General features: G+C 63.7%; 360 protein-coding genes, 1 tRNA gene, 19 other RNA genes, 9 pseudogenes and 1 riboswitch (1 of these 390 only partly in view). Of the genes and pseudogenes, 195 read left to right on the forward strand and 194 right to left on the reverse strand.

The features are described from left to right. A protein-coding gene (locus ABQZ00_RS01485; RefSeq protein WP_323537782.1) for an electron transfer flavoprotein subunit alpha/FixB family protein crosses the window boundary here: on the reverse strand, nucleotides 1-137 show its 5' end (the start). It extends 808 nt beyond the left edge of the window; only the first 137 of its 945 coding nucleotides appear in the window; it begins with the start codon at nucleotides 135-137; its stop codon lies beyond the left edge, outside the window. After that, on the reverse strand, nucleotides 137-883 hold the full coding sequence (locus ABQZ00_RS01490) for an electron transfer flavoprotein subunit beta/FixA family protein (RefSeq protein WP_323537781.1): 747 nt from the start codon (nucleotides 881-883) through the stop codon (nucleotides 137-139). Before ABQZ00_RS01490 ends, ABQZ00_RS01485 begins: the two co-directional genes overlap by 1 nt. Before the next feature lie 230 nt (nucleotides 884-1,113). Between ABQZ00_RS01490 and rfbB the strand changes: the two genes are divergently transcribed. Genes rfbB through rfbD form a run of 4 tightly spaced genes read left to right on the forward strand, consistent with a single transcriptional unit; the run spans nucleotide 1,114 to nucleotide 4,568 of the window. After that, a complete protein-coding gene (gene rfbB / locus ABQZ00_RS01495) occupies nucleotides 1,114-2,169 on the forward strand; it encodes a dTDP-glucose 4,6-dehydratase (protein WP_323537780.1) in 1,056 nt (351 codons plus the stop codon). A gap of 52 nt (nucleotides 2,170-2,221) precedes the next feature. After that, nucleotides 2,222-3,109: a glucose-1-phosphate thymidylyltransferase RfbA gene (gene rfbA, locus ABQZ00_RS01500; RefSeq protein WP_115513912.1), complete on the forward strand. Its 888-nt coding sequence runs from the start codon at nucleotides 2,222-2,224 to the stop codon at nucleotides 3,107-3,109. Then, nucleotides 3,106-3,663 carry a dTDP-4-dehydrorhamnose 3,5-epimerase gene (gene rfbC, locus ABQZ00_RS01505; RefSeq protein ID WP_323537779.1) on the forward strand — a complete coding sequence of 186 codons (558 nt, stop codon included), beginning with the start codon at nucleotides 3,106-3,108 and terminating at the stop codon, nucleotides 3,661-3,663. The genes rfbA and rfbC overlap by 4 nt, the downstream gene beginning before the upstream one ends. Continuing rightward, nucleotides 3,660-4,568 (forward strand): dTDP-4-dehydrorhamnose reductase, encoded by a 909-nt coding sequence (gene rfbD, locus ABQZ00_RS01510; protein ID WP_323537778.1) that lies wholly within the window; start codon nucleotides 3,660-3,662, stop codon nucleotides 4,566-4,568. The genes rfbC and rfbD overlap by 4 nt, the downstream gene beginning before the upstream one ends. 101 nt (nucleotides 4,569-4,669) lie before the next feature. On the opposite strand, the gene ABQZ00_RS01515 is transcribed toward rfbD, so the two are convergent. Together ABQZ00_RS01515 and ABQZ00_RS01520 are read right to left on the reverse strand one after the other, a co-directional pair. Further along, nucleotides 4,670-6,073 carry a mannose-1-phosphate guanylyltransferase/mannose-6-phosphate isomerase gene (locus ABQZ00_RS01515; protein ID WP_323537777.1) on the reverse strand — a complete coding sequence of 468 codons (1,404 nt, stop codon included), beginning with the start codon at nucleotides 6,071-6,073 and terminating at the stop codon, nucleotides 4,670-4,672. A gap of 48 nt (nucleotides 6,074-6,121) precedes the next feature. Then, on the reverse strand, nucleotides 6,122-7,468 hold the full coding sequence (locus tag ABQZ00_RS01520) for a phosphohexomutase domain-containing protein (protein WP_323537776.1): 1,347 nt from the start codon (nucleotides 7,466-7,468) through the stop codon (nucleotides 6,122-6,124). A 134-nt stretch (nucleotides 7,469-7,602) separates the two neighbouring features. Here ABQZ00_RS01520 and ABQZ00_RS01525 point away from each other — a divergent pair, with 134 nt between their 5' ends. Then, nucleotides 7,603-8,334, forward strand: a complete 732-nt coding sequence (locus ABQZ00_RS01525) for a CoA transferase subunit A (RefSeq protein WP_323537775.1) — start codon at nucleotides 7,603-7,605, stop codon at nucleotides 8,332-8,334. Further along, nucleotides 8,334-8,969: a CoA transferase subunit B gene (locus tag ABQZ00_RS01530; RefSeq protein ID WP_115513906.1), complete on the forward strand. Its 636-nt coding sequence runs from the start codon at nucleotides 8,334-8,336 to the stop codon at nucleotides 8,967-8,969. The genes ABQZ00_RS01525 and ABQZ00_RS01530 overlap by 1 nt, the downstream gene beginning before the upstream one ends. Before the next feature lie 32 nt (nucleotides 8,970-9,001). On the opposite strand, the gene ABQZ00_RS01535 is transcribed toward ABQZ00_RS01530, so the two are convergent. Both ABQZ00_RS01535 and ABQZ00_RS01540 read right to left on the reverse strand, forming a co-directional pair. After that, a complete protein-coding gene (locus ABQZ00_RS01535; RefSeq protein WP_323537774.1) occupies nucleotides 9,002-11,089 on the reverse strand; it encodes a glycoside hydrolase family 99-like domain-containing protein in 2,088 nt (695 codons plus the stop codon). Continuing rightward, a complete protein-coding gene (locus tag ABQZ00_RS01540) occupies nucleotides 11,086-12,735 on the reverse strand; it encodes an electron transfer flavoprotein-ubiquinone oxidoreductase (protein WP_323537773.1) in 1,650 nt (549 codons plus the stop codon). The genes ABQZ00_RS01535 and ABQZ00_RS01540 overlap by 4 nt, the downstream gene beginning before the upstream one ends. A gap of 125 nt (nucleotides 12,736-12,860) precedes the next feature. Here ABQZ00_RS01540 and ABQZ00_RS01545 point away from each other — a divergent pair, with 125 nt between their 5' ends. Then, a complete protein-coding gene (locus ABQZ00_RS01545) occupies nucleotides 12,861-13,460 on the forward strand; it encodes an alpha-ketoglutarate-dependent dioxygenase AlkB family protein (RefSeq protein WP_323537772.1) in 600 nt (199 codons plus the stop codon). A 451-nt stretch (nucleotides 13,461-13,911) separates the two neighbouring features. Next, nucleotides 13,912-13,986: non-coding RNA, sX9 sRNA (locus tag ABQZ00_RS01550), on the forward strand. Between the two features lie 22 nt (nucleotides 13,987-14,008). Here ABQZ00_RS01550 and ABQZ00_RS01555 read toward each other — a convergent pair. From ABQZ00_RS01555 to ABQZ00_RS01570, 4 genes are all read right to left on the reverse strand, one after another. Beyond that, a complete protein-coding gene (locus ABQZ00_RS01555; RefSeq protein WP_115528921.1) occupies nucleotides 14,009-14,653 on the reverse strand; it encodes an ABC-type transport auxiliary lipoprotein family protein in 645 nt (214 codons plus the stop codon). Beyond that, nucleotides 14,650-15,576: an MlaD family protein gene (locus tag ABQZ00_RS01560; protein ID WP_055848166.1), complete on the reverse strand. Its 927-nt coding sequence runs from the start codon at nucleotides 15,574-15,576 to the stop codon at nucleotides 14,650-14,652. Before ABQZ00_RS01560 ends, ABQZ00_RS01555 begins: the two co-directional genes overlap by 4 nt. A 2-nt stretch (nucleotides 15,577-15,578) precedes the next feature. Further along, entirely contained in the window at nucleotides 15,579-16,418 is an 840-nt protein-coding gene (locus ABQZ00_RS01565) for an ABC transporter ATP-binding protein (RefSeq protein ID WP_055850252.1), read from the reverse strand. Between the two features lie 85 nt (nucleotides 16,419-16,503). Then, a complete protein-coding gene (locus ABQZ00_RS01570; protein WP_055848169.1) occupies nucleotides 16,504-17,616 on the reverse strand; it encodes an MlaE family ABC transporter permease in 1,113 nt (370 codons plus the stop codon). A 166-nt stretch (nucleotides 17,617-17,782) separates the two neighbouring features. On the opposite strand from ABQZ00_RS01570, the gene ABQZ00_RS01575 reads away from it, so the two are divergent. After that, complete coding sequence (locus ABQZ00_RS01575) at nucleotides 17,783-19,042, forward strand: threonine/serine exporter family protein (RefSeq protein WP_055848172.1); 1,260 nt, start codon at nucleotides 17,783-17,785, stop codon at nucleotides 19,040-19,042. A gap of 59 nt (nucleotides 19,043-19,101) precedes the next feature. Here ABQZ00_RS01575 and ABQZ00_RS01580 read toward each other — a convergent pair whose 3' ends face one another. The 3 genes from ABQZ00_RS01580 to ABQZ00_RS01590 all read right to left on the reverse strand — a co-directional run bounded on the left by ABQZ00_RS01580 (nucleotide 19,102) and on the right by ABQZ00_RS01590 (nucleotide 22,073). Then, entirely contained in the window at nucleotides 19,102-19,566 is a 465-nt protein-coding gene (locus ABQZ00_RS01580; protein WP_055848175.1) for an H-NS histone family protein, read from the reverse strand. 144 nt (nucleotides 19,567-19,710) lie between these two features. Then, nucleotides 19,711-21,405, reverse strand: a complete 1,695-nt coding sequence (locus tag ABQZ00_RS01585; RefSeq protein WP_323537771.1) for a proline--tRNA ligase — start codon at nucleotides 21,403-21,405, stop codon at nucleotides 19,711-19,713. Nucleotides 21,406-21,668: 263 nt separating this feature from the next. Then, nucleotides 21,669-22,073: a DUF4124 domain-containing protein gene (locus tag ABQZ00_RS01590; RefSeq protein ID WP_115562885.1), complete on the reverse strand. Its 405-nt coding sequence runs from the start codon at nucleotides 22,071-22,073 to the stop codon at nucleotides 21,669-21,671. Nucleotides 22,074-22,195: 122 nt separating this feature from the next. Here ABQZ00_RS01590 and pssA point away from each other — a divergent pair, with 122 nt between their 5' ends. The 5 genes from pssA (at nucleotide 22,196) to ABQZ00_RS01615 (ending at nucleotide 27,268) form a co-directional block, all read left to right on the forward strand. Next, nucleotides 22,196-22,969 (forward strand): CDP-diacylglycerol--serine O-phosphatidyltransferase, encoded by a 774-nt coding sequence (gene pssA / locus ABQZ00_RS01595; protein WP_055848184.1) that lies wholly within the window; start codon nucleotides 22,196-22,198, stop codon nucleotides 22,967-22,969. Between the two features lie 10 nt (nucleotides 22,970-22,979). After that, entirely contained in the window at nucleotides 22,980-23,444 is a 465-nt protein-coding gene (locus tag ABQZ00_RS01600; RefSeq protein WP_323537770.1) for an alanine acetyltransferase, read from the forward strand. Then, a complete protein-coding gene (gene rimI, locus ABQZ00_RS01605; RefSeq protein WP_055848190.1) occupies nucleotides 23,441-23,923 on the forward strand; it encodes a ribosomal protein S18-alanine N-acetyltransferase in 483 nt (160 codons plus the stop codon). The genes ABQZ00_RS01600 and rimI overlap by 4 nt, the downstream gene beginning before the upstream one ends. Nucleotides 23,924-24,749: 826 nt before the next feature. After that, nucleotides 24,750-25,883, forward strand: a complete 1,134-nt coding sequence (locus tag ABQZ00_RS01610) for a pectate lyase family protein (RefSeq protein ID WP_115562881.1) — start codon at nucleotides 24,750-24,752, stop codon at nucleotides 25,881-25,883. Nucleotides 25,884-26,125: 242 nt separating this feature from the next. After that, nucleotides 26,126-27,268: a pectate lyase family protein gene (locus ABQZ00_RS01615; protein WP_055848197.1), complete on the forward strand. Its 1,143-nt coding sequence runs from the start codon at nucleotides 26,126-26,128 to the stop codon at nucleotides 27,266-27,268. 316 nt (nucleotides 27,269-27,584) lie between these two features. Here the strand turns inward: ABQZ00_RS01615 and ABQZ00_RS01620 are convergent, their stop codons facing one another. Continuing rightward, nucleotides 27,585-29,558 carry a transglycosylase SLT domain-containing protein gene (locus ABQZ00_RS01620; RefSeq protein ID WP_323537769.1) on the reverse strand — a complete coding sequence of 658 codons (1,974 nt, stop codon included), beginning with the start codon at nucleotides 29,556-29,558 and terminating at the stop codon, nucleotides 27,585-27,587. Between the two features lie 271 nt (nucleotides 29,559-29,829). Here ABQZ00_RS01620 and ABQZ00_RS01625 point away from each other — a divergent pair, with 271 nt between their 5' ends. Continuing rightward, entirely contained in the window at nucleotides 29,830-32,709 is a 2,880-nt protein-coding gene (locus ABQZ00_RS01625) for a TonB-dependent receptor (RefSeq protein ID WP_323537768.1), read from the forward strand. Between the two features lie 194 nt (nucleotides 32,710-32,903). On the opposite strand, the gene ABQZ00_RS01630 is transcribed toward ABQZ00_RS01625, so the two are convergent. The 9 genes from ABQZ00_RS01630 to ABQZ00_RS01670 all read right to left on the reverse strand — a co-directional run bounded on the left by ABQZ00_RS01630 (nucleotide 32,904) and on the right by ABQZ00_RS01670 (nucleotide 43,488). Next, the gene (locus tag ABQZ00_RS01630) at nucleotides 32,904-34,106 is read right to left on the reverse strand and encodes an FAD-dependent monooxygenase (RefSeq protein ID WP_323537767.1); all 1,203 of its coding nucleotides are present in this window, start codon (nucleotides 34,104-34,106) and stop codon (nucleotides 32,904-32,906) included. A gap of 58 nt (nucleotides 34,107-34,164) precedes the next feature. After that, entirely contained in the window at nucleotides 34,165-34,617 is a 453-nt protein-coding gene (locus ABQZ00_RS01635; protein WP_311238559.1) for a MarR family winged helix-turn-helix transcriptional regulator, read from the reverse strand. 192 nt (nucleotides 34,618-34,809) lie between these two features. Next, complete coding sequence (betA, locus tag ABQZ00_RS01640) at nucleotides 34,810-36,480, reverse strand: choline dehydrogenase (protein ID WP_323537766.1); 1,671 nt, start codon at nucleotides 36,478-36,480, stop codon at nucleotides 34,810-34,812. Nucleotides 36,481-36,628: 148 nt separating this feature from the next. Continuing rightward, nucleotides 36,629-38,101: a betaine-aldehyde dehydrogenase gene (gene betB, locus ABQZ00_RS01645; RefSeq protein ID WP_323537765.1), complete on the reverse strand. Its 1,473-nt coding sequence runs from the start codon at nucleotides 38,099-38,101 to the stop codon at nucleotides 36,629-36,631. A 38-nt stretch (nucleotides 38,102-38,139) separates the two neighbouring features. Continuing rightward, nucleotides 38,140-40,119 carry a choline BCCT transporter BetT gene (gene betT, locus ABQZ00_RS01650; RefSeq protein WP_055848216.1) on the reverse strand — a complete coding sequence of 660 codons (1,980 nt, stop codon included), beginning with the start codon at nucleotides 40,117-40,119 and terminating at the stop codon, nucleotides 38,140-38,142. Between the two features lie 134 nt (nucleotides 40,120-40,253). Then, nucleotides 40,254-40,991, reverse strand: coding sequence for an endonuclease/exonuclease/phosphatase family protein (locus ABQZ00_RS01655; RefSeq protein ID WP_055848219.1), 738 nt, complete (start codon nucleotides 40,989-40,991; stop codon nucleotides 40,254-40,256). Between the two features lie 49 nt (nucleotides 40,992-41,040). After that, nucleotides 41,041-41,853 carry a thiol:disulfide interchange protein DsbA/DsbL gene (locus ABQZ00_RS01660; RefSeq protein ID WP_115513888.1) on the reverse strand — a complete coding sequence of 271 codons (813 nt, stop codon included), beginning with the start codon at nucleotides 41,851-41,853 and terminating at the stop codon, nucleotides 41,041-41,043. A 91-nt stretch (nucleotides 41,854-41,944) separates the two neighbouring features. Next, on the reverse strand, nucleotides 41,945-42,595 hold the full coding sequence (locus ABQZ00_RS01665) for a thiol:disulfide interchange protein DsbA/DsbL (protein ID WP_311238557.1): 651 nt from the start codon (nucleotides 42,593-42,595) through the stop codon (nucleotides 41,945-41,947). Nucleotides 42,596-42,690: 95 nt separating this feature from the next. Further along, nucleotides 42,691-43,488, reverse strand: coding sequence for a c-type cytochrome (locus ABQZ00_RS01670; RefSeq protein ID WP_055848228.1), 798 nt, complete (start codon nucleotides 43,486-43,488; stop codon nucleotides 42,691-42,693). A gap of 143 nt (nucleotides 43,489-43,631) precedes the next feature. Between ABQZ00_RS01670 and yihA the strand changes: the two genes are divergently transcribed. Next, nucleotides 43,632-44,255, forward strand: a complete 624-nt coding sequence (gene yihA / locus ABQZ00_RS01675) for a ribosome biogenesis GTP-binding protein YihA/YsxC (protein WP_055848231.1) — start codon at nucleotides 43,632-43,634, stop codon at nucleotides 44,253-44,255. A gap of 326 nt (nucleotides 44,256-44,581) precedes the next feature. Next, the gene (locus tag ABQZ00_RS01680; RefSeq protein ID WP_104615380.1) at nucleotides 44,582-45,946 is read left to right on the forward strand and encodes a glutamate--cysteine ligase; all 1,365 of its coding nucleotides are present in this window, start codon (nucleotides 44,582-44,584) and stop codon (nucleotides 45,944-45,946) included. Nucleotides 45,947-46,240: 294 nt separating this feature from the next. Here ABQZ00_RS01680 and ABQZ00_RS01685 read toward each other — a convergent pair. The 3 genes and pseudogenes from ABQZ00_RS01685 to ABQZ00_RS01690 all read right to left on the reverse strand — a co-directional run. Continuing rightward, nucleotides 46,241-47,287: pseudogene (locus ABQZ00_RS01685) on the reverse strand (ATP-binding protein); the annotation flags it as partial. Between the two features lie 83 nt (nucleotides 47,288-47,370). Beyond that, nucleotides 47,371-47,713: pseudogene (locus ABQZ00_RS23785) on the reverse strand (two-component sensor histidine kinase); the annotation flags it as partial. Continuing rightward, entirely contained in the window at nucleotides 47,710-48,429 is a 720-nt protein-coding gene (locus ABQZ00_RS01690) for a response regulator (protein ID WP_115513884.1), read from the reverse strand. The pseudogene ABQZ00_RS23785 and the gene ABQZ00_RS01690, both read right to left, overlap by 4 nt. 137 nt (nucleotides 48,430-48,566) lie before the next feature. On the opposite strand from ABQZ00_RS01690, the gene ABQZ00_RS01695 reads away from it, so the two are divergent. Further along, nucleotides 48,567-49,667, forward strand: coding sequence for a glycosyltransferase (locus ABQZ00_RS01695; RefSeq protein WP_323537764.1), 1,101 nt, complete (start codon nucleotides 48,567-48,569; stop codon nucleotides 49,665-49,667). Between the two features lie 42 nt (nucleotides 49,668-49,709). Then, nucleotides 49,710-49,898 (forward strand): hypothetical protein, encoded by a 189-nt coding sequence (locus ABQZ00_RS01700; protein ID WP_323537763.1) that lies wholly within the window; start codon nucleotides 49,710-49,712, stop codon nucleotides 49,896-49,898. Nucleotides 49,899-49,972: 74 nt separating this feature from the next. Here the strand turns inward: ABQZ00_RS01700 and ABQZ00_RS01705 are convergent, their stop codons facing one another. Beyond that, entirely contained in the window at nucleotides 49,973-51,145 is a 1,173-nt protein-coding gene (locus ABQZ00_RS01705; protein ID WP_323537762.1) for a TDT family transporter, read from the reverse strand. A 107-nt stretch (nucleotides 51,146-51,252) separates the two neighbouring features. On the opposite strand from ABQZ00_RS01705, the gene ABQZ00_RS01710 reads away from it, so the two are divergent. From ABQZ00_RS01710 to fghA, 5 genes are all read left to right on the forward strand, one after another. Then, nucleotides 51,253-52,167 (forward strand): LysR family transcriptional regulator, encoded by a 915-nt coding sequence (locus ABQZ00_RS01710; protein WP_323537761.1) that lies wholly within the window; start codon nucleotides 51,253-51,255, stop codon nucleotides 52,165-52,167. 219 nt (nucleotides 52,168-52,386) lie between these two features. After that, nucleotides 52,387-52,662, forward strand: coding sequence for a metal/formaldehyde-sensitive transcriptional repressor (locus tag ABQZ00_RS01715; RefSeq protein ID WP_046963271.1), 276 nt, complete (start codon nucleotides 52,387-52,389; stop codon nucleotides 52,660-52,662). 64 nt (nucleotides 52,663-52,726) lie between these two features. Further along, nucleotides 52,727-53,836 (forward strand): S-(hydroxymethyl)glutathione dehydrogenase/class III alcohol dehydrogenase, encoded by a 1,110-nt coding sequence (locus ABQZ00_RS01720; protein ID WP_323537760.1) that lies wholly within the window; start codon nucleotides 52,727-52,729, stop codon nucleotides 53,834-53,836. A gap of 67 nt (nucleotides 53,837-53,903) precedes the next feature. After that, entirely contained in the window at nucleotides 53,904-54,479 is a 576-nt protein-coding gene (gfa, locus tag ABQZ00_RS01725; protein WP_055850259.1) for an S-(hydroxymethyl)glutathione synthase, read from the forward strand. Between the two features lie 58 nt (nucleotides 54,480-54,537). Next, nucleotides 54,538-55,368 carry an S-formylglutathione hydrolase gene (fghA, locus tag ABQZ00_RS01730; protein WP_323537759.1) on the forward strand — a complete coding sequence of 277 codons (831 nt, stop codon included), beginning with the start codon at nucleotides 54,538-54,540 and terminating at the stop codon, nucleotides 55,366-55,368. A gap of 345 nt (nucleotides 55,369-55,713) precedes the next feature. On the opposite strand, the gene ABQZ00_RS01735 is transcribed toward fghA, so the two are convergent. Together ABQZ00_RS01735 and ABQZ00_RS01740 are read right to left on the reverse strand one after the other, a co-directional pair. Next, on the reverse strand, nucleotides 55,714-56,052 hold the full coding sequence (locus ABQZ00_RS01735; RefSeq protein ID WP_055848259.1) for a hypothetical protein: 339 nt from the start codon (nucleotides 56,050-56,052) through the stop codon (nucleotides 55,714-55,716). A gap of 86 nt (nucleotides 56,053-56,138) precedes the next feature. Next, nucleotides 56,139-57,083: a DegV family protein gene (locus ABQZ00_RS01740; protein ID WP_115513876.1), complete on the reverse strand. Its 945-nt coding sequence runs from the start codon at nucleotides 57,081-57,083 to the stop codon at nucleotides 56,139-56,141. Nucleotides 57,084-57,663: 580 nt separating this feature from the next. Here ABQZ00_RS01740 and ABQZ00_RS01745 point away from each other — a divergent pair. From ABQZ00_RS01745 to ABQZ00_RS01755, 3 genes are all read left to right on the forward strand, one after another. After that, nucleotides 57,664-58,479, forward strand: coding sequence for a GH12 family glycosyl hydrolase domain-containing protein (locus ABQZ00_RS01745; protein ID WP_115528905.1), 816 nt, complete (start codon nucleotides 57,664-57,666; stop codon nucleotides 58,477-58,479). Between the two features lie 356 nt (nucleotides 58,480-58,835). Next, a complete protein-coding gene (locus tag ABQZ00_RS01750; RefSeq protein ID WP_238151853.1) occupies nucleotides 58,836-59,627 on the forward strand; it encodes a GH12 family glycosyl hydrolase domain-containing protein in 792 nt (263 codons plus the stop codon). A gap of 255 nt (nucleotides 59,628-59,882) precedes the next feature. Then, nucleotides 59,883-59,958, forward strand: a non-coding RNA gene (locus ABQZ00_RS01755) — sX9 sRNA. Nucleotides 59,959-60,089: 131 nt separating this feature from the next. On the opposite strand, the gene ABQZ00_RS01760 is transcribed toward ABQZ00_RS01755, so the two are convergent. Next, nucleotides 60,090-61,691 (reverse strand): rhamnogalacturonan lyase B N-terminal domain-containing protein, encoded by a 1,602-nt coding sequence (locus ABQZ00_RS01760; RefSeq protein WP_323537758.1) that lies wholly within the window; start codon nucleotides 61,689-61,691, stop codon nucleotides 60,090-60,092. Between the two features lie 73 nt (nucleotides 61,692-61,764). On the opposite strand from ABQZ00_RS01760, the gene ABQZ00_RS01765 reads away from it, so the two are divergent. Beyond that, nucleotides 61,765-61,829: non-coding RNA, sX9 sRNA (locus ABQZ00_RS01765), on the forward strand. Between the two features lie 204 nt (nucleotides 61,830-62,033). Here the strand turns inward: ABQZ00_RS01765 and ABQZ00_RS01770 are convergent. The 6 genes from ABQZ00_RS01770 to ABQZ00_RS01795 all read right to left on the reverse strand — a co-directional run bounded on the left by ABQZ00_RS01770 (nucleotide 62,034) and on the right by ABQZ00_RS01795 (nucleotide 67,121). Then, on the reverse strand, nucleotides 62,034-62,375 hold the full coding sequence (locus tag ABQZ00_RS01770) for a PH domain-containing protein (protein ID WP_115514642.1): 342 nt from the start codon (nucleotides 62,373-62,375) through the stop codon (nucleotides 62,034-62,036). Between the two features lie 22 nt (nucleotides 62,376-62,397). Further along, on the reverse strand, nucleotides 62,398-63,144 hold the full coding sequence (locus ABQZ00_RS01775) for a hypothetical protein (protein WP_323537757.1): 747 nt from the start codon (nucleotides 63,142-63,144) through the stop codon (nucleotides 62,398-62,400). Between the two features lie 35 nt (nucleotides 63,145-63,179). Next, complete coding sequence (locus ABQZ00_RS01780; RefSeq protein ID WP_323537756.1) at nucleotides 63,180-63,599, reverse strand: ribosomal maturation YjgA family protein; 420 nt, start codon at nucleotides 63,597-63,599, stop codon at nucleotides 63,180-63,182. Beyond that, nucleotides 63,596-64,177, reverse strand: coding sequence for a hypothetical protein (locus ABQZ00_RS01785; protein ID WP_311238549.1), 582 nt, complete (start codon nucleotides 64,175-64,177; stop codon nucleotides 63,596-63,598). The genes ABQZ00_RS01780 and ABQZ00_RS01785 overlap by 4 nt, the downstream gene beginning before the upstream one ends. A gap of 269 nt (nucleotides 64,178-64,446) precedes the next feature. Then, nucleotides 64,447-65,727, reverse strand: coding sequence for an amidohydrolase family protein (locus ABQZ00_RS01790; protein ID WP_115554587.1), 1,281 nt, complete (start codon nucleotides 65,725-65,727; stop codon nucleotides 64,447-64,449). Further along, complete coding sequence (locus ABQZ00_RS01795) at nucleotides 65,724-67,121, reverse strand: amidohydrolase (RefSeq protein WP_055848281.1); 1,398 nt, start codon at nucleotides 67,119-67,121, stop codon at nucleotides 65,724-65,726. The genes ABQZ00_RS01790 and ABQZ00_RS01795 overlap by 4 nt, the downstream gene beginning before the upstream one ends. 140 nt (nucleotides 67,122-67,261) lie before the next feature. Between ABQZ00_RS01795 and ABQZ00_RS01800 the strand changes: the two genes are divergently transcribed. Beyond that, the gene (locus ABQZ00_RS01800) at nucleotides 67,262-67,822 is read left to right on the forward strand and encodes a DUF924 family protein (RefSeq protein WP_323537755.1); all 561 of its coding nucleotides are present in this window, start codon (nucleotides 67,262-67,264) and stop codon (nucleotides 67,820-67,822) included. A 97-nt stretch (nucleotides 67,823-67,919) separates the two neighbouring features. Here the strand turns inward: ABQZ00_RS01800 and ABQZ00_RS01805 are convergent, their stop codons facing one another. Continuing rightward, nucleotides 67,920-68,789 carry a hypothetical protein gene (locus ABQZ00_RS01805; protein ID WP_323537754.1) on the reverse strand — a complete coding sequence of 290 codons (870 nt, stop codon included), beginning with the start codon at nucleotides 68,787-68,789 and terminating at the stop codon, nucleotides 67,920-67,922. A 97-nt stretch (nucleotides 68,790-68,886) separates the two neighbouring features. Further along, nucleotides 68,887-69,813, reverse strand: coding sequence for a Grx4 family monothiol glutaredoxin (grxD, locus tag ABQZ00_RS01810; protein WP_055848291.1), 927 nt, complete (start codon nucleotides 69,811-69,813; stop codon nucleotides 68,887-68,889). Nucleotides 69,814-69,873: 60 nt separating this feature from the next. Between grxD and ABQZ00_RS01815 the strand changes: the two genes are divergently transcribed. Further along, nucleotides 69,874-70,689 carry a polysaccharide deacetylase family protein gene (locus ABQZ00_RS01815; RefSeq protein WP_323537753.1) on the forward strand — a complete coding sequence of 272 codons (816 nt, stop codon included), beginning with the start codon at nucleotides 69,874-69,876 and terminating at the stop codon, nucleotides 70,687-70,689. Nucleotides 70,690-70,842: 153 nt separating this feature from the next. Here the strand turns inward: ABQZ00_RS01815 and ABQZ00_RS01820 are convergent, their stop codons facing one another. From ABQZ00_RS01820 to ABQZ00_RS01905, 18 genes and pseudogenes are all read right to left on the reverse strand, one after another. After that, on the reverse strand, nucleotides 70,843-72,351 hold the full coding sequence (locus ABQZ00_RS01820) for a hypothetical protein (RefSeq protein WP_323537752.1): 1,509 nt from the start codon (nucleotides 72,349-72,351) through the stop codon (nucleotides 70,843-70,845). A 16-nt stretch (nucleotides 72,352-72,367) separates the two neighbouring features. Further along, the gene (locus ABQZ00_RS01825) at nucleotides 72,368-73,213 is read right to left on the reverse strand and encodes a hypothetical protein (protein WP_323537751.1); all 846 of its coding nucleotides are present in this window, start codon (nucleotides 73,211-73,213) and stop codon (nucleotides 72,368-72,370) included. Nucleotides 73,214-73,224: 11 nt separating this feature from the next. Next, on the reverse strand, nucleotides 73,225-74,454 hold the full coding sequence (locus tag ABQZ00_RS01830; RefSeq protein ID WP_323537750.1) for a hypothetical protein: 1,230 nt from the start codon (nucleotides 74,452-74,454) through the stop codon (nucleotides 73,225-73,227). Nucleotides 74,455-74,472: 18 nt separating this feature from the next. Further along, nucleotides 74,473-75,780, reverse strand: coding sequence for a hypothetical protein (locus ABQZ00_RS01835; RefSeq protein ID WP_323537749.1), 1,308 nt, complete (start codon nucleotides 75,778-75,780; stop codon nucleotides 74,473-74,475). 51 nt (nucleotides 75,781-75,831) lie between these two features. Then, complete coding sequence (locus ABQZ00_RS01840; protein WP_323537748.1) at nucleotides 75,832-76,884, reverse strand: hypothetical protein; 1,053 nt, start codon at nucleotides 76,882-76,884, stop codon at nucleotides 75,832-75,834. A gap of 11 nt (nucleotides 76,885-76,895) precedes the next feature. After that, a complete protein-coding gene (locus tag ABQZ00_RS01845; protein ID WP_055848306.1) occupies nucleotides 76,896-78,644 on the reverse strand; it encodes a hypothetical protein in 1,749 nt (582 codons plus the stop codon). Nucleotides 78,645-78,828: 184 nt separating this feature from the next. Further along, nucleotides 78,829-80,268 (reverse strand): S8 family peptidase, encoded by a 1,440-nt coding sequence (locus tag ABQZ00_RS01850; protein WP_323537747.1) that lies wholly within the window; start codon nucleotides 80,266-80,268, stop codon nucleotides 78,829-78,831. Beyond that, nucleotides 80,265-81,044 carry a hypothetical protein gene (locus tag ABQZ00_RS01855; protein WP_323537746.1) on the reverse strand — a complete coding sequence of 260 codons (780 nt, stop codon included), beginning with the start codon at nucleotides 81,042-81,044 and terminating at the stop codon, nucleotides 80,265-80,267. The genes ABQZ00_RS01850 and ABQZ00_RS01855 overlap by 4 nt, the downstream gene beginning before the upstream one ends. Continuing rightward, nucleotides 81,041-81,280, reverse strand: coding sequence for a hypothetical protein (locus ABQZ00_RS01860; RefSeq protein WP_323537745.1), 240 nt, complete (start codon nucleotides 81,278-81,280; stop codon nucleotides 81,041-81,043). Before ABQZ00_RS01860 ends, ABQZ00_RS01855 begins: the two co-directional genes overlap by 4 nt. After that, nucleotides 81,280-82,260: a hypothetical protein gene (locus tag ABQZ00_RS01865; RefSeq protein WP_323537744.1), complete on the reverse strand. Its 981-nt coding sequence runs from the start codon at nucleotides 82,258-82,260 to the stop codon at nucleotides 81,280-81,282. Before ABQZ00_RS01865 ends, ABQZ00_RS01860 begins: the two co-directional genes overlap by 1 nt. Nucleotides 82,261-82,267: 7 nt before the next feature. Continuing rightward, nucleotides 82,268-85,846, reverse strand: coding sequence for a papain-like cysteine protease family protein (locus ABQZ00_RS01870; protein ID WP_323537743.1), 3,579 nt, complete (start codon nucleotides 85,844-85,846; stop codon nucleotides 82,268-82,270). Nucleotides 85,847-85,855: 9 nt separating this feature from the next. Continuing rightward, complete coding sequence (locus ABQZ00_RS01875) at nucleotides 85,856-86,179, reverse strand: hypothetical protein (RefSeq protein WP_055848325.1); 324 nt, start codon at nucleotides 86,177-86,179, stop codon at nucleotides 85,856-85,858. 220 nt (nucleotides 86,180-86,399) lie between these two features. Then, a pseudogene (locus ABQZ00_RS01880) lies at nucleotides 86,400-86,498 on the reverse strand (4-phosphopantetheinyl transferase); the annotation flags it as partial. A gap of 195 nt (nucleotides 86,499-86,693) precedes the next feature. Beyond that, nucleotides 86,694-87,608 carry an AfsR/SARP family transcriptional regulator gene (locus ABQZ00_RS01885; RefSeq protein ID WP_323537742.1) on the reverse strand — a complete coding sequence of 305 codons (915 nt, stop codon included), beginning with the start codon at nucleotides 87,606-87,608 and terminating at the stop codon, nucleotides 86,694-86,696. 252 nt (nucleotides 87,609-87,860) lie between these two features. After that, nucleotides 87,861-88,313: a hypothetical protein gene (locus ABQZ00_RS01890; RefSeq protein WP_349777718.1), complete on the reverse strand. Its 453-nt coding sequence runs from the start codon at nucleotides 88,311-88,313 to the stop codon at nucleotides 87,861-87,863. A gap of 68 nt (nucleotides 88,314-88,381) precedes the next feature. Continuing rightward, nucleotides 88,382-89,053 (reverse strand): methyltransferase, encoded by a 672-nt coding sequence (locus tag ABQZ00_RS01895; protein ID WP_115554574.1) that lies wholly within the window; start codon nucleotides 89,051-89,053, stop codon nucleotides 88,382-88,384. 135 nt (nucleotides 89,054-89,188) lie between these two features. Further along, nucleotides 89,189-89,839: an SGNH/GDSL hydrolase family protein gene (locus tag ABQZ00_RS01900; protein ID WP_323537740.1), complete on the reverse strand. Its 651-nt coding sequence runs from the start codon at nucleotides 89,837-89,839 to the stop codon at nucleotides 89,189-89,191. Then, nucleotides 89,839-91,110, reverse strand: coding sequence for a pyridoxal phosphate-dependent aminotransferase (locus tag ABQZ00_RS01905; RefSeq protein ID WP_323537739.1), 1,272 nt, complete (start codon nucleotides 91,108-91,110; stop codon nucleotides 89,839-89,841). Before ABQZ00_RS01905 ends, ABQZ00_RS01900 begins: the two co-directional genes overlap by 1 nt. Before the next feature lie 288 nt (nucleotides 91,111-91,398). Here ABQZ00_RS01905 and ABQZ00_RS01910 point away from each other — a divergent pair, with 288 nt between their 5' ends. The 8 genes from ABQZ00_RS01910 to ABQZ00_RS01945 all read left to right on the forward strand — a co-directional run bounded on the left by ABQZ00_RS01910 (nucleotide 91,399) and on the right by ABQZ00_RS01945 (nucleotide 106,586). Continuing rightward, nucleotides 91,399-93,564, forward strand: coding sequence for a type I secretion system permease/ATPase (locus ABQZ00_RS01910; protein ID WP_323537738.1), 2,166 nt, complete (start codon nucleotides 91,399-91,401; stop codon nucleotides 93,562-93,564). Then, a complete protein-coding gene (locus ABQZ00_RS01915) occupies nucleotides 93,561-94,982 on the forward strand; it encodes an HlyD family type I secretion periplasmic adaptor subunit (RefSeq protein WP_323537737.1) in 1,422 nt (473 codons plus the stop codon). Before ABQZ00_RS01910 ends, ABQZ00_RS01915 begins: the two co-directional genes overlap by 4 nt. Continuing rightward, nucleotides 94,979-95,569, forward strand: a complete 591-nt coding sequence (locus ABQZ00_RS01920) for a hypothetical protein (protein WP_323537736.1) — start codon at nucleotides 94,979-94,981, stop codon at nucleotides 95,567-95,569. The genes ABQZ00_RS01915 and ABQZ00_RS01920 overlap by 4 nt, the downstream gene beginning before the upstream one ends. 286 nt (nucleotides 95,570-95,855) lie before the next feature. Next, a complete protein-coding gene (locus ABQZ00_RS01925) occupies nucleotides 95,856-96,455 on the forward strand; it encodes a hypothetical protein (RefSeq protein ID WP_323537735.1) in 600 nt (199 codons plus the stop codon). Between the two features lie 31 nt (nucleotides 96,456-96,486). Beyond that, nucleotides 96,487-103,266 (forward strand): calcium-binding protein, encoded by a 6,780-nt coding sequence (locus ABQZ00_RS01930; protein ID WP_323537734.1) that lies wholly within the window; start codon nucleotides 96,487-96,489, stop codon nucleotides 103,264-103,266. A gap of 125 nt (nucleotides 103,267-103,391) precedes the next feature. Beyond that, nucleotides 103,392-104,483, forward strand: a complete 1,092-nt coding sequence (rsgA, locus tag ABQZ00_RS01935) for a ribosome small subunit-dependent GTPase A (RefSeq protein ID WP_323537733.1) — start codon at nucleotides 103,392-103,394, stop codon at nucleotides 104,481-104,483. After that, nucleotides 104,483-105,745 (forward strand): flavohemoglobin expression-modulating QEGLA motif protein, encoded by a 1,263-nt coding sequence (locus ABQZ00_RS01940; protein ID WP_055848338.1) that lies wholly within the window; start codon nucleotides 104,483-104,485, stop codon nucleotides 105,743-105,745. The genes rsgA and ABQZ00_RS01940 overlap by 1 nt, the downstream gene beginning before the upstream one ends. A 160-nt stretch (nucleotides 105,746-105,905) precedes the next feature. After that, entirely contained in the window at nucleotides 105,906-106,586 is a 681-nt protein-coding gene (locus ABQZ00_RS01945; protein ID WP_323537732.1) for a type 1 glutamine amidotransferase domain-containing protein, read from the forward strand. 8 nt (nucleotides 106,587-106,594) lie between these two features. Here ABQZ00_RS01945 and ABQZ00_RS01950 read toward each other — a convergent pair. The 3 genes from ABQZ00_RS01950 to ABQZ00_RS01960 all read right to left on the reverse strand — a co-directional run bounded on the left by ABQZ00_RS01950 (nucleotide 106,595) and on the right by ABQZ00_RS01960 (nucleotide 111,834). Continuing rightward, nucleotides 106,595-106,665: non-coding RNA, sX9 sRNA (locus tag ABQZ00_RS01950), on the reverse strand. A 760-nt stretch (nucleotides 106,666-107,425) separates the two neighbouring features. Beyond that, nucleotides 107,426-109,345 carry an alpha-amylase family protein gene (locus ABQZ00_RS01955; protein ID WP_323537731.1) on the reverse strand — a complete coding sequence of 640 codons (1,920 nt, stop codon included), beginning with the start codon at nucleotides 109,343-109,345 and terminating at the stop codon, nucleotides 107,426-107,428. A 35-nt stretch (nucleotides 109,346-109,380) separates the two neighbouring features. Continuing rightward, nucleotides 109,381-111,834, reverse strand: coding sequence for a TonB-dependent receptor (locus tag ABQZ00_RS01960; protein WP_323537730.1), 2,454 nt, complete (start codon nucleotides 111,832-111,834; stop codon nucleotides 109,381-109,383). Between the two features lie 266 nt (nucleotides 111,835-112,100). Between ABQZ00_RS01960 and ABQZ00_RS01965 the strand changes: the two genes are divergently transcribed. Continuing rightward, complete coding sequence (locus tag ABQZ00_RS01965; protein WP_115562846.1) at nucleotides 112,101-113,420, forward strand: MFS transporter; 1,320 nt, start codon at nucleotides 112,101-112,103, stop codon at nucleotides 113,418-113,420. 112 nt (nucleotides 113,421-113,532) lie between these two features. Here ABQZ00_RS01965 and ABQZ00_RS01970 read toward each other — a convergent pair whose 3' ends face one another. From ABQZ00_RS01970 to ABQZ00_RS01985, 4 genes are all read right to left on the reverse strand, one after another. Further along, nucleotides 113,533-114,564, reverse strand: coding sequence for a LacI family DNA-binding transcriptional regulator (locus ABQZ00_RS01970; RefSeq protein WP_115554568.1), 1,032 nt, complete (start codon nucleotides 114,562-114,564; stop codon nucleotides 113,533-113,535). Between the two features lie 407 nt (nucleotides 114,565-114,971). Beyond that, nucleotides 114,972-115,712, reverse strand: coding sequence for an acetoacetyl-CoA reductase (phbB, locus tag ABQZ00_RS01975; protein ID WP_055848354.1), 741 nt, complete (start codon nucleotides 115,710-115,712; stop codon nucleotides 114,972-114,974). 175 nt (nucleotides 115,713-115,887) lie between these two features. Next, a complete protein-coding gene (locus ABQZ00_RS01980; RefSeq protein WP_055848358.1) occupies nucleotides 115,888-117,216 on the reverse strand; it encodes a CitMHS family transporter in 1,329 nt (442 codons plus the stop codon). Nucleotides 117,217-117,432: 216 nt separating this feature from the next. After that, complete coding sequence (locus ABQZ00_RS01985; protein ID WP_323537729.1) at nucleotides 117,433-118,626, reverse strand: OprO/OprP family phosphate-selective porin; 1,194 nt, start codon at nucleotides 118,624-118,626, stop codon at nucleotides 117,433-117,435. 253 nt (nucleotides 118,627-118,879) lie between these two features. Here ABQZ00_RS01985 and ABQZ00_RS01990 point away from each other — a divergent pair, with 253 nt between their 5' ends. The 4 genes from ABQZ00_RS01990 (at nucleotide 118,880) to ABQZ00_RS02005 (ending at nucleotide 122,840) form a co-directional block, all read left to right on the forward strand. Then, complete coding sequence (locus ABQZ00_RS01990) at nucleotides 118,880-119,581, forward strand: response regulator (protein WP_311238531.1); 702 nt, start codon at nucleotides 118,880-118,882, stop codon at nucleotides 119,579-119,581. Next, nucleotides 119,574-120,959 (forward strand): sensor histidine kinase N-terminal domain-containing protein, encoded by a 1,386-nt coding sequence (locus ABQZ00_RS01995; protein WP_323516580.1) that lies wholly within the window; start codon nucleotides 119,574-119,576, stop codon nucleotides 120,957-120,959. The genes ABQZ00_RS01990 and ABQZ00_RS01995 overlap by 8 nt, the downstream gene beginning before the upstream one ends. Next, on the forward strand, nucleotides 120,959-122,008 hold the full coding sequence (locus ABQZ00_RS02000) for an ABC transporter substrate-binding protein (protein ID WP_323537923.1): 1,050 nt from the start codon (nucleotides 120,959-120,961) through the stop codon (nucleotides 122,006-122,008). The genes ABQZ00_RS01995 and ABQZ00_RS02000 overlap by 1 nt, the downstream gene beginning before the upstream one ends. Nucleotides 122,009-122,201: 193 nt before the next feature. After that, nucleotides 122,202-122,840: a response regulator gene (locus ABQZ00_RS02005; RefSeq protein ID WP_055850273.1), complete on the forward strand. Its 639-nt coding sequence runs from the start codon at nucleotides 122,202-122,204 to the stop codon at nucleotides 122,838-122,840. 237 nt (nucleotides 122,841-123,077) lie between these two features. Here ABQZ00_RS02005 and ABQZ00_RS02010 read toward each other — a convergent pair whose 3' ends face one another. Genes ABQZ00_RS02010 through ABQZ00_RS02020 form a run of 3 tightly spaced genes read right to left on the reverse strand, consistent with a single transcriptional unit; the run spans nucleotide 123,078 to nucleotide 125,093 of the window. After that, complete coding sequence (locus ABQZ00_RS02010) at nucleotides 123,078-123,449, reverse strand: Atu4866 domain-containing protein (RefSeq protein ID WP_323537922.1); 372 nt, start codon at nucleotides 123,447-123,449, stop codon at nucleotides 123,078-123,080. 11 nt (nucleotides 123,450-123,460) lie between these two features. Further along, complete coding sequence (locus ABQZ00_RS02015; protein WP_323537728.1) at nucleotides 123,461-124,006, reverse strand: nuclear transport factor 2 family protein; 546 nt, start codon at nucleotides 124,004-124,006, stop codon at nucleotides 123,461-123,463. A gap of 16 nt (nucleotides 124,007-124,022) precedes the next feature. Further along, nucleotides 124,023-125,093 carry an aldo/keto reductase gene (locus tag ABQZ00_RS02020; protein ID WP_323537727.1) on the reverse strand — a complete coding sequence of 357 codons (1,071 nt, stop codon included), beginning with the start codon at nucleotides 125,091-125,093 and terminating at the stop codon, nucleotides 124,023-124,025. 846 nt (nucleotides 125,094-125,939) lie between these two features. Here ABQZ00_RS02020 and ABQZ00_RS02025 point away from each other — a divergent pair. Continuing rightward, nucleotides 125,940-126,156: pseudogene (locus ABQZ00_RS02025) on the forward strand (hypothetical protein); the annotation flags it as partial. Nucleotides 126,157-126,367: 211 nt separating this feature from the next. Here the strand turns inward: ABQZ00_RS02025 and ABQZ00_RS02030 are convergent. The 3 genes from ABQZ00_RS02030 to ABQZ00_RS02040 all read right to left on the reverse strand — a co-directional run bounded on the left by ABQZ00_RS02030 (nucleotide 126,368) and on the right by ABQZ00_RS02040 (nucleotide 132,915). Next, the gene (locus tag ABQZ00_RS02030; RefSeq protein ID WP_323537726.1) at nucleotides 126,368-128,488 is read right to left on the reverse strand and encodes a TonB-dependent receptor; all 2,121 of its coding nucleotides are present in this window, start codon (nucleotides 128,486-128,488) and stop codon (nucleotides 126,368-126,370) included. A gap of 410 nt (nucleotides 128,489-128,898) precedes the next feature. Next, on the reverse strand, nucleotides 128,899-131,538 hold the full coding sequence (locus ABQZ00_RS02035) for a hybrid sensor histidine kinase/response regulator (protein WP_323537725.1): 2,640 nt from the start codon (nucleotides 131,536-131,538) through the stop codon (nucleotides 128,899-128,901). A 204-nt stretch (nucleotides 131,539-131,742) separates the two neighbouring features. Beyond that, a complete protein-coding gene (locus ABQZ00_RS02040) occupies nucleotides 131,743-132,915 on the reverse strand; it encodes an OprO/OprP family phosphate-selective porin (RefSeq protein ID WP_115528866.1) in 1,173 nt (390 codons plus the stop codon). Between the two features lie 285 nt (nucleotides 132,916-133,200). Between ABQZ00_RS02040 and ABQZ00_RS02045 the strand changes: the two genes are divergently transcribed. After that, nucleotides 133,201-134,541: a dicarboxylate/amino acid:cation symporter gene (locus tag ABQZ00_RS02045; protein WP_323537724.1), complete on the forward strand. Its 1,341-nt coding sequence runs from the start codon at nucleotides 133,201-133,203 to the stop codon at nucleotides 134,539-134,541. Between the two features lie 198 nt (nucleotides 134,542-134,739). Beyond that, entirely contained in the window at nucleotides 134,740-137,049 is a 2,310-nt protein-coding gene (locus ABQZ00_RS02050; RefSeq protein WP_323537723.1) for an NADP-dependent malic enzyme, read from the forward strand. Between the two features lie 553 nt (nucleotides 137,050-137,602). Here ABQZ00_RS02050 and ABQZ00_RS02055 read toward each other — a convergent pair. Continuing rightward, nucleotides 137,603-140,944 (reverse strand): GH92 family glycosyl hydrolase, encoded by a 3,342-nt coding sequence (locus ABQZ00_RS02055; protein ID WP_323537722.1) that lies wholly within the window; start codon nucleotides 140,942-140,944, stop codon nucleotides 137,603-137,605. Nucleotides 140,945-141,667: 723 nt separating this feature from the next. Here ABQZ00_RS02055 and ABQZ00_RS02060 point away from each other — a divergent pair. From ABQZ00_RS02060 to ABQZ00_RS02070, 3 genes are read left to right on the forward strand one after another with little or no spacing between them, the layout of a single operon-like run. After that, nucleotides 141,668-141,865 (forward strand): zinc-finger domain-containing protein, encoded by a 198-nt coding sequence (locus ABQZ00_RS02060; protein ID WP_055848389.1) that lies wholly within the window; start codon nucleotides 141,668-141,670, stop codon nucleotides 141,863-141,865. A 10-nt stretch (nucleotides 141,866-141,875) separates the two neighbouring features. Then, complete coding sequence (locus ABQZ00_RS02065) at nucleotides 141,876-142,988, forward strand: glycosyltransferase (protein ID WP_323537721.1); 1,113 nt, start codon at nucleotides 141,876-141,878, stop codon at nucleotides 142,986-142,988. Next, on the forward strand, nucleotides 142,969-144,303 hold the full coding sequence (locus tag ABQZ00_RS02070) for an O-antigen ligase family protein (protein ID WP_323537720.1): 1,335 nt from the start codon (nucleotides 142,969-142,971) through the stop codon (nucleotides 144,301-144,303). The genes ABQZ00_RS02065 and ABQZ00_RS02070 overlap by 20 nt, the downstream gene beginning before the upstream one ends. Before the next feature lie 85 nt (nucleotides 144,304-144,388). Here the strand turns inward: ABQZ00_RS02070 and ABQZ00_RS02075 are convergent, their stop codons facing one another. After that, entirely contained in the window at nucleotides 144,389-145,309 is a 921-nt protein-coding gene (locus tag ABQZ00_RS02075; protein WP_115554552.1) for an LpxL/LpxP family Kdo(2)-lipid IV(A) lauroyl/palmitoleoyl acyltransferase, read from the reverse strand. 76 nt (nucleotides 145,310-145,385) lie between these two features. Here ABQZ00_RS02075 and waaA point away from each other — a divergent pair, with 76 nt between their 5' ends. After that, nucleotides 145,386-146,702, forward strand: coding sequence for a lipid IV(A) 3-deoxy-D-manno-octulosonic acid transferase (gene waaA / locus ABQZ00_RS02080; RefSeq protein WP_323537719.1), 1,317 nt, complete (start codon nucleotides 145,386-145,388; stop codon nucleotides 146,700-146,702). 561 nt (nucleotides 146,703-147,263) lie between these two features. Here the strand turns inward: waaA and ABQZ00_RS02085 are convergent. The 3 genes from ABQZ00_RS02085 to ABQZ00_RS02095 form a co-directional block, all read right to left on the reverse strand. After that, nucleotides 147,264-148,646: a TolC family outer membrane protein gene (locus tag ABQZ00_RS02085; protein WP_055848408.1), complete on the reverse strand. Its 1,383-nt coding sequence runs from the start codon at nucleotides 148,644-148,646 to the stop codon at nucleotides 147,264-147,266. A gap of 20 nt (nucleotides 148,647-148,666) precedes the next feature. Continuing rightward, complete coding sequence (locus ABQZ00_RS02090; RefSeq protein WP_323537718.1) at nucleotides 148,667-149,323, reverse strand: protein-L-isoaspartate O-methyltransferase family protein; 657 nt, start codon at nucleotides 149,321-149,323, stop codon at nucleotides 148,667-148,669. A 128-nt stretch (nucleotides 149,324-149,451) separates the two neighbouring features. Further along, nucleotides 149,452-150,105 (reverse strand): TetR/AcrR family transcriptional regulator, encoded by a 654-nt coding sequence (locus tag ABQZ00_RS02095; RefSeq protein WP_055848412.1) that lies wholly within the window; start codon nucleotides 150,103-150,105, stop codon nucleotides 149,452-149,454. Nucleotides 150,106-150,437: 332 nt separating this feature from the next. On the opposite strand from ABQZ00_RS02095, the gene ABQZ00_RS02100 reads away from it, so the two are divergent. Beyond that, nucleotides 150,438-153,440 (forward strand): two-component regulator propeller domain-containing protein, encoded by a 3,003-nt coding sequence (locus ABQZ00_RS02100; protein ID WP_323537717.1) that lies wholly within the window; start codon nucleotides 150,438-150,440, stop codon nucleotides 153,438-153,440. Between the two features lie 98 nt (nucleotides 153,441-153,538). Beyond that, complete coding sequence (locus ABQZ00_RS02105; protein ID WP_153066887.1) at nucleotides 153,539-153,817, forward strand: hypothetical protein; 279 nt, start codon at nucleotides 153,539-153,541, stop codon at nucleotides 153,815-153,817. Between the two features lie 36 nt (nucleotides 153,818-153,853). Here ABQZ00_RS02105 and ABQZ00_RS02110 read toward each other — a convergent pair whose 3' ends face one another. Continuing rightward, a complete protein-coding gene (locus tag ABQZ00_RS02110; RefSeq protein WP_115562830.1) occupies nucleotides 153,854-154,732 on the reverse strand; it encodes a LysR family transcriptional regulator in 879 nt (292 codons plus the stop codon). A 122-nt stretch (nucleotides 154,733-154,854) separates the two neighbouring features. Between ABQZ00_RS02110 and leuC the strand changes: the two genes are divergently transcribed. From leuC to leuB, 4 genes are all read left to right on the forward strand, one after another. After that, nucleotides 154,855-156,294 (forward strand): 3-isopropylmalate dehydratase large subunit, encoded by a 1,440-nt coding sequence (gene leuC / locus ABQZ00_RS02115; protein WP_055848422.1) that lies wholly within the window; start codon nucleotides 154,855-154,857, stop codon nucleotides 156,292-156,294. 66 nt (nucleotides 156,295-156,360) lie between these two features. Next, a complete protein-coding gene (gene leuD / locus ABQZ00_RS02120; RefSeq protein ID WP_115513830.1) occupies nucleotides 156,361-157,008 on the forward strand; it encodes a 3-isopropylmalate dehydratase small subunit in 648 nt (215 codons plus the stop codon). Continuing rightward, on the forward strand, nucleotides 157,005-157,790 hold the full coding sequence (locus ABQZ00_RS02125; RefSeq protein ID WP_161961685.1) for a class I SAM-dependent methyltransferase: 786 nt from the start codon (nucleotides 157,005-157,007) through the stop codon (nucleotides 157,788-157,790). The genes leuD and ABQZ00_RS02125 overlap by 4 nt, the downstream gene beginning before the upstream one ends. A gap of 37 nt (nucleotides 157,791-157,827) precedes the next feature. Beyond that, nucleotides 157,828-158,901, forward strand: a complete 1,074-nt coding sequence (gene leuB / locus ABQZ00_RS02130) for a 3-isopropylmalate dehydrogenase (protein WP_115528856.1) — start codon at nucleotides 157,828-157,830, stop codon at nucleotides 158,899-158,901. Nucleotides 158,902-159,715: 814 nt separating this feature from the next. Here leuB and ABQZ00_RS02135 read toward each other — a convergent pair. The 5 genes from ABQZ00_RS02135 to ilvC form a co-directional block, all read right to left on the reverse strand. Then, a complete protein-coding gene (locus tag ABQZ00_RS02135; protein ID WP_055848434.1) occupies nucleotides 159,716-161,278 on the reverse strand; it encodes a 2-isopropylmalate synthase in 1,563 nt (520 codons plus the stop codon). After that, nucleotides 161,275-162,345: a threonine dehydratase gene (locus ABQZ00_RS02140; RefSeq protein WP_236699254.1), complete on the reverse strand. Its 1,071-nt coding sequence runs from the start codon at nucleotides 162,343-162,345 to the stop codon at nucleotides 161,275-161,277. Before ABQZ00_RS02140 ends, ABQZ00_RS02135 begins: the two co-directional genes overlap by 4 nt. Nucleotides 162,346-162,483: 138 nt before the next feature. After that, entirely contained in the window at nucleotides 162,484-162,741 is a 258-nt protein-coding gene (locus ABQZ00_RS02145) for an ACT domain-containing protein (protein ID WP_055848439.1), read from the reverse strand. Next, nucleotides 162,725-164,446, reverse strand: coding sequence for an acetolactate synthase 2 catalytic subunit (ilvG, locus tag ABQZ00_RS02150; RefSeq protein WP_055848442.1), 1,722 nt, complete (start codon nucleotides 164,444-164,446; stop codon nucleotides 162,725-162,727). Before ilvG ends, ABQZ00_RS02145 begins: the two co-directional genes overlap by 17 nt. A gap of 44 nt (nucleotides 164,447-164,490) precedes the next feature. Continuing rightward, complete coding sequence (gene ilvC, locus ABQZ00_RS02155) at nucleotides 164,491-165,492, reverse strand: ketol-acid reductoisomerase (protein ID WP_115528851.1); 1,002 nt, start codon at nucleotides 165,490-165,492, stop codon at nucleotides 164,491-164,493. Between the two features lie 644 nt (nucleotides 165,493-166,136). Here ilvC and ggt point away from each other — a divergent pair. Beyond that, a complete protein-coding gene (ggt, locus tag ABQZ00_RS02160; RefSeq protein WP_323537716.1) occupies nucleotides 166,137-167,846 on the forward strand; it encodes a gamma-glutamyltransferase in 1,710 nt (569 codons plus the stop codon). Nucleotides 167,847-167,925: 79 nt separating this feature from the next. Further along, nucleotides 167,926-169,764 (forward strand): methyl-accepting chemotaxis protein, encoded by a 1,839-nt coding sequence (locus ABQZ00_RS02165; protein WP_323537715.1) that lies wholly within the window; start codon nucleotides 167,926-167,928, stop codon nucleotides 169,762-169,764. 12 nt (nucleotides 169,765-169,776) lie between these two features. On the opposite strand, the gene ABQZ00_RS02170 is transcribed toward ABQZ00_RS02165, so the two are convergent. Then, on the reverse strand, nucleotides 169,777-171,711 hold the full coding sequence (locus ABQZ00_RS02170) for a S9 family peptidase (RefSeq protein ID WP_323537714.1): 1,935 nt from the start codon (nucleotides 171,709-171,711) through the stop codon (nucleotides 169,777-169,779). 309 nt (nucleotides 171,712-172,020) lie between these two features. Next, nucleotides 172,021-172,118, forward strand: a riboswitch (TPP riboswitch). 115 nt (nucleotides 172,119-172,233) lie between these two features. Here ABQZ00_RS02170 and thiC point away from each other — a divergent pair. From thiC to ABQZ00_RS02190, 4 genes are all read left to right on the forward strand, one after another. Beyond that, entirely contained in the window at nucleotides 172,234-174,111 is a 1,878-nt protein-coding gene (thiC, locus tag ABQZ00_RS02175; protein ID WP_323537713.1) for a phosphomethylpyrimidine synthase ThiC, read from the forward strand. Between the two features lie 418 nt (nucleotides 174,112-174,529). Further along, entirely contained in the window at nucleotides 174,530-176,869 is a 2,340-nt protein-coding gene (locus tag ABQZ00_RS02180; RefSeq protein ID WP_323537712.1) for a winged helix-turn-helix domain-containing protein, read from the forward strand. Nucleotides 176,870-176,979: 110 nt separating this feature from the next. Further along, a complete protein-coding gene (locus ABQZ00_RS02185; protein WP_115528848.1) occupies nucleotides 176,980-177,873 on the forward strand; it encodes a helix-turn-helix domain-containing protein in 894 nt (297 codons plus the stop codon). 48 nt (nucleotides 177,874-177,921) lie between these two features. Then, entirely contained in the window at nucleotides 177,922-180,810 is a 2,889-nt protein-coding gene (locus tag ABQZ00_RS02190; protein WP_323537711.1) for a TonB-dependent receptor plug domain-containing protein, read from the forward strand. Between the two features lie 295 nt (nucleotides 180,811-181,105). Here ABQZ00_RS02190 and ABQZ00_RS02195 read toward each other — a convergent pair whose 3' ends face one another. Next, complete coding sequence (locus ABQZ00_RS02195) at nucleotides 181,106-182,221, reverse strand: HDOD domain-containing protein (protein WP_055848462.1); 1,116 nt, start codon at nucleotides 182,219-182,221, stop codon at nucleotides 181,106-181,108. A 147-nt stretch (nucleotides 182,222-182,368) separates the two neighbouring features. Next, nucleotides 182,369-182,905 carry an inorganic diphosphatase gene (gene ppa, locus ABQZ00_RS02200; protein ID WP_005990841.1) on the reverse strand — a complete coding sequence of 179 codons (537 nt, stop codon included), beginning with the start codon at nucleotides 182,903-182,905 and terminating at the stop codon, nucleotides 182,369-182,371. A 196-nt stretch (nucleotides 182,906-183,101) separates the two neighbouring features. On the opposite strand from ppa, the gene ABQZ00_RS02205 reads away from it, so the two are divergent. Then, on the forward strand, nucleotides 183,102-183,584 hold the full coding sequence (locus tag ABQZ00_RS02205; RefSeq protein WP_323537710.1) for a hypothetical protein: 483 nt from the start codon (nucleotides 183,102-183,104) through the stop codon (nucleotides 183,582-183,584). A gap of 205 nt (nucleotides 183,585-183,789) precedes the next feature. Here ABQZ00_RS02205 and ABQZ00_RS02210 read toward each other — a convergent pair whose 3' ends face one another. Continuing rightward, complete coding sequence (locus tag ABQZ00_RS02210; protein ID WP_323537709.1) at nucleotides 183,790-185,817, reverse strand: sodium-translocating pyrophosphatase; 2,028 nt, start codon at nucleotides 185,815-185,817, stop codon at nucleotides 183,790-183,792. A gap of 248 nt (nucleotides 185,818-186,065) precedes the next feature. Here ABQZ00_RS02210 and ABQZ00_RS02215 point away from each other — a divergent pair, with 248 nt between their 5' ends. Next, on the forward strand, nucleotides 186,066-186,590 hold the full coding sequence (locus tag ABQZ00_RS02215) for a hypothetical protein (RefSeq protein ID WP_323537708.1): 525 nt from the start codon (nucleotides 186,066-186,068) through the stop codon (nucleotides 186,588-186,590). 448 nt (nucleotides 186,591-187,038) lie between these two features. Next, nucleotides 187,039-187,710, forward strand: coding sequence for a PA4824 family protein (locus ABQZ00_RS02220; protein WP_323537707.1), 672 nt, complete (start codon nucleotides 187,039-187,041; stop codon nucleotides 187,708-187,710). 190 nt (nucleotides 187,711-187,900) lie between these two features. On the opposite strand, the pseudogene ABQZ00_RS02225 reads toward ABQZ00_RS02220, so the two are convergent. The 15 genes and pseudogenes from ABQZ00_RS02225 to ABQZ00_RS02295 form a co-directional block, all read right to left on the reverse strand. Continuing rightward, nucleotides 187,901-188,116, reverse strand: a pseudogene (locus tag ABQZ00_RS02225) (hypothetical protein); the annotation flags it as partial. Beyond that, on the reverse strand, nucleotides 188,113-188,772 hold the full coding sequence (locus tag ABQZ00_RS02230; protein WP_323537706.1) for a hypothetical protein: 660 nt from the start codon (nucleotides 188,770-188,772) through the stop codon (nucleotides 188,113-188,115). The pseudogene ABQZ00_RS02225 and the gene ABQZ00_RS02230, both read right to left, overlap by 4 nt. Continuing rightward, nucleotides 188,769-189,287, reverse strand: coding sequence for a hypothetical protein (locus ABQZ00_RS02235; protein WP_323537705.1), 519 nt, complete (start codon nucleotides 189,285-189,287; stop codon nucleotides 188,769-188,771). Before ABQZ00_RS02235 ends, ABQZ00_RS02230 begins: the two co-directional genes overlap by 4 nt. 542 nt (nucleotides 189,288-189,829) lie before the next feature. After that, nucleotides 189,830-190,333, reverse strand: coding sequence for a DUF4189 domain-containing protein (locus tag ABQZ00_RS02240; RefSeq protein WP_323537704.1), 504 nt, complete (start codon nucleotides 190,331-190,333; stop codon nucleotides 189,830-189,832). A 45-nt stretch (nucleotides 190,334-190,378) separates the two neighbouring features. Next, nucleotides 190,379-190,933, reverse strand: a pseudogene (locus ABQZ00_RS02245) (type IV secretion system protein); the annotation flags it as partial. Between the two features lie 99 nt (nucleotides 190,934-191,032). Next, complete coding sequence (locus ABQZ00_RS02250; RefSeq protein ID WP_349775714.1) at nucleotides 191,033-191,548, reverse strand: DUF4189 domain-containing protein; 516 nt, start codon at nucleotides 191,546-191,548, stop codon at nucleotides 191,033-191,035. A gap of 33 nt (nucleotides 191,549-191,581) precedes the next feature. Continuing rightward, nucleotides 191,582-191,899, reverse strand: a pseudogene (locus tag ABQZ00_RS02255) (type IV secretion system protein); the annotation flags it as partial. A 149-nt stretch (nucleotides 191,900-192,048) separates the two neighbouring features. Then, nucleotides 192,049-192,576 carry a DUF4189 domain-containing protein gene (locus tag ABQZ00_RS02260; RefSeq protein ID WP_323537703.1) on the reverse strand — a complete coding sequence of 176 codons (528 nt, stop codon included), beginning with the start codon at nucleotides 192,574-192,576 and terminating at the stop codon, nucleotides 192,049-192,051. Nucleotides 192,577-193,045: 469 nt separating this feature from the next. Continuing rightward, nucleotides 193,046-194,379: pseudogene (locus ABQZ00_RS02265) on the reverse strand (Tle-like phospholipase domain-containing protein). Further along, complete coding sequence (locus ABQZ00_RS02270; protein WP_323537702.1) at nucleotides 194,376-195,035, reverse strand: hypothetical protein; 660 nt, start codon at nucleotides 195,033-195,035, stop codon at nucleotides 194,376-194,378. The pseudogene ABQZ00_RS02265 and the gene ABQZ00_RS02270 overlap by 4 nt, the downstream one beginning before the upstream one ends. Beyond that, nucleotides 195,032-195,499 (reverse strand): hypothetical protein, encoded by a 468-nt coding sequence (locus tag ABQZ00_RS02275; RefSeq protein WP_323537701.1) that lies wholly within the window; start codon nucleotides 195,497-195,499, stop codon nucleotides 195,032-195,034. The genes ABQZ00_RS02270 and ABQZ00_RS02275 overlap by 4 nt, the downstream gene beginning before the upstream one ends. A gap of 304 nt (nucleotides 195,500-195,803) precedes the next feature. Beyond that, nucleotides 195,804-196,307: a DUF4189 domain-containing protein gene (locus ABQZ00_RS02280; RefSeq protein ID WP_115513814.1), complete on the reverse strand. Its 504-nt coding sequence runs from the start codon at nucleotides 196,305-196,307 to the stop codon at nucleotides 195,804-195,806. Between the two features lie 51 nt (nucleotides 196,308-196,358). Continuing rightward, nucleotides 196,359-197,486 (reverse strand): TrbL/VirB6 family protein, encoded by a 1,128-nt coding sequence (locus tag ABQZ00_RS02285; protein ID WP_323537700.1) that lies wholly within the window; start codon nucleotides 197,484-197,486, stop codon nucleotides 196,359-196,361. 47 nt (nucleotides 197,487-197,533) lie between these two features. Continuing rightward, nucleotides 197,534-198,295 carry a hypothetical protein gene (locus ABQZ00_RS02290; protein WP_193552471.1) on the reverse strand — a complete coding sequence of 254 codons (762 nt, stop codon included), beginning with the start codon at nucleotides 198,293-198,295 and terminating at the stop codon, nucleotides 197,534-197,536. A gap of 565 nt (nucleotides 198,296-198,860) precedes the next feature. Further along, complete coding sequence (locus tag ABQZ00_RS02295; RefSeq protein WP_115513811.1) at nucleotides 198,861-200,117, reverse strand: 6-phosphofructokinase; 1,257 nt, start codon at nucleotides 200,115-200,117, stop codon at nucleotides 198,861-198,863. A 159-nt stretch (nucleotides 200,118-200,276) separates the two neighbouring features. Here ABQZ00_RS02295 and ABQZ00_RS02300 point away from each other — a divergent pair, with 159 nt between their 5' ends. The 5 genes from ABQZ00_RS02300 (at nucleotide 200,277) to ABQZ00_RS02320 (ending at nucleotide 204,842) form a co-directional block, all read left to right on the forward strand. Beyond that, the gene (locus ABQZ00_RS02300; protein WP_115562819.1) at nucleotides 200,277-200,840 is read left to right on the forward strand and encodes an adenylate kinase; all 564 of its coding nucleotides are present in this window, start codon (nucleotides 200,277-200,279) and stop codon (nucleotides 200,838-200,840) included. A 342-nt stretch (nucleotides 200,841-201,182) separates the two neighbouring features. Continuing rightward, complete coding sequence (gene mpl / locus ABQZ00_RS02305; protein ID WP_323537699.1) at nucleotides 201,183-202,550, forward strand: UDP-N-acetylmuramate:L-alanyl-gamma-D-glutamyl-meso-diaminopimelate ligase; 1,368 nt, start codon at nucleotides 201,183-201,185, stop codon at nucleotides 202,548-202,550. Continuing rightward, nucleotides 202,550-203,146, forward strand: a complete 597-nt coding sequence (locus ABQZ00_RS02310; protein ID WP_323537698.1) for an LON peptidase substrate-binding domain-containing protein — start codon at nucleotides 202,550-202,552, stop codon at nucleotides 203,144-203,146. The genes mpl and ABQZ00_RS02310 overlap by 1 nt, the downstream gene beginning before the upstream one ends. Nucleotides 203,147-203,413: 267 nt before the next feature. Continuing rightward, nucleotides 203,414-204,298, forward strand: a complete 885-nt coding sequence (locus ABQZ00_RS02315) for a bestrophin family protein (RefSeq protein WP_323537697.1) — start codon at nucleotides 203,414-203,416, stop codon at nucleotides 204,296-204,298. A 471-nt stretch (nucleotides 204,299-204,769) separates the two neighbouring features. Next, a non-coding RNA gene (locus tag ABQZ00_RS02320) (sX9 sRNA) lies at nucleotides 204,770-204,842 on the forward strand. Nucleotides 204,843-204,994: 152 nt separating this feature from the next. On the opposite strand, the gene ABQZ00_RS02325 is transcribed toward ABQZ00_RS02320, so the two are convergent. Further along, nucleotides 204,995-207,082: a bifunctional DedA family/phosphatase PAP2 family protein gene (locus tag ABQZ00_RS02325; RefSeq protein WP_323537696.1), complete on the reverse strand. Its 2,088-nt coding sequence runs from the start codon at nucleotides 207,080-207,082 to the stop codon at nucleotides 204,995-204,997. 162 nt (nucleotides 207,083-207,244) lie between these two features. On the opposite strand from ABQZ00_RS02325, the gene ABQZ00_RS02330 reads away from it, so the two are divergent. From ABQZ00_RS02330 to ABQZ00_RS02345, 4 genes are all read left to right on the forward strand, one after another. Further along, on the forward strand, nucleotides 207,245-207,904 hold the full coding sequence (locus tag ABQZ00_RS02330; RefSeq protein ID WP_115562814.1) for a serine/threonine-protein kinase: 660 nt from the start codon (nucleotides 207,245-207,247) through the stop codon (nucleotides 207,902-207,904). Nucleotides 207,905-208,056: 152 nt separating this feature from the next. After that, a complete protein-coding gene (locus ABQZ00_RS02335; RefSeq protein ID WP_323537695.1) occupies nucleotides 208,057-208,872 on the forward strand; it encodes an SDR family oxidoreductase in 816 nt (271 codons plus the stop codon). A gap of 331 nt (nucleotides 208,873-209,203) precedes the next feature. Further along, a complete protein-coding gene (locus tag ABQZ00_RS02340; protein WP_323537694.1) occupies nucleotides 209,204-210,190 on the forward strand; it encodes a YiiG family protein in 987 nt (328 codons plus the stop codon). A 145-nt stretch (nucleotides 210,191-210,335) separates the two neighbouring features. Then, nucleotides 210,336-211,277 (forward strand): YiiG family protein, encoded by a 942-nt coding sequence (locus ABQZ00_RS02345; protein ID WP_323537693.1) that lies wholly within the window; start codon nucleotides 210,336-210,338, stop codon nucleotides 211,275-211,277. Nucleotides 211,278-211,553: 276 nt separating this feature from the next. On the opposite strand, the gene ABQZ00_RS02350 is transcribed toward ABQZ00_RS02345, so the two are convergent. Then, complete coding sequence (locus tag ABQZ00_RS02350) at nucleotides 211,554-212,426, reverse strand: ion transporter (RefSeq protein ID WP_055848510.1); 873 nt, start codon at nucleotides 212,424-212,426, stop codon at nucleotides 211,554-211,556. A 72-nt stretch (nucleotides 212,427-212,498) separates the two neighbouring features. On the opposite strand from ABQZ00_RS02350, the gene ABQZ00_RS02355 reads away from it, so the two are divergent. Beyond that, the gene (locus ABQZ00_RS02355; protein WP_323537692.1) at nucleotides 212,499-213,725 is read left to right on the forward strand and encodes an acetylornithine transaminase; all 1,227 of its coding nucleotides are present in this window, start codon (nucleotides 212,499-212,501) and stop codon (nucleotides 213,723-213,725) included. Nucleotides 213,726-214,282: 557 nt separating this feature from the next. Here the strand turns inward: ABQZ00_RS02355 and ABQZ00_RS02360 are convergent. Continuing rightward, nucleotides 214,283-214,900, reverse strand: coding sequence for an HAD-IA family hydrolase (locus ABQZ00_RS02360; protein ID WP_323537691.1), 618 nt, complete (start codon nucleotides 214,898-214,900; stop codon nucleotides 214,283-214,285). A gap of 392 nt (nucleotides 214,901-215,292) precedes the next feature. Here ABQZ00_RS02360 and ABQZ00_RS02365 point away from each other — a divergent pair, with 392 nt between their 5' ends. From ABQZ00_RS02365 to azu, 7 genes are all read left to right on the forward strand, one after another. Continuing rightward, nucleotides 215,293-217,575 carry a TonB-dependent receptor gene (locus tag ABQZ00_RS02365; protein ID WP_323537920.1) on the forward strand — a complete coding sequence of 761 codons (2,283 nt, stop codon included), beginning with the start codon at nucleotides 215,293-215,295 and terminating at the stop codon, nucleotides 217,573-217,575. 67 nt (nucleotides 217,576-217,642) lie between these two features. Next, nucleotides 217,643-219,250, forward strand: coding sequence for an NAD(P)/FAD-dependent oxidoreductase (locus ABQZ00_RS02370; protein ID WP_323537690.1), 1,608 nt, complete (start codon nucleotides 217,643-217,645; stop codon nucleotides 219,248-219,250). Beyond that, a complete protein-coding gene (locus ABQZ00_RS02375) occupies nucleotides 219,247-219,672 on the forward strand; it encodes a c-type cytochrome (protein ID WP_323537689.1) in 426 nt (141 codons plus the stop codon). Before ABQZ00_RS02370 ends, ABQZ00_RS02375 begins: the two co-directional genes overlap by 4 nt. Before the next feature lie 22 nt (nucleotides 219,673-219,694). Continuing rightward, nucleotides 219,695-220,198 (forward strand): RidA family protein, encoded by a 504-nt coding sequence (locus tag ABQZ00_RS02380; protein WP_323522226.1) that lies wholly within the window; start codon nucleotides 219,695-219,697, stop codon nucleotides 220,196-220,198. 30 nt (nucleotides 220,199-220,228) lie between these two features. Then, the gene (locus ABQZ00_RS02385; RefSeq protein WP_323537688.1) at nucleotides 220,229-221,431 is read left to right on the forward strand and encodes a pyridoxal phosphate-dependent aminotransferase; all 1,203 of its coding nucleotides are present in this window, start codon (nucleotides 220,229-220,231) and stop codon (nucleotides 221,429-221,431) included. 128 nt (nucleotides 221,432-221,559) lie between these two features. After that, a non-coding RNA gene (locus tag ABQZ00_RS02390) (sX9 sRNA) lies at nucleotides 221,560-221,636 on the forward strand. Nucleotides 221,637-221,796: 160 nt separating this feature from the next. Further along, the gene (gene azu / locus ABQZ00_RS02395; RefSeq protein ID WP_323537687.1) at nucleotides 221,797-222,246 is read left to right on the forward strand and encodes an azurin; all 450 of its coding nucleotides are present in this window, start codon (nucleotides 221,797-221,799) and stop codon (nucleotides 222,244-222,246) included. A 152-nt stretch (nucleotides 222,247-222,398) separates the two neighbouring features. Here the strand turns inward: azu and ABQZ00_RS02400 are convergent, their stop codons facing one another. Together ABQZ00_RS02400 and hemL are read right to left on the reverse strand one after the other, a co-directional pair. Next, complete coding sequence (locus tag ABQZ00_RS02400) at nucleotides 222,399-225,167, reverse strand: winged helix-turn-helix domain-containing protein (protein WP_323537686.1); 2,769 nt, start codon at nucleotides 225,165-225,167, stop codon at nucleotides 222,399-222,401. 640 nt (nucleotides 225,168-225,807) lie between these two features. Continuing rightward, nucleotides 225,808-227,097 carry a glutamate-1-semialdehyde 2,1-aminomutase gene (gene hemL, locus ABQZ00_RS02405; RefSeq protein ID WP_115554518.1) on the reverse strand — a complete coding sequence of 430 codons (1,290 nt, stop codon included), beginning with the start codon at nucleotides 227,095-227,097 and terminating at the stop codon, nucleotides 225,808-225,810. 305 nt (nucleotides 227,098-227,402) lie between these two features. On the opposite strand from hemL, the gene ABQZ00_RS02410 reads away from it, so the two are divergent. After that, nucleotides 227,403-230,585 carry an outer membrane beta-barrel protein gene (locus tag ABQZ00_RS02410; RefSeq protein WP_161963133.1) on the forward strand — a complete coding sequence of 1,061 codons (3,183 nt, stop codon included), beginning with the start codon at nucleotides 227,403-227,405 and terminating at the stop codon, nucleotides 230,583-230,585. Nucleotides 230,586-230,589: 4 nt separating this feature from the next. Here ABQZ00_RS02410 and ABQZ00_RS02415 read toward each other — a convergent pair. Then, a non-coding RNA gene (locus ABQZ00_RS02415) (sX9 sRNA) lies at nucleotides 230,590-230,665 on the reverse strand. Nucleotides 230,666-231,685: 1,020 nt separating this feature from the next. Next, on the reverse strand, nucleotides 231,686-232,309 hold the full coding sequence (gene thiE, locus ABQZ00_RS02420) for a thiamine phosphate synthase (RefSeq protein ID WP_115528824.1): 624 nt from the start codon (nucleotides 232,307-232,309) through the stop codon (nucleotides 231,686-231,688). Between the two features lie 51 nt (nucleotides 232,310-232,360). Here thiE and ABQZ00_RS02425 point away from each other — a divergent pair, with 51 nt between their 5' ends. Continuing rightward, nucleotides 232,361-232,573: a rubredoxin gene (locus tag ABQZ00_RS02425; RefSeq protein WP_372365861.1), complete on the forward strand. Its 213-nt coding sequence runs from the start codon at nucleotides 232,361-232,363 to the stop codon at nucleotides 232,571-232,573. 216 nt (nucleotides 232,574-232,789) lie between these two features. Beyond that, on the forward strand, nucleotides 232,790-233,245 hold the full coding sequence (locus ABQZ00_RS02430) for a hypothetical protein (RefSeq protein ID WP_115562797.1): 456 nt from the start codon (nucleotides 232,790-232,792) through the stop codon (nucleotides 233,243-233,245). Between the two features lie 28 nt (nucleotides 233,246-233,273). On the opposite strand, the gene ABQZ00_RS02435 is transcribed toward ABQZ00_RS02430, so the two are convergent. The 8 genes from ABQZ00_RS02435 to ABQZ00_RS02470 all read right to left on the reverse strand — a co-directional run bounded on the left by ABQZ00_RS02435 (nucleotide 233,274) and on the right by ABQZ00_RS02470 (nucleotide 238,210). Then, nucleotides 233,274-234,155 (reverse strand): SirB1 family protein, encoded by an 882-nt coding sequence (locus ABQZ00_RS02435; protein WP_055848554.1) that lies wholly within the window; start codon nucleotides 234,153-234,155, stop codon nucleotides 233,274-233,276. A 40-nt stretch (nucleotides 234,156-234,195) separates the two neighbouring features. Then, on the reverse strand, nucleotides 234,196-234,642 hold the full coding sequence (locus tag ABQZ00_RS02440; protein ID WP_115554515.1) for a DUF192 domain-containing protein: 447 nt from the start codon (nucleotides 234,640-234,642) through the stop codon (nucleotides 234,196-234,198). Between the two features lie 251 nt (nucleotides 234,643-234,893). Then, on the reverse strand, nucleotides 234,894-235,541 hold the full coding sequence (gene rpiA / locus ABQZ00_RS02445; RefSeq protein ID WP_055848559.1) for a ribose-5-phosphate isomerase RpiA: 648 nt from the start codon (nucleotides 235,539-235,541) through the stop codon (nucleotides 234,894-234,896). 99 nt (nucleotides 235,542-235,640) lie between these two features. Then, nucleotides 235,641-236,111 (reverse strand): EVE domain-containing protein, encoded by a 471-nt coding sequence (locus tag ABQZ00_RS02450; protein ID WP_323537685.1) that lies wholly within the window; start codon nucleotides 236,109-236,111, stop codon nucleotides 235,641-235,643. After that, on the reverse strand, nucleotides 236,108-236,698 hold the full coding sequence (locus ABQZ00_RS02455) for a 5-formyltetrahydrofolate cyclo-ligase (protein WP_323537684.1): 591 nt from the start codon (nucleotides 236,696-236,698) through the stop codon (nucleotides 236,108-236,110). The genes ABQZ00_RS02450 and ABQZ00_RS02455 overlap by 4 nt, the downstream gene beginning before the upstream one ends. A gap of 714 nt (nucleotides 236,699-237,412) precedes the next feature. Then, a non-coding RNA gene (ssrS, locus tag ABQZ00_RS02460) (6S RNA) lies at nucleotides 237,413-237,596 on the reverse strand. A gap of 96 nt (nucleotides 237,597-237,692) precedes the next feature. Next, nucleotides 237,693-237,992, reverse strand: a complete 300-nt coding sequence (locus ABQZ00_RS02465; protein WP_323537683.1) for a cell division protein ZapA — start codon at nucleotides 237,990-237,992, stop codon at nucleotides 237,693-237,695. Continuing rightward, a complete protein-coding gene (locus ABQZ00_RS02470) occupies nucleotides 237,989-238,210 on the reverse strand; it encodes a TIGR02449 family protein (protein WP_323537919.1) in 222 nt (73 codons plus the stop codon). The genes ABQZ00_RS02465 and ABQZ00_RS02470 overlap by 4 nt, the downstream gene beginning before the upstream one ends. Before the next feature lie 237 nt (nucleotides 238,211-238,447). Between ABQZ00_RS02470 and ABQZ00_RS02475 the strand changes: the two genes are divergently transcribed. From ABQZ00_RS02475 to ABQZ00_RS02485, 3 genes are all read left to right on the forward strand, one after another. Continuing rightward, nucleotides 238,448-238,990, forward strand: a complete 543-nt coding sequence (locus ABQZ00_RS02475) for a YecA/YgfB family protein (RefSeq protein ID WP_115513786.1) — start codon at nucleotides 238,448-238,450, stop codon at nucleotides 238,988-238,990. A 13-nt stretch (nucleotides 238,991-239,003) separates the two neighbouring features. After that, nucleotides 239,004-240,335, forward strand: a complete 1,332-nt coding sequence (locus ABQZ00_RS02480; RefSeq protein ID WP_323537682.1) for an aminopeptidase P N-terminal domain-containing protein — start codon at nucleotides 239,004-239,006, stop codon at nucleotides 240,333-240,335. Nucleotides 240,336-240,545: 210 nt separating this feature from the next. Then, a non-coding RNA gene (locus tag ABQZ00_RS02485) (sX9 sRNA) lies at nucleotides 240,546-240,619 on the forward strand. Between the two features lie 99 nt (nucleotides 240,620-240,718). Here the strand turns inward: ABQZ00_RS02485 and ABQZ00_RS02490 are convergent. From ABQZ00_RS02490 to rph, 9 genes are all read right to left on the reverse strand, one after another. Continuing rightward, nucleotides 240,719-241,114 carry an XVIPCD domain-containing protein gene (locus ABQZ00_RS02490; protein WP_055848575.1) on the reverse strand — a complete coding sequence of 132 codons (396 nt, stop codon included), beginning with the start codon at nucleotides 241,112-241,114 and terminating at the stop codon, nucleotides 240,719-240,721. Nucleotides 241,115-241,145: 31 nt separating this feature from the next. After that, nucleotides 241,146-241,222: non-coding RNA, sX9 sRNA (locus ABQZ00_RS02495), on the reverse strand. Nucleotides 241,223-241,287: 65 nt separating this feature from the next. After that, entirely contained in the window at nucleotides 241,288-242,613 is a 1,326-nt protein-coding gene (gene pepQ, locus ABQZ00_RS02500) for a Xaa-Pro dipeptidase (RefSeq protein ID WP_323537681.1), read from the reverse strand. A gap of 59 nt (nucleotides 242,614-242,672) precedes the next feature. Further along, complete coding sequence (locus tag ABQZ00_RS02505; RefSeq protein WP_055848580.1) at nucleotides 242,673-243,020, reverse strand: PilZ domain-containing protein; 348 nt, start codon at nucleotides 243,018-243,020, stop codon at nucleotides 242,673-242,675. Then, nucleotides 243,017-245,443, reverse strand: coding sequence for a DUF1631 domain-containing protein (locus ABQZ00_RS02510; RefSeq protein ID WP_323537680.1), 2,427 nt, complete (start codon nucleotides 245,441-245,443; stop codon nucleotides 243,017-243,019). Before ABQZ00_RS02510 ends, ABQZ00_RS02505 begins: the two co-directional genes overlap by 4 nt. A gap of 195 nt (nucleotides 245,444-245,638) precedes the next feature. Then, nucleotides 245,639-246,796, reverse strand: coding sequence for a radical SAM family heme chaperone HemW (gene hemW / locus ABQZ00_RS02515; protein WP_323537679.1), 1,158 nt, complete (start codon nucleotides 246,794-246,796; stop codon nucleotides 245,639-245,641). 16 nt (nucleotides 246,797-246,812) lie between these two features. Beyond that, a complete protein-coding gene (gene rdgB, locus ABQZ00_RS02520) occupies nucleotides 246,813-247,412 on the reverse strand; it encodes an RdgB/HAM1 family non-canonical purine NTP pyrophosphatase (RefSeq protein ID WP_323537678.1) in 600 nt (199 codons plus the stop codon). Further along, a complete protein-coding gene (locus ABQZ00_RS02525; protein WP_055848592.1) occupies nucleotides 247,409-247,801 on the reverse strand; it encodes a VOC family protein in 393 nt (130 codons plus the stop codon). The genes rdgB and ABQZ00_RS02525 overlap by 4 nt, the downstream gene beginning before the upstream one ends. Next, on the reverse strand, nucleotides 247,798-248,523 hold the full coding sequence (gene rph, locus ABQZ00_RS02530) for a ribonuclease PH (protein WP_055848595.1): 726 nt from the start codon (nucleotides 248,521-248,523) through the stop codon (nucleotides 247,798-247,800). The genes ABQZ00_RS02525 and rph overlap by 4 nt, the downstream gene beginning before the upstream one ends. 113 nt (nucleotides 248,524-248,636) lie before the next feature. Here rph and ABQZ00_RS02535 point away from each other — a divergent pair, with 113 nt between their 5' ends. The 3 genes from ABQZ00_RS02535 (at nucleotide 248,637) to rpoZ (ending at nucleotide 250,828) form a co-directional block, all read left to right on the forward strand. After that, the gene (locus tag ABQZ00_RS02535) at nucleotides 248,637-249,497 is read left to right on the forward strand and encodes a YicC/YloC family endoribonuclease (protein WP_323537677.1); all 861 of its coding nucleotides are present in this window, start codon (nucleotides 248,637-248,639) and stop codon (nucleotides 249,495-249,497) included. Between the two features lie 111 nt (nucleotides 249,498-249,608). Further along, nucleotides 249,609-250,220, forward strand: coding sequence for a guanylate kinase (gene gmk, locus ABQZ00_RS02540; RefSeq protein WP_055848600.1), 612 nt, complete (start codon nucleotides 249,609-249,611; stop codon nucleotides 250,218-250,220). Between the two features lie 308 nt (nucleotides 250,221-250,528). Beyond that, nucleotides 250,529-250,828, forward strand: coding sequence for a DNA-directed RNA polymerase subunit omega (gene rpoZ, locus ABQZ00_RS02545; RefSeq protein ID WP_002812428.1), 300 nt, complete (start codon nucleotides 250,529-250,531; stop codon nucleotides 250,826-250,828). Nucleotides 250,829-251,365: 537 nt separating this feature from the next. Here the strand turns inward: rpoZ and ABQZ00_RS02550 are convergent. From ABQZ00_RS02550 to ABQZ00_RS02590, 9 genes are all read right to left on the reverse strand, one after another. After that, on the reverse strand, nucleotides 251,366-253,027 hold the full coding sequence (locus tag ABQZ00_RS02550; protein WP_323537676.1) for an FGGY-family carbohydrate kinase: 1,662 nt from the start codon (nucleotides 253,025-253,027) through the stop codon (nucleotides 251,366-251,368). 3 nt (nucleotides 253,028-253,030) lie between these two features. Continuing rightward, on the reverse strand, nucleotides 253,031-253,810 hold the full coding sequence (locus tag ABQZ00_RS02555) for an SDR family NAD(P)-dependent oxidoreductase (RefSeq protein ID WP_202974316.1): 780 nt from the start codon (nucleotides 253,808-253,810) through the stop codon (nucleotides 253,031-253,033). Nucleotides 253,811-253,894: 84 nt separating this feature from the next. After that, nucleotides 253,895-254,914, reverse strand: coding sequence for an ABC transporter ATP-binding protein (locus ABQZ00_RS02560; RefSeq protein WP_055848606.1), 1,020 nt, complete (start codon nucleotides 254,912-254,914; stop codon nucleotides 253,895-253,897). 25 nt (nucleotides 254,915-254,939) lie between these two features. Beyond that, entirely contained in the window at nucleotides 254,940-255,770 is an 831-nt protein-coding gene (locus ABQZ00_RS02565; protein ID WP_055848609.1) for a carbohydrate ABC transporter permease, read from the reverse strand. Between the two features lies 1 nt (nucleotide 255,771). After that, the gene (locus ABQZ00_RS02570) at nucleotides 255,772-256,641 is read right to left on the reverse strand and encodes a carbohydrate ABC transporter permease (protein WP_104616667.1); all 870 of its coding nucleotides are present in this window, start codon (nucleotides 256,639-256,641) and stop codon (nucleotides 255,772-255,774) included. A 102-nt stretch (nucleotides 256,642-256,743) separates the two neighbouring features. Continuing rightward, nucleotides 256,744-258,039: a carbohydrate porin gene (locus ABQZ00_RS02575; protein ID WP_323537675.1), complete on the reverse strand. Its 1,296-nt coding sequence runs from the start codon at nucleotides 258,037-258,039 to the stop codon at nucleotides 256,744-256,746. Between the two features lie 130 nt (nucleotides 258,040-258,169). Then, nucleotides 258,170-259,513, reverse strand: a complete 1,344-nt coding sequence (locus ABQZ00_RS02580) for an ABC transporter substrate-binding protein (protein ID WP_082473468.1) — start codon at nucleotides 259,511-259,513, stop codon at nucleotides 258,170-258,172. 185 nt (nucleotides 259,514-259,698) lie between these two features. After that, complete coding sequence (locus ABQZ00_RS02585) at nucleotides 259,699-260,652, reverse strand: sugar-binding transcriptional regulator (protein WP_055848614.1); 954 nt, start codon at nucleotides 260,650-260,652, stop codon at nucleotides 259,699-259,701. A 25-nt stretch (nucleotides 260,653-260,677) separates the two neighbouring features. Then, nucleotides 260,678-261,376 carry an HAD family hydrolase gene (locus tag ABQZ00_RS02590; RefSeq protein WP_323537674.1) on the reverse strand — a complete coding sequence of 233 codons (699 nt, stop codon included), beginning with the start codon at nucleotides 261,374-261,376 and terminating at the stop codon, nucleotides 260,678-260,680. A gap of 199 nt (nucleotides 261,377-261,575) precedes the next feature. On the opposite strand from ABQZ00_RS02590, the gene ABQZ00_RS02595 reads away from it, so the two are divergent. Both ABQZ00_RS02595 and ABQZ00_RS02600 read left to right on the forward strand, forming a co-directional pair. Then, nucleotides 261,576-263,747 carry a RelA/SpoT family protein gene (locus ABQZ00_RS02595; protein ID WP_055848620.1) on the forward strand — a complete coding sequence of 724 codons (2,172 nt, stop codon included), beginning with the start codon at nucleotides 261,576-261,578 and terminating at the stop codon, nucleotides 263,745-263,747. A gap of 61 nt (nucleotides 263,748-263,808) precedes the next feature. Then, nucleotides 263,809-263,885, forward strand: a non-coding RNA gene (locus ABQZ00_RS02600) — sX9 sRNA. A gap of 76 nt (nucleotides 263,886-263,961) precedes the next feature. Here the strand turns inward: ABQZ00_RS02600 and ABQZ00_RS02605 are convergent. After that, the gene (locus tag ABQZ00_RS02605) at nucleotides 263,962-264,831 is read right to left on the reverse strand and encodes a LysR family transcriptional regulator (protein ID WP_055848622.1); all 870 of its coding nucleotides are present in this window, start codon (nucleotides 264,829-264,831) and stop codon (nucleotides 263,962-263,964) included. A 298-nt stretch (nucleotides 264,832-265,129) separates the two neighbouring features. On the opposite strand from ABQZ00_RS02605, the gene kdgD reads away from it, so the two are divergent. The 11 genes from kdgD to ABQZ00_RS02660 all read left to right on the forward strand — a co-directional run bounded on the left by kdgD (nucleotide 265,130) and on the right by ABQZ00_RS02660 (nucleotide 279,582). Further along, on the forward strand, nucleotides 265,130-266,047 hold the full coding sequence (kdgD, locus tag ABQZ00_RS02610) for a 5-dehydro-4-deoxyglucarate dehydratase (RefSeq protein ID WP_055848625.1): 918 nt from the start codon (nucleotides 265,130-265,132) through the stop codon (nucleotides 266,045-266,047). Then, on the forward strand, nucleotides 266,047-267,627 hold the full coding sequence (locus ABQZ00_RS02615) for an aldehyde dehydrogenase (NADP(+)) (protein WP_323537673.1): 1,581 nt from the start codon (nucleotides 266,047-266,049) through the stop codon (nucleotides 267,625-267,627). The genes kdgD and ABQZ00_RS02615 overlap by 1 nt, the downstream gene beginning before the upstream one ends. Nucleotides 267,628-267,743: 116 nt before the next feature. Further along, nucleotides 267,744-269,123: an MFS transporter gene (locus ABQZ00_RS02620; RefSeq protein ID WP_115513770.1), complete on the forward strand. Its 1,380-nt coding sequence runs from the start codon at nucleotides 267,744-267,746 to the stop codon at nucleotides 269,121-269,123. Between the two features lie 19 nt (nucleotides 269,124-269,142). Continuing rightward, nucleotides 269,143-270,498 carry a glucarate dehydratase gene (gudD, locus tag ABQZ00_RS02625; protein WP_323537672.1) on the forward strand — a complete coding sequence of 452 codons (1,356 nt, stop codon included), beginning with the start codon at nucleotides 269,143-269,145 and terminating at the stop codon, nucleotides 270,496-270,498. Nucleotides 270,499-270,574: 76 nt separating this feature from the next. Next, nucleotides 270,575-271,846 carry an OprD family porin gene (locus tag ABQZ00_RS02630; protein WP_323537671.1) on the forward strand — a complete coding sequence of 424 codons (1,272 nt, stop codon included), beginning with the start codon at nucleotides 270,575-270,577 and terminating at the stop codon, nucleotides 271,844-271,846. Nucleotides 271,847-271,881: 35 nt separating this feature from the next. After that, on the forward strand, nucleotides 271,882-273,423 hold the full coding sequence (gene garD, locus ABQZ00_RS02635; protein ID WP_323537670.1) for a galactarate dehydratase: 1,542 nt from the start codon (nucleotides 271,882-271,884) through the stop codon (nucleotides 273,421-273,423). Nucleotides 273,424-274,107: 684 nt separating this feature from the next. After that, nucleotides 274,108-274,488 carry a RidA family protein gene (locus ABQZ00_RS02640; protein ID WP_022972872.1) on the forward strand — a complete coding sequence of 127 codons (381 nt, stop codon included), beginning with the start codon at nucleotides 274,108-274,110 and terminating at the stop codon, nucleotides 274,486-274,488. A 39-nt stretch (nucleotides 274,489-274,527) separates the two neighbouring features. Further along, complete coding sequence (gene recG / locus ABQZ00_RS02645; protein WP_055848639.1) at nucleotides 274,528-276,672, forward strand: ATP-dependent DNA helicase RecG; 2,145 nt, start codon at nucleotides 274,528-274,530, stop codon at nucleotides 276,670-276,672. A 138-nt stretch (nucleotides 276,673-276,810) separates the two neighbouring features. Next, entirely contained in the window at nucleotides 276,811-277,749 is a 939-nt protein-coding gene (locus tag ABQZ00_RS02650; RefSeq protein ID WP_323537669.1) for a nucleoside hydrolase, read from the forward strand. Nucleotides 277,750-277,820: 71 nt separating this feature from the next. Continuing rightward, on the forward strand, nucleotides 277,821-278,063 hold the full coding sequence (locus ABQZ00_RS02655; protein WP_010364531.1) for a type B 50S ribosomal protein L31: 243 nt from the start codon (nucleotides 277,821-277,823) through the stop codon (nucleotides 278,061-278,063). Between the two features lie 229 nt (nucleotides 278,064-278,292). Next, a complete protein-coding gene (locus tag ABQZ00_RS02660; RefSeq protein ID WP_039409911.1) occupies nucleotides 278,293-279,582 on the forward strand; it encodes a citrate synthase in 1,290 nt (429 codons plus the stop codon). 171 nt (nucleotides 279,583-279,753) lie between these two features. On the opposite strand, the gene ABQZ00_RS02665 is transcribed toward ABQZ00_RS02660, so the two are convergent. Further along, a complete protein-coding gene (locus ABQZ00_RS02665) occupies nucleotides 279,754-280,401 on the reverse strand; it encodes a hypothetical protein (protein ID WP_115513764.1) in 648 nt (215 codons plus the stop codon). Nucleotides 280,402-280,907: 506 nt separating this feature from the next. Next, nucleotides 280,908-283,337 (reverse strand): penicillin-binding protein 1A, encoded by a 2,430-nt coding sequence (locus ABQZ00_RS02670; RefSeq protein ID WP_267191119.1) that lies wholly within the window; start codon nucleotides 283,335-283,337, stop codon nucleotides 280,908-280,910. A 215-nt stretch (nucleotides 283,338-283,552) separates the two neighbouring features. On the opposite strand from ABQZ00_RS02670, the gene ABQZ00_RS02675 reads away from it, so the two are divergent. The 13 genes from ABQZ00_RS02675 to tkt all read left to right on the forward strand — a co-directional run bounded on the left by ABQZ00_RS02675 (nucleotide 283,553) and on the right by tkt (nucleotide 300,541). Further along, on the forward strand, nucleotides 283,553-284,611 hold the full coding sequence (locus ABQZ00_RS02675) for a pilus assembly protein PilM (RefSeq protein ID WP_055848653.1): 1,059 nt from the start codon (nucleotides 283,553-283,555) through the stop codon (nucleotides 284,609-284,611). After that, nucleotides 284,611-285,396: a PilN domain-containing protein gene (locus tag ABQZ00_RS02680; RefSeq protein WP_055848656.1), complete on the forward strand. Its 786-nt coding sequence runs from the start codon at nucleotides 284,611-284,613 to the stop codon at nucleotides 285,394-285,396. The genes ABQZ00_RS02675 and ABQZ00_RS02680 overlap by 1 nt, the downstream gene beginning before the upstream one ends. Beyond that, nucleotides 285,393-286,058, forward strand: coding sequence for a type IV pilus inner membrane component PilO (locus ABQZ00_RS02685; protein WP_115513761.1), 666 nt, complete (start codon nucleotides 285,393-285,395; stop codon nucleotides 286,056-286,058). The genes ABQZ00_RS02680 and ABQZ00_RS02685 overlap by 4 nt, the downstream gene beginning before the upstream one ends. Further along, on the forward strand, nucleotides 286,055-286,588 hold the full coding sequence (locus ABQZ00_RS02690) for a pilus assembly protein PilP (RefSeq protein WP_055848662.1): 534 nt from the start codon (nucleotides 286,055-286,057) through the stop codon (nucleotides 286,586-286,588). Before ABQZ00_RS02685 ends, ABQZ00_RS02690 begins: the two co-directional genes overlap by 4 nt. A gap of 19 nt (nucleotides 286,589-286,607) precedes the next feature. Beyond that, nucleotides 286,608-288,557, forward strand: a complete 1,950-nt coding sequence (locus ABQZ00_RS02695; protein WP_115513760.1) for a type IV pilus secretin PilQ — start codon at nucleotides 286,608-286,610, stop codon at nucleotides 288,555-288,557. A 290-nt stretch (nucleotides 288,558-288,847) separates the two neighbouring features. Continuing rightward, entirely contained in the window at nucleotides 288,848-289,867 is a 1,020-nt protein-coding gene (locus ABQZ00_RS02700) for an AAA family ATPase (RefSeq protein WP_055848668.1), read from the forward strand. A 22-nt stretch (nucleotides 289,868-289,889) separates the two neighbouring features. Then, on the forward strand, nucleotides 289,890-290,852 hold the full coding sequence (locus tag ABQZ00_RS02705) for a DUF58 domain-containing protein (protein WP_323537668.1): 963 nt from the start codon (nucleotides 289,890-289,892) through the stop codon (nucleotides 290,850-290,852). A 2-nt stretch (nucleotides 290,853-290,854) separates the two neighbouring features. Beyond that, on the forward strand, nucleotides 290,855-291,316 hold the full coding sequence (locus tag ABQZ00_RS02710; protein WP_323537918.1) for a DUF4381 domain-containing protein: 462 nt from the start codon (nucleotides 290,855-290,857) through the stop codon (nucleotides 291,314-291,316). Beyond that, on the forward strand, nucleotides 291,313-292,320 hold the full coding sequence (locus tag ABQZ00_RS02715; protein WP_323537667.1) for a vWA domain-containing protein: 1,008 nt from the start codon (nucleotides 291,313-291,315) through the stop codon (nucleotides 292,318-292,320). Before ABQZ00_RS02710 ends, ABQZ00_RS02715 begins: the two co-directional genes overlap by 4 nt. Then, complete coding sequence (locus ABQZ00_RS02720; protein WP_323537666.1) at nucleotides 292,317-294,146, forward strand: VWA domain-containing protein; 1,830 nt, start codon at nucleotides 292,317-292,319, stop codon at nucleotides 294,144-294,146. The genes ABQZ00_RS02715 and ABQZ00_RS02720 overlap by 4 nt, the downstream gene beginning before the upstream one ends. Further along, a complete protein-coding gene (locus ABQZ00_RS02725; protein ID WP_323537665.1) occupies nucleotides 294,143-295,921 on the forward strand; it encodes a BatD family protein in 1,779 nt (592 codons plus the stop codon). The genes ABQZ00_RS02720 and ABQZ00_RS02725 overlap by 4 nt, the downstream gene beginning before the upstream one ends. Before the next feature lie 1,095 nt (nucleotides 295,922-297,016). Continuing rightward, entirely contained in the window at nucleotides 297,017-298,318 is a 1,302-nt protein-coding gene (locus ABQZ00_RS02730; protein WP_323537664.1) for a dicarboxylate/amino acid:cation symporter, read from the forward strand. A gap of 222 nt (nucleotides 298,319-298,540) precedes the next feature. After that, nucleotides 298,541-300,541: a transketolase gene (tkt, locus tag ABQZ00_RS02735; protein WP_055848685.1), complete on the forward strand. Its 2,001-nt coding sequence runs from the start codon at nucleotides 298,541-298,543 to the stop codon at nucleotides 300,539-300,541. A 278-nt stretch (nucleotides 300,542-300,819) separates the two neighbouring features. On the opposite strand, the gene ABQZ00_RS02740 is transcribed toward tkt, so the two are convergent. Further along, nucleotides 300,820-301,761, reverse strand: a complete 942-nt coding sequence (locus tag ABQZ00_RS02740; protein ID WP_503064262.1) for an alpha/beta fold hydrolase — start codon at nucleotides 301,759-301,761, stop codon at nucleotides 300,820-300,822. Between the two features lie 740 nt (nucleotides 301,762-302,501). Between ABQZ00_RS02740 and fhuE the strand changes: the two genes are divergently transcribed. Further along, nucleotides 302,502-304,685: a ferric-rhodotorulic acid/ferric-coprogen receptor FhuE gene (gene fhuE, locus ABQZ00_RS02745; RefSeq protein ID WP_323537662.1), complete on the forward strand. Its 2,184-nt coding sequence runs from the start codon at nucleotides 302,502-302,504 to the stop codon at nucleotides 304,683-304,685. A 272-nt stretch (nucleotides 304,686-304,957) separates the two neighbouring features. Here the strand turns inward: fhuE and ABQZ00_RS02750 are convergent, their stop codons facing one another. Continuing rightward, nucleotides 304,958-305,935 carry a LysR family transcriptional regulator gene (locus ABQZ00_RS02750; protein WP_323537661.1) on the reverse strand — a complete coding sequence of 326 codons (978 nt, stop codon included), beginning with the start codon at nucleotides 305,933-305,935 and terminating at the stop codon, nucleotides 304,958-304,960. 33 nt (nucleotides 305,936-305,968) lie between these two features. Here ABQZ00_RS02750 and ABQZ00_RS02755 point away from each other — a divergent pair, with 33 nt between their 5' ends. Beyond that, entirely contained in the window at nucleotides 305,969-306,733 is a 765-nt protein-coding gene (locus tag ABQZ00_RS02755; RefSeq protein WP_323537660.1) for an SDR family NAD(P)-dependent oxidoreductase, read from the forward strand. A 119-nt stretch (nucleotides 306,734-306,852) separates the two neighbouring features. On the opposite strand, the gene ABQZ00_RS02760 is transcribed toward ABQZ00_RS02755, so the two are convergent. The 6 genes from ABQZ00_RS02760 to ABQZ00_RS02785 form a co-directional block, all read right to left on the reverse strand. Beyond that, the gene (locus ABQZ00_RS02760) at nucleotides 306,853-307,566 is read right to left on the reverse strand and encodes a M23 family metallopeptidase (RefSeq protein WP_323537659.1); all 714 of its coding nucleotides are present in this window, start codon (nucleotides 307,564-307,566) and stop codon (nucleotides 306,853-306,855) included. 2 nt (nucleotides 307,567-307,568) lie between these two features. Further along, complete coding sequence (locus tag ABQZ00_RS02765) at nucleotides 307,569-308,498, reverse strand: L,D-transpeptidase family protein (RefSeq protein WP_323537917.1); 930 nt, start codon at nucleotides 308,496-308,498, stop codon at nucleotides 307,569-307,571. A gap of 374 nt (nucleotides 308,499-308,872) precedes the next feature. Then, nucleotides 308,873-311,587 (reverse strand): TonB-dependent receptor, encoded by a 2,715-nt coding sequence (locus ABQZ00_RS02770; protein ID WP_323537658.1) that lies wholly within the window; start codon nucleotides 311,585-311,587, stop codon nucleotides 308,873-308,875. Between the two features lie 129 nt (nucleotides 311,588-311,716). Beyond that, nucleotides 311,717-312,892, reverse strand: a complete 1,176-nt coding sequence (locus ABQZ00_RS02775) for a phosphatidylinositol-specific phospholipase C1-like protein (RefSeq protein WP_323537657.1) — start codon at nucleotides 312,890-312,892, stop codon at nucleotides 311,717-311,719. Between the two features lie 128 nt (nucleotides 312,893-313,020). After that, nucleotides 313,021-313,097: non-coding RNA, sX9 sRNA (locus ABQZ00_RS02780), on the reverse strand. 73 nt (nucleotides 313,098-313,170) lie between these two features. Continuing rightward, entirely contained in the window at nucleotides 313,171-315,129 is a 1,959-nt protein-coding gene (locus ABQZ00_RS02785; protein WP_323537656.1) for an acetyl-CoA hydrolase/transferase C-terminal domain-containing protein, read from the reverse strand. 142 nt (nucleotides 315,130-315,271) lie between these two features. Between ABQZ00_RS02785 and ABQZ00_RS02790 the strand changes: the two genes are divergently transcribed. The 11 genes from ABQZ00_RS02790 to ABQZ00_RS02840 all read left to right on the forward strand — a co-directional run bounded on the left by ABQZ00_RS02790 (nucleotide 315,272) and on the right by ABQZ00_RS02840 (nucleotide 324,425). Further along, nucleotides 315,272-315,955, forward strand: a complete 684-nt coding sequence (locus tag ABQZ00_RS02790; RefSeq protein WP_503064232.1) for a thermostable hemolysin — start codon at nucleotides 315,272-315,274, stop codon at nucleotides 315,953-315,955. Next, nucleotides 315,952-317,448, forward strand: a complete 1,497-nt coding sequence (locus ABQZ00_RS02795) for an AMP-binding protein (protein ID WP_323537654.1) — start codon at nucleotides 315,952-315,954, stop codon at nucleotides 317,446-317,448. Before ABQZ00_RS02790 ends, ABQZ00_RS02795 begins: the two co-directional genes overlap by 4 nt. Beyond that, the gene (locus ABQZ00_RS02800; protein WP_323537653.1) at nucleotides 317,445-318,119 is read left to right on the forward strand and encodes an iron-containing redox enzyme family protein; all 675 of its coding nucleotides are present in this window, start codon (nucleotides 317,445-317,447) and stop codon (nucleotides 318,117-318,119) included. The genes ABQZ00_RS02795 and ABQZ00_RS02800 overlap by 4 nt, the downstream gene beginning before the upstream one ends. Further along, nucleotides 318,119-318,952: an SDR family oxidoreductase gene (locus ABQZ00_RS02805; RefSeq protein ID WP_323537652.1), complete on the forward strand. Its 834-nt coding sequence runs from the start codon at nucleotides 318,119-318,121 to the stop codon at nucleotides 318,950-318,952. Before ABQZ00_RS02800 ends, ABQZ00_RS02805 begins: the two co-directional genes overlap by 1 nt. Continuing rightward, nucleotides 318,939-319,601, forward strand: coding sequence for a hypothetical protein (locus ABQZ00_RS02810; RefSeq protein ID WP_323537651.1), 663 nt, complete (start codon nucleotides 318,939-318,941; stop codon nucleotides 319,599-319,601). The genes ABQZ00_RS02805 and ABQZ00_RS02810 overlap by 14 nt, the downstream gene beginning before the upstream one ends. A 22-nt stretch (nucleotides 319,602-319,623) precedes the next feature. After that, nucleotides 319,624-320,313, forward strand: coding sequence for a response regulator transcription factor (locus tag ABQZ00_RS02815; RefSeq protein ID WP_323537650.1), 690 nt, complete (start codon nucleotides 319,624-319,626; stop codon nucleotides 320,311-320,313). Between the two features lie 17 nt (nucleotides 320,314-320,330). Next, the gene (locus ABQZ00_RS02820) at nucleotides 320,331-321,692 is read left to right on the forward strand and encodes an ATP-binding protein (protein WP_323537916.1); all 1,362 of its coding nucleotides are present in this window, start codon (nucleotides 320,331-320,333) and stop codon (nucleotides 321,690-321,692) included. 273 nt (nucleotides 321,693-321,965) lie between these two features. Next, entirely contained in the window at nucleotides 321,966-322,331 is a 366-nt protein-coding gene (locus ABQZ00_RS02825; protein WP_323537649.1) for a BlaI/MecI/CopY family transcriptional regulator, read from the forward strand. After that, nucleotides 322,321-323,610, forward strand: a complete 1,290-nt coding sequence (locus ABQZ00_RS02830) for a TonB family protein (RefSeq protein WP_323537648.1) — start codon at nucleotides 322,321-322,323, stop codon at nucleotides 323,608-323,610. The genes ABQZ00_RS02825 and ABQZ00_RS02830 overlap by 11 nt, the downstream gene beginning before the upstream one ends. Then, nucleotides 323,607-324,191, forward strand: coding sequence for a hypothetical protein (locus ABQZ00_RS02835; protein WP_323537647.1), 585 nt, complete (start codon nucleotides 323,607-323,609; stop codon nucleotides 324,189-324,191). The genes ABQZ00_RS02830 and ABQZ00_RS02835 overlap by 4 nt, the downstream gene beginning before the upstream one ends. A gap of 158 nt (nucleotides 324,192-324,349) precedes the next feature. Further along, a non-coding RNA gene (locus ABQZ00_RS02840) (sX9 sRNA) lies at nucleotides 324,350-324,425 on the forward strand. A gap of 134 nt (nucleotides 324,426-324,559) precedes the next feature. Here ABQZ00_RS02840 and ABQZ00_RS02845 read toward each other — a convergent pair. The 9 genes from ABQZ00_RS02845 to ABQZ00_RS02885 form a co-directional block, all read right to left on the reverse strand. Next, entirely contained in the window at nucleotides 324,560-325,174 is a 615-nt protein-coding gene (locus ABQZ00_RS02845) for a molybdenum ABC transporter ATP-binding protein (RefSeq protein WP_323537646.1), read from the reverse strand. After that, nucleotides 325,174-325,860 carry a molybdate ABC transporter permease subunit gene (modB, locus tag ABQZ00_RS02850; protein ID WP_193589405.1) on the reverse strand — a complete coding sequence of 229 codons (687 nt, stop codon included), beginning with the start codon at nucleotides 325,858-325,860 and terminating at the stop codon, nucleotides 325,174-325,176. The genes ABQZ00_RS02845 and modB overlap by 1 nt, the downstream gene beginning before the upstream one ends. Before the next feature lie 16 nt (nucleotides 325,861-325,876). Then, nucleotides 325,877-326,653 (reverse strand): molybdate ABC transporter substrate-binding protein, encoded by a 777-nt coding sequence (gene modA, locus ABQZ00_RS02855; RefSeq protein ID WP_115559121.1) that lies wholly within the window; start codon nucleotides 326,651-326,653, stop codon nucleotides 325,877-325,879. Nucleotides 326,654-326,726: 73 nt separating this feature from the next. Further along, entirely contained in the window at nucleotides 326,727-327,551 is an 825-nt protein-coding gene (locus ABQZ00_RS02860) for an MBL fold metallo-hydrolase (protein WP_323537645.1), read from the reverse strand. Nucleotides 327,552-327,564: 13 nt separating this feature from the next. Further along, entirely contained in the window at nucleotides 327,565-328,443 is an 879-nt protein-coding gene (locus ABQZ00_RS02865) for a S1/P1 nuclease (RefSeq protein ID WP_503064263.1), read from the reverse strand. Nucleotides 328,444-328,465: 22 nt separating this feature from the next. Then, nucleotides 328,466-329,080 (reverse strand): OmpW/AlkL family protein, encoded by a 615-nt coding sequence (locus tag ABQZ00_RS02870; RefSeq protein WP_323516441.1) that lies wholly within the window; start codon nucleotides 329,078-329,080, stop codon nucleotides 328,466-328,468. 126 nt (nucleotides 329,081-329,206) lie between these two features. Continuing rightward, nucleotides 329,207-329,283: non-coding RNA, sX9 sRNA (locus ABQZ00_RS02875), on the reverse strand. A 61-nt stretch (nucleotides 329,284-329,344) separates the two neighbouring features. Continuing rightward, entirely contained in the window at nucleotides 329,345-329,968 is a 624-nt protein-coding gene (locus tag ABQZ00_RS02880) for an OmpW/AlkL family protein (protein ID WP_055848732.1), read from the reverse strand. A 302-nt stretch (nucleotides 329,969-330,270) separates the two neighbouring features. Next, on the reverse strand, nucleotides 330,271-330,783 hold the full coding sequence (locus tag ABQZ00_RS02885; protein WP_311260603.1) for an SgcJ/EcaC family oxidoreductase: 513 nt from the start codon (nucleotides 330,781-330,783) through the stop codon (nucleotides 330,271-330,273). A 451-nt stretch (nucleotides 330,784-331,234) separates the two neighbouring features. Between ABQZ00_RS02885 and gap the strand changes: the two genes are divergently transcribed. From gap to ABQZ00_RS02920, 7 genes are all read left to right on the forward strand, one after another. Continuing rightward, nucleotides 331,235-332,236 carry a type I glyceraldehyde-3-phosphate dehydrogenase gene (gene gap / locus ABQZ00_RS02890; protein ID WP_005988872.1) on the forward strand — a complete coding sequence of 334 codons (1,002 nt, stop codon included), beginning with the start codon at nucleotides 331,235-331,237 and terminating at the stop codon, nucleotides 332,234-332,236. Nucleotides 332,237-332,563: 327 nt separating this feature from the next. Then, nucleotides 332,564-335,374, forward strand: coding sequence for a DUF2339 domain-containing protein (locus ABQZ00_RS02895; protein ID WP_323537644.1), 2,811 nt, complete (start codon nucleotides 332,564-332,566; stop codon nucleotides 335,372-335,374). Beyond that, on the forward strand, nucleotides 335,371-336,714 hold the full coding sequence (locus tag ABQZ00_RS02900; protein WP_323537643.1) for a DUF3999 domain-containing protein: 1,344 nt from the start codon (nucleotides 335,371-335,373) through the stop codon (nucleotides 336,712-336,714). The genes ABQZ00_RS02895 and ABQZ00_RS02900 overlap by 4 nt, the downstream gene beginning before the upstream one ends. 449 nt (nucleotides 336,715-337,163) lie before the next feature. Then, entirely contained in the window at nucleotides 337,164-338,339 is a 1,176-nt protein-coding gene (locus tag ABQZ00_RS02905; protein WP_115562754.1) for a phosphoglycerate kinase, read from the forward strand. Further along, complete coding sequence (locus tag ABQZ00_RS02910; protein WP_115554467.1) at nucleotides 338,336-338,983, forward strand: HAD family hydrolase; 648 nt, start codon at nucleotides 338,336-338,338, stop codon at nucleotides 338,981-338,983. The genes ABQZ00_RS02905 and ABQZ00_RS02910 overlap by 4 nt, the downstream gene beginning before the upstream one ends. Before the next feature lie 256 nt (nucleotides 338,984-339,239). Continuing rightward, the gene (gene pyk, locus ABQZ00_RS02915) at nucleotides 339,240-340,706 is read left to right on the forward strand and encodes a pyruvate kinase (protein ID WP_055848745.1); all 1,467 of its coding nucleotides are present in this window, start codon (nucleotides 339,240-339,242) and stop codon (nucleotides 340,704-340,706) included. 698 nt (nucleotides 340,707-341,404) lie between these two features. After that, nucleotides 341,405-342,409 (forward strand): class I fructose-bisphosphate aldolase, encoded by a 1,005-nt coding sequence (locus tag ABQZ00_RS02920; RefSeq protein ID WP_055848751.1) that lies wholly within the window; start codon nucleotides 341,405-341,407, stop codon nucleotides 342,407-342,409. A 421-nt stretch (nucleotides 342,410-342,830) separates the two neighbouring features. On the opposite strand, the gene ABQZ00_RS02925 is transcribed toward ABQZ00_RS02920, so the two are convergent. The 4 genes from ABQZ00_RS02925 to cobA form a co-directional block, all read right to left on the reverse strand. After that, a complete protein-coding gene (locus ABQZ00_RS02925; RefSeq protein WP_323537642.1) occupies nucleotides 342,831-343,370 on the reverse strand; it encodes an O-acetyl-ADP-ribose deacetylase in 540 nt (179 codons plus the stop codon). A 269-nt stretch (nucleotides 343,371-343,639) separates the two neighbouring features. After that, complete coding sequence (locus tag ABQZ00_RS02930) at nucleotides 343,640-344,146, reverse strand: methyltransferase family protein (protein WP_055850303.1); 507 nt, start codon at nucleotides 344,144-344,146, stop codon at nucleotides 343,640-343,642. Between the two features lie 679 nt (nucleotides 344,147-344,825). Next, nucleotides 344,826-345,785, reverse strand: a complete 960-nt coding sequence (gene cysK, locus ABQZ00_RS02935) for a cysteine synthase A (RefSeq protein ID WP_055848757.1) — start codon at nucleotides 345,783-345,785, stop codon at nucleotides 344,826-344,828. A gap of 16 nt (nucleotides 345,786-345,801) precedes the next feature. Further along, the gene (gene cobA, locus ABQZ00_RS02940; RefSeq protein WP_323537641.1) at nucleotides 345,802-347,004 is read right to left on the reverse strand and encodes a uroporphyrinogen-III C-methyltransferase; all 1,203 of its coding nucleotides are present in this window, start codon (nucleotides 347,002-347,004) and stop codon (nucleotides 345,802-345,804) included. 163 nt (nucleotides 347,005-347,167) lie between these two features. On the opposite strand from cobA, the gene ABQZ00_RS02945 reads away from it, so the two are divergent. Both ABQZ00_RS02945 and ABQZ00_RS02950 read left to right on the forward strand, forming a co-directional pair. Continuing rightward, nucleotides 347,168-348,148 (forward strand): LysR family transcriptional regulator, encoded by a 981-nt coding sequence (locus ABQZ00_RS02945; RefSeq protein WP_104616533.1) that lies wholly within the window; start codon nucleotides 347,168-347,170, stop codon nucleotides 348,146-348,148. Nucleotides 348,149-348,158: 10 nt separating this feature from the next. Then, nucleotides 348,159-348,443 carry a hypothetical protein gene (locus ABQZ00_RS02950; RefSeq protein WP_311238904.1) on the forward strand — a complete coding sequence of 95 codons (285 nt, stop codon included), beginning with the start codon at nucleotides 348,159-348,161 and terminating at the stop codon, nucleotides 348,441-348,443. A 670-nt stretch (nucleotides 348,444-349,113) separates the two neighbouring features. On the opposite strand, the gene ABQZ00_RS02955 is transcribed toward ABQZ00_RS02950, so the two are convergent. Next, the gene (locus ABQZ00_RS02955) at nucleotides 349,114-350,310 is read right to left on the reverse strand and encodes a GAF domain-containing sensor histidine kinase (RefSeq protein ID WP_161961675.1); all 1,197 of its coding nucleotides are present in this window, start codon (nucleotides 350,308-350,310) and stop codon (nucleotides 349,114-349,116) included. Between the two features lie 304 nt (nucleotides 350,311-350,614). Here ABQZ00_RS02955 and ABQZ00_RS02960 point away from each other — a divergent pair, with 304 nt between their 5' ends. From ABQZ00_RS02960 to ABQZ00_RS02970, 3 genes are all read left to right on the forward strand, one after another. Beyond that, complete coding sequence (locus tag ABQZ00_RS02960; RefSeq protein WP_323537914.1) at nucleotides 350,615-351,049, forward strand: hypothetical protein; 435 nt, start codon at nucleotides 350,615-350,617, stop codon at nucleotides 351,047-351,049. A gap of 192 nt (nucleotides 351,050-351,241) precedes the next feature. Continuing rightward, on the forward strand, nucleotides 351,242-353,245 hold the full coding sequence (locus ABQZ00_RS02965; RefSeq protein ID WP_323537913.1) for a TonB-dependent receptor: 2,004 nt from the start codon (nucleotides 351,242-351,244) through the stop codon (nucleotides 353,243-353,245). Further along, nucleotides 353,245-354,993 (forward strand): PepSY-associated TM helix domain-containing protein, encoded by a 1,749-nt coding sequence (locus tag ABQZ00_RS02970; RefSeq protein ID WP_323537640.1) that lies wholly within the window; start codon nucleotides 353,245-353,247, stop codon nucleotides 354,991-354,993. The genes ABQZ00_RS02965 and ABQZ00_RS02970 overlap by 1 nt, the downstream gene beginning before the upstream one ends. Before the next feature lie 333 nt (nucleotides 354,994-355,326). On the opposite strand, the gene ABQZ00_RS02975 is transcribed toward ABQZ00_RS02970, so the two are convergent. From ABQZ00_RS02975 to ABQZ00_RS02985, 3 genes are all read right to left on the reverse strand, one after another. Next, on the reverse strand, nucleotides 355,327-356,052 hold the full coding sequence (locus tag ABQZ00_RS02975; protein ID WP_055848769.1) for a phosphoadenylyl-sulfate reductase: 726 nt from the start codon (nucleotides 356,050-356,052) through the stop codon (nucleotides 355,327-355,329). Continuing rightward, nucleotides 356,049-357,755: an assimilatory sulfite reductase (NADPH) hemoprotein subunit gene (gene cysI / locus ABQZ00_RS02980; RefSeq protein ID WP_323537639.1), complete on the reverse strand. Its 1,707-nt coding sequence runs from the start codon at nucleotides 357,753-357,755 to the stop codon at nucleotides 356,049-356,051. Before cysI ends, ABQZ00_RS02975 begins: the two co-directional genes overlap by 4 nt. A gap of 108 nt (nucleotides 357,756-357,863) precedes the next feature. Continuing rightward, nucleotides 357,864-359,711 carry an assimilatory sulfite reductase (NADPH) flavoprotein subunit gene (locus ABQZ00_RS02985; RefSeq protein ID WP_323537638.1) on the reverse strand — a complete coding sequence of 616 codons (1,848 nt, stop codon included), beginning with the start codon at nucleotides 359,709-359,711 and terminating at the stop codon, nucleotides 357,864-357,866. 180 nt (nucleotides 359,712-359,891) lie between these two features. Between ABQZ00_RS02985 and cysD the strand changes: the two genes are divergently transcribed. The 9 genes from cysD (at nucleotide 359,892) to ABQZ00_RS03030 (ending at nucleotide 374,636) form a co-directional block, all read left to right on the forward strand. Next, complete coding sequence (gene cysD, locus ABQZ00_RS02990) at nucleotides 359,892-360,800, forward strand: sulfate adenylyltransferase subunit CysD (RefSeq protein WP_323537637.1); 909 nt, start codon at nucleotides 359,892-359,894, stop codon at nucleotides 360,798-360,800. Between the two features lie 62 nt (nucleotides 360,801-360,862). Further along, nucleotides 360,863-362,776 carry a sulfate adenylyltransferase subunit CysN gene (gene cysN, locus ABQZ00_RS02995; protein WP_323537912.1) on the forward strand — a complete coding sequence of 638 codons (1,914 nt, stop codon included), beginning with the start codon at nucleotides 360,863-360,865 and terminating at the stop codon, nucleotides 362,774-362,776. Between the two features lie 252 nt (nucleotides 362,777-363,028). Beyond that, nucleotides 363,029-364,099: an efflux RND transporter periplasmic adaptor subunit gene (locus tag ABQZ00_RS03000; protein ID WP_055848782.1), complete on the forward strand. Its 1,071-nt coding sequence runs from the start codon at nucleotides 363,029-363,031 to the stop codon at nucleotides 364,097-364,099. Then, the gene (locus ABQZ00_RS03005; protein ID WP_323537636.1) at nucleotides 364,096-367,221 is read left to right on the forward strand and encodes an efflux RND transporter permease subunit; all 3,126 of its coding nucleotides are present in this window, start codon (nucleotides 364,096-364,098) and stop codon (nucleotides 367,219-367,221) included. The genes ABQZ00_RS03000 and ABQZ00_RS03005 overlap by 4 nt, the downstream gene beginning before the upstream one ends. 465 nt (nucleotides 367,222-367,686) lie before the next feature. After that, nucleotides 367,687-370,362 (forward strand): M1 family metallopeptidase, encoded by a 2,676-nt coding sequence (locus ABQZ00_RS03010; protein WP_323537635.1) that lies wholly within the window; start codon nucleotides 367,687-367,689, stop codon nucleotides 370,360-370,362. A 68-nt stretch (nucleotides 370,363-370,430) separates the two neighbouring features. Further along, nucleotides 370,431-370,513, forward strand: a non-coding RNA gene (locus ABQZ00_RS03015) — sX9 sRNA. Between the two features lie 216 nt (nucleotides 370,514-370,729). Then, entirely contained in the window at nucleotides 370,730-372,223 is a 1,494-nt protein-coding gene (locus tag ABQZ00_RS03020) for an alanine/glycine:cation symporter family protein (protein ID WP_055848793.1), read from the forward strand. After that, entirely contained in the window at nucleotides 372,220-373,125 is a 906-nt protein-coding gene (locus ABQZ00_RS03025; RefSeq protein WP_323537634.1) for a TrmH family RNA methyltransferase, read from the forward strand. Before ABQZ00_RS03020 ends, ABQZ00_RS03025 begins: the two co-directional genes overlap by 4 nt. Next, on the forward strand, nucleotides 373,125-374,636 hold the full coding sequence (locus ABQZ00_RS03030) for a carboxylesterase/lipase family protein (RefSeq protein ID WP_503064233.1): 1,512 nt from the start codon (nucleotides 373,125-373,127) through the stop codon (nucleotides 374,634-374,636). Before ABQZ00_RS03025 ends, ABQZ00_RS03030 begins: the two co-directional genes overlap by 1 nt. 273 nt (nucleotides 374,637-374,909) lie before the next feature. Here ABQZ00_RS03030 and ABQZ00_RS03035 read toward each other — a convergent pair whose 3' ends face one another. Together ABQZ00_RS03035 and ABQZ00_RS03040 are read right to left on the reverse strand one after the other, a co-directional pair. Further along, nucleotides 374,910-376,400: a neprosin family prolyl endopeptidase gene (locus tag ABQZ00_RS03035; RefSeq protein WP_323537632.1), complete on the reverse strand. Its 1,491-nt coding sequence runs from the start codon at nucleotides 376,398-376,400 to the stop codon at nucleotides 374,910-374,912. Nucleotides 376,401-376,876: 476 nt separating this feature from the next. Beyond that, nucleotides 376,877-378,841, reverse strand: a complete 1,965-nt coding sequence (locus ABQZ00_RS03040) for a glycoside hydrolase family 97 protein (RefSeq protein ID WP_323537631.1) — start codon at nucleotides 378,839-378,841, stop codon at nucleotides 376,877-376,879. A 217-nt stretch (nucleotides 378,842-379,058) separates the two neighbouring features. Between ABQZ00_RS03040 and ABQZ00_RS03045 the strand changes: the two genes are divergently transcribed. The 5 genes from ABQZ00_RS03045 (at nucleotide 379,059) to ABQZ00_RS03065 (ending at nucleotide 389,581) form a co-directional block, all read left to right on the forward strand. Then, nucleotides 379,059-382,529 carry a glycosyl hydrolase 2 galactose-binding domain-containing protein gene (locus tag ABQZ00_RS03045; RefSeq protein ID WP_323537630.1) on the forward strand — a complete coding sequence of 1,157 codons (3,471 nt, stop codon included), beginning with the start codon at nucleotides 379,059-379,061 and terminating at the stop codon, nucleotides 382,527-382,529. 141 nt (nucleotides 382,530-382,670) lie between these two features. After that, complete coding sequence (locus ABQZ00_RS03050; RefSeq protein ID WP_323522298.1) at nucleotides 382,671-385,607, forward strand: TonB-dependent receptor; 2,937 nt, start codon at nucleotides 382,671-382,673, stop codon at nucleotides 385,605-385,607. 751 nt (nucleotides 385,608-386,358) lie between these two features. Next, nucleotides 386,359-388,002 (forward strand): glycoside hydrolase family 6 protein, encoded by a 1,644-nt coding sequence (locus ABQZ00_RS03055; RefSeq protein WP_323537911.1) that lies wholly within the window; start codon nucleotides 386,359-386,361, stop codon nucleotides 388,000-388,002. Nucleotides 388,003-388,333: 331 nt separating this feature from the next. Next, nucleotides 388,334-388,423: a tryptorubin family RiPP precursor gene (locus tag ABQZ00_RS03060; protein ID WP_064629343.1), complete on the forward strand. Its 90-nt coding sequence runs from the start codon at nucleotides 388,334-388,336 to the stop codon at nucleotides 388,421-388,423. A gap of 117 nt (nucleotides 388,424-388,540) precedes the next feature. Beyond that, nucleotides 388,541-389,581, forward strand: a complete 1,041-nt coding sequence (locus tag ABQZ00_RS03065; RefSeq protein ID WP_323537629.1) for a cytochrome P450 — start codon at nucleotides 388,541-388,543, stop codon at nucleotides 389,579-389,581. A 147-nt stretch (nucleotides 389,582-389,728) separates the two neighbouring features. Here the strand turns inward: ABQZ00_RS03065 and ABQZ00_RS03070 are convergent, their stop codons facing one another. Continuing rightward, on the reverse strand, nucleotides 389,729-390,781 hold the full coding sequence (locus tag ABQZ00_RS03070) for a LacI family DNA-binding transcriptional regulator (protein ID WP_323537628.1): 1,053 nt from the start codon (nucleotides 390,779-390,781) through the stop codon (nucleotides 389,729-389,731). Nucleotides 390,782-390,865: 84 nt separating this feature from the next. On the opposite strand from ABQZ00_RS03070, the gene ABQZ00_RS03075 reads away from it, so the two are divergent. Then, nucleotides 390,866-390,941: non-coding RNA, sX9 sRNA (locus tag ABQZ00_RS03075), on the forward strand. Nucleotides 390,942-390,978: 37 nt separating this feature from the next. On the opposite strand, the gene ABQZ00_RS03080 is transcribed toward ABQZ00_RS03075, so the two are convergent. The 4 genes from ABQZ00_RS03080 to ABQZ00_RS03095 all read right to left on the reverse strand — a co-directional run bounded on the left by ABQZ00_RS03080 (nucleotide 390,979) and on the right by ABQZ00_RS03095 (nucleotide 394,215). After that, nucleotides 390,979-392,397: a M20/M25/M40 family metallo-hydrolase gene (locus tag ABQZ00_RS03080; protein WP_115555101.1), complete on the reverse strand. Its 1,419-nt coding sequence runs from the start codon at nucleotides 392,395-392,397 to the stop codon at nucleotides 390,979-390,981. A gap of 109 nt (nucleotides 392,398-392,506) precedes the next feature. Beyond that, nucleotides 392,507-392,938, reverse strand: a complete 432-nt coding sequence (mscL, locus tag ABQZ00_RS03085) for a large-conductance mechanosensitive channel protein MscL (RefSeq protein WP_055848817.1) — start codon at nucleotides 392,936-392,938, stop codon at nucleotides 392,507-392,509. Nucleotides 392,939-392,999: 61 nt separating this feature from the next. After that, the gene (locus ABQZ00_RS03090; RefSeq protein ID WP_323537627.1) at nucleotides 393,000-393,713 is read right to left on the reverse strand and encodes a fumarylacetoacetate hydrolase family protein; all 714 of its coding nucleotides are present in this window, start codon (nucleotides 393,711-393,713) and stop codon (nucleotides 393,000-393,002) included. Nucleotides 393,714-393,939: 226 nt separating this feature from the next. Next, complete coding sequence (locus ABQZ00_RS03095; protein WP_104617508.1) at nucleotides 393,940-394,215, reverse strand: hypothetical protein; 276 nt, start codon at nucleotides 394,213-394,215, stop codon at nucleotides 393,940-393,942. A 263-nt stretch (nucleotides 394,216-394,478) separates the two neighbouring features. Between ABQZ00_RS03095 and ABQZ00_RS03100 the strand changes: the two genes are divergently transcribed. Further along, nucleotides 394,479-394,820 carry a Rieske (2Fe-2S) protein gene (locus ABQZ00_RS03100; protein ID WP_323514599.1) on the forward strand — a complete coding sequence of 114 codons (342 nt, stop codon included), beginning with the start codon at nucleotides 394,479-394,481 and terminating at the stop codon, nucleotides 394,818-394,820. A gap of 162 nt (nucleotides 394,821-394,982) precedes the next feature. Here the strand turns inward: ABQZ00_RS03100 and ABQZ00_RS03105 are convergent, their stop codons facing one another. The 4 genes from ABQZ00_RS03105 to thiS form a co-directional block, all read right to left on the reverse strand. Beyond that, nucleotides 394,983-396,845 (reverse strand): SLC13 family permease, encoded by a 1,863-nt coding sequence (locus ABQZ00_RS03105; RefSeq protein ID WP_055848825.1) that lies wholly within the window; start codon nucleotides 396,843-396,845, stop codon nucleotides 394,983-394,985. 65 nt (nucleotides 396,846-396,910) lie between these two features. After that, the gene (trmB, locus tag ABQZ00_RS03110; protein ID WP_115513712.1) at nucleotides 396,911-397,696 is read right to left on the reverse strand and encodes a tRNA (guanosine(46)-N7)-methyltransferase TrmB; all 786 of its coding nucleotides are present in this window, start codon (nucleotides 397,694-397,696) and stop codon (nucleotides 396,911-396,913) included. Between the two features lie 254 nt (nucleotides 397,697-397,950). After that, on the reverse strand, nucleotides 397,951-398,745 hold the full coding sequence (locus tag ABQZ00_RS03115) for a thiazole synthase (protein WP_323537626.1): 795 nt from the start codon (nucleotides 398,743-398,745) through the stop codon (nucleotides 397,951-397,953). Nucleotides 398,746-398,793: 48 nt separating this feature from the next. Further along, nucleotides 398,794-398,994 (reverse strand): sulfur carrier protein ThiS, encoded by a 201-nt coding sequence (thiS, locus tag ABQZ00_RS03120; RefSeq protein ID WP_055848833.1) that lies wholly within the window; start codon nucleotides 398,992-398,994, stop codon nucleotides 398,794-398,796. Between the two features lie 188 nt (nucleotides 398,995-399,182). On the opposite strand from thiS, the gene ABQZ00_RS03125 reads away from it, so the two are divergent. From ABQZ00_RS03125 to ABQZ00_RS03140, 4 genes are all read left to right on the forward strand, one after another. Continuing rightward, complete coding sequence (locus ABQZ00_RS03125; protein WP_055848836.1) at nucleotides 399,183-400,967, forward strand: autotransporter domain-containing esterase; 1,785 nt, start codon at nucleotides 399,183-399,185, stop codon at nucleotides 400,965-400,967. A 116-nt stretch (nucleotides 400,968-401,083) separates the two neighbouring features. Beyond that, nucleotides 401,084-401,157: transfer RNA gene (locus tag ABQZ00_RS03130), tRNA-Gly, on the forward strand. Between the two features lie 67 nt (nucleotides 401,158-401,224). Then, entirely contained in the window at nucleotides 401,225-402,793 is a 1,569-nt protein-coding gene (locus ABQZ00_RS03135) for a tyrosine-type recombinase/integrase (protein WP_323537625.1), read from the forward strand. 241 nt (nucleotides 402,794-403,034) lie between these two features. Further along, nucleotides 403,035-403,661, forward strand: coding sequence for a type I phosphoribosyltransferase (locus ABQZ00_RS03140; protein WP_323537624.1), 627 nt, complete (start codon nucleotides 403,035-403,037; stop codon nucleotides 403,659-403,661). Nucleotides 403,662-404,092: 431 nt separating this feature from the next. Here ABQZ00_RS03140 and ABQZ00_RS03145 read toward each other — a convergent pair whose 3' ends face one another. The 3 genes from ABQZ00_RS03145 to ABQZ00_RS03155 are packed head-to-tail and all read right to left on the reverse strand — an operon-like array spanning nucleotide 404,093 to nucleotide 405,586. Beyond that, entirely contained in the window at nucleotides 404,093-404,473 is a 381-nt protein-coding gene (locus ABQZ00_RS03145; protein ID WP_274507299.1) for a hypothetical protein, read from the reverse strand. Further along, nucleotides 404,470-404,784, reverse strand: coding sequence for a hypothetical protein (locus tag ABQZ00_RS03150; protein ID WP_323537623.1), 315 nt, complete (start codon nucleotides 404,782-404,784; stop codon nucleotides 404,470-404,472). Before ABQZ00_RS03150 ends, ABQZ00_RS03145 begins: the two co-directional genes overlap by 4 nt. Before the next feature lie 40 nt (nucleotides 404,785-404,824). After that, nucleotides 404,825-405,586: a hypothetical protein gene (locus ABQZ00_RS03155; protein WP_323537622.1), complete on the reverse strand. Its 762-nt coding sequence runs from the start codon at nucleotides 405,584-405,586 to the stop codon at nucleotides 404,825-404,827. Between the two features lie 101 nt (nucleotides 405,587-405,687). On the opposite strand from ABQZ00_RS03155, the gene ABQZ00_RS03160 reads away from it, so the two are divergent. Both ABQZ00_RS03160 and ABQZ00_RS03165 read left to right on the forward strand, forming a co-directional pair. Next, nucleotides 405,688-406,023, forward strand: coding sequence for a helix-turn-helix domain-containing protein (locus tag ABQZ00_RS03160; protein WP_323537621.1), 336 nt, complete (start codon nucleotides 405,688-405,690; stop codon nucleotides 406,021-406,023). Between the two features lie 41 nt (nucleotides 406,024-406,064). After that, entirely contained in the window at nucleotides 406,065-407,087 is a 1,023-nt protein-coding gene (locus tag ABQZ00_RS03165) for a hypothetical protein (RefSeq protein WP_323537620.1), read from the forward strand. Nucleotides 407,088-407,310: 223 nt separating this feature from the next. Here ABQZ00_RS03165 and ABQZ00_RS03170 read toward each other — a convergent pair whose 3' ends face one another. Further along, nucleotides 407,311-408,711, reverse strand: coding sequence for a site-specific integrase (locus ABQZ00_RS03170; protein ID WP_323537619.1), 1,401 nt, complete (start codon nucleotides 408,709-408,711; stop codon nucleotides 407,311-407,313). Between the two features lie 545 nt (nucleotides 408,712-409,256). On the opposite strand from ABQZ00_RS03170, the gene ABQZ00_RS03175 reads away from it, so the two are divergent. From ABQZ00_RS03175 to ABQZ00_RS03195, 5 genes and pseudogenes are all read left to right on the forward strand, one after another. Next, nucleotides 409,257-409,481, forward strand: coding sequence for a hypothetical protein (locus tag ABQZ00_RS03175; RefSeq protein WP_228423391.1), 225 nt, complete (start codon nucleotides 409,257-409,259; stop codon nucleotides 409,479-409,481). 397 nt (nucleotides 409,482-409,878) lie between these two features. After that, entirely contained in the window at nucleotides 409,879-410,358 is a 480-nt protein-coding gene (locus ABQZ00_RS03180; RefSeq protein ID WP_323537618.1) for a JAB domain-containing protein, read from the forward strand. 70 nt (nucleotides 410,359-410,428) lie between these two features. Beyond that, nucleotides 410,429-410,620, forward strand: coding sequence for a hypothetical protein (locus ABQZ00_RS03185; RefSeq protein ID WP_274393327.1), 192 nt, complete (start codon nucleotides 410,429-410,431; stop codon nucleotides 410,618-410,620). A gap of 183 nt (nucleotides 410,621-410,803) precedes the next feature. Next, the gene (locus tag ABQZ00_RS03190) at nucleotides 410,804-411,409 is read left to right on the forward strand and encodes a hypothetical protein (protein ID WP_323537617.1); all 606 of its coding nucleotides are present in this window, start codon (nucleotides 410,804-410,806) and stop codon (nucleotides 411,407-411,409) included. 988 nt (nucleotides 411,410-412,397) lie between these two features. Beyond that, nucleotides 412,398-412,814 (forward strand): annotated as a pseudogene (locus tag ABQZ00_RS03195) (XVIPCD domain-containing protein); the annotation flags it as partial. 155 nt (nucleotides 412,815-412,969) lie between these two features. Here the strand turns inward: ABQZ00_RS03195 and ABQZ00_RS03200 are convergent. The 5 genes from ABQZ00_RS03200 to ABQZ00_RS03220 all read right to left on the reverse strand — a co-directional run bounded on the left by ABQZ00_RS03200 (nucleotide 412,970) and on the right by ABQZ00_RS03220 (nucleotide 417,655). Then, nucleotides 412,970-414,322, reverse strand: coding sequence for a 5-methylcytosine restriction system specificity protein McrC (locus tag ABQZ00_RS03200; RefSeq protein WP_323537616.1), 1,353 nt, complete (start codon nucleotides 414,320-414,322; stop codon nucleotides 412,970-412,972). Next, nucleotides 414,319-415,317, reverse strand: coding sequence for an McrB family protein (locus tag ABQZ00_RS03205; RefSeq protein ID WP_323537615.1), 999 nt, complete (start codon nucleotides 415,315-415,317; stop codon nucleotides 414,319-414,321). Before ABQZ00_RS03205 ends, ABQZ00_RS03200 begins: the two co-directional genes overlap by 4 nt. Then, complete coding sequence (locus ABQZ00_RS03210) at nucleotides 415,314-415,694, reverse strand: hypothetical protein (RefSeq protein WP_323537614.1); 381 nt, start codon at nucleotides 415,692-415,694, stop codon at nucleotides 415,314-415,316. Before ABQZ00_RS03210 ends, ABQZ00_RS03205 begins: the two co-directional genes overlap by 4 nt. A gap of 121 nt (nucleotides 415,695-415,815) precedes the next feature. Next, the gene (locus tag ABQZ00_RS03215; protein ID WP_323537613.1) at nucleotides 415,816-416,955 is read right to left on the reverse strand and encodes a DNA-methyltransferase; all 1,140 of its coding nucleotides are present in this window, start codon (nucleotides 416,953-416,955) and stop codon (nucleotides 415,816-415,818) included. A 445-nt stretch (nucleotides 416,956-417,400) separates the two neighbouring features. Continuing rightward, nucleotides 417,401-417,655, reverse strand: a complete 255-nt coding sequence (locus ABQZ00_RS03220; RefSeq protein ID WP_323537612.1) for a hypothetical protein — start codon at nucleotides 417,653-417,655, stop codon at nucleotides 417,401-417,403. A gap of 269 nt (nucleotides 417,656-417,924) precedes the next feature. On the opposite strand from ABQZ00_RS03220, the gene ABQZ00_RS03225 reads away from it, so the two are divergent. Further along, entirely contained in the window at nucleotides 417,925-419,520 is a 1,596-nt protein-coding gene (locus tag ABQZ00_RS03225; RefSeq protein ID WP_323537611.1) for a MobA/MobL family protein, read from the forward strand. Between the two features lie 52 nt (nucleotides 419,521-419,572). Here the strand turns inward: ABQZ00_RS03225 and ABQZ00_RS03230 are convergent, their stop codons facing one another. Then, nucleotides 419,573-419,914, reverse strand: a complete 342-nt coding sequence (locus ABQZ00_RS03230) for a hypothetical protein (RefSeq protein ID WP_323537610.1) — start codon at nucleotides 419,912-419,914, stop codon at nucleotides 419,573-419,575. Between the two features lie 802 nt (nucleotides 419,915-420,716). Beyond that, nucleotides 420,717-421,163: a winged helix-turn-helix transcriptional regulator gene (locus tag ABQZ00_RS03235; RefSeq protein ID WP_115562730.1), complete on the reverse strand. Its 447-nt coding sequence runs from the start codon at nucleotides 421,161-421,163 to the stop codon at nucleotides 420,717-420,719. Between the two features lie 98 nt (nucleotides 421,164-421,261). Between ABQZ00_RS03235 and ABQZ00_RS03240 the strand changes: the two genes are divergently transcribed. Next, complete coding sequence (locus tag ABQZ00_RS03240) at nucleotides 421,262-422,518, forward strand: MFS transporter (protein ID WP_323537910.1); 1,257 nt, start codon at nucleotides 421,262-421,264, stop codon at nucleotides 422,516-422,518. Between the two features lie 189 nt (nucleotides 422,519-422,707). Here ABQZ00_RS03240 and ABQZ00_RS03250 read toward each other — a convergent pair whose 3' ends face one another. Continuing rightward, nucleotides 422,708-423,112: a hypothetical protein gene (locus ABQZ00_RS03250; RefSeq protein ID WP_323537608.1), complete on the reverse strand. Its 405-nt coding sequence runs from the start codon at nucleotides 423,110-423,112 to the stop codon at nucleotides 422,708-422,710. A gap of 293 nt (nucleotides 423,113-423,405) precedes the next feature. Between ABQZ00_RS03250 and ABQZ00_RS03255 the strand changes: the two genes are divergently transcribed. The 4 genes from ABQZ00_RS03255 to ABQZ00_RS03270 all read left to right on the forward strand — a co-directional run bounded on the left by ABQZ00_RS03255 (nucleotide 423,406) and on the right by ABQZ00_RS03270 (nucleotide 427,013). After that, the gene (locus tag ABQZ00_RS03255; RefSeq protein ID WP_323537607.1) at nucleotides 423,406-424,698 is read left to right on the forward strand and encodes an acetamidase/formamidase family protein; all 1,293 of its coding nucleotides are present in this window, start codon (nucleotides 423,406-423,408) and stop codon (nucleotides 424,696-424,698) included. Nucleotides 424,699-424,983: 285 nt separating this feature from the next. Continuing rightward, complete coding sequence (locus ABQZ00_RS03260; protein WP_323539621.1) at nucleotides 424,984-425,595, forward strand: STN domain-containing protein; 612 nt, start codon at nucleotides 424,984-424,986, stop codon at nucleotides 425,593-425,595. Nucleotides 425,596-426,139: 544 nt separating this feature from the next. Further along, nucleotides 426,140-426,532, forward strand: coding sequence for a hypothetical protein (locus tag ABQZ00_RS03265; RefSeq protein WP_323537606.1), 393 nt, complete (start codon nucleotides 426,140-426,142; stop codon nucleotides 426,530-426,532). 88 nt (nucleotides 426,533-426,620) lie between these two features. Further along, entirely contained in the window at nucleotides 426,621-427,013 is a 393-nt protein-coding gene (locus ABQZ00_RS03270) for an H-NS histone family protein (protein ID WP_055848856.1), read from the forward strand. Between the two features lie 558 nt (nucleotides 427,014-427,571). Here the strand turns inward: ABQZ00_RS03270 and glgX are convergent. Continuing rightward, the gene (gene glgX, locus ABQZ00_RS03275) at nucleotides 427,572-429,704 is read right to left on the reverse strand and encodes a glycogen debranching protein GlgX (protein WP_115528742.1); all 2,133 of its coding nucleotides are present in this window, start codon (nucleotides 429,702-429,704) and stop codon (nucleotides 427,572-427,574) included. Nucleotides 429,705-430,206: 502 nt separating this feature from the next. Between glgX and rimK the strand changes: the two genes are divergently transcribed. The 5 genes from rimK to ABQZ00_RS03300 all read left to right on the forward strand — a co-directional run bounded on the left by rimK (nucleotide 430,207) and on the right by ABQZ00_RS03300 (nucleotide 434,121). Beyond that, nucleotides 430,207-431,082: a 30S ribosomal protein S6--L-glutamate ligase gene (gene rimK / locus ABQZ00_RS03280; RefSeq protein WP_055848862.1), complete on the forward strand. Its 876-nt coding sequence runs from the start codon at nucleotides 430,207-430,209 to the stop codon at nucleotides 431,080-431,082. A 103-nt stretch (nucleotides 431,083-431,185) separates the two neighbouring features. Beyond that, the gene (locus ABQZ00_RS03285) at nucleotides 431,186-431,770 is read left to right on the forward strand and encodes a hypothetical protein (RefSeq protein ID WP_323537605.1); all 585 of its coding nucleotides are present in this window, start codon (nucleotides 431,186-431,188) and stop codon (nucleotides 431,768-431,770) included. Between the two features lie 18 nt (nucleotides 431,771-431,788). Beyond that, nucleotides 431,789-432,466, forward strand: a complete 678-nt coding sequence (locus ABQZ00_RS03290) for a response regulator transcription factor (protein WP_003490678.1) — start codon at nucleotides 431,789-431,791, stop codon at nucleotides 432,464-432,466. After that, the gene (locus ABQZ00_RS03295; RefSeq protein WP_161963932.1) at nucleotides 432,459-433,793 is read left to right on the forward strand and encodes a sensor histidine kinase; all 1,335 of its coding nucleotides are present in this window, start codon (nucleotides 432,459-432,461) and stop codon (nucleotides 433,791-433,793) included. Before ABQZ00_RS03290 ends, ABQZ00_RS03295 begins: the two co-directional genes overlap by 8 nt. A 252-nt stretch (nucleotides 433,794-434,045) precedes the next feature. Beyond that, nucleotides 434,046-434,121, forward strand: a non-coding RNA gene (locus tag ABQZ00_RS03300) — sX9 sRNA. Nucleotides 434,122-434,537: 416 nt separating this feature from the next. On the opposite strand, the gene coaE is transcribed toward ABQZ00_RS03300, so the two are convergent. The 3 genes from coaE to ABQZ00_RS03315 are packed head-to-tail and all read right to left on the reverse strand — an operon-like array spanning nucleotide 434,538 to nucleotide 437,295. Continuing rightward, a complete protein-coding gene (coaE, locus tag ABQZ00_RS03305; protein WP_115559111.1) occupies nucleotides 434,538-435,152 on the reverse strand; it encodes a dephospho-CoA kinase in 615 nt (204 codons plus the stop codon). A gap of 13 nt (nucleotides 435,153-435,165) precedes the next feature. After that, a complete protein-coding gene (locus ABQZ00_RS03310; RefSeq protein WP_115513691.1) occupies nucleotides 435,166-436,029 on the reverse strand; it encodes a prepilin peptidase in 864 nt (287 codons plus the stop codon). Nucleotides 436,030-436,035: 6 nt separating this feature from the next. Beyond that, nucleotides 436,036-437,295, reverse strand: a complete 1,260-nt coding sequence (locus tag ABQZ00_RS03315; RefSeq protein ID WP_323537604.1) for a type II secretion system F family protein — start codon at nucleotides 437,293-437,295, stop codon at nucleotides 436,036-436,038. A 354-nt stretch (nucleotides 437,296-437,649) separates the two neighbouring features. Here ABQZ00_RS03315 and ABQZ00_RS03320 point away from each other — a divergent pair, with 354 nt between their 5' ends. The 6 genes from ABQZ00_RS03320 (at nucleotide 437,650) to pilB (ending at nucleotide 444,966) form a co-directional block, all read left to right on the forward strand. Further along, nucleotides 437,650-438,054, forward strand: coding sequence for a pilin (locus ABQZ00_RS03320; RefSeq protein ID WP_323537603.1), 405 nt, complete (start codon nucleotides 437,650-437,652; stop codon nucleotides 438,052-438,054). Nucleotides 438,055-438,132: 78 nt separating this feature from the next. After that, the gene (locus tag ABQZ00_RS03325; protein WP_323537602.1) at nucleotides 438,133-440,034 is read left to right on the forward strand and encodes a hypothetical protein; all 1,902 of its coding nucleotides are present in this window, start codon (nucleotides 438,133-438,135) and stop codon (nucleotides 440,032-440,034) included. Beyond that, nucleotides 440,031-440,489, forward strand: coding sequence for a GtrA family protein (locus tag ABQZ00_RS03330; protein WP_323537601.1), 459 nt, complete (start codon nucleotides 440,031-440,033; stop codon nucleotides 440,487-440,489). The genes ABQZ00_RS03325 and ABQZ00_RS03330 overlap by 4 nt, the downstream gene beginning before the upstream one ends. Before the next feature lie 5 nt (nucleotides 440,490-440,494). Beyond that, the gene (locus ABQZ00_RS03335; protein WP_323537600.1) at nucleotides 440,495-442,039 is read left to right on the forward strand and encodes an NAD(P)/FAD-dependent oxidoreductase; all 1,545 of its coding nucleotides are present in this window, start codon (nucleotides 440,495-440,497) and stop codon (nucleotides 442,037-442,039) included. A gap of 96 nt (nucleotides 442,040-442,135) precedes the next feature. Beyond that, entirely contained in the window at nucleotides 442,136-443,113 is a 978-nt protein-coding gene (galE, locus tag ABQZ00_RS03340; RefSeq protein WP_323537599.1) for a UDP-glucose 4-epimerase GalE, read from the forward strand. A 119-nt stretch (nucleotides 443,114-443,232) separates the two neighbouring features. Next, on the forward strand, nucleotides 443,233-444,966 hold the full coding sequence (gene pilB / locus ABQZ00_RS03345) for a type IV-A pilus assembly ATPase PilB (protein WP_503064234.1): 1,734 nt from the start codon (nucleotides 443,233-443,235) through the stop codon (nucleotides 444,964-444,966). Nucleotides 444,967-445,519: 553 nt separating this feature from the next. Here pilB and ABQZ00_RS03350 read toward each other — a convergent pair. The 3 genes from ABQZ00_RS03350 to ABQZ00_RS03360 all read right to left on the reverse strand — a co-directional run bounded on the left by ABQZ00_RS03350 (nucleotide 445,520) and on the right by ABQZ00_RS03360 (nucleotide 449,029). Beyond that, nucleotides 445,520-446,914 (reverse strand): sigma-54-dependent transcriptional regulator, encoded by a 1,395-nt coding sequence (locus ABQZ00_RS03350; protein ID WP_055848888.1) that lies wholly within the window; start codon nucleotides 446,912-446,914, stop codon nucleotides 445,520-445,522. A 370-nt stretch (nucleotides 446,915-447,284) separates the two neighbouring features. Continuing rightward, nucleotides 447,285-447,361, reverse strand: a non-coding RNA gene (locus ABQZ00_RS03355) — sX9 sRNA. A gap of 51 nt (nucleotides 447,362-447,412) precedes the next feature. After that, complete coding sequence (locus ABQZ00_RS03360) at nucleotides 447,413-449,029, reverse strand: sensor histidine kinase (protein ID WP_323537598.1); 1,617 nt, start codon at nucleotides 449,027-449,029, stop codon at nucleotides 447,413-447,415. 232 nt (nucleotides 449,030-449,261) lie between these two features. On the opposite strand from ABQZ00_RS03360, the gene sucC reads away from it, so the two are divergent. The 5 genes from sucC (at nucleotide 449,262) to ABQZ00_RS03385 (ending at nucleotide 453,847) form a co-directional block, all read left to right on the forward strand. Then, nucleotides 449,262-450,431, forward strand: coding sequence for an ADP-forming succinate--CoA ligase subunit beta (gene sucC / locus ABQZ00_RS03365; protein WP_055848894.1), 1,170 nt, complete (start codon nucleotides 449,262-449,264; stop codon nucleotides 450,429-450,431). A gap of 24 nt (nucleotides 450,432-450,455) precedes the next feature. Next, a complete protein-coding gene (gene sucD, locus ABQZ00_RS03370) occupies nucleotides 450,456-451,331 on the forward strand; it encodes a succinate--CoA ligase subunit alpha (protein ID WP_055848897.1) in 876 nt (291 codons plus the stop codon). A 242-nt stretch (nucleotides 451,332-451,573) separates the two neighbouring features. After that, a complete protein-coding gene (locus ABQZ00_RS03375; protein ID WP_323537597.1) occupies nucleotides 451,574-451,789 on the forward strand; it encodes a hypothetical protein in 216 nt (71 codons plus the stop codon). Between the two features lie 24 nt (nucleotides 451,790-451,813). Next, nucleotides 451,814-452,185 (forward strand): endonuclease domain-containing protein, encoded by a 372-nt coding sequence (locus ABQZ00_RS03380; RefSeq protein ID WP_055848904.1) that lies wholly within the window; start codon nucleotides 451,814-451,816, stop codon nucleotides 452,183-452,185. A 21-nt stretch (nucleotides 452,186-452,206) separates the two neighbouring features. Beyond that, a complete protein-coding gene (locus tag ABQZ00_RS03385) occupies nucleotides 452,207-453,847 on the forward strand; it encodes an NAD+ synthase (protein WP_055848907.1) in 1,641 nt (546 codons plus the stop codon). Here the strand turns inward: ABQZ00_RS03385 and ABQZ00_RS03390 are convergent. From ABQZ00_RS03390 to ABQZ00_RS03400, 3 genes are all read right to left on the reverse strand, one after another. Next, nucleotides 453,841-454,818 (reverse strand): glycoside hydrolase family protein, encoded by a 978-nt coding sequence (locus ABQZ00_RS03390; protein ID WP_323537596.1) that lies wholly within the window; start codon nucleotides 454,816-454,818, stop codon nucleotides 453,841-453,843. The genes ABQZ00_RS03385 and ABQZ00_RS03390 overlap by 7 nt on opposite strands. Nucleotides 454,819-454,866: 48 nt before the next feature. Beyond that, nucleotides 454,867-454,942: non-coding RNA, sX9 sRNA (locus ABQZ00_RS03395), on the reverse strand. Nucleotides 454,943-455,228: 286 nt separating this feature from the next. Beyond that, a complete protein-coding gene (locus ABQZ00_RS03400; RefSeq protein WP_055848912.1) occupies nucleotides 455,229-456,110 on the reverse strand; it encodes an outer membrane protein assembly factor BamD in 882 nt (293 codons plus the stop codon). Between the two features lie 120 nt (nucleotides 456,111-456,230). Between ABQZ00_RS03400 and rluD the strand changes: the two genes are divergently transcribed. The 4 genes from rluD to ABQZ00_RS03420 are packed head-to-tail and all read left to right on the forward strand — an operon-like array spanning nucleotide 456,231 to nucleotide 458,991. Beyond that, nucleotides 456,231-457,226 (forward strand): 23S rRNA pseudouridine(1911/1915/1917) synthase RluD, encoded by a 996-nt coding sequence (rluD, locus tag ABQZ00_RS03405; RefSeq protein ID WP_055848915.1) that lies wholly within the window; start codon nucleotides 456,231-456,233, stop codon nucleotides 457,224-457,226. A gap of 1 nt (nucleotide 457,227) precedes the next feature. Beyond that, nucleotides 457,228-458,043: a peptidoglycan editing factor PgeF gene (pgeF, locus tag ABQZ00_RS03410; RefSeq protein ID WP_323537908.1), complete on the forward strand. Its 816-nt coding sequence runs from the start codon at nucleotides 457,228-457,230 to the stop codon at nucleotides 458,041-458,043. Between the two features lie 20 nt (nucleotides 458,044-458,063). Then, complete coding sequence (locus tag ABQZ00_RS03415; RefSeq protein ID WP_323537907.1) at nucleotides 458,064-458,570, forward strand: DUF4166 domain-containing protein; 507 nt, start codon at nucleotides 458,064-458,066, stop codon at nucleotides 458,568-458,570. Further along, entirely contained in the window at nucleotides 458,557-458,991 is a 435-nt protein-coding gene (locus tag ABQZ00_RS03420; protein WP_323537595.1) for a thiol-disulfide oxidoreductase DCC family protein, read from the forward strand. Before ABQZ00_RS03415 ends, ABQZ00_RS03420 begins: the two co-directional genes overlap by 14 nt. A gap of 430 nt (nucleotides 458,992-459,421) precedes the next feature. Here ABQZ00_RS03420 and ABQZ00_RS03425 read toward each other — a convergent pair whose 3' ends face one another. After that, complete coding sequence (locus ABQZ00_RS03425; protein WP_323537594.1) at nucleotides 459,422-461,290, reverse strand: methyl-accepting chemotaxis protein; 1,869 nt, start codon at nucleotides 461,288-461,290, stop codon at nucleotides 459,422-459,424. Nucleotides 461,291-461,373: the final 83 nt, after the last annotated feature.

Raw genomic sequence — 461,373 nt, forward strand, 5'->3', positions numbered from 1 at the left:
ACGGCGGCAGGATCGGCCGCCAGCACGACCACGTCGATCGACTCGGCCGATACCGCCAGGGCCGCGCTCAGGGTCTTGGCGGTGGCCGCATTGAGCTGGCCGTTGAGGTGTTCGGCGACGACAAGAATCTTGGCCATTACAACAACCCCTTCTGCTTGAGTGCTGCCACCAGTTCGGCGGCGTCCTTGACCATCACACCGCGGCTGCGCTTGGCCGGCGCCGCAAAGTGGGTGGTGGTGAGACTGTCGTGCGCGTCCACGCCCAGATCAGCGAATGCCAGGGTGTCCATCGGCTTGCTCTTGGCCTTCATGATGTCCGGCAGCTTGATGAAGCGCGGCTCGTTCAGGCGCAGATCGGTCGTGATCACCGCTGGCAGATCGACCTCCAGCGTTTCCAGGCCAGCATCGACCTCGCGCGTCACCGTGGCCTTGCCATCGGCGACCACCAGCTTGCCCGCGAAGGTCGCCTGCGGGCGGCCCCACAAGGTGGCCAGCATCTGGCCGGTCTGGTTGGCGTCGTCGTCGATGGCCTGCTTGCCCAGGATGACCAGATCAGGCTGCTCTTTTTCGACCAGCTTCAGCAGCGCGCGTGCGGCGGTCAGCGGCTGGATGGCAGCATCGGTGACCACATGGATGGCGCGGTTGGCACCCATCGCCAGGCCGTTGCGCAGATGTGCGGCAGCATCGGCTGGCGCCAGGGTGGCGACCACCACCTCGGTGGCGATGCCGGCATCGCGCAGGCGCAATGCTTCTTCCAGGGCGATTTCGTCGAACGGGTTGGGCGAAAGCTTGACGCCGTCGGTCACCACGCCGGAGCCATCCGGCTTGACCTGAATGCGGACGTTGTAGTCCACCACGCGCTTGTAGGCGACGAGGATTTTCATCGTGTACGAGATCCTTCAGCTATTGCGGGAAGGCCCGGCCGCGGCGGCAGGCTCGGGAGTGCGCCCATTCTAACCGGGGAGCATCCACCATGCGATGGCGTATGGATGCTGCGGTGCGTCAGGAGAGCCATGCGGAGTCGCTCGCGCTTAAGCCCGATATTGCCGTGAGCGTATATCCTGTGTGGCTTGAAAACGCAGCGCGTTTGGCGCGCGACCAGGAGGGGTAGACAGTGGCGACTTGGCTAGTAACAGGCGGTGCCGGCTTCATCGGCGGTAATTTTGTTCTTGAGGCGGTCTCCCGCGGAATTCGCGTGGTCAATCTGGACGCGCTGACCTACGCAGGAAATCTGAACACGTTGGCGTCGCTGGAGGGCAATGCGGACCACGTGTTCGTCAAGGGCGATATCGGCGACGGAGCGCTCGTCACCCGACTGCTGCAAGAACACCAGCCCGACGCCGTACTGAACTTCGCAGCCGAAAGCCATGTGGACCGCTCGATCGAAGGCCCGGGCGCCTTCATCCAGACCAATGTGGTCGGCACCCTGGCGTTGCTCGAGGCCGTTCGCGACTACTGGAAGGCATTGCCGGACGCGCGCCGTGACGCGTTCCGTTTTCTGCACGTGTCCACCGACGAGGTCTACGGCACGCTCGGAGAGACCGGCAAGTTCACCGAAACCACGCCCTACGCGCCTAATTCGCCGTACTCGGCTTCCAAGGCAGCGTCGGATCATCTGGTGCGTGCGTTCCACCACACCTACGGGCTGCCGGTGCTGACCACCAATTGCTCGAATAACTACGGCCCGTACCACTTCCCCGAAAAGCTCATTCCGCTGGTCATCGCCAAGGCACTGGCGGGTGAACCGCTGCCGGTCTACGGCGATGGCAAGCAGGTCCGCGACTGGCTGTTTGTCAGCGACCATTGCGAGGCGATCCGGACCGTGTTGACCAAGGGCAAGGTCGGCGAGACCTATAATGTGGGCGGCAACTCCGAGCGCCAGAATATTGAGGTCGTGCAGGCGATCTGCGCGCTGCTGGATCAACATCGTCCGCGCGAAGACGGCAAGCCGCGTGCGAGCCAAATCACCTACGTCACTGATCGGCCAGGGCATGACCGTCGCTACGCGATCGACGCCTCCAAGTTGAAGAACGACCTGGGTTGGGAGCCTGCGTATACCTTCGAGCAAGGGATTGCGCAGACGATCGAGTGGTACCTGACCAATCAGTCGTGGGTACAGGGTGTGTTGGACGGAAGCTATCGTCTGGAACGCATCGGCGCGACGGCATAACACTCCACCTTCAGTGTCCGCACAGATGTGCGGACCTCCCAAGGAAGCTCTCATGACACAACGCAAAGGCATCATTCTGGCGGGTGGATCCGGCACGCGCCTGTATCCAATCACCAAGGGCGTCAGCAAGCAGTTGCTGCCGGTGTATGACAAGCCGATGATCTATTACCCGCTCAGTGTTCTGATGCTGGCGGGCATCCGGGATATCCTGATCATCAATACACCGCATGAGCAGGCGTTGTTTCAGTCGCTGTTGGGCGATGGCTCGCAGTGGGGCGTCAATATCCAATATGCCGTGCAACCGAGTCCCGATGGACTGGCGCAGGCGTATCTGATCGGTCGCGATTTCGTCGATGGCAAGCCGAGCTGCCTGGTATTGGGCGACAATATTTTTCATGGTCATGGGCTGACCGAGACGCTGCAGCGTGCCGATGCGCGTGAGCAGGGGGCGACAGTCTTCGGTTACTGGGTCAATGATCCGGAACGTTACGGCGTTGCCGAATTCGATCAGCAGGGCAAGGTCATCGACATTGCCGAAAAGCCGGAAAAGCCCCGCTCCAACTACGCGGTCACCGGTTTGTATTTCTACGATGGCAAGGCCAGCGACTATGCTGCGGCGCTGAAGCCATCGCCACGCGGTGAGCTGGAAATCACCGATCTCAATCGCTGCTATCTCGATGCGGGCGACCTGCATCTTGAGCCACTAGGGCGTGGTTATGCGTGGCTGGATACCGGTACGCATCAGTCGTTGCACGAAGCAGCCAACTTCATCGAGACCATCCAGATGCGGCAAGGCCTGCAGGTGTGTTGCCCTGAAGAAATCGCGTTTGGCCAAGGCTGGATCGATGCCGAGCAACTGGAGCGTCTGGCAGCGCCGCTGCGAAAGAACGACTACGGCAAGTATCTGCACGAATTGGCGTTACGAGGAGTTGTTCCATGAAAGTGATTGAAACCAAGCTGTCTGGCTGCGTGGTGATCGAGCCGGCAGTGTTTGGCGATGAACGCGGCTATTTTTTCGAAACCTGGAACGCAGAACGCTTTGGTCAACAGGGCTTGCCGACACGGTTCGTGCAAAGCAACGTGTCGACTTCGGCCAAAGGCGTGCTGCGTGGCTTGCACTACCAATGGCCCCGGCCGCAGGGAAAGCTGGTCAGCGTGCTCGAAGGCGAAGTCTACGACGTGGCTGTCGACGTACGTCGTGGCTCGCCCACTTTTGGTCAGTGGGCGGCAGTGATATTGAGCGCAGAAAACAAGAAGCAACTCTGGATTCCGGAAGGCTTTGCGCACGGCTTTGCGGTGCTGTCAGAGCGTGCGGTTTTCAGCTATCTGTGTACTGACGTCTACGTCAAGGAAGCCGATGCAGGTGTGCGGTGGGACGACGCGGCAATCGGGATCGACTGGCCGATCAGCGATCCGGTGCTCTCCGCCAAGGATGCAGTTGCGCCGTTCCTGGCCGATATGCCGGTCGAGCGCCTGCCGGTGTTTTCGCCGTGACCACCTTGGTTTTCGGCGCAAATGGGCAGGTCGGCACCGAATTGCTGCGCGCACTTGCTGTCGATGGTGCGGTGACCGCGACCACACGCAGTGGTCAATTGCCTGATGGTAGCGCCTGCGAAATCGCGGATTTCGACGTGCCGGACACGTTGACCGGTTTGCTGGATCGCCTCCATCCGACTGCTGTGGTCAATGCCGCCGCCTATACGGCGGTGGATCGTGCCGAGCAGGACCGCGACAGCGCCATGCGTGCAAATGCGCAGTCTCCAGGCGTCATCGCGCAGTGGTGTGCCGTGCACGACGTGCCATTGGTGCATTACTCCACCGATTACGTCTTCGACGGGCAAGGCACTGCGCCCTATCGCGAAGAATCGCAAACTTCGCCGCTGGGTGTGTATGGCGAAACCAAGCTCGCTGGTGAGCAGGCGATCCGCGCGTCAGGCGCTCAGCATCTGATCCTGCGGACTGCCTGGGTGTACGCCTCGCATGGCGCCAACTTCCTGCGCACGATGTTGCGCGTGGGTGCAGAGCGCGATGAGCTAAGCGTGGTTGCCGACCAGATCGGTACGCCAACGCCGGCTGCATTGATTGCCGTTGTCACCGCGCAGCTGCTGCGTCAACGCAGTCCCGGCACATCGGGCACCTGGCACCTGACTGCTGCCGGCCAGACCAGCTGGCACGGGTTTGCCGAGGCCATCTTCGAGGAAGCCGTCGCGGCGGGTTTGCTGGCGCGCGCGCCGCGTGTCGTGCCCATCACCACAGCGGACTACCCGACGCCAGCAAAGCGACCTGCATACTCGCGGTTATCGATCGACAAGCTGCAGAACGATTTCGGCATCGTGCTGCCGCAGTGGCAAGCTGGGTTGCAGCAGGTGATTACCGAGTTGGCTGCGGCCAAACGCTGATTGCAGCGGCCAGGCGGCAGTAATACTGCGCACCAGATTCACAAAGAAAAACAGCCGGGAATCCCGGCTGTTTTTCTAAAACAGATCCTGCAGGCGACCGATCAGGCGCGCCCGTAGGTATCTTCGAACCGTACGATGTCGTCTTCGCCCAGATAGCTGCCGGACTGCACTTCGATCAACTCCAGCGGCAACTTGCCCGGATTGCGCAGGCGGTGAGTCACGCCCAGCGGGATGTAGGTACTCTGGTTTTCGGTCAGCAGCAGGACTTCGTCGCCACGGGTGACTTCAGCGGTACCGCTCACCACGATCCAGTGTTCGGCGCGATGGTGGTGCATCTGCAAGCTCAGCACTGCACCGGGTTTGACGGTGATGCGCTTGACCTGATGACGTTGGCCCATGTCGATCGAATCGTAGGCGCCCCACGGACGATAGACCTTGCGGTGCCAGGTGGCCTCGGAACGGCCGGCCGTCTTGATCTGGCCGACCACGTCCTTGACCTCCTGGATGCGATCGCGGTGACCGACCAGCACGGCGTCCGGCGTCTCGACGACGACCACGTCTTCCAGGCCGACCATGGCGATCAGGCGCGAGCCGTAGGCATAGGTATTGCGGCAGTCCACCTGGATCACGTCGCCATGATGCGCATTGCCGTGGGCGTCCTGCTCGGACACGTCCAGCAGCGACGACCACGAACCGACATCGTTCCAGCCGGCATCCAGCGGGACCACGACCGCATCGGCGGTCTTTTCCATCACCGCGTAGTCGATCGAATCCGACGGGCTGGCCGCGAATGCGTCCTTGTCCAGACGAGTGAAGTCGGCATCGCGCTTGCCGTTTTCCCAGGCTTTCTGGCAGGCATCGGCAATGGCCGGGTGGAACTTGCGCAGTTCCTCCAGGTAACGCGAGGCACGGAACAGGAACATGCCGCTGTTCCAGTAGTACTCGCCGCTGGCAAGGTAACCCTGCGCGGTGGCCAGGTCGGGCTTTTCGACGAAACGCTCAACGGCAGTGACACCAGTACCGGCACCGGCCTTGATGTAGCCGTAGCCGGTCTCGGGCGCTGTCGGCTTGATGCCGAAGGTCACCAGCTTGCCTTGCTCGGCCGCAGCAGCAGCTGCCGTCACCGCGGCCTGAAACGCGGCTTCATTCTGAATCACATGATCGGACGGAAGGACCAGCAGCAGCGGGTCGGCCCCGTCGCGCATGGCTTCCAGGGCCGCTACCGCGATCGCCGGTGCCGTATTGCGTCCCTTGGGTTCCAGCAGAATCGCGGACGGCTTTACGCCGAGTTGCTGCAGCTGCTCGGCGGCCATGAAGCGATGTTCTTCGTTGGCAACCACGATTGGCGCATGGCCTGCGACCGGAGCCGAGCGCAGCCAGGTGGCCTGCAGCATGCTCTTGTCGCCGACCAGCGGCAGGAACTGCTTGGGATAGGATTCGCGCGACAGCGGCCACAGGCGCGTGCCGGAACCGCCGGACAAAATGATGGGGAGGACGTCGCTCATGGGCGGGGGAAACTCCAAAGTGCGTCTATAGGTGGGAGAGGAGATGAATCAACCGCGCAGCAAGTCTGAAATCTCTTGCGTGCGGCTTTCCAGCAGTGCAGCGTCGCCGCGGGTTTCCACGTTCAGCCGCAGCAGCGGCTCGGTGTTGGAGCTGCGCAGGTTGAAGCGCCACTGGCCGAAATCCGCACTGATGCCGTCGGTGTAGTCCAGTTCGGGCGACAGGTCGGCGTAGTGTTCCATCACGCGGGCGACCGATGCCTTGGCATCGGCGACCTTGAAGTTGATTTCGCCGCTGCACGGGAACTTCTGCATGCGTGATTCGACCAGATCGGCCAGCGAACGACCGGACTGCGACACCAGCTCGGCGATCAACAGCCACGGAATCATTCCGGAATCGGCGTAGGCAAACTCGCGGAAGTAGTGGTGCGCACTCATCTCGCCGCCATACACGGCGTTTTCGCTGCGCATTTTTTCTTTGATGAAGGCATGGCCGCTCTTGCACAGCACCGGAATGCCGCCGGCTTCTTCGACCTGCTCGACCGTGTTCCAGGTCAGGCGCGGGTCGTGCACGACTTTGCCGCCCGGCTGCTTGGCCAAAATGGCCTGTGCCAGCAAACCGACCAGGTAATAGCCTTCGATAAAACGGCCGGTGTGATCGAAGAAGAAGCAGCGGTCGAAATCGCCATCCCACGCGATGCCGAAATCTGCGCCGTGTTCCTTGACCGCCTTGGCGGTGGCAGCGCGGTTTTCCGGCAGCAGCGGGTTCGGAATGCCGTTGGGGAAATTGCCGTCCGGCTCATGGAACACGCGCAAGAATTCGAACGGAAGGTGCGGTGCAAGCAGATCCACGATCAGGCCCGCGCCGCCGTTGCCTGCATTGACCACCAGCTTGAGCGGCTCGAGCGTGCTGCGGTCGACGTAGCTGAGCAGGTGCTCCAGGTAGGCAGTCTTGTCGGTGCGGCTCTGCTCGCTTGCGGTGGGCTCGCCGGCTGCAGCAGTATCGGCAGCGACCGTGTCGCGGATCGCGAACAGGCCGGTATCGGAGCTGATCGGCCGCGCTTGCTCGCGCACCAGCTTCATGCCGTTGTAGTCCATCGGATTGTGGCTGGCAGTGACCATCACGCCGCCGGCGGCCTTGAGGTAATCGGTCTGGAAATAGACCTCCTCGGTACCGCACAGGCCGATGTCGATCACCTCGCGGCCGCTGGCGCGCAGGCCTGCCGACAGTGCTTCCTGCAAGGCCGGGCTGGCCAGACGCACATCGTGGCCCAGGACCACAGGCCCTTGATCCAGCTGCGCCGCCAGTGCCACGCCGATCCGACGGGCCAAGTCCTCGTTGAGTTCATCCGGCACGCGGCCGCGAATATCGTAGGCCTTGAAGGCGGGTAGCGTCATGGGCAATTCCTGAAGTGGGGGACACCCGAGTTTAGCGGGTGCGCCGTGTCTTGGGTGTGGCGGAATTGCGACCGGGGACAGGGAACAGTCAGCGGATAGAATGACCGTTTCACATCAGCGAGGTGAGGGCGGTGATGCGCAGCAATCAAGAGGGTAAGGCAGGCGGTAAACGCTATGCCGATGCAACGACGGCGCTGGATGGCGTGTTGGCCGATGGCCAGACGCTGGCGGTGGGCGGCTTTGGTTTGTGCGGGATTCCCGAAGCCCTGATCGCTGCCGTACGCGACAGCGGGGTCGGCGGATTGACGGTGATTTCCAACAACGCCGGCGTCGATGGATTCGGGCTTGGTCAACTATTGGCAACCCGGCAGATCCGCAAGATGATTTCGTCCTACGTTGGCGAAAACAAGGAATTCGAGCGCCAATATTTGGCAGGCGAGCTCGAGCTTGAGTTCAATCCGCAAGGCACCCTGGCCGAGCGCCTGCGTGCGGGCGGTTCGGGAATTCCCGCGTTCTACACTGCCACCGGCTACGGCACCATCGTGGCCGAGGGCAAGGAGACCCGCGAATTCGACGGCAAGCACTATGTGCTGGAAACCGCGCTGCATGCCGATGTTGCGCTGGTCAAGGCATGGCGCGCCGATACCGCCGGCAACCTGGTGTTTCGCAAGACCGCGCGCAATTTCAATCCGGCCTGCGCCATGGCCGGTCGCATCTGCATTGCCGAGGTCGAGGAGATCGTGGCGCTTGGCACCATCGATCCGGACCACGTGCATCTGCCGGGGATCTACGTCGACCGACTGGTGCTCAACACGGCGCCGGAAAAACGCATCGAACAGCGCACCGTGCGCGAAGGACAGCAGTAATGGCCTGGACCAGAGATCAGATGGCCGCACGCGCGGCGCGCGAATTGACCGACGGCGCTTACGTCAACTTGGGGATCGGCCTGCCGACGCTGGTGGCCAATCACATCCCCGACGGCGTGGACGTGTGGTTGCAATCGGAAAACGGCCTGCTCGGCATCGGCCCGTTCCCCACCGAAGATGAAGTGGACGCGGACCTGATCAATGCCGGCAAGCAGACGGTGACTGCGCGTGCCGGTGCCAGTTACTTCGGCAGCCATGACTCGTTCGCGATGATCCGCGGCGGCCATATCGATCTGGCGATTCTTGGCGCGATGCAGGTCACCGACCGCGGCGATCTGGCCAACTGGATGGTGCCCGGCAAGATGGTCAAGGGCATGGGCGGCGCGATGGATCTGGTGGCCGGCGTCAAGCGCGTGGTGGTGCTGATGGAGCACGTGGCCAAGGATGGCAGCCACAAGATCCTGCCGGCGTGCGACTTGCCATTGACCGGCGTGGGCGTAGTCGACCGCATCATCACCGACCTGGCCGTGTTCGATGTCACCGCCGACGGATTGGTCTTGGTGGAGGCTGCCGATGGGGTGGGGCTGGAGGAGTTGCGCGCCAAGACTGGCGTGAGTTTCACCGCGCAGCGATAAGATCGGCCGAGCTGACTGCCCGCAGAGCGCCGTTATGGCGCCTTGCGGGCGTAGCGATAAGGGGTTGCCGATATGGGTTCGCTCACTCCTAGAACCTGTTCGATCGTTGTGAGCCGATGTCCGGACTGCTCCACCGTAACGCCAACAAAACGTTCAACCGCATGTGCCAGGGTTCCGTCGATCTGGCCTTGCTCGCTCTCAAATTCGCTCGGATGCAGATGCGCATCGAGCAGTGGACGCAGCGCTTCGAGTCGGGCCCAGAACATGCTGCCCGACGCAAACTGGCTTTGCTCTACCACTGCGGTGGTGCCGGTGCGAACGGCGAGATAATCCAGGGCGTCGGCATTGGCCCCGACAAAGTCGGCGACCGGCAAGACATGCTCTGCGGGCGCGACGAGCCCCAACAAAGGATCGGTCGCAAACGCATCCACGATTGCACTGACGTGGCGTTGCGCCAACAGCGCTGCAAGCATTTCACGTCGCCAGACTTCGCCGTCGTTGCGATGGGTCGATTTTTTTGTATGCAGCTTGACTATCAGTTGTTCGCCTTCGTCCAGCAGCCGATTGGCAACATGCAGAAAAGGCAGAACGTCACGGCCACGGTTCTCGAAGCCTTCCACCTCAGCGTGTAGCTCGCGTTGCTCCACGCGCTGACGTACTTGCTTGGCCAGCGTGGGTTCGGTGGTGATCACAAGTCGCAGCGGTACATCCATTTGAACGATTGCATCGAGCATTTCGTCCAAAACGTCCAGATACCAAGCGTGCAAGACGATGCAAAATGTATGTTTGCCTGACGTTGCAGTACGTTCGGTTGGAGCAAGCAACGCTTGCCGTGTTGCCTCCAGCCAGGCATATCCGAGACGCGTGTCGGGCTCGAGCACCGCGCCTTCTGCCCATTCGTTCCAGGCATTGATAAAGACCGTGCGGTGCACTGGTGGTGCGTCGGCGAGGCGATGCTGCACGGTGTACGATAACCAGTCGCGATATCGGCGAGGTGATGCGTGCAGAAAGACGCGTCCTTTTCCCGAGCGACGCGGCTCATTATCCCAACCCGGATTGACGCCAGGATAGAGCGTGTAATCGCGCAACGGGCGCTGTTCCATGTCACGCGCCAGCTCTCGCCAGTCGAGCACTTCACCGTTGAAGTCGAAATTTATCAGGCGCTGCTTGGCGGCGACCGACGGCGGGGTACTCATGTTCGGCGGAAACTCGACGGCTGCATCAAAGCCGATATCGCGTGGATCGGGGCGTTCGAATCCCTGTGCGTAGGCAAGATGGATTTCACCGATGCCGTTGTCACGACACCAGGCGCGCCAGCGCGCTGCCGTCTGCGCTGGCTCTGGTAGCAAATGGGGGCGGTAGACGAGCAAAAGTGGATGCCCATCCACACGCAGGTACTTCGGGTTGCGCATGTAGGACGCGACATGCGCGATGAAAGCGAGATCGTCATCGGCATCGTGTGCCTGATCGATCAAGATATCGTCGCCGCGCCCGTCCCAGCGACGTGCCCACTTCTCGTTCGCCCAGCAAAGGCAAAAAGGCAGCGTGATCGAGTGGTCTTCGTGCCACTGGCGGATTGGCATTTCCAGCAGCGTCTTGCCCGCAAACCAGTAGAAATAAAAGCAAAACGCACCCAGGCCGTATTCCTGCGCCAGCCGTGCTTGCTCACGCAGGACTTGAGGATTTCGAAGGTCGTAAAAGCCCAGGTCAGCGGGCAACCTGGGTTGCTGATGCCCCTCGAACTGCGGAAGGGCGCGGGTCACATTGCGCCATTCGGTGAATCCTTTGCCCCACCAGGCATCGTTTTCCGGAATGGGGTGAAATTGCGGCAAATAGAATGCAACCAGAGTGGCTGGAAGCGTCGCAGGCAGAGTGGCCTGGCGATATGGAACGTAGCCGATCGCTGCTTCATCGCCACGGACGACGGCGCGTCGCGAGGCATCGTAGCCTGTGCGTCCTCGCTCGGGCTCCGGCACCCATCCAGAGTGTCTGTCCAGAAACCACAGGCGCCAGCGGTCACGCGTTGCTTCGCTCAACGGCAGTGCACGAAACGCAGCGCGCAGCAGCCCGAATAACTGCGTACGCGCGCGTGAGCGCGTAGAGCGAGCAGGTGCACTCATAGGTTCTGGTAGTTCGGCCCCGAACCACCCTCCGGGGTGACCCAGGTGATGATCTCGTAGGGGTCCTTGATGTCGCAGGTCTTGCAGTGCACGCAGTTGGCGGCGTTGATCTGCAGGCGCTTTCCGCTGGGGCTGGCGGTGTCTGCGACCATTTCGTAGACGTTGGCCGGGCAGAAGCGGGTGCAGGGGTTGTCGTACTCCTCCACGCAGCGGGTGGCGCAGACATCGGTGTCCAGGACTTTCAGATGCACCGGTTGGTCTTCGTCGTGTTCGGTGGCAGCGAAGTAGACCGCTTGCAGGCGGTCGCGCGGTGCCAGTTCGCGGGTGACGTAGTCGCGCTTGGGTTGCTCGTACTCGCCGATCTTGTGCAGCGCCGACCAGTCCGCCTTGTTCTTCAGGGTCCAGGGCGAGGCGCCCTTGAGTGCGGTTTCCCAGGCGGCATTGAGCAGGCCGAACCACAGGCCTTTCTTGAAGCCGGGTTTGATGTTGCGGACTTCCTTCAGCTCAGCCATCGCGTCCGAGGCGCGCAGTTTTGCATCGAAGCCCTGCGGGGCCAGCTGCGATTGCACCAGGTGTTCGGCGGCGAGCATGCCGCTACGAATCGCCTGATGGGTGCCCTTGATCTTGGGCACGTTGAGCAGGCCGGCGGTGTCGCCGATCAGCAGCGCACCGGGCATTTCGACTTTGGGTAGCGACTGCCAACCGCCGGTGACGATAGCGCGCGCGCCGGCCGACAGGACGCTGCCGCCTTCCAGTAACGACTTGATCAGCGTGTGGTTTTTCCATTGCTGGAAGGCTTCCCACGGTTGGTACTTCGGGTCGCTGTAGTCCAGCCCGCTGACGTAGCCAAGCGCGATCTGGTTGTTGTCCAGGTGATACAGAAAGCTGCCGCCGTAGGTGCGGTTGTCCGCGGGCCAGCCGATGGTGTGCACGATCTTGCCGGGCGTGACGCGGCCTTCGGGCACCTGCCACAGCTCCTTGATGCCGATGGAATAGCCCTGCGGGTCGCTGTCTGCGGTGAGGTCGAAGCGCTTGAGCAGGCGCTTGGTCAGATGCCCGCGCGCGCCTTCGGCCAGCACGGTGACCTTGGCGCGGATATCGATGCCGGCGGTGTAGCCGGGCTTGTGCGAGCCGTCCTTTGCCACGCCCATATCGCCGATGCGCACGCCCACCACCTGGCCGCTATCGTCGTGCAGCGTTTCGGCGGCGGCAAAGCCGGGGTAGATTTCCACGCCCAGCGCTTCGGCCTGCGGAGCGAGCCAGGCGCACATCGCGCCCAGGCTGACGATGAAGTTGCCGTGGTTGCGCATGCCCGGCGGTACCACCGGGAACTTGCGCGCGCTGTCCTTGCCGAGGAACCAGAATTCGTCGTCGGTGGCGGCCACGCAGATCGGCGGCGGGTTATCGCGCCAGCCGGGCAGCAACGCGTCCAGCGGGCCGGGTTCGATCACCGCGCCGGAGAGGATATGCGCGCCGATGGTGCTGGATTTTTCGATCACACACACACTCAACTCTGGGTTGAGCTGCTTGAGCCGGATCGCGAACGATAGCCCGGCCGGACCGGCACCGACGGTGACGACGTCGTATTCCATGACGTCGCGCTCGACCGTCTCTGACGCTTGCGCGCCGATTCCCGCTTCCGACATTGCTCCGCTCCCGTTGGCTCGATGGCTGGGGCGTATTTTCCGGGATTGCATGTGATGGCGGCAAATCGCGTTGATTCATCCGCCTCTGCCGGCGTGCCCCGGCGCGCGCATGCTAGCGTTTGCGCATGAAACTGCACGTTGCATTGCCGGGAGCTCAGATCCATTGGTGTCGTGGCTGGTTGCAGGCCGCGCAGGCCGATGCGCTGATGCAGGTGTTGCTGGAACAGGTGCAGTGGGAGGTGCATCGCATCCGCATGTTCGGGCGGGTGGTGGATTCGCCGCGTCTGAGCAGCTGGATCGGCGATGCCGATGCCAGTTATCGCTACTCGGGGACAGAGTTTGCGCCGCAGCCGTGGCTGGAGACGCTGCAGCCCGTGCGCGCCCGTCTGCAGGATGAAGCCGGTTGCCCGTTCAACAGCGTGCTGGTCAATCGCTACCGCAGCGGAGCCGATGCAATGGGCTGGCATAGCGACGACGAGCCGGAGCTGGGCGCGCAACCGGTGATCGCATCGCTCAGCCTGGGGGCGGCGCGACGGTTCGCCTTCAAGCATCGCGATGATGCGGCATTGAAGCAGACGCTGGAACTCGGCCACGGCGATCTGCTGTTGATGGCCGGCGAGACCCAGCGTCACTACAAACATGCGTTGCCGCGCACTGCGCGCCCGGTGGGGGAGCGCATCAACCTGACCTTTCGTCACATCGGGGTGCGCGCGTTCCAGCGATAAGAGCGGCTCACATAACGTAGCGAGCGCTCGCCTGGTGGTGAGTTAGGTGGTTGTGTCGTCTGCATCTTGGTGGATGCAGTCAGAAGCCCTGGTCAAACGCTGAGTGGGTTGAGTGGCGGTGCCCTCACCGCTCGCGGGACACGCCGTGAACCCGTCCCTGGGGGCTCGGTGGCGGCATCCATGCCGCCACACGGTCCCGCAAGCGGTGAGGACACCGCACCAGAGGGTTGATCGGTAGCTTCTTAAAACCCTGCACACCGACGATCTCGACTGGCCCTTGCCCGCTCACCGTCGTAGGACCTTACGCGGCCTGGATGCAGCGTAAGCGCTGACAAGGACGTACTTGCAGCGTGTCCCGCGATGTTGGGCGGGCAAGGGCCTTGCAGCCAGCCCGCAGATCAGCCGCCTTGCGGCAGCCAACAGGCGGGCGCGGCCGGTGCCAGGAGTCGGTATGTCCCACTCGTAAATTCCGATTCCACGCATTGTCCGCACCCACCTAACGACTGCTCACTAGGTGTTGTCAGCAGCTCCAAGTCCGTCGCTTGCGCTTACAACGAACGCGGCAAGTTCTGGCTGTCCTGTTGTCCGGTGGTCAGCGTCCAGCCAACCAGCTCGGTGGTGACCTGGGTCAGCGCCTGCTCGAAGGCGACGGCCACCGCAGCGGTGTCGGTGCTGGCGGACGGGCGTGCGACCAGAAAGGTGCGCGAGGCGGCCACGCGTTGATCGGACGAATGCAGCAGCTTGGCGTTGAGTTCGATGGTGGCCGAGGGCACCGACTGGCCGGCGTAATCGGCTTCGAAGCGGCGCACGTCGATCGCCAGCTTGTAGTCCGAGCGGATCCCGGCGCCGATGCGCGCAACCCCCGCGATCTTGCCGGAGTCTTCGAACGCACGCACCACGCTGTCTTCCAGCATGTCGGTGGCCGGTTGCGCCCAGCCGGCGCCGTGGTAGACCTGCACTTCGCCTGGCGTGGGGCGCACGTTGATGCGCGGGCTGTCGATGATGCGGGCAGCGCTCGGCTTGGCGACCGACAGCTGCCAGGTCACCTGCGGCCAGGTGGGATTGGGCGTGACGCGCACGGTGGGTGCGTAGATCGTGGCCGGCTTCTGGTCGCCACCGGTCAGGACCGAGCAGCCGCCCAGCGCCAGCAACGAGACGCACAGCAGGGGACGCAGCAGGCGCATGGCAGTCATTTCGGTTCGAACTCCTTGGGTGCGTCGCGGCCAAGCAGGTAGCGCGCAGGGTTGTTGTCCAGTTTGTCGCTGACCCGGCGCAGGTCGCGGATCAGACCGCGCAATTCGGTCAGTGTCGGTCCGAGCTGGCCCAGGCCATCGTTGGCAAAACTGTTGATGGCCGCGCGGTTTTCGCCAAGGATGTTGTCGGCGTTACCGGCGGCCGAATCCAGCTTGACCAGCGTTGCGTCCAGCTTGTTCAAGATGCCCGGCAGCTGCTGCACCAGGTTCTGATCCAGCCGCTTGATGGTGCCGTTGGTGGTGGTCAGGGTGGTGTCCAGATTGCGCGCGGCATCGCGCGCGCTGACGATCAGCGCCTGCATGCCTTCGTCGCGGTCGGCGATGCCGCCGCTGATCTTTTCCAGGTTCTGCAGCGTGGCCGAAATGCTGGCCACGTTTTTGTCGGAGAGCATTTCGTCCATGCGCTCGACGATGCGGTTGGCGGTATCGGTGATGTTCTGCAGCGCCGAGGGCGTGGTTTGGATGATCGGCGCATCGCTCTTGTCGATGGTGGTCAGCGTCGGCGCCTCCGGCGTGCCGCCGGAGAGCTGGATGATCGACGGGCCGGTCAGGCTGGTGATGGCCAGCTTGGCGCGGGTATCGCTCTTGATCGGTGTGGTGGAGTTGACGCGCACGTGTGCGACCACCTGGCGCGGGTCGTTCGGGGCCAGCGTCAGTTCGGTGATCGAGCCCACCGCGATGCCGTTGTATTGCACCGGGCTGCCGACCGACAGGCCGGTGACCGCCTCGCGGAACACCACGCGGTACTGCTGCCAGGTGCGATCGGAGGAGTACTTGGCGGCCCACAGACCGAACAGCAGCAAGGCCAGGCCTGCCACGATGGTGAAGGCGCCGATCAGGACGTAATTGGCTTTTGTTTCCATGCTCAGGCGGTCTCGGTGGAGTCGGTCTTGGCCGCGCGCGCGGCGCGCGCGCGCGGACCGTGGAAATATTCCTGGATCCAGGGGTGATCGATCTGCTCGACCTCGGCCAGCGGCGCGTTGGCGATCACCTTGCGATCGGCCAGCACCGCGATGCGGTCGCAGATGGCGTACAGCGTATCCAGGTCATGGGTGATCAGGAACACGGTCAGGCCCAGCGCCTGCTGCAGCGTTCGGATCAAGCGGTCGAAGGCGGCCGCGCCGATCGGGTCCAGCCCGGCGGTGGGTTCGTCCAGAAACAGCAGCGGCGGGTCCAGCGCCAGCGCACGCGCCAGGCCAGCGCGCTTGCGCATGCCGCCGGACAATTGCGAGGGCAGCTTGTCCAGTGCATCGGCTGGCAAGCCGGCCAGCTTGATCTTTAGCAGCGCCAGTTCGAAATACCAGCGCTCCGGAAACTCGCCGTGGTGTTCCTTCAACGGCACCTGCACGTTTTCGCCAACGGTCATCGACGAAAACAGCGCGCCGTCCTGGAACAGCACCCCGGTATTACGGGTGATGTGCTGGCGGTCGACAAAACGCCCGGAGCGCGCATCCGCGCCCAGCACCTGAATGCTGCCGGCATCGGGCTCGCGCAGGCCCAGGATGCTGCGCATCAGCACCGATTTACCGGTACCCGAGCCGCCGACCACGCCCAGAATCTCACCACGGCGCACGTCCAGATCGAGCTCTTCGTGCACGACCTGGCTACCGAACCGGTTGGTCAGCCCGCGCACGGAGATCGCCAGCTGGTCGTCGTCGTCCGTCTCTGTGCCGGGATTGGTGACTGGGGATTCGAGATTGGTCACAGCACCGCACTCCCACATCTCAGGGCGCCAACAGCGCTGCTGCCTTGCAGGAATCCCAAATCCCGACGATCGAATCTCGGCTCCATCACCACCCCATCTTCATGAACCACAACGCCGCAATCGCGTCGAGGATGATGACCAAGGAAATCGTCTGCACCACCGACGAGGTGGTGCGTTCGCCCACCGACTGCGCGGTGCCACTGACCTTCAAGCCTTCCAGGCAACCGATCAGGCCGATCACCAGCGCGAACAGCGGTGCCTTCGACAAGCCGACCAGGAAGTGTCGCAACTGGATGGTGTCGTGCATGCGCGCCAGATACATCTGCGGCGGGATATCCAGATCGAATGCGCCCACGGTGACGCCACCGGCCAGGCCGGCGATCATCGCGATGAAGGTCAGCAGTGGCAGGGTGAAGATCAGCGCCAGCAGACGCGGGATCACCAGCAGGTCGATCGGGTCCAGCCCCAGCGTGCGGATGGCATCGACCTCTTCGCGCGATTTCATCGCGCCGATCTGCGCTGTGAACGCGCTGGCGGTGCGCCCGGCCAACACAATTGCGGTCAGCAGTACCGCAAATTCGCGCAGGAAGGCGATGGACACCAGCTCGACCACGTAAATTTCCGCGCCGAAGTCGCGCAGGATCGTCGAGCCCAAAAACGCGATCACCGCGCCAACCAGATACGACAGCAGCACCACCAGCGGCACCGCATCCAGCCCGACCTGCTCCATGTGGTGCACGGTGGAGGTGAGGCGGAAGCGGCGCGGCTCGTGGATCAGCCGCATGATCTTGACCAGGTTTTCGCCCAGAAAACTGTTGAGTTCCAGAATGCCCTGGCCGACGCCATGGGTGGTGCGACCCAGGCGGTCGAGTGCGGCGACAAAGCCGTAATCGCGCTTGGGCTTGGGGCGCTCGTCGTTGAGTTCTTCGATGGTGCACACCAGCGCCTGGTGTTCATCGCGGAAATCGATGGCGTCTTCTTTCAGCCCCATGCGGCCGGCAAAGCGCAACAGTTGCAGCACGCCGGCCGAATCCAGTTGCTGGATGCCGCGCGCGTCGATGCGACGCACCCCGTCGGGCACCGCTTGCAGCAGTTCGGCCTGGGGCAGGGCGGTCGCCAGGACCCAACTGCCGGCGAGTCGGACCTGTGCCTGATCCTGCGAGTCTTGTTCGATGCGTGGAGGTTGCGGTTTGATCATTGGGTGGCCTGTCCGTGGCGCCAGCATACAGGGCCGGTGTGAGCGAATGATGGGGGCGCCTTCGCTGCGACGGCCTCGGATGGACGGAGGGCGCGCCGGCCACGTGCGCTGCGGCATACACTGACGTCCTCGCCGTACGGCGTTTTTCCGATCCGACCCGCCACGCATGTCCGCTGCCACCGTCGTCCTCCCGTCCGCCAGTGCCACCTACGCCCAGCGCGTCGCCTTTGTGTCGGAAATCGCCGGGCGTCTGCATTCCTATGGCACAACAGCGCAGCGCCTGGAGGCCGCGGTGATCGGGCTATCGCAAAAGCTGGGGCTGGATTGCGAGCCCTGGTCCAATCCCACCGGCATCATCTTGAGCTTCAGCGACCCGACCAAAGCGATCGGTTCCAGCGACATCACCCGCGTGATCCGGCTGGCACCGGGCGAGAACGATCTCTACAAGCTCAGCGTGGCCGACTACGTGGCCGACAGCGTGGCCAACGGGCGCATGAGCATTGCGCAGGGCCACACCGCGCTGCGCCGCCTGGACCGTGAAGTCGATCGGCGCGGCAAGACCTTGCAGGTGCTGGCCTTCGGTCTGGCCGCGGCCGGCGTGGCCGGGTTGTGGAAGCTGCCCTGGCTGGATATCGCCACCGCTGGCGCGATCGGCATGTCGATCGGCCTGCTGACCCAATACACCGACAAGCGCGCCGCCACCAAGGAAGCCGGCGAAGCGCTGGCCGGCCTGTTGGCTGGCGTGGTCGCCGCGCTGGTGGCATCGCTGGTCGGGCCGTTGAATCTCAATACGGTCATCATTGCCTCGCTGGTGGTGCTGCTGCCAGGCATGTCGCTGACCAATGCATTCAACGAGCTGGCCAGTCAGCACTGGGTCTCCGGCACGGCGCGTCTGGCCGGTGCGGTGACCACGGTGCTCAAGCTCACGGTAGGTGCCGTGATCGCGGTGACGCTGACCCAATTGGTGGGCCTGCACCCACAGGTGGCTGCCTTGCGTCCGCAGGCCGGTTGGGTGGAATGGGCGTCGTTGCTGGTGGCCGCTTATGCGTTTGCGGTGTTGTTCAAGGCCAATCGGCGCGATTATTTATGGATCATGGCCGCAGCGATGTCCGGTTATGTCATTGCGCGTTATGCCGGGCATGCCTGGGGTGGCCCGGCCGGAGTATTTGCCTCGGCCATGGCATTGACCGCCGCCGGTAATCTGTTTGGGCGGGTGGTGCACAAACCCGGTGCGCTGATTCGATTGCCGGGCATCATCATGCTGGTTCCCGGTAGTGTCAGCCTGCGGGGTTTTTTGACCCTGGTGCAACAGCAGGATGTCAGTGTCGGACAAGCCGCATTGTTGGCGGTCACCAATATTGTGATGGCATTGATGGCCGGTTTGCTGTTTGGCAATTTGCTGATTCCAGCGCGCAAGAATTTATGAGCGGCCAGAAAATCACCCAATAAAAACGCCGGCAATGCCGGCGTTTTTATTGGTCTGGATCAAGCGGCCTTGGACTTCTTGGTGGCGCGCTTAGTGACCGTTTTACGTGGTGCGGCCTTCTTTGCCGATGCCTTCTTTGCACCGCCACCGATCTTGCTGATCAGGAAGTCTTCCACCTTCTTGCCAGCAGCGGTCAGTTCGGCCAGCCAGCGCGGCTGCTTGCCGCGACCGGTCCATGTTTCCTGGGTATTGGACGGGTTGCGGTACTTCGGTGCAACCTTGCCCAGCTTGCGGCCAGCGCGCGGACCCGGCTTGCTGGCGGCGGCCGGACGACCCGGGCCGGCGCTGGCGGCGGTACCAAACAATTCTTCGATGGAATAACCCTGCGCTTTAGCCGCGCGGGTCAGCTGCGTGCGGACCTTGGCGATCGGGGCGCGCTTGGCAACCACGGTCTGCTGCTTCTTTGCATTTTTGATCAGTGCGCCCAACTGCTTGGCCGACAGGCCAGAAAGATCGATCGACATCGCGACTCCGGAAGATTGAGAGAGAAAGAATGCCGATCCTTGGCAGCGGCGGCCATCATAATGTCAGAAAACCCGCATGACAAATGCGCCGAAATAATTCGGCGCCTTGTGTTCATCCGATTGGAGCGGAATTGCCCTGTTTGATCAGCACCCCAGGCGGGAGAATAATCCGGCCTTATCCAGGTTTTCTGCCGATTCGGCGGTGCGGGCGCGATATTCAAATGTGCCGGCTGCCAATCCACGTTCCGAGACGACCACCCGATGCGGAATGCCCAATAGTTCCATATCGGCAAACATGGCGCCCGGACGCAGACCACGGTCATCCAGTGCGGCATCGAGACCGGCGGCGATCAATTCGTCCAGCAACGCCTGGGCAGCAGCGACCACCTGGGCGTCCTGCTTGGGGTTGATCACGCACACCACCACCTGCCACGGCGCCATCGGCGCCGGCCAGACAATACCGGCCTCGTCATGGTTCTGTTCGATTGCCGCAGCCACGATGCGCGAAATGCCGATGCCGTAACAGCCCATCTTCATCACCGCGACCTTGCCGTTTTCGTCGATGACGGTAGCCTGCAGCGCCTGTGCGTACTGGCTGCCAAGCTGGAACACGTGTCCCACTTCGATACCGCGGGCCAGACGCAGCTCGCCGCCATCGGCAGCGCGTTCGCCGTCGATGACGTTGCGCACATCGGCCACCGTCTCCGGCTCGGGCAGGTCACGGCCCCAGTTGACGCCGACAAGGTGGGCGCCAGGTACATTGGCGCCGACCACGAAATCGGCCATGGCCGCGACATCGCGATCGGCCACCACGCGCACCGGGCGGGCGGTCTTCAGCGGCCCCAGGAAGCCCGGCTCGCAGCCGAGGTGGTCGCGGATTTCGGCCTCGTTGGCCAGACGGTAGTCGGCCAGGCCGGCCACCTTGCCCAGCTTGATCTCGTTGACCGCGTGGTCGCCACGCACCAGCACCAGCACGAAGCCGGCGCTGGTCATCACCGCCACCGACTTGACCGTGCGCTGCAACGCGATGCCCAGCAGTTGAGCGACGTCTTCGCAGGTCTTCTGAGTGGGCGTTTCGACCTGGCGCATGCTTTCGGTCGCTTCCGGACGCGGACCCGGCAGCGCGGCGCTGGCGGTTTCCACGTTGGCGGCGTAATCGGAGGCCGTGGAGAACGCCAGCGAGTCTTCGCCGGAGTCGGCGATGACGTGGAATTCCTGCGAGGCATCGCCACCGATCGCGCCGGAGTCGGCCTGCACCGCGCGGAACTCCAGCCCCAGGCGGGTGAAGATGCGGGCGTAGGCTGCACGCATGTTGTCGTATTCGCGCGCCATGTCCGCATCGGTGAGATGGAACGAGTACGCGTCCTTCATCAGGAACTCGCGCGCGCGCATCACCCCGAAGCGCGGGCGGATTTCATCGCGGAATTTGGTCTGGATCTGATAGAAATTGAGCGGCAGCTGCTTGTAGCTGTTGATCTCCTGGCGCGCGAAGTCGGCCGCAGCTTCTTCGGCGGTGGGGCTGTAGCAGAACTCCTGCTGCTTGCGGTCGCTGATCTTGAGCAACTGCCCGCCGAACTTTTCCCAACGCCCGGTGGCGTCCCACAGCTCACGCGGCTGGATGGTGGGGAACAGCACCTCCACGGCGCCGGCGCGGTTCATTTCCTCGCGCACGATCGCCTCGACCTTGCGCAGCACGCGCAGGCCCAGCGGCGACCAGGTGTACAGCCCGGAGGCCAGCTTGCGGATCATGCCCGCGCGCAGCATCAGACGGTGGCTGACCAGCTCGGCGTCGGCCGGGGTTTCCTTGGTGGTGTGCAGGTGGAACTGGGAAAGACGCATCGGGCTTCGCTTGGGCGGAAAGCCCATAGTTTGCCAGTGTCGCGCCCTGCCGGTCATGGGCGCATACCTGCGCGGCGGGAGTGGTCGGCGTTCGGCTTGCCTGGTCAGGCGGTCGTAACGCCGGATCGTCGGCCTGCGGTGTGAGCCCGACCACAGTCCTGGAGACGAGGTCGCGCGGCCCTCGAAACGCACTGCGCCACCGCCGCGGCGCGTTTTGTCGCCGCCCAGCGGGGTGACGGCCGCTCAGGCTGTCCAGCTCGAACTCAGGTGGCCGGGCCGCCGCCAGTCGCTGCTGGCTTGCAATAGGCCTTGGCGGCGGCTTCGGCCAGATTACGCTGCGCGGCGCGGGCGTCCGGGTCCAGCGCCGTGCCGGGCTTGCCGTCGGTGCCGGCGCCCATGGTCACCTCGCCCTTGCCGCTGAGCAGCTCAAGGTTGCGGCGTGCGGTGAGGCAGTCGGCCGATTCCGGGGTGGCGGTCTCTGGCGCGGCGATGGCCGCAGTGCCGCTGCGCGCGTCGATCCGGCGCGATTCGTAGCGCTGGCCGGTCGGCGGCGGGGTTTCGGTGTAGTGGGTCACGCCCTTGGCGTCCTTCCACTTATACAGATCGGTAGCGCCTGCAGCGGCGCTGACCAGCAGCAACAGGGCGCAAAGCCCGGACGACAGGTGCATGTGGCTTCCCCTGGATGATTCCAGCCGCGATTGCAGCATCCACGGCCCGCGCTGGCAAGTGAGCGCGCTGCGGGATGCGGGCGCGCTACCGCCGGACGGACCTCAGGCCCTACACTTGTCGGATGGATGAAATGAGACCGCCCCCGCGCTCGCGCACGATTTACCTGCTGCCGAACCTGTTCACCACCGCCGGGTTGTTTTCCGGTTTCTACGCCATCATCGCCGCCGCCAATGGTCAGTTCGTCCAGGCGGCGATGGCGGTGTTCGTGGCGGCGGTGATGGACGGGTTGGACGGCCGGGTTGCGCGCCTGACCAATACCAGCAGCGAATTCGGCGTGCAGTACGACTCGCTGGCCGATCTGGTCAGCTTCGGCATGGCCCCGGCGCTGGTGATGTATCACTGGTCGCTGTCGGCGCTGAAGTACGACAGCAACGTGATGGGACGGGTCGGCTGGTCGGCCGCCTTCCTGTATGCGGCCTGCGCGGCGCTGCGGCTGGCGCGCTTCAACACCCAGGTCGGCGTGGTCGACAAGCGCTGGTTCATCGGTCTGGCCAGCCCGGCAGCGGCCGGGCTGATGATGTCCTTCGTATGGGCGTTCGCCGACGACAGCCTGGGCTTCGACGGCGAGCAGCTGCGCTACGTGGCGCTGGCGGTCACGGTGGTGTCGGCGCTGTTGATGGTCAGCCGGATCCGCTTCTGGAGCTTCAAGGGCGGCGCGCGTGGCCCGCGTGCCGACCGCGTGCCGTTTCTGGCACTGGCGGTTGCCACGGTGGTGATCGCGCTGTTGGTGATCGACCTGGCGCGGTCGTTGCTGGTGATCGGCGTGCTGTATGCGTTGTCCGGCCCGATGATGTGGCTGTGGCGGCGTTGGCGGCGTGTCCCCGAGCTTCCATGAGCCGGCGTCCATGAGCGAGCCAGCGCACGAACCGGTGTGGTCGGACCTGCAGGTGTCGTGCCTGCAGGCGATGGGGCACACCGTGTATCTGGATCGCGACACAGCCGATGCTTTGCCTGCGCCGGTTGAGGTGATCGACCACGCGCCGGTGTCTGCGCCAGTGCGTGCGCCGCGTGTCGCGCAAACGGCTCCGGCTGCTGTACCGGCGGCGCGTCGCTCGGCGCCGACTGCGCCGGCCGAGTCGCGTGCGTCTGATGTACGTTCGGCAGCTGCACCGCAACGGCGTGGCCGCGTTGGTCTGCCCGACCGTTTGCAGATGGCGTTGCTGCGCGCGTCCGGTTGCAACCCGGGCGACCCTTCGACGCAAGCCTTGATGGCCTCCTGGCCGTTGGCCGACTTGCGCGGCAATCCTGCCGCCAAGCGCGCGCTGTGGCCGCAGCTGCGCGCGCTGCGTCGCCGTCAGGACCCGGCGTGAGCGCAATGAACGCGCCGCTGCCCGCGCCACTGCGTGCCATGCGCGAAAGCGATCTGGACGCGGTGATGGAGATCGAGCAACGTGCCTATCCGTTCCCGTGGACGCGCAGCATCTTTCGCGATTGTTTGCAGGCGGGCTACCCGGGGTGGGTGATGGAGCAGGGCGGCCAGGTCATCGGTTACGGCATCATCAGCATCGCCGCCGACGAGGCGCATGTCCTCAACGTCTGTATCGCGCCGGAAGCGCAATCGCAAGGACACGGGCGTGTGTTGTTGCGCGCCTTGATCAAGGGCGCCTGCGACCGCGGCGCGCGACGCGCATTTCTGGAAGTGCGCCCGTCCAATCCTTCGGCGATTGCGCTGTATCACTCCGAAGGCTTCAACGAGATCGGGCGGCGCCCGCGCTACTACCCCTCCAATACCGGACGCGAAGATGCGTTGGTGATGGCGATCGAGTTGTTCTTCGAAGGGTTTTCCTGAGCGCTGCGGCAGCCTCGCCTTCGCGGGCTGCCCATCATCGAATCGATTGCAGGTAACGATCGCGCGCATGGCGTTGTGCGTGCGTGGATGGGTGTGCGCGTATGACAAACATGGGCTTGCTTGCGCATAGGCTGCTGTGGACAGCCGATAACGTCTGCAAGATGCACGCGTACGGGTTGACTGTGTACGCAACCAGCGCCACGTGGCCTGTGCTCTTGAACATACAGCAACGCCAATAGAGCCATCGATTGACGCTTGGTCTTGGATCACGATGTCTTGCGCACGGCTCGCATCATGCAGTGCATGTATGCGGATGTATCGCTCAGTTGATCGCCTGCGTCATGCCTGTTCTACGTGCGCTAGGCGATTGTGCACCGCACCTCGCACGTTCGTGTCGGTTCCCGCTTGCTGTATTGCGTGCGGGCAGACGCATCAAGCGCATGTGCGTCTTGCACGCGCTATCCAGTCAGTACGTTGCAATGGATGCTTTCGCTGCGAAAAAACACGCCCATGTGATCGCAACAGCATGGTGTGTTGAAGGCATGTCCAACTGCAATGCGACACGCAGAATGCTGCGCTGCAGTGTCCCTGGCGCTGTCTCTGCGTGTCTTGATTACAGCGTTTTGTCTTCTCTTTGGTGTCCCGCAACCGTTTGCGTGACTGCGCGTGCACATCGAGGCATTGCTTAGATACAAGCGATTGCGATGCTCCTAGTATCCGTGTCGCGGAGCTGAAAATTACAGAGATGAAAAGTACGTTCCGCAGTCAATAGACGAGGAATGTGCCGCCGCGCGGCGCATCGAACCCATTCGAGGGAGACATCAAGATGAAGCCGAAATTTTCGACGGCGGCCGCCGCGTCGCTGTTTGTCGGGTCGTTGCTGCTCACCGGCGTTGCAAGCGCCGATCCTGCGCTGGAAGCGGCGACCACCGGGTGGGCGACGCAGAACGGCGGTACCAAGGGCGGCTCGAAAGCTGCCGCTGCCAACATCTACACCGTCAAGAATGCTGCCGAGTTGAAGAACGCGCTGAAGGCCAGCGTGGGCAGCAACGGACGCATCATCAAGATCAGCGGCATCATCGATGTCAGCGAAGGCAAGCCTTACACCAAGACCTCGGACATGAAGGCGCGCGCGCGTCTGGATATCCCGACCAAGACCACGCTGATCGGCATCACCAGCAATGCCGAAATCCGCGAAGGCTACATGTACGTCAAGGCCAACGACGTCATCATCCGCAACCTCACCATCGAAAATCCATGGGACCCGGAGCCGGTCTGGGATCCGGATGACGGCAGCGCCGGCAACTGGAATGCCGAGTACGACGGCCTGACCGTGGAAGGCGCTACCAACGTATGGGTGGACCATGTGACCTTCACCGATGGTCGCCGCACCGATGATCAGAACGGCACCGGCAACGGCCGCCCCAAGCAGCATCACGACGGCGCGTTGGACATCAAGCGCGGTGCCAACTTCGTCACCGTTTCCTACTCGGCGTTCAAGTCGCACGAGAAGAACGGCCTGATCGGTTCCAGTGACAGTCATTCAAGCTTGGACAGCGGCAAGCTCAAGGTCACCATCCACAACACCCTGTTCCAGGACATTGCCGCGCGTGCACCGCGGGTGCGTTTTGGCCAGGTGCATCTGTACAACAACTACCACGTGGGCAGCACCAGCAATAAGGTCTACCCGTTCTCGCATGCGCATGGCGTGGGCAAGGAATCGAAGATCTTTTCCGAGCGCAACGTGTTCGACATCAGTGGTGTGAGCAGCTGCGACAAGATCGCTGCCGACTACGGCGGCAGCGTGTATCGCGACCAGGGCTCGCTACTCAATGGCAAGGCCTTGAGCTGCTCCTGGAACAGCAATATCGGTTGGACTCCGCCATATACCTACAGCCTGCTGTCGGCCGACAAGGTAGCTGCGGACGTCAAGGCAAAAGCCGGCGCCGGCAAGCTGTAAGCGACAGCACCTGCTGCAAAGCGTTGCCACGCGCAGTGCACGAAAACGTGCGCTGCGCGTGGCTCGTGGTCATTCCAAAAACGCAGGTGCAACATGATGAAAATGTACTTTTAAATAATGTACATAAGCATTAGCATCGGTCGGGTTCGCTAGGGGACTGGCCTGTTGGCCTGGGCGAACACACGGGGAACACGTCGCGTAGCGGCGTGTCATGCATCACTCATTCAAGAGATTTCATCACCATGTCGAACGCATCGACTGTTGTGGGACGTACCGTTGTGGGCGTTGTATTGAGCGCCGCGTTGTTGTCGACCACCGCTTACGCAGCCGACCCTGCGCTGGAGGTTGCCACCACCGGCTGGGCCACCCAGAACGGCGGCACAAAAGGCGGTTCCAAGGCGGCGGCAGCGAATATCTATACCGTCAGCAACGCAGCACAATTGAAGGCCGCACTGAAGGCCAGCGCTGGAAGCAACGGGCGCATCATCAAGGTCAAGGGTGTCATCGACATCAGCGAAGGCAAGGCCTACACCAAGACCTCGGACATGAAGACGCGTGCGCGTCTGGATGTGCCGACCAAGACCACCTTGATCGGCGTCGGCACCAACGCAGAAATCCGCGAAGGCTATTTCTACATCAAGGCCAACGACGTCATCGTGCGCAACCTCACCATCGAAAATCCGTGGGATCCGGAACCGAAGTGGGATGCCGACGATGGCGACAACGGCAACTGGAATGCCGAGTACGACGGTTTGACCGTGGAAGGCGCCACCAACGTGTGGGTTGACCACGTGACCTTTACCGATGGTCGCCGCACCGACGATCAGAACGGCACCGCCAATGGTCGCCCCAAGCAGCATCATGACGGCGCGATGGACGTCAAGAAGGGCGCGAACTTCGTGACCATCTCGTACTCGGCCTTCAAGTCGCACGAGAAGAACAGCCTGATCGGCTCCAGCGACAGCGCCTCCAGCACCGATAGCGGCAAGCTCAAGGTGACCATCCACAACACTTTGTTCGAAAACATCTCCGCGCGTGCACCGCGGGTACGTTTCGGCCAGGTGCATCTGTACAACAACTACCACGTGGGCAGCACCAGCAATAAGGTCTACCCGTTCTCGCATGCGCATGGCGTGGGCAAGGAATCGAAGATCTTCTCCGAGAACAATGCCTTCGACATCAGCGGTGTGAGTAGTTGCGACAAGATTGCCGGCGATTACAAGGGCAGCGTGTACCGCGACCAGGGGTCGTTGCTCAACGGCAAGGCGTTGAGCTGTTCCTGGAACAGCAACATCGGCTGGAAGCCGCCGTACACCTACAATCTGCTGTCTGCCAACAAGGTGGCTGCGGACGTCAAGGCCAAGGCCGGCGCAGGCAAGCTGTAACTGCTGCTGCCACACGCAGCGCTGCAAGGGTTGCAGCACTGTTCGTCATCACACAACGCCCGCAGCGATGCGGGCGTTGTGCGTTTGCACGATGTGCCGATCGAGGTCTGGATGTCCTGCTTAGGGGTCGTCAGCGAAGCCAAGACGCGATAGCACGCTGCCGCCACGCGTCCAAAGACCGATTCGCGATGCGGCCCGGAAGCGGCCCGCAAGCGGCCAGGGCATCGCACTTCAACTAACCCATGGCTGAGAACAGACGCAACGGCGCAGGCGCGCCCGCCTCAGCAAGCGGCAGGACGCGTCGGCAAAAGTGCATTCAGTCCTGCGCTGCGTTGTTCGCGCTCTGGCCCGGCGTGCACACCGGCTTTTGACGCTTGTCCACCAGCTTGCCCATCAGTCGGTCGCTCAGCGGCAGCATGTCGCCGTTGAGGCGCCAGTCGTAGATCACGCTGAAGGCCAGGACACGCGCAACGTACTCGCGGGTTTCCTTGTAGCTGATGGTCTCGATCCAGAAGTCCGGTTCGAAGCCCGGCCGTTGCGATTGCCAGCGGCCGGTCGGGCCGGGTCCGGCGTTGTACGCGGCGATGGTGAGATACGGCAGGCCATAGGTATTGAGCAACTGGCGCAGGTACGCGGTGCCGATGGCGATGTTGGTATCCGGCTCGTACAGACTGGCGGCACCCGCGTAGCCGGGCAGGGCGATGCCCTTGGCCACTGCCGCGCCGGTGCCGGGCAATACCTGCATCAGGCCCATCGCATTGGCCGGCGAACGCGCACGTGGATTGAAGATGCTTTCGGCGCGGATCTCTGCAGCGACCCAGGCCGGATCGATGGCGTTCTTGGCGGCCTCGCGGCGAATGCTTTCATCGTGATGTAGCGGGAAACGCAGCGCATACAACCGTTGCTCGTCCGGCTGTTTGCCGAGCGCAAACACCGCGCGGTCGAACCAGCCGTTGTCGCTGGCTACCTCCACTGCAAGGCGGCGCTGGGTGTCGTCGAAGCGGCTGGCGGCATCGTTCCACTCGGCCACCGCCCAGCCGGGGCGATCGATCTGGAACAACGCAATTGCACGGGTCAATGCCGGGTCGCGCGCCACTGCGGCCTTGGCCTGCGGGCTGTCCTTGGGCTCCCACGGGCACAGCCGATATGGCTGCTGCAGGCGGTCGGCGGCCAGGAAGCCGTGGAAGGTGGGCGACTGCGCAGCGGCGCGATACAACGGCTGTGCTGCCGCCGCCGAACCGGTCTTCTCGGTGAGGCGCGCTTCGAAATACTGCCAGCGCGAATCGGCGCGCTGGCTGGCCGGCATCTTGCGGATGGCGGCCAAGGCTGCAGGCCAATCGCCACGTGACATCGCCTCGCGCGTGCGCCATTCGTGCAGGCGCTCGTCGTAGGCCGCATCGGGCACCGCGTTGAGCCTGCGCGCTGAATCCGGCAGGTAGGACGCCACCGTCCACAACGCAATCTGATACAGCACCTGCCCGCGCTGCGCGTCGCTGAAACCCAACGCGCTGGCGAACTGCGGCAACTGTTGCTCGGCGGCATCCGGGTCGGTCTTGGCCAGCTTGGCCAGGCCATCGACGGCGATGTTGCGGCTGCGCTCGGTCTTTGGCCAACCCAGTGCACGCGGGTGGACCTTGTCGAGAAAGGTAGCGTAATCGGTGGCCAGTGCCAGATCAGCCGCCGGCAAGCCACGCGCCGCCGCACGCATCACTGCAGGCAGCTGCGCATCGGCAGCGGCTTCCACACGCTCCCAGCGCAGTGCCGGGGTGAGTTCGCCGCGCGACTCCAGCCCCGCCACCACCGACTCGCACGCATCCGGCAACGCCTTGCCGTTGCGCCACAGGGTGAGCGCATCGCGGCTCCACTGTGCGTCCAGCTTGCCGGTGGCCTGGCGCGCGGTCAGCTGCGCGCAGCGCAGCCCTACGTTATCGGTGGTCTTCCAGTTGGCCAGTAACGTGGGCCAGTCCTGGCGGCGCGCGACCGCCGGCAACCAGGTGCTACGGAAACTCTCGGCCACTGGCTGGCCTGCGTAGCGCTGCAAGAACCCCTGCGCCTGCGCGTTGGAGACGTTGTCGATGTTGCGCTTGAGCGTGGCGTACTCCAGCCAGCCGTACAGCGGATGGCGGCTCAATGCAGAGAGCTGTGCGGGATCGGATTGGCCGCGCTCTGCGGCGGCGATCGCATCGCGCATGGCAGTCAATTGCGGATCCAGGCTTTGCGCATGCAGCGCAGTGCTGCCAAGGCACAACAGGCCGACGAAAACAGTGGCAAGACGCGGGAAATAAGTCATCGCGCGACTATACCGAAGCACGCCTGAGCGCTTGAGTGAATACGCATCGCGCCTGACAGCATGCGGCCTATCGATGCCGCTGTGCGTTCGTCGTCTGGACGATGCGCTTGCGCGTTTCTATCGGCATCTGCGCTCACACCATGCACTGCGACGCGCATCGCAGTGCTGCACCGCCAGATTGCGGTGCGTTAAGGTTTCGTTTACAACTTGGGCCGGACCGCAGGGCACGGGGGCGTGCGGACACTTAAAGATCCTTCTGGAGAGAGAAAGGATGAAGCGTCTGATTGGCCCGTCTCGGTCATGCCTGGCCGTGCAGTTGTCGTTGTGTCTGATTCCCACGCTGGCCTGGGCGCAACAGCCCGAGGCGACCCCCGGTACGCGCACGCTCGATAGCGTGCAAGTCACCGGCACCCGCATCAGGACTGCCGAGCTGCAAGGCCAGGTGCCGATCCAGACGCTCAACCGCGCCGACATCGAGCGCACCGGCCTGACCTCGATCGGCGAAGTGCTGCAGGAACTCACCGCGTCCGGTTCGGCGCTCAACGCCAAGTTCAATTCGTCCGGCAATTTCGGCTTTCCGCCCGACGGCGGCGGCGTGGGCGCGGGTTCGGCGCAGGTGGATCTGCGCCACCTCGGCTCCAAGCGCGTGCTGGTGCTGGTCGATGGCATCCGCTGGGTCAACGAGTCGTCCGCCTCGGGTGTGGGCTCGTCGACCGACCTCAATACCATTCCGCTGGCGATCGTCGAACGCATCGAAGTGCTCGAAGATGGCGCCTCGTCGTTATACGGTTCCGATGCGATTGCCGGCGTGGTCAACATCATCACCCGGCGCAGCTTCGACGGTGCACAGGTCACGCTCAACTACGGCCAGTACGGCAAGGGCGATGGCGCCAACCAGGGCGTGGATCTGGCCTGGGGCACCAGCGGTGAGGATTTCAGCCTGTTTTTAGGCGCCAGCTACGTCAAGCAGGACCCGATCTATGCGCGCGACCGTGCGCAGGCACGCTTTCCGATCCCGGGCACCGGGCTGACCTTCGGCAGCTCGGCCACACCGGATGGGCGCTTTCAGTTCGTCGACCCCACGACCGGCGCGCGCCAGAACCTCACCCCCAATGCCGGCGTCGGCACGCCGCAATACGACGGCAGCGCTGGCTGCACGCGCAGCGACGACTACCACTGCTTCGGCACCGCAGACCGCTACAACTTTGCCGAGCAGAACCTGCTGCTGACACCGTCCGAGCGCAAGGGCGTGTTTGCGCAATTCCGCTATTACTTCAACGACGACGTGCAGTGGTACGTCAAGGCGTTGGGCAATCGGCGCGAGTCGACCAACCAGGCCGCGCCGGAGCCGATCTTTCTCGGCCCCGATGCCGGCACCGGCAATCCGCTCGCCGACAACATCGTGATTTCCGGCTTGAATCCGTTCAATCCGTTCGGCTTCGATCTGAATTCGGCCACCAACCTGATCCAGATCGGCCGGCGTCCGGTGGAAGGCGGGCCGCGTCGCTACGAGCAGCAGGTGGATACGCAGTACTTCGGCACCGGGCTGGTGGGCACCTTCGAAGCGGCCGCGCGCACCTGGTATTGGGACGTCAACGGCATGTACAGCAAGAACAAGGCCGAGCAGACCAACTACGGCAGCTACAACCTGTTCAACATCAATCTGGCGTTGGGCGATCCGGCTGCATGCGCGGCGGTGGCTGGCTGCGTGCCGCTGGATATCTTCAGCGGCGCGGGCAGCATCACGCCGGACATGTTGCGCTGGATCCAGCCGGTGGTGCGCGACCGCAGCCAGAACGAATTGAGCCTGTTCACTGCCAACCTCAGCAGCGAATTGTTCCCGCTGCCGGGCGGCGCGGTATCGTTTGCCAGCGGCTACGAATACCGCAAGTACGAAGGCTCATATCAGCCCGATCCGCTCACCGTGGCCGGCCGCTACAACGGCGTGCCGTCGTTGCCGACCTCCGGTAGCTACGACGTCAACGAGGCGTATCTCGAGCTCAATATTCCGATCTTCGCCAACTCGTCGTTGGGCGACAAACTCGATCTGAATATCGCCGGTCGCTATTCGGACTACTCCACCTTCGGCGGCGAATTCACGCCCAAGTACGGCCTGCGTTGGCAGGTCACCGACGAGTTGGTGTTGCGGACCAGCTACGCCGAAGGCTTCCGTGCACCGACCATCGGCGAGCTGTTCGGTTCGGCCGCGCGCGCCGATCTGCAATTGTCCGATCCCTGCTCGATCGGCCTGGGCGGCACCGCCCCGCGCGGCAGTGCGGCCAACTGCGCCGCACTGGGCGTGCCGGGCGGTTACCAGCAGGCCAACCAGCAGATCTCGGTGACCACCGGCGGCAACGAGCAGCTGGACCCGGAGCGTTCGCGCAGCTTCAGCGCCGGCTTTGTGTTCAGCCCGGGCTTTGCCAGCAACGCCAGCTGGTCCGACCGGCTGGACATGGAAGTGACGTTCTATCGCCATCATGTCGACGGCGCGATCCAGGCCATCAATGCGCAGACGCAGCTGGATCTGTGCGTGGACACGCTGGATGCGCTGTACTGCGACGGCATCGGGCGCGCGTCCACCGGCGGCATCAATGCCTTCAACAACCGGCTGACCAATCTGGGCTCGATCAAAACCGATGGTTGGGATGTGGATCTGTTCTGGACGCTGCCGGAAAGCGCGTTCGGCCGCTTCAAGTTGTCGTGGCAAAACACCTTCGTGGGTCGTTACGAAGCACTGGGTGCGGCTGGACAGCGGCAGCCGCAGGGGCCAGGCATCGAAGTGGTCGACAGTGCGATTCCCGAGTGGACCAGCAATGCCGTGCTGGATTGGTCGTTGGGTAATTGGACCGCATCGTGGACGGCGCGCCACATCTCCAAGCTCACCGAGCAATGCGGCGATGCGGTGGAATTTGCGGTGTGCTCCGATCCTGCCATGGGTACCAATCGGCTGGACGCGATCACCTATCACGATGCGCAGGTGGGGTATCGCGTCGATTGGCTCAAGGGGCTGCAACTCACGGCTGGCTTGAACAACGTGTTCGACAAAGATCCTCCGCTCTGCCTGTCGTGCTCGCTCAACGGCTATGACGCATCCACTTACGACATTCCCGGTGGGCGCTTCTGGTATGCGCGTGTGGATTTGAAGTTCTAGGGCGGCCGGATGCTGCGTGGTTCTTCAGTGAGAACCACGCAGGCTGATTGGGTGATCGCGGCGACACAGATGAGTGGTCGTCGCACCACACATGGTTATGGCAGGTGATGCGCAGGTGCCGGTTGCCTGCGTATCGCAGCGGTGTGAGCGCGTGGTCGTGCAGTCGTTGTCGTCGATTCGCGACAACGACTGTTTCAGCGCGGCTCTAGCTGCCGATAGTCCGGCAAGGCGATGCTGTTGGAATCGCGCGCAAAGCGGTTGTTGATGACGCGTCGGACAAGCGGGGTGCCAGCCAGGCGCATCGCGCCGCGCAGCAGCGTCAGTCCAACGGCGGAGTGCGGCCAGAGCAGACGAGGGACGATCTTGGGAACGTTCTGCCCCTCTTTGACGAACGGGCGCATGATCCGTTCGTAGTGCGTAAACGCTTGCGTCGGTGCGCTGGCCTGGGCAAGTTCGCCCGCCAATACATAGCTGCCCACCATCGCCAGCGTCGTGCCGATGCCCGATAGCGATGTGGGACACCACGCGGCATCGCCGGTCAACACTACCCGGCCGGCGGACCAGCGCGGCATGCGCACCTGTCGCAATACCTCGAAGTAGAAATCGTCGACATCCTTCATCGCCTCGAGAATGCGCGGGAATTCCCAGCCATCGTTGGCAAATTGCGCTTGCATGTAGTGCCGTTGCCGCTCCAGGCTCCATGCGTTCTCGCCCTCGGGCCGCTTCTGCAGGCCGAGATAGGCGCCCAGCTTGCCGTCCAGGGCAGGCTTCAACGTCGCGCCGCGCCCACCCACCGTGTTGTATTGCCTGGCATAGGCACTGTCGTGCGGGAGTCGGGGGATGCTGAAGTACGCAATGGTCATGTCCATCCAGTACGGCACGTTCTCGCCGGGAAACACCAGCTCACGCGTGTGCGCACCAACGCCTTCGGCGACGATGACAGCGTCGTAGCGTGCGGAGTGGCCGCTGTGGAAGGTGACGTCGACGCCGTCCTGGTCCTGCGCGAGGTCGCAAATGCTGTCGCCGAAGCGGTAGGGCACGCGCTCGCGGCTGGCGTCATACAGGATGCGCGCGAGGTCGCCGCGACGGATTTCCAGATCGGCAGTGGGCCCGCCGTCGGTGTCGGACTCGTCTGCCTTGAAGCGCGCAATGACGCGATTGTCTTCGCTCACCCAATCGGTGCCGAGTTCCTTGGTGCTACGTTCGAATGCACGCGCCTCCAGTCCCATGCGGCGCAGCACCTCGCGCGCATTGCCGCGCACGTCGACGTTCTGGCCGCCATCACGAAACGCCGGCGCGCGTTCGACGACGTCGACCTCGACTCCATAAGCATCGAGCCACCATGCCGCAGTGGTCCCGGCGACGCTTGCGCCACTGATGAGAATCCGACGGGCCATGGTGCCGCTCCTGCAGTGAATTTATATCACGCATGATACTTAAATATCATGCGTGATGCTATTCGCTTGCGGCGGTTTCCAGATTGTCGATCAGTCGGCCAAGCAGAACGGTCAGCAGCGCGGCTTCTTCGTTGGAAAAGCCCGAGACGCCGACGGCATTGAAGTGAAGCAGCGCGGTGCGCCCGGTGGCAGCGGCGTCTTGACCGGCATCGGTCAGCCGAACGGTGGCGGCGCGTTTGTCGCTGGACAACGCCTCGCGCGCAATCAGCGCCATCGCTTCGAGCTTGTCCAACAGCGCCACCATCGCAGGCTGCTTCACTGCGGAGTGGCGCACCAGGTCCCGCTGCAGCATCGGGCCTTTCCACGACAGCAGCAGCAACGGTGCAATCAGCGCAAGCGTCAGCCCGTGTTCGCGCAGGCGCGCGTCGACACTGCGATTAAAGACGCGCGCGGCATGGTTGGCCAGATAGCCGGGCGCGATGGCGGCTTCCGGGTGGATGTCCGAGTTCATGCTCGAAGCATATCCCACGCGTGTGGGGCGATGGCACCGCGCGACTGGGGCTATTGCGCGGTGGCGCAGCGTGGCTTGCCCGTCATGGCAAGGCGCCTGTTTCGACGATGGCGCAATGCTTGCGATGGGCTGCGGATGCGCGACGCGTCAGAACGCACCCGGGCATCCGCAGCCTTCAATCGTGGCCGATCGTTATCGACGCACCGGCGCGTCGCCGGCGATGTAGTAATCGGCCGTGCTGCGCGCCAATGGCGCACGTCCCCGCATGCGGTCGGCGATCTTCTCGGCGATCATGATCGTGGTCGCGTTGAGGTTGCCGGTGATGATGCGCGGCATGATCGAGGCATCGATGACGCGCAGGCCTTCCATCCCATGCACGCGGCCTTGTCCATCTACCACGGCCATGTCATCGGTGCCCATCGCACACGAGCACGACGGGTGATACGCGGTTTCCGCCCGCGAGCGCACAAACGCGTCCAGCTCGGCGTCGGTCTTGCAATCGGCGCTGGGACTGATCTCGCGTCCGCGGTAAGGGTCCAGCGCGGGCTGCGAGATGATCTCGCGGGTGATGCGGATCGCATCGCGAAATTCCTGCCAGTCCTGATCGGTGGACTGGTAGTTGAAGAGGATGGACGGATGCTGGCGCGGGTCGCGCGACTTGGCGTGCACGCGCCCGCGGCTGGGCGTGCGCATCGAGCCGACATGCGCCTGAAACCCATGTTCCTTCACCGCATTGCTACCGTTGTAATTGATCGCCACCGGCAGGAAGTGGTACTGGATGTTGGGCCAGTCGAACTCGTCGCGCGTGCGGATAAAGCCGCCGGCTTCGAACTGATTGCTGGCGCCGGTGCCGGTGCCGGCAAACAGCCACTCGGCGCCAATCGCGGGCTGGTTCCACCATTGCAGCGCCGGATACAACGACACCGGTTTGGTGCAGGCGTACTGGATATAGACCTCCAGATGATCCTGCAGATTCTGGCCGACGCCGGGCAGGTCGTGGACCAGCTGGACGTCGAGTGCGCGTAGCAGATCCGGTGCGCCGACGCCGGAGCGCTGCAACAGCTGCGGTGAAGCGATGGCGCCGGCACAGACCAGCACTTCGCGGCGTGCATGCGCATCGATGCCCTCGCTGCTGTTGCCGACCAGGTAATGCACGCCGATCGCGCGCTTGCCGGCAAACAGGATGCGATCGGTGGTGGCGTGGGTGACGATGTGCAGGCCATCGCGCGGCTTTGCCATGTCCAGATAGCCACGCGCCGTGCTCGCACGACGACCCTGTGGCGTCACGGTGCGGTCCATCGGCCCGAAGCCTTCCTGTTGGTAGCCATTGAGATCGTCGGTACGCGGATAGCCTGCCTGCACGCCGGCATCGACCATCGCGTGGAACAGCACGTTGTTGTCGTTCTTCGGCGTGGCCACGCTCACCGGGCCTTCGCCGCCGTGATAATCGTTGGCGCCGATGTCGCGCGTCTCGGCCTTGCGGAAGTAGGGCAGCACGTCGCGGTAGCTCCAGTCTTCCAGACCCGGGCGTTTGGCCCAGTGGTCGAAGTCGAGCGCGTTGCCGCGGATGTAGCACATGCCATTGATCAGCGACGAACCGCCCAGGCCTTTGCCGCGCCCGCATTCCATGCGCCGGTTGTCCATATGCGGCTCCGGCTCGGTTTCATAGGCCCAGTTATAGCGGCGGCCCTGCAGCGGAAACGCGAGTGCGGCCGGCATCTGGGTACGGAAATCCAGCCGGTAATCCGGCCCGCCCGCTTCGAGCAGGAGCACCGTCACGCCGAGGTCTTCGGTCAGACGTGCAGCCAGCACGTTGCCTGCCGAGCCGGCGCCGATGATGATGTAGTCGTATTCGCGTTGCATGGTGGTCTCCTGATGCGTGTGCGGTGCAGCGGCAGTCAAGGCACTGCGCAGTCGTTGTTCTGTGCGCGGCAACGTGCCGGTGCACGCAGCGCGTGTGTCGGGCGCAACGCACGCATCCATCGATCGCGTGCGTTGCGGCGTAGGCCGCTTAAAACACCGATGCGTAGCGTTCCAGCTCGACCTGTATCGACTTGGTGCGCGTATACGCCTGCAGGGTCGCCAGGCCATTTTCGCGCCCCACGCCGGACTGCTTGTAACCGCCCACCGGCATGGGTGCAGGCGACTCGCCCCAGGTATTGATCCAGCAGATGCCCGCTTCCAGACGATGGATCAGCCGGTGCGCACGCGCCAGATCGGGCGTGACCAATCCGGCGGCCAACCCGTACGTGGTGGCATTGGCACGGGTCACCGCTTCGTCTTCGTCGTCGTAGGTGAGCAGGCTCAGTACCGGCCCGAAGATTTCCTCGCGCACGATCGCCATCACGTCGGTGCAATCGCTGAAGATCGTCGGTGCCACGTAATAGCCGTGCGCCAGCGCACCGTCGCGTAGCCGCTCGCCGCCGCAGAGCAGGCGCGCACCTTCGGCCTTGCCCTGGTCGATGTAGTCCAGCACGCGCTGCATGTGCGCGGCGCTGACCATCGGGCCAAACGTCGTGTTCGTATCGAGCGGGTCGCCGATATGGATGCGTTGCACGCGTGCCAGCAGCCGTGCTTCGAAGGCGGTACGCAGCGCACGCGGCACGAATACGCGGGTGCCGTTGGTACACACCTGCCCGGAGCTGTAGAAGTTGGCCATCATCGCGATGTCGGCGGCCAGATCCAGATCGGCATCGGCGCACACGATCAACGGCGATTTGCCGCCCAGCTCCATGGTCACGTCTTTCAATGACGAACTCGATGCGCTGGCCATCACCTTGCGCCCGGTCGCGGTGCCGCCGGTGAAGCTGATCTTCTCGATCTGCGGGTGTTCGGTAAGTGCGGTGCCCACGCTGGCGCCGTCACCGGGCAGCACGTTGAACACGCCATCGGGCAGGCCGGCTTCAGTGAAGATTTCGGCCAGCTTGAGTGCGGTGAGTGGCGTCACTTCGCTGGGTTTGAAGATCATTGCATTGCCAGCCGCCAGCGCGGGCGCGGCCTTCCACAGTGCGATCTGGATCGGGTAATTCCACGCACCGATCGCGCCGACCACGCCCAGCGGCTCATGCCGCGTGTAGAAGAAGCTGCCTTCGCGCAACGGCACCTGCACGCCTTGCAGCGCCTGCGATACGCCGGCGTAGTATTCCAGCACGTCGGCGCCGGTGACGATGTCCACGCTGCGCGTTTCGCTCAGCGGCTTGCCGGTATTGAGCGTCTCCAGCTCGGCCAGCGCGTCGTTGCGCTCGCGCAGCAATGCCACCGCGCGCAGCAGGATGCGCGAGCGCTCCACCGTCGTCAGCGCTGCCCACACGCGTTGGCCGGCCTTGGCGCTATCGACCGCGGCGTCCAGATCGTCGGCGCCAGCGTTGTGCACATTGGCCAGCACTTCGCCGGTGGCGGGGTTGATCACTTCGAACGTGTGGCCGCCGCGGGCGGGAACATATCGGCCGCCGATGTACAGCAGCTGGTCGGGGAAACGTGGCATGACAAACCTCCTTGGGACGGTCGCCGCAGCGATGCAACTCAACGCGTGAGGTGCAAAAACTGCAGGTGACGCTCGTATTGATCGATGATGTCGTTGATGATTTGTTCGCGGCTGTAGCCGACCAGGTCGTAGTCCTGACTGCCTTCGTACAGATAGACTTCGGCGCGGTAATAGCGCTGGTTGCGGAAACGCTGCGCCACGAACGACGGAGTGAGATATCCGCGCATCACCACCTGGTAGCGGAAGCCTTGTTGTTCGCCATGATCGACGCTGATTTCCATGTCGCCGTCGTCGACCCGGCTGCTGACCTTCCAGCCTTCTTCCTGCAACTGCGCGGCCACCGCTTCGATCGCCGGGCGCACCTGGTCGTGCATGAAGCGGTAGACCTCATCGCGCGCAGGGAAGTGCATCGCCTGGCCCAGGCGCTGGCGCCAGCCACCGTGATGACGCGATTGCCCGATGAGCGGGCTGGGGCTGTAGAGCTGCGCACGTTTGCGCTGCGATTCTTCGCTCAGCGCGCGCGACAGGCCCCACGCCATCAGCAGCAGTACCGCAGAAAACGGCAGAGATGCCAATACCACCGCCGATTTCAGCGCGTCCATGCTACCGGCCAGCAATAAACCTGCAGTGACCACGGCGGTCAGCACGCCCCAGAACACGCGCAGCCAGCGCGGGCCGTCGTCGTGCGGCTCGCCGCCGTGCGAGGACAGCGTGGACAGCACCACGGTGCCGGAGTCGGCAGAGGTGACAAAGAACACAAAGCTGATCGCCACCGTCACCGTGATTACGGTGCGGCTCCACGGGTAGTTTTGCAGCAGCGAGTACAGCACCGTCTGCGGCGCATCGATGGCTTGTTGCGCCAATGCGCCCTGGCCATGGTGCAGCAACTGATCCAGCGCGCTATTGCCGAAGATCGACAACCACGCCAGGGTGAATCCCAGCGGGATCAGCAACACGCCCAGCACGAATTCGCGAATGGTGCGGCCGCGCGAAATGCGCGCGATGAATAAGCCGACGAAGGGTGCCCAGCCGATCCACCACGCCCAGTAGAACACCGTCCAGTTGCCCAACCAGTCGGCACGGCCGCCATAGGCATAGACGTCGAAACTCTTGCCGACCACGCTGCCCAGGTAGTCGCCCAGGTTCTGCATCAACGCATTGAGCAGATATTGCGTTGGGCCGGCAAACAGCATGAACAACAGCAGCGCGATCGCCAGCAGCATGTTGATGTCCGACATCCAGCGCACGCCTTTTTCGACGCCGGACACCGCCACCACAATCGCCGCGCCCATCATCGCCACGATCAGCGCGACCTGCACCCAATGCGTATGCGGCACATCGAACAAGGTGCTCAGCCCGGCATTGAGATGCAGCACGCCAAAGCCCATGTCTGCGCCGATGCCGAACACCGTTGCCACAATGCCCAGCGCATCCACGGTGTAGCCGATCGGCCCGTTGATGCGCTTGCCGATCAGTGGATACAGCGCCGAGCGCAATGCCAGCGGCAGGTTGTGGCGAAAGGCGAAATACGCCAGCGCCATGGCCGCCAGCGCGAACACGCCCCAGCCGTGCAGGCCCCAATGCAGAAACAGCAATTGCATGGCCTGACGTGCGGACGCTTCACCGCTGCCGGTGCCACCTTGAGGCGGCTGCAGATAATGGGTCAGTGGTTCGGAGACGCAGAAGAAGAACAGCGTGATGCTGATACCGGCCGCGAACAACATGCCGGCCCAGGAGAGATAGCTGAATTCCGGTTCGTCGTGATCGGCGCCGAGCTTGATGTTGCCGTAACTGGAGAGCGCAGTGCCCAGCACGAACACCAGATACAGCGTCATCGCCAGCAGGTAGTACCAACCGACATTGCGCGAGGCCCAGGTCTGCGCATCCAGCAGCACGCGGCCTGCGTCCAGCGGAAACAGCGCCACCAGCAAGGCGAATGTGCACACCACCGTCGCCGCCAACAAAAACACCGGCCGCAAGGTGCGCACCGGCAACGGCTGCGGTTCGACTGCACTCATACCGACGCACTCATAGGATGCGTATCACGTGACGTGCTCCCAACGAAAAACCGCCTGCGTTATCGCACAGGCGGTGTCTAGGGGGTGTCGTCGGTCGAGTTCGCCAGTGCGAACCCGTCGGCACTTTGCGTGCGCTAGCGCAGCAACTGTAGCGGAACGCGGATGTCCATGCCCACTGCCAGATGATCGGAGAACGCGGCAGGAATCGCTTCGGTGTGCTCGATCACCAGACTGTCGCTGACCAGGATATGGTCGATCGCCCGGTCCGGGCGCCAGCTTGGGAAGGTGTGCACCACGCAGCTCGGCGGCTGCAATCGGGTATGCCGATACAACGCCTGCATCTCTGGACGGTCGGCCACGCAGTTGAAGTCGCCCATCAGCATCGCGTTGGGATGCTCGGACAGCAGCTCGGCGATGAAGGCCAACTGGGCCATGCGCGAATTGGCGCCCAGCGACAGATGCGCCACCGCAACCGCGAGCCCATCGCGGCCTTGCCCGAACTTGGCCAGCAGGATGCCGCGCCCGCCGATGCGGCCGGGCAGGGCGTGGTCCTGGACTTCCAGCGGTTCCAGCTTGCTCAGCAAGCCGTTGGCACTGGACGCCACCCCACCCATGCGGCGGTTGGGCTGGTGGCTCCAGTAGTGGAAGCCGGCACGCTCGGCCAGATAGTGGGTCTGGTTGGTGAAGCCCGAGCGCAGGCTGCCCGGGTCGGCCTCCTGCAGGCCGACGATGTCGCGGTCGCCGGCCAGCTTGGCGATGCTGTCCAGGCTGGTGCGTTTGGCCCCCAGCGGTAACGCGTGCGACCAGCTGCGGGTGACGTAGTCGCTGTAACGGCGGGTGCTGGAGCCGGCCTGGATATTGGCGGTCAGCACCCGCAGGGTGCGCGAGTCCGAAGCGTTCACGATGCGGCGGTCGCCTCGATCACTTGGCCAGCGTGGCGCGTTCGCGCGCGATCAGGTGATCGGCGATGCGCAGCATGTCCGGGAAGCTCTTGCCCTTGACCAGGTACTTGCCGTTGACGATCAGCGACGGCGTGCCGGTGATCTGGCTACGGGTAGCGAACTGCTTGGCGCGGTTGGTCTTGGCCGAGACGCCGAAGCTGCTCATGGTGTCGATGAAAGTCTTCTGGTCCACGCCGTACTTGGCGTAGAACGCGGCGATGTCCTGCACCGAATCCTTGCCGCGCTCGCCCTTGAGGGTCTGGTCGACGTGGATGGCCTTGTACAGCGCTTCGTGGGTCTTTTCCTGCACGCCCAGCGTCTCGGCGGCGTAGAACGCGCGCGCATAGTCATCCCACGGGCCACCGAACATCGCCGGGACGTAGACGAAATGCACGTCCGACGGCAGGCCGGCCTTCCACGGCCCGATCAGCGGCTGGAACGCGTTGCAGGCCGGGCAGACATAACCGAACACCTCGGCCACTTCGATCTTGCCGGCAGCCTGCTGGTACGGCTGGGCTGCCTGGATGTCCACATAGTCGGTGCCGGCGACCGGCTCGGGGCCGTTCGGTGCGCGCGGAGCGGCGCTGGGCGCGGCGGCCGGCGGCGTGGTGGCGCTTTCGCCAACCGCAGGCGGGGCGGCCGGATCGGCAGCCGGGGCAGCGGCAGGTGCAGACGCCGTCCCGGCAGCCGGCGTAGCGGCGGCAGGTGCGGTGTCGGACGAGCCGTCCTGGGCCTTGCAGGCGACCAGGATCGGCAGCAGCGCCATCAGCGTCAGGGCGAAGCGGGTCTTCATCGGATTGGATCTCCAGCGTGGGGCGAGGAAAGGGCCGGACGGCCGCGGGGCGCATGATGCCACGGGCCGCCGTCGGTGGCGGTTACGCGGTTCAGCGCTTGGCAGCTGCGGCGTGCTCGCGGGCGATGAGGTAGTCGGCCACGCGCAGCATGTCCGGGTAATTGCGCGCGCCGATCAGATAGCGCCCGTTGACGATGATGGCCGGGGTGCCAGGCAGCTTGCTGCGCTTGGCGAAGTCGCGCGCGGCATCCAGCTTGGCGTCCACCGCCTGGCTCTTGTAGGTCTCGACGAAGCGCTGCTGCGGCACGCCGTAGTCGGCGTAGAACGCCGCCAGTTCTTCCGGTGCCACGTTCTGGGAAGGCACGCTCTGCTTTTCGTGGATGGCGTCGAACATGGCGCGGTGGCTGCGCTTGGCCACGCCGAGGATGTCGGCGGCGAAGTACGCGCGCGCAAATGCGTCCCAGAACCCGCCAAAGGCTGCCGGCACCGGGGTGAAGCGCACGTAGGACGGTTGCTTGGCCGCCCAGGCTTCCAGCGTCGGCTCGAAGTGCGCGCAATGCGGGCAGGTGTAGCCGAACACTTCCACCACTTCGACCTTGCCGGCCAGCGGCGCATACGGCTGGCCGCCGTCGATCAGGGTGTAGTCCTCGCCTTCGACCGGCGGCGCCGTCTTGTCGGCGGCGCAGGCCACCAGTGGCACCAGGATCAACAACAGCAGGGACAGGCGGGAAAGCAGATTCATGCAGGCTCCGTGGGGATCTCAAGAGGGGGCGGGAAACGACGACGCCGGTCGCGGGACCGGCGTCGTGACACGGTGGAGCAGGTGGGCGCCTCAGCTCATGAGCGCGCCGGTGTCCCGGCAGGCGTCTGTGCAGCGGCGGCATCGTCGGCGCGGTCGTGCAGACCTTGCAGATAGCTGGACAGCGCCTGGATCTCCTGCTCGCTCAGCGGGCGTGCCACCTGCGCCATGATATTGAACAGCGCCGGATTGCGCTCCTGGGTGGTGCCGGCCTGGTAGTCCTTCAGGCGCCGCGCCACGTAGTCGGCATGCTGGCCACCCAGGCGCGGATACGCCGGGCCCGGATTGCCGCCACCGGACGGGCCGTGGCACGCCATGCAGGCGGGGACGCCGCGCGCGATGTCGCCACCGCGGTAGAGCTTTTCGCCGACCTCGTAGAACTTCATGCCCTGATACGGGCCCTCGGCGATCACTGCGTCGTCGGCGACCCCGGCGGATGCCTTCTGGGTGGCGAAGTAGGCGCCCAGGTCGCGCATGTCCTGCGCGGTGAGGTCCTTGACGAACGGCACCATCACCGCCGACATCCCGCTATTGCGCTCGCCGCTGGCGATCAGGGCCACCTGATGCGCAACGTAGCGCTCGGTTTGCCCGGCGATGCGCGGGTACATGGCTACCGCTGGATTGCCGTCGGGGCCGTGGCAGGCGGCGCAGGCGGCCGCCTTTGTCTGCCCGGCCTTGGCATCGCCCCAGGTGGTCTTGGCCAGATCCACCTCCAGCGGCGCAACGCGCACGGGCGGTGGATCGGGGATCGGCGTGACCGCCGATTGCGCAAACGCCACGGCGGCAATGACCGGCACGGCGAGGGCGGTGAGGACTAGCACACGAGCATGGCGCATCAGCTAAAGCTCCGTATGGACCCGGCCCGCGCGCGTTGGGTGCTGGCAGTGGCAGGCATGCTTGGATTATCGACACGCCTTTGCGCCAGGGTCAACGAACAGTGCAGCAAAACCGCCGGGCCCGAACGTGCGATCCTAGTGAGATGTCGCTCCTTATCGAACAAGCCCGCTACCACCTGTCCGCCCATAACGCCCGGCAATTGCCCGACGATGGCGGTTACGAGGTGGCCTTCGCCGGCCGCTCCAACGCCGGAAAATCCAGCGCACTCAATGCGCTGACCCGCCAGAACGCGCTCGCTCGCGTGTCCAAGACCCCCGGCCGCACCCAGCAGCTGGTGTTCTTCCAGATCCAGCCCGAGCGCTATCTGGTGGATCTGCCCGGTTACGGCTACGCCAAGGTGCCGCAGGACCTGCAGGCACACTGGCAGGCCTTCATCGACCGCTATTTCCGCACCCGCGAGGCGCTGCGCGGCCTGGTGGTGGTGATGGACATCCGCCATCCGCTCAAGGATTACGATCTGCAGATGCTCGGCTACGCCGCCGAACGCGGCCTGCCCGCGCACGGTTTGCTGACCAAGGCCGACAAGCTCGGCCGTGGCCAGCAGATGCAGACCCTGCAGAAGGTGAAGAAGGAAGTGACCTCGCGCTTCGGCGACAGCGTGACCGTGCAGACCTACTCCGGCGAATCGCGCCAGGGTGTGGACGAACTGCGCGGCATCGTCGGCGGCTGGCTGGGCCTGGGTGTGGAAACGCCCGCGGCCGAGTGATGCCTGGCGGCCGCCACGGCCGCGTCCCTTTGATGCGATGCAAGACGGCGAGCCAGTGCTCGCCGTCTTTGTGTGTGCCGGTCGGTACGGGCCTGTCGGCCGCCAGGGTCGACCGGTGTACCGGTTGCGGCCGGCTGGCGCATAGGCGGCGCGGTGGACTGCGGTGATGCGCACTGCGGCTCATCCTGCGGCATGCGCATGGATGGAAATCTCAGACCCGGTCGATGGCGGCAATACTTGCATGCCCTGCGGGTATAGTGCGGGCCTTGCGGTGGCTGGGAAGTATCCCCACATCGTCCCACCCCTTCACGTTTGCGAGCCTGCCCTTGTCGAGTCCCAGCCACGTCGCCGAAACGCCGATTACCGAACGCGCGGAACTGGTCCAGGTGCTGGCCTCCGGCGAGAAGCCCAGTGCGGACTGGCGGATCGGGACCGAGCACGAGAAGTTCGGCTTCCAGCTCGATGACCTGCGCGCGCCCACCTTCGAAGGCGCGCGTGGCATCCAAGCCTTGCTGACCGGGTTGACCCGTTTCGGCTGGGAGCCGGTGCAGGAAAACGGCCACACCATCGCGCTGCTGCGCGACGGTGCCTCGGTGACGCTGGAGCCGGCTGGCCAGCTGGAACTGTCCGGCGCGGCGGTGGAAACCCTGCATGACACCTGCGTGGAAACCGGCACCCATCTGGACGAAGTGGCCCAGGTCGCCGGCGAGTTGCAGCTTGGGTTCCTGGGCATGGGCTTCCAGCCTAAGTGGCGGCGCGACCAGATGCCGTGGATGCCCAAGGGCCGCTACCAGATCATGAAGAACTACATGCCCAAGGTCGGCTCGCTCGGCCTGGACATGATGACGCGCACCTGCACGGTGCAGGTCAATCTGGATTACGCCACCGAAGCGGACATGGTGCAGAAGTTCCGCGTGTCGCTGGCGTTGCAGCCGATCGCCACCGCCTTGTTTGCCGATTCGCCGTTCACCGAGGGCAAGCCCAACGGCTACCTGAGCTATCGCTCGCACATCTGGACCGATACCGACGCCGATCGCACCGGCATGCTGGATTTCGTGTTCGAAGACGGCTTTAGCTACGAGCGGTACGTCGATTACCTGCTCGATGTGCCGATGTATTTTTCGTATCGCAACGGCGTCTATGTCGATGCCAGCGGGCAGAGCTTCCGCGATTTCATGCAAGGCAAGCTGCCGGCATTGCCGGGTGCGTTGCCGACGCTGCGCGACTGGTCGGACCACATGACCACCGCATTTCCGGAAGTGCGCCTGAAGAAATATCTGGAAATGCGTGGCGCCGATGCCGGCCCGTGGAATCGCCTGTGCGCGTTGTCGGCGTTCTGGGTGGGGCTGTTGTACGACCAGACCGCGCTCGATGCGGCCTGGGACCTGGTCAAGGATTTCAGCCCGACCGAACGCCACGCCTTGCGCGACGGCGTGCCCAAGCACGCGCTGGGCCTGCCATTCCGCAACGGCACCGTGCGCGACCTGGCGGTAGAGGCGGTCAACATCGCCCGCGAAGGCCTGCGCCGACGCGCGCGCTTGAATGGCGATGGCCAGGACGAAACCGGCTTTGTCGACGTGATCGCCGAGATTGCCGAAAGCGGCGTCACTGCCGCCGAGCGCAAGCTGGCGCTGTATCACGGCGCCTGGAACGGCGATATTGACCGTGTATTCCGCGAGTTTGCGTACTGATTGAGTGATGTGCGGTCAACTGCGCGTCGTGATGCGGCGCGTGTTGCTGTGGGTCAGTGCGTGAGCGGTTAGCTGTCGGTAGTGAAGCCCTGGTTGCGTGCTGATTCCACCCTGGTGCCCTGATGCGCACGGTCGCCCACATTCTCCGCGTGGGTGACCGACGAGCGCGTTACCAACCTTGGCTCGGCGCGACAGTTTGGTCGCCAGCGGAGTGCGTTGCCCCATGATGCGCGCGATGAGGCCACTGCTGGTCGTGCGCGCTGATCCCTTGTCCCCGTCGGTTCCGGTCTGCGTTCAGCGCCGCTCCGGCATGCACGGCAGGCGCACCGTTACGCGCAGCCCGCCATGGGCGCGATTGTCCAGGCGCAGGTCGCCGCCATGCGCCAGCACGATGCTGTGCGCCACCGACAAGCCCAGGCCGATGCCACCGGTACCACGGTTACGCGAGGACTCGCCACGCACGAACGGCAGTAGCAGTTGTTCGCGCTGGGTGGGGTCGATGCCGGGGCCGTCGTCGTCGATCCACAACACACCATCTTCGCCATCGCGGGTGAGCTGCAGGCGCGCGCACTTGCCGTATTTCAGTGCGTTTTCGAGCAGATTCATCAGCGCGCGGCGCAATGCCAGCGGGTCGCCGTCCAGAGTGATGGTCGGGCCGGGCAGCAGCACCGCGTCGGCGCCGATATCGGTGGCGTTGTCGACCACGCTCTCCACCAGCAGGCGCAGATCCAGCGGCGCGCGTTCGCCGCGATGGCGATCGTTCTGGATGAAATCCAGCGCCGCGGAAATCATCGCCTTCATTTCGTCGATATCGGCCAGCGCCTTTTCGCGCAGTGGCGGTTGCAGGCCGTCCAGTCGAAACGACAGCCGCGCCAGCGGCGTGCGCAGGTCGTGCGCGATGGCCGCCACCATGTGGGTACGTTCGTTGATCAGCCGGTTCAGACGCCCCTGCATCGCATTGAACGAATCGGCGGCGCGGACGATCTCCGGCGGGCCGCTGCGTTGCAAGGCGGCGGCGTGGGGATTGCGGCCCAGCCGGTCGGCGGCTTCGGCAAAGCGCTTGATCGGCGCCGACAGTGCGCGCGAGAACCACCATGCAAGCGGCACATTGGCGAGCAGGCCGGCCAGGAACAGCAGCACGATATGGGTCTTGAACTCAGCCGACAGCCGCCGTCGCGGCGACTCCACCGTGCGCCAGCGGCCATCGGGCTGCTGCAGGGCGGCGGTGAAGCCATCCAGCAGCGGCACGCCGGGGGTGAGGCGTTCGCTCTCCCAATCGTCCGGCGCCTGGTCCATGCGCAGCCCATTGCCGAACGGCGGGTCGCCAGCTGGGCGGCCGGACGCCCATTCCGGCGACATCCGTCGTATACCGTTGCTGTCCGCGGCACTGGCCGCGTGCTGCCGTCGCGGTCGGTCCGCGGCAAGCTGCGGGCTCTCGCGGTCGTCGGCACTGCGATAGAACCGCACGCGTTGCGCGTCGACATCCAGCCAGTGGGCCAGCAGCATTTCCGCGAAGGCGTCGCGCACCTGGCCAGGCGGCGCTGTTGGCACCTGCACGCTGTCGTGCACCTTGAGGGTCTGGGTGCCGGCGGGCATGCGCGTGGACAGCAGCGCCACTACTTCCGGCGGGTGCACCGGCGGCTCGTAGACGGGGGTGCGCATCACCAGCAGGGCGATGCCGATGGCCTGGGCGGTGAGCAGCGCCACCGCCAGCAGGACGAACGTGCGGGCAAAGATCGACAGCCCGCGACGTGCCGGTTTACTCACAGACGCGAGACGCCCGGCAGCAGCATGTAGCCTTCATTACGTACGGTGCGAATCAGTTCGGTATGGACGCGCTCGTTGATCTTGCGGCGCAGGCGGCTGATCTGGCTGTCGATGGCGCGGTCGTAGACGTCGGTATCGCGGCCGCGCGCATAGTCCAGCAACTGGTCGCGGCTGAGCACGCGCTGCGGGTGCTCGACGAAAGTGCGCAACAGCGCGAATTCGCCGTCGGAGAGATTGATGAAGATGCCGGTGGGGTCGCGCAGGTCGCGGCGCACCACGTCCAGGCGCCAGCCGGCGAATTCGTAGACGTTTCCGCGCTGGTCGGCCTGCTCGTTGCTGGCTTGGCTGCGGCGCAGCAAGGCGCGCACCCGCGCCAGCAGTTCGCGCGGGTTGCAGGGTTTGGCCAGATAGTCGTCGGCGCCCACTTCCAGGCCGATGATGCGGTCGGTGTCGTTGCCCAGCGCACTGAGCATGATGACCGCCGGCGAACCGCGTTCGCTGGCCAGGGCGCGCGCTGCGCTCAGCCCATCTTCTCCCGGCATCATCACGTCGAGTACGATGAGGTCCGGGCGGCGTTGCGCCATGCGCGTGCGCATGTCCGCCACGTTTTCGGCAACGTCCACCTGGTAGCCATGCGCGCTGAGGAACTCGCCGATCAGCTTGCGCAGGTCCGGGTCGTCGTCGACCACAAGAACGCGGGGTTGTTGCATGTCCATGGGAATCATCGTCGGTGGCGCGGAGGTCGGTCCGCGCAGGGTGGTGGCTACCGGATACATGGTGCTCGCAGGTGCAAGGCTGGAACCCACATCATAAACATCAAATTTGTCAACTATTGGCACACGTGCAAGGCAACATGACGGGACGGGACATCACGCAGGACACCATCGCTTCGACACTGCGCCATCCCGATGGCGGGTGCGTGCATGACAAGGCGTTTCCGATGATGCGGGTGATCAGTCGCGACAACGGCGTGGGCCTGACCCGCGACATGGTACTGATGGCGCAGACCTTGCGCGCCGGCGGCGTGCCCGTGCAGGAGCTGGGGTTCACCAGCCAGCGGTTGCAGGACACCGGGCGCGAAGCGCGGCTATGGGCCAGTCGCGCGCTGTTCGGGCGGGTGCCGCTGCAGATCTTTTCCGAGCGTGTGTATGCGCGCTGCCTGCCGCTGGGGCAGATCAACCTGCTGGTGCCCAATCCGGAATGGCTGCTGCCCAAATGGCTGCCGTTGCTGCCGAAATTCGACGCGGTGCTGTGCAAGACCCACCATGCCGAGCGGATTTTCCAGAGCCTGGGCTGCACCACGCGTTTCATCGGCTTTACCAGCCCGGATCGCCACGATGCGCAGGTGCCGCGCCAGCGTGCGTTTTTCCATCTGGCCGGGCGCAGCACTGCCAAGGGCACCCGCGTGCTGCTGGAGACCTGGAAGCAGCATCCGGAGTGGCCGCTGCTGACGGTGGTGCAAAACCCGCGGACTGCCGGTAAACCAGTGGTGGCGCCGAATATCGATCACCGCGTGCGCTATCTAGACGATGCCGAGTTACGTCGGCTGCAGAACGCACACCTCTTCCACATCTGTCCCTCCGAGGCCGAAGGCTTCGGCCACTACCTGATGGAAGCGCTGAGCGTGGGTGCGGTGACCTTGGCCACCGATGGCGAGCCGATGAACGAGCTGGTCAAGCCAGAGCATGGCGTATTGATTCCGGTGGGCGACGTGCGCCAGCGACGCCTGGCGTCGTATTACTACGTGGACGCAGCGGGCATCGCGCAGGCGGTGGAAACCGCGCTCGTCATGCCGCAGGCCGCGCTGGACACGCTGTCGGCCAATGCGCGTGCGTTTTATCAGGCCAATGATGCCGCCTTTGCAGCGCGCTTCCGCAGCGCGGTACTGGCATCGCTGCCGGACCATGCGCCGCAAAACGCCGTCGGCATTGCGCCGGTAGTGGTCGATCGTTGAGGGATCGACGCGCTTGTCAGCGCTTGTGGTCGTTACGACTGCATGCCGTTGCTCATCAACGGCATGCGCATCTTCCTCGTGCGTGAGTTCAAGCGGACGCTGCCATCGAAAGGTTGCAGCGTCACTGATGCTGCGAAGTTCACCCCGCTATTCGATCGCGCCGGCGCGCTGGCAGGCTTGCTTGGTACTCACAGTCACGGCGTCGAATGCATGCAATGTACGACCGATTAGTCGCCGGCTAGGTACAGCGCAGCGATGCCGAAATCCAATTGCAACGAATCGATCAAGCACTCCTACTGCACCACTCACGGCGCGGTCGTTTCGCTGTGCAGTTCCGCAATGCAGGGCGACACAAATAGATTGCCGCGATATGCGCCGGCCAGCGTCCTGGCTGCGACGACTGCCCAGACCACACCAAGCACGGCCACCAGGGCGACGCCGAGCAGATTGAAGAACATCAGCTGCACTAGCGCGCCAAGTTTCAAGGTGGCCACTGCGTAGACGCCAAGTGGAAAGGTAAAACCCCACCAGCCCAGATTGAACGGCACCTCGGCACGGAAATAGCGTGCGGTGATCAGCACCGACAGCAGCAGCCACCAGGCGCCTAGGCCCCAGAACAGCACGCCGCCGATCACGCCGATGCCCGCCGCGATCTGCCCGAGCTCGGCCAGCCCGTGTGCAGCGAAGATCGCCGGGGCGTCGGCGCCCATCACCAGCATGCCCAGCGCACCGGTCGCGATTGGGCCGAGCGACAACCAGCTCGATGCCGCCATGCTGGCCGGCGGCAGCTGATGCAAGGCCATGCGCAGCAGCAGGATGACCAGGATGCTCATCGCCACCGGCACCGAATACGCCCACAACGCATAGCTGGCAATCAGCACCGCGAAGCGGCTGCCTGCATCGGCAAGGTGCGGAGCCAGCAGCCCGCCGCTGGCCGCCGCCACTTCGGCCGCCACCACCGGCAACAGCCACACCGCCGTCATCTGCTCGATGCGGTGCTGCTGCCGGGTGAACATCAGATACGGCACGCCCACTCCGCAAGCCACGGCCATCGCCACATCCGCCCACCACAGGGCCTCGGCCAGCGGCAGCACGGCGCTGCCCCAACGTGGCAAGCCGTACAGCAACAGACCGTTGATGATGGTCGCCAGGCCCATCGGGATGGTGCCCAGGAACATCGACGCGCTGGCGTGCCCGAAGATCCGTCTGGCTTCATCGAAGAACAGTACCCAACGCGCGGCATACAGCAGCGCGAAGACGACAAACAGCGCAACGTTGCACATCCACAGGCGCGCGCCGATCGCCGCCAAGCCTGGAACAGGCCACGGCAGTTGCCCGAGCGCCAGGGCAAAAATGCCGGTGCCCATGGTGACGGCGAACCAGCTCGGGGTGAATTGACGGATGACCTCACGCGGGCCGGACAGTGCTTTGAAGGGGCGCAGCCACTGGGTGACTGGGAGTGCAGTGACGGTAGACATGGCGGCATGTGACGCAATGGGGAGGGCAGTGGCAACAGTGTCGAGCGCCAGTCCATAGCTGTAAAACGGGTAATATTTCTAATCAATACTTGTAAGGCAGGTAGATTGTGCGTCTGACGCTGCGGCAACTTCAGATCTTTTGCGCCATCGCCCAACATGGCAGCACCACCAGTGCCGGGCTGGTGGTGGCGTTGTCGCAGTCGGCCACCAGCGCGGCGCTCAATGAGCTGGAGCATGCGTTGGGCACGCAGTTATTCGATCGCGTCGGCAAACGCCTGGTGCTCAACGATGTCGGCACCGCGCTGCTGCCGCAGGCGCGCAAGCTGCTCGATGGCGCACACGAGATCGAAGCGGGTTTCGAACCGGGCACCACTGCCGCTAGAGGTCGCTTGAAGATCGGTTGCAGCACGACGATCGGCAATCATGTGTTGCCGCTGGTGCTGCATGCGCTACGCAAGCAGGCGCCAGCGCTGCGCGTGGATATGGAAAGTGCCAATAGCAGCGCGATCGCGCGCAAGGTGGCCAACTTCGAGTTGGACATGGGGTTGATCGAAGGGCCTTGTCATTTGCCGGAGCTGCGTGCGGAGCCCTGGTTGCTGGACGAACTGCTGGTCGTGGTCGGTCGCCGACATGCGTTGGCCAAGCAGCCCAAGGTCACGCTGGCCGACCTGCGCGACGCCGACTGGCTGTTGCGCGAGCCAGGCTCGGGCACGCGTGAAGAGGTCGAGCAGTTGCTGCTGCGGCATCTGCATGCGTTGTCCGATACCCGCCAGATCGGCAGCTCGGAAGCGATCAAGAACATGGTGGTGCAGGGCCTGGGTGTGAGTTGCCTGTCGCGCTGGGTTGTGGATGAGCTGATCGCAACGAAGAAGTTGAAGCCGCTGAGCGGCGGGCTGCCGCGACTGACCCGGCGGTTCTTTCTGATCGCGCATCGCGACAAGTTTTTTTCGCCGAATCTGCAGCGCTTTCACGACGCCTGCCTGCAGTTCAAGCTGGAGCGGGGCGAGCCTGCGCACCGTTAGGCATCGGCCATGCGCTGCTGCGCAATCGCGTGCGGCAATGCAGCAGGGTGATACGCGCAGCAACGCCTGGATGTGACGCGAAGGCGAGGCGGCGATGATGTGAGCGCGGTCACCTTCTGTTGCGTGCAGTGTGCGTATCGACTGCTCAATAGCCCTCGACATCGCTTTTTCCATACAGATGCCTATACTGCCCCCCAGTATCTTGGGTCGAGGGCCGGCATGCCGCATTCGCCGCTGGAAAAGAAACGCGCACTGGCGCGGGTACGGCGGTTGCGTGGGCAGTGCGATGCACTTGAGCGTGCGTTGCAGTCGGGCGCAGACTGCGCCCCAGTGCTACAGCAGATCGCCGCGATCCGGGGGGCAGTGAATGGGCTGATGTCGCAGGTGCTTGAAGCGCATATCCGTGAAGACTTCGGGCATGCCGCTGCGTCCGATGCACAACGCGCCGAGCGGGTACAGGACTTGCTCGGCCTGGTCCGGTCTTACCTCAAATGAACTCCCACCGGGCCGGCGCATGCCGCGCCCGTCCTCGAACATCCTCGTCAGGAGCGCTATCCCAATGAAATCCCGTGCAGCAGTCGCATTCGGACCCGGCAAGCCGCTGGAAATCGTCGAGATCGACGTCGCACCGCCGAAGGCCGGCGAAGTGCTGGTCCGCATCACCCACACCGGCGTGTGCCATACCGATGCCTTCACGCTGTCCGGCGATGACCCGGAAGGTATCTTCCCGTCGGTGCTGGGCCACGAAGGCGGCGGCATCGTCGAGCAGATCGGCGAAGGCGTGACCAGCGTCAAGGTCGGCGACCACGTGATCCCGCTGTACACGGCCGAATGCCGCAAGTGCAAATTCTGTCTGTCCGGAAAGACCAACCTGTGTCAGGCCGTGCGTGCCACCCAGGGCAAGGGCCTGATGCCGGACGGCACCACGCGCTTCTCCTACAACGGCGAGCCGATCTTCCACTACATGGGCTGCAGCACCTTCAGCGAATACACCGTGGTGCCGGAAATCTCGCTGGCCGTGGTCAATCCCGAAGCGCCGCTGGAAAAGGTCTGCCTGCTCGGCTGCGGCGTCACCACCGGCATCGGCGCGGTGCACAATACCGCCAAGGTCAAGCCGGGCGAAAGCGTGGCGGTCTTCGGGCTGGGCGGCATTGGTCTTGCGGTGATCCAGGGCGCGGTGCAGGCCAAGGCCGGGCGCATCCTGGCCATCGATACCAACCCCGGCAAGTTCGACCTGGCGCGCAGCATGGGCGCCACCGATTGCATCAACCCGAAGGACCACGACAAGCCGATCCAGGAAGTCATCGTTGAGTTGACCGACGGCGGCGTGGATTTCAGCTTCGAGTGCATCGGCAACGTCAACGTGATGCGTTCGGCGCTGGAGTGCTGCCACAAGGGCTGGGGCGAGAGCGTCATCATCGGCGTGGCCGGTGCAGGCCAGGAAATCAGTACCCGCCCGTTCCAGCTGGTGACCGGCCGCGTGTGGCGCGGCTCGGCCTTCGGTGGTGTCAAGGGACGTACGCAATTGCCGGGTATGGTGGAGCAATCGATGAAGGGCGAGATCGATCTGGACCCGTTCATCACCCACACCATGCCGCTGGAAGAGATCAACGAGGCCTTCCATCTGATGCATGAAGGCAAGTCGATCCGCACCGTGATTCATTTCTGACCGTACGGCCAGGATCGGCGCGCGGCCGCTTCCGCGCACGCAGTACCCGATACCCGGGAGGGGCATGATGACTACCGTGTCGATTCATCCGTCGGTGGACAGTGGAGTAGCGCGTGGGGCGGCCGGCGGCTTTGCAGGCGGAACCCTGCAATGCCATTGCGCCAGCGACAAGGTAACCGTGGACGTGGCGGCGCAGACCGCGCACAACCACGCTTGCGGCTGCAGTAAATGCTGGAAGCCGGAAGGGGCAACCTTTTCCGTAATCGCGGTGGCGCCGCGCGACAAGATCACGGTGACCGCACATGCGGAGAAGCTCAAGATCGTCGATGAAAGTGCAACGATCCAGCGGCATGCGTGCACCGGCTGCGGTGTGCACATGATCGGCCGCATCGAGAAAAAGGATCACGCGTTCTACGGTCTGGATTTCATCCACACCGAACTGTCGCAGCAGTCGGGCTGGTCGCCGCCGGGGTTTGCGGCGTTCGTGTCGTCCATCATCGAAACCGGTACGCCGCCGGAGCAGATGGAAGGCGTGCGCGCGCGGCTGACCGAGCTGGGCTTGCAGCCGTACGATTGCCTGTCGCCGGGATTGATGGACGCGTTGTCGGCCCAGGTGGCGCGTCAGAAGGGTCTGCTGCACTGACCCACCCGCCGCGCAGCCGGTGACGCCGGCTGCGCGGTCTTCTTTACGAAGGAATTCCATGGAACGTATCGAACACCGCGCATGCTTCGGCGGTTGGCAGGACGTGTACCGGCATCAGTCGCAGGCCTTGGATTGCAGCATGACGGTAGGGGTGTATCTGCCGCCGCAGGCCGCCGAGGGTCCGTTGCCGGTGCTGTACTGGCTCAGTGGCCTGACCTGCACCGAACAGAACTTCATCGGCAAGGCCGGCGCGCAGCGCTACGCGGCCGAACACGGCGTGATCGTCGTGGCGCCGGACACCAGCCCGCGTGGCGACGATGTGGCCGACGCGGAGGGCTACGACATCGGCAAGGGCGCCGGTTTCTATGTCGATGCCACGCAGCAGCCGTGGGCAGCGCATTACCGCATGTACGACTATGTGGTGAACGAATTGCCGGCGTTGATCGAAGCGACATTCGCCACCACCGGTGCGCGTGCGATCAGCGGCCACTCGATGGGCGGCCATGGCGCATTGACCATCGCGCTGAAGAATCCGGGCCGCTATCGCAGCGTCTCTGCATTTTCGCCGATCGTGGCGCCGAGCCAGGTGCCGTGGGGCGAGAAGGCTTTTGGGCACTATCTGGGCGACGATCGCGACAGCTGGAAGGCGTATGACGCCACCGCGTTGATCGCACAGGCGCAGGAGCGTTTGCCGCTGTTGATCGATCAGGGCGGGGCGGACGAATTCCTGGAAAACCAGCTGAGAACCGGGTTATTCGAAGACGCGGCCAAGGCTGCGGCGTATCCGGTGACCGTGCGGATGCAGCCCGGGTACGACCATAGCTATTACTTCATCGCCAGCTTTATTGGCGAGCATATTGCGCATCATGCTGCGGCATTGCGTGGTTGATTGTTTCGTTGCGTAAGTAGTAGTTGGCTGAGTGAGTAGTAGTGCGTGTGCGATAGGGCGACGCACGGTGGTGCGCGTGGCGTGGCGTTGCTGTGTTGTGCGTTCTGGTGCCGCGCATCAAGCGGCGACCCGATGTCCCTTCTCCCGTCGGGAGAAGGTGCCCCGCAGGGGTGGATGAGGGTACGGGCCGCAGCTTGGTGCAGAAAGTGATTGCCTGAGAGGCTTCGCGCCGTACCCTCACCCCAACCCCTCTCCCGGCGGGAGAGGGGCTTTAAGCGGCACGATGCCTCTGACCGTACCTAGCGCAGTTGCTGCGCAGCGTGTCTGCCTATCTGATACACGCCGTCAACGTACGTCGCGCATTTCCCAGTGATGGCCGGCCAGGGCCTGCATGCGCTGCTTGAACAGATCGCCGGGGATGCTGGTGGTGGCGACCAGGTCGATGCGCAGATCGTCCTGCTTGCCGGTGACGGTGGCCGATGGATCGGTGATGCCCAGGCTGGGGTCCACCTCGTCCGGGTCGGCCTGCAGTTGGCGCCAGCGATCGAACCAGGCCGGGTCGCGCAGTGCGGCCTGCAACTGTTCGGCAAACGCCTCGGCGCCGTTAGCGGTGAAGCTCACCGACGGCGCGCTGCCGCGGGCGAGCTTGGGGTCGGGCAGGCTGATCGAGTAGCTGACAGGCATGGACACACTCCGTTGAATGACGGCGGCACACTAGCCGAGGGCGGGTGAGAACGCCGTCGAAGGCCATGCGTCGTGACGCGCTTGCCTCAGGCGGAAAAACGGTGCGGTTCGGCGGCGAAAGCCACCGCCAGCGCGCCCTTGCCCACGTTGACCATGCCGGTCAGGCTCATCACGCTTTCGAACAATTCCACGCCATGGCTCTGGCAGGCGGCCTGCAGCGCGGCATAGCCGGGCAGGGCATGCAGCTCGGCCAGCTCGCCGCCATAGCCCACGCACACGGTGGGTGTCATCAGGCCCTCGCGGAGCTTGCGCACGGTGAAGCCGAACAGCTTCTCGGCCGACGGCTCGAAGCCCTTGAGCTTGGCAACCGGTTCGGTGACGCCGCGATACGCGCGCAGCACCGGCTTGATATCCAGTGCGCTGCCCAGCGCCGCGCCGATCAGGCCCACGCTGCGATCGCCCTTGGTGCGTGCACGTGCGCGCAGGTAATACAGATCGCGCGGAATCATGTAGCCGTAGGTGTGCTCGGCCAACTGCTCCAGGCGGGTGCGGATCGCTGCAACACCCTGGCCTTGCTCGCGCAAGCGCACCGCTTCCACCGCGGTGATGCCCTGGCCGGCAAACAGGTTCAAGGTATCGATCACGCGCAATGCGAAAGGCGAGCTGTGACCTGCGGCCTGACGGATCGGCTTGTAGTCGTTGAGGATCGCGAAGCTGGCCTGCATGGCGTTGTCGTAGATCTGGCTGCGCAACTTGGAGATGGTCAGGCAGAACACGTGGTCGTAATCGATGACCAGACGCTGCAGAAACAGATCGCGGATCTGGTTGACCGAAAACGGTGTGGTTTCTGCCTCGTGGCCGCGCTCGGCCACATGCGCCTGCAAAAAGCTCAGCGTGGCTTCTTCATCGCGATGATCGGCCAGCACGGCCTCGCCGATACGGACGCTGATCGGCAGCACGATCACGTTGTTGCGTTGGATGAAGTCCTGCGGCAAATCGCACGCACTGTCCACCACGATTCCGATGCGCATCGTCGCCCCCTCCGGCTGTTGCGTCGTTTCCAACTGCGAACGCTATCGCAAAACGGTCGCCGCGCGTAGTCCAGCGGTCGGACCGGCCATGCCGGGAGGCAGCCAGTGGCACCAAAACCTGTCTATCGAAGGGCGGTTCTTTACGATGCCCGCGGTGATCTGCGCGTCGGGCGTGTGGTGACTGTGCAGATGGACACGGCATGGTCGGTCCAGGTGGATTGGCAGGGACAGCGCCTCGCACGCAGGAACAACGAGACGGCAGCGTCCGACCAGCGCAGCCTCCGGCCACCGGCGTCCACACGACGACACGGGCATGTGGCTCTGCACCATTTGCGTGCGGCGCCAGGCCACACACCTGAGCGGTACATGCTGGACCGACAGGAAGTTGGGTACGAACTGAGGACCAGGGCACGCTCGGCGTGCAAGGTAGCGCCCGCTATCGCGCTTGGCACGGCTGTCCTGCCGGAATCGCTATAGCTCCTGCCGCAGTGCCGCTGCTAGGGTCGGCCGCAACCGCTGCAGGGCGGGTCCCGGGAGCGCCGCACTGGCGCCGCCGCGCTGAACACCATGGAGAGTCCACATGCACACCACCCCATCCAACACCCTCACACAAACCGGTGCGCAGGCGCCCACCACACGGCGGCGCGCATCGCGCTGGTGGAAGGCCGCGCTGGCGATCGGCCTGGTGGCGCTGGCACCGGCGGCACTGGCCGGGCCGTACAAGATCTTTGGCAACCACTATGCGTGGGTCAATAATTTCAACGATCCCAACAACATCATCCAGGGCACCTTCGGCACCGGTAGCACGCCGGAGCTCACCGTCACCTTCAACTTCGCCGACTACAACCTGTATGGATATCCGGCGATCGTGCGCGGCTGGCACTACGACTGGAATCCGACCAGCGACAAGCTGTTTCCCAAGCAGATTTCCTCGATCAACTCGTTGCCGTTCAAGTTCAACTACAGCGCCGGCGGCACCAATCTGGCAGGCGATTTTGCCTACGACATCTTCTTCCGCTGGGACACCGCCAAGGGCAACCCGCAGCTGGAAGTGATGATCTGGGGCGACCATAACTCCTGGCCGATCGGCACGGTGACCGCCACCAAGGTGATCACTGCAGGCGGGCGCACGTTCGATCTGTGGGAGGGTTTCAATTCCGGTGCCGGCTACTATGTCTACACCTTCATCCCGACCGGCACCGCCGGCCAGCCGACGCTCAAGACCAGCGGCAATCTCAACATCGATGCCAAGCCGTTCTTGACCTGGCTGCAGAACAATCGCTCCAAGGATGGCCGCTACAACAACAGCATGTATCTGCATGCGGCCGAAGCTGGCTTTGAAGTAGTGCGCGGCAATGGTTGGGCCAAGGTCAGCGCCACGATGGATGCCAAGTAACAGCCCCTGATGAGCGGCGCATGGACCGTCAGCGATGCGGTCGGTCCATGCAGCGGTGTGTCGTTGACGGTATGTACCGCCGCCCGCGCCGCTACCGGCGACTGCTGCCGGGTTCAGCGGCATCGCAACAATGGCGTGGTCGTCTGTGCGGCGCATGCAACGCATGTGCCGCGCATCGGATGAGGCCACGGTGATCGGTCTGCAGGGATGTCCATGTCCGCGCCCCGTCAGTGCGCGGGCATCCGGTGCGGCGCGAAGGCGTCGTTGCGCCGGATGCATCCACGGTCATCGCCCACCCGCTGGCGTGTTGCCAGCTGGCGAGCGTGGCCCGCCTATCCATCATCGGAGTTCACCTCATGCACGTGCACGAACGTTTCCGTTTGCCCTTGCGTCGCGGCTTACTGCTGCACGCCACCACGCTGGCCTTGGTACTGGTTGCCTCCAGCGCCAGCGCGGCGACCGGCGAGACCAAGGTTTACGGCACGCAATACGCTTACAACAATAATTTCAACGACAGCAACAACAACATCAAAGCGACATTCGGGTCTGGCAGCACGCCCAGCCTGACGGTCTCCTACAACTTGCCCAGTGGGCAGTTGTACGGTTATCCGGCCATCTGTCGCGGTTGGCATTACACGATGAACCCGGCCACCGACAGCTATTTCCCGCATCAGGTCTCGAAGGTCGGCAGCCTGAGCGGCACGCTGGCCTTCACCACCAAGGGCAGCGGGCAGACCGGCGACTTTGCCTACGATCTGTTTTTCCGCAAGGACACCAGCAAGGGCAATCCGCAGCTGGAAGTGATGATCTGGGGCGCCAACAATTCGTACCCGCTGGGCACGTTGACTGCGTCCAATGCATTCACCTCTGGCGGCGTGACCTACGATCTGTGGGAAGGCAATAACTCGGCCGCCGGCTACTACGTCTACACCTTCATCCCACATGGCAGCGCCGGCAACAGCAACGCGCTTCCGGCCAAGGGCAACCTCAATGTGGACGTCAAGGCGTTTTTGACCAGATTGCAGACGCTACGCGGTGGCGATGGCCGCTACAGCAGCGAGCTGTATCTGCAGGTGGTGGAAGGCGGTTTCGAGGTGACCGGCGGGATGGGGACGGTCTCGCTGACCGGCTCGATTGCGGCCAAGTAAATGCTATGACTCTCCATCGATGCGATGTCGCGATGACGTAGTCGATGCATGCGTCGCGCGACGTGGCGTATGTGTGTGCGTCACCTGATGCGGCGCCTCAAAAGATGACACCGCCAGCTTGAGTCATGGTCACCACTGCACGTGCGTGTGTGCAGTGGTGGTCATGTAGGTAGTTCCAGGCCGCAACCGATTTAGAGCCGCTAACAAACCGACAATGCTCACCGCCAGGCAGGCGCGGCCGGTGCTCGGAGCGGCATGTGCCATGCGTGCACTCCGGTTATGAGCGCGCCGTCCACATCCACCTGACGACCGCTCGCTGCGTTTTGTAGCCAGTCTTAGAGCAACTAAAAACGACGGTGCTCAGCGCCAGGCATGCGCGGCCAGTGCTCGGCGCGGCATGTGCTCAGCGTCCACTCCGGTTTACCCACCTGGCCACTGCTCGCTACGTCTTGTTGGCCGCTCCTAGAGCGCCACTAACTGGATGCTGTCGAACACCACCGCGGGGCTGAGGAAGCCGTTGTCCGGCGATCCCGATGCAAGCCCGATCTCGATGCGGTTGCTGCCGGCCTGCAGTGCCGAGGCGGGGATGTCCACCTCATACAGCGTGTTGTTGCCGCGCGTGGTGCCACGGGTGATGCCGCGTGTCTTGGGTTGGTTGGGTGCGGCAGGAAGCGGGCCATTCCAGCGCGCGTTGACGGCGATCTGCGGGCGCGCGCTGACCTGCGCCAGCGGCACGAAAATACGCAGGCGATAGCTGCGCAGTTCATTGGAGGCCAAGGTGAAGTCGATGCGGCTGGGCGTGTTGATGCTGCGCCACTGCACGGCCGGAAAGCTTCCCACGCTGCTCGACCCGACGGTGTAAGTGACCGGTGTCCAGCGCATGCGCGTGTCGGAAGGGTGTGCGCGCGGCAACAACTCGGCATGGCGAAATCCGGCCGGCGTGCCGTCGAGCACACCAATCTGCCATTTCACCGTGCCCGGCAACGCCACCGCCTGCAAGGCCGCCTGCGCGGTGGCATTGGCGAATACTTCGACATCGCGTTGCGCCACTTCCAGTTCGCCTTGATACAGCGTCATGCGATAGCGGCCCGGCCGCACGCCGGCAATCTGGTAATCGCCGCTGCCGTTTGCAGTGGCCCAGTATTGCGCCTGCTCGTTGCGCAGGCCGACCACGGCCGGCTGGCCGGACAGCACGCCGCTGACCCGCCCACCCACCGCACCACGCCCGCTGCCGGCCAGATAGCCGCTCAATCCCAGGGTGGCATCGACAAAGTCGGTGCTCAGCTGCGCACTGCTCGGTGCGCCGCCATCGGTAAACAACAGTCCGTACACACCCTGCAGGCCGCCGCGAAACGCTTCGGTCTGGGTATGGTCGGAATACATGTAGTTGTAGAGCTCATGCGTTACGCGGGTTTTCTGCGTGGCGATGTCCTTGAAGAACGGACCACCAGCACTGCGCTCGCGATTGCCCATCAGCATGAACACCGCAATGCCCGAGCCGCTGACGCCATGCACCTGGTCGTCGATCATGCGGCGCGCCGAATAGAACTTGGAGCTGGTGCGTCCGTCCGGCAGCAAAAACACGTCTTCGCCTTCGATCACGGTGCCGACATTGGAGTCGGGTTCCTGCTGCGCGGTGGGCAGCTTGGCGACGTTCAAGCGCGCGATGAAGCGCAGCTCGCCCACTGGCAGCAACGTCGGCGCATAGGTGGCCATATAGATCGCATTACGGCCCTTGCGTGCGATGTAGTAATGGGTCAAATCGCCGGCCTTGGCCGACACCACGATCGCCCCGCCCACGACGCGTGCCTCCACGTTGGCACTGCCCAGTCCCGAGGCGATATGCGAGCCCTTCGATTCGGTGGTCTGCAGCTCGTTGTCGCGGTAGCGCATCGACACGATGTCGCCGTTGTTGGCGTTGACCGAAAACACCAGCTCGGCGCCGGTGTCCACCACCACGCGGTCGCCGCTGCGGGTGAATCCGAAGGCGGCCATGGCAGGCACGCTGACGCTGCCGTACAGACACAGCGCGCATGCCAGCGTGCGCAGGATGGAGTGGCGCATGTTCAGTTCCTTAGAGCAGCTAATAAACCTACGGTGCAATCGCCAGGCAAGTGCGGCCGGTGCTCGGAGCGGCATGTACCACTCGTACGCTCCGGTTCTGAGACGCACCTGACGACTGCTCGCTACGAGGTGTTAGCCGCGTTTAGTTGAGGGGAGGGCGTGGCCGTGATGCCGATGCGCGATGCTAGGCGGGCTGGACCTTGGCTGCGACCGCCGAAGATGCAGAGCGTGCGCCCGGTTCAAACTTCAGCAATGAATCCAAGTGCGGGTCACGCTTGTACTGCGACCTGGAGACGGCGCGTTGCTGCATGACCGCGATGGCTGCGTTTGGTCGCAGCTGTTTCAGGGCTGCTCGGCTTGGCTCAGCGCGTCACGTGCGCTGGCGATGGCGTCAATCCATTGGTCGCGTTTGCCGATCACAAACCGGTGCTCGTCGCCGTTGTCCACCTGCACGGCCAGCGACGTCGGTGCCACTGGCAGCAGCCCGAACAGCCGTGTCCAGCGCGGTTGCAGCGACACGATCTGGCTCAGCGGAACGGTGAGCGAACGCGTTTGCACATTGAGCGCGTGCGGCTGGAACAACAGCGCGTTGGCGGTGAGGATCAGGCGTCCGCCCACCGCCTCGATCCCGCGCTGCAGATTGGCCGGTGCCTGGCGCAATACCACGCGCTGGATCGAGCGCAAGCCGCCGCCTTCAAACATCATGTCACTGGGAGGGGTCGGCGGCATCGCAAGCACGGCGCGGCTGCCAATCCCATGCACCTTGCGCGTTGGCCAGGCGGACCTGCCAGTGCTGGGTGTCGTCGCTCAGGCAGGTTGCCGTGGCCTGCAGTTGCGTGCCGAACCACCGCGGTGCGCTCAGTTCGGCGATACCGGTGGTGGCATCCTGGCTGAGCAGCATGCTGGTGGTGGAGATCAGCGTGCGCTTGTTGAAATCCAGGACGCGCCACTGCTCGCCGTCCATGCCGTCGACTTGTACAACGGCCAGATAGCGGCTGCGGTCCGGCGAAATCACCACCTCGGTGCCGCCGGGGAGCTGCTTACCGCTGCGGGTGTCGATCAACACGCCGGCAAAGCTGTCGCCATCACGGTGATGCAGCAACACGTAGGCATCGCGGCGATCGCAATAGCGGTACTCGGCGCCATCCAGCGGCTCATCGTAGGGTGGGCTGTCGTCGAACAGCTGGGTGCCCGCATCGGTTTTCACTTCCAACCGATGCGCCCCCACGCGCCGCACGCGATCGCCGGCGCCTGCGGCAATGGCGGCGGTTTCCTGCGCTGCATCGTCCAGATCTTCGCAGTGCAGCGTCAGTGCTGTGCGGGCAGGTGTCGTGGCGGCAGCAGCGATCGCCCCGGCACTCGAAGGCGCTGTATCGCGTCCACATGCACCCAGCGCAAGTACGGTGGAAAGGGCGGCGCAGCGGGTGATGGTCGAAACCAGAGGGGTAGGCATGGCAGTCCAGGGCGAACGGGATCAATCAACCAGCATCAATCAATGAGGGGCGCTGCAGGCATTGCGCGGCGTCGAGGTCGCAATAGCGCATCGCAGCCAAAGGACATCACGCCGCCGATGGCATACATCAGCACGTCGTGCAGCGTTGCGGTGTTACCGAGCGCGATGTAGGCCGCACTGCCTGGGCGCAGGCCGAGCCGGTCGGCCAGATGGATGGCCTGCAAGCCTTCGATCACGCAACCGATGCCCACGGCCAGCAGGCAGGCCCATCCGGGCGGGCAGCCAAACACGCCACGCAGCCCGCAGTAGACCAGTGCCACGGCGAGTACATCGCCCAGGCTGCCGCGCACCCACGCACCGCCGATCCATCCGGCAGCGATCGCCACTTCGATCAGCAATAGCGCCACGGCCACCAACACGTAGCCCGCACGCGCGCGGAATGACAGGTCGCTCATGGCGTTTTTGCGGCCGGCCGCTGACGGCCCATGGTGAAGGAACTGACGAGCGGAATGCGGATGCCGCGCTGGCGGTCGTTGACGGTGACCTGCACCTGCCAGCGGCCGGGCGGGTCGCTGGCCTCCGCGCGCACGCCCAGGCTGACCTGCGCCAGATAGACATGGCGCGGATCGCCCTCGATCTGCGTCTGCAGACACGGCGCATCGACGGTGTTCTGCTCGGCATGCCCGGTGGGGTCGATGACGCGGATGCTGCACACCACATCGGCGCGCCGTTGCGCATCCAGCCCCGGGTTGGACAGGAAGATCAGCACGAACAGCGTGTCGCCGGTGGCGACGTGGTCGACCTCATTGAAGTGCGGAGCGGTGTCGCTGGGCGTGTTCCATTTCTGTTGCCAGTCCGCATCCGGGGTCAGCAGCAGGCTGGCGCCCATGTCCTGCACGGTCTTGCGGCTGGGCGATTCTGCAACCGCTTCGCCCTGCGCGTTGATCCATCCAGATTGCGCCATGCCCGAGAGCGGCATCAAGCCCAGGGAGGCAGCGATGATGGATGGCATCAGGCGGCGCGGCAGGCGCATCGGCAGTCCTTGCGAATGGTGCCGGCACGCTGCCGGCGAGGGTGGATGCGCGGGCCGATGCATGCGCGGGCCTGCGCTGGCGAAACCATTGCGATACACGACACGCATCCACACAGGCAGCACGCACGTGGGACAGTGAAATGTGCAGCAAGCAGTCCCCAGCTGAGCGTGGCCGGCGCAGAAGAATCGCAGTGTACGAGGCGTCCATGTCGATTCCGAGCACCGGCCGCACGCACCTGGCGGCCGCCCAGTTGGTGTGTTCGCTGGTCTTATTTCAAATACGCACGCGGTAGCGGTCCAGCCTGCTGCATGTAGCGGTCGCGCAGTTCGGTCTGACGCGAGCGCATCGGCATCTCGCGCCCGCCCAGCCACACCTGCTCGGCGTAATGCGCCACATCCAGCGGGTCGCCGTCCCACAGCACCAGATCGGCCTGCTTGCCCACTGCGATACTGCCGATACGATCGGCCACGCCGAAGATCTCCGCGGGCACGCGGGTCAGCCCGGCCAGGCCGGATTCCCACGGCAAGCCATTGGCCACCGCATTGCCGGCCAGCTGACGCAGCTTGCGTGCGTTGTGCGAGGCATCGCCGCTCTGGGTAAAGCTGACCTCCACACCGGCGGCGCGCAGACGCGCGGCGTTTTCCAGCGTGGCGCCGATCTGATCGAAGGTCGATGGCAGATCCGCCAAGGCGTTCACCAACACCGGCACCTTGGCCTGCGCCAGTTGCGGCGCCAGCTTCCACGCTTCGGCACCACCGGCGATGGCGATGCGCACCTTCTCGCGCTGCGCCCAGCGCAACAACTGACGGATGTCGGCGGCGCGTTCCACTTGCACCACGATGCGTCCTTGCCCGGCCAGATACTTGGCCAGCACGCTGCGGCCCATCGGGGTCAGCAAGGCATGTGGCGAATCCGCCGGCACGCGGCCGCGCGCTTCGGCCACCAGCTGATCGAGCAGCATCCATTGCGCGGCACGCGAGCTGCCGGTGAGATCGGATGCTGCCGCGCCAATACGGATGAACAACGCATGCGGGCCGACCGGGTCCGGGCTGCCGTCCAGTCGCACGATGCCGCCCTGGCCGGCGATGAAGGCGCCGCTGGTGGTGGCGCCGAGCGCGGTGAAGCCGATGCCTTCCACGCGCGCCACCGGCACCAGCACCGAGTCGGGGTTATAGGCCAGGGTGACGTCGAACTCGGGGCGCATCGGTTGCTCGGCCAGCTTGAGGCCGCTGTCCACGGTGCTGTCTTCGCCGGACACTTCTTCGATACCGATCTCGGTGATGCCGCCGAACAAGGCCGGCGTCAGCGGACGTCCCTTGGCATCGACCACGCGGCCATCGGCAGGCGCGGCGAGGTTGCTGCCGATCGCGCGGATCACGCCGTTTTGCACCAGCACATCGGTGTGTTGCAGCGTGCCCTGCGCGGTGGCGGTGTGCACGGTGGCATCGCGGATCAGCACCTGCTGTGCGACGGCGGGCAGTGCCAGCGCGGCCATGACCAGCGCGCTCAACGCGCGCAGACGCGGGCGTGCGAACCAGGCGCGGCTCATCGTGCCACCTCCTGGCCCAGCATGAAGTCCGACACCGGCTGCAGGGCGCGGTTATGCCGGTCGTAGACCTGCGCGCCGTCGATATACACCTGTTCGGCCAACGCATAGGAGCTGAAGGGATTGCCGTTCCACACCACCACATCGCCCATCTTGCCCGGCTCCAGCGCGCCGGTCTGTTGCTCGATCCCGAGCGCCTTGGCGGCGTTGCTGGTGAGCCAGCGGATGGCGCGTTCGGGCGCAATCTCGGTGCCGCTGCGGCGTGCGTTGGCGATCACCTTGGCGGCCTCCTGGTTCAAGCGCTGGATGCCTTCTTCCGAATCCGAATGCACGATGGCGCAGCTATTGGCCGGGCGGTCGACCATGGCGATGTTTTCCTGGATGCCGTCGAAGGCTTCCATCTTGAAGCCCCACCAATCGGCCCACAGCGCGCCGCAGACGTTTTCCTGCGCCAGCCGGTCGGCCAGCTTGTAGGCCTCCACGCCGTGGTGGAAGGCGGCGATGTGGAAGCCGAATTCCTTGGACAGGTCGAGCATGGTCGCCATTTCGTCGGCGCGGTAGCAATGGATGTGCACGCGGATATCGCCGTTGATGGCGCCGGCCAGCGTGTCGAGTTTGAGGTCGCGCTTGCCGCCGGCATCGCCGCTGCTGTCGTTGTCGCCGCCGCTGCTCCACCAGTGGCGCTTCTTGGTGGTCTTTTCAGGCGCGTTCTTCTGCAGATACTCGGCCGCGTCAATGAACGCGGCGCGGTAGCCGGCCACATTGCCCATGCGGGTGGCGGGGCCGCCCTTTTCGCCGTAGACGCGCTTGGGGTTTTCGCCGCAGGCCATCTTCAGGCCCCACGGCGCGCCGGGAAACTTCATGCCCTGGTAGGTGGTGGAAGCCACGTTCTTGAGCGTGACGCCGCGCCCGCCGATCAGATTGGCCGAGCCCGGCAGGATCTGCAGCGAGGTGATGCCGCCGGCCAGCGCGGTGCCGAAGCCCGGGTCCTGCGGCCAGATCGAATGCTCGGCCCACACGTTCGGGGTGACCGGTGCGGTCATCTCGTTGCCATCGCTATGCGCGCTGACACCGGGGCTGGGATACACGCCCAGATGTGAGTGCACGTCGATGATGCCGGGCGTGACCCACTTGCCGGTGCCATCGATGCGGCGCGCGTCGGCGGGCGCTTCGAGTGCGCGGCCTACTGCGGCCACCTTGCCGTCGCGCAGCAGCACGTCGGCATCGTCCAGCCGCTGCCCGGTGCCGGTCAGCACCGTGGCGTGCTGGATCAGCACCGGACCGGACGCGAGCGCGTGGTAGGTGCTGGGGTAGGGGTCTTGCACAAACCGCGATGCCGCAGACGCAGGCCCGCACAGCAGCGCCGCGCCAAGGGCGGCGAACAGAATGGAACGCATGGATTTCCCCGGTGAAACGAAAGCGTAGGCCGCAAACCTAGCCGCCAGCGCCGTACTTGCCAAGTGCTGGAGGTCGGGGAGCGGTGGCCTCATCACATGCGCACGTGCATGCTGTGCCGTATTCGTCAGGGGGAACGTCGATGATTGCCAAAACAGAGCGCAACAAACAGGCCGATGTGGTGCTGGCCTTCTGGGAACTGGCCGGCTCCGCGCGCTGGTTCACGCATAACGATGCGTTCGATGCCAACTTTCGCCAGCACTTCAGCGAGCAGCATTTTGCCGCTGCCCGCGGCGACTACGCGGACTGGATGGCGCGTGCCGAAGACGCACTGGCGCTGTTGATTCTGCTGGATCAATTTCCGCGCAATGCGTTCCGGGGCAGTGCGCACGCCTACGCTACCGACGGGCTGGCGTTGCGTTATGCCAAGCGGGCGATCGAGCAGGGGTTCGATCAACAGGTCTCGGCGCAATTACGGCTGTTTTTCTATCTGCCGTTCGGGCACGCAGAGGATCTGCAGGAGCAGGCGCGCGCCATGCAGCTGACCGCTGCACTGGACGATGCGGAAGCCACGCGCTGGGCGGCGGAGCATCAGCAGATCATCCAGCGCTTTGGCCGCTTTCCGCACCGCAATACGGTGCTGGGGCGCGAGACCACCGCCGAAGAGCAGCAGTTTCTCGATGACGGTGGATTCGCCGGTTGAGCACCGGCGTGGCCTGTCCACGCCAAGTACGTTGAGACCGAATCTGCGCCCCCTGCGCGATGCCGCAACCGGCATCGCATAGGGGGCAGCAACCCGATCAGCAGCCGCCCGGCAATCCTTCCGAGCGCCAGCCGGTGCCTTCGCCGAGCAGCAGATAGAAGCCGTAGCTTTCGTAGCCGCTTTCCGACAGTACGAAGTCGAGCGTGCCATTGCCGTCGATATCGCCGAACTGCAGCAGGTGCGTGCGCAGTGGCAGGTCTTCACAATCGTCGCAGCCGCTGACCGCGCTGCCGCGGCGGAACTGCCAGCGGTTGCCGTCGTGTTCAAAGATCGCCAGCACGACGAGCACGCCGGTCGGGTTGTCCGGGTTGCCGGTCTTGGTCGGGTGGTTGGAGGTGAGCACCGCCACGCGCCGCTGCGGCTGCTGTGCATCGGTCACGATCTGCAATGACGCCGTGTCCTGCGCACGGTCCGCAGTGAAGGCTGCCAGCGCTTTGGACAATTCCGCCGGCTTGACGGTCTTGCGCAACTGCGCGGTATCGCCGGCCTGACGCAGCAACTCGGCCTGTTCAGCAGCGGTGGCGGCGCGGCCGGCAAAACGCTTGCCCGGATTCAGATCCACCGTAGACAACAGCGGCGAGTGCAACAGGGCAGGGTTGCCCTTCAAGCGCAGTTTCGAGGTGCCGCCGCACATGCTGTTGTCGTCAACGGTCAATGCAGCAAGCCGCACGTTGGCGGTGGAGACACCGTTATCGAAGGCCTGCAGCGGCTGGCTCAGCAGCGACTTGGGCAGGGTGGAATCTTTGGCCACGGTCTTGCCCAGCCACACCGGAATGTATTCCAGCGGATCCTCGGACGGCTGGCTGTCGTAGGTCTGCACCAGCAGCACAGCGCGGGTGGGTTCGGCGGCCTGTGCGGCCAGCGGCAACAGGGCGGCCAGGGCGAGCGCGATCAGACGGGTTTGCATGTAGCGAAGTCCTTGTAGGTGTTGATCCATGAAAAAACGGACGCTCCAAGGAGCGCCCGTTTCGGTATGCAGTGGTGCGTGGCGTGCCTGGCCGCGCTCAGTATTTCGCCACGCCGTTGTCCACCTCGTCCGACCAGGCGTCGATGCCGCCGGTGACGTTGTAGACGTTGCTGAAGCCCAGGCCGCGGAAATGCTCGGCCGCCTGCAAACTGCGCCCGCCGCGATGGCACAGGAACGCCAGCGGGGTGTCCTTGGGCAGTTGCTCGATCGCCAGGCGCTCGTGCGCATCCAGGGTGCGGAACGGTGCATTGACCGTCGCCAGGGCACGTTCGTCGGCAGGACGGACATCCACCAGGGTCAGGCTGCCGGCCTTGAGGCGGTCGTCGGCATCGCGCACCGACAGCTCCTGCACCGGCTTGGGCGCGTTGGGATTGTCGATGGCCAGGCCACGGCCACGGATGTCGTCCACCCAGTCGATGGTGATGCCGTCGGCGCGGCGCGCGCTGGCCAGGTCGAACTGCACGCGCAGGCCGTTGGATTCGGCCGCGATGGCGTTCGGGTTGGTCGGCGCCAGCTGGAAGTTCGGCTGGAAATTCGCATCGATGGCCAGCGTCAGCGACGCATCCGGTGCATCGGCCAGCGCGCCCTTGAGCATGTCCACCGCGGCCGGGGTGATGGTGATCTTCGGCGGGCTGCGATCCGGCGCCTGCAGGCCGAGCATCGTGCTCAGCTCGCCGCTGTCGGCCATCTGCAAAATGATGTCGCTGCCGCCGATCAGCTCGCCATCCACGTACAGCTGCGGAATGGTGGGCCAGTCGCCGTACGCCTTGATGCCCTCGCGGATCTCCTGGTCGGCCAGCACGTTGACGTGGGCATAGTCGATGCCCAGTCCGTCCAGCACGCCGATTGCCTTGGCCGAAAAACCGCACTGCGGCATGCTGGGCTGGCCTTTCATGAAGAGCACCACGCGGCTGGATTGCAGCAGCGTATCGATACGGGAACGCAGGGCGGGATCGAGGGACATGGCAGCACTTCGGTGAGAGCGTGGAGACTGGGCATTCTACGCCGCGTGGCATCATGCGGCATGACCACGCCGGAAACGCTGTATCGCATCCCCTCCCACCCCTACCGCTGGGTGGGCTTGTTTGCCCTCTCGCAGGTGGCGGTGGCGGTGCTGTGGTGGCATCTGGGCTGGGCCTGGGGCCTGCCTGCGCTGCTGCTGTCGCATGCGGTATTCGTGGTGCCGGTATTCCTGCCGCGCGCACGCTTGTACGCGCCGGTGGTGGCGCGGCTGCCCGGTCACGCGCCGCAGGTCTGGCTGACCATCGACGATGGCCCGTCCGACGACACCCCGGCCATTCTCGAATTGCTCGATGCCTACGATGCCAAGGCCACCTTCTTTGTGGTTGGTGCGCGTGCCGAGCAGCGGCCGGAGCTGGTGCGCGAGATCGTGCGCCGCGGGCACGGCATCGGCAACCACAGCCATACCCATCCGCAGGCCTGGTTCTGGGCCTTGGGGCCGCGCCGCATGGCGCAGGAAATCGGCCTGGCGCAGCGCACCCTGGCCAGCATCACCGGGCAGGCGCCGCGGCTGTACCGCTCGGTGGTCGGCATGACCAACCCCTTCGTCGCCTCGCCGCTGCGTGCGCACGGGCTGACCCGCGTGGCCTGGAGCGCGCGCGGCTTCGACGGCGTGCGCTGCGAACCGGACGCCACTGTTGCGCGGATCGTGCGCGACCTGCGCCCCGGCGCGATCGTGCTGCTGCACGAAGGCGCCGCGCACGGCCATAACCTGACCATCCTGCGTGGCGTGCTGGACGCGATGCGGCTACGTGGGCTGGTGGGAATCGTGCCGATGGCCAGGGCGTCGAGCAGTTGCAACGACTCTCACAGTTCCTAGCTGAGCGACATCCTCAGATTCAGCGATGGCGGTGACGATGGCCCGCCTTCGCGCAAGGGTGCGGTGGTGCGGCGCTTTTGCGGGGCGCTGCTGTTGATGCGATGGCGTTGAACCGGATCAAGCGTGGCTTAGCCTGATCGGCATGGCGCTGGATCAGGCGCTGGGTGCCGCTGCTGCTGGAGCCGGGCGCGTTGCCGCTGCGGGAGGCGTGGTTGTGCTGGACTCGGGTGTGGGCGACTGGCGACCGGCCGGCATGCCGCTCGCTGCGCTTGCTCCGGTTGGCGCACGACTGCCGCCTGCCCTGGCTGCTGCAGCACTCGGCGCAGCCGCGGCAGGGCTGCGTGCGGCGGCCGCAGACGGTGCTGTCGGTGCGGTAGGTGGCGGGCGCGCCGCCGCAGGCGCGGGTGTGGCATTGGTCGGCGACGGGCTTGCCGGGCGTGGCGCGGTGCTGCCGGCGATCGCGGCGTCCATGCCGCTGCGCCGTTCGCGCTCGCCGGTGAGTTGCGCCTGCAGGCGCGCCGTACGCGCCGCGCTGGGGTCGGGGATGTCCGCAGAGGGATTCAAGGTGGTGCTGCGAATGCGATCCGCCTGCGCTTGCGCGGCCATCTGGTTGAGCGGCAGATAATCGCTGTGGAAGTTCAGTTCCACCGAAGAACTCAGATCCAGATCGGTATTCATTTCTTCGGTGCGCTGCGAGCGCTGGGTGGAGACATAGCCGATGTTGTTCTCGATCTCCGCACTCGCGCCCCACGCACCCATCCCGAATTTCCCCGAGGCCTTGACGCGGTTCTGCATGCTGAACTGGCTGCCGCGGTCTTCATTGGCGGCACTGCGCGTATCGATATGAAAACGCATCGCGGCATTGATGCGGCCGCTGTCCACCACGATGCGCTGCATGCCCATCGCCACCATCGTGGCCAGCATCTGCTGGCGCTGGCGGGCCAGGTAACGGCGTGCCAGTGGAACCAGCTGCTCCGGGTTGGAGGCGTCCACCGATTCGTCGTCGGCCAGACCCAGCGTTGCGCGGATGTCATCGGCCACCGGCATGCTGGCGCCGGAACGCAGGCGGAGCCGCTGTTGGTCCTGTTCGTCCGGGTCGGGCATGTCGGCTGGATCCGGTGCGTCGTATTCGATCGCTTCGGGAAAATGCTCTGCCACCCACTGGCGAACCTGCGCGAGACCGAATTGGGTGCGCTCGAAACCGCTGGCCGACGCCGAAACGGCGCCCAGCAGTTCGACGTATTGCTGCATTTGCTGGGCGTTGGAGTCGAGCATCGCGCGAAACACGCCGTTGATCAGATCGGTGACAAAGCGTGGAAACGACACCGCGTTGAGCACGCCGCGCGTGGTGTCGGCAATCCGCTGCGCAGCGTCGCCGAATGCGGGTTGCTGCTCTTGCGCGCGCGCCAATACCGCCGGCGCGGTCCGAGCGATCTGTTGATCGGCGGCATGTTCCTCGGCAAGCAGATCGGCTGCCAACGCCGACACTGTCACCATGGAGCGTGCCAGCGCCTGACGGTCGTGCGGTGTCAGTGCCTGGTAGTGAGGCGCGCGTTCGAGCACCTCGCGCACGGCGGCGCGAACCCAGGGCTGTGGCGCATGCCCTGGCGGCATGCGCGATGCGGTGAGCGAGATCGGCGGCAGGATGCGGGCGGCAGGCATGACGGGGCCTCCAGGCCTAGGCCGCCGGCTGCGGAAGCGACAGCAACCAGCGCTGCGCCGCCGCCATCACTGCGCCATCTTCGGCGCGTGCGGCCTCCAGACCGAGCGGCATGGCCAGGTCCTGTGCGGCCAGCCATGCCAGCACCTGCTGGCCGTTGCGCCCCTGCTCGGCGAAGGCCTGTGAGTGCGCAGTGCCGGGATTGGCCACGCCGATCAACATCCACAGCGACTGCACGCCGAAGGCCAGTTGCAGTTGGCGGTCGCGCAGCATGCCCAACGCAGCGTTGAGATTGTCCACGATCTCGCGCGCGGCCATCGCCGCCATCGCATCGGCACGCTGCGACAGAAACTCGCCCATCGCCTGCGCGGTGGCGGCCAGGGCGACGTCTTCGCGCATGTCGCGGCCATCTGCCTCGGCGACGATCGCAGTGCATAACGCCTGCATCAGACGATCGAAATGCGGTTGTTCGAAAACGCGCTGGAAGATCGCATTGCGCTCGGCCGCGCTGAGTCGTTCGCGGCGGCTGCGCCAGAACGTGGCCAGCGATTGCGTGCCAGGCCCGAGCGGCTGGGTGATCGCGCCGCTGGCAAACAGCGCGGCGATTTGCTCGGCAGCCGGCAAAACGCCAGCCTGTTCCAGCGCAGCGGCAAAATACAGTGGTGCAACTGCCAGCAGGCGCGGGCGATCCTGCGCATTCGGTGCGCCGGGCGGCAGGTCGATCTCGCCCAGTTCGGCCAATGTGCGGGCCAGCGCCGCGTCGTGCACCGCCACGTTTGCCTGTGCCAAGGCCAGCGCCTGCAGCAAGGTCGCGTAGGGATGCGGCCAGGCTGCAGCGATGCGGGGTGCAGAGGGCGGGCGCATGCGGCGATTCCTCAGACGGCCGGTGCGGCGGCAGGACGACCAGCGGCCGGCGGCGGATTCGGGTTGAACGGCGTGGCATTGCCCTGGATGCTGGCGATCATGCCGGGCGAGGCCAGTTTTTCCATCGGGAAGTAATCGGATTTGAAGTTCACCCGCACCTCGCCGGTCAGTTTTGCCTTCATCTCCTGATCCGAGGACGACTCTTCGTTGACCGAGGATTGCACCGTGGTCATGTGCCGCTGCACATTGGTGTTGACGGTGCCGGCAGCCCCCCAGCCCAGGTTGATGCCGGCGCCGGATTTGCGGCGGTTGTAGCTGGATTGCGCGTCGTACAACGAAGCGCCCGCGGTGCGCTGCGCAGAGTCGGAGGCACGGAAGTCGAACACCACCTTGGCATTGATCGCGCCATCGGTCACCACGATGCGGTTGATGCCCAGGATCACCATCGACGAGAGCAGCTGTTGGCGGCTGCGTGCCATCTGCAACCGCGCGCCTTGCACCAGGCGTGTTTCCTGCTCCGGGTCGGACAGGTCGGTGATGGGCTGGGCCAGCTGCATGTCGTCCTTCATCTGCGTCAGTACGGCGCCGGCCTGATCTTCGTCGCGTACGCCCACGCGCGGGCCGGCATCGCCATCGGTCTCGATGGTCAGTGCCTCCGGAAAGCGTTCCACCAGCCAGTCGCGCGCATTGTTCATGCTGATGTTGTCGGTAGCGAATTGATCCACCGTCTGCGCCACCGATTTGAGCAATTCGCCGTAGGCATTCATCTGCTGGATGGAGGCATCGACGATGGCCTGGAATACGTTCTGGATCAACCCGCCGACGAATGCAGGAAAATCCACCGAGCCGATGTACTTCTTGAAGTTGTCGCCGCCTTGTTCCACCGAAGCGGCAGTGAAGTCGCTACCGGCAAACGTACCGATCTTGTCGGATGCCTTGTTCTTGGCCTGGCCGACGGGGTCGGCGAGTGCCCGCGCGCTTGGCGGCGTGTCGCGCGCAAGGATGCCCCCATCGGTGGACAGCTCCTGTTTTGCCAGTCCGTCGGGGTTGGACATGTAGGACGCAACGCGCACCATATTGCGTGCCATTTCCTGCTGCTCGGCCACTGGCAACTGGCGGAAGCCAGGCGAGGATTCCAGCAGGCGTCGCACCTGCGGCCGCACGGCCGCCAGGGTGTCGTCGTCGAGCCAGGCGGGATGACCGGAGGTCGCACTGAAACTGTCTGTGGCAAGTGCATGCATGGCAGTGGTGATCCCAGGTCATGCCGCAGGTGGAGCGGAGGGCGCAGCAGCGGTGTTACTGCCAGGGCGGTTGGTGGCCAACGATTTCACCATGCCCGGTTGCGCATTCATCTGGATCGCCGCAATCGACTCGGGATTGGCCAGTTTTTCCAGCGGCAGGTAATCGCTCTTGAAGTTCACCTCGACTTGTCCTGCCAGGCTTGCCTTGGCTTGCAGCGAAGAATCGCTCTGCAATTGCGAGGTGCTCATCATCTTGATGATGGGCTGTTCGTTGTACTTGTAGCTGCCCTTGGCGTAATAGCTGCCATCGCGCTTGTCGCTGGAGCCGTCGGCACTCTGGCTAGAGGTGCCGCCATCGCTCTTGTAGTCGTAATCGCCTTCGTAACCGCGCGTTTTCTGCACGTTGCCGAATATATCCTTCTGGTGATCCATCTTGCTGGCACTGTAGCGATAGCGGCTGTCGTCGCGCGCCTGGAAGTCGTATAGCACCTTGGCCGAGATGCGCCCATCGGTGACCACGATGCGGTTGATGCCCAGCATCACCAGCGTGGCCAGCAACTGCTGGCGGCCGGTGGCGATCTGGGTACGTGCAGCGGGCACCAATACCGCTTCGACCAGATCGTCGTTGAGCGTGGTGACCGGTTTGTCCAGCGGCAGCGATTGATTGACGCGTGCGATGGCGGCGCGTTCGTCGACATCCTGGCGCATCACCACGCGCGGTTGCGGTGGCGCACCGGTGTCGCTGCTGCCACCGAAATCGCCGAAGGCATCGTCTCCCATCTGCAGCTGAAAGATGTCCGGAAACTGTTCCACCAGATGATCGCGGCCCTGATTCTGCGTGGTGTTGTCGTCGCGAAATTGATTCAGGCTTTTGGACACGTCGGCGACCAACTTGGCATACGCCTCCATCTGTTCGATCGACGAGGTGACGATGGAGTGGAACACGCCATTGATCAGTCCCGAGACGAAGGTGGGGAAATTGACCGCTGCCATCAGTGCGCCGGCCTGTTGTACGCCGGTTTTCAGGGCCTGTCCGAACTCTGGCTGGTCTTCCTGTTTCAGGGGCGTGGAATCTTCGCCAGCCATCGCACGCACGGGCGCGCTCTGCTGTTTCAGGCGCACGCCATCAGGTTCGGCGAGATAGGCGCCGATCTGCACCAGCCCCTTCGCCAACACTGCGCGCTTGTCGGCAGGCAGCTCATGAAACGCGTCGCTGCGTTCCAGCAACTGACGTACGGCCAGGCGTGCGGCGTCGTGTGTTTCGCGGTTGCCAGCCGGTGTGGCCGTGCGCGCGCTGGATCCGGCTGCGGGAAAAATGGCACTCATGGCAACTCCTGCACGACAGGGGGGCGATGGAAGGGCGATAGGTGATGCGAGTCACTGCAGGGCGCGCGCGTCTTCGATGGCTTCGCGCATTTCGAACTCGATCGGTCGTACGTACAGGCTGATGCGTGCCGGCGAATTCGGCGTCACCCGGATACTGAGCACAGAGAAATGCCCTTGTTGCTCGGCATCGTCCATGCCGAAGGCATCCAGCCAGCGCGCCAGCGCAGCCAGTTGCCGGGGGCGCTCGGCCAGGCCGAGTTTGAGCAGATCCAGAAAGCGCGCCGGCAGGTCCGGAATGGCAGCGAGCAGGACTTCCAGTTTCAACTCCGCACCATCGGGCGCATCGCGCAGGCCGATCAGCACACCACCGGCTGGCAGTTCGAACCGCCCGCCCAGGGCGACGCCAACCACGCGCATCAACCCCGGCAATTGATGGCCGATGCCAAGCCGGTTCATCAACGGGCCCAGTCCATTCACCGCCAATGCCCCGCGATGCAGGAACGTCACCCGCTGACTACCGGTATCGCGCTTGCAGCCGATCGAAGTGAAGATCGGCACCAGTCCGGGCAGTTCGTCGCAGGCCAGCCTGGTCAAGCGCGACAACGCGGGCGCCAAGGCATCGATCTGATTGGGCAGCAGCTCGTAGTAGATCTTGGTGGCGTAGAGCCCATCCTGATCGAACGCGCTACCGAACCAGGCGCCGTAGTTCATCCAGCTCAAGCCGCCGAAGCCGCGCCATGCTTCGCTGCGCCTGTCGAACCAGCGCAAGGCATCCTGGCCGAAGATCGGAGCGATCAACCTGCGTGCTTCGCGGGTGGCTTCATCGCGCCGTGCCACCGGCGAGGCCTCCGGGCCCAACGGTTCGATGGTGAAGCGCAGCAGGTTGGGTTCGGATTCGGAAAACGAGGGTTCGTAGGGCACCGCACCGGGTGTGAGCGAGTTGCGTGCGTACGACACATCGTCGTCGGGCAGGTAGAAGGTGCGGTCGATCAAGCCATCGACGTAGGGCAACGGGTCGCGGGTGCCCAGCGCCTTGGCCGCCGAACGCAGCGATTGACGGACCAGATGTTTGACCGCCTGCGGGCGATCGTCATGAGTGCGCATGCGCGTGCTCCTTACAGACCGGGCAGGCTGATGCCCGCCTGGTTGAGTAGATCGCGCGCGGCCTGCGGCATCTCGATCGGACGGCTGGTGATCACCGGCGATTCGGCTGGTTGTGCGTACTGCTCGACGCTGTTGTCCTGTACGCCGCCCACCGCAAGCCATTGTTCGCACGCCTGCAGCAGATCCCAATCGGTAGGATCGACGGTGGGTTGGTCGCTGCCGCGCAGTTGCGGGTTGGTGAGTGCGCTGATCGAAATGACTTCGCCATAGCGGCCTTCCAGGCGTTGTCGCGTATTGGCGATCCAGCGAATGATCACCGCACCGGCGCGGGCCTGGGTACGGAAGCGGCTGGTGTTGCGCGGGCCACCCAGGTAATTGGCGTTGACCTGGTCGATCACCTGCCACATGTCGCGTGCGCCGAACGCGCCACGTACTTCCGGGTCGCTGAGCAGGTCGCGGTATTCCAGGATCATCTGCTGCAACTCGGTGGCAGCGAAGTAGGCGATGCCGTAGCCGCTGCGCGACAGGCTGGCGCCCAGATCGCGTGCGGCCTTGCGTACCTGCTCCTGCGAGACCGCCACCGGCACGTTGGTGCGCAGCATGCGGTCCACACTCAGTTGACGTCCGAACGAAGACACCGCCGACAGGAAGCGCAACCACAGCTCGTTGAATTCGCGATTGGGTTCGTTTCCGTTCGGGTCGCCACCAGGTGCGCCGAAGCAGCGCATGTACAGGTCGCGGCGCTCGCCTTCGGTGATGCGTTCGGCGGCCGTCTTGTAGTACCGGAATAGGTAATCGCCGGCTTTGCCGCGTCCCAGCGGCAACATGCCGCTGCGGAACAATTCGACGATGCGTTCCACCACCTGCGGCATCCGCGTCTCTTCCAGCATGTAGGCGAAGTAGATCGCCTGCACGGCGTTGAGATTCTCACGCACGATTTCCACATCGGTGGAATCTTCCAGATCGGGCAGGATGATTTCCATCGCCGACGGGGGCGCGCCGGCCACCACGCCGGTCTGCATTTCGTACCCGTTCTGCAAATGACTTGCCAGCCAGGCGTTATCGGCACCGATGCCGTTGCTGGCAAGCCGGCGCACGGTGGCGGCGAGATTGCGCGAACTCAAGGCGCAGACGGTGTCTTTTGCGGAAGGTCGGAAATCGGTGTCGGTGCTGTAGCGGTCGCGTCGGTCTTCGGGATTGTCGTCGGGCCACTCGCAACCGACGATGTCCGCATCGATCAGCCCGGAGGCGATCTGCGACTGGATGGTGACCTGGTAACGCGGCACCAGCAGCTCGAAGGCGGCGTCGAACAAGGCGCGGTTTTCGCGGTACTCGCCTTGTGCGGCGCTGACGCGTTGCACGAATCCGCGCAGGCTGGCGTCGGTGTAACCATCGAGCTGCAGCAGCCCGCAGATGCCGATGATTTCGCGCTCGTCGCAGCCAAGCGGGCCGCGTAATTCCTTGGGCGAGCGTTGCGAGCCGATCAGGCCGTATTTGTGGACGTTTTCCGTCGCACAGGCAAGTTTGTTCCAGTCCTTCTGTTGCTGGGTCGCAGTCACCAGCTGGTAGAACGGATCGACCACCACGTCGCTGGACAGCTTGGTCTTGATCTGCGCCAGTTCGTCGAGTTGCCGCGGACTGAGCCCGCCGCTGGTGTCGGCAGTCTTGTCGATGGTCTGCAGCACCTGGCGGCGTGCACGCAGTTCCTGGCGCTTCTTGGTTTCGCGCTCGCCGAGATCGACCAGCAGGATGCGATTCATGGTGTTCACTCCGGGATCGGACGGTTTGGGTGAAGGAGGTTTGCTGGAGGCGGTGCTGCTGGCCGCGGCCGCCTTGCTGCGACCGTTGGAGCGTGGTTTGGCTGCCGGGGCGACCGTCTTAGGGGTGGACTTCTTGGTAGTGCGCTGGGTCGCCATCGAACGTTCCTCGGCAGCGGGTGGGAGGTCAGGCCGCCACCGGCGTGGACGACGCCGGGACGGTGGGGGAATCGGCTGCGCTGTCTTCGTCGCGCAGTTGCAGGTCCAGATAGGCATCCAGCGCGCGGAGCGCGGCATGCGCATCGAGCACGCCGGCACCGCAGTCGGCGACGCCGGCACCGCCAAACGGGCGCGCGCTATCGCACAGCAACTGGCGGGCGGTTGCGCCATCCAGTGGCCAGGCGCGGCGTTGCGCGCGCGCTGCGAGCAAGCCGCACGCCGCTGCAACGAAGGGGGCGGCAAAGCTGGTACCCGACGCGCTCTGGTAGCCGTCCAGGGCACAGGTGCGGATGTCGCGTCCCGGCGCGCACAGGGCAACGTGCGCACCGCGCGTGCTGAAGCTGGCGGGCACCAGGTGCGCATCGATACCGCCCACGGCGATCACGCCGTCGTGTGCAGCAGGATAAAAACGCTCATGCAGCCCGGAGTTGCCGCTGGCGGCCACCAGCACCACGCCACGTGCCAGCGCGTAGCGCACGGTCTCTTCGTGCGGTGCGGGCGCATCCGGCAGCAGTGCCGATTCCGGCGTGCCGAAGCTCATGTTGATGACCTTCACGCCCAGATCGATCAGACGCTTCATGCCGGCATCGATGTTGTCCAGCGCACCGACGCCGACGCGGCGATCGCCAGCCTCCAGCGCGGCGCCCAGCACGCGTGCCGGGGTGAGCCCGCATGCGCCTGCGCCACCGGGGGCGATCTGGCGACCGCTGGCCACCAGGATGCCGGCACAGCCGGTGCCATGGCCCACTTCGTCCTGCGGACGTTCGCCGGCACGGCGATAGTCGCCGACCAGCGACAACCCGCCGACTGTTGCCGGGTCCAGATCCACGCTGTCGAATCCTGCGCGCAAGTGTCCGGCCAGTTCGGGGTGCTGCAGGGCCACGCCGGTGTCGGCAAGGCCGATCAGCACCGCCGGATCGCCCGGTTCCAGTTGCAAGGCCTGCGGCAGACGAATGGCCTGTTGCGCCCAGCTCTCGTGTGCGGCCAGGTGCGCTGTCGGGCCCGCGAGCGTGCGCGGTGTGCTGCTCAGATAATCGGCACCGACCCGCTCCACGACCGGGATTTCGGCCAATGCCCGCAACAGCGCAGGCAGCCGGGTGCCATCGCTTAATTCCACCCGCAAGACCCGCGCGACGCCGCTCAGTTGCTCGATGGCATCGAAGCGCTGTGCGCCACTGCGGCGGCTTTGCTGGCGGCCCAGGCGCGCGCTATGCAGACGCACCGCGCGGAAGGCATCGCCGTGGTGACGCAACAGCCGGTCGATCGGCCCGTGGTCCACCGCGTCGCTCATCGGTGTGCCGTAACCCTGCACCGCACGCAGCCCCGGCAGATGCTCGGGCACTTCGCCTAGTCGCAGCGTCAGCAGCAGGCGGCGTGGCAACAAGGCGGCGTGATGTGAGGCGGTCATGTCTGCGCACTCCATTGACCAAGACTGCCTGCGCGCAATGGCACGCAGGCGCTGCGCCCATCGTCGAAGTCCAGCTGCGCATCGCAGCCGAGTTGGCTGGCCAACGGTGCCAGCACCAGCTGTCCGTCATCGGACGAGACGATGGGAATGTCGATTCCCGCCGCACGCACCAGCGGTAGCCTGCCGCTACGCAGTCCCGGTGCGCTCAGGTGCACACGCGTGCCGCTGTTGCCATCGCCATCGCTCGCCTGCACACGCGTCACACGCGGTGCGGCGGCACGTAGCAGCGCCTGTTGCAGGCGATTGACCGGCATCCGCGACAGCCGTGCGATGACATCGGCGCCCGCGGTTTCCTTGAGTTCGTTGAGCTGGGTAACCGTGCGCACGCCGATCCGTTCGAGCTGGCGTTGTTCCTCATCGGAGAACTGGTCGCCAAGCGCGGTCTTGAGACTGAATTCGGATTCGTCGGCACGGAAATCTGCCGCATTCTCTTCGATCATCGGTTTGGTGATCGTGGTCAACGCCAGCCGCACGGTACTGGCTTCGCTTTCGCCGGGACCCGCCGGGCGCAGATAGACATCGTCGTCGAGCATCTGCACGAACACGCGCAAATCCAGCGTCACGTCTTTCACCGCAAAGGTCAGCGGCAATTTGCCCACACGTGCCTTGATCGTCATCGCGGCCTGCGCCTTGTCCAATTGCTCGGTCAATGCCTGGATGAACAGGTCCAATGGAACGCCGAGGGTTTGCAGCAACGGGGGCAGTTGCGCGCTCATGACTGTTCTCCCAGCTGCCAGACCACATGCAGTAGCGAGGGCGCAGCGTTCCAGTGATTGATGGCGAAGCTGCGCGGCACATCGGCCAGCAGGCGACAACCACCGTCGCGCAGGATCGGGCGCAGCTCCAGCGGCAGGCGCATTTCCACATGCGTCAACTGCATGCCGGCGCGGTCTTCGATCGCCAGCAGGCCAGCGTGCAGTTCTTCCAGCAATCCGGACAGTTCGCGCAACATCACGCCGCTCCTTCAGCGGGCGATGGTGCAGCCGGTGCTGCCGCGGTGGGCGCGAGGTTACCGGCGGCGGCGCGCATGGCGGGTGCGTTGCGTTGCACCAGCGCCACCTTGGCGGCATCTGCCAGGCGCTCCAGCGGCAATGTCTCGCTGACGAAATTGAGCTTGACCTCGCCGAACAGATCGGCGCGCACGTTCGATTCGTTCTGTGCATTGACCTGCAATGTCGACACCATGGTCGAGGTCTGCCCGGCATAACTGGAGGAGCCGCGCTCGCCCCAATTGTCTGCCTGTGCGGGATCGCTGCCGGTGGCATAGCCGACCTTGGCCACATCTTGTGCGGCGGCGCGAAACATCACCTTGCTGCTGATGCTGCCGTCGCGCACCACCACCCGGTTCATGCCCAGCAGCACCATCGTTGCCAGCAGTTGCTGACGTTCGCTGCCGACCTTCAACCGCACCTGCGGCAGCACGCGCTGTTCGAGCAATTCGGCGGTGAGTTCCTCGTCGGCCAGCCCATAGTCGGCCAGCCATAAAGGTTGGCTGCCAGTCGTGCGTGGCACCAGCTCCGGCACGGTGCGCGCGCCGCCATCGGGGAGCAGCAAGACGATATCGCCGGGATAGTGCGTGGCCAGCCAATCGCGCGCCTGATTGAGCGAGACGTTGTCTTCGGTGAACTGATCCACCGTCTTGGACACCGCCGCCACCATGCTGGAATAACTTTCCATCTGGCGGATCGAGGCATCCACGATGGCGTCGAACGTGCCATGCACCAGTTGCGCGACAAAGCCCGGAAAATCCACCTCATTGACCATCGCACCGGTACGCCGCGCGATGGTCTCGGTCGCCTGAGGCTTGACCGTGGCCGTTGCCGTTGCTTCGCCAGCCGGCGGCGTTGCCGCGGTCGGGCCGGCCAGCGCACGCGCTGCCGCCGCAGTGGGGCGCTGCGGAAAGATCAGGTTGCGGTGGCCTGGAGCGCTCATGACCCGCTCAGCCCGCGACCACGGCGTCGGCCGGTTGCGCGACCCAGGTGTTGCTGCGCTCATGCCGCCCATCGCCGAGCAGACGCAAGGCGATCCGCGCCTGCGGGTTGCCCTGTGCGAGCCCGCTGAAGCGGTAGTCCACGATGACGGCCAGCGCCGCAACACCGCTCACTGCATCCGCATCTTCGATACGCGCCGTCACCTCGACGCCATGGCTCAGCAGGGGCGGTGTGCCGGCAGTGATGCGAACCTCACCGACGCTGCCGTGATCGGCGACAAACTCCAGCGTGATCGGCAGCGGAGTCGCTGCACCCTCCAACGCCGGCCAGTCGTCGAGCACAAGACGGACATCGATGGCGGCGTTGCCGGAATCGATCGGCGTGGACACGGCAGGCTTGCGGCCTTCCAGCTGGTCGAGGGTCCAGCGACAAGCGCCCGCACTGCCGCGCACCACACTCATGCGGGTGCCGGCCACCCGGCTGGGCGTCACTGGCTCGCGCTGTTCGCCGGTGGCAGAAGTTGTCTCCAATGCCTGCGCACGTACCGCTGCTGGCGGCCTGGCCAGGCGCAACTGAGCACCGCCAAGCGATGCGGCGTGCGTGCTCGCTGCCGGTAGGTACAGCACACGCCAGTCGCCATAGTCGTCGGCAGCCATTTCACCGAATGCGCTTGCAAATTCCTGGAACGGCAACCAGTCGGCATAGCCCTGGTTGGGTGGGTTGAAGACGACCGGATCGTTGTCGAAGGTCTGCCGCGTATCCCAGGGATTGAGAATATTGACGATTGCGCTCGACGGATCGGCCAGATCGCCAGAGATACCGCTGAGCACCACCGCATGCGGCGCACCCACGATGACCACCCATAGCGGGCCATGCCGGTTCAACCAGTCCGCCCACTGTTGCGGCGTGTGGTACAGGCTGGTGTTGGAAGGTTGTTCGATGGCGTTAAAGCCGTAGCGCTGTCTGACCGCGTCCAGTAACTCGAAGCTATAAGAGGTCGATAGGGTGGTGCCGACCTCGTTGGCCAGCGTTTCCGGGTCGATCGACGCGTGGCGCCGATACGACAACAGCATTGCCATCGCCGCCGCCCAGCAGGCGCGCTTGTCCGGTTGCGCGATCAAGGGCACGTCGTATTCGTGGACGGGCGCATCGCTCAGCGAACGCGTGGACAACGACTGCGCAGTGGTCGGGTAGAGGATGCGCACCACCTCCGGATGGAAGCGTTCGCTGAAGGGAGCAGGCGCGCTGGCGCTGCCGCTGCCATCGCCCGCCATCAGCCAGCTAACGAGCTTGTCCTGGAAGCTCTTCCAGAGCCGATCGGCAGCAAAAAAGCCGATAAACGCGCCCGGTCCACCGGTCCAGCGGTCGGCACCACGGGTGTAGAACACGGTGGTGCCGTTGTCATCGCGGATTCCAAATTCGCGGTGACCGCTCACTGGATGATCACCGGACCATTCGGTATGCACAGTGGTGAAGCGCCAACGCGTCGGCTCTACCAGGCTTACGACAACCGACGCATTGTCGGGACCACCGATATTGACTTTGAAGACGGTGCCGACGGGAGTGGACGACTCCCATTGAACGTCGTCCACACCGCTGTCGTACGGGATGAATTCGCTGTAGGCGGTATCGACAAAATCGTTGAGATGCAGTCGTAGGTGTTCGAGAACCTCAGGACCGCTCCAACCATCGGGCAGACGCTCGCAACGCACTTCATAACGGTCCAGGCTGAGTTCGCCCTGTGCATCTGCGATGCGCTGAACCGACATCCCGCGTGCGCTGACGGCCTGTTCCACCGCGGCCGGTGCGCGCCAGTTGAACAGGTCGGCCCACTGCGGCGCGTAGCGCTGCGCGCGCTCCACATCGTCCGGCCCGATGATCAGTGCGCGTGCGTTGGTTGTGCTGCGTGGTGGTGCGGGTCGCGCATGCGGTGGGGACATTGCCTGCCCGGTCTGCATGGCGGAGGCAGACCGACGCGGCGTGGCGCTGTTCTGCGAGTCCTGTACGCCCAGCGAGAAGCTGACCGCCTGGCTCCAGTCCAGTGCTTGCTGGCGGATCCAGGCCAGCTTTGCGTCAGTCATGCGGCAACCCAGATTGGTCGTCGCGTCATGTTGGGCCACATGCACGCCGACCACGTGGGCACGCGGTGCCTCGGTGGTGTCGATGTAGTACACCGGCGAGCCGCTGGTACCGCCCAACGACTGCACATCGTAGGCAAACGTGTCGTCTGTCGGGAGCTGGCGGATGCGCCCACCGTGCATATGCTGGCGATCCGGGTCGATAACGGCATTGACCACCGTGCCTGCAGTGCTGCTATCGAGCGAACGCGCTGCATAGCCGCTCACGACGATCTGTTCTTCGCGTGATTGGGTCAGTTCTTCCAGAATATCGAAGTACTGCGGGTAGGCAACCGCGTTGGCCTCCGGCACGCGAATCAGTGCCATATCGAAATCGCGTTGGGATGCGTTGTAAGCGGGATGGATGACCCATGCATCCGAAGTGACCTGAAAGCGCCCGAACGGCTCGCTTTCGCTGGTTGTTCCTGCATCGTGTTTGCCGGGCACGATGATCAGCGCACGCTTGCCATCTACTACGTGGGCGGCGGTCAATAGCAGACGCGGCGCGATGAAGAATGCGGTGCCCGCCGGTTCTCCTTCATCGCTGTCATTAAGACGTCGCACCTGGCAGATCGCGCTGTAGGGCGCAACGGTGGTATTGACGACGCCAAATATCCAGCGCGCACTGCTGGCAAAGAACGCCAACTGCGCCAGGAGCGCTTCGCCCAACGTTGTGGGGCTGTCGTATTGATCGATCACGCGCAGTGCGTTGACTGGGGCCGAGCCATGACGCGGCGTCTGCGTCGAAGACGGCGCGCGCACAACTGGCGCCGAGCGTAGCGTCGGCACCGCCTGCGATGCGGGGCGCCAGCTCTGCGCGGCTGCGGTTGCTGCTGCGGCATCGGGCGATGGGGACGCGGCCGGCGGTGATGCCTCTGGTGACACGGTGGCGGCCGGCGTGGTTTGCGCGGGCGGCGTTGCGGAGGCAGGGGTTTGCCACAGCTCATCCGAGTACCCATCGCTGTAACCGCCGCGGCCCGGATCGCTGGCCGGCGCAGCCGCAGCCGCCGGCGCCGCGCCGACCACCGCATCGGCGCCCCATGCCAGCGACGCGCTGTCGCCGCCGTAGCCGTTGTTGCCATCGCTACGCGCGGTACGTCGCAGGCTGCGTTCGGTCAGCCCGGACAGCGAGACGTACATATTGCCGCGATCGGGCATCTGCACCTCGATCGGCCGCGCGCGGTCGCGTTCGCTGTAGGTCGCCAAGCCGAAGTACAACCGCGGCTGCCCGACAAAGCGTGCAACCACACTCGGCGGTACCAGATACATCGCATCGCGCCCCTTGGTGCCGGGCTGCACAAGACTGGAAAAAAACGTGCGCGAGGTGCGGCGGGCGCGGTTTTCCGGCTTGAGCAGCTCCGGGTCGGTGGCCAGCCCGATCTCGAACAGCGGGGTGTCGCTGCGCACGCTGAAGCTCAGCACATTGAAGCGGTCGTTGACGCTGTCGCGGGTGGCGCGGATGCGGGCCATACGGAACTCCTAGCGGCGCTTGCGGGGTGGAAGAGCGGCGTGCGGCGGTGGCGTGGAGACGGGAGAAGCGGGCAGAGCTGCAGCGGTATTCGGTGCGCTGTCGATGTCGGTCGCGATGTGTTCCCAGAAGCGTTGCTGGGTGTCGATGCCGATACTCTCCAGATGGGGTTGCATGAAACTCATGGCCTGCTCGAGATGACGGAAGAACGTGCGTTCGCCGGATTGCACGTGCTCGATCGAGCCGCGCCACTCCCGTACCGTGTCGTCGCCGTCGCCACGCTCTCCCCAAACCCGGACGATGAAGGCGGCGGTTCGGTCCTCCAGCAGTGCCATGCCCGCGCTCCGGGTGAGGTGGATTCACGCTAGGCCGCCTGCATCACCGATGCATCACCGCCAGATCACCGGTGAATCACCGCGCCGTCTTCCCGTGTGATGCAGCGGTGATGCATCGCGACGTGCAGCGCAGGCAGCGTCGGTCCACACGCCTGGTTGCCGGGGCGCGTACGGGTTGGAAAAGGAACAGCATGGGCAAGCGATGGCGCGTCACCAGCTAGTCGCCACGGTGGCTCCAGCCGGTATCCCAGTCGGGCAGCGCAGGTTGCAGAGAGGGTCGGTCGCGCGCATCGCGCAGCAGCGGCACCTCGGTCGGGTCGCACGCCGGGACAGCGGCATTCGCCTTATGCGGCAGGCCGCACTTCGTACGCCATGCGCCGGGCTCGCCGATGGTGCAGCAAGGCTGCTGCGCGCGATGGACCTGGCTGGTTGCAGTAGCGCGACGCCGCAACGAACACGCAGATACCCACGCGCTCGGCATCGGGCAGCGCGGCGTGCGCCAGTGTTGGAGAACTCAGGGTTCCAGGAACTGCAGGCTCAATTGCAGTTGCGCATCTGCCGCGGCCAGGCCACGACGTGCGTTTTCGATCAGCATCTGTGCGTGCTGGCCGGCGCTGTCGGCAAACGCGAAGGGGCGTGCAGCAGGTGCAGGCAGCGTCTCTTCTACGCTCGTCCCGATGGCACCGTCGGCAATGCGGTGATAGAGCGTCATCGTTTCGCGCATCGGTTGGATCGCCAGCTCGCGCCGCAACAGCTCGCGGCAGCGCTCGAACTGGCATAAGGCATGTGCGCGTTGTCCGTTGAGTACGAACAATTGCATCAGTGCGCGATGCACATCTTCGCGCAGTGCGTCGCTGTCCAGAATCGCTTGTGCATGCCGGATTCCTTCGCTGTAGTCGCGCCGGATCGTGGCGATCTGAACCAGGCGCCAGAGCGCGTTGAGATAACTGCGGCGATGTTTTTCGCGTTCGCGCAGCGCCCAATCGTCGGAGACATCCATCAGGATGTCGGAGCGGTACAGTGCGACGCCGCGTTGCAGTCCGGCGATCTCAGCTTCTGTCATCTGCTCGGGCGGCTTGCTCAGGCCTGGCGCGATATCCTTGCTGAATTCGGCGACATCGAGCCAGACGTCCATCGGGCCATCCAGGCCGATCGCACCGCGCCGGTCGCACACGATCAGATCGCCGTGATCCAGTGGCGGGGATTCGACGATGCGGCGCAGGCGCCACAGGGCGGTATTGAACGATCCCGCCGTCGCGCCGGCATCGCGTTCGGGCCACAGGCTGGCAATGAGCTCGCTACGACTGAAATACCGATGCTGGCCGATGGCCAGATAGGCCAGCAGACTGCCGCACCGTCCGGAGACCGCAACTGCGCGTCCTTCGTCCTGGGCAACAGAAACCGAACCGAACAACCAGATCCTGAACATCCTCGCCATCCTCGCTCGAATGCAGCCAATGTCCATTCGGCACACCTACGCCTGCGGCCCCTTCCGCGAGCGCCCCATGGTGGGCAAAAAGTCCGATCCACACCGATACGAGACATCCCCTTGTTGTCCCGGCATCCCGTGCCGTAGGACGGCCGGCGTGTGAGGGCGCGATCATGCCACGGCTGTTCGCGCAGGCGTAGCGATGGCGGACAGACGGCAGTCGCGTGTCAACCGCGCAGCGGATGCGCTGCGTCAGCATCGCTGACCATGCAGTCGACATCCTGCGGTCGACACCATGCGACGTTCGTCCTCCAAGGCCGTTTCCGGCGCCGGCACGCGAGGTCGAATGTGCTGCATCGCGCGCGGCTTACCAGGCACGGCCTGCGCGGCCGTTTTCGACGGGGCGGCTGCGGGCGAAGGCGGGCAGGCGATGCGCCTGCGTATTGACAGCGACACCGACTGGAAAACACCCATCAGCTTGTGTCGGCAAATTCGTCCGAGCGCTGCGGCCGCACCACGCCGTACGCCGTTCTGATGTTCGATCTGCACGATCGCCATGCGTTGTAGGTCAGCTACACCGGCATCTTCAAACCACGGAACAACCGCGACCGTGGTGGCTGCTATCTCGCCCTGCTGGAAGGCAATCGCTACGAAGTCGGAGCCAAGGGAGTTCCAGGCACCACGTTGCGTGCGTCGCGTGCGCACGTCAGTGATGGAGAGGGTGCATGCAGACGGCGCATCTGCTTGCACCGTTGTCGCCAAGACGGCAGTGCTCAGCGCGGCTCGGCCACGATCAACCAGTTGTTGAACGGCGTGTTGCCGTACAGCGGCGCAAAGGTTGCGCGCAGGCCGGCCGCATCCAGGTGGGCCTGCAGGCTGTCGCGGGTGGGGTAGCTGCGCGGCATGCGCTGCATCCAGCCGCTCAGATGCGCCAGCACGTCGGTCACGCGGCTGGTGCGTCCGCGGCCGCTGGCATCGCCCAATGCGCTACGAATCACCAGCTTGGCGCCGGGTGTGAGCATCTGCGCCACGCTGCGCAACAGGCTGGCCTGCATGTCCGATTGCAGATATTGCAGCACGTCCAGAATGGTGACGCTGCCCTGATGCTGCGGCCACGCGATGCTCAGATCGACCACTTCGAACTTGGTAGTGCCCAGATGCGAGCGTTGCGCGATGTGCTGCGCGCGGCGGATCTTGGAGGCATCCACATCCACGCCGTGATACGCCAGCGCCTGGCCATCGGCACGCAATGCATGCGCCAGCAAGCCCAGCCCGCAGCCCAGATCCAGCACCGGCGCAGTGGTGCTGCGCAGCTCGGCCAGCACACCGGGATACAACGGGTCGGTGCGCAGCTTGGCTTGCGTGTAGTAGTAATCGTAGCGGTTGCCGAGCGGATGCTTGGGCAAAAAAGCGCGTGCGATCGCCAGCGCTTGGGCGCGGCTCATCGGTTGGGTGGCGGTGCTGTGCAATGTCGTTCCTTGGCAATCAGGCGTGCTGCGCCGCTAGCTTAGAGCCAGTCGCCCCGATTGCGGTAGGCCCGGTTGGCGGTTTCGCGATGCGCGGCTGCGCGTCGTGTCGCTTTAGGCAGGCGTGTCCACAGATCCGACAGCGCCCAGCGCATCGCGCGCTGCAGGCAGCGCCATCGCTGCCCAACGCGCATACATCGCACCGGAGGGATGCAGGCCATCGTCGACCAGCATGTCGACAGCATCGCCGCCGTCGCGACTTGTGGCAGTGATGTCAACAAACCGCACTGCGCGCGCTGCGCAACGCTCTGCCGCCACGCCGTTGAAAGCGTCGATCTGCGCCGCGATCAGCCCCGCATCGCCGCCTTGTGCATGCGCGAATGGTGTCAGCCCCCAATCCGGAATCGACAGCACCACCACGCGCGCGGCATGACCGCCGGCAAACCCGATCGCACGCTGCAACAACGTATCGAACTGGCTGCGGTATTCGTCCAGCGAGCGCCCGCGGTACTGGTTGTTGACGCCGATCAGCAGACTGACCAGATCGAACGTGCCCTGCGGTGCGGCCGCGTCGATACCCGCCTGCAATTCGTCGGTGGTCCAGCCGGTGGTGGCGATGATCTGCGGTGGCGCCACGTTCCAACCGTGGGCACGTAGACCATCGACCAACTGCATCGGCCAGCGCTGCGCAGGCTCGACGCCTTCGCCGATGGTGTACGAATCGCCCAGCGCCAGATAGCGCAGCGGCGTACCAGGCGCCGCCATCAAGCGACGCTGCGCGACTTGAGTGGCACCACTTTGGTCACGGCCTCGGCACGGCGTGCCAGTGCGCGGTCGATGCGCGCAAATACATCGCGCATGACGCTGGCTTCCGGCATCAAGGTCACGCGGAAGTGATGGCGGTACGGCACGTTGAAGCTGGAGCCGGGCACGACCAGCACGCCTTCTTCGTTCATCAGATCCAGCGCGAATTCGTGATCGTCGAAATTGCGTGCGGCCGCGCCGACCACCGCCGGAAATGCATACAGCGCCCCGGCCGGTGCCACCAGCCGCAGATGCTCGCTGGCCGCACAGGCCTCGATCACCGCACGGCGGGTTTCGTACAAACGGCCACCGGGCGCACACAACGCGGAAATGGTGTCCGGCCCATTGACCGCGGCATCGATCGCGTACTGGCCCGGCACGTTGGCGCACAGGCGCAAGGCGCCGAGCAGGTCCATCGCGTTACGCAGGTCGTTGATGCGCGATTGCTCGCCCGACAGCAGCGCCCAGCCCACCCGCCAGCCGCAGGCGCGGTGCACCTTGCTCAGTCCGCCGAAGGTGATGCAGGGGTGCGCACCGGCCAGCGGCGCCACCGGCACGAAAGCCGCGCCGTCGTACAGCACCTGGTCGTAGATTTCGTCGACCATCAGCAGCAGGTTGTGCTTGGTCGCAATCGCCACGATGCGCTCCAGCAACTCGCGCGAATAACTCGCGCCGCTGGGATTGTTGGGGTTGATCAGCACGATGGCGCGGGTGCGCGAGGACACCAGCGTCTCGATCTCCACCGGGTCCGGCTGGAAGCCGTTCTCCGGCGCGCAGCGGTAATACACCGGGCGGCCATCGTTGAGGATGGTGGCAGCCGACCACAGCGGGTAGTCGGGCGAGGGCACCAGCACTTCGTCGCCGGGGTTGAGCAGGGCGCGCAGCGACAGGTCGATCAGCTCGCTGACCCCGTTACCGACAAAAATACGGTCAGGGTGGGCATCGGGGTGCTGACGACGCGAATACGCCTTGGCGATCGCCTCGCGCGCTTCCGGCAGGCCCTGCTGATGGGTATAGGGATCGGTGCGACCCATGTCGTCGGCAATCGCGCGCTGCAGATGCTCCGGCGCGCGGAACCCGAATGCACCCGGGTTGCCGATGTTGAGCTTGATCAGCTTGCGGCCCTGCGCCTCCAACTCCCGCGCTCGTCGCGCCAGCTCGCCCCGGATCTCGTAGCGGACTTCGGACAGACGCTCGCGGATGGCGAGCGGCTTTTGCGGGGTAGTGGACATGCGACGGGCCGGTTGTAGGCGTGAGGCTTGGCATGGTAGCGGAAATATGACAAGCGGACATGCTTGCATCGGCAACGATGTCAAGTGGGGCCAGCCCTGCTGCTCACTATTAGTAGGTATGGCCATTGAGGAATGACCCGACCGCCATCAGTGGCTGCGTCTCAGCCTGAGAGACGCCCGATTGAGAAAATAGATCGTCAGCGAGGGGTTGGCTGATTGACAGTTTCTTAACATCCCAAGATTCTATTCCGTCACTTGAGCCCGTCGGCTCTCAGCAAGGATCGCGTTATGTCAGGGGGAAGTGCGTCGCTCTCGTTAGTCGAGGGCGGCTCGTCGGTGGATGGTCGACCGGATCTGGGGCTGCAGGGACTCGTCCTTCTGGCGCAATTTCACGGAATTGCGGCCGATGCGGCGCAGCTGGCGCATGGCTTTGGCCGTGGGGGCGAGCCATTTGACGAGACCACATTGCTGCTGGCGGCCAAACAACTGGGCTTGAAAGCCAAGGTCGTTGCTCAACCGGCCGCGCGCATTGGCATGGCTGCCTTGCCGGCTCTGGCACTGGTGCCAGACGGGGACGCCTTCATCGTGGCCAAGGTTGGTGCGGATCAGATCCTCATCCACGACCTGGTCGAAAAACGGCCGCGCTCCATCTCGCCCGCCGAGTTCGAGGCACGCTATCAGGGGCGGCTGCTGCAGGTGGCGTCGCGGGCATCAGTGCTTGGTGACCTTGCCAAGTTCGACTTCAGCTGGTTCATCCCGGCGGTGGTCAAGTACCGCAAATTGATGCTCGAAGTCTTCCTTGTCTCGTTTTTCATCCAACTGTTCGCACTGATCACGCCGCTGTTCTATCAAGTGGTGATGGACAAGGTGCTGGTCCATAACGGGCTGACAACGCTGGATGTCATCGCGATCGGGCTGGTCTCGATGGCCGTGTTCGACGTATTGCTATCGGGCTTGCGCACGTATGTCTTTGCCCACACCACCAGCAAGATCGATGTGGAGCTGGGAGCGCGGCTATTCCGGCATGTGCTGTCGTTGCCGCTGGCGTATTTCGAGTCGCGGCGCGTCGGCGACACCATCGCGCGCGTTCGGGAGTTGGAGAACATCCGTAACTTCCTGACCGGGCAGGCGCTGACCTCGGTGCTGGACCTGTTCTTTACCGTCGTGTTCCTGTCGGTGATGTTCTGGTACAGCGGCTGGCTGACCTTGATCGTGGTGCTGTCGCTGCCTTTGTACGCGACCATCTCGGGCCTGATCACTCCTGTGCTGCGCAAGCGTTTGAACGACAAGTTCGCGCGCGGCGCCGACAACCAATCCTTTCTGGTAGAGACGGTCAGCGGCATCGGCACGGTCAAGGCGATGGCCGTCGATCCGCGCGTGACGCGGACCTGGGACAACCAGTTGGCCGGATATGTCAGCGCCGGGTTCAACGTCACTCGCATCGCCACGCTGGGCCAGCAAGGTGTGCAACTGGTACAGAAGCTCACTGCCGTGGCAGTGCTGTTCTGGGGTGCCAAGCTGGTGATGGAGGGCAAGCTGTCGATCGGTCAGTTGATCGCCTTCAATATGCTGTCGGGACAGGTCACCGCGCCGATCATTCGCCTGGCTCAGCTGTGGCAAGACTTTCAGCAGGTGGGTATCTCGGTCGAGCGGCTGGGCGACATTCTCAATACCCGCACGGAGGTGCCGGGTAGCCGGCTGGCCTTGCCGCCGATTCGCGGGCAGGTGACCTTCGAACGGGTGACCTTCCGTTATCGGCCAGACGCGCCGGAAGTGCTCAACAGCATCGAACTGGACATCCGTCCCGGCGAGATCATCGGCATCGTCGGGCGCTCCGGCTCCGGCAAGAGCACCCTGACCAAATTGGTGCAGCGGCTCTACACACCGGAGCGCGGACGGGTACTGATCGATGGTCAGGATCTGGCGCTGGCCGATCCCGCGTGGCTGCGCCGTCAGCTAGGCGTGGTCTTGCAAGAGAATTTCCTGTTCAACCGCAGCGTGCGCGAGAACATCGCGTTGTCCGATCCCGGCATGCCGTTGGAGCGGGTGATTCATGCGGCCAAGCTGGCCGGCGCCCATGAATTCATCCTGGAATTGCCCGAAGGCTACGACACCACGGTTGGCGAACACGGCGCTGGTCTATCCGGTGGGCAACGCCAGCGCATCGCCATCGCCCGGGCATTGATCGGCGACCCGCGCATCCTGATTCTGGATGAAGCCACCAGCGCACTGGACTACGAGTCCGAACATGCGGTGATGAGCAACATGCGCGCCATCTGCAAAGGACGCACCGTGCTGATCATCGCCCATCGGTTGTCCACCGTGCGGCACGCCAATCGCATCGTCGTTGTGGAGAAGGGCCGCATCATCGAGAGCGGCTCACACGCCGAGTTGGTCGAGCGCCCGGAAGGCCAGTACGCACATCTCTATCGACTGCAACAGGGGACACCATGAAGCACCTGCTCCAGGGATGGCGCGATTTCTTTCTGCGTTACTTCAAGATCTTCAAGTCGGCCTGGGCGGTACGCCGCCAGCTCGACCCGCCTGAGCGCAGCGCCGACGAGCGTGCGTTTTTGCCTGCTCATCTTGAACTGACGGAAACCCCGGTCTCGCCCACCGCACGTTGGACCATGCGCATCATCATCGGCTTCTTCTGCGTCGCGCTGCTGTGGGCGTGCCTGGGCAAGCTCGATATCGTTGCCGTGGCGCCGGGCAAGACTGTGGTCGATTCACGGACCAAGGTGGTGCAGACCGCAGAGACTGCGGTCGTGCGCAGAATCCTCGTGCGCGATGGCCAAGCGGTGAAGAAAGGCCAGCTGCTGGTCGAACTCGACGCCACCGCCACCGGCGCCGAGTTCGCGCAGGCCGGCGACGCCTTGATCAACGCACGTCTCGCCGCGCTACGCCAGGCAGCATTGGCGGCCGCCATTGCGAACGGGCAACCACCGCAACTGGAGTCGGCGGCGGATCTCCCAGCAGAGCGCGTCGCCAACGAGCAGCAACTGGTCAGCAGCCAGTTCGATGCCTTCCAGGCACGACGCCACAATCTGCAAGCCAGCATTGCCCAGCGCCAGGCCGAGCTGCAGACCACCCAGGACGCGATCGAGCCGCTGGCCGAATCGGCACGGATATCCAAAGTGCGCGCAGAAGATTACGGCCGGCTAGTCGAAGGCAAGTACGTTGGCCGTCACGACTATCTGCTGCGCGAACAGGAACGGATCGCCGCAGAAAGCCAGCTCGCTACACAGCGCAACCGCCTGCAGGAAATCCGTTCGGCGATCAGTGCAGCGCAGGAAGAGTTGCGCGTATTAATCACCGACACACGCCAGCAAGCGCTGGATGCGTTGCGCCAGGCGAGCGAGCAGGCTGGCCAACTGACTCAGGACGTCGCCAAGACCGGCCAGCGCGACAAGCTGATGGCGCTGCACGCGCCTGTTGACGGCACCATCCAGCAGCTGGCCGTCCACACCGTAGGTGGTGTGGTCACGCCCGCACAGCCGTTACTGGTCGTAGTGCCGGCCGAAGAAGCACTGGAGGTAGAAGTCACCGTCTTGAACAAGGACATCGGCTTCATGCGGCCGGGCCAACCGGTCACCGTCAAGGTCGACAGCTTCCCCTACACCCGCTACGGCTATCTGACCGGAACGGTCGCCAGCGTCTCGCACGACGCCGCACAGGACGAAAAGCTGGGCTTGGTATTCCCCGCGCGCATCAAACTGGATGGCAGCACCTTGGAGATCGATGGGGTCAAGGTGCGGATGAGTGCGGGGATGAGCTTGAGTGCTGAGGTGAAGACTGGGAAGCGGCGGGTGATTGATTATTTGTTGAGTCCTTTGCGTCAGCATGGCTCGGAATCTTTGAGAGAGAGATGAAAATTATGAAACTGCTGACGCTAGTTGGTGTGGCCTTGGTCACGACATGTATGGCTGGCTGCAAGCAAAAGATGAAATGGGAGGAGCAGGTCTGGTTGGATGAGGGTCGCTTTATAAAGGTAAAGCGTCAGACAGAAGGAGCGATTGACTTTCCAAATTCTTCATCAATCGTCACGCGCCATCAAGAATTGAGATACGACCCGTTGCAAGTGTTCTGGACGGCAGAGGGGGCGACGCAGGCGGAATCTTTTTATATCGTTGGTCGCGATGCCTACCTTATTACAACGGCTGGTAAAAGCCGCGATAAATTCTGCATGGGGCGGCGTAAAGGAGATTTTTTGTTGAACGTCTTGCGTTGGCGTAACGGTAGAGTGCAGGAGATCGACCAGCACGAAGCTCCACTAGGTAAGATGCGAATGAATCTTTCCGGAAACGCGCACTGGATCCTTCGAAAGGATGGTTGGGCGGGAGGGGCGCAATACTTGTCATGGAAAGAAATTGCGAGAATTACTGGGCAATTTGACGATCAGCCGCCTAAGTTGGTCTCTGATTTTTATACTAGAGCGCCAAATCTATCTTGCAGTTAAAATGACTCGATAAATTTTCAGCGGGGGCGGGGCAAAAAAGTGAACGCGATATTATGGTCATGCCTCGAGAGAATTGCCGCAATAATTCATGTTTGTTTTCTTTACTGGGGTACGATGATTGGAGTTAGGTTGCCAAATCCCTGTGGATGACAGGGCTAATGTACGGGATTTTTGAAAGCATGCAGTGTGCTTACGCAATGCGATAAGTATTTCGCAAGTGCATTGCGGTTGAACTGGATGCGGTGTCTGAGCTTTTCCACAAGAACGATTTCACGAGGGCGAGGCGATGACGATGCGCGGATGGGCGATGGTTGGGGGTCTGTTGATGGCCACTGTGTTGGGTGGTTGCAGCAATAAGGACACCATGCGCTGGAAGGAGCAGGTATGGCTTAGCGATGGGCGGCGTATCGATGTAGATCGGTATTCGGTAGCACTGAAGAGTGGTTTTCCCAACTCGACCGATGGACCACCTATTTATCAGGAAATAAGCTATGCGCCTTTGGGGGTTCACTGGTCTGCCAAAAGCGAGGTGAAGGGAGTTCCGGAAATGCTTTCCTTCGATATCGTGGATGGTAACGCTTACTTAGTCGTTGTTAATGAAGGCCTCGATGAATTTTGTGTTGGTAAGCCGAAAGGAACCTACTTGATGAGTGTCTATCGTTGGCGCAATCGGGAAATGCAGGAGATAAATCAGAATGAAGCACCTATCGCTCGCATGGGAATCAATTTGTCGGGAACAGGGAATTGGGGTTTTCGTCATGCGGATAAACCTGTGGCCTATCTATCTTGGGATGATGTTTCCTACGTAACGGGACAAGGCAGTGCGGGCCCGCCGATGCGAATTTCTGAGTTCTACAGTGATCGTAAGTACGCGATCTGTAAATAAATTTAAATTTAAACAAAAGGAGTAAATGGCTATGGATTTTAGCAAACTTCAGTTTGATTACGCGCAGCTGGCCGCGAACGTTTATGGAGCGAAGTCCAGTGTGAGGTCGGAACTGAATACTGTTCAGCTCCCCGAAGGATGGCGCCAGATCGACGAGAAAATCTTGCAGAGCGGATTCATGGCTAGGGCCTATCGCAATGCGTCCACGGGGGAGGTGGTGGTCGCTTATGCAGGGACGACTCTAGAAGAAGGTCACTCGCTTGATGACTGGATCACGGGAAATGTGCCAGCAGGCGTAGGCGGGTTCTCCCAACAGGTCTTCGAGGCCATAGAGTTCTACCTGAATGTACTAAGCTTGCCGGTCGTGGACCCAACGAAGACTAGTTTCACCGGTCATTCGCTAGGTGGCGGGCTCGCTTCGTTGATGGCGGTCTATTTCGATAAGAAAGCGACTGTCTTCGATCAGGCGCCTTTCGAGAAGTCGGCGGCAACGTCTACCTACGACCTGTATCTGGAACCATTGAAGTACGCAGGCTACACCCTTCCTCAGGAATTTAAAGACTACGATCTGCTCAATTACAACGAGCGGAAATCGAATGTGCAGCAGATCGTGGTGGCAGGCGAGGTGCTCAGCTACGTAACGGAAAATTCCCTCAAGATCAACGATGGAAATCCGCTTGTACTCGATCCGGAAGCGGAAGATATCTTTGGCTGGGGCGGAAGCGCACGGGCTGACTTCGCCAAGGCGGTCGACCTGCACTCGATGACATTGCTTGCTGGATTCATGAATTCGGAAATTTTTTTTGAAGCCTCCAAAAATTTCAAAGAGTTGCTGCCGAGAATATTTCGGGGTGCATATCAAGATGTTGTTCCGACAAATCGTATTACTAGTACTTTGCTTGAATTGCTGGTCCAGCGCCAGATCGTAGGAGAGGGTTCGCTCGACACGCTCGCGGCTGACGTGGCGAAAATCGTGGGCACCGACCTGCGCGGTGTGAATGGTTCGTTCGTTCTGCGTGAAGACGGCTACGGAAAGGAAATTAATTTAGTCGCGAGCCTAGTAGATGTGGTGCTAGCTGGAATCTATAAGCAAGCAAACGGAAGAGCGCCCCAAGACGGATTCTCTGGACGCATGAGCGAAGTCCTGACTCGCGCCGATGGCTACATCAGATTCGACGCTGATACGCTTGGTAGTCAGGCACGGCGAGGCATCGAATCACTCAGCCAATATGTCTCTGCAAGAACACAAAACCTTGCCCTCGATACGAATCTTCTGGAGCACGCACGCTGGGGCGTCCAGGATGGCGTTACCATGCACTATGTCGGCTCCGATTTCGACGTGCGCTCGGACGTGGTAGTGGCCCTGCACGGCAGCAACACCATCGCAGTTGGCGGCGGCGACGATCTGGTCCTGGGCGGCGACGGCGACGACGATATCACTGGTGGATCGGGCGATGATCTTCTATACGGCGGCGCAGGATTCGACACATACCGCTTTCTTACCAACGAATCCCTTCTAGTCAGTGCAGACCGCATCTACGACAGCGGCGGCGATGGCGCTGTGTATGTCGACAACGTAGCAGTGACGGCAGGTGTCCGCCTGACGGAGACAACGTGGGCCGATTCCACGGGTAGCTTGCGATTGACCAAGATTGCTGACCCGGTCAATAGATTAATGATCACCAATCTGCTCAGTGGCGACACAATCCATGTCGAGCGATGGCAGAACGGTCAGCTCGGAATTTCTCTGGCGGGAGAGATAGGAGTTCTACCGCCGTCGGGTACAAAGTGGGACGGTGATCTAACGCCTGAAGGTGCCAACATCGATGGCGTCTTTCGAGGGACTGCGGAGGCTGAGGCGTTCTATACGGGTTTCGGCACCGATACCATCGACGCTGGCGGCGGTATCGACGTCATCAACGGTGGGTCTGGAAGTGACGTCATCAACGGCGGCGATGGCAACGATTTCATCGTCGAGGTCGCCAGGACGGCGCGTAATCTCGACCGCTGGATCGGCGCTCCGCCTACCGACAGGATGTTGGCCAGTGGCGTGGGCTTCATGATCGGTCTGCGTAGCGGCGACGCGGAAGATGCTCGCACCTACTACGAAGACGTCTTTCTAGGACTGGTCGGCACCATTCGGAATGGCGGGCCTTCGTTCTACCCCGACCCGGAACTGTTCGCCGATGGTGGCGATGTCATCGACGGTGGTGGCGGTTCGGATCTGATCATGAGTGGCGAGGGCAACGATGTTGTCGACGGCGGTATCGGCAATGACGTGATCTCCGGCGGCCATGACAGCGATATTCTGATGGGCAATGACGGCGACGACCTTATTTTCGGGGACCAAATCAACGGCGTCCTTGCAGGCGAAGAGCTTGCCAATCTGTCGTCTGCGGCGCGCGCTGACGGCAACGACATCATCGATGGCGGTGCCGGCAACGACGAGTTGCGGGGCGACGGTGGTAACGACCAAATCTGGGGAGGCCAGGGTGACGATGTCATCCTTGGCGACACAGTGGGAATGGATGCTTCGCGCCAGGGTAACGACAGTTTGCATGGCGGTGAGGGCCAGGATCAGATCTGGGGCGGCGGCGGTAACGACACCATCTCGGGTGATGCGGGTAACGACACTATCTTCGGTGATTTCGTTGTCGGTCAGCTAGGTCTGCAGTTCCATGGCGCCGATCGCATCAGCGGCGGTACCGGCATGGACTGGATCAATGGACAAGGCGGCGATGATGTCATCGACGGTGGCGATGATGCTGACACCTTGCTGGGCGGCGCGGGAGCGGACGTTATTACCGGTGGCGCAGGCTACGACCTGATTGCTGGCGACGACTTCGATGCACCGGAGAGCGAGCAGGGCAACGATACGATCGATGGCGGTTTGGGAGATGACACGATTCTCGGCATGGGCGGCAATGATCAATTGGTCGGCGGCGAAGGCAATGACAGTCTGTACGGCGACGATCAGCTAAGCATTTTCGCCGGCAACGACAAGCTCTCTGGCAACGCCGGCGACGACTACCTGGAAGGTGGCAGGGGTGACGACCAACTCGATGGTGGCACCGGCAACGACACCCTCATCGGTGCAGAAGGAAACGATATCTATCTCATCAAGGCTGGAGATGGTCATGATGTAGTGAGTGGCTTGGGTAGCCAGTCGGCGGGTAGCGACACCATCGCGCTAAGCGGCTTGTCGAGGAATCAGGCGAAGTTCGGGCGTAGTGGGAATGCGCTGGTGATGACATTCGGCACAGACCAAACAGTTCGCCTGGAAGGCTTTCTCTCGCGCGACAGTGGCGGCCACCGCATCGTCTTTGGCGATGGCTCGGCGATCGATCGCGCTGAGGCCTTGCGTTTAGTTGGCGGCGGTACTGCGGGCGATGATGAGTTGCAAGGCAGTGAACAGGACGATGAGCTGTACGGGGAGGGAGGTAACGACAGACTGTACGGCCAAGAAGGCAATGATTCGCTCAATGGCGGGGGCGGCAACGACCTTGTATTCGGCGGGGGCGGAAACGACTTGCTCGAAGGTGGCGACGGCGACGATCTTCTCGATGGGGGAGCTGGCGACGACCGCCTGTCCGGCGGAGCGGGCTCCGACGTTTTCCGCTACGGCACCGGATACGGCAACGACAGTATTGCCTTCGATCCTGCTGCCAATGTTCGGCAGGTACAGCTGCTTGATATCGTAAATCCAGCCGATATGTACTATTTGCTTAAGGATGGCACTCTGATAATAACCATGACCGAGACTGGTCAGAGCCTCACCATTGAGGGATATGTAGGCGCCAGTGGGCCAACCGCACAGATACTACTAGCAGATGGCACTGAACTTGTGCCCGAGATGTTGTGGCGCGGTGACGACGAAATCGCTGGAAGTTCGGAAAATGATAAGATTTATGGCTATGACGGTGATGATTATATTTCTGGTGGCTGGGGGCAGGATACGATCTACGGCGGCAGTGGCAACGATATGCTGCAGGGGGACTCGCATTACCGGTATTGGTGGATCGACGGAGGGCAGGACGATTATCTGGATGGCGGCGAAGGTAACGACAACGTCTACGGTAATGGCGGCAATGACACTTTGCTGGGTGGTGCAGGCAATGACTCGATTAGCGGGCAGGATGGTGCTGATATCCTGATTGGTGGAACAGGTGATGATGCACTTTATGGGAACGGAGGTTCAGATTTGTATGAGTTTGGCCGCGGCGGCGGTCGTGACATCATCCGGGAATTCGGATGGCTTGGCGAGAGGGGGCCACAGTTTGGCGATATCGACACGCTCAGGTTCGATGCCAGTGTGCTGAAGGAAGATGTCGTCGTATATCGAGACGAACGCTTCAGCAGTGCGTTGCAGTTTATGATCGAAGGCACCGATGACTCGATCACCGTAGTCGATTTCTTCGACTACTTGACTTACAACGCAAGCAATTCGATTGAACAGGTCTTGTTTACCGACGGCACCACCTGGGATTTGCAGGAAATTTTATATCAGGCCATGCGTGGCTCTCATCGCAACGACAACCTGATGGGTTTGTATGCCAAGGATGACTTCATCAATGCCGGCGCAGGCAATGACCGAGTGATGGCTCTGGATCGCGACGACACTATCCAGGGTGGGTCCGGCAACGACAGCATAGAAGCTGGTGAGGGCAACGATGTCCTGGTGGGTGGCAGTGGTTCGGACATTCTCTTTGGCGATGCTGGTAATGACATTTACCGTTTCGGCCTGGGATCTGACTTGGATGTCATCGCTAACGGCTCAACCGTACTCACCGATCATGATGTGATCGAGCTCGGTGAAGGAATTAGTACTGACAATATCCGCCTGGCACGCTCCGGCGATGCACTGGTGATCGATATCGATGGCCACACCGACCGGTTGATCGTTCTGGGGCACTTCAACACCGACGAAGACTGGAGCCGTGGTGGCCCTATTGATGCTTTACATTTCGCCGATGGCACCATTTGGGTTCAAGAGGACATCCTGGCAAAGCTTGTTGCACCTCTCGAAGCTATCGCGGTCAACATCGATGGTGTGCCCTATGCCGATCTTCAGGATGCTGGCGGCTACGTCATCGGCATCCAGAATACGTTGGGCGAGGTCCACCGTGAAACGGCGGGAGCCACTTGGTTCGATATCGGGCCAGGGGAGGCGCGCCTGTTTGGCGGTGCTTCCGGGGATACCTACGTGTTCGGCAAGGGCTATGGGAGCCAGGCGATACACGATGCCGGTGGAACGGATCGGATACTGTTCAACGCTGGCCTGTCGCCAGGCGACGTTACCCTTTACAGGCTGGGTGACGACATGGAGGTGCATGTGGAGAATCAGTCGCCACTTACCATCGTTGGATTTTTCAGCGAGGGCGGCAAGGCGGCGATCGAGTCGATGGCCTTTGCCGACGGGACCGTCTGGAACTCCGCATGGCTGCATGCCAGTGCCGTGATCCCGGACGTGGTCTTGAACGGGACTGCCGCTAACGACATCCTGCGTGGAAGCATCGGCAATGATCAGCTATTTGGGCTGGAGGGTGACGACCAATTGGAAGGCGGAAATGGTAACGATCTGCTCGATGGTGGCACCGGTGCGGATGTGATGCGTGGCGGTAAGGGCAGCGACACCTATGTGGTGGACAATGCTGGCGATTCGATTTTCGATAATGGATATGCCAGTGATCCCTGGATGAAAGAAATTAATACGGTACGTAGCAGTATCGATTATATGCTGGGAATAAACGTGCAGCAGTTGATCCTCGATGGCACTGCGGATATTAATGGGACTGGCAATGGGGAGTCCAATAACCTGCAGGGGAACGCTGGGCACAATATCCTGATCGGAGCGGCTGCGGATGATTATTCTTACCAGGCAGACTGGATGGACGGTGGTGCGGGGAATGACATCCTGATTGGTGCTTGGGGTAACGACACCCTTATTGGTGGGACCGGTAACGATCGCATGGAAGGCGGTGGTGGCGACGATCTCTACTATGTCGATAGCGATGGTGATGTCATCGTCGAAACTGAAGGCGAGGCCCCTGCAATCCCCACAGCAATGGCAATGCATTTCTCAAGCAAGGCGACTGTATCTTCTGGGGTTGCGTCAGGAGCACTTGGCATTCCCGCAATGGGCGAACATCCTTACCGCGATGGCGACACAGTAGCTGCCAGTATCGATTTCACCTTGACGCAAGATCTGGAGTCGCTGATTTTGGTCGGTACAGCCATAAATGGCACAGGGAATGATTTTAGCAATTCGTTAAGCGGGAATGCGCAAGACAATGTGCTAAGCGGCTTGGGTGAATACGACGCCCTCTACGGGGGAGGCGGTCGCGATTCCTTGTATGGTGGCGATGGCGGGGATGAGCTGAATGGCGAAGATGGTAACGACACGTTGGTTGGCGGCGATGGCGATGACCTCTACGTCTACACTGCTGGCCAAGGTCATGACACCATTGTGAATGTCGATGCCTATGGCGAAGACATGTTGCAGGTGAATGGAGCCGGCTTCGATCAGTTCAGCTTCACACGAATTGACGATGACATGGTCGCAACATTGAATGACCAATCCGGTAGTTTGATATTTAAGGATTGGTATACGGAAGCTGCCAACCGTGTCGACCGTCTGTACGATCAGAACTGGCTGGAACTCAGCGCAGACCAAGTTGACAGCTTGGTCGGTGGGGCGGAGCTGAGTCAATTGATCGGTGCGATGTCCCAGGGCGAAGCGGGCCAGGGGGCTCCTGCGCAGTTCTGGAGCGAACGCGGCAATCAGCCGCATCTCATGATCGCTGCAGTCTGACGGTCAGTTATTGCTGAATCCTTTCCCCGCAAAAGCCGTCATGGGTTTTGCGGGGTTTGACTTCGATCCATTTGTCATTGGGTGCTGGTGGATGACGCAAACAGCTGTGGGCGTAGAATCCCCCGATGAGCGACACATCCCCCAACTACTCCACCCTCCAATCCATCGGCTGGCCCTGGCCCGGTCCTCCTGAGGAGGCTGCCTGGCAGTCGGTGTTTGCCGCGCATCCGCAGGCGTTGCCGGCGCGGGTGGTGGAGCAGCACCGTACCGGCTATGTGGTGGCCGATACGCCGGAGGCCAGCCTCAAGGCCGAGTCGCTGCCGGAGTGGCAGCGGCCGCGCTTCCCGAGCCATGAGCGGGCGGCGGTGGGCGATTGGGTGCTGATGGAGGGCAAGCGCATCGTGGCGCTGTTGCCGCGGCGCACCTCGATCAAGCGCGGGGCGGCCGGTGAGCATTACCACCAGCAGGTGATCGCGGCCAATATCGATACAGTGTTCATCGTGTGCGGGCTGGATGCGGACTTCAATCCGCGCCGCATCGAACGCTATCTGCTGCTGGTAGGGGGCGGTGGCGCGCAGCCGGTGGTGGTGCTGACCAAGGCCGATCAGACCGAGTACGCCGAGGATGCCTTGGCGGTGCTGGAAGAGCTGGAGGCGCAGAACATCCCGCTGCGTGCGGTCAATGCCAAGGATCCAGAGAGCGTGGCAGCGCTGCGGCCGTGGTTGGGCGACGGGCGCACGGCGGTGCTGGTGGGCTCGTCCGGTGCGGGCAAGTCGACGCTGACCAATACTTTGCTCGGCACGCAGAAGATGAAGACCAATGCGGTGCGCGAAAATGATTCGCGTGGCCGACATACCACCACGTACCGTGCGTTGATCCCGTTGCCAACCGGCGCCTGCCTGATCGATACGCCCGGCATGCGCGAGCTCAAGCCAACCGGTGAGGAAGATCTGGCCGAAGGCGGTTTCTCTGATGTGGAAGCGTTGGCGGCGCAGTGCCGCTTCAACGATTGCGCGCATATTGCCGAGCCCGGTTGCGCAGTGCGCGCGGCGATCGATGCCGATACGCTGGATCCGGAGCGTGTGGCCAACTACATGAAGCTGCGCGAGGAAGTGGCCAGCGCTGCAGAAAAGCTCGCCACCCGTGTTGCGCAGAACAACCGCGGCAAGGGCTCGGGCAGGCGGCCGGCCAGCGTCGATCGTCCCGGACGGCGCTGATGCCATCGCGCAAGGGGCCGCCGGACATCGTCCATCACGCGGCGCTGGATGCGCGCCTGGTCAAGGCCGTGCGCGGGGTGCGTCTGCTCGCCCTGGCGAGCTGGCCGCGCTCGCTGCAGGAGCCGTTTCTGCAGAGTGTGGCGCGCGGACAGCCGGAGCTGCCGCAGGTGGACTACCCGGCGCTGGATTTTGGCGACACCCGGCGCGAGCTGGCCGCGATTGCGAAAGCCGCCGACCCGCATCACCCGATCGGCGCGTATCTGATCGATTCGACGCATAGCTGGAGCCTGGCGGCCGGTCTGCTGGAATCGCTGGGCACCAGCGCGGTCAGCGACTATTCGGCGCAGTTGTTCGGCGTGCCTGACGACCCGATGCCCGGCAACGGCCCGACTACGCGCGAAGCGGCGCGGCATTTCATCCAGATCGCGCAGGAACTCGATCGCGAGTTGCTGGCGCCGGAAGAGCAGGTGCCGGTATCTGCCACCGCCTTGCGCATGCAGCTGCAGAACGACCTGGATGCGTTCTTCGAAGGGCGCGTCATCACCGTCACGCTCGATCCGGATCTGCTCGCCAAGGCCGCGGCCGGCGCGCACCGGATCCGTTTACGCACCGGCGCTACCTTCAGCGATTACGACCGTGCACAGCTGTTTCATCACGAAGCGCTGGTGCATTCGCTCACTGCGCTCAATGGCCGCGCGCAGGTGCATCTGCCCAGCCTGGGCATTTCATCGCCACGCACCACCGCAACCCAGGAAGGCCTGGCGACGTTTGCGGAGCAGATCACCGGCAGCATCGATATCGAACGCATGAAGCGAATCAGCCTGCGCATCGAAGCGATTGCGATGGCGCGCTCGGGCGCCGACTTCATCGAGGTGTTCCGCTATTTCACCGAGAGCGGGCAGAGCGCAACCGAAAGTTTTTCGTCGGCGCAACGCGTGTTCCGCGGTGTGCCGACGGAAGGCGGCGGTGCGTTTACCAAGGACACCGTCTACCTGCGTGGCCTGGTCGCGGTGCACACCTTCTTCCGGCATGCCTTGCAGCGCGACCAACTGCAGCTATGCCGTTATCTGTTCGCCGGCAAGATGGCATTGGGTGATGTGGCGCGATTTGCGCCCTTGTTCGATAGCGGAGTGCTGGTCGCGCCGCGCTGGCTGCCGCCGTGGGTGAGCCGGATCAGCGGGCTGGCCGGCATGCTGGCGTTTTCGCTGTTCGCCAATCGCATCCGCATGGATCAGTTGCAACCGCCGGCAATGAATGTCTGAGATGGCACACAGCGTTCGATGAAATGCGCATGCGCGATCACATCTTGATCGCGTCGGTGAACCTGCGCATGCAAGCCTGCGCGTTCTACACGATGTTGCAACGAACCGGACTGCACACTGCACGCCTCGCCCGTTCTGGGCCATAACACGAGGCAATGCGATGAAAATCTTGATGGTGCTCACGTCCCACGACCAGCTGGGCGATACCGGCAAGAAGACCGGCTTCTGGCTGGAAGAATTCGCCGCGCCGTACTACGTTTTCAAGGACGCTGGCGCCGACATCACCGTGGTCTCGCCGAAGGGCGGCCAGCCGCCGCTGGATCCGAAGAGCGACGAGCCCGATGCGCAGACCGAGGCCACCAAGCGCTTCAAGCAGGATAGCGACACGCAGAAGGTGCTGGCCACCACGCATCGTCTTGCCGACGTCAAAGCCGACGATTTCGATGCGCTGTTCTATCCGGGCGGCCATGGCCCGCTGTGGGATCTGGCCGAAGACAAACAGTCGATCGCGCTGATCGAAGCCTTCGCCGCCGCCGACAAGCCGCACGGCCTGGTCTGCCATGCGCCGGGCGCACTGCGTCACGTCAAGGGCAGCGATGGCAAGCCGCTGGTCAACGGTCGCCGCGTCACCGGTTTCACCAATGGTGAAGAAGATGCCGTCGGTCTGACCAAGATCGTGCCATTCCTGGTGGAAGACGTGCTGACCGAACTCGGTGGAAAGTACGAAAAGAAGGCCGATTGGGCAGTACATGTAATTGCCGACGGCACTCTGGTGACCGGCCAGAACCCGGCGTCGTCGGAAAAGACTGCAGAAACCCTGCTGACGCTGTTGAAGGGTTGAGTGAGAGCGGCCAAGAAGCGCAGCGACTAGTCGTCAAGCGTGGACGGCGCGTAGGAACCGACGTGTATGAGTGGCACACGTCGATTCCTACCAACGCCCGTGTCTGCCTGGCGGCAATGCGCTAGTGTTGTTGATTGCTTTTAGCTGTCGAAGCGTTGTCGAAGCGTTGTATTAGTGGTGTGTGTGGGTTGTGTAGCAGTGTTCGCGGATGCGTGTCGCTGCCGCAAACTCAGGCTCGGCGGCATGAGTAACGCTACGGCACGCTTACTTAATAGCGAATCGGCACCGCTGCATGGTTGCTGCTGAATCCTGGGAGGCCTAGCCATTCCCGCGCAAGACACGTCAGCGCAGCGGCTCAAGACATTCCAGCGCAGTGGCTGTAAGACGCGCCCACGCGATGACGTAAGCACACGTGGTACCAATGCAGTAACGCTAGCCCCTCTCCCGTCGGGAGAGGGGTTGGGGTGAGGGTACGGTTGACGCATCGCCAAGACCCCGCGCCCGCATCGTTCAAACAAAACGTACCAACCAGCTCCCGTACTGCAGGCAGTGCACGGCGGAGGTCATCGACCAAGACCAGCAAGTGCCTTGCTCAAGCAAAACGTACCAACCAGCGCCCGTACTTTAGGCAGCGCGAGGCGCAGGTCATGGATCAAGACCGGCAAGTGCGTTGCTCAAGAAGAACGTACCAACCAGCGCCCGCACTGCAGGCAGCGCAAGGCGCAGGTCATCGACCAAGAACCGCAAGTGCCTTACTCAAGCAACATGTTTCAACTAGGCCCCGTATTGCAGGCAGTGCAGAGCGCAGGTCATCGACCAGCACCCCGCACCCGCATCGCTCAGTCGATACGTTGCAACCAGCGCACCGCATACCCAGGCAGCGCAAGACGCAGATCATCGCCCAGCGGTTCTGCAACTGCATTGTGCTTGTCGGCCAATACCTGCCACCGGCCACTCAAGGTGCCTGCAAACGCCACATCGAGTAGTTGATCGCTGAAGTTGTGGACGGCGACAAAGCTGTCGCCACGTGTCAGCGCAAACAGGTGGACGTTATCCAATGCCACACTGCCCAACGGTTGATCTGCAGCGAGTGCCGGTAGTGCCGTGCGTTGCTGGATCAATGCGTGCAAGCGCTGATAGACCTGCCCGCTCGCGCTGCTGCTGTCGTGGCGCTGCGCGGCGCGTTGCCAGTCCATTGCCGGGCGATGCAACCAGCGGCCTTCGTGCTGGCGCTGCGTATCCACGCGGTAGCTGATGTCGTTGGGCAATGCGAGTTCGTCGCCCATGTAGATCAGCGGCACGCCCGGCATCGCCAGGGCAACCGCGTAGAGCAGGACCAGCCGGTCCACTGCCATGGCCAAGGCCGCCGCATCGCCCGCATCGTGCGCCGCCTGGATACCGGCGAGTGCGGCCGCCATGCCGTTGGTGCCGTGTACGCCATCGCCGCTGCTCTGGAAGCTTTCGCCACGCGCGTAGCTGCCCGGTAGCGCATTGGCGTAGAAGCGCGCGACATCGCGCAGCGAAAACGCCGGTTGCATCGCATTGCCCGCGGCTTCGTGCTGCAGCACATTCCAGCCGATGTCGTCGTGGCAACGCACATAGCTCAGCCATGCGCAGTTGGCCGGCAGCGGCGGGCTGTGCGCAATGACCTGATGCAGAATGTCGCCGCGTTGCAGCGCCAGTGCCGACCACCCGGCTGCCATCAGCGTGCTGTGGTAAGCCAGGTGGCATTCGTGGCCTTGATCGGCGCCGCTGCCGAAGTAGGGCGGCAGTTGACTCATCGGCACGATGGCTTCGGCCTTCATCGCCACCGACGGCGCAACGATGTCGGCGACCGCACGCAGCGCCACCAGCAAGGTGTGCGCCTCGGGCTGGTTCATGCAGTCGGTGCCGGTACGCTTCCACAGATAGGCGGTGGAATCCAGGCGGAATGCTTCCACTCCCAGGTTGGCCAGCTGCAGCATCGCCAGCGCCATGTCGCCGAACACGGCCGGGTTGCTCCAGTTTAAATCCCATTGGTAGGGATAGAACGTGGTCCACATCCATTGTGCGGTGTCGTCCACCCAGGTGAAGTTGCCCGGTGCCGTATGTGGAAAGACCTGCGCCAGCGTTGTTTCGTACTGATCGGGCAGGCTGCGGTCGGCGAAGTGATGGTAGTAATCGAGATAGCGTGCATCGCCCGCGCGTGCGGCTTGTGCCCAGGCGTGATCGTCGGCGGTGTGGTTGAGCACGAAGTCCGCACACAGGCTGATGCCCGACGCGCGCAGCCGCGTGGTGAGCGCAACCAGGTCGTCGTTGCTACCCAGGCTCGGCTCCACCTGGCCGTAGTCGCTGACCGCAAAGCCGCCGTCGTTGTCGCCGGCGCGTGCGCGCAGAAACGGCAGCAGATGCAGATAGCGCACGCCCAATTCCTGCAGATACGGCACGCGCTCGGCCACGCCCTGCAAGGTGCCGGCGAAGCGGTCCACGTAGGCGCTGTAGCCCAGCATGTGTTGTGCGCCGAACCAGCCCGGCTTGCGGGTGGTATCGAACTGCTGCAATGCCTGCGGGCGGTGTTGCGCGCTGCTGCCGAGCGCACCCAACCACTGCGTCAACCACGCTGCGTAATCGGGGCGTTGCCCATACAGCGACTGCAGTGCATCCAGCAGACGTGGTGCGTGTTCGTCAAAGCGCGCCAACAACGGCTCGACGCGCCGTGCATCCAGCGGCGCGGCAAAGGCCGCGCGTGATGCGGTGGAATCGATGGGGGAGGTGCTCATTGGAAGCCGCCGGACCTGGGCCCGGCGCGGGGTCCTTAGAAGTCGTAGCGCAGGCTGATGCTGGTGGTGCGGCCGGCAATCGAGCGCGCGCGGATGATGCCGTTGGCCGGAATCGTGGCTTCTTCGGCTTCGGTCAGACCAAAGGTGTTGAACAGGTTGTTGACGTTGAGCGCGACGGTGAGCGAATCGGTCACGCGGTAGTCGCCGAACAGGTTGACCTGCGTATAGCCGGGCATCTTCAGCTGGTTGGAATCCTGCGTATAGGCATCGGTGGTGCCGATCAGATTCACGCCGAACTGGTAGCCGTCGCCGCGATAGCTCGGGGTGAGCTGCCAAACGAAATCAGCCTGGCGACGCGGCACATTGCCGGTGTTTTCCGGGGTGATCTGGTCGCGGGAAATTTCTGCATCGGTCCAGGTCAGGCCGCCGTTGACGGTGAAGCCCTCGTAGCGGTAGCTGGCTTCCAGCTCCACGCCGTGCGCTTGGTAGCTGCGGTTGAAGAAGCGCTGGCTGGTGACTTCGAAGTTCTGTTCCTGGGTGCGCGCAGAGAAAGCGGTGGCGAACAGGCTCAGACCGTCGCGACGCCACTTCAGGCCGGCTTCGGCCTGGCGCACCACGTTGACGCCTTCATCGGACGACACCGAGCCGTCGTCGCGCACCACGCCGAACAACAGGCGATCGGCATTGGCGCGTGCGCCGCGGCTGATGCGGGCGAACGCGCCTAGATCGTCGCTGATCAGATAATTGCTGCCCAACGAATACGACAGGTAGTTCCAGTCGTAGTCCACCGGGCGTGCATTGGCGGTGTCCACGGTGGCCACGCGCTGTTCCACTGGCTGGATCACGCCATCGCCGTTGACGTCCAGGTTTTGCGCAATCGCAGTGCCGCTGTAGTTGCCGCGTGCATCGCCCATGTCGTAACGCAGGCTGCCGTCGATGCTGAACTTGCCGCTGTCGAAGGTGAGCGCGACATACGGCGCGTTGACGTTGTAACGCACGTCGTAGCTGCGGGTGATGCAGCAATCGCCCCAGAACGGTGTGCCGTAGGCATACAGGCCGTTCTGCGAGCGCGACACGCCTGCCGCGTCGACCACGTTGAGCAGGCGCGAGTCGCGACCCAGGCTCTGCACGTAGGAGTTCCAGGTCCAGTCCATGTCGATGGTCTGGCGCGAGCTGTAATAGCCCATGCGCAGATTCAGCGTGCGGCCGTCTCCATCGAACTCGCGCGAGAGGCTGAGGTCGTTGGTGACGTTGCCCAGATCGTTGATGGCGACGTTGAACAGATGCGTGCGGATGGCGTTGCCGGTGTAGGCCTGGCCGGCATTCGGGCCACCGGCCTCCACCAGCTGCGCGCCGGCGCCACCGATGGACGATGCCAGCGAGGCGGCGTCGGTGACTTCGGCCGGGAACGGGCTGACGAAGCGGCCACTGTTGTCGGCGATACGGAATTTATCGCTCAGGTTCCAGCCATTGCCCAGGTCGAACCAGGCTTCGGCGCCGATGGTGCGCGAGATCGGGTGCATGCCGTCGCCCAGATCGGTGCGGCGCGGCTGATTATTGCCATCCAGGCCGACATCGGTGCGGAAATTGCGGCTGTACAAGGTGTCGTTGCCAGGATCGAAACCGGGGAAGCCGCCGAGGTCCGGCGAGCCGTCGCGGCCACGTACCGAGGTGGGCACCGGCAGGTAGCCAGCGGCGCGGTCGTTGAGGTATTTGCCGTACACACGCACGTAGCCGTTCTCGAACAGGCGGGTGAGGTTGGCCTTGAGTTGGCCGCCCTTGTCGGTGGTGTAGCCGGCATCGCGCACGCCGTCGCCCTGGCGGAAGAAACCGCCGATGTTGAACTGCCAATGCTCGGCGAACGGCGCGCCGTAATTGAAGTCGATGCGGGTGTTGTCGTAGTCCAGACCGCGACTGACGCCGACGCTGCCGCCTTCGGTGTCGCCGGTCTTGCTGATGAAGTTGATGATGCCGCCGGGCGCATTGCTGGTGAACGTCGACGCCGAGCCGCCGCGGATGGCTTCGATGCGATCCATCGTGAAATCCGAGCGCAGGAAGATATCGGCGTTGCCGAAGGCGATATCGCCGAACTCCATCACCGGCAAGCCGTCTTCCTGCAGCTGCAGGAACTTGGCGCCGCCGGAGGCCACCGGCAGACCGCGCACGGCGATGTTGGCGTTGCCTTCGCCACCGCTGGACTCGGAGCGGATGCCGGGGATGTTGCGGAAGATTTCGGCGGTGCTGCGCGGCGCCGATTGTTCGATCGCCTCGGCGCCGACGGTGCTGACCGACACGCTGGACTTCAACTTGGTGGTGGCGGTGGAGGTGCCGGTGACGAACACCGAATCCAGATTGACCGCGGCGCTGTCGGCAGCCGGCGGAGTGGCGGGCGCGGCAGCGGCGTCCTGAGCCAGCGCGGCGGGCGCGCACAGGCAGGAAACGACCGCGCAGGCCAGGGCATGCAGGCGCAGGGTGTGCAAGGTGGACATCGCGATTCTCTCTCTCACAGGTGGTGGTATGCCGACGCCTGCATCGTCCCCTCCCAGGGAATGGCCGTGCGGCCTGCAGTGCGAGCGCAGTAATACGCTCGAATACAATCGATTGCAATCTTGCGTTGCAGCATTTGAATTGGTTTCATAAGCCGCAATTTGCTTAACGATCGCGTGCTGCGGCGCAGCTTTACAATCGATTGCATAAGTCGCAGGGTACAGTGCGCTGCGGCCACTGGGAGCCGCACCGATGCCCAGGGCCTTGCATGTCGTCGACCGCTCCTCCGCTTTCTTTCGCGCGCATCCTGGCTCTCAACGCCGGTTTCTTCGGTGTGCAGTACAGCTTCGGGTTGCAGCAGAGCAACATGAGCCCGATCTACAACTACCTGGGCGCCGACCACGCCAGCCTGCCGTATCTGTGGCTGGCCGGGCCGATCACCGGGCTGGTGCTGCAGCCGTTCGTCGGCGCGTGGAGCGACCGCTCGGTGACGCGCTGGGGCCGCCGCATGCCATACATGGTGCTGGGCGCGCTGGTATGCAGCCTGTGCCTGCTGGCGATGCCGTTCAGTACGGCGTTGTGGATGGCGGTGTGCCTGCTGTGGGTGCTGGATGCGGCCAACAACGTGGCGATGGAGCCCTACCGTGCGTTGGTCAGCGACGTGCTCGCGCCACCGCAGCGGCCACTCGGGTATCTCACGCAGAGCGCGTTCACCGGCCTGGCGCAGACGCTGGCCTATCTCACTCCACCGTTGCTGGTGTGGTTCGGTATGAATCAGGATGCCGCCAACGCGCATCATATTCCCTACATCACCATTGCTGCGTTCGTGATCGGTGCGGGGTTTTCGGCCGCGTCCATCCTGATCACCGCGCGCAGCGTGCGCGAGCCTGCGATTGCGCCGGCCGAGATTGCGCGCATGCGTCAGACCGGTGCCGGCCTGGGCGCGACCGTGCGCGAAATCGTCAGCGCCCTGCGCGCGATGCCGCCGACCATGCGCCAGCTGGCGCCGGTGATGTTGTTCCAGTGGTACGGGATTTTCTGCTACTGGCAGTACATCGTGCTGTCGCTGTCGACCACCTTGTTCGGCACCACCGACGCCACCTCGCACGGGTTTCGCGAGGCTGGTCTGGTCAATGGGCAGATCGGTGGCTTCTACAATTTCATCGCGTTTCTGGCGGCCTTTGCGATGGTTCCGGTGGTGCGCCGCTTCGGCCCCAAGTACACGCACGCAGCCTGTCTGTTGGCGGCCGGTGTCGGTATGTGGGTATTGCCGGGCATCGAAAATCGCTGGTTGTTGTTGTTGCCGATGATCGGCATCGGGCTGGCCTGGGCCAGCATGATGGGGAACCCGTATCTGATGCTCGCCGACAGCATTCCGCCCGAGCGCACCGGCGTGTACATGGGCTTGTTCAACCTGTTTATCGTGCTGCCGATGCTGATCCAGATCGTCACCCTGCCGCTGTATTACGAGCGGTTGCTGCACGGCGACCCGCGCAACGTGATCCGTCTGGCCGGTGCACTGATGCTTGCCGCAGCGGTAGCAATGCTATGCGTGCGTATTCGTAAGCCCAAGGCTGTAGCGGCGTAACCGCTGCGTTTGCGTTGTTATGCCGGCACAGTAGCGAGTATGAGCGCGCGGCCGCCGCCGCACAGCGCGCACGCTCTTACGATTCCCGATTCCCGATTCCCGATTCCCAGCCTCACGCCGACTCGCGCACCACCAGTTTCACCGGCATTTCAACCGATTGCACCGCCTCGCCTGCGATCAGCGCCAGCAGCCGGTCTACCAGCAAGCGCGCGGCCAGACCGAGATCCTGCCGCACGGTGGTCAGTGGTGGCTGGCTGTAGGCGGCCAGCGGAATATCGTCGAAGCCCACCAGCGAGATGTCCTGCGGCACGCGATGGCCGGCTTCGACCAGGGCGCGGATGGCGCCCACGGCGATCACGTCGGAGGCCGCAAATAGCCCATCCGGCGGGTCGGTCTTCTTGAGCATGGCGCGGGTGAGGCGGTAGGCGTCTTCGCTGACGAAATGGCTGCGCGCATGCAGGCGGGTGTCGAATTCCAGCCCGTGTTGCTCCAATGCGTGACGGTAACCGGCAAAACGCGGCGCCACTTCGGGTAATTGGTCGTCGCCCAGAAATGCGATGCGCTTGCGGCCGCTGGCGATCAGGTGTTCGGTGGCGAGCGCGCCGCCCTGAAAATTGTCGCTGCCCACGCTGATGTAGGCCTGCCCATCGATGCGGCTGCCCCACACGGCCATCGGCAGGCCATCGCGCGCGGCTTCGTCCAGCGCGGCATGTTCGGAACTCTGCCCGAGCACGATCACGCCATCGGAGCGGCTGCCGCGCGCAAGCTGTTCCACCCAACCATCCTGGTGCCGGTCCAGCTTGGACAGCAGCATGCTGTAGCCGCGCCCGGTGAGTTCTTCGGCCAGCAATGCCAGCATGGTCATCAGAAACGGATCGGAGAGCGGTTGATCCAGTGCATGCATCATCGGCACCGCAACGCTCACCGTGTTGGAGCGTTTGGCGCGCAAGCTGCGTGCGACCGGGTCGACCTGATAACCAGCATCGGCGGCAATCTGCTTGATGTAGGCGCGGGTACGCTCTGCCACCACCGGGCTACCGGCAAGGGCGCGCGACACAGTGGACTCGGACACGCCCGCCATGCGGGCGATGTCGGCCATCTGCGGGCGTGCATTCTGCGAGGTGCGTTCTGAGGGTTTGGCCATGGCAGCGCACTGCGGAAAAGCCAGAGTGTAATCAGTTCGCACTACAGGCGGGTTGTTCGCGTAGTGGCGGCCGCTTGTGCGCAACCGCGCAACGCCATCGCGCACACGGGTCCTAGCTTTGTGATCGCGGCTGGGTGTGGCGTGCCGGCAGGGTGCTGCGGCTGGGCAGCGCGTCATTGTGCATCCGCACGTGCGGGGCCAAGAACCGCCAATAACCCGTAGCGAGCGGCTGCCAAGCAGGTGTGGGCGGTGCACAGCAACTGGAGTGTGACGCCTCAGACCTGCCGATGCCGAACATCGGCCGCTCCTGTTTGCCGGCCGCGGAGTCGTTTTGTTGGTCGCGTAGCGTGATCGCGGATGGCGTGCCGAGTTGCACTCCCACAACCGCTTGCGGCCCACGCTCCGTGTCAGCCCATGTAGAGGCCGCCGTTGACCGCGTAGTCGGCACCGGTCACATAAGCGGCATCGTCGGAGGCCAGCCACGCGCACAGGCCAGCGACTTCAGCCGGCTTGCCCAGCCGACGCATCGGCACTGAGGTGGCCAGGCGGTCGAGCACGTCCGGCGGAAAACTGCTGATCGATGCACTGGCGATATAGCCGGGCGAAATTGTGTTGACGGTGACCCCGCGCGAAGCGACTTCCTGCGCCAGCGCACGGCTGAAGCCATGCATCGCGGCCTTGGCGGTTGCGAAGTTGATTTGCCCGATCTGCCCCTTGTGCGCACTGACCGAGCCGATATTGACGATGCGTCCCCAACCACGCGACGTCATGCCATCCACCACCTGCTTGGAGATGTTGAACAGCGAGTGCAGATTGCTGGCGATCACCGCATTCCAGTCGTCGCGCGTCATCTGCCGGAACAAGGTGTCGCGGCTACCGCCGGCGTTGTTGACCAGGACATCGATTTCGCCGACTTCGGCCTTGACCTTGGCGAAGGCGGCAACCGTGGAATCCCAATCGGCCGCATTGCCTTCGGAGGCGACGAAGTCGAAGCCCTGCTCGCGCTGCTCGCGCAACCAGGCCGATTTACGCGGCGAATTGGGCCCGCAACCGGCAACCACGGTATGCCCGCTGCGCGCCAGCTTCTGGCAGATCGCGGTGCCGACACTGCCCATACCGCTGGTGACGTATGCGATGCGAAGCGTCATTGGTGTAACTCCTTTGGAGTTGGGAATGGGGAATGGGGAATCGGGAGTGGGGAATCGGTAGAGCAGGAGCCGCCGTTGCGGCCTGCGTTCTCCATGTGGAAGTCAGGAACCGTCACGACGGCACAGCGCCGCTCTTACGATTCCCGATTCCCGATTCCCGATTCCCGGCGCGCGATCAGCGCGCTAACGGAAACAGACCAAACAACAACCCGCCGCCAAGCATCAGCATCGAAATCAGCACCGCCCACTTGAGCGTGAAGCGTTGATGGTCGGCAAAGTCGACCTTGGCCAGGCCGACCAGCAGATAGGTCGATGGCACCAACGGGCTGAGCAGATGCACCGGTTGGCCGGCGAGCGAGGCGCGGGCCATTTCCACCGGAGTGATGCCGTAGTGGCCGGCCGCTTCGGACAGGATCGGCAGCACGCCGAAGTAGAACGCGTCGTTGGACATGAAGAACGTAAACGGCATGCTGACGATTGCCGTGATCACCGCCAGATACGGGCCCCAGCTATCCGGGATCACTGCCAGAAAACTGCGCGACATCGCCTCCACCATGCCGGTGTTGGACAGGATGCCGGTGAAGATGCCGGCGGCAAAAATCAGCGACACCACCGACAGCACATTGCCGGCGTGATTGACCAACCGGCGGCGTTGCTCGGCCAGGTTGGGGTAGTTGATCATCAGTGCCAGCGCGAAGCCGATCATGAACAGCACCGGCATCGGCAGGATGCCCACCACCAGTGCGGCCATCAGCGCCAGGGTCAGGATCAGATTGACCCACAGCAGCTTGGGACGCTTCATGTCCTCGGTGTCTTCCACGCGCGGCAAGGCGTCGTTGTCTTCGGGGATGCTGGTGTCCAGCCAACTGCCATCGGCCGGCAGGCGCACCACGCCCAGTCGGCGGCGCTCGCGCATGCCCAGATACCAGGCCAGCGCGATGATGCCGGCAATCGCCAGCAACATCGCCGGCACCAGCGGCACGAACACATCGGCCGCATCCACGTGCAGGGCAGTAGCGGCGCGTGCGGTCGGGCCGCCCCACGGAGTGAGATTCATCACGCCGCTGGCCAAGATGGTGACGCAAGTGAGATTGAGCGCATTCATGCCCAGGCGCTGGTACAGCGGCAGCATCGCCGACACGGTGATCATGTAGGTGGTGGAGCCGTCGCCATCGAGCGAGATCAGCATCGCCAGGATCGCGGTGCCCATCACGATCTTCAGCGGGTCGCCCTTGACCAGCCGCAGGATGCGTCCGACCAGTGGATCGAACAGCCCGGCATCGATCATCACCCCGAAGTAGAGGATGGCGAACATCAGCATCACGCCGGTGGGCGCGATCTTCTTGATGCCCTCGAGCATCATGTCGTTGATGCCGGTGCCGAAGCCGCCCAGCAGTGCGAACACGATCGGCACCGTGATCAGAGCCACCAGCGGCGACAGCCGCTTGCTCATGATCAGGTACATGAAGGTGATCACCATTCCGAAACCGAGCGCGGTCAGCATGCGGGCAAATCCTTTGGGGCGTGCAGCAGGGAGAGGGTGGAGCGCACCGCTGCGCAGGGCGCGCTGCGGTGGTGACGCGGACACCTAGAAACGCGAGTCATTGCGCGATTGCCAGAACAGCAAAGGTGAACGCCTTTGCGCGTGTCAGGCGATCGCGCTGCATCGCTGCGACGCACGCCAAAAAACCTTGAAAACCTGGCGCGTCGCAGCAGCGCATCAGAAGTCGTACTGAAACCGGCCGGTCACCGCCAGCGTGTGATCGACCACCGCATTCATCGTGCGGTCGCGATTGCGGCTGTCGATCACGTTGAGCATCACGCGCAGGTTGGGCTTGAAATACCAGTTGCCGCCTAGCGTCCACGACTGCGTGCTGGCATCGATGAAGTTGGGCTGGCCATCCAGATTTTGGTCGCCGCGCATGTAGTCGTAGCGCAATGCCAGCTCGAACGCGCCGCTGGGGCGATTGGGCGTCTTGATGCGGCTGAAGCGGCCGGTCTTGCGATCGTAGCCGCGCGATTCGCCGGTAACGAACCAGCTGACCAGGCCATAGCTTGCCAACACCTTGGCGTGCTGGCTGCCATCGTCGAGCAGGCCGCCGCTGAATTCGCTCTGCCACGACCACGGGCCCAGCACTTCGGCATATTCCAGCGACCACTTGTCGAAGTCGGTATCGCGGCCATCGGCAAACCGCGCCAAGGTGATGCGGCTATTGTTGGCCAGATCGTTTTCAGGGCGCGGGCGGATCAACAGGGATGCCGCACCATCGCTGCCCGGATGCGAATAGCGCTCATGCGCCAGTGAAATGCCGAGGTGGCGCAGGCGCGCTTCGCCCATCTCCGGCGCAAAGGTCAGACGTGTCCCCAGCGCACCGCCCTTGGTGGACGAGTTGTCGATGCTTTCCAGGCTGTAGAGCGCCGTGGACCAAGTGGCATCGGGGCGATTGGCCTGCCAGGAAATGGCCTTGCGATAGATCGGCGCCAGCGTGGTGGAGGCATAGCCGCGTTCCAGGAACGGGCCATAGTTGGAGCCGGTGCGGTCGTCCAGCGAAAAGTACTGCTTGAACTGGCCCACGGTCAGCGTGCCGGCAGAAAACTTCTTGGCGATATAGACATCGCGCGCCAGGATGCCGCGGCTGCCGGATTCGTACTGCAGGCCAGCAAATTCCGCCTCGGCCTTGTAATTGAAGCCATAGAACTTGCCTGCCACATCCAGCCACACGCGGCGGAACTGGGTGTCGTTGCGCTCGGGCGTGCCGCGTTCGTCGTTGTCGAACACGGTGAAATCCCAGTGCACGCGCCCACCTACCTCGGCAGTGACCGGGCCCGCGTCATCGGCCGCGTGCGCCGCCGGTGCCAGGCAGATCGCCGCGCAAGCGGTGATGGCGCGCAGACGCAAAGTGTCGTTGATCACAGACCCTCCCAGGTACATGTGTGAATCACGTTCAGCGATGCACCACGACGACTGCCGTGGCGCGTTGGCTGCAGCCTAGTCCCGCAAAGCTGTCATGGACCTGTCAGGGCGTGGGAATGGGGAATCGGGAATGGGGAATCGCAACAGCGCAATCGCCAAAGCGGAAGAGCTTTTGTCTGCCTAGCCTGTTACCTTCCGGCCGCAACAACATGCTGTTCCGATTCCCCATTCCCTATTCACGATTCCCCGCCCAATGCGCCTGCTGCTAGTCGAAGACAATGCCGATCTCGCCGATGCCATCGTGCGGCGCATGCGCCGTAGCGGGCATGCGGTGGATTGGCAGGCCGACGGGTTGGCGGCGGCCAGCGTGCTGCGCTATCAGAGCTTCGATCTGGTGGTGCTGGATATCGGGCTGCCCAAGCTCGATGGGCTGCGCGTGCTGGCCGGGATGCGCGAGCGTGGCGATACCACGCCGGTGCTGATGCTCACCGCGCGCGATGGCATCGAAGACCGCGTGCAGGCGCTGGACGTGGGCGCGGACGATTACCTTGGCAAGCCGTTCGATTTCCGCGAATTCGAAGCGCGCTGCCGTGTGTTGCTGCGCCGCAATCGCGGGCAGGCCAGCGAGGTGGTGCAGATCGGCGGATTCGTGTTCGACAACGCTGCGCACACGGTGATGCTCGACGGTGCACCGATCGAATTGCCCAACCGCGAATACCGCCTGCTGGAAATCCTGATCGGGCGGCTGGGTCAGGTGGTCGGCAAGGACGAAATCGGCAACGGGTTATTCGGCTTCGACGACGATGCCGGGCCCAATGCGATCGAACTGTATGTGGGCCGTCTGCGCCGCAAGCTGGCGAGTGCGCCGTTACACATCGTCACTGTGCGCGGTGCCGGTTACAAACTCGAAGAAGCCGACCCGCATGCGCCGGTGGAGCCGGGTAGCGATGGCTGAGCCGCTGACGGTGGCGCCGTCGATCCGGCGCACCTTGCTGCTGTATCTGGGCAGCCTGTCGCTGCTGGGCGCGGTGGTGCTGTTTTTTGCGGCGCGCGATTACGGCGAGCGTGCGGCTAACCGGTCTTACGATCACCTGCTGGTGTCCTCGGCGCTGTCCATCATCGATAGCGTGGCGCTGGTCGGTGGCGACTGGCAGGTGGATCTGCCTTACGCCTCGCTGGATCTGCTTGGCATGGCGCCGGAAGATCGCGTGTTCTACCGCGTATTCGATGCGCAGGGCCGCACCATCACCGGCGAAGACACGTTGCCGTTGCCGGCGCGCGCGCCCAGCGATGAGCGCCCGTTGTTGTTCGATGCGCAGTACAGCGGCGAGCCGGTGCGCTTTGCGGTGGTGATGCATCGCGTTGCCTCGGCCTCGGGGCAGGGCGAGGTGCGCGTGCAGGTGGGCCAGACCCGGCGCGCCCGCGATGCGGTGGCGCGCGATGTGGTGCTCAATGCCTTGGTCGCAATCGGCGTGTTGTCGCTGCTGGCGTTGGGATTGGTGTGGCTGGGCGTGTACCGCGCATTGCGGCCGTTGCAGCGCATCGAGCGCGACCTGTCGCGCCGTGAGCCATCGGATCTGAAGCCGCTCAACGTGCCGGCGCCGCAGGAAATGCAGTTGATGGTGACCGCGCTCAATCGCTTCATGGCGCGGCTGTCGTCCAGCAACGAGACCTTGCGTGCGTTCATGGCCGAGGCCGCGCATCAGATGCGCACGCCCCTGGCCGCGTTGCGCGCGCAGGCGCAGCTGGCCATGGACGACGACGACCCGCGCGACATGCAACGCAGCCTGGCCGCGATCGAGCGCAACGCCAGCCACATGAGCCGCCTGCTCAATCAATTGCTCAGCGATGCCAGCGTGATCCATCGCTCCAACCTGCAGCGCTTTGCCACGGTGGATCTGGCCGAGGTGCTGCACCAGGCATTGCATGAAGCGCTGCCACGCAGCGAAGGCGCGCCACGGGTGCAATTGGCCATCGACCCGCAACCGGCGCTGCTACGCGGCGACGCGTTGCTGCTGCGCGAAGCGCTCAAGAACCTGATCGACAACGCCTGCAAATACGGCGCGGGCGCGCCGCTGCAGGTGGCGCTGACCAGCGATGGCAATCAGCATGTGCTGACCATTGCCGACCACGGCCCGGGCATTCCGGCCGCCGAAGCCGAGCGTGTATTCGAGCGTTTTGTGCGCGGCCCGGATGCACCCGCGGGCGGCGCAGGCCTGGGGCTTGCCATCGTCAAGCGCGTGGTCGAAGCGCATGGCGGGCGCATCGATCTGGCCAATCGCATCGGTGGTGGGTTGATCGCCTCGTTGCACTTCCCCGGAGGAACCGCGTGATGCGCAGGCTGTGGGCAATGGCATTGCTGCTGGTACACGGCATGGCCTGTGCAGCGCCGGGCGATGTGCGGCGCTTTCCCGCGCAGGGGCCGGTGCATGCGCAGCTGCGCGTGCAAGGATCCACCGATCTGGAAGTGTTCGGCGCGGTCATTCAGGACTACCAGCGCCTGCATCCGGGCACCGAGGTGATCTACGAAGATGTGATTGCCTGGGACATCTATGCGCGCTACCTGCATCCGCGTGCCGGTGCGCCGATGGCGGACATGCTGATCAGCGCCAGCATGGATCTGCAGACCAAGCTGGTGAACGATGGGCACGCGCTGGCCCACCGCTCCGCGCAGACCGAAGCGCTGCCCGCCTGGGCGCAATGGCGGCACGAGGTATTCGGCATCAGCTACGAGCCGGTGGCCATCGTCTACAACACGCGCAAACTCGACCCATCACGCGTCCCGCGCACGCGACGCCAGCTGCTGGCCTTGTTGCGTGCGCCGGATGCGCCGTTGCGCGGCAAGGTGGGCACCTACGATGTGGCGCGCAGCGGGGTGGGCTATCTGTTCGCCACCCAGGACGGGCAGGTGGGCAGCATTGCCGGCGCGCTGCTGGCTGCGTTGGGCGCAAATCAGGTCAAGCTGGAAGAGCGTACCGGCACCTTGCTCGACCGCGTCAGTCGTGGCGAGTTGCTGCTGGCCTACAACGTGCTCGGTTCCTACGCGCAGGCGCGCATCGATGCCGGTGCGCCGCTGGGCATCGTGCAGCCGCAGGACTACACGCTGGTGGCGCTGCGCACCGCGGTGATTCCCAAGACCGCACCGCACGCACCGGAAGCGCGCAGGTTTCTCGACTATTTGCTGTCGCCACGCGGGCAGCAGGTGCTCTCGCGCGAAGCGCGGCTGATGCCGATACTGCCGGCCGCCGGTGGTCGTGGCGGTTCGGCGCAACCGCCGTTCCGACCGATTCCGCTCGGCCCCGGCCTGCTGGTGTATCTGGACAAACTCAAGCGCCGCCAGTTCCTGGAAGCGTGGCGTGCGAGTACGCAGCCGCCGCGGTAGGGCGTGGCATTCGCGGTGATGCAGAGCGTCATGCTGGTGTGGTCGTTGCCGGCCAGCATCATCGGCGGTCGCACAATGCCGATACAGTGGTCGCCTGCTCCGCACAGTGTCAGCGGGCCTCAGTCACTAGCCGTGGGCAGCCAGCCAAGCGCAGGTGCGGCACACCGACGCGCCCATGTGCCAGACTTGGCAGATGGCCGATCTCACCATTCTCGTCGCCGACGACCACCCGCTGTTCCGTGCCGCCGTGATCCACGTGCTGCAGCAGACCCTGCCGCAGGCGCAGGTCGTGGAAGCCTCCAGCGCCGCCACGCTGAGTGCGATGCTGCGCTCGCACCCGCAGGCCGAGCTGGTACTGCTGGATCTGGCCATGCCGGGCGCGCGCGGCTTCTCGGCGCTGTTGCATGTGCGCGGCGAGCATCCGGATATCCCGGTGGTGGTGATCTCCTCCAACGATCACCCGCGGGTGATCCGGCGTGCGCAGCAGTTTGGCGCGGCCGGCTTCATTCCCAAATCCACGCCGGCCGAATCCATCGGCACCGCCGTGGCCAGCGTATTGGATGGCGGCACCTGGTTTCCGCCCATGACTGCCGAACGTTCGGAGGCCGACGCGCAGCTTGCCTCCAAACTCGCCCAGCTCACCCCGCAGCAGTTCCGCGTGCTGCTGAGCCTGGCCGATGGCCTGCTCAACAAGCAGATCGCCCACGAACTCGGCCTGGCCGAAAACACCGTCAAGGTGCACGTCACCGCCATCTTGAAAAAGCTCGACTGCTACAGCCGTACGCAGGCCGCGGTACTGGTCAAGGCGCTGGAGCCGGAAGGCGAGGGCTGAGGGCGCGGCATCGCTGACGGGCTTGGAGCGGCAAAAGCGTCGCGAACAGTCGTCAGTCGGGTGTGGACGACGTCCTCATCATCAGAGTGTGCGAGTGCGGCCTGCCGCAGAGAGCACTGGCCGCGCAGTCATTGTGTTGGCCGTTCTTGGTTGAGCGGGGCAGGCCGCGGACTGAAGATCGACGCGGTGGGGGGCGCATCGCAATCCCGAAATGCGAGGTGCCGTCCATGACGCATGTCAGTCCGCTCGCTGGCGATAGAACACCATGCCGCCGTGGTGCAGCTCGTCTGCGCTGACAAAGCGGCCGTCGGCAGTGAATCCGCTGTCGTCCCAGTAATGGATGGTGTTACCGGTCACTTCATAACGGCCCTGGTAGGCGCTTTGCTGTGTATGGCGTGCCTCGTCGTAACGGCCGTTGGCCAACAAGGCTTGGCGGATCTGCCCATCGCGGGTGACCCACATGCCGACGTAGGAATGCTGTTGCATGGGCGTGTCCCTGTGGAGTGGGGAAGGCGTCGCCGCCACATGGCGTGCAGTGGCAGCAAGCGGTGTGGCGTTGCAGAGCACGGCAGCACCTGCGCCGAGTGCAACGGCAATAGCAGCGCTCATACGTGTATTGGTCATGTGTCTGTCCTGCGTTGCAGTTGGGCGGGTGCACGCTGCAGCACCGCGTCGTAGGCGGCCAGATCCAGGTACGCATCGACCTGCACGGCCTTGCCGTCGCGCATGCGCAGGATCCATACGTAATGATTGCGATAGCGACTGCCGTTGGGCAGGTCGGCGGCGCCTTGCCATTGCACGATGACGTGCTCGCCATCGGCCCAGAGCTGCCGCTGCAGTGGGCGCAGCGGCGACGCCAGGCGCTGGGTCAATGGGCGCACGGCCGTGTCGATCAATGTGTCGCGGCCCCGCAAGGTACCGGCGCTCGGGCCGGAGCCGTGGATGGTCCACACCACGTCCGGCGACAGCAGTTCTTCGAAGAATCCGGTGCCGCCTGCCTGCCAGCGCGCGAATGCGGCATCGACGCGTTGCGTATTGCACATCTGCTGCGATGTGCCGACGCAGCTGTCGGCGGCGGCTGTGGGCACCGGAGCGATTGCCCCGGTGGCGGTGAACGCGCTGGCGGCGATGAACAGTGTTGCCGCGATGGCGGATGGTCTGGTCATGTGGTGCTCCTTCGCGTCAGCTGCGCAGTTGCAGCGCGTGCGTGCCGTAGATCAGCTGCTGCGCCATCGGCCGGCCGATGAAACGCTCCGGGAAGATCGGCGACAGACCGCTGACACGATCCAGCTGCGCCAGCTGGTCGTCGCTGAACACGATCTCCAGCGCGCCGAAGTTGTCTTCGGCCTGTTGCAACGTGCGTGCGCCCATCACCGGCGAGACCACTGCCGGATTGCGCAAGGTCCAGGCAAGCGCCACCTGCGAGCGCGAGGCACCCAACTCGTCGGCCACCGTGCCAACCACATCGGCGATCTCCAGCGAGCGCGCAGTGAGATGCCCGGTCGAGGCGATCACGCCCTTGCGGCTAGTGGATACATCCGCCGCGTTGTCGTCGGACAGATCCGCGCGGCTGTACTTGCCGGTCAGGATGCCGCCGCCCAGTGGCGACCACGGCAATACGCCAAGTCCCAGCTCGCGCGCCATCGGTAGCAACTCATGTTCGACGGTGCGTTCGACCAGGCTGTATTCGATCTGCAGCGCGACCAGCGGCGACCAGCCACGCAAATCGGCCAGCGTCTGCAATTGCGCCACGCGCCAGGCCGGCGTGTTGCAGATGCCGATGTAGAGCACCTTGCCCGACTGCACCAGATGCTCCAGCCCGCGCATCACTTCGTCCGGCGAGGTGGTGAAGTCCCATGCGTGCAGATACAACAGGTCGATGCGATCGGTGTCCAGCTGACGCAGGCTGGTCTCCACCGAGCGGATCAGGTTGAGACGGTGATTGCCGCCGGAATTGATGTTGCCTGCATCGCGCGCCATGGTGAATTTGGTCGCCACCACAAAGCGCTCGCGACGCGGCTTGATCAGGCTGCCGACGATGCGCTCGGAGCCGCCGTTGGTGTAATTGACCGCAGTGTCGATGAAGTTGCCGCCGCGGTCTGCATAGGCATCGAAGATACGCTTGGCTTCGCCTGCATCTGCGCCCCAGCCCCATTCCTCGCCGAAGGTCATGGTGCCCAGCGACAGCGGCGAGACGCGCAGCCCGGAGCGACCGAGCAGGCGATAGTGGTCCAGGGAAAGTGTCTGACTCATGCGTTGTATCTCCCGGTAGTGGTGTCGTGCTTCATGCGATGTACTGTGCCGCCGGCCGGTGAGTCAGCGTGAGCCTGGTGATCCGGCATCCTTGCCTGATCGTCCGAATCGTCAACGCAGCATCGTCACGCAGCCGCAGCCGCAGCCGCAGCCGCAGTGGCTTGCATGCACTGCAGTGTTCGGTTCGATGTGCGCGGGGCGTTGCCACGTCGAGTGCAACGCGCCAACGATCACGCACGCAGCGGTCGCACAGCCCCTGCAGTGGGTGCGCGTATCAGAGACAAGGCGGTGCGCCTTTGTTGGGTTGGAGAGTGAGCGACCAAGACGCCAAGATCTGCGACTTCGCTGCGCAGTGCCCTTGCCCGCCCACCCTCGCGGGACACGCTGCAAGTACGTCCACGTGAGCTCTTCTGCGGCATCCATGCCGCAGAAGGCCCCGCCACGGTGTGCGGGCAAGGACCGGTCGAGATGATTGGTGTGCATAGCTTTCGATAAAACAGTTAGCAAACTGTCTGATGCGGTGTCATTGCAGAACTCTCGACGCTGTGAGTTTGCTGCAGGGCCCTTGCCCGCCCACCGTCGTGGGACACGCCGCAAGTACGTCCGTGTACGCTCTTACGCGGGATCCATGTCGCGTAAGGTCCCGCGACGGTAGCCGGGCAATGGCTAGTTGAGTTGATCGGTGTGCATAGCTTTCGATAAAACAGTTAGCAAACTGTCTGGTGCGGTGTCATCGCCACACTCTCGACGCTGTGAGTTTGCTGCAGGGCCCTTGCCCGCCCACCGTCGCGGGACACGCCGCAAGTACGTCCCTGTAGGCTCTTACGCGGCATCCATGCCGCGTAAGGTCCCGCGACGGTGGGCGGGCAAGGGCCAGTCGAGAGTGTCGGTGTGCATGGCTTTAAAAAAGAAGCGACCGACCAACTCTCTGGTGCGGTGTCCTCGCCGCTTGCGGGACCGTGTGGTGGCATGGATGCCGCCACCGAGCCTACAAGGACGTACTTGCGGCGTGTCCCGTGAGCGGCGAGGGCACCGCGCATTCGACCGACGTGGCGGCATCTAAACGACGCCACGACTCAACATCGCTATCGCTATCGCCGTGAGCGGATTGAACGATGTAGACACGTCGGTTGCTGAGCGATAGTGCTTTGCCCGCCCACCTCCACGTGACACGCCGCACGTGTATCTGAGCAGGCTCTATGGTGGCATCGGCGCGCAGCAGCACGCTTGCGCAGGCGTACCGTGCGCGTGCTGCTTACAATCACGCGACACCCTCAGAAATCCAGCGAATACCCCAGCGTCAGCGTGCGGCCGCGCCCGGCGAAATAGCGCAGCGGTTCGACCAGCGCCGATTGCGAGTAGTAGGTGATGTACTGCTTGTCGAACAGGTTGGACACACCCATGCGCAGCGCACCACGCGGCAGCGCGTAGTTGAACGTCGCATCCACCAGCGTGTAGCCGCTGAAGCGCTTGTCCGCTTCGTCGAAGGATTGGCTGAAAGCATGCTGGGCCTGCACGAACGAGGAGAGCTTCGGCGTCCATTGCGCCGACCATGAAGCGATCACGCGATTGGGCGCCACGTTGAGCCCGTCCAGGCGCGCATCCAGCTGGCCATCGTTGTCGCTGTCGTAGCGGCCGCGCGTGTACGCGTAGGACAGGCGCAGGCGATGTGCGGCATCCAGGCGATAGCCCAGGCTGGCGTCCACGCCCTGCACGCGGGTCTTCTCGCGGCTCATCATGAAGGCGCCGTTGATCGGCACCACGCGCGTGCCCAGATCCGAATTGGACTGGAAGTAGCTCAGATCCGCATCGAACGCGCCACGCGTGAGGCGGGTGCCGGCTTCCACGCTCTTGGTCAGGATTGGCTCCAGCGTGCTCAGGTTGGCTACACGCGTGCCCGGCGTATTGATCGCACGCAACACCCGGCCCACATCCGGCATGCCGAAGCCTTCCGAATAGCTGGTGAAAAAGCTCACGCCTTCGACCGGCGTGTAGACCAGCCCCGTGTTGTAGAGGGTCTGATTGAAGTCGAGCGTGCCGCCTTCGACATCGACACGGTTGTAACGCCACAAGCTCTGGTAGCTGTCGATCTTCAACTCGGCTTCTTCGCGGCGCACGCCGGCGTGCAAGGTGAGCGTGGGCAGCAGCTTGTATTCGCCCTGCACGAACAGCGACAGGTTGCGGTAGTCCGACTCGGGCACGTAGGTGCGTCCGGTGCCGTAGAGATCCTGCTTGCCGGTGTCGGCGAGCAGGTCGATGCCGCCGGTGAGTTTGAGCCGGCTGTCGAACAGATCGTCCTTGGTCAGGCTGACCTTGCTGCCCCACTTGGAGGCCACTGACCGCGATTGGTCGTACAGCGTACCGACCGGTGCGATACGCGGGTCCTGAAACGTGGACGAATTATCCGCGCCGAACAGCCCTTCGAATTCCTGGTTGAACACCATCGCGCTCAGCTGCATGCCGGCCAGGTCGTCATCGATGTAGGACAGGCTGGAGGTCAGCACGTCGTTCCACGGCGCGGTGCCCTGCGGCGTACCGCGCACCGAGGTGGTGGGAAGGCCTTGCGCGCGGTTGCCGGCGATGCCGATGTAGTCTTTGTCGTTCTTGATGCGGTAGCGGTTGACGCTGACGCTCAGGCGCTGCGCATCGGTGAGCGCGTAACCGAGCTTGGCCAGCACGTCGTAGCTCTTGGAGGTCATCAGGTCGCCCTGGGTGTTGTCTGCACCGATCGGCCGGCCTTGTCCGTCCACATACAGGCCTTGATCGCTGTAGCTGGCCGAGAACAGGTAATCGAGCTTGTCGGTGCGGCCGTCCACGCGGTAGCGGGTCTCGACGCTGGCGGTTTCTGCACGCGTTTGGGAGGTGGGTGCGGTGGCCTGCACGTCGACGTGCTGATTGAGCTCACCGTCCTGCGGACGCCGGGTGATGATGTTGATGGTGCCGCCAGTGGCGCCCAGCCCGTTGATGGCGTTGGCGCCCTGGATCACTTCGATGCGCTCGACCATCGCGTAGTCGATGGTGTGCGCCTCGCGCCCGGTGGGACGGATCGGATTGGACTGCGGCACGCCGTCGATCAGGATCAACGGTGTGCGCCCGCGCAGGGTTTCGCCGCTACCGTTCATCTTGCCGCGGCTGGGCGTGTACGACGGAATCAGGTTGGCGAGCACGTCGGACGAGTTGCTGGAGATGGTCAGCTGCTGCTGGATCTGCGCCTTGTCGATGATCAACACCGTTTGCGGCGACTCGGCCACGGTCATGTTGGAGCGCGAGGCGGCCACCACCACCGTATCCAGCGTATCGGTGACATCCGATTGTGCGGATGCGCTAGCAGACGCGAGCAGGCAGAGGGTCGCAACGAGCGGCACACCGGCCGATCCGGAGAGGGGAGATTTCATGGGGAAAAGCACTCCAAAACGCGCTCGGCATCGATGCAGCAGAGGCAGGGCAACGCAAAAAAAGACGATAGTCAAATGGGAATCATTATCGATAGTCTAGCAGGCGTGAGCCTCGCCGTTTGGCGCGTCAGTCCCAAGCGCTGCGCGCATGCGCGTGCGTCGGCAGCACTGCTGCGGTGCCGGAGCGAGGCGCTGGCAGTGCAGGCATCGCGCATGTCCAGGCCTCGTATGTCCACGCATGCGGCTGCCTGCATCAGCGGGCGACGTACCGAACATGGGTTGAACCGGCGCGCGATGGAATCCGCACGATCACGCGCGCGCCCGCAGCGCTTTCCGTACGAACACGCAGGCCTCGACAACGCGATGGGAGCTGCTGTTGCCTTTATCGATGCACGAAGCCCGCTACCGAATCACCCGCGCCGCAGCAGCATCTGCGTCATCAGCGCGCGCAGCGCAGGCGGGCGGACCGGCTTGGACAGAAAGCCCCAGCCCAATTCCTGTGCGTGTTCGCGCAGGGCCGGGTCGGGCTCGGCGGTGACCAGGATGATGCGCGGCTCGCGCTGCCAGCGGCTCACCAATTGCGGTAGCAGCATCGGGCCGTAGTGCGTGCCCATGCGTACATCCAGCAGCAGCAATTCCGGTGCTTCATCGGCGCTGGCATGGGCCAGTGCTTCGTCCGGGCCGCCGGAAAAATCCACGCGGCATTCCCAGCGTTCCAGCAGGGCGCGGGTGGCCTCGCAGACACGCGGGTCGTCGTCCACGCACCACACCCGGCACCCGTGCAGGATGGGGTCGTTGCCGTGTTCGGCGGTGGGCGGCGGCAACTGCGTGGCGATGGCGGCGCGTTCGCCGATCGGCACGGTGACCGAAAACACGCTGCCGCTGCCAAGCGTTGAATGCAGGCCGATGCGATGGCCCAGCAGGCGGCCGATCCGTTCGACAATCGCCAGCCCCAGCCCGGCGCCGCGGTCGTTGGCCACGCCATCGTCCAGACGGCGGAATTCTTCGAAGATTTCGTGCTGCAAGGCATCCGGAATGCCGGGTCCCTGGTCATGCACTTCGATGCGCAGCCAGCCACCGCGCCGACGGCAGCCGATCAGCACGCGCCCGCGCGGCGTGTAGCGGATCGCATTAGACAGAAAGTTCTGCAGGATGCGGCGCAGCAGGGTTGCATCGCTCAACACCACCGCCGATGTCGGCACCCACTCCAGCACCAGGCCGCGGTCTTCGGCCAGGATGCCGAACTCGCGCGCCAGCGTTTCCAGCAAGGGAGCCAGTGCGAAGTCGCGCACCTGCGTCTTCAGGCTGCCGGCTTCTAGGCGCGAGATGTCGAGCAGGCTATTGAGGATGGCGTCCTGCGCGGCGAGTGCGCCGTCGATGTTTTCGACCACGCGCGCGCTGCCGGGCTCGCGCACCTGCCCGCGCAACACCGACACGAACATGCGCGCGGCATTGAGCGGCTGCAGCAGGTCGTGCACCGCCGAGGCGACAAAGCGGGTCTTGTAGCGGTTGGCGCTTTCGGCCTCGCGTTTGGCGGCGGCCAGATCGCGGGTGCGCTCGGCCACGCGATGTTCCAGTGCATCGGCCAGCGAGCGCAGTTCGCGCGCGGCGTTCTTGTAGCTGGTGATGTCGGCGTAGCTGGTGACGAACCCGCCATCGGGCAGCGGATTGCCGCGGATTTCCAGCACCGTGCCGTCTTCTTTCTCGCTTTCGCGCATGTGCGGCTTGCCGCTGCGCAGGTGATTGAGCCGCCGCTCGATGGCCGCCTCGATCGGCCCCGGCCCCAGCAGCCCACGGCGGGCATTGAAGCGGAACAGGTCTTCGATCGGGCGGCCGATCTTGAGCAACTCCGGCGGGAAGCGGAACAGCTCCACATAGCGCGAATTCCACGCCACCAGATTGAGCGCCTCGTCGATCACCACCACGCCTTGCGGCAGATGTTCCAGGCTGCGGCTCAGGCCTGCGTTGGACTGTTGCGCGGCGGTGACCACGCCGTCCTGGGCGGTGCGCAGTTCTTCGGCATGTTGTTGCAGCAGGGTTTCCAGTTCATGCCGGCTGCGCTGACGCAGCGCCGACAGCCGCCGGCGTTGTTGCACGAACAACCACAGCAAGGCCAATGCCAGCCAGGCACCCGCAGCGGCGATGGCTGCGGCGCGGCCGGCGGCGGCGCTGGCGCGGGTGTCGTGCAGCAGATGCAGGCGCCAGCCGCTGTCCGGGACTTCCAGCGTCTGCCACAGCACTGGTGCGCCGAGTGGCGGGTCGCGCACCTCGGCCAGGACGCCACCGTTGCCGGTCTGCTCGATCAAGCGCCGACGCAGCGGCAGCAGCCCTTGATTGGCGTATTGGCGGGTGGTCTGCAGTTCGGTGCGGTCGCGCGGGGTGAGCGGCGCCAGCATGCGGTAGCGCCAGCTGGCGCGGCTGGCCAGAAACACCACGCCATGCGCATCGGAGGCCAGCACGATGTCCGGCGTCTGCAGCCATTCGCGCTCCAGTGCGGCCAGCGCAATCTTGATCACCACCACGCCCTGCACCTGGCCGGCAGCATCGACGATGGCCTGCGACAGGAAATAGCCTGGCTCGCTGGTGGTCATGCCGATGCCGTAAAAACTGCCGCTGCCGGTGGCCAGCGCCTGCTGGTAATACGGGCGGAAGGCGTAATCCACACCGACATTGCTGCGCACCGCGCGCCAGTTGCTGGCCGCCAGCGCAATGCCGCTGCGGTCGATCAGCGTCAGCGTGGACGACTGGGTGACATTGTTGGCACGTTCGAGTTTGCGATTGAGCTGCTGCACCTGCGCGGGCGACAGCGGGCCGGAGACCGCCGCGCGCAGCTCCGGGTCCAGCGCCAGAATCTGCGGCAGCGTGCGATAGCGGTCGATGCGTTGTTGCAGCGCTTGCGCATACAGGCGCAGCTGCCGGCGCACGGTGGCGCTTTCCTCGCGCAGCGCGTTCTGTTCGACAAAGTGCCTGGCCGCCAGCATGGCCACGACCATCCCGCCCAGCACGATGACCAGGGTGAGCAGCAGACGGCGGCGATGCGAGACATACATACGGCAAGTATGGCGTTCCGCTCCCGCACGCGCAGCCATCGCCTGATCGCGCGACAGACACGCGCGCCAAAACGACAACGGCCGCACCCGTGACAGGATGCGGCCGTATCGGAACATCGGCTACCGTCTAAGACGACAGCCGCGCGTGAATCACGCCAGTGCGCGGCAGTACATTGCCCGCGCGCTGGGTTGCGTCAGCGATGCTTAGAACTGCACCTGTGCGCGCAGCTCCATCACGTGCGGGGTTTCATGCACGCCATTGCGCGAGGAATCCACCCAGCTGTAGTTGGCCTGGAATTTGAAGTGGCTGGTGAGGTACCAGTTGGCGCCGATGGTGGTGTCGTGCTGACGGCCGCCGTGGATGTTGTTGTCTTCCAGATTCAGGCGGCTATAGCGGGCAGTCAGTTCGACCGCGCCGTAGTCGTGTGCAGGCTTGATGTTGCCCGGCACGCCGCCGGCATAGCTGCGCGACTCGCCGGTCAGCGACCAGGTGCCGTAGACGTACTGGCCCTGGGCGATGAAGTGCGGCTGGCCGGCATTACGCGCCACTTCGGCACGCAGGGCTTCGCTCTGCAGCGAGAACGGGCCATGGATCCAGACCGCTTCCACGCCGGTACGGATCACGTGGTCCACATCGAGGATGGTGCCGGTGTCGATCAGGCGCACGTCGGTCAGGCCGGCTTCCGGGCGGGCACGCAGGCGCACGCGCGGGCTGAAGGACACGCCGCGGCCGTCGCTGAAGCCGCGCGGGTTTTCGACTGAGCCGGCGATGCCCAGGTGCAGTACGTCGCCTTCGGCCTTGAACGGGGTCCACGCCGCATGCACGGCCTGGGTGGTGCCCGGGTTGTCGCCCTGCAGATCCTGGCCGCCGTACGCGCCGGCCTGCAGCAGGTACTGCGGACGCTCCAGGGTCCATTCCACGCCGGTCCGGCGGCCCTGGAACACTGCCTGCACCGGCAGACCCAGTTCCATGAAGCTGCCCGCGCGCGAGCTCTGCACCGCTTCCAGACCCACCGGCACCTTCATGTAGCCCAGGCGCACGCGGCCGTAATCCTGGCCCAGCAGCGCCTTGGTTTCGACGCGGAAGAACACGTCCAGCCACAGCTTGGCTTCGAAGTCGAAATACACCATGGCGTCGTAGACGCCCTTCTTCTTGATGGTGGCGCCGAATTCCTTGCGGCGGAAATCGTTGCGGTCTTCCAGGCGGTCGTCGCCGGAGAAGTTGTTGTCGTCGTAGGCGTAGTTGCCGGTCAGACCCAGCTCGGTGCCATCACCGAAGGTGTACTTGGTCGGCCAGTTTTCGATCGAGGTGGCTGCATTGGCAGCGGCGGGGACGATGGCGATAGCCAACGCCAGAACAAGCAAATTGAGGCGCATATGGAATGGTCTTCGGCAATGAAAGGGGTCGGGCGTCCTGCCATGGCGATCGCGGTGAACAGCTTCAGCAAGCGCGCAGGTCCGGGCGGCGACTGCACAGAAACGTCGGTGTCTGCGTTAAATGGAATTAACGGCCGGCGGCGGCGCGGCTGAAGTGTAAGGCGACGTTCAGCCCGCCAACAGTGCGTAGTACCAATGGGTTATCGGCCCTGCCTGTGACGTGCGCCCAGAATGCCTGCACCGGGTGCCTGCTCAGGCACCCTCCAGTTCCTTCGGAGTGGTGTCATGCACATCAGCAAGCCTGCCGGCCCGGTGCCGGCGTCCGTGCCCTTCTACCGCCAGCTGTATTTCCAGGTGGTGGTGGCGATCGTCCTCGGCGCCCTGTTGGGCCACTTCGAGCCGGCCTTCGCCGAAAGCCTCAAGCCGCTGGGAGACGCCTTCATCAAGTTGGTGAAGATGATCATCGCCCCGGTGATCTTCCTGACCATCGTTACCGGCATCGCCGGCATGACCCACCTCAAGACGGTGGGCCGGGTCTTCGCCAAGTCGATGACCTACTTCCTGTTCTTCTCCACGCTGGCGCTGATCGTCGGCATGATCGTGGCGCACGTGGTGCAGCCCGGCGCCGGCATGAACATCAACCCGGCCGAGCTGGACCAGAGTGCGGTCAACACCTACGTGCAGAAATCGCACGAGCTGAGCCTGGTCGGCTTCCTGATGGACATCATCCCGGCCACGCTGATCAGCGCGTTCGTCGATGGCAACATCCTGCAGGTGCTGTTCGTGGCGGTGCTGTTCGGTATTGCGCTGGCGCTGGTGGGCGAACGTGGCCGCCCGGTGCTGAGCTTCCTGGAAGCGTTGACCGCCCCGGTGTTCCGCCTGGTGCACATGCTGATGAAGGCCGCGCCGATCGGTGCGTTTGGTGCGATCGCCTTCACCATCGGCAAGTACGGTGTGGAATCGCTGGTCAATCTGGCCTGGCTGGTGGGCTCGTTTTACCTGACCTCGCTGTTCTTCGTGCTGGTGATCCTGGGGATCGTCTGCCGTCTGTGCGGCTTCTCCGTGCTCAAGCTGATCCGCTACCTCAAGGCCGAGTTGCTGCTGGTGCTCGGCACCTCCTCGTCGGAGTCGGCGCTGCCGTCGCTGATGGAAAAGATGGAGAAGGCCGGCTGCGAGAAGTCGGTGGTGGGCCTGGTCGTGCCGACCGGCTATTCGTTCAATCTGGACGGCACCAATATCTACATGACCCTGGCGGCGCTGTTCATCGCCCAAGCCACCAACGTGGACCTGACCCTGGGCCAGCAGATCACCTTGCTGGCGGTGGCGATGCTCAGCTCCAAGGGCGCGGCCGGCGTGACCGGTGCCGGCTTCATCACCCTGGCGGCCACGCTGTCGGTAGTGCCGGACGTGCCGGTGGCCGGCATGGCGCTGATCCTGGGCGTGGACCGCTTCATGAGCGAGTGCCGCTCGCTGACCAACTTCATCGGTAACGCGGTAGCCACGGTGGTGGTGTCGCGCTGGGAAAACGCGCTGGACCGCGACCAGCTCAAGCTGGTGCTGGATGGCGGCGAGCCGCCGTTGCAGGCGCCGGTGGCCGGCGGCGTCGCCCCGATCAGCGCGCGCTGATGCTTCCTACGGCCCTGTTCTCCGTCGGTGTATCCGGCGGGGTGCAGGGCCGTTTTCGGTTCCAGCCAACACCGGCCGCAGCGTACGCCACGCTGCAGCATGCAATCTCCCTGCCGCGCTGACAGCTGCGCGACAGGCCCTTGTTCAGGCAGGAGGGTAGAATTCAGCCCTCCTGCGCCTTCGAGACTCACACAGCCGATGTCCAACGACGACTTCAAACAGGCCGCCCTCGACTATCACCGCCAGCAGCCGGCCGGCAAGATCAAGGTCACCGCGACCAAGCCGATGCTGACCCAGCGCGATCTGTCGCTGGCGTATTCGCCGGGCGTGGCCTTCGCCTGCGAGGCGATCGTCGAAGAACCCACCCAGGCCAGCGAGCTCACCGCGCGAGGCAATCTGGTGGCGGTCATCACCAACGGCACCGCCGTGCTGGGCCTGGGCAACATCGGCCCGCTGGCGTCCAAGCCGGTGATGGAAGGCAAGGGCGTGCTGTTCCAGAAGTTCGCCGGCATCGATGTGTTCGACATCGAAATCAACGAGAACGACCCGGACAAGCTGGTGGATATCATCGCCAGCCTGGAGCCGACCTTCGGCGGCATCAATCTGGAAGACATCAAGGCGCCGGAATGCTTCATCGTCGAGCGCAAGCTGCGCGAGCGCATGAACATCCCGGTGTTCCATGACGATCAGCACGGCACTGCGATCATCGTCGGCGCCGCGGTGCTCAACGCGCTGGTAGTCACCGGCAAGAAGATCGAAGAGGTCAAGCTGGCCACCACCGGCATGGGCGCGGCCGGTATTTCCTGCGTCAACATGCTGGTCTCGCTGGGCCTGAAGCCGGAGAACATCCTGGCGCTGGACCGCGATGGCGTGATCCACACCGGCCGCACCGATCTGGATCCGGACAAGCAGCGCTACGCACGCGACACCGACAAGCGCACGCTGGCCGAGATCGTCGAAGGTGCGGATATTTTCCTGGGTCTGTCGGCGGCCGGCATCCTCAAGCCGGAAATGGTCGCCACGATGGCGCGCCAGCCGGTGATCTTCGCGTTGGCCAATCCCAACCCGGAGATCACCCCGGAAGCGGCCAAGGCAGTGCGTCCGGATTGCATCATCGGCACCGGCCGCTCGGACTATCCGAACCAGATCAACAACGTGCTGTGCTTCCCGTATCTGTTCCGCGGCGCGCTGGACGTGGGTGCCACAGGCATCAACGAAGAGATGAAGATCGCCTGCGTCAAGGCGATTGCGGCGATGGCGCGGCGTGAGGCCTCCGACCTGGGCGCGGCCTATGGCGGCGAGACCCCGAGCTTTGGCCCGGAGTATCTGATTCCGCGGCCGCTGGACCCGCGTCTGCTGGTGGAGCTGTCGTCGGCGGTTGCGCAGGCGGCGATGGACTCGGGCGTGGCCACGCGCCCGATCGCCGACATGGAGGCCTATCGCGACAAGCTCAGCCAGTTCGTCTACCGCACCAGCCTGATGATGAAGCCGGTTTACGACCGCGCGCGTGCCGACAAGCAGCGTGTGGTGTATGCCGAAGGCGAAGAAGAAGTGGTGCTGCGCGCGGTGCAGAACGTGGTCGACGAAGGCCTGGCCTTCCCGATCCTGATCGGCCGCCCGGACGTGATCGAAGCGCGTATCGAGCGGATGGGCCTGCGCCTGACCGCCGGCGTGGACTTCGAGATCACCAATATTCTCGATGACCCCCGCTTCAACGAATACTGGCAGTACTACCACGCGCTCACCGAGCGTCGCGGCGTCACCGTCACTGCCGCCAAGGAGCTGATGCGTTCACGCCCGACCCTGATCGCCGCGGTGATGGTGGCGCGCGGCGAAGCCGATGCGATGCTGTCCGGCGTGGTGGGGCGCTTCCACAAGAAGCTGGGCTACGCCCGCAGCGTGATCCCGCTGGAGCCGCGCGTGAGTTCCACCTCGGCGATGACCGGGGTGATCAACCAGCTGGGCGTGTTCTTCTTCCTGGACACGCATGTGCAGGAAGACCCCACTGTCGAACAGGTGGTCGAAGCCACCCTGCAGGCCGCCTATCGCCTCAAGTTGTTCGGTATCGAACCCAACATCGCGCTGCTGTCGCACTCCAACTTCGGCAGCCACGACTCGCGCGACGCGCTGAAGATGCGCCAGGTGCGCGAAGCGCTGCTCAAGCGCAAGCCCGAGCTCAACATCGACGGCGAAATGCAGGGCGACACCGCCTGGGACGAAGCGCTGCGCAAGCAGATCATGCCCAACAGCACCTTGAAGGGCCGCGCCAACCTGTTCGTGCTGCCGAATCTGGAAGCGGCCAACATCGCCTACAACCTGGTACGCGTGTTCACCGACGGCGTGGCGATCGGCCCGATCCTGATGGGCATCTCCAAGCCGGTGCACATCCTGACCACCAGCGCCACCTCGCGCCGGGTGATGAACATGACCGCGATCGCCGCGGTGGATGCGCAGATCCGCAGGCAACGCGATGCGGAAAAAACGGCGGCTGAAAAGGGTAACGATTGAGTTGATGCTTTAGCGACTGGGTTGGGCCGGCAAGCATTCGATCGACCGGGCAATGGTTGATCGAGTGCTGGTAGTCGGCCGACAAGACGCGGTTATCGACGTGCTAGCAATCAGCCGACGAGGCAATGGCTGAGCGAAGTGCGGGCAGTCGGCCGACAGGGCATTGGTTGATCGAAGTACTAGGAGTCGGTCGGCAAGGAACAGTTGATCCGAAGTGGCAGCAATCAGCCGACAAGGAGCAGTTGATCTGAAGTGTCAGCAGTCAGCCGACAAGGCGCAGTTGATCTGAAGTGACAAGCGCTCGGTCGACAGGGCAACGACGGAAACCTGTCGAGAACCTTGTTGCTACAAGACATCGAGCAGCGCAACACCAAGCGTGCAGTCACTGCCTGAAAGCCCCTCTCCCCTCGGGAGAGGGGTTGGGGTGAGGGTACGCCCACCCTCAGCAACGAATCAGCGTTGCCACCCACTGAAACGCTGATCAACGACGCAAGCAACAACGCTAGCGATCCCGCATCACTCAAAAGCGATCACACCAGCAAGCATCCCCTTCTCAACGCGCATCCGGAACAGCACCCAATAGCTCGATTTCGGCCAACTGCGCGCGCGCAGGCATCGTCAGCCGCAGCCGATACTCCGCATACGCGCCAGGCGTCGCAATCCGAAACGGGCGCGTCTGCAACGACCACTGAAAACGCTCGTCGCTGCGGTGATCGACCACCCGCCACGCACCACCTGCATTGCGCGCTTCCAACGTCCAGCCAGCTGCAGCAATCGCCGCACTGCCATTGGTCAAGGTGTACAGCGTCGCCTTGCCAGGTTCGAGCCCACTCAGCGTCAACGTCGACATGGCCGATAGCGCACCGACCGTGCCTGCATCGTCATCATGCAGCGCCGCGATATCGCGGCCATCGTCCATCACAATGCGTGCGGTAGCACCCAGCAGATCGTGCAGCGGGGCAGGGCGCTGTCCGGCCGGCGTCAACGACGGCGGCACATCATTCGATCCGCTCCCCCAGCGCGATGGCGTGGGGCCCATCACGAACTCCAGCGTCGCGCCCTTGGCGATGTCCGCATGCGCCAACCAGGTCTTGTGCCACGGCTTGCCGTTGAGCATCAGCGATTGCACATACACATTTTGCGGCGAGTTCTGCGGCGCATTGACCACAAGCGTGCCGCCATCGGGCAAGCGCACCTTTGCATGCTTGAACAGCGGCGAGCCGATCACGTACTCCGGTGCGCCCATGCGCAACGGGTACAGCCCCAGCGCTGCGAACAGATACCACGCCGACATCTCGCCATTGTCTTCATCGCCGGCATAGCCCTGGCCGATCTCGCTCCCCAGATACAGGCGCGACAGCATCTCGCGCGTCAGCTGCTGGGTTTTCCAAGGCTGCCCGGCGAACAGATACATCCACGGAATGTGGTGCGCGGTCTGGTTGCTGTGCGCATACATGCCCAAGCGCACGTCGCGCGCCTCGGTCATTTCGTGGATGGTGTCGCCGTAAGAGCCGGCAAATTTTGCATCGGCGGTTTCCGGGGTGGCAAAGAAAGTATCCAGTTTTGCCGCCAACGCGGCGCGCCCACCGTAGAGCGAGGCCAACCCTTCGCCATCGTGCGGCGCGGTGAACGCGAACGTCCAGCCGCTGGATTCGGTGTAGTCATTGCCCCAGACGCGCGGGTCGTAGTGCGCCGCATCCACCCGCCAGCGCCCCTCCGCGTTTCGCCCCTGAAAAAACCAGATTGCCGGATCGAATAGTGTCGAATACCCGGCCGCACGCTGGCGGAAATACATCGCCTCGGTCGCATAGCGCTCGCGCACGTTCGCGTTGGTCGCCTGCCTGGCTAATCCATCGGCCATGTTGGCGATGCCGAAGTCGTTGAGCGCGCCTTCCATCGACCACGACATGCCTTCGTGCGTATCGGTATCGGCGTAGCCGCGGAAGGTCGAGCGCGCCATGCCCTTGCGGCCCACGTGACGATCCGGTGCCACCACGGTGGCGTTTTTGAGCGCAGCGGCGTACGCCTCGGCCGGATCGAAGCCTTGCACGCCCTTGAGCCAGACATCGGCAAACGCCACATCCGAACTGGTACCGACCATCAGGTCGGCGTAGCCGGGCGAAGACCAACGCGCAATCCATCCCCCCGCACGCGCTTGCTCGATAAAGCCTTGCACAAAGGTTCCGGCAGCGTCGGGCGCAAACAGCGCATAGGCCGGCCACGCGGTGCGAAAGGTGTCCCACAGCCCATTGTTGACGTAAACCCGGCCATCGCGGATCGGTGCAAAACTGCGCACCGCGCTGCCGTCGATGTTGTCGTCCGACCAGCTGTTCTGGCTTGCGTAACGCCAGTCGGGTGCGTCTGCATTCCCTGCGTTTTCATGCGCGGAGTTCGGGTACAGATGCAGCCGATAGAGACTGGAATACAGCGTGGTTTTCTGGTCGGCAGTCGCATCGGGCACATCGAACCGCCCCAGCAATGCGTCCCACGCGTCCTGCGCTTGCGCGGCGATCTGCTCGAAGGATGCTTGCGGTGCGATTTCCAACGCCAGGTTGTGTCTGGCCTGTTCCAGCGAGATCAACGAGGTGGCGATACGCATCTGCACCTGACGCGCATCACCTGCATCGAACTTGATCCAGCCGGTGGGTCGCCCGGTATCGATGCGGCCGCTAGACGTCCACGGCCGATCGAAGCTCGCAACCACATACATGCGTGTCGCACCGGTCGACAGCCCGCTGCGCACATCGGTGTAACCGGACAGCGTCTGCGTCGCGGCATCCAGACGTAGCCCGCCGCGCGCGTCCACATTGTCGAACAGCAGGTTGGCATCGCCGTGATCCGGGAAGCGAAAGCGGAACAGCGCCGCATGGTCGGTCGGTGCGATCTCGGCGTGCAGGCCATTGTCGAACTGCACTGCGTAGCGGTACGGGCGCGCTATTTCATTGGCATGCGAAAACGCCAGCGCACGCTTGCCGCGATCGGCTTCGGGCACACCTGCGCCGACTGAGGGCATAACCTGAAAGGTCTGCCGGTCGCCCATCCACGGACTGGGTTGATGACTCAGCGCCAGCGCCTGCAGGCGTGGCCGGTTATCGGCATCGTTCTGCTCGTTCCAGCGGTACAGCCAGGTCAGCGTTCCCGCATCGGTCACCGGCGTCCAGAAGTTGAATCCATGCGGCACCGCCGTGGCGGGGAAATTGTTGCCGCGCGAAAACGTGCCGTTGGACTGCGTGCCACGCGTGGTCAATACCCAATCCGACGGGCGTGCCGGCGTCGGCAGCGGCACATCGCCCAGCGCGATGTCGTCGATCCAGCCGGCAGCGGCTGCGCCCGCAGGTGGCGCGAGCTCCAGCTCGATCGCCCGCACGCGTCGCCCACGCAGGCCGGCCACCTCACCCAGTCGCACTTCCTTGCGCGCCCACTGTTGCGGATACAAGGTCTTCGACTGCCCTTGCGCACGCGCGCCTATCGCCACGCCATGCTGGTCCTGCGCCGACGTGCCGGACAGCCGCGTGCCATCGTCGAGAACCAAATCCAGCGATACATAGGTCGAGGCGACATGATCGGTGCCGACGCTCTCCGGCAGCACAATCCACGACAAGGTGGTCTGCGCGTCGATCACGATGTCGGTGGCAAACAAGGTGCGCCTTCCCGTGCCGCTGCTGTCGTAACGCAGCGCATGCGCGCCGCTGTAGCCGGTGCTGGGCTTGGCCGCGTAGGGCGCGGCAGGGCCGCTGCCGACCGCGATCCGCACATCGCCAGGCATCGCTTGGACCGGCATGGGCTGCCCTTGATCGAAGGAACTGGCAAACCCGCCTGCCGCACCTGCATGCGCAGATGCGAGTGCCAACGCAACAACCAACGGCAAACGCCGCACAACGACCGACAGACTCACGTGGTGGTGTCTCCTTGATGGCGGACCAGCAGCGCGTTCATCGCCGCCCAGGTTGCGTCCCAAGGACGCTGCGCTGCAATGCCGGCAGCGGCCGAGAGGGATGCGTGCTGTTCGATCCGCACAGATTCGGGTGCCGGCCGATCGTGGACAAAACACCGAGCGCACGCAAGCGAGCTGTGCGCTGGATGCTGCGCCGCTGGGCGTGCGGGAGGTGAGAGAGTCATCCAAATGCCGCTCTTCCATATCGACGTTTGCGCAGTCACCTCGATGAGCGCTCACTGATGACCGTTCACCGATGGCCGTTCACCATGCAAAGCACCGCACATCTCGACCGCTCCGGTTGCTACCGACAACGGCGAGACCTGCGTAACGACTCTGTGGTGGGCAAGCAGTTCTGCCTTGCATCAACGCGAGCGACCATCAATCGCGCTGCGCGTCCGGCAACAAGGTGCTTGGTATGCGGCACCGGCCAGCGCCCTTTGGGCAGCACGATTCGGTCATCCGTTCCCTGGCGGCGCCCTCCGGTGCGCTTTGTTAGCGCTCCCAACCCCACGATCCCGATGCCCCCCTGGCTCGGCAACTCACGCTCATTCATGTGGGCCACGCCCGTCTTCCCGGCTGCCAATCGCGTGCGCAAGCAAAACGCCCGCAACTGCGCGGCCCTGCGCATGCAGGCAGGCTGCTAGAATCCGCGCTCTGTCTTCGTTTACCGATCGCACCGCCATGAGCCAGACCGCCACCGCGCCCGCCAATGCCGAAAAGCGTTACACCGTGCAGCGGGCAGACCTGCCGCTGAGCTGCCCGACGCCGCAGATGGCGCTGTGGAACTCGCATCCGCGCGTGTATCTGCCGATCGAAGACGAACCCAACGGCGAAGCCAAGTGCCCGTATTGCGGCTCGCTGTTCGTACTCGCCGACTGATCCTGGCTGCATGCACCGCCTGACCGTGGTGCAATTGCTGCCGGCGCTGCAGTCCGGCGGCGTGGAACGCTCCACCCTGGAAATCACTGCCGCGCTGGTGCGCGCCGGCCATCGCGCCGTGGTCGTATCGGCTGGCGGGCGCCTGGTCCCGCAGTTGCTGGAAGCCGGCGGTGAGCACCTCACCCTGGATATCGGCCGCAAGTCGCTGCTGACTCTGCGCCACGTGGTCAGCCTGCGTCGTCTGTTTGCCGAACTCGGTGCCGACATCGTGCACGCGCGTTCGCGGCTGCCGGCCTGGTTGGGCTGGTACGCGCTGCGCGGGATGCCCGCAGCCACGCGCCCGCGCTTCGTCACCACCGTGCACGGGCTCAATTCGCCCAGCCGCTACAGTGCGGTCATGACCTATGGCGAACGCGTCATCTGCGTCTCGCAAACCGTGCGCGACTATGTCTGCACGCACTATCCGCAGACCGATCCGACGCATCTGCGCACGATTCCGCGTGGCGTCGACATCGCCCAGTTTCCGCGCCGCTTGCGACCGGATCGGCGCGCACGCAGCTGGGCGCAGACCCTATTGCCTGGGCTGCCGTCCGACGCACCGCTGCTGCTGCTGCCGGGGCGCGGCACGCGCTTGAAGGGCCATGCCGATGGTCTGCAGCTGCTGGCCGATGTGCGCGCTACCGGCGTGCCGGCCTGGCTGTGGCTGCCGGGTGCGCGCGAACCCGGGCGCGAGGCGTATGTGCGCGAGCTGGAAGCCGAAGCAGCGCGGTTGGGGGTGGCCGAAGCGGTCGCCTTCACCGAGCCCACCACGCGCATTGCCGATGCCTATGCCGCCAGCGATCTGGTGCTGCAGCTGTCGCGCAAGCCCGAAGCCTTCGGCCGTACCGTGGTCGAGGCTTTGTCGGTGGGCCGGCCGGTCCTGGGCTGGCAGCATGGCGGCGTTGGCGAATTGCTTGCCGAGCTGCAGCCCGGCGGCGCGGTGCCGGCCTTCGATGCCGATGCGCTGCGCGCTCAGGCACTGCAGCTTCTGCAGCACCCGCCCACACCGCCGGCGGTCCTCCCCTATACGTTGCAGGCCATGCAATCGGCCACCTTGAAGGTCTATGACGAACTCCGCCGCTGACGCTCCAATAAGCGCGCCCGCATTGACGCCCGATGCCGGGCGCTGGGCGCCGCTATGGGTGCTCCTGTTTGTCGCGCTGTGGCCCACGCCCGGCTTGGCCGAAACCGTGCTGTCGCTGGGCGCGTTGTTCGCGGCGTACCGTTTGCTGCACGCACGTTTTCGCGGTGGCACACGCCTGCTCAGCGGTGCGGCCTGGGCACTGACCAGTGTGTTGTTCTTTGCGTACTGGCTGCCGCAGATGCTGTCCGCGTTCGATGCGATGGATGTCGGTCGCGCGCTGCGTAAATCGGCCACCGATCTGCGCTATCTGCCTTTCATGTGGCTGTGCGCGATTGCGGTGGCCAATGCGCAGCGGCGACGCCGCACGTTTATCGGCCTGGCGGTGATCGGCGGGGTGTGGACGCTGGACGCGCTGTTGCAGGCTGCCATCGGCAGCAGCCCCTTGTTCTTCGCGCTGGATCAAGTCAAGCAGCTGATCAGCGGCCACGGGCTGTGTACGCCGCAGGAGCTGGCGCTGGCCGACCGCCTCAGCGGCGTGCTGGGGCCGTGCAATCTCAAGTTCGGGCAGACCCTGGCCAGCTTGTCGCCATTCCTGCTGCTGGCGCTGGGGCGGCGCAATGTCTGGGCCTGGGCGGGCGCGGCGGCCGCGGTCGGCGTGGTGCTTGTGTTGGCGGGGTCGCGCGCCTCGTGGATCACCTACGGCGTGATCGTGCTGCTGTCCGGCTGGCAACTGCTGGGTGGCCGGCGCCTGCTGGCAGTTGCGGTGGCCGGCGTGCTGCTGGCCGGTGGCGTGGTGGCGGTGGCACCACAGGCACGCGAGCGCATCCAGCGCACCACTCTGGCATTTGGCAATGGCGAGCAAGGCGTGGATCAGGCCTTGTCCGGGCGCGGCCAGATCTGGGGCGCAGCGCTGTGCATGATCCGCGCGCATCCGCTCAATGGTGTAGGCGCGCGCGGGTTTCGACAGGCATATCCAGCCTGCAATCCGGCCCCTGCACAGGCGCCGGCCTGGGGCGATGGCCCGGCTTTCCACGCGCATCAGATCGTGTTGGAAATCCTGGCCGAAACCGGTGTGATCGGCTTGCTGCTATGGCTGGCCGGTGCGGCGCAGGCGTGGCGTGCGTGGCGCTATTCCAGCGTGGCTGCGCGCGAGCAGGCGCGGCCGGCGATGATCGCGTTGGTGGCCACCGTCTTCCCGCTCAATACCCATCTGGCGTTCTATTCCAGCTTCTGGGGCGGCTTGAGTCTGATGTTGGCCGGGTTGTATGCCGGCGCGTTGCTCAACGACGACGCGGATCAGCCGCCGCTGGGCTGAGCCGCTGGCATCGTGATCGCGGGTGTCGGGCAGGGGAGACCTGCGTGCCACGCGCCATCATCGGCGCGCCACCTGCGGCGACAGCTCACTGATAGAACGCGCTGCGCCCACCCGGCTGACGCTTGAAGCGGCGGTGGATCCACAGGTATTGATCCGGCGCTTCGCGCACCATGTCCTCGATCGCCGCATTGACCTGCGTGGTATCGGCGATCACATCCTCCGACGGAATGCCTGCCAGCGGCGGCGCAATCTTGAGGATGTAGCGGCCGCCTTCGCGGCGATGGAAATACGGCACCACCGCGCAACCGGTCAGCCGTGCCAGCTGATGGGTGGCCGTGATGGTCGAGGCCGGGTGCCCGAAAAACGGCACGAACACGGTGTCCTTGCCGCGCATGTCCTGGTCCGGCGCGTACCACAGAAAGCCGCCGCGCTTGAGGTGCTTGATGGTGGCGCGCAGATCCTCGTTGGCGAACATGTGCGTGGCATAGCGCAAGCGGCCGCGCTTGACCGCCCATTCGAACACGGGGTTTCGGTGCTTGCGGTACATGCCGGCCAGCGGTATGTGGTCGCACAGTAGCCGCCCGCACATTTCCAGCGTCATGAAGTGGCCGGACACCAACAACACGCCGCGCTTTTGTTCCTGCAGCTGCTGCAGATGCTCCAGTCCTTCGATCTGCACGCCTGGGCGAATGGCGTCGATGCTGCCCCACCACGCACGCGCAAATTCGAACAGGCCCACGCCCAGCGCATCGAAACTATCCCGCAGCAGTCGCGCTCGCCATGCATCGTCCTGCTCGGGAAAGCACAGTTTGAGGTTGACCTCGGCAGCGCGCCGACGCGTGCCCGCCACGCGCATCGCGATCCAGCCCACGCCACGGCCCACCGCGCGTTGCAGCGTCCAGGGCAGGCGCCCGGCCAGCACCATCACCGCAAGGCCCAGGTACATGGGCCAGTGCTTGGGGTTGCGCAGGGAGGGGCGGACGGCGACGTTGGCGGACTCGGACATGGTGCGATTCTAAGGGATCGGGCGCATCGGGCAGCGTGCACATGCGCACGTGCAGGCGCTCCCGTATCCTGCACACATGCGGAAAGACCCGATCGAATGGCTGTTGCGCGGGCTGTACTCGGCGCTGCTCTACCTGTTGTTGCCGGTCACGGTGTATCACCTGGTGTGGCGCGGTTTCCGCGTGCGCGAATACTTCAACCGCTGGAACGAGCGCTATGCGTCGTACACGCATGCCTGCGGCCGCCCGCGGGTGTGGGTGCATGCGGTGTCGGTGGGCGAGGTCAATGCGGCCGCGCCGCTGGTCAACGCCTTGCGCGCGCAACGCCCGGATATCCGCTGGGTCATCACCACCATCACGCCCACCGGTTCCGAGCGCGTGCGCGCGGTGTGGGGCGATGCGGTCGACCATGTGTATCTGCCGTACGACGTGCCCGGCAGCGTGGGGCGGTTTCTGGAACATTTTCGCCCGCGGCTGGCGTTGATTCTGGAAACCGAGCTATGGCCGAACATGTTGTTCGGTTGCCGCGACCGCCAGATTCCGCTGTACATCCTCAACGCACGCTTGTCGGCGCGCTCGTTGCGCGGCTACCGCGTGCTGGCGCCCTTGATCAGCCGCGCGTTGCGCACGGTGACCTGCGTGGCGGCGCAGTCGCAGGACGATGCGGAGCGCTTCATCACCCTTGGCGCGCGTCCGGACCAAGTGGTGGCGCTGGGCAATCTCAAATTCGATATCGCTGCCCCCGAACAATTACAGGCCCTGGTCGCGCAGTTCCGTACCCATGTGCCGGCAACGCGGCCGGTGTGGATTGCCGCCAGCACGCACGAGGGCGAAGAGGCAGCGGTGGCCGATATCCATGCGCAGTTGCTGGTGCAGTTTCCGGACCTGCTGCTGCTGTGGGCGCCACGCCATCCCGAGCGGTTTCCAAAGGTCGAGGCGTTGGCGCGCGAGCGCGGCTGGCGCGTGGCGACACGCAAAGCGCAGCAGTGGCCACAAGCGCACGATACGGTCTTCGTCATCGATACCTTGGGCGAGCTGATGAGTTTTTATGCATGCGCGCAGGTCGCTTTCGTCGGTGGCAGCCTGCAGCCGATCGGCGGCCACAACCTGCTCGAACCGGCAGCGGTTGGCACGCCGGCAGTGACCGGCCCGCATCTGCATAATTTCTCGGAAATTTCGCGGCGCATGCGCGAGGCCGATGCGGTCGCGATCTGCGAGGACGCCGACTGCGTCTATCGCGATCTTGCGCGTCTGCTCGGCGACCCGGCCCAGCGTGAGGCGATGGCTGCCGCAGGGTTGGCACTGGTCGCCAATGGCAAGGGCGCAGTGGCACGCACGCTGGTGCAGATCGCGCCTGATTTGCCGCCGGTGGTTGGTGATGGTGTGGAGTCTTGAAAGATCTAACTGCGTGCGTGCTGCATCGTTGCAGAGAACCTGTTGCAGTCATGCCAAGTCACATCATCAAGCGGTATTGGCGCGACCAATCAAACGTGGCGATCGCGCGGTCGTTTCGTTAGCCACTTTTTGGCGTCATCTGGAGAGTCTCAAGCCGCATTGGTCGAGGGCGCGGTGCCCTCACCGCTCGCGGGACACGCCGTGCATCCGTCCGTGGGGGACCGTGTGGCGACATCCATGTCGCCACACGGTCCCGCAAGCGGCGAGGACACCGCACCAGACAAGGTGTGGGTTGCTTTGAGAAGAGCTACGCACACCGACTATCTTGATTGGTCCTTGCCCGCCCACCGTCGCGGGTTCTTACGCGGCATGGATGCCGCTACAAGGACCTACTTGCGGCGTGTCCCGCGATGGCGGGCGGCAAGGGCCCTCCAGCCAAGCGGCAAATCACCCGCTGATGCGGCAGTCATCGCAGGTATCGCACGCAGCCAGGTACGCGCTTGCATCGGACATAAAAAAGGCGGGCCTTCGCCCGCCTTTTTAGTGACCTATCCGCTCGCTTTACTGCAGCGAGCCGCTGCCCTGCAGCCTGGCTTCGGCATCCTGCGACAGCAGGCGATTCACATCCTGCAGGTCGGTGATGTCGAGCTTGCCGATGGCCTGGCCGAGCAGCAGGCGATTCTGCAGGAAGGTGTAGCGCGACTGCGCGTAGTTCAGCTGCGCCTGGAACAGGGTGCGCTGGTTCTGCACCACGTCCAGCACGGTCCGTGTGCCGACTTCCAGGCCGACCTGCGAGGCATCGTAGGCGGCTTGCGCGGAGACCACTGCCAAACGGCGCGCTTCCACTTCGCTGATACCGGCGACCACGGTCTGATAGGCATTGCGCGTATTGCGGTCCAACGCGCGCTTCTGCTGCTCGTAGGTGTCTTGTTGGATATCGCGACGCGACAGCGCCTGACGCACGGCCGACTGCGTTGCGCCGCCGGCGAAGATCGGGATCGACAGCGTGATGCCGACCGAATCGGTATCGATATCGCGGCCCGCGGTGGTGAAGTTACCTGCGGCCTGATCGACCGTGCCCTGGCCGCCCCAACTATTGCTGCGACCGATATTGGCGCCCAGGCTCAAGGTGGGGTAATGGCCGGCACGCGCCGCATTGACCTGCGCCTCGGCTGCACTGACCTGCAGCTGCTGCGCCTTCAGCGCTGGATTGTCGGCGATGGCGGCGGATACCAGCTGATCGACGTTGCTGTAAGCAGCCGGCACTTCCGGGCGGAAGTCTTCCGGCAGCGCACGCAGGCCGACTACCGGTTGGCCGGTCAGTTCGGTCAACGCCTGGTAGTAATCCTTCAGCGTATTGCGTGCGTTGATGCTGTCCGCACGCGCCTGGTCGTACTGCGCGCGCGCTTCGTGCACGTCGGTGATCGGCGCCAGGCCTACTTCCAGGCGCTTGTCGGCGTAGTCGAACTGCTTCTTGGCCGCCGCTTCGTTGGTTTCTGCCGCCGCCAGCGACTCGATACCGACCAGCACCTGAAAATACGCCGCCGAGGTGCGGGTGATCAGGTCGTTGTTGGCCGATGCCAACGTGAAGTCTGCGGCCTTGGCCACTTCGCGCTGCGCACGCAGGTTGGCGAACTGCGCCCAGTTGAAGATGGTCTGGCTGCCCTGAACCGTGTACTGCCGCTGCTTGGTGGTGGAGCGACCATCCACGCCTTCCAGCTCGCGATGTGCCTGGGTATAGCCGGCGCTACCGTCCAGCTGCGGCAACAGCGCCGCACGCGCCTGCACCTGCCCCTCCCGATTCACCAGCCGCGTGGACTCGGCCACGGCTAGCTGCGGGTCGCCGTTGCGGGCCATTTCATAGACCTGCAGCAGATCGGTGGCATGCGCTGCCATCGGTGACAGGGCGGCGGCCAGGGCCAGGGCGAGGGATCGGCGGATCATCGGGGAAGCTTCCTTGGGAATCAGAATTGGAATCGGGGCGTCGGTGTGGCGCCCTGGAGATAAGCGAGATCGGTTTCGAATAACGATTCGATGCGCGGGGCGTTGACGTCGCCACGCACCAGGACCGCTTCCATGACCGGTGCGTGACCGCGCACCACAAACAACCGGCCGTTCGGGCGCAACCACTGCAGCCACTGCGTCGGCAGCGTATCGACCGCGCCGGTCACGCAGATGGCATCGAAACGACGCTCGCTCTGCCAGCCGAACACGTCGGCGGTTTCGATGCGCACATTGCTGCCCACACCGGTGCTGTCCAGATTGGCGCGTGCTGCCGCTGCCAGTGCCGGATCGATCTCCAGGCTGACCACTTCGCGCGCGAGTGCGGCCAGGCAGGCGGTGGAAAACCCGCTGCCGGTGCCGATTTCCAGCACGTCTTCGCCCGGCTGCAGATCCAGCGCTTGCAACATGCGGCCTTCGACTACCGGCTTCATCATCTTGTGACCGGCCGACAGCGGAATTTCCACGTCGACATAGGCCAGGGTCTTGTAGGCCTCCGGCACGAAGGCTTCGCGCGGCAGGCGCGCCAGCACGTCGAGCACGCGCAGGTCCAGCACGTCCCACGGCCGGATCTGCTGTTCGACCATCTTTTCGCGGGCCTGGGTGAAATCGATCGTCATGGTGCGGTTATCCAACGCGGTGGGGCGAACATTTTACCGGTGCACGGGGCAACTGGCGCATCTAGCATCGCTGCGCGCCGGCCGCTGGCGCAGTGCCGGAAGTCATCGCCACCAAAGGCCTGAGGCGATCAACGGGGCGCATACGCCCTCAAAAAGAAGTCCACGCTGGACTGAATGTGCTCATCCACCTGCGCGCGGGTGGGCTGGCCGTGCAGGCCGCACATCATCAAGGCATACAGCTCGCCCTTGAGCAGGCAGAAGAATTGCGAGGCCGCGCGCGCCAGATCGGCGATGTCGAGCTGGCCGTCGGCCACACGCGCCGACAGGAAATCCGCCAATGCCTGTTGGGTTCGCTTGGGGCCGGCTTCCCAGAACATTTCGCGCACATGCACATCGCCGGTGCCGGGCGCCATCATCATGCGGTGGGTGGAAATGGCCGACTCGGTGCTGACCATGGCAAAGAACGCATGCGCGATTTCGACCAACTGGTCGCGCAGCGCACCCTCGGGCGCGTGGTCGAACAGGTCGTCCGGCATCATCTGCTGGCATTGCGCACGGATCGCCTCGGAAAACAGGCTCTCTTTGTCGCCAAAGTGGCTATAGACGGTGAGCTTGGAGACGCCGGCCTGGGCAGCGATGCCATCCATGCTGACCCCGGCATAGCCTAGCTCCATGAACAGGGCGCGGGCAGCACCCAGGATGGCGGCACGTTTCCCAAGATCCTTGGGACGCCCAGGGCCGTTGCTCTTGGCCTTGGACTTGAGGGGGGGCGAGCTGGACATACGGTCAATACTAGACCATCGGGTTCTATATTTATACTCGACGGCCTGAATGCATCAGCGCGCGGGTGCTTCAACTGGTCGAGCCTGGGAGCGACCGAGGCAACGGACTAGCCGCGGCGAAGCGACGACACTGTGGGCGCAATGCCCAACCACCATGCCGATGATGATGGGCATTCATTGTTTCAGTTGAATGCTCCCGGTGTCATGGTTGGCCCGGCAGCTGTGGGGAATCCACCTAGGGCGGCCCGAAAACCCCGGTGATAGATTGCCTCAGGCCTGTCGGTACATACCGGCACGCATGGTCAACGGCACGGACGAGGGGACGGGGGAGCGTGGACAGGGTCGGGGCGCAGACGCATGCAAGCTGCGTTCGCAGCACACGCGTGCTGCGGGCGGCCCTTGTGTGGCTGTGGTTTGGGCTGTGTTGCGGGGTTCTGGGACTGTCCCAGGCTGGCGCACAGGCGCTCGATCACACCGCCTATCACACCGTCACGCGCTGGAACATGGACGACGGCCTGCCGCACAACTTGGTGCACGCCGTGGCCCAGGGCGAAGACGGGCTGATCTGGGTGGGCACCTGGGAAGGCGTGGCGCGCTTCAACGGCCGCGACTTCACCGTCTACGACCGCCAGAACACGCCCGGCGCCGAATTGGGCGGCGTGTTCGTGGTGGTGCGCGACAGCACCGGCGGCATGTTGTTCGGGACCGCGTTCGACGGGGTCTATCACTATCAGGACGGCCACTGGCAGCAGCTGGGGGACGCTACGGCGCGCCATCTGGCGGTCAGCGCGCTATTGCGTCGTGCCGACGGCGCCCTGTGGGTGGGCACGCCGCAGACGCTGTATCGGCTCGAAGCGAATGGGCGCCTGGTCGACGTGGGGCGTCAGACCGGCCTGCCACGTGCACGCATCACCGCGTTGTCGGCCGACGACACTGGCGATCTGTGGGTGGGCACGGAGGTCGGGTTGTACCGTCTGCCGCGCAATGGCGGCGCCGCCGAGGCCTGGGGAACAATGCATGGCATGCAGGCGGTGCCGGTGCGCCGGCTTGCCAGCGATCGCCAGGGCGGATTGCTGGTCGCCGGCGATGACGGGGTGTGGTGGTGGAGTCGCGGCGGCGGGCTGCAGCGGTTTCGCCAGGGGCAGCGGGTCGATGCGCTGCTACTGGATCGGCGCGGGCATCTGTGGATGAGCATGCCCACCGGTACGTTGGTGGTGCACAGCGGGGTAGCTGTGCCGGACGAGCAGATTTCGATCACCGGCGTCGCCAGCCCGGCATTGCTGGAAGATGCCGAAGGCCTGATCTGGGTCGGCAGCACGCATGGCCTGTTCCGGATTGCCGAAGGCGCCGCGCACGGTGTGACCCATGAGGACGGCCTTGCCTCCGATTACGTGCGCACCGTGTTGCAGACCAGCAACGGCACGGTGTGGGTGGGCAGCGCGGTGGGTCTGGACCGTTGGCGCGACGATCAGATCAGCCGCATATCGCTGTCGCCGGCCGAAGGCGGCCGTGTGCTGGAGCAGTCGGTGTTGTCGCTGGCCGATGCCGGCGACGGCGGGGTCTGGGCCGGTACCTACAGTCAGGGCGTGCTGCGGCTGGATGCGCAAGGAAAGGTGCTGGTGCGCATCGGCGCGGGCGATGGCCTGCCGTCGTTGTCGGTACGCGCGGTGTTGCCCGATGGCGACGATCTGTGGATCGGCACCACCGGCGGGTTGGTGCGCTGGCGGCATGGCAAGGCGCGCCGCTACACCGCCGCCGATGGCGTGCCCGACGGCTCGGTGCAGGCGCTGTATCGCGACACGCAGGGCATCATCTGGATCGGCACCGATCGCGGTATGACCGGGCTGTCGCCGGGCGGCAGCACGCGAGCGTGGCTGGGCGAACAGGATTTCCCCGGGCAGAACGCCTTCGACTTTTTGCGCGATGCCGGTGGCGATCTCTGGATCGCCAGCGATCGCGGCTTGCTGCGCCTGCAGGGCGACCACTTTCGCGTCTACGACCATCGCGTCGGATTGCCGCGCGACAAGGTGTTCCGCTTGATCGACGACGGCCACGGCTATCTGTGGTTATCCAGCAACCACGGCGTCTTCCGCATCGCGCGCAACGACTTCGACCAGATCGATGCCGGTACCCGCGAACAATTGAGTGTGGAGGTGGTGGACCGCAGCGATGGCATGCCCAGTAACCAGGGCAACGGCAGCAGCGCCCCCGCTGGCTGGCTGACACAGGCCGGGCAGTTGTTGTTTCCCACCTCGGCCGGGCTGGGCGTGATCGATCCGGCGCGTGTCGGCACCTTGCAAGGCCATCGCGTGCCGATCGTATTCGAGCGCTTGCTGGTCGACGGCATGGTGCAACCGTTGAGCGGCCCGCACCAGCTCGGCGCAGAGACCCGCCGCATTGCAATCACCTATGCCGGCCTGAATTTCCGTGGCCCGGACAAGGTGCGTTACCGCTATCGCCTGGACGGCTTCGACCCGGACTGGGTGGATGCCGACAACGCGACCGAGGCGGTGTACACCAACCTGCCGCCGGGCCGTTTTCGCTTCCGCGTGCAGGCGATGTCGCTACCGGTGGATTGGCGTCAGACCGCGCTGCTGGGGGAATCCAGTCTGGTCATCGCGTTGGCGCCGCCCTGGTGGCGCCGTGGCGAAGTGATCGCATTGGGCATCTTTGCGCTGGCGAGCCTGATCTACGGATTTTATCTGTGGCGCACGGCCAGCTATCGGCGCAGCCAGCGCCAACTCAATACCGTGATCGATAAGCGCACCCGCGAACTGAGCGACAAGAATCTCGCGCTGCAACAGGCCAGCCAGGAGCGCGAAGCCTTGATGCGCCAGCTGGAATACCGCGCCAGCCACGATGTGCTGACCGCATTGCCCAACCGGCGCGAAGCCGAGCGCGTGCTGCAGCAATGGTTCGACGATGCGCGTAGCGGTGGTGCCGCGCTGGCGCTGGCCTTGATGGATATCGACCACTTCAAGCACATCAACGACGAGTACGGCCATGACGTCGGCGATGCGGTATTGAGCGCGCTGGGCGAGGCATTGAGCGACCAGGATCAGGCGCAGTGCTTCGCTGCGCGCCATGGCGGCGAAGAATTTCTGCTGGCGGCCACCGGGCTGGATGCCGCGCAGGCACGCGCGCTGTTCGAACGCATGCGGCAACGTCTTGCGGCAATCGACGTCGATGCGCAAGGCATCACGGTGCGGTGCACCGCCAGCATGGGTATGGCGATGAGCGATGAAGCGCCGACCCGACGCGAACTGCTCGCGTTGGCAGACCGCCGGCTGTATCAGGCCAAGCGGCAGGGGCGCGATCGATTGGTCGATCGGTAGTGCGATGGCACGGTGGTGCGTTGAAGACCACGCTGTGACCCCGGTGCGTAAGTCTCAGGCGCGTGGTGGTGTATCGAACCGTGAAGGCTGGATAACTTATGTTGCTGCTATGGATGGTGCTTACTTATTTCGCAATCTTGGGTCTGAACGCTGTGCTCAACAACACGGATTTTCGCCGGAGTCCGCAAAAGGGTGAGCGTTACAAAGTGTTGCCACTGCCTGACAAGTGGTGTTGCTGGTTCGGTGTGATTCCGCTCTGCGTCGGCACGATTTTTTGGCATGGCGCACTGTTTCTTCCTGGCTTGATTGTCGGAGCTGTGGAGGGTGCTTGCATTCGTTGGTACCAAAAGGCCGGGCTATTGCCGCGCAATGATTGAGCGTTCGACAACGCATTCGAGGTTGTCTCGGGCGCCCTAAGGCCGCTCCGCCTGCGCCTGCAACAACGCAACAAACGCCTGTGCCGCCCGCGACAAGGTGCGTCCGCCATGCGTGACGCATCCTAGTTCGCGCGACAGCGCCACATCGGCCAGCGGTAGCGCCACGATCTGGTGATCGATCATGCGTTCGGGCAGGACGCTCCACGCCAGCCCCACCGAGACCAGCATCTTGATCGTCTCCAGATAGTTGGTGGTCATACGCAGGTGCGGCACCAGGCCGCGCTCGGCAAACAGGCCGGCGACGATGCGATGGGTAAACGTGCCGGGGTCGGGTAGCACCGCCGGATGCGCCACCACATCGTCCAGCGTCACCTTGCGCAATGCGGCCAACGGGTGGTCGGGCGCCACCACGCATTGCAGGCGGTCGTGCCAGATCGCTTGCGCACGCAGCGGTGCACGCGTGTCCGGCGCCAACGTGGTCACCGCCAGTTCCACCTCCCCGCGCAGCACCGCCGCATAGGCCAGTTCAGAATCCAGAAACTGGATGTCCAGTGCGGCCTGCGGGTGTTGCGCGGCGAAGTTGCGTAGCAATGCAGGAAGCCGATGCAGGCCGACGTGGTGGCTGGTGGCTAGACTCAAGCGCCCGCCAACCGACGCGCCCAGGTGCTCCAGCACACGGCGCGTGTCTTCCAGTTCGGCAAGGATGCGTTGGGCGCGCGGCAACAAGGCTTGGCCGGCCTCGGTCAGCACCACCTGGCGGCCCAGGCGGTCGAACAGCCGTGCCGACAATTGCCCCTCCAGCAAAGCGATGCGTTTGCTCACCGCAGGCTGGGTGAGATGCAGCGCTTCACCGGCCGCCGAAAAGCTGCCGCTGTCAGCAATTGCGACGAAAGCGCTGAGACTCGCCAGATCCATGCCATTCCTGAATTTCATTTGTTGAATAAACAATATGAATTTGCGTTATCGAAGGCAAGCTCCTAGCATCGAATGCAGCCAAATGGTGCACCCACCAACCGCCACTTCACCGGATCGCCGCGATGACTGCCAAGACCCTGTACGACAAATTGTGGGACCTGCATGAGGTCACGCGCCGCGACGACGGTTCGTCGCTGATCTATATCGACCGCCACATCCTGCATGAAGTGACCTCGCCGCAGGCCTTCGAAGGACTGCGGCTGGCCGGCCGCAAGCCGTGGCGCATCGACGCCAACATCGCCACACCCGACCACAACGTGCCGACCACGCGCGCCGAGCGGCAGGGCGGCCTGGAGTCGATCAGCGATGAAGTCTCGCGCCTGCAGGTACAGACCCTGGACGAGAACTGCGACGACTTCGGCATCCTCGAGTTCAAGATGAACGACGCGCGTCAGGGCATCGTGCATGTGGTCGGCCCAGAGCAGGGCGCCACCTTGCCGGGCATGACCGTGGTCTGCGGCGATTCGCACACCTCCACGCATGGCGCGTTCGGCGCGCTGGCGCACGGCATCGGTACCTCCGAGGTCGAGCACGTGCTCGCCACGCAGTGCCTGATCGCCCAGAAGATGAAGAACATGCAGGTGCGTGTCGACGGCACGCTACCGTTCGGCGTGACTGCCAAAGACATTGTGCTGGCGGTGATCGGCAAGATCGGCACAGCCGGTGGCAACGGGCACGCCCTGGAATTTGCCGGGAGCGCCATTGAAGCGCTGTCGATGGAAGGGCGCATGACCATCTGCAACATGTCCATCGAAGCCGGTGCGCGCGTGGGCATGGTGGCGGTGGACGACAAGACGATCTCCTACGTCAAAGGCCGCCCGTTCGCGCCCAAGGATGCGAACTGGGATGCCGCCGTTGCACTGTGGAAGACGCTGGTTTCCGACCCGGGGGCGCACTTCGACACCGTGGTGGAGATGCGTGCCGAAGACATCAAGCCGCAGGTGAGCTGGGGCACCTCGCCGGAAATGGTGCTGGCGGTGGATCAGCAGATACCTGACCCGGCAGCCGAACAAGACCCGACCAAGCGCGACTCGATCGAGCGCGCGCTCAAATACATGGGCCTGAAGGCCAATCAGTCGATCACCGACATCCGCCTGGACCGAGTGTTCATTGGCTCGTGCACCAACTCGCGCATCGAAGACCTGCGCGCCGCCGCCGCAGTGGCCAAGGGCCGCAAGGTGGCGTCCACGATCAAGCAGGCACTGGTAGTGCCGGGTTCGGGTCTGGTCAAGGCGCAGGCAGAGTCCGAAGGCCTGGACAAGATCTTTCTGGAGGCCGGTTTCGAATGGCGCGAGCCGGGTTGCTCGATGTGTCTGGCGATGAACCCGGACAAGCTCGGCAGCGGCGAGCATTGCGCCTCCACCTCCAATCGCAATTTCGAAGGCCGCCAGGGCGCCGGCGGACGCACCCACCTGGTCAGCCCGGCAATGGCTGCAGCGGCGGCGGTGAGCGGCCACTTTGTCGATGTGCGTGAGCTGCAGGGAATCGAGAATCGGGAATAGGGAATCGCCACGCCCCGTTTCGCTCTGCCTATTCCCTATTTCCCACTCCCAATTTCCGGCCTTTCTATGACTCCTTTTACCCAACACACCGGACTGGTGGCGCCGCTGGATCGCGCCAATGTCGATACCGACCAGATCATTCCCAAGCAATTCCTCAAGTCGATCAAGCGCACCGGCTTCGGTCCGAACCTGTTCGACGAATGGCGCTATCTGGATATTGGCGAGCCTGGGCGCGATAACAGCCAGCGGCCGATCAACCCGGAGTTCGTGCTCAATTTCCCGCGCTATCAAGGCGCCAGCGTGTTGCTGACACGCAAGAATTTCGGCTGCGGTTCCTCGCGTGAACATGCGCCCTGGGCGTTGGACGAATACGGGTTTCGTGCGGTGATTGCCCCGAGCTTTGCCGACATCTTCTTCAACAACAGTTTCAAGAACGGCCTGCTGCCGATCGTGCTGACCGAAGCAGAAGTCGACGCCTTGTTCGAGCAATGCTTTTCCACCGAGGGCTATCAACTCACCGTGGATCTGGCCGCGCAACGCGTGCGCCGCCCCGACGGCGTGGAGTACAGCTTCGAGGTCGATGCCTTCCGCAAACACTGCCTGCTCAACGGGCTGGACGACATCGGCCTGACATTGCAGGACGCCGATGCAATCGGCCGCTTCGAACAAGGCCATCGCGCGCGCCAACCGTGGTTGTTCGGCGCACTGCAGTGAACGCGATTGCCAACACCGCCGATACGGGGGCGCTGGGCGAACATGTCGCTGCGCAGTTCGGGCCGCAGGCGCACGCGTATCTGCAGAGCGACGTGCATGCGCAAGGCGCCGAGTTCGCCGAGCTCCGCGCTGGCCTGGCGGGTCATCGCAACGGGCGGTTGCTCGACCTTGGCTGCGGTGCCGGGCATGTGAGTTTCCAGTTGGCGCCGCTGATGGCCGAGGTAGTGGCCTACGATTTGTCTGCCGATATGCTCACCGTCGTGGCGGCTACAGCTGCCGAGCGTGGGCTGACGCAAGTCCGCACTGTGCAAGGTGTTGCCGAGCGCTTGCCGTTCGAGACCGGTAGCCTGGATGCAGTGGTCAGCCGCTACTCGGCGCATCACTGGAGCGACGTGGGACAGGCACTGCGCGAAGTGCGGCGCGTGTTGCGTCCCGGCGGCGTTGCCGCCTTTATCGATGTGGTCGCGCCGGGGTTGCCATTGCTGGACACGCACCTGCAGGCGATCGAGGTGTTGCGCGATACCAGTCATGTGCGCGACTACAGTGTTGCGCAGTGGTTGCAGATGCTGGGCGATGCCGGCTTGCAGGTGCAGCGTCATCATTGCCAACGGCTACAGCTGGACTATCTGAGCTGGGTCGACCGCATGCGCACGCCAGAGGTGTTGCGCGCAGCCATTCGCGGGTTGCAGGACGCGGCGGTAGACGAGGTACGCGATTACTTTCAGATTGCAGCCGATGGCTCCTTCAGCAGTGACGTGCTGGTGGTATGGGCAGCACGTTGATTTTCAGGTTGCTACGGCACCAACTCACGAGGATTGCATGAGCAAGCAGATTTTGATTCTTCCTGGCGACGGCATCGGCCCGGAGATCATGGCCGAAGCGGTCAAGGTGTTGACGCGGATCGACGCACAACATGGCCTGGGTTTCAGCCTGGTGTATGACGAACTGGGTGGCGCGGCCTACGACAAGTACGGCAGCCCGCTCGCTGACGAAACGCTGGAGCGCGCGCGCGCTGCCGACGCGGTGCTGCTGGGCGCCGTGGGTGGGCCGCAATGGGACAGCATCGATCCATCGCTGCGCCCGGAGCGTGGTTTGCTCAAGATCCGTTCGCAGCTGGGTTTGTTCGCCAACCTGCGTCCGGCGCTGTTGTATCCGCAGTTGGCCGATGCCTCCACGCTCAAGCCGGAAGTTGTTGCGGGACTGGATCTGCTGATCCTGCGCGAGCTCACCGGCGGCATCTACTTTGGCCAGCCGCGCGGCAATCGCACGCTGGACAATGGCGAGCGTCAGGCCTACGACACCTTGCCCTACAGCGAAAGCGAGATTCGTCGCATCGCCAAGGCCGGTTTCGAGATGGCGCGTTTGCGCGGCAAGAAACTGTGCTCGGTCGACAAGGCCAACGTGTTGGCCTCCAGCCAGTTGTGGCGCGCGGTGGTGGAAGAAGTTGCCAAAGACTATCCGGATATCGCGCTATCGCATATGTACGTGGACAACGCGGCCATGCAATTGGTGCGCGCGCCCAAGCAGTTCGATGTGATCGTGACCGACAACATGTTCGGCGACATTCTGTCCGACCAGGCGTCGATGCTCACCGGCTCGATCGGCATGCTGCCTTCGGCCTCCCTGGATGCCAACAGCAAAGGCATGTACGAGCCGTGTCACGGCTCGGCGCCGGATATCGCAGGGCAGGGCATCGCCAATCCGCTCGCGACCATCCTGTCGGTGGCAATGATGCTGCGCTACACCTTCGCGCAGGCTGCCGCCGCAGATGCGATCGAGAAGGCCGTCGGCAAGGTGCTCGACCAGGGCCTGCGCACCGCCGACATCTGGTCAGAAGGCACCACCAAGGTTGGCACGGTCGCGATGGGTGATGCGGTGGTTGCTGCGCTGTAAGGCGTTGGTTGGATGTATCGTTTTGTTGAACGTATTGGCGGTCATCGTCCTGTTTGGGCGATGGCCGCTTTCGTTTTTGCGGGGTCCATCGGTGCGTGGCGCTGCATCCGGTGTCGGGACACGCCGTGAATCCCTCCGTGGAGGCTCAGTGGCGGCATCCATGCCGCCACATGGTCCCGACCCCGGAGACGACACCGCGCTATGAATTTCATTGCTGTGTATCGAAAAGCAACAGAATCTGCCGCGTTGGCTAACGCCGTCATTGAACGCAATACTTCCGTATGCGGCATGGATGCCGCATAAGCGCTACATGGACGTATTTGCGGCGTGTCCCACGGCGGTGCGCGTGCAAGCGCCCCTCAGTAAATCTTTGCTTCCGCCCAGAATTGACAGACTTCGTGTGTCGATATGCCGGTGGCGCGGTGCCGTCTCCGGTGCCGGGACACGCCGTGAATCCGTCCGTGGAGACTCAGTGGCGGCATCCATGCCGCCACTTGGTCCCGACCCCGGAGACGACACCGCGCTTTCGATTTCATTGCTGCGGATCGAAGAGCAAAAACACCTTGCATGTCGGTGCCAGCACAAAATTGAACAGCCACGCATCAAGCTTTAACAGCCAGCGGGGGCAAGGCCGGAGACGAATACATAGACCAAACACCAAAACCCAAACACCAAACACCAAAACCCAAAACCCAAAACCCAAAACCCAAAACCCAAAACCCAAAACCCAAAACCCAAAACCCAAAACCCAAAACGGCCAGCAGATCGCTCCGCTGGCCGTCAGGTCTTTTGCAAACTGTCAGTCGGTGCGGTGTTATGCCACCGCAGCCGTCTTGCCAGCAACCACGCCGCGCTCGCGTTGGCGCAGCAGTCGGTTGGCTACATCCAGCCATGCCAGCGCGCTGGCCTCGATGATGTCCTTGCTGGTGCCGGTGCCTTCGTACTCCACACCATCGTGGCGCACGCTCAGACTAGCTTCGCCGCGTGCATCCGCGCCGATGCCCACGCTGTGCACCTGGTAGCTGTCCAGCTCCAGCTTCACGCCGGTGGCCGACGCCAATGCACCGAACAAGGCATCAACCGGGCCATTGCCCTGCGCGGTCTCCGCCACCCGATTGCCATCCGGGTCGGACAGTTCGACCAACGCGTTCGCGCGGCTGCCGACGTCGCTGATGGTCATCGAAGCCAGACGGTAGCCTTCCTGCACGGTGGCGTCTTGCATCAATGCCTGCAGATCAGCATCGGTGACCACGCGCTGCTTCTCGCACAGGGCCTTGAATTGTTCGAAGACCAGCTTGACCTCTTCCTCTTCCAGCAGATACCCCAGCGCACGCAGGCGCTGCTCGACCGCTGCGCGGCCGCTGTGGCGGCCCAGCACCATCTGCGATGATTCCCAGCCCACATCTTCCGGGCGCATGATTTCGTAGGTGCCGCGGTGACGCAGCATGCCGTGCTGGTGGATACCCGATTCATGTGCAAAGGCGTTGCCGCCGACCACGGCCTTGTTGCGCTGCACCGGCATGCCAACCAGGCGCTGCAATAACTGCGAGGTCGACACGATGCGCGGAGTGTTGATCGCCGAATCGATGTTGTAGAACGCACCACGCACCTTCAGCGCCATGGTGATTTCTTCCAGCGCACAGTTGCCGGCGCGCTCGCCGATGCCGTTGACGGTGCACTCCACCTGACGCGCGCCGCCTTCGATGGCCGCCAGCGAATTGGCAACCGCCAGACCCAGATCGTTGTGGCAGTGCGCGCTGAAGATCACCTTGTCGGCACCTTCCACGCTGGCGATCAGCCGCGCGAACATGCCGCGGATTTCTTCCGGCGTGGTAAAGCCCACCGTGTCGGGCAAGTTGATCGTGGTGGCCCCGGCCGCAATCGCCACACGGGTGACTTCGGCCAGGAAATCTTCTTCTGTACGGGTGGCGTCTTCGGCAGAAAACTCCACGTCATCGATATAGCCGCGCGCCAGCGTCACGTGCTTGTGCACCGACTCCAGCACCTGCTCGCGGCTCATGCGCAGCTTGTGCTCGCGGTGCAGCGGGCTGGTGGACAGGAACACATGCAGGCGCGGGTTGGCTGCAGCTTCCAGCGCCTTTGCCGAGGTTTCGATATCGGCCTGCAGGCAGCGCGACAACACCGCCAGGGTGGGGCGGCGCAGCTCGCGGCCGATCATCGCGATAGCTTCGCGGTCGGAGTGCGAGCTGGCCGGGAACCCGGTTTCGATGATGTCCACGCCGAGTTCGTCCAGCGCGCGCGCCATGACCAGCTTTTGCTGGGGCGTCATGCTGCAGCCGGGGGATTGCTCGCCGTCGCGCAGGGTGGTGTCGAAAATTCGGATACGCGGGGTCTGGTTGGATACGGTCGTGTTCACCAGGAAGACTCCTCTACGGCGATGGCGGTGACAGGCGTTGAAGCGACTGCGGATGGGCGGGAAAGAGCGGGTGTTTGGGGTGGAGGCTTGACGCTGCGTTCGTTGCGAAGTCGCTCGGTATTGCGACGCCGCGGTTTGCGTGGCGGACGCGGCCGCACCTCGGACAAGAGTGCGGCCAAAACGGTTGCGTCGATATTACCGCCAGAGACCACCGCACATTTGCGTTTGCCTGCAACACGGCGACCGGCGGCCAATGCCAGGGCGCCAGCGCCCTCGGCGATGACGTGTTCTTCCAGTGCCAGACGCACCAAGGTTTCGCGGAGTTCGGCTTCACGCACGATCACTACATCGTCGAGCAGGCTCGCGCACAGGCGGCGAGTCAGGAAGCCGGGAATCTTGACCTTGACGCCGTCGGCCAGCGTGGCGACGGGGGTGATTTCACGGAAGTCGCCGCGCACCGCACGCGCCATCGAATCGACGCCCTCGACCTGCGCTCCGACAATGCGCACGCCTTGCGACTTCAACGCCAGCGCCACGCCGGAGGCCAGGCCGCCGCCACCGATCGGCACGATCACCACATCCGGTGCGTGGGCGGCCAGTTCGATGCCGACCGTGCCTTGCCCGGCAATCACGTCCGGGTCGTCGAAGGCCGACAGGAAGCGATAGCCGTTCTGGTCGGCCAGCTCTCGCGCAAACGCAAACGCTTCGTCATAGCTGTTGCCGTGTTGCCGCACGGTGGCGCCCCAGTGCGCGACGCCGGCGATCTTGGTCTGCGGCGCGCCATATGGCATCACCGTGATGGCCTGTACGCCGAGCCGATACGCCGACCACGCCACACCTTGCGCATGGTTGCCGGCCGAGGCGCAGATCACCGGGCGCTCGTCGCCGCGTTCCAGCCCCGCCAGCAGTGCGTTCAGTGCGCCGCGCACCTTGTAGGAGCCGGTGCGCTGCAGGTTTTCCAGCTTCAGCCACACGCCGAAACGCTCGGCGTAGTGCAGTGGCGTCGGCGACAAATATTTGCGCAGACGTGCCTGTGCGGCCAGCACGTCGGCCACGCTGACGGCCACGTCGCTTACGTCTGGTTCCTGCGAAGAGGAGCGGCCGGAATCAGGCATTGCGGCACGCGCGCGGCCGATCCGGAAGAAGACACCTCCGGATCTCAGTTTGATGGTCGCGCGAAGTCTGCATGCCCGAGGTCTGGGTGGTCATGCGGCCGCCTCGACCGTTTCCAGCGCCGTGATCACCACCGACTCGCAGTCGTAGACCTTTTCCAGCTGCAGGCGCAGTGTTTCCGGCGGCCGGCTGCTGTCCACGTCCAGCTGCAAATGCCAGCGCCCGGCATCGTCGGGCGCGGCGGCGCCCTGGATGGCGCACGGGCGAAACCCGCGGCGCTCGGTCATGCCGATCACGCGCACCAATGCGCCTTCGGCCGGCTTCAGCACCAGGTCAAGCCGGTAACGCATGTGTCGTCTCCTTGACCGCGTGTGCGGGATTGCTGTCCAGCATGGTGCTGTTGGCGTTATTGGGCGGCACCAGCGGCCACACGTTGGCGCGTGCGTCGATGGCCACATGCAGCAGGCCGGGGCCCGGCTGCGCCAGCAACTCAGCCAGCGCTGCATCGACATCGCCGCGCGCGATGATGCGCTTGGCCGGAATACCGAACACTTGCGCCAGCGCGGCGAAATCCGGGTTGTCGGACAGATCGATCTCGCTGTAGCGCTCGGCGAAGAACAATTCCTGCCACTGCCGCACCATGCCCAGCGAGCTGTTATCGAGCAGCACGATCTTCACTGGCAGCTTGCAGCGCGCAATGGTCACCAGCTCCTGCACGTTCATCATGAAACTGCCGTCGCCGGACACCAGCACCACGGTGCGATCGGGGCAGGCGAACTGCGCGCCCATCGCCGCTGGCAGGCCGAAGCCCATGGTGCCGAGCGCGCCGCTGGTGAGGTGATTACGCGGATCGTTGAAGCGGCAATGCTGGGCCACCCACATCTGATGCTGCCCCACATCGCAGGCGATGATGGTGTCGGGCGGGGCCACTTCGCTCAGGCGCTTCAGCAGCGCCGGCGCATAGATATCGGTACCGGGCGCGTCGTAACGCGCACCGAATTTTTCGCGATTGGCAAAGCAGCGCGTCCGCCATGCCTGGCAGTTGCCGCGTGCTGCACTCAACGCCTTGAGACTGGTTGCCACATCGCCAGGTACGGCGATATCGGCAGTGCGCAGCTTGGAAATTTCATACGCATCGGCATCCAGATGGATGACGCGTGCGAACGGTGCAAATTCACTCAACTTGCCAGTGGCACGGTCGTCGAAACGGGCACCGACCACCACCAACAGATCGCATTCCTGGATCGCCATATTGGCGGCCCGCGTGCCGTGCATGCCCAGCATCCCCAGGTAATCCGGATGCGCGTGCGGCAACGCACCCAGCCCGCGCAAGGTCAGCGCGGTCGGGATGCCGGTGGCTTCGACAAAGCGCCGGAATGCTTCCACCGCATCGGCCAGTGCTATCCCGCCACCGCCGTACACCACCGGGCGCTCGGCGCTGGCGATGGCTGCCAGTGCGTCGGCCAGTTTCGCGTCCGACGGTGCCGGTGGCGGCAGCACTGCGGCCGGCACATGCTCGGGCAGATGCGAGGCATCGGCGATCTGCACGTCCTTCGGCAGGTCGATCAACACCGGGCCCGGGCGACCTTCGCGCGCGATGCGAAACGCATCGCGCACGATCTCCGGCAACTGGTCCACGCTGCGCGCCAGAAAACTGTGCTTGACGATCGGCATGGTCATGCCGAACACGTCCAGTTCCTGGAACGCATCGGTGCCCAGCAAGGGCGTCGCAACCTGGCCGGTCAGGCACACCATCGGCACCGAATCGAGCATCGCGTCTGCGATGCCGGTGACCAGATTGGATGCGCCCGGGCCGGAGGTCGCCACGCACACGCCCACCTTGCCGCTGGCACGGGCGTAGCCGTTGGCGGCGAGGGCGGCGCCCTGTTCGTGACGGACCAGGATGTGCTTGAGCCTGGAATCCACCAGGGCGTCGTAGAACGGCATGATGGTGCCGCCCGGATAACCGAACAGCGTTTCCACGCCCTCGGCTTCCAGGGCCTGCGTCAGCCAGCGCGCGCCATTGCGGGGCGTGCTGTGTGCGGAGGTATTCATGCGTTGCGAACCTTCGGTGTTAAGCGGTGGGGGATGCGGCGGCGTTATGCCGCTTGTTGATTCGCCGGTGCGGCAGCGGCTTGCTGTTCGCCGTTGAGCCAGACCATCTTTGCGCGCAGTTTCTTGCCCACTTCCTCGATCGGGTGTTCCAGGTCGGCCTGCTTGAACTTGGTGTAGTTCGGCAGACCGGCTTCGTATTCGGCCACCCAGTTCTTGGTGAAGGTGCCGTTCTGGATGTCGGTCAGCACATCCTTCATGCGCGCCTTGGTGCTGGCGTCGATCACGCGCGGGCCGCTGACATAGTCGCCGTATTGTGCGGTTTCGGACACAAATTCCAGCATGCGGGTGATGCCGCCTTCGTAGAACAGGTCCACGATCAACTTCAGTTCGTGCAGTACTTCGTAATACGCGATTTCCGGCTGGTAGCCAGCTTCCACCAGCACTTCGAAACCGGCCTGTACCAGCGACGAGGCGCCACCACACAGCACGGCCTGCTCGCCGAACAGATCGGTCTCGGTCTCTTCCTTGAAGGTGGTCTTGATGATGTTGGCACGTGCGCCGCCCAGGCCGCCGGCATAGGTCAGCGCAAACTGCTCGGCCTTGCCGCTGGTGTCCTGGTACACCGCATAGATGCACGGCACGCCGCGGCCGATTTCATACTCGCGACGCACCAGCGCGCCCGGGCCCTTGGGCGCAACCAGCACCACGTCCAGATCGGCGCGCGGCTTGATCATGTCGAAATGCACGTTCAAACCATGCGCGAACAACAGGCAGGCGCCTTGTTTCATGTTCGGCGCGATGACCTCTTCGTAGAGCTTCTTTTGCACCATGTCCGGGGTCAGGATCGCGACCAGGTCGGCGGTCTTCACCGCGTCGGACGGCGCCACCACGGTGAAGCCATCGGCCTGCGCCTTGGATTCGGTCGGGCCACCGGGACGCAGGCCGACGGTGACGTCGAAACCGGAATCGCGCAGGTTCAGCGCATGCGCGCGGCCCTGGCTGCCGTAGCCGATGATCGCGATTTTCGGTTGGGTGTCGTTGCTCATGAAGTAATCCTTGCGGGGTTGGCAGTGAGAAAGAGATCAGCTGGCAGCGCAGACGCTGGTCGGCCGAGCAAAGCGGGGATGAGCGAAAACGCTGCGCATGCAGACGCTTGCAGCAGCGCAATGGCTGGCGCTGATGGAAGACGGTGCGGCGATGTCAGTGATGTCGTTCATGTCATTCGAAACTTTTGGGGGTCCCTGAAACGCGAAACCCCGCGCCGTTGCCGGTGCGGGGTCTGATCGAAGCCTTGTGTGTCTGTTGCCTACACGAAGTCTCGTCCCGCATCGGTTGGCGAGGTAATAAGTACGAGCACGAGAAGCGACGCTGCCAACGCGCCGAAGGGCGCGGACATCAAAGCGTTCGAGGTGGTGGGGCGGTGCGGCATGGACTGAGATAACCATCGCCGCCGGTGAGGTGTCAACCCTTGCGGGTGAAACATCTGTATTGGCAGCATGCGCTCATCGCGAAGCCACATGGCAGCAGCATGGTTTCTGCTGAAACCGGATCGGTGGCATGTCAATAACGCCAACCTGCATCACCAACTGCGCGGTTTTATCGCCTCAGTGCGACCGGGATCGAACGCTGCAACGGAGGCCGCTGTTATGGTTGGTGTTTCATTCGTTGTGTCATGGGGGAGCTCTTGATCATGCGTCGCGTACCCGTCTTATTGGTGTCTGCTCTGGCGCTGCTCGCGCCGCCTATTGGCGCCGCCGACCGTGTCACCGGACAAGCCTTCGCCACCCGCTCCGAAGTGATCGCCCCGCATGCGATGGCGGCGACCTCGCAACCGCTGGCCACCCAGATCGCGTTGGATGTGATGAAAAACGGCGGTTCGGCGGTGGACGCGGCGATCGCCGCCAATGCGGCATTGGGCTTGATGGAGCCGACCGGCAATGGGGTGGATGGGGATCTGTTCGCCATCGTGTGGGATCCCAAGACCAGCAAGCTTTACGGCTACAACGGCTCGGGCCGTTCGCCCAAGTCGCTGACCCTGGCCGAGTTTCAGCGGCGCGGGCTGAAAGACATTCCGCCGACCGGGCCGCTACCGGTGTCGGTGCCGGGCGCGGTGGATGGCTGGTTCGCGCTGCATGAGCGCTTCGGGCGCAAGCCGATGGCGCAGAACCTGGCACCGGCGATCCGCTACGCGCGCGAAGGCCACCCGGTGGCCGAAACCATTGCCTATTACTGGGACCGCTCGGTACCGCGGCTGTCGCAATACCCCGGCTTCAAGGAGCAATTCACCATCGACGGGCACGCCCCGCGCAAGGGCGAGCTGTGGAAGAACCCGAACCTGGCCAACACCTTGCAGCAGATCGCCGACGGCGGCCGCGACGCGTTCTACAAGGGCCCGATCGCACGCACCATCGGCACCTACTTCAAGGCCAATGGCGGCTATCTGAGCTACGAGGACATGGCCAGCCATCAGGGCGAATGGGTGGAGCCGGTGAGCACCAACTACCGCGGCGTTGATGTGTGGGAACTGCCACCCAATAGTCAGGGCATCGCGGCGTTGCAGATGCTCAACATCCTGGAAGGCTACGATTTTTCCAAGATCCCGTTCGGCTCGGCCGAGCACGTGCATCTATTCACCGAGGCCAAGAAGCTGGCCTTTGCCGACCGTGCGCGCTTCTACGCCGACCCTGCCTTCCAGCCCGCGCCATTGGCCAAGCTGGTGTCCAAGGAGTACGCCGCCCAGCGCCGGTCGCTCATTTCCATGGACAAGGCCTTGAAGGAAGTGCAACCCGGCACGCCCAAACAACTGGAAGAGGGCGACACCATCTACATGACCGTGGCCGATGCCGACGGCATGATGGTGTCGTTGATCCAGTCCAACTATCGCGGCATGGGCAGCGGCATGGCGCCACCGGGGCTGGGCTTCATCCTGCAGGACCGCGGCGAAATGTTCGTGTTGAAGAAGGATCACCCCAACGGCTATGCGCCGGGCAAGCGGCCGTTCCAGACCATCATCCCGGCGTTCGTCACCAAGGACGGCAAGCCATGGCTGAGCTTTGGCGTGATGGGCGGAGCGATGCAGCCGCAGGGGCACGTGCAGATCGTGATGAACCTGGTGGACTTTCATATGAATCTGCAGGAAGCCGGCGATGCGCCACGCATCCAGCACGAGGGCTCCACCGAGCCGACCGGGCAGGCCACCGCGATGAGCGATGGCGGCGAGCTCAATTTGGAAACCGGATTCTCCTACGACACCATTCGTGCGTTGATGCGCAAAGGCCACCGGGTGATCTTTGCCGACGGCCCGTATGGCGGCTATCAGGCGATCGCGCGCGACCCGATCAACGGCGTGTATTACGGCGCCTCGGAAAGCCGCAAGGATGGGCAGGCCGCCGGCTACTGAGCAAGCCGCCACGGATGAGTACGCCGCTCAATTCTGCCCGCCGCGCGCCGCTAATGACACTGATGGTTTAGGAATCCCCATGAGCTCGATGCAATCGCCTGACCTGCCGTCGCACACGCGTGCGGCCCTGCTCCCCGACGCGCCGGTCGCCTTGCTGCGGCTGTCGGCGGAGGCGTGTGTGGTGGCCTGCAACCGCGCCGGCCTGGACGTGCTTGGCAAGACCGCCACTGAATTGGACGGTCTGCCGGCATCCGTGCTGTGGGGATTGAGCGCCACCGATCTGGTTGGCGATGAAGGCGTGTGGGCTGCGCCGGGCGACGACCCGGCCCGGCGCGTGCGTTACGTCCGCGACCGCGAGCACGGTGGCTGGATGCTGTCGTTGCCGCATGTCGAGACCGCCATTTTGTTGCGCGAAGCCACGCGGCTGGCCGACGGTAGCCGCCCGGTGCCGATCTCCCCGCTGTTGCAGCCCTTGGTGGCACGCCTGCAGGCCGAACACGAAGACCGCACCGTGCTGGAGCGCACCGCGCAGGCCTTGGCTGGCTGCGAACTGGAACTGCTGCTCCCGCCCGGTCTGGCGGACACCGACATGGGGCGCCGGCTGCAGGCCGGCTTCGGCAATCTGGCCGAAGCGATCCGCCAGGCAGTGGCGCTGTCGGTGCAAATCGCCGCCGAAGTCCCGCCGTTGGTGGCCGAAAACGACGAGATGGTGCGCCAGTCGCAGGCGCAAACCGAGGCGCTGGACGGTGCACGCACTGCAGTGGAGCGGCTGTCGTCGAGCCTGCAGGACGTCAATACCGAACTGGCCCAGGTCATCGCGCTGGCCGCCAGCGCCGATGAAAGCGCGCGGCAAGGCGTGGCCGCGGCACATGCGCTGGGCCAGGCCATGCACGAAGTGGAACGCCGCGCGGCACGTGCCGGCGAGGTCATCGAAGTCATCGACTCGGTGGCGTTTCAGACCAATATTCTGTCGATCAACGCCAGTATCGAAGCGGCGCATGCCGGCGCTGCCGGGCGCGGCTTTGCGGTGGTCGCCACCGAGATTCGCCGTCTGGCCGAACGTGCCGCTGCGGCGGCGCGTGATGTGCGCGCGATCCTGGCCGAAACCAGCGCTGCAGTGGGCGAGGGCGCGGCCTCCGCGCGCGGCACCGAGGCGGTGCTCGATGGCATCACCCGCGTGCTCGGGCAGGCCAGTAGCGCGATGACCACGGTGGCCGGGCGCATCCAGGCGCAGGACGGCGAAATTCGCGGCATCGAGCGTGCCGTGGATGGGGTGGTGGCGCTGGGCCGCAGCAATCTGCAGCACGCCGCGCACGTGGCCGAACGCAGCGAAGCGCTGGAACGCGGCACCGAAACCCTGCGCGACTGCGTGGGCCTGTTCCGTTTGCCGGCCGATCCGCTGCAGGTGCCCAGGCACGCGCGCGTCAAGGAACTCGCCGTCGCCACGGCGGGCAAGATCGGTACTGCATTGGCGCAGGCCATCGCGCGTGGGCAGATCGACGAAGCGGCATTGTTCGCGCGCACCTACACCCCGATTGCCGGTGTGGAGCCGCCCAAGTTCAGCACCGACTTCGACGCAGTGTGCGATCACGTGCTGCCTCCGTTGCAGGAGCCCTTGCTGGATGCGCATCCGTGGATCGTGTTTGCGATCTGCGCCAATCCCGACGGCTACGTGCCTACCCACAATCTGCGTTTCACCCAGCCACTGACCGGCGACCCCAAGCGCGATCTGGTCGGCAACCGTACCAAGCGCAAGTTCTCCGATCGCGTTGGCCGCAGCGTCGGTGCACACACCGACCCATACCGCCTGCAGGTCTACCGCCGCGATACCGGCCAGATCATGTTCGATCTGTCTGCGCCGATCTTCGTCGGCCGCAAGCATTGGGGCGGCCTGCGGGTGGGCTATACGCTGGAGTGACGTGAGCCGGCGTTACTGCGGCGTGGTCGGCGTGGTGCCGCCCGCCGCTGCGGTTGTCGGATTCCCCAACTGTTTGGCCAGGAAGCCTTCTAGCGTGCGGTAAAAGGCGATCTGGTTGGCGTCCTTGTAAAACCCGTGGCCTTCCTTGGGCACCGCCATCCATTCGGGCGCGTTGCCGCTACGCGTGAGCGCAGCACGCAGGCTCTTGGCCTGGGCAAAGGGTGCACGCTCGTCCTCTTCGCCGTGGACCAACAGCACGGGCGCCTTGATGCGCTCGGCCAGCGAGACCGGCGAGTGCGCGGCAAGCTCGGCTGCGTCGCGGCCGATCACGCGCTGCAGGTAATTGGTGCCGGACGCGCTCTGATTGATATCGCCTTTGGTGTACATCATCTGCAGGTCGTAGATGCCGGCAACCCCCACCGCGCAGCGGAACAGGTCCGGCGCCTTCACCTGCACCATCATCGCCGCGTACGCGCCAAAACTGGCGCCGTAGCTGCAGATGCGCGATCGATCGGCCAGGCCCTGGTCAATCGCCCAACGCACGCCATCCACCAGATCGTCCTGGATCTTTTCTCCCCACTGGCGGTAGCCCGCGCGTTCGAAGGCATTGCCGCGGCCGGTGCCGCCGCGATAGTTGACCTGCAGCACCAGGTAGCCGCGGCTGGCGAGAAATTGCGCATCGGTATCGAACGCCCAACCGTCGCCGTCGGCATGCGGGCCGCCATGTGGCAGCAGGATCATCGGCAGGGGCGTGCCCTGGCCGGCCGTCGCCGGAACGGTCAGTACGCCGTCCAGCATCAGCCCGTCGCGAGCCTGGAAGCGCACCATGCGCCGCTCGCTCATCAGTGCCGCGGGCAGGGCGCTACGGGCTTTGATGACCAGCTTGAGCGTATTGGTCGAGCGGTTGAAGATGTACCAGGCGCCAGCATCGCGGTCGCTATAGGCCTTCAACAGCAAGGCGCTGCCATCTTCGGTGAAGTTGACGAAATCCACGTACTGACCGGCCAAGGTCTCGCTGAGGCTGCGATGCAACTGCGCCGCTGCGCTGTCGGGCGCGACATAGCGCAGCGCGGGCCGGCCCGGTCCCAGTCGGGCCGCGAACGGTGCATAGGGTGCCGGGCTCCATTGCAGATCATCCACGTCGTAGAACGGGTCGGACGCCAGCATGCTGCGCTGCTGGCCGTCCGGATCGCTGGACACCAATGCCGCCGGGCCGCCGGAGACGCTGTACCAGCCATAGACACGACCGGGCTGTTCGGCAAACGCAATCGGGCGCCAGTTGGCCTGGACCTGCGTCAGTGGCGTCCAGCCGTTGCCGTTGCGGCGGAACAGCAGTGAATTGTCGTCGTCATCGGTGCCGTAGGCGTACTGCGCCACATCATCGTTGTCGAGCACGAACCTCAGGCGCGGCACGTCGATGTCGGCCATCAGCCGGTGGGTGGTGGTGCTCGCGTCCACGTCGTACAACATCGAATGGCGCGAATCCAGCGACAGCCGCCGCATGTAGAAGTGCCCGTTACGCCGGCTCGGCAGCCCTTCGATGTAGCCGAAGCCGCGCTCCAGCCCCGCATTGCGCGTGCTTTGCTGGTAGCCGTAGACGTAGCGCTGATTGCTGCCATCCAGGTCGGTGGCGATGATCTCGCCCATCGGCACAGGTTCTTCCAGCGAGCCAAGCTTGCGGCCCTTGCCGATCACCAGCCGCCTCTCGCTGACCCAGGCAATGCGCACCGGCAACTCGTAGCGCGGCAGGCGCAGCATGGTGGTGGATTGCATGTCGGCGATGCGATACACCACCAGCGCGTAGCTGCCATCCCCAAGATCGGCGCTGACCGCCAGGTGCTTGCCGTCCGGCGACATCGCGGGCGAGGAGATCGGGCCGGATTCGACGAATGCCTCCGCCGGTAGCGGCTCTGCCGCTACGCCAGGTCCCACCGTCCCGATCAGCATTGCCGCGATCCACGCACACCGTTGCATCCATTGCATTCGCGTCGTCCATCCCTGTGTTTCACACGACGATAACGAAACGTAGCGGGCGGCTGCAAGTGGCCGATAAAAAATGCCGCCGGAGTACGGCGGCAAGGGAGAGAGAGCAGTTTTCTGGTTGTTGTGCGGCCACGCTAGCCAGCCGATGTGCCGTGAACATGTCTGGGCATGTCAGCTGCACTTCTGCGTTCATCGGGCAGCTTCCGCGCTGCGCGTCAGTGCGACATCCACGCAACCGCGCATGCTGCCGGTATCGGCGATGTGGTTTAATCGCCGCCGAAGTGGGGGTACCGCAGTGCGCTGCGGTTGAGATAGTCCCTTCGAACCTGATCCGGCTCATACCGGCGTAGGGAAGCTTCGTTAGATGCGAGGGTCCGTGACTGCACGGGCACCTGAGTGTTGAGCGCCGCCGCTTCGTCCGCACTGCGACTTCTTCGCAGAGCCAGCGCCCTTGGTGCTGGTTTTCCAGCACACAGGACGAACGCCATGAATGCCGCGCCCACCGTTTTGCAACAACAAGCCCAATCGTTATCCGAGGCTGTGACCCAGCCGATCCCCGGCTCTCGCAAGATCTTCGTTTCCGGCTCGCGTGCCGACCTGCAGGTGCCGATGCGCGAGATCGCATTGACGCGCACGCCGACGCTGTTCGGTGGCGAAGACAATGCGCCGCTCAGCGTCTACGACACCTCCGGGCCGTACACCGATCCGCAGGCGGCGATCGATCTTGCTGCCGGCCTCGCGCCGTTGCGTGCCGACTGGATTGCCGAACGTGGCGATACGGTGGCGCTGGACACCTTGAGTTCGCATTTCGGGCGCGGCCGCGAACACGATGCGCGGCTGGATGCGGTGCGCTTCCCCGCACGCCGCTTGCCGCGGGTGGCGCTTGCTGGCGCCAATGTCACCCAGATGCATTACGCACGTCGCGGCATCGTCACTCCGGAGATGGAGTTCGTGGCGATCCGCGAGAACCAGCGCCTGGAGGCGGTGACCGATGCGATGCTGCGCAAGCAACATCCCGGTGAATCGTTTGGTGCGTCGATCCAGCAACGCATCACGCCGGAATTCGTGCGCGACGAAATCGCCCGCGGGCGGGCGATCCTGCCCAACAACATCAACCACCCGGAAAGCGAACCGATGATCATCGGTCGCAATTTCCTGACCAAGATCAACGCCAACATCGGCAACAGCGCGGTGTCGTCGGGCATTGCAGAAGAAGTGGAAAAACTGGTGTGGTCGATCCGCTGGGGCGGCGACACGGTGATGGATCTGTCCACCGGCAAGCACATCCATGAAACGCGCGAGTGGATCATCCGTAACTCGCCGGTGCCGATCGGCACGGTGCCGATCTATCAGGCGCTGGAAAAAGTCGATGGTCGTGCGGAAGAACTGACCTGGGAGATCTTTCGCGACACCTTGATCGAGCAGGCCGAGCAGGGCGTGGACTACTTCACCATCCACGCCGGTGTGCTGTTGCGCTATGTGCCGCTCACTGCGAAGCGGGTGACGGGCATCGTGTCGCGTGGTGGATCGATCATGGCCAAGTGGTGTCTGGCGCACCACAAGGAGAACTTTCTCTACACGCACTTCGAAGATATCTGCCAGATCATGAAGGCCTACGACGTGGCGTTTTCGCTGGGCGATGGGTTACGTCCTGGTTGCATCGCCGATGCCAACGACGCCGCGCAGTTCGGTGAGCTGGAGACGCTGGGCGAGTTGACCAAACTCGCCTGGAAGCACGACGTGCAGACCATGATCGAAGGGCCTGGGCATGTGCCGATGCAGTTGATCAAGGAAAACATGGACAAGCAGCTGCGCGAATGCGGCGAGGCGCCGTTCTACACCTTGGGGCCGTTGACCACGGACATCGCGCCCGGCTACGACCACATCACCAGCGCGATCGGCGCGGCGATGATCGGCTGGTTCGGTACCGCGATGCTCTGCTATGTCACGCCCAAGGAGCATCTGGGCCTGCCCAACCGGCAGGACGTGCGCGACGGCATCATGGCCTACAAGATTGCCGCGCATGCGGCCGATCTGGCCAAGGGACATCCAGGCGCACAGGTGCGCGACAACGCCCTGAGCAAGGCGCGCTTCGAGTTCCGTTGGGACGACCAGTTCCATCTCGGGCTGGATCCGGAAAAGGCCAAGGAGTTTCACGACGAAACCTTGCCCAAGGACGCGCACAAGCTGGCGCATTTTTGTTCGATGTGCGGGCCGCACTTCTGTTCGATGAAAATCACCCAGGACGTGCGCGACTACGCGGCCGAACATGGCATGGGCGAAGAGCACGCCTTGTCGGCTGGCATGGAAGAGAAGGCCTCGCAGTTTCTGGCGCAGGGCGCGCAGGTCTATCGCGCCTCCTAGTCCGCAGACCTGCATTGGGTTGCCCGTAGCGCACGGCCCGCTTATCAAAAATTCAGCTTTGGTTGACCAGATCGCATCGCTGCGCGCAAGTGCCGCGATGCGATCGCGCTGCAAGCGGTTACAATAGATAAGGCTTTGCGGCGTTTTAGCTGAATCGCAGATAAAAAAATCGCGCCAGAAGGCGCGAAGGGAACATCGTAATTATTTGAATTCGTCGGCGAGAGAGAGAGAGCCTGACGTCGCCGCCTGTCATAGGAAGCAACGAGGCATAGAGTAAAATTTGCACCAATTGGATGCATGACACAGTTGGTCGTGGTCCTTTGCTGAATTTGGCGTTTCGCACTTAGTGCGATGCGTCTTTGTAGTCCTTGCATGCCGATGCGTGTCTTTGCCGATGAGTGTTCCTCCTGCTACTGCAATGTCATCTGGCCGGCTGCGCGTCGGGCCGTGTGTGGTCGACGTTGCCTCGCGCGAAGTGCACGCACCGGGCGCGCGGCGGGCGTTGCGGTTGCCTCCCAAATCGTTGGCGGTGCTGCTGACCCTGGCACGACAGCCAGGGCAGGTGGTCACGCGCGAGCAGCTGCTCGCCGAGGTGTGGCCGGATACCCTGCCGACCAACGATGTCGTGACCCAGGCGGTGACGCAGCTGCGCAAAGCGTTTGCCAGCAGCGGTAGTCAGCGTTCCGAGTACATCGAGACGATTGCCAAGACCGGGTACCGCCTGATGGCGCCGGTGGCGTGGGAGGCGTACGCGGATGTGCCGGCGATGCAGGCGCAGACTGCATCCACGCCGGCGTCGCTTGGCGTGCAGCAGTCCGTGCAGAACGCGCCGTTCGCTACAGAAGCGGTGAGCACTGCGGCTGAGGCCAGTCATCGCACGCAGGAACAAGCTGCAGCGCCGTTGCCTGCTGCAGCAATGACGCCGCGCCGACGCCGCTGGATGACGCTGGCTGTGGCCAGCCTGGCGCTGGTGGTGGTGCTAGGCCTTGCGGCCCGCACGCTGTGGCTGCGTGCGCCGGCAACCGATGGTGCAACGTCGGCAGCTGTTCCGGGCAGCCCCAAGCGGCCGTACCAGGTCATCACCGCAGGCGGCGGATTCGACCTCACGCCCAGCCTCTCGCCCGACGGCAGCAGGGTGGCCTACGCCTCGCTGACCAGCGATCGGCAGGGGACCTCGATCCTGGTCAAGACGACCGACAACGCGTATCCGCGCGTGCTGGAAGCGCCTGCGCCTGGCGTCTCGGACCGACTGCCTGCTTGGTCGCCGGATGGGCGCGAAATTGCGTTTTCCCGGCAATCGCCGGATGGAAGTTGCAGGGTCATGATCGCTGCTGCGGCAGGTGAGTCTGCAGCCCGCGAGGTGGTGCGCTGCGATGGCGCGGACATGCTCAGTTTCAGCTGGTCGCCCGACGGCCGCGCATTGTTGTTCGGCAGCATGACCGGCCCGCAAGGTTCGCCCCGAATCCGGCGTCTGGATCTTGAGACCGGGCAATGGCAGGGATTGACGTACAGCGCGCAACCGACCGACTTCGACTACGCACCGCGCTATTCCCCGGACGGGCAATGGATTGTGTTTCTGCGCAATCCGCAGCTGGGCGATTTGTGGCGGATACCCGCGCAAGGCGGCAGCGCGGAGCGATTGACGCACGACAATGCCGATATCCGTGGTTGGAGCTGGTTGCCGGACGGCAGTGGGCTGATCTTCGGGCGTCGCGTAGATAGCGAAGCGCGTTTGTATCGGCTCGATCTGGTCGCTCGTAGCCTGCACGATCTGGGCGTGGACGATGCGCAGGCGCCGGACGTGGCACACGGGCATCTGGTCTTCGTGCAGCGCAAGCCGCAGTTCGGGGTGTATCAGGTCATCCACGACCCCATGAATGGTGGCTACATCCGGCGTCGCCTGTTTCCCTCCAATGGGCGCGACGATCAACCAATGATTGCGCCCGACGGGCGTCAGCTCATCTTCGCGTCCAATCGCTCCGGTGCGTATGGGTTGTGGTGGGGCGATGTCACCAATCCTGGCTCGGTGCGGTTGATCGAAGGGATCCGCCCGGATGCGCGACAGGCTGCCGATTGGTCGGCTGATTCGCAGCAAGTGCTGGTCAGCGGCAGCGACGCGGATGGACACGCTGCGCTCTTTGAAGTGACTCCGAGCACCGGCAAGACGGTACGCCTGCCGGTCCCGCAAGCGCGGCCATTGCAGGCGATCCATCTTCCCGATCCCAACCGGTTGCTGGTCGTGGCTGCGGCCGACGATGGTCATACCTTTGCCACGCTATACGACCGCAGCAGCAGCCCCTGGCGCGCGCTGGCCACGCTGCAGGATGTCTCGCAGGTACGCCTGGATCGCATCAGCGGGCAGGTGCTGTTGACGCATCTGAGCGGGGCAGGGCTATGGCAGGTTGCGCCAACCCTGGCTGCCGATACCGTGCAGCCGGTGGACGCGCAGCAACCATCGCGTTGGCGCTATCGCAGCTGGGCGCCGGGAACCCAGGGTCAGGTGCATTACCTGTCGTCCAATGACAGTTGCGCCACGCACGACAGTGCTCTCGGCGGCGGACGCGCGCAGTGCCTGGACGCGGCGAAGTTCACCACCATCAATGGTTTCAGCCTGGATCAGCGCAGCGGTGCGATGTATGTGGCGCTGGCCGAAGAAGACGGCAGTGCGATCGCCTACATGGCATTGCCGGAGCAGCCATCGGTGTCCGTCGGCTTCATCTCCAACCTGTTGATGATGTTGAGAAAAATAGCCTCGTAACTCCTTCGGAAAGGCTTCGTGGCAATTTCGGCAGAGCTTCGTCGAAACGTCCTGACTCACGCCAGATTCGGCAAAACACTACGCCCTCTTTTGTACAAGGGGCTGCCAACATGCAACAGGTCATCACTGCCGATCGCGGGCTCGCACTCTGCCTGGACGGTGCCAGCGACTCGACATCGACCACCTGTCTGGCCGTCTCGCGTCTTGGCAGCATCCGCACTGCCGCTTCGACATTCACCTTGTGGGTGCAGTTGCGGGGTCGCGCCTGGGTGGAGTCCAAGGAAGGCCGTTTCCGGCTGCGCGCCGGCGACTGGATCGCCTTCGACAAGGATTCGCATCCCACCGTGCAGGCAGATCGCAGCGCGCTGTGCGTTGGCGTCAGCCTGGATGGCACCAGCTTGCAGTCGTTGGCCGAGTTGACCGACGCCACGCTGTACCCGGGCCGTAGTCAGTTGTCGCGCAGCGACCTGCGCATTGCGTTGCGGCTGTGGCGTAACGCGGCACTGCAGAGCGGCAGCGCATCCGCGCGCCCGTTGTTGCTGCATCTGGCGGCGATGCAGCGCGACTTCGTCGAGCAGGAGCAGCGGTGCCCGGGTCGCTCGCGTAGCCGCCGCCGTCAGGTGTTCGGCCGCATGCAGCGCGCCCGGCTCTATCTGGAAGGCAACAGCGACCGCGTCGTGCGCATCAGCGAATTGGCGCAGCTGACCAACTTCTCCAGTTGGTACGTCTCCAAGACATTCCAGAGCCTGTACGAAGAAAGCCCGCAGGCGCTATCGGCACGTTTGCGGTTGGAGCGAGCCTCGGATTTGCTGCGCGATACCTCGATGATGATTGGTGAGGTTGCGGCCGCCAGCGGGTTCGACAATTGCTGCAGCTTCGCACGCGCATTTCGTGCGCGTTTTGGCGTCTCTGCATCGCGTTATCGCGAGCAGACGACCAATCCGCCAGATTCGGCAAAGCCACGGAACGTGACGCGCAAAGCGACGGCGTTCACGCAAACGTAATTTGCACGGGGGCGCTTAACGCGCCACTAACGAACCCTGGAGAGATTGATGAACCTTCGCACCTCCGCAGTGCGGCTGGGCCTGTTGCCCGCCGGTATTGCGATCGCGTTGACGCCGGCTTTTGCCGCCAACGCACAAGAGCAGTCCGCCCCGTCGACCACGACGCTGGACCGCATCGAAATCACCGGCTCGCGCATCCGCTCGGTCGACGTCGAAACCGCACAGCCGGTCTTCACCGTCTCCCAGCAGGACATTCAGAAGTCCGGCCTGGTGAGCGTTGGTGACATCCTCCAGAACCTGTCGATTGCCGGTACGCAGACTTACAGCAAGGCTGCTGTGCTGACCTCCGATCCGGAACAGGGCGGCCAGTACGTCAACCTCTACAACCTGGGTGAGAACCGTACCCTGGTGTTGGTGAACGGCAAGCGTTGGACCAGCAGCCTGAACGGCCTGACCGACATGTCCACCATCCCGAGCTCGCTGATCGAGCGCATCGAAGTCCTGAAGGACGGCGCCTCGGCGATCTACGGCTCCGACGCTGTGGCAGGTGTGGTCAACATCATCCTGCGTCAGAACTACGACGGTGCGGAAGCCTCGGCGTACTTCGGCCAGAACGGTCGTGGCGACGGTTCCAAGGAGCAGTACTCCTTCACCGCCGGCACCACCACCGACCGCGCCTCGCTGGTGTTCGGCGTCAACTACACCAACGAAGACCCGGTGTGGGCCAAGGACCGCACGCTGACCCGTTACTCGGCCGGCCCGAACCACATCGAAGATGGTCTGAGTGCAACCGGCCCGTGGGGTCGCTTCACCTCCAACGACCAGACCTACATCCTCAATCACACCGGTTCGTTCGACGGCCGTGGCGTGGGTGCGGATTCGCGCAACATCGCCAACTACCACAACGACATCACCACCGACGATTACTTCAATTCCGTCGACCAGATGATGTTGCAGCAGTCCAGCCGCAACAAGTCAATCTTCACGACCGGCAGCTACAACCTGACCGACAGCGTGACCTTCAAGTCGACCGCGATGTACTCCGAGCGCGACTCGAACCGTCAGATCGCCGGCTACCCGCTGCAGGCTTCTTCGCAGCCGCAGTTCCCGGTGGCGATCAGTGGCAGCAGCTACTACAACCCGGTTGGCCAGGACATCAACAGCTGGTTCCGCCGTACGGTTGAATTGCCGCGCACCACCGAAAGCAACGTCAAGACCCTGCATTTCGATGCAGCGCTGGAAGGCGTGTTCGACGTCGGCAGCCACGGCTGGAACTGGGACGTTGGCTTCAACTACAACAAGTACGATGTAACGCAGGTTTCGCGCGGCAACATCAACTTGCTGGCGCTGCAGAAGGCACTGGGCCCGTCGTTCCTCAATGCACAGGGTCAGGTGCAGTGCGGTACCGCAGCGGCTCCGATCGCGCTAGGTACCAGCAATGCGCTGGGCCAGTGCACCCCGTTCAACATCCTGGGTGGCCCGTCGGCCTCCACGCCGAACGCGCTGCAGTACATCAATGCACTGGGTCAGGCCACGCAGCAGAGCCTGAGCAAGCAGTGGACCGCCAACGTCACCGGTGGTCTGTTCGATCTGCCGGCCGGTGAGCTGGGCTTCGCCGCAGGCGTCGAGCACCGCGAAATCAGCGGTTACGACTATCCGGATCAGCTGTCCAGCGCCGGTTACACCACCGACCTGGCGGCACAGGCCACCGAAGGTCGCTACCAGACCAACGAAGCCTACCTGGAGCTGTTGATTCCGGTGCTGAAGGATCTGCCGGGCGCCAAGGAACTGTCGTTCGACGTGGCCGCGCGTTACAGCAACTACAGCCGCTTTGGCGACACCACCAACAGCAAGTTCAGCTTCACCTGGAAGCCGATCGACGACCTGCTGGTGCGCGGTACCTACGGCACCGGTTTCCGTGCGCCGACCCTGTCGGACACCTTCGGTGGCGGCTCGCAGACGTTCGATACCTTCACCGATCCGTGCGACGCCACCTTTGGCTCGCTGGGCAACGCGGGCGTGGCAGCACGTTGCGCTGGCGAAGGCTTGCCGGCTGGCTTCCGTCAGACCGATACCGCAGGCAACGCGGTCACGCGTCGCGACGTGCAGGGCAACGCACCGTTCAACTCTGGTGTGGGCAATGCCGAACTCGAACCCGAGTACAGCATCACCCGCACCGTGGGCATGGTGTACAGCCCGCATTGGGTGCAGGGCCTGGACTTCTCGCTGGACTGGTACCGCATTTCGATCTCCAACATCATCACCGCGTTGACGGCCAATGATGTGTTGAACAACTGCTACCTCAACAATCTGGCCAGCTACTGCGCCGACTACGGTCGCGACGCGGTCACCGGCCAGGTCACCACGCTGAGCCGCGGCAACGTCAACCTGGGCCGTCTGGAAACCGAAGGCTACAACTTCGGTGTGCGTTACCGCATGCCGGAAACCGCGTACGGCAAGTTCGCTGTCAACCTGGACACCAACTACCTGGCGACCTACAAGTCGCAGGCAGAAGCCGGTGCCGAGTGGGCAAACTCCGCCGGCTACTGGAACTTCCCGCGCGTGCGTGCCACCTTGGGTCTGGACTGGTCGCTGGGCGCGTTGTCTGCCAACTGGAACCTGCGTTACTACGGCGGCTTCCGCGATTACTGCTGGGATGCAGCGGCAGGCATCGAGTGCAACAACCCGAACTACCAGACCCCGAATCCGGGCTGGGGCGGCGGTACCGGTTCCAACAAGAAGGGCTCGATCTCCTATCAGGACGTCTCTGTCACTTGGCAGGCTCCGTGGGATGGCAGCGTAACCGTTGGTGCCCGCAACATCTGGAACAAGCAGCCGCCGGTGACCTACTCGATCACCAACAGCAGCACTGCAGCGATCGATCCGATGCTGGATTACGACCGCTTCCTGTTCGTGCAGTACAACCAGCGCTTCTGATCATCGAAGCGTCGTAACGAAAAGCGGGCCGAAAGGCCCGCTTTTTTTATGTCCGTCATTCCTGGTGCCGGGATGCTACGAACGCAGCGCTCATGCGTGGTGTCGTGCGCCAGCGCTGCGAGAAACCTGCATGGCCATCTGGAAGGGCGTATCCCGTTGTCCAGGGCAACCATGCGAAAGCTGCACGCTGCAAAGGGCTGCTGCACCCCTCCGTGCTATCTGCAGCGCCAAAGAAAAAGGCGCGAATCTCTCGCGCCTTTTTCGTTTCACTATTCGCACCAAGTGGTGCGGTCATTCACGCCTCGGCAAGCCCCAGCAACGTCTCGGCCTGCTCGCGCCAGGTCGGCAGTCGGGAAATGACGCCGACCTTGGACAGATACTCTTCGTCCACCGTCTCGCCGCTGGCCAGTGCCGTGGCAACGTGCACCGCACCGGTCACCCAGAAACTGCGCAGGCTGGAGCGCTGCGGATGGCGATGGAACGCCACCGCTTCGATGATCGGCATCGGCAGGCCCCACAGGCCGAGCAGATACGCGCCGGCTTCGGTATGGCCCAGGCGCTCGTCGCCGCCTTCCAGTGGCGGTTCGCGCTCGTCGCGCACGCCCGGCAACAGCAGGCCGATGTCGGCCAGCAAGGCGGCGGTGGAGCCGAGTTCGGCGCTGGTGGGTGGCAACACTTTCGCCGCCAGTCGCGAAGAGAGCAGGGCGCGGCGCTGCATCGCGCTGCGCTCGGCCGGGGTCAGCGTCTGCACCGAGAACACTTCGCTTGCCAGCACCAGGTCGCGCAGCGTCGCCACACCCAGGCGGGTGACCGCCGTGCGCAGGTCGGTGATGCTGCGTCCGCCGGAAAAGAACGCCGAATTGCACAGCTGCAGCACCTTGGCCGCAATCGCCGGGTCGCCGGCGATGAGCTTGGCGATGTCGGCCGCATCGGCGCCATCGTCTTCTTCCAGCGCGTGCATCAGGCTCAGATACAGATGCGGCGGCGAGGGCAGTTTTTCGATACGGCCGATCGCCGCGCGCAAGCGCGGATTGCTGAGCAGGTCGCGCAGTTCTTCCAGGCTGGTGACGGCTTCGAGCAGGACTTCCGGCGCCAGCGGCATCGGCAGGAAACGATGTGCCACGCCGATGATGCGGGCCGGCGGCGTCCGCTGGCCGTCCTGGGCATCGATCAGCGCGATGCGGATGGTGTCCGGGCGCAGCGTACGGATCTGCCCCAGCAACGTGGCAGCAGTCAGGTCCGGCAACACCGGGGCAACGATGACGGCATCGAATGGCGACAACGCGGCAGCTTCGATCGCCGAATTTCCATCGGCCACCTGCTGCGCCTGCCACTGGTCGCCAAGATCGGCGACGTAGTCGACCAGGTCGGACGGAAGACTGGCTTCGTCCCCAACAAACAGAATACGCAAGACACTTCCCCAGAAGTCACCGGCGGTAGACGCCGGCCAAACGCAACTCGGCAATGTACCCAATCTACCGGCGGCGGTCACCGGGATCACGGCAAAAGCGTGATCCCGGTCGCTCCGCAAGTGCGGAGCAGTGTTACGGCCAACGGCTCAGGGCGCGTCGGAATTATAGCGTTCCACCGATTCGACCAGGATGCGCTTGGCCTCGGCCGCGCCGCCCCAACCGTCGAGCTTGACCCACTTGCCCTTCTCCAGGTCCTTGTAGTGCTCGAAGAAGTGACCGATGCGCTCCATCCAGTGGCTGGACACCTGGTTGATATCTTCGATATGCGCGTAGCCGGAGAAGATCTTCTCGATCGGCACCGCCAGGATCTTTTCGTCGCTGCCGGCCTCGTCGCTCATGCGCAGCACGCCGACTGGACGGCAGCGCACCACCGACCCCGGGACCAGCGGCAGCGGCAGGACCACCAGCACGTCGGCCGGATCGCCGTCGCCGCACAGGGTGTTGGGCACGTAGCCGTAGTTGCAGGGGTAACGCATCGGGGTCGACAGGATGCGGTCGACAAAGATCGCGCCGCTGGCCTTGTCCACTTCGTACTTGACCGGCTCCGAATCCTTGGGGATTTCGATGACGACGTTGATTTCTTCCGGCAGATTCTTGCCAGAGGTGACCAGTTCAAGGCCCATGCGGGTAGCTCCGAAGCGTCAGCAGTGTGTGGAGCGCGATTCTACGCGTTCGGCTGTTGCGCTGCAGCGACACTGAATGGGCAATCTTCTGAGGGTCCTGTGCGGCATAGCCTGCATTCATCACGGGCGGCCGGCTGATCGTAGGGCCTGGGGAGACGGCGCACGCTGCAGGCTCATCCACTGCTCGGGAAACGCCATGTCCAGGCTCGCACGCTTGCTCCTCGTACTGCTGCTGTCTCTCACGGCCCAGGTGGCTGCTGCGGCAACGCCACTGCCCACCTACGTGGACGCGATGGACTGGCCGGCCAATGGAGAGGGCTGGGAGGCCTTCAGTGATCTGGAGCAGCGGTTGGACCGTGATTTCGACAATATCTGCGGCGACACCTTCTGCGGAGGCGAATTCAGCGACTACCAGCCGCTGCGCTTTCGTTGCTCGGTCCACAGCGTCACCGGCGTGGTGCGCAGCTGCATCTGGACCTTCGGCGCGAGTGAGATCAGCGTCGACCCGCGTAGCGGCTATCTCCGCTCCGACAGCCGGGTCTGGCGCTGCACGGCGCCCCTGAAAGCCGGCACGCGCCTGGACGAGATGTACCGTGTGCTTGCGGTAACCAACCCCTTGTTCGAGCCGCTGCCGGGCGGCGCGCCGCCGATCTACGATGGCCTGATTGGCTGTCTTTGAGACATGGCAAAGGCGGGTGTCGTTGCTGCCACGTTGTCGCATGTGAAGGCGCGTGCTGGCAGCGTCGCAGGAACGCCAAACGACCGCCAATACGTTCGCTGCGAAGACAGTGACATCAGTATTGTCCGACGCGGTAGTCAGCTTTCCCGCGCAATGACCTGCGGCCCTATGGCCGCAGGTCCGAGATCCCTGCGGGCATACCGTGCTACAGCAGCGGCACCAGCAGCAGCGCCACGATGTTGATGATCTTGATCAACGGATTGATTGCCGGCCCTGCAGTGTCCTTGTACGGGTCGCCGACGGTGTCGCCGGTGATTGCCGCCTTATGCGCTTCGCTGCCCTTGCCGCCGAAATGGCCGTCTTCGATGTACTTCTTGGCGTTGTCCCAGGCCCCGCCGCCGGTGGTCATCGAAATGGCCAGGAACAGCCCGGTCACGATGGTGCCGATCAACAATCCACCCAGTGCCCGTGGTCCCAGCAACAGCCCGACCACGATCGGGACCACCACCGGCAATAGCGAAGGCACGATCATTTCGCGGATCGCCGAGCGGGTCAGCATGTCCACCGCGCGGTCGTATTGCGGCTTGGCGGTGCCGGCCATGATGCCGGGGATCTCGCGGAACTGACGTCGCACTTCTTCGACCACTGCGCCCGCCGCGCGGCCCACCGCTTCCATCGCCATGGCGCCGAATAGATAGGGGATCAATCCGCCGATCAATAGACCGATGATCACGGTGTGGTCCGACAGATCGAAGGCGAAGACTTCAGTGGGATTGGCCGCCTGCAGGTTGTGGGTGTAGTCGGCAAACAGCACCAGCGCCGCTAGAGCGGCCGAGCCGATCGCGTAGCCTTTGGTGACCGCCTTGGTGGTGTTGCCGACGGCATCCAATGGGTCGGTGATCGCGCGCACTTCCGGTGGCAGTTCGGCCATTTCGGCGATGCCACCGGCGTTGTCGGTGATGGGGCCATAGGCATCCAGTGCCACGATCATGCCGGCCATCGACAGCATCGCCGTGGCAGCGATCGCAATGCCATACAAGCCGCCAAAGTGAAACGCACCCCAGATCGCTGCGCACACCGCGATCACCGGCAGCGCGGTGGACTTCATCGAGATGCCGAGCCCGGCAATGATGTTGGTGCCGTGTCCGGTGGTGCTGGCAGAGGCGACATGCTGCACCGGCGCGTATTGGGTGCCGGTGTAGTACTCGGTAATCCACACGATCAAGCCGGTGAGCACCAGGCCGATCAATGCGCAGGCATAGAGCGACGTCGCGCCATGGCTGTTGTCGCGCATCAGGCTCTGAGTAATCGGCCAATAGGCCAGCGCAGCCAGCACGCCGGAGACGATCACGCCTTTGTAGAGCGCCCCCATGATCGAGCCGCCTGCTTTGACCTTGACGAAGGCCGCGCCCACGATCGAGGCGATGATCGAGACACCGCCCAACACCAGCGGATACAGCACGGCATGCGGCCCGGTTTCGGCCAGGGTCAGGCTGCCGAGCAGCATGGTGGCGATCACGGTGACGGCGTAGGTCTCGAACAGATCCGCTGCCATGCCCGCGCAGTCGCCCACGTTATCGCCGACGTTGTCGGCAATCACCGCAGGATTACGCGGGTCGTCTTCGGGGATGCCGGCCTCGACCTTGCCAACCAGATCCGCCCCCACATCCGCCCCCTTGGTGAAAATACCGCCACCTAGACGCGCGAAGATCGAGATCAACGATGAGCCAAACGCCAGGCCCACCAAGGCATGCAGGTTCTGCTCCAGCGGCAACCCCATGGCTTGGAGCACGGCGTAATAACCGGCCACGCCCAGCAAGCCCAGTCCCACCACCAACATGCCGGTGATGGCGCCGCCCCGAAATGCCACATCCATCGCACGGCCGATGCCATGTCGTGCGGCTTCGGCAGTACGCACATTGGCGCGCACCGAGACGTTCATGCCGACATAGCCGGCCAACCCCGACAGCACCGCGCCGAGCGCAAACCCGATCGCCGTGTACCAGCTCAGAAACAGCCCGACCAATACGAACAGCACGCCGCCGGCGATCGAAATCGTGAGGTACTGCCGATTGAGATAGGCGCGTGCACCTTCCTGGATCGCCGCGGCGATCTCCTGCATGCGCGCGTTACCGCTAGGCTGCGCGACCACCCAGCGCGCCGACACGATCCCGTACAAAATTGCCAATACCGCACAGCCCAGCGCAAGCCCTAACCCGTAGTGTTCCAGCATGACCCCTCCCAAGAGAATGGATGTCATCCGGTCGGGACGAACCAAGGGCGACGCACGCAACGAGTGACAACGAATACGGACTCGACGGCCACAAGGGCCGTAATGCGCGTCGCGATGTTCAGGTGGCCGGATCGCGATCGAGTATGCGCCGCAGCTTGCAGGGGTGCCACCACCGCGGCTTTGGCGCGTCGTTCAGTCGCGACATGACAGCCTGCGGCCAACGTGACCGAGCCGATCCAGGAGTAACTATGTCGAACGATGCCGCGTCCAGGTACGCCGCTGTGCTGGCCGCCATGCTGTTTACCGGTAGCGCAATCGCTGCAGAGCCAACGCCAGAGTTGAAGGCACGCCCGCCTGGCACTGCGCAAGCCGTCGGTGCAGTACACACCTTGCGACAGATTCCAGAAGCCTGTGCGCGCCTCGAAGGCGTGTTCACCGGCAATGCTGCACAGCCCTACACGTTCTCGGTCGTGCGCAGCAGCCCCACCTGTCAGCCACGTGCGCGCTTTGTGGACTACGCCAAGGCAACACCGAGCGTTGCGTCGGGCTGGATCTTCAACGACGTGATCCGCGTTCCAAGCGCGGCCTGCCCGAGTCAACAGGCGGTTGTGCGCGTGTGGCGCAAACCAGTTGATGCCAAACCGCAGCTCGACGGCCAAGGCCAGTCACGCATCTACCTGGAAGATGCCAAGCAGCAGGCGGCCGCCGGCAAGATTCCGCAGGTGCCGATGTTTGCCGCGCAGCAGACGATGGAAGGTAAGGCTTGCCAGTAACCTCTACGGCATCAATGCTGGGGCACTACGGCTGCTTGAGTGATGCGGGCATCCGCATGACATGAGACTTCGTAGCGGCATGCCATGCAGTTGACGCATCGATGAGGAGTGATTGCTGGTGTTGCTATCGATGCCGCGGCCTTGTCTGTGCATCCACAACGACGCAGTGATCCAAGCATCGCTCAAGCTTTAAAAAGCACCGTCGCACCTGCTTGCATTTACGCATGGTCACCGCCCTGCGCATCTGGAGTGACCACTGGTACTGCGAACCAAAACGCGTGTTGCCGCCGGTTAGTGGTTTAGTGGTCGGCATCGGCTTGTGCCGCGCGTACACTCCGGACCCGGCAGGCCAGTCGCCCGCATCTGATGGGCGCTGGTAACGATATGTCGCTGCGCTTGGCGCTGTAACGAGTCGCGCAGCAGCTACGTTGATTTTTTGAGAACGTCTATGAAGGTATTGCGTTGTTCCCCGGGCCTGCTTGCCTTCTTCGCACTGTGGCACCCGGTACCGGTGCGCGCAGCGGCGAGCATGGTGGTCGACGACGCCGGCGTCACGCCGCGTGGCCAATGCCAGCTGGAAGCCTGGTGGCGTGCAACGCCAGGTGGTGCATCGGCCACGGCGGTACCTGCCTGCAATGTCCTGGGTACGGAACTGGCGCTTGGGCTCAGCGACTCGCGACACGGGCCGGTCTTGCTCGACCTGGGCGCCAAGCGGGTGTTGCGCGATCCAGAACGCCACGCCTGGGGCCTGGCGTTGTCGGTGGGGACGCAGCGTACATGGAGGGACCCGCAGCAGCGCAATTATTACGCCACGCTGCCCATGACTTGGTCGTTGGGCGCCGATGCCTCCACGCGTATCCACTTCAACATCGGTGCCGTGGCGACGCATGCCGAACCGGATACGACAAACGTCGGTATCGGTTTGGAGCACGACATCACCAGTTCATGGACCCTGTTGGCCGAAGCATTCGGAGATGACCACAACGGCGAGGGTAGCCAACTTGGACTGCGCAGAATGGTCGGCAGGGCATCCAGCATAGACCTGGTAGCCGGCCGCGACCGCCTCAACGCCCCACGTGGCTGGATCACGCTGGGCATCAACCTTGCGTTGTTGCCCTGACACTCCCCTTTCAGTGGCCGCGCTCCGGTGCGGCTGCCCAATTCCGGCCGTAGGTATCTTTCAATCTGCATGCAATCGGACTGCAATCGAATCGCAGCAAACCTAGCAGTGACTCTATGGTGCTGGTCTTTGGTGAATCGCTGCAGCATGCAGAGCGCGTTCTAACATGACCACCGCATCGGACGTGCCCTCGTTTGGGCTCTGTGCCGCGATGGGCGACGACAATTTCGCCTGTATCTGCTCGCTGATAGATGATGCCTTGATAGCCAGCAGGAGTATCAATGTATTCAAGACGCTTATATGGCACGCCGCCGATATTTACATTTCGACTATTCTCGCCCTTTTCATCTGGCTTTTTATAAACATCGCTTGCCAGCTCAGCATATTGTTGTGCGGTGAGAGTCATGGTGAGTCCTTTCTAGCAATCAGAGTCACTTTGAACAACTGTTTGCGCAACTCTTCCTTGAATTGACTTGGGTATGAATGGCCTGAGTCGGGATAGTTGCTCATTTCATCGTTTGGATATCCGCCCAACCAAAAATAGGTCGCAGACGGAGTGCCGCTCAACAATTTATCTTTATATAGGCCTGGCTGAAATCTTGTTTCTTCGTGTTTGCCGGTAGCCTTTAACGAAACATCTACGCTAGTGAGTTCCCATCGGCAGACACCCTTGGCATAGTAGTTGGCATCAACCATGCCATCGGCATAAATCGTCCCAGTGTATGTGGATGCATCTAGCCTCTCAAAGTGGATGGGGATGCCATCTTCATCAGACTTGCTCCATACACCGGCAACGGGCTCAATTGGCGTGCATTGCTTGTGGTTAGTCATCTGGTAGAAAGCCGTACCCGAGATCCACGCAAACGGCCCTGGAGCATCCTCGATGGTCATCGTGATCCGGTATGCCTGCGTCGGATGCGGGTTTTTCCGGTAGACCGGATCGCCGGCGGCGGTATTCGCATCGGTGTCCTGCATTTCAGAAGCAGTGTTCATGGGGTTGCACCCTGCCATGAGCGTGAGGAAAAGATAGCCAGCAATCTTTAGCTTCAGATCAGCGTTCATGTCGCCATTGTGCACTGTGCAGACCACTCGGCGGCGGTGATCGCATCACGCAGCTGGCTAGCGCTGCGGTTGATGTTGGCGCTGTGCAATACCAGCGTAACGAGCAGGACGCAGAACACCAACCCGAGTTCGGGCAGTTGCATCACCAAGGGAGTACACGCCGCACCAACGGTCAATAGCAGCATCAATGCGGTCATGCCGGCCGTGTTGAAAATCGTCTGGCGCAGCTGTCGCAATTCGGTAGTCTGTTTATCCTGGCTGCGTAGGTTCTTCCAGATGTTCGCGGCATGTGCAATCCGCATTGTCAGGAGCAGGACAACAGCAACGTGCAGCACAGCACCGACAATGGCCACAAAGTGTGTAAGCCCAAGCAAGGCGGTAAATGTTGTGCGGTAAGCCAGCACAAGCAGGCTGGTAGTGAGCGCTAGCGTCAAGATAACGACGATCAGGAGATTGCGCAGGCTCTCGGCTGACCGATACCAACGAGCATTATGGGGGAATAGCCCTCTATCCACTGCATCGCTCCTAATGAAGTGCGACTCACCTAACTGTGTAGAACCCTAGTTATCTTTAGCTGTGCCGTAGCCGTACGCGATGGGGTAGGCCCGTGCAAAAATCCGTGCCGACGCTGCGTTGAAGTAGTGCGTGTTGGTGGAAGTGAAGGTGCCTGTGGCAGGATCTACCTGGAGCCAACAGTGGGTGGGGACGCCCAGCAAACAGAAAGTGGAGGGATCGTTAGCTGTAGTAGGGGGGCACTTCGTAGTGACGGCTGCCGGTTCGAGCGGGGTTTGAAGAGTATTCGAGTACAGCAAAAATACTGAGCGCAATCCACGTGTTTTCATGGCTCCTTCCCTAAGTAGCCCTGACCCTCAGCTGGATTTTGCTGCAGTCCTGAAAAACAGCATCGTTTTTCTGATGTTTTCCATGAGGGCTGCTTTCGGCGATGCTGACGCGAGGAGTCGGTTCAGCCAGGACGCTATCGCGGCCTTGCGTTGGGCTAGTTTAGCAACAAGCGCAGAGGTGCTGCAGCTGAAGAACATAGGTAATCGTCTTATGCTTAAAAGCTCTTAAAAATTGGCTCGGTGCATGCTGTATATATTGTCTTGCACTGGCTGCCGGAATTTGATTTTTTGCAGAACGAAATTGCATTTTTACTTGCTACTTCAATTGATGGGCCGGCGGCAAAGCCCCTTATGATAGATCCCCGTAGTTCGGGTTCAGCGATTGCTGCACACCGGTTTTCATAAACGTAAAGGACGCTGCATTTTTTCTGGCTTGCTACTTCGCATTTTTCCAGTGCATCCTGCTGAGCTTCAGATTTTTTGAACTTTCCATTAGATACGCCTAAGTTTTCATTGCCGTCACCGGCAATCGCACCCCAAGTTTTAATCCATTCTCCGCTAGGTCGCGGTTGCCGTTGAATGGGGTCTCCTGCTGGAATCGGAGCGCATGCAACGGCTCCTTGCCCACCAATTTGGTATTGCCCGACGGGGCAGCCTTGCGCTAACGCGCTTTCACAGATTGGAAATAAAATAAGTATGGGGAAAAAAAGTGGATTCATATTACACCTTTGAATGGATAAAATATCTAGTTTGCAAGGGGTAATTTAAATTTGGTGATTAGAGCCTTGCCCAGCTTGCCCGCGTGAGCCGATTAACGGTGCCGCTTGTGATTGAGTCTGACCTGCAATTCTAGCTGTTTGATTTGTAGTCATCTCAGATCCGCCAGCTTGCTGTCCTTCTCCCTTCGCCACGTGTTGCGGCATATACGACCCAGCCGGCTGCCCCTGTGGTCCGGGACTCGACGCAGTGCCAAATGCCGAATATGCCATAAACGTGCTCATATTGTCCTGCCATAGCGCGGCGGCGATGGTGGGTACGGTGACGATGAGCATAGTCATGATCAGACCGATGCCACCTTGCTGCAGAGCCTGGCTGGACAAGCCTTCGGCATTGCCGAATGGAATGAACTTGACCGCCCAGCAGGCGGCGGCCACCTTGGCGGTGAACTTGAGCGCCATGGCCGTGACCACGGACAGCATGGCCATCGAGAACAGTGTCCCGATGATGTAGAACATGTAGAACAACCACCTTTTGAACAGATCCTTTGTCCAGTCGAAGATCAGCGCCAGGATGAAGATCGGCCCGATGCCGATGAAAAATGTGAAAACTTGGCTCCAATCAAGTTAATTGAACACGTTCGCAGAATAACCTCTTAATTCTGAGGTGCTGCACTTTTAGGCGTGTTAACTGACGTTATGTTAATAATGCTGAAATCTAGGCTCTGAGCAGGCAGAATAGAGTACGCCACAGTGTGACTGATTTGCTGATGCACAACTTTCCAGTGCATTACGTCGGATATCATAAAGTGATGGGCCTCGCGCGAACTGCAATTTCCCTGCAGTATTGACTCCATCTTTTTGAGGCCCAGTTATTGCTACGCACTGGTTTTGGTATTCCACCCAGTCCTTACATCGAACTCCTCCAACCTCCATGCATTTGGCGCGTGCCTCTTGCTGAGCATCCTGTTTGGAGTTTTTTCCAATGGAAACTCCCAGAGTCCCATTGCTTGTGTCCTGCGCAACCGCACCCCAAGTTTTTATCCATTTACCCAGAGGGCGGGGCTCTTGCGATCCAGGATTTCCCTGAGGAATCGGGGCGCATGCAGCAGCACCTTGTCCGCCGATAGGGAATTGCCCAGGCGGACAACCCTGCTCGGCCATCGCTGAAAATCCAAAAAATAAAAGAAAGAATAAGTAAAATTTATTGAATTGCATATGTATTGCCTTTCGCACAAGGTAGTAGGTACTTTAAGCGCTTCCGCTTTCATATCTTCCAGCGTTACCGCGCGAGCCGGGGTCCTGGATGGGGGCAGAACTTGGGGTGCTGCCAATTGCTTTGACTGCAGCAGTTGGGTCTGCATTTCCACCTTGTGCTTGGTTAGTATTTTTATCAATCCTTTGCGGCATATACGACCCAGCCGGCTGTCCTTGCGGCCCAGGGCTCGACGCAGTGCCAAATGCCGAATACGCCATAAACGTGCCCGTATTGCCCTGCCATAGTGCGGCGGGGATGGTGGGTACAGTGACGATGAGCATGGTCATGATCAGGCCGATGCCGCCTTGCTGACAACAATCATTGGTATGCCATAGATGCAGAAGGTGAAGAGGAGTTGTTGTAAAAGGATCACTTCGTAATGATCTCCGCCAATTGAGGTAGGGCTTGAAGGGTGGGGTGGTGGGGGCTAAAGAACGGCAACAATGCTGTGAGTAATCAATCAGTAGGCTTTGAAGATTGGCTCTGAGCAGTTCTGATATATCACTTTGCATTCATTCACTGAGTTTTCCTTTACGCAGTCTGAAATTGCAGCTTTACTTGCAGCCTCTATCGAAGGGCCAGCAGAGTAGCTAGTTAGTATATTCCCGGTCTGTGTAGGGGATCCTGTCTTCGCAGGCTCAGAGATTGCTGCGCAGCGATTTTCGTAGAAGTAAACCACGCGGCAATTTGCTTCTTTTTGGCTTGTTTGTCTGCATTTATCTAATGCAACTTTCTCGGCGTCTGCTTTCTTGATTTTTCCGGTAGATACGCCGAAATTATTATTATTGTCATCAGCGATTGCCCCCCAGGTTTTTATCCATTTCCCGCTGGGGCGGGGCTCCTGCTGGATTTCATTTCCTTGCGGAATAGGTGCGCAAGCCACAGCCCCTTGCCCCCCGATTTGATATTGCCCCACTGGGCAATCTTGCGACCAGGCAGATATCGGGACGAGCAAAGTCAGGATTTCTAATAGGAGGGGAGTCCTCATGGCTGCGTTTACCTATATTAAAAAATAAAAATTACTGGCGAATCGACTAAATACTCCGATCGCTACCTCGCGTTGCTTGTCCGCGTGAGCCTATCGGGGTTGATGCTTGAGTTGGTACCTCGCCTGTGATTCTCGCTGTTTGATTTGCAGAGTTTTCTCCCCTGCTTATCTGCTGTTGATCACCCCGCGCCATCTGCTGCGGCATATACAACTCAGCCTGCTGCCTCTGTGGTACGGCACTCGACGCAGCACCCAGTGCCGAATACGCATAAACGTGCCCATATTGCCCTGCCATAGTGCGGCGGTGGCCCAGGACCAGCACCCACAGCGTGGTTACCGTTGACCCACTTCATGGCCCGTCCCATCAACTCCATGCCGCCCGTCTCGGGTCTGGCAAAGGGATCAAAGCTCGGATAGGCAGTCATTGCTTGCATACGCATCGCGCTATCTGCGACAAGGGCAATAGCCTTCAGAGTACACGCGCAGGCGAGGGCTGGGCTATCTCCTGGGATCGCTGTGTGTCCAAAGCCTGGGACTGGCGCAGGCTGTCCTGCACGGGTGGTACCTCGGCAGCCAGATCGACCTTGGCCCGGAAGCCCGGCGTATTGCCAACGATCCAGGCATTGCCGTCTTGCACGGTCACGCTGCGCAGCTGGTTGACGTCGACGATGCCAGCGCGTTTGGCCTCGACGGTGGCATGCATGGCCACGGCATCGGACGTGCCCTGCGGCAGCTTGCTGTGGATGGAGCGGTACAGTGGATCATTGGACATGGCGGCCGCGCCCGGATCGACGCAGCGCTCAGGGGTATTGCCCAGGGGCAGCTTCCAGCCAGGTGTCACATAGACCGGCGTGTCCTCACGCTGCATGCGCTGCTGCGTCTCCTTCCAGCGCTCGGCCGCCATCTCCGCCGTACCTGCACCGGGTGCAAGCGTACCGCGCAACTGATTGATGCCATCTGCCACGTTCATGGACTGGATGGTGCGCGATGCGATGGTCAAGTGACCACGCATCAGCGCTACATCGTCGCGATACTTGTCGACCATCGGCGCGTATTGCTTCGCCAACTGCTGCGATTTGGGGTCTTCCAGCACCGAGCGATCCGGCTTGCCGTCGCCATCGACGGGTAGGAAGTTATGCATCTTATGTGAGTCGCTGAGTTGGACAGCAGCGAGGGGATTGCGTGCATCCAGCAGGCTGCGGGTGTTGTCGTAGCCGTGGCGATTTCCTGCGGCGAGGCGTAGATCTTGACCTGCCCATAATGCTTGCTGGCAGCACTGACCGCATCGCCGGCCATTACATGATTGATGACATCGGTGCCGCCTTCGGGAATGCGCCGATCCAGGCTGAGCGCGCCATAGGCGTTGAAGGTCTCGCCTTTGAGGCCAAAGTGATGTGCCGTAACCTGTGCCAGGTCGCCGCCGAGCGAGTGGCCGGTAACGGTGACGTCAAGCGCTTCGCCATCCTTACCGAGTTTTTGTGCATAGACCAACGCATGCTTGGTCAGCTCAATCGCTTCGGCGGCTTGATTGTTGTGGCGCGATGCCACCATGCCGCCATCGGTGTAGACACCATCTTGCTTGAGCTCACGCTCAGTCTCAGTGCCCCGATGGGCGACGATGATCTCGTTGGTGTCGACACGCTGATAAATAATGCCCTGATAGCCAGATGGGCTGTCTACATACTCGAGACGCTTGTAAATAACTCCGGCAATATCGACTGGACGACTATCTATGCCTGTTTCTCTAGGTTTTTCATACACATCGTCAGCGAGAGCTGCATATTGTTGGCTCGTAAGGCTCATGGAATCACCTTTTCAGTAGCCAAGGTAACTTTAAAGATGTCATTGCGGGCATTGTCATTGAATTGGTCGACTCTTGATCTGCCGCTATCAGGGAAGTTGTCGACATCTTCTTTCGGGTAGCGTCCTTTCCAGAAGTAAGTAACCTTTGGCACTGGGCTGTAAATCTCATTCTTAAATAGGGCCGGCTGAAAGCGTGTGTCTTCATGCTTTTCGGTCGCTTTCAGGGAAATTCCAACTCCGTCTAAATCAAAAGAACACGTTCCCTTGCCATAATAGTCAGCATCGACCATTCCATCTGCATAGATGGTCGCCACATAGGTGGTGTCATTGACTTTGCTAAAGTGGATAGGTATCCCATCTTCACTGGATTTATTCCAGACACCTGCAATCGGTTCGATTGGCGTGCATTGCTTGTGGTTGGTCATTTCATAGAATGCTGTCCCCGAAATCCACTCGAACGGCCCCGGTGCATCCTCAATGCTCATGGTGATGCGATACGCCTGCGCCGGATGCGGATTTTTGCGGTAGACCGGATCGCCGTCGGTGGTGGTAGCGTCTGTGCCATGTCTTTCAGAAGCCGCGTTCATAGGATTGCATCCCGTCAATAGAGCGAGAACAAGATATCCCAAAACCTTATTTCTCAGATGGTTTTTCATACCGTCATCGCGCGCCGTGCAGCACGCTGCGCGGCCGCCATTGAATCGGTGAGTCGTGAATAAATGCGGTTGATGTTGATGCGATGTAGCAACAATACAATGAGCATGATTGCGAAGACTAAGCCGAAATCGGGGAACTTTCGTATGATATTTATCACAAAAGCACTGCAAGCCACCGTAACTGCAAGCATTAATGTCAGCGTCGTCATTGCGGTTGCAGTAATAATGACCCAGCGCAGTTGGTTGAGTTCTGCGGTACGTTTACCCTCTGCTTGCAGTGTCTTCCGAATAGTCAGAGCATCTGCGATGAGTCCGAGCAGCATGCATACTACAGCCAAGTGCAATACAGTACAGAGAGAAGCCGCACACTGTGCGAGATTCAGCAGAACGGCGAAAGACGTTCGGTAGGCCAAGACAGCCATACTTGCGGTGAGTAACGTTGCCATAAGCAGAATACTCAACATGCGCCCAATGCCCTTGACTGGCCAATAACAACATGCATTATGAGGGGGCGCGCTATCCATGACATTGCTGCTGGGAGCTATTTTGAACTAATAGCGGACGTTGTCAGGGCTTTGAGAATAGCTTTGAGCCGGCAGCCAGCTGTGCTGCGACAGGGGTTGAGTCATCGGGGATAGGTCACAACGTAAGTACCCGGTGCAGGATTGAACGGCAACTGCAATCTGCAGATACACCAAACGTGCAGAAGGCAGATGCATTGTGTCTTAGCAGGGGATGAACTCCTACTTGCCAATAAATGCGAAGAAATCAGAAAGCCTTGAAGATAGGCTCTGAACATTCTTGATATATAACTTTACACTTGTCACCAGCATTTCCCCTCTGGCAGATGGCGACTGCATCGTTGCTCGCTACCTCGATAGATGGCCCGCGTGTATAAGTTCGTTTAATATCCCCGCTGCGATAGGGTTGAGCGACTGCTGCGCATTGATTTTTGTAAGATAAGTTGATGCGACAAGGACTTTTACTGGCGCCTTCGCATTTCTGCAGTGCATCTTGCTCTGCCTCTGTTTTCTTAAGCTTACCTGTAGATACGCCCAAATTATCAGCGCCATCAGTCGCAATTGCCCCCCAAGTTTTTATCCACTTGCCACTGGCGCGTGGCTCCTGCTGGATCGAGCCTCCTTGTGGAAGCGGTGCACACGCAACAGCCCCTTGGCCACCGATTTGATATTGACCAACCGGGCAGCCTTGCGCGAAAACATGTGTCGAAATTGGAAAAATAGAAAAAGCCAGTAAAGCAAAAAATCTCATGGCAACGTTGCCTGTAGACATTGATAATTTTTTAGATTTTCAGAGATTCGACTAAGCATTTAGGCCGTCACTACGCCCAGCTTGTCCGCGTGAGCCGGTGGGTTGAATCACTTGAGTTGGTTGCGAACCTGTAATTTTGACTGTCGGCGAAGATCTTTCTGAATCTTCGTGCCCTGATCTCTCACCACCCTTAGCAACCTGCTGCGGCATATACGACCCAGCTGGCTGTCCTTGCGGCCCAGGGCTCGACGCAGTGCCAAATGCCGAATACGCCATAAACGTGCCCATGTTGCCCTGCCACAGTGCGGCGGCGATGGTGGGTACGGTGACGATGAGCATAGTCATGATCAGACCGATGCCGCCTTGCTGCAGGGCTTGGCTGGAGAGGCCTTCAGCGCTGGCCAGGGGGATGAACTTGACCGCCCAGTAGGCAGCGGCCACTTTGACGGTGAACTTGAGCACCATGGCCGTGACCACAGACAGCATGGCCATCGAGAACAGCGTGCCGATGATGTAGAACAGCCACTTTTTGAACAGGTCCTTGGTCTGGTCGAAGATCAGCGCCAGGATGAAGATGGGCCCGACGCCGATGAGGAAGGCCATGGTGAACTTGAACAGCAATAGCATCGCCCCGGCCGCCATCGGCGGACTGGCGGTGCCGAAGCCGGCCATGAGCATGGCGCGACCTTTTTTCTCCAGCACTTCCGGCTGGGCCGGATCTACGCGCACCGCATCCAGAGTGGCCATTGCGACCTGCGTGTAGGCCAGGTTCTCGTCGATGGCATCGGCGGCGGTGCCCTCCTCGCCGGTGAACAACTCGTGGATTTCCTTGTCCAGGTTTTGGGTCATGGTCTGGTGCAGCATGGCGCCATTGGCACCCAGGGCTGACGCCAAGCTGATGATGACGGCGACCTTGCCGGCCTTGATCATGGTGGCCATCGCACTCTCGCGCGATTGCCCGGTGGCGATGCGGTAGCCCAGGATCAGGATCCAGAGCGTGGTGACGGTCAGCGCGATGGTGCTGACCCAGCGCATGGCACGGCCCATCAACTCCATGCCGAAGTCCTGAATTTCCCGGTTGAAGTAGTCGTTGACCAACTTGAAGAAAACGAAATCGCCGAGATTGGCGTCCGCCAGCGGCTGCAGCCAGCTTGCCGCGCCATGAAAAAAAACGTCCATTGCTGTTTGCCTGTGCGTCGTGATCTGGGCTTTGGTTGCCCGCTAATTCATTTGGACAGCGCAATCTTCAATGCTGCTGCTTGCACGACCTGTCCCAGCAAATTGCCCTTGTCGCCTTCCAGTGCGCGCTTGGCCAGCAAGGTCTGGTCATCCTTGAGTCCCGCAATATAGACGTCGTAGGCTTTCATCTTGGCTTCCCAATGACTCATTTCCAGCGCATTACGTGCCGTGAAACGCTTTACTTCGTTGTCGTTGGCTGCCAATGCGCCTTGTTTAGTACCCACTCTACCGCGTTGGCGCTCAATGGCCTCAAATTCGGTGTTGCGCTGCACCAGGCGCTTGAGCATGGTGACTGATTCGTTGTATTGGGCATTTTGCGCCATGACAATGCGGGCGCAGACTTTCATCTGCTCCTCTGCCATCTTCCCGGTCATCGTGGGGGCGATGGACTTGATCTGCTCGAGAATGCCTGCGATGCCGCTGGCTTGTGCTCCCGGGCAGGCGAACTCAAGACCGTAGCCTGGTTCCCGCAAGACGAACTTATCGTCCAGAGGGGGGCGCAGAAAGTTCAAACTCGTCAAATTGATTAGTTGCTGTTTGTAATGATCCAACTCCTGCTGATACTGCCTGGCTGTCTCAGCCCAGCGCTTGGCCTGTTCCGCATACTCCGCGATATCCTTTCCCTCTCCCGTCGGGTTGACGATGACCACTTGCGCGTTGGCGGAGCCTGCACACAGCCCGATGCTTAGCAGCAGGCCGGCGGCAAGGCGGGAAATCGGATGGCGGAGGCGGCAGGAACGTGCGGTCATGGCGAGTCTCGTCGATCTTTTCGGTATAGATGAGTGGCGGGAACAGCGGCAGCAAAAACAGCGGTGAATGCCAGATGCGCGTTCAGCGGGACGGTCCGGCTTTATAAATCATGCGCTCGTCGCGGGTGAGTGAGGCCGTTTCGTCCAGACACAGACTCCCCGGCGGCACTGGCTGACCACCGGGGAAGACTGGAGATGATTGCCTGCTGGGCCATGATCCTTATGCGCGATGAGGCAGGTTTGGTGCGAACTGTGGCACACACTTAACCAAATTTCTACTAATGAGGTATTGCCTTACCCGCGGGGTCGCCGCCCAGGCGCCGCCTGGCTTGGTCTGCCAGCTTTTTGTAAGGAAATCCCTACAGCCGATCGCGGCATTTGCCTGTGGAGCGTCCTCTTTGTCAGTTTAGGCTCCAGCCGACACACGGCAGGTGCAAAACGGCACCTGCCGGCCGCCATGAAGACAGTCCGTCACAGCAATTCCGGTTTCGGCGGCCGCAACGGGCTCCTTTCCTGCGCAGTCAGCCACTGATGCCGTCGCAAACGTTCAGGTTGGCAGCTCGCCTCACCCCTCCCACACCGGCAATTTCTTCGCCACCGCCACGTTTTTCAACGTCACATACTTCGGCAGGCCGTCGTTGCCGTAGGCCAGCGGAGCTTCGCCCTTGATCAGTGGGGCGAAATAGCGGCGGGCACGGTCGGTGATGCCGAAGCCGTCCTTGCGCAGGAAGCTGGGTGGCATCTTCTTTTCGTGATTGGCCACCTTGTGCAGCGGGGCGGGCACGATCTTCCAGCGATAGGGGGCGTCGCTGACGCGTTCGATCACCGGAATCACCGCGTTCATGCCCTTGAGTGCGTATTGCACGGCGGCCTTGCCGACGGCCTGGGCCTGTTCCCAGTCGGTCTTGGAGGCGAGGTGGCGCGCGGAACGCTGCAGGTAATCCGGCAGGGTCCAGTGCACCTTGTAGCCCAGTTCCTGTTTGACCTGTGCTGCCAGGAATGCGGCCACACCGCCCAGTTGCGCGTGGCCGAATGAGTCGGCTGCGCCACCGGCATCGGCGACGAAGTTGCCGTGTGCGTCCTGGATGCCTTCGCTGGCGACCACCACGCACCAGCCGACCTTTTCGACGACCTGTTTCACCTTGGCCAGGAACGCGGCCTGATCGTAGGCGCGCTCGGGCAGCAGGATGATCTGCGGTGCATCGTCCGGGCCCTGACCTGCGAGCCCTGCTGCGGCCGCAAGCCAGCCGGCGTGGCGGCCCATCGCTTCGTAGATGAAGACCTTGGTGGAGGTGTCGGCCATCGCGGCGACATCCAGTGCGGCTTCGCGCACCGACACCGCGGTGTATTTGGCCGCCGAGCCGAAGCCGGGGCAGGTATCGGTCACCGCAAGATCGTTGTCGATGGTCTTGGGCACGCCGATGCAGTGCAGCGGGTAGCCGTAGGCCTTGGCCAGCTGCGAGACCTTCCATGCGGTGTCGGCCGAATCATTGCCGCCGTTGTAGAGGAACCAGCGCACGTCATGTGCGCGCAGCACGTCGAGCAGGCGTTCGTACTTGGCGCTGTCCTGTTCGAGCGACTTGAGCTTGTAGCGGCACGAGCCGAACGCGCCGCCGGGTGTCTGCGCCAGTGCGGCAATCGCGGACGCCGATTCCTTGGAGGTATCGATCAACTCCTCGCGCAGCGCGCCCAGGATGCCGTTGCGGGCGGCCAATACCTTGATCTTGCGCGCACGCGCTTCGGTGATAACGCCGGCAGCGGTGGCGTTGATGACGGCGGTGACGCCGCCGGATTGGGCATACAACAAGTTGCCAGTGGACATAGGGGGACGGACTCCTCACATGGAAACATGGCGCAGGGGACAGTGCCGGGACATTCCCCGGATGGGGTAAGCTGCACGACCATACGGTCAGTGCCGGCGAAGGCTTGAGTCTAACGCCGCCAACCGCAACGCGTTTTTATTCGAAAGTGGAGTCCACTGATGCGATTGGTTCTGTTGGGACCGCCCGGTTCGGGCAAGGGCACCCAGGCGACACGTCTCAAAGACACGTTTGAGATCCCGCACATTTCCACCGGCGACCTGCTGCGTGCCGAAGTGGCCGCCGGCTCGCCGCTCGGCCTGAAGGCCAAGGAAGTCATGGCACGCGGCGATCTGGTGTCCGACGACATCCTGCTCGGCATGCTGGAGTCGCGGCTTGGTCAGGCCGATGTCACCAAGGGGTTCATCCTCGATGGTTATCCGCGCAATGTGGCGCAGGCCAATGCGCTGGACAACCTGCTCAGCAAGATCGGTCAGCCACTGGATGCGGTGGTGCAGCTGGACGTCGCCAGCGAGTTGCTGGTCGAGCGCATCGCCGGGCGTGCCAAGGCCGAAGGCCGTGAGGACGACAACCCCGAATCGGTGCGCAAGCGTCTGCAGGTCTATACCGATTCCACCGCGCCGGTGATCGGCTTCTACGAGCAGCGCGGCAAGTTGGCGCGTGTGGATGGCGTTGGGTCGCTGGACGAAGTGCTGGAACGCATCAGCAAGGCGCTCGGGCGCTGAGTCACCCGGACCGGGCGCAACGCCCGGTCTGTGTTTATCGCGTGCCTGTTGGCCGCGCCGTCTGCAGATCAAGACCCCGGAAAAGAAAAACCCCGGCCATACAAGATGACCGGGGCAGAATAACGCCAGTAATGAGCTTGCTCAGAGCCCCAACAGCATGAGCTCCCTGGGGATTTGGTCTCTTGGGGAGTAGAACCAAAGGGTGCTGCGACTGGCGTTCAGCATAGTGAGGGATGTGACGCAGTTCGCATATCGGGAAATTCCCGACAGTACGGTAGGAGTTTCCTGACAGCGGCGCCGGGTGCGGATCGGAATGTCCTGCAACTCCGGTGATCGGCGACAATGTGCTCCATGAGCAAACTCCACATCCTCGGCATCGCCGGGACTTTCATGGGCGGTGTGGCCGCCCTGGCACGCGAGCTGGGCTGGCAGGTAGAAGGCAGCGACCAGGCCATCTATCCACCGATGTCCACCCAGCTGGAAACGCTCGGGATTTCGCTGGCCCAGGGCTATGCGCCGTCCAATATTTCCGCCGACGCCACCGAGGTGGTCATCGGCAACGCCTTGTCGCGCGGCAATCCGGCTGTGGAAGCGGTGCTCGATGCAGGCCGCCGCTATAGCTCCGGCGCCCAATGGCTGGCCGAGCAGGTGCTGCCGGGCCGCGACACGCTGGCGGTCGCCGGTACCCATGGCAAGACCACCACCACCACCATCCTGAGCTATCTGCTGGAGGCGGCCGGGCGCGCGCCGGGCTTTTTGATCGGCGGCGTGGCCGAGGATTTCGGCGTGTCGGCACGGCTGGGGCAGGGGCGCGCGTTCGTGGTGGAAGCAGACGAATACGACACCGCCTTCTTCGACAAGCGCAGCAAGTTCGTGCACTACCGGCCGCTGGTGGCGATCCTCAACAACCTCGAATACGACCACGCCGATATTTTCCCTGACGTGGCCGCCATCCAGCGGCAGTTCCATCATTTGGTCCGCACCGTACCGGCGCGCGGGCGACTGATCGTCAATGGCGAAGACGTGCGGCTTGCCGAGGTGTTGGCGATGGGCTGCTGGACGCCGGTGGAGCGCTTCGGTTTCGATGCGGCGCTGGAGTGGAGCGCGCGCTTGATTGCCGCCGATGGCAGCCTGTTTGCGGTCGCGCATCGCGGCGTGGAGATCGGCCAGGTGGAGTGGCCGCTGGTGGGCCGGCACAACGTGCTCAACGGATTGGCGGCGCTGGCCGCTGTGCATGCGGTGGGCGTGGATCCGGCAACGGTGATGCCGGCGCTGGCGCACTTTCAGAGTGTCAAACGCCGACTGGAAGTGTTGGGGCAGGCGCGCGGCATCACCGTCTACGATGACTTCGCGCATCACCCCACCGCCATTGCGACCACCTTGCAGGGGCTGCGTGCGAAGGTGGGCGCGGCGCGCGTGCTGGTGGCGATGGAGCCGCGCAGCAATTCGATGCGGTTGGGCGCGCATGCGCAGGCGTTGGCACCGTCGTTGCACGATGCCGATGCGGTGGTGTTCCTGCATCGTCCCGAGCTGCCATGGGATGCGGCGCCGATCATCGCGCAGGTGCGCGGGCAGGCACACGTGGCGCATGACGTGGAGGCGTTGCTGCAGACGCTGGGCGACATCGCGCAGCCGGGCGACCATGTGGTGTTTATGTCCAATGGCGGATTCGACGGCGCACCGCGTCGCTTTCTGGCGCAGCTGTCGTGATGGCATCGATCGCAGACACTGCCGACACCAGCGCTTTGCCGCTGTTTCCGTTGCACAGCGTGTTGTTGCCGGGCGCGGCGATGGGGCTGCGCGTATTCGAGCGCCGCTATCTGGATCTGGTGCGCGAATGCGGGCGCAACGGCACCAGCTTCGGCGTGTGTCTGATCCTGGATGGCAATGAGGTAGGCGTACCGGCAACGCCGGCGGCGTTCGGCACCGAAGTGCGGATCGAGGATTTCGATGTCGGCGCCGATGGCGTGCTGGTGCTGCGTCTACGCGGCATGCGTCGCTTTCATGTGCAGCGCTCGCGTATTCGCGACAACGGGCTATTGGTGGGCGAGGTGAACTGGTGCGAGCCCGACCCCGACGACGAATTGCGCCCCGAGCACAGCCTGTTAGCAACCGTGCTCGAGCGCATGCTCGAACAGGTGGGTGGCGAATTTGCCTCGGTCGGTCCGGGGTTGCTGGATCAGTCCGCATGGGTGGGCTGGCGGCTGGCCGAGTTGTTGCCATTGACCGAGCAGCAACGCCTTTCGTTGTTGCAGCAGGACGACCCGCATCAGCGTCTGGAGCAGTTGCTGGCCTGGATGCCCTGAGCGCGGCCAATCAGCAGGCGCCGCTGCGCATCGGGTGCGAAGGAAGCGAACGTGGATAGGCACTGCATGCCGCTTCCGGGCATCGGCCGCAGCTAGTCAATGATCGCGCAGAAGTGTTTGGCTCTCGCGAGGCACTGCTTTTATCGCCCCATCACCGCACTTGCACCGCCGTGGCGGCAAACTTCTCACGCTTGAGTGCGCTAGCGATGGCATCCATGCACTGGATGCGCGCAAGGGCGATACGCGTTTTTAGTGAGGGAGTGTGCCTTGATCATCGATGTGAAACCGCGTGTGGCGGATGCGTTCAGTCAGGTCTGGCGGACCCTGGCAGTGTTGTTTGTCTGGGACGTGTTGATCACGATCATCTATTACGTGCTGCCGTTCCGCGCGCCAGCATTGCCGCTGACCATTTTCGGTTCGGCACTGGCGTTATTCCTGGGCTTTCGCGCCAATTCCACCTATCAGCGCTGGTGGGAAGGCCGCGTGCTATGGGGCCAGATGATCAATGCATCGCGCAACCTGGTGCGCTTGAGCGTCAGCATTCTGTCTGCGCCGGAAGCCGCAGCGCTGGGGCGCACGATCGCGCTACGGCAGATCGCCTATGTCAATGCATTGCGCTGCCAGCTGCGGCGGTTGCCGGTGGCGATGGCCTTGCAGTCGCGGCTGGATGCCGACGAAGTGGCAGCGGTGATCACGCGCACGAACGTGGCCAATGGCTTGCTCGACACGACCGGCCGTGCGGTGGAACAGGCGCGTCGCGATGGCTGGATCGACAGCATCCAGCAGGCCAGCGTCGAGCGCATTCTGGTGGATATCGCCAACGCGCAGGGCGGCATGGAGCGTCTGAAAAATACGCCGTTGCCGTATCAGTACCGCTTCTATCCGAACCTGTTTACGCGCCTGTTTTGCGTGCTGTTGCCGATCGGCCTGGTGGAAACGTTGCAATACGCCACGCCGGTAGGATCGACGGTCGCCGGCTTGATGTTTTTGGCGGTGCTGAAGATCGGCGATGAATTGGTCGACCCGTTCGCCAACACCATCCACGACCTGCCGCTGGACACCATGTGCCGCACGGTGGAAATCGATGCCCTGCAGGCGATTGGTGAACCCGCACCGGAGCCGATGCAGCCGGTGGATGGAGTGTTGTGGTGACTGCGTCGCGCCCTTGACCAGTGCGGCTTGTGCCCATCCAGACGGCGCTGAAGCACAAGCTCTCGGTCACCTTGAGAGGTAATGGAATGGTGCGGATGCTTTGGTTGTAGAGCGGCTGATCTGCGGCTTGGGTGCAGGGCCCTTGCCCGCCCACCATCACGGGACACGCCGTGAATCCGTCCCTGGAGGCTCTTACGCGGCATCCATGCCGCGTAAGGTCCCGCGACGGTGGGCGGGCAAGGGCCAGTCGAGATGGTCGGTGTGCTTGGTGCAAGCAATGCATGATGTGTTTCTACTTTGCTAGCTCACATATGTGTGCGATCCGCATCAGCAGGCCACTGCGACGCGCGAGACGACCAGCTCTTTTACGCAGCTAACGACCAACGTCCTGGTGCGGTGTCCTCGCCCTCGACTAAGAGCAGCTAGCAAAAGGACTGTGCAGCCGCCAGGCGGGCGCGGCTGGTGCTCAGAATCCACTCGTACACTCCAGTTCCTGCGCGTCGTCCACACCCACCTGACGACTGCTAGCTACGTTTTGTTAGCCGCTCTCACCAAGGCTGTTGACCTAAACATCAGGCTGCATCTAAGCAACGCAACGCGTTGCTGCCATCGAGACATCGTTTAAAAATTTTTATTAGCAGTTCTTATCTACAGGACTGCGCGTTCGCTTGCCGATCGCCGCCGTTACCCGATCGATCAACGGCGCTGTTGTGGCTGACCCGATGCAGCCAGATCGGACGCAGTGGTTTCCGTCTGCGGTGCGGCGTTGTCTTTGTCCTCTCGCCGCACCGCATTTCCCGACGTACTGTCGATCAGGATCACCGGCACCTGCGAGCGGCGACGCTGCTCCACACGATGCGGCAGCGGGCCGAGTGCGTCGCGCAACGCGCTGAGCGCAGGGTCCACGCCGCGTAATGGGTACCACAGGCCGATCAGGCTGAAGTGGCGGCTGTAGCGCAAGGTCTGCGTGCTGCCTACCCACAGCGGTTGTGCGCTGGGCTGCAGTCGCGCGGCTGCAGGCCACAGGCGCAATACATGCACGTGCCCGGGCGCGGCGTGACGCACCATCAACAAGGCTTCCACTTGTGTGTCCAGCGTGGCCGGCAGAATCGGTACTTCGTCCGGGCGGCCGCTGACATCCAGCAGGTGCAATGCCTGTTCCCAGCCAGCCTGCGGTTGTGCCCGCCAGCCGCGTGCTTCGAGCTGGCGTTGCAGCGGCGCGAGCGGGCCGGCCACCTGCACGTCCAGCGGCCAGCGCTGGTCGTCGTCGAATTCATTGCGACGTGCCGGCAGCAGCCGCCATTGACCCTCCCACCAGTCGCTGGCGGGCAGATCCATCAGCAGCGGCGGTGGCGGTTCGAACTTGGCCAGCTTGGTGCCGAGATTACGCGGCGCAAAGAAGATCGCGCAGCTCACGAACACGCCGTAGAAGATCCACGACACCGGCTTGACCCAGAACGCGCGCGTGGCGCGGCGGCGATACGCAATGCCCAGCACCAGCAGCCAGAAGATGCCGAACAACATGCCGCCGACCACATCGCTGAGCCAATGCGCCCCCAGGTACAGGCGCGCAAAGCCGATCAGCGAGACGATGGCGCCACTGACCAGATACGGCCACACGCGGCGGCGGCCGGGCAGTTCGCGTGCGATCAACAGCGCGAAAAACCCGAACCCGATCGTGGCCATGGTGACCGCCACCGACGGAAATCCGAACCCGCTGCTGGCGGCCGGCGGGCGCACGACCTGCACGGTGGCGCCCAGCAACTGCGTCAGGGCCAGGCCAAACGCCAGTGCGATCACCCAATGCGCTACCGCCATCCAGCGCCGACGCCAGGCCAGGTAGCCCATCGCTGCGGCGATCGCCGGCAGCAACACCTGCCAATCGCCCAGCGAGGCCAGCGCCACCATCGGGTAGTCGGCCAGCGGGTTGCGCAGCGCCAGCATCAAATCGTGCACGGCCAGGTCCACGCGCAGCGGTTCGCCATGCGCCAGCACCACCATCAGCAACACGAACCAACCCCAGCCCAGCAGCAACAGCATCAGCGCCATCATCGCCAGCGGGACCGATTCGCGCCGGCGTGGGTCGAACACGCTGACCGACCAGTTGCCCAGCACCGGGTGCCGATGCGACCACTCCAGCAATCGCGCCAGCAGTGCATCCAGATGGCCTGCCGACCAGCGGTACGAATACAACACCACCGCCCAGGCCAGGCCGATCACCGCGGCCAGCAGGGTGACCACCACGAACAGGCGCCCGGCGACTGCAGCGACCGCATCGTAGGCGGTGCCCAACACCCAGCCCGGCACCAGAAACAGCAGCGCCCACGACACGCAGGCCAGCCCGCTGGCGAACAGATAGCGCTTGAACGGCATGTGCGACATGCCGGCGATGGCGGGCACGAACGGCCGCACCGCGCCAACATAGCGCGCGATCAAAATGCTCTTGAAGGCGTTGCGTCGGAACAGCAGCTCACCGCGTTCCAGCAACTGGGGATAGCGCCGAAACGGCCAATACGTGTGCAGCTGGTGGCCCCAGCGATGGCCCACCCAGAAGCTCAGCGCATCGCCGATAAACGCCCCCAGGGTGGCGCACACCACTGCGTAGGGGCCGTTGATCTGGCCGAGCCCGATCAGCACGCCGATGGCGAACAGCAAGGGCAGCGCGGGCACGATGGCACCGAGCACGATCACCGCATCACAGAATGCGATGGCAAAGATCACCACGCCAGCCAAGGTGGGGTGGTGTCCGATCCACTCCAGCGTGGCGTCGATCCATGAGTTCATTCCCGAATTATAAGTGGGCAGGGCGACGACTGACTTGCGCCATGCTCACATCGGCCGGTTGGCTTCACCTGAGGTTGCAACCAGGCCACGGTGCGGGTGTGTGTGATCGGCACGCTCTGCAACGGCAGTACGGCGATGCGGGCTGCCCGCCTACAATGGGGAATGAGTCACGAGCCCGCCGACAATCTCCCGCTGAAGTCCGATACGTTCGGGCGCATTTTGTTGATCCGCGACGCTGGCCGGGTGTTCGTGCGGCGCGACCTGAGCGTGGCGCCATGGCTTCTGCGTGGGGTGGCCTGGTGGCTGGCACGTCGCGAAGCGCTGGCGCTGCGGCAGCTGGATGGCCTGCCGCACACGCCACGCTTGTTGCATTGGGATGGGCGCCATCTGGACCGCAGCTATCTGGCCGGCGATGCGATGTACCAGCGCCCGCCACGCGGTGATCTGGCGTATTTCAGGCAGGCGCGCAGGCTGTTGCAGCAGCTGCATCGGTGTGGCGTGGCCCACAACGATCTGGCCAAGGAAGCCAACTGGCTGGTGCAGGACGATGGCAGCCCGGCGGTGATCGATTTCCAGCTGGCGGTGCGCGGCCACCCTCGCGCGCGCTGGATGCGTCTGCTTGCACGCGAGGACCTGCGTCACCTGCTCAAGCACAAGCGCATGTATTGCCCGGCCGCGATCACGCCGGTGGAACGTCGCGTGCTCAAGCGCAGGTCATGGGTGCGCGAGCTGTGGTTCGCCACCGGCAAACCGGTCTACCGCTTTGTGACCCGGCGCATCCTGCACTGGGAAGACAACGAAGGGCAGGGGCCGAAGCCCTGAGTAGCCGGGATTGGGCATTAGGGATTCGCAAAAGCGTATCGCGTGAGTTGGTTGTTGGTCGGCTGCTGGACGTTCAAGGCGCTAAGCTCTTGCGATTGCCGATCCCGATCCCGATCCCGATCCCGATTCCCGATTCCCGATTCCCGATTCCCATGACGCTAAAAGACAAAACGCTCTTAATCACTGGTGCCTCGCGTGGGATTGGTTTGGCGATCGCGTTGCGGGCGGCGCGCGATGGGGCGAATGTGGTGATCGCGGCCAAATCGGCGGTGGCCAATCCCAAGTTGCCTGGCACCATTCATAGCGCTGCCTCAGCAGTGGTTGCGGCAGGTGGAAAGGCGCTGGCGCTCAAATGCGATATCCGCGACGAAGCGCAGGTGCACGCCGCCGTTGCCGCCACCGTGGAAGCGTTTGGTGGCATCGATATCCTGGTCAACAACGCCAGTGCGATCTGGTTGCGCGGCACCTTGGACACGCCGATGAAGCGCTTCGACCTGATGCAACAGGTCAACGCGCGCGGCAGTTTTGTGTGCGCGCAAGCCTGCCTGCCGCATCTGTTGAAGACGCCCAATCCGCACATCCTCAGCCTTGCCCCGCCGCCATCGTTGAATCCGGCGTGGTGGGGTGCGCATACCGGCTACACGCTGGCCAAGATGGGGATGAGTCTGGTGACACTGGGGCTGGCCGCTGAGTTCGGCCCGCAGGGCGTGGCGGTCAATGCGTTGTGGCCGCGCACGGTGATTGCCACCGATGCGGTCAACATGCTGCCGGGCGTGGACGCCGCTGCCTGCCGTCGCCCGGAGATCGTGGCCGATGCGGCGCATGCGGTGCTGACCCGCACTGCGGCCGGGTTCCACGGGCAGTTTCTGATCGACGAAGCGGTGCTGACGCAGGCCGGCGTCACCGACTTCAGCGGTTATGCGGTCGATCCGTCACGGAGCCTGTTGCCGGATCTGTTTCTCGACTGAGTGGCTTACAGAGCGACTGCGTAGCCGACAGGCGGGCGCGGCCGGTGCTCGGCACGGCGTGTACGACGCATACGCTGCGGTGCTGGGGGCGTCGTCCACACCTGTCTGTCGATTGCTCGCTCTGGTCCTTGTCGCCCGGTGCAGGTGGCCGTGCGCCGATACATCGATGCAGACGCTGCGAGTCATTCGTCCACGAAAAAACGGATTGACCTTGTGCGCATCACCGCCTGCCGCGCAGACGAACGCCGCCGTCCACTTCGCTGCCGAGCACGATGATTTCACGCCGCAGTTTGCTATCGTGCGCGGCTGAAATCGTTTCCAACAAGGACGTTTGCCTGTGTTCCTGAAGCCCGGCGCGTTTGCGCCCGCCCTGTTCGTGCTTGCGCTCTGCGCCGGCTGCAGCAAACAGACCACGCCGACCGGCAACGCGGCGGCAAGCAAGAGCGCCGATGCGCCGAGCGATGCGCAGCATGCGCTCAACGCCAAGCTCGGTGCGTATATCGATTGCTTCAACCGCGTCGATCTGCCGGTGCATACCGGTGCCAAGCATTACACCGGTTCGATCGACGATGCAGCCGCCGGCCCCAGCGGGCGCGAAACGCGCGTGGCCGGCCCCTACGACATCAGCGACGTCGACATGAAGGCGTGCGATGCGCCGGTCAGCGCGGCGGCTGCGGCGCAACCGTCGCTGCCGGCACTGGATGCGGCGGCCCGGCAGTATCACGCGGCCTTGCAGGTGCTGCGGCCGATCAGTCACCAGGTGGCCGATTACTACGCGCGTCAGGATGATGAAGACGACCAGTTCGCCAAGGGCAAGCAACTGCACGCGCCGTTGATGGCGGCGCTGGAGCGTTATGCCGAGGCCAGCAGCGCATTCGGTGCCGAGCTGGAAGCGCAGAACGATGCAGCGCATCGCGAAACGCTCAAGACGCTGGAGCGGGAGGAGGGACGCACGCGCGAGTATTACCGGCTGTCGATGATGCTCGATGCCAAGCAACTGACCGACGTACTGCAGGAAGATCAGTTCGACACCGCGCGTGCAAACACGCTGCTGGACGGCTTCAACCGCCTCTCCGACGAGGCGCATGCCAAGGTGGCCGACCAGGAGCCGGACAAACTCAAATGGAACAGCTTCGAAACCGCTGCGGAAGACTTCCGCAGGCAGGCCAAGGCGCGGGTAAAACGCGTGGTCGACAAGACGCCCTACAGCCGCATCGAACAGGGCTGGCTCGATAGCCCCTCGCTGGCGCCGGAAGGATCGCCGCGCAAGTTGCTCAATACCTACAACGCGTTGGTGTCCGAGAGCAATCGACAGTAGTTGCCAGCGTCATCGCACGATGCAGCGCGTGCGGCCATACGCCCGGCGCTGACGACAACGCGCGCGGTCGACTGTTGCTCACCTCACCTCACCTCACCTCACCTCACCTCACCTCATTTCTTCACCACTGCACAGGAACCACCGCATGCGCCATCCACGTCGTTACGCACCGCTCAGCGCAGCGGTTGCACTTGCCGCACTGCTCGCCGGCTGCCAGAAAGATGCGCCGGTTGCGGCTGCGCCCGATGCCGACAAGATCAATGCCTACATCGCCTGCTTCAACGGTATCCAGCAGCCGCTGCATGAGAGTTACCAGACCTACACCGGCTGGATGAAGGACCCGCAGGCCGGGCCAACGGGCAAGGAAGAAAATATCCGTGCACCGGGAACGGTGCTGTCGCATCGGGTCGAGGCTTGCGGCGCACCGATGACTGCCGCATTGGCGCAGCAACCGGCCAATGCCGAACTCGACCCGGTCGCAAAGACCTATCAGCAGCGGTTTGCCACGCTCAATGAGCGCATCGGCGAAGCGGTGCGGTATTACGATCGCGAGGATTATCTGCGCGACGACGGTAAGGGCATGCGTGCGCTGCATGCGCCGTTGATGCAGGCCTACGCAGCGTTCTTCGATGCGGGCGACGCGATGAATGCGGCACTGGACCGCAACGAAGACACCCGGCGTCAGGCGCGGATCGATGCGATCGAAAAGGAAGAAGGCCGCAGCGCGTCGTGGTATCACTTGAAGATCACCGGCGAAGGCAAGCATCTGGTACAGGTGTTGGATAGCAATGCACCGGATCTTGCGGCAGCGCAAAGCCAGCTCGCGCGTTACCAGAGCATTCTGGAAGAGGCGCAGAAAGCCAAGGTGGGCCAGGGCGATGCGATGTGGGGACACATGGAACGCGCTGCCGATAAGCTGGCGCGCGAGTCCGGACGTCTGGTCGAGCGCATCCGCACCAACACACCGCTGAGCAAGAGCGAGCAGATGCTGCTGGAAAGCGGCTCGATCCCGCCGGGCGGCACGCGTCAGGCAGTGCTGGCCAGCTACAACGATTTGATCGACATGAGTAACCGCATGTCGCAGTAAGCGCGACCTGCACCGGCTGCGCTCAACACCTGGCGCGCTCTTTCGGGTGCCAGGGCTGCATGGGCGGGACGTGGGTCGCTTCGGTCAGGCGGTCCGCAACGGGCCGGCGATGGCGCGCCGATTGTTGGTTGGCCACTGTGCTGCGAGACGGATGCGCCAAGCTCGTGCTGCGGCAGTGTGGGCGGCGATTGCCTGCGCACCGGTCACACAGCTTACGGTGGTGATGCCCACCACGTGATTTGCCTCCCGTCGATGCCTGCGCGCTGCCGCCTTGTGTCAGCCGTTGGCGATATCCGGCAGCGGCTCGGCGCATTGCCGGCAATAGCGCGCGTCCGATGCGTGGCCTTCCAGCCCGCAGCGGGCGCAGTTGCGAACGTCGCGCCGACCGGTGTGGCCGCCTTCGCGCAGCGTGGTGGCAAGCTCGGCGGTGTAGATGCCGGTGGGCACGGCGATGATGCTATAGCCGATCAGGATCAGTGCCGAGGTGACGAAGCGGCCCAGCGTGGTTTGCGGCACCAGATCGCCAAAGCCCACCGTAGCCATGGTGACGATGGCCCAGTACATGCTGGTCGGGATACTGGTAAAGCCGTGTTGCGGGCCTTCGATGACATACATCGTGGCGCCGGCGATCACGGTGATGGTCAGCACGGTGAACAGGAATACCAGCACCTTGCGGCGGCTGCGCCATAGCGCGTCCACCAATTGCCCGCTTTCCTGGATATAGCGGGTGAGTTTGAGGATGCGGAACAGGCGCAGGATGCGCAGCACGCGCACGACCAGCAGGGTCTGTGCGCCCGGCACGAAGAACGACAGATAGCTGGGCAGAATCGACAACAGGTCGATCACGCCCCACACGCTGAGCGCGTAGTGCAGCGGGCGCCGCACCACCGCCAGGCGCGCCACGTATTCGATGGTGAACAGGACCGTGAATGCCCATTCCAGCGGCACCAGCCAGTGCGCCGAATGCGCATGGATGCGCGGCACGCTGTCGATCATGATCACGATCACGCTGGTCAGGATCGCCACCACCAGCATCAGGTCAAAATTACGCGATGGGCGCGTGTCGTGGCGGTAGATGATGTCGAACCACTGCCGGCGCCAGCCGTCGGTGGTGGCGGGAGTGAGCTGAGGATCGGAGAAAGGGCGCATGCGCACATTGTGCCGCAGGCCGGCGAATGCGCGAGAATGCGGGTTCTCCCTCCGCTTCTGCGACCCACCATCATGAGCACCGCTGCCGATTCGCCCCTGTCCCTCGCGCACTACTACCTGCCGGTGTATCGCCCGCGCCAGGTGGTGCTGGAGCGCGGTCAGGGCAGTCGCGTATGGGATGACGCGGGGCGCGAATATCTGGATCTGTCCTCCGGCATCGCGGTGAGCGGGCTGGGCCATAACGATGCGGATCTGGTCGCCGCGCTCACCGAGCAGGCGGGCAAGCTGTGGCACACCAGCAACATCTTCTACAGCGAGCCGCCGCTGCGGCTGGCCGAGGAACTGGTCGGCGCGTCGCGTTTTGCCGAAAAAGTCTTTCTGTGCAACTCCGGCACCGAAGCCAACGAGGCGGCCATCAAGCTGGTGCGCAAATGGGCAAGCAATCAGGGCCGCCCAGCCGACAAGCGCGTCATCGTGACGTTCCGCGGTAGCTTCCACGGCCGCACGCTGGCCTCGGTCACCGCCACCGCACAGCCGAAATATCAGGAAGGCTACGAGCCGCTGCCGGGCGGATTCCGCTATGTGGATTTCAACGATGTGGCGGCGCTGGAAGCGGCGATGGCCAGCGGCGACGTAGCCGCGGTGATGCTGGAGCCGATCCAGGGCGAGGGCGGGGTGATGCCGGCGGCGCCGGGCTTCCTGGCGCAGGTGCGTGCACTGTGCGATCGACACGATGCCTTGTTGGTGCTGGACGAAATTCAATGCGGCATGGGCCGCACCGGCACGTTGTTCGCGCATTGGCAGGAGCAGGTGACGCCGGACATCGTGACGCTGGCCAAGGCGCTGGGTGGCGGGTTCCCGATCGGCGCGATGCTGGCCGGCCCCAAGGTCGCCGAGACCATGCAGTTCGGTGCGCACGGCACCACCTTCGGCGGCAATCCGCTGGCTGCTGCGGTGGCGCGCGTGGCGCTGCGCAAGCTGGCTTCGCCGCAGATTGCCGAAAATGTGGAGCGGCAGTCGGCGGCGTTACGTGCGGGCCTGGACGCGCTCAATGCCGAGTTCGACCTGTTCGCACAGGTGCGCGGGCGTGGGTTGATGCTCGGCGCGGTGCTGGCACCGGCGCATGCCGGCCAGGCCGGTGCGCTGCTGGATCTGGCAGCCAAGCATGGCTTGTTGGTATTGCAGGCCGGCCCGGATGTGCTGCGTTTTGTGCCGGCACTCAATCTGACCGACGCCGAGCTGGCCGACGGCCTGGCGCGTCTGCGCCTGGCGATTGCCGAGTACGCCGCGCAGCGGTAACGGGTTGCTTGGTCGGTTGCGTGTTGGTGGCTGGTAGGGCGCTGATTGGTAAGGCGTGTGACGCGTGAGCGGGTGCGTTTGTGGATTGCGTAAGGCGGTGTCTAGGTGACGGCCCTGTATCGCAACCCCGGACCCTCACCCCAACCCCTCTCCCGACGGGAGAGGGGCTAGTTGGTGCAGTTGGGTTTTACTTCGACTGGTCTGGTTGCGTATTTGTGCACGATTGACCGTGTTTTCCTCGCGCGTGCGCGGAGGAGGGCACGCGGGCGGATGGGATATCGATGATCGTGTGCTCGGCCTGATTCACTGCAGCGTGGCGGCATTCGTCCACTCGGGTGGTGTGTTGCCTGCCAGCGCATTCGCGTGCAGATGTAAGTGTTGCTGGCCTCTCGGCACAGGGTTGATCTCTCACGCAGGTCGGCGAACGCTGATCAGACTTCCGACTTCCGACTTCCGACTTCCGACTTCCGACTTCCGACTCCCGACTCCCAACTCCCAACTCCCAACTCCCAACTCCCAACTCCCAACTCCCCATTCCCGATTCCCGATTCCCTATTTCACCCCAACCCATACCGCTTCAACACACGCCGCAATGCACGCGCATCGCGCACGGTATCGGCATGCAATCCGGCGGCGCGGGCGCCGCGGACGTTGACGAATAGGTCATCGACGAACAAGGTGCGTGCCGGTTCCGCACCCAGCTGCGCAAGCGCGCGCTGATACACCTCCAGCTGCGGTTTTCTGCCGCCCAGCGCACCGCTGCACAGTACGCGGCCCTGCAATAACGGAAACAGCGATGGCACGAGTTGCGCGATCGCTTCCGCCATCAACGGGCCGTTGTTGGTGAGCACTGCCACCGCGGTCGTCGCCGACACCGCCAGCACCTGCGCTACCACCGCGGGATCTGCGCGGCACGCTGCCACGCGTGCCGCGATCCAGGTGGCGCGGTCGATCGGATGTCCCAGCCCGTCGCTCAATTGCGTCAGATAGGCCTGCGTGTCGAGCTCACCGGCATCGTAGGCACGCTCCAGTCCCTGTTCGAACAGGACCTGCTGCACGCGCTGCGGCGGACATGCAGCTGCAGTTGCCAATGCGGCCAGCCGGCGCGGGCGCGAATAGCTGGCCAACACGCCATCGAAATCGAGCAGCAGCAAGGACGGGCGTACAGGCGACATGGGGCGTGCTCATGAGGTGAGCACGCAGCGTTGTCGATCTGCCGCCGCATCGCAAGCATGCGGGATCTGCTATGCCCGGATACGCGCGAACGGGTAGGCGCGTGGCGCGCGACGTCTCACACCCGCGTACGGCGGTCGCGCACGCCTTATCGCTAAAGCCCTGCGCGTCCATCGGCACGCCAACCTGAGCATCTGCGCTACGGATTCAAAGGTTCTAGCTCGGTAAGAACCTACCCGCATGCGCAGACCCTACCCTCCGCACCGCGTCTGCGGCGCAACCTCGCTGGGTATGGTCGATCCATGCCGCATCTGCGGTATCAGCCGGTCTTGGGGAGCGGGTCCGGTCACTCAGCACGCAGCACTTTCCAGGGGTCGATTGCATGCCTAAGCGCTTGAACACCGATCAGTTGGCGACCGCGATGGCCGCCATTCTCACCGCCGCCACGCGTCGCCACACGCTCGCCTCGATGACCCTGCTGATGTCCGGCGCGCATAGCCTGCCGACACTGGCGCAGGACGCACGCACCCTGGACGCGGTCAGCGTGGTCGGCACCGGCTCCACACGTACCACTGCCTCCATTTCGATGGACGAGATCCAGGCCCAGGTACCGGGCGTGGCACCGCAACAGCTGCTGGCCAGTCTGCCCGGCGTCAACGTGCAGACCACCGACCCGTTCGGGCTGTATGAGTTCGGCGATTCGATGACCATTCGCGGATTTTCCGCCAACCAGATCGGCGTGACGCTGGACGGCATTCCGATCGAAACCTTCGACACCCGCGAAGGCGGGCCGATCACACGCTACGTCTCCAGCGAGAACCTGCTCGATGTCACGGTGTCCGCCGGCTCGGGCGATGTCACCCAGTCCTCCTATCACGCACTCGGTGGTGCGATCCGCTACACCAGCCTGCCACCCAAGGGCGGCGATAGCTGGAGCGGCAATCTCACCCAGACCATCGGCTCGGACGATTTGGTACGCAGTTTTGTGCGTCTGGATACGCCGGAGTGGTGGGACGGCGGGCCGAGTGCCTACCTCTCCGCATCGCGCACGCAGGGTGGGGTGTGGGACATGGAACCGGCCACGCAGAAGAGCGATCACTTCGAAGCCAAGGTGCGCCAGGCATGGGATGCCGGCAGCCTGACGTTGGGCTGGATCTACAACAACCGCAAGGATTACGACGTGCAGTCGTACAACTCCGACGGTTCGGTGTCGTGGGATCTGCACGAACGCATCACCGGCAATCCGGAAGTGGATGCCGAGCATTACAGCGAATGGCAAAACGGCCGCCGCGATTCGCTGCTCAGCCTGCACGGCGATTTCATGTTCAACGACGCCATCGGCATCACCTTCACCGGCTACTACGAAAACAAGCACGGCTACGGCGTCGGCGGCACGCCGCCGAGTACCGCCACCGGGTTGTACAACGATGCGATTGCCGGCACCCCAGGGCGCACCGATATCGCCATCAACGATCCGCAGATCGTCGATGCCACTGGCAATGTCACCCGCGTCGGTGCGATGACGCGGCGCGAAGAAATCATGGGCGGCGATCGCTACGGTTTGACCACGGCCGTGGCGTGGGAGACCGAGCACAACAAGCTGGAAGTGGGCGCCTGGTACGAGAGTTACGACTTCGATCAGGTGCGCCCGCTGTACAACCTGGACCCGGCCACCGGCGCTTTACTCAAGAACGCTCTGCCCATCGTCATCTACTACGACAACCACTTCTCCACCGAGGTGAAGCAGCTCTACGTCAAGGACACGCTGCGCCTGCTGGATGATCGGTTGACGATGGAATTCGGTGCCAAGGGGCTGGATGTCAAACGCGACTACAACGGGATCGCCAATCTGGACGACTTCAACGTCGGTGTGCGTCGCGCGGTGACCATCAAGAACAGCGACTGGTTTCAGCCGCAGGTCGGTGCAAGCTTCCAGCTGGCCGAGGGCGTGCAGGTGTTTGCCAACTACGCGGAAAACTTCAGTTCCGCGCCGCGGCTGGCGCTGACCTCCGGTGCATTCAATCCGGATATCGCACCGGAAGAATCCACCAACATCGATATCGGTATCCGTGCCGAATCCACGCAGTGGAGCGGTTATCTAGCCGCCTACAAGATCGATTATTCCAACCGCATCATCGCGTTGACCGACCCGGACCCGCTGGTGGTGGCGCCCACCGTGTACGCCAACGTCGGCGACGTGCAGACCTATGGTGCGGAACTGTCCGGCATGTGGAAGCCGGCGCCGGGCTGGCGGCTGGGTGCATCGTTGACCTGGAACACCTCCGAGTTTCAGGACAACTACTTCGGCCCGGTCAGCGGCGCGCTGGTGCAGGTGAAAGGCAATGACGTGCCCGATGCGCCAAAGCTGATGTTCAGCGTCAACGGCGGTTGGGAAGGCGAGCACTTCTTCGCCAACCTCGACACCAAATACACCGGCAAGCGCTACGGCGACACGCTCAATACCGACCAGGTGGATGCCACTTTCATCGTCAATGGCAGCGTTGGGTATCAAGGCGGCGATGCCGGGTTTCTTGCCGGTGGCCGCTTGCAATTGTCGGCCTACAACCTGTTCGACAAAGACGATGCGATCGGCGCGGTGTTTCCCAACGAAAGCTCCGGCTCGTACCAGTTGATCGCACCACGCCAGCTGTTCGCAAGCCTGTCTTACCGATTTTGAGTGATCGACGCGGCCGGCATTGTGGCCGGCCGCGCGACTGTCCACGACATGCAGGGGATGTGCGTTGATGCAAGGCAATCACACTGGGGCGATGACGCGGCGGCAATTGCTGGCGCGCATCGGCATGACCGCTGGCGGCGCGATGATGTATCAGGCGATGAGCAGCCTGGGCATGGCGGCCGAATCGCGCTTTACAGGGCCAATGCAGCTGGATGGCGACCCGAAGGGCGCATCGGTGCTGATTCTGGGCGCGGGTCTGGCCGGGATGACAGCGGCCTTCGAACTGCGCAAGGCCGGCTATCGCGTGCAGGTGCTGGAATACAACGGCCGCCCCGGTGGCCGTAACTGGACGTTGCGTGGTGGCGATCGTTACACCGAACTCGGCGGTGCAACCCAGCATTGTCAGTTCGACGATGGGTTGTATCTCAATCCGGGGCCGTGGCGCATTCCGCATCACCACAAGGCGGTGTTGAGTTACTGCAAGCAGTTCGGTGTGGCGTTGGAAGCGTTCAACCAGGTCAATTACAACGCGCTACTGCATAGCCAGAAAGGCTTCGATGGCAAACCGCAGCGCTTCCGCGCGATCGATGCCGATTACAAGGGCCATGTCTCCGAGTTGCTGGCCAAGTGCACACAGCAGCACGCACTGGATACGGCAGTCAGCCGCGAAGATCAGGAGGTGCTGTTGGAATCGCTACGCAGCTGGGGCGCGCTCGATCGCAACTTCGGCTACGTCAAAGGCAAGGACAGCAGCGAGCGGCGTGGCTTTTCGCGCTACCCCGGTGGTGGCTTGTCGGGCAAACCGGAATTTTCAGACCCCTTCAGCGTGCAGGACGTGCTGCGTTCGCGGCTATGGACCACGCTGGCGGCCGGCAACAACTACGAAATGCAGACCACCATGTTTCAGCCGGTGGGCGGCATGGACCAGATCGGCAAGGCGTTCGCGCGCCAGCTCGGCGATGCCATCACCTACAACGCCAAGGTCACCAAGATCGATCAGGACGGCAGCGGCGTGCGCGTGTCCTGGCAGGACGCCACCCGCGGCGGCGAAGAACGCATGGCCAGCGCGGACTGGTGCATCTGCACGATTCCGTTGTCGGTGCTCAGCCGGATTCCCACCACCGCCAGCGACGCGATGACCACCGCGATCGGCAAGGTGCCGTACGCCGCGTCGGTCAAGGTGGGCCTGCAATTCAAACGGCGTTTCTGGGAAGAGGACGAGGCCATCTACGGCGGCATCAGCTACACCGATCTGCCGATCACCTTGATCAGCTATCCCAGCACCGGTTACCACAGCGCCGGCAAGGGGGTGCTGCTCGGGGCCTACGTGTGGGGGCTGGATGCCTATCAATTCACTTCGATGAGTCCCGAGCAGCGGGTGCGCAAGGCCGTCGAATACGGAACGCAATTGCACCCGCAATATCCGCGCGAATTCGAAAACGGCATTGCGGTCGGTTGGCACCGTGTGCCGTTTACCCACGGCTGCTTCGGCATGTGGAGCGAGCAGGCGCGTGCCGAACATTACGAGCCGCTCTGTCAGATCGACGGCCGCCTGGCGTTGGCGGGCGAGCATGTGTCCTATATCCCGGCCTGGCAGGAGGGCGCGATCCTGTCGGCACACGATGTCGTCGGCCGCCTGCATCGCAAGGTCATTGCCGGCGGAGGTCGCGCATGAGTCTGTTGCCACGTGTGTGTGCTGCGGCCGTTGCGCTGCTCATCGGCGCTGCGCTGCTTCCGCCCGGTCTGCGCGATGCGCAGGCGCAAAGTTCCGACGCCACCGCGCTGTATCCACAAAAGGGGTTCGCCGCCGCCTCCGGCGAGCATGTCTACCGTGCGGTCTGCCAGGGCTGCCACATGCCGGCCGGCAGCGGTGCGCAGGGTGCCGGCGAATACCCGGCGCTTGCGGGAAATCCCAAGCTGGCGGCTGCGCCCTACGTCACCATGATGGTGCTCGACGGCAACGCCGGCATGCCGGGATTTGGCGACATGCTCACAGATCGTCAGGTGGCCGAAGTGGTGAGCTATGTGCGTACCCATTTCGGCAATGACCATGCCGAGCGTGTCACCGCCGACGACGTCAAACTGCTGCGCCACTGATTCTCTCTTCCAAGGAGTCGCCATGTTCCGTCCCGCCGTCAATGCCCTCGTTGCCACCGTCGTGTTGTCTGCAGGCCTCAGCCCTGCAACTGCTGCCGAGGTGATCCGCCACAAGATTCCCAATAGCGATTTCCCCATTGCCGCGGCGGTGGAGGTTCCGGCCGGCAAGGCCACCGTGTATGTCAGCGGCAAGGTGCCGGCAGTGGTAGATACCAGCGTGCCGAAGGATTCTGCGGCCGCCTACGGCGACACCAAGGCGCAGACGGTGAGCGTGTTGAAGCAGATCCAGGACCAGCTGAAATCGCTCGGCCTGGGCATGGGCGATGTGGTGAAGATGCAGGTGTTTCTGGTCGGCGACCCGGCCATGGGCGGCAAGATGGATTTCAACGGGTTCATGGAAGGCTACCGCCAGTTCTTCGGCACCAAGGAACAGCCCAATTTGCCGGCACGCTCGGCCTTCCAGATCGCTGCGCTGGGTAATCCGCTGTATCGGGTGGAGATCGAAGTGGTCGCCGTGCGTCCTTGAGTTTGCGTCGTTGCCTTGCTGGAGAGCGCCATGAATACCCCGCTGTCGCGCCGCAGATTTCTGCGTGATTCCGCCCTGTTTGCCGGTGCCGCCGGGACCGGCGCATTGCCGCTGTTTGCCAATGCTGCCGAACGCACCGCTGCCGTTGTGCCACCAGCGGCAGGCGCGTTATCGCCGGTAATGATCGGCTCCAACGAGTTCCCGGATGGCCCGTCCGCAGCAGCGGTCAGGGCCATTGCGCAGATTGCACCGCAGGGCGGGCGCTATCTGCGCGAGGTCCAGATGGAACTGATGACCACGCTGGCGGCAGAGCTCAAGTTGCCGGTGAACCATCTGATGGCCTATGCCGGCTCCACCGAGCCGCTGGATTACACGATGCTGGCCTTCACCTCGCCCAGTGCCGCGCTGGTCACTGCCGACCCGACCTACGAATCGGGGTGGCGCGCTGCCACGCGCAATGGCGCTACGTTGATCAAGGTGCCGTTGCGCAAGGATTTTTCGCACGACGTGCAGGCGATGTGCGCCGCCGACGCCAATGCCGGCGTGATCTACATCTGCAACCCCAACAATCCCACCGGCTCGGTCACCGCACGCAAGGATCTGGACTACGCATTGGCGCACAAGCCCAAGGGCAGCGTGCTGGTGGTGGATGAGGCCTATATCCACTTCGCGCGCAGCACCCGCAGCGTGGTGGACATGGTGGCTGCCGGCGAGGACGTGGTGGTGTTGCGCACCTTCTCCAAGCTCTACGGCATGGCCGGCATCCGGCTGGGGTACGCGGCCGCGCGCCCGGAGCTGCTTGCCAAGCTGATGTTCTACAGCGTCAACAGCCTGCCGGTGACGGCGGCCGCCGCGGGTCTGGCCAGCTTGCGCGATCCCGATCTGGTGCCACAGCGCCGTGCACGCACTGCAGCCACGCGGCAGGACGTCATCGATTTCCTCAGTCAGCAGGGCTATGCGTGTACGGCGTCGGAGAGCAACTGCTTCATGGTCGATGTGAAGCGGCCGGCAGCAGGTTTCAAGGACGACATGGCGACCTTTGGCGTGTTCATCGGCCGCAGTTGGCCGGTGTGGCCCACCTGGTCGCGGATCACCGTGGGCACTCCCGAAGAGATGGCACGCTTCAAGCAGGCGTTCGTGCAGGTGATGGCCGGCAAGCGCGGCCCGCTGCCGCTGCCGCAGGCCACAGCCGATGTGAACGATCCAATGCGCGACTTCTTCCGCTATGCGTAGCGTCGTCTGCGCGACTGCCGCGCGGTGATCCTGCAGCTGTGGCTGTCGCCTGATGCGCTGGATATTTAGAGCAGCTAACAAAACGACTGTGCAGCCGCCAGGCGGGCGCGGCCGGTGCTCGGTGCGGCATGTACCACCCGTACACTCCGGTTCTGATCGCACCGTCCACACCCACCTGACGACTGCTCGCTACGTTTTGTTAGCCGCTCTTAGCGTCGGCGCATCTCGATCGCCGCGCACATTGGATTGTGCGGCGGCGCAGCACTGCATTGGCAACGGCAAGGCGCTACTCTGACCGCACTGGCGCAGGCGCGAGCGTCGGTCGCTTGCACACACCGCGCTTTCTTATTGCAGGAGGACTGCCTTTGAAGCTGTTTTCGACGATTGCTGTGCTTGGCCTGATAGCGATGGCGCCCTCGGCCTGGGCGCGGACCTGCGCGGTGACCATCACCGGCAACGACCAGATGAAGTTCGATCAAAGCGCCATCACGATTGCACCCGATTGCACCCAAGTGGATGTGACGCTCAAGCACGCCGGCAAGATGGCCGCCACGGTGATGGGGCACAACTGGGTGCTGACCAAGTCCGCCGATTTCCAGGCGGTGGCCAATGACGGCATGCGCTCGACCATTGCCGACAGCTATCTGCCCAAGGCCGATGCGCGTGTGATCGCGCATACCAAGGTGGTCGGTGGCGGCGAAAGCACCACGGTCAGCTTTGCAACCAGCAAACTCACCAAGGGCGGCGACTATACGTTCTTTTGCTCGTTCCCCGGGCACTGGGCGATGATGAAAGGCACGTTGAAGTTTGGGTGATGGTGGGGCGCTTGGAGTCTGTCTCCAGCGCCCTTCGCCGCGTTGACGCAGCCGCATCGACCAGGCGACAGCCACCGCATCGCCACGCATGCGCAAGTGTCTTCGCGGTCACAGGCGTGTGCATCCGCGATGCATGATGATGTGCACGCCGCTCAGCGCGGCAGCGTATCCGATGCTTGCTGCGTGTCCTCGCCGCGCAACACTCCGCGCTGCAGCGCCTGCGCCAACGCACTTTCACGGCTGCGTGCGTCGAGCTTGCGGTACAGATTCTTCAGATGGAATTTGACCGTGTTTTCCGACAAGTGCAGGTGGCGGGCGATCTGCTTGTTGGAATAACCGCGCGCTAGTTGCGCCAGCACTTCCAGTTCGCGTTCGCTGAACACATCGCTGGCGGGATCGTCGTCACCACTGAGGCGTTCGAGTAGCGCCTGGATGGTCAATGCACGCGTGGTGCCGCCAACCGTTTGCGGGTCGTGTTGGCGCAGCGAGCGCAACATTGCCTTTGCCGGCAATCCAAGCTCCATGATCGCCTGCCAGCTCTGCGTCAGCGCCACGTGGTCCAGCGCACTGTACAAATGCGGCAGGGCAGCGAGCAGTTCGCCGCGCTGCTGCAGCACCAGTGCGATGCGGGCGCGGGTGCGCGCGAGATGGCAGGCGTTATCGCTGCTCAGACAGGCCTGCTCGATCTGGCCGAGAATGGTCAGCGCCGCATGGCTACGCCCGGCCAGGCGATGCCAACGTGCCAACGCAAAGCCCATCGCCGCACGATCGCGCCAGCGATGCGCCGAGCGCAGGGTATGCGCCAGCCCGGACTCCCCGCCAGTGCGCGCGATCACCACATCGATTGCAGCGTTGCCGGGATGCTCCAGCAGCAACATCAAGCGCCATGCCGACGCCAGCTCTGACAGTCGCGCCAGCTTGCGCCCATGCGCGATCTGCTCGACATGCTCAAGCAGCACCAGCGCACTACGCCCGCTGTGATCACGCACGCGTTCCAGACCCAGCGCGGTGTCGTACGCGGCCGCCAGCACGTCCACGCCGCCATCGTGCTGCTCGAGCAGTTCCAGCGCCGGATGCAGTAGGTCGGCGGCATCGTCGTGGTGGCCGCGCTCGTAGTGCACTTGCGCGAGCAGACAGTTGCCGGCCGCTTCCAGCACGCGGTCCAGTTGCGGCGTGCGTGCGCACCAGCTCAGCGCTTGCCGATAACAGGCTTCGGCATCGCCGAGCCGCCCGCGGTAGAAAAAGCTCTGGCCGAGCGAGAGCAACGCCTGACTGGCGCCCAGATCGCTGCCGCCACGGTGCATCGCATCGCGCGCGGCCAGGGCATAGCGCTCGGCCACGGCAAACCCGCCCTGTGCCAGCGCGGTTGTGGCACAGATGCACAGCAAGGTGCCGCGGCCGAGATGATCGTCTTCGTCCAATGCGCTCGCCTGCGCGGCAATCTGGGTCAGGCCATGCGGATTGCCGCAGATCTCGTCCAGGCGGTCGCGCAGCAATGCCACCACCACGGTGTAGTCGCGCTGCAGTGGCTCGCGCACGGCTGCCGGGAAATCGCGGAAGCGTTCCAGCAACAGGCGCGCATGACTGAACTCGCCCAGTTTCAGATGCAGATACGCCTGGGTGAGATTCAGTGCAGGCGTGTCGCGGATGCTGCGGTGCTCGAAATGGCGCAGCAACGCGCGCACTTCATGCATGCCGTGGGTCAGCAGTAATTGCCAGGTGCCGGCGCGCGCGATGTAACTGGCAGCCAGGTCGCCGCACTCGCCACGTGCGGCATGGCGCACGGCGTCGGCCAGATGCTGGTGCTCGCCGAACCAGCGCGCCGCGCGCTGATGCAGCTGCACGGCCTGGCCGGGATGGTCGCGATCGAGCCATTGCTGCAGGAAGTCGGCAAACAACGGGTGATAGCGGAACCATTCGCGCTCGCCATCCAGCGGCACCAGCAGGCCATGGAAATGGTCCAGTCGCGCCAACAGCCGGCCGCTGTCGTCGCGTTGGCGCACCGCATCGGCGAGCGCGGCGTTGACGCGATCGAGCAGGCTGGTGCGCAACAGCAGATCGCGCGTGTCGGCATCGAGATCGTTGACGACCTGTTCGGCCAGATACGCGGCAATCTGCGTGCTGCGCCCGGAAAAACGTGCGGCGACTTCCTGCTGACGTTGCGCATTGCCTTCCAGCCACAGTCGCGCCAGATGCAAGGCGACCGGCCAGCCTTCGGTGTAGCGCAACAGCTCGTCGACCACCGGTGCCGGGATGTGCGGTCCCAGCAGTGCGCGCGCTTCGTCGTTGTCCAGTGCCAGTTGCGCGCTGCCGATGCGACTGAGGTGCGCCTGCAGATCCAGCCGCGCCAGCGGCAACGCCGGCACGCGACGCGTGGCCAGCAACAGATGCAGGCGCCCGCCACTGTGTTCGACCAGGCGCAACACCAACTCATCGACCGGGCCATTCCCGAGCCGGTCGTAGTCGTCGAGGATCACGCTGATGCGCCGCGATGCGCTGCGCAGCGCGCGGATCAACACGGTGGCCGCATCGCGCGGGTCCTGGTCGCGGTTATGCATCACGCCGGCACACAGCGCCGGATCTGCACCCGCGCCCTGCAGCGCCAACGCGAGATGGCCGAGAAAACGCGCCGCATCGGCATCTTCTTCATCCAGCGACAGCCACGCTACCGCATCGTCGTGCGCGCGTCTGCGCGCATGCCATTGCGCAAGCAAGGTGGTTTTGCCGAACCCCGGCGGGGCCAGCAGCAGCGTGAGTGGCCGCAGCTGCGCCTGATCCAGTGCCGTCAGCAAGACCTCGCGTACTACCGCACCCGGGCGCGGCAATGGCGGTTCCAGCTTGCTGGCAAGCAGCCAATCGGGAAGCGCATGGTCGCGCAATGGCGACGGGCGCGGGGTGAGCAACGCAACAGGCTTGAACATGAGGCGAGGGCGGCCCTGACAAGCGTCAGCAGCGCGCCGGCTCGACACGCTGCACAACCAGAGTGAAACAGCGGCGACGGCCAGCCTGTCACCACAACGGCGACAACGACAGATCGGCTGCTTCGAGGGTCCCCACCCATGCCCGTCCGTGAGCACCTTTCAGAAAGGTATGACAGCCGTAAGACAAAAGCAAAGTGTGCTGGGGCTAACTGCGGTGGCCGTCGCAGGCAACCATGCAGGCTGTGCGCTGGGTCAGGCACTGCTCGCCCCGCTGGGCTGTTCAGTGCGGAGGGGCAGGAGAGTGGTAGCGCCTATTCATCGCAGCCAGCGTGCGTCGGCGGCTCCGCGAGCGCCGGCCGGTCACTGCGATTCGCATCGCCGCGCGGGCGCTGCGGAGCCTTGTCAGTTGCCTTCGGTGACATTAGGCAAACAGGCACGTTCGCGTAAAGCGGCTGAAGCGAACGGGCAGTAAAGGCTCACCGCGTGCAGACGCATCGCTTGCAGCGCAGGCACTGCCGGGCCTGCAGCCGCGCCTCAACGCTTGCAATTGCCCGTGCGGCGTCGATGCCCTGGTCGATCGCCAGCGTGGGCTGGCCACGGCCGGCGATCATGCTGGCAACGCGTGTCGGCGCAGGCGCGCTTAGCGCGCCACGTCCGCAAACGCCTCGCGTGCCGCCGCAAGCGTGGCGTCGATCACCGCCGCATCGTGCGCGCTGGACATGAAGCCCGCTTCGTACGCCGACGGCGCCAGATACACGCCACGCTGCAGCATCGCGTGGAAGAAGCGATTGAAGCTGGTGGTGTCGCACGCAATGGCCTGCGCGTAGCTGTCCACGATTTCGTCGGTGAAGAACAGCCCGAACATGCCGCCGACCTGATTGGTGGTGACTGCGATTCCGGCGGCGTGGGCGGCATCTTCCAGGCCTTCGCACAGCGCGCTGGTGGCCTCGCTCAGACGTGCGTGGAAGCCCGGCTCCTGTACCAGCTCCAGCATCGCCAGGCCCGCCGCCATCGCCACCGGATTGCCCGACAAGGTGCCGGCCTGATAGATCGGCCCGGCCGGAGCGATCTGCTCCATCAGGTCGCGACGGCCGCCATACGCACCCACCGGCATGCCGCCGCCGATGATCTTGCCGAAGGTGGTCAGGTCCGGCGTCACCCCGTACAGCGCCTGCGCGCCTCCCAGTGCGACGCGGAAGCCGGTCATCACTTCGTCGAAGATCAGCAGCGCGCCATGCCGCGTGCACAGCGTACGCAGATGCTGCAGGTAGCCGGCCAGCGGCGGAATGCAGTTGGCGTTGCCAACCACCGGTTCGATGATCACTGCCGCCACGTCGGCGCCGATCTCGTCGAACAGCGCGGTGGCGCCTTCGAAGTCGTTGAAACTGAGCGTGGCGGTCAGCTCGCTCAAGCCCGCCGGCACGCCTGGCGAGGTGGGCACGCCCAAGGTCAGCATGCCGCTGCCGGCCTTGACCAGGAACGAGTCGCCGTGGCCGTGATAGCAGCCTTCGAACTTGATGATGCGATTGCGCCCGGTGGCGCCGCGCGCCAGCCGCACCGCCGACAGCGTGGCTTCGGTGCCGGAGTTGACCATGCGCACCATCTCGCACGACGGCACCAGCCGGGTGATGGTTTCGGCCATGGTGACCTCGGCCGCGCAGGGCGCACCGAACGACAGCCCATCGCGGATCGCCCGTTCCACCGCTTCGCGCACGGCGGGGTGGTTGTGGCCGGCGATCATCGGGCCCCACGAGCCCACGTAATCGATGTAGCGGTTGTCGTCGACGTCGTACAGATACGGACCATCGGCGCGCGCCACGAAGAACGGCTCGCCGCCGACCGACTTGAACGCCCGCACGGGTGAATTGACGCCCCCGGGCAACAGGGTCTGCGCCTGGGCGAACAGGGCGTGGGAGCGGGTGTGATTCATGCGCGCAGATCCTTGAGGAATACCGATGGGGGCATCGACGCCCGGCAACGGGCATCGCGTCCGCCATTGTCAGGCCTGCGGCCTCGCGCGCCTACCCGGCAGAGGCCCGCCTACCCGTCGGAGCCGCCGGGTAGGGGAACTTGGCTGCCTATGATCGAACGCGACGGTATCGACAGTTTGGGTATGAGCTGATGGCGTGCGGTCATTGGCGCCCCGCTGCCGATGTTCAGAAAGTGTGATTGCGGTGGCCGTTGGCCCCGTTCATTTAGCCGCGTTGCCGGCAGTTTCCATCTTGGGGAGAACGCATGAACCGTAGTATCCAGAAGCGTGCTTTGGCGTTGGCGCTGGTTGTGGCCATCGGCAGTGCACACGCGCAGTCGACCACCGGCAGCATCGTCGGCAGCGTGGGGCAGGGCAATGGCACCAGCGTGGTGGTGGAAAACAACAGCGGCCTCAGTCGCGAAGTGCCGGTGGATGCGCGCGGCCGCTACACCGCCGGCAACCTGCCGCTGGGCACCTACAAGGTGACGGTCAAGCGCGATGGCGCGGTGGTGGAAACCCGCGAGAACGTCAGCATCACCGTCGGCGCCAACACCGATGTGTCGTTTGCCGCCGCCAACGCCGCGGGGAGCGGCGTGCAGACCATGGACAGTGTCACCGTCACCGCTGCCGGCCTGACCACCATCGACGTCAGCAGCGTGGATACGCGCACCGTGATCACCGCCGAACAGCTGCAGCAACTGCCGCTGGGCCGCACCGCCGAAGCGATCGCGCTGCTGGCGCCGGGCGTGGTGGTCAACAGCGGCGGCTTCGACAACGGCCCGCTCGGTGGTTCGCTGCCCAGCTTCGGCGGCTCGGCCGCCAGCGAAAACGCGTATTACCTCAACGGGTTCAACACCACCACCATCAGCAACAACCTGGGTGGTCTGACCCTGCCGTACGGCGCCATCGACCAGCAGGAAATCTTCACCGGCGGCTACGGCGCGCAATACGGCCGCGCCAATGGGGGCGTGATCAACCAGATCGGCAAGCGCGGCACCAACGAATGGAAGTTCGGCGCAGCGGTCATTTGGGAGCCGAACGGCTTGCGCGCCAATCAGCGCGATATCTACTGGCGCCCGGACAGCCAGGGCAGCACCGTCAACAACGCCGCTTACCGCTACGCGCGAGCGGCCAACGGCCTGTACCAGCCGGCCAGCGAGGCCGAAGCCAACCAGACCACCTATAGCGCCTACGTCGGCGGGCCGATCATCCAGGACAAATTGTTCTTCTTCCTGGCCGCCGAGCAGGTGGATTCGGACGGCGTGCGCGTGGGCACCAATCGCGACACCGACAACGGCCGCACCGGCGGCCTCACCGACTACGACTACAAGCAAAAGCGCTGGTACGCCAAGGTGGACTGGAACATCACCGACAACCATCTGATCGAGGTGACCGGTGCCAGCGACAAGGCAGAGACCAACGGCTCGATCTATCGCTACAACTATGTCGACCGCCAGCGCGGCAGTTATTTCACCGACGAATCCACCTGGAAAACCGGCCCCACGCTGTTCACCGGCAAGTACACCGGCTACCTCGGCGATAACCTCACCGTGACCGCGCTGTACGGCAAGATGACAACGCCCGACGAACTGACCCCGTTCAACTACGACGCGGCTGGTGGCCCTGTCATCAACAGCGCCGCACTGCAGAATCCGGCGTATACCGGTGGCACCCCGCGCATCGGCAATCAGCTGGTGACCTCGGTCAGTTCGCCCGACCGCGAGTACAAAAAAGACAATCAGCGCCTGAATCTGGAATGGCGTCTCGGCCACCACACGCTCAACTTCGGTATCGACAACCAGAAGTCCGAAGGCATCGATGTCGGCTCGGTGCTGTCCGGCCCCGGCTTTGCGTGGACCTACGGCCAGACCAACGATCCCAACGGACTGGCCACCGGCGGATTGGTCAGTCAGTCGGCCAACGAAGCCGGCGGCATCGGCGCACCAAGCCCGGGCCTGGTCGATCCGGTCAACGGCTCCAGCGGCTATTACGCGGTGCGCAATATCAACACCAGCCTGTACTCGTACGAGGCCAAGCAGCGCGCGTATTACATCGAAGACAAGTGGCAGGTCACCGACAACCTGCTGTTGAGCATCGGCCTGCGCAAGGACGAGTTCACCAACTACACCCCGTTCGGCGACCCCTATATCGAAGTGGACAATGCCTGGGCACCGCGATTGGGCTTCAGCTGGGACGTCAACGGCGATTCCAGCCTGAAGGTGTTCGGTAACCTCGGCCGTTACTACCTCGGTCTGCCGCTGTCGGCGGTGAGCCTGTTCACCCCGGCCACCACCACCGACACCTACTTCACCTACAGCGGCATCAATGCCGATGGCACGCCGGTGCTGGCGCAGCAACTGGGCTCTGCGGTGTCGGCCAACTCGCGTTTCGGCCGCATTGCCGATGTGCGCACCGCGGTGGCCAAGGACATCGAAGGCGAGAATCAGGACGAGGTCATCCTCGGCTTTACCAAGCAACTCGAAAGTGGCTGGGTGCTGGGCGTGCGCGGCACGCATCGTCGTCTCAATGCCGGCATCGACGACCAGAACTACGACGTCTCCAACACGGCGCTGATCAACGCGGCGGCGGCGCAAGGCGTCACCATCGACTTCTCGCAAGTGGCCGGTGCATCGCTGATCAATCCGGGTCAGACCAATACCTGGGGCGTGATCGGTACCGACGGACAGTTCCACGAAGTGTCGGTGAGCCGCGAGGCGGCGGGCTTTCCGAAGTTCAAGCGCAACTATTCGGCGGTGGAATTCAATCTGGAGCGTCCGTTCGACGGCCAGTGGTACGCCAAGGTCAACTATGTCTGGTCGCATAGCTACGGCACCACCGAAGGCCAGGTGCGTTCGGACCTGTGGCGCACCGGCGGCGCGTTGGGCAGCTACCAGGGCCAGGCCTCGGTGTCGACCACGCAGAGCTGGGACCATGCGGCGTTGATGGAGCACTTCAATGGTGATCAATCCAACGACCATCGTCATCAGCTCAAGCTGTTCGGCTTCTACCAGTTCAATCCGCAGTGGGGCGCTTCGGCCAATTTCAGCCTGATCTCCGGCGCGCCGCATAACTGCCTGGGCAACTACTACGGCACCGAGTACAGCGGCCGCGATCCGGCCGGCTATGGCGGCAGTGCGATCACTGGCGGGCCGTACCACTACTGCTACAACCCGGAAACCGGCACCGGCAGTGCTTCGCCCCCCGGTTCGCAGGGCCGCCTGGGCTGGATCGCCCAGCTCGACATGGGCGTGACCTACAAGCCGGCGTTTGCAGACGGCAAGCTGGCGTTGCGCTTCGATGTGTTCAACATCACCAACGAGCAGACCGCAACCAACATCTACCCGTTCTCGCAATTGCCCGACAACACCACCAACCCGCTGTGGGATCAGGTGGTGGCGTACCAGGCACCGCGCTCGGGCCGGGTGACATTGAGCTACGACTTCTAAGCGCGGCTAAAAAACGTAGCGAGCAGTTGCCAGGCGGGTGTGGACGGCGCACTCAGATGCGGCGCGTACGCGCAGTACATACCGATCCGAGTACCGGCTGCACCCGCCTGGCAGCGACGTAGTAGCGTTGTTAGCGGCTCGTAGCGATAGCTTCGAAGAACTGTGTTCTGGCAGCGACGCGTTTTGTACGCGTCGCTGTTTTTCGTTGGGGCGATAGTGTGTTCAGTGGGTTCGATCTTCCGGGCTGACTAGCGACTCGCCGCAGCAGCTCGACACGGTCTGCACAATAATTAGCTTTCCAACCAGTCACCGATCAACTGCACGGTGCGGTGTTCTCGACGCTTGCGGAACCCTGTGGTGGTACGGATGCGGCTACGGGGGCTTCACGGATGGAGCACTGCGTGTCTGGTAAGCGGCGAGGCGCCGCGCGCTCGACTTGCTGCATTTTTGATTTCGGCGATGGATTGCATCTGAAGGACGCACGATGCGAATTGCGATTGTGATTCGCTTGGTCGCGCAGACAGATCAAGAGCAGAGGGGCAGGTCTGCGGCTTGGCTGCAGGGTCCTTGCCCGCCCGCCCTCGCGGGACACGCCGCAAGTACGTCCCTGTAGGCTCTTTGGCGGCATCCATGCCGCCAAAGGTCCCGCGAGGGCGGGCGGGCAAGGACCTGTCGTGAGGGTCGGTGTGCGTGGTGCGAGCGGTGCACTGCGTTGCTATGCGTATGCGATGGGTGCCAGCTTCAGGCCTCTCTGCGCCAGCGTCTGTTGAATGCGATGACGATGCGATTCACAGAGGGCAGCGGCGCGACGTGCTGCAATCAGCTTTCTATCCAGGCACCGACCATCGTCCTTGCGCGGTGTCCTCGCTGCTTGCGGGACCCTTGGCGGCATGGATCTCGCCAAGGAGCCCCAGGGATGGGTTCACGGCGTGTCCCGCAAGCGGCGAGGGCACCGTGTCCTCGATCCTGCGGTATTACACCGACATTCGATCGCATCCAGACAAAGCGACGCTTCGCAAGCGCGGTCGCACGCGTATTCCAGACGTTCTTCTATCTGGAGTGGCGCGTATTGCCCGTAACGCTGTCATCCGCCAGCGACGCTATTGCGCAAACCCGGCCCGATACGCCTGCAATGCAGCAACTGGGTCTGGTGCGGCATAGATGCCGCTGACCACGGCAATCAACTCGGCGCCTGCAGCGACCAGCTCACCGACCTGCGGTGGCGCGATCCCGCCGATGGCCACCCGCGGCACGCCGAGGTTGGCCGCCTGTTGCAGCAGCGCGGGCGTGGCGCGACGGGTCGTTTGTTTGGTAGTGGTGGGGAAAAACGCGCCGAACGCCACGTAGCTGGCGCCTGCGGCAGCCGCGACGTGCGCGCGATCGATCTCGTCGTAACACGACACCCCGATGATCGCCTGCGGCCCTAGCAGCGCGCGTGCCGCCGCCACATCGCCATCGTCTTCGCCCAGGTGCACGCCGTGCGCGCCGACCTGCGCTGCCAGCTGCGCATCGTCGTTGATGACCAGCGGCACGCCGTGGGCGGCGCAGGCCTCGCGCAGGGCGCTGGCCTGCTGCAGCCGTAGTGCCGCGTCCGCCTGCTTGTTGCGGTACTGCAGCCAGGTGATGCCCGATAACAGCGGCGCTGTACGCGCAAGCAGGCGCGGCGTATCGGCGTCATCGGGGGTGATCAGGTAGACGCCGCGGGCGTCTTGCAGCTGGGGCATGGCAGCGCTTCCGAAAGCGATAGGTGGGATGGGACAATGCAGGTCCCACCGTTGCGTGACCGCGATTATCCAATGAGCGACACATCCACCACCACCTACCGCACCTGGATGTGCGTCGTCTGCGGATTTCTCTATCACGAGGCCGACGGCATCCCCGAAGAAGGCATCGCCCCCGGCACGGCCTGGCAAGACGTGCCCGACACCTGGACCTGCCCAGATTGCGGCGTGACCAAGGACGACTTCGAGATGGTGGAGATCGATTGAGGGGGCGCTGATAGAGAGATTTTATCGATCTTATCTTTGGATAATAATGAAATTATCTTCTTGGATAAAAATTTCATGTGTGGAACTGGAAATCCGAATTTTAGAAGAGTAGCCTTCGTGGGCAGCCAATAATGTCTGCCTGAACCGCCGCTTTTTTCGGCTGGTCCTGCTCTTACGTAAGTCTCCGAAATCGTTTCAATACTAAAAGGATTTTTTATGTTGAAGGTATCGATGCGTGCGACGATGTTGGCATTGGCCCTTACAGCTTCATTCGGGGCGATTGGTTCCACGACTGGTCAACAGTCTCTAATCCAGGGCATGGGTGAGCGACTGCCTGCCGGCAAAGCAAATTTAAGCATATCGCCACTATTTAAAGTCTACGTTTTCGAAAAAGCCGGTCTTAAATTTGTCCAGATTAACGCTCTTAACAATGATGTGTTAGCGGTGCTATCCCTCGTGCCCGGTGCAGCATCTCAACTTCCTATCGGAAAGAGTGCACAGAACGCTACGGTGCAAGCAGACGGAATGTTGACAGCTCAGGCGAACTGTCCCTGTAGCGCGCAAGTGGTCTACAGTGATGCTAATTATAATATCGTGGTTATATATGGTGCGAACGGCGAGTATATAACTTCTTATCAGGTGCCAAGGTCTCCGCAGGGTAAACCCCAGTAGCTTTTGGGTCGTTTCCCGACGGCAACAGTCAGTGCGAGCGAGCGCGCTGACTGTTCAATTCCACCAGATGTTCGTGCAGGTTTGCAGCATCCTGCGCGCTGGGGTTGAGCAGCAGATAACGCGTCAGGTCATGCCGCGCACCGTTGCGGTGGCCCAGATGCAGGTAGGCCATGCCGCGGTCGCGCAGCGCTTCGGGTTGGTCGGGCACCAGCTTCAGGATGCGGTCGGCGCTGCGTGCGGCGCGGTCCCAGTGTTCGGCATCGGCGTAGACGCCGTGCAGATTGCGCAGGATGCGGATCAGGATCGCCCGGTGTGGGGCGGGGTCGAGAATCTGCGCCAAAGCGCGGTCGTCGGGAATTTCGCCACCCAGGTGCGGGCGCGCGCGTTCGCGTAGCTCGTCCACGCCCAACGGGCGACCGCCATTGAACGGGTCCATCACCAGTACGCCGTCGTCCACCGGCAGCCGCACCAGGAAATGTCCCGGGAACGACACGCCCGCCAGCGGGATGCCCAGGCGCCGGGCCACTTCGATCTGCACCATCGCCAGCGAGATCGGATTGCCCAGCCGGCGCTCGAATACCTGGTTGAGATAGCTGTTGCGCGGGTCGTAGTACTCGTCGTGATTGCCCGAGTAGCCCAGCTCATCGAACAGGTAGCGATTGACCGCGGCCATCTTCAGCGGCCACAGATCGATCGCATCCACTTCGCGGCGCAGATGCTCGACGTGGCTCTGCACCAGCGTGTCGTATAGCTCGGCGTCCAGCTGCGGATACTCGTCGCGCGCGATCAGCAGCGCGGTGGACATCAACGGCACCGCATCGTCGTCCAGGCTGGCGAGCGCGGTCCAATGGGGAAGTGGGAGCATGTCGACCATGCCGACAAGAGTGTCGGCAAGCGGCGCGGGGTTCAAGTCCGGTACTTCCTGACAGGAGACACCGCATCGCTGTGAATCACTTCAGCTTGGGAATATCCGCACTGAAACCAAGTTCCGCCCCGTCCTGCAGGTTGAGCTTGGCCGCTTGGCCGGCATTGAGCTCCAGCACATAGCGGGCCGGCGCCTTGCTGGGATAAGGCGGGCAGGCATCGCCGGCCGAACAGGGCGGCACATTGCGCTGCTGCGACACCAGCCGGCGTTGGTCGTCGAAATACAGAATGTCCAGCGCGATCTTGGTGTTCTTCATCCAGTACGCCATCGGTTCCTGGCGGTCGTGGATGAACAGCATGCCGCGATCTTCATCCATGGCATCGCGGAACATCAGCCCCTTGGTGCGGTCGGCATCGTTCTGCGCCAGCTCCACCTGATAGCGCGCGCCGGCCAGTTCCACCCAGGGACCGCTGCTGGCGCAGCCGCCGAGCAGGATCAGACACGCAAGAACGAGGAAGCGGACAGGGCGCATGCGACATACCGACGGGGCGAGGGATGGCGCACCTTCTGCCATGCACCGGCGTGCGTCAAGCCGGTGCATGGGTACGTGCTTGTTGGTCGCGCACGCGTCGAGATCGATTTGGCGGTTGATCTGCGGCTTGGCTGCTGCGCCGCTGTCCGCCTATTGGCACGGGACACGCTGTGAATCCATCCAAGAAGGCGCGTAGGCGGCATCCATGCCGCAGAAGGTCCCGTGCGGTGGGCGGGCAACGGCCAGTCGCGTCAGAGCACGCGCGGCGGTTCGCCGCCGACGATCACCACATCGGCCGGGCGGCGCGCGAACAAACCCACGCAGACCACACCGGGAATCTGGTTCAAGCTGCGCTCCAGCGCCACCGGATCGGTGATCTGCAGGTTGTGCACGTCCAGCACCACGTTGCCGTTGTCGGTGACCACGCCGTCGCGCCACACCGGCTGGCCGCCGGTCATTGCCAGGATCTGGCGGGCGACCAAGCTGCGCGCCATCGGAATCACTTCCACCGGCAGCGGAAACGTACCCAGCACCGGCACCTGCTTGCTGGGGTCCACGATGCAGATGAAGCGCTCGCTGGCTTCGGCAATGATCTTCTCGCGCGTCAGCGCCGCACCGCCGCCCTTGATCAGGCAGCGGTTCGGGTCGCACTCGTCGGCGCCGTCCACATACAGCGACAGCGTGCCGGTGTGGTTGAGATCCAGCACCTCGATGCCGTGCTGGCGCAGGCGCGCGGTGCTTTGTTCGGAGCTGGACACTGCCCCCTTGATGCGATGGCCGATACGCCCCAGCGCATCGATGAAGTAGGCCACCGTTGAACCGGTGCCGACACCGACGATCATGCCGTCTTCCACGTAATCGATTGCCTTCTCGGCGGCCAGGCGTTTTGCTTCGGACATGTTGGGGCTCGGGATTGGGAAGTCGGGAATCGGGAATCGCAAGAGCGGCTGGGCTGGGCCGGGATTTGCAAATCGCAACTCCCGAATCCCTATTCCCGGCTACTCCATCGCCAGCAACAATTTCCATTGCGCGGCGGTCACCGGCAGGATCGACAGGCGGTTGCCGCGCGCAATCAGCGGGAAGCCTTCGCCCAACGCATCGGCGTGCTGCTTGATTTCGTCCAGCGAAATCGGGCGTTTGAGTTTGCGCTCGAACGCCACGTCCACCAGCATCCAGCGCGGGTCTTCGCGGCTGGCCTTGGGGTCGTGGTAATCGGACCTGGGGTCGAACTGGGTGTCGTCCGGGTACGCCGCGCTCGCCACCTTGGCGATGCCGACGATGCCGGGCACCTTGCAGTTGGAGTGATAAAAAAACACGCCATCGCCGACCTGCATGCCGTCGCGCATGAAATTGCGCGCCTGGTAATTGCGTACGCCGTTCCACGGCTCGGTGCCGACGCGCTCCAGATCATCGATGGAAAACGTGTCCGGCTCGGACTTCATCAACCAATAGCGCTTGCGGGCAGTCATACAGAGAGGGTGTCGTCTTTCAGGAAAGTGGCGTGTTCGGTACAGATGGCATCCATCGCCACGTCCCAGGATTCGGTCGGCAACGCAGGTACCTGTTGCGCAGCGAAGCCGACGCCGACCAGCCAGGGCGGTGGCGCCTGGCGATGCCGGAACGCGAAGCTGCGATCATACCAGCCACCTCCCATGCCCAGCCGCCGACACGCGGCGTCGAAACCGGTGAGCGGGGTCACTACCAGCGCCATCTCTTCGGGTGCAAGCAGCTCGGTGCGCTCCACGTCCGGCTCGGGAATGCCGTAGCGATTGCTGACCAGGCCCTGGCCCGGCCGCCACGGCGCAAAGCGCAGCACGCGGCCGTCCAGCACCGGCAGGCAATAGCGCACCTGCGCCGGCAAGCTCAGTTGCCAGCGATGCAAGGCGATCTCGCCGTCCATCGCCCAATACCCGGCCACCGCGCCGGTCTGCGGCGCAAACGGCAGCGCCAGCAACTGCTCGGCCAGTGCATCGGCAGCGGCCAAGCGCTGCGTGGCCGGCAGGCTGCGCCGCTGCGCGCGTAGCTGCTTGCGCAACGCCTCTCGGTCCTCGGTCATTGGGGTCTCGCGGCGGTGAGGGAGGCACATTGTCGGTGGCAGGCGTCCACCTGCCTAGCGGTGTGTCCGGAAGGGCGTGCTGGCAGTCCGTCGGGTTTCACGCAAGCCGATCTCTTTGGCGGTGTCGTCGTGCGGATCACGCTCATGCCATGCCACCTGATTGCATCGCGTGCGCGACATCATGCGCGGGTGGTCATACACGCGGTCGCGCCATCGGCACGTGGCGTGCTCGCAGGAGCGCGTGGCGCGATGGGCTGGACCGCTGCGCGCGGCAAGGATCTGGCTTCGTCACTGGAAGCGCAGGCGCTGCGGAACCACCAACTGGGCTTTATTGGAAATCGAACCGACGAAAGGAGATGAGTTCAGGTGCGACCAGGCCTAAGTGCAGCGGTGCAAGGCGCACGCATCGCCTTCGGTGCCGATTCGGCGGTGTTGGGTTCGGGTTCGCGCACCGGCGATCCCAGCACGGAGTCGGTGGGCAGTGGCATGGTCGCGGCATCCGGCGACGCGTCGCACCAGTGCGGTGTCAATCGGCGTAAACGCGCCAGGGCATAGCTGCGCGAGCACAGATAGCGTGCAAACGCACATGGCAGCACTGCCGCAAAGTCATGCTCACGCCTCAGCTGCAAGCGGTGGATGCACAAGTGGAGGCACAAACGGACAGGCTTCGAACGCACAAAAAGAAACGACGCCCGAAGGCGCCGTTTCAGATTTGCATTCTCCGCCGTGACGATGCGGGCGAAACGACCTTGAACCCGGGGTTCAAGTGGGGACGTTGTGAGGCCATCGGGCTTCCCGCTACAAGGCGGACTTGCACACCCGGCTTCGTCGCGCCCCCATGGTCGTAATTAAGGGACAAGGCGAATGTTTTGCACGCTGTCGTTTACAGCAGAGAACGCAATCGAATTATAGACCTCTGCTGCGCGATGGCTAGCCCATTCGTCGGCGCGCGCCCTGCAAAGTTCATCTTTGCGACGACACTGCGACGTAGGCCTCAACGCGGCGTGTCGGCAACGCTGTCCATACGACGATTCAAGGTGTCGAGCGTGTTGGCCAGTTCGCGATCGTAGAGTGCCTGCTGATCGCGCACCTGCTGCAGTTCGTGCGCAAGATTGAGTGCGGCCAGCACCGCGACGCGATCCACCGCCGCCATACGGTTGCTGCCGCGAATCTCGCGCATGCGCAGATCCAGCAGCCGCGCTGCGGCGGTGAGACTCTCGCGCTCTTCTGCGGTCACGCCAACCGTGTATTCACGATCCAGAATACGCACGCTGACCGGCTCGGTGGTACTCACGTGTGCTGCTCCAATGACTTCAATCGTACGATCATGGCTTCCACCCGTGAACGGGCCTGCTCGTTCTTGGTCAGCAGCTGCGAGCGCTCGCCGATCAGCTGTTCCTGTTGGTGCCGCAGGCTGCGGTTTTCGTCGGTCAGCCGTTGAGTTCGCTCGACCAGCGCCTCCACGCGGGCGGCAAGTGCGCGGAGTTGAGTGAGGGCGGCAGCGTTATCCATGCGCTCACGATAGGGGCGCGTGCGCGCGGCGGTCAAGCGCCGGACGACCGGTGGCTTACGTGCCGTCAGGCTAAGCCCGCCAAGGCATTGGGCCAGATCGCGCCAGTCCGGCGTAGCGCGCGTGGAACGCTGCATGGAACGTCGCGGTAGCAGCCGATACGGGGTGCCTTGATACACTGGGAAGTCTGATCGCCCGCGCATGCGTGGGCGCCTTCTGCCCTTAGCCTGGATGAGTCGATGGATCTGCCTGACGTAACCGCTGTGCAAACTGAAAGTCGTCAGCTCGCGCTGGCGTCCTCTGCGGCGGAGTTGCATGGCGGCTTATGCGGATGGCTGTCCGGCGGTGGTGCCGACAGCGGCGACTGGCTGGCGCGCATCCTGGCCGACACCGCGCAGGTGTCGCCCAAACAGGGTGGCGCGCTGGATCAGATGCGCCAGGTCACGGTTGCGCAGCTGGAAGATCGCGATTTCGCGTTCGAGCTGCTGCTGGTCGAAGACGGCGCCCCGCTGCCGGCGCGCACCGATGCCTTGTTCGACTGGTGCCGCGCGTTTCTGGGTGGTTTCGGGCTGGCCGCGCAGCAGCGCCCGGCGCTGAGCGAAGAGGGCGAGGAAGCGTTGCAGGATCTGGCGCGTCTGGCGCAGGCCTCCAGCGACGACTTCGATGCCGGCGAAGAAGACGACACCGCGCTGGCCGAGATCGAAGAGTTCGTGCGCGTGGCAGTGCTGTTGCTGCATGGCGACTGCGTGATGGGGCCGCGTTTCCGTCAACGCTTGAACTGATCGCCGCGCCGATATGAAAAAGCTCACCGGGATCGGCGCGGCCGAATACGCGCGCCGGCGCAAGCAGCTCATGCAGATGGCCGGCGAGCAGGCCATCCTGATCCTGCCGGCTGCGCCCGAGCGCATCCGCAGCCACGACACCCATTACCCGTATCGGCAGGATTCGGACTTTTGGTATCTGAGCGGGTTTCCCGAGCCGGAAGCAGTGCTGGTGTTGGTGCCCGGGCGCAAGCATGGCGAAGCGATCCTGTTCTGCCGCGAGCGCGATGCCGAGCGCGAAGCATGGGATGGCCCACGCGAGGGCCAGGAAGGGGCGGTGGAACGCTACGGCATGGACGATGCGTACCCCATCGACGACGTGGACGAGATTCTGCCCGGGTTGCTGGAAGGCCGCACCCGGGTCTATTACCACTTCGGGCGCGATGTCGATTTCGATCTCAAGTTGATCGGCTGGCTCAAGCGGGTGCGCGAGCAGGTGCGTCATGGCGCGCAGCCGCCGCACGAGTTTCTGGAGCTTGGCCATCTGCTGCACGAGCAGCGCCTGTTCAAATCGCGCGACGAAATCGCCTTGATGCAGCAGGCCGCCGACATCAGCGTGCGTGCGCACCGTGCGGCGATGCGGCTGGCGCGCCCGGGCGTGCACGAGTACGAACTGCAGGCCGAGGTGGAGCGCGAATTCCGCGCTGCCGATGCATGGCCGGCGTACGGCAGCATCGTCGGCACCGGCAGCAACGCGTGCGTGCTGCATTACCGCGCCAACAATGCGCGCAGCCGCGAAGGCGAGCTGGTGCTGATCGACGCCGGTGCCGAATACCGCGGTTATGCAGCCGATATCACCCGTACTTTCCCGGTCAACGGCCGCTTCACGCCCGCGCAGCGCGCGCTGCACGCGTTGGTCGGCGCGGCGCAGGCGGCTGCGCTCGCACAGGCGCGTCCCGGCGTGGCGTACGAGGCCGGCCATTTGGCTGCGGTAGAGACCTTGACCGAGGGGCTGCTGCGCCTGGGCCTGCTCAAGGGCAAGTTGGAGCGCAACATTGCCGAGGAGCAGTACAAGCGGTTCTATCGGCACAAGACCGGGCATTGGCTGGGCCTGGATGTGCATGACGTCGGCGATTACCGCTTGGCCGGCGACTCGCGCCTGCTGGAGCCCGGCATGGTGTTCACCATCGAGCCTGGGCTGTACGTCTCCGCCGACTATACGAGCGTGGATGCCAAGTGGCGCGGCATCGGCATCCGCACCGAAGACAATGTGCTGATCACCGCCGATGGCCATCGCGTGCTCACCGATGCGCTTGCGCGCAGCGCCGATGAGATCGAAGCGGAGATGGCCGGCGTCAGTGTGTAGTTGCTGACAGGTCGAGCGTCTGGATCGCTAGCCGCGTTGCCGTCAGCACCTTCACACAGACGCTGGACGCTTGGTATTGCGATGCGTCACCGCAATCGGCTGGTCGGCCGGCGCAACCGCACACGCAACTCAAGATGCGCGATGGACTTGGAGCAGCCAACAAGACAGCTGTGCAGTCGCCAGGCGGACTTGGCTGGTGCTCGGTACGGCATGTACCGCGCGTGCATTTCGTTTCTGAGTGCGTCGTCCTCATCCACCTGACGACTCGCTGCGTTGTGTGAGCCGATCTCAATGATTCGCGCCGAGCGTGCTTCCAACCAGTGCGCGCGCCATCGATGTGACCTTGCCTGACGCGGCGCGAGCACGACGCGCCGGCAGTGCCACTAGCCCAACTGCGGCGTCTGCGTGCGCTCTGGCTGTTGCAGTGCCTCGCCAGGTGCGGCGATCTGCCGCGCACGCTCGAATGACTGTTCTTCGGGCGTTGCCAGTGCCTGCTCGGTTTTCATGTGCGCGCGCAGATGTGTCGGGTTGGCGGGATCGCCCTGCACCACGAACACGTTTTCGCCGCCGTGCACGCCGGTCTTGTTCGCTTCGCTCATCAGCACGTGATCCACGCGCGACAGCCCGCCTTCCTTCGCCAATGGCAGCAAGGCGGCAGTGAGTCGCGCGCTGGTCTGGTCTGGGTCGCGCCCATGCGCGGCGTCGATCGCATGCACGCCGCGTTCGATCTGCTGATACATCGGGTGGTCGGGGTGCGAGGTCTGGCGTGGATCGTTCATGGCGATGCTCCGTGCTGTGCAGTGTAAGAGTGGCTAACAAACCGTAGCGAGCAGTCGTCAGGTGGGTGTGGACGGCGCGCTCAGAACCGGAGTGTACGAGTGGTGCATGCCGCACCGAGCGCCGCCCGCGCCCGCCTGGCGGCTGCGCAGTGGGTTTTTTTAGCTGCTCTGAATCAAGGTGCGGCAAACACCGGCCGGGTCAGGTTTTCCGGTGCGTCATCGGTGCACACCACTTCGTCTTCGATGCGAATGCCGCCGTAGGGCTTGAACTGCTCCACGCGCTGCCAGTCGACGCTGGCGGCGTGGCCGTTCTTTTTCACTTCGTCCAGCAGCATGTCGATGAAGTACACGCCGGGTTCGATGGTCACCACCATGCCGGGTTCCAGGACGCGGGTCAGACGCAGAGCCGGATGGCCTGCCGGGCGTTCGATGCGGCCGCCGCGGTCGCTGGCGGCGAAGCCGGCCACATCGTGCACCTGCAGGCCGATCAGGTGGCCCAGGCCGTGCGGGAAGAACGCGGCGCTGACGCCGGTGGCCAGTGCGGCTTCGGCCGACACGGTGAGGATGCCGAAATCCTTGAGGATGCCCATCAGGGCTAAATGCGCGTCCACATGCAGTTGCTTGTAATCCACCCCGGCGCGCACGCTCTGGCCCATGCGCACCTGTGCGGCATCGACGGCGTCGATCAGCGCCTGAAACTCGCTGCCGGGGTCGGCGGCGTAGGTACGGGTGATGTCGCTTGCGTAACCGTCTGCCGACGCGCCGGCATCGATCAGAAAGCTGCGCAGCGATTGCGGCGCATGTTGGCCCAGCTCGGTGTAATGCAGCACTGCGCCATGTTCGTTGAGCGCGATGATGTTGCCGTACGGCAGCGTGTTGGCGTCCTGGCCCACCGCAGCGCAGTAGGCCATGTGGATGCCGAATTCGCTCTGGCCTGCGCGAAACGCCGCTTCGGCCGCGCGATGCCCACGCACCGCCAATTGCTGGGCGATGCGCATCAGCGCCAGTTCGTACGGCGTCTTGAAGGCGCGCTGATAGTCCAGGTAATCGATGACCGGCTGCGGGTTGTTCGGCACATAGGCGCCCAACGCACTCTGCGCTTCACCGAGGATGGCGCAGCGTTCGCTGCGCGCGGGCAGCAGCTTCAATGCCTCGTCCGGGGTGCGGATGATGTGGATGTCGCAATGCTCCACCCACCAGCCGCTGGGGGCGTCGGGCACCACGTGCCAGTAGTCGAACGGCTGATAGAAGAGCACCTTCGGGCGCTGGCCCGGGGTGTAGATCAGCCAGCTGTTGGGGATGCGCGTCAGCGGCACCCAGGTCTTGAACTGCGGGTTGACCGCGAACGGGTAATCGCGGTCGTCGAACAGCTGGTAGTGCGTGGTGCCGCTGGGCACCACCAGGTGATCGAAGCCGCCGCGCTGCAGCGCTTCATCCGTGCGCGCGGTGAGCGTGCGCAGGTGGTCGGAATACAGGCGGCTCATGGAAGGCTGGGTCATGCGGAACTCGGTCGCGATGCAAGGCAGGGCGCAAGTTTGCCGCAAAGCCTGTGAATCGGTCAGCCGACCATGTGTTCTTCGGCGATCCAGGCGCGCAGGCGCAGGCGATGCGGCTCGGACATGCTCAAAAAACGAAAGCCCGCCCAGGCCTGTCCCGGCGCATGTGCGGCCTCGGACCACAGCAAGTGCACGCCGACATCGATTTCGGTGGCGCGGCCGATGCGCTCGGGCAGGCTGAAACGCAGCTGATACAGCGCGTCGTCGTGCAACGGAACCGAGGCCAGCAGCAACATGCCGGTTTCGGAGACATTGCCGACCCGGCCGATCTGCGCGTCGCTGAGCATGTCGACGACCGGCACCATGTCGCTGGGCTGGCGGCGCGGGGCGCGGCGGGTGTCCTGGATCATGCGGAGGCCTCGGTGGGGGAGTGGCCAGCCAGACTGCGTAGCGTGCGCACGGTGGCATGCCAGGCGCGATCGATCAGCCGCGATTTTTCTTCCACCAGCAAGCGTGCCTGGCCGCTGGCCATCAGCCGCGCCAGACCATCCAGCGATTGCTCGCCGAGCTTTTGTCCGCGCTGATTGACGAACAGCGCGTTGCCGGTCATCGGGCTGTACCAGGACAGGCGCTGCCGACGCAGGTCGCCTTGTTGATTGATCACGAATTCGAACCAGGTGCCGAAAGGCAGGCTGCGCAGCTGCACGTAGCAGGCTTCCTCGTCCGGCGTTCGCGGTGTGATGGCCGGCTTGCGCGCGGCGGTGTCGCCCTGGTCGCCCAGCCGCGCGCGCGCCTTGAGTTTGGCGGTGAGCTCGGTGCGCGAGGTGAGCGCATCGTCGCCACCGGGCGTGGACAGGCGTCGCGCGATCGCTGCCGCTTCATCGTGGTGATAGCCGACCTGCAGCAACGCGGTTTCGACGTCGGTGCCCAGCGCGATGTCGGTTGGCAGTCCCTTGCTGCGGCAGGTGACTTCGGCGATGCGCGCGGTCAGGGCCTGGCGCTCGTCCCATTCGGGCGATTGCTCGCCTTGCCGCAGCAGGGTGAGCGTTAGGACGTCCGACCACGCCTGGCGCAGCAGCGATTGCACGAAGCGCGGCGGCGCGCTGTCTTCGCAGAGTTGCTCGATGCGTGCCTGCGCCTGCTGCTTGGCCGATTCCAGCCGTTCCTTGCCGCGTGCGGCATCCACATGCCGGCGTTCGGCCACTTCGGCTTTGCGCGCCAGGTTGCGCAGATGCGTCTGGATATCGTCGTTTGCGGTTACAAACACCGCCTCGTCGCCCTGGTAGTTGTTGACGATTGTGTCCACTGCGCTGCCCAGCTTGTGCAACAGCTGCGGGTCGACGTCGTCGTCCCCTAACCACACCGCGCCGGACTCGGCCACGGTATTGAGCAACTCGCGCACCGGGTGCTGGTCACGCACGAAGAAATGCGTGTCGGCCAATGCGGCGCGCACCACCGGCACCTGCAGCTTGGCGAGCAGGGCCTGCGCGGGCGTGTGCTCGCGCACTTCGCGTTGCATCTGTGCGTAGAGCAGACCGAGCAGATCGAAGGTGTCGTTGTCCTGCGGCGACAGTGCGGCATCCGCGCCGTGCTCGGCGCGTAACAGTGCCAGCACCTGACGCTGCACCGCATCGATGCCGGACGCCTGCGACGCTGCAGCCGGCTGCGCGCCCAGCGCGCCTTGCAGGCTGGCCAGCGCCTCGCCGAGCGCCGCTTGGGGCACGCTGACCGGGGTAGGGCCGGAGGGTTGCGCAGAGGGCTGTACAGACGGTTGTGCAGCGGCGGCCTGCACCAGGCTGCCCGGCGCGCCGCGCTGATGCATGCCAGCGCTGGCTGCTGCCTGCGACTGGCGGGCCGAGGACATCAGGCTGTCCAGCGCGTGTGCGGCGTCGTCCAGCGCGGGTGAGGTCGCTTGCGCAGTTGTTGCTGCGGGGGGCGCAATCGCGGACGTACCGTGCGCATCCAGCAGCGCGCTCTGCCATGCGGTTGGCGCGGATTGGCCGGCCCATGCGGTGGCCGGGCGCGCGCCGGGTTGCGCGGCGCCGGGCGTGCCAGAGGTTGCAGCGTTCCTGGGCGCGCCTGCGCTGTCCGGCAAGGTGCGGCGTGTCTGCACCTGCGTGGGCCTGACCAGATACGGGTGGTAGATCAGCCCCGGCAGAATGCCTTCCTGCGCCAGCGTGGCGTTGGCGCTCTCGTACAGGTCGCCCAAGCGGTCCATCACCTGGTGCTCGAACACCTTGTACAGCGCCAGTTGACCATCCAGGTTGAGGCCCATCAGCTGGCCGCACTCGCGCAGGATCCGGCAGAGCGCGTAGGGGCCAAGCGGCAAGGCATCCAGCTCGAACTCCGGCACCGCGCCGATCACCGCCAGCCGCTGCGCCAGCAATTGCAGCGCATCGGCACGGCGTGCCGTTTCGCGGCGGGCGATCTCGCTGAGCACGATATCGCGGTCGATATCGGTGTCTTCCACCAGGGTCAGCATCTGCGGCTGGGCCGTTGTCTCGGCGGGCGGCATCAGCGTGGGGCGTTCGCGCAGCAGGGCCAGATCCTGCGCCATGTGCTGCAGGAACAGCTGCGGGAATTGGTCGATGTGATCGCGTAGCCCACGCATCTGCGCGTAGGTATCGGCCTGAATCTGGCTGTTGCGCGCGTGTTCGGCCCGGTGCAGCAGTTCGCGCTCCAGCTCGACGATGGTCAAGCGCAGTGAGCCGTTGAGCGCCTGCACGCAGTGCGCATGCAGCATGCCCAGCAGGCGACGGCCACGCGCGGACACGGGTGCCTCGGCGATCGGGCCGCTGAGTGTGGGCTGCAGGGAAGAAACGGGCGTGGACATCCGGGAGGGTGGGCTCGATGCGAAGCGTGAGCTATGTAGCATGTTTTCCCACTGCCCAGCGACCCTGTGGGCGCTGGCAGTCGATGCGTCGCTGTCTGTGCGTGTACGTCGGCAGGAGCGTGCGCCGGTAGCTGCAGCGTTGCCAGCCGTCGTATCAGCGTGCTGCCGACAACGCCTGCAGAGCGACGTGCGCGGTCAGCTCAGGAACAGTTCGACCACATCGTTGGTAAAGCGGCGGCCCAGTTCGGTGGGCACCACACGTCCGTGCTGCTCGATCAACCACCCCTGTGCCACCGCACGCGCCACCGGCGCAGCGATGGCCGCGGCAGCCAGGCCGGTCGATGCCTCGAAATCGCTCAGGCGAAACCCTTCGTGCAGCCGCAACAGATTGAGCATGTATTCGAACGGCAAGCGCTCGCGCGGCACGACTTCATCGCCGCCGATCGACGCGGCGGTGCCGGCACTGGCCAGATAGGTTTGCGGGTGCTTGTGTTTCCAGCGACGCAGCACGTGCTGCTCGGCGCCGGAACTGATCTTGCCGTGCGCGCCGGCACCGATGCCCAGGTAATCGCCAAAGCGCCAGTAATTGAGGTTATGCGCGCACTGTCGCCCGGGTTTGGCGTAGGCGCTGACTTCGTACTGCGCGTAGCCGGCGTCGGCGAGCAACGCTTGGCAATGTTCCTGGATATCCCAGGCCGCATCGTCGTCGGGAATGCCCTTGGGCGGCTGCGCGAAGAACACCGTGTTCGGTTCCAGCGTGAGCTGGTAGTGCGACATGTGCGTGGGCTGCAGCGCGAAGGCGCGCTCAAGATCGTGCTCGGCCTGCAGCAGCGTCTGCTCGGGCAACGCATACATCAGGTCGATGTTGAAATTGTCGTAGCCGGCATCCTGCGCCAGCTTGATCGCGCGCTCGGCATCGGCGCTGTCATGGATGCGGCCCAGCCGCTGCAATGCCACATCATCGAAGGTCTGCACCCCGAAGCTCAGCCGGTTCACGCCGGCCGCGCGGTAGTGCTCGAAGCGGCCATGTTCGGCCGTGCCCGGGTTGGTTTCCAGGGTGATTTCAAGGTTCGGCGCAAACCGCAGCCGCGCCGCTGCGGCCTGCAAAAAACGGTCGATCGCCTCGGCCGGAAACAGGCTGGGCGTACCGCCACCGAAGAACACCGAATGCACCACGCGTCCCCATACCAGCGGCAGATCCGCATCCAGGTCGCGGATCAATGCATCCACGTAGTCCTCGAACGGCAGCACGCCCTTGGCCGCGTGCGAATTGAAATCGCAGTACGGGCATTTGCGCACGCACCAGGGCAGGTGCACGTAGAGCGAGAGCGGGGGCGGGATCAGGTCGGGCACTGCGTGAGGTCGTCCGTTACAGCGCGAGCGCGTGCAGCTTGTGCTGCAGCGTGGCCAGCGCCACTGCGCGGTGGCTGAGGCGGTTCTTCAGCTCGCTGTCCATTTCCGCTGCGGTCAGGCCGTAGACGGGGTCCAGGAACACCGGGTTGTAGCCAAAGCCGCCATCGCCGCGCGGTTGCGTGGTGATCACGCCTTCCCAGCTGCCTTCGGCGATCAGCGGCTGCGGATCTTCCGGGTGACGCAGTAGCACGATCACCGCGTAAAAACGCGCGCTGCGGCGTTCGGCGGGCACATCGCGCATGGCGTCGAGCAACTTGGCGTTGTTGGCCTGTGCATTGGTCGGGCTGCCGGCGTAGCGCGCGCTGTACAAACCGGGCGCACCGCCAAGCGCATCGACGATCAGACCGGAGTCATCGGCCAGCGCGGGCAGGCCGGTGATAGCGCTGGCATGGCGCGCCTTGATCAACGCGTTCTCGACGAAGGTCAGGCCGGTTTCCGGCACATCGTCCACTCCGAGTTCGCCTTGCGCGACGATGCGCAGCGGCAGTGCGGCCAGCATCGCGCGCAGTTCCTCCAGCTTGCCGGCGTTGCCGCTGGCCAGGACCAGTTGTTTCATTGTTTGGGCTCCAGCAAATCCCACTTGGTGCCGTACAGATCGCGGAACACCACGACCGTGCCGTACGGTTCTTCGCGCGGGGTTTCCAGAAATTCCACGCCAAACGCCTGCATTGCCGCGTGGTCGCGCCAGAAGTCGTCGGTGTAAAGAAAATGATCCACCCGCCCACCGGTCTGGTCGCCGATGCGCGCCTGCTGCGCGGCGTCGGCCGGCTGCGCAAGCAGCAAGCCGGCGTCCTGCGCGCTGCCCGGGCCGATCACCACCCAGCGTTTGCCGTCGCCCAACGCGCGATCTTCCAGCACCTGGAAGCCCAGCGCGCCGGTGTACCAGGCAATGGCCGCGTCGTAATCGGCGACCAGCAGCGTGGTCAGGGCAATGCGCCGGCTCATCCGGCCAGTGCAGCGCGTTGCAGTGCGAACAATTCGCCCATGCCCTTTTCGGCCAGAGCGAGCAGCGCATTGAGTTCTTCGCGGCGGAACGCGTGGCCTTCGGCGGTGCCCTGCAGCTCGATGAAGCCGCCGCCATCGTTCATCACCACATTCATGTCGGTGTCGCAGTCGCTGTCTTCCGGGTAATCCAGATCCAGCACCGGCTCGCCGCGATAGATGCCCACCGACACCGCAGCGACGGCGCCGATCAACGGATGCTTCTTGATATCGCCGCGCTTGAGCAGCAGGTTCACCGCATCGGCCAGCGCCACGTAGGCGCCGGTGATCGCCGCGGTACGGGTGCCGCCGTCGGCCTGCAGCACGTCGCAGTCCAGGGTGATGGTGCGCTCGCCCAGTGCGTTGCGATCCACGCAGGCGCGCAAGGCGCGGCCGATCAGTCGCTGGATTTCCAGCGTGCGCCCGCCCTGCTTGCCGCGTGCGGCTTCGCGGTCGGAGCGGGTGTGGGTGGAGCGCGGCAACATGCCGTATTCGGCGGTGACCCAGCCTTCGCCCTTGCCGCGCAGGAAGTTCGGCACACGGTTTTCCACGCTGGCGGTGCACAGCACGCGGGTGTCGCCGAAGCTCACCAGCACCGAGCCTTCGGCATGGCGGGTGAAGGAGCGTTCGATGCGCACCGGGCGCAGCTGATCGGCCATGCGGCCGCTGGGACGGGAAAAGGTCATGCGATGAGTCCGGAAGTCGGGAGGTGGGTCTTGGCGCCAATGCACGGCGGGCAGCAGCCGGCCGGTGTGGGCGGCTAGGGTACCATTCGCGCTTTGACGGCACGGGATTCACGATGATCCGAAGCATGACCGCGTTTGCTGGCGGCGAACGCATCACGCCCTGGGGCACGCTTGGTTGCGAGCTGCGCTCGGTCAACCACCGCTTTCTGGAAGTGGGCGTGCGCCTGCCCGAAGAATTGCGTGCGCTGGAGCCGCTGCTGCGCGAACGCGTGGCAGCCAAGAACAGCCGCGGCAAGCTGGACCTGACGCTGCGCTTGCGCGCGCCGGACAACGCACAGACGCTGGCGGTCAACGAATCGCTGCTGCAGGAACTGGGTGCGCTGGCCACGCGGCTGGACGGGCTGTTTCCCAAGTTGCAGGTGGGCTTCACCGATCTGCTGCAGCTGCCCGGCGTGTTGCAGGTGCAGGACGTGGATGCGCCCGCGCTGCAGGCCCAGGCGCTGGCCTTGCTCGACGAAGTGGTCGACAGTTTTGTGGCTGCGCGCGAGCGCGAAGGCGGCAAGCTGGCCGAGGCGATCAGCGAGCGTGTGGATGCGATCGAACGCATCGCCGCCGAGGTGCGCGTTTTGATCCCGGCGATTCGCGAGGGGCAGCGCGCCAAGCTGGCGGCGCGCCTGGCCGATCTGCCGCATCCGGTGGACCCGGGCCGCGCCGAGCAGGAACTGGTGCTGTGGCTGCAGAAGCTTGATGTGGATGAGGAACTGGACCGTCTGTCCAGCCACATTTCCGAAATCCGCCGCGTGCTCAAGCAGCGCGAACCGGTCGGCCGCCGGCTGGACTTTCTGCTGCAGGAGTTCAACCGCGAAGCCAATACGCTGGGCTCCAAGTCGGTGGACAGCCGTACGTCCAACGCCGCGGTGGATCTGAAGGTGCTGATCGACCAGATCCGCGAGCAGGTGCAGAACATCGAATAGCCGTGAATAGGCAATTGGGAATGGGGAATCGTCAAAGCAGGTACGATTCCCCACGGCCTGCTTGCTCCGCGCGGTGCCCCATTCCCTATTCTCGACTCCCTATTCCCTAAAATGCGCGGCACCCTCTATATCGTTGCGGCCCCCTCGGGCGCCGGCAAGAGCAGCATCGTCAACGCCACCTTGGCGCGAGACCCGAAGATCGCCTTGTCGATCTCGTTCACCTCGCGCGCGCCGCGGCCGGGCGAGCGGCATGCCGAGCACTACCATTTCGTCTCGGCAGACGAGTTCCAGGGCATGATCGAAGCGGGCGATTTCTTCGAATATGCGCGGGTGCATGGCGACTGGAAGGGCACTGCGCGGCAGTCGGTGGAGCCGCAGTTGGCCGCCGGCCACGACGTGCTGCTGGAGATCGATTGGCAGGGCGCACGCCAGGTCCGCCAGAAAGTGCCCGATGCGGTGAGCGTGTTCATCCTGCCGCCGTCGCGCCAGGCGCTGGACGAGCGCATGCGCAAGCGCGGTCAGGACAGCGAAGACGTGATGGCGCAGCGGCTGGCCGCCGCACGTGAAGAAATGCTGCATTTCGAAGAGTTCGATTACGTGATCATCAACGAGACCTTCGACACCGCGGTCTCGGAGATGTGCGCCATCTTCACCGCCAGCCGGTTGCGTCGGCAGGCGCAGCAGCAGCGGCATGCCGGCTTGATCCAGGCATTGCTGGACTGAGCCCGCCGGGTGGCCGCTTGCACGCGCGTGATGCACGCTGCCCGCAGCGCTTGCTCCGACGCCAAACGCGGCAGGTCGACGACCGGCATGCGTGCAGTTGTGGATGACCTGGGATGGCGGCTGACCGCCCGGACCTGCTGGGGTGTTCTGCGCACCGGGGCGCTGGTGCGGGGTGGTCGATGTGGTCCAAGTGGCTGATTCCAAAGCAAACTGAATGGCCGCCGGTTGCCCGGCCAGCGACGCCGGCGTACACTCCGCCCCCTTTCCCTCATTCGATGCGCGGCCGTTGCTGGTCGCCGGGAGCCCGCATGGCCCGCATTACCGTAGAAGATTGCCTGGAAGTCGTGAACAACCGTTTCGAGCTGGTCATGATGGCCTCCAAGCGCGCCCGTCAGCTCGCCAACGGCGTGCAGCCGTTGATCGAAAACGCAGACGCCAGCGACAAGCCCACCGTGATGGCGCTGCGCGAGATCGCTGCCCGCCGGATCGACAATGCCCTGATCGATGAAGTCGAGAAGGCCGAACGCGAGCGTGCCGAGCGCGAAGCGCTGGAATGGGCCGCCGCCGAAGTGGTCGCCGACGAAGACATGTCGAAGAACGACGACTGATCGTCACCCGCCACTGCGGTGGCCGATGATGACGATGTCCAAACAGCCCGCCTTGTGCGGGCTGTTTGCGTTTTAAGGCCTGTGGCGCGATCAGCAGAATCACGGCGCTTCGATGACGCGTGTCTGGCCGTAGCGCGCTACGTCGCCGTGTGCCGCGCATGCCCTCCGGTTCCCGCGCATCGCATGCGCTGCCCGACGGCTGCTCGCCGCAGTGCGTCGGCAGTTTTCATCGACATCGGTGCGCCGCATACGCTCATTGATTGCGCGGCGGCGCGCTTCAGGCGTCGTCGCCCGGCAGCGGCGCCATCCCAGCAGCGCAGCTATCGGTCCAGTGCGCTCAATTGGCGCGCTGGTCGTCATGCCTTCGCCCACCGCTGCACGCTTCGCCGATCACGCGACGCATGCTTCAGGAGTTGTCTGCCAACACCTGCGCTATCTCGCGTCGCAGGCGACGATGCAGCGCCCCCGGCCGGCGCGCCGGTGGGCATGCCTGCACCAGCTGCCGCCAGGCCGCTGGCGGATCGTGCGTCGCAGGAATTAGTCGTCGTCCGCCGGCAGCTGCGCCATCTCATCACGCAGGCTCCGGTCCAGCGCCTGCATGGCCTGGTAGCCACGTCGCTTTGCGGCATGCAAGCGTGCGATGGGCACCGGCGTCGCGGTGGTGCTCGCGCCCAGGCCGCTCATCGCCGACATCGCTGCCGGCAGATCGGCAAAGCCGCCGCTGGCCACCGCGGCCAGCATTGCGCTGCCCAGCAGCACCGGTTCGGCGGTGGCCGCGACCTGCACCGGCACGCCGCAGGCATCGGCCATCAACTGGCGGACCAGGCGGCTGTGGCTGGCGCCGCCACTCATGATCACGCTGTCGAACCTTACCCCCTGCGCGCGTAACGCATCGATGATGTCGGCCAGCCCGTAGCCCAGGCCGCAGACGCCGGCCACGTACAGCGCTTCCAGACCTTGCAGATCGTGGTCGATGGTCAGCCCGGCGATCATGGCGCGAGCGTTGGGGTCGGCATCGGGCGAGCGGTTGCCCAGATAGTCCGGCAGCACATGCAGCCCGCGCGCCAGCACAGCGGCCTGGGACGCGCTGCCGACGCGCGCCAGCACGCGTTCTTCCAGCCACTGCAGCACATCCTGGCCTGCGGCGGTGGCCTGTGCGTTGGCGTCGGCATAGCCCGGATGCGAGCGCACCAGGGTGTCGATTGCCACGCCGGCGGCGGATTGGCCACCCTCGTTGAGCCATAGCCCCGGGACCAGCGCGGAGCCGTAAGGCCCCCAGACGCCCGGCGTGAAGCAGGGGGTCTGTGTGCTGGCCAGGACACAGGCCGAGGTGCCGAAGATATAGGCCAACCGCGCGGTGAGCGGCATCGGCTGGCCATCTGCGGACGGGCTGGCGAGCGTGCCGATGGCACCGGCATGCGCGTCGATCAACGCCGCGCCTACCGCGATGCCGGCACGCAGGCCCAATTCGTCGGCAGCCTGCGCCGAAAGCCCCTGGCCCAGCGCGGTGCCCGGCGGCACCACCTCGCTGCCGATCCGCGCCGCCGCATCGTCCAGCAGGTCGGCCAGGCCGATGCGTTCGAAGTAACGTCGGCTCCAGCCGCCTTCGTGCTGCACGTAGGTCCACTTGCAGGTCACCGTGCAGAGCGAGCGGGCGGTGCTACCGGTGGCACGCCAGCTCAGCCAGTCTGCCAGGTCGAAGAAATGCGCTGCGCGTGCGTAGCTGTCGGGCAGGTGCTGCTTGAGCCACAGCAGCTTGGGGGTCTGCATTTCCGGCGAGATCTGCCCGCCGACATAGCGCAGCACCGGCTCGTCGGTGGCGTTGATGTGCGCGGCCTGGGCGATGGCGCGGTGGTCCATCCACACGATCACATCGCGGTCGGCTTGGCCGCTGGGGCTGATGCACACCGGCCCGCCGTCGGCGGCCACCACCACCAGCGAGCAGGTGGCATCGAAGCCGATGCCCGCTACCCGCGCGACGTCCACGCCGGTGTGTGCCAGCGCGGCGCGGATCGCCTGCACGCAGGCCTGCCAGATGTCTGCGGAAGATTGCTCGACCATCTCGCCGGGCATGTACCAGGTCTGGATGGGGTGGCGCGCGGTGCCGAGCAACTGGCCGCGCGCGTCGAACAGCCCGGCGCGGGCGCTGCCGGTGCCCACGTCCACGCCGATATAGATCGCCTCGTTGGTCGGTTGCATGGCTTACCAGCAGGTATAGCCGCCGTCGGCCAGCACGATACTGCCGGTCATCAGGCTGGCGGCGGGGGAGGCCAAAAACAGCGCCACCGAGGCGATTTCTTCCACTTCGCCCAGCCGTCCCATCGGCGTGCCGCCGATCCAGGCGTCGTACATCGCCGGGTCTTCCTTGACGAAAGCATTGAGTGGCGTGGCGATATAGGTCGGCGCGACGGCATTGACGCGCACGCCGCGTGCGCCCCATTCGGCGGCCAGCGATTTGGTCAGATGATGCACCGCCGCCTTGGAGGCGTTGTAGTAGGCCTGCGCCTGCGGTTTGTTGACGATGAAGCCGGACATCGAGCCAACGTTGACGATCACGCCATCGCCACTTTGCAGCATGTGCTTACCGAACGCGCGGCAGCACCAGAACGTGCCATTGAGGTTGACGTCGATGACGTTGAGCCAGTGCTCGTCGGTGACCGTTTCGGCCGGGGTCTGGCTACGGGCGATGCCGGCGTTGTTGACCAGGATGTCCACCTTGCCGAACTGGGCGTTCAATGTATCGGCAACGCTGGTGACGCGTGCCGAATCGGTGACGTCCATCTGCACGAACTCTGCATCCAGGCCCTTGCTGCGCAGGGTGGCCAGGCCTTGCTCGGCCACAGCGCCATCGTGATCGGCAATGACCACTTTAGCGCCGGCTTCGGCCAGCGCTTCGCAAATCGCCAGGCCGATCGCGCGGCCGCCGCCGGTGACGACCGCCACGCGGCCATCGAGTTTGAACTTGTCCAGATACATCGGCATGTCTCCTGCTGGTGTTGATCGTGGGGGAGGAACGAAAACGGGGGAGGAACGAGGGGGGAGGGAGGTTTGGGAGGGAGCGCGCGCTCAGCGCATGGCCTGTTGCTGCGCGTCGAAGCGGTGCAGGTGCTGCGGGTCGGGGACCAGGGTCACCGTCTCGCCGACGTGCACACGCAGATCGCCAGTGCAACGCGCATCGACCGTGCCCACGCCGGGGATCTCCACGTACACGAAGGTGTCGCTGCCCAGATGCTCGGCCTGGATCACGCTGCCTTGCCAGGCATCGCCGGTGCCGGTTGCGGGGCTGCCGCGCTGCACGGCGATATGCTCCGGGCGCACCCCGAGCGTGACCGCACCATGGCGCGCGGCTACCTCGCCCTGCAGCAGATTCATGCGCGGCGAGCCGATGAAGCCGGCCACGAATACATTGGCAGGGCGCTCGTACAACTCCAGCGGCGTGCCGACCTGTTCGATGCGTCCGGCCTGCAGCACCACGATCTCGTCGGCCATGGTCATCGCTTCGACCTGGTCGTGGGTGACATACACCGCGGTGGTCTTGAGCTGCTTCTGCAGGCGGGTGACTTCCAGGCGCATCTGCACGCGCAAGGCGGCGTCCAGATTGGAGAGCGGTTCGTCGAACAGAAAGCCCTTGGGCTCGCGCACGATGGCACGGCCGATCGCCACGCGCTGGCGCTGACCGCCGGACAACTGCCCGGGCTTGCGGTCGAGATAATCGGTGAGGTTGAGCACCGTGGCGGCCTGCGCCACGCGGCGCTCGATTTCGGCACTGGGCACGCGCGCCATCTTCAGGCCGAAGGCGATGTTCTTGCGCACGCTCATGTGCGGATACAGCGCATACGACTGAAACACCATCGACAAGCCACGCTTGGCCGGCGCCAGACCAGTCACGTCCTGGCCGTCGATGAGGATGCGCCCGCCGCTCACATCTTCCAGCCCGGCGATCAAGCGCAATAGCGTGGTCTTGCCGCAGCCGGAGGGGCCGACGAAGACCACGAACTTGCCGTCGTCGATCTCCAGATCCGCGCCGTGGATGACCTGTGTGTCGTCGAAGGATTTGCTGACACCTTGCAGTGTGATGCGTCCCATGAACCACCTATCAAAGTTGAGTGAGCTACTTCACTGCGCCGAAGGTGAGCCCGCGCACGAGCTGCTTCTGGCAGAACCAGCCCAGCACCAGGATCGGCGCGATGGCCATCGTCGAGGCGGCCGACAACTTGGCCCAGAACAGGCCTTCCGGGCTCGAATACGAGGCAATGAACGCGGTCAACGGTGCGGCCTTGGACGAGGACAGATTCAACGACCAGAACGCCTCGTTCCAGGCCAGGATCACGTTGAGCAGCAGCGAAGACGCGATGCCGGGAACCGCCATCGGCGCCAGGATGTAGAGGATTTCCTTGCCGATGGTGGCGCCGTCCATGCGCGCCGCTTCCAGGATGTCCTTCGGGATGTCCTTGAAGTAGTTGAACAGCATCCAGACCATGATCGGCAGGTTGCTCAGGCACAGCACGATGATCAGGCCCAGTTGCGTATCCAGCAGCCCGGAGTCGCGGTACAGCAGATAGATCGGCACCAGCACGCCCACCGGCGGCAGCATCTTGGTGGATAGCATCCACAGCAGAATCCCGCGTGTGCGCTTGGTGGGCGAGAACGCCATCGACCACGCGGCAGGGATGGCGATGACCAGCGCGATCAGGGTGGATCCCAGCGATACCGCCACCGAATTCCAGGCATGCGCGAAGTAGTCGCTGCGTCCCTGCACGGCGACGTAATTTTCCAGTGTCCAATGGAAGAACACGAAGCTGGGCGGGCTGGAAAACGCATCGACCTCGGTCTTGAAGCTGGTCAGCAGCATCCACAGGATCGGGAAGAAGATCACGCCGCCGACCACCCATGCGGCAACCGTGGTGACGAGGATTTGCAGCGTTGAGGTACGACGTGCCATCTCAGGTCTCCAGGTTCTTGCCGACGATGCGCACCAGGAAGATGGCCGCGATATTGGCCAGCACCACGGCGATCAATCCGCCTGCCGATGCGGCGCCCACGTCGTACTGCAGCAGTGCCTGCGAATAGATCAGGTACGCCAGATTGGTGGTTTGCAGTCCGGGCCCGCCGCCGGTGGTGACGTAGATCTCCACGAACACGGTGAGCAGGAAGATGGTTTCGATCAGCACCACGATGGTCAGCGGGCGTGCCAGATGCGGCAGGGTCAGATGGAAGAAGCGGTCGAACGCACCGGCGCCATCCATCAGCGCGGCTTCCTGTTGTTCTTCATCCAGCGACTGCAGCGCAGTCAGCAGGATCAGCACCGCAAACGGCAACCATTGCCACGCCACGATGACGATGATGGAGAACATCGGGTACTGGGTGAACCAGTCGATCGGGGTCAGGCCAACGCTTTGCCATAGCCATGCCAATAGCCCGGACACTGGATGCATCAGCAGGTTCTTCCAGATCAGCGCGCTCACCGTCGGCATCACAAAGAACGGCGCGATCAGCATCAAGCGCACGATGCGGCGCCCCACGAACACCTGGTCCAGCAGCAGCGCGATCAACACACCGAAGACGGCCGTGATCGCCAGCACCGAGCCGACCAGCAACAAGGTATTGCCCAGCGAAGAGAGAAACGCCGGGTTGCCCAGGAAATAGCGGTAATTGCCCAGCCCGACAAAGGTCTGTTCCGGGTTGAGCAGGTTGTAGTTCAACGTGGAAAACCACACCGTCATTGCCAGCGGCACGATCATCCAGGCCAGCAACAGCACGATCGACGGGGCGATCAGGAACCGTGCGAGTTTTTGCGTTTGATGGGTGGCCATCGGCAAGGTCCAGGGTGGAGGCAGGCAGCGCGCCTGCAATGCATGGCAGCGGCCGGATGCGTCGACGCAGGGATAGGCGTCGAACGCACGGCCGGGTGGGCGTCAGAAATTCAGGCTGACCTGCAGGCCGACAATGGTGGCGTTATCGCCATCCAGTCCGCCCGGATGACGGATGTACTGCACGCTGGGCATGACTTCGATCCCGCGGCTGACGGCGATGTTGTAATTGAGCTCGATGGGGTATTCGTAGCGCTGCACGCCGATGGCCGCCGCGCCCGCGGGCAAGCGCTGGTTGTAGCGGGTTTGCGCCGTGCGCAAACGCTCGCTGAGCGCATTGCGGCCAACGGCCACGCCGATGCGATCGTTGGGTCGCGCGGCGGAGAGTCCTTTCCAGAAGCCGCCGATGGCAAGCACCTGGCCCACGGTGCTGACCTCGTCGTCGGCGTCGATGACGCTTGCGAACAACCGCAAGCCGCCCCCGGCGCCATTGCTGGTGACCTGTTGTTCGAAATTGGCGTAGAACGCGCGATCGGTGTCCTGCAGCGCGGCCGGATCGGTGCCGAGGCTGGTCGGCACGCCCGAGCGGGTGTAGACGCGCAGTTGATCGTTGCTGTTGCGGGTCGCACCGATGCGGTAGTCGCCATCGATCCCATTGCCGTAGTCGGGCTTGTACTCCACTTCGGCCACCAACATGGTGCCGTGGTCGTCGCCGGAGGTGCCAAGCTTCAAGCCTTGGTCGGTGGATCGGTTTTGCGGGTTGGCATCGTAGCCGCCCACGCGGAAAAACCAGCGTTTGTCCGGGCTGAAAGTGACCACGCCGCCCCAGGCGCTGAGCGGGTCGCCATACCAGTTGTTGCTGATGTAGTTGGACGAGCCGCCGCTGCAGAAGGTCAGGTGCTGGTAGTTGCAGTTGAGCGCGAAGAAATCGGCGCTGGGATACAGGCGGCCGGCTTTCAGCGTCAGTTTGTCGTCGAGCAGGCGCTGGGTCAGCGAGAACTGGGTCAGGCGAGTCACATCGCCGCGCCCAAAGATCTGTTGCGACTGCAATAGCGTGGGGATGCCGGCGGTGTTGTTGATCAACTCGCCGTTGCGATTGGTGATCTCCAGTTTGAAGTCGGCGCCGGACCAGCCCCACAGCCGTTCCAGATCGAAGTACCCGCCCAGGAAGAATTGGTCGGCATAGGCGGTGCGCTCGCGGAGTCCGCCGGAGGTGTTGTGGGCGGTCTGGCTGAAGTGCGCCAGTTTGAACTGGATACCGTCATCGGCCAGCTTGCTGCGCAGGCCGCCCCAGTCGCCGCCGATGTGTTTGTCCGGATCGAATGCCTGGGCGCTGGCCTGTGTGCAGGCCAGGCCGGCGAGCAACATCGTCAGCGCAGGTGTGGTGTGCCTGATCTTCATCGATTGCCTCGTGGGAAGGTGCGGCGCCGTAACGCCGGAGCATGGCTGTGGCCAGGGGCGGGCCGGGCAGGGTGCCCGGCCCAGCGGACCTGTACTTGGAGCAGTTGATAAAACGTGGCGAGCGCTGCGCTTAGCGCTTGGGGTAGCCGGCCCGCTGCATCTCGCGCTCGGTGGCGGCCTGCGCGTTCTTCAATGCCTCATCCACGCTGATCGAGCCGGTGAGCGCCGCGGAAAACTGCTGGCCCACCGTCGTGCCGATCGATTGGAACTCGGGAATGGCCGCGTACTGCACGCCGACATAAGGCACCGGCTTGACCGTGGGGTGATGGGTGTCGGCGCCCTGGATGGCGGCCAGCGTCTGCTTGGCGAAGGGTGCGGCTTTCAGGTACTCGGCCGTGGCGTACAGCGACTGGCGCGTGCCGGGCGGCACATTGCCCCAGCCTTCCTTGCCGGCCACCAGTTCGGTGTAGTGCTTGCTGGTGGCCCAGGCGATGAATGCCTGCGCCTTGTCGGCCTTTTTCGAACTTGCCGGGATGGCCAGATTCCAGGCCCATAGCCAGCCGGTGGTCTTGCCCTTGCCGGCATCCGGCGCCGCGGCAAAACCGACCTTGTCCGACACCTTGGATTCGCTCGGGTTGCTGATGAACGATGCGGCCACCGTGGCATCGACCCACATCGCGCACTTGCCTGCAGTGAACAGCGCAAGGTTCTCGTTGAAGCCATTGGACGCGGCACCCGGCGGGCCGGCGTCTTTCATGACATCTACATAGGTCTGCAGTGCGGCCTTCCATTCCGGCTGGTCGAACTGCGGTTTCCATTGTTCGTCGAACCAGCGCGCACCGAAGGCATTGCCCATCGAACTGATCAAGGCCATGTTCTCGCCCCAGCCGGCCTTGCCGCGCAGGCAGATGCCGTAGATGCCGGCCTGCTTGTCGGTCATCTTGCGGGCGGCCTCGGCCACGAAGCTCCACGAAGGCTGGGCCGGCATGCTCAGGCCGGCCTTTTGCAGCAGGTCGGTGCGGTACATCAGCATCGAGCCTTCGGCGTAGAACGGCGCTGCATACAGCTGGCCCTTGTGACTGACCGCATCGCGGATCTGCGGGATCAGATCGTCCACCTGATAGTCCGCATCGAACGTCAGCGGCTTGAGCCAGCCGCGCTCGGCCCAGATCGGCACCTCGTAGGTGCCGATGGTCAGCACATCGAACTGGCCGCCCTTGGTCGCGATGTCGGTGGTGACGCGCTGGCGCAGCACGTTCTCTTCCAGGGTGACCCACTCGAGCTTGATCTGCGGATGGGTGGCGGTGAAATCCGAGGTCAGCTTCTGCATGCGGATCATGTCGCCGTTGTTGACGGTGGCGATGACCAGGGTGTCCTGCTTGGACGCAGCGTCGCTGTTGTTCGCGCCTCCGCCGCATGCCGCCAGTGATGCGCTCAGTGCCGCGCAGATCAGGGTCTTGATCGAAGTGTTCATACCGGTGCCTCAGCTTGAGGTTGGTTGAGCAAATGCCCGTGTGATGCGCATATGCCCACGACGTCGCCACGCTGTAAAGCACTTTCGATCTTGCAGCGCAGCATCGCGGCGCACGCAAAAGCGCCCGCGCATGCCGGGAAATTTCAGCAATGAACTGCCATTACGCCCGCTGCGATGCGCTCAGCTCAGCTGGCGAGCAAGGCCTTGGCGGTGTGCTCGTCGGTGATCAGGCCGTTGAGGATGCGGCCCTTCAGCGCGGCCTTGATCGGGCCCACCTTGGCGTTGCCCACGGCCACGCCGATCGACAGGCTGGTGGCCGGCACCGGATGCGGCACGCTGGTCAAACGCAGGTTGGTGCCTGCATCGATGATGTCGCCGGCTGCGGTGAGCGCCCAGCCGATCACTTCGCCCACCGCGCCCAGCCGGATCAGGTCCAGCAGTTCGTTGCGGCTGATGAAGCCGTCCACATGCAGCGGCGCGGTCTGATCGAGCTGGCCAACACCGACCAGGCGCAGATCGGCCTTTGCGGCGATCGCGCGGACCCGGCGCACCGCTTCGATCCCCAACAGCGTTTCGCGTTCTTCCTGCGAGGACAGAAACACCGGCAGCGGCATCGGGTAGTGCTGCGCACCGGTCAGATCGGCCAGGCGCGCCACTGCATCGAACGGACTGGCCGAGCCATCCGGGGAAATGTTGCCGACCAGCGAAACCAGCTGATGATTGCGCGTTTGCATCGCAGGAATGCGCTCCACTGCCGCGCGCATGGCACGGCCGGTGCCGATGCCGATGATGCTCGGGCTATCGCTGCGCAAGGTGGATTCCAGCAGCGCTGCCGCGCGTTCGGCGACACCGGTGACCAGGTGCGGGTCGGCCGGATCGGTGGGCGCGACCTCGCAATAGCGCATGCCGAAGCGGTCCTGCAGCTGTGCAGCCAGATCCATGCAGGCGGCAATCGGATGTTCCAGCCGAAAGGTGATCAAGCGCTGGCTCAGGCACAACGACACCAGGCGCTGCGCGGTGGCGCGCGAGACCTTGAGCTTGCGCGCGATCTCGTCCTGGGTGTTGCCGGCGATGTAGTACAGCCAGCCCGCTCTGGCTGCGGCATCGAGTCGGCTGGTGTCGTTATCGGGGTTGGCCATCGTCACATCTGTCTGCGTGGAAGTCTCAGCCTAACGTAGTGCCCAGGCGCTTGGTGCCGATGGCGCCCAGTGCGGTGGCGATGGCCGGCATGTCTGCAAACACCTGCGATGCGCCTGCGGCAGCGAGCAGCGCGGCGGCCGCAGCGCTTGCGCGGTGATGGCCGCCGCCGGTGAACCCCCACACCTGCATCCCGGCCGCGCAGGCGGCTTGCACGCCGCTGGGGCTGTCTTCGATCACCAGGCAGGCCGCGGGCGCCACCTGCATGCGGTCGGCGGCGAGCAGGAACAGGTCGGGTGCAGGCTTGCCACGCGCGACCAGCTCGGCGGTGTAGATGTGCGCACCGACATGCCCCGCCAGGCCGGTGACCTGCAGGCACAGGCGCACTCGCTCAAGATGGCTGGACGAGGCCACGCACCGCGGTGTCTGCACTGCGTCCAGCAGCGCAGCCACGCCCGGGATCGGCTGCAATTCGCTGCCAAAGCGGGCCAGCAACGCAGCATTGAGGTCGCGCTCGAAGGTATCCGGCAGCGTGCGCCCCAGCGTCTGCACATGCGCGCGCACGCTGCCCAGGCTGCGCCCGAGGAAGTGCTGCTGGACCCCGTCGATGTCGATGTCCACGCCGTGTTGTTGCAGTGCCTGGGCCAGTACCGCGCACGCCAACGGCTCGCTGTCGACCAGCACGCCGTCGCAATCGAAGATCAGCAGGTCGGGCGGAGCGAGCATGGGTGTGGTCCCTGGACTAACGCGGGCCCGAGTGTAGCAGCCGGGCAAATGTCGCTTCGCTGGGCAAAGTTGCAGGTAGCGCGTCTGTGGCCGCTGCGGCTGGCGTGAAGCGGCCGCACAGCGACCGATCGCCGGCCGCCAGCGCGTGCGGCACGCATGCCGCGTTGCCGCAAACCGGCCACTGGCATAGTCTTCGCGCATGAACCCAGGCCCCACTGCCCAGGCGACCGTGGCGACGTCCCCGTCTTCCGACCCGGCTATCCCCGACTACGTCCTGCACCTCGAACGCGCTGCCAGCTACCTTCCCAAGGAGCAGCTGCCGATCCTGCGCCGTGCCTGGGAAGTCGGCGCCATGGCGCATGCCGGCCAGACCCGCAAGTCCGGCGAGCCCTATATCACCCATCCGGTGGCGGTGGCCGGCGTGCTTGCCGAGCTGGGCCTGGACATGGAATCGCTGATCGCCGCGATCCTGCACGACACCATCGAAGACACGCCGCTGACGCGCGAAGAACTGGCGTCTGAATTCGGCGAAGCGGTGGCCGAGCTGGTCGATGGCGTCACCAAGCTGGACAAGCTCAAGTTCCGCGACCGCCAGGAAGCGGCGGCGGAAAGCTTCCGCAAGATGTTGCTGGCGATGTCGCGCGATCTGCGCGTGATCATGATCAAGCTGGCCGACCGCCTGCACAACATGCGCACGCTCGGCGCGCAGAGCACCGAGGCACGCGGCCGCATCGCACGCGAAACCCTGGAAATCTACGCACCCATCGCCCAGCGCCTGGGCATGAGTCTGATCAAGTCCGAGTTGCAGAACCTAGGCTTCCGCGCGCTCTATCCGTGGCGTCACGCCATCATCGAAAAACATATCCGCAGCCAGCCGGTGGTGCGGCGCGAATCGATGGCGCAGGTGGAAGTGCAGCTGTCACAGCGGTTGGCCAAGGAAGGGCTGGAACATCGGCTGGTCAGCCGCATCAAGACGCCCTGGAGCATCTATTCCAAGATGCACGAAGAGAACAAATCCTTCGACCAGGTGATGGACGTGTTCGGCTTCCGGCTGGTGGTGCGCACCGTGGCCGATTGCTATCACGCACTCGGTGCGGTGCATGCCACCTTCAAGCCGCTGGACGGGCGCTTCCGCGATTTCATCGCGATCCCCAAGGCCAACGGCTATCAGTCGCTGCACACGGTGCTGTTTGGTCCCTACGGCTCGCCGATCGAGGTGCAGATCCGGACCGAAGAAATGGACCTGATCGCCGAGCGCGGCGTGGCTGCGCACTGGACCTACAAGGTGGGCTCGGCGTCGCCGAACAGTGCGCAGAGCCGCGCGCACGACTGGATCGTGGAGCTGATCGACTCGCAGCGCGCTGCCGGCTCGTCGCTGGAGTTCCTGGACAACGTCAAGGTGGACCTGTTCCCGGACGAGGTCTATCTGTTCACGCCCAAGGGCAAGATCCTGGCGCTGCCGCGCAATTCCACCGCGCTGGATTTTGCCTACGCAGTGCATACCGACGTGGGCAACCGCGCGGTGGCCTCGCGCGTGGACAAGAAGCTGGTGCCCTTGCGCACCAAGCTGGTCAGCGGGCAGGCAGTGGAAATCATCACCGCGCGTTCGGCCACGCCCAAGCCGCAGTGGCTGGAGTTTGTGGTCAGCAGCAAGGCGCGTACCGCGATCCGCCACCAGCTCAAGCAACTCGAACACGAAGATGCCGTGCAGCTGGGCCATCGCATGCTCGATCGCGCGCTGGAAGCGATGGATTCTTCGCTGGAACGCCTGCCCAAGGGCAGGCTGGATGCCTTCCTCAACGAACACCGTTACCCGCGCCTGGAAGCCTTGCTCGCCGATGTCGCACTGGGCAACTGGATGCCCACCCAGGCCGCACAGGCCTTGATGGCGTACGCGGAATTGCGCGGCGGCGGGCACTCCAAGCACTCGCACGAAAAGATCCTGATCGACGGCAGCGAGCGCGGCGTAATCAGTTTCGCCAACTGTTGTCAGCCGATCCCCGGCGACGAAATCATGGGCTACCACACCGCCGGCAAGGGCATCGTGGTGCACCGCCTGGATTGCCCCAACCTGGCCGAGCTGCGCAAATCGCCCGAGCGCTGGGTACCGATCGATTGGGATTCCAACGTCACCGGCGACTACGACACCGCGCTGGTGGTGGAAGTGGAAAACCGCACCGGCGTGCTGGCGCAGTTGGCCGCGGCGATCGCGCAAAGTAAATCCAATATCGAACGTGTGGACTACCTGGACCGCGACTTCAATGCGGCGGTGCTGCGCTTCAATATCCAGGTGCGCGACCGCCGCCATCTGGCTGAAGTGATGCGCCGGCTGCGGCGCCTGCATGTGGTGCAAAGCGTGGGTCGCCAGTAAGAGCATCTAGCAAAAGGCCTGTGCTCACCGCCAGGCGAGCGCGGGCGGTGCTCGGTGCGGCATGTACCACGCGTATGTTCCGGTTCTGAGCGCGTCGTCCACAACCACGTGACGACTGCTCGTTACGTGGTGTTAGCCGCTCTAAACCGGATCGTTGCGTTGGGCAGTGGCTGCGCTGCAGCGGCCGTGTGACAGCTCAAGCGCATTGCCCGGCTCAGGCGATCAAGCGACGCAGCGCAGGGTTGTCGTTGTCCTGCTTCCACACCAGATGCAATTCCACCGGCGTGGCAGGGGTTTCATCGCGCAGCGGCAGGTACACGATGCCGGCGTAACGCAGGCCGCTGGCGCCTTCGGGCACCAGTGCCATGCCCATGCCGCCGCGCACCAGCGCCAACACCGAGTGGATCTGGCTGACGTACTGCACCGAGCGCGGCGCGATGCCGCGCGCACCGAACAACTGCGCCAGCAGATCGTAGAAATAGCGCGCTTCATCGGGTGCGTAATTGACCAGCGGCTGCCCGTCGAAATCCTGCAGGCGCAGGCTGTCGTGTTGCGCCAGCGGCGAGTCTTCCGGTAGCGCGGCGATCAGCGGTTCGCGTGCTACGCAGCGGCTGTGCAGACCCTGGCGCTGGATCGGTGGGCGCAGCAGGCCGATATCCAGCCGGCCGGCGTCCAGCGCGTCCAGTTGCGCCAGACTGACCATCTCCTTGAGTTGCAGATCCACATCGGGCGCTTGCCTGCGCCACCGCGCGATGGCCTCGGGCAGGAAGCGGTAACTGGCACCGGCGGTGAAGCCCACCGACACGCTGCCGGCATCGCCGGTGCCGATCCGGCGCGCACGTAGCCCGGCATTCTCAGCCATGCGCAAGATCGCGCGCGCTTCGGCCAGCAGGCTGCGGCCAGCCTGGGTCAGTCGTACATGCCGGCTGTTGCGCTCCAGCAGCGCGGTGCCGACGCTGTGCTCCAGCAGCTGAATCTGCCGGCTGAGCGGCGGCTGGGTCATGTTCAGGCGCTCGGCTGCGCGCCGAAAGTGCAGTTCGTCGGCGACGGCGACAAAGCAACGCAGTTGTTGCAGATCGAACATGGCGGGCGGGCCTCGCGTTGCAAAAACACACGAATCGGATGCTGCACCCGCAACATCGCGGCGCGGCCAGCACGAATGAATAGGCGATGCTCGGCCAGAAAGGACGCTGGCGGACGCAACCACCCATAATTACGTCGCGTCGAAAAAGCGTTGCAAAGCAGCCATTTGCGGCGCACTACGTCGGTCTGTGATGCGATTGATTCAACTTGTGTATCAAACAATACGTCCTTTGGTTTGGACCAGCAACGATCTGCGTTTCTAGGATCAACCGCATCCCCCGCCCAGGAGCGTTTGTCCGATGAGCAGCAGATACACCCCGTCCGAAATGGCCCAAGCGCTTGGCGCCGGGCTGTTGTCGTTTCCGGTGACCCATTTCGATGCCGACCTGGCCTTCGACGAACCCGCCTATCGCAGCAATCTGGACTGGCTGTCCTCGCATCCGGCCGCCGGCCTGTTTGCGGCGGGCGGCACCGGCGAGCTGTTTTCGCTGACGCTGGACGAAGTGAACCGCGCCGTGCGCGCAGCCGTCACCGAGACTGCCGGCCGCATGCCGGTGATCGCCCCGGCCGGCTATGGCACTGCGATTGCGATCGAGATGGCGCAGGCCGCCGAGCGCAACGATGCCGACGGCATCCTGCTGTTTCCGCCGTATCTCACCGAGTGCGATGCCGACGGCGTGGCCGACCATGTCGAGCGCGTCTGCAAGGCGACCAGCCTGGGCGTGATCGTCTACGGCCGCGCCAATGCCAAGCTCGACGATGTAACGCTGGCGCGCGTGGCCGAGCGGTGCCCCAACCTGGTGGGCTACAAGGACGGCATCGGCGATGTGGATCGCATGACCCGCATCTATGCGCGGCTGGGCGACCGGCTGTTGTACGTGGGCGGCCTGCCCACCGCCGAAACCTTCGCGCTGCCGTATCTGGAAATGGGCGTGACCACGTATTCGTCGGCCATCTTCAATTTCCTGCCCGAGTGGGCGCTGGCGTTCTATGCGGCGGTGCGCGCGCGCGACCACGCCACCATCTACCGCGAGCTCAACGACTTCGTGTTGCCGTACACGGTGCTGCGCAATCGTCGCGCCGGTTATGCGGTATCCATCGTCAAGGCCGGCATGCGCGCGGTCGGCCGCCCGGCCGGTCCGGTACGCACGCCATTGGCTGACCTCAACGAAGACGAATTCGCGCAGCTCAAGCAACTGATCGGAGGCCGCCGCTGATGCACACCATCAAGGGCGAATCGCTGATCGGGCAGCGCGGCGTGCGCGGCGCCGGGGCGGAATTTCATGCGGTGGATGCGGCCAGCGGCGCGGCATTGCAGCCGGCGTTCGGTTCGGTGAGCGCACAGGATCTGCAGCAGGCCTGCGCGCTGGCGCAGGCGGCGTTCGACACCTATCGCGAAACGCCGCTGGAAGCGCGCGCGGTTTTTCTGGAAACCATCGCCGAGCAGATTCTGGCGTTGGGCGATGCCTTGATCGAACGCGCTATGTGCGAAAGCGGCCTGCCGCGCCCGCGTCTGGAAGGCGAGCGCGGACGCACCGTTGGCCAGCTGCGTCTGTTCGCCAACGTGGTGCGCGAAGGCGGCTGGCTGCAGGCCCGCATCGACCCCGCGCTGCCGCAACGCACGCCGTTGCCGCGCGCGGATCTGCGCCAGCGGCATATCGCACTGGGGCCGGTGGCGGTGTTCGGCGCCAGTAATTTCCCGCTCGCATTCTCGGTGGCCGGTGGCGACACCGCGTCGGCATTGGCGGCCGGTTGCCCGGTGGTGGTCAAGGCGCACAGCGCGCATCCGGGCACGTCGGAATTGGTGGGCCGTGCGATCCAGGCGGCGGTGGCGCAGTGCGGGCTGCCCGAAGGCGTGTTCTCGCTGCTGTTCGACGCCGGCATCGAGATCGGTGCGCACCTGGTGGCCGACGCGCGCATCAAGGCAGTGGGTTTCACTGGCTCGCGCGCTGGCGGCATGGCGTTGGTCAAGATCGCTTCCGCACGCCGCGAGCCGATTCCGGTGTATGCGGAGATGAGTGCGATCAATCCGGTGTATCTGCTGCCGCAGGCGCTACAGGCGCGTGCATCCGATCTGGGCAAAGCCTTCGTCGGCTCGCTGACCTTGGGCGCGGGGCAGTTCTGCACCAACCCCGGCTTGCTGCTGGCGATCGATTCACCGGCGCTGGATGCGTTTATCGCGTCGGCCACGCAAACGCTGCACGCGGTGTCGCCGGCAGCAATGCTCACCGCAGGCATTGGCCAGGCCTATGCGCAGGGTGTGCAGCGTCTGGCCGCGCATCCGCAGGTCAGCACGCTGGCACGTGGCGCCGCACCGGAAGCGGGTCGCTGCCCGGCCGCATTGTTCGGCACCGACGCCGATGCCTTTCTGGCAGACGAAGCGCTGCAGGCCGAAGTCTTCGGTGCCTCCTCGCTGCTGGTGCGTTGCAAGGACATCGATCAGCTGCGCGCGCTGAGCGAGCACCTGGAAGGCCAGCTCACCGCCACCTTACACATGGATGCAGCCGATACCGACCTGGCCGCCGCGTTGCTGCCGGTGCTGGAGCGCAAGGCCGGGCGCATCCTGGTCAACGACTGGCCCACCGGTGTGGAGGTCTGCCACGCGATGGTGCATGGCGGCCCGTTCCCGGCCACCTCCGACAGCCGCAGCACCTCGGTGGGCACGCTGGCGATCGATCGCTTCCTGCGCCCGGTCTGCTACCAGGATCTGCCTGCCGCGCTGTTGCCTGCCGCGTTGGCACACGGCAACCCGCTCGGACTGTGGCGACGCGTCGATGGCGCGCTGGGGCACGACTGACAGCGGCGGCGGCAACGATGCCTGAGGCGTGCCGGAGGAGGGTCCGGTGCGCCATCTGCAGGCGCCACTTGGAGTACCGGAGCGCAGTGCGCTTCCATCGTCATAGGTGAGGAACGATGATGGCTATCGATTCAAAGACAGTGGGTTCAACGACGGTTCCGCGCAGGCGCTACCTGATCTTGCTGATGTTGTTCGTGGTGACCACGATCAACTATGCCGATCGCGCCACCTTGTCCATCGCCGGTTCCGCGGTCCAGGATGCGCTGGGCATCGACGCGCTGCAGATGGGTTTCATTTTCTCTGCGTTCGGTTGGGCGTATGTGGCCGGGCAGATTCCCGGCGGCTGGTTGCTCGATCGCTTCGGCTCGCGGCGCGTGTATGGCCTGTCGCTGCTGATCTGGTCGCTGTTCACCGCCTTGCAGGGCTTTATCGACTGGGTGCCGGTGACCTGGGCGGTCACCACGCTGTTCGTGCTGCGCTTTCTGGTCGGCATTGCCGAAGCGCCGTCGTTCCCGGGCAATAGCCGCATCGTGGCGGCGTGGTTCCCTACCGCCGAGCGTGGCCTGGCCGCGTCGATCTTCAATTCCGCGCAGTACTTCGCCACCGTGGCCTTCGCGCCGCTGATGGGCTGGCTGGTGCACGCCTGGGGCTGGGAACACGTGTTTCTGGTGATGGGCGCGGCGGGCGTGTTGCTGGCGCTGGTATGGCGCAAGACCATCTATGCCCCGCGCGAACATCCGCGTTTGAGCGCGCAGGAGCTGGACTATATCCAGCGCAACGGCGCGCTGGTGGACATGGAGCAGGGCAACAAGCCCGGTAGCCAGCCCAAGGGCACGCAATGGCATTACGCCAAACAGCTGTTGTGCAACCGCATGTTGCTGGGCGTGTACATCGGCCAGTACTGCATCACCACGCTGACGTACTTCTTCCTGACCTGGTTTCCGGTGTATCTGGTCAAGGAGCGCGGCATGTCGATCCTGGAAGCCGGCTTTGTGGCCTCGTTGCCGGCGGTGTGCGGCTTTATCGGCGGCGTGCTGGGCGGCTATGTGTCCGACCGCATGGTGCGGCGTGGCTATTCGCTCACCGTCTCGCGCAAGACGCCGATCGTGGTCGGCATGTTGATGTCGGTGACGATGATCGGCTGCAACTACGTGCAGGCCGAATGGATGGTGGTCGGGCTGATGGCGCTGGCCTTTTTCGGCAAGGGCATCGGTGCACTCGGCTGGGCGGTGGTGGCCGACACCTCGCCCAAGGAAATCGCCGGCCTGTCCGGTGGCCTGTTCAATACCTTCGGCAACATCGCCGGCATCACCACGCCGATCGTGATCGGCTACATCGTGTCCACCACCGGCACCTTCGAATGGGCGCTGGTGTTCGTCGGGCTCAATGCCCTGCTGGCGGTGGTGTCCTATCTGGTGGTGGTGGGCGAAATCAAGCGCGTGGAACTCAAGGCGCCACCCGGCGGCCCGTCCATGCCCGTGCCCGCACCGCTGTGACCGTCTTCGGAGACTTTCGATGAATATCCACACCGCACCTGCAAGCATCGGCACCACGCCGCGCATCACCGACATCCGCGTGGTGCCGGTCGCCGGCCAGGACAGCATGCTGTTGAACCTGAGTGGCGCGCACGCGCCGTACTTCACCCGCAATGTGCTGGTGCTGCGCGATTCGTCCGGCCGCACCGGCGTGGGCGAAGTGCCTGGCGGCGCGGCCATCGCCGGCTTGCTGCACGAGGCAGAGCCGCTCATTCGCGACCGCTCCATCGCCGAGTATCAACGCATCCTCAATCAGGTGCGCACCGCGTTTGCCGACCGCGACAGCGCCGGACGTGGTCTGCAGACCTTCGATCTGCGCATCACCATCCACGCAGTGACCGCCATCGAATCGGCGTTGCTGGATCTGCTGGGGCAATTCCTCGATCAACCGGTCGCTGCCCTGCTCGGCGAAGGCCAGCAACGCGACGCGGTGGATGTGCTGGGCTACCTCTTTTTCATTGGCGACCGACGCAAGACCGGGTTCGACTATCGCGACGGCAGCGGTGCCCGCGATGACTGGGAGGCGGTGCGCGACCAGGAGGCCTTGACGCCGGCATCGGTCGTGCGCCTGGCCGAAGCGGCCTACGAAAAGTACGGCTTTCGCGACTTCAAGCTCAAAGGCGGCGTATTGCGTGGCGAAGACGAAATCGAGGCCATTCACGCGTTGCACGAACGTTTTCCGCAGGCACGCATCACGCTGGACCCCAATGGCGCGTGGTCGCTGGATCAGGCCATCGCGCTGTGCCGCGACATGCACGGCGTGATGGCCTATGCCGAAGACCCGTGCGGTGCGCAGGAGGGGTATTCCGGCCGCGAGATCATGGCCGAGTTCCGTCGCGCCACCGGCTTGCCGACCGCCACCAACATGATCGCCACCGACTGGCGGCAGATAGGCCACGCCATCCAGTTGCAGTCGGTGGATATCCCGCTGGCCGACCCGCATTTCTGGACGTTGCAAGGCTCGGTGCGGGTGGCGCAACTGTGCCGCGACTGGGGCCTGACCTGGGGCTCGCATTCCAACAATCATTTCGATATTTCGCTGGCGATGTTCACCCACGTGGCCGCCGCAGCGCCGGGGCAGGTGACCGCGATCGACACGCACTGGATCTGGCAGGACGGCCAACGCCTGACCCATCACCCGTTGCAGATCGTCGGCGGCCAGATCCAGGTGCCGGCAAAGCCCGGTTTGGGTGTCGAACTCGATATGGATGCGCTGGAAGCGGCGCATCGCACTTACCAAAATCTGAGCCTGGGCGCGCGCGATGATGCTGCCGCGATGCAGGCCTTGATTCCCAACTGGACCTTCGACAACAAGCGACCGTGCCTGGTGCGCTAACCGTGCGGTGGCTGCAGCCGAATGCACGGCATGCAGCGGCTGCGTCCAAGAGGTCTGGCAGGTGGAGAGCTGGTCGATGAAACATGTAATGGCACTCGGCAGCGCGGCGCTGCTGGCGGTCGGTGCGGGCGGACGTGCGCGTGCGCAGGAACCGGACGCAGGATTCTGGAATGGCGCAACGGCTGAGGTCACCGCGCTCAACTTCTATTACAACCGCGATTTCCGCAGCGGCGAAGGGCAGGGCAAGCGTGCCGAATGGGCGCAGGGCGTCGTGGTGGATGCCAAGAGCGGCTACACGCACGGCCCGATCGGGGTAGGGCTGGATCTGCTCGGCATCGGGGATTTGAAGCTCGATGGCGTCCGCGCCGAAGGCGGCACCGGCCTGCTGCCCAATAACGACGACGGCACCGCGCAACATGCACTGACGCGAGTGGCACCCACGCTCAAACTGCGCGCCTCGCAAACCGAATTGAAGTGGGGCAGCTTCATCCCCAACGAGCCGCTGGTACGCGCCAGCATCACCCGCATCATGCCGGAGACGTTTCAAGGCGTGACGCTGGAATCCAAGGACGTGCCCAAGCTCGATCTGCTGCTGGCCCGCTTCACCAGCGCCTGGTACCGCGACGGCGACTCGCGCGTGCCGATAACCTTGACCAACAAGAACCGTCGCTTTCTGGGCACGCCGGATTCGGATGCGTTGAATCTGGTGTCAGCCACCTACAGCGTTGCACCCGGCACGCAGCTGCGCTATCAGGGCGCGGTGATGGAAGACATCTACCGGCAGCAGCTCTACAACGTCATCCAGACGCATAAATTCGGCAAGGATCAGTTGCGTGTGGATCTGCGCTATTTCCGCACCGATGACATCGGTCAATCGCGTGCCGGGCCGATCGACAACCGCATGTTCAGCAGCATGCTGTCCTGGCGCACGGGTGGTCAGGAATTCGGCGCCGGCTATCAACGCCTGTCTGGCCCCAGCGCGATGCCCTGGCCGGGCGGCACCGATGGCAATGTCTTCAACTGGACCTTCATCAACGACTTTCTCGAACGCGGCGAGCGCAGCTGGCAACTGCGTTACAGCATCGATGGCAAGAGCATCGGCATCCCCGGGCTCAGCGTCATGGCGCGCTACATCAGCGGCGACCATGCACAGCCGGCAACCTATGCCGGCGAAGGCCGCGAATGGGCCCGCGATGTCTTGACCACCTATCAATTCCAGAGCGAGCGCTTCAAGCATGTGAGCGTCATCTGGTTCAACGGCACCTTCCGCTCCAATTACCAGCGCAATGTCGATGAAAACCGTTTGATCCTGCAGTACCGCCGTCAGTTCGACAGCCCCGGCCGGTAATGCACTCCATCCCCGTCTTGCAAGGTAGCCCCACGATGTCCGCAACCCCGCAACCCACCCGTTGGCTCAGCATTCGCGCGCATGCGCGCGACAACGTCGCCATTGTCGTCAACGATGATGGCGCGCCGGCCGGTGCCACTTTTCCGGACGGGCTCACCGCCATCGAACACATTCCGCAGGGCCACAAGATGGCGCTGCTCGACCTGCCCGCCGGTGCCCCGGTGATCCGCCTGGGCGCAGTGATCGGCACCGCCAATGCCGACATCGCGCGCGGCGCCTGGGTGAGCGAGCACCTGCTGGACATGCCCGAAGCGCCCGATCTGGCTGCGCTGGATCTGTCGCTGCAAGCGGCGCCCGCACCCGAGCCCTTGGAGGGCTACACCTTCCAGGGTTATCGCAACCGCGATGGCAGCGTCGGCACGCGCAACATCCTGGGCATCATGACCAGCGTGCAGTGCGTGGTGGGTGTGCTCGGTCACGCGGTGGACCGCATTCGCACCGAGTTGCTGCCCAAGTATCCCAATGTCGACGACGTGGTGGCGGTCAATCACGTCTACGGTTGTGGCGTGGCGATCACCGCGCCCGAAGCCATCATCCCCATCCGCACGTTGCGCAACATCGCGCGCAGCCCCAACTTCGGCGGGCAGGCGCTGATCGTGGGCCTGGGCTGCGAAAAACTCGCACCCGAGCGCCTGCTGCCGGACGATGCCAGCGCCGACGACAGCGCCGTTTACCGCCTGCAGGAAGCCAGTCTGGGGTTTGCCGACATGGTGGGCTCGATCATGGCCATGGCCGAAGAGCGTTTGCGCCATCTGGACCTGCGTCGCCGCGAAACCGTGCCGGCCAGCGAACTGGTGGTGGGCATGCAATGCGGCGGCAGCGATGCGTTTTCCGGCGTCACCGCCAACCCGGGTCTGGGCGTGGCTGCCGACCTGCTGGTGCGCGCCGGTGCCACGGTGATGTTCTCGGAAAATACCGAAGTGCGCGACGGCATCCACCTGCTGGTGCCGCGCGCCGCCACTGCCGAGGTGGCCAAGGCGCTGGTGCGCGAAATGGCCTGGTACGACGCCTACCTGGCGCGCGGCCAGGCCGACCGCAGCGCCAACACCACGCCCGGCAACAAGAAGGGCGGGCTGGCCAATATCGTTGAAAAGGCAATGGGCTCGATCGCCAAATCCGGCGCCTCGCCGATCAATGGCGTGGTGCCGCCCGGCGAGCGCGTCAAAGGACGCGGGCTGCAGTACTGCGCCACCCCGGCCAGCGATTTCGTTTGCGGCACGTTGCAGGTGGCGGCCGGCATGAACCTGCATGTCTTCACCACCGGGCGCGGCACGCCGTACGGCCTGGGCATGGTGCCGGTGATCAAGGTCGCCACCCGCAGCGAACTGGCGCAGCGCTGGTCCGACCTGATGGACATCGACGCCGGCGGCGTGGCGACCGGCGCCAAGACGCTGGAGCAATTGGGCTGGGAGTTGTTCCAACGCTATCTGGACGTGGCCAGCGGCCAGCGCACCTGGACCGAGCATCACCGCCTGCATAACGATCTGGCCTTGTTCAATCCGGCGCCGATTACCTAATCCTGCTTGTTTGCGCGTCTCTGCGTTCCCGGGCGGCGGCACGACACAACGCTTGGCGCGACTGTTCCGCTGCCGCGCAGGCGTGGTCGGTTTTTCTGAGTCGGTGTGGACTGTGCAGAGTCGGTGTGGACGGTGTGGGGCTACGCGTCCTCGGTGTCGTGAGCGAATCCGCGCGTCGTGACGACTGCGCGCCATCTCTCGCATCCCTGGAGCATCGCGGCGACGCAGCGCTTGCCGCGCCATGGCGCCAGTCACGTGACGTGGCTTCGCCCGGACCCTCACCCCAACCCTCTCCCGCACAAGAGGGCCTAGCGTTCCCAGCAACAAAGGGGCTCGCCACTTCCCTTCTCCAATCGGCAGAAGAGGCCCTCGGGGCGGGTGCGGGCTCACCGTTCCCTTCTCCCGCCGGGAGAAGGTGCCCCGCAGGGGCGGATGAGGGTACGTGCGCAGCCTCGTGCTCTCTCACGCAGCCGCCAACAACGCACACGGACAGCCGCACCAAAACCATCGCGCGCAAGCAAAAACAAGCATCCACCATCACCGCAAGATACCCAACCCACCACGCAACGCGCCGCTACGCCACCAGCCAACGCCCGCGCGCCGTCACCGCAGATCCTCCCATTCGCCCGTCAACGGCATGCGCCGATACAATGCGCGTTCGTTTTCAGTGTTGACGGAGTCGCCATGTCCCAGATCATCCATACCGACCAGGCGCCTGCCGCCATCGGCCCTTACTCGCAGGCAGTGCGCGCCGGCAACACCGTGTATTTCTCCGGGCAGATCCCGCTGGATCCGGCCACCGGCGAAATCGTGCCGGGCGACATCGGTGCGCAGGCACGCCGCGCGTTCGACAACCTCAAGGCCGTGGCCGAAGCCGCCGGTGGCTCGCTCGACAAGATCGTGCGTCTGGGTCTGTATCTCACCGACCTGGGCCAGTTCGCCGCCGTCAATGCAGTGATGCAGGACTACTTCCAGGCCCCGTTCCCGGCGCGTTCCACCATCGAAGTCTCCGGCCTGCCGAAGGGCGCCGGTTTCGAAGTCGATGCGGTGATGGTGCTCGAGTGATGGTGCTCGGGTAATCCGGCGCGACTGATCCGACCCGCCGTGCCGCGCGCGCGCGTCGCCACGCCGAGCCTGGCCGTCGCCGGCCAGGCTCCGCTGTCCAGCCTGCCCGGCGTCGGCCCGAAAGTGGCCGACAAGTTCGCCGCGCGCGGCATCCTGAGCGTTCAGGACCTGTGGCTGCATCTGCCGCTGCGGTACGAAGACCGCACCCGGCTGACCACGATCGCGCAGTTGCAAAGCGGCGTGCCGGCGCAGATTGAGGGGCGCGTGGAGGCGGTGGAGCGCGGCTTCCGCTTCCGTCCGGTGCTGCGCGTGGCGATCTCGGACGCGTCGCACGGCAGCGTGGTGCTGCGTTTCTTTCATTTTCGCGCCGCGCAGGTCGCACAGTTTGCGGTCGGCACGCGCGTGCGCGTGTTCGGCACGCCCAAGCCCGGCCAGAACGGTTGGGAAATTGTCCATCCCAGTTACCGCGTGCTGGCGGCGGATGAAGACGCGCAACTGGGCGACAGCCTGGACCCGGTCTATCCGGTGCTCGAAGGCGTCGGCCCGGCCACGCTGCGCAAATTCATCGGCCAAGCGCTCGAGCGGTTGCCGCCAGAGGCCGCACTGGAGTTGCTGCCGCCGCATTGGCTGCAGGACGAACACCTGCCTTCGCTGCGCACTGCATTACTGACCATGCACCGCCCACCGGTGAACACCGACCCGCAGCAGCTGCTCGCCGGCGGCCACCCTGCACAACAGCGGTTAGCGCTCGAAGAACTGCTTGCGCACCAACTCAGCCTGCGTCGCCAACGCATCGCCCTGCAGCGGTTCCATGCGCCCGTGTTGCCCGGCAACGGCACGCTGGTGCAGCGGCTGCGCGCCGCATTGCCGTTCCAGCTCACCGGTGCGCAGCAACGCGTGTTCGAACAGATCGCACACGACCTGGCGCAGCCCTCGCCGATGCTGCGGCTGGTGCAGGGCGATGTCGGCAGCGGCAAGACTGTGGTCGCGGCCCTGGCGGCGATGCTGGCGGTGGAGCAGGGCAAGCAGGTCGCACTGGCCGCGCCCACCGAACTGCTGGCCGAGCAACATCTCACCAACCTGCGCGGTTGGCTCGAGCCGCTAGGTGTGCGCATCGTCTGGCTGGCTGGCAAGGTCACCGGCAAGGCGCGCGCCGCGGCGATGGCCGAGGTCGCCTCCGGCCAGGCCCAGGTGGTGGTCGGCACGCATGCCTTGATGCAGGAAGCGGTGGTCTTCCACGACCTGGCGCTGGCCATCATCGACGAGCAGCACCGCTTCGGTGTGCATCAGCGTCTGGCGCTGCGCGACAAGGGGGCGGGCGCCGGCAGCGTGCCGCATCAGCTGGTGATGACCGCCACGCCGATCCCGCGCACCCTGGCAATGTCGACCTACGCGGATCTGGACGTGTCGGCCATCGACGAGTTGCCGCCCGGCCGCACGCCGGTGCAGACCATTGTCCTGAGCGCAGAACGGCGCCCGGATCTGGTCGAACGCATCCGCGCCGCCTGCGCCGAAGGGCGGCAGGCGTATTGGGTGTGCACGCTCATCGAAGAAAGCGAAGACCCCGGCAAGGCCGCACCGGCTGGCCCGCCGCGCATCGAAGCGCAGGCTGCCGAGGTCACGTTCGAGGCTTTATCGGCGCAGTTGCCCGGCGTGCGCGTCGCGCTCGTGCATGGCCGCATGAAGCCCGCCGAAAAGCAGAAGGCCATGCTCGATTTCAAGCAGCGCCGCAGCGATCTGCTGGTCGCCACCACGGTGATCGAAGTCGGCGTGGACGTGCCCAACGCCTCGCTGATGATCATCGAAAACGCCGAGCGTCTTGGCTTGGCGCAGCTGCATCAGCTGCGTGGCCGGGTCGGCCGCGGCGCCGCAGCGTCCAGTTGCGTGCTGCTGTATCAGGCGCCGCTGTCGATGATGGCGCGCCAACGCCTGGAAACCATGCGCCAGACCAACGATGGGTTTGTGATTGCAGAAAAGGATCTGGAATTACGCGGTCCCGGCGAATTGCTCGGTACCCGGCAGACCGGTCTGGCCAGCTTCCGCATCGCCGACCTGGCCCGCGACGCCGGGCTGCTGCCGCGTGTGCAGGTGCTGGCCGAGCGGTTGCTGGCCGAAGCGCCGGAGATTGCCGACCGTGTCGTCGCGCGCTGGATCGGCAGCGCAGTGCGGTATGCCGCCGCTTGAGTGGCGGGGGTTGGGAATCGGGAATCGGGAATCGTAAAAGCAAAGGCTGCTGCCTGCTGTCCATCCTGGGCGTTCGCGTGACCGGCCGATCCTTGCGAAGATGCTGCAACGAATCCCGAATGCCCAATCCCGACTCCCATGACAAAAAAGATACCGCTGCTGATCGACACCGACCCGGGCGTGGATGACGCGCTGGCGCTGCTGATGGCCTTCAACGACACCCGTCACGAGGTGGTTGGCCTGACCATCGCGGCCGGCAACGTGGGGCTGGAGCACACCGTGCGCAACGCCTTGAAGGTCTGCGAGGTCGCCGGCCGCGCGGATGTGCCGGTGTACGCCGGCTGCCCGCAGCCGCTGTTGCACCCCTCGGTCGATGCGGCGCACGTGCACGGCATCGATGGCTTCGGCGATGTCGGCCTGCCGGCGGCCAAGCGCAGCGCCGAGGCCGAGCATGCCGCGCTCGCCATCCTGCGCCTGTCGCACGACTACGCGGGCGAGCTGTTGCTGGTCGCCCTGGGGCCACTGACCAATCTGGCCCTGGCGCTGACCCTGGACCCGACCCTGCCGCAGCGCGTCGGCCGGCTGGTGGTGATGGGCGGAGCATTGACCGGGCACGGCAACATCACGCCAGCCGCTGAATTCAACATCGGCTTCGACCCGGAGGCCGCACACATCGTGTTCCGTGGCTTCCCACACTTCGACGTGGCCGACTGGGAAGCCACCATCGCGCACGGCCTGCTGCATCGCGATGTCGAGCAATGGTTGGCCGCCGATAGCGCCCGCGCCCGCTTCTACGAAGAAATCTCGCGCAAGACCCGCCTGTGGTCCGAAGACAGCCGTGGCGAGTACTGGTACGCCGCCGACGCACTGGCGATGGCGTTCGCCCTGCACCCGGAAGGCGCCCAGCGTCTGGAGCAGCGCCCGGTGCATATCGAATTGTCCGGCACGCACACCCGCGGCATGACCCTGGTGGACTGGAACCGGCAGGGCGGCGCGCCCGACAATGCCAATCTGCTGCTGGAGTACGACCGCCAGCGGTTCTACGGCCTGGTCGGGGCGGCATTGGCGGCCGGCTAGGGCCACCTTGCGCCGGGCGAGTGGAGGCCGCTATAATGACCGGCTTATCCAGGCAGCCCGGCGCCAAGTCCATGAAAGATAACGTGCATCCCAACTACAAAGACGTCGTCTTTCACGACGTGACGTCCGATTTCAAGATTCTGACCCGTTCCACCATGGGCTCGAAAGAGACCGTAAAGTGGGAAGACGGCCAGGAATATCCGCTGATCAAGGTGGAAATTTCCTCCGCGTCGCACCCGTTCTATACCGGCAAGCACAAGGTGATCGACACCGGCGGCCGTATCGACAAGTTCCAGAAGCGCTACGCGCGCTGAACTTGCAGGACGGGCTGTACCGACAACGGCCGCGCATTGCGCGGCCGTTGTTTTTTGGGGCGTGGGCGCTTCGTTTGCGTGGTCCCGACAGGTGCGTCTACGACTTCTGTCCAAGCGACGGCCAAAATGCTGCTGTGCGATAATGACGTGATCCGAGGCGATGCCTTGGACTTCCATCACGTGCCTGCCCATGTGGGATCAGGCGCCTTCCACTGAAGGAGCGTACACAGTGTCCGATCTTGATCAGGTCACGCTCAACGCCGGCGACAAGTCGGTTGTTCTGCCGGTTCTCAAGCCCACGTTGGGCAATGATTGCGTCGATATTTCCAAGCTGACCAAAGAAACCGGTCTGTTCACCTACGACTCGGGCTTTACCGCCACCGCCAGTTGCAAGTCGGCCATCACCTATATCGATGGCGACAACGGCGTGTTGTTGTACCGCGGCTATCCGATCGAACAGCTCGCCGAGAAGTCCAGCTTCCTGGAAGTTTCGTACCTGCTGATGAACGGCGAACTGCCCACGGCGGACGAATTCAAGAAGTTCGACCACGAAGTGACGCATCACACGATGATGCATGAGTCGCTGAAGAACTTCCTCGGCGGTTTCCGCCACGATGCGCACCCGATGGCCATGCTGGCCGGTTCGGTCGCCTCGCTGTCGGCGTTCTACCACGACACCCTGGACCTCAACGATCCGGAGCAGCGCCGTCAGGCCGCCATCCGTCTGATCGCCAAGGTACCGACCCTGGCGGCTGCGGCCTATCGTTACTCGATCGGCTGGCCGATCCGCTATCCGCGCAACAACCTGAACTACGTCGACCGCTTCCTGCACATGATGTTCGAAGTGCCGAGCGAGCCGCTGGAGATCAACCCGGTTGTCGCCAAGGCGCTGGACCTGCTGTTCATTCTGCACGCCGATCACGAGCAGAATGCCTCGACCTCGACCGTGCGTCTGGTCGGTTCGACCGGTGCCAATCCGTACGCGTCGGTCGCTGCCGGCATCACCGCACTGTGGGGCCCGGCACACGGCGGCGCCAACGAAGCGGTGCTGAAGATGCTCGAAGAGATCGGCACTGCCGATAACGTCGAGTCGGCCGTGGCCAAGGCCAAGGACAAGAACTCCTCGTTCCGTCTGATGGGCTTCGGTCACCGCGTCTACAAGAACTTCGACCCGCGCGCCAAGATCATCCGCGAGATGACCCACAAGGTGCTGGGCGAGTTGGGCGTCAACGATCCGCTGCTGGAAGTGGCGTTGAAGCTGGAAGAAGCCGCATTGAAGGACGACTACTTCGTGCAGCGCAAGCTGTACCCGAACGTCGACTTCTATTCGGGCCTGATCTACAAGGCGCTCAATATCCCGGTGGAAATGTTCACCGTGATGTTTGCCATCGCGCGCACCGCAGGTTGGGTGTCGCATTGGCTGGAGCAGCAGGTCGACCCGGAAATGAAGATCGGCCGTCCGCGCCAGATCTACACCGGCTACGACAAGCGCGACTACACCGACAGCGCCAAGCGTTAATCGGCTCAAAGTCGTCTGCGTAAACGAACGCCCCGCACTTGCGGGGCGTTTTCGTTGTGGCTTGGTGCGTTTAGTGGAACAGGGCGCGCTTGCCAAGAGTGGCTGGCAAAACGTAGCGCGCAATCTTTCGGGTGAGTGCTGATGGCGCGCTCAGCAATGGAGTGCGTGCGCTCAGTCCCGCTGCTGGTAGGCGGCACTCTCCTGTTCGGCAAGCAACTGCCGCAGCTGTGCAGCCGAGGCGCGTGGCATCGGTTTTTCGTCCAGCTGCGACAGCGGCGCCTGGCGCAGGGCGTCGTAGGGCAGCACGGTCAGGTCGAAGGTCAGTTCCTCGGCACTGAACAGCCAGACCGGGAAGTCGCCGTTACGCTCGCGGTCCAGTCGCAGACGGCGCGTGCGCGCCTCGGCAGGGACGCGGTGTTCTTCCAGAAACCGCTGCACCGCGTCCGGGTCGTCGCTGTGCAGCTGCAGTTGTACCGGGGCGTTCGCATCGGCGGTGCCATCCAGGACCGGGCCGGTCAGCCGCGGCTGGAATGAGCGGAGAAAATCCAGCGCACGCAAGGCGGCTTCGCGGCGTTGACGCAACCGCGCTGCGTGGTCTGGCCCGGCGAACAGACGCTGGTATTCGCGCAGTGCGTCTTCGATCTCGCGATTGCGCGGCAGCGATGCGTCGTCATGGATGCCGAGCCGGCTGGCGGCCTTGAGCTTGGCCTGGTGGAAATCGCGGATACCGCCTTCTGCCATCAATCTGGCGGCCTCGTGGGCGAGCCGATGACGGCGTTCTCGGGTGCGCGTATCGGCGTGTTGGCGTGCGTGATGCATGACCGGGCTCCCCTGATGAACCTGAGCTCGACTCTACAACAGCCGCATGAAAACGTGGCGAATGCTTCCCGGCCCCTCCGAGGAAGCGATCGCGTAGGAGCGCGATGCCGATACCTTGCGTGTCGGAGGGCACGGCCGCAACTTCGGGAGGAGCGCATCAACCGGTGAGATGCAGGCGCTGCCGCGCCGGCAATCAGGTCAGCAGCGACAGGTCAGCAACGAGCCGCGATAGTGCGTGATCGAACAGCTGCTGCGCTTGCCGGCTCGCGCAAAAGATCGGTCCGGGCAGTGCGTTGGCGACCGGGCTGGTGCGTAGCAAGGGACAGCGCGTCGCGTCGCCGGCCATGTTCGCCCAGCCAGGACTGGTCAGTAAGCAGCGCGTCGCGCCCGGCTCCAGCGCCACTCACAGGTGACTCGTGCAGTTGCCAAAAAACTCGCCCAAAAAAATGGGGAACCGGACAGCCACGCCGTCACGATTCCCCACTCACGATTCCCGATCCCCGCCGTCAGAAGATATCGAAAGCCTTCTCGTCCTGCTGTTCCTGCAGGCCGTAGTCGTAATCCTGCAGGCGATCCAGATCTTCGTTCTTGACCCATTCGACCGCGCCATTGATGGTGGCTTGGGTCATGCCCTCGGGCGGGTCGTTGGCGGCGATCGGCTTGTCCTTCAGTGCCACGCGCATGTAGTCGATCCAGATCGGCAGTGCGGCCTTGCCGCCGTACTCGCGATAGCCCAACGAACGGAAGTCGTCGCGGCCGACCCACACGGTGGTGGCGTAAGGGCCGCCGAAGCCGGAGAACCAGGCGTCGCGGTGGTCGTTGGTCGAGCCGGTCTTGCCGCCTACGTCTTCGCGTCCCAGCACCTTGGCCGCCGTGCCGGTGCCGCGCTGGACTACGTCGCGCATCATCGACACCAGCTGGTAAGCGGTACGCGCATCGATGGCGCGCGGTGCGATCTTGGTTTCGGCAATCGCCGCTGGCGCGGTTTCTGCTGGCGTGGGCGCCGTATCGGTGGCCGGAGCCGCGGGCGGCGTGGCCGGCGCCTGGGCGCCGAAGTTGAACCCGTCCACTACCTGGCTCACCGGCGCGGCGGTGCCGCCCTGCAACGCGCAGGTGCGGCAGGCCACCGCGGGCACTTCCTTGAACACCACATTGCCGTCGCGGTCTTTCACCTCATCCACGATCCAGGTGTCCACGCGCGATCCACCATTGGCGAACACCGCGTAGCCGCGCGCCACCGACAGCGGCGTCAGCGACGCGGTGCCCAGCGACATCGACAGGTTGGGCGGCAACTCGGCTTCCTGGAAACCGAACTGGCTGATGTATTTACGTGCAAAATCGACGCCGATCGCATCCAGCAGGCGCACCGACACCAGATTGCGCGATTGCACCAGCGCCTCGCGCAGGCGCATCGGGCCGCGGAAACCGCCGCCGTCGTTCTGCGGCGACCAGGTCTTGCCGCGACGATCGCGGAACACCACCGGCGCATCCAGCACGATCGAGGCCGGGTTGAAGCCCTTTTCGAACGCCGAGGCATACACGAACGGCTTGAAGCTGGAACCTGGCTGGCGGCGTGCCTGGGTGGCGCGATTGAACTTGTTGCCGGCAAAGCTGAAGCCGCCAACCAGCGCGCGCAGTGCGCCGCTATTCGCATCCAGCGACACCAGCGCCGCCTGGCCGCGCGGCAGCTGGTCGATGATCCATTCGCCGTCCTTCTCGCCGGCACGGATGCGGGTCAGGTCGCCGCGCGTCAGCAACTTGGCCGGGGTCTTGTTGGTCCAGCGGCTGGCGCTGGCCGGCAGGGTCAGTTCGGTCTTGTCGCTCTGCACGACGGTGACGCCGCCGTCGGCATTGGTGCGCGCCACGATCACTGCGCGCAGGCCGCCCTGAGTAAACACGCCCGACAGATGCTTGGCCAATGCCGGCGCATCCGCATCGGCGGCAACATCGAAATGCTGCTCCACACCGTGCCAGCCGTGGCGGTGGTCGTACAGACGCAGGCCTTCGCTGATCGCAGCATCGGCACCGGTCTGCAAGGTGGAATCGATGGTGGTGGTGACGTGGTAACCCTTGTTGAGCACATCGCCGCCGTATTTGGCGATCATCTCCTGGCGCACCAGCTCGGCCACGTACGGGGCGTACACCTCGACAGGCGGCTCGTGCGGCTTGGCGTGCATCGGCACCGCCTTGGCGGCGTCGGACTCGGCCTGGGTCACGAAGCCCAGGTCGGCCATGCGCTGCAGCACGTAGTAGTCGCGGCGTTCGCGCGCGCGCTCGGGGTTGCTGATCGGGTTGCCGCTGGACGGGAACTTGGGGATGCCGGCCAGCGAGGCCATCTCGTCCAGGCTCAACTCGCTCATCTTCTTGCCGTAGTAGTACTCGGCAGCGGCACCGACGCCGTAGGCGCGGTTGCCGAAGAAGCTCTTGTTGAGATACAGCTCGAAGATCTCGTCCTTGCTCAGTTCGCTCTCGATCTTGCGCGCCAGCAGGATCTCGGCCAGCTTGCGGGTGTAGCTGTATTCGGAGCTGAGGAAGAACTGCCGGGCCACCTGCTGGGTGATGGTCGAGCCGCCCGGCACGCGCTTGGCGTCGGTACTGGCCAGCAGCCACACCGCGCGGGCAATGCCCTTGTAGTCCACGCCTCCGTGCTCGTAGAAGCGCGCGTCCTCGGTCGCCAGGAAGGCCTGCTTCAAGCGCAGCGGCACGTCCTTCATCTGGATCGGGTAGCGCCGGGTCTCGCCATAGACGGCCATCAGCCGGCCATCGCTGGAATAGACGTACATCGGCTCCTGCAGCTCGACCTGCTTGAGCGACTGCACGTCCGGCAACTTCGAGGAAATGGCGTAATACAGGCCGCCGGCAGCAATAGCGCCGAGCAGTGCGAGCACAACGAGCGTGGCCAGGATCCAGCCCAGCCAACGGCGAATACGGGGCATGTAAGAGAGATTCCGATTGCAGATTTCTTGGCCACAGAGTATAGATGACGCCGAGTTTGGCTGGGGCCGAACTCTGGGGATCGCAGAAGACAGCACTGGGGTCACGTTCGCGAGGTCATTGCCTGGCGCGTGAAGGGCTTGTCAACTGTTAAAATTTGATTATTAATACGAGGACGCAGACATGCGTCCAAGTGCCCGTCGGCAGGGGAGTTACCGTGGGGCTTTTACCCAAGAGTCAGTCGCCACTCATTGGTGTCGACATTAGTTCTACTGCCGTGAAGCTCTTGCAGCTGTCGCGCAGCGGGAACCGTTATCGCGTGGAACATTACGCGGTGGAACCATTGCCGCCGAATGCGGTGGTGGAAAAGAACATCGTCGAAGTGGAGGCGGTGGGCGAAGCCATTCGCCGCGCCATCAACCGCTCCGGCAGCAAGGCCAAGAATGCCGCTGCGGCCGTGGCCGGGTCGGCGGTGATCACCAAGTTGATCCCGATGCCGGCCGATCTGGACGACAGCGATCTGGAGGCCCAGGTCGAACTGGAAGCCACCAATTACATTCCGTACCCGATCGAGGAAGTGAATCTCGACTTCGAGGTGCTCGGCCCGATGCCCAACAGCCCGGACATGGTCCAGGTGCTGCTGGCCGCCTCGCGCTCGGAGAATGTGGAACTGCGCCAATCGGCGCTGGAACTCGGTGGTCTGACCGCCAAGGTGATGGACGTGGAGGCCTTCGCGGTCGAAAACGCCTTTGCCCTGGTCGCTAGCGAACTGCCGGTGGCCGCCGATGCGGTGGTGGCCCTGGTCGACATCGGCGCCACCATGACCACGCTGAGCGTGCTGCGCTCCGGTCGTAGCCTGTATAGCCGCGAACAGGTGTTCGGCGGCAAGCAGCTCACCGACGAAGTGATGCGCCGCTATGGCCTGACCTACGAAGAGGCCGGCCTGGCCAAGCGTCAGGGCGGGTTGCCGGAGAGCTACGAGGTCGAAGTGCTGGAGCCGTTCAAGGAAGCGACGGTGCAGCAGATCAGCCGTTTGCTGCAGTTCTTCTATGCGGGCAGCGAGTTCAATCGCGTCGACTGCATCGTGCTGGCTGGCGGTTGCGCCGCGCTGTCGCGCCTGCCGGAGATGGTGGAAGAGCAGTTGGGCGTGACCACCGTGGTCGCCAACCCGCTCGCGCAGATGACGCTGGGTCCGAAGGTTCAGGCCCACGCGCTGGCGCTGGATGCGCCTGCATTGATGATCGCCACCGGCCTGGCCCTGAGGAGCTTTGACTGATGGCAAGAATCAATCTATTGCCCTGGCGCGCCGAGCGCCGGAAGGCGCGCGAGCGTGAGTTCTATTCGATGCTGGGCTTCGCCGCGTTGGGCGGCGTGTTGTTGTCGGCGCTGATCTGGTTCTACTACGACGGGCAGATCAGTGGGCAGACCGAGCGCAATGCGTTCCTGACCGCCGAGATCGACAAGGTCAAGGCGCAGAACGAAGAGATCAAGGAACTCGACAAGAAAAAAGACCGTCTGCTCGCCCGCAAGAAAGTCATCGAGGAACTGCAGGCCAACCGCTCGCAGATGGTGCACCTGTTCGATTCGCTGGTCCGCACCATTCCCGATGGCGTGGCGCTGACCAACATCAAGCAGGACGGCGACATCCTGACCCTGGAAGGTCGCTCGCAGTCCAATGCGCGCGTCAGTGCGTACATGCGTAATCTGGAAGGCTCGGGCTGGATGACCAATCCGGACCTGTCGATCATCGAGGCCAAGAGCCAGGACAAGGCGGCCGGCCAGCCTGCGGCTTCGTCGATGGACACCAAGGCGTTGCCGTACGTGTTCACGCTGAAGGTCAAGCTGGCCAATCCGAACGAGACTGACAAGAACGGTGCCGCGCCCGCGGTGGTGGATCCGGCTGCGCCGGGGACTGCCGCCCCAGGTGCAACGCCGGCCGGTACGACGCCTGCTGCTCCGGCAGCGGCGCCTGCGCCAGCAACGCCGCCGAGCGCACCTGCAGCCGCACCGCAGGCAGCGCCGGCGCCTGCCAATCGGCCGCAGGAGGGGGCGGCGTCATGAGTAAGAAATCATTCAAGCTCAGCGATCTGGATTTCAACAACATCGGCGGTTGGCCGCAGCAGGCGCGCATCGTGTTCTGTGTGCTGGTCGGGCTGTTCATCATGGTGTTGGCCTGGTTCCTGTTGATCAGCAGCAAACGCGATGAACTGGAAGGACTGGAAGGCACCGAATCCCAGCTGCGCACCGAGTTCGAGACCCAGCAGGGGCGGGCGGTGAATCTGGAGCCGCTCAAACAGCAGCTCGCGCAGATGGAACAGGTGCTGCAGCAGATGCTGCGTCAGCTGCCCAGCAAGACCGAAATGCCGGATCTGATCATCGACATTTCGCAGACCGCGCTATCCAGCGGCCTGTCGAACGAGTTGTTCCAGCCTGGTCCGGAATCGCCGAAGGAGTTCTACGCCGAGAAGCCGATCGCTCTGCGCATGGTGGGCAGCTACCACCAGTTCGGTGCCTTCGTCAGCGGCGTGGCCTCGCTGCCGCGCGTGGTGATCCTGACCATGCACGACATCAACCTCAAGCCCAGGGATGCCAAGGCCGGCATCACGCCGCGCGGTGCACTGGAGCTGTCCGGCACGGTCAAGACCTATCGTTATCTGGACGATGAGGAAATGGCCGAGCAGGAGAAGGCTGCGGCCGACGCTGCGAAGAAGGGCGGCCAATGACCATGAAATTGCTCAAGATATTGTCCTGCGTGGCGCTAATTGCAGTATTGCCGGCGTGTACGCGTGGCGTGACCAGCACGCCGGGCGATGCGCCGAATCTAGATGCCTGGGTGGCCGAAGTGCGTGCGCGTCCTGCGCCACCGCTGGAACCGCTGCCGGTGATGCAGCAGTTCGAGACATTCGAATACGCAGCACAAGTGATGCGCGACCCGTTCAGCGATGCGTGGGTGACTGCGGAAGGCAGCAATGGCACGCGGCCTGATCCGAACCGGCGCAAGGAACCGTTGGAAGCCTTCCCGCTCGACGCCCTCGACATGGTGGGGACCATTGGAGGCGGCTCGGGTCTGATCGCGCTGGTGATGGCACCGGACAAGGTGACGTACCGGGTGCGGCCGGGTGTGTATCTGGGACAGAGCGATGGCCGGGTAACCGGGGTCTACGAAGACCGCATCGAGCTGATTGAACTTGTGCCGGACGGTGCGGGTGGATGGCTTGAACGGCCGGCCGCGCTCGCATTGGATGATCAATAAAGTGATAGGGGATAGCACGATGACGTTTTCCAATGCACAGCGGCTGCGTCCGGTTCGACGCCACGCGATGCTCCAGGCTTGCGCGTTGGGATTAGCGCTGGCGCTGGCCAGTGGCAGCTCGTTCGCAGCCGCCGCGCTGACCCAGCCTGCGCAGGACCCGGCCAAGGCCGCTCCGGCGAGCCTGACGGTCTCCAAGATCGATTTCAAACGCGGCGAAGATGGCGCTGGCCGTCTGATCCTGAAGTTCGACGGTCAGGGCGCGAGCCCGGACCTGCGCACCCAGGGCGACAGCGTGCTGGTGGATATCAGCAACGCCAAGCTTCCGCCGGAACTGCAGCGCCCGCTCAACGTCACCGATTTTGCAACGCCGGTGCAGCGTGTAGAGGTCAAGCCGTCTGGCTCGGGTTCGCAACTGGTGCTGTCGACCAAGGGTGCATTCGACTCGCTGGCCTATCAGACCGGTAACGAGTACGTGGTCGAGATCACCCCGCGCAAGGGCCAGCCGGCCGTCGGCGGCGTGAGCTCGGCAGCGGTGACCCAGGCCGCCGCGCAGATTGCAGCGCGCGGCTACAGCGGTCGCCCGGTGACGTTCAACTTCCAGGACGTGCCGGTGCGCACCGTGCTGCAGCTGATCGCCGAGGAATCCAATCTCAACATCGTCGCCTCCGACACCGTGCAGGGCAATGTCACGCTGCGCTTGATGAACGTGCCGTGGGATCAGGCGCTGGACATCGTGCTGCGGGCCAAGGGCCTGGACAAGCGCCGCGACGGTGGTGTGGTGTGGGTCGCCCCGCAGCCGGAGCTGGCCAAGTTCGAGCAGGACAAGGAAGACGCCCGCATCGCGATCGAAAACCGCGAGGATTTGATCACCGACTACGTGCAGATCAATTACCACAATGCTGCTGTGATCTTTAAAGCGCTGACCGAGGCGAAGGGGATTGGTGGCGGTGGCGGTGGTGGCGGACAGGGTGGTGGCGGTGGCGGTGGCGGTCAGCAGGACAATGGGTTCCTATCACCGCGCGGCCGTTTGGTGGCGGACGAGCGTACCAACACCTTGATGATCAGTGATATTCCGAAGAAGGTCGCGCAGATGCGCGAGTTGATTTCGCATATCGATCGCCCGGTGGATCAGGTGCTGATCGAAAGCCGGATCGTGATTGCGACTGATACGTTTGCGCGGGATCTTGGTGCGCGCTTTGGTGTAACGGGCGCGACTGGCCGGGGTATCCTCAGCGGCTCGCTGGAAAGTAACGTCAACTACCTCAACACTTCTGCGCAAGCTCGCCTGGAGCGTGCTAATGGCGGCACACAGACGACGTTGCCGGCGCATCTGTTTCCGTCCGGGCTGAATCTCGATCTTGGGGCAGGAGGCTTCACGAACAGTGGTGCGGCGGGTCTCGCCTATACCTTGTTGGGTTCCAACTTCAACCTGGATATCGAGCTGTCGGCGATGCAGGAAGAAGGGCGCGGCGAAGTCGTTTCCAATCCGCGCATCGTGACCGCCAACCAGCGCGAGGGTGTGATCAAGCAGGGTCGCGAAATCGGCTATGTAACGATCAGCGGTGCAGGTGCTGCAGGCGGCGGCTCGCAGGCTAACGTGCAGTTCAAGGAAGTCCTGCTTGAACTGAAGGTCACGCCGACGATTACGAACGACAATCGCGTGTTCTTAAATATGAATGTCAAAAAGGATGAGGTTGCGCGATTTATCGACCTGCCGCAGTACGGTACCGTGCCGGAAATTAACCGTCGGGAAGTCAACACGGCAGTATTGGTGGGTGATGGCGAGACGGTAGTGATCGGTGGTGTATACGAATTCACAGATCGTGAAAGCGTGTCGAAGGTGCCGTTTCTGGGCGATATCCCCTTTCTGGGCAATCTGTTCAAGAAGCGTGGGCGCAGCAAGGAAAAGGCCGAGTTGTTGGTCTTTGTCACCCCAAAGGTATTGCGAGTGGCAAGCGCAGCGCGCTGAACGCAATGCATGAAGGAGGCCGCGAAAGCGGCCTTCTTCTTTTTCAGGGTCTACTTTTTTTAGAGACTGCTTGAGTGCTGCCAAGCGCGCATCCGAGCGCGGTGTATGCATAGTCTGATGCTCGTCTGAGCATCTATCCAGATCTCTGCTTCTCAGGTTTGCCCTGCGCTGTTAACCGGTAAATAGTCACGCTCGCTAGGGCTTGGATGGGAGCATGACCCCGGTCACTCACTGAACCTCTCGCCATCGGCAAGTGAACCAATCGCGTTCGAATCGGTCACACTGGTCCTATGAACGCACCGCCGCTATTGCCCCCCGAAGCCGCTGCCGCGCCCGCCGAGGACCGGCTGCATCGTCAATTCACTTCTCTGCGCGAGTCATTGGCGCAGCGCATCGTCGGTCAGTCTGCGCTGGTCGAGCGGCTGCTGATCGCCCTGCTGGCCGATGGCCATTTGCTGGTCGAGGGCGCGCCAGGGTTGGCCAAAACCACCGCGATCCGTGCGCTGGCCTCGCGACTGGAAGCCGACTTCGCGCGGGTGCAGTTCACTCCGGACCTGCTGCCCTCCGATCTGACCGGTACCGAGATCTGGCGTCCGCAGGACAGCCGTTTCGAGTTCATGCCAGGGCCGATCTTCCATCCCATCCTGCTGGCCGACGAGATCAATCGCGCGCCCGCCAAAGTGCAGTCTGCGTTGCTGGAAGCGATGGGGGAGCGGCAGGTCACTGTCGGTCGTCATACCTATGCGCTGCCGCAGCTGTTCCTGGTGATGGCGACGCAGAACCCGATCGAGCAGGAAGGTACGTTCCCGTTGCCCGAGGCGCAGCTGGATCGGTTCCTGATGCATGTGCGCATCGGTTATCCGCAGGCCGATGCGGAGGCGGAAATCCTGCGTCTGGCACGCGAAGCGGCGCGCGACACGCTGGAAAAGCACGAGACCGTGCCGGACAAGATTCCGCTGGAAGACGTCTTCGCCGCACGACGTGTGGTGCTGGATGTGCATCTGGCGCCACAGCTCGAGCGCTATCTGATCGAAATCGTGCTGGCCTCGCGTGATCCGCAACGTTACGACCCTGCATTGGCGCGGCGAATTGCCTGGGGCGCGAGCCCGCGTGGCTCGATTGCGCTGGAGCGCTGTGCGCGTGCGCGTGCGTGGCTGGCCGGGCGCGACTACGTAACCCCGGACGACATTCGCGCCATTGCGCCGGACGTGCTGCGCCACCGCGTGTTGCCCAGTTACGAAGCCACTGCGGAAGGCTGGGATGGCGAACGCCTGGTTGCTGCGTTGCTGGACAAGATTCCGCTGCCCTGATCGGGCAGCGGGTTGCCGAGGGATGCCGCCCTCTCGCCCGACTCCGATGTCTTCGATGCCGTCTTCCTCCCCCGCCAATCCTGCCTCGTCCGTTGCCGGCGATGGCGTGCGCCCGAGCCTTGCCGAGTTGATCGCATTGCGCGGCACCGCGTTGCATCGCGGGCAGCCGGGGCGTGGCCGACATGGGTTGGTGGGGCCAGTGCCGGCCGCCACCCGCGGGCGTGGCATGGAGTACGCCGAGTCGCGCGAATATGTCGCCGGCGACGATGCGCGGCATATCGATTGGCGCGTCACCGCACGGACCGGGCGTGCGCATACCAAATTGTTTCAGGCCGAGCGCGAACGCTTGAGTCTGATCGTTGCCGATACCTCGCCTGCGCTCTTCTTCGGGACGCGGGTGCGCTACAAGTCGGTGCAGGCGGCGCGCGCTGGCGCGGTGGCAGCATGGCTGGCGCAGCGGCAGGGCGACCGGATTGCCGCGTTGCGCGGTACCGCCAGCGAAGCGCCGATTGCACCGCGGTCGGGTCAGCGCGGTGTGCTGCCGGTGCTGGATGCATTGGCGCGCTGGTATGCGCAGCCGCCGTCTGGCGATGCCGGGCTGGAGGTTGCGTTGGACCATGCGGCGCGCCTGCTGCGTCCTGGTGCGCGCCTGACGGTGCTGGCCGATGCGCGAAGTGCGAGCAAGATTTCTGCGACGCGCTGGTCTGGTCTGGCGTTGCATCACGAGGTGGTGGTGATCGTGCTGGTCGATCCCCTGGAACTGTCGCCGCCGGCGCGGGCGCTAAGCTTTGATGTGCGAGGCGAGCGCATTGCGGTGGACCTCGGAAGCCAGGCCGCGCGCGCGCGCTGGCAGGCCGAGTTCGTCGCGCCGCTGGAACAGCTGGCCACGACGCTGCGATCGCGTGGCGTGCGCTTGCATCGCCTGTCTACCGACGATGCCAGCGATGCGTGGTTGAGCGGCAGTACGCTGATGCGGGGCGCATGACGATGGCACCGCAATCGCTTCCGCTGCGCGATGTCCATCTGCCGCCGTCGCCGTCGTGGTGGCCGTTGGCGCCGGGGTGGTGGCTGGTGATCGCTGCGCTGGTGCTGGTGCTGGCCAGTGCGTGGTTCTGGTGGTGGCGCCGTCGTCGGCAGCAACGCAGCTGGTTGGCTGCCTTTGATGCCGAACTGCAGCATGCGACGACGCCTGCGCAGCGCCTGGCCACCTTGTCGATGCTGTTGCGCCGCGCGGCGCGCACGGTGGATGCGCAGGCCGACCGCTTGCAGGGTGATGCGTGGCTGCAGTTTCTGGACGGGCGCAAGAGCAAGATCCAGGCGTTTTCGCAGGGGCCAGGGCGGGCCTTGCTCGAAGGTGGGTTTCAACGCGCACCGGCAGTGACCGATCTGGATGCCGTGCAGGCGTTGGCGCGGCAACGTTTCTTGCGGTTGATGCGGGGCCAGCGATGAACTGGCTGCAGTGGTCGCAATGGCAGGACGCGTTGGTGCATTGCGCGTGGCCATGGGCGTGGTGGTTGATGCCGCTGCCGCTGCTGATGTGGTTCTGGCCGCAGCGCCGTGCCGACACGGCTGCGCTACGTGTGCCGTATGCCGATCAACTGCATGCGGTTGCTCAGGCACGCCGCGTGCCGGCCTTGCGCATGCCGCGCTGGCTGGCATGGCTGGGCTGGTTTCTGTTGTGCGCCGCGCTGGCGCGTCCGCAGCAATTGGGTGAGGTGATCCAGCCGCCGCGCGAGGCGCGGCAGATGATGCTGGCGGTGGATCTGTCCGGCAGCATGAGCGAGCCGGACATGGTGCTCGGCGGCAATGTGGTCGACCGCCTCACCGCCGCCAAGGCGGTGTTGTCGGACTTTCTGGATCGGCGCGACGGCGACCGCGTCGGCCTGCTGGTCTTCGGCCAGCGCGCCTATGCGCTCACACCGCTCACTGCCGACCTGACTTCGGTACGCGACCAGCTGGCCGACAGCGTGGTGGGGCTGGCCGGGCGCGAGACCGCCATCGGCGATGCGATCGCGTTGTCGGTCAAACGGCTGCGCGAACAGAAACAGGGCCAGCGCGTGGTGGTATTGCTCACCGATGGCGTCAATACCGCCGGTGTGCTCAATCCGTTGAAAGCGGCCGAACTCGCCAAGGCAGAGGGCGTGCGTGTGCACACCATCGCCTTCGGCGGTCGCGGCGGTTACTCGTTGTTCGGCGTGCCGATTCCGGCAGGCGGCAACGACGATATCGATGAGGCGGGCTTGCGTAAGATTGCCGAGCAGACCGGTGGGCGCTTTTTCCGCGCCCGCGATACCGAAGAGCTGGCTGGCATCTATGCCGAGCTGGATCGGCTGGAGCCGGTGAAGGCGGTCGGCCCGTCGGTGCAGCCGCGTGTGGAGCGCTATTACTGGCCGTTGGGCGCAGCCTTGCTGATTGCCTTGCTTGCTTACGTACTGCCGCGGAGATGGCGATGAACGCGCTGTCTGAAGGACTGGCCGCATTGCATCTGCTGCGCCCGGATTGGCTGTGGGCGCTGTTGCTGATCGTGCCGGCAGCGCTGCTATGGCACCTGCGTCGACGCAGCGCCAATGTGTGGCGCCACAGTGTGGACGCGCATCTGTTGCCCGCCTTGATGGTGGCCGGTGGCCGGCGGGGCTGGTGGGGCTTCGTGCTGGCCGCGCTGACCTATGCGCTTGCGGTGCTGGCGATGAGTGGGCCGAGCTGGCGGCAGATCGAGCGCCCGGTGTTTCAATCGAGTATGCCGTTGGTGGTGGTGCTGGATCTGTCGTCCAGTAGCAATGCGACCGATCTGCCGCCATCGCGCCTGCTGCAGGCCCGCGCCAAACTGGCCACGCTGCTGCGCAAGCGCGCTGGCGGCGACGTGGCGCTGCTGGTCTACGCCGGCGAAAGCTTTACCGTTGCGCCATTGACCGAAGACGCGGCCAACGTGGCGCTGTTTCTGGATGCGCTGTCGCCATCGGTGATGCCGGTGGACGGCAAACGTGCCGACAGGGCCATCGATGCAGCCGCCCGGCTGTTGCAGCAAGCGGGCTTCAAACAGGGCGATATCCTGCTGGTCAGCGATAGCGCCGACAGCTCGGCGGAAAGCGCTGCACGCACCGCGCGCGCAGGTGGGTTCCATGTTTCCGCACTCGGCGTAGGCAGTCCACGTGGTGCCGCCTACCGCACCGGCAGCGGCGAGATCGCGCAGGCAAAACTGGACGAGGCAAGCTTGCGCGACCTGGCCGGGCAGGGCGGCGGGCGCTACGCGCGCATCGCGCCGGACGACGCCGATCTGCAAGCGCTGGGGGTGCTCGATCCCGCGCAACAGCCGCTGGCCGATGAAACATCAGAAGCCAACGGCGGCAAGACCTGGCTCGACGAAGGCTACTGGCTGGTGCTGCCGGTGATGCTGTTTTCGCTGTTGGCGTTTCGACGCCGCGCAGTCGTGGCGATGGTCGCGTTGATGTGCGTGTTGCCGCTGGCGCAGCCTGCACAGGCGGCCGACGGCACCTTGTGGCAGCGCGCTGATCAGGTGCAGCAGCAGCGCCTGGATGCCGGCGTGCAGGCGTACCGCAAGGGTGATTTTGCCGCTGCGCAAAAGGCATTCGAAAGCGTGCCGACCGACGAGGGGCTTTACAACCTGGGCAATGCGCTGGCGCGACAAGGCCAGTACGACGAGGCGATTGCAGCCTACGATCGTGCGCTCAAGCAGCATCCCAAGCAGGCCGATGCGATCGCCAATCGCGCGGCGGTCGATGCAGCGCGCAAGCGTCAGCAGCAGAACGACAAGGATGGCAAAGGCCAGTCCAAGGATCAGAACCAGTCGGGCAAGAACAAGCCCGGTCAGGAGTCGTCCGGGCAAGACCAGCAGAACGCTAAAAACGCCGGCAAAGATGGGCAGAACACCCCAGGTGAGCAAGGCAAGCAGGACGGCAAGGATCCACCGTCCGACGCGCAGACACCGCAGGACGGCAAGTCGCAGCAGCAACCCTCCAAGGACGGCAAGGGCGAGCAAAGCAAGCAAGACACGCCACCGCAATCGGCCGATGCAAAGGCGCAGCAGCAGGCCGACGAGGCGCAGCGTCGCAAGATGCAGCAAGCCATGGCGCAGGCCGGCGACAAGGGCGCCGATGCGAAGGGCAAGCCGGAGGCCGCGATGGCAAGCGAGACGCCGGAGCAGCGCGAGCAACGTCAGGCAGTGGATGCGTGGTTACGGCGGGTGCCGGACGATCCGGGCAGTCTGCTGCGCACCAAATTCAGGCTGGAATACGAACGCAGACAACGGGACGGACGATGATCGGCACACACCACTTGCGCCGCGGTGCGATCGGCATGCTGGCGAGCATGATGTTGTTCGTTTGCACACCGGTGGGTGCGGTCACGCGCGCCTGGCTGGACCGCGACAGCGCCAATGCCGGCGATGTGGTCATGCTGAATATCGAAACCGATCAGCGCGGCGTCGATCCGGATTACACGCCGTTGCGCAACGATTTTGCGCTGGGCGCCAAGAGCGCCAATCAGCAGATGCAGGTGACCAATGGGTCGGTGACGGTACGCGCGTTGTTCGGCGTGGTGTTGACGCCGCGCAAGAGCGGCGAGCTGATCGTGCCCGCGATCCGGGTCGGCAACGAACGCACCGAGCCGCTGCGACTGCAGGTGGTGGCCTCGGCGAACGATCCGGCAAGCAATAGCACTGGAAATCGCAGTGGTGGTGGCAACGGCAACGGCAGCGCCACTGCCAGCGAGCCAAGCGTAGCGCAGGGCAATGAAGAGGTCTTCGTCCAGACGCAGGTGGACGACCCGCAGCCCTACGTGCAGCAAAGTGTGGGCGTGGTGGTGCGGTTGTACTTCGCTAATCAGCTGGCCTCCGGCGAGCTCGATCTCGAAGCGCCCGATGGCGCATCGCTGCAACGCATCGGCGATGACGTCAGTTCGGTCAAGCTGGTCAACGGACGCCAGTACAACGTGGTGGAGCGGCGCTATCTGCTAGTGCCCGAGCGCAGCGGCCGCTTGCTGTTGCCGTCGGCGCGCTTTAATGGACGCTCGGTGGGCGGTTTCTTCGATGATTATTTCGGTCGTGGCAATGGCGAGCTGAGTGCGCGCAGCGCCAGCATTCCGCTGCAGGTGCGTGCGCAGCCGGCCACTGCGCCGCAGCCGTGGTTGCCGCTGCGTAGCCTGCAGTTGCGCTATACGGCCACGCCGCAACGTGCAACCGCCGGGGAAGCGACGCAGTTCGTGGTGGAAGCCAGCGCGCGTGGCGCCACCCAGGCACAGTTCCCCGAGTTGCCCACGCCGAGCGTGCCCGATGCGCAGGTGTTCGCCGAGCCGCCGCAATACGAAGAACGTTTTGTGGATGGCTCGCCGCAGCTGCGGCTGACCCGTCGCTATTCGATCGTGCCCAACCGCGCCGGCCCGTTGGTCGTGCCCGGTTTGCAGGTGGCGTGGTGGGACGTCGGTGCGGGCGCGGCAAAGACGGCCTCGGTGCCGGATCTGACCTTGGATGTGGCCGCGGGGAGTGGCGCTTTCGCGGCGCCTGCGCCTGCGCCCGCCGCAAACCCGTCGAGCACTGCTGCAGCGCCTGTGCCCACGGCTGGCACGCTCAGTTTGCAGCCACCACCGCCCGCGCAACGGCCATGGGGCTGGATCGCTGCGGCGCTGGGTTTTGCGTTGCTATGGGTCGTCACGCTCGTGTGGGCGTTGTTGCGTAAGCGCGGTGGCTTGCACAGTGCTCCCAGTGCCAACGGCGGCGATGCGCCCGTGCCTGGTCGGCGCGTGACGCACGGCGTGGCCGAGTTGCGCCGCGCGCTGGAAAGCGGTGGCATGGACGATGTGGCCACCGTGCTGTGCGGCATGGCTGGCGTGGCCGATATCGACAGCGTGCTGGTGGCGCTGGCGGATCCGGCCCAACGCGCTGCGGTGGCACGCATGCAGCGCGCCCGCTGGGGCGGCGATGGCGATGTGGCTGGCGCGCGGTCGGCATTGCGCGAGGCCTTTGCCAAGGGACCACGCTGGCGGCACGCGAGCGCTGCAGAACCTGAGGTGCTGGCGCCGTTGTATCCGCCAGCGACTTGATCGCCTTCGCGGCATCGGCGGCGGTCGACAGGTCATGAAGCGGCGGCTTAGTTGTGCGTCGCTTTGGTTCTCAGAGCAGTTAACAACGCGTGTGCAGTCGCCAGTCGGTGCGGCTGGCACTCTGAACTCAGATCTCGTTCGGACACTTCGGTTCTAAGCGCGTCGTCGACTCATGCGCCTGAACATTGTTTTCTAGGTTGTGTTCGTAGCTTCTAGTTCCGGAGATCAGCTGCGTTGCCGAAAACACGGTATTGCGGCTGCGATTTGGCTGCGAGGCTCTTGCCCGCCCACCATCGCGGGACACGCCGCAAGTACGTCCGTTTAGGCTCTTTGGCGGCATCCATGCCGCCAAAGGTCCCGCGACGGTAAGCGGGCAAGGGCCGGTCACGATGGTCGGTGTGCATGGGCGAGCAATGCGTAAGTTCGCTCTGCGATCCATGGCGCTCGCTAGCGCTACCTTTTTGCGCCTACGTTTGTTGAAGTCGATAACGCAGCCACTTGCATCGGCAAACTAGCGTGCCACGCGCTGCGATCAGCTTTTTCAGGCAAACACCGATCAACGTCATGGTGCGGTGTCCTCGCCGCTTGCGGGACCGTGTGGCGGCATGGATGCCGCCACCGAGCCTCCAAGGACGGATTTACGGCGTGTCCCGGAAGTGGTGAGGGCACCGCGCCCTCGACCCGCTTGGCTTCAGAAGATTCATCCGGCCTCAAAGCTCAAGGCCTCAGCCGCAGTGAAATGAGTTGATGCCAAGCCCAAAGTCCCAGGCCCCGGCGCCAACCGCCAAGCGCCAAGCGCAATGGCAGCCTGCATCGACACGAGCATCCAAGCGCGAGCATTCGACAGAGCAACCCACGAGCGCGTGCTGCAGTACAAGCGCGTGCTGCAGTAGGGGAATTGCTTCCTGATTCAAGCCGAGCCGGTCACTTGCCGGACCTGCGAGGCCTTGCGCGCGATGCGTGTGTTGCCGTCGCAACGCTCGCAGCAACTGCCCTTGAAAGGTACACCTACCCTCGGGCAGGTGCAGCGCGGCGTGGCTGCCTCGATGGCGTTTGTTAAGCTCCGGCCTTTGTGTCCAGATCAAGGCCCACCAGATGACTGCATCCCCAGCCGCACGCCGCCCGGGCCTGCCCCTGCATTGGAAGATGGGCATTGGGTTCGCCGTCGGCCTATTGCTGGGTCTGGCCGTCTACTATCTGGCCGGCAGCGATGCCGAGTGGGTGCGCCTGGCGACCAAGTACGTGACCACGCCGTTCTCGCAGATCTTCCTCAATCTGATCTTCATGCTGATCGTGCCGCTGTTGTTTTCGGCGCTGGTGATGGGCATCTCCGAGATGGGCGACATCCGCGCGCTGGGCCGCGTGGGCTGGCGCACGCTGGGCTACACCGTCGTGTTGTCCGGCATCGCGGTGCTGCTCGGTCTGGTGTTGGTCAATGTGCTCAAGCCCGGTGCGGGCGTGGACCCGCAGCTGGCCAATCAGCTGATCCAGGAAAACGCCGAACGCACCCGCGAGATCATCTCCAGCTCCGGCACCCAGCCGCAAGGCATGGATATGGTGTTGTCGATCGTGCCCAACAACGTGGTCGCGGCCGCCTCGAGCAATGGCGCGATCCTGTCGCTGATGTTCTTTGCAGTGATGTTCGGCGTCGGCATGGTGCTGACCGCCGACGAAAAGGTCGCCACGCTCAAGCGCGGCATCGAAGGCATCTTCGAAATTTCGATGACCTTGATCGGGTTGGTGATCCGTCTGGCCCCGTATGCGGTGGCCTGCTTCATGTTCAACCTGGCCGCGCTGTTCGGGTTCGATCTGCTGATCCGCCTGGGCGCTTACGTGGGCGTGGTGGTGTTGGCGTTGGGCCTGCACATGGTGGTCAGCTACGGGCTGGCGGTGAAGTTTGCCGGGCGCTCGCCGCTGGGCTTCTTCAAGCAGACCCAGGAGGCCACGATGATGGCGTTCTCCACCGCCTCCAGTAACGCAACCCTGCCCACCGCCCTGCGCGTGGCCGATGAAATGGGCTTGCCGCCGCGCGTGTCGCGCTTTGTGCTCACCGTCGGCGCCACCGCAAACCAGAACGGCACCGCGCTGTTCGAGGGCGTCACCGTGATCTTCCTGGCGCAGTTTTTCAATGTCGACCTGAGCATCGGCCAGCAGTTCATGGTGATGCTGGTCTGCATCCTGGGCGGGATCGGCACCGCCGGCGTGCCGTCGGGCTCGCTGCCCGTGGTGGCGCTGATCTGCGCCATGGTCGGGGTCAATCCGGTCGGTATCGGCATGATCCTGGGCGTGAACCACTTCCTGGACATGTGCCGCACCGCACTCAATGTCACCGGCGATCTGGCCTTGACGACCCTGGTGGCCAAGGGCGAGGAATCGGGAATCGGGAATCGAGAATAGGTAAGAGCGGGCTGGTGCGATCGGTACGGGTGATGTGAGGTTCCGTCGCAGCGGTGGCTGCGGTGCGAGCGGCGTTAGCCGCCAAGCTGCAACACTGCATCCGATTCCCCATTCTCAATTCTCCATTCCCGCACCCCCCAATCCCGGCCCCGCTAACACGCTCTGTGGGAGAATAGGGGTCTCCGCTTCCAGCGGTGTTCCCCTCCGCTTCCATAGACGCCCATGACCCAGCCCACCCGCCGCCAGCTGGCCAACGCCATCCGTTTTCTCGCCGCAGATGCGGTCGAAGCCGCCAAGTCCGGCCATCCGGGCATGCCCATGGGCATGGCCGATATCGCCGAAGTGCTGTGGAACGATTATTTCCGGCACAACCCGAACAACCCGCAGTGGTTCAACCGCGACCGCTTCGTGCTGTCCAACGGCCACGGCTCGATGCTGCAGTACGCGCTGCTGCACCTGACCGGTTACGACCTGCCGATCGAGCAGCTCAAGCAGTTCCGCCAGTTGCACAGCAAGACCGCCGGCCACCCCGAGCGCAGCGAAACCCCCGGCGTGGAAACCACCACCGGTCCGCTGGGGCAGGGGTTCGCCAATGCAGTGGGCTTTGCGCTGGCCGAGAAGTTGCTGGCGCAGCGCTACAACCGCCCGGAGCTGCAGATCGTCGACCACCGGACCTGGGTGTTCATGGGCGACGGCTGCCTGATGGAAGGCATCTCGCACGAAGCCGCCTCGCTGGCCGGTACCTGGGGCCTGGGCAAGCTGGTCGCGTTCTGGGACAACAACCATATCTCCATCGACGGCAACACCGATGGCTGGTTCAACGACAACACACCGGCACGTTTCGAAGCGTACGGCTGGCACGTGATCCGCGATGTGGACGGGCATGATGCCGACAAGATCAAGGCGGCGATTGAAGCGGCGCTGGAAAACAGCGACAAGCCGACCCTGATTTGCTGCCGCACCAAAATTGGCTTCGGTGCGCCCACCAAGGCCGGCAAGGAATCCTCGCACGGCGCGCCGCTGGGTAAGGAAGAGCTGGAAGGTGCCCGCAAGGCGCTGGAATGGCCGTATGGTCCGTTCGAAATTCCCGAAGAAATCTATGCCGGCTGGCGCGCAGGTGGCACTGGCACGCTGCGTCAGGCCGAGTGGGAGCAGTTGTTCGACAAGTACGGCAAGCAGTACGCGGCCGAAGCTGCCGAACTGACCCGTCGCTCGCACGCCGAGCTGCCGGCCGACTTCATCGCCCAGGCCGATGCCTACATCGCCAAGGCGCAGGAAGACGGCCAGACCATCGCCTCGCGCAAGGCCTCGCAGCTGGCGATCGAAGCGTTTGCGCCGTTGCTGCCCGAGTTGATCGGCGGTTCGGCCGATCTGGCGCATTCCAACCTGACCCTGTGGAAGGCCAGCAAGTCGGTGGCCACCGACGACCCGGATGCCAACTACGTGTATTACGGCGTGCGCGAGTTCGGCATGACCGCCATTGCCAATGGTCTGGCGCTGCATGGCGGCTTCATTCCGTTCGACGCCACCTTCCTGGTGTTCAGCGACTACGCGCGTAATGGCGTGCGCATGAGCGCGTTGAATCCGGCGCATGCCATCCACGTGTACACGCACGATTCGATCGGCCTGGGCGAAGACGGCCCGACCCATCAGCCCGTGGAGCACCTGGCGTCGCTGCGCTACATCCCCAACAACGATGTATGGCGCCCGGGCGATGCGGTGGAGTCGGCGGTGAGCTGGAAGGCCGCAATCACCCGTAAGGACGGCCCGAGCTGCCTGATCTTCAGCCGCCAGAATCTGCAGCACCAGCCGCGCAGCGCCGAGCAGATCAAGCTGATCGAACGCGGTGGCTACGTGCTGGCCGATGCCGAAGGCGGCACGCCGGATGTGATCCTGATCGGTACCGGTTCGGAAGTGGGCCTGGCGGTGGAAGCCAAGAAGACGCTGGATGCGGCCGGTTTGAAGACACGCGTGGTGTCGATGCCGTCCACCGATGTATTCGATCGCCAGGATGCGGCGTATCGCGAATCGGTGTTGCCCAATGCAGTGCGCAAGCGCGTGGCGGTGGAAGCAGGTGTGACCGGCTTCTGGCGCAAGTACGTCGGTCTGGATGGCGATGTGGTCGGTATCGACACCTTCGGCGCCTCAGCCCCGGCCGATCAGCTGTACGCGTACTTCAAGATCACTGCCGAGCATGTGGTGCAGGCGGCGAAGGCGCTGTAAGCGCGCAGCCTTGCGGATAAGAAAAACGCCGGCCAATGCCGGCGTTTTTTGTTGTGGCTGCCAGTGACGTCATCGTTGGATGCGCGCATTGCTGCGGAATCGGTTGCGGCTCTCGGCCCTCGTGATGGTGAGAGGGCGCAATGCTCAGGTGGCCGGTCTGCGTTGCAGAACGCGTCTGCGCGTGGGGCAAGCAGTCGCGGCATGCCGGTGATGCAAGAGTGCTGCACCACGCAGCACCAGGCCGCCGGATGGCTGTGCAGTAGTGGCGTCCGCCGCTCCTAGCGCGCGTGCTTCGCCAGCGTCTCTGCACGAATCCGTTCCAGTACCTTCAGCTGCGCGTCCATCATGGTCGGGTTGGGGTCGTGCCCGGTACGCGGTAGCGGCAAAAACGCCTTGCTTGGGGCAGAAATCGCATCGAAATAGGCTTTGCTGACCTCTGCTGGCGTGACCAGGTCCTGGTCGCCCTGCAACAGATAGACCGGCATGGCGAAGCGGGTGCCCAGTGTGCGCAGATCGATGCCCGGGCCCATGCCGTCGCCGTGCAGACCGACAAACTGCAGGAACGAATAATCCTCTCCTGCCTCGTACGCGGCGCGGTATTCCGGCGTGTCGTAGTCCGGCGCGAAGGTGAACCAGCCCGCGGGCGCAGGCTCGGTCTGCAGCGCTTCGTAGGTGCGTGTCAGGCGTCGCAGGATGCCGAAGTTGCGCGGGTTGGTCCACGGCGGAGGGCCTATCTTTTCCAGTTTGCCGATGGCCTCGGTATCGCTGGCCGCGCGCGCCAGCTGCAGTGTCTTTGCGTAACTCGCCGCCATGTCGTCCTGGTAGTTGGCCAGTTGCGCGGTGCCGACATAGGCCTGAAACAGGTCCGGTTGCGCCATGGCGATATTGACCGCCAGCGCCGACCCCCACGAGCCACCCATGAGGATCAAGGTGCGCTTGCCCAGCCGTTGCGTGGCATAGCGGGCGATCGCCACGCCATCGTCGGTCAGCCGTTGCACGGTCAACGTTTCGTCATCGGCCGGCGTGCTGGCAGCGTAGGTCTTGCCTGCACCGCGCTGATCCCATTGCACGATGGTGAAGTGCTGCGTCCAGCTGCCGAACAACTGCTGCGCAAAGGGCGTATTGGGGTTGCCCGGCCCGCCGTGCACGATCAGCACGACCGGATTGCGGCAATCCTGCCCGTCGATGGTGACCCATTGCGCGATGCCGCCGATCTGCACAAGGCCGGATTCCGCAACGCTGGTACCCGGCTGCTGGCAGGCAGCGCTCACTGCGACTTCTTCCGCGTGTGCGTCGACGACAGCAAAGGCGCAAAGCAGCAACAGCGCGCCACTCTTCCAAGTCTTCTTCATGCGATCCCTCGTGGTGCTGCGTGTTTGCGCTACGCAAAGCCGGTCCTGCGGCGCTCAGCCGAGTATCAGCGCAGCGTGAGTCCGGCTGCAATGCAGATCGCAGCAGTGCGCGATCTATCGGTTGATCGCTGGTCCTCGCTCGTACCTACACGCCACTACGCTGATCAGTTCGCGAGTCGCGTGGGGCTGGGATCTGCGATGGCAAGGCGATGCGGCGCAGGTGTCAGCGGTGGCGATGGCCATGCTGACCAGGCCGTTGTGATCGCACTCCCTATGTTCTCGCCAGTGGGCACCGCTTTCGCGCGCTAGCGCTGCAGCCAGTTCAATGCGCCGATGTGGTTTCCGTGCTGCATGCGAGCGACGCCTCGATGTGCTGTCCGCTTGGCCGAGGAGCGTGTACCGGTCGAGGCCGCTGGCAGGCGCAAAGCTTTGCTGTGGCGTTCGCTTGGGCCGGCCTTTCTGCCGGCCGACCCTGACGCCGCCTATTTAAAATGTGAATCATTCCCATTAAAATGTTGCACTGCCGCGGTTTCGCGGTGCGTCCTCCCCCCTTTATACCGCCGCCTTCGCGTGGCGGCTTGCCCTCGACTGTCTGCGCCGGAGCTGTGATGAACCGTCTTACCGTAATGCGTCTTCTTCTCATTGGGCCGCGCCCGCGCGCGCTGTCGCATGCGGTGTTCGCCGCGCTGTGCACAGTGTCGGCAGGTCAGGCCATGGCCGAAACGCCGGCCGGCGAGGCCGAGGTCACCACGCTGGACCGGCTCAACGTGCAGGGCGAGCTGGTCAAGGGCTATACGGTGGAAAAGACCACCGCCGGCACGCGCATGAACCTGTCGCTGCGCGAGATTCCGCAGTCGGTCAGCGTGATCACGCGCGACCGCATGGACGACCAGAACCTGCAGAGCATCACCGATGTGCTCAACAACGTCTCCGGCATCTCGGTGGCCCAGAGCGATAGCGAGCGGCTAGAGTTCTACGCGCGCGGTTTCTACATCGACAACTACCAGTTCGATGGCATTCCGGCGTACATGGAGCAGGCTTGGAGCTATGGCGATTCGGCGTTGGACGTGGCGTTGTACGACCGGGTGGAAGTGGTGCGTGGCGCCACCGGCCTGCTGACCGGCTCGGGCAACCCGTCGGCCTCGATCAATCTGGTACGCAAGCATGCGGTGAGCCGCGACTTCACCGGTACCGTGTCGGTAGGCGGTGGCGACTTCAACAAGACCCGCAGCGTGGCCGATGTCACCGTGCCGTTGAGCCCTGAAGGCACCGTGCGCGCACGCGTGGTCGGCGTGTATCAGGACGGCGAATCCGATATGGATCGCTATAACCTGCGCAAGAAGATCGGCTCGGCGATCATCGATGCCGACCTCACCGACAGCACCTTGCTGAGCGTGGGCTACGAATACCAGAAGAAGGAATCCGACGACGTCACCTGGGGCGGCTTCCCACTGTTTTACAGCGATGGCACCCGCACCAACTACGACCGCTCGTTCAATCCCGCTGCCGACTGGACGTTCTGGGACACGCGTCTGCAGCGTACCTTCGCCAGCCTGCAACAGAGCTTCGACAACGGTTGGACCCTCAAGGCCAATGTGAGCCACGAGAAGACCGAAGCGTCCAATCACCTGTTCTATCCGTTCTATACGATCTTCGGCTTCGACCGCGCCACCGGCGGTGGTGTGGTGCCGTATTCGGGCAACTACCAGACCGAGCGCAAGGCCGATGGCGCCGACGTTTACGCGGAAGGCCCGTTCCAGTTGTTTGGCCGCGAGCATCATCTGGTGGCTGGCGCCAGCTACAACCGCCGCGAGTACGTCAACAACGGCACCTTCGATTTCCCGGCGCCGCTGGACAGCTACCTCGGCTGGAACGGCGCGTATCCGGAACCCAACTGGAGCCCGCGCACAGTGCAGAGCGAAGGCACCATCAAGCAGAAGGCCGCCTACGTGGCCGCACGCTTTTCGCTGGCCGAGCCGCTGACGTTGCTGGTGGGCGCGCGCTATACCGATTGGCAAATCGATGGCCGCAACGCCGATGCGGCGCAGGGGCTGGTGCCGTTCTCTGACAGCCAGACCGAAGTCACCCCGTACGCCGGTCTGGTCTACGACATCAACGACGTATGGTCGACCTACGTCAGCTACACGGAGATCTTCAACCCGCAGACCTTGCGCGATGCCAACGGCGGCTACCTCGATCCGCTGAGCGGCAAGGGCTACGAAGCCGGCGTCAAAGCCGCCTGGTTCGATGACCAGCTCAATGCCTCGCTGGCGCTGTTCCGCATCGAGCAGGACAACCTGGGCGTGGCCACCGGCGGCTTTGTGCCGGGCAGCAGCGAGTCTGCTTTTGAGGCCGCCAATGGCGTGGTCAGCGAAGGCTTCGACTTCGAGCTGTCCGGCCGTCTGGCCACTGGCTGGAATGCGACCTTCGGTGCCTCGCACTACACCGCCCGCGATGACAGCGGCACGTCGATCAATACGCATCTGCCGCGCACCACCATCAAGTTGTTCAACAGCTACACCCCGCAAGGTGCGTGGAGCGACCTGACCGTGGGCGCCGGTATCAATTGGCAGAACCGTTCGTACTACGTGGACCCGGTATACGGCACGTTCCAGCAGAGTGCCTACACCCTGGTCAGCGCATTCGCACGTTACCGTCTGTCGCCGCAGTTCTCGGTGCAGCTCAACGTCGATAACCTGCTCGACAAGCGCTACTACGCGCAATTCAATGGCGGCTACGGCGCATGGGGCGCATCGCGCAACGGTATGCTGACCTTCAACTACGCGTTCTGATCGAGAGCGACGTCAGCTGGTTTGACGTTCGATCCTGCTGAAGTGACACGGGCACCTGCAAGGGTGCCTGTGTTTTTTGTGTGTGTCGGGTCGCTCTGTGCTGATGTATCGCGGAGCTTGCGGTGACGGTGGAACAAATTCGCGCGGCATGCCGCAAAGGCTGTTTACAGCCGTTGCCAGGAATGCAGTGACAGCGCTGCAGGAGTGATGCGCGAGTTTCATCGTTCGATCTAAACGCAGCATCTTCTCCACGCAATCGCAATCGCACTCTCTCAAGGCAACAACGGCTGCAACTGCGGTGCCATCACTTCGGCTACCCAGTCCATGAAGGCGCGTACGCGCTGCGGCAGATGGCGGCGTTGTGCGTAGAGCAACGTGACCGGCATCGGCTCGGGTGCCAGATCGGCCAGCACTTCGATCAGTGCGCCGCTGTCCAGATGCGGGCGTAACGGGCTGGCCGGTGCCTGGATGATGCCCAGCCCTGCCAATGCGGCGGCCAGATACGCATCGCCATTGTTGACCGTCACCGGGCCGCGCATGGGCAGCAGTTGGTAGCGCTGGCCATCGTGATACTCGAAGCCGGGCGAGCGCTGCCCAAGCGTCGGCACGTAATGCACCAGATCGTGCTGCGCCAGATCGTCCAGGCACGTTGGCATGCCGCGGCGCGCAAGATACTCGGCGCTGGCGCAGCTGACGATGCGGAACGCGCCCAGCGGGCGTGCGACCAGGCTGGTGTCTTCCAGCGTGCCCACACGCAGCACGCAGTCGAACCCCTCGCGCACCACATCCACGCGGCGGTCGGTGCCGCTGATTTCCACTTCCAGTTGTGGGTGCCGTGCCAGGAACGCGGGCAGGGCGGGGATCACGAAATGACGCGCGATGCCCGCCGACATATCCACGCGAAGGCGACCGCGCAGCTGCCCATGCTCGCGCTGAAACATGCTGTGCAACTCGTCCATGTCGTCGAGCAGGTCGCGGCTGCGCTGATAGAACGCCGCGCCGTCGCCGGTGAGTTGCACACGGCGTGTGGTGCGATGCAAAAGCTGTGTGCCGAGAGATGCTTCCAGCTGCTGCACGGCGGTGGAGACACTGGCCTTGGGTAGGCCAAGGGTGTCGGCAGCGCGGGTGAAACTGCCCAGCTCGGCAACGCGCAAAAAGGCGCGTAAGGATTCTATGATGTCCATCGATTGGTCGATTATCTTGAACGGTGCAATCAGCGTGAGCCGATTTATGTAGCGCAGCAAGCGCAATAGCCTGGGTCACACCCACTACGGAGCGTGCCGATGTCGACCACCACCCCACCCATCACCTTGATCACTGGCGGCAGTCGCGGCCTGGGCCGCAATGCCGCGCTTGCGCTCGCTGCCGCAGGCAACGATATCGTGCTGACCTACCGCAGCCAGGCCGACGAAGCCGCCACCGTGGTGGCCGAAATCCAGGCACTGGGCCGGCGCACGCATGCGTTGCCGCTGGATGTTGCGCAGGCCGAGACCTTCAGCGCATTCGCCGCGCAGCTGAAGGACGTGCTCGCCGATTGGGGGCGCACGCAGTTCGATGCCTTGGTCAACAATGCCGGCACCGGATTGCATGCGGCCATTGCCGATACCACGCCCGTGCAGTTCGATGCGCTGGTGGATATCCATCTCAAGGGGCCGTACTTTCTCACCCAGACGCTGCTACCGCTGATCGCCGATGGCGGGCGCATCCTCAACGTGTCGAGTGGCCTCGCGCGCTTCGCGCTGCCGGGTTCGTCCGCCTACGCGATGATGAAGGGCGGGGTGGAAGTGTTCACCCGCTATCTTGCAAAAGAGTTGGGCGCACGTGGCATTCGCGCAAATACGTTGGCGCCGGGCGCCATTGAGACCGACTTCAATGGCGGCAGCGTGCGCGACAACGCGCAGGTCAATGCGATGGTGTCCTCGGTCACCGCACTGGGCCGGCCGGGCCTGCCGGACGACATCGGACCGGTGGTGGCGGCGTTGCTCGCACCCGGTACCGGATGGGTCAATGCACAGCGCATCGAGGTTTCGGGCGGGATGTTGATCTGATTTGATGAGTCAGACAGTGCGGCGATGCCGTTCGACGGCATCGCCGCTTGCAAGCCAGTGCACTGCGGTGAGCGCGATGACGATGCGCGGCGATGTATGCCGGGCGTTGCGTCGTTGCCTCACTGCTGGGGCTGATCGCCATGCAGGACGGGATAGGGATTCAACGCCTCTCCCTTCCACCACTGCTTTTCCGGTCCCAGGCGATGGATCTCGAAGTGCAGATGCGGTGCGGCCGGATTGGCATTGCCGGTACTGCCGACATAGCCGATGACCTGGCCACGTTTGATGGACTGTTTTTCGGCCAAACCATCGGCGTAGCGTTCCAGATGCGCGTAGTAGTAACAGTAGGAGCCGCCGGGCTCGAACTGGTACACGGTCAGCCCACCGCGTTCGCTGTCGAACAGTTTTTCGACCGTGCCATCTGCCACCGCAAGTACCGGCGTGCCGGCCGGCGCCAGGATATCGATGGCGTCATGCACGCGGCCTTCGCTGCGTGCGTCGGTGAAGGTGTCCTGCAATTTGCTGCGGTCGATGCCCTGTACCGGGATCAGCAGACCGCTGCCCGCTGATGTCGTATTGGCTGCCGGAGTAGAAGCCGGTGGTGCAGGTGCAGTTGTCGCCGGGCTAGGCTCCGCAATTGCAGCGTCGGCTGGCATCGATGCTGCAGGTTGCGCAGCGGACACCGCGGCGACTGTCTGGTCGGTGGGCTGCGCAACCACCGTCGCCGCACTCGCCGACGGCGTGACTGTTGCCTCCGGCGCGCCGCGTTCCAGCCACCAATAGCCGCCTGCACCGATTGCCACGCCTGCAACCAGAATCATCAGCAGTTTCATGCTTACTCCTGCATCACCACCGGAACAGACGGGCCGACCACGCTGGCCAGATTGACCACGTCCCAATTGGTCAGACGCACGCAGCCGTGCGATTCGGTCTTGCCGACATGGCCGGGCTCCGGCGTACCGTGCAGACCGTAATGCGGTTTGGACAGGTCGATCCACACCCGGCCAACCGGATTGTTCGGGCCTGCCGGCAAGGTGGCTTTTTGATCGCCTTTTTTCGCGTCCCAGAACAGCTTGGGGTTGTACTTGAACACCGGTTCGCGCGAGATGCCCAGGATCTTCCAGCGCCCGATCGGCAATGGATCGTGCTTGCTGCCCGACGACACCGGGAACTGCGCATAGACCTTACCGTCGGCATCGAACAGGCGCAGCGTCGAGTCGGATTTGTCCACGACCAGTTTGGCCGGTTTGGCCAGCGGCGCAACGCCGTCGATGTTGGGAACCTGGATCACGCCGCCGGCCTTGCCGAGATCTACGCCGGGGTTGAGCTGGCGTAGCAGCGCCGGGTCGGCGTGGAAGCGCTCGCCCAGTGACTCATCCACTGAGGTATAGCCAAGCGAAGGCAGCTTGGCTTGCTCTGCGGGACCCTTGGGAATTGGCTGGAACGGGCCGGCAACGTCGGCATCGGTAAGTGTGTATTGCACCAGCGCCGGCGTGCTGTCGGCCTGCAGTGCCTGCCAGGTGGCGTCGTCCAGTTCGCCGGTCACCTTGATGTTGTGCGCGGCCTGAAACCCGGACACCGCGCGCTTTTGATTCGAGCCGCGTTCGCCATCGATCTGCCCCGGCGAAAAATGCGCGCGGTCCAGCAGCACCTGTGCATGCAGATCCGAGCGTGCGCCGGTCGCGACGGCCTTTGCGGCAGGCGTAGCCGTCGGCACAGGTGCTGCGGCAGGCGCGGGTTGCTGTGCCTGTGCCAGCGCAGACAGCGAAGCGCTCAACGACAGAGCGAGCAAACAAACGCGAGCGTAAGAGCGTGATGGCATGTGCAGATCCGGGAAAGGCATGCGCGCACCTTGCCCGACCGGGCTGCGCTCTCTGCGTGAAATGGCTGCACGCCGACTGACTTGAGATGTGGTGTCGCTGCGGCCAGTGGCCAATCACGACGATACGGTGCTGCGTTGCGCGACCGCCTGCGCGACACCGCCACGTTACGCGTGGTGTCGCGGACAGGTGTGCATGTGCAAGTCCGCTCCATCTGCCGGAAATCGACCGCCTGCGTCATCCGCAGACAATCGGCCGATGATTTGTGCGCCCACGTCCGAGCGCACGCACCTGGCCGCGTGCCGCACGCACTTTGTCGTCAGTAGGTATAGCCCACTGTCAGCAGGTACGCCCGCCCGGTCTGCACATAAGCGCCATCGGCGCCGGGGTCGTAGGCCATGTAGCGATCGGACTTGCCCTGGGTTTCGTAGAACGTGGCGACATTGAGCAGGTTCTTGGCCGACACGCCCACGTCGACGTGGTGCGGCAGGTGATAGGTGGCGCTGAAGTCCAGTGACTTGACCGGCTGTAGGTAGTAATTGAGCCGGTCGCTGGTCAGCCCCAGCAATTGCAGGCCGGTGTAGTGGTAGCTCAGGTCTGCACGCAGGTGCGCATCGTCGTAGAACAGATCCAGGTTGTAGATGCGCTCGGGTGCACGCGGTAACCAGGTTTTTTCCGGCTGATCGGCCCGTTTGCTGTCCGCTTCGCTGCGCTGCAGGGTGAGGTTGGCGGTGACGCCAAGGTTGCTCCAGATCCCCGGCAAATTCTGCAAACGCTTGCTGCCGGCCAGCTCTAGCCCGTACAGCGTGGCGGTGCCGCCGTTCTGCGGCATGGTCACCGGCACGCCGTTTTCGAAGGTGGTGCCAGTGGGCACCAATCCGCCGAGCGTGTTGTCGTTGCTGGTGGCCGACTGCGAGGTGTAGATGAAGCCGGTGATGCGCTTGTAGTAGGTCGAGGCGCTGAGCACGCCGCCGTTGTGGTCGTAGAACTCGGCGGACAGATCGGCGTTGTCGGCCTTGCTCGGCTGCAAATCGGGGTTGGGTTTGGAAATGCCGACCACGCGCTGGGTGTCGTCGATGGTGTACACCGTCTCGCCGGAAATCAGGCCAAAGGCCGGGCGGCTGAAACTGCGGCGCAGCGAGGCGCGGTAGACGGTGAGATCGTCGGGCCGATAGTTGATGCTGATGCCGGGCAACACTTGCCCATAGGTGCTGCCGGTGCTGACGAAATTGCCGCTGTTGCCGTCGCCGCTGGATTGCCAGGAATCGGCCGAGTAGCGGGTCAACTCATAGCGCACGCCGGGCAGGATGCTGACCTGGCCGATGTGCAGCGCGGCCATCGCGTAGCCCGAATAGATCGCTTCGGTGCTGGAGGTGGTGTTGGCGTTGTAGTCGTTGGCGGTATAGATGCCCACACCGTTCGGGTCGTCGATGTATTTGTAGGGCAGGGCTTGCGCGCGCATCCAGTTGCGATCCAGCAGTTTGAACGGGCCTGCGTAGTGCCCATCGAAGGTGTTGTAGGTAAGACGGCCGGGAATGGCGCTCAGCGGCGGTCCGCCAGCGGTGGGGAAGGCGTAATTGGGGCCACCGAAGTACGGCCCGTTGGTGACGAAGTTGCCGTCCTTGTGGAAGAACGGGTGATCGTAGGCGCCGCGGTCGGAGTGATCGGCAGACAGGCCGACCTTGACGCTGTCCAGCACATCGCCATCGACCTGGTAGGTGATATCGGTATGCGCATTGATGCGGTTGTCGTGACTGCCGGCATCGTGGCCTTGCACTTTCCACAGCAGCGACGAATCCAGGTTGTAGAAGAAGTCCTTCAATGCCGCCGAACTGGGGCCGATGCCGGGGTAGGTCGGGTCGCTGAGGTCGAAGGCGAAGCTGCCCGGGGTAAAGCCATACAGACTGGCCGACACATAATCCGGCCGGCTGCGCGTACCACGCCCCACCGAAGCGCCGTAGTCCAAGCGCAAACGGTCCAATGTGGTCTGCCCGCCAAGCTGCAGGGTCGCCAGCTTCTCGTCGATGTCGTGGGTATTGAAATAGCCGCCGCGCACCGCCGTGGGTTGGTTGAGATAGGTTTCCAGGCGCGCACTGGATTGATCCTGCTGCCCGGTGACGCCGTAGCTGCCATAGATGGCGCGCGCATAGAGCGCACTGGTGTCGCCTTGCCAATCGATCGACAGGTTGCCGCCATAGCGTTCGATCTGACTGGTGTACACGCTGTATTTGTAGCGCGTGCTGATCAACGGGCCGACAGCGCGCAGATCGGTTGCATTGGCCAGCGCGGGATCGGCCGGCACATATTTGCTGTTGGGCGCCGGTGCCTGTGCCATGTTGTTGTTCTTGCCGTAATAGGCCGATGCGTAGACGCCAAACGCATGGTCGCTACCGAATTTCCAGGCGATTTCCTGCTGGAACGTGCCGCCGGTGTGCTTGCCGCCCAGGTGCGAGGCCAGCGTGTTGAGCTGCCCTTGCGCGGTGCTCTTGGCATACACGTCCTGGTCGAAATCGAACGCGTTGGGCGTACGCATGTCGATCGCGCCGCCAATCGCATCGCCGGGCATGTCGGGTGTGGGCGACTTGGACACCTGCACCGACTGGATACCGAACGGCGCCAGCATGTTCAATGAGATCGCGCGCGTCGACGCATCGGTTTCCGGCATGCCGAAGCCGTTGAGCGTGTACGCGTTGTAGCTGGCGTCCATGCCGCGGATGCTGACGTAGGCGTTCTCGCCAGTGGTGGCCTGGCCCAGATGCATATCGCTGTACGACGACAGACCCGGCAGATGCGCCACGACATCGGCGATGCCGCCCGAAGGGATGGCGTCGATCTGCTGCTTGCTCATCACGCTGTTGACGCTGCTGGACAGGCGTTGCTCGTTGAGCGAGCCGGGCGTGGCGGCATGCTTGGCCTGCACGTTCACCGAATCCAGCGTGGTGGTGGCCAGCTCGGGCGTCTCGGCCAATACGGGTGCAGACAGCACCAATGCGATGGCGCAGCTCAGGCGATGGAGGGTGCGGGGAGTGTGCATGCGGGGGACTCGTGTCAGTGAAAGGGGCCGCCTGGCCGTGACGCGGGCGCAGGCGTGCAGTGCCGATGCCTTCCATTGCGGCGGGTCTGTGTGCATCTATGCGATGTGCGCCAACGCCAGTGGCGCAGATCAGTGACTTAGATCGACGCCCTTGCAGCGCGTTGGCGGCCGCTGCGGATTGCAGCGCGCCACCGCATCGCCATCCAAGCGCACCTCGTAACCGGTATTGGCCGGCTCGTGCGCGGGAAAGTCGGTGCTCAGCAACTGCGCACCACTGGCCAGCATGCTATCGCGGCGGGTGGTGTCGTGTTGCTGTGCTTCTTTGAGGTCTGCATCGGTTCGCGTGCGCACAAGGTAGCCGGCCTTTACCAGCTGCGTGATCGTGTCGGCAGGCCCGTCGTTGAGTTCGGTGAATGCGGCATCATCTTCGCCAGGCACGGCATTGGTGAAACAGACCCGGCCACGCAGCGACGGATGCCCCGGCAGATAGCTCGCACCGGCGGTACGTTGGTCGAGCAGAAACACCACCTTGCCGCGCGTCTCGGCCAACGAGGGCCAGCCATGCGCAAGCACCGCCGCGTTGAGCGTGCGCGCGCTGCCACGCACCTGGTCGGGGCTGACGTATTCGCCCGGTCGAAAGACCGAGCGCAGTTCTGCATCCAATGCATCCATGGCCTTTGCATCGAACGGCTCAGGCTGCACGCTGGGAAAGCCCAGCTGCACAGGCGCTTGCTTGGTTTCCAGCAGGATGAAGATCGGCACGTGCCCGGGGTGTTGCCTGGACCAGGCGCGCACCTGTTGCAGGCAGGCGATCAGCGGCTGGCAGTTGCTGCGTTGATCCACGTCCTGCACGTGCAGGACCTTGAAGCCGGGTGTGTCCATCACGCCCGCGGGTGCGCTGGCCGGTGCTGGCGGCAGCCCGGCCTTGGCAATCTGCGCGGCGATCGCCGGGTGTGCGTAGCGACCACCCTGGGCGTCGGCAAACACGTCCAGTTCCAGTTGCCTGACGCCATCGTCCAGTTGTTGCGTCAGCGGCGGATGGCGGTAATCCAGTGCCGCGAACAACGCGGGATTGAGCTGTTTAAGCAGTGTGGCTTCGCTGGGTGCAAACCCGGCGTGGTAGCTGTTGTGGCTGCCGACGTACTGCAGATCGGTGAGGCGCGGCGCAGCAGCTACCGCAAGATTGCTGGTGATCAAGGCAGCAAACAGTGCAGCGTGCGGCAGCTTGCTTCGTTCGATGCGCGACTGCTTCGCTTTGCGGTGAATGGCTGAACAACGTGCGGAAAAAGCCGGAACAAAACCCATGCGGCGACGCCAGGAAACAAGGTGGCCGCCATCATCCGGGCGCAGCTTGACGCGCATCTTTCCGCAGTGTTGCCGTCGTGCGTCAGTCGCTTCGAGACGTGCAGGTGAATCCAGTGAATCACTAGAGTGGCTGACACAACGTAGCGAGCAGTCATCAGGTGGGTGTGGACGGCGCGCGCAGAGCCGCAGGGTACGAGTGGTACATGCCGCACCGAGCACCGACCGCGCCCGCCTGGCGGCCGCACAGTAGTTCTGTTAGCTGCTCTAAATGATTAGTTTCATCGTGGTGTTGTTTGGCGCAGCGCATAGGCCAGCAATCGTGCCTGGATACGCTCCCCAATCGTGCGCGGTGTGTCCAATGCCATGCGCTGCAGGCAGGCCGCGTCGTCGGCCGTGTCGGTAGCGCGCGATGTCACCGCACGCGCCAGCGTCGCCAGCATCGCGCCCTTGCTGGCGGTGGCACGTTTGAGCCATGTCAGTGCGCGTAGCAAGCGTTGTTCGACCGCGGTGAAATCGCTGCCAAGCGGATAATCGGGCAGGCTGCCATCGCGTCGAAATGGCGCCATCGCCTGTTCAAGCGCGTCGGGCGTGTTGCGTTGTGCGCGGGCTGGCAGCACAGGTGCCGTGCGCAGCTTGCGTGACTGGGCGGCCTGCGCAAGCAGCGCGTCCTGAAAGCGCGCATCGCAGATGCCGGCCATTTCCAGCACGCACTCCTGATCGGTCTTGTGGCGCAGATCGGCGATGCCGTACTCGGTGATGTAGATGTCGCGCAGATGGCGGGGAATCGTGATGTGGCCGTAACTCCAGCGCACATTGCTGGCGGTCTTTACGCCGGCATCGCGGGTGGCGCGCAGCATCAAGGTGCTGCGTGCCTGCGGCAGGGCGTGCGCCATTGCGACAAAGTTGTATTGCCCGCCGACGCCGGAGACCACGCGACCGTCTTCCAGGCCGTCGGAGACCGCCGCACCGAGCGCGGTGGCCATCATGCAGGAATTGAAGAAGCGTGCATCGCGGCGCTGCAGCCGCTCCAGTGCTTCATTGCCGCCATACAGCTGATTGATCTCGCTGATGCGTCGCATGCCGATGGCATTGCGGGTGTCGGCATCCAGATCGCGCAGCCATTGATAGAAGTCCGGCGAGCCGAGATAGAACGCGCCATGCAGGAACTCGCCTTCGTTTGCCAGGCGCGCATGATCGGCGGCATCCGCGCTGCCATCGGCGATGCGCTGCATCAGCGGTAGATCGTCGTGCACCTTGCGACGAATCACGCCGCCGTCCACCAATTGCTTGAAGCCTTCGTTGAGCATTTCGCTGCAGCCATACAAGCCAATCGCAAACGGCTCAAGGCCGCCGCTGGCACGCACGCTGGGGTGCGCCTCCAGGGTTGGATCCAGCGCCTGCAGCACGCGGCGATAGGTCGCATTGTCGGTATGCCGCAGCACCAAAGCATGGCTCAATGCGTCGGCCAGCGTGCCGATGCCGATCTGCAAGGTGCCGCCATCGCGCACCAGCGTGCTTGCATACAGGCCGATGGCGTAATCGACGGTCGTCACCGGTTGCCGCGGCAGGCCGAACAAACGCGGCGAAGGGCCGGGCAGGTCGATGATCAGATCGAAGAACGCTGCATCCACCGCGGCAGCGCCACCCATCCACGGCAGCTGCGGGTCCACTTCGGCCACCAGCAGCGGGCGTGGCAGGCCCAATGCCTGCACGGCGTCCAGCGTGTCCTGGGTGATGTCGTTGTTGCACGACAGCGACAGCCGCGTACCACCGGGTTCGCGCGCGACTTTCTGCACGATCAGATTCGGCGCGCGCTGCGCCACTGCGGCCGCGGCATGCGTGTAGTTCAAGCTGGTGTAATCGGCTTGCGCCTGCGTGGACTGCAGCAGACCGCCGGACTGCATGTAGAACTCTTCCACCTGCACATGCGCCGGTAAGGCATCGCGCAACATGGCATCGACATATGCAAGCCGCGGGAAGTCCTCGCCGAAGTGACGTGCGATAAACCCAGCCGCAAAGCGCGCCTCAAGCCCCTTGCCCGGCCTGGGTGGATTGAGCGACAGCGCGGTATACAACGCCAGCGGACGTGCGGGCGTGTTCTCGATCTGCGCGTACAAGGCATTCAACAGCCGATGCGGCTTGCCGATGCCCAGCGGTGCACCCACCCGCAACGGGCCGTCGATGCGTTGCAGGATGTGCGCGACGGCAGTGTCCAGATCAGTGACGTATGTAGGCATGCGCGAGAGCGTAGCCGAAAGCGCTGTGGTGGCGACACCGACAGTCGTCGGGCGACTCCCGACAGTAAGCAACGAATCGCTTCTGCAGAAATTACAACTGGGTAACAACTGGCTCATGGTGACGTAATCGAGCGCGCCCAGGATGCGCAACATGATCACTTCAACCACCCCCGCTGGTTTTTGCTCCCGCCATGGATTTGCCAGTGCCAGCCTGGTCGAGGCCACGCACGCACAGCGCCAGGAGGTGGAACAGTTTATCGCTGGGGTCTATCTGCGTCGCTATGGCGCGCAGCTGCGTAGCTTCTTGCCGCAGCTGCTGGCCTATCGCGATACCAATGGAGTGCTGCTGGCGGCGGTAGGCGTGCGGCTTGGCAGTGCCGGTCGCCTGTTTGTGGAGCAATATCTGGATGGCCCAGCCGAGTCGGCGCTGGCTGGGCGGATGGCGGTGCCTGTCGCGCGCTCGGGCTTGGCCGAAGTCGGCAACTTCGCCGCGATCAGCTCCGGCAGTGCGCGCGCGCTGATCCCGCAGATGACCCATGCGCTGCATCACGCGGGCGTACGTTGGGTGTTGTTCACCGCAACCCGGACCTTGCGCAATACCTTCGATCGGCTGCAGCTGCAGCCGGTGGCCCTGGCGCCAGCGTTGCAGTCGCGTGTGAAAGACGACGGCACCGAGTGGGGCAGTTACTACGCCACCCATCCACAGGTCCTGTGCGGCGATGTCGTCGCCGGTCATGCGTTCCTGCTTGCGCGGCAGGCGCTGCATCCGCAGGCCGCGCGCTGGGGTGTCGAGACGACGCTTTGCCAGGCCGGAGTAGGCGCATGAGCGCGCGGTTCGCCGCGCTGCTCGGCGCCCTGCATGGCCATACGCCGCGGGTGCTGACCGCCGCAGGCAGCCTGGATGCGCAGGACCTGTCCGATGCCGTGGTGGGGCTGGCCGCACGCCTGCAGACAGCAGGGCTGACATGTGTGGCCAGCCGCCTGGACAACGGCCCGGGCTGGTTGATCCTGGATCTTGCGCTGCGCCTGATCGATGCGGTGCACGTACCGTTGCCGACGTTCTTCTCAGATGCGCAGGTGGTGCACGCGTTGATGTCCAGCGGCGCGCAATGCGTCGTGACCGACGCGGCAGCCTCCGCGCCTCCAGGCACCCATGGCGCGATGGCGGCGCTGCAGTTCGATGCACTGCGCGCCTGGCGGGTGGAAGCGCTCGCGCAGACCATCGTGCTGCCGGCCGACACCGCCTGCATCACCTACACCTCAGGCACCACCGGCCGTCCCAAGGGCGTGTGTCTGTCGGCCGACAGCCTGTTGACGGTGGCCGGCGCGTTGGTGGATGCATCGGCCGCGATCTCGCCGCGTCGGCATCTGTGCCTGATGCCGTTGTCCACCTTGCTGGAAAACGTCGCCGGGCTCTACGCAACCTTGCTGTCCGGGGCGCAGGTCGCGCTGCCGTCGCTGGCGGAAATCGGCTACAGCGGCGCCAGCGGGCTGGATGTGCCGACGCTGCTGCGGTGCCTGCAGCGTTATCAACCGGAGAGCGTGATCCTGGTTCCGCAGTTGTTGTTGGCATTGGTCAGTGCGGCGGAGCAGGGCGTGGCGCTGCCTGCATCGTTGCGCTATATCGCCGTTGGCGGCGGCCACATCGGCCCGAGTCTGCTGGCGCGCGCCGCTGCGTTGGGCCTGCCGGTGTTCGAAGGCTATGGGCTGACCGAATGCGGCTCGGTGGTCTGTCTCAACCGTCCCGGCGCGCTGCGTCCAGGCAGCGTCGGGCAGCCGCTGGCGCACGCCCAGGTGCAGATCGTCCATGGCGAGATTCACGTCGCCGGCGTGCATGCGCTGGGCTATCTGGGCGAACAGCCGATGCCGTCGGGACCGGTGCGCACGGGCGATCTCGGGCGGGTGGACAGCGATGGGTTCGTCCATATCACCGGGCGGCGCAAACATGTCTTTATCACCGCGTTCGGTCGTAACGTCTCGCCGGAGTGGGTGGAAAGCGAATTGCTGCAGCATCCGTTACTCGCCCAGGCCGTCGTCTGGGGCGAAGCGCAGGCCGACAACGTCGCGGTGCTGTGGCCGCGTCGTCCCGATACCAATGATGCGGCGCTCGCCCGGGCGCTGGCCGAGGTCAACGCCGGCTTGCCCGACTACGCACGCGTGGCGCGTTTTGTGCGCGCCGATGCTCCTTTCAGCGCACATGACGGCCTGCTCACGGCCAACGGCCGCCCCCGGCGCGACGCAATCCTGGCGCGCTACCAATCCGACGTCGATTGCAGCTATCGATGGCCGGCCACTGTTTCTCTCGGAGTTTCACCATGACCTTCTACACATCCCTGCTGGCGCAGACCCAGGCCGAGCGCGAACGCATGACGCAGGTGCCGATCATCCAGGCCGCACTCGTCAGGCAGATTGCGCGCGAGGATTATGTGGCGTTTCTCGCGCAGGCCTACCACCACGTGCGGCATACCGTGCCGCTGCTGATGGCCTGCGGCGCGCGGTTGCCGGCGCGGCTGGAATGGCTACGCGAAGCCATCGGCGAATACATCGAAGAAGAGATGGGCCATCAGGAGTGGATCCTGGACGATCTGGTGGCGTGCGGCCAGGCGCGTGAGGCGACCGTGCTCGCCGGGCCGTCGCTGGCAACCGAACTGATGGTCAGCTACGCCTACGACACCATCCAGCGCGGTAACCCGGTCGGTTTCTTCGGCATGGTGCTGGTGCTGGAAGGCACCAGCGTGGCATTGGCTACGCGCGCGGCCAATCAGATTGCCCAGTCGCTGGAATTGCCGCGCAACGCCTTCAGCTACCTGCTCTCGCATGGCGATCTGGATATCGAGCACGCCGGTTTCTTCGAAGGCCTGATGAATCGCCTCGACGACCCGCTCGACCAGCAAGCAGTCGTGTATGCGGCCAAGCGCTTCTACGTGTTGTACGGCGACCTGTTTCGCACCTTGCGCGCCGATGGCGTGCGTCTGGCGGAGGCGGCGTGATGGATCTTCGGGGCAGGTGCGTGATCCTCACCGGGGCCAGTGGCGGTATCGGCAGCGCGTTGTGCGCGCAGCTGGTCGAGGCGGGTGCGACGGTGGTGGCGGTCGGGCGCACGCCGGCGACCTTGCAGCGCCTGGCCGACATGCAGCCGGCTGGTCGCGTGCTGCCGGTAGCGGCGGATCTCGCCAGCGCAGCGGGCCGTGCGTTGCTGCTGACACGGGTACAAGCGCTGCAGCCCGCACCATCAGTGCTGGTCCTTGCGCATGCGCAAAGCCACTTCGGGCTGTTGCAGGAGCAGGATCCGGCCGCCCTGGAGGCGTTGGTGCATTTGAACCTCACCGCGCCCATGCTGCTGGTGCAGGCGCTGCTGCCAGTCTTCCTGAGGCAGCCGGAAGCGGCGATGGTGGCGGTCGGTTCCACGTTCGGCAGCATCGGTTTTGCCGGTTTCGCAGCCTATAGTGCTAGCAAATTCGGTTTGCGCGGGCTGTTCGAGGCCTTGGCCCGCGAACATGCAGATACGCAGGTGCGCTTTCAGTATCTGGCGCCGCGTGCCACTGCTACCAGCTTCAATCCTGCCGCTGTCGATGCGCTCAACGTGGCGTTGGGTACGGCCGTGGACCGGGCGGAGGATGTTGCGGCAGCGCTGTTGCAGTCGATTGTGCGTGGCGATGCGCGTCGGCAGTTGGGCTGGCCGGAAAAACTATTTGCCCGGCTCAACGGTGTGCTGCCCGAATTGGTGGACCGTGCGTTGCGCAAACAACTTCCCCTCATCCGCGGCCATGCGCAGCCCGGCAGCGTGGCGGCCACACAGGAGCTTTCGCATGAATCGCAATGACTGTCAGCTGCGCATCTTGGCCGCACTGGCGATGTGGGTGACGACCGGTGCCAGTTGGGCGGCCGGTCTGGCGCCGCAGGTGGCGCAGCTACAGGACCGCTGGGCGGTGATCGCCTACCAAACTTCCAAACCAGAGCGGGTTGCGGCGCTGGAAGCGCTTGCGCAGCAAGGCGAGAAGGTCCGTCATGCCTTGCCGGACGATGCCGATGCCTTGATCTGGGACGGCATCGTGCGCTCCAGTCTGGCAGGCGAAAAAGGCGGTCTGGGCGCATTGGCGCAGGTCAAACTCGCACGCACGGATTTCGAGGAGGCGATCAAGCGCGCACCGCGCGCGCTCGATGGCGCGGCCTACACCAGCCTGGGTGCGCTGTATTACCAGGTGCCTGGTTGGCCGATCGGATTCGGCGACGACGCCAAGGCGCGCACCTTGTTGTATCAGGGTCTGGCGATCGATCCGGACGGACTCGATAGCAATTATTTTGTCGGCGATTTTCTGCGTGATCAAAAGGATTGGGCCGGTGCCGCAAAGGCCTTCGAGAAAGCCGCTGCTGCGGCGCCCAGACCAGGCCGGCAGATTGCCGATGCCGGCCGCCGCAAGGAGCTGGCCGCCAAGTTGGCAGATGTGCGCGCGCAGCTTGCCAAGCACTGAGCCGCCTTACAGACTGCTTCACATGCGCATCTTGTTGGTCGAAGACGATCTTTCGCTGGGCGAAGGCATCCGCACCGCCTTGCGGCGCGCCGCCTATGCAGTGGACTGGGTACATGACGGTGTCAGTGCGTTGATGGCCTTGCAGGAAAACACCCTGGACCTGGTGATCCTGGACCTGGGGTTGCCGCGCATGGATGGGATCGAGGTCATTCGCACCGCCCGCGCCCGCGCGCTGGATACGCCGATCCTGGTGCTCAGCGCACGCGAGCGCGCCGCCGATCGTGCGCTGGGCCTGGATGTGGGCGCCGACGATTACCTTGGCAAGCCCTTTGATATCAACGAGCTGCTGGCGCGAACGCGCGCACTGCTGCGACGTGCAGCCGGGCGTGCGCAACCCACCTTGCAGGCCGGCGCGCTGCGGCTGGATCCGGCCGCGATGTCGGTGCGCTGGCACGGCCGCGATCTGGATCTGACCCGACGCGAATTCGCCCTGCTTTGGCTGCTGATGGAGCAGCACGGTCGGCCCATCGGACGCGAACGCATCCAGCAACATCTCTATGGATGGGACGAAGACGTCGCAAGCAATGCAGTGGACGTGCACGTGCATCAGCTGCGTCGAAAACTCTCGCCAGCGCTGATCCGTACCGTGCGCGGCATCGGTTACGCGCTCGACGAACAGGCCGCCCAGGCCGCCGCCGTGCCGCCGCAATGAATTCGATCCGTCGCGTGCTGTTGCTGGCCTTGCTCGGCGTTTTGTCGTTGCTGATGTTGGCTGCAGCCGGTTTCAGCTATCGCGCCGGCCTGCAGGAAGCTGGCGAAATGTTCGATGCACGCCTGGTGCAATCGGCGCGCGTGCTGGTGTCATTGGTCGATGAGCCCTTGGGCGATCTGCCGCAGGGCGAGCCGATCGTGATCCGTGGATGGCACGGGCAGGCGCAAGGCGTGGGTGAAGCGCTGGCGTTCAAGGACGGCCATGCCTACGAAACCAAACTGGCGTTTCAGGTGCGCAATGCTGGCGGCGCGTTGCTGTTGCGCTCTGACAGTGCGCCTGCGCAGGCGCTGGCGCCGCTGCACGCCGGCTATGCAGATGTGCAACTGCCCGATGGGCAATGGCGTACGTTTACGTTGCACTCGGCCGGTGGGCGTTGGTTTCAATCGGCCGAACGCGCCGACATCCGCGAAGAGCTTGCCGAAGATATTGCGCTGGGCACGTTGTTGCCGTTGCTGATGGCATTGCCGTTGATGGCGCTGTTGATCTGGGCCGTGGTGAACTGGGCCACGCGCTCGCTGGTACGGGTCTCCGACGAGATTGGCGAACGCGACCCGAAGCGTCTGCAGCCGCTGCAGCCGCAGCACATGCCGCGCGAAGTGCATGGCTTGGTACGTGCGGTCAACGGGTTGATGGACCGCGTGCAGGAAGGGTTGGAGCGCGAACGTCGCTTCATCGCCGATGCTGCGCACGAACTGCGCACACCGATTGCGGCGTTGAAAGTGCATGCGGCCAATCTGCGCCTGGCCGCCGACGCGCAGGAACGTGACGAATCGCAGCAGCAACTCGATGCCAATGTGCTCCGCATCGAGCGCATGGTGGCGCAATTGCTTGCCTTGAGTCGGGTCGAAGCAGTCACTGCCTTGCCACGGCGCAGCGTGAGCCTGGATACCTTGGTGCGCAGCGAATCCGAAGACGTGTTGGCGGTTGCGTTGCAGCGACAGCAAGACGTGGAGCTGGCACTGCAGCCGGTGCTGGTGCTCGCAGACGAATCCGCACTGTCGCTGCTGTTGCGTAACCTGCTGGAAAACGCGGTGCGCTACACACCGCCGGGTGGCCGCATCCGGATCAGCACACACGCCGAACCGGTGCCGACGTTGGTCGTGGAAGATTCCGGACCGGGTATCCCGGAAGCTGCGCGCGGACGTGTCTTCGACCGCTTCCATCGAGAGCTGGGTACCGGCGTGGAAGGCAGCGGCCTGGGTCTTTCGATCGTGCAGGACATTGCCCAGGCGCACGCAGCACAGGTCCATCTGGACGACGCGCCAACGCTCGGCGGCTTGCGTGTCAGTGTGCGATTTGTGGACAGTTCCGCCGACTGAAGTATCCGGGTGTTGCGCCGTGCGTCTGGCTCGGGATCCACGGCCGGTGCCCCGTGCGTTTCGCAGGGAGTGCTGAAATAGCGGCCCGGCGCAGCCATGTGGTGGGCATGTTGCGGAGCGTCGACGCGCATACGCAGACACCTGCCCACAGGCATGCCAAAAAATTGCAGTGCAGGCAAAGCCGGCGCTGGTGGATACCGCAAAACGTACGAGTCGCGCTTGACAAGACGTGCGTTCACGGCTGTAATCGATAAAAATTACGGATGTAATCGCATGACGATCAGCGATGCGGAAGCGGTGGTGATGCAGGTGCTCTGGGACCATTCGCCGCGCACGGCGGACGAGGTGGTTGCCGCGTTGGCGCAGACCCATTGGGCCGAGCCCACCGTCAAGACCTTGCTCAACCGGTTGCTCAACAAGGGCGCCATCGCAGCGCAAAAAGAGGGGCGCAAATACCTCTACACGCCGCTGTTGCAGCGCGATCACTGGGTGCAGCAACAAAGCGAAGGGCTGCTGCAACGTCTGTTCGGTGGGCGGGTTGCGCCGCTGGTGGCGCACTTCAGCGAACGCGGAAAGCTCAGCGCCTCCGACGTTGCCGAATTGAAGCGTCTGCTCAAGGAGTTGGACGATGAGCCCTGATGCGCTGATGTGGCTGCGCGCCACGCTCTACACCACGGTTGCGTTGCTGGCGTGCCTACTGCTGCGCCGTCCACTGCGTACCTGGCTGGGCGCCACGGCAGCTTATGCACTCTGGGCCAGCGTACCGCTCGCGTTGCTGGCGGCATTACTGCCTGGCCCGTCAGTGGGTGCGGTGGTAGTGCAGCTGCCGGCGCTGGCCGCCATCCCGTTCGCATCAGATGCCGGCACTGGCGCGCCAGGTGTGCAGCAGTGGCTTGTCGCGGTGTGGCTGGCGGGCGCCGTACTGAGCGCGGTCATCATGTGGCGTGGCCAGCGGCGCTTCATGCGCAGTCTCGGTCCGCTGCATGCGTTGGACAAGACGCTGTGGCTGGCCACGCATGATGTCGGTCTGCCGGCCTCGCTCGGACTCTGGCGTCCGCGGATTGTGCTGCCGATGGATTTCACCACGCGCTACAGCGCCGACGAGCGTGCGTTGATCCTGGCCCACGAGCGACTGCATCTGCGCCGTGGCGATCTGCATACCAACCTGCTGGCGACCGTGCTGCTGTGCATGGGCTGGTTCAATCCGCTCCTGCATCTAGCGTGGCGTGCATTCCGGCTGGATCAGGAGCTGGCGTGCGATGCCGCTGTGCTTGCGCGCCATCCGGACAAGCGTCGCAGCTATGCAGGGGCGATGCTCAAATGCCAACTGGGCGACAGATGGTCGCCGTTGGCGTGCCACTGGGCCGCGATGCATCCGTTGACGCAACGCATTGCCGCGCTACGTGCGCCTGCGCTGGAGGTGCGGCGTGCACGGTGGAACGTGCGCATGGTGGTCTCGCTTGTGACCGTCGCCAGTCTTGCCTGTTGGGTCATCCAGCCTGCGCGTCTGAGCGCGACACCGACGCCAGGTAATGCAGTGGATTTCAGCACGATGCCGCCGCCCCGCTATCCAGCCGAAGCGATCGCTGCAAACCTTGCCGGCCTTGTCGAGTTGCAGATCGATGTCAGCCCGAACGGCGCACCCGACAACGTCGTGATCGTGCACAGCCAGCCAGCCGGAGTGTTCGATCAGGCCGTGCTAGAGGCAGCGCGTCACTGGCGCTTCAAGCCCGCGATTGCAGACGGCAAGCCAGTAGCTTCCCGGGTACGTGTGCCGGTCCGGTTCGAGCTGGATCCGCCGGAACAGGCGGGTGCATCCAGCGATGTTGGCGGCGACCAGCGCCTTGCGTCGCAATCCAGTCGCATCGATGACTGCGTGGCATCCACAGGATGCGCAAAAAAAGGAGCACTGCAATGAAGTACGGTCTGGCATGGTGCAGCCTCGTCGCGCTGAGCCTGTGCGGATGTGCAACGCAGCGCATGGCGGAGCAGGAGCGTAGCCAGCGTGAGGATTCGGTAGATCAACGCATGCTGCCGCCGCAATCAGGTGGTGGTGGCGCTGCTGCGATAGCCTCGTACACGCTGGCGGAAGCGCAGCGGTTCCGCATGCCGCGCGCCTTGCGCAGCGAGACCCCGATGCTGCCTGCCGATTCGCCACGCCAGACCTTGTCGGCAACCACGGTATGCGCACACGTGATTCTTGCCGACGACGGCGCAGTGCAACGCGTGGACCCACTGTCCGATCGCGACGAGTGCGTGGCCGGGCGACTGCCGGAGAACACCGACCTGCTGCAGGCTGTGCGCACAACCGTGCAGCACTGGCAATTCGTGCCGGCCGCACTGTGCACGTATGCACCGGGTGTCGCACAGCCTGCGGCGTTGGATGATTGCAGCGGCGCGACGCATGAGGAGCCGGTACCAGTGACGTTGTCGTTCGCGTTTACCTTCGAAGTGCGGCAAGGCAAGGTGAGCGTGCGTACCGGCAAGGTTGCGCAATGAAGGGGCGTGATTGTGACGCTTGATTTCGGCGTGGGTGGTGACAGCTGTCGCGCAGCAGTGATGTTCAAACGGTCATCCTAGAGGCGCTGGTTTAGCCAAGAGCAGCTAACAAAACGACTGCGCTCACCGCCGCGAGCGCGTCCGGTGCTCGCGGCGGTATGTACCACGCGTACACTCCAGTTCCTCCGCGCCGTCCACACCTACCTGACGACTGCTCGCTACGTTTCATAAGCCGCTCTATAGCGCGGCAATCATCTGCATCGTGCAGACGATAACTCGCGGATCACCGTAATGGGTGTCGGCTCAACACGAGTGCTGGCGGCATATAGCGGACAGCCCGCACCGCCGCCTTGTCGCTTATCACCGTCTCACTCCAACACATGCACGCTGTCGGCAATGCGCTGCACTTCATCCGGGTTGTGGCTGACGTACAGCATCGGCAGACGGATCTCGTCGCGCACGCGCTGCAGGTAAGGAATCAATTCTTCGCGGCGCGCCTGGTCCAGTGCAGACAACGGTTCGTCGAACAACAGGATGGCCGGTTGCGACAACAAGGCGCGGCCGATGGCCACACGCTGCGCCTCACCACCGGACAGGTTGCGCGGGCGGCGGTGTAGCAGCGGGGCGATACCAAGCAAGGCCACCACGTCGTCGAATCCGAACGGCGCCGCACCACGCGCATGCCGACCGTAGTGCAGGTTGCGCCGCACATCCAGATGCGGGAACAGCCGCGCATCCTGAAACACATAGCCAATGCTGCGTCGATGCGTCGGCACGTCCACGCCCAGCGCGTGATCGAACAGGCAGCGCCCATCGATGCGGATATGCCCGGCGTGCGGGCGCACCAGGCCGGCAATCGCATTGAGCACGGTGGTCTTGCCGGCACCGGAGGGGCCAACCAATGCCACCACGCGTGCGTCGTCCTGGATACGGATGCGCCGCTGAAAATGGCCGCGTTGCAGCTGCAGATCGAGATCCAGCATCACTCGTCCTCGCGACGGTACTGTCTGCGCACCAACCACTCGGACAACAACAGCGCCGCCAGCGAGATCGCCAGCGCCACGCCGGCCAGGCGCCATACGCCTGATTCCATGCCCGGCACCTGCATCAAGCCGTAGATGGCCGACGACAGCGTCTGCGTTTCGCCGGGGATATTCGACACGAAGGTGATTGTGGCGCCGAATTCGCCAAGCGCCTTGGCGAACGCCAGCACCATGCCGGCCACCAGGCCCGGCCACGCCAGCGGCAGGGTGATGCTGAAAAATACCCGCCACGGGCCAGCGCCAAGGGTTGCGGCGGCCGCTTCCAGGCGGCGGTCGGTGGCTTCGATCGACAGCCGGATCGCGCGCACCATCAACGGAAATCCCATCACCGCGCAGGCCAATGCTGCACCGGTCCAGCGAAACGCAAACTGCACACCGAGGTGTTCCAGCAGCCAGCTGCCGATCGGCCCCTGTGTGCCCAGCATCACCAGCAACGCATACCCGGTGACCACCGGCGGCATCACCAGCGGCAGATGCAGCAATGCGTCCAGCAGCGCCTTGCCCGGAAAGCGGCGCCGCGCCAGCAGCCAGCCGCAGGCGATGCCCGGCGGCAGGCTGGCGATGGCGGCAACCAGCGCGACCTTCAGGCTCAGGCCGATCGCGGTGATTTCTTCAGCGGTGAACATCGACAGGCGGCGTGCCTCAATCCTTCAACGAAAAGCCGCGACGCACGAAGATCGCCTTGGCCGGCTTGCTGCTCAGCCACTGCACGAACTTGGCGGCATCGCGCGTGCTGCTGTTTTTCAGGACCGCCACCGGATACACGATGGCGTCGTGGCTGTCTGCGGGGAAGGTAGCGACCACGCGCACCTTGGGGTCGGCGCGTGCGTCCGAGCCATAGACGATGCCCAGCGGCGCTTCGCCGCGCGAGACCAGCATCAGCGCGGCGCGCACGCTCTCCGATTCGGCCAGGCGGTTGCTCAGCCCATCCCACTGGCCCAGTTTGCGCAGCGAGGCGGCGGCGTATTTGCCGGCCGGCACGCTGTTGGTCTGGCCCACTGCCAGGCGTCCATTCTCGCCAAGCGCCTTGACGATGGCGCCGGGTGTGCGTGGATCCACCCGCACCTTACTGGTGGCCGGTGCGATCAGCACCAGCGTATTGCCGAGCAGGTTACGGCGCTGCGCCGGCACGACCAGGCCGCGCTGCTGCAGGTAGTCCATCCATTCCAGGTCGGCCGAGAAAAACACATCCGCCGGTGCGCCTTGTTCGATCTGCCGCGCCAATGCGGAACTCGCCGCATACGACACCCGCACCGGCGTACCGGAGGCTTTTTCGTAAGCGGCGGCGGCCTCGTCCATCGACTCCTTGAGGCTGGCGGCGGCGAATACGGTGACCGGCGGGGTCTGCGCAGCGGCCAGGACGGGCAAAGCGAGCATCAACGCACACAGGGCGCGCTGCCAGAAACCGATCGTTCGCATGGGAATGTCCAACCGAGGGAAGGCACCGATCATAGCGGCTGCGCCCGACCGGCGTGGCGAACGCCAACGGGCGCTACGGAGCCACGTCCTCGCAACGGCCCGCCTGAAGGTTTGCCTGCAATGCCGGCCGGATCAGTTTCGGCTCGGGCAGGGTGGCGTCGCGTGCCTGTCGTTGGGTAACGAATGCTTCGACATCGACGCCATCGCGCACATGGACATTGCTGCGCCGCTGCTCGCCAATGGTGGTCTGATGCGCCACCGCCCGGCCACCGGGACCATAGTCATGGCAGACGAACACGCGGGTGTCGTCGGCAAGTGCGTACAGGCGCTGGATCGATGCGTACAGCTGTCGCGCATCGCCGCCGGGAAAATCGCAGCGCGCGGTGCCCGCGTCGGGCATGAACAACGAATCGCCGGGAAACAGCGCATCGCCGATCAGATACGCAATGCTGTCGCTGGTGTGCCCGGGCACCGCAATGACGCGCACCTCGATGCCGCCAAGCAGAAAGCGTTCGTCATCGGCAAACAGATGGTCAAACTGCGAACCATCGGGGCGAAAGTGCTGCGGCAACGCATAACGCGGCGCCAGCGTCTGCTGCACCTGGCAAATTCCCTCGCCGATCCCGACCCGCGCCTGGGGCCACTGTTGCTTCAACCACTGCGCGGCCGACAGATGATCGGCATGCGCGTGGGTTTCCAGCAACCAGTGCACGTGCCAGCCGCGTTGCCGGATGGCATCGACGATGGCCTGCGCGGCGTGGGTCCTGATGGCGCCGGTGTCCGCTGCATAGTCCAGGGCCGGGTCGATCACCGCCGCCGCGCCGGACGCCGTATCGGCGACCACGTAGGTGAAGGTGCTGCTGTCGGCATGGAAGAACGCAAGAACCTCGGGCTGCATCGCTGTCTCCACGTTAGGGAGTGGCCAACGCGGCGTTGAGGACGGCGGCCAGTCGGTCGCCCGCCAGCCGCAACTGCGTCTCGGCAATCGGACGATAGGTGGCGATGTAGTTGGCCGGCAACACGTGCGCTGCCGGATACACGCCCGGCGTAACGGCGATCTTGCACGACGCCTGCGCCCAGGCCGCAGCAGGCGGCGGCAGCGCGGGAGAGACTGCCGTGGCCGCAGGCAGCGCCAGCAGGCGTTGCAGGTAGGCATCGTCGCTGAGGTGGCGGTCGTTGAGCATGCCGCTATCCCACAGCGCATGCAGGTTGCTGCCCTTGCCGTCGACCTGCAGCTGGAAATCGTTGCCGCCCTTGTCGTGCGCATAACCGGCGTGCATCGGCTGATGGATATCGCCGACAAAATGCACCACAAACTTCAACGCCTGACGGCGCGCGTCCAGCGGCTGGCGACGGTCGGCAAGCACGGCAGTCTGGCGGTCGAGTGCGGCGATCACGCAGTTGCCATCCGGGCAATCGCGCGCCTGCGCATAGCCGCAGTCGTGTTCGGCGAGGTTGACGTAATGCCACGGCCCCGAGCGCTTGCCCAGATCAGGATCGTGTTCGCGCAATTCATCGGCCCAGCTCGCGACCCCATGCAATGTCGGGTCCGGCTCGCCGGCAAGCAATTGCGCCACTTGCGCGCGCGCCTGCGGGCTCAATTCGGTTTCGGCAACGCGCGCCACCAGACGGTGGCCCTGCGGGCCCCAGGCGAACGCGGTGACGGGCTGGATGGCCGCGGTCAGCGCCACGGCAAGCACAACAAGAGAGGGGGAGAACGTCTTCATCCCCCGATTGTACGCAACCGTCCGGGACGGTTTGATGGCTGTTGTTGCCACGTCGCCGCGCATCAACGCGACGGTGGCAGCGCGATCAGTAATAGACCAGGTACGAGATGCCATAGGTCAACGGATCGACCCGCGCCTTGCCAAGCCGCGCGCCATTGAAATCGACATTGCTGCGCGAATTGGTCCAGCGTGCATCCACGCGCAGCCCGCTGCGGTCGTTGAAGATGAAGTCCACACCGACATGCGCGGTGGCGCCGACCGAGTCGCCAAACCGCAGCTCACTATTGCCGAACGCTTGCTCGGTGTCTTCGCCCAGGAAGGTGGTGTAGTTGATGCCCACGCCCACGAACGGCGATACCGTGCCGTAGCCATTGATGTGGTACTGCAACAACACGCTGGGCGGCACCGACCAATAGCTGCCCACCTTGCCGACGCCTTCCAGCTCGAGATCGTGCTTGCCTGCCACGGCGGCATGCACCTCGATACCGAGGTTGTTGCGGATGAAGTATTCGTAGGTGAACGACAGCGCGGGCGCGCCCTTGATCTCGGCGCGTGCGCCGCCGAAATTGCCGCTGTCGGACTTGGGCGAGACATAGCCCGCGCCGTAGCCGGTCGTCCAGTGGCCGGCCGACTGTGCAAGCACGGGAGTGGCCGAAGCGGCCAATGCGATGGCGAGGGCGGTGCGGATGAACATGCTCATGGAATCCCCGGTAGGTCGGACAGGCGTTCGACGTGACTAACCTGTCCGCAACTCCGGCGGTGGATGCACGTCCCTGGACGTCAAGTGTGCCAGAGATGCACCGCGCTTGCTGCTGTGACTTAGAGTGGCTAACAGAACCTAGCGAGCAGTCGTCAGGTGGGTGTGGACGGCGCGCTCGGAAGCGGCGTGTACGCGTGGTACATGCCGCACCGAGCACCGGCCGCGCCCGCCTTGCGGTGGGCACAGTCGGTTTGTTAGCTGCTCTTAGAACCGGTAGACGTACGCCGCGCCATAGACCAGCGGGTCGATGTTGACCGTGCCGATGCGGGTGCCGTTGAGGCGTGCTTCGCTGTCGATGTCGATCCAGCGTGCGTTGACACGCAGCGCGCCGCGCTCGCTGAGCTTGAAGTCCAACCCGGCGTGCAGGGCCAGACCCCACGAATCGTCCAGTTCCAGCTGGCTGCCGGCCAACGCGCCGCGGGTGTCGGTGCTGAAGAACCGCGTGTAATTGATGCCGGCGCCGACGAACGGCGACACCTTGCCCTGGCTGTTGAAGTGGTACTGCAGCGACACTACCGGCGGCAGATGCTTGGTGCTACCGACGCGGCCCAGCCCACGCAGAGCGATGTCGTGCTCGAACGGCAGCGCTGCCAGTACCTCGATGCCCAGGTTGTCGGCGATGAAGTACTCCGCGGTAAAGGTCGGTTTGATGTCCTTGCCCACGTCCGCTTCGAGCGTGCCACCGACCAGGCGGCCATTGTCGGATTTAGGAGCAACCTGGTGCGCGCCGACGGCAACGGTCCAGTCGCCTTTGGATTGAGCCAGTGCGGGGACGCTGGCAAGGCTGGCGGCCAAGCCGGCGAGCAGAAGGGTAGAGCGCATACGCATAGAGATTCTCGTTGTGTGCAGGGGTTGGACGAAGTCTTGTAGGTTTGCGCGGCTGCCGCCTTGATCCTGATCAAACCAAGGCCACTACGCGCCGGGGCATCGCGATGCGGGTGGTCATGCGTGGACTGCAGCGTCGCTGCGCAATGGCAGCAGCGCTGCGCGCCGTGGCGGTCATCGCATGCAGGTCGCAGGTCGGATGTGCAATGCGCTGCGGGCCGCGCCACCGTCGGCGGGGGAGGTGTGCCGACGGTGGCGCGCGGGAGGCCGCAGACAGCGGGCGGCGTACTCCGAGGCGCCCGCATTTACTTGGCCTTGGCGACCTGCGGCGCATCCACTTCCGGCATCGCCGAGCTGTGGTGGTTGATGATCAACCACTTGCCGTCGCGCTTTTCGTAAACGAAGGTGTAGCGCGCCTGCACGTCGCTTTTCTTGCCGCTCTTGTCGGTCAAGGTGAAGGTGTAGACGCCGGCATCCACCGCGCTGTCGTCATCAAGCACACGTACGGTGCGGTAATTGATCACGCCCTTGGGCTTTTTGGTCAGGAACATTTCGAAGTAGTTTTCGATCTGCTCGCGCGAGGCGCGCACTTCGTTGGAGACCGTCGGCAGCAGCACGCCGTCCGGTGCGTACAGATCGGCAACCTTGTGCGGGTTGCCTGTCGCCAGCGCTGCGTTCCAGGTGTCGAACAGTGCGGCGACTTCACGTGCTTCACCGTCGACAGGCAACGCTGCCTTTTCGGTGTAATGCATCACGCCAGCGGCCAGCGCCGGGGTGGCAGCCAGAGCCAAAGCCAGAGAGAACAGGGTGCGACGCATGGGAATCTCCGTGTAGTTGATTGGGTGCCTCAGCAGGCAGAGCCAGTATCGAAATCCACGGAGCGCCGAAATGCTGCTGTTCGGCATATGCATGAATACGCTTTTCGGCGTATTTAGTTGAATTGTAAGTATTTGGAAAATAAAGCGTATGCGTTGATCCGGTGCGTTGGATGACGCTTGGCCCCGATGGCGCGATTTGCGCGTGGGACGCTGCAGGGGGGATCAGTGGACAAGGTCGGCGAGCAAGTCGCGACATCAAGCGCAAGGCAGAGCGCCGTGCACCGGCGTCCGCCGAACTGGACAAGGGGCACCGCGGACGGGTTGAAGGCAGGCAATGACTCATCCCGAACCCCCGCCCACACGCAACAGCACGGCCGTCCAGGGAGGACGCTGTTAGAATGTCAGCCCCTTTCCATCCGCCGCGCTGTCGCGGCCGCAGGAGCTAGTGAACATGGCAATCAAGGTTGGCATCAACGGATTCGGTCGCATCGGACGCAACGTGCTGCGCTCTGCGGTGCAGAACTTCGCCAATGACATCGAGATCGTGGCCATCAATGACCTGCTCGAGCCCGACTACCTGGCCTATATGCTGCAGTACGACTCGGTGCACGGCCGCTTCAAGGCCGAGGTGTCGGTCGACGGCAACACCCTGATCGTCAACGGCAAGAAGATCCGCCTGACCCAGGAGCGCGACCCGGCCAACCTCAAGTGGGATGCCGTGGGCGCCGACGTGGTGATCGAATCCACCGGCCTGTTCCTGACCAAGGAAACCGCGCAGAAGCATATCGACGCGGGCGCCAAGAAGGTGATCCTCTCGGCCCCGTCCAAGGACGACACACCGATGTTCGTCTACGGCGTCAACGATAAGACCTACAAGGGCGAGGCGATCGTCTCCAACGCCTCGTGCACCACCAACTGCTTGGCGCCGTTGGCCAAGGTCATCAACGACAAGTGGGGCATCAAGCGCGGCCTAATGACCACCGTGCACGCGGCCACGGCCACGCAGAAGACCGTGGACGGCCCGTCGAACAAAGACTGGCGCGGTGGTCGCGGCATTCTGGAGAACATCATTCCGTCCTCCACCGGCGCTGCCAAGGCCGTGGGCGTGGTGATCCCGGAGCTCAACAAGAAGCTCACCGGCATGAGCTTCCGCGTGCCGACCTCGGACGTCTCGGTGGTCGACCTCACGGTCGAACTGGAAAAGCCGGCCACCTACGCCGAGATCTGCGCCGAAGTGAAGGCACAGAGCGAAGGCGCGCTGAAGGGCATCCTGGGTTACACCGAAGACAAGGTCGTGGCCACCGATTTCCGCGGCGAGACCTGCACCTCGGTGTTCGACGCCGACGCCGGCATCGCGCTGGACTCGACGTTCGTGAAGCTGGTGTCCTGGTACGACAACGAGTGGGGCTACTCCAACAAGTGCCTGGAAATGGTGCGTGTTGTTGCGAAGTAAGTTCTGACGTCGTGCAAAAAACCCCGGTTAGTCCGGGGTTTTTTTATGGGCGTTTCGCTCGTTCCGGTGGCAGGGCCGGTCGGGCGTGGATGTAAAGCCGTAGGTGTCCCCGAGACGTGTTGTCCGCCCCATGGCATGCGCAAGCTGCGCGGCTGGCTTTACTGCAAGATGCAGGCACCTGGTATGCGAGCCACCTGCTTTACCGTCCAGGTCGTCTTGGGGGCAGTGTCTTGTCGGGCGCTTATGCGCGGCGATGCCGACTTTCGTGCGTACGCCGAGTAGCATGGCGGCGCTAGAGTCGGCCGGATGCCGGCTAGGGGATAGGCGTTGGAAACGATAATCGTGCTGGTGGCCCTGGTGCTGCTCGCAGTGCCGGTGGGCGTGGTGATCGCGCTGGTGTGGATTGCCGGGCTGCGGCGGCGGGTGGATGCGCTGGAACAGCGGCTTGCGCACTGGCAGGCGGGGAATGTGCCTGCGGATGCAGCAGCGCGTGCGGCCGAGAGGCAGGCCTCTGCGCCGACGGACGCCTGGGCGCAGCCGGGCGACACGTCCGCATTGAACACCTCCACTTCCGACGCGGCGGTACCTGAGGCATTCGATTTGCCGAGTGCGTCGAGTCGCATTTCGCCGTCTGCGTCTGTGATGCAGACGCCGCCAACACTGCCCGCAGACGCGCCTGCAGCGTCGGTAACCAGCCCAACAGCGGAAGATGCGCCTGCTTCCAGCTGGCAAGCGCAATCGTCGCCGTCGGAGCCGCAAGGACTGCCACAGCAATCGCAGGAATTGCCTGCGCTGCCAGCGCAACCGGACCCGATCACGCGCGCCATCGGCGCTGTGAAGCGCTGGTTTACCGAAGGCAATGTGCCGGTCAAGGTGGGCATGCTGGTGTTGCTGGCCGGTGTGGCGTCGTTGTTGAAGTACGCCAGCGATCAGGGCTGGATGCGCATGCCGGTCGAGCTGCGGTTGGCCGGCATCAGCGTGCTGGCGCTGGCCGGTCTGGTATTCGGCTGGAAGCAGCGGTTGCAGCGGCCCGGGTTTGCGTTGGCGTTGCAGGGCGGTGCCATCGGCGGCTTGTTGCTGACGGTGTTCGCGGCGTTCAAGTACGGCTTGCTGGGCGCCGGGCTGTCGATGGGCGTCAGCGTGGTGCTGATTGCCGGTATGTGCGTGCTGGCGGTGGTGCAGGACTCGCGCACGTTGGCTGTGTTGGGCGTGCTGGCCGGGTTTCTTGCGCCAATCTGGCTGTCCACCGGCAGCGGCAATCATGTCGGGCTGTTTTCGTATTACGCCGTGCTCAACGCCGGCATCGTGGCGATAGCGTGGACGCGGCCGTGGCGGGTGCTCAACCTGCTTGGATTCGCCTTTACCTTCGGCATCGGCACGCTGTGGGGCGCGCTGCAGTACACCCCTGCAAAATTCGCCAGCACCGAGCCGTTCTTGTTGCTGTTCTTCGCCATGTATGTCGCGATTCCGGTGCTGCATGCGCGGCGCGGCGACGGCAGCGCGGGCAAGCTCATCGATGGCAGCCTGTTGTTCGGCACGCCTTTGGTCGCCTTTGCGTTGCAGGCGCGTTTGCTGGAAGGCGATCGCCTGCCATTAGCGTTGTGCGCTCTCGCCGTGGCGGCGTTGTATGCAGGTCTTGCGAGCTGGTTGCTGCGGCGTGCCTCCACACGTTTGCTGGGCCAGGCGCACGCGATGCTGGCCGTCGGCTTTGCGACGCTGGCGGTGCCGTTGGCGTTGTCGGCGCGTGCCACCGCCAGCGTGTTCGCGCTGGAAGGCGTGGGGTTGTTGTGGCTGGGCCTGCGTCAGCAGCGACGTATTCCGCAGATCAGCGGTGTGGCCTTGCAACTGCTGGCAGCGGTGGGTGTGGCCTTCGGTGTGGATGCGTGGCGCTACGACAGCGTGGCGGTGGCTAATGCCACCTGCATGAGCAGCTTGCTGATCGCCATCGCCGGCTGGGCCAGTGCCTGGTTCCTGCGCGATGCGGGTTATCGGCGGAGCGCGCTGGTGGCGTATCTGTGGGGGCTGGGCTGGTGGACCATGTGCGGGGTACACGAAATCCTGCGCTTTGCCGGGGATCTGCGCAGCGAGCCGGATCTATTGCTGGGCTTCGTCGCGTTCAGCGTGTGGCTGGCGGCCGAGGTGCACCGCCGTCGCCCTGCCGCTGCATTGGTGTGGACGGTCATGGCGGGTCTGGCGCTGGCCGCGCCGTTGGCGCTTTGGCAGAACCATGCGCATACGCAGCCCTTCGCGCACTGGGGTGCTCTGGCCTGGCTGGCGTTTGCGCTGGCAGGCACGCGGGCGTTGTGGTGCCTGCGGATGCAGCCTGGCGCAGGCGCCGTGGTCGCGCAGTTCATCTGGTGGCTGTTGTGGCCGTCGGTGGTGTCGTTGGGTGCGGCCTGGCTAGCCGATGCGTTTGCGCTTGCCAACGGCTGGCGCTGCGCCTTGCTGGCGGTGCCGTGGCTTGTCGTGGCGACCGTGGGCTTGCTGCGCTGGCCGTGGCTGACCTGGCCGCAGGGGGCGCGCTTCGATCCTGCGCGCACCGGGTTGCTGAGCTGCGTGTTCGCGGTATTGGGTATCGGTTGGCTGCTCGCATTGCTGGATCCGGTCAGCGCCGCGCCATTGCCATGGGTGCCCTTGCTCAATCCGGCCGAACTGGCGCAGCTGGCGGTGCTTGCCTTGGTCGCGCGCTGGGCGTGGTCGACGCACGCGCCGGTGATCCTGCAAGGTCGGCGCGTCACTGCGCTCGGTGTGCTGGGCTGGGTGTTGATCACCGGCAGCACCTTGCACAGCGTGCATCACTGGGGCGGGGTGCCGTGGGATGCCGCGCTGGTTGGCGCGACGGTGTCGCAGACCAGCCTGACCATCGTCTGGAGCGTGCTGGGTGTGCTGGGTTGGGTGGTGGGCTCGCGTCGCGGGCAGCGCGGACTGTGGCTGGGCGGTGCTTTGCTGATGGGCCTGGTGCTGGCCAAGCTGGTGCTGGTCGATCGCCAGCACCTGGGCAATCTGCTCGGCATTGGCTCGTTCATGGCCTACGGCCTGTTGTGTACGGTGGTGGGGTATCTGGCGCCGGCGCCGCCGCGCCCGGCGATTGAAGAGCGCGCTGTCGACGACGATGGCGCGGCAAAGGATCAGGCATGAGTACGAAACAGTGGGGATGGGTGCTGCTGGTGCCGCTGATGGCGCAGGCGGCCGATGTGCGGCAGGACTATCGGCAGCAGTGGCCGCTGCAGGTGGCCGGCTCCGACGCCGGTATGTATCAGCTGACCTTGAACGAAGCGGTCTATCGCAGCGCAGTCGATGCGGAATTAGGCGATGTCACGGTGATCGACGCGCGTGGCGAAGAGATGCCTACCGCGCCGCTGCCCGTCGCCGCTGAGCCATCCGCATCGCGTCGGCAGCGGTTGCCGTTGTTCGCATTGCCCGAAGGCGCTGCGCCGGCCAACGGCGATCTGCAGTTGATCGCCGAGCGCGATGCCAGCGGGGCAGTGCGGCGGCTGGAAGGCCGCTTTGCAACCGGTGCGCCCGCAGCGCCCGGCGGCGGCAGCTGGTTGATCGACGCCAGCGCATTACGCGATCGCCCGCGTGCGTTGTTGCTGGACTGGGAGGGCAATACGCCGGTGCAGGCGCAGCTGCGTGTGGAGGGCAGCGACGATCTGCGCGACTGGCGTGTGCTCGCTTCCGATGCAACAGTCATGGCCTTGGACAATCAGGCGCAGCGGCTGCAGCAACGCCGCATTGCGCTGGACGATGGCGCACGTTACCTGCGCATCGTGCCGGTGTCGGGCAGCCTGCCGCCGCTGCGTGCGGTCGATGCGGAAGTGGATGGCGTTATCGCGCCCACCCAACTGTCCTGGCTGGACTTGCAGGGCACTGCCCAGGACACCGGCGTGACCTATGTCGTGCCGGGTCGCTTTCCGATCACGCAGCTGGATGTCGGCGGCGGTCTGGCCGAAGCGGTGGAATGGATCGTGGAAAGCCGCGATGCAGACGACGCGCCATGGTCGCGTCGCGCCGGGCCGTGGTTGGCGTATCGGCTTGGCAATGGTGCATCGCCACCGCAGCTGTTGTCCGCGCCCGTGCGCGATCGTCAGTGGCGATTGGTGGCTGCCCAGGGCCGCAGCACCGCGGTGCCGACCTTGCGGGCGGGCTATCAGCCGGAGCGATTGATGTTTCTTGCGCAGGGGCAGCCGCCGTATGCGCTCGTCGCTGGCAGCGCGCGCGTGCAACGTGGCGACGCGCCATTGGCCTCGATGCTGCAGGCGCTGCGGCAGGAGCGCGGGATGCAGTGGCAGCCCGTGCAGGCCAGTATGGCCGCGCAGGCACAGCCGCTTGCCGGCGATACGGCACTGCAGCCGGCCGCCACGCCGCGCGACTGGAAACAATGGCTGCTCTGGGCGCTGCTGGTCGGCGGCGCCCTGCTGGTCGGCGGTTTTGCGGTCAGTCTGCTGCGCAAATCCGGTACGGAGCGGCCGCTGTAACGCCGCGCTATCGCACACTCGCCAGATCTGTGCGGGCGGTGCGGGTTTGCCGCTTTGCTGCGAAGGCCGGACAATGGGCATCCCCCGTCGCCGAGGCAGCCGCATTGCCCGTCGTGTTCGACCGATCAGAGTTGGCGCCATCCGCATATGCGGCAGCGCCCGTCCAGCGCACTGCCTTGTTGCGGTACGGCGCGCCGATCCCGACTCCTGATGACCCAATCCCCGCCGCCAAGGCGGTCGCATTGCGCGGCGTCTCCGATCGACTGCCGCTCGTGTTGGCCGCAGTTGCAATGGCGGCATCTTTGCAAGGCGCTGCCCCGTCAAGGCGGCGCAGTAGCGTGATTTCCTCCGCGCACAGAGCGTGCACGCACGCGTCCAACGCAGGCGCGGCGCCGTGTACCAATCCCTAATCCCGATTCCCTAATCCCCAGACTTAGCGAGCCAAGCCCATGTCCATTGTCCGTATGACCGACCTCGATCTCTCCGGCAAGCGCGTGCTGATCCGCCAGGATCTCAACGTGCCGATCGACAACGGCCAGATCACCTCCGAGCAGCGCATCACCGCCTCGGTGCCCACCCTCAAGCTGGCGCTGGAAAAAGGCGCGGCCGTGATGGTCACCTCGCACCTGGGTCGTCCGAAGGAAGGCAGCTGGAGCGAAGAAGATTCGCTGGCGCCGGTCGCCGCGCGGCTGACCACCTTGCTCGGTGTCGAAGTCAGCCTGGTGCGCGATTGGGTGGACGGTGTGGAGGTCGCGCCGGGCCAGGTGGTGCTGTTGGAAAATTGCCGCATGAATGTCGGCGAGGGCAAGGACGACGAGACCCTGGCACGCAAATATGCCGCGCTGTGCGATGTGTTCGTCATGGATGCCTTTGGCACCGCGCATCGCGCGCAGGCGTCCACGCATGGTGTGATCCGCTTCGCGCCGGTGGCCGCCGGTGGCCCGCTGCTGATGGCCGAACTCGATGCGCTGGCCAAGGCGCTGGATAACCCGGCCAAGCCGCTGCTGGCGATTGTGGCCGGCAGTAAAGTTTCGACCAAGCTGGAGCTGCTCTCCAACCTGGTCAACAAAGTCGACCAGCTGATCGTCGGTGGCGGTATCGCCAACACCTTCATCGCCGCCGCCGGGTATGCGGTGGGCAAGTCCTTGAACGAGCCGGATCTGATTCCGACCGCCAACCAGATCGTGGCGGATGCCAAAACGCGCGGCGCCGAGATTCCGCTGCCCACCGACGTGGTCGTCGCCAAGCAGTTCCTGCCCGATGCGCAAGCCACGGTGAAGTCGCTCGATGCCGTCGAGGCGGACGATCTGATTCTCGACATCGGCCCGCAGACTGCGCAGCACTATGCCGAGATGATCGCCAATGCCGGCACGGTGGTGTGGAACGGGCCGGTCGGCGTGTTCGAATTCGAGCCCTTCAGCCACGGCACCGAAACCCTGGCACGCGCGATCGCCGCATCCAAGGCGTTTTCCATCGCCGGTGGTGGCGACACCCTGGCTGCGGTGGACAAGTACGACATCGCCAAGGACGTCACCTACATCTCCACCGGTGGCGGCGCGTTCCTGGAATTTCTGGAAGGCAAGACCTTGCCGGCCGTGGCCGCACTCGAGGCCCGCGGCAAGTGAGTGCAGCCACGCTGTTCTTCGATCTGGACGGCACGCTGGTGGATTCGGAACCGGGCATCGTCGCCAGCATCGTGCATGCCTTCGATGCCGTGGGCCAGCCGCGTCCATCGCCGCAGACCTTGCGTGCCTGGATCGGCCCGCCGTTGCGCGACAGCTTCACCGAGTGTTTTCCGCAGGATCCGGAGCTGGTGCAGCGCGCGCTGGGCCTCTACCGCGAGCGCTACGACGCGGTGGGCTGGACCGAACTCAGCGTGTTCGATGGCATCGGCGAGATGGTCACCGGCCTGCAACGCGCCGGCCATCGCCTGGCCGTGGTCACCTCCAAGAACGAGCGGTACGCGCGCCGCATCGTCGAGCACCTGCCGTTTGGTGCGTGCTTCGAGAATGTGATCGGTGCCAGCGAAGATGGCGAACGCCGCTTCAAGCCGGACCTGATCGCCGAAGCACTGCGCCGCCTTGAGATCGACAAGACCGGCTGCGTGATGATCGGCGACCGTCGCATGGATATCGATGGCGCCAATCACCACGGCATCCACAGCATCGGCGTGTTGTGGGGCTTTGGCGACGAGGCCGAACTGCGCACCGCAGGCGCCGGCGCGATTGCACACACCCCGGCGCAACTGACCCAGTTGATCCACGCGTGAGCGCTGCGTATCGGCGGTGGCGCTCGCTTGGTCGATGCCTGCGCGTTGCGCAGCGTGATGCCGCAGAACGCTCTTCACTGCCACCGGGTTAGGGTGGCGACCGCATCGCGTTGCCCAGTGCAACGCGTGCGTAAACGGACGTACTGTCCCGCACTGTCTGTAAGACATGCCGGAATAAGAGGGTGGCTATGCCGCAATGCCATCCTCGGTACGTGACGTGTGTGTTAAGTTTCGCGGCTTTTACAGGGAGGCCATCATGAAAGAACGTCAACGCCGCACCAAGATCCTCGCCACCCTCGGACCGGCAACGGACGCGCCCGGTGTGCTGGACGCTTTGTTCAAGGCGGGCGTCAACGTGGTGCGCCTCAACTTCAGCCACGGCGACCCGTCCGGCCAGGCCAAGCGCGCCGCCGAAGTGCGTGCCGCCGCTGCGCGTGCCGGTGCCGAAGTGGGCATCCTGGCCGACCTGCCGGGCCCGAAGATCCGTATCGAGCGCTTTGCCGAAGGCAAGATCAAGCTGACCATGGGCGCGCGCTTCGACCTGGTGGCCGATGTCAATGCGCCGGCCGGCGACCAGAATCAGGTGGGCGTGAGCTACCTGGGTCTGCCGCAGGACGTGGTGGCCGGCGACGTGCTGCTGCTCGACGACGGCCTGGTGCAGTTGCAGGTCACCGACGTGCAGGGCGCGCGCATCGTCACCACCGTGCTCAACGATGGTGTGCTGTCCGACCGCAAGGGCTTGAACAAGCAGGGCGGTGGCCTGTCGCTGGGCGCGCTGACCGAGCGCGACAAGGAGCTGATCGGCATCGTCGCCAAGATCGGCGTGGACTTCATCGCGGTGTCGTTCTGCCGCAATGCGCAGGACATGCACGACGCGCGTCAGATCGCCCAGCAGCACGGCTGCGATGCGCAGCTGGTGTCCAAGATCGAGCGCACCGAAGCGATCGAAAATCTGGTCGAAATCGTCGAAGCCTCCGATGTGGTGATGGTGGCGCGCGGCGATCTGGGCGTGGAAATCGGCGATGCCGAATTGCCGGGCCTGCAGAAGAAGATCATTCGCGAGTCGCTGGCGCAGAACAAGGTGGTGATCACCGCCACGCAGATGCTGCAGTCGATGGTCGAAAGCCCGATCCCGACCCGCGCCGAAGTGCTGGACGTGGCCAACGCGGTCATCGACGGTACCGACGCGGTGATGTTGTCGGCCGAAACCGCCGCCGGCGCCTATCCGGTGCGCGCGGTGGAAGCGATGGCGCGTATCTGCCTGGGTGCCGAGCACCAGTTCGAATTCGACACCGACTTCGAAGCGGCGCAACGCAACCTGCAGCGCGCCGATCAGGCGATCGCCATGGCGACCATGTTCCTGTCCGAGCACATCGGCCTGGGCGGCGTGGTGGCGTTGACCGAATCCGGCGGCACGCCGCGCTTCCTGTCGCGCTTCCGCTCCAACATGCCGATCTACGCCTTCACCCGTCACGATGGCGCGCGTCGCCAGATGGCGATGATGCGCGGCGTGTTCCCGATCAGCTTCGACAGCCGCGGCCTCACCCCGCGCGAAGCGGCACGTGCGGCCATCCGCCTGCTGGTGGAAAACGAGCGCATGGGCCCGGGCGACCGCGTGGTGTTCACCAGCGGCGAGCACATGGAAATGCACGGCGCCACCAACACGCTGCGTCTGCTGGAAGTGGGCGAAGACGGCCGCGCCACCGGTCTGGGCGAGCTATAACGCACTGCCGACCATTCGCGGATGTCGATTGACGTCCGCGGCGGGTTGAACAGCACGCACACAGCACAACGGCGGCCTTCGGGTCGCCGTTGTGCTGTGTGCGGTTCGGTGCGTCGGGCGTCATGGCATTCGGCATGCACTGGCCTGAGTGCCGTGTGGCGTACGCACCGCGGGTGCATTGCATGTCGCTGATCGCAAACGCATTCCATCGTGCGTGGCTCGATTCAACAGGCCTGGATCGTCGGCGCCATCTGCTTGGCCGCTATCGCGCTCCAGATGCGGCGATGCTGCCGACAAAACGACTGTCGCGCGGCACGTCTTCGCAGGCACGCGACCTGTGCCCGTCCACGTGTTGACGTGATCGATCGACGCGGCAACTGATATGCCTGCAGGTTCTGCGCAGACAGTGGGGCATGCAGATCTACCGCTACACGTGCGCTGCTACGGTGATCGCAGCGCATGTGCAGACCTTTTTGCAGCATCGCGCGCTTGCATGCAGACATTGCGTCCGCACGCGCTTGTGCAAGCGTTGGCAACCACACACCACAGCGATGGCGCCTTGTGCAACGCGATGCGAGCGGCGCCACACATCCTGTCATGCAGGCAAGGTGTAATCGGTTGCAGGCATTCCGTGAAGGAATGTGTACGACTTTCGTCGCTATACTTTCGTTCTCCCCCGCAGCTGCCACAGGAACTACATGAGCATCGAACAGCTTGCCGAAACCGCCCAGGCCATGGTCGCCCCGGGCAAGGGCATCATCGCCATCGACGAGTCGACCAGCACAATCGCAAAGCGTTTTGCCAGCGTCGGCATCGAGAACATCGAAGAAAACCGCCGCGCTTACCGCGAACTGCTGCTGACCACGCCCAAGCTGAGCGATTACATCTCCGGCGCCATCCTGTTCGACGAGACCATCCGTCAGAAGACCAAGGACGGCGTGCCGTTCGCCAAGTACATGGCCGAGCACGGCATCATCCCGGGCATCAAGGTCGACAAGGGCGCGCAGCCGCTGGCCGGCATGCCGGGCGAACTGGTCACCGAAGGTCTGGACGGCCTGCGTGCACGTCTGGAGGAGTACTACACGTTGGGCGCGCGTTTCGCCAAGTGGCGTGCGGTCATCAACATCGGCGAAGACATCCCGTCCGGCACCTGCATCGAGGCCAATTCGCATGCGCTGGCGCGTTATGCCGCGCTGTGCCAGGAGCAGGGCCTGGTGCCGATGGTGGAGCCGGAAGTGATCATGGACGGCAGCCACGACATCGAGACCTGCTACGAAGTCACCGAAGCCACGCTGCGCTCGCTGTTTGGCGCGCTGTATGAGCAGAACGTCGTGCTCGAAGGCACCATCCTGAAGGCCTCGATGGTCATCTCCGGCAAGGGCTGCGAAGAGCAGGCCAGCGTCGAGGAAGTGGCCGAGTCCACCGTGATGTGCCTGAAGTCGACCGTGCCGGCGATCCTGCCGGGCATCGTGTTCCTGTCCGGCGGCCAGACCGACGAGCAGTCCACCGCGCACCTCAACGAAATGCACCAGCTCGGCAATTTGCCGTGGCCGCTGAGCTTCTCCTACGGCCGCGCGATGCAGCAGGCCGCACTGAAGCTGTGGGCCAAGGACATGACCGGCAACTTCGCCAAGGCGCAGCAGATCATCTATGAGCGCGCCAAGGAAAACGGCCTGGCGGCACTGGGCAAGTGGAAGGGCTGATCGAGTGATGGCGGCCGCAAGGCCGCATCGCCGGTAAGACCAGAGCGCCGGCAGCGATGCCGGCGTTTTTTATTGAGTGTCGACGTGCGGGTTGACTACGCCCAGGTGCGGGCCAGCTCTGCGCAACGCAGCTGCAACGCAGCCGCAACGCACGAAACACTGCGGCGCCGTCGGGCGGGTATGGCCATTGCCTGGATCGGCATGCACAGGTGCGGATACCTTAGTTCCTAGGCGCTGTCTGCACTCGCCTGACGCTCGCTCCGTTTGTCAGCCGCTCCTGGTGTGATCGGGCGAGCTAAGGCTGTGCATCAGGGCTGCGGGCCAGTAGTGGCGCGGTTGAAAGACGACGACGGGATTCCACTGACCGAAACGCAACGAGCGCCTTGCGGCGCTCGTCAGTGCAAGCTGCATTGCATAGCGATCAGGCGGCCGCGGTGTCCTGCGTTGCCAGTGCCTGTTGATACGCCTTGTAGGTGGCCTCGTTATAGGCCACCAGCACGATGTGCTTGGGCACCTTGTGCGAGCGCTGCCAGTCACGGGTTTCAGTCACGGCAATCCGTGCGGCCTGGTACAGCGGGTAACCGTAGATGCCGCAGCTGATGGCCGGGAACGCGATCGAATGCAGCATCATTTGCTCGGCAAGTTTGAGCGACTGCCAATAACAGTTGGCCAGTTGCTCCGGCTCGTTGTGCTTGCCGTCGCGCCACACCGGGCCCACGGTATGAAACACATGGCGCGCCTTCAGATCGAAGCCTTCAGTGATGCGGATTTCGCCGGTGGGGCAGCGTACGCCCGGGCGCACCTGCGGCAGCGCTTCACAAGCGTGCATCAGACGTGGGCCGGCAGCACGATGGATGGCGCCATCGACGCCGCCGCCACCCAGCAGTGATTCGTTTGCGGCGTTGACGATGACGTCAACGTCGAGTTCGGTGATGTCGCCTTGCCAGACTTCGATTCTCATAGCGCGATAGTTATGGGATTTGAATGATGAACGCGTGATGGGGTCAGGCGTTGCGGAGCCCCACGCTAGGGCCCATTCAGCTCACACGCTGCGACAGCCCACGACGGTGCCGGAGGCGCAGTAAAAGATCAGCCAGAATCGGGTTTTCGGACGAAACAGTCGCGGCAACGATTGGAAGAATTTATCGCTGGCGGCAGGGAGTTACCGGCGCCCCTGCCTGCCAAACCGCCGCCGCATTGCGCGACGCGGCGCGACCCGCGCGTTGCGCGTCAGAGCCAGCGGCGGACGCGCGTGCAGTACGCAGTGTAGGCGCGGCCGAATTCGGCGCGCAGGCGGCCTTCTTCGAACGGGATCAGGTAGAACTGCAGCGCCAGCCACGGCAGCGGCAGCAACAGCACGCCCCATAGATAGCCCATCTGCACGGTCAGGCCCAGATAGCTCAGGATCAGGGCCAGATACATCGGGTTACGGGTGAAGCGGTACGGCCCGGTCAGGACCAACTGCGAGGGATGGCCGCTGGGCAGGATGGTGGTGCGACGGCGCGCGAACAGCACAAAGCAATTGATGGCCAGGGCCAGGCCCAGGCAGGCGACGATGCCGCCAAGCAGTTCGATCCAGGCCAACAGGTCGGGCGGCGGCAAGGGCAGATCGAACCGCCGTTGCAGCCAGGCGCCCAGGGCCAGCGTCGCAGCGAAGTGCACGGGCGACGTGATCTTCACCAGCCACGGCGCGCGTGCGCTGCGTGTGCCGCCGTGCCCATACGATTGCTTGCTCACCACACTCTCCCTGCAGAACGGCGGACATCCTAACGTTTCCTTGACAAGGAGGGGAGTGCATCCATCGCAATGCAATGTGTGGCTGGGGGCACGCTGAGGCAGGAGGCCTGGCGACCGAGAAAGTGGGGTGCGGCGCGTCGCGATGACGCGCTCTTCCTCTTCCATGGGGCGGAACTCTGCTTGTCTGAAGCGCACGTGGGTGCGGCTTCGCTGTCGCAATGCGAGGCCATCTTGCGGTGATCGATCAGCTGGTAAAGCGCTTTTCGATTGCATACCAGCCATCAGGGTTTCGAGTTGATCACTCGATGTGCGGCGATGATGGGTGTGGTGCCTACCGCCTATGGCGATGCGAACGCCCCTCCACAGTTGCCTGACTTGCTGTGCCCGGTTCGGTTGCTGACTTTACTTCTCAAGGCGCTCGTCACGGCTGCGCTTGGCGCTGTTGCGCGAGCGCGATGGATTCGGCAATCAGGCAGCCCGGCATGTGGTCCGCGTTGCAATCCAATCCAGCGCGCGCGATCGAAATGGTGGCCGCGCTTCGCTCACTGGTGGCCGCGGTTAAAACGAGCAGGACTATTCCAGTCTGCCGATCGACCGCGCTTCCCAGGTCCCCGGTCCCAGAACAAAAAAGGCCGCGCTAAACGCGCGGCCCTCCTGTGCCAACCAACCAACCGTCCGCTCAGGGCAGGCCAGCCAGCCAATCGTCATCCGAGCCTTCGTTGATGTCGGCGAACAGCGGGGTGGAGAAGTAGCGCTCGCCGGTATCGGGCAGCATCGCCAGGATGACCGCGCCGGGTGCGGCAGACTCGGCCACGCGCAGCGCCGTGGAGACGGTGGCACCGCCGGAGATGCCGGTGAAGATGCCTTCTTCGGCGGCCAGGCGGCGGGCGATGGTGATCGCATCGCTGTCTTCCACGCTCAGTACTTCGTGCGCGACCTCGCGATTGAGCACCTCGGGGATGAAGTCCGGGGTCCAGCCCTGGATTTTGTGCGGTTTCCAGTCCTGGCCCTGCAACAGCGCGGCGCCTGCCGGCTCGCTGGCGGTGATGCGCACTTCCGGGCGGGCGACACGTAGCACTTCGCCTACGCCGGTGAGCGTGCCGCCGGTGCCCCAGCCGGTGACGAAATGGTCCAGCCGGTGGCCGGCGAAGTCGCGCAGGATTTCGGCGGCGGTGGTGTTGCGGTGATAGGCCGGGTTGGCCGGATTGGCGAACTGGCTTGCCAGGAACCAGCCATGCTGCTCGGCCAGCTCCTTGGCCTTGCGCACCATGCCGCTGCCGCGCTCGGCGGCCGGGGTCAGGATGACCTTGGCACCATACGCGCGCATCAGCTTGCGGCGCTCGATGGAGAAGGTTTCCACCATGGTGGCGACGAACTTGTAGCCGCGCGCGGCCGCCACCATCGCCAGTGCCACGCCGGTGTTGCCGGAGGTGGCTTCGACGATGGTATCGCCGGGTTTGAGCAGGCCACGCTGCTCGGCGTCGAGGATGATCGCCAGCGCCAGGCGGTCCTTGACCGAGCCGCCCGGATTGAACGCCTCGACCTTGACGTACAAGGTGACGTTGTCCGGGGCGAGGCGGTGGAGTTTGACCACCGGGGTGCGGCCGATGGTGTCGAGGATGTTGTCGTACAGGGCCATGGGGTCTCCGTCGAATTCAGGCTGCGTGGGCGAGTGTGGGCGTGTCGGGCGTTGCGATGGGTGAGTGTGGCAGCGGCGCGCTGAGCGGTGCAGTGCCGAACCAATGCAGTGTCGGCGCGAGCGCGGTCACTTCGCCCAGGATCAGCAGAGCGGGCGCCTGCACCTTGAACTGCCGTGCGGTGCTGGCCAGGGTGGCGAGCGTGCCGGTGATCACCCGCTGCTGCGGGCGCGAGCCGTTTTCCACCAGGGCGAATGGCGTGGTGGGCGCGCGGCCGGCCTGCAGCAGGCGCTGCTGGATACCGTCCAGGCCCGCCACGCCCATGTAAAAGGCCAGCGTCTGGCGCTCCTGGCCCAGCGCGTGCCAGTCCAGCGTGTCCAGCGAATCCTTGCAGTGCGCGGTGATCAGGCGCAGCGATTGCGCGTGATCACGATGGGTGAGCGGGATGCCGGCATAAGCGGCGCAGGCGACCGCGGCGGTGATGCCGGGGACAACCTGAAAGCCGATGCCGTGCGCGCGCAGGAATTCCAGTTCTTCGCCGCCACGGCCGAACACGAACGGGTCGCCGCCCTTGAGTCGCACCACCCGGCGCCCGGCGCGGGCGTGTTCCAGCATCAGCTCGTGGATCTGTTCCTGGCGGGTGCTATGGCCTTGCGCGGCCTTGCCGACTTCCACACGCACTGCGCCGCGGCGGGCCAGTTGCAGGATCTGCGGGCTGACTAGGCGGTCGTACAGCACCACCTCGGCCTGCCGGAGTGCGCGCACCGCGTGGCGCGTGAGCAGGCCGGGATCGCCGGGGCCGGCACCGACCAGGGTCACGCTGCCGGGGGAGAGCGGTGCGACACCTGCCTGCGGCGCGGGGGAGGGCGCCGGCGCAGTTGCGGATGCGGCCGGCGCCGCGCTGTGGGTCAACAAGCGCTGGCTGCTTGCTGCGGAGCGCAGCGCATCGTTGTGTTCCGGCTGCTCGCTGGCGGCGATGGTGAGCCAGACGGGGGCGTCCGGCAGCGCCAGCCAGGCGGGGTCGAAGTAGCCGGGCAGCCACCGAAGCCGACCAGCTCGTGCCCACTGCTGCAACTGTGGGGTCAGTTGCGGGGCGCCAACCAGCGGCAGCGCGCCGGCCTGCAGCAGGTTGGCGGTGGCGCGTTCGGCATCGGCACCGCCACCGACCACCAGGACGGCACGGCCACGCAGGTCGGCAAGGAGCGGGAACGCAGAAGTCACGGACCGGGGCATCGAAAGGAAGGGCCAGACCGTAACGCCGGCTTATAGCCGTCGGAAATGACTTCATGCGCCCTAAAAATAGCGTTCGGTTATAAGCTGGGCCGCAGAACTCCTCTACAGTCCAAGTCCTTGTGGCGCCTCGCGCTTTTTTGGATATAAGCCCATGACGCTGACCCAACTTCGCTACCTGGTGGCCATCGCCGATGCCGAGCTGAACATCACGCTGGCGGCAGCGCGTGTGCACGCGACCCAGCCCGGCCTGTCCAAGCAGCTCAAGCAGCTGGAAGACGAGCTGGGCTTTTTGTTGTTCGTGCGCAAGGGACGCAGCCTGGACGCGGTGACGCCGGCCGGTGTGGAAGTGATCGAGCGGGCACGCGCGGTGCTGTCGGAAGCCAACAACATTCGCACCTACGCCGCCAACCAGCGCCGCGAAAGCCAGGGCCAGCTGACCCTGACCACCACTCACACCCAGGCGCGCTTCGTGCTGCCGCCGGCGGTGGCGCAGATCAAGCACGCCTACCCGCAGGTGAGCGTGCATTTGCAGCAGGCGGCCGAAAGTGCGGCGCTGGATCTGCTCAGCCAGGGCGATGCGGATATCGCGGTGGTCAGCACCGCCGGCGGCGAGCCCAGCGCAGGCATTGCGGTGCCGCTGTATCGCTGGCGGCGGCTGGTGGTGGTGCCGCGCGGGCATGCGCTGGACACGCGGGTGGCGCCGGACATGCAGGCGCTGTCCGAGCACCCGCTGATCAGCTACGAATCGTCCACCCGGCCGGGCTCGTCGCTGCAGCGGGCGTTTGCGCAGGTCGGGCTGGAACCGAGCATCGCGTTGACCGCGCTGGATGCGGACCTGATCAAGACCTATGTGCGCGCCGGGCTCGGCGTGGGGTTGGTGGCCGAGATGGCGGTCAACGCCCAGGACGAAGACCTGCGTGCCTGGCCGGCGCCGGCGCCGATCGCCGAGTGCATCGCCTGGGCGGTGCTACCGCGCGACCGCGTGCTGCGCGACTACGCGCTGGATCTGGTGCATGTGCTGGCGCCGCAAATCGACAAGCGCGACCTGCGCCGTGTACTGGACGGCAATCAGGCGCCGAACTGGCCGCTGCCGCCGACCTGGGAATCGCTGACCCAGACCATCACCAGTTGAGAGCTACGCGATGACAAAGCCAGTACGTCCGTCGCTCAGCAGACTGTGGTCGCCCGAACCCGATGGCGGCATGTCGTTGCAACTGTCGGCAAACATCGACGGACGCGAGCACGCCATGCTGACGGTGCTGGCCGACCCGCAGGACGAATCGCTGTGGGTGGCGCTGCAGGCCGGCGCAACGCCGGTGCAGATTCCGCTGGCCGTGTTGCGTCAGCTGCTGGAAGTGGCGGCCGAGGACGTGCATTCGGCGGCGTGGTTTGCGCAGCAGGGGGATGAGGCCGGGATTGGAGATTAGGGAGTTGGAATTCGTAACAGCGGTTTCTGCCCCGTCGTCGTCGTGCGCTGGGTGTGTTGCGTGCTGTTGTTGTCGTGTCCGCTAATGCGAATTGCATGTTGCACTGCAGCGTAGAGTAGCCCGCAAATCCTCTTTGCAATCAATGCCATGCAATCGCTGGTCGATGCGCTGCGCGTGTTGCTGTCAGTGATTCTCCCTACACGTGTCAGGGCCGTCTTAGCCGCGTTGTCGGCACCCATCAAGTTGGGCGCGGCGCTGTCGTAAACCCTTATAGCAACCATGACGCGACACTTCGGACGTCTAGGGGTGGACGGCGCAGGACCGGCGATGCAGGTATCGCTTCACCGGTGTGATCAGTGGTGTCGTCGAAAGGTTGCTAGCGCTGTCGCATCACTGTTGCGCGAGGCTGCGCACACAGCGCGGCTGGCGCACCCGGGTCCCTGGGGAGAGGCCTGGCGTGTTTGGCGGCGGATCCGGGTCGGGAGCTCGGGTCCGCCTTTTTTTTGCCGATTTTTCGCCAAAACAATCGCAGCACGCGCCGGCGGCCGAGCTGGGTTGGCCGCTCTTGGCGAGCGCCGGATACTTGAATCAACGCCTGTGAAGCGACGTGCGCCAGGCCTGCTGCACAGCTGCGCGGTCGCACATCGCCACGCAGCCGCGCGGGACGGCGTCAGGCCAACGGAATGCGGACCGAAAAACAGGTCCCGCCTTCCGAACGTGGCCGTACCTTCACCTCGCACCCTAGCGTCTCGGCGGTGCGGTGCACGATCCATAGCCCGATGCCCAGACCGTCGCTGCGCGGGTCGGCCTGGCGGAACGCCTGGAAGACCTGCTCGGGCTGCTCAAGATTCAGGCCGATGCCGCTGTCGATGATTTCCACTACCGCATAGCCGGGCCGGCGGCGGGTGCCGACCAGCACGCGTCCACGCTCGGTGTATTTGATCGCGTTGCCGACCAGATTGCCGATCAGGGTGGTCAACAACGTCGGGTGGCTGCGCACGCGCAGCGAGGTCGGTACGTGGCGCAGCGACAGGCACTTGTCGATGGCCGGCTGGCGCCAGACGCCGAGCACCGAATGCAGCACGTCTTCCAGCTGCAGCGGCTGCAGATCCGGCATGGCGGACTTGCTTGCGGCGGCCAGCGTGGCCAGTTCGTCCAGGCTGCGACCGACCAGGCTGATCGCGTCGCGCGCAGTCACCAAGGTCGGGATGGAATCGACGTTGGCATGCCGGCGCATCTTGTCGATGGCGTAGGCAGCGGTGCGCAGCGGAGTCTTCAGATCGTGCCCGGCAATGGCCATCAGCCGGCTGCGATAGCGATCGGATTCTTCCGCGATCAGCAGCGCACGGCGCAATTCCAGCTGCGCCATGGTCTGGCGCGCGAGCGCGCGTAGCGCCTCGACCTGTTCGTCGGTGAGCTTGCGCGGCTGCCGGTCGAGGACGCAGACGGTGCCTAACGGCAGGCCGTCCGGCGTCTTCAACAGCGCACCGGCATAGAAGTACAGCGGCGCTTCGCCGGTCACCAGCGGGTTGCGCGAAAAACGGCTGTCTTCGCGCGTGTCCGGCACCACCAGCACGTCGCTGTCGAGCAGCGCATGCGCGCACATCGACTTGAACAGCGGCGTCTCGCGCTCGCCCATGCCGAGTTCGCTCTTGAACCACTGGCGGTCGGCATCCACCAGGCTGATCAGGGCGATCGGGGTCTGGCAGATGATCGACGCCAGCCGGGTGATGTCTTCGAAGGCGGCCTCGCGCGGCGTATCGAGGATGCCGTAGCTGCGCAGGGCCTGGAGGCGCAGCGCCTCGCTGGGCGGTTTGGGCGCGCAGGGAAGTGGCTCAGCCGCTGGATCGGACAGGACAGTACTCATGCGCGCGCTGGATGAATGGGATGAAGTCCAAGCATAGGGCATGGCGACGCCTCGCATGCGCGCGGTCTTATACGCACCGGTAGAACTGTGACTGCCGGCCTGGACAATGGGGCGGCAGTGATATTCAGGTGATGGGCTGCGCTTCATCGACTCGGCCGTGGCGATGGCTGGCGGGGCCCAGGTCGACAGGCGGCAGCGGGCGATGCCAGTCCGCCCGGACGCCTGCGCGGGTTTGGGTGCGACATCCGGTCGCGCATCGGCCGCTCCCATCGCTCCCGCCGACATGGCGGCTTACACTGCGGCGATGCCCGCGCTTCATCGCCATCGTCTGTTGCACCTGCTCGCCTGCCTGGCAGTGGCGCTGATGCTGTTGGCGCCGTTGATCAGCCGCTGGAGCCAGGCGCGCATTCTCGAGCCGATGTGCATGAGCGGCCCGGCGCTTGGCACCAGCGCTGCAGTGCATGCGAGCCACGCGCCTGCGCAAGCGCACAGCGCAGTGCCTCGGGATCACGGCATGCCCGGCGCCCCGCAACGCGCCGGCGACCATGACGCTGCGCTGCATCGCGAAGCCTGCGACTACTGCATGTTGGCCGCGCGCCTGCTGCCCTGGCTGGCACTGCTGGTGGTGTGTCTGCTGCAGCAACGCCCGGTGCCGATGCCGCTGCCCGCCGCGGTGCGGGCATGGTCGGCCTTGCGCTGGACCGCCCTCGGAGCGCGTGGGCCACCGTTGTACGCCTGAGCCTTGCCCCGTTGCGGGCGTCCGTTCTGCTGCAGCCTGTCTGCGCCTGATGCGTTGGCATGTCTGCGCACACTCGATGGACGACGCATTCTTTGAATGAAGCCGGTGCTTGCCCTGTGGGGGCGGCGCGCGGCGGCATTGCCGTGGTGTCGCGGCAAAGGGTTGGTCATGCGGTTACGGTTGTTGAAAACGATGTGGTACGCGCCGTCGTTGGCGCTGGTGTGTGGCCACCCCTGGCAGGTGCAGGCGCAAGATGCTGCATTGACGCTGGGCAAGGTACAGGTGAGCGAGCACGTGCAGCGCATGCCAAGTAGCGCGCGCGTGCTGAGTTCGGTGGACGTGATCGGTGGTGCGCTGCTGCACGATCAGCACGTGGATTACAGCTGGGAACTGCTGATGCGCGCGCCCGGCGTGCAGGTGACCCAATTCCGTATGGGCACCGATGCAGGGCGGTTTTCGTTCCGTGGCTTCAACGGCGAGGGGCGGATCAACGCGGTCAAGCTGCTGATCGACGGTATCCCCAGCAACGACAACGCCGGTGGCATGCCGTATCTGGATGCGGTGTTTCCGCAGGACATCAGTGCGATCGAAATCGTGCGCGGCACCAACGATGCGCGGTATGGCTTGAACGCCATCGCCGGCAGCGTGGATGTGCTGACCCGCACCGGTGGCAACGATGGCCGGCTCAGCGTGACCGCGGGCAGTTTCGGTGCACGCGAAGTGCAGCTGGGCAAGGGCGTCGAGCGCGGCCCGTGGAGCCAGAACTATGTGCTGGCCTGGCGCGATTCCGATGGCTATCGCGCGCACGCCGATGCGCGCAAACGCAGCGTCGCCGGCAAGTGGTTCTACACCGACCCGGATGGCGCCTTCCGTGCCGGGCTGACCACGCGCTACTACGACAATCACGCGCTGGAGTCGGGGTATCTGGATGCGGCCAGTGCGCGTGCGGCGCCGCGCAGTTCGCCGGCCTATGCGCAGGACGATCGCAGCGAGCGCCATGTGCGTCAGACCGCATTGCATGCCGATGGCACGCTGGGCGCGGACGCGCAGTGGAGCGCAAAGGCCTACCAGAACGACTACCGCAATCAACGCTGGGTCCGTTTTTCCGCCGCCGGCCTGCAGCAGGAGCGCGATACCGATGAAACCCATCGCGGTGTGCTGCTGCGTGGCAACTGGCAGCCCGACTGGGGCGTGTGGAACGCGGCGCTGGAAGCCGGTGCGGATGCGCAGTGGCAGGACAACCAGTCGCAGCGCTACCGCACCGTCGCACGCGTGCGCGGCGCGCAACTGCGCGACTGGAATTACGATCTGCACACCCAAGGTGCCTATGTGCAGGCGGTGCTGAGCCCGGTCGACCGCTTGCAACTGGTGCCGGGGTATCGCATCGATCGTGTCGATGGCACCTTGCACGACCTGCTGGCCGGTGTCTGGGCGCCGACCTACGACTACGGCACCATCAAGCAACCCAAGTTCAGTGCCAGCTACCGTGTGGGCGAACAGAGCAGCGTGTACGCCAACTGGGGACGCACCTTCCAGATCGGCAGCGGCGATGGTGTCTACCGTCGCCAGCCGGGCAATCTCGGGCCATCGATCAACGATGGCTGGGAAGCCGGTTTCAAATTCGCTCCGTCGGCACTGCTGGATGGGCGGGTGGCGTATTGGGAACAACGTGCGTCTGGCGAAGTGGCCACCATTCTCGGTGTCAATGGCGTGGCCGGCATCGGCGATGTTGCCAACGTCGGCCGCACACTGCGGCGTGGGTGGGATGCGCAACTGAACCTGCAGCCTGCCGAGCATTGGCGTGCGTGGATGTCGTATTCGCGGCAGAAGGCCAGCATCGCCACGCCCGATCCCAGTGCGCCGGCCACGCGTGGCAAGGAGATCGAGAACGTGCCGCACTGGTTGGCGACGGCCGGGCTGGAGTGGCAGGTGAGTGCAGCCGTGCAGCTCAGTGCCTGGGGCAATGCGCAGGGCGATTACTACCTGGAGCGCAGCAATACCCTGGGTCGTACCGGTGGCTATGCCTTGCTCAATCTTGGCGCGCGCTGGAACGTGGATGCGCGCAACGCGCTCAGCGTGCAATTGCGCAATGTCACCGATCGCGCCTATGTGTACGCGTGGTACGACAGCGGCAGTTCCGGCTATTCGCCAGGCGATGGCCGCGCGCTGTCGGTGTCCTGGGATTGGAGTTTCTGATGCGGACACGCACTAGCACTGCCAGCGTCGACTTACCGCAGCGGGATGGCCGCTGGCGGTTCTATCGGGCCGTGTGGCGCTGGCATTTCTATGCCGGACTGCTGGTGCTGCCTTTCATCATCTGGCTGGCGCTGACCGGCGCGGCGTTTCTGTATCAGGACGCTATCGATCGCACCGTGCACCATGGGTTGAAGGTGGTGCCGGTGGGTGCGGCGCGCGCGTCCGCACAGCAACTGGTGGAGGTGGCGCAGCGCGAGGAGGGTGGGACGTTGTTCCGCTACACCACGCCCAAACGTGCCGATGCCAGTGCCGAGATCGGCCTGGTGGACGCGCATGGCACGCGCACGGTGGTGTATGTGGACCCGTATCGCGTGCGTGTGTTGGGTCGCTTGCCCGAGCACGGCACGCTGGCCTGGACGATTCGCCGGCTGCACAGCCTGGAGTTGATCGGCCCGTTTGCACAGGGTCTGATCGAAATGGCGGCGGGGTGGGCGATCGTGCTGGTGCTCACGGGTGTGTACCTGTGGTGGCCGCGCGGGCGACGTGGTGGCGTGGTCAACGTCCGTGGCACGCCGACGCAGCGGCTGTTCTGGCGCGACCTGCACGCGGTGACCGGCGCCGGTGTGGGTGCGATCCTGTTGTTTCTGGCGCTGACCGGCATGCCGTGGTCGTGGCTGTGGGGTGCGCAGGTCAATCGCTGGGCCAACGGGCACGACTTTGGGTATCCGGCAGGATTGCGTGTGCAGCAGCCGATGTCGGAGCAGCGCCTGACCGACAGTGGCGAGCCTGCGTGGTCGCTGCGGCAGGCGCGGTTGCCGGAATCTGCTGTGCCTGTGCCTCGTGCGCTGGATGACCGATTGCATGACGGCCAAGCGGGTGGGCTGCACGCGGCTGCGGTGCGTGCGGCCGACCCGCACCCCAACCCCCGGCCCGCGCTAGCGGCGTGGGCGCTCCAAGGCACGCGCGCCAGTGGCGCACAAACAGTGCCTTCTCGCCCCGAGGAGAGAGGGGCTAACTTCGACCATGCTCATGCACAGCATTCGGAATATTCGGAGCACTCAGAGCACTCGCAGCACTTGCAGCATTCGGATCACTCAGAACATTCAGCTCACTCAGAGCATTCGGAACACTCACAGCATTCGGCGCACTCAGAACATTCAAGCCAGTCAGAATATTCAGTCCATGCAGCGCACGGTGGCTCCGGCAGTCTCGCTGCGCCGGGGATGGGCGCGATTGCTCTGGATGCGGCGATGGCGCGGTTCGATGCGCTCGGCATTGCGTCGGGCTATAGCGTGTCGCCGCCGCGTGGCGTGCGCGGTGTCTATACCGCGACGGTGTACCCGGCCGATCTGCAGCAGCAGCGGGTGATCCATCTGGATCAGTACAGCGGTGCGGTGCTGCTGGACATGGGCTACCGCGATTACGGGCCGGTGGCCAAGACGCTGGAATGGGGCATCAATGTGCACTTGGGGCAGCAATACGGCACCGCCAATCAGCTGGTCCTGCTGCTGGCGTGCGCGTTGATCGTGCTGTTATGCGTCAGTGCCGTGGCGATGTGGTGGAAGCGGCGGCCGGTGGGTGGCTTGGGCGTGCCGCCATTGCCCGCCGACCCACGCACGCTGCGCGGGTTGCTAGTGCTGCTGGTGCTGTGCGGGTTGCTCTTTCCGCTGGTCGGGCTGTCGTTGTTGCTGATGTGGTTGTTCGATCGTTACTGGATGCAACGTGCGCAAGCGAGTGCTGTGGCGTGATGCGATGGCTGCGCGCATCGCTATCGCTGCACATGTAGCGATTGCATCTCTCAGCCGCTGTAGCTGTAGCTGTAGCTACAGCGGCAGCTCGCGTCGATGTCGTCTGTGTTCGCGGTGCTGGGACCAGCATTGCCGCGCTCCTCGGCAAAGAGCGCGCCTTTCTCGATCCTGCGATCTTGCTGCAACGCCGGCACGATGCCTCGCACGTGTTACTGCCACCACAGCCCACCAGAAAGATCTCCAGGCGTTGCGCTGTCTGCCACGCGCACAGCACGCAGACACCAGACATCTCACATCGCGACGCTCTACAAAGCGCGCGATGCGTAGTCCAACTCAGATGTCCTCGTGAATCCCACACTCGCGCTTGAGGCCGAAGAAGCGGGTGTCTTCTTCGCGCATGCCCGGTTCCCAGCGGCGGGTGGTGTGGAAGTCGCCGATCGAGACGTAGCCCTGTTCCCACAGCGGGTGATAGGGCAGGTCGTGCGCCTGCAGGTATTGCCACACATCGCGGTCGGTCCAGTCGGCGATCGGGCTGATCTTGTAGCGGTCGCCACGCTTCTGCACGATTGGCGTCTGTGCGCGTCCGCCAGATTGGCTGCGGCGCAGGCCGGTGAACCAGGTGCCGACGTCGAGCTCGTCCAGTGCGCGGCGCATCGGCTCGACCTTGCGCAGGTTGTTGTACTGGTCGATGCCGACCATGCCCTGTTCCCATAAGCGGCCATGGCGCGCTTCCATCCAGGCGCGGCTGACCAGCGGGCGATACACCTTGAGATTGAGTTTGAGCCGATCGGTCAACGCGTCGGCAAAGCGATAGGTTTCCGGAAACAGATACCCGGTATCGATCAGGATCACCGGAATGTCCGGACGTTGCCGGGTGAGCAGATGTAGCGTCACCGCCGATTGCGCGCCGAAGCTGGACGACAGCGCGACGTCCTGCGGGCCATGCTCTAGCGCCCACGCCACGCGTTCGTCGGCACGCAGGGTTTCCAGGTGTGCGTTGAGCGCGTCCAGATCGTCCAACGCGGAAGAGGTGATCGATGCGACAGGCAGCGCGGTCATGCGAGCAATTCCAGGTCGAGGTGACGGTGCGTGGGGTAAGGCGGCAGGGCGATCAGGCCACTGCGATGCAGGAAATCGCCAAAGCCTTCATCCGCTGCCTGGTCGCGTTCTGCGGCGTAACGGGCCAGTAGCGGCTCCAGCGCGGCGAGGATCTCTGCTTCAGTGATGTTTTCGCGATACAAGGTGTTGAGCCGCTGGCCGCGACGGTCGCCGCCCAGCATCAGGTTGTAGCGACCGGGCGCCTTGCCCACCAGTGCGATCTCCGCCAGGTACGGTCGCGAACATCCATTGGGGCAACCGGACAGGCGCAGCACGATGGGCGTGTCGGCCAGGCCGTGCTGCTGCAACAACGGCTGCAGCGCAGCACTGAAATCGGGCAGATAGCGCTCGGCCTCGGCCATCGCCAGACCGCAGGTCGGCAGTGCCACGCAGGCCATCGCGCCGCGTGCCAAGGCGGTGCCGGCATGGTTGCCCGCATCCAGCGCGTACTGCGCAGCCAGCGTATCGATCTGCGCGCGCTGCTGTGCAGGTACGCCGGCGATCACCAGGTTCTGGTTGGGCGTCATCCGGAACTCGCCCACGTTCAACTGCGCAATCGCGCGCAGCCCGCTCAGATGCGCGGCGGTGTCGGTGTCGGCAATGCGGCCGGCCGGCAACGACAGGGTTAGATGCCACAAGCCGTCTTCGCCTGCGACCCAGCCATAGCGGTCGCCGTTGTGGTCGAAGGCGAACTGCCGTGCAGGCTGCAGCGAAAAACCGGCACGGCGCTGGATCTCGGCCACGATGGTGTCCAGGCCATGATCGTCGATGGTGTACTTGAAGCGCGCGCGCTTACGCACTGCGCGATTGCCGAAGTCGCGCTGCGTGGTGACCACGGCGGTTGCGAGATCCAGCAACTGATCGCGGGTGATAAAACCGATGACGTTGGCCACGCGCGGCCAGGTCTCCGCATCGCCATGGCTGGCGCCCATGCCGCCGCCGATGCTGACGTTGTAGCCGAGCAGCTCGCCGTCGCGCAGGATGGCGATGAAGCCTAGATCATTGGCGAACACGTCCACGTCGTTGAGCGGCGGCGCGGCAAAGCCGATCTTGAACTTGCGCGGCAGATACCGGTCACCGTAGATCGGCTCGTCTTCGCTGCCGGAGCCGGATACGCGTTCTTCGTCCAGCCAGATCTCGTAGTACGCACGCGTGTTCGGCAGCAGATGCTCGGACACGCGCGCCGCATCGGCGTACAACGTGGCATGCGCCTGCGACAACAAGGGGTTCGCCGCCACCTGCACATTGCGATTGACGTCGCCGCACGCCGCCAGCGTATCGACCAAGGTGGCGTTGATCGCCTGCATGGTCGCTTTGAGTTCGCGCTTGATCACGCCATGGAACTGGAATGCCTGGCGTGTGGTGATGCGCAGCGAATGATTGGCGTACCGCGTGGCGATCCCATCCAGCGCCAGCCATTGGCTGGGCGAAATCACCCCGCCCGGCGTGCGCGTGCGGATCATGAACTGATACGCCGGCTCGAGCTTCTGCCGACGCCGCTCATCACGGATATCGCGATCGTCCTGCTGGTAGCTGCCGTGGTACTTGATCAGCGTCTGATCGTCCTCGCGCAGCGCCCCGGTGACCGGATCGGCCAGGCTCTGCTCCAGCGACCCGCGCAGACGGCGGCTTTCGGATTTGATGTCTTCGACAGAGTGGCTCATGGGAATCGGAAATGGGGAATAGGGAATCGTAAAAAGCGGCTTGGTCTGCCAGGAAAAGTCAGGTGAGGGCTGTACCAATTCCCGATTCCCCACTCCCGATTCCCGGCACTAATACACATCGCGCGCATACCGTCCTTCCACCTGCAGCTGAGTGAGATATGCGGCGGCGTCTTCGGCACTGCGGGCGCCGTGGGTGGTGACGATGTCCAGCAATGCGGCGTGCACATCCTTGCCCATGCCGATGGCGCCACAGACATAGAGATGCGCGCCGCCCTGCAGCCAGGCATAGACCTCGGCGCCGCGTTCGCGCAGGCGGTGTTGCACGTAGATTTTTTCGGCATGGTCGCGCGAGAACGCCAGGTCCAGCGCGTGCAACTCGCCGCGTTGCAAGGCCTGCTGCCACTCGGCCTGATACAGGAAATCGGTATTGAAATGCTGGGCGCCGAAGAACAGCCAGTTACGGCCCTTGGCGCCGGTTTCGGCGCGTTCCTGCACAAAGCCGCGGAACGGCGCCACGCCGGTGCCCGGGCCGATCATCAGGATGTCGCGGTAGGCATCGGCCGGCACGCGGAAGCGTGTGTTGGGTTCGATGTAGACCGGGGCGGTATCGCCTTCGGCAAGCGCGGCTAGAAAGCCGCTGGCCGACCCCAGGTGCGCATGCCCGTGCGCCTGGTAGTTGAGTTCATCCACCGCCAGATGCACTTCATCGCCCACGCGCTTGCGGCTGGAGGCGATGGAATACAGCCGCGGGGTGAGCGGGCGCAGCGTGTCCAGCAGGCTGGCGTGGTCCCAATCCGCCGGCCAGCGTCGCAGCACGTCGATCACTTGATGATCGGAGAGCAACGACGCCAGGCCGGCAGTCTGGGTCGGGGTGAGCAGCGCCTGCAGATCGTCTGCGCGCGCGCGCTCGGCATGAGCGGTGAGGAACGGCCGCGACAGCTTGGTGAGTTCGCGCCGGGTGGTCAGCCACTCATTCAAGGCCAGAGTCTCTTCGCCGACGGTGACCGCGGCATGACCATCCAGCTGCAAGGTCTGCAGTACCGCATCCACCAGCGCGGGCGGATTGCGATGACGGATGCCCAGGGCGTCGCCGGGTTCGTAACTCAGGCCGCTGCCTTCCAGCGAAAATTCCAGATGCCGCACGCGCTTGCCGGGCTGCGCATAGACGCGAAAGCCCGGGCCCTTGAAGTCGCGCCCGCTGATGATCTGGTTGGCCAGCAACTCGGCAGCAAACGGATGCTGGTGCGACCACACCGGCGCCACCGGGTTGCTGCGCAGCGGCGTGACCGTGGCCGAGTGAGGAGTGCTCTTGAGCTGCTCGCGCGCATGCTTGAGCGCTTGCGCGCGCCACGGGTCGGCGATGCTGTCGATGTCCAGGTCGGCTTCGCCGCGCGGCTGCACCCGGCTGGCGCCGAGCTCGGCCAGACGGTCGTCGATGCGCCGCGCAATGCCGCAAAACTCCGCATAACTGGAATCGCCCAGGCCCAGCACCGCGTACTTGAGCTCAGGCAGCTTGGGCGCGCGGCGGCCGGCCAGGAATTCGACCAGGCCGATCGCATCGTCCGGCGGGTCGCCTTCGCCCTGGGTGCTGATCACCACGTACAACAGGCGTTCGCTGGCGAGTTCGCGGGTGGGGTAGGCATCGGCACGCAGCAACCGCACGCTCAGCCCGGCGGCCTCGGCATCGGCGGCCAGCTGCTCGGCCTGGCGGCGCGCGTTGCCGGTCTGGCTGCCGTACACCACCGTCAAGCGCTGGCTGTCCTGCGCGGCGGCCTGCGGTTGCCCGCCTGGCAGCACCGCCAGCGACCGCGGCGGATGACCCTGCGCCAGCCCGGCGGTGTAGCCGGACAGCCACCACAGCGCGGCAGTATCCAGGCCGTCGACCAACCGTTCCAGCAGCGCCTTGCGCTCGTCGGGCAAGGGGCTGGGCGGTAGCGCGGAACTGGCGGCGGTCATTCGGATCCAGGGGCGGGGATTGGATGAACGATGTTAGGGAAGCGTTCGCTGGTCCAGAAAGGATCACCGGTTATCGCGTTATGCCGGCCGCTTATTTCAAGCAGACATCTGCCCGCCACACACTGCGCTGCCTTGGCCTACCATCGGCTGGTCTTGCCTGCCGCCGCTCCCGACATCCTGATGACCCTGCCCCCGCTGTCCCATCTCGACCGGCTCGAAGCCGAAAGCATCCACATCCTGCGCGAGGTCGCCGCCGAGTTCCGGGTACCGGTGATGCTGTATTCGGTCGGCAAGGACAGCTCGGTGCTGCTGCATCTGCTGCTCAAGGCGTTTGCGCCGTCGCCCCCACCGATTCCGCTGCTGCATGTGGACACGCGCTGGAAATTCCGCGAGATGATCGCCTTCCGCGACCGCCGCGCGGCCGAAACCGGGGTGGATCTGCGCGTGCACATCAATCCCGATGGCATCGCGCAGGACATCGGCCCGATCAGCCACGGCGCCGCGGTGCACACCGACATCATGAAGACCCAGGGCCTGAAGCAGGCGCTGGAGCACGGCGCTTTCGATGCGGCAATCGGCGGGGCACGGCGCGACGAAGAAAAGTCGCGCGCCAAGGAGCGGGTGTTTTCGTTCCGCAATGCACGCCATCGCTGGGACCCGAAAAACCAGCGTCCGGAACTGTGGAACCTCTACAACGCCCGTACCAAACCCGGCGAGAGCGTGCGCGTGTTTCCGTTGTCCAACTGGACCGAGCTGGATATCTGGCTGTACATCTACCGCGAAAAGATCCCGGTGGTGCCGCTGTATTTCGCCGCAGCGCGCCCGGTGGTGGAGCGCGACGGTGCGTTGATCATGGTCGACGACGAACGCCTGCCGCTGCAGCCGGGCGAAACCCCGCAGCTGCGCTCGGTGCGCTTCCGCACGCTGGGCTGCTACCCGCTGACCGGCGCGATCGACTCCACCGCCGACACCCTGGAAGCGGTGATCGCCGAAATGCTGATCAGCACCAGCTCCGAGCGTCAGGGCCGCATGATCGACCACGCACCCGGCGCATCGATGGAACAGAAAAAGCTTGAGGGGTATTTCTGATGGGTAGTGAATGGGGAAGCGGGAATGGGGAATCGCAACAGCGGTTCGCTGCGTCTACATCGATCGAGGATGCGGCTTGTGCCATTCCCGATTCCCCACTCCCGATTCCCGGCACCATCGACACTTACCTACAGCAGCACGAATCCAAGCCGCTGCTGCGCTTCATCACCTGCGGCAGCGTGGACGATGGCAAGAGCACCTTGATCGGGCGGTTGCTGTACGACAGCAAGCGCTTGTTCGACGATCAGCTGGCGGCGCTGGAAAGCGATAGCCGGCGGCATGGCACGCAAGGCGAGGGTATCGATTACGCGTTGCTGATGGACGGGCTGGCGGCCGAGCGCGAGCAGGGCATCACCATCGATGTGGCGTATCGCTATTTCGATACCGACCAACGCAAGTTCATCGTCGCCGACTGCCCAGGCCACGAGCAGTACACGCGCAACATGGCCACCGGTGCGTCCAGCGCCGATGTGGCGGTGGTGCTGGTGGATGCGCGCAAGGGCTTGCTCGTGCAGACGCGCCGCCACAGTTACATCGTGTCGCTGCTGGGCATCCGCCACGTGGTACTCGCGGTCAACAAGATGGATCTGGTGGACTACGACGCCGACGTCTTCAGCGCCATCGCCGAGAGCTACCGCGCACTGGCGACGCAGCTGGGTATTGCCGATGTGCAGTGCATCCCGTTGTCGGCGCTGGCTGGCGAAAACCTGTCCAGCGCCTCCACCCGCATGCCGTGGTACAGCGGCCCGCATTTGCTGCAGCATCTGGACAGTGTGCAACTGGAGCCGCCCGACGCCGACAGCGGCCTGCGCCTGCCGGTGCAGTGGGTCAACCGCCCCAACTCACAGTTCCGCGGCTATGCCGGCACCATCGCGGCGGGGCAGGTGCGCGTGGGCGATGCCGTGGTGGTGGTGCCATCGGGACGACGTTCGCAGGTGGCTGCGGTGCTGGATGCCAATGGCGCGGTGGCCAGCGCACGCGCAGGGCAGGCGGTGACGCTGACGCTACGCGATGAGATCGATATCAGCCGTGGCGACATCATCGCCGCCATCGACGACCCGCCGGAAGTGGCCGACCAGTTCGCTGCACATTTGCTGTGGATGGACGATGCCGCGCTGATGCCTGGCCGCCCGTACTGGCTCAAGATCGGCACCCGCACGGTTACCGTGAGCGTCAGCGAGATCAAGCACAAGGTCGATGTGAATACGCAAGAGCGGCTGGCGGCCAAGCGGCTGGAGCTCAACGAAGTGGGCTACTGCAATCTCGCCTTGGACGAACCCATCGCCTTCGCGCCGTACGCCCGCAACCGCGTGCTCGGCGGGTTCATCCTGATCGACCGGCAAAGCAATGCCACCGTGGCCGCGGGCACGCTGGAGTTTGCGTTGCGCCGCGCCGGTAACGTGCATTGGCAGCATCTGGACGTGGACCGCGGCGCCCGTGCGCGCATCAAGGGCCAGGCGCCGCGCGTGCTGTGGTTCACCGGCCTGTCGGGGGCGGGCAAATCCACCGTTGCCAACCTGGTCGACAAGCGCCTGCATGCGTTGGGCTATCACACCTTCATCCTGGATGGCGACAACGTGCGCCATGGGCTCAACCGCGATCTGGGCTTTACCGACGAAGACCGCGTGGAAAACATCCGCCGCGTGGCCGAAGTGGCGCGCCTGATGGCCGACGCGGGGCTGATCGTGCTGGTCAGTTTCATCTCGCCGTTCCGCGCCGAGCGGCAACTGGCGCGCGAGCGTTTCGATACGGGCGAGTTTGTCGAGGTGTTTGTGGATGTGCCGCTGGCGGTGGCGGAAGCGCGCGACGTGAAGGGGTTGTACCGTAAGGCGCGGGCCGGGCAGATTCCCAATTTCACCGGGATCGACTCGCCGTACGAGGCGCCCGAGACGCCGGAGATCCATCTTCACGCCGATGGTGAGAATGTAGAGGCGCTGGCGCGCCACGTGCTCGAGTTTCTGGGGCTGGAACGCTGAGCGCAGGCATCAGGACGTGGCACCCAGTCTCCCGCGTAGTGCGCGTGGCGGCAGACCCCAGCGTGGAGTGACCGCGCGGGTTTGCGCCATCGGGCTTTCCCGGGCGGTGGTTGCAGTGTCGAGGGCCGCGCCGACCAGCGCATCATGACGACGACGGCAAGGGTCTTTGGTCATGGTGCAAAGCGCGCCCTTTCTGTCAACGCTTGGCGGTGAGGTCGGTAAACTTTCGCGGTACCCCGCCAGGATGTTCTGATGCTTGTTCTGCCCAGCGCGCGCAATTGCGCCGCGCTCTTGTTGGCCGTGTGGCTGTCCGGTTGTGCCCGTCAGGCCAGCGCGCCGGCCGCTGCCAAGCCCATCCCGGTGGTCGTGCAGCCGGTCGCGGTGCAGCCCTGGAACTCCACCGTGCAATCGATCGCCACCGTACGTGCGCGCGAATCGGTCGCGCTCACCGCAGCGGTCAGCGATGTGGTCGAGCAGGTCAATTTCGACAGCGGCGATGAGGTCAAGGCCGGGCAGTTGCTGCTGCGGCTGCGCGGCAATTCGCAGCAGGCCGCGTTGACCGCCGCGCAAGCCACCTTCGAGGAAACCGACCAGCTCTATCGTCGCCAGTTGAGCCTGGTTGGGCAGCAATTGGTCGCCAAGTCCACGGTCGACACCCAGCGCGCGCTGCGCGATGCAGCGCAGGCGCGGGTGCAGCAGATGCGCGCGGAAATCACCGACCGCGAAGTACGCGCGCCGTTTTCCGGCGTGCTGGGCATCCGCCAGATCAGCCCCGGGTCGTTGATCACCTCGAGCACCGTGATCGCCACGCTGGACGATGTGGCGCGCATGTACGTGGATTTTCAGGTGCCGGAATCGCAGTTCGGTCTGGTGCAGCTCGGCAATACCGTCAATGGCACCGCGGCGGCGTATCCGGGTGCGCGCTTCGACGGCATCGTTGCCGCGATCGATTCGCGCATCGACGAGACCACCCGCTCGGTGACCGTGCGTGCGGACTTCCCCAACGACGATCGCCGCCTGCGCCCGGGCATGCTGCTGGATGTGCGGCTGCTGCAGCCGGCGCGGCAGGCGGTGGTGATCCCGGAGATTGCGGTGGTGCAGGTAGGGCGCGAGTCGTACGTGTTCCGGGTCAAACCCGACAGCAGCGTGGAGCGTGCCGATGTGCGCCTGGGCGAGCGGCGCGATGGCAAGGTGGAGATTCTGGAAGGCGTCAAGGCTGGTGAGCGCATCGTGGTGGACGGCACCGGCAAGCTGCGTCCGGGCCTGAAGGTGGTCGACCAGGCCGCGCCCGCGTCGACGCGTCCGCAGGCAGCGGCACAATGAAACTCTCCGACCTGTCCATTACCCGCCCGGTGATGGCGGTGGTGATGAGCCTGTTGCTGATCGTGTTGGGGGTGATGTCGTTCACCCGCCTCACGCTGCGCGAACTGCCGGCGATCGACCCGCCCATCGTCTCGGTGGATGTGGAATACACCGGCGCCTCGGCAGCGGTGGTGGAAAGCCGCATCACCCAGGTGCTGGAAGACGCGCTGGCCGGTATCGAGGGCATTGCCACCATCGAAGCGCGCAGTCGCAATGGCTCGTCGGATATCAGTATCGAGTTCGTGCAATCGCGCGATGTGGAAGCGGCCGCCAACGACGTGCGCGATGCGGTCAGCCGCGTCTCCGACCGCATGCCCGACCAGGCGCGCCCGCCGGAAATCTCCAAGGTCGAAGCCGACGCCGATCCCATCCTGTGGCTCAACATGAGCTCCAGCACGATGGACACGCTGCAGCTGTCCGACTACGCCGAGCGCTATGTGGTGGACCGCTTTTCCAGCCTGGATGGCGTGGCGCAGGTGCGCATCGGCGGACGCCAGCGCTATGCGATGCGCATCTGGCTGGACCGCGACCAACTGGCCGCACGCGCACTCACCGTGGCCGATGTCGAGACGGCGCTGCAGAACGAAAACGTGGAGCTGCCGGCCGGCAGCATCGAATCGGCGCAGCGCGACTTCACCTTGCGTGTGGAGCGCAGCTACCTCAAGCCGGAAGACTTCGCCAAGTTGCCGTTGAGCAAGGGCGAGGGCGGCTATGTGGTGCGCTTGGGCGATGTGGCCAAGGTCGAGTTGACCTCGGCCGAACGGCGCGCCTATTTCCAGAGCAATGGCGTGCCCAATGTGGGCCTGGGCATCGTGCGCAATTCCACCGCCAACGCGCTGGATGTGGCGCGCGAAGCACGCGCGCAGGCCGAAGAAGTGCAGAAGTCGCTGCCGCAGGGCACCAACATCTTTGTCGCCTTCGACACCACCACCTTCATCGATGCGGCGGTGGAGCGCGTCTATCACACCCTGGTCGAAGCGGTGGTGCTGGTGCTGGTGGTGATCTGGGTGTTTCTGGGCAGCGCACGTGCGGCGCTGATTCCGGCGGTCACCGTGCCGGTGTGTCTGATCGCTGCGTTCATTGCGCTGTACGCGTTCGATTTTTCGATCAACCTGCTCACCTTGCTGGCGCTGGTGCTATGTATCGGCCTGGTGGTGGACGATGCCATCGTGGTGGTGGAAAACATCCAGCGCCGCATCGATCTGGGTGAGCCGCCGCTAGTGGCCGCCAGGCGCGGCACCGGGCAGGTGACATTCGCGGTGATCGCCACCACCGCCGTGTTGGTGGCGGTGTTCCTGCCGGTGGGATTTCTGGAAGGCAATACCGGGCGCTTGTTCCGCGAGTTGGCGGTGGCGTTGGCCGCGGCGGTGGCGATCTCGGCTTTCGTGGCGCTGACGCTGACGCCGATGATGTCGTCCAAGCTGCTGCGCTCGCACAGCGTGGCCAAACCCAATCGGTTCCATCATTGGTTCAACGGACGCATGCAGGCGGTGTCCGGCGCGTATGGGCGCTCGCTGGAGCGGCATGTGCACCGCACCTGGATCTTTGCGCTGCTCATGCTACTGGCCTTGGGCGCGAGCGCCTGGTTGATGAGCCGTATTCCGTCCGAACTTGCGCCGGCGGAAGATCGCGGTAATTTCCAGATCATGATCGACGGGCCCGAAGGCGCGGGCTTCGATTACACCGTCGGGCAGATGCATCAGGTCGAAGACATCCTGCGCCCGTACGTGGGCCCGGACAAACCCATCGTGCGTGCCAACCCGCGCGTACCCGGCGGCTTCGGCAGCAGCGAAGAAATGCACACCGGGCGCGTCAGCGTGTTCTTGCAGGACTGGGAAAAACGCACACGCCCCACCACCGAAGTAGCTGATGAACTGCAACAAAAGCTCAGCGTGCTCAGTGGCGTGCGTGCACGCACGCAGGTCAGTGGCGGCCTGGTGCGCAGCCGCGGCCAACCATTCCAATTGGTGCTCGGTGGCCCGGACTATGCCGAGATCGCGCAGTGGCGCGACCGCATCCTGCAGCGCATGGAAGCCAATCCCGGCCTGGTCGGCCCGGACTCGGATTACAAGGAAACCCGCCCGCAGATGCGCGTCAACATCGACCGCCTGCGCGCGGCCGATCTGGGCGTGCCGGTGACCGCCATCGGTGGCGCGCTGGAGGCGATGATGGGCTCGCGTCGCGTCACCACCTTCGTCGACAACGGCGAGGAATACGACGTGATGTTGCAGGCCGGGCGCGAAGGTCGCATGTCGCCGGAGGACCTTACCGCCATCCGCGTGCGCTCTACCCGTGGCGAGCTGATTCCGCTGTCGAACCTGGTGAGCTTGAGCGAAGTGGCCGAAGCCGGCACCTTGAACCGCTTCAATCGCCTGCGCGCGATCACCATCACCGCCGGTCTGGCGCCGGGCTACCCGTTGGGCGATGCCATCGCCTGGGCGCAACAGGCCGCGCAGGAAGAACTGCCGGAATACGCGCAGCTGGACTGGAAGGGCGAATCGCGCGAATACCAGCAATCCGGTAGCGCGGTATTGCTGACTTTCGGCATGGCCTTGCTGGTGGTGTATTTGGTGCTGGCCGCGCAGTTCGAAAGCTTCGCGCATCCGCTGGTGATCATGCTCACCGTGCCGCTGGCGGTGTTGGGTGCGTTGGTCGGTTTGTGGCTCACCGGCGGCACGCTCAACCTGTTCAGTCAGATCGGCATCGTGATGCTGGTGGGCCTGGCGGCGAAGAACGGCATTTTGATCGTGGAGTTCGCCAATCAGTTGCGCGACGAAGGCCGCAGCGTGCATCAGGCCATCGTGGAATCGGCCTCGGTGCGTTTGCGCCCGATCCTGATGACTTCGATCGCCACGGTGGTCGGTGCGATTCCGCTGGTGGTGGCCGGCGGGCCCGGCTCGGCGAGCCGCGCCACCATCGGCGTGGTGGTGATCTTCGGTGTGTCGCTGTCCACGCTGCTGTCGCTGTACGTGGTGCCGGCGTTCTACAGTTTGATCGCCCCATACACCAAGTCGCCGGAAGCGGTCGCACGCGAGCTGGAAACCCTGGAGGCAACCACACCATCGGTGGGCGGGCACGCGTAAGCGCTGCCCTGAAAACGACTACGCTCGCCGCCTGGCGGGCGTGGTCGGTGCCCGGCGTGGCATGTGTCACTCCGGTTTTGAACGCGCCGTCCACGCCTACCTGACGACTGCGCGCCAGGCGTTTTAGCCGCTCTAAGCGCTGCTCGACACGCGTGCGCGTTCGCAGCATTGCGCCTGCGCGAGTGATGGGTATCCCGCAGTTCCGCTGGTTGGCGATGTTGGCTGCAGGACCCGGATGCCAGGCGCAGCTACGGTGTGCGAGCGTGCGGATGGCTGCACGCGACGCATGCGTGCCAGTCACGGTCACGCCTGTGGCGCAACTGTGCCTGGTATGGCCACTGCCGTTATCGCAGCCGCCAGCGTCGGCATCGACAGCCTTCGCTGCGCTGGTGCAGTGACTAAGGTCACATGACAGTCATCCCCGGCTGTGGTCGACTTCGGCGGTTACCCTGACCGGAATTGCCCATGCGTCGTCTTGCCTGCCTGCTTGCTCCTTCCCTCCTTGCGCTGTGCTGCGGTAACGCACTTGCGCAGACGTCCGGCGAGCCGGTACCCAATGGCCGGTTGCCGACCTGGGCGGTGCCCGAGCGCTATAGCCTGGCGATCAAGGTCGACCCCGAGCAGGCGCAGTTCAGTGGCCGCACCACCATCCGCGTGCAGCTCAAGCAGGCATCCGATCATCTGTGGCTGCACGGCAAGGAGCTGAAGGTCAGCAAGGCCACGGTCAAGCCGGCCAAGGGCAAGGCGCTCACCGCGCGCTATGTGGATGCCGATGCGCAGACCGGTGTGGTTCGCCTGGAGTTCGGGCGCACGCTCAAGCCGCAGACGCTCACCGTGGATATCACCTACAACGCGCCGCTTAACCAGCAGCTGCAGGGCCTGTACCAGGTGAAGTACCAGGGCAAGGCGTATGCGATGACGCAGATGGAGCCGATCAGTGCGCGCTACGCGTTCCCGGGCTTCGATGAGCCGGCGTTCAAGACCCCGTTCGACCTCAGCCTGACCGTACCCAGCGACGATCAGGCGCTGGCCAATACCATCGCCACCTCGACCAAGCCGGCCGGCAAGGGCTGGAAGACGGTGACCTTTGCGCCGACCGTGCCGTTGCCGACCTACCTGGTCGCCTACGCCGCCGGCCCGTGGGATGTGGTGGACGTGCCGCCAATGCCGGCCACCCCGCAGCGCCCCAACGCCACGCCGCTGCGCGGCATCGCCGCCCAGGGCCAGGGCCCGCGCATCACTCCGGCGCTGGACCAGACCCCGGCGATCATCGCCGCGTTGGAGGACTACTACGCCTTCGGTTATCCGTTCGACAAGCTCGATCTGGTCGCCGCACCGGATTTCAGCGCCGGCGCGATGGAAAACCCTGGGTTCGTGACCTTCCGCGACTGGTTGCTGTTGCTGGACAAGGATTCGCCGGCCGAAAACGTGCAGCGCTCCTTCAACACCAACGCGCACGAGCTGGCACATCAGTGGACCGGCGACACCGTGACCATGGAATGGTGGGACGACCTGTGGCTCAACGAAGCCTTCGCCACCTGGATGCAGCAAAAAATCACCATGCAGCTGCACCCGGAGTATCACGCCAACCTGGATCGCATCGGTGGCGCGCAGTACGCGATGAACAATGACAGCCTGGTTAGCGCACGCAAGATCCGCCAGCCGATCACCGGTAACGGCGATATCGAAACCGCTTTCGATGGCATCACCTATCAGAAGGGTGCGGCAGTGCTGGCGATGTTCGAAGCCTTCGTTGGCGAGGACGTGTTCCGCGAAGGCATGCGCGCCTACATCGCCAAGCATCAGTTCGGCAGCGCCACCGCCGACGATCTGGTCGATGCGATCGCCGAAGCCGCCGGCAAGGGCGAAGACTTCAAGGCGGCATTCCGCAGCTTCTTGAATCAGCCGGGTGTGCCGTACCTGCAGACCCAGGTGGCGCGCGAAGGCGGCAAGACCGTGGTCAAGCTGCAGCAGCAGCGGTATTTGCCGCTGGGTTCGACCGGCTCCACCGCGCAGCAGTGGGGTGTGCCGGTGTGCGTGAAGTACGGCAAGGGCAAGAACCAGGTCGGTACCGCTTGCCAGCTGCTGGAAGACGGCAGCGGCAGCATCGTGCTGGATGGCGCCGGCAAGAACACCTGGGTGTTCCCGAACGCGCATGGCGCCGGCTATTACCGTTTCAGCCTGCCGAAGAAGCAGCTGGCCGCACTCGGCAAGCAGGTTGCTCAACTCGATGATAACGAGCAGTTGGCCTACGCCGATGCCATCGATGCGGCCTACCGCCACGGCGATGCCGACAGCGATGCGGTGTTGATGGCGCTCAAGCAGCTGGCGCCGTCCGCATCGGCCGATGTCTCGACCGCGCTGGTGGATCGCTTCGGGTGGATCTGGCGCTACCAGGCCAGCACCGAGGCGCAGCGCGGCGCGTTGCGCAAGGTCGCCGAACAGGCGTATCTGCCGCGTCTGCGCCAGCTGGGTTACGTGCGGCGTAGCGGCGAATCGGTCGACGACACCGCGCTGCGGTCGTCGCTGGCCGGGCTGTTTGGGTTACGCCTGCAGAACGCGGAAGTGCGCAAGGCGCTGCTTGCCCAGGGCGATGCGGTGCTGGCCGGTGGCAACGGGGCGCTGGACTTTTCTGCGGCCAACCCGGATCTGCTCGGCACCGTGCTGGCGGTCACCGCGCAGGAACGCGGCGCCCCCGCGGTGCAGACCCTGATCGCGGCGTTGCGCACGCACGCCGACCCCGCACAGCGCAACGGCATGATCGCTGCACTGGGCGCGGTGCAGGACCCGGCGTTGCTCAAGCAGGTGCGCGATTTTGCGTTGACCGATGCCATCAAGGTCGGCGAGATGAAGAGCATGCTGACGCGTGGGAACAGCTACGAGGGTTCGCATGCGTCGATGTGGCCGTGGTTCACCGCCAACTTCGACCGCATCGTGCAGCGCAGCGGGTCGTTCGACGGCGGCGGTCTGCCGGCGCTCGGCGCATCCGGTGGCTGCAGCGTGGAAGAGGCCGACCGCCTGGATGCCTTCTTCCAGCCGCGCCTGGCCAAACTCAGCGGCGCCGACCGTGGCCTGGCGCAGACCGGCGAAACCATCCGCCTGTGCGCCGCGCTCAAGCAGGCGCAGACCGCCAAGCGCTGAGCGCCAGAAGCGGACAACAACGCGACTGCGCGGCCACCAGGCGGCTGCGATCGTTGCTCAGAACCGGCATGTGCCCTGCGCGCACGCCGGTTCTGAGCGCACCGTCCACCGCTATCCGATGACCGCTCGCGACGTGCATCCGGTCTCGGCCAAGCTCGCGCACACCACTGGCGTGGTTGCACAGGGCATGCGGCGTGCAGCGCCGATGCCCCACGATGGTGCACACGATCTGTACATGCGCCGCTGGCACGTTGTCATGCGCTGACGGCGCAACTCGCACGCACGTCGCATCGAGCGGCGCTTTCGGCCAGAATCGACCCACTCCCCACGGCGCTGGGGTTCACGATCCAGCACTCGGGGAGATTGCGTGGAAGCACTCATCAATGGCATCAACGGTATCGTCTGGAGCAAGGCACTGATTTTCATGTGTCTGGGCGCAGGCGTTTACTTCACCATCCGCACCCGTTTCATGCAGGTACGCGGGTTCGTGGAAATGATTCGCCTCACCGTGGGCGGGCAGAAGTCCGATGCCGGGGTGTCCTCGTTCCAGGCATTGGCGATGTCGATGGCCGGGCGTATCGGCATCGGCAACATCGCCGGCGTCGCCACCGCCATCGCCTTCGGTGGGCCGGGCGCGATCTTCTGGATGTGGGTGATGGGCTTTCTCGGCGCGTCCACGTCGTACGTGGAATCGACGCTGGCGCAGATCTACAAGATCAAGGATGCCGACGGCCGCTATCGCGGCGGCCCGGCGTACTACATCGAAAAGGCGATGGGTCTGAAGTGGTACGCGCTCACCTTCGCGGTGGCCACCATCATCGCCACCGGCTTTCTGATGCCGGGCGTCCAGGCCAACGCGATTGCCGACAGCGCCATCAACGCCTGCCGGGGCACCAGCCTGTGCGGTGCGATGGACGGGCAGTGGATGGGCCTGCCGATGCGCGATGCGGCCAAGCTGGGCATCGGCATCCTGGTGGCATGCATGCTGGCGGTGATCATCTTCGGCGGCGTCAAGCGCATCGCCAACTTCGCCGAAATCGTGGTGCCGTTCATGGCGATGGGCTACATCCTGATGGCGCTGGTCATCATGGTGCTCAACGCCGAGCGCGTGCCGGACATGTTCGTCACCATCTTCAGTAGTGCATTCGGCAGCCATGCCGCGTTCGGCGCCTTACTGGGGCTGGCGGTGGAATGGGGCGTCAAGCGCGGCATCTACGCCAACGAAGCCGGGCAGGGCACCGGGCCGCATGCAGCGGCAGCGGCAGAGGTGTCGCATCCGGCCAAGCAGGGCTACGTGCAGGCGTTTGCGATCTACTTCGACACGATGATGGTGTGCACCGCCACCGCGTTCCTGATCCTCACCACCGGCAAGTACAACGTGTACGCGCCCGACGGTGCCAAGCCGGGCCTGTATGCCGGCCTGATCGGGGTGGAAGAAGGCCCCGGTTATGCGCAGGCGGCGGTGGAATCGGTGCTGCCGGGCTGGGGCGCGGGCTTTGTGGCGGTGGCGCTGTTCTTCTTCGCCTTCACCACCATCATGGCCTATTACTACATGGCCGAAACCAACCTGAGCTACATCAATGGCAGCCGCCGCCGGCCGCTCACCGTGCTGCTGCTGCGCCTGGGCATCATGGGCATGGTGATCTTTGGCGCGTTCCACAATGCGCAGCTGGCCTGGGCGCTGGGCGACATCGGCGTCGGCGTCATGGCCTGGCTCAACATCATCGCCATCCTGATCCTGCACAAGCCGGCCATGCTGGCCTTGAAGGATTACGAACGGCAAAAACGCCAGGGGCTGGATCCGGTCTTCGATCCGGTGTCGCTCGGCATCAAGAACGCGGATTTCTGGACACAACGATGAAACAGCATGATGGACGTGGCGCACGGCCGCCACGCGACAACACCGGCAGCGGCGCTGCGCCGCTCAACCCCTGGGGCCGTGCGGCGCCACGTGCGCCCGCACCGGCTGCGCCTGCGGCACGCACCGCCGCCGCCGCACCAGCCGCTGCCAACGCCAACACCGCGCGCGAGCTGCGCCTGTACGGTATCAATGCCATCCAGGCGGTGTTCGACGCGCGTCCGCAGGCGCTGCGCAAGCTCTACCTGACCGAGGCGCGCATTCCGCAGTTCAAGGCTTTGCTGGCCTGGTGCGTCACCCAGCGCATCGGTTACCGCGTGGTGGAGGAGGCCGACCTCACCAAGCTGGCGTCCAGTACGCATCACGAGGGCATCGTGGCCGAGGTGTTGCGGGTATCGCCGCAGCCCTTGCAGGAGTGGCTGGCGGCATTGCCGCATGGCCCGGTGCTGGCGCTGTGGCTGGATGGCGTGGGCAACCCGCATAACTTCGGTGCGATCTTGCGCTCGTCGGCGCATTTCGGCGTGGCCGGTTTGCTGCTGTCTGACGGCTCCACGCTGGGCCTGTCCGGCGCCGCCGCGCGCGTTGCCGAAGGCGGTGCCGAAGCCGTGCCGCTGGTGCAATTGCCCGAGACCGCAGTGGCGCTGACGCAGCTGCGCCAGGCCGGCTTCGCGATCGCAGCCACGCTGGTCGACGGTGGGCACGATGTCTTTGCCGCCGCGTTGCCGCAGCGCCTGGTGTATGTGATGGGTGCAGAAAGCGCAGGCATGGATCGCCAGTTCGCACGCGAGTGCGATCTGCAGTTATCCATCCGCGGCAGCGGCAAGGTCGAAAGCCTCAATGTGGCGTCGGCCACCGCCGTGTTTCAGGCGGCCTGGCGCGCCCGCGTCGACACCGGAGCGCTGTGATGCGTCCGTCGGCCTGGTTGCTTGCTGCCCTCTGCACGCTGAGCGGCAGCGCGTTTGCTGCCGCGTCCACGCTTCCTGCGACGCCGCCGGAAGCGCGCACCGATCACGGTGTGGTGCGTGGGCAATGGCAGGCCGACGGCAGTGCGGTGTTTCGTGGCATCCCCTTCGCTGCGCCGCCGCTGGGCGCATTGCGCTGGCGCCCGCCGCAACCGGTTGCCGCATGGACGCAGGTGCGTGACGCCACGCAGGCGGCCACGCCATGCGTGCAGCCCGCGCTGGGCTGGAACGATGCGATGGCCAGGCGCGGCAGCGAAGACTGCCTCTACGTCGAAGTGCAGACACCCACGCTGCAGCCGGCAACTCCGTTGCCGGTGTTTGTGTGGATCCATGGCGGCGCCAATGTGGCCGGCGGTGCGGATGGGCATCTGCCCACCAATCTTGTCGCACAGAACATGCTGGTGGTGACGCTGCAATACCGGCTGGGCGCGTTGGGCTTCCTGTCGCTGCCGGAACTGCGCGATGGCGACAACCAAGCGGCCGGCAACTACGCATTGCTCGACCAGATCGCCGCGCTGCGCTGGGTGCGCGACAACATCGCGCAGTTCGGCGGCGACCCTGCGCGGGTCACCATCGCCGGGCAGTCGGCCGGTGGCCAGGATGTGGGCTTGCTGATGCTCAGCCCACTCGCGCGCGGGCTGTTTTCTGCAGCGATCGAACAAAGCGGCACCGCCGGTTTCGGGCTGCCGGCGCGCAGCCTGGAAGACAATCGCGCGTTGGGCGTTGCCATCGCCAAACGTGCAGGTATCGACGATGCCGCAACGCGCCTGAGCCAATTGCGCGCGTTGCCGGTGGAGCAGTTGCTCAAGGCCGGGCAGGGCGTGGATGTGCCAGCGTTGGATGACGATGGCTACATCTGGTTGCAAGCCGTTGTCGATGGCCGCGTGCTGCCGCGCGCACCGGCCGAGCTGCTGGCCAGTGGTGCACAGGCCAAGGTGCCGCTGTTGATCGGCTACGTGGTGCAGGAGCTCACTTACGGCGGCGACCAGGGCGCACAGGCGCGTCTGCGTCGCGATTATCCCGACCGTGCCGAGGCGGTGTTGCAGGCGCAACGTAAGCATGCAGCGCAACGTGCCGAGCGCCAGGGCAATGCGGCGATGCAGCTGTCCACCGATCTCACTTTCCGCTGCCCGGCGGTGACTGTGGCGCAGCGTCAGGCCGCGCTCGGCGTGCCGGTGTGGCATTACGTGTTCGACACCGCAGCGCCGGGTGGGCAGGTGACCCACAGCGCCGAACTGCCGTTCCTGTTCAAGAACCTGCCCATCGGCCAGCCGCCGGTGAGCCTGCAACGCTATTGGGCAGCATTCGTGCAGCGTGGAAATCCCAACGTCAAGGGCTTGCCTGCATGGCCGGCATTCGCGCCGAAACATGCGGCGCTGCAGTTCGATGCCAGTGGCGTGCAGCAGATCAAGGATGCGCGCCCGGCCGTGTGCGCAGGCGTGGATTTGCCGTAAGCCGGCATCCATTGCCACGGCGAGTGGCGTGGTGAGTCCTTGCTGGCTGTGTGTAGCGTGCAAGGACCACCAGACAGCGTGGGCGCGCCTGCCGTGGTGAGCACTCTGCATTGGGCACGCCGATAAACCACTACCACTTGGCCGCATGCTGCAGTGGTGCTGGCAGTTCTGGCGTTTCAGCATGCACCGCACAACTGCGCAACTGCGTCCGGGTTCGTGTCGTGGCCAACAAGCGAACGCGCGCGCTGCAGCAGTGCGCGCGTTCGCAGCGACTCAGCGGGCGCAGCCCGGCCCGCCGAAGTAGATGCCGCCGTTCTGCATCTCCGGCGACAGGCTGGTGCGGGAGACGCCGGCTCCCAACGCATACGGATAGCTGTAGCCGGCAATCGCCAACGTGTAGCACGACGGCTGCTCCACACTCATCGATGACAACCGTTGTGCAGGCCAGGTGGCCATGGCCGCATCGCGATAAAAGTGGTTGGCCTGGAACGCGGCCTGCCGGTAGCCGGCCGATGCGAACCGCCCGCTGCCCATTGGTGTGCTGGGGCGACCATCCCAGGTGGAAATTTCGCCACCGGCCGAGATGAAGATGTTGGCGCTGCCTTCGGCAATGTCGCCGGCATACAGCTCGGCCTTGTAGTAGCCGATCCATTCGCCATTCAAGCCGAACCACCAATAGCCGTCGGCATTGCGTTGGAATTCCACATGCAACATGGCCTGCTTGCCGCCCGCCGTGCTGAAGCCGCCGGCGGGCGCTGCGCCAAGCACATTCGCCGTGCTGGTCTGCACGAAGTCGGCGCAATCCAGGTTATGGCAGCCGGTGTTGATATAGCCGTCCTGCGTGGAATAGATAAACAGGATTGGTGTGTTGCCCCAGCCTGCGCCAGGTTGGGTTTGCCAACCGGCTTCCAGGGTCTGGATCTGCCGTTGCGCAGTGTACCCAGCCAGCCAGATCTGGCTGATCGACTGCGCATCGTTGGCGCGCACGGCCGGCACCCAGGTGTTGAGATCGGCACCGGCGCCGGTCACTGGCGAGCCGGCGGTGTCCAGGTAAATGGTGGAGTAGTAATGCACCACCGACGCGGCATCCTCCGCGGCGGGTAGCAGAGTGGGGCGGTCGGGTGCCGTCGCCTGTGGTGTTGTGCCGCGCAAGAACGCCCGCAGCGTTGCGTGTTGGCTCATGTCAGCCAGACCGATGCGCTGCAACGGCACACTGCCAGCGTCGCAGCGTTGCGCCGCATCGAGTGGAGCGCTGCTGCTGACACCGGCGGCAATGCTGGGCGGCATGGCAAGCGCGCCGCCATCGCGCAACGCGGGCTGCTGCGCGAGCGGGATGCAGTCGAACACCTTGCCGCGCTGATGCACGCTGCGCAGCACGGTCAGGCCGTTGTAGCGATTGAACAGATAACGCTGCATCTGCGCGAAGGCCGCTGGGTCGCGGACCTTGGCGGTGGCCTCGCGTGTGGCGTAGCTGCGCTGTGCCTGCGCATCCAAAAATTGCTTGAATTCTTGCGTGACCAACGGAAATGCAGGCGATACCGCCGCAGTGCTGTGCTGCATGCCGGCACGCTGCTTGGGCGCAACACGTGCGGTGGCGGGTGTGCGCAGCAGCGGCGGCATCAGCGCATCGATACGTTGATCATCTGCAGCCGAGATGGAGGGCGATAGCAATGTGCCTGCAAGGCTCGCGGGCGCTGCGGTGCAAATGGCAAGCGCGACAACGGCGCGGCCGATCGACATCGGTCGCTTGGAACGAAACGTCATGGGAGTATTTCCTGGCGCCGGAATGAAACGGCCCCGCATGCGGCGAACCATGCAGGCCGCGCCATCACGTCACAGGGCGAGCCGGGAAACAGCTGGCAACGCACACCTGCGGTGAAGGTGCGCGCATCCTAAAACGTATGCTTTGCAAAAGTATTCGAAGATATTGATTGCGTGACGCCAGGCACACGCCAAGCGCAATGCGCTAAGCGGATGTCCGGTACACACGTGTACTTGGCGATGTGCGGTGCAGTGCCGCTGCGCAACAGTGCCCACGGTCACGGTCACGGTCACGGGTATGGGTATGGGTATGGGTATGGAGTTGTGGTGTTGCAGCAATGCCCGGCTGCTATCGATCTGTCATCCCACAGGTCGAGCGCACCAGCGGGAATCGTCGCTGCACAGCGTCGTCGTATCCCCACCCCCCCCTCTCCAGATGAGAGAGGGGGGGGTGTTGCTTCGCGCCCCGAGCGCTGCGCTTATTTCTTCTGCAGCCGCACCGCTGCGCCGCCGCTTGCAGCCAGTTCCAGTTGCAGGCTGTCGTCACGGGTGAGCTTGCGGGTCTCGATGCGGACCTCGGTCGGCGCCTGGCCGTCGGCGTAGATCGTTGCGGTCCAGCTGCCCTTGCCCAGGAACGACAACGGCAAACTCAGCGTGCGTGCTTGCTCGTTGGTCATCGCGCCCACGTACCAGTCCTTGCCGCTGCGTCGTGCCAGCGCGATGTGCTCGCCGATCGCACCTTCCAGTGCGCGTGTTTCGTCCCAGCTTGCCGGGACATCGCGCAGAAACTGCGCTGCGGGCACGTTTTCGTATTGCTCGGGGCTATCTGCCACCACTGCGAACGGGCTCTCATACACCACATACATCGCCAGCTGCTGCGCACGTGTGGTCATCACTTGCGGTGCGATGTGCTGCATCTTGAACTCGGCCGGGCGCACATTGCGGAAGCCGCCCGGCGTGTAGTCCATCGGGCCGAGCAACATGCGCGTAAACGGCAGCGTGAGGTTATGCGTGGCGGTGATGCGCGTGGTCCACTTGTTGTATTCGGCGCCGAGCACGCCTTCTTGCGTCAGATAATTGGGGTAGGTGCGGGTCAGGCCGGTCGGGTGATACGCACCATGCAGGTCCACCAGAAGTTTGTGTTCGGCGGCCTTGCTCAGCAGGCGGTGATAGAAGTCCACCATCTGCTGGTCGTCGCGGTCCATGAAGTCGACCTTGATGCCCTTGATGCCGAGTTGCTGGTACCACGCCAGCGCTTCGTCCATGTGCGCATCGAGTGCACGCCAGTGCGCCCATAACCACAACCCCACATCGCGCTTGCGTGCATAGGTCACCAGACCCTGCAGGTCGAGTTGCTCTACGGGGCGACGGATATCGGCATCGCTGTTGTATTGTCCGTCGCCGGTGCTGCCGTAGTACCAGCCGTCGTCGATCAACATGTATTGCAGCTTCAACTGCTGCGCGTGATCGATGTAACGCTGGATCGTGGCGGTATTCATGCCAGGATGTTCCACCCCGCCGGCAAGGTTGCCCGACCACCAATCCCACGCCGATTTACCCGCGCGCACCCAGCGCGCATCGAAGGCCGGCGGCGGGTTGAGCGCAGAAATCAGGTTGGATTCGATCAGGCTCGCAGGGCTGTCGCCCAGCATGATCACGCGCCACGGTGTTGCGAAATCGCGTCCCTTCGCGTCGAACGTGACCGCCATCTTCGGTTCGTCCAGGCGCGGCGACAACTTTGCCGACACGCCCAGTCCACCATCGGCGCGGCCGGTGAGATACAGGCCTGCGTAGTCGCGCAGATTCGCCTCGCCGATCGCCAGCGTAGTGCCGCGTGCATCGGTCTGGCACACCAGCGGTAACTCAAGCAAGTTGTGCGGGCGCAATTTGGACGCGGCGATGGCGTCGTACTCGCCCTCGTGGCTGGTTCCGAACCGGCCCAGGTTCAAGGTCCAGCATGGGTAGTCGCGCGGAAACGCAAAGCTGGTGAGTTCGTCGCGGATGCGTACCTCGCCGGCATCGGGCAACACATAGCGCAGCGCCACGCCATCGTCGTACGCGCGCAATTCCACGGTGAGATGGCGTTGTTGTTGATCGGTCAACTGCACGCGCAATTGACGATAGTGATCGCGCACCTGTTGGGTCTTGCCAACCGGTAACGTAAACGTGCTGTCGTGCGTGTCGGTGCTGCTGCCCTGCACGGTCATGTTGCGGCCGAGTTTACCGGCCTTGCCAAGATCCAGTCCGAGCGGTGCGTCGTCGAGCACTAACGTGTTGCGGTACAGCACACGATAGCTGGGGACGCCACCGTCGCGTAGCGTGAATTCCACTTCGGTACGTGCATCGGGCGATTGCACACGCAGGCTCTGTGCGGTTGCTGGCGTTGCGATCACACACAGCAATGCGCATGCCGCCGGTAGTGCGGACTGGATCAGGTTTCGCATAAGTCCCTCCTCCTGGGAACGCCAACCCTAACGCAGAAAGTGTTGTCGTCGATATCGCCTTGGGGTAACGTTACCTCGCACCATGGTCGCTGAAACAGGGGCGGCAGCCACGGGCGGCATCACCGGATACAACTGCGCTACGTCGATTGGATGTATGCCGGTTGCACAGATGTGGTGTGCACCGTTGTGTGGCAGTAGAGCTTGGGAGAGGCCTCTAATGCTGATGGTTCGCAAGGCGTTCCGCCGTGGAGCGCTGTGGCTGTTGTGTGGGTGCATCGGTTGGACCGTAGTGGAGGCTGCCCCTGCCGAGATGGCCCCGCCAGGTCCTTACGATGTCCGCGTGCTTGCGGGCGGCATGGGGTTGGCAAAGAAGTTCGCCGCCGATACGCCATTGCTCGCCGCCAACGCGGACTGGAGCATGTCGGGCTGGGTGCGCCCATCGCGTGCAACGACCGGTACAGCGTTGATTGCCGGCATTGGCGATCCGCATGGTGCGGGCCGTTACTTTGCGATCGACAACGGCACGCTTGGCTTTGTGCAGGGCGCCGACACCGTGCTGCGCAGCAGGCAGGCGCTGGCTTCCGGCACGTGGACGCAGGTTACTGCGGTGGCACAAGGCGGCCGTTTGACGCTGTATGCCAATGGGCGACAGGTCGCCAGTGGTGCAGTGCGTCAAGCGGTGGTTACACCGGTGCTGATGTTTGGCCCGCGCGAGCAACCTGCGGCGTACACGCAACACTTCGGGGGTGAGATTGCCGACTTCGTCGCGCGATCTGGCGCGTTGGAGACAGCGGCCATTGCGCAGCTTGCAGCGCACACGCCCGACCCGGCGCTGCAACGGTTTGAAGATGCATCGCCGGCATGGCCGGTGCAGGTCAAGCAGATGGCCGGCCAGTTGGCGCCGCAGGCCGCATCCACCTTGCCGCGCAGCACCGCTGCGTTTTCTGCGCCGGTTGCCAAGCCGGCGCAGGCCGCGCCGGCATTGCAGCCGCTGGACGATGCAGCCTGGCGCGTCGGTGCGTGGCAGTTGGCCGCTGCGCCGGAACTTGGCCAGGCCACGGGTGCAACGTTGTCGCGTAACTATGCGACTGACGGCAATGCGGCCTGGCGTGTGGCGACGGTACCGGGCACGGTGCTCACCACGCTGGTCGATCGCGGCGTGTATCCGGACCCGGATATCGGCCTCAATAACATGGCCATTCCCGAATCGCTGAGCCGGCACGACTGGTGGTACCGCAGCAGTTTCGACCTGCCTGCAGCCGCGCAAGGCAAACGGCTGGAGTTGCTGTTCAACGGCATCAACTATGCCGGCGAAATCTGGGTCAACGGCACCCAGGTCGGACGCACCCGCGGTGCATTTGCACGCGGTCGCTTCGATGTCAGCAAGCAGCTCAGAGCCGGCCGCAATGTCATTGCGGTGCGTGTCTCGCCGCCGCCGCATCCGGGTATCGCACACGAACAATCGATGACGGCGGGCGTTGGCGAAAACGGCGGTATGCAGGCGCTGGACGGGCCGACGTTTATCGCCAGCGAAGGCTGGGACTGGATTCCCGCCGTGCGCGATCGCAACGCTGGTCTGTGGCAGGACGTGCAACTGCACGCCCGCGGGCCGGTGACCATCGGCGACACCCAGGTAGTGACGGCGCGCCTGGCGCCGGATCATCGTCGTGCCGAACTCGAAGTCACAGTGCCGCTGCGCAACGAGAGCGGCGCTGCCGTGCAAGGCAATGTGCAGTTGGCCATCGGCGATGTGCGCATCCAGCGTCAGGTCAACGTGCCCGCTGGCGGCAGCACGCTCAAGTTCACCGCAGCCGACACGCCGCAGCTGGTCATCGCCAATCCGCGCTTGTGGTGGCCCAACGGTTATGGCGAGCCGGCGCTGTATTCGCTGCAGGTTGGCGTCGATGTGGCCGGTGCGCGATCGGACGCACAGCAACTGCGCTTCGGCATTCGCGAGGTGACCTACGAACTGTCCCTGTTCGACGAAGACGGCGCGCTGCGCCGGGTGCTGGTCGATCTCAACCAGGCACGCCAACGTGGCGAGCGCATCGTCGATGTACGGCATGAGGCGATCCGCGCGGTACCAGGCGGCAAGGCGCAATCGTTGTATCCGGGCGCACTGGCGTCGCCGGCAGTGCAGCAACTGCAAGACACCACGCTGGCGCCGCATCTGGTGCTGCGCATCAACGGCGTGCGTATTGCAGTCAAGGGCGGCAACTGGGGCATGGACGACTGGCGCAAGCGCGTCTCGCGCGAGCGGCTGGAGCCGTATTTCCGCCTGCAACGCGACGCGCATTTCAACGTGGTGCGCAATTGGGTGGGGCAGAACACCGAAGCCAGCTTCTTCGATCTGGCCGACGAATACGGCATGTTGGTGCTCAACGACTTCTGGCAGTCCACCCAGAACTACAACATGGAGCCGGCCGATGCGGCCCTGTTCCTGGACAACGCCGCAGAGGTGATCAAACGTTTCCGCAATCATCCGTCCATCGTGTTGTGGTTCGGACGCAATGAGGGCGTACCTGCGCCCATCCTCAACGAAGGCTTGGACAAACTGGTTGCCGACCTCGATGGCACGCGCTGGTATACCGGCAGTTCCAACGAGGTGAATCTGCAGGGCAGCGGGCCGTACAACTATCGCGAGTCGGTGGCCTACTTCACTGCGTTGGCGCAGGGCTTTTCGGTGGAAGTGGGCACGCCGTCGTTCTCCACGCTGGAGTCGTTCAAGGCCTCGGTGCCTGCAGTCGGCGACCAGTGGCCGATCAGCGATGCCTGGGCGTATCACGACTGGCATCAGTCCGGGAATGGCGACACCGCAAGTTTCATGCGGTCGCTGACCGACAAGCTGGGCGCGCCGACCAGCCTGGAGGATTTCGAACGCAAGGCGCAGCTGCTCAACTACGACACCCACCGCGCCATCTTCGAAGGCTTCAATGCGCAGCTGTGGACCAAGAACAGTGGGCGCCTGTTGTGGATGAGTCACCCGGCGTGGCCCAGCAACATGTGGCAGATCTATAGCCACGATTACGACACCCACGCCGCGTACTACGGCGTGCGCAATGCCGCGGAAACCTTGCATGTGCAGATGAATCTGCCCGGTCACGAGGTAGTTGTGGTCAACAACGCGGCCGAGCCGGTGCGCGGCTTGCGCGTGCGTGCAGAGGTCTACGGCAGCGACGGCAAACTGCTGCAGCAGCGCGAACAGGCACTGGATGCGGCCGCAGTTGCGGTCTCTGCGCCGGTGCTGCAATTGGCACCGCTGCTCAAGGACACCAATGGCCTGGGGTTTGTGCGCCTGCAATTGCTCGACCGTGACGCGGTGGTGCGCTCGCGCAACTTCTATTGGGTGGCGCGCGATGCTGCCGCCATGCGCGAGCTGGATGCGCTGCCCAAGGTGCCGGTGCAGCTCACTACGCAAGTACGCGACGCGGCCGAGCCGGTGTTGCGCGCCAGCGTGCGCAATGCATCGCAACAGGTGGCACTCAACACCAAGTTGACCCTGGTGGATGCGCAAGGCCAACGCATCCTGCCGGCGTACTACAGCGACAACTATCTGAGCCTGGTGCCGGGCGAGCAGCGCGAGGTGGAAATCCGTGGCCCGTCTGCGGACACCTTGCGCAACGCCACGCTGCAAGTGCGTGGCTGGAATGTCAAACCATCAACCGGCGCTGCCAACGGGCTTCCGTAGCAGCGCCAGCACGTTGCCACGCCGTGCACGTGCACGGCGTCTGCACTGACGCGCCGATCGGCGCGTCATCCAACACTGCAATGCCCCCCGGCATTGCCATTCGAAACGGTCGTGGATTGTCGTCATCCCTGGGAGGGGACCATGAACAAGCTGCATCGCAGTACGCGTCACACCCCGCTGGCCGCCGCGCTGGCGGCTGCACTCACTTTGGTCGCAGCAACTGCCGCGGCGCAGGAAGCCGGTAGCACCGCCGGCGTCACCGAGTTGGACAAGGTCATGGTCAAGGGCGTACGCGGCGCGCAGGCGGAGGCCATCGAAAACAAGCGCACCGCCGCGCAGATCATCGACTCGATCTCGGCCGAAGATATCGGCAAGCTGCCTGACGTCACCATCACCGATTCGCTGCAGCGCGTGCCCGGCGTGCAGATCCGGCGCTCGGCCGGCGAGGGCTCGCAGCTCAACATCCGCGGCATGCCGCAGGTGCAGACCACCATGAACGGCGAACTGTATCTGAGCGCCGGCGGCGGCGACCAGTTCGGCCAACCGAATATCGGCCGCGCGCAACCGGATTTTGTCGACATCCCGCCGACACTGTTCAGCGGCGTGGATGTGATCAAGTCGCCCACCGCCGCCGATCTGGATGGCGGCATCAGCGGCACGGTGTCGCTCAAGACACGCCGCCCGTTCGATCTGCCCGAAGGCTGGACCTTCAGCGGCCAGGCCGAAGGGTCCTACGGCGATCGCGTGCAGGAACTCAACGAGTTGTACTCGGGGCTGGCCAGCTTCCGCACCGAGCGCTGGGGGGCGTTGCTGGCGGTGTCGTACTCGGATGCCACGCTGGAAAACAAGCACCCCAGCGTGTATTCCAACGGCGCGCAGAAATCGACCGAGCAGAACGTAGGCTTCGACTTCAACGGCGACGGCCGCATCGGCAGCAACACCGATCCGTCCAACCTGCCACGCGATTATTTCTACAACTGGGTCGCCACCGAACTGGATAACCGCAGCACCGACCGCCAGCGCACCGGCGTCAACGGCTCGTTCCAGTTCAACATCAACGACTCCTGGACGGTGCTGGCCGATGCGGCCTACACCAAGCTCGAAGACCACGACACGTCGGTGGCCGCGCAGCTGCACACCGGCTGGGCAACCAATCAGTTGCAGCCGGGATCGGTGGTCGATTCCAATGGCGTGCTCGAGTACGGCCAGTTCCGCTACAACCGCTTCCAGGCGCACTCGATGGCGGGCGTTGCTGATTCGGATTCGCTCAACACCAACCTGGAGCTACGCTTCGATGACGGCGGCCCGTTCCGTGCGTCGTTCCGCTGGGTGCATGGCGATGCGCAGCGCACCTACGACGAAGCGCGCGCCGATGCGGTGGTGACACGTGGCGATCAGATCACGCGTGCCGGCGGCGTCACCCAATGGGCGAACGCGAACGGCTTGCCGGTGGTCGATGCTTCGGTGGATTTCCGCGGCAGCTACCCGGCGGTCAACCTCGGCACCGATGTGTCCAACCCGGACAACTGGCAGCTGATGTCCACCTGGGCGCAGGGCAACAAGATCGAAGCCACGATGGATGCATTCCGCGCCGATGGCACCTTCGAGTTCGACGAAGGCGTGGTGCGCGGCTTCCAGTTCGGCATCCGCTACGGCGAGCGCGAGGTCAAGCTGGACACCTATCGCTACCTGTCGCCGGTGTCGACTACCTGTGCAGACCCCAACCGCTCGCTGTACTACTTCAAGGACCCGCTGATTGTCGACACCTGCAGCGGCGTGTCCGAAGCGCGTCTATTGCCGTTCAATTCGATCCCCGGCTACTGGGCATACTTCAACGACTTCGATCCGCTCAAGGTCACCGGCCTGGGCAGCCAGGGCTTGCCGGCAATCAACCCACAGGTCATGAAGGACCCGGTGGCCTATCTCAACAGCCTGTATCCGGGCAACGTGGCCTATCAACAGGCTGCCGATTCGTACAAGGTCACCGAAAAAAGCACCGCGGCGTATTTTCTGGCGAATCTGGAGGGCGGTACCGGCAGTGCCGTGCCATGGACGGCCAATATCGGCGCACGCATCGTGCAGACCAAACTCGCCATCGATCAGTATCTGAGCAGCGGCAATGTATTTATCGGCAATGTCGAATGGAATGGCGTTAGCCCGGCGATCGGTACCAATCGTCTGAATCGTCAGTACACCGACGTGTTGCCCACCGCCAATCTGTCGCTGGATATCACCGACGCGCAGAAGCTGCGCTTTGCCTACAACAAGGCGGTGGCGCGTCAGGATCTGCCCGACCTTGGCCGCGGCCTGGTGAGCTTCTACGCCGTCAATGGCACGCCGCCGCGTAACCCTGCGCTGCCTTCCGATGCGGTGCTGTTCCTCAATGGCCGTTCGGGTAATCCGGATCTGGATCCGTATCGCGCCACCAACTATAACGCATCGTGGGAATGGTATTTCTCCGATGCGTCGTTGCTCAGCGTGGGCGCGTTCCTGATCGACGTGAAGTCGTTCCCCACCACGGTAACCAACATCGAACTGTTGCCCGACGCCGATGGCGTGGCGCGGCTTGGCGGCCCGGTGGAGCGCATCGTCAATGGCGGTGGCGGCAAGATCAAGGGCTTCGAAATCGGCTATCAACAGGCTTTCGATTTTCTGCCGGGTTGGTTGAGCGGTTTCGGTACCAACATCAACTACACCTTCTCCGATGCAGATACCGACAACACCGATATCGAAGGCAATACGCTTCCGATCGGCGACAACTCCAAGCATCAGGCCAACGCGGTGCTGTGGTATCAGAAGGACAAGTTGCAGGCGCGCGTGGCCTACAACTGGCGCAGCAAGCGTTTCAGTCAGGTCAACAGCGGGGCGTGGGGCGACGAGCTGGCGATCTGGAACGACGATGTCGGCTATCTGGATGCATCCCTCAGCTACGACGTCAACGATCATCTGACGCTGTACGCCCAGGCCACCAACCTCACCGGCGAAAGCGAGCGGCGTTACGCGCAGTGGACCAACCACTACTACGATCAAAACATCTTCGAGCGTCGTTACTACGCAGGTCTGCGTCTGCGCTTTTGATGTGATGTCCTGATGTGATGTCTCGATGTGCGACACGGCGCACCCCCGCCTCGTGTCGCACATGATCTTCTGTTGTCCCTCTCCAAGCGGTCATTTCGCTTTCTTCCCGTCACCGGCGTGCCGGTGCTGCAAGACGCCCGACGGCAACGTCGAGCACCCTCCCATTCGGCTGCATCGTCGGGAAGCGATGCGGCCGTTTTTTTTTGTGCGTGATGGCACATACATTTGTGTAGTAATGCCTGCAGTCGAAATATGAGTGCGGGCATTATCTGGATCTGTGCCCAAACGCAATGTTTGGCGATTGCGTCTACCGGATATGCAGCGTAGTTTCCGCATGGCGAACTCACCACCCCCGTTCGCAGGCACAGCATCCCATGCTGATCGCTCATTCGCTCCCTGGAGATACTCCGCAAATCACGGAGGCAACTGTCGCAACGAGAATATCGATGCGAGCGCGTTAGCTTCCAACGAATCCGAGGTCTTAGGTAATGTCTCGGGACACAAGCGAGCCATTGGCTTGAGTGTCTTTGTGTGGACATTACCGACGTCATGCCATGCAAATGCTCTTCGGCGGGACGCCGACGGAGCGTGTTTGATTGGCTCCAGACATCTCTGATGGGTGCCCTGAAGAGGAACAAAGCAGGCCAAAAAAGGCAGTGCTTCATTGATTTTCGAATAAACACCATCCGATAAAAATAAGGTGAATCTCATGAAATCCAGTCAGGGCATCCGTCGTAACCTCACGCGCTCGATGGCGTTATCGCTGTTGGCGTTAAATCCGTTATTTGTCGCCAGCGTCTGCGCGCAGGTGCATGTCGATAATCCCTTCGTCGGCGCGAGCGGTTATGTGAATCCCGATTACGCCAAGAAAGTCGATGCATCGATTGCAAAGGTGAAGGGCGCGCCGCTGAAGGCCAAGATGGGCGTGGTGAAGGCCGTTCCCACCGCAGTCTGGCTGGATCGCATTGCCGCAATTGCCGGCGGATCGCAGAATGCCGGGCGGCTTGGCTTGAGGGGGCATCTGGATGCCGCACTGGCACAGAAAAAAGCCAACACGCCGATTACTGCCAGCTTTGTCATCTACGATTTGCCAGGCCGCGATTGTCACGCATTGGCGTCCAACGGCGAATTGCCGCTGACCCCGGCGGCGCTGGAGCGCTACAAGAAAGAATATATCGACGTCATTGCGGCGATCTTCGCAGATCCGAAATACAAGGATATCCGCATCGTCAATGTGATCGAGCCCGATAGCCTGCCCAATCTGGTCACCAACTTGAATGACATGCGTTGCGCGCTGGCCAATTCCACGGGAATTTACGAAGAGGGCATCAAGTACGCACTCAACAAGCTGCACGCCGTTCCCAATACCTACAACTACCTGGATATCGGTCACTCGGGTTGGTTAGGCTGGGATAGCAACCGTGGTCCGTCGATTTCGCTATATACCCGTGTGGTCCAGGGAACGAACGCCGGGCTGGCAAGCGTCGACGGCTTTGTCACCAATACCGCCAATACCACGCCGTTGAACGAACCCAATTTACCCAATCCCGATTTGAGCGTGAATGGGCAGCCGATCAAGTCGTCGAAATACTACGAATGGAATCCGTACTTCGATGAGGCCGATTTTACCCAGGCGCTATACAACGGCTTTGTCGGCGCGGGTTGGCCCAGCACGATCGGTTTTATCGTCGATACCGGCCGGAATGGCTGGGGCGGTCCGAATCGTCCTGCCAGCGCGTCCGGCAGCGACATCAATACGTACGTCAATACCGGTCGCATCGATCGTCGCCTCCATCGCGGCAACTGGTGCAATCAAAGCGGAGCAGGGATCGGGGTGCTCCCCGTCGCAGCGCCTGGGCCGCATCTGGATGCGTATGCGTGGGTCAAGCCGCCGGGTGAGTCCGATGGGTCCAGTACCCTCATTTCGAATAACGAGGGCAAGGGCTTCGATCGGATGTGCGACCCAACCTACACCACGGCCGATGGCGTGTTGACCGGCTCACTCGCCGGCGCGCCGATCTCCGGCGCGTGGTTCCATAACCAGTTCGTCGAGCTGGTGAACAACGCCTACCCGGTGATCGCAACCGCCAGCACCGCGGTGGCTACCTTCGCACCGATTGCGGCACCGAGCGCAACGCGCGGCCTCACCGCCACCGTCGGCGACAGCCGGGTCAAGCTGAGCTGGTCGCCGGTGCTGGGAGCAACCAGCTACACGGTGCTGCGTCGCGCAGGTGCCGCGGGTGCGTTCACCACGGTCGGTTCCAATGTTGCAGCGGCCTCGTATGTCGATCAGTCCGTCGCCAATGGCGCGGACTACGACTACGTGGTCACCGCAAACAGCGCGGCCGGGGCCAGTGCGCCATCGGCTGTGGTGCGTGCCAAGCCGACCAAGTGATGTGCGCGGTGGACACCGGTACGCCGGTGTCCACCCGTCATGGGCGGCACGCGTGGCCGCGATGACACCATCGCTATGGTGACCTGATGATGTGTTGAACCCATGGCGGCCATCTGGCCGCCATGGTCGTTTGTGCGAAATGCGAAGTCATGTACGTCAAAGCGTGCAGTGCGGCAATGCGTTGCTGCAGGGTGAGGAATCTGTGCGCGCACGCAATGTTCTTCCCTGATCTCGGGGCGTAGCTTGGTGTGGCGAGCGTCACCATGGTTGCTCGCGTCACGCTTGACCGATTGTGCGAACGCCCATCAGGGCAAACCACTCCCCAAACAGGATGTCGCTCATGAAGATGCTGTTCTCGCTCAAAAACCTGTTGGCTTCCAAGAAAAGTCTGAAGTCCTACGCTTGGTACATCTGGTACTGAGCGCACTGACAAGCGCGGTAAAAGCCGCCGTGTTCTCAGTGTGATGTTGGTCATGCTCGCCCGCGCGAGGTAAGTGTTTTGCCGGACGCGGGCGTCAACGAGTGCAAGGCGATCGTCATGTCTTCAGTCAGTAACGCAGGTTTGGACAGGACGACCGTGTTCGCGCCGCGGTTGCTGGCGCTGCTGCGTGAGCACATGGGCAAGGAGGTGTTTCGGCTGGATGGGGATACCGTCGGTGTTGCCGGGCCGCTGTTGACGCATCGATTGCTGGCTGCACGTCTGGCAACCGAAGGTGAGCGGCCAACCTTCAAGCCGCTGCAAGGGCAATCGATCGCACGCACGCATGCCTCCAGACTGATGCAGGCGATCGGGCGCGATGTGCGCGAGGCATTGAAGCGCCCCATCGACGCAGACGCGGATCTGTCAGGCCCATGGCCGCATGTCGGGCACGTGTATCTGCGCGATCTACTGTTGGGTGGCGACCCGCTGCGCCTGCGTCTGTTGATGGACCGCACCCTGGAGCTGACACCCAAGTTGACCTGGGCGCTTATCGCTGCAAGCGCAATCAGGCCGCTCACGCTGCAGGCCAACGCGTCGGCGCTTGCGACAGTGACTGCGGCCGCAGACGGCTACGATGCGCGCCGCTTCGCCATGGGCTTGTATCGACGAACTGCCGCACCGGTGTGCTTCACCATTTCCACGTTGGTCGCCAATGCACTGTGGTTGGGATCGCCATTCGATCCTGCCAGTTCCAGCCGAAATATCATCTACGAATCGCTGCGTCTGTTGCCGCCCTCCTGGAACATCCTGCGCAACGCATCGCCGGAATATCCGCTGCTCGATCCTCGCATCGGTGTGCAGGACGATGTTTTGGTATTGCCACTCCTAAGCCACCGCGATCCTGCACTGTGGGATGCACCCGATGAATTTCGTCCGGAGCGCTGGGACCAGCTGGATCCCGATCAGCAGCCCGGCTATCTCCCGTTCGGGCACGCGTCGGAACGCTGTTGGGGCAGGCACATGGTGATGCCCCTGGCCGAGCAGTTATTGGACAGCGTCCGCCGTCAGGGATTGGCCGTCAGCCCGCGGCAGCGCCAGGCGCAGGTGCCGTTGGCGGGGCTGCTCGGTGTGTCTGAGGTCGATGTCGTGCGTTGCTAGCGTTACGCAGCTCGCTTGCCTGCATGCACGCCGCAGCGAGCGCATTGCAGTGGCACGGCTCAGTGCTGCCGATAGCGCGCACAGGCACACGCCACCCTCGCAGCATCCAGCGTCAGCCCAACCGCTCCACATTACGCGCGCCAGGCGTCATTCCTTGGGCGGTCCAGCCGTCGAGCCGCGCTTGACCAGGGTGTACTTCATCACCTGATGCACGCCCGGCGCGGCATCGCCCTTGCGCCGCTGACGAATCGCATCTGCAAGCAAGGACACTGCTGCGCGTCCCATCGCGGTCACCGGTTGATGCACGGTGGTGAGTTCTGGCCAGATGGTGGTTGCCACCGGCGTGTCGTCGAAACCGGCCACCGAAACATCTTCCGGCACACGCAAGCCCAGTCCATGCGCGACCGCAACCGCGGCAGCCGCCATGTCGTCGTTGCTGCAGAAAATCGCCGTCGGTGGTTTGGGGTGTGCCAGCAGGCTGCGCGCGGCGAGCAATCCCGAGTGATAGGTAAACAATCCGTCGGCGATCAGGGTCTCTGTAATCTCCAATCCTGCAGCCTGCAAACTGTCGAGATAGCCGTTCGCGCGCAGCGCGCTCGGTGTGTGTTTGGGATCGCCCTTGATCAGCGCGATGCGGCGGTGCCCGAGTTCGATCAGATGCGCGACGATAGCGCGCGCTGCCTGATAGTCATCGATGCGCACCGAGCTGATTTGCGCCATCGGCGCGCCGCTGGCCACCGCCACCACCGGGATGCCGCGTGCATCCAGTTCGCTGATGGTCTGACGCGAATCGCACAACGGTGGCGGCAGGATCACGCCGTCAACGCCGGCCGCGAGCAAACGCTCGGTTGCTGCGCGCTGGCTACGGATGGCGCCGCATTTTTCCACCAGCACCTGGCTGCCGTTGAGACTGCTTTGCTCCAGCAGCCCGAGCATGAATTGATTGAGATACGCGGCGCTGGGGTTGCTGTACAGCACGCCGATACGCAATAGCCCGCTGGTGCGCAGCGAGCGGCCGGCAAGATTGGGCCGGTAGCCCAAGGCCTGCACTGAAGCCTCCACGCGCACCCGCATGTCCTGCCCGACATGCGGGTGCCGGTTGATGACGCGCGAGGCAGTCATCGGCGAGACGCCGGCATGTTTGGCGACATCCAGCAACGTTGCCGCGGTGTTCGCACTAAGTTGCCGCTTGACCGCCATCGTTGTGTGCTCGTCCTGGAGTAAGAGCAGCTAACAAAAGGACTGCGCGGCTACCGGGCGGGTGCGGCCGGTGCTCGGTGCGGCATGTACCACTCGTACACACCGGTTCCTCCGCGCCGCCCACACCCACCTGACGACCGCTCGCTACGTTTTGCTAGCCGCTTTAAAAAACGCGTTCGCAGCGCTGCGTTGCCAGATTACTCGTTCGGCGGTTGCACAACTTTCGCGCGGCTGCCGAAATCGCCATCGGCTTCGGCCGCCAGATACGCAAAGACGGTGTAGGCGGCGACATTCTGCGCGAGCGCCTTCGGGTCGATCTTGTCCAGCGTGTCGTCGGCGGTGTGGTGCAGGTCGAAGTAGTCGGTGCCGTCCTGCGCCAGCCATGCCCACGCGCCACCTTTGGCAGAGATCGGGCCGACATCGGGTCCGGGGCCGCCCTTGCTAGGCTCATACGCGATGCCGAGCGGTGCCAGCACTTCGGCAATCTGCTTGGTTGCTGCGCGCGACGCTTCCGGCGCAGCCGAGCCGGTGTTGAATGCATAGATGCGCCCGGCACCGAAGTCGCTCTCCGCGCCGATCTGATGCAGCGCCATGTCCTTGGCATTCTTGCCGTGCGCGGCCGCATAGGCCTTGCCGCCGTAAAGCCCTTGTTCTTCGTTGGCGAAAGCCACCACGCGGATGCTGCGCTTGGGTGCCTGCTTGAGCTGTCCGATCAAATGCCCGGCGGCCATGGTGATGGCCACGCCAGCGCCATCGTCGATCGCGCCGGTGCCCAGATCCCACGAATCCAGATGCCCGCCGATCACCACTACTTCTTTGGGCTTGCTGCGTCCGGTGATCTCGCCGATCACGTTGTACGAGGTCGCGGTGCCGTCCCAACCGCAATCCAGCGCCAGCCGGATACGTGTGGTGCCCAACGCGGCAAGACGTGCCAGCTGGTTGGCATCGGGTACCGACAAAGCGGCGGCAGGTACCGGCGTCAGGCCCTCATCGAACCGGGTGATGCCGGTATGCGGCACGCGATGCGAATCGGTGCCGGCCGAGCGCATCACAAAGCCGATCGCGCCCTTGCGAATCGCCTCGGACGGGCCCTTGCTGCGCACCGCGCCGCCATTGCCGTAGTCCTTGCCATCGCGCGCCTTGACCATCTGGTAATCGACAAACGCGATCTTGCCGGTCAGCGATCCTGCAGGCGCTGCCTGCAACGCGGCCAGGGTGTCGAAGCGCACTACCTCACCTTCGACGCTGCCACCCGGGCTGCCGCCCAATGCGGTGATGGTCAACGGTTGCGCGTGTGCACCCAGCACCGCAGCGTGTTCGCTACGACGTTCCCACTTGGGAAAGGTCACCGGCTCGGTCCACACCTTGTCGAAACCCAGTGACTGGAATTTGGCTTTGGCCCACGCCACCGCGCGCGGATCGGCGTCGCCACCGGCAATGCGCGGACCCACTTCGGTGGTGAGCGATTCCACCACTGCGAAGCCGGTGGTGTCGGCCAGGGCCTGCTCGCGCAACTGCGCAGCGGTGCGCAGCGCGCTGTCGGCAAGGGTGGTTTGTGCGGCAAGCGCGGGGGAACAGGCGAGCAGGGCGGAGATGGCAACAGCGAGGCGACGCATGCAGGGCGGCTCCAACGACAAAGGGGACCCCGAGCTTATCAGCGGCAGGTCCCCCGTCTGCGTTCGAAAAGTCATCCTTGTGCGCGAAGCGCGCGCTGGATGTGTCCGCTTACAACGTGCTCGGCGGTTTGAGCGTGTCGTTTTTCAGCGAGTCGCGAATCTCGCGCAGCAACAGCACTTCTTCGCTCGGGCCTTTGGGAGCGTCCGGCTTGCGCTGGGTGAGGCGATTGATCAGCTTGACCACCAGAAAGATCGCGAAGGCAATGATCACGAATTGCACGACGGTGTTGATGAAGTCGCCATAGCCGATCGCCACGGCGGGAATGTCCTTGCCGGTGGCATCGACGCCGGCGGGTTTGAGCACCCACGCCAACCGCGAAAAATCCACATTGCCGATGGCCCAGCCGATCGGCGGCATGATGATTTTTTCCACCAGCGCGGTGACGATCTTGCCGAACGCCGCGCCGATGACCACACCGACCGCAAGATCGACGACGTTGCCTCGCATCGCGAATTGCTTGAATTCGCTGACCATTCCCATAACGCACTCCAGAGGCGGACGCGGACCGACTGCCGCTGTGCCGATCCTAGCCCGGCCGATGTCAGCCCGCGATGATGCCGTGGCGTTCGGCCACATTTTCCAGGCGCGCACTGAACTGATCGCCCGGCAGCAACGGACCCACGCCGGCCGGTGTGCCCATGAAAATCAGATCGCCTGCGCGCAGTGCATATAGCTTGGATAGCTCATGCAGAATTTCCGGCACGTTCCAGATCATCTGATCCAGCAACGATTGCTGACGTACCTGTCCGTTGACTTCCAGCGACAGGTTCAACGCATCCAGTGCGCCCACTTCGCCCGCATGCACCAACTCGCTGATCGGTGCGGAATGGTCGAAGCCCTTGGCGATGTCCCACGGCAGGCCCTTGGCCTTGGCCGCGGCCTGCAGATCGCGACGGGTCAGATCCAGGCCCACGCCATAGCCATAGATCAGGCCTTCGGCTTGATCCACGGGCAACTCACCAGCTGGCGCATCGCTCCCCAGCGCCACCACCAGCTCCACTTCGTGGTGCAGCTCCTTGGTGCCGGGCGGGTAGGGGATCTGGTCGCCGTGACCAACCACGATGGCGTCGGCAGGCTTCATGAAAAAGGTCGGCTGGCCACGCTCGGCCTTGGACGCTGGCGCGGTGGCGCCCATCTCGCGCGCGTGATCGGCAAAGTTACGGCCCACGCAGTAGACGCGGTGCACCGGAAAGTTGCCGCCACCCACCACCGGAATGCGCGGAACATCGGCAGCGGGAATCACATCGTCAGTCATGCACGCATCCTCGGAACGGGACGCGTGAGTCTAGCCGCTTGGCCGTGTACGACGGAACCTTCAGTGCTGAAGTGAGCGGCAGGGCGCCCGTTCGCAGCTCAATATCGTCGGCCGATCGGCAACCCAAAACGCACATCGGCATGCCTGCAGACATGCCGATTCAATGTGTCGACGATGTAGAACCCGCTGTCAAGTGCGTCGGGTGTGCCGCACAAGCGCGACGCGCTCAGTGCGACATCGGTAGCGCGGGTTTGCGCACCACGCGGTATTCGGCCTCGACCACGCGCGCTTGCTGCGGTGTGCGTCGGTTCGACTTGCTCAACAGTTTCCAGGCGACGCCGCCCAGAATCATTGCCGCGCCGACGAACACACTGAAGAAGATCAGCACCGCAAGGATCACCAGGCCGGCGAGACCCGCCGCAACGCGCACCAATGGGTGGCGCGGCTTGCGTGGCGCAAACAGGTGATGGAGGTTGCCGAATTGGAAGATACGTGCAGGCATGGCGGTGGGCTGCCGGGCAGGAAACAAGCGCGCAGTATCGTTGCGGTTTCATGTCATTGAGTGAAAAGTTCGTTAATTCGATCAGCGTTTTGTTAAATCCATCACGTTGTATGTGCTGGCCGGGGTCTGCGGTCTTGCCCGGATTGCCGTCGCTACCTGGTCAGCTCGCAGATGGCGCGGTCATCGACACGGCGTTGCGCCTCGCGCAGCGGCGGTGCGGGCGCATGCCACAATCGGCGATCGTTCTTGCGCAGTCGTTGCCCATGCCATCGTCCTCACCGACCACGCTCGCCAGCTTGGCGCAGATTCCCGATGCCGGATTTCTGGAAGTGGAAGCCGCGTGGGAAGACGGCCCGGAGTCGCTGGTGCTGTATCGCGAAGGTGCGAAGGTGCGTGCGTGGTTGAACGTCTGCCCGCATGCCGGACGCAGGCTGGATTGGGCGCCGGGTCAGTTCCTCAAGACCAAGGACGGCCATCTGGTCTGCGCTGCGCACGGCGCCGCGTTCGAGCTCGTCGCGGGCGAATGCATCAGCGGCCCCTGTCGTGGTCAATCGCTCGTCGCCGTGCCGGTACGCATCGACGGCGAGCACGTGCTGCTCGGATAACCGCCGACAACGCGGTCGCACCGCAGCCCGATAGCGGGCGCGGCCGGTGCCTGCTGCGATGCAGAGTGACGACGTGCCATTGCAGGCAGGTTGGTGTGTGCACAGCGTGGCAGTCGATGCCGGCACACGCGGTTAGATCGTTAACCCGCAACGCGCCGCCCCTTAGCGCGCCGCCCACCAGAACATCAGATTGATCATCGACACCATCACCACGATGTAGATCAGCGACAGCGGTGCGCCTACGCGCCACAACTCGCGCGGTTGATAGTTGGCCGGGCCGGCCACCATCGAGATCACCGGGTTGGAGGCGGTCATCAGATTGTTGGACGCCGACAACGCCACGATCAGTGCGAACGCAGTGGGGTTGCCGTTGGCTGCCAGCGCCAGATTGACCGCGATCGGCACCATCACGATGGTTGCGCCGACGTGGCTGATCACCAACGAAAATGCCGTGGTCAGCAACGCCAGGCTGATTTCCAGCGCCCACACCGGCACACCTTCGGGCAGACGGTCGATGGTGTGGCCGGCCACCCAGGCGGCGGTGCCGCTGCTGTCCATCGCCCAGCCGAGCGGAATCAAGCCGGCCATCATGAAGATGGTCTTCCAGTTGATCGACGCATAAGCCTCGTCCATGCGCAGCACGCCGCTGACCAGCATGCAGGCCACACCGGTCATCAGCGTCAGCGCCACCGGCAGGCGCGAGGTCAGCGCAATCAGGATGGTGAAGGCGAAGATCGCCATCGCGATCTTGAACTTGTGCGGACGCTGCTCGCCCTTGGGAAAGTCGGTGACCGGTACGAAGTCGCGGCTTTCCGCCGCCTGCGCCAGGTCCTGCCAGATGCTGTGGAACACCAGCATGTCGCCAGCACGCAGCGGCACGTTGCGTACGTCTTCGCGGATTACCTGCTTGTCGCGGTTGATCGCCAGCAGGCTGATGCCGCTCTGCTTGCGCAAGCGCAGTTCGCCGGCGCTCTTGCCGATCAGGCGCGAGTTGGGCGGAATCACCGCTTCGGAAATACCCGCAAGGCTGGGGTTGAACAGATCGCCCAGGTTGCGCAGCCGCGAGGACATGCGCAGGAAGTGATTCTGCGCAAAATCGGCGACCTCCTGGCGTTGGCCCATCGCACCCAGCACGCTGCCGACCCAGATACGCATGTCCGCCGGCGGCGCCAGGCGGGTGTCGTTGCCGGTCTTCAGGGCTAGCAGCAGCGGCGCGTCGTGAATGGCTTCTGCCTCGCCCAGGGTCATGCCGACCAATGGGCTCTCGGCGGTCACGGTGAGCTCGAACACGTCGCCATCGATGCCGTAGGTCTTGGCGAAATAGCTTTCGGTGCGCGACGGCGTGACGCCTTCGTTGATCAGGCGTTCCTCTTCGATCAGCTTGCGATCGCCATAGAAGCGGAAGTACAGCAATGCCGCGATCAGCAAGGCCAGGCCGATCGGCAAGGGCGCGAACATCGTCAACGGCTCGATGCTGGCCATGCCCGAGGGCAGGTTGTTGTTGGCCGAGACCAACAGATCGTTGAGCAGAATCAACGGCGAATTGCCCACCATGGTGAGCGCGCCGCCCATCACGATGGCTGCAGCGATGGGCAACAACATGCGTTGCAGGGTCAGCCCGGTGCGTGCCGCCAGCCGCGAAGCCACCGGCAGGTACAAGGCCATCACCGAGGGGTTCTGCATGAACGATGAGTTCAAGCCGGAGATGGCCAGCGTCATCATCATCAAGCGCTGCTCGCTGCCGTGCGAACGCCGCAGCAGCCAGGTGGCCAACCGGTTCAAGGCGCCGGTGCGCTCCAGCCCCGCGCCAAGAATGGTGGTGGCGATGATGCTCATCACCGCATTACCGGAAAAGCCGCCGAACAATTCTTCCGGCGCCACCAGCCCGGTGACGCCCAGCACCACCAGCACGATCAAGGCCACCACATCGGCGCGGATGCGCTCGAACAGAAACATCGCCATCGTGAAACCGACCAGCCCGAGGACGAGCTTCATATCGTTGGTCAGTGTCAGCGCGGTATCCATTGGGGGCCGGGGATGGTGAGTCGGGAATGGGGAATGGAAAAAGCGGAGGCGCTGACGCTGGCAAGTTATCCGGGCGCCGCTGGCGTGTGCCCTGGCGATTCCCCATTCCCTATTCCCGATTCCCGGTCGTAGAGCAGATCCCAGACGCCGTGGCCGAGTTTCTGGCCGCGGGTTTCGAAGTGGGTTTGCGGGCGCCAGGCGGGGCGTTCGACGTGGCCGCGCGGACCGGCGCGGTTGACCAGACCCGGTGTGGCATCGAGGACGTCCCACATCTGTTCGGCGTAGTCGGCCCAATCGGTGGCGGCATGTAGACGGCCGCCTTCGCGTAGCTTGCGCACCAGCAGCTGCGCGAAGGCCGGCTGGATCAGGCGACGCTTGTTGTGGCGTTTTTTGTGCCACGGATCGGGGAAGTAGATGCGCACTTCATCCAGCGCGCCATCGGCAATCTCGTGCTCGAGCACTTCCACCGCATCGTGGTGATACAGACGCACATGCGTGCCGCCGTCATCGTGCAGCGCATTGAGCAGCCGGCCGACGCCGGGCGCATGCACTTCGATACCGATGTAGTCGCGGCTGGGGTCGTGCTGCGCGGCAAAGCGCAACGCGGCGCCGTTGCCGAAGCCGATTTCCAGCACCTTGGGTGCGGGACGGCCGAACGCGGCATCCAGGTCGCGACGCTCCCCGGTGTAATCCAGCCCGAAGCGCGGCCACAACTCGTCGAAGGCGCGCTGCTGCGCGGGCGTGAAGCGGCCCTGGCGCAACACGAAGCTACGCACCTGGCGGCGCCCTTCTTCGATGGTGAAGGGCTTGGGCGGCATCTTGGCGCCGTCGCTGGTAAACGGGTCGGTCATGAAATGTCAGTCATATCGAAAAACAAAAGCCCCTGTCCCGTCGGGGCGAGGAGGCACAGCTTGCGCGCCGTAGGCGCGCGTGCATAGGAGCGCCCGCGACGCAGGCGCGGGCCGGGGCGCGGAGCGGGGGTTGGGGTGAGGGTACGGCGTGCCGAGGGCACTCGCAGCAACGCGCGATCCAGCAATGGCAACACCCGGCACGTCACACGGCCAATCACTGCGCATCGACTGCAATATCAACGCAGCACACCCACTCATCCGATCACACCATCGACCGGGCTCGACGCCGAGGCATACCGCTTGCGCGGAATCCGCCCGGCCAGAAACGCCTCGCGCCCGGCCTCGATCGCCTTGCGCATCGCGCTGGCCATCAGGATTGGATCGCGCGCACCGGCAATGGCGGTATTCATCAACACGCCGTCGCAGCCCAGCTCCATCGCAATCGCCGCGTCCGATGCCGTGCCCACGCCGGCATCGACGATGATCGGTACTTTGGCGTTTTCGATGATTTCCAGCAGGTTGTACTTGTTCTGGATGCCCAGGCCCGAGCCGATCGGCGCCGCCAGCGGCATCACCGCCACGCAGCCGATCTCTTCCAGGCGCTTGGCCAGGATCGGGTCGTCGGAGGTATAGACCATGACCTCGAAGCCATCGGCCACCAATTGCTCGGCGGCCTTGAGCGTCTGCACCACGTCCGGGTACAGCGTGCGCGCGTCGCCCAGCACTTCCAGCTTGGTGAGGTTGTGGCCGTCGAGCAGCTCGCGGGCCAGCCGGCAGGTGCGCACCGCGTCTTCGGCGGTGTAGCAGCCGGCGGTGTTGGGCAGCAGCGTGTAGCGATCAGGCGGCAGCACGTCGAGCAGGCTGGGCGCATTCGGGTCCTGGCCGATGTTCACGCGGCGGATCGCCACGGTCACGATTTCGGCGGCAGAGGCCTCGGTGGCCAGGCGGGTTTCGTCCAGATCCTTGAACTTGCCGGTGCCTGTCAACAGGCGCGAACGGTAGCGTTTGCCGGCGATGACCAGCGCATCAGAGGGGGCGGGATTCGTCATCCGGCAATTATCACCGATCGGGCGCGGATGCGCCGCCCGCGCAGGGCATCAACCGCCACCCAAGGCGTGCACGATCTCCACCACATCGCCCTCGCGCAACGCATGTTCGGCATGCCGTCCGCGCGACACGATTTCGCCATTGACCTCCACTGCCACACGTCGCTGTGCCAAGCCCTCCTGGTCCAGCAGGGCCGCGAGCGGTAGGTGATCGGGAAGCGTGCGCGGGCTGCCGTTGAGTTGAATGTTCATGTCATCATTGTGGCATCGCGCGCCGTCAGGACGCGCGTTTTTGCGTTATGCGGCGGTGCAGCGTGAGCGCAGGCGGCGAGGGTGAAACCATTGCCATTCGCCGGCGTACGTACGCAGCCCGGTCCGGTCCCATCCACTTTCAAGCAGGCACTCCCATGGCTTCAACACTTCGCCCGATCCGCTCCCTGATGGCCGTTGCCATCGCTATCGCGGCCACCCCGGCCATGGCCGAGTCGGCCTTCGACCAGACCGTCTTCTTCGGCGACAGCCTCACCGACAGCGGCTACTACAACCCGCTGCTGCCGGCCGCCTCGCGCGCAGTCACCGGCAAGTTCACCACCAACCCGGGTTGGGTGTGGGCCGAGTATGTCGGCGACCACTTCGGCACCAACGCTGCGCCCAACGGCAATGGCCAGACCGGCGACAACTACGCTGCCGGCGGCGCGCGCATCCAGGCCAGCTCGGTCAGCGCGCTCGGCGCCGCGCCGTCGGTGACCAGCCAGATCAACACCTACCTCACCGCCAACGGCGGCCGCGCCAACCCGAATGCGCTCTACACCGTGTGGGGCGGCGCCAACGATCTGCTCGCCGCAGCCGCCGCGCCGGCACAGGCGCAGGCCATCATCGGCAGTGCAGTGACCGCTCAGGTCGGCGCCGTGGCGACCTTGCAGAATGCCGGCGCGCGTTACGTCATGGTGCCGACCATTCCGGACGTCGGTATCACCCCGCGCTTCCGCGCTGGCGGCGCCGTCGCAATGGCCCAGGGCACCGCCGCTGCGACCACGTACAACACCGCGCTGTTCAACGGCCTCCAGTCGGCCGGCCTGCGTGTGATCCCGGTCGACACCTTCCACATGCTGCAGGAAATCGTCGCCGCACCGGGCACCTTCGGCTTCACCAACGTCACCAACACCGCCTGCAACCCGGCCGTGCCGCTGCCTGCGTGCAACCCGACCAGCCTGGTCGCGGCCAACGCGCAGAACACCTATGTGTTCGCCGACGGCATCCACCCGACCACCGCGGTCCATCAGATCCTGGGCCAGTACGCGATCTCGCTGCTGGAAGCGCCGCGTCTGCAGCAGGTGCTGACCCACTCGGCGCAGGCCGGTGGCCGTGCGCGTGCCGACCAGGTGGCTTGGCATCTGGACGGCAAGCCGGACGCGGATGGTCTGCGCTGGTGGGGCAGCGTGCGCGGCGACATGCAGCGCTACGATCACGCCGATCTGTACGACGGCATGGCGCCGGCCGGCCTGTTCGGCGTGGATTGGAGCGCTGGCGACATGGTCTTCGGCGGCTTTGCCGGCTTCGGCCGCATGGACGCCGACTTCGGCAACCGTAACGGCAGCTTCAAGCAGGACGACACCACTCTGGGCGGCTTCTTCGGCTGGTACACCGGTCCGGTGTGGGTCAACGCGCAGGTCAGCTACAGCTGGTTGAGCTACGACGTCGACCGCGAAGTCCAGCTCGGGCCAGCCACGCGTGTGCACAGCGGATCGCCGGACGGCAGCAACCTGACCGCCGCCGTCAACGCCGGCTATTCGCTGGGCGAAGGCAACGTCAAGTACGGCCCGGTGGTCGGCCTGACCTGGCAGAAGCTCAAGCTCGACGGCTACACCGAAAGCAACGAGAGCTCCACCGCGCTGGGGTATGCCGACCAGGATATCGACTCGCTGGTCGGCCGCATCGGCTTCCAGGTGCGTCTGGACGGTGCGGCGGTCAAGCCGTACGTGCAGGCGACCTACGACCACGAGTTCAAGGACGGCGGCGAAGCCAGCGCCTGGCTGCAGTCGATGCCGGAAGTGGGCATGTACACCGTGCCGGGCCAGAACTTCGACCGCAACTACGCCACTGTGGTGCTGGGCGCGCGTACCGGCCTGTGGGGTTTGCAGAGCAACGTGGGCCTGAGCACCACCACTGCTCAGCGCAGCGCCCGCGATGCCACCTTGTTCGTGAACTTCAGCGGCAATTTCTGAGTGCGCCGACTGGCTTGGTAGCGCTGAGGTAAGAGACGAGGGCCGGGCAACCGGCCCTCGTCACGTCTGCGCATTGCGCCCGACACCTGCACCCGCCTAAACTCTCCCCACGCCAAGCGGGCGTAGCTCAATGGTAGAGCTGTAGCTTCCCAAGCTACTGACGAGGGTTCGATTCCCTTCGCCCGCTCCAGAGCTTCTACTCAGTCCGTAACTGGTTGATTGAGTTAGATATTCAGGCCGGTTGATGATTCCGAGCGATGCCCCTTGAGGTATCAATCGAGGTATCAATCTTGCCCAAGCCTCTGATGATGTCGCGCTCGGCTGGCCTGTATGCGCGCTTCTTCGTTCCGACCGATCTTCGAGCCCTGATTGGCTCGCGTTACCTTGTCCGATCGCTGGGAAACCGTCGCGGTGACCACGCCAGGCTGGCGGCGGCCACGATGGGGATGGCACTATCGATGGCATTCGATGCCATGCGGAAAGGGATGACCGTGGATCTGGAAGAACTGCTGGAAAAGGTTCGCAGTGGGGACATCAAAGAGCTGACCCTGAAAGATGTGACGCTGCCCGACGGCACGCGCATCGCTCAGGCGCAGCTGGACAACCCCGCCGATGCCGGAATCTTCGGAGACCTAATGGTGCGGGCGCGGCAGACAGAGCCCACTGAGGTCATGGCGGCAAGGGTGGCCAAGCGTCGGCAACAGTTGCGCGAGGGCAGTCAGCGCATATCCGGCGGCGGCGATGCACCCAAGGCGCTGATGCTGTCCAAGGCGATGGCCGATCATTTGAGGGACCTGGCCGGGGCACGCCTGCATCAAAAGACCGTGCTCGAAAGCCGCCACACGCTGCGCCTGTTTGCCGGAATCATCGGCAAGGACGTCCCCGTGGCCTCGCTGACCCAGGATCACGTGCGGGCCTTCTTCGAGGGCGTGCGCTACTGGCCTTCGAATGCAACCAAGCGGCCGGCCTATCGGGACCTGTCGGTGCCTGACGTCATCAAGCTGGCGAAGAAGAATCAGGAACCGGAGCCGGCGGCGTGGACCATGGCCAAGCACCGTCAACGGTTGAGCGTCTTCCTCGTTTCCTTGGTGGAGGGAAAGCACCTGGCGGTGAACCCACTGGCGGGCATCCGGGCGATCGCCACCCCTGATTCGGAAGACACGGGCTCGCCTTTCACGGACGCCGAGTTGAAGGCCATCTTTGACCCGGTGGAATTCCCGAAGTGGGCGTCAAAGTATCCGCATCGGTGGTTTGGGCCGATCCTCGGGCTTTACTCGGGAGCTCGCGTCAACGAGATCGCGCAGCTACGGCTGGAGGATATCGACACCATCGACGGTGTGCCCGGCTTCTTCGTGCGGAAGATCGGAAAGAAGCAGAGCATCAAGAACAAGCACAGCCGGCGGTTCATTCCGCTGGCCCAACCGGTGATCGACTGCGGCTTTCTGGATTATGTGAAAGAGGCGAGGCAAGCTGGGGTCGAGCGGCTCTTCCCGGACCTGCCCAACTCAACAGGACTGGGCTACGGACGACAGCTGAGCCGTCAGTTCTCCGTCTACATCAAGCGGCAAGGCGTATCGGAGAAGGGGCAGGGGTTCCACGGATTCCGCCATACCATCGCATCAAAGCTGGATGAGGCAGGGGTGTCGGCTTCTGCTATTGGAGCTCTCACGGGGCACGGGACCGGGCAGACGGTCTTGGAGAAGTTTTACATTGATCGGCGGAGCTTGCCGGATCGGGTGGCGACCCTCGCAAGGTTTATTTCTCCTGCTTTTTTGCCTTCATATACGCCGAAACAATTTTCAAGCAGTCTATGCTCAAGTAAGTGATTTTTTACACTGCGGTTACGTGAGGAGTTGTGTTTGATTTGCGAGATTTGCTTAGCTGATAGTGTTGAATCATCTGCTGATGCCGCCTCGCTAGTTGTGATAGTGCGCATAAATACGGAAATCTTGGGGGTGGTGCTTGGGGATTAGAATAAATTTTACCTCGAAATCAGTTTATTTTGATAGCTCGAATGATAGGGTTGATAGCTCGATTCATAATAATCCTTCGAGGCAATTATCTTCGGTGGGAGACGCTGTATTTGCAATTTTCAGGAGAGTTAAAGCGGATAATGGTGATGGAAATCCACTTATTTACGCTCTGAAAGGCAGGGGCGGATTTTCCATCTCTCGCCGTGAAGTTTTTAAATTCATTCCAGATATGAGTAACTCAATCACAAATTTGGTTCCTCATCTCACTGTTGATGCAATTATGGCAGTTCCTTCATCGCATGGAATTGCGAATATAGTGGCAAGAAGAATTTCGAAGGCTACTGGATTGCCACTTCTCCCTTGCGGGTTTCTTAAGAAAAAGAATTCGTTAGTCGTCAGTGAATTGATTTACAGGAAAAAAAATGTGCCACTCAGAAAAAGAGAGCAAGTAGCAATAGGGGAGATAATTTCGCTTTTACAAAAGAACCCTGGCCAAGATTTCTCTATGAAGGATGTAAAAGTTCGTGACCGAGCTCATGTGGAGCCCATCCAGTGGAACACTACAATCCCATTCCCCAGTGGATCCTTGCTGTTAGTGGACGACTTGCTGGCTACCGGGCAATCATTGGCTGTGATGAGCCGATTGCTACTTCAGCTCGGCACGCCCCAAGTTCAGCGCGTCTGCCTTCTAGGATCTCTAGATAGGTATGTGAAGATCTAGGCGTTGACACTGACTAGCGATGCTAGTAGTCTTCACACAGACCGTTCTTATGCCCGACGGTCGTTAAAAATGTAGGGCCAACTTGTGACACGTAACAGAATTTGGGTTGGCTCAAGGGTCCGCGGTGCACCTGGTGAGGGTCAGGGCGTAAGGCTCAAGTACTCATCGATTAGCTAGGTAGCGGCTAGCAAGTCTATCAGGGCCCGGCATAGCCGGGCCCTGTCTTTTTGGGGCATGCTTGTGTTTCGTGTATACGCAAAAGGGACTCAGCGAAGCCTTTATGCTTTTCCGTAAGCTGACCTTCGCTGCTATGAGTGCAACTTCATAGTCGTCCCGACAATATGCGGATGATACAAGGCGGTCCTGAGTGGCCGCAGCACGACAAAAGGGCGCGTGTAGCTGTTCTGGGCGGGTAGGATTAAGTCCTTAAGTCATTGCGTCAGCTGCAGCCACAACACCACCAGCACCATGGGGAGTCCGCTGAGCACAGAGGTGACCCAGAAAGCTCCCATCACGGTCAGCGGCGTCATGACCCACCACTGGGCCCAGCTGAAGCCCTGATCGCGCCGTCGAGCCGCGCCGGCCTCCTGCGGATAGAGCCGCTCCGCCTTCCTCAGGCCCCGCCGAGCCATCAGCGGCCCGACGATGAAGCCGAACGGGCCCAGGAAGAGCAGGCTGAGCGAGAACCACCGGAAGAAGCGCGTGTGCGGCGTCAGGACTTTCTTGGGAGCGGCGCGCAATGCGCCGCCCCCGCCAAGCCCGCCCACGGTGCCAGCGGACGTTCCTGCCATCGAATCGGGTCGGGTCTTCATCTGGCGTAGGCCCTCCACGTGCCGTCGGCCTTCGCATAGCGAAGATTCTTACTGACCGGGATGGGCACCTGCCGGCCCTCGATGTTGAGCACGGCCTGGCCGCGCGTGTCGCAGCGGTAGCCGTCTATGCCTTCCGCTTCCACGCAGCCGGTGAGTTCGAAGTTTTGGACGTCGGTGACTTGGCCGGCACCGCTGTCTTTCAGCAGTCGGACAAAGGCTTCCTTGGCGTTGTCAGACGAGGGCTTGCCGCCGCAAGCGGTCAGGCCGAGGGCCAAGGTCAGGACGACCAAGGCGATCCGTGCGTTTTTCATGTCGTTCCTTTGCTGATGAGTGATATAGAGGGCGACCGGCTTACTTGTCGCGGTTCCCATCGGGCTTGAACCCAGCGATCCACATCCGGGTGTCTTTGAAGGGCGTCAGCAGGCCGCTGGCCCCCGGGTGCAGATCCGCGGTCTGTATAAACCCGGAGACCCACGCCACCCGCAGCGACACGTCCACCGCACGGTCGGCGACTCCAGGGCGGCTCACGTTGACCACGAACGGCTGTGCAGGCGGGTTGGGACCTGCTGACCGCTGTGCGCCCGTGTTGGGCTTGCTGGGCAGCACCCGGATGCCGTTGAGCGAGTCGCGGCCTTTCCACAGCGCTGCGCTGTTGAGTTCCGCCGTCTCCCCCAGGTCGTCCGTTTCCGTCACGGCAGCATCGAAGCATGTGCGGAAGGTCTCGACGCTCGATACTGTGGGGCTGGTCCAGATGCGCGCTTCTGCGGTCCAGCAGGGGAGGGAAGCGCCCCACTCGGTGAAGGTCAACGCGACTCGGGGCCAATCCAGCTTCCCAAGCTGGGCCTGCTGGTGGTTATCGCCCTTGAAGAGGTTTGGCAGCTTCCCGGCGCCGCTGAGGGGTTCGTAGATCGAGCCGGCGCCTTGGCTGCCGGCCTGGATGCCGGCGTTCGGCTTGATGCCGACCATCCGCTGGCCCGCGTCCTTCAAGCTGCCGCCGAGCTGGCGCAAGAAGCCAGGCTTTTGCGGCTGGGTGTCCTGAGCGTGGGCGGGGAGTGGCGAGATGAGCGTCAACGCCAGGAGCGCTGCGAACGCTCCTTGTCCTGAAAGTTCCATATGGCCTCTGATGGGTGCGGTTCTATCTGCCATATTGGCAGATAAGTGCGCTAGGATGCTACTCGGTGCAGACTTGGAGGTTAGCCATCAGTTAGATCTCCATGCCCGCATCTCTGCCCACAGGTTCCGTCTTTGGTCGTCGCCTACGTGCGGCCAGGCGCGTGGCGGGCCTGTCGCAAGTCGAACTGGGAGCGCTGCTGGGGATGAACGAGAAAGCTGCCTCGTCACGACTCTCCCGCTACGAGCGGGGGGAGCGGGAGCCCGACCACGAGACGTTGGCTGCTTTGAGCAACGCGCTGGGCGTGCCGCCGGCTTACTTCCATGCAAGTTCGGATGTGCTCGCCGAGGTCATCCTGCTGGTTGCTCGTTTGCCCGCGGAGCGTCAGCAGGGCGTGCTTGACCTGATAAAAAACCACTTGGACGAGCCCAGGAAGTAGCACTAATCTACTCTGGCGATTGCGCAAGGAAGGGGTTAGGAATGATTATCGCAGCTCGTCCGTCCTATGATTATTGGTTTGAACGCTGGCAAGTTGAAGTGTTGGTGCACAAAGATGGCGAGGCACCGAAGTGGAAAAAGTCTGGGCCGGTCGTGCGGAATGGGGTGTCCTACGCAGACATTTATTCTGAGCTTTCTGCTGCTGAAGAGCGATGCGCTGTGATCAACGCTGAAGCAAGTCTTCGAATCGAACAGGAGCCAAGCCAGTCACAGCGGATTTCACTTCGATTAAAGGCCGAAAAAAGTCTCCAGGCCACCAAGAGATTAGCTCAAGAAGAGCGGGCAATGCTTGTGCAGGCGCGCGCGCGGAAGAAGGGCGTTATTTTTGACGAAAGCAAGCTAATACTCCATAAGAGTAGTGAGGATTATAGAGAGCTAATCGCAGATGAGCTGAGGCAGTTCCCATACTTGCAGCTAGTTCTTATCAGGTCGGAAGGGCGTCCAATTGTGTTTTTCCGCTTGGAGAATGGTTCATGGTCTTCGCCCCGGTATCCCAATAGAAAAGGGCTGCTATCATGCCATCGGGCAAAAATAGCCAATGGCTTTGACCTTTATGGCTCATCTCATTGGGGTAAGACAAAAGCGGCTATCCGGCAGATTCTTCTCCCCAGAGCTAACGAGCTGCTTAAGCTGGCCGGAATAAAGCGCCTTCTTGCAGAAGCGCTAGCTAAAGGTGAAAAGGTCCTTGTCTACGGATGTTATGTTTTCTGGTATGAAACTCATAAGAACGTTGGCTGGCTAGTGAAGGAGCTTGGGTCAGCGAAGGGAAGCTCAGACGGAGAAGCTTTGTGGCGAGAAGGAACGATTATTTCGCAGAATCACGGACGAATTGTTGTTCTCCCCTACATCAAAGAAGATGGGGTAAAAGTAAAGGGGCACACCAAAAATGCCCCGCATGAAGGTCGTGCCCTTCCTCGGCACCCCGATGACATTGTTGAGATTCCTTTCTCCGAAATCGATGGTGATCTGATGATTGGCCTGCATGGTGAGCTTTTTTATGAGTAGTAATGAACTACACGCGCGCCGGAATCGTGCAATCGCCATACATAGATGCCATTTAGATCGCTCCGCTAGCGTATTGCTGCTTTGCTAGGTTGGTTTCGACTGGGGAGGAGGGTAGGTCGGTGGTAGGCATGTGGTGAGGCTCATGGTGGAAAGCCTGAGAATTTTTGGCCGGGCATACATGCGCCCGGATTGGTCGAGTGGTTCATTGGTTAGTTGCCGTGCGTTACGGGTAAAACTTGCTCGGATCAGCCAAGCACGTAGCAAACTGCCCTCGCTCATAGCGAGGCAGTTCCACATTGGGCTGATACAGCTCCAAAGCGCTGATCTGCTTGCTGCGCGTCACCTGCGGCTTCTTGTGGAGGTAGTGCCTGCGCAGCACTTGGACGCGGTCCCGTGGGTCGGTGCTGTGGCCGGTGACCAGCGCAATCTCCTTCTCCGGAACATCGTTGACATCAAGCTCGGTTGCCAGGGTGTGGCGGAAGGCGTGGAATCCGATGCCCTTGGGAAAGCCCAGGCTCTTCAGGTAGCGCCCAAAATCCACCACAAACTGCTGGCTGTAGCGCGCATTGGTTTCCCCTGTCGTGCGGTTCACGCCCGCAGAGAGGAGGGGGAACAGCCGCGGGTGGCCGATCGCTTTCATGTCTTCCACGAACTCCAGGAATCCGGCCTCCAAGAGCGGTTTCGCGATGGGGATGATGCGCATGCAGCCGGCTCCCTTCATGCTTTGCCGGCTGCGCCGCCGTCGCTTCGGGTCTGCGGCCAAGTCTTGGTCCAACGTCTTCTGGAAAGCGATGCACCACACCCCGCGTTCCTCAATGATGTCGCTCAACTTCAGCTGGCAGACTTCGTTGACCCTGGCACCGGTATACAAGCCGAGCATCGGTGCCCACCAATACTGCGGTTTCTTGGCCCAAGGGATGAAGGTTGCGGGGTCAAAAATGGCTTGCAGGTCTGCGTCCTCGAAGAGACGGATGGCCTTGTCGGGATCGATGGTGTGATCTTCTTTGGGTTTCCGGAAGGCTTTCATCGGTGACAAGTCGATGGCTTGTCCGTTGACCAAGTGGTTGAAGAAGGCAACAAGGAATCGGCGGTGACGCTCTTCCGTGGCAGGTGACAGCGGCGGCACGTCTTGCTCTTTCCCCAGCGCGATCGCTTCGTCGAAGGAGAGGTCCTTCAGCAGCGGATCCGACACCAGGTTCCTTGGGGCCCAGCGCAGCAGTTTCCAGAGCGCCTGGATGTGGTAATAGTCCACTCGAGCCGCGGAGATGTTGCCGCAGGTAAGAAGCAGGAGCTTCAACGTGCGCTCGGTGGACTGGATGGTTTTGGGCTCCAGTTGCCGGCGACGCATGTCCTCCAGATGATCCTCGATCTCCTTTGCCAGAGGGCGCGCCGGCGTGCCCATGGGCAGCTGCGCAGGATAGCGCGTGCTGTTCTTCAGACCGCTCTTCCGTCCGGTTTCGTCGAGCGCGGCGAGGATGCATTCTTGGAGGTTGATAGCCGCTTCTCGACCTCGGATGATGGCGCGGTCAATGCGGAACCGGCCGATGTGGATGCCTTCTAAATGCAAGAGCCCGAAGGGCGAAGCAATGTAATCGTTGAGTGCTGCGGAGGGGTTGCTGGTCATGGGTCACTTCCATCGAAAGATGGAAGTAGGGATATGACAGGACGAAAATTCGTCAACGGGGGCGATACAAAAATCTGCGGTGTCGGCGCAGTCCTTAGGCGTCAGCGTGTCCCCTCTGGAATGTTTTCCAGATTCGCTAATCCGTTACCTGGCGGAAACCCTTATAAAACAAGGGTTGCGAGGGAATTCTTGTCGATTTATCGCAGTCAATTCTGTACTGTTTGCAGTAAATAAGCTAACTAAATGAGCTTGTCGCTCGATTTTTAAAATGAACTTAAGTTAAATGTTAGCCTATTATTGTTAGTCTGAATTTATATTCAAAGCAGCGATATGCCTGGATCGGAACTTTCTGACATCCGATAGGGCGCGACACCGATGGTGCGACGAATGCTAGGAGTGCAGTCTGACCTTGCCGGACGTGGGACCCGATGGTCGCTCACCCTGCGGACGCTTGAGCAGCGTCGTGCCGGCACCCGAAACTGATTCCGCGCTGCCTTGGTGGATGCGTCTCAAGCAGTGCGACAAGGCTGCTGATACTCAAGCCCATGGACAGAGCCGGACTTCGCCGTCACCTTGAGCGTTTGGATGCTGCGGTGCCCGCCCTGCGAGCTTCCAGTCCTGATCGCCGCCACTTCTGGCAAGCCTTTGCCAACATGGCTGCTGCTATCGAGCAAGAGGCTACGACTGGTGAGGACGTGCAGTTCGTCGGCCGTCGAGCTGACGAAATCTTGTCCTGGCACGGGCTGGAAAACATGGACGAACATGTCTGAGTCCATTGGTGCCGACCAGCCTATCCCGATGCCTGCGTGCTTCTCGTGCGCAGCGATGCTGGCGTAGACAAGCAAGCACAGGTCCGCAGTAGCCCATCACTGGCTGCACAGCCCAGTCATCGCTTGCTGACATCAGTCACCCGTCCATCCGAATGCCGCTTGGTCCGCAAGCCTTGGAGGGCATGCATGATGCTGTCTCCACCAACGCTGGGCCTCTCAAGGGACCTTAGCTTCGCTGTCCCAACCGCAAGGGCAGGCCTCCTTCTCGACGCTGGCGCTTTGTTGCGGCCCTTCGCTGTGCGCCGCTTGCGCGGTGCTCGCTCTCGGGTGCGGTCGAGCCGAACGCTTCGCCTGCCGGTTCCCACGAGGCGCACAACGCGCTGGTGGAGAAGAACCGATGAAGCGCACCCAAGACCTGAAGACTCAATACCAACTCCAGATGGACGAGGAGGGGATTCTCCTCGCGGCAGCGAATATCCTGGAGCAGCGCCTTCAACGCCAAGGCCGCATCCACAGCCCGGAGCAAGCCGGCAGCTACCTGGTCGCCCGCTGCGCCCACCTGCCGCACGAAGTCTTCGGCGTCGTCTTCCTTGATACCAAGCACCACATCCTGGCCACTGAGCACCTCTTCAGCGGCACCATCGACGGGTGCGATGTCCACCCGCGAGTCGTAGCAAAGCGTGCCCTGGACCTCAACGCCGTCGCCGTCATCCTCTTCCACAACCACCCGAGCGGGAACCCGGAGCCGAGCGAAGCAGACCGCAAGGTCACCGAACGCCTGAAGCAGGCGCTGTCGCTTCTCGACATCCGCGTCCTCGACCATCTGGTCATCGGCGGGCGTCAGCACACCAGCCTGGCAGCAAGGGGGTGGGCATAGCCCGCCCCTTCACCTGCGCAGCCTGCCGACGCTAGACTGCCAAGGCAGCTGCACTTCCAAGGAGCAGGAAATGAAGGCGTTTCACGTGCGCGGGATTGTCTGGGAGACCGACGGCAAGCGTCCCGCGTTGCCGATGGAAGCCACGGTTGAGTGCGCGAGCGAAGAAGACATCGCCGATGCGCTTAGCGATACTTACGGATGGCTGGTAAGTGACTTCGCAGTCGTAGACGGTGCTGATGGTGCCGGTGATTTGAGAGCGTGATTCCATCCTGGGACGCACGCTACACCTGACGGTTAGACTCTGGTGGCAACGAAGGACATCGAGCACTCACGGAGGCTCAGCTTGCGCTTACTGATTCGCAGCATTGTGGTGCTTACCCTTTCGTTAGGAACGCTGGCCTGTGCTCAAGGACCGGCGAGTGATTACGCCTCTCAGGAGAAAACGATGGAAGGACATCCCCCCAGCGCCGCAGACGTGCGCTCCGAGCAAGACAAAGCCGCTGCTAGTGCGGACAGGGCCGCAGACGAGGCCAGCCGGCAAGCCGCTCCCAATGCTGTGGTGTCGGGCGATTACCCGCCATTGCCACAAGGCCCAGCACTAACGTCAGATGCATTGGTCGAGGCCATCGTTCGAATGGCCAAATCTTTCGAAACCAGAGCAGACATGGCCCCGATGCATGTTGCGCAAGTGTCAGGGCTTGAGGTGACGCCAGACAGTCAAGGGCGGCGAACAGGGCTCCAGGGCACACTGGGTGCGGGGCACTATGAGTTCGCTGTGTGGAAGCCTTACGCGCGTCATCCCGGCCACACCATTGAGCTCACAGTGAGGCCTTCCGAGGCTTGTGACCTGTCGTTCAAATCGCTGCATGACCCATTGGTCGCAGGAGGGTTCGGCGTGACCAAGAACGCGGTGGGCTTCAAGCCGACGGTCTACTTTGAGCGAGCGCTCGCAGACGGGCTTGGCTTGTATGTAGTCGTCAGCACGGACAAGCACGACGACCCACGTTGCGTTTCGCGGGTCAGGCTCGAAATAGAGCCGCGTGATGGCTGATCAGCGCGACATTGAACGGTTGCTCCAGAACCTGGAGCAGCAGCCGGGCCTCCCCAAAGGCGCAGTGCCTGACCTTCGAGAGGCCATCGATACATCGCCTTATTTGACTTCGGTGATGACGCAAGCCATCGACCTGGGCACCTTGCGCCGGCTGGAAGTGTCCAACCAGCAGAACGAGGGCGGGCACTACGATGACAAGACTGGCACCGTCAGCATCAATACCTCGATTTTCGAGCCGTCCATTCGTTCCGACCGCTTGGACATGTTGGCGGGAACGGTGGCGCATGAGACCGGGCATGCGCTGATGGCGCCGTCGGCGCAAGTTTCTCTGAACACTTTTGTGTTCAAGCTCGATGCCGCGCTCAAAGAGGGTATCCAATACGGCGAATCAGTCGTTGATGCCACGGGGCTGTCCAAGGAATTCATTGCATCCGCTCGGCAAAACGAAGCCTTGGCCGAGTTGGTGAGCATGAATGCCGTTGCGAGCCGAGTGGCGACGACCACGGGGCAGTTCAACCAAGCCGAATTTCTGCGTCGCGTCGAGCCGACAACCGCTTGCGTGAAAGACGGAAAGCTTGAGCCGGGCATCCACTTGGACGAGCGCGGATTTCAACGCACAGGGAACAGCATTTCCAGCCCGGCTGTGGAAGCCGTTGCCGTTTGTCACTTCGACCGAAGCGACAGCAGCATGGGGCGCCAGGGCACGTCTAACTACCCCGGCTACTATGTGGCCTACCCTGTGAGCGCGGGGGCTGCGTTGTTGAGAGAGCGTGCGGGATCCACGACCCAGGCCTTGCCGCGCCTCGGTTACGACCTCGCAGAGTTGGGCACCGATACGGCCAAGCTGGAGGGAGCCGGGCTGAGCTTGGGCGGACAGGGCAAGGCGTTCGGATTCGTCGATACCTCCCACGGTCAGCAGCGGGAAGTGGAGGTGCGCCAATTGGGCCCAGCCCAGCATCGCCCGGACATTGAGCCATCCTCGCTTCGGTCACCTTTGCAGGTGCTGGCCGACAACCCGGTGCACCCCGACCATCAGACCTATGCCCGCATCCACGACTGGGTAAAAGGCACGGGCAATTGGAACGAAGAAGAGGCCAGGAATGTCTCAGCTGCGCTTTACAAGCAGCAGGTGGACGACCCGTTGCTCAAGCGAGTGGACAGGGTCACGGGAGGATTAGGGAGCGATGGCGCTCAGAACGTCGTTGCGATCTATGCCCCGCACGGGGTGGACAAAGCGCCGCAGTTCCACGCCCACGTGGACGGTCGAGAAGCGTCTCAACAGCCGGCCCAGCAGAACCTCCAGCAGGCCGAGGTCATCAAACAGGACCAGGTGCGTCAGCAACAGATGGAGCAGACTCAGCAGCAGACAACGCAGCAGGAGCAGGGGCCGCGTATGACCGTTTAACAAATGGGCTGCAGCTCTGGGCGTGACCTACTTAAGCGTACTGAGGAACAAACTGAAGGCCAGAGGTCGCTTCGCGTGTTCATGTTGACGATCAACGCTAGGGTCAATTGATAAAGGCCTGGGAGGGATTCCGAAGTGAACGCCTGAGATTAAGGTTATGTGAGTAGGTGCGGAGCGACGCGTTCCATAAGCTGTTTAACGGCCCTATCAAGCTCTCCGGATAGATCGGCCGTATCAAGATCTATTGCTAAGACCGAAATATTGACCTTTCCAACCCTCCCAATCGAGACTAGCGATGGACTGTCATGTGGCCGCTGTGGAACGGCAATGATTGCGTGGCGGGCCCTGTAGACAGCTGCATACGTAACGACCTGTTCCACATCGGATCGTTCTGGCACCTTTCCGCTATAGGGACGGTATTTTACGTCCATTACTACAAGCGTATTTTTACCTTGCGTGATAAGGATATCGGGCTTGACCTCAATATTTCGCGCCTCTGATAGCTTTGCATTCTGGTAAAGCTTTCGCTGATGCCCATCGTCGTCATTGATGTTCCCATCAAAAACGCCTAAGCCATACACAGTAAGTAGTTCGGTAACGCGCGATCTAAGGAAGCACTCGAAGGCGTCTTCTAGGTTGACCACCACTGGGGTCAAACGAAGCGCACCGCGTTCCGTGGGATCAATTCCAACTCCAGAAAAAATGGCCATGGCCAGGGTCGAGGCTTCGGCATAGTCTGGCCGGCTGGCCGCCTTTTTACTCATCGGCGCCAACGCAATCTCTCTTAGTCTTCGGTCGTTAATTTGAACGCGGGAAAAGATTGTTTTTGCTTCTGCGAGTGCGGAGCACATGGCCGGACCGCCTTTAGTTCTGCCCAGGGCTCGGTAGGCCAAGTAGAGATGGGAGAGCGTTGCGAGCAAAACACGGTTGGCAGTCGTGTCAACGGTCCGTTTCCAAGCATGGGATACGGATTGCATAGGGTTGTTAGTGACCATCTGCCGAAGACGGGTCTGGATTGGCATCGGCGTGCCAGTCAAAGTTGTGCCGACAGAAGTCTCAGGCACGAATTCGAAGTCCAGCCCATTCAAACGAATGAGCTTGGATAGGTAGATTAGCCTTCCAGCAAGTAAGTCAGTCAAGTTGCTCGGTCGAAGCTCTCCTTGGCCATATCCGTAGTAGCCGAGCGGGATAGTGCGCTGCTTCCCAAAGGAAACATGCGACAACAACTCGTTCATTACGCTGATGGGGACGCGGGGTCGGACTTGGATGGCCACGTGTTCGTTGAGAGGAATGAAGCCGACCCAAGAAGTCGCGCGCAGCTTGATTCGCCCAGCATCGAGTGAGATTGCTAGATAGCCGGCCTTTTCGACGGCTGGGTCAAGAAAGAGCTTATCTCCCTTAAAAATCCGGTCTGCCTCGATTCGGATTTCGCCGTGCTCTAAGACCTCATAGACCTCCGCACCCAGAGATAAGTGCTGGACGTTAGGACTCAAAGAGGTGACGTTCATTCTTGGCCGTTATTCGACACAGGTTGGTCAGCAGGCCTTGGTGCAGGTGGGTTCTCCTTGCGTGCCTGCCAAGCTCTTTCAATTCGCGTGGCCTCCTGAGCATCGAGGCGAGTGACCCGTCGGATGTGGGGCCATATTTGGAAATCCCATAGCCGGTCCAAAGATGCTCTATCCCTCACGCGAGAGAAATAGGCGTGGCCCACATGGATCATTTTGTTGCTTGACCCTTGGAGTATATCGAATAACTGTCGGCAAAGGAATTTTGTCTCTGTGTCTGCGCCGTTGCTATCGAGGATGCCTAACAGTTCATTTGCGCTGGGCGGCACTTCGATGTGAGCAAAACGACGCTCTAATGCTATGTCGAGTTCGTCCACCGATACATCCCAAGGATTCATTGTCGCTATGATGAACAGGTTTCTGGGGATTTCCGCAACTTGACCCGAGGCGAGGTAGAACGGCCTGTCACGTAGCGACATTTCAAGATACGTCAGTGCCTCCCCGAGAACCCTAGGGACGTCCGCGCGACTAATCTCATCAATTACGAGGACGTGGTTGTGTTCTACGTCCTTCTTGGCGTTTTTCGCGATCGCGAGCAAGTGCCTGTCGGTTCGCTTGAAGCCGCCGGTTCCGTCCGGCTCCCACCCCTGCACGAAGTCCTCGTATTGATAGCCGGTGTGAAACTGGACGGTTCTAATGCGATCTTGCGACCCTGCAATACGTGCAGCGATCTTCTGGGCATACCAGCTTTTACCCGTCCCTGGCGGTCCACTCAGGATTACTCCGCCATATCCGTCCATCTTGGCCTCGATAACGGATATCCAAAGTGGGTGTTCTTCCGTGATAGCTTCTACAACCATTTCGGGGGCGGCATAAGGCTGCTCGCCAGAAGAAGGCGCAGTCGAATCTTCTTGCATGGGTATACCGAGGTCTTGCCTGCTGCGGCGTTCTTCTGGTTCGACGGCTTTTTTTAAGCCTGGCGGGCGCATGGTACTCATTCGAACAGCTCCCCACCGAAGGTGAAACGGGCAGAGTAGGCTTCCGCTATCTCGGTTTGAGAGAGGCCAAAATCCACCTTCACGAGGCGTCTTATTCCCGCACTGCTGGCTACTGACGGATCTATGAGGAAGTCCCTGTAAAGAAAAACCCCAAGTGCCACGAGCGAAATGCGCTGGTCGTTCAACAGGTGCTTAAAAGCAAGGCTTGAATGCTGTGTCTTCAAGCTGAGCGTTATCGGATTGCTGCCCTGGTCGAAAGAAATAACTTTCATGAGCGGGGCTACGCCCCGTAACGAGCTTGGGGCATATGAACCAGCTACGTTACGGTTGTTTGTTGGGCCGCCAAAAGGCTTGATGTAAGGAACTTCTTCCGACATGCCGTTGGCACGTAGGTAGCGGTCGAAAAAGCTCTTGAAGTTGACTCGCAGTTCCGTGGTAGTTCCAGCCGTTTGCGCCGCCTCGCGAATAGCTAGATATCCTAGGAAATGCGTGTGTGCCTCACTTCCCTCCAGCTGCTCCCACGCGGCGCGAACCGCGTCCCTTCTCAGCCTCATTGTCGGTGCCACTGTCGCTCCATACGGCTCGATCCGTTAATGGAGCAAAGTCTACACCGATCGCCGATCGCTGCAGGCGCTTGGCAACGCGTAGCGTGGTTCCAGTTCCTTTAAAAGGATCAAGAACTACTCCCGGGCGGAACCCTGCATTACATCCGCAATCTGTCCAGCCTGTGGTCCGCTTCTTAGCAAAGGTAAACTCCCGGAAATATCCCCCCAATGCGAGCTTTGCTTCTGCTGCCAAGATTTGGACACGAGCGGCGTTTCGGCCCGTCCCCGTCTGAACTTTGAGTGCTTTCCCTGCGTCCGATATGCCAGTAGCTTGGATCGCTGCAATGTGAGCGTCGGTCAGTTGGTGCTTCTTGGCTAGTTCCATCGCTCTCACAGCTTGAGGTCGGGTGGGGTCAAGTTCAGCCGTTCTAGTAATGATGCGCTCCCTCGGCTTTCCGCAGGCGTTGCAGACCATGAGGGGGCAAGCAAGGGTTAAGGCCCTCTCGACCAATTCTTCGGGAAAGGGCGCAAGATGACTGCCCATGCTCCGCTGGAGGGCTATGTTCCACACGTCCCCGGGCGTGCTCCCATTTCCAAACTGTTCGGAGTATGCGAAGGTATCGTAGTAATAATCAGAATCCCTGGTGAAGTGCAGGATGTATTCATGCCGGTTTGCCAGTCGGTTCTTGGCTGGCTCTGGCATGCCGCCTTCCTTCGCCCAAATGATCCGGTTTCGGAGGACCCAGCCGTCGTCAGCGGCTGCGGCTTCAACCCGGCCGGGGACACCTGCCAGCGACTTGTTGTGATAAGTGTCGCCGAGATTCACGAATACGGAACCGTGGGGCGTCAGAAGGCGTCGCCACTCTCGCATACAGTCAACAATGGTAGAGGCGAACTCCTTGGGAGTCGGCTCTTGGCCGATCTGGCCAACAAAGCTGTAGTCGCGCTTCTTCCAATACGGAGGGGAGGTGACGACCACATCTGCTGTGGCAGACTCGAGAGGAATTTCCCGGGCATCCGCGTGAATCTCATGGTAGCTAGGCAAGCTAACGCCTTGCTTGCTGACGGCCCCGGATTTTGTTTTGACTGCCATAGATGTCTCTAACGATGAAATACGAGATCGAAGTCCGTTGAGGCCGTCTTCGGTCCTTGGGCCCGAGCAATTGACTGCCATCCTGCACAAGAGAGGCTCAGTGCACCTACGTCCCATTTGTAGCACAGTGTTTCGACGTCGTCGAGCCCTTTGTAACCATGCCAAATCAAGGTCTCTGGAGATGAGATTGAGTCATCTGAGGAGTCACTCCGGCTTGGGCGCGGCAGGCTATCATCTGGCCGCCGTTGCGCAAGTGCTCTGCTGTTCATGGGGACTCTTGCGGCTTTGCGAGCGGTTGCGTGAAGGCTCTCAGACCTGGCTTCAGACCGGTGCTCAGGCAGCCCTATCCCAAAGCAAGAGCGTCCAACAGGAGCAAGGGCCGTGGATGACGATGGGTGGTCCTTAAGAGCGCCCGCCGCTGAAGCTTGCCTAATGGGATATGGAGTCAGTGGAGCGAGACCCCCCGGCCCTTCATATGGCTGATAAGCAAAGCCTTAAGCTCCGCTTCCTCCCGCATGTGCGCGCCGGTTGAAATGACGAGGTCCGCAACGCGCCGCCGTCGTTTCATCTCCTCACGCCTTGCGGTTTCCTTGGTTTTCGCTTCGCGCCGCTGGTTGGCTAAAAGCTCCTTCGCTTGCAGCTGGGCCAGCCGTTCCGTGGCCCGAGCGATGCGGTCGTGGTAGTGGCTGGTGGTAGTCATGCGTTTCTCAGGTGGTCTAGTCCTTGATTCAATCACGGAAAAGCACATCGTCAAGTTTCGAGCAGCTTCGAAAAAATCGGAGCACTCAAAAGTCGTTCGACGCTGAAAAACATGGCGTAAAAGAAAGAAGCAAGAGCGCACCTAGGTGTCACATGGTGACACGTGCGCAAAGGGCTTCGCCCCTTGAACCCCAAGCGCCGGGGGCGCTTGCGGAAATCCAAAGCCGAGGCATAAACCAAGCAACCCCACTGCTTCGGAATCGCCGCCTCATGGCCATTTACCACGCCAACGTCAAAACCTTCAGCCGAGCCAAAGGGCATTCATCCATCGCAGCGGCGGCCTACCGCGCGGGCCTGCTGCTCGAGGACGCGCTCACCGGTCTGCGCCACGACTACCGCCGTCGGGACGGCGTGGTCGAAACGCGCTGCATCGCCCCCGAGGACGCGCCTGACTGGGCCCTGGTCCCCGCCCAGCTCTGGCCGGCTGCAGAAGCTGCCGAGCGTCGCAAAGATTCGACGGTTGCCCGGGAGTTCGAGTTTGCGTTGCCCCACGAACTCGATGACCTCCAGCGGTCCGACCTGGCCGTGGAAGTCACCCGTGCGCTCGTCGGGCGCTACGGGTTCGCGGCCCAAGCCAGCATCCACAGCCCAGGCAGCAAGGACGGCTTGAACTGGCATGTCCACGTCCTGGCAACGACTCGGCGCATGGGGCCAGACGGTCTCACAGACAAAACCAAGGAACTGGATGGCGGGCCGTCGGGACGTGTCGAGGTGCAGTGGGTGCGCGAACTGATTGCCTCCACCATCAACGCCCACCTCGAGAAGGCGGCGCTTGAGATTCGGGTGGACCACCGCAGCTTGGAAGCACAGGCAAGTGACGCCTTGGCGCGTGGCGACCTGGTCGCGGCTGCCGTGCTCTCCCGCGAACCTACTAAGCACGTCGGCAAGAACGGCACCGCGCTGGCCCGGCGGGGCCAGCCGTCGGAGCGTTCAGACGAGAACCGTCGAATCGAGGAGACCAACGAGGAGACCTTCCAAAAGCTCATCGCCGTGTTTGAGCAGGAAGGGCGCGCCATGCCGGTGCCCGACGGTCACAACCAGGCCCAGGCCGAGCGCGAGTCTCGCCGCCCTTCTGATGGGCTGTCCTTGTCGCTCGGGCGCGGGGCAGGGCACATCGAGGTATCCCGCAGCATGGCGACCATTGCCCGTGGGCTGGGACTGATGGAGGCCGAGGAGGCCAAGCCGTCGCGCGAGCCACGTTCGGTCTCCGAGCTCGCGGAGGAGGCCAATGACGAATGGGGAGTAGCTGCTCAAGCGGCTCCCCATTTGGCTCAGACGCTCCAGGCCACGCTGACCTTGCTTCAGTGGATCAGGGAACGGGCTACTGCCTTCGCCGAAACAGCGCAGCTCCGTCCCGACCTCAATGAGTTGCTCCGTCGACTGCGGCGCTTCAAGGCCGCCGCCATGAAGTTTGCCCGGCGGCTATTGGCGGTGCGGCGAGCGGAGAAGCTGCACCACATGGCCGAGAACTCATGGCACGACTTCCTAGCGAACAATCCCGAGCCCGGCCCATCGTGGATGCAGGGGGAGTGGACGCAGCGGCGTGGGCGTCGGTTGAGCACCCTCGAGGCTCGAGCCGGAGAGCTGGCCGATGCAAGTTCTCGGGTGACCCCGGAGGAACAAGCCCTCTGCGAGAAAGAGGCGTCGGCCAGCGCGGCGCACCTGGAGGTGTGGAGCCGAGACATGCTCCAGCGCTATCCCGTGGAACTCGACATGGCGATTGAACCCGATCAGCCCCGTCCAAGCCCTCTCATCTCCGTCCCTCCTGCGCCTGTCTACGTTCCCAAACCGCCGCGCCTCCACTGAAACCAAAGAGCCCCGCACTGCGGGGCTCAATGTTTGCGGGCGCTTGGCCGGCTCAGTGGAGGGTCGGGCGCTTCTTGCTGCGCATTGGATCCAGCTGGGAGTCTTTGGGCGTCCGGCCTGCGCGCCATTCGTCTATCGATGGGAGCTCCCGAACGATGACGGCCTCCCGGGTGCGCACAGCCTGGGATGGCTGGGGCGGGGCATGCTCCAAGGATTGGGCGGCGGCGCTCCCACTTGGTGGCTTCTTCTGGCTGTAGACGATCAGTTCGCCGGCGGACACCCAGGCATTGCAAACATTTTTTTGGCGCACCAGTGGCTCGTCGGAGAGGGTCTGGCTCATCAGCCCGGCGAGCAAGTGGCCGGCGATCTCAAGTTGTTGGGGGTTGGTGGTCATGAAAACTCCTGCGTGTGGGGAAGTCCTCATCCAACCAACAATTCTCAGCTAAGCAAGAGCTCGCTTCGGGCCCCACTTCACAAATTTGAATACGAGGCAAAATTTCAGTTTTGGTATGCCCAATGTTGATAGGTGGAGTCCCATCGCTCTCCTGGTCAGCCGGAAAATAGTGGGCTCTGCCTTGCTGGAGGAAATGCGCCAATCAGGCTTGGGAGGCCGAACGGCTACCATCCCGCCGGAACCTGTCCGATCTCCAAGCTGTCCAAGGTTCGCGGGCACAGGGCCTTGAAGCGCTGCCGTTCGCTTGGCTATGATCGGGTATCACGCGGGGTATCATTTTTGGATCACCCCACTCCGGGATAAGCTAGGAAAATCAATTGGTTGGCGTGGGAGGATTCTGTTCCCTTCGCCCGCTCCAACTGCTTCCGCCAAGTCTCTAAGTGCCTGACTGGGTTGGATACTTCGGCCGATTGATGATTCCGGGCGATGCCCCTCAAGGTATCAACCTTGCCCAAGCCTCTGATGATCGCGCTCGGCCGGTCCGTATGCGCGTTTCTTTATTCCTACCGATCTTCGAGCCCTGATTGGCTCGCGCTATCTTGTCCGCCCGTTGGGAAGCCATCGCGGGCGCAAGCGCCCCGTATAGATGACTGCCGAACGAGCAATCGTGCTTCCAGGCGCGATGATTGGCGCTTGAACGTGACATTTAAAAAGCCCTGCAAAGCTTGGCTTTTTAACGTCGGATACATGGGGCGAATATTTCATCTTCATCGAAGAAATTTTTGGCAATCAAAATTCTTCCTCAGATTATTTTACGAACCTGGGTAGAAACAGGCAGCAGCGTAGAGCCGTCTTTTGCCTGGAGCGTCATGCGTGGGACCTTCTTGCCCGTGCGCTTGTCGATCAGCACCGAATGACGTTCGCCTTGCTCAAACAGGTGGTCTTCGCCCCACTGTCGCAATGCCACCACGACGGGGAACAGGTTTTCTCCCTGTGCTGTTAGCACGTATTGCTGATAAGCCGTGCCGTCAGATGCATCCTGCATTTCAAGGATGCCCGCATCGACCAGCTTGCGCAGCCGATCAGACAGGATGTTGCGGGCCGCACCCAAGCTGCGCTGGAAATCGCCGAAGCGGCAAACACCATCGAAGGCGTCGCGCACGATCAGTAGCGCCCATCGGTCTCCGATGAGATCAACCGAACGCGCAACCGGGCAGTGCTCGTCACCAAAGCGTTTTCGGGGTGGCATAGCGTCTCCGCGGCCGGTCAATAGTGGATCAATCAAGTTGCACTTTAAAACCGGATTGCCTAGCATTCAAGCAGTCTTGATTTGCAACTGGATTGAATGTGGCCGAAACCACGGGGATTTCTTCTGCATCACCGCTACCGTCACTTGGTTGTTCGACGGTTCCTTCTGCGAACATGCCCCGGCACTTGGTTTGGCTGTTTGCTGTCGCAAGCGGACTGAGCGTGGCAAATGTCTATTACGCTCAGCCGCTGCTTGACGCGCTGGCCAGAGATTTTGGCATCAGCTATGCGGCGATTGGCGGGGTCATTACAGCCACTCAAATCGGTTGTGCGCTGGCATTGTTGCTGCTGGTGCCGCTAGGCGACTTGGTGAACCGTCGTCGCCTGATGTCGATGCAGCTCCTGGCGCTGGTGATCGCACTTGCCGTTGTGAGCATGGCGCGATCTGCGCCTGCACTGCTGGTAGGCATGCTCGTCGTAGGCTTATTGGGCACAGCGATGACGCAGGGACTGATTGCCTATGCGGCCACTGCCGCCGCGCCCCATGAGCGGGGCCGCGTGGTCGGCGCAGCGCAAGGCGGTGTGTTCATTGGCCTGTTGTTGGCGCGGGTGTTTGCCGGTGGTGTAAGCGATTTGGCCGGCTGGCGCGGGATGTATTTCTGCGCTGCTTTGCTGATGGTTGCGATTGCACTTCCGTTGTGGCGGTCGCTGCCAGTTTTGCCGTCGACGTCCCAGACGATAACGTACCCGCGTTTGATCGCTTCGATGCTGACGCTGCTGCGTCGGGAAAAGATCTTGCACGTGCGCGGCATGCTGGTGCTGTTGATGTTCGCCGCATTCAACATCTTCTGGAGTGCGCTGGTGCTGCCGTTGAGCATGCCGCCTTACCGCTTTTCCCATACTGTCATCGGTGCATTCGGTCTGGTTGGTGTGGCAGGTGCCTTGGTCGCTACGCGCGCTGGACAATGGGCGGACCAGGGCCATGCGCAACGCACCAGTGCAGTAGCGCTCACAGTGCTGCTGCTGGCTTGGTGGCCTCTGTCGCTGATGGAGTGGTCATTGTGGGCGCTGGTCATTGGCATCGTGCTGCTCGACATGGGCGGGCAAGCGCTACATGTCACGAACCAAAGCTTGATCTTCCGCACCAGGCCTGAGGCGCACAGTCGGTTGGTTGGCCTCTACATGCTGTTCTATGCCGTCGGTAGCGGACTGGGTGCAATCGGCGCGACGGTCACCTATGCCCGAGCAGGTTGGCAGGGTGTGTGCGTGCTAGGCGCGGCAGTCAGTCTTTTTGCACTGCTGTTCTGGTGGGCGACAAGGCGGGGCGATACCAACATTGCGGGCGTCGAGTCCTGATCGGGGCCATTTCTCGCGCACGTTCGCGGGCATGGCGCAGCGCATTGAATCGGGAGCACGCATGTCGAAAGATGCTGAGTTCGCCGGACGATGTCTCGACGTGATCTTGGCTTGGCACGGACTCACCAGCACTGACAAACCAAGCTAAAAGCGAAAACGTCAAAGGCGCTGACAGTTGAACACGCTTGTCTAACGGCCGCCCTGAAATTTGAATGTGAAACGAGCACCGGATGCTGGGACGGCCTTCCCACTGATGGGCACAGGCGTTGCGTCCACCAGCGTCAACATGCCATCGGCCACAGGGACCGAAATACCCAACGTAAGGTCGACTTGGGTGGACCAGCCGCCGCCAAACACGGTCGCCCTGACAATCATCCGTCCAGCGTGGATGCATTGAACGTTGGCAGGGCAACGGCTGTCCTCAATGACGCGGTCTGGGCGCACCTTGGGGCCGTCGACGGCTGCAATCTCTCCCAGCCGCACAGGCCCTTCAACGGGGTGGCTGGTGCCGGCGCCGGACGCCATGCACCCAGTAAGTGAGAGGACAAGCAGTGGTGCAAACGTCAAAGCGCGGAGGGGGCGACTATGTTTCATGGCGATGTTCCTGCTCACGTGGCTTGGAGACGAAGACGCCTGCCCTGGATCGTCATCTGCGGGGTAGGGCAATAGAACTCCACTTAGCGCGCCGCTCGGAATCAGGAGGGGCATTGCATGCGTGGAGTGCTTGAACTCATCGTCCGCCAGGCGTGTTCAATGTTGCAAGCTGCGCGTTGACCTCAATGGTTTGGTCGCTTTGCAGGGTGCCCAAGTTCAGGGACACGTTGTTATCGAGTTACCAGGCACGGTGTCCGCTAGTATCGCGATGTCTCGTCCACTGAAAACATCTCATGCCGATCTCCCGTCTTACCGCTGTGTTCCTCGCCGCATCGACCGCTGCGATAGCGGGCACGACGCACGCAGAGACGTGGATCGTCCGCACCGATCTGTGGGGAAATCCCGTGTTTTCGACCCTGTCGATCGATCGAACGGGCAACCGGATCAGCGGCGACCTGGACGGCGATACGATCGACGGTGGCGCTAGCGGCGATCGATTGACGCTGACTGCGACCGATCGTCAGCAGCGCACGTCGCGCTACGTCCTGCGCCTCAAGGGCAAGGAGCTGACCGGCACGACGGAGGGGCCGGACACGAACGATCCCGCCGCGCGCGCCACCCATGCGGTGACGGGCTGGCGTGTGCCCGAGCGCGATGGCGGACCGCGCACGGTGGAGTTCAGCCCGACCGACTATTCCAACACGTGGAATGCTGATCGCGAACCGGTGCTGATCGTCTGGCCGGGGGATACGATCCACACGACGACGGTCGATTCCGGCGGAGTCGACGCGCAGGGCAAAACCAGGGCGCTGTTCGGCAATCCGCAGACCGGCCCGTTCTTCGTCGCAGGCGCACAGCCCGGCGATACGCTGGCGGTGCATATCCGCCGCCTGAAGCTCAATCGCGACTGGGCCGACAGCCTCGACTCGATCGTTGGGCGTGCGCTCGGTGCAGCGTTGGTGCCGGAAGCCGCCGCCCTCGGTAAGCCGGTCAAGTGGCGGCTAGACCGCGAGACGGGGCGAGCACGTCCTGAAAACGCGGCCGGCCCGCTCGCCGGCTACTCGGTGCCGGTGAAGCCGATGCTCGGCGGCATGGCGGTCGCGCCGGGCTTCGGAATGCCGGCAATCTCCACCGGGGACACCGGACGCTTCGGAGGGAATATGGACTTCAACGAAGTGGTGGAAGGCAACACCGTCTACCTGCCCGTGCAGCAACCCGGCGCGCTGCTCTATTTCGGCGACGCCCACGCGCTTCAGGGTGACGGCGAGACGACGCAATATGCGCTGGAAACGTCGATGGACGTGACTGTCACTGTTGACCTTATCAAGGGACGCAGCGTGTCGATGCCGCGGGTCGAGTCGCCAACCCAGATCATGGTGCTGGGTCAGGCAGGATCGCTCGACGAGGCGCTGAAGTCCGCTAGTACCGGCATGGTCCAGTGGCTCCAGCAGGATTACGGGCTGACGCTCTCGCAGAGCGCGCAGGTGCTGGGCACAGCGATGCACTACAGCATCCCCAACCTGGCCGGCCGCAGCGTGGGAGTAGCGGCAAAGATCGACAAGGCCCTGTTGCCGGCCAAACCATGAACCGATGGGGCAGGGTGGAGTTCCGTCCCCACTGAACACACTCATCTGAGATGGCCGCGCTGCGCTGTTAATTGCGCTGCCCGTTGTGCGTATCGGGGCCTCGCAACGTCATCGCGCACGGGCCGCGGCATGCATGTGGTTCGGTTTAGTTGCGACAGCGCAGGCCGACGGCGTCGTTGCATTTCAGGATGTGCTGATGGAGACCGTCAGATAGGTGCTCGGCACTATTCCGATGCCTTGATGCGGACGCCTTGGCGATAAGGGCGCCGCCCGACGCCGATTTCAGTGCCGTTCGGGATCGGCGGTCTAGCGTTCGTAGCGCACGGATGTCCGTGTATTCCGGATGCTGTCATGTCTGTCGCACGCAATCGTTTGCCTTCGATCATCGTTGCATTGGGTGCCATCATTTGTGCGGCGCCGGTATTTGCGGCCTGCCAGCCCGGGCCGTTTGCTGTCTCGCTGCCTGCGCAGCGGCTCGACGAGCGTTTGCAGGAGTTGGCCCACGTCACCGGATGCGCGGTGGAAGTGGATCCGTCACTGTTGCAAGGCAAGCGTGCCGCTGGACTGACCGGGTCCTTGACCGCCGATCAGGCCTTCATTGAATCGGTGCGTGGCAGCGGCCTCGAAGCCGGGCCGGCCGATGACCATTGGCGGGTCAATCAGGCGCAGCAACTGTATTTTGCCGAGCGGGTGGAGACCTTGCGCAGCGCGATTGCGGATGCACGCAAGAGCAAGTCGATGACGCCCGTGCGCGCAAAAAAACTGACGGCGTACCTGTCGAAGATTGCTGCGGACGTTCCCAAGCTTGTACGCGAGCAAGGCTTTCTCAGTGCGGCAGAGCGGGCCTCGTATGGGCGCATGCTGAAGGATGTGGAGCAATCGTTAGAGAAGGTGTGAAAAACTTACGGCGTGGCGAGTGAAATGAAGCTTTGCTGGATCCAGGCGCTCACCCTGCTGAAAATCAACCATTTCCGCTTAGTCACGGTGGCCTAGGTTGTTGGTCGAACAAGCATTGAAGAGTTGTTCAGAGGTTCCATAGTGCGGTGATTCATTGCAACGGTGAGGCGTGATGTTGCGGCTTTCGTCAGGCCGATTCACCGAGTTTTTGATTCAGGGATGGGTGAGGCCTATTGCAGGCGCAGCCGCAGCCTCTTACAGCACGATGGCGGATCTAGCCCGATTTCAAGATGGGTGGCGATCGGTTCGGCGCACCCCGATGGGGCCTTTTCAACTTGTGTCGTAGGCGTGCGGCGCTGCGGGCGATCCCAGGCAGTTCTTTCCTATCGCTTCGATATGTGGTGTCAATGACATCGATTGCAGGCTTGCAATCGATACAAAAAGTGCGCCACAGCTTCGTCTTTTTCTTCCGCAGGGTCAGGAACCTCCTGATTGAGAACGCGTCCCATGACGACCATAGTGACTGCATCATTGAGCGGACACCATGACGACTACTCACTCCCAGCTGGTTGGTGCGTTGATAAAAGGCATGCGTCGCGCCGAATCTGCGCGTGTCGCCTCGATTGCCTATCGCACCGGGGGGGCGGATCAGACGCATGTGTGTGGCACGCCGGACGATGCCAGCAAGGTGATTGAGATGTTCAAGCTCGATGCCGACCAGGTCCGCCAGATCGGACTGGTTGGGGTCGAGGAGCTGGGCGAGGCGGTCTGTCACGCGTGGTCGATCAACGCCGGGCAGCTAGACCGGGTGGTGCAGTGGTTCACCGCCCCCAGGGTGGAGTTTGTCGGAAAACACTGCAGCGAGCTGATCCGGGCAGGCCGCATTGGGCCGGTGCTGACCATGGCCCGGGAGCACGCCTTGCTGCGTCATCGCTGAGCGCCAGCAGACCCGGTGTGGGCTGGGCGCTTTACGCTAGACGGCGTAGGGGCAATACTCGCTGACCCGTCCAACCTTAGTTTCGTCAATGCGCCAGGTTCCGCCCGCTTCACCCTCTGCCGCCGCCAAAGCCCAATTGCTGGAAGAACTGCGCAAGCTTGAGCAGGAAGAGGCGCAGCTCAAATATGCCCAGACCCTGGAAGCCTTTGACCAGGTCGTCGAGGTGCTGACCCAGTTCGGCGGCCGATTCAACGCAAAGCAGAAATCCCAGATCGCCTCGCTTGCCATGACCGGCAAGTCCAAGGGGCCGCTGTCGTCCACTGGCGAGGTGGTGGCCAAATACTGGATTCCGCATTCTGGTGAGACCTGGTCCGGCCGTGGCCGCACGCCGCGTGTCTTCAAGGCCTGGGAAGGCACCAGTTCCTACAAGGAATGGAAGTCCAAGCATCCGGACAAGCGTTTCCCGCTCTATCCGGGGTGAGTTTTTCGCGGATTTGGCGTTCTTGTGGCGTTCTCAATGCGAGCCGCGTCGGTTAGCTGCGTGCTTACCTACTCGATGCGTGCAGTGTTTCGCTGTGCGCGACCGCCGATTCGGCCTTTCGTTTGATCGGTTGCAGTGAATGTGTGAGTTGACCGGCTTGCGGTAAGCATCGCTGTGCGCGCGAGCGGGTGACGCAATCAGAATGTCAGCGAACGTTGGCCGGTAGTGAGACGGCGCGTTCGATGTATCGATCGCTAAGCGCCAATCACCGCGTGGGTCATGCGCTGCAGATCGCCGTGCTGATCGCCCGAGATCTGCAGGCTGCTGCGGAAATACCCGGATTCAGACAAGACACGGCATCGCCGAGTCGACGTATGTCGCGCAGCAAGATTGCAAGCGCGCCCGCGAGTTGGTGCCAGTGCGATCACCGCTGGCATGACACGGCTGCTCGCCGACACGTCCCACCTCCTCTTGCCTCGCGAACGAAACACCGCAGCGCACCCAAAAGCTCGCCGCCTGCCATGCCGGCGGACAGCGAGCCTGATTACTGCTCAATCGTTACTGATCGCTCTTGCACTCGAAGACCGACACGCTGCGCGGCGGGGCCAGGAATTCGCTGGCGCCAGCCGGCATCATGTCTACCTCCAGCGCTTCATCGGTCGACAGCACCAGCTTCCAATGCACCGGTTCATCAGCGGCCGGCAGGGTGAAGGTCACACCCTCGTGGTAGGCGTTGATGACGATCAGCAAGGTGTCGTCGTTGGCCAGCTCCTTGACCCCGGAGGTCTGCGCCTTGCCTTCCAGCAGCAGGCCAACCGAGCGCGCACCCGCATCGGTCCAATGCGCGTCTTCCATTTCGGTGCCGCCTGGATTGAGCCAGGTGAGATCGCGCAGGCCAGCCTCTTCGTTGTATTGCCCATTGAGAAAACGGCCGCGCGACAGAATCGGGTAGCGCTTGCGCAGCGCGGTCAATGCCTTGACGAAATCGGTGAGCCGGCCATCGGTCGGGTCGTTTTCCCAATCCAGCCAGGTAATCTCGTTGTCCTGACAATAGGTGTTGTTGTTGCCGCCCTGGGACTGCGCACGTTCGTCGCCGCTAAGCATCATCGGCGTGCCTTGCGACAGCAGCAGCGTCGCAAGCAGATTCTTCATTTGCCGCTCGCGAAGTTGCAGGATGTCGGCGTTGTCGGTCTCGCCTTCTTCGCCGTAATTGCAGGAGCCATCGTTGGAAGAACCGTCGCGGTTGTCTTCGCCATTGTCGATGTTGTGCTTTTCGTTGTAGCTCACCAGATCGCGCAGGGTGAAACCGTCATGCGCAGTGATGAAGTTGACCGAAGCCCACGGACGGCGGCCGCGGCGATCGAACAGATCGGCAGAGCCGGTGAACCGGGTTGCGAACTCTGCAAGCTTGCCATCCTCGCCCTTCCAGAACTCGCGCGCGTTGTCGCGGAACTTGTCGTTCCATTCCGACCAGCCCGGCGGGAAGTGACCCACCTGATAGCCGCCCGGGCCGCAGTCCCACGGCTCGGCGATGAGTTTGACTTCCGATAGCAGCGGATCCTGATTGCACGCATCCAGGAAGCCGCCACGCTGGTCGAAACCGCTCGGCTCGCGGCCAAGAATCGTGGCCAGGTCAAAGCGGAAGCCGTCCACGTGCATCTCGCCTGCCCAGTAGCGCAGCGAATCGTTGACGAACTGGATCACCCGCGAATTGCTCAGATTCAGCGTATTACCGGTGCCGGTGTCGTTGATGTAATAGCGCTTGTCTTCGGCAAGCCGGTAGTAACTGGCGTTGTCGATGCCCTTGAACGACAGAGTCGGCCCCAGCTCGCTGCCTTCGGCGGTGTGGTTGTAGACCACGTCCAAAATCACTTCCAGACCCTGCTTGTGCATGGCCTTGACCATGTCGCGGAACTCATCGCGGTGGCCGCTGGAGAGGTAGCGCGACTTCAACGCAAAAAAGCCGACGGTGTTATAGCCCCAGTAATTGCGCAGGCCCTTGTCCAGCAGATGCTGATCATCCAGATACGCATGCACCGGCAATAGTTCGACGGCAGTGATGCCCAGGTCCTTGATGTACTGCAGTACCTGCGGCTGGGCGAGACCTGCGAAGGTGCCGCGCACCGCCTCGGGCACCTGCGGGTTGCGCATGGTGTAGCCGCGCACGTGGGTTTCGTAGATGACTGTCTCGTTCCACGGCTTGAGCAGCCGCGCATCGTCGCCCCAGTCGTAGGTGTCTTCGACCACCACGCACTTGGGCATGAACGGCGCACTGTCGCGCTCGTCGAAGCTCAGGTCGCCATCCGGATGACCGACGGTGTAGCCATACAGTTCGTCGGCCCAGATCAGATCGCCTTCGAGCTCACGCGCATACGGGTCCAGCAACAGCTTGTTGTGATTGAAGCGATGGCCTTCGGTCGGCGCGTAGGGGCCGTGCACACGGTAACCATAGCGCTGGCCCGGCTTGGCATCGGGCAGATAGCCGTGCCAGATTTCGTTGGTGTATTCGGGAAGGTCGACGCGGGTTTCGTTGCCCTGTTCGTCGAACAGGCACAGTTCCACCCGTGTGGCATGCGCGGAAAACAGCGCGAAATTGATGCCTTTGCCATCGAAGACGGCGCCGCGGGGAAACGGGCGTCCCTGGCGGATGCGGGAGGGGTTGGCATAGGCCGCGCTTGCTGGACGTCGCATGGAGAGTCTCGGGTGCGCCGGCATGCCGGCATTGAGGGGACTCAAGCATTGCGGTTGTTGCTGTGCAAAACGCGTTACGGCGACACGGGTATGGCGTGATGGCGCGCCGCCGAGGCTTCGCACCATGCAGCGCGCTGTGATCTGGCTCAGCGGCGGCGTTCGCTTGTGGCGAACGCGGCACCTATCGATTATGGATGAGCACTGCGATGCCGCGTCAGCATGACAATGTGCAGTGGTGGATGCAGCGCGGCTTCCCACTGCTTGAGCGCTGCGCGTGCGCCCTGCTAGCATCGATCCGGTTGCAGCTGCGCACCCATGCGCGGTTGCAGCACGTGCCGAGGCGCTATCGCGTCTCCATCCTCGGGGCCGTCGCACACCAGTTCAACCGTTGCGAGCAGGGCACAACGTGCCCGCCCGCGCGGTCGGCCTGCAGACGTACGGGCTTGGGTCACCTCGTCATCAGACTCCGACCATGTCCAGGCCGCGCCGTGTCCCTGCTGCGATGAAAATCGCGATTCTTTCGCGCAACAGCAAGCTGTATTCGACCCGACGGCTCATCGAAGCTGGACGCAAGCGTGGCCACACCGTACGTATCCTCGATCCGCTGCGGTGCTACATGCGCATCGCCGCCGATGGCTTCAGCCTGCACTACAAGGGCAAGCCGATCACCGGCTTCGATGCGGTGATTCCACGCATCGGCGCTTCGGTCACCCGCTATGCCACCGCCGTGTTACGCCAGCTCGAATTCATGGGCACCTATACGCCCAATCCCTCGGACGCCATCCTGCGTTCGCGCGACAAACTGCGTGCGCATCAATTGCTGGCGGCGCAGGGCATCGACATGCCGGTCACCGTGTTCGGCGACAACCCCGACGACACCCAGGACCTGCTCTCCATGCTCGGTCCGCCACCGCATGTGGTGAAGTTGAACGAGGGGGCGCAAGGCGCCGGGGTGATCCTGACCGAGAAGGCCAGCGCGTCGCGCGGCGTGGTCGAGGCACTGCGCGGGCTGTATGCCAATTTCATCGTGCAGGAATTCATTGGCGAAGCCGAAGGCGCAGACCTGCGTTGCTTCGTGGTCGGCGACCGCGTCGTCGCGGCGATGCGGCGCCAGGCAGCCGAAGGTGATTTCCGTTCCAACCTGCATCTTGGCGGCACCGCTGCGGTGGCCCAGGCCACCGAGCAGGAGCAGCAGGTGGCGGTCCGTTCGGCGCGCGCGCTGGGCCTGGCGGTGGCCGGCGTCGACCTCATCCGCTCCAAGCGCGGGCCGCTGGTCCTGGAGGTCAATTCGACCCCTGGACTCGAGGGCGTGGAAGGGGTTTGCGGCGTGGATGTGGCCGCCAGCATCATCCAGCATCTCGAGGAATCGGCCCGTTGATCGGAGATCAACTGTTTTTAGCGAAAAATTAACGAAACTCTAATCCTTTGCTCGCTAGCCTCTGTCGACCGTAGCTCCGCTCTCGGCAGTGACGGTGATCGGGATGAACTTTTGGCCCAAGTGCGGTGTCGCACTTGGGCCTTTTTATGGATGGCTTGCCGCTTTTGAGGTTCACGTCTACATTCAGCTACCTACCATCGATGGAACGGCCTGCAAAGTCATGAAAGGACTACTACTGATATTGATGTGCGCAGCGCTGCCTGCATTTGCCGCGGGCAAGAAGGCTGTAGACGTTGAGGCTCAGCCTCCCTTTGCCGAACAGGCAGAACAGGTGCGTCTGGATCTGAGGAGCGGCGAGAAGTATTCGGAGCTTGGCACCGACGATCGCAGCAGGGTGCTTTCGGCCTTGCAGCGTATAGAGACTGCACTGCAGTCCCGGCCCGCCCCGGCGGAACTCACGCCTGAGTCAAAGATGGCGGTGTTCAATGACCAGGCTTTAGTCAACGCACTGTTGAGTAAGGCAGGCGAAGAGAGCCGGATGATCTGTCAGCGTGTGCGTGCAGTGGGCTCGAATCTCTCTACGACGCAATGCATGACGGCGGCCGAACGGCGCCGGCTTCGAGAAAACAACAAAGACGAATTGACGCGGATGCAACGGCAAACTGTCCAGAGGCAGCCGGGTACGTGACCAAACAACGAGGTTCCAGTGCGAATTCTAGTAATTGAAGACAACAGCGATATCGCCGCCAATCTGGGCGACTATCTTGAAGACCGGGGTCACACCGTGGACTTCGCAGCCGATGGTGTGACCGGGCTGCATTTGGCAGTGGTGCACGAGTTCGACGCCATCGTGCTCGACCTCAACCTGCCCGGCATGGACGGCATCGAGGTGTGTCGCAAGCTGCGCAACGAAGCGCGCAAGCAGACGCCGGTGCTGATGCTGACCGCCCGCGACTCGCTGGACAACAAGCTGGCCGGCTTCGACTCCGGTGCCGACGACTACCTCATCAAGCCGTTCGCGCTGCAGGAAGTGGAAGTGCGCCTCAACGCGCTGTCGCGTCGCGGCAAGGGTGTGCATACCCGCGTGTTGGAAACCGGCGATCTGGAATACAACCTGGACACGCTGGAAGTGCGTCGCCGCGGCAAGCTGCTGCAGCTTAATCCGACCGCGCTGAAGATCCTGCAGGCGTTGATGGAAGCCTCCCCGGCGGTGGTGACGCGGCAAGAGCTGGAAACCCGTGTCTGGGGCGAAGAACTGCCCGATTCCGACTCGCTGCGCGTGCATATCCATGGCCTGCGTGCAGTGGTCGACAAGCCGTTCGACGTGCCGATGATCCAGACCCGTCACGGCATCGGTTATCGCATCGCTTCGCCTGATGCCTGAAAGTAACAGCAGCGTGCGGCCCGCCCGTAGGCGTGGCCGCTACCGGCGGCGCCTGCGCAGCCGCATCATTCTGTCGTTCGTGTTGTTGGGCTTTTGCCTGACAACACTGTTCGCCTTCGCCACCAACTGGGCACGCGCGCGCGTGGAAAACCAGTTGGTCGAAGACGTGATGAATCGCAACATCGACGCTTTTGCGCAGCGGTTCTATTCCGACCCGCTGCGCAATCCCGATCTGCCCGTGCAGCAGATGCGCGGGCGTGTGGTCAAAAGCGACAAGTTCGAAGCGCTGCGCTTTGAGCAGCCAGAGTGGTACCAGTTTCCGGATGGCATCCACACCATCTCTGGCGTGGACGAAAGTGGCAACGCGTACTCGTACAAACTGGCGGTGCGCAAGACGCCCAGCGAGTGGTTCTTTCTCGCTTACGACATGACACAGACGCTGCGTGGTGAGATTCAACTCAAGCGCACCTTGATGTTGTCGGTGCTCGTCTTCAGCGGGTTTTCGTTGGTGATCGGCTGGTGGTCGGCGTCCAAGGTCATGCGCCCGGTATCGGATCTGGCGGCCCGCCTGCGCGCCTACCGTGGCGGCACCAGCGAGCCCAAACCGTTGGCAGCGCATTTCCCGGACGACGAGGTCGGCCAGCTCGCCGAAGCATTGGACGACTACTCGGCGCGCCTGACCGAAGTCGTGCAGCGCGACCGCGAATTCAACGCCGACGTCAGCCATGAGCTACGCACTCCGCTGGCGGTGATCCGCGGTGCCACCGAACTACTGCTGACCAAGCCCAATCTGGATGAGAAGGTGCTGCAGCGGCTGCAACGCATCCAGCGTGCCGAACTGCAGTGCAGCGACCTGATCGGCTCGCTGTTGCTGCTCTCGCGCAACGAACGCGGGCAGGGCAGCAGCAATGTGGCCAAGGTCGCCGAACAACTGATTGATTCGCATCGCGCCCAGCTCGGCGGCAAACCGCTGGAGCTATTGCTGGAAGGCGAGCGCGACCTGGTCATCGACGCACCGGAATCCGCCTTGTCGGTGGCGCTGGGCAACCTCATCGGCAATGCCGTCAAGTACACCCAGGACGGCCAGGTGCGCGTGCGCGTGCGCGGCGACTGCGTGGAAGTCATCGACTCCGGCCCTGGCTTGAGCGAAGAAGACGCAGCCAAACTCTTCCAGCGCGGCTACCGCGGCACTCACGCCGGCCACTCGCAAGGCGGCGGCATCGGCCTGTCGATCGTCAGCCGCCTATGCGACCTGTACGGCTGGCGCGTGAGCGTGCGCCCAGGCCAGGAGCGCGGCGTCATCGCAACGCTGGCGTTCCATCGCTAAGTCCACCGCTAAAAGCGCGCTAACGATACCGTTAAGTGAAATCTTGTGTAGGAGCTCACCTGGGCGCGAGGGCTTTACCCAGAGCCTCATCAGTAATGCCTACACCAGCAATCAATGCTAGACAGAACATGTAGTTTTTTTCAGTGGGACCACGCTCGCGCGCCGTAATTTACAAGCTTGTATTTACTTCAAGGCATCTAACGAAAGTACTGCGCAGCCGCCACACGGGCACGGCCGTTGCTCGGAATCGGCATGTCCCACGCGTGGACTCTTGTTCCGCCGCGCCGTCCACACCCAACGTACGACCGCTCGCTACGTTTTGTTGGCCGCTCTTAGCCACATGCTCTGAAAACCGGCAATTGGCAGGCTAATAAATTGCAGTGTTGGGCGGAGTTGGGTTCTTTACCTCATGTGGCCGGCGATCTCTGGCGCGAGTGCTCCGAAGCAACCGCACGCCAAAGCTAGTCGTGGCTCTGTTCCGTGTTGACGGATTTATTTGGTTATCTGCAGATGGCCGTCAAGATCGCAGCGGCGCGCCGTATCGATGTAGTCGCTCCATCGCCGCTTATCGTGGTGTTGATGAGCTGAGCTGGCGTGTACTGCGAAGTTGTATAGCGAATAAGCCAGCAGAAGCGCCAAGGCAGCCACGGCCAGTGCGCGGACAGCTTTAGCTGCAGCACTCGACAGAGCGTAACTGCCATGCCCAGCGTAACGACCTACTGCAGCTGGCAGAGATCAAGCTGACTAAGGTGACCTCGAGCATCGCGCCCGATAGTCCGCATCCAGCCTGGCCGCTGCCGCCGCAAGTTGCTCCAGCTGATCGCTATTGCATACGACATCATCGGCAATCGCCAGACGTTGGGTGCGAGACGCTTGCGCGGCAATCATTTGATCGGCCAATGCCGGCGTGCTGCCGTCGCGTTGCATCAGTCGTGCGTGTTGCAGCTCGACCGGTGCATCGACAACGAGGACGCGGTCAAGCCACGAATAGGCCGCCCGGCCGCCCGCTTCGGCCAAAAGAGGGATGGCAACGATGGAATAAGCGCCGTCCGCTGCCTGTGCCGCGCGCTGTAGCTCCGCACGAATGGCGGGATGGGTGATTGCCTCAAGCGCCTTGCGTTGGGCTGGATCGGAGAAGACGATGTTGCGCAAGGCCAGCCGGTCCAGCGTACCGTTAGGCAGCACAACGCCTGGACCAAAGCGGTCGACGATTGCATTGAGGAGCGGGCCAGGCGCAACGACCTGCCGTGCAACAACATCCGCATCGATCACCGCCACGCCCAGCTTCTCGAACTCGGCGGCCAGCGCGCTTTTGCCAGAGGCAATGCCACCGGTGAGGCCGACGATGAAGTCGCTCATCGTCGTGCTCCGGTCAACGCAGGCCTGCGAAGTGCAGGTAGCCGTCCACTAGATCATTGCCCCAGAAGAACACCACCCAGCCGGCGATGGCCAGATAGGGGCCGAACGGGATCGGCGTGGCGCGGTCGCGCCCCTTGGCCACCAGCCAGGCCGAGCCCAGGATGGCGCCGACCAGCGAGGAGATCAGGATGATCGGCAGGATGCCTTTCAACCCGCACCAGGCACCGAGCGCAGCCAGCAGCTTGAAGTCGCCGTGGCCCATGCCTTCCTTGCCAGTGAGCTGCTTGAACAGCCACCACACGGTCCACAGCGACACATAGCCGACCGCCGCACCCAGCAGGGCGGGCTTGGCCGGCATATAGAGGTTATCCATCGAGCCGACCAACCCCAGCCACATCAACGGCAGGGTCAGCTGGTCCGGCAGCAGCTTGTGGCGCAGGTCGATGCCGGACATCGCCACCAAAAAGCAGCTCAGCACGATCGCACCGAAGCCCTGCCAGCCGAAGCCGAAGCGCCAAACGCTGGCCACGCACAGGATGGAGGTGAGCAACTCGACCAGCGGGTACTGAATGGAAATCGGCTTGCCGCTGTAACGCGACTTGCCGCGCAGCATCAACCAGCTGACGAGCGGGATGTTTTCCCACCACTTGAGCTTGTCGCCGGTGACCGGATCATGGGACGGTTCCACCACGATCCCCGGCGGTGGCGGCTCGTATAGCTCCGGTAGCTCCAGGATTTCGCGCGCATCGCGCCGCCACTGCCACTCCATGCGCTTGGGCAAGCGCAGGATCACCACGTTCAGGAAGCTGCCGATCAGCAGTCCCAGTCCGGCCGCGGCAGGAAAGCCGAGACCGGGATGCTGGTCGAGAAATGCCATTACGTCTTATCCAACCACTGCGCCGAGTTTGAAGATCGGAAGATACATGCCGATGACCATGCCGCCTACGATCGTGCCAATAAACACCATGATCAGTGGTTCGAGAAGGCTGCTAAGAGCGTCCACGGAGTTGTTGACTTCTTGTTCGAAGTAGTCGGCTACTTTGAACAGCATCGTGTCCAGGGCGCCGGCTTCCTCACCGATTGCGGTCATTTGCACCACCATGTGCGGAAACAGATTCACCTGTTTCATCGCCATGTTGACTGGATAGCCGACTGATACGTCATCGCGCATCCGCATTACTGCCTCTTCATAGACCTTGTTGCCGGTTGCGCCCGCAACGATGCCCAGCGCCTCCACGAGCGGAACACCTGCCTTGAATGTCACAGCAGTCGTCCGCGCAAAACGGGCAATCGCACTGTTGTGCATGATCTGCCCGATCACGGGAACCTTGAGGATCAATCGATCAAGTCTATGCTGCATCCGCGGAGAGCGCTTGTAAGCAAAGATGAAGCCAACGATGGACCCAACTGTCACTATCAGCATCAACCACCAATAGCTGACCATGAAGCGCGAGGCATTGACGAGGAGCTGAGTGAACGCCGGCAGTTCAGCGCCGAAATTCTTGAATACCTCTTCGAACTGAGGGACCACGAAAATAAGCAAAATCGCACTCACAATGATTGCCACGGCAACCACCATGGCAGGGTAAAACATTGCCTTTTTGATCTTTCCCTTGAGGGCTTCGATGTTTTCTTTGTACGTGGCGACCGTATCGAGGACTGTCTCCAATACGCCGGCCCCTTCGCCCGCGCGGACAAGGTTGCGGTAGAGCTCGTCAAATTGAACTGGATGCTTGCTGATTGACTCATAGAGCGACGAGCCGCCCTCAATGTCAGTCCGGACTTGGCCCACCATTTTCTTCATGCGTGGGTTCTTGTGCCCCTCGCCGATGATCTCAAGCGAACTCACGATCGGCACGCCTGACTTCATCATCGTCGCCATCTGACGGCTGAAGAACGCGATATCTTTTGCGGTAATTTTCTTGCCTGCCGCTCCGAACAGCGGCTTTGGCTTTTGCTTCACCATGCTGGGCACGATGCCCTGACGGCGCAGCTCTGCTCGCAACATATTGGCGTTGCGGGCTGTCTGCTCTCCCTTCATCTTCACGCCACGTTTGTCAGCCCCTTCCCAGATGAAGGTCTGCAGCAGGCTGGTGTTCCGGTCGACCGGTTGCTTCTTGATGGCGCTACGCGCGACTGACATATTTAGCTCCCCATCCAGCCATCCCCAGGCCGGAATTTGTGTTGATGGTAGCGTGTTTGATTGAGAAGGACATCACTGCGAGTCGCCGCCAGTCGATTGACCTGTTCGGGGCCACATGGCGGTCAGAATGTGACCTGACGCGTCACATCGTATTTGCCGTCGCAGTTGCAAAAAAGTGTGCTTCCATCTGCGGAAATGCCTGGCATCATCTGCTCCGGGGAGCGAAACGAGCTGATCATTGATGGTTGGCATACAACCTGCATGTATCAATTCGCACAACACGCCCTGCCTGAACGCACTGAGCGTCCAGGCCGGAGATTTCGGCAGTTCCATAAACCTCTAGGGGATGTACTCATGAAGAAGCAGCAAGGCTTTACACTTATCGAATTGATGATCGTTGTCGCGATCATCGCCATCTTGGCTGCAATCGCTCTGCCGGCTTACCAGGACTACCTGATCAAGGCGCGTGTCTCTGAAGTCATGCTGGCGGCTTCGTCGGCCCGTACCACTGTCGCCGAAGCTGCTGCTTCGGATACCGCTACCGCAATGCCGGCGACCGTTTCTATTGAAACCCAGTCTTCCAAGTACGTCTCTGGCGTCACCTATGCATCTGGCGTGATTACTGCGACCGGGCAAGCTTTAGGCGGCACAGCAACGGGCAATATCACCCTGACTGGTGCGAAGAGCGCAAATGGCCAGGTCGTCTGGACGTGCAGCGGCTCAATCCCGGCTAAGTACCGTCCTGCTACCTGCCAGTAATCTCGCAAGAATGACGCGTTAGATGCTACACAAGAACCCCGCTCTTGCGGGGTTCTTTTTTGGATGTGAACCTTGCACATGTTGACGCTGCGCAGGATCGCGCCCTGGTGCTTTGCGCTGGCGTTGATCGTCTATCTAAGGCCCTACACCGGCATTCGCCACGACGCGACGCTCTACCTGGCGCAAGCTTTGCGCCTGATTTCGCCGGACATCTTCAACCGTGACCTGTTCTTCGTCGCGGGCAGCCAAGCCAGCTTCACGCTGTTCCCCCAGCTGCTGGCGCTGCTACTAGCTCACGTAGAGCCGGGCAAGGCCTTCTTGGTGCTGACCTTCGTCAGTCGCTTGCTCTTCTATGCTGCCAGCGCCTGGAGCGTGCATGTGCTGTTCCCGGCACGCTGGCGCTGGCCCGCACTGTTGGCGTTGATCGTCATGCCCGCCGGCTATGGCGCATTCAGCATGTTTTCGTATGCCGAGCCTTTCCTGACCGCGCGACCTGTTGCCGAAGCCCTATGCCTGCTGGCCATTGCGGCGCTGGTGCGCGAACGGATGGCTTGGGCAGTTGCCTTGTTCGCTGCTGCGGGGTTGCTGCATCCCCTGCAGGCCATCGTCGCTGTGCTGGTCGCTTGGTGTTGGCTCGTTTTGGGCGACCGCCGCTGGCTGTGGTCATTGCTGCTGGTGGTGCCTGTGCTGGTCCTGGCAGCATTGAAGGTCGGGCCCCTGGCTGGCCTGTTGCTGGTGATGGACACGCAATGGCGCAGCATGATCGATGATGTGGGCGACCAGGTGTTTCTGGGCGCCTGGACGCCGCGCGACTGGTGCATCGTGCTGGCGGATGTCTATTTGCTGAGCCTGCTGGCCCAGTGGAGTGGTCCCAACGCGATGTTGGGCCGGCTTGCCAAGGCAGTACTGCTCGCCACTGTACTTGGCCTGGGCCTGAGCTTCCTGCTGGCTGATGTCTTGAGGCTGATCCTGCCCATCGGTCTGCAGCTATGGCGCGTGCTGTGGATAGTGCATTGGTTGGCGGCGGCGTCGATCCCGTTCCTGGTCTGGGATCAGTGGCAGCGAGGGGGGCGCCACTGGATTGCTCCCTTGCTGGTGGTCACCATTGCCGTGATCGGTGCCAGCGTGCCACGCAGCACTTTGCCATGGGCGGTGCTGGGACTGATCCCGCTGCATATGGTCTGGCCGCATGTGGCTGATCGGGTGAGCTCCCCCATTCGCTACCTGCTGCTGGCAGGATTGAGCGTGGCGATGGTCGTGGCCACCGTGCGCTACCAGCTGCAGATGTGGGCGGTGTACGAGATGACTGGGCGCAATCCGGAAGTGGTTCGCCAGGACGTAATGATCTTCGCCTACCCGCTGATCTGCGGCGGGCTGGTCGCGTTGGCCGTCTGGGGTTACCGCACCAGCGGGCCGAAGGTGCAGGCGTTGATGGGTGTGCTGTCTTTAGTTGCCTTGGTGGGCGCGCTTAGCGCGTGGGATTCGCGCAGCCCGTGGACCCGCGTCCAAGAGTCCGCCCATGGCACTGCGGTGTTCAGTGAAGACATCCCGCGTAATGCCAGTGTGTTCTGGTTTGCCAGCGAGGCCTCCCCGCGTGCGGCCTGGCTGGTACTCCGGCGTGCTAATTACTACAGCCCACAGCAGTTGTCGGGGCAGATGTTCAACCGGCAGACGGCGCTACTGGGCAGGCAGTTGAGCGCCCAAGTAGAACCGGTGACGCTGCAGTCCGAGATTTGCGAGGTGATGGCGAACGTGCAGGTGGACGCAGAGCCTTGCAAGATCAGCGAGCCTGGTCTGGAATATATGTGTACGCGCCATGGTGATCTGGTGCCGCCTGATTACTTCGTATTGCCGTTCGACCAGGAAACGCACGTGCGCAGCAGTTGGCAGGTGCGTCACCCACGCACAGGCAAAGTGATTGCCACGGAGTACTTGTACAAGTGCTCTGACTGGGTGAAGTCCGAGGACGGAAAGGCATGAGCAAGCAACCTGCAGCGAAGGTTGCTGTGCCCATCGCCACGGGGCGTAGATGGTCAGCCGAAGGTGGCGGTTATGTTCTGGCTTCGGCTGTTGCGTTGTTGGCTGACCTTTTTGTTTTTGGGTGGTTCGCCCGATGCGGCTGGGGCTGGTACGGTGCTGCCACCGCTGGCTTCTTGGTTGGCAGCTTGGTGGCCTACATTATTAGCGTGCGCTGGGTGTTCGTCGCACGCAGCTTTCATTCGCGCTTAGCCGAAATAACAACCTTTGTGCTGATCGGATGCCTGGGCTTGCTAGTAGTGCAGGGAGTAATGTGGTTGAGTATCGAGTTGCTTGGCATGCCGGGGGGCATTGCTAGGCTGGTCGCGGTAGGTTTTTCATTCACCTCGAACTTTGTACTGCGCAAATTGATTCTTTTCCGGCCACGCACGCGTGGGCGGGTTATTGGGGAAGGGTAAGTTGCATGAGTAAGCATGTAGTCATTATCGGTGCCGGACCGGCAGGGCTGACGGCGGCGCTGGAATTGATTGGCCAGCCTGGAGTGAAAGTAACGGTATTGGAGGCAGACGATTGCGTCGGTGGAATATCGCGTACGGTCAAACACAATGGCAATCGCATCGATATTGGTGGGCACCGTTTCTTCTCGAAGTCGGATTGGGTGATGCAGTGGTGGACCAATTTGATGCCGATCGAACACGCAGGCGATGTTCCTTTGAATCTACGGTACCAGGGCCAGACGCGTGATGGTCTGCCGGCCGGAGTTGCCATGGCCAATGGAGCCGAACCAGCCGCAATGCTGATTCGTAATCGCCTGTCACGGATCTATTTCAATCGGCGTTTTTTCTCGTATCCGTTGAAGTTGAACTTGGATAGTTTTCGTAATCTTGGGATTGGCAAGTCCGTGTTGTTCGGTTTCAGCTACCTGCGCGCGCAGCTCAGCAAGATTGAGCCGGAACTTAGCCTGGAAGATTTCCTGATCAATCGTTTCGGTCGACGCCTGTACGGCCAGTTCTTCAAGGAATACACAGAGAAAGTGTGGGGAGTTCCCTGCAACCAGATCAGTGCTGAATGGGGAGCGCAGCGCATCAAGAGTCTGTCGATCACCAAGGCGGTACTCCACGCACTGCGTGGCATGCTGGGCCTAAACGGCAAAGTGACGCAGACCTCGCTGATCGAGAATTTTCTTTACCCTAAACACGGCCCCGGTGAGATGTGGGAGACCGCGGCGCAGGTGTTCCAGACGCGCGGCGGTACGCTACTGATGAAACACAAGGCTGTGGGCCTTGACCTGGATAAGGGGCAAGTGCGGACTGTGACTGTGCAGAATGCTGCGGGCGAGACGGTAACTATTGACTGCAGCCACGTTATATCGACGATGCCTGTACGTGACTTGGTCGCTGCATCGAGACAGAGCTGGAGCGAGGACATCGTTGCAATCGCTGACAAGCTGCAGTACCGAGACTTCATTACGGTGGGACTGCTGTATCAAGCCCGTGAGTTGCCGCGTGCATTGGGCGACAACTGGATATACATCCAGGAGCCGGGCGTGAACGTAGGGCGCGTACAAATCTTCAACAACTGGAGCCCGTACATGGTCAAGGACGCGTCCATGGTGTGGATGGGACTAGAGTTCTTCTGTCGCGAAACCGACGATCTTTGGAAAATGCGTGATACCGATTTGCAGGAGCTAGCACAGCGCGAAATGCTGCAGATTGGTCTGGTTTCCTCAGCTGCTGCGCAGGACGCGGTGGTGATTCGTGTTCCCAAGGCCTACCCCGGCTATTTTGGCGATGCTTATGCAAAATTCGATCAGTTACGCACGGCGCTGGATGCGGTGCCCAATCTGTTTCTAGTGGGCCGCAATGGCATGCATCGCTACAACAACCAAGACCATTCGATGCTAACGGCTAAGGAAGCAGCCGAGCAGATCCTGACCGGCAATGTGGATAAGAGTCGCCTGTGGTCGATCAACGTGGATGATGAATACCACGAAGAGGCGAAGGCCTGAGCATTATCCAGCCCTAAGCTCTTGACCTTCCAAGGGTTGCTTGGGTGAAGGAGCACCGGATCGTAATGATGTTTGATCGGACGTGGAGTCGAGTAGATGTGGAACATCCTTGTCTGTGGAGGGGCGGGATACATCGGCAGTCACATGGCACAGTGGTTAGCCGAACAGGGTCATGCGGTGACTGTATTGGACAATCTGTCGACCGGACACCGTCAAGCGGTCAAGTGGGGTGAGCTTATCCAAGCCGACCTGCTGGATGAGGCGTCGCTAGCCCGTGCCTTCAATATGCGCCGCTACGACGTAGTCATGCATTTTGCTGCGACTTCGCTGGTAGCTGCATCGGTGTGCGATCCGCTACCCACTTACCAGAACAACGTCATCGGTACATTGAACCTATTGGCGCAAATGCGTCGCCGGGGAGTGGATAAATTGGTGTTTTCTTCCACTGCGGCTGTGTTCGGACAGTCGCCGGTGGCGCTGATCGATGAGCATCAGCCGATGCACCCGATTACACCCTATGGTGCTAGTAAGTTGATGGTCGAGCGTATCCTCGCCGACGCGTGGGCAGCCTATGGACTGTCTTCAGTCGTGCTTCGCTATTTCAATGCTGCCGGCGCCCTTGCCGAGCATGGCATTGGTGAGGCGCATGCGTTCGAGACTCATTTGATTCCCAACGCACTCAGGGCGGCAGCTGGGCAAGCACCAGCGCTGAAAGTGTTTGGTGCAGACTATCCCACGGTCGACGGCACCTGTATTCGGGATTATGTGCACGTGCAGGATATTGCCAGGGCCCATGCGCTGGCAGTTTCTCTGCTTGAGTCCAGTCCGGGTGCCCACGATTTCAACCTGGGCAGTGAGCAGGGCTACTCGGTGATGGATATCGTCGCGGCTGCTGAGAAGGTGGTTGGTCGGTCGGTACCGTTCGAGTTGGTTGGTAGACGCCCCGGCGACCCTGCGCGACTGGTGGCCTCCAGTGCCAAGGCGCGTGAGGTGCTTGGTTGGGAGCGTAGCTGGCAGGATATGTTCGGAATTATCGAGAGTGCTTGGCACTGGCACCGTGCCCAGTCATTCTGAATGCGTTGGTTGTCATGCTAGAACGATACGCGTACGGGCGTCCTACGGTTAGTATCCTGGTTCGAATTACCACATGGCGTCCGCCTTCGGCGGAGCGTCGGGTTCAATAGAGGAAACGCATGAACGCCGTTACCACTGCCAACCTTATCGGTATTACCGGCTTGGCCCGTCGCTTGGTTCAAGATGGTGCGCTTGACGAATCCACCGCTCGCGGCGCTATGGACCAAGCTGCTGCGGCCAAGGTTCCGCTTCCTCAGTGGTTTGCCGAAAAGAAGCTCGTATCGGCTGCGCAGCTGGCGGCCGCAAATGCCGTGGAGTTCGGCATGCCTTTGATGGATGTGTCTGTGTTCGACGCTAGCCAGAACGCAGTCAAATTGGTCAGTGAAGAGTTGCTGCAGAAACATCAGGTACTGCCGCTGTTCAAGCGCGGCAATCGGTTGTTCGTGGGGGTAAGCAACCCGACCCAGACTCGCGCGCTGGATGACATCAAGTTCCACACGAATTTGGTGGTCGAGCCGATTTTGGTCGATGAGGATCAGATCCGTCGGACTCTGGAGCAGTGGCAGGCTGGAAACGCTTCCTTTGGTTCTTCGCTCGGTGATGATGACGAGGAGATGGGGGATCTCGACGTATCCGCCGGTGACGAAGACATGGGCGCTGGCGGGGATTCCGGGGTCGATGCCAAGGGGGACGATACGCCGGTGGTGAAGTTCGTCAACAAAATGCTGGTGGATGCGATCAGGCGGGGAGCGTCCGACATCCATTTCGAGCCTTATGAAGACGACTATCGGGTGCGTTTGCGCATCGACGGCTTGCTGAAGAACGTGGCCAAGGCGCCGGTGAAGTTGAGTCAGCGCATCGCGGCGCGCCTGAAGGTGATGTCGCAGCTGGACATTGCCGAGAAGCGGGTGCCGCAGGACGGGCGCATCAAGCTCAACCTGTCCAAGACCAAGCAGATCGACTTCCGCGTGAGCACTTTGCCGACCCTGTTCGGCGAGAAGGTGGTGCTGCGTATTTTGGACGCCAGTGCAGCCAAGCTGGGTATCGAGAAGCTGGGCTACGAGGCGGACCAGCAGAAGCTGTTCCTGGATGCGATCCACAAGCCATACGGCATGGTGCTGGTGACCGGGCCGACCGGTTCGGGCAAGACGGTGTCGTTGTATACGGCGCTAGGCATTCTCAACGACGAGACACGCAATATTTCCACGGCCGAGGATCCGGTCGAAATCCGCTTGCCCGGCGTGAATCAGGTACAGCAGAACGTCAAGCGCGGCATGACGTTTGCGGCGGCGCTGCGCTCGTTCCTGCGCCAGGATCCGGACATCATCATGGTCGGCGAAATTCGCGACCTGGAAACGGCCGAGATCGCGATCAAGGCGGCGCAGACCGGCCATATGGTGCTGTCGACGCTGCATACCAACGATGCGCCGCAGACCATCGCGCGTCTGATGAACATGGGCATTGCGCCGTACAACATCACTTCGTCGGTCACGCTGGTGATCGCGCAGCGTTTGGCGCGGCGGCTGTGCAACAACTGCAAGCGCAAGTCGACGCTGCCGGAGCATGCGCTGCTGGCGGAAGGCTTTACGCCCGAGCAGATCGCGAACATCGAGCTCTATGAGGCGGTGGGCTGCGATGAGTGTACCGAGGGGTACAAGGGTCGTACCGGTATCTATCAGGTCATGCCGATGACCGACGAGATCGGCGCGATCGTGCTGGAAGGCGGCAATGCGATGCAGATTGCCGAGGCCGCGCAGAAGATCGGCATCCGCGATCTGCGCCAGTCGGCGTTGATGAAGGCTTCGCATGGCGTGACCAGCCTGGCCGAGATCAATCGGGTGACGAAGGATTGAGTTAGCGGGGATTCGGGAGTCGTGATTAGGGGTTCGCAAGAGCCCCGATCGTCGCGGATAGCTCCAGATCTGCTTCTTCTGCCTGAGTCAGCTGGCATTGAAGGCTTCGCGTTATGTGACCAGCCTGGTTGATTTTAGTCTGGTGACCCAGGACTGATTGAGCGGGAATTCGGAAGTCAGCATTAGGAATTCGCAGAAGCGCCAAGCGCTGCACGCCACCGGCTACCGCTAACCGCTCAATGGGGGGGCTAGATGCGAGCCCTAGATTGGTACCGGTGCTTGTGCTTGCCGGCAGTGAGTAAGCCCGCGCATTGTGTAACGACCCAGGCCGAGATCAACCTTATGGCCAAGGACCGAAAATCAGGTTGGGTAACTGGAACAGCATGGGGCCTACACATTCCAGGCTTTCTGTCGTAGCCATCACTAGCAGCGATCAGGCTCGAATGCAGGGCTTGCGACGCTTCAGTCACCGCTACCTAGCCGGCAAGCATGATCGAAGCCGGCTGCCCGCTTTTACGAATCCCGCTGCCGAATCCCAATCCCGGCCTTTCAGCTACTCCATCCCCAACTTCTTCAGCTTATAGCGCAACGCACGAAACGTGATGCCCAGCTGCGCGGCAGTCTTGGTCTTGTTCCAGCGGTTTTCTTCCAGTGCCTTCTGGATCGCGGCGCGCTCGAGTTGCTCGATGTAGGAGGGCAGCGCGGAGGAGGCGGGGTCGATATCGACCACGGCTTCGCGCGGTTCGACCGCTGCGCTGCCCGGCGTCGCGGCCAGACGGTGGCCGCCGTGAGCGGGTAGGCGCAGGTCGGTGGCACTGATCTGGTCGTCTTCGGCCAGGGCCAGGGCGCGCTCAAGGATGTTTTCCAGCTCGCGCACGTTGCCCGGAAAACCGTACGTGTCCAGCGCGTCCAGGGCCGACTGGGTCAGTAGCGGAATTGGCCGGCCGTGGCTGCGCGCCAGGCGCGCAATGATGGCGGCGGCCAGTTGCGGCAGGTCGCCGCTGCGCTCGCGCAGCGGCGGCACACGCAGTTCGATCACGTTGATGCGGTAATACAGGTCATGGCGGAAGCGGCCGTCGGAGACCAGGTCGCCGAGGTCCTTGTGTGTGGCCGAGAGGATGCGCACGTCCACCAGCGTTTCGCCGGAGGCGCCGACCGGGCGCACCGATTTTTCCTGGATCGCGCGCAGCAACTTGACCTGCATCTGCAGCGGCAGCTCGGCCACTTCGTCCAGGAATAGCGTGCCGCCGTGCGCGGCCTGGAACAGGCCGGGTTTGTCGGCATGCGCGCCGGTGAAGCTGCCCTTCTTGTGGCCGAAGAACTCGCTTTCCATCAGTTCGGCGGGAATGGCGCCGCAGTTCACCGGAACGAAGGGGCCGGCGGCGCGGGCGCCTTGTTCGTGGATGGTGCGTGCGACCAGCTCCTTGCCCACGCCGGATTCGCCGACGATATACACCGGCGCCTGGCTACGCGCGACCTTGCCGATGGTGGCGCGCAGGCTCTCCATCGCGGTCGAATCGCCAAGCAGGCGGCTGGCCTGTTCGGGCGGCGGCGGGGGCGGTGCAGGGCGGTCGCGGTTGTTCAGTTCCAGCGCGTGCTTGACCAGGCCGCGCAGCACACTGATGTCCACCGGCTTGCTGACGAAGTCGAAGGCGCCGGCCTTCAAGGCCTCCACTGCCAGATCCATGCTGCCGAACGCGGTGATCATGGCGACCGGCGTTTGCGGATAGTGCTTTGCGATTTCGGTGACCAGTTCGATGCCGTTGCCGTCGGGCAGCCGCATGTCGGTCAGGCACAGGTCGTAGGGATTGCTGGCCAGCAGCTCGCGCGCCTCGGCCAGATTGGCGGCGGTGCTGATGCGCAGGCCCATGCGGCCCAGGGTGAGAACAAGCAACTCGCGGATATCACGCTCGTCATCGACAACCAGGGCACTTTTGGGTTCGCTCATGGTGCGCACGATAGCCCAGCGTGATGACAATCGACAATTACCTGCAACGATGGCGCGGCAAGGTTGCTCAACGGATCGGGAGGGACGCGGGCCAGAGGTGTCGGACGGCCATCAAGGTCTGGGCGCGCTTCCCGTGCACATGCGATCTGATTCACACGCGACCCTTTGTTCGAGTGGCAGCTGCTTTTTCAGCCGTTTTCAAGCGTTTGATCATCGGCATGCTGTTCTCGAAAGCATCGCCCATAGACCAGATGCAGTGTGGACGTCGCCGCACATCGGACGCATGCCCACGCGCAATACAGCAGCGGCGAACCAACGCTGCCCACACACGCAATCGCGAAACGCCCGAATCGGCAAACTCCCTTAGAGCGGCTCACAAAACATAGCGAGCACGTCAGGTGGGCGCAGAAGGCGCGGAGGAAACGGTGCGTACGAGTAGTTGTACATGCCGACTTCGCGCATCTGCCGCGCCCGCGTGGCGGGTGCACAGTCCTTCTGTTAGTTGCTCTTACCTTGCAAGCTATTAGGCCCCTGCAAGGCAATCCGGAAACACGCCCCACCGCCGGGAACCGGGACATAGTCCAGTTGCGCCTGGTTGGCGCGGCACAGCTCCTGGGCGATGTACAGGCCGAGCCCGGTGCCGTGTTCGGAGGTGGTGTAGAACGGGCGGAACAGTTGCGCGGCCACCGTCTCCGGGATGCCGGGGCCACGATCGACGACATCGATCACCGCCATGCGCTCCTGCCGCTCCACGCGCAGTTTTACCCGAGCCGGTTCGTCCATGACGCGGCCGTACTTGAGCGCGTTATGGACCAGGGCGGTGAGAATTTGATACAGGTGCTTGGGGTCGACCAGGGCATGTACCGAGCTGCCCTGGATGCTGGCCTCCAGGATGTCGGTTTCCATCGACAGGGTCTGCCGATATTCGACCACGAAGCGACGCACGAACGCGGCCAGATCCAGGTTTTCCGGGCTGGCGCGTTCGCGACGGGCCAGTCCGAGCACGCTTTCGACGATGCCGTTGGTGCGCTGGCACTGCTGATGGATGATCTGCAGCAGGCGGCGGTCGGCATCGCCGATGTCGGGGGATTCTTCCAGCAATTGCGAGGCGTAGCTGATCGCGGCCAGCGGGTTGCGGATCTCGTGGGCCAGGCTGGCCGAAAACCGCCCCATCGCCGACAAGGTCAGCGATTCGGCGCGGCGCGAGACCACCGTGGCATCGTCCAGAAACACCAGCACCAGGTCGCTGTCGGCGAGCAGGCGCACGAAGCGCGGCTGCACTTCCGGACGGTCGGCACCGAGTTGCAGCGGCGCTTCTTCCTGTCGCCAGCCGCTGCGCCAGCGCTGCAGCCTGCGCGCCAGTTCCGGGGTGAGCGCGGCCAGCGACAGATCCGCCGGCGCATTGCGTTGGTCGCCATCGCCAAGCAGTGCCAGTGCCGCTTCGTTGGCCAGGGTGATGCGGTTATGCGTGTCGACCACCAGCACGCCGGTGCGCATGCGCCGGATGATCAGCTCGTTGATCTCGTACAGATTGGCGACCTGCGCGCCGCGTTCTTCGGCCAGCACCTGGTTGCTGCGCGCGCGCGCGGCGATCTGCTGGCAGATGTAGGCCACCGCCACGTAGCTGGTGGCAAACATCGCCAGCTCGGCCAGCGGGCGGGTGGCGCCGCCTTCGAGCAGCGTCCATAGATATTCGAGCACGATGGCGATGCTGGCGAGCACCGCCACGCTCATGCCATAGCGCAGCCGTAGCAGAATCGAGGCGGCGGCGACATTGAATAGCAGCATCATCGCGATGCCGGCGCTGGCGCCGGGCAGGGCGTGGGTGGCCAGGGTGGCAGCGAGGATGTCGGCCACCACCGCGCACAACACGGTGGCGGTCAGCCGGCGTTCGCTGCGGCCCCAGAACAGCAGCGGGATGGCCATGCACAGGTAGCCGATCGCCACTCCGGCAGCCAGACGCGGGTAGCGCGGCTCGGGAATGGCGTCGGACAAGGGACTGAACACCAATGCGGCGATCAGCCCGGCCACCAGCACCCGGTACAACGAAAAGAAGTACAGCTCGCGCTGCGGCGCGGACTGCACCCGGGCGATGAGCGATGCAATGGAGGTCAAGCCGATTCCCCGCCGTAACAAGCCGCGAGTATAGGCAGGTGCGGTCCTGGGCACAGCGCGTGCGCACATTGTCGGGCGGCGCGCAAGCGCGGCGACCAGACGGGCAATGCAGGCGAATTTTGCGCCGCACGGCGTGGTCGGCCACAATAGGCGGCCCGTTAGCGTCTTTCGACGTGCCGCCCCGGCGGTCTGCGTTGCACGCAGCGGTCGTTTCCTTTTCCCACGGTGACGCATGAATTTCCACGAATACCAGTCAAAACAGCTGCTTGCCGAGTACGGCATCCCCGTTCCGGCCGGCAAGGTCGCGGCGACCCCGGACGAAGCGGTTGAAGTCGCCAATTCCCTGGGCAAGGGCCCCTGGATGGTGAAAGCGCAGATCCACGCGGGCGGCCGCGGCAAGGCTGGCGGCGTCAAGTTCTGCAAGACCACCGACGATGTGAAGGCCGCAGCGGCCAAGATGCTCGGCACCAAGATGTCGACCTACCAGACCGCCGGCGTCGAGCTGCCGATCAACCTGGTGCTGGTGACCACCGCCGGCGAGATCGTCAAGGAGCTGTACCTGTCGATCCTGGTCGACCGCGGCACCAAGACCATCACCTACATCGCCTCGTCCGAAGGCGGCGTGGAGATCGAGCAGGTCGCTGCCGAAACGCCGGAGCTGATCCACTCGCTCAACGTCGATTTCGTCGAAGGTGTGCAGGGCTACCACGGTCGCGATTTCGGCTTCAAGCTCGGCCTCAACGCCAAGCAGGCCGGCCAGTTCGCCAGCATCATGGTGAACCTGTACCGCCTGTTCAACGAAAAGGACCTGGCGCTGGTTGAAATCAACCCGCTGGCGATCCTGGACGACGGCAACCTGTACGCGCTGGACGGCAAGTTCGACAGCGACGACAACGCTGCATTCCGTCAGAAGCAGCTGATCGCCATGCGCGACAAGACGCAGGAAGACGAGACCGAAGTGACCGCTTCGGAGCTGGACATCAACTACGTCACCATGGACGGCAACATCGGTTGCATGGTTAATGGCGCAGGTCTGGCCATGGCCACCATGGACGTCATCAAGCTCAATGGCGGCGAGCCGGCGAATTTCCTGGACGTGGGCGGCGGTGCGAACAAGCAACGCGTCATCGAGGCGTTCAAGCTGATCCTGTCCTCGGCCAAGGTCGAAGGCATCTTCGTCAACATCTTCGGCGGCATCGTCCGCTGCGACATGATTGCCGAAGGCATCATCGCTGCGGTCAAGGAAGTGGGCGTCAAGGTTCCGGTCGTGGTGCGCCTGGAAGGCACCAACGTGGAAGAAGGCAAGCAGCTGCTGCGCGACAGCGGCATGGCCATCATCCCGGCCGACAACATCAACGACGGTGCCAAGAAGGTCGTTGAAGCTGTCAAGAACGCCGCCTGATTCACGACACCGAAGGAACTATCCATGTCCGTTTTGATTAACAAGAACACCAAGGTGATCGTGCAGGGCTTCACCGGCCAGCAGGGCACCTTCCACGCCACTCAGATGATCGAGTACGGCACCCAGGTCGTCGGCGGCGTGACCCCCGGCAAGGGCGGCACCACGCATATCGATCTGCCGGTGTTCAACACCGTGGCCGACGCCGTGCAGAACACCGGCGCCGATGCGTCGGTGATCTACGTGCCGCCGCCGTATGCGGCCGACGCGATCCTGGAAGCGGCTGCGGCCGGCATCAAGGTCATCGTCTGCATCACCGAAGGCATCCCGGTGCTGGACATGCTGCGCGTCAAGAACGTGCTGACCCGCTCGCATCCGGACACCGTGCTGATCGGGCCGAACTGCCCCGGCGTGATCACCCCGGGCGAGTGCAAGATCGGCATCATGCCGGGCCACATCCACAAGCCGGGCAAGATCGGCATCGTGTCGCGTTCGGGCACCCTGACCTATGAAGCGGTCAAGCAGACCACCGAAGTGGGCCTGGGCCAGAGCACCTGTATCGGTATCGGCGGCGACCCGATCAACGGCCTGAACTTCGTTGACTGCCTCAAGCTGTTCAACGAAGACCCGCAGACCGAAGGCATCATCATGGTCGGCGAGATCGGCGGCGACGCCGAAGAAGCCGGTGCCGAGTACATCAAGCAGTTCGTGAAGAAGCCGGTGGTCGGCTTCATCGCCGGTGCGTCGGCTCCGGCCGGCAAGCGCATGGGCCACGCCGGTGCGATCGCATCGGGCGGCAAGGGCACTGCCGAAGGCAAGTTCGCGGCGATGGAAGCCGCTGGCGTCAAGACCGTCCGTTCGCCGGGCGATCTGGGTGCGGCGATTGCTGCGCTGGTGAAGTAAGTACTCGCTGCGCGCAAGCCTGCGAGTTGAGAGAGGCCACCTTCGGGTGGCCTTTTTTTATGGTTCGGTAGTGCTTCCCTCATCCGCCCTTCGGGCACCTTCTCCCGCATGCGGGAGAAGGGAGTGACGCAGGCAGTTGCGTGGCTGATAGATGGTGGGAGCGGGAGCGGGAGCGGGAGCAGTAGCAGGAGCAGGAGCAGGAGCAGGAGCAGGAGCAGGAGCAGGAGCAGGAGCAGGAGCAGGTGCAGGTGCTGGAGCAGGAGCAGGAGCAGGAGCAGGTGCTGGAGCAGGAGCAGTTGCAGCAGCAGTTGCAGCAGAAGCGGACTGCTTTAGCTTCGTGCCTTGGATTTCCCCTCTCCCGCTTGCGGGAGAGGGGTAGGGGTGAGGGCAGCTTTCCCCTACACCCCAAATCGATCGCAACCGATAGCTGGCACCAGCAGTTCCATAACACGCTGTGATCTGACAAAAACCCGATGCATCCAATGCGCGCTGGCGAAAAAATTCGATTTGCGAAAATCTTGCGACGCGAGATGACCAACGCCGAGCGCGCGCTTTGGTACCGCCTGCGTGATCGGCGCTTGCTGGGCTTCAAGTTTCGCAGGCAGTGTCCGGTCGGGCCGTACATCGCCGATTTCGCCTGCCTGGACTGCGCATTGATCATCGAACTTGATGGCAGCCAGCACCTGAACGCCTGCTCCGATGCAGTACGCGACGCCTTCCTGCAGCGCGAGGGCTTCCAGCTGCTGCGCTTCTGGAATAATGCGGTGCTGGCGCGCACTGACGATGTGTGCAACGCGATTGCGCAAGGTTTGTGCGTTGCCCGTTCTTCTTTCCCTCCTTCCGGCATCCGGTAGGAACCGCAAAAGGCTGCCGATATGTCCCAGATCCTCCGCATCGCCATGGCCCAGTTCGACTTCCCGGTTGGGGCGGTGGCAAAAAATACCGATCGCATCATCGAGTTCATTGCCACGGCACGCGACGAGTTCGAGGCGGACATCGTGCTGTTTCCCGAACTGGCGATCAGCGGCTACCCGCCGGAAGATCTGCTGCTGCGTCCGGGGTTCTTGGCGCACTGCGAACAAGCACTGACGCGCATTGCGGCGAGTACGCGCGGCATCGTCGCCGTGGTCGGCTGGCCGCAAAGCGCCGGTAGCGTGGTCTACAACGCGGCCAGCGTGTTGCGCGATGGCCGCATCGAAGCGACCTACCGCAAGCGCGAGCTGCCCAACTACGCGGTGTTCGACGAGCGTCGTTATTTCGATGTGGACCCGGATGGCGACAATTGCGTGGTCACGGTCAAGGGCGTGCAGGTGGGTGTGGTGATCTGCGAAGACCTGTGGTTCGCCGAGCCGCTGGCCAAAACCGTGCACGCCGGCGCCGAGCTGGTGCTGGTCCCCAATGCCTCGCCGTACGAGCGCGGCAAGCACGCGCAGCGCGATGCGCTATTGGCAGAGCGCACGCGCGAGAGCGGGGCGGCGATTGCGTATCTCAACGTGGTCGGCGGCCAGGATGCGCTGGTGTTCGACGGCGCCTCGGTGGTGGCCGATGGCGACGGCACCGTGCATCCGGCCGCTGCCGCCTTTGTCGATCAATGGTTGGTGGTGGACTACGCCGCCGGCGAACGCCGCTTCACCCCGGTGGTCTGGGTGGACGATGGCGACGAGAGCATGGACGCGCTCGCCTGGCGCGCGGTGGTGCGTGGCCTGCAGGATTACTGTCGCAAGAACGGCTTCAGCAAGGTGTGGCTGGGCCTGTCCGGCGGTATCGATTCGGCGTTGGTGCTGGCGATGGCGGTCGATGCGCTGGGTGGCGATAACGTCACCGCGGTTCGGCTGCCGTCGCGCTACACCGCCGGTCTGTCCAACGATCTGGCCGAGGAGCAATGCCGTGCGATGGGCGTGAAGCTGGAAACCATCGCGATCGAGCCGGCCTTCGAAGGTTTGCTCGCCGCGCTGGGTCCGATGTTCGAAGGTACCCAGCCGGATGTCACCGAAGAGAATCTGCAGTCGCGCAGCCGTGGCGTGATCCTGATGGCGCTGTCCAATAAATTCGGCGGGCTGCTGCTGACCACCGGCAACAAGAGCGAATACGCAGTGGGCTACGCCACCATTTATGGCGACATGTGCGGTGGCTACGCGCCGCTGAAGGATCTCTACAAGACCGAAGTATTCGGCCTGGCGAAATGGCGCAATACCGTCGGCGGTGCGCCAGTCATTCCACCGGCGGTGATCTCGCGCCCGCCGTCGGCCGAGCTACGCGACAACCAGACCGACCAGGATTCGCTGCCGCCCTACGATGTGCTGGACGGCATCCTGTACCGCTATGTCGACCAGGAGCAGTCGCGCGACGAGATCGTTGCCGCCGGTTATGCGGCCGACACCGTCGAACACGTGCTGCGCCTGGTGCGGATCAACGAATGGAAGCGCCATCAGGCCGCGCCCGGGCCGAAGATCTCGCGGCGCGCGTTTGGTCGCGAGCGGCGTTACCCGATCACCAACGGGTATTCCGGTCAGTAACCCGGCGCGTCGGCCATCGCTGCGGTGGCCGGCGGTTGCGCGAAGCGGGTGAGCAACTCAAGAGTCGGCTTGGGTCGCGTCAGGTCGTACATCAGGCCGAAATGGCCTTCTGCGCCCTGGATGGTGGTCTGGTCCAGCAACTCGTAGACATTGATCTCGGCGACCACGTCGGCATAGTTGGCGCGCACGTTGCGCAGCAGCTGCGCCAGGCTGTCGAAGCAACCCCGATCGCCTTCCACGCCGCCGGTGGTGTTGCCGGTGTAGACCTCGGCGCAGTTCAGCTCGTTGAAGAACACCGGCGTGTTGTAGGTCTTCGCGGCGGTGCGTAGCTGGCCCAGGTACAAGTCCGTCCAGTAGCCGGCATCGTGGTGGAAGGCGTAGTAGTGGAAGCTGATGTGGTCGAAGTCGAAACCGGCGGCCTTGGCCTTGGCAAGAAACCACAGCGAGCCATTGCGGTCGCCTGGGCAACGCGCGTTGGCGCTGCGGTCGTCGCTGTTGCAGGCGGTGATGTTGATGGTGAAACGCAGGCCCGCGCCCAGTTCGTTGGAGGCCTGGCGCATGCCCAGATACATGGTGGTCATCGCGGCGATGCGGGCATCGGCTTCGGCGCGCACCAGGTCCTGTTCGTTACCGATCTCCCAGACCTTGATGTCGGCCGCATAGCGACGTGCCAGTTGGTAACCGATCTCGCGCGACATCGGGTAGACCATCGGGCGTAGCGTGATGCCGTACTGACGCGCCAGTGGCACCAGGGCATCCAGCGTTGCGTAATCGCGCGGATCCACATCGAAGCGGTAGCTGCGCAGATTGCGTGCGGCCAGCAGTTTGAAGCGTGCCTCGGCCTGGGTCATGGGGTAGCCGGGGCGATTGTCGTGGGCGTTGACGCCGTAGACGATCGGGGCCGCGACTGAGACCGTGCTCAGTGTTGCCAGCGACACCGCGAGCAAAAATAGGGCGATGAGACGAGACATGCGGCCTCCTTGGCTGGCGCCGGCGGGGAGTCGGATCTTCCTAAGAGCGGCTAACAAACCGTCCCGAGCAGTCGTCAGGTGAGTGTGGACGGCGCGGAGGAACCGGAGTGTATGCGTGGTACATGCCGACTCCGAGAATCGGCCGCGCCCGCCTGGCGATGAGCACAGTCGTTTTGTTAGCTGCTCTAAGGCTTTAGTATAGGCAGGCCAGCGCGCCGGTTCGGTGATCTGGCGCCGGTTACGGGACGCGCGCGCGGGCTTGCGGTACGCCGGCACAGGGAGCGAGCACACGCGCACAGACGCTACCGCAGTGGGGAGCGCTCACTGCTACGGCGGCTTGCCGCACCGACCTCTCAGGCATGAAAAAGGGGCCTTTCGGCCCCTTATGTATTCGGCAGTGACTGCAAGTCTCAGTCGCGGCTCATCTGTGCATTGCGCTGACCGGTAGCGGCGGACTTCTCGCCAGCAAACGGGTTGAGCTTGCGGATCGCCCAGGGGTACTTCGGCCAATTGCCGGTCAGCCACGGGTGCTGCGGGCTGTTGAGTTCGAGCACGCGTCGCGCGTCTGCGGCCAGGGTCTTGTTGCCCAGGTGTGTGTAGGCCTCCGCCAGCACGGCAACGGCGTCGTACTGATAGGCGCTCTGCGGGTAGGTTTCCAGCAAATAGTTGGCGCGGCCGGCTGCGGACACCCAGGCGTTGCGGCGCAGGTAGTACAGCGCGTTATCCAGCTCGTGCTGGGCGAACACGTCGCGCAGCTCGATCATCCGCTTGCGCGCGTCGGGCGCGTAGCGGCTGTTGGGATAGCGGTCGGTGACCGTATTGAAGTCGTTGTAGGCCTGCTGCGGCGACGACAGATCGCGGCGGCTTGGGTCCAGCGACCACACCCGGCGCAGGAACACCGTGTCGCGGTTACTGTTGGCCAGCCCGCGCAGGTAGTACAGGTACGAGATGTTGCGGTGCGTGGGATAGGTCCGGATGAAGCGGTCGACGCTGGACACCGTGTCGTCGTGCTTGCCGGCCTTGTACTGAGCGTAGGCGCTTTCGATCATCGCCTGCTCGGTGTACGGACCATACGGGTACTGGGCAATCAGGCGCTTGTAGCTGGCTTCGGCGCCAGCCCAGTTGCCTTTCTCCATCAGGCCGTGGCCTTTGCCATAGAGCTGCTCGACCGGCATGCCCTCATCGGGATTCTTGTCCTTGGCGCCGCGGTGGCAGCCGGTGACGACAAACGCCATGACCAGCATGAGGGCAATCAGGCGCGCAGGCGCGGAAAACGTGGACCGTCGGATCATGGGTCTGGGAAGGACGCGTCAGGAAAACGAAAGCGCGATGATAGCCTAGTGGCCTGTCCGGCGACTGACTCCTGCCTCCCGGACCCCTAAATTCCCGTTTTTGCCTGAGTGCCAGTGTCCATGTCCGACCCATCTGCCGACCCCATCGACCCGTCCATCCGTCAGGCCATCGTGCCCGATAACGCCGCAGGGCGCCGTTTCGACGCGGTGCTGGCCGAGCTGTTCCCCGAATTCTCGCGCTCGCGGCTGTCGGAGTGGATCAAGTCCGGCGATGCGCTGCTGGATGGCGAAATGGCGCGTCCGCGCGACACCTTGCGCGGCGGCGAGAGCGTGCAGCTGCAAGTGGTGCTGGAAACCCAGACCCATGCCGCCCCGCAGGACATCCCGCTGAACGTGTTGTACGAAGACGACCAGGTGCTGGTAATCGACAAGCCGGCCGGCCTGGTCGTACACCCAGGCGCGGGCAACCCGGACGGCACCCTGGTCAATGCGCTGCTGTTCCGCGACCCCGCGTTGTCGGCGGTGCCGCGCGCCGGCGTGGTGCATCGTCTGGACAAGGAAACCAGCGGCGTCATGGTGGTCGCGCGGACCGTGCAGGCGCAGACGGCGCTGGTGGAACAGCTGTCCGCGCGCGATGTGCATCGCCAGTATCTGGCGGTGGTGGTCGGTGCGCTGGTGTCCGGCGGCACCGCGAATGCGCCGATCGACCGCCATCCACGCGATCGCCTCAAGATGGCGGTGCGCGACGACGGTCGCGACGCGGTCACCCATTACCGGCTGCGCGAACGCTTCCGCGCGCATACCGCGCTGGAATGCCGCCTGGAAACCGGGCGCACCCATCAGATTCGCGTGCATATGGCGCATCTGAAGTCGCCGATCGTTGGCGACCCGCTGTACGGCGGCGCGCTCAAGCTGCCCAAGGGCGCCACCGACGAGCTGGTGCACGAGCTGCGCACCTTCAAGCGCCAGGCGCTGCATGCCGAAACGCTGGAATTCCTGCATCCGGTCAGCGGCGAGCCGGTGCGCGCCACCGCACCGGTGCCGGCCGACCTGCAGCGGCTGATGACCGCGCTGCGTGAAGACAGCGCACGTGCCGCCGAGCTGGCACGCCGCTGAAGTGACAGTGGCCGCGCCTTGCATCCTGCCGGCCGACTGGCCTGCGCCGCCACGCATCCAGGCGCTGACTACATTGCGCTATGGGCTGGGCGGCTCGCTGCCGCCGTTCGACACGCTCAATCTGGGCAACCGCAATAGCCCCGAGGGCGATACGCCCGAGCAGGTGGAGCGCAACCGGGCACTGCTGGTCGAAGCGCTGGCGTTGCCGAGCGCGCCGCACTGGTTGCGGCAGGTGCACGGCGTCGAGGTGGTGCGCGTCGAGGCGCCGCTGCTTGCATCCGATGCGCGGTCGGATGGCGCGGGCGATCTCCCGCCAGCTGCGTCTGAACCCATTGCCGATGCGGCCGTCACCGCTGTGCCTGGCGTGGTGCTGGCGATCCTCACTGCCGATTGCCTGCCCGTGGTGCTGGCGGCGGCCGATGGCAGCGAAGTGGCGGCCGCGCATGCCGGTTGGCGCGGGTTGGCCGACGGCATGCTGGAGCACAGCGTGGCCGCCATGCGCACGCCTGCGTCGCGGTTGATCGCATGGCTGGGGCCGGCAGCAGGACCGCAGGCATATGAAATCGGGCAGGACGTCTTCGATGCCTTCGTCGCCGACGATGCGCAGGCGCAGGACGCCTTCAGCGCCACGCGGCCGGGGCATTGGCAGGTGGATCTGTATGCACTGGCGCGCCAGCGCTTGCAGCGTGCCGGCGTGCCGGCCAGCGCGATCCATGGCGGCGGGCTGTGCACCATTTCCGATCCGCAACGCTTCTTCTCGCACCGCCGCGACCGGCGCAGCGGACGCATGGCCACGCTGGCCTGGATCGCGCCCTGAACACGCCATTGTTCGCGCAGATACTCGGCCAGGATGCGTTCGCGCAGCTGCCTGCGCCGGTGCGCGCGCTGCACTCGGTGCAGCAGCGGCAGACCTTTGGCGGACGGGCGCAGATCCAGCGCGGTCGTCATGCGTTGGTGCCGTTGCTGGCGTTGCTGAGCCGGTTGCCGCGCAGTGGCGAGGTGGATGTCGAAGTGGAGTTTCTGGTCGATGCGCACGGCGAGCGTTGGCATCGGCGGTTTGCCGGGTTGCCGATGTATTCACGGTTATGGCGCCACGGCGATGCACTGCGCGAGCACCTGGGCGCGGTGCGCTTCGAATTCGCGCTGCGTGCCGATGCCGACGCGTTGTACTGGCAGGCCACGCGCGTGTGGGCATTCGGCTGGATCCCGCTGCCTGCGCGCTGGTTCGAGCAGGTGCGTTGCCGCGAGCATGCCGACGCTGGCCGCTATGGATTTTTCGTCGACGTGCACCTGCCGCTGGTCGGGCCGTTCATTCGCTACGAGGGTTGGCTTGCGCCAGGTTGAATCGCCGCAGGTTGATGCGCGCAGTGCGCCGGCAACCATCGTGTTCGATGGCGTGTGCCTGCTGTGCAATGGCTGGGTCACGTTGCTGCTGCGCCACGATCGACCTGGGCGTTATCGCTTTGCCGCGATGCAGGGGCACGCCGGGCGCGCGCTGTTGCAGCAGCACGGGCTGGATCCCGATGATCCGCTGTCTTTTTTGCTGGTGGACGACACCGGTGCATGGACCGACAGCGATGCGATCGTGCGCGTGCTGGCCGGGTTGGGTGGCGTCTGGCGCTTGTTTGCACTGTTGCGCCTGGTCCCACGTGGCTTGCGCGACATCGGCTATCGCCTGATCGCGCGCAATCGCTATCGCTGGTTCGGGCGTACCGAGCACTGCATGCTACCCACACCCGAGCAGCGTGCGCGGTTCCTGGATTAGCCCTCTCCGCTGCGAAGCCAGCTTGGCGTAGGAGCGCCCCTGGGCGCGATGGGGCGTTACCAGTAATGCTTCGTCGCGCCCAGGTGCGCTCCTACGAAGATTGGTTCATTTGTGGGGTGGCGCTTCGATTTGGCGTGTTGTTTGTGGCTTTGCGTGCCGGACCAACGATGGCAGACACGCACGCTTGCTTGGCGTAGGAGCGCACCCGGGCGCGATGGGGCGTTACGGATAAAGCTTCGTCGCGCCCGGGTGCGCTCCTACGAAGATTGGTTCATCTGTGGGGTGGCGCTTCGATTTGGCGTGTTGTTTGTGGCTGTGCGTGCCGGATCGAGGATGGAAGACACGCACGCTTGCTTTGCGTAGGAGCGCACCTGGGCGCGATGGGGCGTTACCGATAAAGCTTCGTCGCGCCCGGGTGCGCTCCTACGGTTTATGCCGCCGCGTTTCCGAAACTTGCGCGCACGACGTTCGAGTTGCCGCTGTGCGCAGGCTGCAGGCGGAAGATCGAGACCGCATCGGCCAGTTCCACCGCCTGTTCTTCCAGGCTACGTGCGGCGGCGGTGGCTTCTTCCACCAACGCGGCGTTGCGTTGGGTGACCTCATCCAGTTGTGCGACGGTGCGATTGACCTGTTCGATGCCGCTGGACTGCTCGGCGCTGGCAGAGGTGATCTCGCTCATGATGTCGGTGACGTGTTTGACCGAGCCGACGATCTCGCGCATGGTCGCGCCGGCACGATGCACCAGCCCCGAGCCCAGCTCCACCTTGTCGGTGGAGTCGGCGATCAGCGTCTTGATCTCTTTTGCCGCATCGGCCGAGCGCCGCGCCAATGCGCGCACTTCGGAGGCGACGACCGCAAAACCGCGGCCCTGTTCGCCGGCACGTGCCGCTTCCACCGCGGCATTGAGCGCCAGGATATTGGTCTGAAACGCGATGCCGTCGATGACGCCGATGATCTCGCCGATCTTGCGCGAGGCTGTGCTGATCTGGCTCATGGTGGCGACCACATCGTCCATCACCTGGCCGCCGCTTTGCGCCACTTCACCGGTGCCCACCACCAGGCGGTTGGCCTGCAGCGCGCTGTCGGCATTCTGCTTCACGGTCGAGGTGAGTTCTTCCATCGAGCTTGCGGTTTCTTCCAGATTCGCCGCCTGCTGCTCGGTGCGTTCGGACAGATCGGTATTGCCGGCGGCGATTTCCACCGCAGCCTGGCGGATGGTGTCCGATGCAGTCTGGATGCCGCCGATGATTTCGGTCAGACGGGCGACGGTCTGGTTGGTGTCGTCGCGCAGACGCGCAAAGATGCCGTGCGCATCGCCGTCCACGCGCTGGGTGAGATCGCCTTCGGCCATCGCGCTGATGACGCGTGCCAACGCGGCCAGGTGGGTTTCCACCGAGTCGTAGATGCGGTTGATGCCTTGCGCCAGCGACAGCAGCACGCCATCCATGCCGTCGACCTGCATGCGGCGACTGAAATCGCCGGCCGATGCCGCATCGATGATCTGGATCAGCGCCTGCTCGGCGTTGACCTGCGCGGTGACGTCCATCCACTGCGCGATGGTGCCCAGCTTGGTGCCGTCGGCGGCGATGATCGGGCTGTATACGAAGTCGATCTGGCGCCCGAAGAACGGGGCGCGCACGGCCTTGGACGCGTTCAACGCGCGCATGCGGTCGATGGCGGCCTGGCTGTCCGGGTAGATGTCGCCGATGCTGCCGCCGACGAATCCCTCGGCATGGAAGCTGGGGCGGAAGCTCTGCACATCCGGCTCGATCAGCTTGAGCATCGCGAGCAGCTTGCGGTTGGCGAACAGCACCTGGCCGTCGTCGTCGGCGATGCGGATCATGGTGTCCAGATCGTCGAGTGCCTTGATCACGAACTGCCCATGGCGCAGGCCTTGTTCCATCACGTCGATGCGGATGGCCAGCTTGTCCTGGGTCGCCTGCAACGTGCGCAGCAGCGGTGCCAGTTCACCGGAGGCGGTACGCGCGTCCAGGCGCTGAAAGCGGCCTTCGCCCAGCGCAGCGACGGCACTCACTGCCTGCTGCAGCTGCGCACTGTTGCGACGACGCGCCCACCACCACAGGCCGACGCTGGCCGCGCCGAGCACCAGCAAGGCCGGGAACAGCTTCGCGAACGCGCTACCGACGCCGCCGGGCACCAGCGTGGCGGCATAGAACGTCAGCAAGGCCAGTAGCCCGAGGTGAGCGGCAGCGGGCATCCATGCAGTCCAGGTGGTACGCGCAACGTTTGCGTCCGCCGGCGGGCGGGAAACGGGTGCGGCATCGTGTGAAGGCAACATAGGCTGAGTCCGACTAGTGTTCTGGGAAAGGGGGAACGGTGTGCGGCAGGAGTGGGCTGCAATGGGGTATCGGCGGCCGAGCC

Origin of the sequence: Xanthomonas sp. WHRI 10204 (genome assembly GCF_040202875.1) — a bacterium.
In the GTDB taxonomy this organism is placed as follows: domain Bacteria; phylum Pseudomonadota; class Gammaproteobacteria; order Xanthomonadales; family Xanthomonadaceae; genus Xanthomonas.

Coding starts and splice junctions, on each gene's coding strand:
- ABQZ00_RS01910 (WP_323537738.1), top strand. CDS start 91,399: ATGTCAGGGGGAAGTGCGTCGCTCTCGTTAGTCGAGGGCGGCTCGTCG.
- cysK (WP_055848757.1), bottom strand. CDS start 345,785: ATGGCCCTGTACGACAACATCCTCGACACCATCGGCCGCACCCCGGTG.
- ABQZ00_RS02290 (WP_193552471.1), bottom strand. CDS start 198,295: ATGACCGCACGTTCCTGCCGCCTCCGCCATCCGATTTCCCGCCTTGCC.
- ABQZ00_RS02580 (WP_082473468.1), bottom strand. CDS start 259,513: ATGAACACTTCGATCAAGACCCTGATCTGCGCGGCACTGAGCGCATCA.
- gmk (WP_055848600.1), top strand. CDS start 249,609: ATGCGCGGCACCCTCTATATCGTTGCGGCCCCCTCGGGCGCCGGCAAG.
- ABQZ00_RS02575 (WP_323537675.1), bottom strand. CDS start 258,039: ATGAAGATCAGGCACACCACACCTGCGCTGACGATGTTGCTCGCCGGC.
- rsgA (WP_323537733.1), top strand. CDS start 103,392: ATGAGCGACACATCCCCCAACTACTCCACCCTCCAATCCATCGGCTGG.
- ABQZ00_RS02285 (WP_323537700.1), bottom strand. CDS start 197,486: ATGGACGTTTTTTTTCATGGCGCGGCAAGCTGGCTGCAGCCGCTGGCG.
- ABQZ00_RS02400 (WP_323537686.1), bottom strand. CDS start 225,167: ATGTTCAAGCCTGTTGCGTTGCTCACCCCGCGCCCGTCGCCATTGCGC.
- ABQZ00_RS02050 (WP_323537723.1), top strand. CDS start 134,740: ATGTCCAACGACGACTTCAAACAGGCCGCCCTCGACTATCACCGCCAG.
- ABQZ00_RS02730 (WP_323537664.1), top strand. CDS start 297,017: ATGACTGCATCCCCAGCCGCACGCCGCCCGGGCCTGCCCCTGCATTGG.
- ABQZ00_RS01575 (WP_055848172.1), top strand. CDS start 17,783: ATGTCCGCTGCCACCGTCGTCCTCCCGTCCGCCAGTGCCACCTACGCC.
- ABQZ00_RS01540 (WP_323537773.1), bottom strand. CDS start 12,735: ATGTCGGAAGCGGGAATCGGCGCGCAAGCGTCAGAGACGGTCGAGCGC.
- ABQZ00_RS02615 (WP_323537673.1), top strand. CDS start 266,047: ATGCACACCATCAAGGGCGAATCGCTGATCGGGCAGCGCGGCGTGCGC.
- gfa (WP_055850259.1), top strand. CDS start 53,904: ATGACTACCGTGTCGATTCATCCGTCGGTGGACAGTGGAGTAGCGCGT.
- ABQZ00_RS01960 (WP_323537730.1), bottom strand. CDS start 111,834: ATGTCCACCTTGCACACCCTGCGCCTGCATGCCCTGGCCTGCGCGGTC.
- ABQZ00_RS01920 (WP_323537736.1), top strand. CDS start 94,979: ATGAAAATTATGAAACTGCTGACGCTAGTTGGTGTGGCCTTGGTCACG.
- ABQZ00_RS02230 (WP_323537706.1), bottom strand. CDS start 188,772: ATGAACGCTGATCTGAAGCTAAAGATTGCTGGCTATCTTTTCCTCACG.
- ABQZ00_RS01560 (WP_055848166.1), bottom strand. CDS start 15,576: ATGGAAACAAAAGCCAATTACGTCCTGATCGGCGCCTTCACCATCGTG.
- ABQZ00_RS01750 (WP_238151853.1), top strand. CDS start 58,836: ATGCACGTGCACGAACGTTTCCGTTTGCCCTTGCGTCGCGGCTTACTG.
- betT (WP_055848216.1), bottom strand. CDS start 40,119: ATGAGTGCAGTCGAACCGCAGCCGTTGCCGGTGCGCACCTTGCGGCCG.
- ABQZ00_RS01705 (WP_323537762.1), bottom strand. CDS start 51,145: ATGTCTACCGTCACTGCACTCCCAGTCACCCAGTGGCTGCGCCCCTTC.
- ABQZ00_RS01760 (WP_323537758.1), bottom strand. CDS start 61,691: ATGCGCCACTCCATCCTGCGCACGCTGGCATGCGCGCTGTGTCTGTAC.
- ABQZ00_RS01530 (WP_115513906.1), top strand. CDS start 8,334: ATGGCCTGGACCAGAGATCAGATGGCCGCACGCGCGGCGCGCGAATTG.
- ABQZ00_RS01800 (WP_323537755.1), top strand. CDS start 67,262: ATGATTGCCAAAACAGAGCGCAACAAACAGGCCGATGTGGTGCTGGCC.
- ABQZ00_RS01600 (WP_323537770.1), top strand. CDS start 22,980: ATGAGCGAGCCAGCGCACGAACCGGTGTGGTCGGACCTGCAGGTGTCG.
- ABQZ00_RS02685 (WP_115513761.1), top strand. CDS start 285,393: ATGAGTAAGAAATCATTCAAGCTCAGCGATCTGGATTTCAACAACATC.
- ABQZ00_RS01535 (WP_323537774.1), bottom strand. CDS start 11,089: ATGAGTGCACCTGCTCGCTCTACGCGCTCACGCGCGCGTACGCAGTTA.
- ABQZ00_RS02885 (WP_311260603.1), bottom strand. CDS start 330,783: ATGCGTCGCACCCTGTTCTCTCTGGCTTTGGCTCTGGCTGCCACCCCG.
- ABQZ00_RS01555 (WP_115528921.1), bottom strand. CDS start 14,653: ATGACTGCCATGCGCCTGCTGCGTCCCCTGCTGTGCGTCTCGTTGCTG.
- pssA (WP_055848184.1), top strand. CDS start 22,196: ATGGATGAAATGAGACCGCCCCCGCGCTCGCGCACGATTTACCTGCTG.
- leuC (WP_055848422.1), top strand. CDS start 154,855: ATGACTGCCAAGACCCTGTACGACAAATTGTGGGACCTGCATGAGGTC.
- leuD (WP_115513830.1), top strand. CDS start 156,361: ATGACTCCTTTTACCCAACACACCGGACTGGTGGCGCCGCTGGATCGC.
- ABQZ00_RS02845 (WP_323537646.1), bottom strand. CDS start 325,174: ATGCTGGATCTCGATCTGCAGCTGCAACGCGGCCATTTTCAGCGGCGC.
- ilvC (WP_115528851.1), bottom strand. CDS start 165,492: ATGAGCAACGACACCCAACCGAAAATCGCGATCATCGGCTACGGCAGC.
- ABQZ00_RS03390 (WP_323537596.1), bottom strand. CDS start 454,818: ATGTCTCGTCTCATCGCCCTATTTTTGCTCGCGGTGTCGCTGGCAACA.
- ABQZ00_RS01855 (WP_323537746.1), bottom strand. CDS start 81,044: ATGAGCGCGCAACTGCCCCCGTTGCTGCAAACCCTCGGCGTTCCATTG.
- ABQZ00_RS02630 (WP_323537671.1), top strand. CDS start 270,575: ATGAAACATGTAATGGCACTCGGCAGCGCGGCGCTGCTGGCGGTCGGT.
- ABQZ00_RS03335 (WP_323537600.1), top strand. CDS start 440,495: ATGAGTAAGCATGTAGTCATTATCGGTGCCGGACCGGCAGGGCTGACG.
- ABQZ00_RS02800 (WP_323537653.1), top strand. CDS start 317,445: ATGACCTTCTACACATCCCTGCTGGCGCAGACCCAGGCCGAGCGCGAA.
- tkt (WP_055848685.1), top strand. CDS start 298,541: ATGACCCAGCCCACCCGCCGCCAGCTGGCCAACGCCATCCGTTTTCTC.
- ABQZ00_RS02810 (WP_323537651.1), top strand. CDS start 318,939: ATGAATCGCAATGACTGTCAGCTGCGCATCTTGGCCGCACTGGCGATG.
- rfbC (WP_323537779.1), top strand. CDS start 3,106: ATGAAAGTGATTGAAACCAAGCTGTCTGGCTGCGTGGTGATCGAGCCG.
- ABQZ00_RS03065 (WP_323537629.1), top strand. CDS start 388,541: ATGTCTTCAGTCAGTAACGCAGGTTTGGACAGGACGACCGTGTTCGCG.
- ABQZ00_RS03185 (WP_274393327.1), top strand. CDS start 410,429: ATGAAGGCGTTTCACGTGCGCGGGATTGTCTGGGAGACCGACGGCAAG.
- ABQZ00_RS02920 (WP_055848751.1), top strand. CDS start 341,405: ATGAGCATCGAACAGCTTGCCGAAACCGCCCAGGCCATGGTCGCCCCG.
- ABQZ00_RS01805 (WP_323537754.1), bottom strand. CDS start 68,789: ATGCAAACCCGTCTGATCGCGCTCGCCCTGGCCGCCCTGTTGCCGCTG.
- ABQZ00_RS02835 (WP_323537647.1), top strand. CDS start 323,607: ATGAAGTACGGTCTGGCATGGTGCAGCCTCGTCGCGCTGAGCCTGTGC.
- ABQZ00_RS02380 (WP_323522226.1), top strand. CDS start 219,695: ATGTTCCGTCCCGCCGTCAATGCCCTCGTTGCCACCGTCGTGTTGTCT.
- ABQZ00_RS01670 (WP_055848228.1), bottom strand. CDS start 43,488: ATGCGCCATGCTCGTGTGCTAGTCCTCACCGCCCTCGCCGTGCCGGTC.
- ABQZ00_RS03330 (WP_323537601.1), top strand. CDS start 440,031: ATGAGCAAGCAACCTGCAGCGAAGGTTGCTGTGCCCATCGCCACGGGG.
- ABQZ00_RS03385 (WP_055848907.1), top strand. CDS start 452,207: ATGTCCCAGATCCTCCGCATCGCCATGGCCCAGTTCGACTTCCCGGTT.
- ABQZ00_RS02165 (WP_323537715.1), top strand. CDS start 167,926: ATGAGCTCGATGCAATCGCCTGACCTGCCGTCGCACACGCGTGCGGCC.
- ABQZ00_RS02070 (WP_323537720.1), top strand. CDS start 142,969: ATGACGAACTCCGCCGCTGACGCTCCAATAAGCGCGCCCGCATTGACG.
- ABQZ00_RS02280 (WP_115513814.1), bottom strand. CDS start 196,307: ATGAGATTTTTTGCTTTACTGGCTTTTTCTATTTTTCCAATTTCGACA.
- modA (WP_115559121.1), bottom strand. CDS start 326,653: ATGCGAACGATCGGTTTCTGGCAGCGCGCCCTGTGTGCGTTGATGCTC.
- ABQZ00_RS02180 (WP_323537712.1), top strand. CDS start 174,530: ATGTCATCTGGCCGGCTGCGCGTCGGGCCGTGTGTGGTCGACGTTGCC.
- ABQZ00_RS02550 (WP_323537676.1), bottom strand. CDS start 253,027: ATGCAACCGACCAACGAGGCGATCTATATCGGCGTGGACGTGGGCACC.
- ABQZ00_RS01775 (WP_323537757.1), bottom strand. CDS start 63,144: ATGCCTACCCCTCTGGTTTCGACCATCACCCGCTGCGCCGCCCTTTCC.
- ABQZ00_RS02585 (WP_055848614.1), bottom strand. CDS start 260,652: ATGGCCAACCCCGATAACGACACCAGCCGACTCGATGCCGCAGCCAGA.
- ABQZ00_RS03090 (WP_323537627.1), bottom strand. CDS start 393,713: ATGACTGACGATGTGATTCCCGCTGCCGATGTTCCGCGCATTCCGGTG.
- ABQZ00_RS02480 (WP_323537682.1), top strand. CDS start 239,004: ATGAAAAAGCTCACCGGGATCGGCGCGGCCGAATACGCGCGCCGGCGC.
- ABQZ00_RS02670 (WP_267191119.1), bottom strand. CDS start 283,337: ATGCCCCGTATTCGCCGTTGGCTGGGCTGGATCCTGGCCACGCTCGTT.
- ABQZ00_RS02085 (WP_055848408.1), bottom strand. CDS start 148,646: ATGATCCGCCGATCCCTCGCCCTGGCCCTGGCCGCCGCCCTGTCACCG.
- ABQZ00_RS03225 (WP_323537611.1), top strand. CDS start 417,925: ATGGCCATTTACCACGCCAACGTCAAAACCTTCAGCCGAGCCAAAGGG.
- ABQZ00_RS02210 (WP_323537709.1), bottom strand. CDS start 185,817: ATGCTGGAACACTACGGGTTAGGGCTTGCGCTGGGCTGTGCGGTATTG.
- ABQZ00_RS02595 (WP_055848620.1), top strand. CDS start 261,576: ATGAACCCAGGCCCCACTGCCCAGGCGACCGTGGCGACGTCCCCGTCT.
- ABQZ00_RS02815 (WP_323537650.1), top strand. CDS start 319,624: ATGCGCATCTTGTTGGTCGAAGACGATCTTTCGCTGGGCGAAGGCATC.
- ABQZ00_RS02250 (WP_349775714.1), bottom strand. CDS start 191,548: ATGCAATTCAATAAATTTTACTTATTCTTTCTTTTATTTTTTGGATTT.
- trmB (WP_115513712.1), bottom strand. CDS start 397,696: ATGACCGACCCGTTTACCAGCGACGGCGCCAAGATGCCGCCCAAGCCC.
- ABQZ00_RS03180 (WP_323537618.1), top strand. CDS start 409,879: ATGAAGCGCACCCAAGACCTGAAGACTCAATACCAACTCCAGATGGAC.
- gap (WP_005988872.1), top strand. CDS start 331,235: ATGGCAATCAAGGTTGGCATCAACGGATTCGGTCGCATCGGACGCAAC.
- ABQZ00_RS02555 (WP_202974316.1), bottom strand. CDS start 253,810: ATGCCGATGTATCTGGACAAGTTCAAACTCGATGGCCGCGTGGCGGTC.
- ABQZ00_RS01905 (WP_323537739.1), bottom strand. CDS start 91,110: ATGTCCACTACCCCGCAAAAGCCGCTCGCCATCCGCGAGCGTCTGTCC.
- ABQZ00_RS02975 (WP_055848769.1), bottom strand. CDS start 356,052: ATGACCGCGCTGCCTGTCGCATCGATCACCTCTTCCGCGTTGGACGAT.
- ABQZ00_RS01630 (WP_323537767.1), bottom strand. CDS start 34,106: ATGGCCCGTCGGATTCTCATCAGTGGCGCAAGCGTCGCCGGGACCACT.
- betB (WP_323537765.1), bottom strand. CDS start 38,101: ATGCCACGTTTCCCCGACCAGCTGCTGTACATCGGCGGCCGATATGTT.
- ABQZ00_RS02375 (WP_323537689.1), top strand. CDS start 219,247: ATGAGTCTGTTGCCACGTGTGTGTGCTGCGGCCGTTGCGCTGCTCATC.
- ABQZ00_RS01570 (WP_055848169.1), bottom strand. CDS start 17,616: ATGATCAAACCGCAACCTCCACGCATCGAACAAGACTCGCAGGATCAG.
- ABQZ00_RS03105 (WP_055848825.1), bottom strand. CDS start 396,845: ATGGATACCGCGCTGACACTGACCAACGATATGAAGCTCGTCCTCGGG.
- ABQZ00_RS02715 (WP_323537667.1), top strand. CDS start 291,313: ATGAACTGGCTGCAGTGGTCGCAATGGCAGGACGCGTTGGTGCATTGC.
- ABQZ00_RS01815 (WP_323537753.1), top strand. CDS start 69,874: ATGACCACGCCGGAAACGCTGTATCGCATCCCCTCCCACCCCTACCGC.
- ABQZ00_RS02880 (WP_055848732.1), bottom strand. CDS start 329,968: ATGCGTATGCGCTCTACCCTTCTGCTCGCCGGCTTGGCCGCCAGCCTT.
- phbB (WP_055848354.1), bottom strand. CDS start 115,712: ATGACGCTTCGCATCGCATACGTCACCAGCGGTATGGGCAGTGTCGGC.
- ABQZ00_RS03000 (WP_055848782.1), top strand. CDS start 363,029: ATGCTTGTTCTGCCCAGCGCGCGCAATTGCGCCGCGCTCTTGTTGGCC.
- ABQZ00_RS02790 (WP_503064232.1), top strand. CDS start 315,272: ATGCGCAACATGATCACTTCAACCACCCCCGCTGGTTTTTGCTCCCGC.
- ABQZ00_RS01895 (WP_115554574.1), bottom strand. CDS start 89,053: ATGAGCCGCGCCCAAGCGCTGGCGATCGCACGCGCTTTTTTGCCCAAG.
- ABQZ00_RS03150 (WP_323537623.1), bottom strand. CDS start 404,784: ATGAAAAACGCACGGATCGCCTTGGTCGTCCTGACCTTGGCCCTCGGC.
- ABQZ00_RS02690 (WP_055848662.1), top strand. CDS start 286,055: ATGACCATGAAATTGCTCAAGATATTGTCCTGCGTGGCGCTAATTGCA.
- ABQZ00_RS01720 (WP_323537760.1), top strand. CDS start 52,727: ATGAAATCCCGTGCAGCAGTCGCATTCGGACCCGGCAAGCCGCTGGAA.
- ABQZ00_RS01980 (WP_055848358.1), bottom strand. CDS start 117,216: ATGCTGACCGCGCTCGGTTTCGGAATGGTGATCACCTTCATGTACCTG.
- ABQZ00_RS02215 (WP_323537708.1), top strand. CDS start 186,066: ATGTCGAACGATGCCGCGTCCAGGTACGCCGCTGTGCTGGCCGCCATG.
- ABQZ00_RS01915 (WP_323537737.1), top strand. CDS start 93,561: ATGAAGCACCTGCTCCAGGGATGGCGCGATTTCTTTCTGCGTTACTTC.
- ABQZ00_RS01615 (WP_055848197.1), top strand. CDS start 26,126: ATGTCGAACGCATCGACTGTTGTGGGACGTACCGTTGTGGGCGTTGTA.
- ABQZ00_RS02000 (WP_323537923.1), top strand. CDS start 120,959: ATGCGCAGGCTGTGGGCAATGGCATTGCTGCTGGTACACGGCATGGCC.
- ABQZ00_RS01700 (WP_323537763.1), top strand. CDS start 49,710: ATGCCGTTGCTCATCAACGGCATGCGCATCTTCCTCGTGCGTGAGTTC.
- ABQZ00_RS02830 (WP_323537648.1), top strand. CDS start 322,321: ATGAGCCCTGATGCGCTGATGTGGCTGCGCGCCACGCTCTACACCACG.
- ABQZ00_RS02705 (WP_323537668.1), top strand. CDS start 289,890: ATGCCGCCCTCTCGCCCGACTCCGATGTCTTCGATGCCGTCTTCCTCC.
- ABQZ00_RS02505 (WP_055848580.1), bottom strand. CDS start 243,020: ATGATCCAGGACACCCGCCGCGCCCCGCGCCGCCAGCCCAGCGACATG.
- ABQZ00_RS03070 (WP_323537628.1), bottom strand. CDS start 390,781: ATGGCGGTCAAGCGGCAACTTAGTGCGAACACCGCGGCAACGTTGCTG.
- sucD (WP_055848897.1), top strand. CDS start 450,456: ATGTCCGTTTTGATTAACAAGAACACCAAGGTGATCGTGCAGGGCTTC.
- ABQZ00_RS02015 (WP_323537728.1), bottom strand. CDS start 124,006: ATGACCAGACCATCCGCCATCGCGGCAACACTGTTCATCGCCGCCAGC.
- ABQZ00_RS03160 (WP_323537621.1), top strand. CDS start 405,688: ATGCCCGCATCTCTGCCCACAGGTTCCGTCTTTGGTCGTCGCCTACGT.
- ABQZ00_RS02590 (WP_323537674.1), bottom strand. CDS start 261,376: ATGCTCGCTCCGCCCGACCTGCTGATCTTCGATTGCGACGGCGTGCTG.
- ABQZ00_RS02260 (WP_323537703.1), bottom strand. CDS start 192,576: ATGAGGACTCCCCTCCTATTAGAAATCCTGACTTTGCTCGTCCCGATA.
- ABQZ00_RS03315 (WP_323537604.1), bottom strand. CDS start 437,295: ATGTCAGTCGCGCGTAGCGCCATCAAGAAGCAACCGGTCGACCGGAAC.
- ABQZ00_RS02860 (WP_323537645.1), bottom strand. CDS start 327,551: ATGCAGCCCGAGGTTCTTGCGTTCTTCCATGCCGACAGCAGCACCTTC.
- ABQZ00_RS03205 (WP_323537615.1), bottom strand. CDS start 415,317: ATGAGTACCATGCGCCCGCCAGGCTTAAAAAAAGCCGTCGAACCAGAA.
- ABQZ00_RS01635 (WP_311238559.1), bottom strand. CDS start 34,617: ATGAACTCGGACATCCACCCGGAAGCCGCCATCGCGCCCGGCTATCTG.
- ABQZ00_RS03270 (WP_055848856.1), top strand. CDS start 426,621: ATGCGCCAGGTTCCGCCCGCTTCACCCTCTGCCGCCGCCAAAGCCCAA.
- ABQZ00_RS01850 (WP_323537747.1), bottom strand. CDS start 80,268: ATGACCGCCTCACATCACGCCGCCTTGTTGCCACGCCGCCTGCTGCTG.
- ABQZ00_RS01840 (WP_323537748.1), bottom strand. CDS start 76,884: ATGCGCACTCATGACGATCGCCCGCAGGCGGTCAAACATCTGGTCCGT.
- ABQZ00_RS02040 (WP_115528866.1), bottom strand. CDS start 132,915: ATGCGCCTCAATTTGCTTGTTCTGGCGTTGGCTATCGCCATCGTCCCC.
- ABQZ00_RS02755 (WP_323537660.1), top strand. CDS start 305,969: ATGTCGACCACCACCCCACCCATCACCTTGATCACTGGCGGCAGTCGC.
- ABQZ00_RS02870 (WP_323516441.1), bottom strand. CDS start 329,080: ATGAGCATGTTCATCCGCACCGCCCTCGCCATCGCATTGGCCGCTTCG.
- ABQZ00_RS02075 (WP_115554552.1), bottom strand. CDS start 145,309: ATGTCCGAGTCCGCCAACGTCGCCGTCCGCCCCTCCCTGCGCAACCCC.
- ABQZ00_RS03265 (WP_323537606.1), top strand. CDS start 426,140: ATGACGACTACTCACTCCCAGCTGGTTGGTGCGTTGATAAAAGGCATG.
- ABQZ00_RS01940 (WP_055848338.1), top strand. CDS start 104,483: ATGCCATCGCGCAAGGGGCCGCCGGACATCGTCCATCACGCGGCGCTG.
- ABQZ00_RS01925 (WP_323537735.1), top strand. CDS start 95,856: ATGACGATGCGCGGATGGGCGATGGTTGGGGGTCTGTTGATGGCCACT.
- ABQZ00_RS01690 (WP_115513884.1), bottom strand. CDS start 48,429: ATGGACATGCAACAACCCCGCGTTCTTGTGGTCGACGACGACCCGGAC.
- ABQZ00_RS01820 (WP_323537752.1), bottom strand. CDS start 72,351: ATGCCTGCCGCCCGCATCCTGCCGCCGATCTCGCTCACCGCATCGCGC.
- ABQZ00_RS02430 (WP_115562797.1), top strand. CDS start 232,790: ATGTTGAAGGTATCGATGCGTGCGACGATGTTGGCATTGGCCCTTACA.
- ABQZ00_RS02190 (WP_323537711.1), top strand. CDS start 177,922: ATGAACCTTCGCACCTCCGCAGTGCGGCTGGGCCTGTTGCCCGCCGGT.
- ABQZ00_RS03230 (WP_323537610.1), bottom strand. CDS start 419,914: ATGACCACCAACCCCCAACAACTTGAGATCGCCGGCCACTTGCTCGCC.
- ABQZ00_RS02865 (WP_503064263.1), bottom strand. CDS start 328,443: ATGCGCGGCGACGTGGCAACAACAGCCATCAAACCGTCCCGGACGGTT.
- ABQZ00_RS02330 (WP_115562814.1), top strand. CDS start 207,245: ATGAGTCACGAGCCCGCCGACAATCTCCCGCTGAAGTCCGATACGTTC.
- ABQZ00_RS02020 (WP_323537727.1), bottom strand. CDS start 125,093: ATGAGTCAGACACTTTCCCTGGACCACTATCGCCTGCTCGGTCGCTCC.
- ABQZ00_RS03095 (WP_104617508.1), bottom strand. CDS start 394,215: ATGCCTGCACGTATCTTCCAATTCGGCAACCTCCATCACCTGTTTGCG.
- ABQZ00_RS03175 (WP_228423391.1), top strand. CDS start 409,257: ATGGACAGAGCCGGACTTCGCCGTCACCTTGAGCGTTTGGATGCTGCG.
- ABQZ00_RS01835 (WP_323537749.1), bottom strand. CDS start 75,780: ATGAGTGCCATTTTTCCCGCAGCCGGATCCAGCGCGCGCACGGCCACA.
- ABQZ00_RS01970 (WP_115554568.1), bottom strand. CDS start 114,564: ATGGCCAAACCCTCAGAACGCACCTCGCAGAATGCACGCCCGCAGATG.
- ABQZ00_RS03200 (WP_323537616.1), bottom strand. CDS start 414,322: ATGAACGTCACCTCTTTGAGTCCTAACGTCCAGCACTTATCTCTGGGT.
- ABQZ00_RS01590 (WP_115562885.1), bottom strand. CDS start 22,073: ATGCACCTGTCGTCCGGGCTTTGCGCCCTGTTGCTGCTGGTCAGCGCC.
- galE (WP_323537599.1), top strand. CDS start 442,136: ATGTGGAACATCCTTGTCTGTGGAGGGGCGGGATACATCGGCAGTCAC.
- ABQZ00_RS03400 (WP_055848912.1), bottom strand. CDS start 456,110: ATGATCCGACGGTCCACGTTTTCCGCGCCTGCGCGCCTGATTGCCCTC.
- ABQZ00_RS02985 (WP_323537638.1), bottom strand. CDS start 359,711: ATGACCGCCGCCAGTTCCGCGCTACCGCCCAGCCCCTTGCCCGACGAG.
- ABQZ00_RS03190 (WP_323537617.1), top strand. CDS start 410,804: ATGGAAGGACATCCCCCCAGCGCCGCAGACGTGCGCTCCGAGCAAGAC.
- ABQZ00_RS03045 (WP_323537630.1), top strand. CDS start 379,059: ATGCTGATGGTTCGCAAGGCGTTCCGCCGTGGAGCGCTGTGGCTGTTG.
- ABQZ00_RS02005 (WP_055850273.1), top strand. CDS start 122,202: ATGGCCGATCTCACCATTCTCGTCGCCGACGACCACCCGCTGTTCCGT.
- betA (WP_323537766.1), bottom strand. CDS start 36,480: ATGCAACGCGAATACGACTACATCATCATCGGCGCCGGCTCGGCAGGC.
- ABQZ00_RS02760 (WP_323537659.1), bottom strand. CDS start 307,566: ATGAAACTGCTGATGATTCTGGTTGCAGGCGTGGCAATCGGTGCAGGC.
- ABQZ00_RS02325 (WP_323537696.1), bottom strand. CDS start 207,082: ATGAACTCATGGATCGACGCCACGCTGGAGTGGATCGGACACCACCCC.
- ABQZ00_RS01735 (WP_055848259.1), bottom strand. CDS start 56,052: ATGCCTGTCAGCTACTCGATCAGCCTGCCCGACCCCAAGCTCGCCCGC.
- ABQZ00_RS03380 (WP_055848904.1), top strand. CDS start 451,814: ATGCGCGCTGGCGAAAAAATTCGATTTGCGAAAATCTTGCGACGCGAG.
- ABQZ00_RS01525 (WP_323537775.1), top strand. CDS start 7,603: ATGCGCAGCAATCAAGAGGGTAAGGCAGGCGGTAAACGCTATGCCGAT.
- pilB (WP_503064234.1), top strand. CDS start 443,233: ATGAACGCCGTTACCACTGCCAACCTTATCGGTATTACCGGCTTGGCC.
- ABQZ00_RS02775 (WP_323537657.1), bottom strand. CDS start 312,892: ATGGGTTTTGTTCCGGCTTTTTCCGCACGTTGTTCAGCCATTCACCGC.
- ABQZ00_RS02240 (WP_323537704.1), bottom strand. CDS start 190,333: ATGAATCCACTTTTTTTCCCCATACTTATTTTATTTCCAATCTGTGAA.
- coaE (WP_115559111.1), bottom strand. CDS start 435,152: ATGAGCGACTTCATCGTCGGCCTCACCGGTGGCATTGCCTCTGGCAAA.
- ABQZ00_RS01825 (WP_323537751.1), bottom strand. CDS start 73,213: ATGCGCCCGCCCTCTGCACCCCGCATCGCTGCAGCCTGGCCGCATCCC.
- ABQZ00_RS02695 (WP_115513760.1), top strand. CDS start 286,608: ATGACGTTTTCCAATGCACAGCGGCTGCGTCCGGTTCGACGCCACGCG.
- ABQZ00_RS02060 (WP_055848389.1), top strand. CDS start 141,668: ATGAGCCAGACCGCCACCGCGCCCGCCAATGCCGAAAAGCGTTACACC.
- ABQZ00_RS02720 (WP_323537666.1), top strand. CDS start 292,317: ATGAACGCGCTGTCTGAAGGACTGGCCGCATTGCATCTGCTGCGCCCG.
- ABQZ00_RS02650 (WP_323537669.1), top strand. CDS start 276,811: ATGACAAAAAAGATACCGCTGCTGATCGACACCGACCCGGGCGTGGAT.
- ABQZ00_RS02945 (WP_104616533.1), top strand. CDS start 347,168: ATGACGCTGACCCAACTTCGCTACCTGGTGGCCATCGCCGATGCCGAG.
- grxD (WP_055848291.1), bottom strand. CDS start 69,813: ATGTCCCTCGATCCCGCCCTGCGTTCCCGTATCGATACGCTGCTGCAA.
- leuB (WP_115528856.1), top strand. CDS start 157,828: ATGAGCAAGCAGATTTTGATTCTTCCTGGCGACGGCATCGGCCCGGAG.
- ABQZ00_RS01785 (WP_311238549.1), bottom strand. CDS start 64,177: ATGCGCCTGCCGCGCCGCCTGATGCCATCCATCATCGCTGCCTCCCTG.
- ABQZ00_RS01520 (WP_323537776.1), bottom strand. CDS start 7,468: ATGACGCTACCCGCCTTCAAGGCCTACGATATTCGCGGCCGCGTGCCG.
- ABQZ00_RS03030 (WP_503064233.1), top strand. CDS start 373,125: ATGCGTCCGTCGGCCTGGTTGCTTGCTGCCCTCTGCACGCTGAGCGGC.
- ABQZ00_RS03250 (WP_323537608.1), bottom strand. CDS start 423,112: ATGAAACATAGTCGCCCCCTCCGCGCTTTGACGTTTGCACCACTGCTT.
- ABQZ00_RS01545 (WP_323537772.1), top strand. CDS start 12,861: ATGAAACTGCACGTTGCATTGCCGGGAGCTCAGATCCATTGGTGTCGT.
- ABQZ00_RS02335 (WP_323537695.1), top strand. CDS start 208,057: ATGACGCTAAAAGACAAAACGCTCTTAATCACTGGTGCCTCGCGTGGG.
- fhuE (WP_323537662.1), top strand. CDS start 302,502: ATGAACCGTCTTACCGTAATGCGTCTTCTTCTCATTGGGCCGCGCCCG.
- gudD (WP_323537672.1), top strand. CDS start 269,143: ATGAATATCCACACCGCACCTGCAAGCATCGGCACCACGCCGCGCATC.
- ABQZ00_RS03060 (WP_064629343.1), top strand. CDS start 388,334: ATGTCGCTCATGAAGATGCTGTTCTCGCTCAAAAACCTGTTGGCTTCC.
- ABQZ00_RS02065 (WP_323537721.1), top strand. CDS start 141,876: ATGCACCGCCTGACCGTGGTGCAATTGCTGCCGGCGCTGCAGTCCGGC.
- ABQZ00_RS02725 (WP_323537665.1), top strand. CDS start 294,143: ATGATCGGCACACACCACTTGCGCCGCGGTGCGATCGGCATGCTGGCG.
- ABQZ00_RS02570 (WP_104616667.1), bottom strand. CDS start 256,641: ATGGCCACCCATCAAACGCAAAAACTCGCACGGTTCCTGATCGCCCCG.
- ABQZ00_RS01830 (WP_323537750.1), bottom strand. CDS start 74,454: ATGCATGCACTTGCCACAGACAGTTTCAGTGCGACCTCCGGTCATCCC.
- ABQZ00_RS02300 (WP_115562819.1), top strand. CDS start 200,277: ATGCGATTGGTTCTGTTGGGACCGCCCGGTTCGGGCAAGGGCACCCAG.
- ABQZ00_RS02470 (WP_323537919.1), bottom strand. CDS start 238,210: ATGGATAACGCTGCCGCCCTCACTCAACTCCGCGCACTTGCCGCCCGC.
- fghA (WP_323537759.1), top strand. CDS start 54,538: ATGGAACGTATCGAACACCGCGCATGCTTCGGCGGTTGGCAGGACGTG.
- ABQZ00_RS03050 (WP_323522298.1), top strand. CDS start 382,671: ATGAACAAGCTGCATCGCAGTACGCGTCACACCCCGCTGGCCGCCGCG.
- ABQZ00_RS03320 (WP_323537603.1), top strand. CDS start 437,650: ATGAAGAAGCAGCAAGGCTTTACACTTATCGAATTGATGATCGTTGTC.
- ABQZ00_RS03215 (WP_323537613.1), bottom strand. CDS start 416,955: ATGGCAGTCAAAACAAAATCCGGGGCCGTCAGCAAGCAAGGCGTTAGC.
- thiE (WP_115528824.1), bottom strand. CDS start 232,309: ATGCCCCAGCTGCAAGACGCCCGCGGCGTCTACCTGATCACCCCCGAT.
- ABQZ00_RS01845 (WP_055848306.1), bottom strand. CDS start 78,644: ATGAATCGCATCCTGCTGGTCGATCTCGGCGAGCGCGAAACCAAGAAG.
- pepQ (WP_323537681.1), bottom strand. CDS start 242,613: ATGACCCAGCCTTCCATGAGCCGCCTGTATTCCGACCACCTGCGCACG.
- ABQZ00_RS03285 (WP_323537605.1), top strand. CDS start 431,186: ATGAACTTTTGGCCCAAGTGCGGTGTCGCACTTGGGCCTTTTTATGGA.
- ABQZ00_RS02410 (WP_161963133.1), top strand. CDS start 227,403: ATGAACCGTAGTATCCAGAAGCGTGCTTTGGCGTTGGCGCTGGTTGTG.
- ABQZ00_RS02145 (WP_055848439.1), bottom strand. CDS start 162,741: ATGCGTTACCGGCTTGACCTGGTGCTGAAGCCGGCCGAAGGCGCATTG.
- cysI (WP_323537639.1), bottom strand. CDS start 357,755: ATGAGCCACTCTGTCGAAGACATCAAATCCGAAAGCCGCCGTCTGCGC.
- ABQZ00_RS02605 (WP_055848622.1), bottom strand. CDS start 264,831: ATGTTCGATCTGCAACAACTGCGTTGCTTTGTCGCCGTCGCCGACGAA.
- ABQZ00_RS02385 (WP_323537688.1), top strand. CDS start 220,229: ATGAATACCCCGCTGTCGCGCCGCAGATTTCTGCGTGATTCCGCCCTG.
- ABQZ00_RS02355 (WP_323537692.1), top strand. CDS start 212,499: ATGAGCACCGCTGCCGATTCGCCCCTGTCCCTCGCGCACTACTACCTG.
- ABQZ00_RS03025 (WP_323537634.1), top strand. CDS start 372,220: ATGAAACAGCATGATGGACGTGGCGCACGGCCGCCACGCGACAACACC.
- ABQZ00_RS02900 (WP_323537643.1), top strand. CDS start 335,371: ATGAGTACGAAACAGTGGGGATGGGTGCTGCTGGTGCCGCTGATGGCG.
- ABQZ00_RS03325 (WP_323537602.1), top strand. CDS start 438,133: ATGTTGACGCTGCGCAGGATCGCGCCCTGGTGCTTTGCGCTGGCGTTG.
- ABQZ00_RS02965 (WP_323537913.1), top strand. CDS start 351,242: ATGTGGTACGCGCCGTCGTTGGCGCTGGTGTGTGGCCACCCCTGGCAG.
- ABQZ00_RS02680 (WP_055848656.1), top strand. CDS start 284,611: ATGGCAAGAATCAATCTATTGCCCTGGCGCGCCGAGCGCCGGAAGGCG.
- ABQZ00_RS03055 (WP_323537911.1), top strand. CDS start 386,359: ATGGCGTTATCGCTGTTGGCGTTAAATCCGTTATTTGTCGCCAGCGTC.
- ABQZ00_RS03310 (WP_115513691.1), bottom strand. CDS start 436,029: ATGGCATTTCTCGACCAGCATCCCGGTCTCGGCTTTCCTGCCGCGGCC.
- ABQZ00_RS01965 (WP_115562846.1), top strand. CDS start 112,101: ATGTCGTCGACCGCTCCTCCGCTTTCTTTCGCGCGCATCCTGGCTCTC.
- ABQZ00_RS02805 (WP_323537652.1), top strand. CDS start 318,119: ATGGATCTTCGGGGCAGGTGCGTGATCCTCACCGGGGCCAGTGGCGGT.
- ABQZ00_RS03100 (WP_323514599.1), top strand. CDS start 394,479: ATGCCATCGTCCTCACCGACCACGCTCGCCAGCTTGGCGCAGATTCCC.
- ABQZ00_RS03040 (WP_323537631.1), bottom strand. CDS start 378,841: ATGCGAAACCTGATCCAGTCCGCACTACCGGCGGCATGCGCATTGCTG.
- thiS (WP_055848833.1), bottom strand. CDS start 398,994: ATGAACATTCAACTCAACGGCAGCCCGCGCACGCTTCCCGATCACCTA.
- ABQZ00_RS02475 (WP_115513786.1), top strand. CDS start 238,448: ATGGATCTGCCTGACGTAACCGCTGTGCAAACTGAAAGTCGTCAGCTC.
- rpoZ (WP_002812428.1), top strand. CDS start 250,529: ATGGCCCGCATTACCGTAGAAGATTGCCTGGAAGTCGTGAACAACCGT.
- ABQZ00_RS01715 (WP_046963271.1), top strand. CDS start 52,387: ATGCCGCATTCGCCGCTGGAAAAGAAACGCGCACTGGCGCGGGTACGG.
- ABQZ00_RS02825 (WP_323537649.1), top strand. CDS start 321,966: ATGACGATCAGCGATGCGGAAGCGGTGGTGATGCAGGTGCTCTGGGAC.
- kdgD (WP_055848625.1), top strand. CDS start 265,130: ATGAGCAGCAGATACACCCCGTCCGAAATGGCCCAAGCGCTTGGCGCC.
- ABQZ00_RS03220 (WP_323537612.1), bottom strand. CDS start 417,655: ATGACTACCACCAGCCACTACCACGACCGCATCGCTCGGGCCACGGAA.
- ABQZ00_RS02205 (WP_323537710.1), top strand. CDS start 183,102: ATGTCCAGGCTCGCACGCTTGCTCCTCGTACTGCTGCTGTCTCTCACG.
- ABQZ00_RS02785 (WP_323537656.1), bottom strand. CDS start 315,129: ATGCCTACATACGTCACTGATCTGGACACTGCCGTCGCGCACATCCTG.
- ABQZ00_RS02035 (WP_323537725.1), bottom strand. CDS start 131,538: ATGTATGTCTCGCATCGCCGCCGTCTGCTGCTCACCCTGGTCATCGTG.
- ABQZ00_RS02220 (WP_323537707.1), top strand. CDS start 187,039: ATGAAGGTATTGCGTTGTTCCCCGGGCCTGCTTGCCTTCTTCGCACTG.
- ABQZ00_RS02770 (WP_323537658.1), bottom strand. CDS start 311,587: ATGCACACTCCCCGCACCCTCCATCGCCTGAGCTGCGCCATCGCATTG.
- ABQZ00_RS02490 (WP_055848575.1), bottom strand. CDS start 241,114: ATGAACGATCCACGCCAGACCTCGCACCCCGACCACCCGATGTATCAG.
- ABQZ00_RS03210 (WP_323537614.1), bottom strand. CDS start 415,694: ATGTCGGAAGAAGTTCCTTACATCAAGCCTTTTGGCGGCCCAACAAAC.
- ilvG (WP_055848442.1), bottom strand. CDS start 164,446: ATGAATACCTCCGCACACAGCACGCCCCGCAATGGCGCGCGCTGGCTG.
- ABQZ00_RS03170 (WP_323537619.1), bottom strand. CDS start 408,711: ATGACCAGCAACCCCTCCGCAGCACTCAACGATTACATTGCTTCGCCC.
- ABQZ00_RS02535 (WP_323537677.1), top strand. CDS start 248,637: ATGATCCGAAGCATGACCGCGTTTGCTGGCGGCGAACGCATCACGCCC.
- ABQZ00_RS02450 (WP_323537685.1), bottom strand. CDS start 236,111: ATGACTGCCCGCAAGCGCTATTGGTTGATGAAGTCCGAGCCGGACACG.
- ABQZ00_RS03145 (WP_274507299.1), bottom strand. CDS start 404,473: ATGAAGACCCGACCCGATTCGATGGCAGGAACGTCCGCTGGCACCGTG.
- ABQZ00_RS02950 (WP_311238904.1), top strand. CDS start 348,159: ATGACAAAGCCAGTACGTCCGTCGCTCAGCAGACTGTGGTCGCCCGAA.
- ABQZ00_RS02095 (WP_055848412.1), bottom strand. CDS start 150,105: ATGTCCAGCTCGCCCCCCCTCAAGTCCAAGGCCAAGAGCAACGGCCCT.
- ABQZ00_RS01945 (WP_323537732.1), top strand. CDS start 105,906: ATGAAAATCTTGATGGTGCTCACGTCCCACGACCAGCTGGGCGATACC.
- ABQZ00_RS01490 (WP_323537781.1), bottom strand. CDS start 883: ATGAAAATCCTCGTCGCCTACAAGCGCGTGGTGGACTACAACGTCCGC.
- ABQZ00_RS03005 (WP_323537636.1), top strand. CDS start 364,096: ATGAAACTCTCCGACCTGTCCATTACCCGCCCGGTGATGGCGGTGGTG.
- ABQZ00_RS02655 (WP_010364531.1), top strand. CDS start 277,821: ATGAAAGATAACGTGCATCCCAACTACAAAGACGTCGTCTTTCACGAC.
- ABQZ00_RS01695 (WP_323537764.1), top strand. CDS start 48,567: ATGACGGGACGGGACATCACGCAGGACACCATCGCTTCGACACTGCGC.
- sucC (WP_055848894.1), top strand. CDS start 449,262: ATGAATTTCCACGAATACCAGTCAAAACAGCTGCTTGCCGAGTACGGC.
- ABQZ00_RS02565 (WP_055848609.1), bottom strand. CDS start 255,770: ATGGCACGTCGTACCTCAACGCTGCAAATCCTCGTCACCACGGTTGCC.
- ABQZ00_RS03165 (WP_323537620.1), top strand. CDS start 406,065: ATGATTATCGCAGCTCGTCCGTCCTATGATTATTGGTTTGAACGCTGG.
- ABQZ00_RS01780 (WP_323537756.1), bottom strand. CDS start 63,599: ATGAGCGACCTGTCATTCCGCGCGCGTGCGGGCTACGTGTTGGTGGCC.
- ABQZ00_RS01740 (WP_115513876.1), bottom strand. CDS start 57,083: ATGCGCATCGGAATCGTGGTGGACAGTGCGTGCGATTTGCCGCAGGAC.
- ABQZ00_RS02700 (WP_055848668.1), top strand. CDS start 288,848: ATGAACGCACCGCCGCTATTGCCCCCCGAAGCCGCTGCCGCGCCCGCC.
- ABQZ00_RS01995 (WP_323516580.1), top strand. CDS start 119,574: ATGGCTGAGCCGCTGACGGTGGCGCCGTCGATCCGGCGCACCTTGCTG.
- ABQZ00_RS02275 (WP_323537701.1), bottom strand. CDS start 195,499: ATGTTGAGTATTCTGCTTATGGCAACGTTACTCACCGCAAGTATGGCT.
- rfbA (WP_115513912.1), top strand. CDS start 2,222: ATGACACAACGCAAAGGCATCATTCTGGCGGGTGGATCCGGCACGCGC.
- ABQZ00_RS02345 (WP_323537693.1), top strand. CDS start 210,336: ATGCGCCATCCACGTCGTTACGCACCGCTCAGCGCAGCGGTTGCACTT.
- ABQZ00_RS02905 (WP_115562754.1), top strand. CDS start 337,164: ATGTCCATTGTCCGTATGACCGACCTCGATCTCTCCGGCAAGCGCGTG.
- ABQZ00_RS02045 (WP_323537724.1), top strand. CDS start 133,201: ATGCACATCAGCAAGCCTGCCGGCCCGGTGCCGGCGTCCGTGCCCTTC.
- garD (WP_323537670.1), top strand. CDS start 271,882: ATGTCCGCAACCCCGCAACCCACCCGTTGGCTCAGCATTCGCGCGCAT.
- ABQZ00_RS03235 (WP_115562730.1), bottom strand. CDS start 421,163: ATGCCACCCCGAAAACGCTTTGGTGACGAGCACTGCCCGGTTGCGCGT.
- ABQZ00_RS03135 (WP_323537625.1), top strand. CDS start 401,225: ATGCCCCTTGAGGTATCAATCGAGGTATCAATCTTGCCCAAGCCTCTG.
- ABQZ00_RS02640 (WP_022972872.1), top strand. CDS start 274,108: ATGTCCCAGATCATCCATACCGACCAGGCGCCTGCCGCCATCGGCCCT.
- ABQZ00_RS01860 (WP_323537745.1), bottom strand. CDS start 81,280: ATGTTGCGCGAACTGTCCGGATTGCTGGAAGAACTGCACGCTGGCCTG.
- ABQZ00_RS02510 (WP_323537680.1), bottom strand. CDS start 245,443: ATGTCCACGCCCGTTTCTTCCCTGCAGCCCACACTCAGCGGCCCGATC.
- ABQZ00_RS03125 (WP_055848836.1), top strand. CDS start 399,183: ATGGCCGTTGCCATCGCTATCGCGGCCACCCCGGCCATGGCCGAGTCG.
- ppa (WP_005990841.1), bottom strand. CDS start 182,905: ATGGGCCTTGAACTGGTCACCTCTGGCAAGAATCTGCCGGAAGAAATC.
- ABQZ00_RS01930 (WP_323537734.1), top strand. CDS start 96,487: ATGGATTTTAGCAAACTTCAGTTTGATTACGCGCAGCTGGCCGCGAAC.
- rph (WP_055848595.1), bottom strand. CDS start 248,523: ATGACCTTTTCCCGTCCCAGCGGCCGCATGGCCGATCAGCTGCGCCCG.
- glgX (WP_115528742.1), bottom strand. CDS start 429,704: ATGCGACGTCCAGCAAGCGCGGCCTATGCCAACCCCTCCCGCATCCGC.
- modB (WP_193589405.1), bottom strand. CDS start 325,860: ATGTTCACCGCTGAAGAAATCACCGCGATCGGCCTGAGCCTGAAGGTC.
- ABQZ00_RS02710 (WP_323537918.1), top strand. CDS start 290,855: ATGGCACCGCAATCGCTTCCGCTGCGCGATGTCCATCTGCCGCCGTCG.
- ABQZ00_RS02350 (WP_055848510.1), bottom strand. CDS start 212,426: ATGCGCCCTTTCTCCGATCCTCAGCTCACTCCCGCCACCACCGACGGC.
- ABQZ00_RS02970 (WP_323537640.1), top strand. CDS start 353,245: ATGCGGACACGCACTAGCACTGCCAGCGTCGACTTACCGCAGCGGGAT.
- ABQZ00_RS01585 (WP_323537771.1), bottom strand. CDS start 21,405: ATGCGTCTTTCCCAGTTCCACCTGCACACCACCAAGGAAACCCCGGCC.
- ABQZ00_RS02360 (WP_323537691.1), bottom strand. CDS start 214,900: ATGTCGCCTGTACGCCCGTCCTTGCTGCTGCTCGATTTCGATGGCGTG.
- ABQZ00_RS02110 (WP_115562830.1), bottom strand. CDS start 154,732: ATGGATCTGGCGAGTCTCAGCGCTTTCGTCGCAATTGCTGACAGCGGC.
- ABQZ00_RS02010 (WP_323537922.1), bottom strand. CDS start 123,449: ATGAGCGCTGCTATTGCCGTTGCACTCGGCGCAGGTGCTGCCGTGCTC.
- ABQZ00_RS01610 (WP_115562881.1), top strand. CDS start 24,750: ATGAAGCCGAAATTTTCGACGGCGGCCGCCGCGTCGCTGTTTGTCGGG.
- ABQZ00_RS01955 (WP_323537731.1), bottom strand. CDS start 109,345: ATGAGCACCTCCCCCATCGATTCCACCGCATCACGCGCGGCCTTTGCC.
- ABQZ00_RS01580 (WP_055848175.1), bottom strand. CDS start 19,566: ATGTCGATCGATCTTTCTGGCCTGTCGGCCAAGCAGTTGGGCGCACTG.
- ABQZ00_RS02270 (WP_323537702.1), bottom strand. CDS start 195,035: ATGAAAAACCATCTGAGAAATAAGGTTTTGGGATATCTTGTTCTCGCT.
- ABQZ00_RS02795 (WP_323537654.1), top strand. CDS start 315,952: ATGAGCGCGCGGTTCGCCGCGCTGCTCGGCGCCCTGCATGGCCATACG.
- ABQZ00_RS02185 (WP_115528848.1), top strand. CDS start 176,980: ATGCAACAGGTCATCACTGCCGATCGCGGGCTCGCACTCTGCCTGGAC.
- rimK (WP_055848862.1), top strand. CDS start 430,207: ATGAAAATCGCGATTCTTTCGCGCAACAGCAAGCTGTATTCGACCCGA.
- ABQZ00_RS02090 (WP_323537718.1), bottom strand. CDS start 149,323: ATGACGATCGATTTCACCCAGGCCCGCGAAAAGATGGTCGAACAGCAG.
- ABQZ00_RS01665 (WP_311238557.1), bottom strand. CDS start 42,595: ATGAATCTGCTTTCCCGCCTGTCCCTGCTGTTGTTGATCCTGGTGCCA.
- ABQZ00_RS02030 (WP_323537726.1), bottom strand. CDS start 128,488: ATGAAATCTCCCCTCTCCGGATCGGCCGGTGTGCCGCTCGTTGCGACC.
- ggt (WP_323537716.1), top strand. CDS start 166,137: ATGCGTCGCGTACCCGTCTTATTGGTGTCTGCTCTGGCGCTGCTCGCG.
- mpl (WP_323537699.1), top strand. CDS start 201,183: ATGTGCTCCATGAGCAAACTCCACATCCTCGGCATCGCCGGGACTTTC.
- ABQZ00_RS02960 (WP_323537914.1), top strand. CDS start 350,615: ATGCCCGCGCTTCATCGCCATCGTCTGTTGCACCTGCTCGCCTGCCTG.
- ABQZ00_RS03010 (WP_323537635.1), top strand. CDS start 367,687: ATGCGTCGTCTTGCCTGCCTGCTTGCTCCTTCCCTCCTTGCGCTGTGC.
- ABQZ00_RS03080 (WP_115555101.1), bottom strand. CDS start 392,397: ATGCGTCGCCTCGCTGTTGCCATCTCCGCCCTGCTCGCCTGTTCCCCC.
- ABQZ00_RS03035 (WP_323537632.1), bottom strand. CDS start 376,400: ATGACGTTTCGTTCCAAGCGACCGATGTCGATCGGCCGCGCCGTTGTC.
- waaA (WP_323537719.1), top strand. CDS start 145,386: ATGCGGAAAGACCCGATCGAATGGCTGTTGCGCGGGCTGTACTCGGCG.
- ABQZ00_RS01990 (WP_311238531.1), top strand. CDS start 118,880: ATGCGCCTGCTGCTAGTCGAAGACAATGCCGATCTCGCCGATGCCATC.
- ABQZ00_RS02955 (WP_161961675.1), bottom strand. CDS start 350,310: ATGAGTACTGTCCTGTCCGATCCAGCGGCTGAGCCACTTCCCTGCGCG.
- ABQZ00_RS02295 (WP_115513811.1), bottom strand. CDS start 200,117: ATGTCCACTGGCAACTTGTTGTATGCCCAATCCGGCGGCGTCACCGCC.
- rpiA (WP_055848559.1), bottom strand. CDS start 235,541: ATGTCCGAAGCAAAACGCCTGGCCGCCGAGAAGGCAATCGATTACGTG.
- yihA (WP_055848231.1), top strand. CDS start 43,632: ATGTCGCTCCTTATCGAACAAGCCCGCTACCACCTGTCCGCCCATAAC.
- ABQZ00_RS02170 (WP_323537714.1), bottom strand. CDS start 171,711: ATGCTGATCGGGACGGTGGGACCTGGCGTAGCGGCAGAGCCGCTACCG.
- ABQZ00_RS01745 (WP_115528905.1), top strand. CDS start 57,664: ATGCACACCACCCCATCCAACACCCTCACACAAACCGGTGCGCAGGCG.
- ABQZ00_RS02665 (WP_115513764.1), bottom strand. CDS start 280,401: ATGCATCACGCACGCCAACACGCCGATACGCGCACCCGAGAACGCCGT.
- mscL (WP_055848817.1), bottom strand. CDS start 392,938: ATGGGAATGGTCAGCGAATTCAAGCAATTCGCGATGCGAGGCAACGTC.
- ABQZ00_RS03295 (WP_161963932.1), top strand. CDS start 432,459: ATGCCTGAAAGTAACAGCAGCGTGCGGCCCGCCCGTAGGCGTGGCCGC.
- ABQZ00_RS01620 (WP_323537769.1), bottom strand. CDS start 29,558: ATGACTTATTTCCCGCGTCTTGCCACTGTTTTCGTCGGCCTGTTGTGC.
- ABQZ00_RS01660 (WP_115513888.1), bottom strand. CDS start 41,853: ATGAAGACCCGCTTCGCCCTGACGCTGATGGCGCTGCTGCCGATCCTG.
- ABQZ00_RS01900 (WP_323537740.1), bottom strand. CDS start 89,839: ATGGCGGCGCCTGGTACGCCGCTGCGCTATCTGGCGCTGGGCGATTCG.
- ABQZ00_RS02370 (WP_323537690.1), top strand. CDS start 217,643: ATGCAAGGCAATCACACTGGGGCGATGACGCGGCGGCAATTGCTGGCG.
- ABQZ00_RS02925 (WP_323537642.1), bottom strand. CDS start 343,370: ATGAGAATCGAAGTCTGGCAAGGCGACATCACCGAACTCGACGTTGAC.
- ABQZ00_RS01865 (WP_323537744.1), bottom strand. CDS start 82,260: ATGAGCGCTCCAGGCCACCGCAACCTGATCTTTCCGCAGCGCCCCACT.
- ABQZ00_RS02525 (WP_055848592.1), bottom strand. CDS start 247,801: ATGAGCCGGCGCATTGCCCTGACCACGCTGCTGGTCGCCGATTACGAC.
- ABQZ00_RS01515 (WP_323537777.1), bottom strand. CDS start 6,073: ATGAGCGACGTCCTCCCCATCATTTTGTCCGGCGGTTCCGGCACGCGC.
- ABQZ00_RS02620 (WP_115513770.1), top strand. CDS start 267,744: ATGATGGCTATCGATTCAAAGACAGTGGGTTCAACGACGGTTCCGCGC.
- ABQZ00_RS02105 (WP_153066887.1), top strand. CDS start 153,539: ATGTTGCTGCTATGGATGGTGCTTACTTATTTCGCAATCTTGGGTCTG.
- ABQZ00_RS01795 (WP_055848281.1), bottom strand. CDS start 67,121: ATGCGTTCCATTCTGTTCGCCGCCCTTGGCGCGGCGCTGCTGTGCGGG.
- ABQZ00_RS01870 (WP_323537743.1), bottom strand. CDS start 85,846: ATGGCCCGCATCCGCGCCACCCGCGACAGCGTCAACGACCGCTTCAAT.
- thiC (WP_323537713.1), top strand. CDS start 172,234: ATGAATGCCGCGCCCACCGTTTTGCAACAACAAGCCCAATCGTTATCC.
- ABQZ00_RS03255 (WP_323537607.1), top strand. CDS start 423,406: ATGCCGATCTCCCGTCTTACCGCTGTGTTCCTCGCCGCATCGACCGCT.
- rluD (WP_055848915.1), top strand. CDS start 456,231: ATGTCCGACCCATCTGCCGACCCCATCGACCCGTCCATCCGTCAGGCC.
- ABQZ00_RS03425 (WP_323537594.1), bottom strand. CDS start 461,290: ATGTTGCCTTCACACGATGCCGCACCCGTTTCCCGCCCGCCGGCGGAC.
- ABQZ00_RS01790 (WP_115554587.1), bottom strand. CDS start 65,727: ATGAGCCGCGCCTGGTTCGCACGCCCGCGTCTGCGCGCGTTGAGCGCG.
- ABQZ00_RS01625 (WP_323537768.1), top strand. CDS start 29,830: ATGAAGCGTCTGATTGGCCCGTCTCGGTCATGCCTGGCCGTGCAGTTG.
- ABQZ00_RS02310 (WP_323537698.1), top strand. CDS start 202,550: ATGGCATCGATCGCAGACACTGCCGACACCAGCGCTTTGCCGCTGTTT.
- ABQZ00_RS02560 (WP_055848606.1), bottom strand. CDS start 254,914: ATGGGACGCATCACACTGCAAGGTGTCAGCAAATCCTTCGACGACACA.
- pyk (WP_055848745.1), top strand. CDS start 339,240: ATGAAAGAACGTCAACGCCGCACCAAGATCCTCGCCACCCTCGGACCG.
- ABQZ00_RS01875 (WP_055848325.1), bottom strand. CDS start 86,179: ATGGCACTGCTGGAGGACCGAACCGCCGCCTTCATCGTCCGGGTTTGG.
- ABQZ00_RS02455 (WP_323537684.1), bottom strand. CDS start 236,698: ATGACCGAGGACCGAGAGGCGTTGCGCAAGCAGCTACGCGCGCAGCGG.
- hemL (WP_115554518.1), bottom strand. CDS start 227,097: ATGAATCACACCCGCTCCCACGCCCTGTTCGCCCAGGCGCAGACCCTG.
- ABQZ00_RS03350 (WP_055848888.1), bottom strand. CDS start 446,914: ATGAGCGAACCCAAAAGTGCCCTGGTTGTCGATGACGAGCGTGATATC.
- rdgB (WP_323537678.1), bottom strand. CDS start 247,412: ATGAAACAACTGGTCCTGGCCAGCGGCAACGCCGGCAAGCTGGAGGAA.
- ABQZ00_RS01885 (WP_323537742.1), bottom strand. CDS start 87,608: ATGTTCAGGATCTGGTTGTTCGGTTCGGTTTCTGTTGCCCAGGACGAA.
- ABQZ00_RS03155 (WP_323537622.1), bottom strand. CDS start 405,586: ATGGAACTTTCAGGACAAGGAGCGTTCGCAGCGCTCCTGGCGTTGACG.
- ABQZ00_RS03115 (WP_323537626.1), bottom strand. CDS start 398,745: ATGACGAATCCCGCCCCCTCTGATGCGCTGGTCATCGCCGGCAAACGC.
- ABQZ00_RS02440 (WP_115554515.1), bottom strand. CDS start 234,642: ATGCGCCCTGTCCGCTTCCTCGTTCTTGCGTGTCTGATCCTGCTCGGC.
- cysD (WP_323537637.1), top strand. CDS start 359,892: ATGACCCTGCCCCCGCTGTCCCATCTCGACCGGCTCGAAGCCGAAAGC.